This window comes from Lewinellaceae bacterium (genome assembly GCA_020636105.1).
Taxonomy (GTDB): Bacteria; Bacteroidota; Bacteroidia; order Chitinophagales; family Saprospiraceae; genus BCD1.
Window position 1 is genome coordinate 2191519 of sequence record JACJYL010000001.1, and the last position, 461373, is coordinate 2652891.

Below are 461373 nucleotides of genomic sequence, written 5' to 3' on the forward strand. Positions count from 1 at the left end.
AGCGATTATTTCCGTTACGCCGTTTTCAGGATCGTCATCATCATCCAGATAGGCGTACAATTCGTCCCCGTCCGTGCCAAATGAAAATTCTGTTGCCAGCAGGGAAAAGGTGCCACAGGTGCCGCTGTTGCAAGTCAGGGAAAATACATTTTCTGCCGTTTCTTTGACAAAGAACACATCGCCCTGGTTCACTCCGGAAGGAGCCGTCCATTTGACTACGGTTTCATTTATCCCGAATAGGAAGGTGTTATTATCAAAAGGTTTATCGGTAAAATAAATTTCGGTGCCCGCTGGTATATTGGTCAGGGCAACGAAAGAAAAACCATCAGGGTTGACATGATTCATTCCTGTAATGGCCACCAGTGGGCAGGTAGACGGTCCAACATCATCATTGTTGATGGTGCCTGTGGCCGAACCCGGGTTGCCGGCATCGTAATTGGCACCGCTGGCAATGGAAAGGATGACCGTTTCGTCCGGCTCCAGATCAGAGTCCCCGATCGGGGTTACCGTAATAGTATTACTGCCTGTTACATTGGGTATGGTAACTACCCCGGTGGTCCCATTGAAAGAAGAATTGCCTATCTGGGTGGTAACCGTATAATCCGTCAAATAGGTGGCTGTGCCCGATACATCAAAGCTGACATCAAAGTCCCCCATCGGAGGACCGTTCAGCGTAAAAGTAAAGACGATAGGGGTGCCGGAATCTTCATCAACGGATGCCGGAGAAACGGTGACGGTTACTGGAGGGTTTACATTTCCTTCACAAATGATAATATTGCTAAATGGGGTAGTGGACAGGTCTGCATTGGCCGCACCGTGATCCCACTTGCTTAAATCTTCAAAATTCCCTTGGGAAACGGTTACGTTCCGGAGGCCAGGTTTGTATTCTGTCCTGTTGGGCGCACCATCCAAAACACTCCATCCATCCACCACTACCGCTTTTGAATAAACGGTGAAGGGATCTTCAATTGCTGGAATATTGCCACCTGAAACCGAGCTTGTTCCTGTGTATAAAACAGAATATATTTCAGAAATGCCATTGGTAGGGTCATCGTCGGTATCTGCGTAAGCAGAAAATGCCGCACCGTTTGTAGCTATTGAAAAATCCGCTACTATATTGGCCAGCGTGCCACAAGTTGCACCCGTGCCATCTGAACAGGATAAAGCGTACGCATTGCTATTGTTTGATGTTTCCTTCACCACGAAAACATCTCCGCGTTGCACACCTGATGGAACTGTCCATTTTAAAACAGCATCAGTGGCAACAGTATATTTTAAGGAGGTATTATTAAATGTAGCATCTGTGAAATAGACAAAAGATCCTGCTGAGAGATCTGTCAGGGCCACAAAGGAAAAGCCATCCGCATCGGTATGGTTGACACCTGTGATGGCTACCAATGGGCAGGAAACCAATTTGTCGTCATTGGCAATGGTGCCGGTGGCTCCTCCACCCCCAAGATCGTAACCTGTTCCGGTGGTCGGGGTGATGGTTACTGTTTCGTAAGGTTCTAAAACACTATCTTCTACCGGGTTGAGGGTCAAAGTAGCTGTACCTGAAGTGGAAATCACTATGGTCCCGGTGGCGCCCGATATGGTTCCACCGGAGGCAGTATAATCAGAAGGGAAGCTGGCCGTTCCTCCCACACTGAAATTGATGGTTACATTGCTTGAAGGCGCAGGTGTAAGGGTGAATACAAAGCTAAGATTGGGGCCGTTATCTTCGATCACCGGACTATTGGTTGGGCCGGTCATCGTTAAAACCGGGTTGGAGGGAGCCGTAAAGGGGACCCTGGAAAGCGCCGTATTACCAGTACCCTGGTTATAATTACTGGCAGGGCCCTCAAGTGCCGCAATGATGGAAGCTTTACTTGCTCCTACACTGGAGCGAAGGCTGTTCTTAAAATCAATATAATCTATAGTGATATCACTATTAAGGTTGTCTACAATTACCGCGTTAGGAAATTCTCCTAAAGGGTTCGTAGCTCCATCGCTGCCAATGGCTCCTGAGGTAATTAAAGCAGCATATATTTCAGTGACTCCGGAGCTGGGATCATTATTATTATCGGCATAGGCATAAATGGTTTCGGCCGATGTGCTGGCTAAGGAAACGTCGCCGTTCAGGCTACCCCAGGTTCCACAGGTGGCACCGGATCCGTCAGTCCCCCCAATATTACATATCATCGTCATGTTATTCGTTGATGACTCGGTAAAAACTACGACATCCCCCAGGGACAATCCTCCTGCGGGGGTTGTGTAAGCCCAGGCCCCTTCATTTATTCCAAAAGAACCACTTCCCAAATAGGGTTTGTCAGTGAAATAAATAGTGGTGCCACCAGGTATGGTTTCCAGAGCAACAATGCTGTACCCATCGTTGGTAGTGCCATTGTAGCCTATAATAGCAACTTTCTGTGCGTGTATTGTTCCCCAAAAAGCCAGGAACATAATAATGAACAAAGTAATTTTTTGCATGGTAATTGATTTAAAAAACATTCAGGTGGTTTGTTTATTGGTCATTAAGTTCGTGTTTCTTCGGTACGTATTCCCAAAAGGGAACAAAGTCAAATGTGTCTGTGTAAATGTTAAAAAAAACCATTTAGAGATCCACTGCAAACAAAAGTGAACCTATTTGAATAGGGGGAGGAGATAAGAAGGTTTTTCGATTTGAATTGTACCTGTTCGTCTGTATTACGGTGAATCCTTTTTAAGGTTGCATTTTTTGGGGTGTTTTTGAAAAAAAATCAAAGGAAACCCGGGCGTTTTTCACCTACTTCCAAAAGGTTATAAAATATTTCAGCCCTCGAAAAAATGGATCCTTTTTCGGGTTTTGTTTCGATGTAAAGTTGGGCAAAGGAAGGAACAGAAAAAAGCGTATTTCTACCTGTTTTTACATTAGGCAGGTTTTGCGGTTTATCTCTTTTGTTAAAGAAAAATCCCGAATTTCATCTGGTCAGATAAAATCCGGGATGAACTGTTTGTGCATTAATTCCTTGAAGGGAAAACGCCATACAGGCAAATAGACACATAAATTCCGAGGAAAGGATTCCGGTTGTTGAAACCCTGACTACCGCCATTATTGGCAGAGGTGATCGCTCCGGCATTAAGGGTTGTACCTGCAGCATCTTCTGCAAATAACGTTCCACTGGAGCCCAGGAAATGACCGGCGCCGGATTCTTCAGCTGTGCCGCCGAGATTCATGGTGGTTACGTGATTGTGTGAAGGCATATTGGCCACCGAAAGGGTTACCGTTTCCACTCCTCCTCTTTCTCCCCAACTAATATCACTCAGTCCGGGGCCATTTCCTACATGTACAATCGACCTTCCTCTGAGATCAGGAAGCTGGAAAGTGGTTCGCCCGTCTCCTCCAAAGGTAGTGCCCAATAGAGAAAATAAGGCTGTGTTTTGTGATATAGCAATCAACTGACCATCACAAAAGGCCCAGTTCCGGGGCGCAAAATTGAATCCAAAGGCCTGAATTTGGCCAATAAAAGCTTGATCCATAATAATTAGATTTTGTTTTTGATTAATAAATTAACTTCTGGAAGGGAAAATTCCCTCAAGGGCAATACAGACATAAATACCCTGGAAAGGATTTCTGTTGTTGTAGCCTTGTCCTCCTCCCGTTTGGCCGGAAGTGATGGCATTTGCATTTAAAGTACTGCCTGCTGCTACATCTTCAGCGAATAACGTGCCACTGGAGCCAAGGAAATGCCCGGCACCTGATTCTTCCGCTGTTCCACCAAGGTTCATAACGGTGGGGTGATTGTGTAAAGGCAGGTTGGCTGCTGAAAGGGTAACTGTTTCCCAACCCGCTTTTTGTCCCCAGGAAATGGGACTCAGCCCTGGCCCGGAGCCAACATGCACGATGGAGCGTCCCCTCAGATCTGGCAGCCCAAAAGTGGAGCGCCCGTCTCCGCCGAAGGTAGTGCCTAACAAGGAAAACAGCGCTGAATAATTGTTGATGCTCAGTAATTGCCCGTCACAGGTAGCCCACCCCCGAGGGGCGAATCCGCAACCGAACGCTTGAATCTGACCAAGAAAAGGATTCATGATATGAAAGTTTTTGGTGTAATAAAATGGTTTGTTGAAAAAAAGCCTGGAAAAAGCCCGGGTTAATAAATGACCCGGACTTCAAAATTTCCAAACGTATATTTTGGAGACGACCGGAAGGTCATCCTGTTCTGCAAATGATGCCAATCTCGTTTTGGGTTCTTATGATTTCCCGGTCGGACAGGTTTTCGTTGGGCAAAATGTAAAATTTGCACAAATGATCACCATGCTTTTCGGAAAGACCATTGATCTTGCTGATATTATTGTTGGAGGCGTAAAGGGTCTGAAGGTTGGTAAGTCGTGCTATAGGCATCAGGTCGGTTACGTCATTGTTCTGAAAATAAAGGTCTTTCAGATTGAACATGTTTTCTATGCCGTCCAGAGATTTGAGTTGGTTGTCATAAACAAACAAATATTCCATCTGGGTATGCCTTTTTAATTCCGTGAGCCCGGTAATTTTCATGTGGGTCAGGGAAAGATATTTCAGATGGTAAAGTGGAACGAGGCCGGAGAGGTTCGTCAGCGGATTTGAAATATTGGGATTTTGGGCCAGGGGGCCTGCAAACCGGAGGGTGTCTGCCTGGATCAGGAGAAGCATCAGTTCTTCGTCCCTTGGCGGTTCAATGGATGGGCCTTTTCCAAAGACAGCTTCATTATAGGCGAATTTCCATTGCATTTCCAGATCCTGCCACCATTTACGGGCGCGTAACAATTCTTCAGGAGCTGTTTTTACAATTATTTGCATAAGTATAATTTTGTTTGTTTTAAAATACGTTTGGCTGATCAAAAAATGATTACTCCTCTGCTACAGTAACAGAGGAGCAAATTCATTACGATTAATTTCTGGAAGGGAAAATTCCAACAAGGGCAATACTTACGTAAATACCCAGGTATGGGTTCCTGTTGTTGAAACCCTGACTACCGCCATTATTTCCAGAAGTAATGGCTCCGGCATTAAGGGTTGTACCTGCAGCATCTTCTGCAAATAACGTTCCACTGGAGCCCAGGAAATGACCGGCGCCGGATTCTTCGGCTGTGCCGCCTAGATTCATTACAGTGGCGTGGTTGTGTGAAGGCATATTGGCCACCGAAAGGGTTACCGTTTCAACCCCTCCTTTTGCTCCCCATCTGATATCACTCAACCCGGGGCCATGACCTGCATGCACGATCGAACGACCTCTGAGTTCGGGTAATCCGAAGGTGGAACGTCCGTCACCTCCGAAAGTGGTGCCCAAAAGAGAAAACAAGGCTGTGTTTTGGGCGATGGAGAGTATTTGCCCGTCGCAAAATGCCCATCCACGCGGTGGGAAATTAAAGCCAAAGGCCTGAATTTGACCAATAAAAGGATCCATAATTATATAGGTTTAAGTAGTAAAAAAATAAAATGAATGTTGCTTAATCTTTGCTCATGATTTTTTTGGGGTCAGGTTCTTGCCGGGTAAATTCCCTGTAAGGCAATGATATAATGGATACATTGGAAGGGCGGCATATGGTCAACGGGCTGGTTTTTTCCGGACGATTCGGTAGACACTTCTTCAAATACTTTGGACGATATTTTTCCCGACTGGCTGTCTGCCCATAAATTTGCGCTTTGCCGGGTAATCAGCACCGAGGCCGTAAAACTCATTTCCGCTTCTTCATAGACAATTGGAATATCCATGGTGGAAGAAACCGCATGGGAATGTACCGGCAATTGATCCTGCCGGATGACTATTGTTTCTGTGCCCCCTGTCTCACCAAGAGTTCTTTTTGTCAGGCCCACTCCTGAACCCGGATGTACCGGGACTCTTCCCCGGAGATCCGGAAGCCCGAAGGTAGTGGTTCCGTTGCCCCCGAAGTTTGTACCCAGTATGGAGTACAGGGCTGCATTCACCTCAATAGACAACAACTGACCATTGCAGAACGACCAGCCTTTGGGTGCAAAATTGCCGGCAAAGAGGATGATTTCTCCAATAAATGGTTCCATAAGCGTTGTTTTGGTTTTGAAGTAAAAAGCCCGTATTTTGTGGCAATCCGGAGCGGATTTTTATGATCCTCAAAAGAGCTGAAATCGAGGTCAAAAACATTTTTTTTGATTTCCGCCGCAGTATACCTGAGTGAAACCAGCCAAGGGGTAATGGCACCGGCTGAAGTGCCTGCCACGTTTTCAATTTTGTCAAGCATTTTAAGATTATCCAAAACCTCAAGTGCTCCTACGTAAGCAATTCCTTTAACGCCTCCCCCTTCCAGGATGAGATTGGTAATAGGTAAATGGGTGTTTGACATTTATAGTTCTCGGTTTTATTATAATGTTCCAATTAACACTACATGCAAACTTATACTTAATTACCTTCGGGCGAACCCGTATAAATACCTGTTTTGGGAAAAAATCACCCGGGTAATGGGTATTTGGGCTGTGAAAAATTTAAAAATATGGGTTGTTTTTGTCGAAAATTCGGATGCTTTACATTTTTTCAGACAAAAATTTGTAGGTTTAGGGTTTAGAATCGAATGTCTTTAAATATTCTAATTGTCATTTTAAAACACCTAATCAAAATGAAAAATCTAACCATTCGCCTTGTATTCTTTTGCATGGTCATGTTGGTTTATGCATGTAACCAGGGGGAGCAATCCGCCGAAAAATCCAATCTCCCTTCCGAAAAGGAGTCTGGTCTGACTGAAAATCAAAAGACATTCAGGAGTTCAACAATGGATACCATTTCATTAGATACTTTTAGAGTATGGAGTGCCAACTGGAAAAATCATGGAGCCACCTGGCTGGCCAGCGACAGTTTGTACGCTTTTAATTTACCGGATATCGATTTAACGGAAGTCTTGGGGGAAAGGCCCGATAGTGCTCGTTATTATATCGGACTTGAATCCAATGAAAAGGGAGGTTATAATGCCAAGCTGATGTTGGTTGGGGTGAAAGCGGGAAAAGATATGATCAATTATAACAAAGGGCATTACGTTTACGATTTATCTACGGCATGCCCTCCTTTTTGTCACTAAAACATGCAGCTTTGAAGGATATTACTCCGGATAAAATTTTATTGACACTTACTGTTGGAATCAGCATTCTTACAGCTTTAGTCTTTTTGTTAAAAAACAGGGGCTTCAGTATTCTTGTCAGGAGGTTTGGGGCTTATGTAGTGGCCGTGGCATTGTTTGAATTGTTAAGCTATTCTCTTGTTTTTGTTTTCCAAAACAGCAATAACAATCTCTATCTTCTCCACCTTTATACCTTGGTCGAATTTGTCCTCATCGGGTTGTTTTTTGCCAAACTTTTTGATCTTTTTGAATGGAAAATGCCCTTTGGCCTTATCATTTTCATTGGAAGCATTTTAATTATATTGAATTCCATATTTATTCAGCCGTTAGACGAGTATAACAGCTTTTCCAGAACGCCAGTCCAATTGGTATTCATGTTGGGCTGTTTTGCCGCATTTTATTTTTTCACCCACCGTAATTATCCCTATGCAGACAGGGGGATGGTGAAAATGTTCCTTATTGCTTTACTGCTGAAATATTCCGGATCATTATTCCTATATTTGTTTGGCAACCAGATTTCCCTATTACAAATCGAAACGCAAAAAGCCCTCTGGCTCGTCAATGCATCCCTCAATTTTATTGCCCAGGTCATTATCCTGATCGCTATTTTGGGATGGATTATTGCGGATAAAAAAGACGACAAGGAAACTTTAAAACAAGAATATTTTTAAACCTTTTGGCCTTTTAAATTATTCTCTTTTACATGAATGATAATGAATTTATTTTATTCATTGTGGTTTCCGTGGCAATTATGCTAGTGTTTGCATTTGGATTGATCATTTTTTTCAGTACTTCACAGAAAAAAATTCAAACGGAAAAATTAAACAATCAACAGATAAAAATTGATTTTCAGAAAAAATTGCTTGAAAGTACCGTTCAGACACAGGAAAAGGAACGGGATCGCATTGCCCGGGAACTTCATGATGATGTCGGATCTAAGCTTAATGTAATCCATATTAACCTGCATTTGCTCAAAAAAGCCATCGCCAAAGGGAATGATATTGAACAAATACTGGATCACATACAATCCTCACTGGACGAAAGCATCCAGACTTCCAGGGATATTTCACATGAATTGATGCCGCCGGTGTTGAGTAAATTTGGCATTCACAGCGCGATGGAAGACCTTGAAAATTCAATCAACAGGACCGGAGTATTTAAATTGGCCATCAATAGTGCATTCGAATGGAAATTAAAGGACAATATGCAACAGTTACATCTGTACCGGATCGTTCAGGAACTGTTGCAAAATGCTTTGAAACATGCCAAAGCAAAATCTGTAAGCATAAATTTTGAAAAAAAAGGAAAATTGCTTTGCCTGGATTACTATGACGACGGGGTGGGCTTTCCCGGGGAAGACCTGAGTAAAGGCCTTGGCCTCAATAACCTTGAGACCAGGGTTCAGGTGTTGAATGGTAGCTGGAAAATAAATCGTGAATTGTCAAAAGGTGCTGAAATAAAAATAAGGATCCCTCTTTATGAATAAAAAATATAAAATTGCCATTACCGATGATGAGGCCCTTTTCCGGAAAGGAATGGAAATGATTCTTTCCGATTGTGATGAGTGCGAGGTGGTTTTTGAAGCCGAAAACGGCCAGGAATTGTTAAATCAGCTGGAAACAACGGAAAAGGCTCCCGATGTGATTTTACTCGACCTCCAGATGCCAGTCATGGATGGTGTGGATACCCTCAAGGCCTTACAGGGAAAATATTCCGAGCTAAGGGTAATCGTTTTGACTTCTCATTACAATGCTTCGATGATTCTTAGGCTGGTAGAGGAAGGGGCATCAGCATTTTTGCCTAAAAATGTCGATCCAGATGAATTGATCAGAACCATCCAAAACGTGGTGGATAAAGGCTTTCATTACAATTCTTACATTGTTCAACTCCTTCGCGAACGGATGTTGTTTGGGAAACCCCGGACTTTAGTTCTCGTAGAGGAACTGACCAAACGGGAGAAAGAAATCCTTTTGCTGATCTGCGACCAGTACACCAATAAAGAGATTGCCGATAAACTTTTCATCAGTTCCAGAACGGTGGAAGGGCATCGAAATAAAATGCTCGAAAAGACCCAGTCCAAGAATACCGTTGGCCTGATCATTTATGCCATTGAGCATGGCCTGGTCAGTGTGAAGGTGTCGAATATGCTTAATAAATAATTTAAGCTACAAAAAAAAATCCCGAATTTTTGCCTTCAGGTAAAATTCGGGATTCAGGTTGGGTTTTAATTTAACCCTGATCAGGCGACCAGCTTTTTGACCAGATCGGCTGCTTCCTGCAGCAAAATGGCCGAGTGTACGGAAAGACCTGATTCATCGATAATCTTCTTGGCAATATCGGCATTGGTACCCTGGAGCCGGACGATGATCGGCACTTTGATATTCCCTATGTTTTTATAAGCATCCACAACGCCCTGTGCCACGCGGTCACAACGAACGATGCCCCCAAAAATATTGATGAGGATAGCTTCCACCTTCGGGTCTCTGAGGATGATGCGGAATGCCTGTTCAACGCGTGCAGCATCAGCGGTACCTCCTACGTCCAGGAAGTTGGCCGGCTCTCCGCCAGACAATTTGATGATATCCATGGTGGACATGGCCAGACCGGCGCCGTTCACCATGCATCCCACATTTCCATCGAGGTTGATGAAGTTGAGACCGTAACTTTTTGCTTCCACTTCTGTAGGATCTTCTTCCGAGGTGTCTCTCAATGCTTCCAGATCCTTATGGCGGAAAAGCGAATTTTCGTCCAGTGTAACCTTACAGTCCACTGCAACAATATGATCGTCACCTGTTTTCAGGCATGGGTTGATTTCAAAAAGAGAAGCATCAGATCCCACAAAGGCTTTATATAAATTCGTAATAAATTTGGTCATTTCTTTAAAGGCCTGGCCACTCAATCCAAGGTTGAAGGCCACTTTTCTGGCCTGGAAAGGCAGAAGCCCCATGAGCGGATCGATGTATTCCTTGTGCACCAGGTGCGGTGTTTGCTCTGCAACTTCTTCAATATTCATTCCTCCTTCTGTGGAATAAATGATCACATTACATTTGCGTTCACGATCCATCAGGATTGAAACGTAAAATTCTTTACAGGCGTCAAAATCTGGAGCGTACACATCCTCGGCGATCAGCACTTTTCTTACCAGTTTACCTTCGCCATTCATACCTCCCGGAGTTTGGGGCGTTTTGAGCATCATCCCGATAATGTTTCCGGCATGGGTCTTCAAATCGTCCATGTTTTTAGCGAGTTTTACCCCCCCACCTTTTCCACGGCCACCGGCATGGATTTGAGCTTTAACGACGGCAAAAGCGGTGCCGGTCTGTTCCTGGAGGCTTTCAAAAGCTTCAACAGCCTGGGCTACATTTTCTGCAACAATGCCTTCCTGGATAGCAACACCATAGCTTTTGAGCAGTTCTTTTCCTTGATATTCGTGTAAATTCATATTGCTGGATACTTGTTTCTCGTTACTGGTTACTTGTTTCTCGTTACTGGTTCAAAATCAAGCAACCAACAACCAGTAACCAGTAACCAGTGACTAGTTTAAAAATCAGCCCAAAAGTAAGTTAAATAAATTAAAAACCGTAACCTCTAATTTTAAAAATTGAAATGCCCTTTCGGATAACCCGCCTTCCTGATAAAAGTCACCTGAATGCCTTGATTTTAATCATGCGCTTCCTGGAAGGAATTAATCAACTTGGGAAGGAAAGAATTGACCATTTTGATTCACAAAAAATTTTTAGCAATGCCTGTAGAAAAAGTTGACGTAAGAAATTTGCACCATGAAAACAAAGTCTGGAAAAATGAACTACTTTTCGTAGCCGACGAAATCCAGATTTATGAAAACCGTTTGTCGGATCTCGTTTCTGAAAAAGCAAGCCCGCAAATGCTTAAACGCCTGGAACAATTCCAAAATCAATTCATTCGTGAGAAAGAAGTGATCGACCAGTTAAAACATGATGTCAACAGCCATGAACATACTTTGGTGGAATATGTACGCTCCGAAACAGGAAACGAAGATTTGCTCGTTTCCAAACATGAGGAAATGAATGAAAGGATGATTATTTTCCGGAAGATATTTGCCGGGATAAAAGATAAGTTTTACCATTTTCTGGCTGAGTATCTGTAAGGCTTAATAGCTAAACTGATTTAATTGGTTTAAATGGAACAGTCAGGCTTGTCCAGGGGATAGGTTTGACTGTTTTTTAATGCGAGAATGTAAGGAAGTCCAAATTTCATCAAAAGAAAAAAACGCCTGAATCCTGGCCATCCTAAAACCCTTTAAATCCTGATCCTGGTTCCGAGATGACACCTTTTGCCTGCCCTCATTACCCACCCGGCGAAGATGTCACCTCAGGCATCAAGCAACAAAATTCCCAAACCGATTTATTCCACATCCCGACCAATAAACTATCTTTACCAACATTATTCACCTTAACCTGGCAAGCATGGACCAAAAAACATTCAAACGCGAGCTGAAGCACCGCATCACCCTTGGGCTAAACTATGGTTTGCAATCCATTGAGGAAGTTCTTAGCGAAGACTCCATCCTGATGAATGAATTCGTCAGTTTCAAAAGCCAGTACAACGACCTGAATCGCATGGCCAGCCAAAACATTTTGCCTTATGCGGCCATAGAACAGGGTTTTAACAAAATAAGAATCGGCCTCATTGACATCATCGACAGGATGGAGGAAGAAGATACCCTGCTAAAAGAAGAACTCCCGGAACTTCGTAACAATGAACTGCAATTCAGGAAAAACAACTTTTTTGAATTGCTCGATCTTCACTACTCCAACCTTTCCAACATCACCCTGACCCTTGAATATTCCTATAACGATCAAAAAGAGACCCAGACTTTCAAAGGCATTGATGCCATCATAAAAATTTACAAAGAATTCTTTGAATACGGGTTCAAGGATCAGGCTACCTTTGGCGCAAAGACCCCACTGGAGATCCAGGATTTTTGCAGTGATTTCTTCGACACCAAATTCTCCAGGATGACCCCATACCTGAAAACGGTCAGGTTCATCCTGGAGTACATTCTTGCAGAAAAGATGGAACAGTCTTTTTTTCTGGGCATCTTCAAATCGGTCCTTTCCACCTATGAATTATTGTTCATTTTTTATTTCGCTATCAGCGGCATGGAACCCGGATTTAGTAAATTACTCCTGCAGGCCGGTTTTTTTGATGAACGGTTCATCAACAAACTCCTGGCCAAAGAACACTTCGATCTATTAACAAAATAACGAATTTTCCAAATGATGAGAATAATAGCCTTAGGCTTCTTTTTAACGCTCCTGGCAGCCTGCCACACCACCCGATCCCTGAATTTTGAATCCATGGAATCCATCCAGCCGTTGCAGGAAACGGAAAGATTGATCACCACCTTAGCTTCTGATGAAATGCAGGGGCGTAACGTGGGCACGGCAGGCATAGAAAAAGCAGCGGTATTTATAGAAACTTATCTGCGGGAAGCTGGTGTGAATCCTTTTTTTGGCGAAACCTTTCGGGATGAATTTACCTCCGGATCAACCCTGACAAACAATATTGTAGGGATAATCCCGGGAACCGATAAATCCATTGAAAAAGAATACATTCTGATCGGTGCCCATTATGACCACCTCGGCATGATCGACAATTCAGAGGATATGGTGTACAACGGGGCCAATGACAACGCCAGCGGCGTCACGGCCGTATTGCAAATGGCTACCGCCGCCGCAAAATTTACCCCCAGGAGGAGTATCCTCATCGCACTGTTCTCTGCCGAAGAAAAAGGCATCCAAGGATCTGCCCACCTGGCGGAAAAACTGGAACGGGAAGGGATAAAACCACTTTGTGTCATCAATATGGAAATGGTAGGCAAAACGCTGACCGATCAGCCGGGTAAAGTTTATATGACAGGTTATAAAAAATCGAATATGGCTCAAGAACTGAATGATCTTGCCGGGGATGAATTTGTCCGATTCCTGGAGTCAGAAAGCAGATACGCCTTGTTTTACCGCTCCGACAATTTTCCTTTTTTTAAAAAAATGAATATCCCCTCCCACACCTTTAGCTCCTTTGATTTCACCAATTATAAATATTACCATCAGCCTGGAGACGAAGTAGAGCAGCTGGACTTACCCAATATGAACAACATCATCCATAAAATGACCTTTGCCCTTTTAAAACTGGCCAATGAGGATCAACCCGGCATTCAATTGAACGATTAAAACGATAAGCATACTACAACCACATAGCCACATAGTTCATAAAGTCATTTGCCCCAACGACAAACCAGTAACCAGTAACCAGCACAAACACCACATAGGCATATAGCACACAAAGCCATTTCCCTCAACAAGTAACCAGTAACCAGTAACCAGCAACAAGCAACGAGTAACCAGACACCACATAGCCACATAGTTCATAAAGTCATTTGCCCAAAGAACAATGCAACGCTCCTTTATTCAAGTTTCCCCCAACGAGAAACCAGTAACCAGTAACCAGCAACGAGTAACCAGTAACCAGCAACCAGACACCACATAGCCACATAGTTCATAAAGTCATTTGCCCAAGAACAATGCAACGATCCTTTATTCAAGTTTCTGTCATTGCCTAAAATAGCTTGACCAAAAAAGTCAACTAAACATGGCAAACAAAAATAACAAAAAGTTTCAAAAACAACCAAATAGCAATAGGACTTTCAGTGAATCCTTTAAAAGGAGCAAAGTTAAAGACCTGGTTTCAAGACGAATAAAGGTACGAGATATATGTGAGCTATATGAAGTATCACGAACAAGTGTATATAAATGGATATATTTGTATTCTGACAGTACAAAAGAAGTAAAGACAGTAGTACAAATGGAAAGTGAAGCACAAAAGACGAAAATATTAATGCAACGATTGTCCGAATATGAACGCATAATCGGACAAAAACAGATGACAATAGATCTCTTGGAGAAGGGGTACGAGTTTGCGAGTGAAGATCTGGGTTATGATGTAAAAAAAAAGTACGTACTCCAACCCTGGAATGGTTCCGAAAACACCCTGACGAACACGGATATAAAATGAAGACATTATACAGTTTATCGGGGATCAGCAAACAAGGGCATATGGATGCCCTGAAACGGGAACGAGAGCAATTATTAAAAGCTCCCCTTTACATAGGTTTTATTGAGGAGATTAGGGAGATGCATCCGGGGATGGGCCTGCGCAAGATATATGAACAGTTCGAACCAGAAGGCATTGGACGGGATGCTTTTATAATATTAGGTTTACGCGAAGGCTATCGTTTACGGGCCTTAGAAAGTCCCTATAAGACTACTTACAGCGATAAGGGAAGTCAATATGGTAATGTACTGATAGGAAAGAGGTTTACAAATGTCAACCAATTATGGGTTAGTGACCTTTTTTATTTTCCATTAGGGGGACAGCATTATTACGTTGTATTAATAATGGATGTTTATTCTCGACGGATCATAGGATATTCGGTTTCTGACAATATGCGGTCAGAGAATAATATTGCTGCATTAACAATGGCACTCAACCTCAGAGGCATTGATGATTATAATAATGAGTTGATTCATCATTCTGACAGAGGTTCGCAATATACGAGTACTGATTATACGAACTTACTTAAATCCTATGGCATAAGGATCAGTATGTGTACTAACGTACTTGAAAATGCACATTGCGAGCGGGCAAATGGAACCATAAAAAATGAATACCTCAAAAGGTGGAGTATCCAAAATTTTGGACAGTTAAAGAAACGAGTAGCCATGGCTGTTGAAAACTACAACAACCGTTTACACAATTCTTTAAAGATGACACCAATGGTTTATGAAACATATATCAAAGACCTAAAGGAAAAAGAAAGACCCGAAATGGAAGTCTTTACAATAAACAAAATGTTAGATAATCCAATGCAACTTGAATTACAATTTGATTTATAATTAATTAAAATTGGTCAAGCTATTTTAGGCATTGACATTCCCCCAACCAGTAACCAGTAACCAGCAACCAGCAACCAGCAAATGGTCACCTAATCAGTCATAATGCGTAAAAATGATCATAAAACGAGGAAACATTCTTTTTTTTGTTTTGTTTTGTTCACAAATTAAGAAGACAATGACCAAAATAGATATTCTAGCCATAGGTGTTCACCCGGACGACGTTGAATTGGGCTGTGCAGGAACGCTCCTTTCCCATATTCAAATGGGCAAAAAAGTAGGCATCCTCGATCTGACAAGAGGCGAATTAGGCACCCGGGGCAGTGCAGAGATCAGAGACCGCGAAGCCGCCGATGCGGCAAAGATGATGGGTGCCGAATTTCGCGTAAACCTTTCCATGGCAGACGGATTTTTCCAGTACAACCCCGAAAACATCAACAAAATCATTAGAGTCATCCGTTCCTGTAAACCTGAAATCGTTTTGGCCAACGCCCTCTCAGACCGTCACCCTGACCATGGGAGAGCCGCCAAACTGATAGCAGATGCCTGCTTTTTTGCAGGACTCGCCAAAATTGAAACTTTAAACGACTCCGGTATCTCCCAGGAAAAATGGCGACCAAAAGCCGTTTACCATTACATCCAGGATTTTAACCTGGCACCTGATTTTGTAGTGGATATTTCTGATTATATGGACAAAAAGATGGAACTGGTACTGGCGTTCCGTTCCCAGTTTTTTGCACCAGAAGCCACAGAATATGAAAAGGAGGAAAGCTCTCCCATTTCAGGACAGGACTTCCTGGAATTTCTGCGCAGCAAAGCCCGTACCTACGGCCGCCATGCCGGATTTGATTACGCCGAAGGATTCAACAAATCAAGAGATATAGGCGTGCAGAACCTTTTTGACCTGGTTTGAGGAATGAAAAATCATTCACAGGAATAACTCTTATCAAAACCAATCACACGGGTTACGACAAGCCCTGTCTGGGGCGCTCCCTCTGCTTCAGCCTTGATCGGTTTCCTGAAACCGTAAAGTTCGACATATATGCTTTTACCTTCCACGGAAACCGCATCGAGATAGGCTTTATTCAGCCCTTCAAAAGCCCCCGATGGCTGAACGGCATAAATTTCATTCCCTTTGCAATTGGTAAAAGTGCCAATACCCAGGGAAGAAGTATACATGCCCCCCAGTTTTGAAATAACAGATGCGCAACTCGCCTCATCCGTCAACCCAATCACTTTTGAAACCTTAAGGGAACCTTTCATTCTACCTTCTTCCTTTCCTGAATTAGGCCTCAACTCCCCTTCCACTACGATATAAACCGGTTTGCCGGCTTCCTCCCCTACCAGCTTGAGGTAGGCTTTTTCCAGGTCGATAAAAGCCCCTTCCATCACCACGGAATACCGGCTACCCGTACTGCAATTGATGAAATAAGCCGCGTCAGCCATATAGGCGAAATCACCTGAAAAAACATTGTCGCTTTTATCTTCCAGCCTCATGATGGAACGCTTAACCTCGGGTCTTTGACCCTCTGTATTGATCTCCGAATTTCGTGGCTCCTGCATCTGCTGAACTTTCGCCTGGGTAGAATCTACCACACCCGCCGCTGTTTCCCCTTCCACCGCATTTTGATTATTGGAACAAGCCGTCATCCATCCAACGAGCATTACGATTAATAATAAATTTAATTTTTGCATGAATTTGTTTTTTACCGGGTCTCAAATCGAAATTTTTCATCGAAAAACAGGAAATACTCCCGACAATAACTCCTTTATCCCCGGAGGATTTTCCACTTTAGCCTTTAATCTTTAGCCTTTAATCTTTAGCCTTTAATCTTTAGCCTTTAATCTTTAGCCTTTTTACGTATTCAGCCCCCCGCAAACACTGAGAGTCTGCCCTGAAATATAAGTCCCCATATCGCTCCCCAGGAAAACACATACATCAGCGATCTCTCCCGCTTTTCCAAGGCGTTTTAAAGCAATATTGGACAAATAAGCCTCTTTGGTCTTCTCATCCAGTTCGTCCGTCATGTCCGTTTCGATAAACCCGGGAGCCACCACGTTACAGCGGATATTCCTCGAGCCCATTTCCAGTGCGATGGATTTACTAAAACCGATGATCCCGGCTTTGGACGCCGCATAATTTGCCTGCCCCGCATTTCCGGTAATCCCCACAATGGAACTCATATTGATGATAGAACCTCCCCGGTTTTTCATCATCGGACGTATCACGTGTTTCGTCAGGTTAAAAACTGATTTCAGGTTCACCTCGATCACCTGGTCCCACTGCTCCTCACTCATCCTCAACATCAGGGTATCCTTCGTGATCCCGGCATTGTTCACCAGGATATCAATTTTGCCAAAATCTTCAATAACCGCATTGGCCAATGCTTCGGCCTGGTCATATTTACTCGCATCAGAGCGGTAAGCTTTTACATTCACCCCCATTTCTTTGAGTTCTTCCACAATACTTTCCGCTTGCTCGGAAGAAGAAAGGTAAGTAAATGCCACTTCAGCGCCCTGTTCAGCAAATTTCCGCACAATAGCTGCTCCAATACCCCGGGAACCACCCGTCACCAGGGCCGTTTTTCCTTTTAGTAAAGTCATGATGTTATTCTTTTTTTGCGAAGGTAAGGATTGTTGATTGAATAATGTGGATTGAAGATTGATAATTTTACCCGTTCAATTACTACCGAAATTCAGGGGTCACCCCTGCGCTGCGCTGGTGGCCAGGCTATCCGCTACGCTCCTATCCTTTGCCCTACTCGTCCCTGCGTCGCCCTCCGCTATACGCTCCGGCCCACTTCATTCCACAAAACAAAAATCCCTCATAAAAATCCTCCTTAAACCTTTTTTTTCACCGCTTTACCTTATATTTGCCTCTATCTAAAAAAATACTTTTTCTGACATTCCGGCTAAACGTACCCGGTAAAATCTATATCCACAAATGAGTCTAAATATCAACTATACCGTACTCGAAAGATTCCTGAAATACGTACAAATCGACACCCAATCCGATCCGGAATCTCCCACCTGCCCTTCCACGGAAAAGCAAAAAAATCTAGGAAAAATACTCGTGGAAGAACTCCATGCGATAGGTATTTCGGACGCAGAAATGGATGAACACGGTTATATTTATGCCACCATTCCTTCCAATACGGAAAAAGAAGTTCCCGTGATCTGTTTCTGTTCTCACATGGATACCTCACCGGACAGCAGCGGCACGAATGTCAAACCCCTGATCCACAAAAATTATGACGGCTCGGATATTGTACTGCCGGATGATCCGGAGCAGGTGATCCTCTTTAAAAAGAATCCCGCACTTGCCAAACAGATCGGTAACGATATTATCACAGCCAGTGGTTTGACGCTCCTGGGCGCCGATGACAAAGCTGGGCTCGCCGAAATCATGGATGCAGCCCACCACCTCATGTCACACCCCGAAATTAAGCATGGAAAAATACGCCTGTTATTCACCCCCGATGAAGAAATCGGACGGGGGGTGGATAAAGCGGATATGGAACGCCTTGGTGCTGAATTTGGATATACGATGGACGGGGAAGAAGCAGGTTCCATGGAAAATGAAACCTTCTCTGCGGATGCCGTGCAAATTCTAATTCACGGCGTAAGCGCCCACCCGGGTTTTGCCAAAGGCAATATGGAAAGCGCCCTCAAAATCGCAGGCGAGATCATCGCACGCCTCCCAAAGGATCGTCTTTGCCCCGAAGCAACGGAAGACAAGGAAGGATTCATCCACCCTACCGGGATGAGCGGCTCGGTGGAGGAGGCTGAAATAAAATTCATCATCCGCGATTTTGTAGATCAAAAACTGCAAGATTACGAAGATTACCTCAGGAAAATAACCGAAGAAGTGATCAGTGGATACCCCAACGCCACCTTTGACTTTATTGTCACCGAACAGTATAGAAATATGAAGGTGATGCTCGACAAATATCCACATGTTTCCGAATATGCTATTCAGGCCATCCGCAGAACCGGACTGACCCCGATTCTATCCAGCATTCGTGGCGGCACCGACGGCTCAAGGCTTTCCTTTATGGGATTACCCTGCCCGAATATCTTTGCCGGCGGACATTCCTTCCACTCCAAACATGAATGGGTTGCCGTTCAGGATATGCAGAAGGCGGTGGAAACCATCGTACACCTGGCCATGATTTGGGAAGAAAACGGAAAGTAAAAGACAGAGATTCTTACCAATTGAATGAAATAAAAATCAACCCTCGGTGCAATAGCAACCGGGGGTTGATTCGTTATTTACCTCAAATAAATATCCCCGAAACCCTTAAATTCCCTTAAAATTAAAGGATCTATCAGGCCCAATAAAATATTTTCAGGTGCTGATCAAGCATCATATCTAAAAAACCGGTATCTTTAAACCCTTAAAATATCTAAAAATACTTATCCCCCCTAATTTTTAGAGTTGATCCAGCTTCGACTATCTACTACCGTACTCATATTATAACTTGATATGCTGAGTGCTCCAATTGTTTTTTGATGAGCCCTTTGTTGTTTATTGAGCTATAAAACATACTTACACAATGAGAAAACTTAAAAAGAAGCCGGGTAACCGTCTCTTTGGAGAGGGAGGACGTATTGCTCACGCTGAAATGAAAGGTCTATACAGGATAGTCACTACTATTTCTGTATTTTTACTGTTGGCCTTACCGACCTTCAGTCAGCACAATTTCGTGCTGTACAATAATTCACAATTACCGCAAGCTAATTTTCAAAATCCCGGCCAGGAAATCTGGATGAACGGATATCTTATCCTGCCAGGGCTGTCAGGCGCAAGTGTCGATCTGTACAGCGATGGGCCTATTCTCGATCAGATGGGACTGAGAAGCGGTTTTTCACTGGACAACATCGTACGTGAAAGCCTTCTGGCAGAAAACAACCTGTCTGCCATTGCCAGTGCCACCATCGCGGGTTTTGGCTTCAGGCACAAAGCCGGTTTCTTTCATGTAAACCTACAGGAACACTTTGTAAGTGAGGTGTATTACCCGAAGTCGTTGTTCGGGTTTATCGATCATTACAACGCGGAAACCACTTCCCTCAACAATTATCCTTTATACCCGTTGACCATTGATGCGGCTCACTATCGTTCCTATTCTTTTGGTTATACCCACAGGTTTGCCAAACTTTCCATCGGCGCACATGTAAAATACCTCCAGGGCATAGCGAACCTTCATATAAGCGACCAAAACCTCAATATACTTTATTCAAAGGACAACTCAGGCTACAGTGTACAGGGAAAACTCGAAGCCTTCACCGCAGGCGTGGAGATGTACAATGACCCCAAAACCGGCAACCTGATCAAAGGAAGCGGCAATTCCGGTTTTGCGGTTGACCTGGGCGGAGTGGTTCATTTTTCCCCGAAATTTGAGATGTCTTTTGCCGCCCTGAACCTTGGAAAGCTTTTCTGGGAAAACCATATTTACCAAACTTCTCTTTTGGATGAAACGACCGTTTTCCAGGCAAAGGATTCTGAGGAATTAACCCAGGAGCTCACTGACCACTTTGTAGCCCTATTTGACGATGAGATCATCGCCAATAGCCCCGCCAACTACCAGTCCTTACTGAGGCAAAAGTATCTTTTGGGAGCCCGTTACTTCTTCAGACCGGCCACCAATCTAGGCCTATTACTGCATTCGGATGTGCTGAACGGCCAGGCCAATTTCGGAGGCTCGCTTTCATTGAATACCCAGTATAAAAAGAATGTAGGCTTTTCTGTGGCTCTGTCCAAATATCAAAATGAAGATTTTGACATAGGAAGTGGCGTTAATTTCAATCTCGGCCCGGTACAGATTTATGCCATGACCGACAACCTGATTTCCCTGGTTTCCCCTGATAAATCACACAAAATCCATGGCCAGGCGGGGATTAATTTCATTTTTGGCAAAAAGACCCGGCAAGGGGCCATTGTCCGCAAAACAGCGGAACCTTCTGTTGATCCAGCCACTATTACTCCGGTGATCGTTCAACAGGAACCTATAATCATCTATCCGGAAAATGAATTTACGGCTAAATCCCCTGAGGCGGCAACGGAACAAAAACAGATGGAAAAACCCGCCGAAACAAAAGGATTGCCTCCCGGATACATCGAATACCGTGCCCAGGTGAGCGACTCGGAAAGCAATAAACCTTTGAGCGACGTAAAAGTCAATGTTTATAAATTAAAATCCCGCAGAATCCAGGTGCTCGTTCATTCAGAACTGACTACCGACGGATATTTTGCCCTGCCTATTTCCCGCATTGATACCCACAGGGTAGTCATTGAAAAACCGGGATATCACAAGCTGGAAAAAGAATATTCACCGGGCCTCATCACGGGAAAATCTGATACACTAACGCTTTATTTCTTCCTGACGCCAATACTGAAGGATCCAAAATTATTAGATATCGCCGTGGAATCCACTATTGCGGAAATTACCGATTTTTCAAAAGAAAAAACCATTCATGCTCAACGCTCCCTCGGTACTTATTCCCTGACGGGAAGTACGAGTTTGCGTACTGGCCCCGACCACAGCAAAAGTATTATTTTAAGATTCAGAACGGATGACGAGGTTGAACTTTTGGAAAAAACGAATAATTACTGGTGGAAAGTAAAATACGGTGATTTGGAGGGATTTGTAAAAGCAACCTACCTGGTAAAAAAATAGCATTAACGGTAAGGCAATTAAAGTGGAATGTCTCCGGGAAAAAGCAATTGCAATCCCGGAGATGTTTTTTTAATGGATCTTATAAACTTCCTCAAGCGGAACCCTGAACCGTTCGCCATAAACCCCTTCTTCCTTACGGGTACCACAGGCAATAGCCATATTTATCGTTGCCCGAGGAGGCAATCCGAGCATTTTTTTAATTCTTACACTATCCAGTCCTTCCATCGGACAGGTATCGTACCCTTCGGCGGCCATACTCAGCATGAAGGTCTGTGCGGCAAGGGCAACACTTTTATGGATCATCACCTTAACATCTGAATTTCTCACCTGCCGATAAGTAACCCGGAACACCCCACGGATCGAAACAGCAGCGAATTTCAGCCAGCCCAGCAATCCCATAAGATCAATGTAGATCGCCGGCATGATCCTTTGGTAATATTTTTGTGACCTGCGCTGTCTTTTGGAGTAAGAGTTTTTGGGTGTTGAATGGAAATCAGGAATGGCATGCCACAAATTGGCCTTAGCCCTTTTGTACCAGTAATCCTTCCTCGCCACTACAACGACGATCTCGTTACAAGTTTTGGCGGCATTCTGGCCCATGCAATACCGTGTCATTTTTTTAAGCAGTTCGGGATCTTTGATGTGGTGAAATTCCCACAACTGCATGTTGCTGCTATTGGGAGAAAGCACGGCTCTTTGGATACTGCGCAGTACCGCTTCTGAATCAAAGGGAATTTCAGGATCAAATAATCGGACAGAACGGCGATGGTTAATAATATCGTCGAAGGTTTTTGTCATGTCATTTTTAAATTTAAAAATTGAATGAAGTGTCTTTTTTCAGCAATCGGACAAAATGAGAGCAGTTTATCAGACTACCCCACTTTCCAATAACTGGTTCACCTGATCTTCTACGGTTACTTCCATGGGAAGATATTGCATCCCAAGGGATTTTATGCTCTTGGAATGGTCAAACCTGATGGGAATACCTACATTCAGCCTTACAAACTTCCAGCTCACCCCTTGTGTCCACCCCAAAAGGTATAACATAAATTTGGGCAATTCCATTTTGGGGAGGGCGAATTTATTGCCGAATTTTTTACCGATGAGATGGCAAAATTCGAGGAAGGACAAAGATTCAGCCACCAGGATATGGCGACCTTCTGCTTTCGGATTTTCAGCGGCGAGGATGTGTGCACGGGCTACATCCCGCACATCGACAAAGGAAAATGTCAGGTTAGGGACACCCATTTTTTGCTTGCCTTTTAAAATATCAGTAATGAATCCCATGCTGGCGGAATCAGAGGCATCGGTAAGAGAAGGCCCCATCACAAAACCGGGATTCAATACCACCAGGCTCCACCGGTCCTGTGCATCGTGAATTTTCCAGGCTTCCTTTTCGGCCAGTACTTTAGAATAGGGATAAGGATTGTGGGTCGCACTACTGGTGGTATTCCAATGAGCTTCTGTAAAAAGATTATTTTCAGTTTGGTTTATTTCAATATTATCGCCATAAATAGAAACCACGCTGGAAGTGAGTGCCACGCGTTGGACTGACGGGGTCTGGTTAACGGCATTCAAAACATTCCGGGTACCTTGCAAAGCAGGATCGATCAAATTTTTATAAGGATCTTTCACGTGGCCAATAATAAAAGGAGAAGCAATATGGTACACGATCTCACACCCGTCCATAGCAGCATTAAACGAGCCCTCTTTTAACAAGTCTGCCTCCCATAATTCAAGGGTTCCTGGGGTAGCGGCAGCAAGGGCCTCAAGATGGGACACCTTATCCTTCCTGTTTTTATTCCTGACAGTTACCCGAACAGTGTGGCCTGCATCCAGTAAATATTTAACCACCCATGATCCGATAAAACCGGTACCGCCCGTTACTAATATTTTTTTCATTAACTTTCAGGTATTTTTTAAAAATACAAAAACTTATTTCGACGATCTTTACTTTACACCATGCCAAATCAACAACAGAATTAATATTAAGTTTAAAGGAAAATCATCCTGTATTTGAATGAATAGGATTAAATTTATTTCATAAAATAATTTTTTAACAACCTGTGGCGATCAATTATAACAGTTCCTTAAAAGATGTTAGCAGTTTTTAACCACAATCAAATTTCTTTTAACAATTTTTTAGCCAAAAGGAATCTACAAAACCGTCTTCTTGCAAAGGCAATACAGAAAACACTTAAAATTTATGGATATGGAAACGACGAAAAAGCAAAAGGTAAGATGGAGCATCATTTTGAGTTTAGCCATAGCTGTTTTGATGAGCAGTTGTGCTTCTCCACAAAAGCTGGTGGAAAAGGGAGATTATGATCGCGCCATCCAGGTAGCCGTCAAAAGATTGGCCGGAAAGAAAAACAAGAAAGTAAAGTACGTGCAGGCACTGGAGACAGCTTTCGCCAAAGCGACCGACGAAGATCTCGCTGAAGCCGAGCGCCTGAAGAAGTCAGGCCTTCCGGAACATTGGGAACGTGTGCTCGACATTTACAAGGGCATTGAATACAGACAGAACAGAATTCAGCCTCTGCTGCCTTTAATTGATAAAGAAGGGATCAAAGCCAATTTTCGTTTCATAAGAACGGCAGATCTTGTCAATGAAGCCCGCGACAAAACAGTGGAATATTATTACGAAAGTGGGAAAAAATTGCTCGCAAGTGCAGACAGAAACCACAATAAATACGATGCCCGGCAAGCGTATGACGAATTCAATAAAATAAAATCATACCAAAGGAACTATAAGGATGTGGACCAACTCATGGTGGAGGCTATGGACCTGGGAACCACTCATATTCTTTTTGATGTACGCAACGAATCCTCTTCGGTTTTCCCAAAAGAAATTATCAATGATCTGAAACGCATCAATGTTAAAGAACTTGAAGGCCCCTGGCAAATGTATCACGTAGGAACCACTTCCAACCAAAAAATGGATTACCGTGTGGTCCTGAACATTGCCAATGTGGAAGTAAGCCCCGGGTTCGTCAAGGAACGCGAATACGAGGATAAAAAAGAGATCATCGACGGTTGGGAATATGTTCTGGACAACAGGGGAAATGTCAAGAAAGACTCCCTCGGAAACGACATTAAGGTTGATAAAAAAGTATGGGTCAAAGCAATGGTTATTGAAGTGTATCAGCACAAAGCTGCAACGATCTCTGCCAGGATAGACATTTTAGATGAAAACAATCGCGAATTGATCGACAGCCAGAACATGGCCGTAGAGGCTGTTTTTGAAAACTATGCTTCAACGTTTCAGGGAGACAAAAGAGCCCTGAGTAATGAAACGAAAAAACGGATCGGGAACCGACCTGTTGATTTTCCACAGGACAGCGACCTCTTGTACCAGGCTGCCGAAAACCTGAAACCGGTGGTAAAAAGTAAACTTTCGACCAGCCGCCTTTAAACACTGAAAAAAATTATGCTTCAAATAGCGTATTTTAATAATCCAGATTACTTTCGAAATATGAGTCATCCCGAATTTTGCCGACCGGCAAAGTTTGGGATTTTTTTCAATAAACTGATTGTCAGATAATTATAACTTTTTATGGTTTTTTAAATTTGAAACAGGTTACATTCAACTCTTTCAGAGTTGGTTTTTGTCCCTTTTTTGGCAGTAATTCTACTGCGTTATTGATATTTATCCCCATTCGGGGATAAATTTAATCTTCTTTTTAAAAATTAACTCTATTCTTAATCCATTTCCCGAAGGGAATTAACCTGCCTGCCGGCCGGCAGGTATTAACGGCAATGGATGTAATCCATTGGAAATCAAACAATAACAATCTCAACTCTGAAGGAGTTGAATATATTGCAGATAAATATTGTTAATATATTTTCAGCATCCATTTGAATTAAAAAATTCGGGATGATTCATGTTTTTTTATTTTTACATCATAATTATTTTTTAATCTTTTTCCTCAAATTTCAACTAAACATGTCTGCATCAGCTGAAATGCCGTATTTTATCAACCCTTCTATAAACCTGGAATCTGCTGCCAAGCAGGAAGCTTATGAACTGGCTGCCGGTGAGATCCGCGCCGTACTCAAGGGTGAAACAGATATAGTATTAAAAATGGTCACCATCAACTGCCTGCTCAAAACCCATCTCCCCTATTATTATTGGGTAGGTTTTTACGTGGTAAACAATGGCCGGCTTTCCGTCGGGCCATACCAGGGCACCCTGGGTTGTTTACACATTGAATTCGGAACCGGTGTTTGCGGAAGGGCTGCGGCGGAAAGAGAAACCCAACTGGTCAAAAATGTTCACGAGCTGGCCCAGGGGAAAGACCATATTGCCTGTGACCCGAATTCTTCCTCGGAGATAGTCGTTCCGGTGTTTGATAAAAAGAATGAACTGATCGCCGTTTTTGATGTGGACAGTACCCTTACCGGGTCGTTTGATGAAACAGATAAGTTCTACCTGGAAGAAATTCTTAATGAACAGTTTGCCGAATAAGCCCGTTTGCATGAAATATTTCGAAATTTATTCTAATTATACCTGCCCAATAATAAAAAAATAAGCCAGACGAAGAATAAATGTAAAAAAATGGGTAAAAAATATTTTAGAAAATTCATTTTTTCCGAAAAATACTTACCTTTGCAGCCGCTAATAAAATAAATGAGAAATGGACGCAATTAAGTTTGTACACGATCAAATGACTAACCAGCGTGAATTCCCTGAATTTCGTGCAGGAGACAACATTGTTGTTAGTTATAAAATTATAGAAGGAGAAAAAGAACGTATCCAGGATTATCGTGGAGACGTTATCCAGATAAAAGGAACAGGACCAACCAAAACATTTACCGTTCGTAAAATTTCGAGCGGTGTAGGTGTTGAACGTATTTTCCCGTTTGTTTCTCCTAATATCGTTGAAATCAAAGTACTCAAACACGGTAAAGTTCGCAGAAAAAGGCTTTACTATCTCCGTGATCTTGTGGGTAAAAAAGCGCGTATCAAAGAACGTAAATTTATCAATCCTAACAAGAAGTAGTATTTCCTTCAACTAAAAAAAGGGCAGTGGAAAATTCCATTGCCCTTTTTTTTTGCTCATCACCCTCCGGAATACCCGGGTGGAGAAATGACTTATGCTTCCCGCAACTTGCCAGGAGGATATTCTTTATGCAAATGAACAGATCTTAATTCAAAGAAAAAACGTGCTCCATTTTCTGTCCGTCCAGCTGGCTCAGTAAACTGATTTCCACATCCATAAATTTAGACAGGGGAAAAGAATTAACCATCTTGCGCACTTCATTTTCCGAATCCGCATTAAAAATAGCCCATAACTTGGCTTTTTCTGCCGACAAAGCATAATTGACGAGTTTACCTTGCTGAAAAAGCTTATTCACTACCACACGCTGATAGGGAATGAGATCGAGAAACTCCTCGGTTACAGATCCCACCATGGTAAAATCAACCATATACTGATATCCTGAATTCATAATATTAGCAAAATTTGGTTGGCAAATTTATCTAAATTTAAAGCTAATGTCCCTATTTAAACGGAATAAAAAAATAATTATTCGCCAAATTAAAAATTTTTAGGATAACATAGGTAATGTTTTGTGTAAGATCCTGATTGAATGCCATGTTGGGAAATACTTGACATCGGCAGGGTTTTTCCGTTTTTAAACAGGATTTTTATCTCATCTTTTACCGTAGAGTAAGCACTATTGGTTTCTGTACCTTCGTAAAACACATATTCTATTTCGTCTGGCATTAAAAATGTTTTAGCCAGTATTTGGACTTTTTTCTTCTCCACGTACGTTTTTTTAAAGGCTTCGTCACTGAACTTCAGGCGAAACAGCTTTCGGTTGATGATACCCGATGAAAGGAAGGATAAAATCATGTCCTTACCATACTGCCATTCTTTCATGGCGGATACAATATCGTAATCATCCAGGCGGGAAAAGTGCCGGAGCAATTCATCCGGGGAGGTGGCAAAATCTTCTCTCCTGATCTTATTTTTCAGAAAAAACATCAGGCTTTCGGAGGCCGGTAAATTTTCACCTTCTTTTACTAGCTGGCGTGCCCGCCGCAATGTTCTGATGAGCATCTGTTCGGCAGATAAAACCGTTTTATGTAAATATACCTGCCAGTACATCAGTCTTCTGGCGATCAGGAACTTTTCTATGGAGTATATCCCCTTTTCCTCAACAACCAGCTCCCCTTTGTGCACCGACAACATTTTTATTATCCTGTCATATCCAATCACCCCTTCATATACTCCTGTAAAAAAGCTGTCCCGGTTCAGGTAATCCATCCGATCCATATCCAGTTGGCCGGAGATGAGCTGACTCAAAAACGGCTTTGGGTAATCATTTTTAAAGATGCGAATGGCAAGATCCAGGGCCCCGTCAAACTGCCGGTTGAAAGCTTCCATGAACAGCAACGAAATTTCCTCGTGGGTAATTTCCAACAGGGTGTGCTCAAGGGTATGAGAAAAAGGACCGTGACCAATATCGTGGAGTAAGATCGCAATACAAACCGCCGTCGCTTCCTCTTCGGTAATTTCCACGTCCTTACCTCGCAGCACCTCAATAGCCTGGCACATAAGGTGTAAGGCACCCAGCGCATGATGAAAACGGGTATGCAACGCCCCCGGGTAAACGTAATGCGTCAGGCTCAATTGTTTGATGCGCCTCAAACGCTGAAACCATGGATGTTCGATCAAATCAAAAATAATCCCCTGGGGAATCTCCACAAATCCGTAAACGGGATCATTAAATATCTTCTTCTTATTCATCGTCGCTTAAAAGTTCTAATGCCCAGGTCGAGCCCTACCTTTACATAAGGCACTCTCCTTATGCCCTCCTGTGATTCTGCATTGCTGGAAAATCCAAAAAAACCAAACCCTCCTGAACTCCCACTGCTGTCCACCAATACGGATTCATGGGTTACCTCCATAAATTTTTGCCCTAACCCAACATGCACCCCTAATACAAAACGGTCTGTTAGTTTAAATTGCCGACCGTAAAGCAATATTAAACTCCTGGATAAAATCACCACCGTTGCTTTCGTAAAAGGGACGAATGAGTTATTTAAATAATAAAAACCATTCTCCCTTTCAAAGGTTTCGGCTCCGACCATTCCTTCCACTCCAACAAAATTTTTATAAGTTTTAGGGCGGATCTCCATGTCTCTGCGGCTGTACTTATAAGGCTTTACCGGATCAAAGTAGTAACGACCTCCTAAACGGGCCTTGTAATAATGCCAGTTGGCTTTCGTTTCATTTTGAACCGTGTACCCAAAAGATTTTACCGGCAAACCATATTCAGCATAAAAGGCCAGTCCATTGGCAGACTGCCCTTCCAGACCAATGGTAAAAACCGCCGTGGAAGGGTGAAAAAGCTGAAGGAAGGAATTGGAAACAACAAATTTGTATTCCTCCGCAGTCCCTTCATTTTTTGTCTGGGCCCGAAGGCCTTGGTTCAGGCTACTAAAAATAAAAAAAATCAGCAGAATTCTTGATTTCATAATTTATTTTGTCGGATGTTCAATTCCGGGGTTTAAATTTTTTAATGATAGAATGAGTCTTATACCCCTGCAACTTGTTAAGGAAAGGTTGCTCAATACTCACCCCAGCCATTTCCCGCTTTCCAGTTCATTTCCATTTAAAAAAGCCCCCGCATCCATTCTCTTTTTTCCCTGGAGTTGCAATTCATGAACATGAATATACCCTCCCGGCACAGCGATTTTCAACATTTTCTTATTGTCAGTAAGCAGGGTTCCGGGGCGATAATTATGGTCCGCCACTTCTTTGGTCGATGAGGTAATTTTAAGCTGTAAACCGTCCAGTTCGGTCCAGGCAGCAGGCCAGGGGCTTAATCCGCGGATGAAATTATGCACCTGGTCAAGGGGCTGTTCGAAATTGATTTCGCAGGTTTCGTGAAAGAGTTTGGGTGCCTTGGTCGCCTGGCTGTCGTCCTGCAACTGCAATTCGTACGCCCCGCTTTCAATGGCGCGAACCGTTTTGAGTACGAGCTCTGCTCCCAAATGCATCATACGATCGTGCACCTCGCCCGTGGTCTCATTTTCACCGATTGACAATTTTGCCTGGAACAACATATCCCCAGTATCGATCTTGTGTTGAATAAAAAAGGTAGTGCATCCGGTTTCCTTTTCTCCCCTGATAACAGCCCAATGAATGGGGGCTGCTCCCCGGTACCTCGGCAAAAGAGACCCGTGGAGATTAAATGTACCCAATGCTGGCATACCCCAAACGATCTCGGGTAACATCCTGAAAGCCACCACAATTTGTAGATTTGCTTTTAAATTCCGTAATTCCTCGAGGAAAACTTCCTCTCTTAATTTTTCAGGCTGCAAAACTTTAAGCCCTTGTGCCACCGCAAATTTTTTCACCGGGGATTCCAGCAGTTTTTTGTTCCCGCGTCCGCCGAATTTGTCGGTGGCCGTGACGACCCCCACGACATTGTAGCCGTTATCCAATAATATTTTTAAAGAGGGAACTGCAAAATCAGGGGTTCCCATGAAAACTATTCGTAAATCCATCCACAATTTATTTTACCCAATGCCCGGACTAATCCTACTCATTCATCAAAATTAGTATTCGCCAGGTAGAGAATCACTATTCCGGCTATCATCATGACCACCCGGAGCAGAAATCCGCCCATTCTGCCAGCAGCGTCCATCCACTGCATGAAGGCAAACTGCATGCCCACCATACTAAAAATAAGAGACATCAACCCCAGCCCCATCATTAGGAATCCAATTATTGACCAAAGGCCTTTTCGTTTGAACATTTATTTAAATTTTATTTCCATTTCAACCTCAAAAATATCCTTTTAAATTTAAAAAAAGGATGTTTTGTAAAGGTTTCGGGCCAAGCACCCCCGATAAATAACCCGTTGAAATAAAATAATCCAGCCAAAATTTCCGTCCGACCTTAAAATATGTAAATTTGTCTGATTCAAAATCAAAAAACATATAAATCATGAAATTTTTCATTCCCATAATGATGGCGCTTTTTTTGGCAGCCTGTACTCAATCAACTCCCGCTCCGGAGACGGCAGCAGTAGATCCTACAAAAACACCGGCTAATGAAATGATTTACAAGGCTATTCCCGGCTCCGATGTTCAGCAAGTTACCATTAAAAACAACCAGGGCAAAATCAAGGAAGAAGGCTTTATGCTCAACGGCGTGAGAACAGGAATGTGGCTCGTTTATGACAAGAGCCAGGTTTTTCCCAAAAAAATGATCAGCTACCAGAATGATATGTACAATGGCCCCTATTTCGAATACACCGAAAGAGGGCAAATGGATCTCAAAGCCAATTATGTAAACAACAAACTGGACGGTTATTTTGCCAAATATAAATTCAGTAATGAAATCGTAACTGCAAATTACTCGAACGGAAAGCGAAACGGAGAATACAAGGAATTTGATGAAAGAGAAAGCTTCCTGACCAAACTTGAAAATTATAAAGATGACGTACTGGACGGCAAAGTTGAATATTATAACAAGGATGGCGAAATCATCATGTCTTACGAGTACAAAAACGGAGAAAAAGTGAGTGGCGGGATGATCAATCCTAAATAGCCCTGGCACTCTATGTTTTATTTATAAAGTTAGTTGGCCGGCTTTATCCATTTCGCACGGAATTTAGCCCCCGAAAGTAGAGAAGCCTGTTACAGGAGCATCTCTTTCGGGGGTTCATCGTTAAAAGAGAGATCAGCAAAAAGATCAGAAACACTGCCATTATGAAAGATAATCCTGCGCAGATCATCCATTCCTATGCTCAGTATTTCGCCGAAACCGGGGCTGTCTACCGTAACGCATTGCCCCATTTTAACAACGGTGTAATCGATTTTACCACTCTTTCCAGCGAAGGTTCCCTGCTTGCGTATGAATTGCTGGAAAGTATGCTTGCTGCAAGAAATTTTTCAAAAGAGGTTTCCGTTGATTTTCAAGTAGACGAGGAATTGATCCACCTTTATTTCGAATCCAGGAACGCACAAAAAAATAAAGGTCAGCAGGTATTGGGATTGGGTTATCCCTTGTTGATCAGCCAACAGGATAATGAGCTGGTTTCCCTCCCTCTGTTCATCTGGCCTTTGACGCTTGAATCTTTTAAAAAACAAGGGGTATGGAAATTTGAATACCAGACCGAACGCCCGGTACAACTCAATCCTTATTTTCCTTATTTCATGAGGACGAAATACGGCATGGACATTGAACCGGACCTCCAGGAATACTTCGGTTCAAAAATAGATGCGGAAAAGCTGGCTTTGTTCTGTAATCACCTTGCGTCTTCCATACAATTAGAGATCACCAGCCAGCAGGTATCACTGACAGCTTGTCCCGGCACCAATGAACTGGATTGTTTTACGGAACAGGGCGCCTTACAATGGTCCGGAGTGTTGGGGAATTTCCCTTTCCTGCCCACCGAAAACAACCTAAAAAACCTCAATGAATACCTGGTTCAAAAACCGGTTGAATTAACCAACCACGATTTTGGTACAGAATGGACCGACCCCTGGCAGGCCAGTGCGGCCGCCATGACAAAAAATAATTTTATCACTCTTGTCGAAGGACCTTCCGCAACAGGAAAAACCCACTTGCTTCGACACCTGGCCAGCAATGCACTGGCTAACGAAGGAAAATGTCTCATTGTCTCCAGTCATATTGCCGCTTTAAAAGCCATCCAACAGTCTTTTGCTTCCTACCAGTTTGATGAGTTGCTCCTCCTGCTCCGGGATGAAATTACGGACAAAGTCCTTCTTAGTGAATTGATTAAAGCCCGGGCCAAGGGAAAATTCCCGGCGGCAACAGATATGCCAAAAGATCTTCGGATTTCACTCGACAGGATGCAGCGAAAAAAAGAATCCATGGAAGCCCGGTACAGGGCCTCCCGCAAAAAAGTTTTTGGGGATAATAACTGGGCAGAAACATTAGGACTTTTCCTTGAAGCCAGTCAACTCGAACCCAAAGAACTACTCAACAGCCATCTCGACGAGCAGGATTTTCACTTCAATGAAACGGAACTGGAACAGATCATTATCGCTATCGCTGAAGCACCGGGTCTGTTCAATACCCTGGGCACCTTAAACCACCCTCTGACCACCTTAAATTCAGGGATATTTCTGCATTATGACGAAAAAGAATCCCTGGATTTTATCAAAAAAACCTTACAAAAATTCACCCAAAAAGCAACCGTATTACAGCACCAGTTTATCCGGATACAAAATGAGTATTCAGAAAGCCTCAAGAACCATTATAGTCAATATTTTCATGATCTTCGCAATATTGCACTCGACCTGAAAGACAAAATAAGTGATTACTCCAGCCAGTTTGGCGAAGAACTAAGGAAGTCCGGCAAAGGCACCCTCAAGTTATATGGAATCTTTTCCGACAAATTCAAACAGGCGCTTGCTTATAGAGAAGATATTTTTGTCGCTTATGAAGCCCTTCAAAATGTTTTTGCAAAACATCTTTATTTTGAACATCATTTTGAGAAAACGGATAAAAATATTGATAAAATAGCCCAAAATATGGAGGGCTTTTCCGAGCATCTTCAAAACTGGTGGCGGGTGCAAAATGAGGCGGTTAAAGATGAATTGCTGCGCCTGACCCATAAAACCGCCCATCCGCACTTAAATTTCAGCGAAAGACTCAAACAATTGGAAGAGGACATGGAGGCTTTCGTGGACGAATTGAACGAATCCGGTTTATACCAACTGCCTTTCCAGTGCAATACGCTCACCTTACCCCGGAAACAAAAATTTCTGGAAGACAAAATGAGCTTGATGGAACAAACGGCCTACCACCTTCGGGATTTCCATCTTTTTTACCCGTGGCAAAAGTTCTGGTTCAGCCAGGATACCCTGACGCGGAAAGTCATCAAGGCGCTTGGTCGTGTAAACCCGGGCAACTGGGAAGCCGCCTTCAAAAGCTGGTATTTCAACGAAGCGCTTTCCAAGGCTTATGATCCGGATCTCCCGGTGGAAGATTATGATCTCGTCGATTATCGCGAAGGCAACAACGCCATCATTACCAGGATCCCTGAAGAAATACGCCGCATTTGGTCTAAACGCCGTGTCCAAAAAGCCGACGCGCTGAGAAAAGCTGCTGAAAACATTTCAACCAATAACCTTTCCTTGAAGGAAATGTTCCACCATCACGCAGAAGTAATCACTGATTTATTGCCCATTTTTCTGACCACGCCACAAATGGCAACCAGGCTATTTCAAGCAGAAAAACTGTTTGACTTCCTGCTCATCGACGAAGCGCAGTCCGAATGTGTGGAAACTTGTGTTGAACTCTTTCCTTTGGCCAAACGAGTGGTCGTCTTTACCACTCGGGAAGAAGAAGAAAAGGGGTATTCAGCCTTGCCACAGTTTTTGAGGCAGAACGTAGTTAAACCCTGTGTGCTTCAGCATTTTTATGCTCCGAGAGCTGCCGACATCCTCCGTACGGAAGCTGCTCCTGATATTGATGCGGTCATGATCAATGGCCGTTTTGAAGAAGAATTAAATGCCAATGCCGATGAAGCCGATAAAGTCATTCATTTACTGAACACCATTGAAAAAACCAGCGTCCGGACTTACCCCTCCGTGGGAATTGTCTGCCTGACGGTGCCCCAGCGGGATCTCATTTCCACCTATCTGCTTCGCATTAAACAACGCCGCCAGACCGGTTTCGAAACCATACAACAACTGGAACGAAATGGCCTGGGGGTATTCCACATCGATGAACTGAGCGGTCACCTTTTCGACCTGGTTATCCTTTCTGCAACCTTTGGCGAAACGGGGGTTAAGAATAAACTTACCGGAAAGATCAACGTGCTCAACACCCCCGCCGGCATAGCAGGGATGCACAAGCTAATGGGTTGTGCCAAAAATAAATTACATATCATTCATTCTATTCCGCAATCGTCTATCGAATCCTTCCTGGAGCAACCTACCCAGGAAGGTACCTTCCTGCTTTCGGCACTGCTGCGAGGAAAAAGATTGGCGGCTCCCCATCTCCCGGAGGTACGGGAAGGTCGGGAAACCTGGGAAGCACAGCTGGAAAGACTCCTGAGAAAAGAAAAACCGGAAGCCTACTTCCGTAAACAGGATGGATTTCTCGTCATGCATGATCCAGCCAAAGAACGGGACAAACTGCTGCTCACGGATGGCTGTTTTGCCCAAACCGATAATACTGACTTTTCCTGGGAATATGACCAACGCATAAAATGGGAAACGGAGCATGGCATAGATGTGGTGCCCGTTTGGTCCGTGATGTGGAGATGAGGCAGCTTGGCGTATTACCGGATAGCAGTTACTCAATGTAAGAAATGACCTTTACGGCCTGCGCGAAAAATGTGCCTAAAAAAATGGTCTTGCAAGCCTGACTCTCTTACTTCATCAATCCCTCGAATAACCAATCGGCCAGCAACTTACGATTAGAACCTTCCACGATACGCTGCTGGTCAAAGGTGTTGCGGATATTGGCCAGTTCGACATACACGGAAACGGGAGTCACTTCACGTAACATATGGAGATCCCGACTGCTTACCGTCCCCAAATAATGACCACCGTCACGGTATTTTTTGTATTTCTCTTTGATGGTTTTTTGCATATTGGAGGCCAGGGTTTTTCCTTCCTCGCTTCCACTCTTATGGTAGAAAAACAAGTCAGTACGCTCTCTTTTACTTCTGGAATCTACATGAATAAAAATGGCTCTTTGCTCTGTAACGCCCTGCAGCCGATGTTTTTCATATAAATCATTGATGATATCCGAACGCTGGAACAATCGTGTTTTTTGGGAATTATCCATCTTAACATCTCCCCAAAGCAATTCATCTGTGTCGCAGTTTAGATATTTTTCATCTCTGATGCCGTCATCCGGATCCCTGGTAATCATATAGGCGGTAGCCCCGTTAGCGATCAAGTGGCGGCAAAGCCGCAGGGCAACATCATAGGCATATTCATCCTCGCAAAGCGTGTAGTTTCCTCGTTTGCCCATAGCCCCGGGATCAGGACCGCCGTGACCACTCACCACATAATATACTTTTCCTTTAAGTTTACTGCTTTCCAAAGGAGTATAAGCATAATTAACCCCAAAAATAGGGTACTTCCTGTTGCCTTCTTCCACGATGCCCAGTTCTGGTTCTTTGCTTACGGGAGGCGGGATGTCCAGGTTGGAAATGGGACAATTGAGCAGGTGATAAGGTACCCAAAGGATCTTATCTTCCTTAAAGCTGGTTTCCCGCAAACGCTCCTCATGCATTCTTTCATTATATTCCTGGATGGTTACCGCAAGGTCCCAATCATCCCTTCCAATGCTGGAACGAATAGTTCTGCCGTTAAAGGAAAAAAGAAGAATAGGCACGAAATAATTTTTGCCCGCCTTGAGCGCAGCATTTTTTTTAAGTTGGTTCAATTCGTAAAAGCGGTCGAAATTACAGGAGTTCTTGTCAAGCTCATAACGACGTAACAAAGAATAAATGCCGTCGCCACGCATTGCTTTTACCTGGAAATATTCCGCTTCTTCTGCTATGAGAAAGAGCGGTAAAAAAAGCAGCCAAAATGGTAAGAGCAATCGTTTCATTTGTAAGAAAATTTCAAATTATCTACCTCTTCAAGGATTATTTAAAAAAAGTTCCCATGGAATAGAGGCAGTTTTGATCATAAAAGTAATGGTAAAAACTGTAAAAATTAACCCTGGCTTCAATTCCCGTGAATGGGCCCGGCCATGTCGGTCCATCCTAAGGCACTTATCATTTTGTAATACAGATCCGTATTATCATAAACTCCTCCAAAAGTTTCAGACTTTGGCCCATAGGCAAAAACAGGAACCAAGGAACCTGTATGTCCGTTTGTGGTAAAAGCGGTGACCAGATTATTGATTTTCGAACCTTTGTTGATGCTAAAACCTCCACTTTCATGATCTGCGGTTACTATGACGAGCGTATTTCCATCTTTTCGGGCATAATCGAGTACCATGTCAACGGTACGGTCAAAATCCAGGGTTTCTTCGATCATCCTGTTCCCTTTTTTAGCATGGCCGGCCCAGTCGATCTGAGAACCTTCCACCATCAGGAAATAACCTTTTTCACTTTGGTTGGAAAGGGTGAGCATCGCAATTTGGGTGGCCTCCAACAAATAATCTCTTCCATTGACAGCGTATTCAGGATCATCCCAGGCAGAAAAATAAGCTACTTTCTTTTTCCCATTGGTTTTTGTTCTTAACCAATCCATACTTTTATAGGAATAATCTGCAACGGAATAACCTTTATCGCGCAATTCCTGAAGCAGGTCCCTGTCATCCATTTCCCTGTCTTCAAAATTTTTCATGCCGCCGCCTACGAAAAAATCAATATTAGAATCTACCAAATCCAACGCAATCCGTTCATATAAATACCTTAGAGGCTGATGGGCAAAAAAAGCTGCCGGAGTAGCATGTACGATGGAAGAGGTCACCACTATTCCTGTGGCAAAATCCCTGTCATGAGCTTCCTCCATAATGTTTTTACACGGAATGGAATCCGCATCAATGCCCAAACAATGATTACAGGTCTTGAGGCCACAACCCATTGCCGTGGCAGCAGCAGCGGAATCTGTCACCAGGTCGTTAGCCGAATGAGTCGTCATCAGGCCAATTGTTTTAAACCGCTCAAGCGCCAGGCGATTATTGTTGCTATACATAGCCCCGGTAATTTGGCTCATTCCCATTCCATCTCCAATCATGAGGATAATATTCCTTGGTGCAGCGACAAAATGAACCGGAACCTCTGGCTTGTCGGCCACTTCCTGCACTCCTGTAACACAGGAAGTGAAAAAAAATACCAAAAAAATGCAACTATTCAAAATTCTTATCGTCATTAATATCAACTTTATCTACTTTTTTAAAACGACCGACTGACTTTATCTCTCCACAAGTACAAAGGACAAGTATTTAAACTCTTTTCAATATATTATTTCAAAACAGATACTTATGTATTTAAATACTGGAATTTTATTCTGGAAACATGTATTTTTGCCGTTGAAATCGACTTTTTAGTTTATTGCTCGATTATTTCACGACGTAAATCTAAAAAAAGAGAATGAAAATCCCGTATATCCTCAATTTTGAGACAAATTAAAATTAAAACCTAAAAAAATGACAACCCGACACAATTCTCTTTTAAAAAACAAAGAGGATTACATTTTGAAAAAGAGTTTAAATACCTTCAGCACCTCCAGATTAAGCAACAAACCATTGGCAATATTGGTTGTATTGATAGCTGTGTTCCTCTCATTTCCATTGATGGCTGAGCAGCCAAAAACTAATTTCTATTCCTCTATCAGTTTTTTTGACGCCATAGCGAATGACGATATTGTAAACGTAACCATTGAAACCAATATTACCGAACTTATCGAAAACCGTAAAAACGAAGAATACCTTCCCGCCACAATGAAATGGGAGGATGCAACAGGAATATGGAATACATACGAAGTAGGGATCATGCCCCGTGGAAAGTTTCGTCGCAGGATTTGTGATTTTCCTCCTTTAAAAATAAATTTCTCCAAAAGTGACCTCAAGGCATCCGGTTTGGCCCAATTTGACAAGCTAAAACTCGTCACCCACTGCGTAGAGGACAAGAATGAAGGAAACAGTAACCTGCTGAAAGAGTACCTCGCCTACAAATTGTACAATGAACTGACTCCAAACAGTTTCCGCGTACAGTTGATCAAGGTAACTTACATTGATAATGTGGGCGATTATGGCGAAGAGACCCGTTACGGATTTATTATCGAAAGCGAAAAGGAACTGGCCCAAAGACTTGGGGGAGTGGAATGTGAAGATTGTTTCAACCCTTCACCGGAAAACGTTTCCAGCAAGGACATGGGAATCACTTCCATTTTCAATTACATGATTGGCAATGGTGACTGGGGCATTGAGATGAACAAAAATCTGGCCATGGTGAAGATGAACAGCAATAACAAACTCGTTCCTGTACCCTATGATTTTGACTTCTCCGGATTGGTGAGCACCTCATACGCGATCCCTAATCCAAATTATGGTTTAAAATCAATCCGCGACAGGGTATACCTCGGGACCGAACTTGACAACACACAGATCACGGCTATTTTGCAATATTTTGTAAACAAAAAAAGCGCCCTCGAAAGTATTGTCAAAAACATGAAGCCATTGAGATACAATTACAGGCAGGAAGTATTGACTTACCTTGATGAATTTTACAGTGAAGTGGATCTTTTGCTCTCCATGAAAAATGTAAACCTTTACGAGGTATTGAAAAACGCGCATACTCAGGGAGTTAATTATCCAGGTGGACAAACGCTTGGAAAATAACCTGATCCCGGATCAAAAAATCCGAATAAAACTCGACCGCAAGACTCCGATTTATGTTGGATCTTGCGGTTTTTTTTGACTGCCCCCCTTTATTTTAACTTAAAACATTTCCTATTTTTTTATTTTTGGCCAACCTAGGCTGTTAAAACCATCGTCTAAAAGGATAAAAACGTTAAGGAAATTTAAATTTCCAAGAATTACCAAAAAGTATTTTTAATTTAGATTTTTATTTTTACCCTATTAAAATTTTAAACCTTAACTAAAATGAAGCATTTAACGCTACTCTCTGGCCTGATTTTGGTGATGACCTTTTTTTTAACCTCCTGCCTTGAAGACAAGCAACAATTGACCGTTCTCAACTATTCTGATGACGAATATGCTATATTGGAAGCGACATTAAATCTCCCCAGTGCCCGAGACAACTATGCCATTGAATTCCCTGGCCACATTTCCAGAAGAGGTGTTTTCCCTCCCTTCGTAAATGATGCCAAAGCCACCCTCGGACGAGTGCTCTTCTACGATAAAAAATTATCGCAAAACAATACTATTTCCTGTTCATCCTGTCATAAGCAGTCTCATGCTTTTGCAGACGACAAAGCCTTTAGTGACGGCTTCAATGGCGGTCAGACAAAAAGGAATTCGTTGTCCCTGGCGGCGGTGGTCAATTTCCCTACTTATTATGGTGGCGGAGCAACATTTGTGCGGCCCCGTTTCATGTGGGACGAGCGCGCCCAAACTATATTGGAGCAAAGTACAATGACAATACAGGATGAAGTGGAAATGGGGATGAACCTGCACGATCTTTCAGGTAAGATCGGTGAACTCGATTATTACGAAGTGCTTTTCCGCAAAGCTTATGGCGATGGTTACGTCACTCAGGAACGCATACTCGATGCTATTCAGGAATTCATCAATGCTTTCATCTCTGCAGATTCCAAATTTGACGAAGGGTTGAATATGGTAAGTACTCCAGGTATGGAATTTTCAAATTTCACGACTTCCGAGAACAGGGGTAAGCAGCTATTTATACAAAAATGTGCCTCCTGCCACAGCGAAGATATGTCGATCCCGGTAGAACGTTATGCCAACAACGGCCTTGACCTGGGTAATCCCGATCCGGGCATCGGAGGCATCAATGGCAATACTGATGATCTGGGTAAATTCAAAGTACCCCCTTTGAGAAATATCGAACATTCTGCTCCGTATATGCATGATGGCAGATTTGCCTCTCTGGAGGAAGTGCTGGAACATTACAGCTCCAACATTCAGCCTAATTCAAATCTGGACAGCCGCCTGATACAGGGAGGTCAGCCTGTAAAAATGAACTTCACCGAAGCAGACAAACAGGATATTATCGCTTTTTTGAAGACGTTGTCTGATAACACCTTTTTACAGGCAGAGCGTTTTTCAGATCCTTTTAAATAAAGAAATTTTTACTCCCAAAAAGAGGCTTATAACGATCGTTATAGGCCTCTTTTTTTGCGGCACAATGTTTCAACCTAATGGATTTTTTAAGATGTAAAAGGGTGTGGTAATCACAACCTTACCCCGGAAATTAATAGGTCTTACAAAGAGAAAAGGCCAAAACCACCGATTTTTACTTCATTTTTCATGAAAATGAAGTAAAACTTGAAAACTGTTAAAATAAACGGTACATTTGCACAGGAAATAAAAGGGTTGCTTTTAGGTTCCTGACATACATATTATTGAGAAAATTTCTAAACATTATGGATTTAGCACCTACAGCCTGGCTCCTTCAATCGCCCGCTGTAACAAAAGAGGTTTGGCGATAAAACGGCAAACCTCTTTTGTTAACTTAATTCCATGAACTGATTAAAATATTTACCCTATGTCAATGTCTACAATTCGTACGATTATGGCAGTCGCTTTGTTCCTTGGACTGCTTACACAAAATCCCCCGCTCTACAGCCAGGCCACGCCAAAAAACATGTTTGAAGTTGGCGCACATGGTGGTTACTTTTTTGTCACTGGTGACGTTGCGTCACAACCAGGATGGGCCGCCGGTATCCATGTCCGTAAAGCAACGGATTACATTTTTTCCCTTCGGGGTGATCTGCTTTACGGCCGCGCCGCAGGAGATAATATGTTGGGAGGTACCTCTCAAAGAAATTATAACCTCAAATGGTATTCAGGTAGTGTTTTTGGGGTTTTCAGTCTGAATTCTCTTCGTTTTGACAAAGCCGTAAGAAATTTCAACCTCTACGCTATGGTAGGTGGAGGTGCCAACAACTTCAGAAGCGAATACGACAATGCTTATGAAACCCCACGCAAAGGAATTGAATACTTCCGCCTTTCTCCTCATGCCGCCGTCGGTGCCGGAATGAGCTACAGGATCAACCAAAGGATAAACATCGGACTGGAACATCAGGTGATGACTTTATTTGGCCGACGTGCCGATCTGCTGGATGGTGTCGAACTTGAAAATAAGATCAGAACGCCCTTCCGTGATCTCGTACAATATGCCCATTTGCAAGTCAACGTCAACCTGGGCAATCCTTCAAAATACTCCGAGCCCCTTTATTGGATCAATCCGCTGGAAAGCGTGATGAATGATATTGACGATGTCAAAAAGCGCCAGGAAGAAATGTTGACGGACTCCGATGGAGACGGTATTATTGATGCCCTGGACCAGGAGCCCGATACCCCCGCCGATGCGCCGGTTGACACCAAAGGTCGCACCCTCGACAGTGATAAGGACGGCGTGCCCGACTATAAAGATAAAGAACCTTATTACCCACCAAGAGCAGGAGAGAAAGTTAACGACAATGGTGTGGTAATCAATCCTCTTACGCCAAATGGCGGGGTGAGCGAAGATCGTGTCCAGGAAATGATCGATGAATCTCTTAAGAATTACGGCCTGACGGAAAACAACAATACCGTTCAGGAATGGTTCTTACCCATGATTCACTTCCCGACAGACGTTTCCACTGTAAAATATTCTGATTATGGCACACTCGCCAGCATCGGTCGTATGATGAAAGGAAACCCTCAGCTGAGGCTGGTCGTCCTGGGACATACAGACCAGACAGGAAACGAATCGCTGAACGACAGGTTGTCCTACCAAAGAGCCAATGCCATCATAGAGCATTTGGTCACCAATTATGGAATCGGAAGAGGCCGGCTTATATTGCAATGGAAAGGAAGCAGCGAAGCACTTGTACCCTCTTCCTCCAGTTATATGAACAGAAGAGTTGAGTTCCGGGTAGCCTCTCCAGGTGACGTAGAGATGGATCCTCCTGCTGGAAGCACCAAAAATAAATCAGGATACTAACTATTCTTTGAAACTTTTTTGCAAAAAAGGGAATTATATCAATGTATATAGTTCCCTTTTTTCGTAGAACTATTTTTACGTATTAAAGGCTTATACAGAAAACCCGGATACAATTATTGGAATGAATCTACCGTAGCGGTCGGTTCTATTTTATGAATAAAAACATCCGGACATGCCTATTTTCCCAGAATTCATGCATTATACCCGCAACGAGAGAAAGGGTATTTTTGTATTGATCCTTTTGATTTTACTCCTCTCTGTTTTACCAAAATCTTTTCTCTGGTTCATCAAAGAACAAAAGGTGGACTTTAAACAATTTGACCAATTTGCCGCTTCCTCGAAAGGTACTGATCTAATTGAAAAATCTTCTGCTATCTTATTTCCTTTCGACCCGAATACGCTTTCAAAAGACAGCTTCCTGTTATTGGGTTTACCCGAAAAAACAGCACAAACCATTATCAATTACCGCAATAAGGCAGGACGCTTTTATGAAAACGAGGATCTCCGGAAAATTTACTCCTTAAGCCCTGAATATTATGCATTGCTGGAACCTTATATTTCCATAAAAAACAATAATAAAAAGATCAGAAGGCATTCCCATGAAGACTCTAAATCATCGCCAAAACGCTTCGTCTTTGACCCCAACACCATAAAAGAACAGGAATTATATGCCCTCGGTTTACCTAAAAAAACGGTTCAGACCTTTTTAAAATTCCGCAGCAAAGGGGGGCGTTTTAAAACCAAGGAAGATCTGCAAAAAATCTATGGCCTGGATCAATCACTTTATGTTGCACTGGAGCCGTATATCCAAATCCTTTCGGAAAATTTTTATCAAAAAAATATACCCGAAGACAGCATCTCCTCTCCTTTAAGGGTTGCGAAAAAAACGTTTGATGCGGAAACCATCGACATTAACAGGGCAAGCGTAGAAATGTGGCAGTCCATCAAAGGAATCGGCCCCGCCTATGCGAAGAGGATTGTCGGTTACCGGGAAAAACTTGGAGGATTTGTTTCGGTAGACCAGGTAGGAACGACCTACGGACTTCCCGACTCAACTTTTCAAAAAATGAAACCTCGCTTACAGGCTTCCCCTGTTTTCAGGAAAATAGCCATCAACACCGCCAGCCTGGAGGAACTTAAGGCTCATCCCCTAATTTCGTGGAAACAAGCGGATATCATTATCAGTTACAGAAGCCATCATGGCCGTTTTGATAATCTTGAAGACCTTGCTAAAATAAAGGCCCTTCCTGAGGATATGCTGGCGAATCTAAATCCATATCTGAATTTCGATTGACAATAATAGATTTTGCAGGAAAAAATTGATACTTTCAAAGTTCAAAAAAAAATCACTTATGAGAGTTTTCTGCTTCTTCCTGCTATCCCTGTTATTCAATACGGCTTTTTTTGCACAGCCCATTTACCAGACCATTGCCGTCAAAACAAAAAACATGACGGCACATGAGGGTTTTTTCAATTTCTATTCCGATCCTAAGGACGATGTCATTTGGCTGGAAATCGACAAACTGGACCAGGAATTTATTTATGTCAATTCCCTGAAGGCAGCCATAGGGTCAAACGATATAGGGCTCGATCGCAACCAATTGGGCGATACCCGGGTGGTAAAGTTCCAACGGTTTGGGTCAAAGGTGATGATGGTTGAGCCCAACTACCGCTACCGGGCCATTTCAGACAACCCCGATGAGCAAAAGGCCGTTGAAGAAGCTTTTGCCCAATCTGTCCTTTGGGGGTTTAAAATCGAGGCAGAAGAAGAAGGTAAGGTATTGATCGATCTTTCAGAATTTTTACTCAATGATGCTCATGGTGTGGCTGACCGGCTGGCGGGCAGCAACCAGGGTACGTATGTTCTTTCAAAAGATCGTTCGGCCTTGTTTATGGAAAACACGAAAAATTTTCCTAAAAACAGTGAATTTGAAGCCCTGCTTACCTTCACCGGCAAAAAACCAGGAAACTGGATTCGCTCGGTAACCCCATCCGCTGATGCGGTCACGGTGCGCCAGCATCATTCTTTTGTTGAATTACCGGATGATCAGTATAAACCCCGTATTTACGATCCCCGTTCTGGTTATTATCCTTTAGCTTTTAAAGATTATGCCACTCCGATCAGCCAACCCCTTGAAAAACGGTTCATTTTCCGGCACCGGCTGGAAAAGAAAAACCCGTTGGCCAAAATCAGTGAACCGGTAGAGCCCATCATTTATTACCTCGATCGTGGAGCGCCAGAGCCCATTCGTTCGGCATTGATGGAAGGAGCCTCCTGGTGGAACGAAGCCTTTGAAGCCGCCGGCTTCAAAAATGCCTTCAGGGTAGAATTATTGCCAGAAGGAGCCGATCCCATGGATGTACGATACAATGTCATCAATTGGGTTCATAGAACCACCCGGGGCTGGTCTTACGGCAGTTCGGTCTCTGACCCTCGTACCGGGGAGATCATCAAAGGTCATGTATTACTGGGGTCTTTGCGAGTTCGACAAGACTTTCTCATCGCACAGGGGCTGGTAGATGCTTATGCAAATGGTGAAAAACCAGACCCGAGATTGGAGGAACTGGCCCTTGCCCGTCTGAGGCAACTGGCAGCTCATGAAGTAGGGCACACCTTGGGGCTCACCCATAACTTTGCCGCGAGCACCAACGACAGGTCATCGGTAATGGATTACCCGCATCCATACATCACCCTGAAAAACGGGAAAGTGGATTTTTCGGAAGCCTATGATACGGGCATAGGTGAATGGGATAAGCGGATGATCATTTTCGGTTATTCCTCTTTCATGCCAAACCAGGATGAAGCCGCAGCATTGAAAAAAATCATTGAAGAAAATCTCCAACAAAAACTGGCATTCATCACCGATCAGGATGCCCGTCCGCAAGGAGGCGCCCATCCTTCCGCTCACCTTTGGGACAATGGAACCGATGCAGTTCAGGAATTGGAGCGCATTATGGAATTGCGAAAGCATGGCATCGATCACTTCAGTGAAAAAAACATTCCCTCCGGAGCTCCAATGGCTACTCTGGAAAATGTTTTTGCTCCGCTTTATCTCATGCACCGCTACCAGGTAGAGGCTGTTGCGAAAGTCATTGGCGGAAACTACTATACCTATGCCGTCAGGGGCGACGGACAACTCGTCACTCAAATACCTTCCAAGGAAACCCAGTTGGCTGCTGTTAAAGCACTATGTAAAACCCTGGACCCTTCATTTTTGGAAATACCGGAGCACGTTTTGAACCTGCTCCCTCCCCCACCCCTTGGGTATGATCGCGACAGGGAGTCCTTCAAAACCTACAGTGATCCTGCGTTTGATCCACTCGCAGCCGCAGAAAGCTCCGCTGCAAACACCATTGATTTTTTGATACACCCCCAACGTTTGGCAAGACTGATCAATCAAAAACAACAAAATACAAGTTATCTGTCCGTGAATGACCTCCTCGACGAGGTCTTCAAAGCAACGATCCCTACTGAAAACGCTTACAGCATGATGACGGGTAAAGTATTCTTAAACCGTTTATTGGAAGTGGCTTCAGAAAATAATGTTTCGCCTGAAGTGCTTGGAGCTTTGTACGCGAAGATCAATGAATTAGGCGCTATCGCTAAGGAAAAATTAAAGGGGAATAGTTTGTCTGCAGAAATGAGAGCCCATTATGCTTATATTCAACAACAGTTCAGCCTGTTTACCAGTAATCCTGAAGCATTCAAACCCGTCAAAAGCCCTTCTATGCCGGATGGCTCCCCGATTGGATGTGATGGAATTCATTGATTTTATAGGTTCCTCTCCTCCTCTTAATCCTAAAATCCTGTAAATCCTGATCCTGACAATGGAGGAGTAAATACCCAAGGCAGGTGGAGATAACGAGAAGGCAAATAAGAGAAAACAAAAAAAGGCTCTCGTACTTTATGAATAAAAAAGTACGAGAGCCCGGTTTTGGAGGTTAAGTTTTGAGCTCGTTTGCGAATGCAATACATAACAATGCATGTGGCAATCAACCTACATTAATTAAAAAGACAGAAATAAATTATAAAATATTGGAATTGGGGGATTAGCGTTTGATTTTCTGTTCCGACAAAGAGTTTGTTTTGGAACGTATGCTTTCTTTTATAGATTGGATAAGAACCGGAGAGGGCTTGCTTCTGTTAAGTCGCGTTTTAATAAAATCACGGAAAGACTTTTCCTGGCTGAGCAGTTTAAAATATTCGGGGTTATTTTTAATTTCTTTGAGGAGTTCACGCTCCGCACTTTCATTGAGTTCATTATCGAGGTATAAATTGACTTTTTCCAACAATGCTTGAAACTTTCTTTGATCTGTCATGTCATAAAATTTTTGAACTACCCGGGAATTCGGTCCAACAATCTGACACAACAGCCATTTACGTCCCAGGCAAAAGTGGTATCGTCGGGGGACATAAACATCCAAAAATTATGTGCTGTTATATTTAACTGTTGTTCCATCATTTTTTTAAAAAACAGTCCGTTTATATTTTGTGAGCTAAAACTTTTTAGCCGCAAAATATAAACCGACTGTACACTTATGATATGTTACCGGGTAACATGGTTAAAAAATTATTTTCTTTTATTTTTAATACCGATAGAGTCTCCGTAATCTTTCAGTATTTCTTTCAAGGTGTTACGGGCACGGAATAAACGGGAGCGAACCGTTCCGATTGGGATGTCGAGCAACGCGGCGATTTCCTCGTACTTGAAATCCATGATATCGGAAAGTAAAATTACGTTACGCGCCTCTTCCGAAAGCTGATCCATGGCCATAGAGACTTCGTCTCCAATCATCGAACCAAATAAATCCTCATCAATGGTTACCACGCTTGAATAATCAGAAGACTCATCGTTATTGAGGCCTTTGACCTTTTCAAAATCCACTTCATTAGGGCGTTTTTTCTTCCTGCGGTAGTTATTGATGTAGGTATTGTAAAGGATCTTAAACAACCAGGCTTTGGCATTAGTTCCCTCCTGATAACTATCAATAGAGTTATAAGCTTTGAGCATGGTGTCCTGCACCAGGTCATTGGCGTCTTCTTCGTTTCTGGTAAACGAATTATACGCATACATAAAAAGCGTTTCAAGGTGAGGCATCATTTCCTCTTCAAAAATTTTTTCCTTGCGCATACGATAGTTACGTGTAGTCAGGGTCATAAAGGTATCATTTTTTCGGTTAGGTATAATACATTTGAGCCGCGTAACAACATGAACTTCATAATTTTTAAAAAAGTTCCCGTTCTGGTTTTTTTTTGTTTATTTTATAAAAAGAATTGATTGATCTTTCCATATTTTATAATGAAATAGATCAAAGTTGGTAAAAGAACACTCCATAAAACAATCATTAAAAAAAGAGAAATCGATGAAGGCAAACAAATCCGTAAAATGATATGAATCCAGTAAATGTAGAAGAATATATCAGTACCCTTGAATGGGAATTTGAAAAAAACGCAGACCCGGCAACCGCTGCCGCGCAATCTGCCTACATGAAAAATCTGTTCCCTTACTACGGACTCAAAACGCCCCTGAGGCGTGAAATAACGGCTCCCTTTTTGGCAAAGGAACATTTACCTTCAAAGGAGGATGCTGAAAAGATAGTCAAAGCCCTTTGGGAAAAACCTCAAAGGGAATACCACTATGTCGCCCAGGAGCTGATCTTCAAATACCAGAAACAGTTTGAAGAAAAAGATCTGGAGTTGTTCGTTTTCATGGTCGCCAATAAATCATGGTGGGATACCGTTGATTTCATTGCTGCCCGACCTATTGGCGAATACTTCAAAAAATTTCCTCACCAAAGGGATGCCAATATAAAAAAATGGCTGGCTTCGGGAAACCTATGGCTGCAAAGGTCCGCCATCCTTTTTCAACTGCATTATAAAGATAAACTGGATACAGATTTTCTCGCCTACGTGATCAACTCACTACTGGGCTCAAAAGAATTTTTTATCAACAAAGCCATCGGCTGGACGCTGCGTCAATACAGTAGAACCAATCCGGAATGGGTGGTGGAATTTGTGAATAAAACGGACAACCTGGCCGGGTTGAGCAAGCGGGAAGCATTAAGACTGATTCAGGGATGAGAGCATGTGAGGATGTGTGGATGTGTGGAGTTCTGGAGTTCTGGAGTTCCGGTACTTATTACCGTGTAACAAAAAGAATCGCTTTAAATAAAATTTCGATTGCCCAGTGCTTTTGCGCTGGGTAAAATATCATCAAAAACCCCAGGCCTTTAGGCCTTACCAAAAAACGACCATGAGAAAGGGCTGAAAGCCCGGTAGCATTGTTTTTTTTCCTGCGCCTGAGCCTTCCTGCGACGTCAGGCAGACTAAAGCACAGGGCGATGGATGGGTTTATAAAAATTAAATTTCCTTATTCAAAAAATATAATTAATCTTTCGTTACGCGATACTTGTTGGTTTTGAAAAATTAACAGCCAAAATCCGTCCACATCCGTTTTACCCGTCAAATCTGTGTGCCATCGTTCCATCACCCCGGTAATTTTCACACCAGAGTTCTGAATCGTTCCAGCTTTTTCACCCCTTCTTCAAAATCGATCATGCGGTTGATCAAATAAAACAAATACATAGTGGTGAGCCAGTTGGTAAAATCCTGCTTGCTTTTGAGGTGTTTTTTCATGTGTACCATAATCCAGGAGAAGTGCTCCCAGGTATCGAAGCAGGAAGCGCAATCCCGTTCGCTTCCGGTGCAACACCGGCGGGTGGTCTGGAAATCCGCATGGTAGGCCCGGAAGTGTGGATTGAAGGGAAAACCATTGGCCATACGTTCGGCATTGGAATCCAAATTGGTCGAAACATTGGTACATACCTGGTATCCCCAATCCATATCAAATAACTTTCCCGAAGAAACCACCTGGTTAAAATAGGTAGTCATGAGCATTTTATCGGGGTACAAGTCGATCATTCTGTCAATCTCCGATTGTACCTGGGAAAATCCTTTACGAAAATCGAAATCCCCGCCCAAACCGGAAAGATCAGAATAGTAGTTAAAAAGCACCCGGTTGCCATTTTCAATGCAACGTTTCACCACCGGCGCGATCTCATGAGCGTGTCCTGGCGCAACGGTATAATACCAAAAGGCCCTTGGATCATCCTTATAATTTTCAAGCGCTTTGGCAAAGACATCAATCTTGCCTCCGCCACGCAGCTCCTTATCGGTAGCCAGGTTGCCCCATACGGCAATCCCAATGGGAAGGTTTTCCAATCCTTCCATAGGAATTTTTTTGATGCCGTTGGTCGCTACACTCAGGTAAAAATTATCGTAGATCTTCTTAATACGGGCAATCTCCAGGCTGGGTTCTCCCCCCACAATGGTGACAAAATTGGTGCCACGGGCCTTTTCACTTTCAATAAAAGCATCAAAAATGGCTTCCTCCTCCGGGGAGCGATACTGATCCATCCCTTCTTCAAAATAATAACATCCCTTGCACCTGATATTACATCGGTGGGTAATATCCAGCGAAATACTGCGCACCGGCCCGGCACGTCTGATTTCACTGTACATTTCGTACAGCAGTGGATCTTGAAGGTATGATTTTAGCATGTTGCTCGTTAACTTGATGCTCGTTCCTGGTTACTTGGTGACTTGAGGTGACTTCTATGCCGGGTGGGCATTGCGAAATAGCAAAAGGTGTCATCTCGTATGCTCGTTGCTGGTTACTGGTTATTCGCAAAAAACGAGCAACAAGTACCCAGCAACGAGTAACCACTATTCAGTCCTATTTGGTTGTGCTTTCTAAAAATTCTTTAATATAACCCGGAGTGGATACGATCTTCATAAAAGTACCCATCGTCAGATCAGGAAATGAAATCGCGATTCTGTACCGGCCATGCAACATATAAACTTTATTGTCAGAAACCAACATTTCGTAGGGTAAAAATGCGGTATGTTTTGGGGTACCAATATCGATAGTTGGCATAAAGCTACTTTCCCCGTTTTCTCCATTAAGGCCGATCCCGTATAATTTCAACTTTTTATCCGGCAAAGCTACAGCATAAACTTTGGCCAGGCCTTTTATCCCTTTGCTGAAATTTCCGTCAATTTTAGCCACCGCCGCATCGTAATTCCCAAAGGAATTCAATTCAATATTATCTTGAAAATAGGGCATTCCCATCATGTAATGATACCCCTGAAGGTCAGATCCTGTCATCCCTTTTTTGGCTCCAAACATGGTTCCGCTCTTTTCTCCCAAGGGGGCCAGGGCTGTTTTTAACCGGTCAGAAAGGGTTGAATACAGGGAAGAAACTTTGCTGTAGTTTTTCTGAAAATAAGCGTTCCCCCAATATTCAGGAGTCGAATAAGAAACGATAACCTTACCGGCTTCTTTTGTGATGGCAACCCTTAACACCAGCGCAAATCCGGCTGTTCCTCCCACCTTTCCCACTGCGCTTTTGAGCTCGGAACAAGTTATCGCAATCAGCCATCGGTTGGCATCATTGGCAGGTTTATATTCCCCCACCACCGTAAAGTCATTGGATTCCAGCGCTGCTTTCACGTCGGCTTTAACACTGATTATTGTGCCAGTAGTTTCTGCCCCAATGGTATAGGGTTTATAGGTCTGTGCCACAGCAATTTGGAGGCCAGCTGCCATCAGGAGAGCCAGTACAAATACATTTTTCATAATAGTAGTTTTATGTTTGGAAAATCTGTTTGTTTGAACGCCTAAGATACCAATAAACCCTTGTTTTTCATAGTTTTTCGAAGGGCTGTTTTCATCCTATACGGGGCAAATAAAAGGAGTAATTAAACTAGTTTTATTTCCCAGATTGTTTTTGTTTCAAAGTTGTTTCAAAATGGTTTCAATATGGTTAAAAACAACAACCTAAAACAACTTTGAAACTATCTAAAACAACCTGAAACAACCTGAAACAACTTTGAAACCCCCTGAAACTATTTTAAACATTCAAAACAAAAATTTAGTCCTTAACGCACTATTTACTCCTGACCTCCGCCACTTTTTGTTCCACTAATTTTGATACCTTTTCGGGCTGGGCCCTCGGCAAGTAAAAATAATGGGCCCCCAACCAATCAGCGACATCCTTACCTTCACTGTGAGGCACAAAATAACGCCTGGTATCAAAAAAAATAGAAGCAGTCAGTTTTTCCCGAAGCGCCAGGCTCAGTCGTTCTACCTCCCTCCAGGCGACTACCTCGTTAAATTCTCCTTCACCGAGAGGTTTTAAAGGCTGGTTGGCCCTGCCATCGGTAAACAAAATCAATACGGTACCGGCGACTTCCCACCGGGATTCAGCCTGTTTGGCCAAAGCCAGGCTTTTCAACAAAGCAGCCGAAAGAGGGGTCTTTCCTCCTGCCGGAAAACTTTTCAGTGACCGACAGGCTTTGGCAATGCTGTTCCCCGGAGCCAGGATCATTTTGGCATCGTTATGCCTGAAATACAACATAGCCACTTTATCCCTGTAAACGTAAGCCTTTTCCAAAAGAGAGATGGCTGACTTCCGCGCCGCTCCAAGCCTGTTCAATGCCATAGAACCCGAACCATCCACAGCAAAAATAAACAGCAGACCGATTCGGTGCCGGAATTGCTTAATTCGATAATCAGCCTTCTGTACCTCAAAGGGTAATCCCCCCTCCTGTTTTTGTTTCGTTGGCCGAAAAGAAGAAGCCAGTGCCGCCGCTTTCAGGGTAGCCATCAGGTCTATCCTGCCTTGGCCGGGGTGGCCCGGAACAGAACGAATATGCCGTCCGCGCCAGGCGTTGAAGGCATTGACATGGCGGCCGCTCCCTTTCATCTGTTTGGTCTCAGAGGAAATTCCCGGTAAATAAACAGATCCCGGATCTTCATCATCAAAATTGGGCATCCCTTCTGTAGTTCGGGCACGGTCGTCTCCTCCGGCATTGGCGCTATTGGACTGTGGATTGGGCATACCCCGCCCATCTTCCTTTTTTGGGTCGGAAGGCTGGGTTTCGGTATCCTGGTTTTGGGGTTCAGACTGCCCTCCTGAAGGTTTTCTTTCCTCCCCTTCCTCGGATTCCTTGTTTTGTGCCCCATCCTTTCCGCTGACACCCGGCATAACGGAACCTGACATTCTGTTCAAATAAACCAGTCGGGCCGCCAGTTCCACATCCTGATCCGTAACGGGAATCCGCTGATGCAGCGCTGCATTGGCCTTGGCACACAGGGTCGCAAAAACTTCATTACGGTTGCCCTCAACAGCTGTCTGGTCGGCCAATACACAAAGTTCCTCCACCTGGTCTTTCCGGATGGTAACGTCCTTTTTTATTTCGTACCCTTTCTCTACCTTATTGATAATTTCCGGGGCTATTTCAAGGCTTCTTTCGTAATTTTTGGCAATAAAAAGTCGCATCGGCAAATGCGCCAGGGTTTTGGTGTACACTACAAAGGCAACTCGTTCTGACAATGACTCCGCAATATGCCCTTCCTCGGGGTCGAAAGTGCCAATTAATGTAAATTGAGCAGGGAAAGACTGGGATATTCCTTCTCTTTCCAGTTGTACCTCATTGCTCATTGAAGCCTGAAGCAAAGCATTGACGAGTTCAGGTGCCAGCAGGTTGATCTGGTCGACGAACAAAACGCCGCCATGAGCTTCGGCCAACAAACCTTTACTGACCACCAGCCTTCCGGCCCTGCTTGAAAGTTCGAGGTCTATTCCCCCTACTAACCTGTCCATACTGCACCCCAGGGGTACATTGACAAAAGGTCTGTTTTTCCAAAGGGCACGAGAGGCCCTGGCGATAGAGGTTTTGCCCGTTCCCGGAGGCCCGCCGATCAATACGCCTTTCAACCCGGGCTCAATGGCTGCCAGGCATAGGGTGATTAAAGGGTCTTTCTGTCCGAAAATTGAGGTCATGCTGGTTACTGGTTGCTGGTTGCTCGTTACTGGTTACTCGTTACTCGAGGTGACTTCTTCGCCGGGTAGGCATTGCGAAAACGCAAAAGGTGTCATCTCGTTGCTAGTTGCTCGTTGCTCGTTGCTCGAGGTGACTTCTTCGCCGGGTAGGCATTGCGAAAACGCAAAAGGTGTCATCTCGTTGCTCGTTACTCGTTACTCGAGGTGACCTCTTCGCCGGGTAGGCATTGCGAAAACGCAAAAGGTGTCATCTCGTTGCTCGTTGCTGGTTGCTCGTTACTCGTTACTCGAGGTGACTTCTTCGCCGGGCGGACATTGCGAAATTGCAAAAGGTGTCATCTCGTTGCTCGTTGCTGGTTGCTCGTTACTCGAGGTGACTTCTTCGCCGGGCGGACATTGCGAAAACGCAAAAGGTGTCATCTTGTTGGCTATTACGTTCCGGGAAACAGATCGGCCATTACTTCCCTGATTTTTATGCCGGAATCAATTTCTTCCAATGGATCTTTGCGCAGTCTGTGTCTCAGGCACATGGGGGCCACTGCTTTGAGATCCTCCGTATGTACTACTTTTTTGCCGTTGAAAGCGGCGAGTGCTTTGGCTGCGCGGGTGATGATAATTTCTCCGCGATGCCCGTCTATTTTCAACTTAAGGCATAATTCAATGGCACGGGCCATGAGCTTTTCTGAAATACTAACTTCCGGAAACAGGGCCCTGGCCTTTTTAATTTTTTCCCGTAAACGCTCCTGTTCCCCTTCCCATTTTGCAATAAAAGCCACAGGATTTTGACGGAAGGCTTCCGTGCGCAGCACCACTTCCACCCGTTTTTCGATGTCAGAGATGGTAAATATTTCAGTGTACAATCCAAAGCGGTCCAGCAATTGTGGCCGGAGGTCTCCTTCTTCGGGGTTTCCTGAACCTACCAAAACAAATCTGGCAGGATGCCTCACACTCAGTCCTTCCCGCTCGACGATATTGATGCCACTGACCGCCACATCAAGCAAAAGATCAACCAGGTGGTCCTCGAGCAAATTGACTTCATCGATGTACAAAAATCCGCCGTGAGCCCTGGCGAGCAGGCCCGGTTCAAAAGATTTTTTCCCATGGGTCAGAGCCATCTCGATATCCAGTGTGCCCACCACCCTGTCTTCCGTGGCACTTAAAGGCAAATCTACAATGGGAACGGCCTCCTCACGAAGCACATTCAAGGGCATTTTCGTTCGTTCGCCCTGAACACTTATTTCCGCCATCACCTCATTTTCCTCCAGAGGCGGCAACAGGGAAGCCAGGGCGCGAACCGAAGTACTCTTGGCCGTACCGCGATGTCCCATGATCAATACCCCGCCAATTCCCCGGTCGATGGCATTTAAGATCAGGGCAAGTTTCATCTCCTCCTGGCCTACGATTGCGGTGAAGGGAAAATGTATCTTTTTGGACATTGGTTTTTATTAATAATCAAAAAAATATCTTTCTAGTGGGTTGGACTTTATTACGCTGAAAGCCGCAAAAAATACTCCTGTTGGTCAGGAAGGCTCATTTTGAACAATGCCCCTTCTGCAAATCGCAAAAGGGGCACCCGTTTTATCTGTAAAATGTAAAATACATTAAATGGCTTCTTCTATCAGTTCAATGATATCCCTCACCGCTATTTTACCTTCGTTACCGGAAGTTTTCACGGCATCGGAATACATGGCATAATCCTTCGGACAAGCGATGATAAAATACTCGATATCGCCAAGAGACAAGGCCTCCTTGATCCGCATTTCACTCGGGCGTTCTTCAAGTTTGGAATCATCCATCCATATGCGTCCGCCCCCGGCGCCACAGCAGAAAGAATTTTCTTTATTCCGAGGCATCTCTACCAATTCTACGCCTACTGCTTCAAGCAACCTCCTCGGTGCTGAAGTCTCTCCGTTATACCTGCCAAGATAACAAGGATCGTGATAAGTAACTTTTACGCCTTTAAGTTTATTGGAAAACGTAAGCTTGCCTTCATCAATCAATTTACACAGCAATCCGGTGTAATGGTGAATGGTATAATTGCCCCCGAATTCCGGATATTCGTTCTTGATGGTATTGAAAGAGTGTGGATCTGTGGTGAAGATCTCTTTAAACTGGGCGCCTTCAAACGCAGCAATATTATCTTCTGCCAACATTTCGTACAGTCCTTCCTCCCCTATCCTTCGCACATCGTTCCCGGCATTTTTCTCTGCTTCATACAGGATTCCAAAATCGAGGCCAATGTTATTGAAAATGGTAGCCACTTTACGGGTCAAAACCTGCATTCTTGCATCAAAAGACGCGTAGTCGCCAACAAACCATAAGTATTCAACGGCTTCCTTCCTGGCATCCTTGACCTTGAAATCAAGTCCCTGGGTCCACTTGGCACGCATCCTGTCAGGCTTCCCAAAGGAATTTCCGTAATCGCCGATATTCATCAGCGTATCCTGAAGCATATCCTCCATATTCCCCTGGTCAACAAGGGTTCTGCGCAGATTTACAATGGTCGTCAAATGCTCAATCCCTACCGGACAAGCCTCTACGCAAGCCATACAAGTCGTACAGGCCCAAAGGGTCTCAGCCTTAATGATATCCCCCGCGATTGCCGGTTCTTTTTTAGCTTTTCCGTTGCCATTACTATTGAATGTCTGGCCAAACCATTCCGGCTTTCCGATCGTCGAATCGGCATAGGTGCGCATATCCAGGATCAGGTCACGCGGAGACAATGGAGCACCTGAATTTTTTGCCGGACAAGCCACATGGCAACGCCCGCATTTTGTACAGGAATCAAAATCCATCAATTCCTTCCAGGTGAAATTATCTATTTTAACATAACCCATGCCTTCCTTCATCTTTTCTTCAGAAACTCTTGGAAGCTTCTGAACAGCATTTTCTTCGGTAAACATGAGGTTGGCAAAATCCACCAGCATGTGCATCGCTTTGGAATACGGAATGTAGGCTATAAACAGCAATACGACGATCCCATGCACCCACCAAATGATCATGTGCAGCGGGTTAAGAGCACCAATAGAATCGATTACCGTAGCCAGGGCATAACCAACAGGCGACGCCCATTTTTCAAAAAAAGGGAAACCGTCGGCAGCGATCCTGGACGCTTCAATGACAAAACCGGTTAAGGCAATAAAAACCAGCAGCCAGGTAAATATTTTATCATCTGTCGCGTACCCTTTACGGTTGTAGTCCTCTGCCTTCCTGTCCACCCTGGTATAATTGAGCTTTTCAGGTTTTCTGCTTCGCCGGAACAACATCATCAATAATCCCACGATAAACAGTACCCCAAAAACATCCATAAACAGGGAAAAGACCAGGTAAAAGGTACCTTTTAGTAAATGAATACCAAAAACAGGTTCCATAAAATCATGGTCGATGGCGATGATGGCTGTTCCTATCAAAAGCACGATGAATCCCCAGAAGATCATCCAGTGGGCGTAACCGGCATAGGCATCACGTTTCATCACCGTGGCGTTGGTGGTCATTTTCCCAAGGGCTTTCAAAAACCGGCCGCCAATGTTATTGAATCGACCATTTTCGCTGCCTCTTCTGTACTTTTTGTACTTCAGCCAAAAACCGAACAGAAAAAATGCTACCGTCGACAATCCTACAACATAAAATACAATTTGCATCCAGGTAGGAAAATTCCGAAATATTACTCTTGTCATTTCATCCATAACCCCAACAAGTTTAAAATGATAAATTTTAACTGGTATATTTTAAAAACAGCCCGTTTTAACCCCTAAAGTTTTCCGGTAATGGCCGGTACGAGGTCAAAAAGATCCTCCGTAGTTCCATAGTGGGCATAATCGAAAATCGGGGCATTGCTATCCGTATTGATGGCAATGATCAATTCCGCATCTTTCATCCCTTCGATATGTTCAGGCGCTCCGCTGATCCCAAAAGCCAGGTAAACTTTAGGCTTGACCTTTAGGCCTGATTTACCCACCTGCCGGGTTTTTCCAAGCCACTTATTATCCACAATAGGACGTGAACAGGAAACGACAGCGCCGAGTTTAGCGGCCAGTTCTTCCATCATCGGCAGGTTATCTTCATTCTGAATGCCACGACCGACACTCACGAGAATATCCTGAGTGGTAATATCCACATCGCCACCTTCCGGCTCAATCAGTTTTTTGAATTTCACTTTGAGATTGCCTAGATCAGGGGCTGAGGCTTCTTCAACCACAGGGGCACCCCCTTGTTTTCCGGCAGCAGCAGGAAAGGCCCCGGCTAAAACGGAGACGATATAAGCGCCGGATGTTTCAGATTCAACATTCATTTTACCGCCGTAAAGTTGGCTGGTAGCAGAATCTCCGGTCATTTGATTGACATAAGCCACCAATGGCATGTCCAAATCTACACTCAATCCCGCCCCAATATCCATTCCCATAGAAGTGTAGCCGGTCAATATGGCTTTGGCTCCCAGGCCCTTCACTACCTCAGCGGCAGTTTTCCCGTAGGCTTCCGGATTGAATTGCGCCAGCTCGGGGCTGTCTACATAAACTACCTTATCGGCAGCACCCATCTGACCAGACAGGTCTTTGATACCGCTTCCCATCAGTAAGGCGATAGTTTGTCCGCCATAACCGGCGGCAAGTTCTTTTGCTTTGCCAAGCATTTCAAAAGTAATGTCATCTATTTGTCCTTTGAAATGCTCCGCTATTACGATTACATTATTACTCATTTTAGAAGATTTTTAGTTTGGGTAAAACATATAACATTGTTTCGGAAACACGTTAATTGATCCCTACCCTTTGATAAGGGATACGATTTTTGCGGCAATATCATCCGCTGAACCCGATAGCATTTGGGCGCCCTGGCCTGACACTGGTTTGAACATACGTTTCACCTCTGTGCCGGCAGAGGCGTTCACCTCCCCTCCCGAAATTTCTTCGAGGGTAGTGCTGCTCATCGCCCGGCGCACCCTGGCCACCGGAACATAACGAGGGGTCTCCCTGGCTGTCTGGATACCCAGAACGGCAGGAAACTGAACCTCGAATTCTGCAATCACCCCTCCACTGTATTCTTTATGCACCGTGGCGGCATTGCCACTGACCTCCACCCCTGTAACGACGCTCACATGAGGCAATCCAAGGTAATGAGCCAGCAGAACAGCCATTTGACCATCCCGGTCATCCACGGCCTGAACTCCGGTAAAAATAACGTCGTAATCCATTCCCTTGATGACGTTGGCCATAGCACGGGCAGCTTCGTGGCTTGACGGATTATCTCCTACGCCCGTTACTTTGATCACGCGATCTGCACCTTTTGCCGCTGCGGCATAAAGGGCCTTGTCGATGTCTTCGCCGTCCAAAGCAATGGCGATCACCGTTCCGTCGTGGTCTTCTTTTTGCAAAAGAGCCTCTTCCAGGGCATGGTCATCAAATTCATTGACCTTGTATTTCAACCATTCGGTATCCAGTGCCTTTCCTGAAGACGCAATCTCCAGTTCTTCCACCAGGTCGGGTACTTGTTTGATAGGTACGATAATATTCATAATAGTTTATTTTGTGTGTTAAGTTGTTTTTAATTAATTATGGGCCACCCCGAGCCTGCCTCCTGCGTTCGGCAGGTAAGCTCGGGGCCGGGCTATCCGCTTTTATGTGCTCGCTGCACTGCGCGCATACCACTTCTATCCCTTGTCCGGCCTAAATTCCGAACACAAAAGTCCGTGCTGACTTCCGCTTATCCCTTAAACAAATCCTGCATATTCAATTCCTCTCTGATCAATTTAAGATCGTCGTCCTCGGGAGTAAAGGGAAAATCCCTGAACGATTCAGAAGGCCGGTAACTGCCGTAAGGCCTGGTACAACCGGGTTCTCCGTCAGCAGAAGGGCAACCACCTGTTTCAAAAGGTGTTCCATTATCCAGCGTCTGCAGGAATTGGTTTGTTTCAAAGTTATTATCCTTCAGTTTTATCATGTTCCCCTGGTCATCAAAATCGATTTTATCCCGTTTGAGGTCGTATTTTTCGATCATGTGTTTGACCAGCTGGATACGTCTCCAGCGGGTGATGGTCGCCCGGGGGTAATTGCCCATTCGGGAATCCGGCTCCGGGTTGAAAGAAAATAAATAGGCCAGAATCTCATTATCCCTAAGCTGATAAAATATATCGACGAGTTCCTTATCCGTCTCTCCCAATCCCACAACGGTGTGAATATTGACTTTCCACGGACCGTAAATATCGCGGGAAGCTTCTATGATGTCCCAGTAATTGCTCCATTTGAGGCTGCCGTTAGGCACATTGGTCCTCCGGTCAAAGAAGACGCGCTCCGAAACCGCATCCAGCCCCACCCCGATCATATCCGCTCCGGCTTCCTTTAAAATTTCCAGCCGGCTGCGGTTGAGGGTTGGAGGCGCCACCAGTAAAGACAAGGGCGTTTTTACCTTTTTGGCAATCCGCTCGGTAATGTCCAGCGTATCCTTGTACGCGCTTCCGTGGGTCACCATGGAAATGCAAAGACGAGTCATGTTTTCTTCATATCGTGCGACACGATCAATGACTGTATCGGTATCGTACAAAGGCCAATCGACACGAATAAAAGACTGGTCCTCGTAATTTCCGGGGCGGGTTCGAGCCAATCCGCAGTACCCGCAATCGGATTTGCAGCCATCTTCATAATTCAGCAGGAGATTGATGCCCCCAAATTTAAAATCACGGGAAAATCTCCCTGATTTCAGACGCAGGGCCATGGCACTGGCCGCACTGATCCGAACGTAATCAGGGCTGTATTTCTTTGTTTCCTCAAACTGAACCACATTCAGTGGAATCATCGTACTGGGCATATCTTTTTTCATAAGTTAAGGTCAATTTTTATAGTCAACTGGTTACTCGAGGTGACTTCTTCCTCGGGTAGGCATTGCGAAAATGCAAAAGGTGTCATCTCGTATACTGGTTACTCGTTGCTGGTTACTGGTTACTCGTTGCTCGAGGTGACTTCTTCGCCGGGTAGGCATTGCGAAAACGCAAAAGGTGTCATCTCGTATACTGGTTACTCGTTGCTGGTTACTGGTTACTCGTTGCTCGAGGTGACTTCTTCGCCGGGTAGGCATTGCGAAAACGCAAAAGGTGTCATCTCGTTACTGCTTTATACATCCTCATTCCTTTTTGGTTTTTTCAGGGTAATAACAGGAACCGTCATAAGTAAAACGGTTCTCGGAACCGGCTCTCCTGGCGGCAAGGTAAATGGCATCCACCACTTGTTCCCGGGTGATTTTTTCCACTGCCGGTCCTTCTGAAAAAGCATGGTCTACCACTTGTTCTATGCTTTTCCTGTCGAGCGGGCTCCATTTCAGGCGGCCTTCGATAAGTCGAAAAACCTCAGGTTCCTCCAAAAAATCTCCTGTGATCAGGACACTTTTGATGGTTTCCCCTTTGAGCCCGATGTAGGTCCGTAGTAATCCCGCGGCCGTTTTTAAAACACTCATCCCCGTCATATCCGTTTGGGGCGACCGTTGAAAAACCCAGTTTTCATCGTCGTAACGCTCTCTGATCAATTTTTCAACGGCCTGTTTTTCGTTTGGGGTGATCGGCTGATCCAGGAAACTGAATTTGAAAAAATTTTCAAATTCGCTTTTGACCATGGCCCGGACTTCTTCTAAAGTAACTTTTGTGTTGACTTCCCGGTTGACGGTGGTGATCCTTTGTTCCACCGACTCTATTTTCCTTCTATCAGAATATTTCTGAATGGGAATCTGTAATACCTTCAGCATTTCCAATACATCCAGATCCACCAACAAACTGGTATGAAACTGGATGGCGCCTTTGGGATTCACATAAATGCCCAGCCCTGCAATTTTTTTCCCGTCAACTTCCAGGTCATTTTTGGATCTGAATTCAGCTTTAATTCCCAATTTTGACAAAGCGTTGATCACCGGTTGTGAAAAGAGACCATATAGTTCCCTGAGGTTTTGCCAGGGAAACGCTTCGGATGAAGTGGCAAAACAAATGCCCAGCTGATCTTCTCCCATAATGATGGCGCCTCCTCCCGTCAGTCTCCGGCTAAATCCTACGTCTTCTGCTTTGCAGGTATCCATATCGAGTTCAGCATAAATATTCTGAAACCTTCCTACAAGGGCACAATTCGTTTTATAGGTGTACAACCTAAGCGTTGCCTGATGGTCTCCCGGTTCCGAATGCGTTTCCGTTAAAAACTCATCAACGGCCAGTCCCCGCGAAGCAGAAACGCCGTCTTCCTGCAGGTATCGACACTTATTCGACTCCACAGGAACATGCATTTTCAAAGAACTGAGGTTTCAGGCCCATCTCTTTTGACAAGCCGACTATTCCTTCTGCCGGGTAGGCAATGCCATTCAATCCGGCTTCTACCGCTGCCCGATCCACGGCCACCTTGTGTGCACCTTGGGGGCGGGAACAGCCTACCATAATATATGTATCCGGCATCTTAAGTCTCGATTCGACAAAAAATGCCTCAATGGTTTCAGGACTCGGTGGGACAACCCCAAACATGGCCGTATCGTGCAAAGGCGTAATGACTACCAAAACAAGGGCATGACAGGGATACTTTGAGATCATTTCAAGGGCCTTGTGCTCTCCGCGCATTTCCCCGTAATGAAGGCCGAGGATGATATGTGGCCTTAAACTCAATCCATAATCAGATAATAATTTCAAAGTCTTTTCAAAATCATCGACGGTGGCGTCCATGTGATAGACTTCTTCGATGGTTTCCTGAGCACCGATAATATCCAGCGCCACACCATCCACTCCAGCCTCCTTAAGGGCTTTGGCCTGTTCTTCCTTCAACACCAACCCGGTATGCATGATGACTTTCATGCCAAGTTCGTCCTTCACCCTTTTGATCTGATCGATGTGTTTCATAAACGGCACCTCTCCTGTTTTCAGCGACCCTCCGCTGATCAGGACAGATTCTGTACCGGAGGCTTTCAGCTTTTTGCACAATTCAAAAACCCCTTCTTTTTGGTCGAGGGCGATCATGGGTTCGAGAATTTTTTTATTGCAATGGTCACAATCCAGTGCGCAGGCGCCACCGGTGAGGCTGATGGGCAAAAAAGCGTTAGGGCTCTTTTGTTCGATTTCCATGGTAGTATAAGACTTCAACCCCGGCGCATAAAACTTGATTTCATCGGGAAAATTTTTACGCCTGATGGCAAATGCCTCTGATTTTTTATCCTGTACGGTCGTTGTTGTCAGCATATTTGAACTAAGCGCTTAAATTAAAATTAAATCCACCTCCCTAACTCCAGACACTAACCGGTTTCAATTTTAAATTTATCATTTAAAATTTATGATTTTTTATGGTTGGGCCAGCCATCCTTTTTCATCAAACTTTTTGAGTTCTGCCTCAAACCAGGTTCTGATGTTCTCCTCTCCGGCGATCAGGCCATCAAATTCATTAGGAAAGTTCGTCAGTTCCACTTCAATCAGCCAACCTTCATTGAAGGGATCTGTATTGATCAATCGAGGGTTAGTGATCACTTTTTCGTTTATGGCCAGAATTTTCCCGGAAACGGGCATTTTCATATGCCCCACATGTTTTTCCGCTTCGGCGCTGCCAAAGCTTTCGTCTTTGGACAGTGTTTCTCCCAATTTGGAGAACTGTATGGCCACAAATGAACCGCTGGTTTGTTCCACCAAAGGACTCATGCCTATCCTGGCTTTATTTCCTTCCGCTTTGACCCAGAAATAATTCACCGGGTCGTACAGCAGATCTGTTTTTATACTTTTTTGCATAGACAATACTTTAATCTTTTAGTCTTTAACCTTTTCACTTTTAAACTCCCATCGCTTCCAGGATCAATTCGGCGATATCTTTAACCAATAATTTCCCTTCATTACCTGTTGATTTGACCGCGTCTTCAAAACGGGAAACTTCATACGGACAACAAACGGCTAATACATCGGCGCCAGTTTCTACGGCTTCTTTTACCCTGTTTTCGGAAAGGCGTTCCTGGACATGATCGGCCATGAAACCATCGAGCCACATACCGCCACCGCCACCGCCGCAGCAAAAACTCTGCTCCCTGCATCGGCCCATTTCCGTCAGTTCAACACCGGGAAGTGACTGCAGTATTTTACGAGGAGCCTCGTACTCACCATTATGGCGACCGAGATAACACGGATCGTGGAAAGTAACTTTGTAGTTCAGCTTATTTTTCAGGTTCAACTTGTCCATCATAGGAGCAAGCATGGTGGTATAATGCTCAACTTCGTATTCTCCTCCGTACTTTGGATACTCTTTTTTGAGGGCATTCAACGCATGAGGGTCGGTGGTCATAATTTTATTGAACTTATACTTACTGAAAGTTTTGATGTTCGATTCCGCAAATTCTTCGAACAGTCCCTGCTCACCGGCGAGTCTTTGAGAATCGCAGGAGCATTTTTCCTCTGTTCCCAATATCCCGTAATCCACCTCAAGAGTAGACAGGATTTTAGCCAGTGCAGTAGTGGCATCTTTGCCTCTGTGGTGATAAGCCGGATAACATTCCACAAACCAAAGCACATCAACCTCCCGTTTAATATCCTTCATGACAGGAACCTCCACGCCGGCATCCTTGATCCAATCGGCACGCTTGCGCTGTGATTCTCCAAGAGGATTGCCATATTCAAAAGTATTTTCAAAGGCCACCTGCAACTCATCAGGAACATTTCCAGCCATAACAGCTTCCCCCCTGACGGCAGGCATAATGTCAATCATATTCACCACTTTTGGGCACACCCTGAGGCAGTTGGCACAGGTCGTACATTTCCAAAGGTCGTCATGGGTCAACAGATCCATCCCCTGCTGAAGTTTTCTGAATATTTTTCTCGGGCCATATTCTCCACCAACCGTATTGACCGGACAAACGGGGATACACTGGGTACACTGATAACACCAGGCCATGGATTCGCCACCCGGAATCTCCGAAACCTTGTCGAGCCCGGTCGTATCATAATCAAAAACCACACGCTGTTCGAACATTCTGTTCCAATCCGCGGTAAGTTCGATACCCTGGACCATGGCAGATTCTTTTTCGATTATTCTTTCTTTTTCAATTTTTGACATAACAATAGAAATGTATAGTAAAAAAAGTGAATTGTTTAATTATTTACAGGTTTCGCATGGTAAATTCCGAGTATCCTGCGGGAAAATTCCGTCAGACCGGGCATTACCTTATTGAACTCCTGTGTCATTCTCATTCTCAATATGGTGTAAGCGTAAATGACATACACACAACTCAGAAAAACGCTGGTACCGAAAAGGCTGCGACTGATATTTTGAAATCCGGCGGCTTCGCCAACCTGGTGAACAAAGACCAGCGCTTTCCCTACTTTCATATAGGTATCTCCTAAGTTTTCTCCTTCAAAATTGTAGTCATCGGTAGTCACCAAAGGCAGTGATCCTGTTTTAACTTTTGGATCCCACATCCATCGGCACCAAAGCCAGTATTTGTCGGGAAAAGTGTAATGAAGGAGCTCTCCTGCCAGGTCATACCGAATATTTACATCGAGCCTATCCAGGCTGTCACAAAATTGCTGAAACCTTTGTTCCAGAGATTTTTCTGAATGAAGCAGGTTGGAAGCTGTTTTTTTAAAAGCTTCAAAGTCTATTTGTTCCTCTAAAATCTTTTTTGCTGCTCTTCGCGTGCAAAAAATGTGTCTGAGCACTTCGAAAACGTCTTCCTTTGAAAGCTTTTGCAAAAGTTCCGGCGTTCCCAGTTTATCATAAAAGAATCGACTTTTGATCTCCAGTTCACTGACGATCAATTCCAAAGATCCTTCCTGGATCTTTTCCATCGTTTCTTTCATAAACTCACGGGCCGTATCCGTATCGACAACCTGGCTCATATATTAGTGCTTAAGGGTACAAAAATCAGGCAGTGACCAGTGCTGCTTTTCTTACAGAAGCAATAGCTTTCATGGCGGCCAGCCCGCCTGCGCTAACAGAATCTTCCAGGTCAGCGGGTCCTGTGCAGGCTCCGGCAGCAAATACTCCCTTCACATTGGTGGAAACGGTATCCAGTGGCCCTCCAATTGCTTCAATAAAATTGTATTTATTTTGCTGGAGGCCAAAAATGGAGGCCATTTGTTTGGTTCCCTCACTCGGTTCCATGCCCACGGCCAGGATGACCATATCCATTTCAACTTCCATTGGGCGGCGTAGGGTCGTATCCTCTCCTTTCACGAGCAGTTTATCGCCTTTTTTGACGATTTCCGTCGCCATACCCTTTATGTAGTTGACTTTATATTTTTCCTGGGCAGGCCAGTAGATTTCATTTTCCCAATAGCCATACATCCGCATGTCGATATAAAAAATGAATACCTTACAATCCGGCACCAGCTTACGTACTTCTATAGCCTGTTTGGATGAAATACCGCAGCAAACTTTTGAGCAATATTCATTACCGATCTGGCGATCCCTGGAACCAACGCACTGGATGAAGCAAATGCGTTTGGGGACTTCTCCGTTGGAAGGGCGTACGAAATTGCCTGCCTTCAGCATCTTTTCCGCATCGGTAAGCGTCAACACATCATCGTGCTCATAGTAGCCGTATTTTTGCGTTTCCCTTCCCGGATCAAAATGCTGGAAGCCGGTAGAGATGATCACCGCTCCGGCTTTGATCTCTACCTCTTTGCCCATGCTCAGGGCTTTGATAGTAAAATCGCCCACTGACCCTTCGGCACCTGTAACGAGGGTATTATACATCACTTCCACGTTGGGATTGGCCGTGAGTGGCGCAATCATTTCTGCAATTGCCTCGTCGGCATCGCGAAGGTCAGGCGTTAACGCTGCGTATTGCTGTTCGTCAGGATTTCCTCCCAGGCGATCTCTTTTTTCGACCAAAATGGCCTTATATCCCAGGTCTCCTATTCCTTTAGCTGCCTCGATTCCGGCAGGTCCGCCTCCAATAATTACGATATCTTGGTTTGCCATATCTTATTTAATTAAGGATTTATTTGTTTAATCTATGAAGGGGTAAATTTTAAAAACACAACATTTGAGATTTGGTGAATCGTTATTTTTTGCTTTTGTGTTTTCAAAATTTACCCCGTGTTGTATTGATAATCAATGAATAAAAATTATCAAACTAATATCAGTTAATAAACTAGTTGAAATCGTTTTTTCAACAACTGTTAAATTACTTAGCGTCATCCCAGGTCATGTATTCTTTTTCCCCTGACTTGATCTTATCACATTCTACCTGAAATTCAGCCCATTTCTTTTTATGGTCGATGCCCAGTTTTTCCAGGAAGGGCTTGTTATTGGTATTGTGCCAATGCAACTGGAGTACTTTATACGGATGGGCTCCCATTGCCAGGGCTGCCATTTGCGAATCCGACATGACCGGTAAGCCGACATTTCTGTTATGGGCTTCTCCGGCAAACTGACTCTGATCGAGGGTCGTTACACAACCTGTATCGTGGGTAACTACTACATCCGGGTTGGCTTCCTCTTTCATCACTTCAATTTTCCGCTGAATGGAAAATGAGCGTGAAAAATCACGGGAAACAAGAATATGTCTGAACCCAAATCCACAGCAGTCGAACCAGGTGGAGTAATCCTTTACATCAATGCCCAGCTTGGTGAGGACACCGGTAATGATAGCCGAACGCTGTGCGCCGTAAATTTCTTCAGAATAGATAGCATCTTCTTCGATCAGCTTGTGATAATGGCAGGCTGGATGCACTGTTGCAGCGATATTACTCATGTCGATCACCTGTCTTTCAGCGATACGATCACGCATGGCATAAACCCACTCACTGTAGTGAACCACCTCTTCGGGAATTACGAAAGGTTTGCCCAACCGTTTCATGATATCACGCACTTTCCGTCTCAGTTCCGGCTGATGAACCAAAGCATGACGCACTTCTTTATAGTGACCGAAGCTGGTACCACAATGGATCAGCGGGAAATATCCGGTTTCGTAAGCCGACGCGAAATTCCTGAGAGCCACAGCAGCCTGGGCTTCAGGATTTGAAGTTGCTGAAGCGTAGTAGTTCCATGCCGTGCAGGAAGTCTGATTGGTGGGATCATGGTAGTCCAGTCCAAATTCCCTGTTGAGCCAGAAAATGGAAGTAGAGTACCCGGGAATATGCCCGCACTGACCACAACTCTTGTGATGCCAGGTCTTTTCAATAGGAATTTTTTTCATCCTCCCGTACTTGGTCTGCACCTCGACATATGGCTCCGGGACACGCTGGACGATCCATTCCCCTTCTTTTTCCAACTGGAAAATTTCTTCACGAATATCGTGGGTCGGCGCATTATCCGGATCTGCTTTGAAAATACGCTTGTTTGCTTTTGAAATTGGTAAATGAATCATATTCTTAAAAATTTAAAGGTTAAAGACTAAAGGTTAAAGTGAATTTACTTTAGTCTTAGTCCTTGTTTTTACATATTATTTTTTTTGTTTTTAACTATGGTTGTAAAAATTGCTACCAATTGATCACACTCATTTAAAACCGGTTCGATTTTTTCAAAATCCACCAAAGGTTTCATTTTGATGATATTCAAGTTAACCTGGCTTTCTCTTAGCTCTTTTAGGCAGATACTTACCTTATTTAAAAAATCCTTACTCGATACAGCAGCTTGAGATTCGGCATAATTTAAAGCAGGAGAAGTACCTGACCTGATTAATTGATTGCCAAAATAATTCCCAACATAACTGTTTGGTAAACAATCCACAAAATTTAAAACCATAACCGAAAAAGACATCAGCCTTTGCTGTAGGTCATATTTCCTTTCCATTTTCATTTAGTTTTTTTGATTTTTTCAAAGCCAAGACGCCTAATTAAAACTTTAGTCTTTAGTCTTTTGTAATTAGCCTTTTGTCTTTAACCTTTTAGTCAAAGGTCACATCGTAGCCGGCTTCTTCCAGGCGTTCTTCCATTACGTCAACGAGGATCATGAAAAGGCCTTCGTCGATTCCTTCAATGAGGTCCATTACGCCGGTCATGTGCCAGATAAGATAGAGCTCAATGATGGTTTTGTCGTCGATGGTCCAGCCGGTTTCCGTGGTGTGCAGGGTTTCCGGCGGCAGGGCTTTCCTCCAGATGTCCAGGTTATCGGCTATTTCATGCACGTGAACCCCCCAATCCGGGAAGGCATCGGGTTGCAACATATCAGGGGACACCTGAGATCCGGTGGACATAATTTTATAGATGATCCGTCCGTAACCTTCGAGGGCCTGTTTGGCGGTCTGAAGACCATTCTTTACGGCCACCTCCCTCATGACGGTGATGATCTGCCCCGGAGAATTCTGACGCGGGCACCGATCGCAGGAAAAACACTGGGAACAATCCCAGATACTGTCATTCATCAAAGTGTAAATCAGATCCACATCTTCCCTGGCGACAGCCTGTGCGATCACCCTGGGACTGAAATCATAAAACCGGGCTGAAGGGCAGGCTGCCACACAAATGCCGCACTCATAACAGCCATATAAAATATGATGCCAGCGATCATCCGACTTAACTTCCTCAAAAAGTCGTTCCTTTTCCGCCATGGAAACATCGGAATACTTATTCATTGATAAATCAAGAGTCATGTTGATTGTTTTTAAAATGATGAATGGAAAAAAGAAAGCAAGGAGGATATAGGCCTGTTACCAACAAGTTTACTCCTTTACCATTGCCTCAGACTTCTTCCGTTCCTGCTATATGGGTACAGGTAATACCATCTGCTTCGATTTTGGCGCGGTAAGCATCCACAGCAGCGTCACCTGTAACGAGATCCGACATATCCTCAGTGAGATTTTGGGGCTTCATTTTCACCACCCATCCTTTATTGTAGGGGCTCCTGTTGAGCAACTGTGCATCGGCTGCCAGTTCCTCATTGACCTCAACGATCTCGCCTGAAACCGGAGATTTTACCGGGCCCACCCACTTTCCACTTTCAACGGTAGCAATTGGGCGTCCTTTGGCGCGAACCATGCCCACATTTTTGGCTTTAGCATGCAAGACCGGTCCGGCAAGTGATTGAGCGATATCCGTCATCCCTACCGTGACGGTTCCGTCTTCATTAACCCTGATCCATGTATTATCTTCCACTTTGTAGTGCAGGTTGGTATACAGGATGCATTCGTTTATTTTTTCTGTCATTGTTTGAGACTTTAAAGGTTTTAGAAATACATAACATGATCGTAATTCAAAGCGAGATCAATGATACTGGTGGCGCCAAGGATCTCCACCTCATCGATCAGATCCGCCGGAGTCATGTTCCACAAACTCAGGCTTTGCTGGCAGACCCGTAATTTAACCTCGGAATCCAGGCACATTTGCAACATATCTTTCAAGCAGGTATTACTGGAGGGATCCAGTTTGATCATTTCGGCGACGCCTTTTCTGAGCTGATTGGTTCCGTTCATGGTAAACCAGACCATGACTTCCATTTCCATCGCCGCCGCCGCTACGGCATAAAATAAAGGGGAGTACGTTCGGGTTGGCGCCTCAACGCCATGTGTCTGAATCACAAGGATCTTTTTGCCTTCGAGATCTTCCATTTTTGCTTTTATTTAATGGTTAGTAATTGTGTTGCTGGTTACTGGTTACAGTTACTCGTTGCTCGTTACTGGTTACTCGTTACTGGTTGCTGGTTTTTTATGTTTGCTTTTACAACGTGCAACAAGTAACGAGTAACGAGCAACTAGATCAGGTCACAGTGCTTGTCGGGGTCGGAATAAACGAAAATGTATTTTTTATCCCAGCTCCAAGCTTCATCTTCCATCAGTATATCGTACAAATCATTTTTATCCTTTGCCTGGGCCAGCAACCTGAATTTTGAAGCCCTGCCGTTTGGTCCGGTTTCCAAAACATCGAGTAAAAGCCAGACTCCGGGATTGTCCTCATACATTTGGGCTACTTCCGCTGCATCGATAATTCTGTCGCGCCAACCTGCCATCAGCCTCCTGGTTTTCTTTTACTTATTTCGATGATTTCCTCAATCAAGGCATCAAGTTCCTGCTCCGCCTCCCTGTTTTTTTCGTTAGAAAAAACAGGGAAGGTTTCTTTTTTCAATATTTCAACATCAAGTTTCAATCCTTTCAAAGCGGCTTCCAGGGCTGATTTTTTCTTGGTCAGCCACGGCATTTTTCCGGAAAGGCCAATAGATTCAATATGGTCATTATTCATTGTCAAAACAACCTGTCCCTGAACTCCATCAGCGGAAAAAGAACCAGATCCTACAAAAACTCCGGCATGCACTTTAACCATCCTGTTATTCACTTCGGGTTTTTCGTATTGAAACAACCATTCCGGAGTGCTCATTTTATGATCGAGTTCGAGCATCTTTTCCATTTCGTCACCGGTAAATTCCCCGGGCACTAAATTTCGTTTCAGTATATTTTGGCAAACCTCTACATAAACCTTTTTGATCTCTTCCCTGGAAGGGGGAAATTCGAGTTCCTTGTTAATGGTCGTTAAATACTGCCTGAGACTATTTCCGAATACGCTTCTAAAATCCTCATCCGGCACATTAAGTGCCCGGATCATGGTATCGAAATCGAAGTCAAACAGGAAATTACCCGTCACTATCTCGGCTTCACCGATTCCGGCGGCCCCGGTACCCACGATTTTCTTCCCACCGACGTGAACGTCATTGATGGGATGAAAATAGGCGTCGATGCCAATCCTTTTATAGGTTTCAATCATGGGTTCGACGAAGAGTCGAAACCGTTGCGCTACGTTTAGCGGCAAACTTTTGGGTTGAAATATCCACTGTACAAATAATTGATCGCTATCTATATATACTGCTCCTCCACCCTGCTCCCTTCTCACCACCGGAAGCCCCTTTTTCTTACAGAAATCCAGATCAAGCTCCCGGGCAGCATCCTGAAAAAATCCAAGACACATGTAGGGAGATTCAGGAATGGCAAAAACAATCGTATCAGGGGTGGCCTTCGTTTGGGCATACCCAAGAGCGTGATAGATGGTTTGGGACCGAATACCGCTGACGGTTCCCGCATCAATGAATCGAATGGCTGAATCAGACAAACAAACTTACATTTGAATCTGCGGCATATTCCAGGAAAGTTGCGGCCCCACCGATCTCAGCCTCATCAATAAAATCTTCCTTGGAAAACCCAAATACATCCATAGTCATCTGGCAACCAATCATTCTGACTTCCATTTCAATGCACATATCGCGCAACTCCTGCACCGAAGCCACTCCCTTACTTTTGAAGGTTTGTTTCATCAGGGAAGTAGCTACGGACTCAAAACCAGGAATATTGGAAGTGACCAGATTGGGGATGGCCCAGTTTATTTTTTGGAAGCCCTTCGAACCAAAAGGCATTCTCATCGGCATAGCCGGATTCCCAAGCGGGGATACGGCGGCTTTAATGTCCTTTTTCAATAAGGGCAAGCCGTAAAAGGTAAAAAAAATAGCCACGTCCCAATCCATTGCAGCAGCACCTGATGCTAGGATGAAAGGTGGATAGGCCCAATCAAGCGTTCCCTGACTGGCGATAAGGGCTAGTTTACGTCGTTTCTCTGACATGATGTTTAATTTTTAATGCGTTTTTTTAATGAAAAAACGATACACATGCTCCCCTTCATCTTTCGCTTCTACCAATTCATGCTGAGTCTGCCTGGCCCAGGCCTCCATATCAGGCATCGATCCGGGATCGGTTGAAACCATTTCCAAAACATCCCCGATGTCGAGTTTTTTGATCGCCATTTTTGTTTTTACAACTGGCATCGGACACATAAGACCAGAACAGTCCAGTGTCATTTTTACATTGTGTTCTGACATAATTTAGTTCTATTTAGTTCGATATATAAATTGTTGCATCTACAAATTACAATGCCGCATACAGTCAAAAATATTCGTTATTTCCGGAATCGCGATTTGATAGATAATATTCTTCCCTTGCCTGAAAGAATCTAAAACCCCCTTATCTTTCATCTTGGTCAAATGGTGAGATAATAATGACTGCTCAACCTCCAACTCTTCCCTGATTTCGCCCACAGATAACATTTCTTTTTTTTGAAGCAATTCCAAAACCTCCAATCGTACAGGATGGGAAATAACTTTCAACACATCCGCTATTTTACCCAGCTTAACCGGGTCAATTTTATTTTCGACATCGCTCATAATCAATAATATTTGCTTTTGTTTGAATGAAGTTATGAACAAATGTTCAAGTATTAAAGAAAAAAATAAAATTTTTGATGGGATTTGACTTATTTAGACAGATTATAATTAAGCAAAGTGCCAAAATTCAGAATATACAACATTTCATTTACAATGAAATTAAATTACCCCAAAAGGGTTTTATTAAGAATTATCACCCTGTAATTCTGCAAACTCCCACACAATGAAAGCAGTTGGTTTATTGTGGTTAACGAAAAAAAACGCTAAATTTGAACCTGGCCTGGTCCTGAAAAATTAACCTGCCTTCCCTACTGATTTTCTGCCTCCGGGCGTACTAAATAAGATCAACAATATACCGATACGCCATGAAACGTTTTGCCTTGATGCTTCTTTTGATTTTGAGTTTTAGCGGTACGAATTTTGGACAGTTCTTTTTAAACGGAGATGCTTTTCAAATGAGTGACAGTAGTTGCTACCAGCTCACTTACGAACAAAACTGGTCGGCCGGTTCCATCTGGAATCCGGACAAGATCAACCTCAACGAATCCTTCGAAGTAGTCCTTGAAGTATTCTTAGGATGCAAAGACGGAGACGGTGCGGATGGGTTGGTTTTTGGCTTTCAGCCTGTCAGTACTTCCATTGGCATGGGCGGAGGGGATATAGGATTTGGCGGTGTGGTACCCTCTCTCGGGATTGAAATCGATACCTGGCAAAATATAGACAAAGGAGATCCGGTTGCCGATCATATTGCCGTGCTAAAAAACGGAAACCTCTCCCACGGATCATCCAACAACCTGGCCGGTCCGGTTCAGGCTTCCGCCACCAGCAGCAATATTGAAGACTGCAACAATCATGATTTCCGGGTGAGTTGGGATGCGGAGGCTCTATTGCTTAAAATTTATTTCGACTGCGAACTCAGGTTATCCTACACCGGAGATATTGTAAACAATATTTTTGGAGGCGACCCTCATGTTTTTTGGGGATTCACCTCCGCCACAGGAGGGTCCAATAACTACCACCGGGTCTGTTTGAAATACACTACTTTTCTCGATGAGCTTCAGGATGTAGTCATGTGCCCCGGCGGGCAGGTTCCTTTTCATGTCAGTGAAGGAGTGTCTTACAGTTGGACTCCTGTGGAAGGACTGGACAACCCTTTTTCGCCCAACCCTATTGCCTCCCCTTCTCAAACCACCTTATATGCTGTTGAAATAAGAGATGCCTGTGACAATATTATCCATGATGATGTACTGGTTGAAGTCGCCGGAGATTCCGTATTTTTTGACCTGGGGCCGGACACCTTATTGTGTGAAGGCGATGTCTTAAACCTTAATGTTACCACTCCCACGGCAACCTACGAATGGTCAGACGGCAGTCAGCAGCCCACCTTTTCCGTTTTGGAAGCAGGTACTTATATGGTCACCGTCACAAGAACCGATACTTTCTGCATTTCCACCGACAGGGTTATGGTAGAATACACCTCCTGGCCTGATGTGGACCTCGGGCAAGACACCATTTTATGCCTGGAACAAGTATTAACGCTAAATGCCTACGACCCACTGGCGGAATCCTACTTATGGCAGAATGGAAATACGGGAGATTCACTTCATATTGACAAAGCGGGAACTTACAGCGTGAAGGTTATCAATTACTGTGGAACGGTGGAGGATGCGATAAATGTTTCTTTTGAAAATTGCCGGGAGGTTTTTGCCCCCAATGTCTTTTCTCCCAACTTCGACGGCATCAATGACTTTTTCATGCTGATGGATGGGGGCGATGTAAAAACCGTTGAACATTTTGCAATTTTTGACAGGTGGGGTGATTTGGTATTCGAACAGAAAAACATTATGCCTAATGACGTTTCAGCAGCCTGGGACGGCGAAGGTTGGCCTGTGGGAGTGTACACCTGGTTTGCAGAGATTGAATTCAGGGATGGGAAGTCGGAGCGGCTGAAAGGAGATGTTATGCTGTTGAGATAAGAACTCGTGCCTTGTTATGTTAAAAAATCAAAAGATAACTTTCAGGTCATTTACGGATGGATTTTTCCGGGAGTGGAGCCTCCAGTGACCGGATCATCAGTGACGGCCTGACTTAGAGTCAGGCCGTCACTGATGATCCACTAGAGCTAAAAATCGGTTCGACCCAACAACAATCTGGCTAAATTCCGATTACAAATTCCACCTTTTGACAGGATGTAATATTCCCTGGCAGATGAAAATTCCCAGTCCACAAATCTATTGGCCAAATTCCGTTCAACAGGATTTTTGTGAATGTAATCGAATACGACATTGCCATAATCACCCTCAAAAAATCGCTTATCATAAACTGTAACAAAACCAGTACCCTCCTATATAAAAGCCGCGAGGATTGGAAACGTGACATTTTTTTACCTGAAAAATTTAAACCATGGACTTAAAAATGGTCCATGGTTTAAATTTAATTAAGCTTTTTCCGCATTTCTATGACCAAAATAAGCCCCTGTGCCTATGACAAAAATTACCGCAAGTGTGTAATAAACAAAGGTCGGGATCGGTACGGGATCACCTGTTGCGTAGGAATGTAATCCCGAAAGATAATAATTCACCCCAAAATAAGTCATAACCACGGAACCATAGGCAACCACAGAAGCCAGGTTAAAAGCATACCGGCCACGATAACCGGGAATGAGACGCATATGCAACACAAAAGCATAAATAAGGATAGTCACCAGCGCCCAGGTCTCCTTGGCATCCCAGCCCCAATAGCGTCCCCAGGATTCATTGGCCCAAACTCCGCCGAGGAATGTTCCAATACTCAACATGAAAACCCCTATGGTAATCGTCATTTCATTGATATAGGTAAGTTCCTTCAGCGTTCGCTTTAAGTTGCTGTTGTCCCCCTTATAGTTTAAGATCATAATGATGAGATTCAGTAAACCCATCAGAGCCCCCAGGGCTAAAAAGCCATAGCTGGCTACGATCATGGAAACGTGAATACTCAACCAATAAGATTTTAATACAGGCACCAGCGGCGTCAATTCAGGATCCATCATTTGCAACCCGGCAACCATTAAAACCATGGAAGCCAATATCGCTGTTGCTGCCAAAGTAAGCGGGGATCGCTTCATAAAAATAACCCCCGCCAGCATGCTCGCCCACGCAATGTAAACCAACGATTCATAAGCATTACTCCATGGTGCGTGACCAGAAATATACCATCGAATCAACAGCCCCGCCGTATGCGCCAGAAAAGCAAGCAAAATGACCGCGAAACCTGCCCTAATCGGCATTTTCATATTCCATGAAGCATTGAACAACCGGAGCAGCAAAAATATCAATAGGAAGAATCCTGCGAACAAGTAAATCTTCATCAGCCGACTGAAAACATCCGTCTTATTGTAGAGGACCTCGTATCTAATCTTCCTATCTGAAGGCGCCAGATGTTTTCCGAATTTATGCTGATAAAGCACCAGCAAATGGGTAAACCCATTGGCTTCCTGCCAATTACCTGTTCTTACGGCATCCCTTACAAAACCGACATAGGCAGTATAGAATTTTTGGGTAAAAACATTGTTGGGCACCTCCGGTGGAGATTGTGAAATATCAATCGGAGAGTCCCAGTGCGTATCCGTGGTATCTTCCCTGGGGAAGATTTTAAACAAAGCCGAGCTGAATACATAGTTGCAAACATTGAGCCGTTCATCCACTTTGATCAATTCTTTTTCATAGGTGCCCCGGTCGACGGGTTTTAGTTGATTGGCGCGCTCCAGCTCTGCCGAAAGCAGGTAACGCCCTTCCTTATCAAAAAATTCAACGAATGAAGCGAGCTTTCCATCGTTCCCGATAAGCGCTCCTATTTTAGGGTGCGTCAGTTTAATTAAAGGAACATCCTGCCATACATCAGGAAAAACGGCCATACTCAGCAATACCTGCATAGAATTCTGACCATAAAGACTCTGTTTACGGGATATCTTACGCACCACCTCACTGGCTACGGTATGCAACGGTTTGATGCGGCCTTTAAAATCCTGCACCAAAATCCGGCTCATAGTATCTGCATGGGCCTTATCAATAACAGGGATGCTATCGACAGGGAATGTTGTTTTTGCGGACATTACTGCCGGCATCGTCCCCAACATAAAAACCAAACCCGCTATCATCGCTGTTTTGCCCGACAACCCTTCCACCTTCCTCACCAGGGAAACAAAGCGGCTGTTTTTGGAAAACAAGGTCAAAATCATGCCCAAAGCCAGCAAAAAATATCCGAGATAAGAAACCATGGTGCCCCAATAATCGTGATTTACTGAAAGCAGCGTTCCTTTTTCATCAGGATCATAAGAGGATTGGAAAAATCGAAATCCCCGGTAATTGAGAACATTGTTCATAAAAATACGATAGGGTTTATTCACCCCTTTAGCCGCATCCAGCAAAGTGACCTCGCTGGCATAAGAGGACGGACTATTGGAGCCCGGATAGCGCTCCAGTTGAAAGTCGTTCAATTTCAATGAAAAAGGAAGATCAATATACTTCGAACCATAAGCCACAAAAACCCGCTGGCCGCACAGGTCAAATTCCTGAGGACTGCCTTCTACCCCTTTGGCCCCAAAAACGACCACTTCTTTTGTTTCTCCTTTACAGTCTAATTTCAGCCTTAGCGCATCTTGTTGTCCGGTCGTTACTTTTAGAGAAGACGAAACAAGCTTCAGACTGGCTTTGGGATTGAAACTTTTCATGACGAGATTGATCCCCAAAAAAGTGTACAGGGTTCTCACGTTAAAAGGGTGAAAAACATCCGCTTCAAGCGTATCCTTGGCCATGTTTGACATTTGCATGGAATTCACCGCCTCATCCGTCCTGAAAAACAGGGAATCGTTTTCATATTTAAATTGAATGACGTTGGCTTCTTCCAGAGAATCAAAAGCCAGGAAATACGTTCCCATCAGTCGGGTTTCACCCTCTTTAAGGAAAATGTCCCGGCGCTGACCGTCTCCTGCAGAAACGACCAGTTCCATGATCAACCCGCCTTCAGGATCCTCCTGCAACTCCTCTACCGCATTGGGAATAAATTCAGCCAATTGAATATTGATGTCGGCCTGAGGGGTCCTGTATGTTTTGGCAAAATTATTTTTACCCCAGCTGCCGAAAAGCACCTTATTCTCAAACAATAGCCCCTGGCTGCCATCAAAGACACTGGTCTGCAACCAGGCATCGTTGGTCAATATCCGGTTGGAGGCACTCCCCTCCCGTATGTTCATCACCCCTTCATACCCTGTGTAGCGGGTAATAAGCGCCCCAAAAAAAATGATAAGTATTGAAATATGAAAAAGAAAAACAGACCATTTTTCTTTTCGGAACAACCGGTATTTGAAGATATTGACGACCAGCGCAATGGAAAAAAGGAGCAATAATACCTCAAACCACTTCGCCGAATACACCAGCTTTTGAGCAGTATCCGTTCCATAGTCATTTTCAATAAAAGTGGCGACCCCAATCGCTATGGCAAAAGTGAGGATATATAACCCGGCAAAACCGGTAGAGAAAAGCCTGTCAAAAATTTTTTTCATCGGAATAATGTTAAGACTTTTGTTCAATTTTTTCCAACTAAAATACCCATTGTCTAAAAAAACAGGAAGTCTTTTAACCTGTTTATCAGGACATCCCAGGGGGGCAAAAAGCCCTGTTAAATTTGAAACAACAAATTTAGATTATTTCTAAACAACGGAAGAGAAAACAAGACTGATTCTATTTGGGAACCATTATTTTATACACTTTTCCGGACGGATTACTGAGGGATGAAGACCTCAGCCATGGGTTATAAATCTTAAGTACCCGGTAAGTCGTACCGTGTTCCACAGCAAAATCACCGAGATTCTCAACGGACTGGTCCACTTCAATGACCTTGTAGCGATCAAGCGGCTGGTAATAATCCTCCTTCTCAAGGTAATAACCAAAATCCATGGGATTCTCGATCAGCTCTTTAATGGCAATAAGCCGAAACAAATAACGCGAAGTTTCTTCATTGAGATTCAGATCGAAATAAGTTTTCGCCCGTTGAACATCGATCTCCTTGGCCAGGCGGGTTTCTCCAAAATTATACGCCGCAGCAGCCATCGTCCAGCTGCCGAATCGTTTTTTCAGGTCTTTGATCAACGCACAGGCCGCTCGGGTGGATTTTTCCACATGATACCGCTCATCCACGTCCTTACTGATCTCCATATTATAATGTTCCGCATTGCCCTGCATAAACTGCCACATACCACAGGCTCCTGCCGGGGACTTCACATTTCTAAGGTTACTTTCGGCAACGGCTATATATTTAAAATCATCCGGCACCCCTTCTTCTTTCAATATCTTCTCAAAAAGCGGAAAGAACCTCGTGGAAGCCTTGATATTTAGTATCGTATTGGAATGCCAATAGGTATTCACCAGCAACTCTCGTTCCAATCGCTCATAAACATCAAAATTATTCATTGGAAAGCCTTCCCCCGCAAAGGAATACTCCTTTTTTAATTTTAAATTCTCCACCACCTGGGGAGTCCCCTGGCCAGCCCCTTTTTCTCCTGAAAAAGTCTTGTAGGCCCTACCCTCTTTTGACGAATTGTTGGAATAGGAAACAAAAATGGCAAAAGTCAGAAAACTTGCCGCAATGATGGTGAATATCTGGATTGATTTTTTCATGCCTGGTTGATTGATGCTCGTTAATGGTTAACTGCGGGGTGCCTGGTACTTGTAATACTTGGGCTTAAAAATGGATAAGCGTTAGGTTATCCTTTATTTTCAGGGGCCATCACTGCGTTTCACTGGTGAGCAGGCTATCCGCTTTGCTCCTATCCTTTGTCCTGACTCGTCCCTCGCCGCCGTACGCTATACGCTCCCGCCTGCTTACTTTTTCTTAAAAACAGGCACCGTCGAACAGGCTTCCCCAAACATAATGCTCTTGGCATAAGGCCTCAGTTTACGGGTGATATCCAGGTAAGCGGAAGCCGGAACAGGTTTTGCGCCGCAACCTTTAATGATGACCCGTTCGTCCAGGTATTTTTCTCCGTCAAATGACTCCAGCGCCTTATTCATAGCAAACTTAAAGTATTCATTGGGACTGCCCTGGTAAATATCCGCTGCATAAGGAGAAAGATAGGATCCCACAAGCATATAAGCCCACAGGGGAATGATCGCATCCGAGGAACAATTGATCAACACCACCTTGCCTTCATATTGCGTCCAGTCGTGTTCATTAAGGGCCTCCCGAAAGTCCTTTTCCTTAAGCATCAACTCCATATAGAGATAATCTTTCAAATCGAAATTGACAATCTCCTCTTTAGGAAAATAATCCTCAAGATTTAAAGTGACCAGACCACTTTGAGCAACTCTGTTTACTAAAGGCTTATCCATTTTTATTTTCTTAAGTATTTATATTTTCACCCTAACCTCCTGAATACTTTTTTGAAAAAAAATAGTATTCAGGAGGCTGGGTATCGAAATATCATAAAATTGTAACATCATACCATCGAACCATCACAGCATCATAATATCGTAGCATCACAACATCGTAGCATCACAGCATCGTAGCATCATAACATCAATCCTCAAAATCTTCGGCTCTTTCGGCTCTCTCGATGGCTTCCACTTCCTCAATGCTGATTTCGGAAATCTCCTCTTCAATCGGCGCCATTTCTCCTATTTGATTACCCGGATCTTTAAAATCTTTGGGCTTGGGCAGGTCGTCGATGTTTTTCAGGCCGAAATAATCCATGAACTTCTGACTCGTCCCATAAAGCAACGGCCGGCCCGGCCCTTCACTTCTCCCTACAATGGAAACAAGTTCTTTCTCTAAAAGTTTTTGAACGGAATAATCACAGCTCACCCCGCGGATACGCTCCAGATCACCTTTGCTAACCGGCTGTTTGTAGGCAATGATAGCAAGGGTTTCCAAAGCTGCACCAGACAGGCGACGTCGCATGGTCTGCTGCAAATACACCCCAACCGTTTGATGGAAACTTCCTTTAGTAAGAAACTGGTAGCCGCCAGCGATTTCCACGACTTCGATGGCGAACTCATCCTGCGCATACCGCTGCTGCAATTTTTCGATAGCCCCTTCGATTTCTTCATTGGGAAACTTCAGTCCAAATGCCTCCGTCAGGCAATTACTTATCTCTTCAAAACTGATAGGCGTATCCGCCGTAAAAATGAGACTCTCTATATGTTGTACCAGATATTCCATAGTGCAAAAGTAAAACTTAATTGATAAAATAACGCAAAGATTAATGTTTTGACCTGTACAAAAATATAAACCATTTAGGGTAAATGATAATTGAGGTGTATTTAATATACAAGCTTAAAATTGCTGTGTATCTTTAAAATAGTAAGTAAGTACGGCCAAAAAATAAACAAGTAATACTTCTACATTGGTTATTGGATATTCGATACCTTGCCTGCTGTCGCAGTAAGGCAGGTTCTGCGGTTCTGAAAGCAATGTGACAGAACCTCAGAATACTAAATATCGAACACAAGTTTTAAATCAAAAACAATACAATCTATTATGCAGAGATATATTTTCCCATTGCTGATAATAATTTCCCTAGTCTCCGACAACCTTTCCGGGCAATCACCCATTGTCAATACCCAATACGGTCCTGTGGCCGGAAGTATGAATGAAACCGTCTTTGAATTTTTAGGCATTCCATTTGCCTCCCCTCCTGTCGGGGAACTTCGCTGGCATCCTCCTGTTCCGCCTGCATCGTGGAGTGAAGTCCTGCCTGCCCAGGATTACGGCCCCAAGTGCCCACAGAAAAATTTCACCCAGGGAGATACCACTTCTGTCATTGAAGGCAATGAAGATTGCCTGTATCTGAATATCTGGACCCCTGATACCGTTGCCGCAAACCTGCCGGTAATGGTATTTATCCATGGAGGAGGAAACCAGCAGGGATCGGCTTCTGATTTCACCCTGGGGACTGAAATCTACAACGGAAGGAATCTCAGTCAACGAGGCAACGTCGTTGTGGTCACCATCCAATACCGATTGGGGCCACTGGGCTTTTTGGTTCACCCGGGCCTTGAGGCAGAAAGCCCTCAAAACACCTCGGGCAATTATGCTGTCATGGATCAACTACTTGCGCTGGAATGGGTGCAAAACAATATCTCCCAATTTGGCGGAGACGCCTCAAAAGTCATGATTTTCGGGGAAAGCGCCGGGGGCGTCAATGTAGGAAACCTGATGACGACCACTTTTGCAGCAGGATTATTCAGCCGGGCTTGCATCCAGAGTGCCGCCCCAACACTACAGGAATACGAAATGGCAAAAACGAATGGAATGGACTTTGCCGACAGCTTTATCAATACCGGAACCGCTGCGGAAAAAGTAGCCTATCTCCGATCCCTCGATCCGGAAATACTCATCGCCAACCTGGAAAGTCCGGTGAGTGGCGGGGTAGTCCAATCCAAATGGAAGCCTGTTTTAGACCATTATATTTTCACGGATACACCCATAAATATTTTTCAATCGGGCAACTTCAATAAAGTACCGCTCATCATCGGCTCCAACGCAGACGAGATGAGTTTGTCGGCTCCGCTGACCGTCTTTCCTTTTACTGTGGATATCCTGATCAACTTATACATTCCCCTGGAATTGCGCCCGTTGGCCCATGAATTATATCCCAGCGGCACCACCAATGCCGAAGCCAGGAACGCTTATGTTCAACTTTTGACGGATGGTCAATTTACGGTGAATGCAAGGAGGACGGCCCGTTGTGTCAGCCAAAACCAGGAAGCCCCCGTTTTTCGTTATTTTTTCACCCATACCCATGCCGGTTTTCTTGGAGATTTTGGCGCCTATCACGGCATTGATCTTTTTTATGGGTTTAACAATTGGGAGAACTCTTCCCTCGCTATTGGCCCCTTTTATACGGCTCAGGATGACAGTGTGCAAAATAACATGCTCAAATATTGGGTGAATTTTGCCGCTACAGGCAATCCCAATGGCAACAATCTCGTCGAATGGCCTGCCTATCAGTCCGATGCAGACTGCTACCTCAATATCAAAGCCACCCCCGATGGCAGCCAGTGTGGGTTAAGAACTGAAAAATCCGATTTCTGGGATGCTGTGATCGGGTTCCAAGGCTGTACCACTTCAGTCGCGTCCAATGATATTTCAGAAGTATTTCAAAACTGGACTGTTTTTCCCAATCCGACAAATGGTCTAATAGTAATTTCAACGGATCAACTATCGTCTTCTTTTGAAGTTTGTATCTTTGATGCAACAGGCAGATTGCTGATCACCAAAAAGAATGAAACTGAATTTGACCTCAGCCCGTTTCCGGGAGGCCTTTATTATATCACCATCAACAACAACGAAAAGCTGGTCACCCAAAAACTGATAAAATGGTAAACTTGTCTTTTGAAAATTTTAATCGTATACTTTTGGTTCATGAATAAAAAAATATTTATCCAATGAAAAATATTTTTACAGCAACATTTTTCTTCTTGTTCTTCACCACGGCTTCCCTGGTGGCCCAGAATGCTTATGGAACACTTTACCATCCTGAAGCTGACGCAGAGGCAGATATTACAAGATTGCTGGATCAGGCTCGTGAAGAAGGAAAACACCTGCTCATTCAGGTGGGCGGCAACTGGTGTGTCTGGTGTTATAGATTTGAGGACTTTATCAATGGTGATGAGGGACTTAAAGACCTGAGGTCAAAAAATTATATTACCTATCATCTCAATTACAGCCAGGAACAAAAAAATGAAGCTTTATTAGCCCAATACCGCCACCCGGAGCGTTTCGGCTTTCCGGTGTTGTTGGTTCTCGATGCCCGGGGCAACCTGCTGCACACCCAGGATACAGGGCTGCTAGAAGATGGAGAAAAGAGTTATAACCTCCGAAATGTGACCACTTTTTTCAAAGCCTGGTCCCCGGAGGCTTTGGATCCGGCCACTTATGAAAAGTGATGGCAAGAAGAGAGATGACATCTTCGCCCTTGAGCCTGTTAAAAAAGCAAAAGGGGTGGTCTCCACGATGCAATAATACAAAACATGAGTCATCTTACCTTAGGGGCAGGAAATTAAATTTGGTAAATTTGAAATGAAAAAATAAGGAAGCGGCATAAGACTATAATGAGTCATTTGTCATTAAGACAGTTCGGGATAGCCAGTCCCGCTTCCTTTTCTCTGTTTCACCTCGGACAGTTTGTTAGGCAAAAAGCCTGAGTAAGATAGATGAGGCATAACAGAAGTTATTTTATCAACACAAATTTACCGATTTAGTATGAAACAATCTGATCGTTTTGTAGGAATTGACATATCAAAAGATAGTTTTGATGTCTGCGTTTTATCACAAGGGGCTCTATTAGAAGAAAGCCGTTTTAATAATGATGCTCAAGGTTGGCAAAAGTTTGCTAAAAACCTTAGTGATCAGGACTTATGCATAATAGAAGCAACGGGATCTTATCATGTAGGGTTGGCATTATATTTAGTTGAGCATGATAAACGTGTTAGTGTAGTCAACCCTTTGCGTGTAAAGTATTTTTCTCGATTGAATCTCAAGAGGGCAAAAACAGATAGGGTAGATGCTTATGTTATTGCCCAGTATGGCCAAGTATTTAAGCCTGAAAGTTGGACAGCTCCACCGACACATTTAAGACAACTTCAACAGTTAATGACAGTTTCTGCACAATTAACAAAACAAAAGACGGCATTAATCAATCAACAAAAAAACTTTGAACTTGTACCAGACCCCAGTAAAGAAGCCCTTGAAATAATAAAGTGCCAAATAGTAAAATTAGAGAAACATTTACAAGAAATACAATGCCTTATCAATAATAGCATTAAAGAACATTACAAAGAATTAGAGGCTTCTTTACGATCAATTCCCGGTTTAGGTCCCAAAACGGTAGCCACCTTAATCCTAATAACTGGAGGCTTTACCAAGTTTGGATCATATAAAGCTTTGATAGCCTATGTGGGGTTAGCTCCTCGGACATACGAGTCAGGAGTAAGTGTTAAGGGAGCTTCACACATCTGCAAGTTAGGGTCATCCTATCTTCGAAAGTTACTTTATGAATGTGCTTTAAGTGCCAAAAGGTTTAACCCTGTATGTAAGGAACTATTTGAAAGACTCTATATTGCAAAGAAAAAACCATTTAAAGTAGCCATGATTGCGGTGGCCAATAAGTTGCTGAAAATCGCTTTCACTATAGCTATAACTGGACAAAAATTTGATCCGGAATACAGACTAAAACATTATTTTGCCAAATAAAATTTTCTGATTTTCCGAAAAAAATTTGGAGATGAACACAGTTCATCCCGAATTTTCAAAAACTGTCTGAAATAGAATTTTTTTGATTATTTGAAGTATTTTTTAAATGTAAAATGTAAAACAAGGAATTTAAAATGTAAAAGTGAGTGGGCAAAAGGTTTGGGTTATGGAAAAAAGTCATTTTTTGTCGCAAAACACCTAACACACGACCCAAACACTTCTAAATTTTGCGGTTACTTGTTTTAAATTTTGCGGTTTATTTCTTTTGTAAAAGAAAAATCCCGAATTTCATCTGATTAGATGAAATTCGGGATGAACTCATGTTAAATATGCTGTATTATAATTTCAAATAGAAATTTCCAAATTAATCCAAACGAACAAAACGCTTATTCAAGGTTGAATTATTATTGGTCAGTTTCAGGTTGTAAATACCCGTTGGAAGATCCCCGATATTAAATTGTAATTCGAGATCAGTCACTTTCTGGACTTGCTCTGTCCTGACCAGCTTGCCCTGTTCGTTGTAAAACTCAATGGTAACGGCATCCCCTTCCCAAAGGCTGGGCAGCTTTACGTTGAGTTCTTTTACTACGGGATTGGGGAAAACGCTGGCTTGGGGAGCCTCCTGGCAATTTACATTGACAGAAATCACATTAGAATACTGTGACTTTCCATCAAAATCAACCTGTTTCAAACGGTAATAAACGACTCCGTCAGGGAAGTCCATAGTCAATTCATCTTGGGCATTGTAACGGATTTCGGTATTTGATGTTCCCGCTCCCTCAACTTCAGCAATAGCAACAAAATCCTGCTTGGATTCGAATTTTCGTTCGAGGATGAATTTTTGGTTGTTCGTTTCCGAGGCGGTTGCCCAATTGATGTCCACTACTTCACAATTTTTCAATTCACTTTTAAATGAAGTCAATTGAATGGGTAATGTTACGTCAACCCCTGAAGAAGATTCTGTATTATCGTCATTGGAGTCATTTTGAAAAGCCTGTAAACAAGAAAAAGCATCAATATTCATATCCAATGGACTCGTAAGGAAAATATTTGCGCTTGTTGAAACGACGGCGCAACTATTATTTGTAAATCCATGGACTTGAACAACCACTGTTTCTGATTGCCCAAAAGAAACATTTGCATTTGAATAACCGGTTAAGGTTTTATTTCCTGCATCGTAAGACCAGTTAAATAAGCTCGGAGTGATTACATCACTTATATCCGTTACGCCGTATTCCCCTGAAGCCGGGAATGAAATTTTCACCCCCCAGCTTCCTGCAGGAGCTGTACAACTAAAAGTGGGACAATCCATTCCCCAGGTTAAAGATAAGGTTATGGCACCTCCTTCATTCACACAAGCATTGGAAAAAGACATACCACTTGTGTATGGGTTGCTGTCATCAGATAAACATTGGCCTGAAACGCTTCCTGTAAACAATGTCAACAGCAATGTAGAAATAAAAAATAGTCTCATCTTATTAAATTTTATTGAGAGATGGTTCAAAAGGAACCATCTCTCCTTGATGTTTTTAATTAATTACAAAAGTTGTCCGGGTAGTATTATTGTTTGGGTTCACATCCCCGGCGGTACCTGTTGCCAGGATACCTTTTGTATTACTTGTGGAGTTTGGAACACCAATCGCCGTAAAGTTAATACCAATCAAGCTAAAGCTACCCGGGTTAATAACGACCCCTGGTTTAGACTCTAAAAGGAATCCAATAGGAAGAGCGGTAATGTTCCAATCACTATTATTTACGGAAATTCCCCCGAAAACGTTTGCCATAGTGGCCATTGGATCCAGGACACTGGTCATTACACTTGAACTCGGCAAAGTAATCAGGAACGAAATTGGCTGTGTGGTTGCATTAGCTCCGATGTTTTGAACAAGGAAAACCCCGTCTCTGGATTGACCATTTGTGAAAGTTGTTCCATCAATACTAAATACTGTGGTCAACTCTGTAGCTACACAAATTTGAATTTCTAATGTCACCACCTCTGAATAAATAGTCCCACATTGATCTAACGTAGCTGCTAACCTCAGTTCAACCGTATTTCCAGGAACCGGCCAGAAAGAGGCAGCATTGGTCAGGAACAAGGTTGTTCCATTATACCCGGCAACACTGGCAGGCACATTCACGTAAGAAGCACCATTAAAATACTGCCATTGGTAAGTAACGGCACCTGCACCTCCATTAAAGGCTATTGCAGTGAAACTAGCCAGGGAAGTCGTGTTACAGATAATCAAATCAGCAGGTTGCACATCCCAGTCGAGAGGTCCGTTAACATTGAGCGTGAAGGTCTGCGAAGTTTGTTCACAATCTCTATCGACAATCGTTACCCGGCAATACATCGTTCCCGTAGGAATATTCGGAGCACCACCACCGAGGGTCAGCTCTGTATAAGTATCAAAACCACTCTCAATATAAGAGGTAAATCCGATACTGTTAAAATCATCCAGCCAATCGACACCATTGAAACTGTATTGCCAATCATGGGTACCCAAAACAGTTGGAGACGTATTCACTCTGAATGTTGCGGTTCCGCCGGAACATATGGTTCTCTCTCTGCTTACTGGTACATAAGAAGTAATGTTTACTCCAGGACCGATAGCAATCACCATCATATCAGCAACGGCTCCACACTCTGTACCCGGATCATTGGTCGTCAACGTCAAGGTTACTGTTTGATTACTCCGGTCGTTAGGTCCGGGATAATACCTGGCATTCAGCAGGTTGGCAAAATCGAAAGTTCCATCACCACTGGTGGTCCAGGTGCTCGTAGTTGCAGCACCGCCGATAGTACCAGCTAATTGAATGTATCCTGTAGGAAGAGGCACTTCAAACATATCCACCAAATCTGTTTTACAAACTACCTGATCCTCCCCGGCATCTACTGTAGCTGCAGGATCGATAAACAAGGTCATATTGTCAGAAACAGCAGGACACTCATCTCCCTGAGGCTCATTAGTAGTTACTGTAAGTACTACAGAACCATTGGAAATATCTGTTGGCCCCGGAGTATAAATCGCCAGAATTTCAGCAGGATCATCAAAACTACCGTCACCGGCAGTCGTCCAGGTTACAGAAGAAGCAGCACCGCCGTAGAAGGCTGAAGCCATCAACGCAATATCTCCTTCACAAATAAACTGGTCAACACCCGCATAAACATTGGCGGCAGATTCTACACTAAATTCGAATGAATCAGAGAATACCGTGGTACAACCAGCAAGGGTTACCCGCAATCTGAGATAAACCGTATTCCCCACTGTCGGATAAGCTGCAGAAGCAGCCGTCAGCATCAATGTGGTGCTGGTCACTCCTGTTGCACCTACTGCAGGAACACTTACGAATGGTCCCATCGCAGAAGTATTACTGTATTGCCACTGGTAATCCAGTGTTCCGTTTCCGCTGGCGCCTACTGTTGCCATAAAGGTCTGAGTAGTAACAGATTCACAAACGATCAAATCGGCAGGCATTGTTATGGTTCCAATATCTCCATTCACCTGTAAGTTAAACGCATCGGAAGTAGTCTGACACTCTCCATTGGTCAGTATAACTCTAAAGTCGTAATCGTGAACAGCAGTAGTCACCGCATTAAGGTTGAGTTGAGTCGCATTATTTCCACCAGGAGTCGGGAACGTTACATCGAAACTGGCTACACCAGAAAGTGGTGTAGTAGCATCATTGACATCAATCCATCCGCTACCGGCATTGTATTGCCACTGGACCAGGGTAGTCGGCGTCAAGCCATGCTCGACTCTGAAATCAGTATCATCACCGTTACAGACCGTTCTTGTGCCGGCAGTAGTAGTTCCCGGATTGTAAGACAAAGTACCGAAGTTCGCATTAAAATACACAAACATGGTATCTTTTACTATAGGACAAACCGAATGTGGATCGCTGGTAAGAATCAATCTCCTGGATCCGGAACTCACATGACTGTTGGTCGGTGTATAAATAGTTACGACATCCCCGGGATTCAGCAAACCGTTACCCGGCGCCCACAATCCTCCTGTAACAGCTCCTGTGACAGAACCATTCAAAAGAATAGGATCAAGCTGGGTACCATCAATACAAACATTGATATCCTGTCCGGCATCTACCTGAATAGCAGGGTAAATGGTCAGTTCCATCATATCCGTTGCAGCAGGACAAATATTCAGCACAGGATCATTGGTCGTGAAGGTCAACGTTACCACGTGGCCCATAGGACCGGCAGCTTGAGCCATTCCCAGATCGTTGGCACCCGGAGTATAGGTAGCTCCGGTAAAGCTTGCATTATCAAAAGTACCATCACCGCTGGTGGTCCACATACCGCTGGTAGCGCTACCGGACAACACTGCCCCTAAAGTATAGGTACTTCCTTCACAGATTTCATCATCCGATCCGGCATCTACACCGGCAGGTACATCAGCGTTGACAGAAAATTCTACAACATCTGTTGTAACAGCACTGCAACTGTTGAGGGAAACCCTCATTCTAAAGTATATATTATTGCCTAAGGTAGGCCAGAACGAAGACGTGTTGTATAAAGTCAATGTTCCGGTAGCAATACCTTCTGTTTGTCCCATAACTTCAGTGAGTGGTAACCACCCTGAAATGCCATCCGGGCTGTACTGCCATAAGAAACTCATGACTCCTTCTCCGTCATTCATGGCATCTGCCATAAACTGAACAGATTCAGTGCTTCCGCAAATATCCAGGATATCTACCGGCTGTTGAGTAATGGATATCGCACCGTTTACCGTTAAGATAAAGGCATCTGAATTAATTGGTGCACAATTGCCTTCAGTAAATACGGCACGATACAACAGTCCGTTCATAGCATTGGTCACTGAAGGAATATCCAGCCTGGTTTCGCCAGGGGTCATATTATCCACACTGTAATCAGGTCCTACAGCCGGCAACCAGTCGATGCCATTTGAGGAATATTCCCATGCCGGAGTTTGAGTTCCCGGAGCACTGGCATAATTTACCTGGAAAAATTCAGCATCCCCTACACATTCTGTTCTGGCTAAAGAAACAGGCTCGTAAGAAGTAAGGACGAGTTGGTCTATGGTCACCGCGATAGTGTCCATTACTGCAGGACAAGCCCCACCAGGGTTGTTTGTCGTTAATTTCAACAATACAACTGATCCGTATTCGTCAGGATGTGGTGTATAAGTAGCATCTGCTGCGAATAAATTAGCTCCGGAGATTACCCCAGGGGTTAACATATTTGGAATTCTTGTCCAGGTACCCGTTGTAGCACTGCCACCAATCGAACCATTCAACATCACATCTTCGCCAGAGCAGACAGTAATATCAGGTCCTGCATCAACTGTTGGTCCAGGATTTACGTATAATGCAAACATGACCTGTTCTCCGGTACATGCTCCATTATCAAGCGTTACCCTGACAAGATAGTTGTTGTACGTCAAAGGAACATCGGCAAGCGAAAGTCTGGTCGCAAAATTAGCAGCAGCCGGAGAGGATACTGTTCCTATTCCTCCATTTGCAATATCTGCATCCAGCCAGTTTGCGCCAGAATCTGTTGAGTATTCCCAAAGCACATCTGCTTCAGCAGGCATCGCTGTCGTTCCATCAAAACTGGTATAATCCACACTGAAGAAGGTATTTTGTCCTTCACAAACGTTTCTCACGAATGTTGCGGGAGTAGACGCATCAACAGACAATTGATCAATAAATATGGTGACAGGAACAGCCACAAAAGGACATTCTCCTGCACCGGCAGCAGGTGTTGCATTTAAATTTAAAACAGCCTTGCCCGCCGTTATTTGTGCAGCGGTAGGCGTATATACAGCATCCAATGTTAAATTATCCGGACTGAAATTGCCCGCAGGTCCTCCGCCCCATTTTCCTGTGGTTCTGCCTCCGGAAATCATACCATCCAGGGCTATCACATCACCGGAACAAATTGGATCGTAAGTACCTGGATCAATGGTCACTTCTTCGTTTACGGAAAGGGTGAACACAGGGCCTTCAATGCTACAAGCTCCAGAGGTAATAATCGCCTTAAAAGGCATTCCGTTTAACTCAAAAGGAGCAGAGTTGATATCAAGTCTGGTTTGGGTTCCAGTGGTAGTAATTGTTTGATCAATAGCCGTTGGTACACCATCCACTAAAAACATTGCCGTAGTAACATTTTCAAAACCAGCCCCTAAATCAACCTGCCATTCAACTACTGCAGGGTTAGGATCCGGATTTGATACATAATTCACTCTAAAGAAAGTACTTCCGGAAGATTCACAAAATGCAGCCGGAGCCAATGGTGAATTCCCTCCGAGCGAGAGATCATCTATCGTTATTGAAACATTATCACTCGTTGCAATACATCCGGCAGCCAATGCAGCAGCGGAAGGAGCGTCACTTGTAAGCGTAAATACAATGGTTGATCCATATTCACCCATTAGAGGTGTATAGGTTGAATTTAGGTCCGTATTATTAGAATATCCTCCTGGATCATCTGAACCTCCTGACCATGTTCCTGTAGTAACGGTACCTGATATAGTTCCATTCAACTGGATTGTAGGTAAAGCGTCAGAACACAAAGATTGATCTTCACCAGCATCAACTTTCGTCTCAGCGTAAATAGTCAAAAAGGTTGAATCCACTGCCGAAGGACAAACATTTGCCACCGGATCATTTGTGGTAAATACCAATTTAACCATATGTCCCATAGCTCCTGCTAATGCTGCTGCTTCAATATCACCGGGGCCTGGGGTGTACATGGCCGTCAAAACATCATCCGGGTCAGAGAAGGTGCCGTCTCCCATTGTTGACCAGGTTCCACTTGTTGCTGGTGCAGTTAATGTTACCAAGCCTGATAAATCGGCCACCCCATTGGAGCAAATATCCCCCGGAGTTCCAAGTGAAACCATTGGAGCCGGATCACCACTCACACTAAACTCAACCCAATCAGAATAGGTATAAGTCGGTAAACATGGATCAAGGCGAACCCCTAACTTATAATAATAGGAACTCCCCCCGGCAGTTGGAAAAACTCCACCGGTATTAAACACAGTCAATACATTGGTATCGGCTCCATCATAATTTACGTTACTTGTTGGAATTACTGTTCCGCTGGTCGCCACCGTAGGAGGTGTTATACCTGTGTATCTTCGCCATTGATATTGCAAAGTACCGGAACCAGGGTTTTCAACGGTAGCTCCAAACATAACCGATTCACTAGACTGACACTCGTTCAGCACATCCACTGGCTGAGCAGTAATCGTAATTGGGCCATTCACCTGTAAGGTAAATATTTCTGACTTCACCGGTGCACAAGCCCCCTCAGAGAATACCGCGCGGAACATATACCCGTCCATATCACTGGATACCAGTGGGATATTTAACTGGGTTTTACTGTTAGAAGGATAAGTTGCAGGAAGATCGATAACATCGAAATCAGGCGAAGTAGCATTCTGCCAGATCATCCCCCCATCTATAGAATACTCCCAGGTAGGTGTTTGTACCCCTGGTCGGGTCTTATATCTTACTTCATAGAGATGATTAACATCTCCATCACAAGTTATTGTAGTTACTGGTGCTGCAGGAATGGTACTTGTAATAATCAACTCATCTATGGTTACTGCAATCGTTTCCGATACCGCAGGACAAGCCCCTCCAGGATTGTCTGTCGTCAAAGTAAACATAACAGCTGTACCAAAATCACCGCTAACCGGTGTATAAGTGGCATCTGCATTGAATAAATTCACCCCACTTAAAACACCACCACCAGTATGTGTCCAGGTTCCTGTAGTCGCAGTGCCGCCGACACTTCCGTTGAGCACAATAGTTTCTCCGGCACAGATACTAAAATCATTCCCGGCATCCACCGTTGGGCCCGGATTGACCTGCAATGAAAACATGGAAATTACCTTATCACATTCTCCAAAGCTTACCTTTAATCTGAATAAGTAATCATCATAACTAAGCGGTACCGCTGTGAGTGTCAATCGGCTTGAATTTGTCGCCATTCCGGTTAACGCAGGAGAGGTTATTGTTCCCAAACCACTCGCGTTGGACCAGGTAGCCCCTCCATTGGAGGAATACTGCCAGGTTTCGACTGGTCCTACAGCCATTAAAGGAGATACCGCTTTGTACTGAACCGTAAAAGAAGTATTGGTTCCTTCACAAATATCTCTGATCAAAGAGGCTGGTGTCTCACTATCGACAGTAACAGCATCAATGGAAACATCCATCATGTCAACACCAGGTCCGCAAGGTCCGGCTGGATTATTAGTGGTCAAAGTCAAAGTAACCACCGTGCCGTAATCACTTGCATTGGGAATATAGGTAGCATTCAGGGTACTTGAATTTGGCACAAATGTACCTGAACCAGAAGTACTCCAGGTTGCTGAGATAGCCACGCCTCCAATACTTCCACTGAGGGGTACATTTTCCCCTCCGCAAATAAACTGATCCGCTCCGGCATTTGCCGTTGCCGACTCATTGACCTGGATGGTAAATGGATCACTTGTCACCGTACAGGTTCCTGAAGTTAATACAGCCCTGTAACTAAATCCGTCGACACCTAAAGGTACGTTGGTAAGATTGAGTTGTGTGTTTCCTCCTGGTGTGCTTAAGGAATACAAGGCATTAGGGAAAGTGATATCCGTAAAACCGGCTCCTCCATCCACTTGCCAGACCACTGTGGCTGGATTGACCGGAGCGCTGGTATAATTTACTCTAAAAGTTGTGTTGCTACCCGAACAAACAATTTGTGTCTGTGAAACTGGTGCATAAGACGATATCTCCAATTTATCGATGGTCAAATTAACCATGTCGGTTGCAAATGCACAAGTGGTAAACACCGGTGGTGTGGCACTGGTAAGGGTCAGGGTTACGGTAGTTCCATAAGCTGATACAGCAGGAACATAAATAGCATTAAGCGTATTGGCGTTAGGCAAAAATGTTCCCATTGCCCCACCATCATTCCAGGTGCCTGTAGTTACGGTTCCTGAAACGGAACCGGCAAGCTGGAACTCTGGAGTATCTGCTGCACAGGCAGCCTGGTCCATCCCTGCATCTACAACAGTCGCTGGATGAATCGTGATCACAATATCATCAGAAGTAGCCTCACAAACACCAACCGGATCGTTGGTAGTTATGGTTAAGGTTACTGATCCTGCTGCAATATCATTAGGACCCGGGGTATAAGTAGGCTTTAAAATGTTCGGATCATTAAAAAATCCATCTCCGCCATTATTATCCCATGAAGCTGTTGAAATACCTGGTCCGCTTATAGCGGCTGATCCCAGGAAGTAGTTGTCGCCTTCACAAATATTTGCATCAGGACCGGCATTCGCCACCGCCGGCAAATCCATGCTTACGGTAAAAGTGGCCGGGTTTGAAAATATATTAGGACAACCACCAGTACTTATTCTTACCCTCAGATCCACACTGGATCCCGGGTTGGGCCAAACAGGAAAATCACTACTGGTTGGATTGAGAATATCTGTATTGTATCCGGCAACGGTATTGGGGACGTTGATCCAGCCACCGCCGGTATTGTATTGCCAGAGGTAACCGATGGTTCCGGATTCCGCAGTTGCAACTACAGAAAAGGTCGTATCCGGCGTACTCGCACAAAGGTTTGTTACATTTTGTGGATGCATAGTAATGGACACAGGTCCATTGACCGCAAGGTCAAAAACATCCGAAGTTTTGGTACAGGTACCGGCAATAATGGTGACTCTGAACAGCGCACCATCCAGCGTGTTGGATACATTGTCAAGGTCAAGCCTAGCCTGACCTAATGTATTATTTACAATCACTGTGGCACCACTCAGGAGAGCCGCTATCGGAGTCCAGGGACTTCCATTCAGGGAGTATTCCCAGTTTACCAAAGAGACTGGCACAGAATTCGAATAATCAACCCTGAAATCGGTGTCCTCTCCATCACAAATGGTCCTGGTTCCCGCAGCAGAGGCATTACCAGGGGTATAATTATCAAGCGAAAGTGTATTGATGGTCACGGCAATCTGATCCATACCGGCACTACACGTTCCATTAGCGTTAGTGGTGACCGTAAGGTTGAACGGACCTGCATTCGGCGGATCAAAAATCGTACTGAGTGCATTAGGGTCCAAAATTCCGCCGCCGCCGCCAGTCCATGTAACGGCATAAACCGCATTATTTACTGTGGCATTCAAATTGAGAATCCCGTCCTCGCAAATGGTGGCGGATACAGGTCCGGCATCCACAGTAGGTTTTTTATCAATTTGAAGGGTAGCAGGATTCGTGTACTGAACAGCGCAGGTAGCGATTCTAACCCGGCACCTGATTTGGACACTTGATCCGGCAGCGGGCCAAAAACTTGCCGCATTGGTCAATTGCAAGGTGGTGGTATTCCATCCCACCACGGTATTAGGTATGAAGTTCCAGGTTGAATTACCAAAATATTGCCAACGATACTCTACGGATCCTCCCTGAGCCCCAGGATCTATGGCCTGGGCTTCAAAAATTTGACTGAGCGTAGTTTCGCAAATGGTAGCTGAAGCCGGGTGCTGAGTAATACTCACCGGTCCGTTCAAATCAAGAAGGAAGGCATCGGAAGTCTGCACGCAACTGCCTGAAAATACAACCCTAAACAGGTAGTTGTCCATCATAGCGGTGGTAGCTGACAAATTCAATCTTGTAGATGCTTCCGCAAAGTCATTATTGATGGTATGGGCAATCGGGCTTGAGCTGACTGCCTGCCATGTGCCCCCTGCATTGGATGAATACTGCCATGTAATGGTAGGATTCGTCATTTGTGGGGTAAAATTGACTTTCAGGTAAGTAAACTCGCCAACGCAGTCAGTTTTCACCTTTGATACTGGATCATAAGCAGTGATACATTGCGCCGAAGCGAATTGGCTCCCCATAAGCATCACAAAAAACAGCAGTAAAGCCGGCCATTTTTGGGTGACCTTTTGGGTCAGTGTGTTTCCGGAGTTCCTGAGTAACTGCCGACCGGTAGAACTGTTCTCCCGGGTAGAATGTTGATTTTCCCCGCTTGAAGGTATAGGGAAATCTGAAGTAGAAGTGTAGTACAGCATATTTAAAAGGTTTTTAGAATTCATGGACAATGAACGGAGAAGCATAATTTTTCAAGTGTATTAGTCTATTGACTGTTCTTTCTCAAGTATGAAAAAAGTTGGTATAGTGCTTTTTTGCTTCGTAATTCAAAGTTCTGGTCTGCAAAAACCATCGATGGGTCAGGAATGACCGGAAGATGATTATTTTTTTAGAAAAACTCTTTTGTCCATAATGGTTTATTAAAATATGTTCTGGTTAATTTTTGATCGTTTTAACTTGTTCGTCTCCCTGGCTTTTTGTCTGAAAAACCATTGGTAAAATAATTTTGACCGAGGTTTTTCTTTTGGGTGAATTTGATCTTTAAAATATAGGTTTTATCGGTGAATTTTTCTAAAAAATAATACTGTTTAAAAATTAAGGATACTACTTTCGGGTATAAAAATAATGGCCTGCCTGATGAACAGTAATTATCTTTTGCCTTAAGGTAAGTGTTGAAAATGAAATTGAAAGGAAGTGGGCCAATAATAAATGGCATAAAGATTTGACCATCTTTACACCAAGCGATAGTGACAATTGCTTTTCAGTGTATTGCATTTTTAAATTGGGGATAAGGGATTAACTTTCTAAATCGGTTTTTACAGTTTTTACTGCAAGTAACAAAAGTATAAAAAAAAAACATGCAGCGCACTCTTTTGGGGTACATTTTATGGTTTTTAATCAAATAAATTATTTTTCACGACCTCAGGAATATCCATTTCCCCCTCCCACAGTCAGTTTAATGTTATTCATAAAAATGGATGCCTGCCAGCTGAAGGCTAATTCAATAATTTCCAGGAAAACCCAAAACGCAGAAAAGGTTTGGCATTAGGCTGGTAGGCCGTGACGTAATAAAGTTGCTTATAGGAAAGCATGGTGGAAAAATTCTCGAACTTCATGAAGCCCCGGAATTTAGTGATTTTGATGGAGAGCCAGACATCAACATTTGGAAAAAAGTCAATTTGCTGGCGGTCTTCCAGCTGGAATCTGCCCGTAGCCGGATTGTAGTAATACCCATAAAAGGTATCGTTGTACCTGAGATCGAGCCCTATTCTGATGTCCAGCTTTTTCTTGAACCAGGAGCCGTCATAAAAAAGACTATGCTTGCCATAAATACGCGGCAAACGGATGAAAGGTTCAGAAGCTGACTGGAAAGCTACTGTATTGTTCAGGTGAAACGCTCCTAATTTGAGGTCCCGTGCCAGGATAAGTTGCGTGATGCTGATGGGAAGCCCCGTCTGTCTTGGTATGGCCAGGGTATCAAAATAAATATAATTATTGATCAGGTGATAGGCTCCGGTAGCTTTGATCTTTAAAATTGGAATGAGATAATTGGCTTCAAAGTTAGTCTCCAGGGTTCGCTTGAAGTCGTTCTCCCAAACCTGTTTTTGAGTGAGATAAAACCGGTATTGCATCAAGTCAGGCCGGTAGAGTTGGTTGGTCGCTGATACACTGAGCTCTCCTGCTTTTCCCAGGTCGAAAAAAAGCGCTCCATTGAGCCGGTAATCCCCGGCATTATTGCCCAACCCCAAATGAGCATAGGTATTCAGCCAAAGTCCTTCCCCGGGTTGAAAGTGAAGTTTCCCGTGAAGCAAAAGATCATTGACTATCGTATCGGGTGCCCCTTCCTGTTGGATTTTGTGCCAGGTATGCGTTACGCCTGCTTCAAAGAAGTCCTTGTTACGGGTTGTTTTCCCTTTGTTAACTTGCCCGGCTTTTTTATAAGTCATCAACCGGAAACTGTTGCTCAAATATTGATGTTCCAGAAAAAAACGCATCCCCCTCTCATCGGTTTGCAATTCAGGAAACCATTTGTAAAAATACTCCGTATCACCGGAATCGAATGCGTCTGAATATTTATAATAGGAATTATTATAAACAGCCTCATGGGCCAGTGCAAAAGCCCTTTTATTGGTGGCAGTACTGTCGCTTTTGCCCGCCAGCTGGTAATAATGGGTATAACTCCATTCCCTGTGGGCGTGACGTGTTTTGCCATCGGCGAGGATCACCTGCGCAGAAGACGGTGTGGTCGTGTATAAAAATCCAAAAACAGTATCCCGATCCGATTCAATGGCAATTCCCCCGTTGTCTTTTTGCTCAATGGTATTGGCGGCATAACTTAAAAAGGCATTGTATTTTTCGTTTTTGGTCTTGTACCACATCCCCACAGCAATGGCGGTATTCCGGTTGTTCTGGTTTAGGTACTGGGCTCTATCGCCCAGTTGACTAAGGCGTTTGTAATCCAGAGTAAAACTAAAGCCTTTAGCAAAGTTACGGCCGAATTGGGCCGTAAAATAGCTATCTGCCTGCTCGGCCCCTCTTGTATAATTGACGATAGTAAAAGGCTTCTCGATCAGGTAGTAGGGCAAGGTTGCCCCGGTGGTGTGGTACAGATCGTATTGGTGCAGCCCAACATCAAAGCCCTTCCGGAAAGTAGGTTTATAAATGAGGAAATTAGTGGCCGACCCCAGGTTTCCCAGATGGGCCAGTTCCAGATCCCTTTGTCGAACCGGATCGTATTGCTGGAAATTATCGAGCAAAGTATCTCCGAGAAAAGTAACATCCCACGGGCTATGGGCAAAGAAATAATAGATTCCAAAAGTATCGATATCTGTTGCCTCCTGCCTGCCTGAAAACAAGGTCGAATCAGGAGTAGCAAGGGAACCTTCCTGCTGTCCGGTTATAGGTATATCAGTACGCTGGGCGGATAAAATGGCCGGAAAAAAGAAAAGAATACTTAGGAAAATACCTCCAAAGCCAAGCCATTTGGCCTTGAAATACCGGGTCCGAAAGGAAAACCTAAGTGCTTCGAATAATTTCATACTCCAATAAACGAAGGGAGTTCGGGAAATAAGTAATCCGGTTCGCTTTTAATATTTAATTAACAATGAAAACGCTTGAGACGGCTTCACAAGTAAAATCTTCCCTGAATCAACAGTATTTAATTTTATTACAAGCTGACTTTCGCTGAATAATAAACCATTTATATGATAAAATACTGCGCTTTTCTGCGATAAATCTACTGATGAAACGGTCTTTAACGGTCCCGTAGATTTTGATTAGCCTTCCAAAACTGCCGGATTCATCCCCATATTTGAAAATCCTCCATCATGGAAGAGATTTTGCATGGTCACCATTTTGGTGTAATCGGAAAAGAGGGTCAGGCAATAAGCGGCGCAGGCATCGGCAGAAGCATTTCCCAGGGGAGACATCTTATCTGCATAATCGAAAAAGTCGCCAAAACCTTTTACCCCCGATCCTGCAGTGGTAACGGTAGGTGATTGAGAAATGGTATTCACGCGTACTTTGTTTCTCGTACCAAAATGGTATCCGAAACTCCGGGCAAAAGACTCCAGCAGCGCTTTAGCTTCCGCCATTTCACTATAATCAGGGAAGGTGCGTTGTGCCGCCATATAGGTCAGGGCCAGGATAGACCCCCAATCGTTCATGGCATCAAGGTGCCAGAGGGATTGCATCATTTTGTGAAAGGAGACCGCTGAAACGTCGAAAGACTTCAGCATCCATTCATGGTTCAGATCGGTATAATCACGGCCTTTACGAACGTTGATGGACATTCCAATGGAGTGCAATACAAAGTCGAGTTTCCCGCCCAAAACTTCCATAGATTTTTCGAAAAGATTATTGAGATCGTCCATACTTGTGGCATCGGCAGGAATAATCACTGCATCCAATTTTTCAGCCAGCTTGTTGATCTCTCCGAAACGCATGGCTACGGGTGCATTGGTGAGCGTGATTTTCGCCCCTTCCGCCACGCAGGCTTCAGCTACTTTCCATGCAATCGACCTTTCGTCGAGGGCACCAAAAATGACGCCGCGTTTTCCATTTAAAATTCCCATAAAAAAGATTTTATTATCAATGCTTCCCTTTATTCCAAGCTAAGAAAACACTGATGAGTATCAAATTAGGTTGCAAACATAATCAACACAACCGAGACTATAAAAACTATTTTCTCCCGGTTTGTTTCCATTTTGCCCTTAGCTGATGTTATTTTTGGTTTAACCCAAGCAATTCCCTGGCATTTTGCATGGCAGCTTCCCCGGGGGGATTCTGACTCAGCATTACGGCAATGGCCCTGACCTTTTCTTCTTCGTCCAGCAAACGGACGCGCGCGATGGTTCGTTCTTCCGTATCCTTTTTGTACACAAAATAATGGGCATCCGCTTTTGAGGCGATCTGAGGCGAATGGGTAATGGAAACCACCTGGTGTTCATTCGATAATTGTCGCAAAATTTCGCCCATTTTCAAGGCTACGTCGCCGGAAATCCCTGTTTCTATTTCATCAAAGATCAGCGTAGGTAAGGGTATCGCACTCGCCACGAGAGATTTGGTCACCAGGGAAAGACGGGCGAGTTCACCTCCCGAGGCCACCTCCCTGATTTTCTGCAAGGTTCCTCCTTTATTGGCCGAAAACAGAAAATTGGCTTCATCCAGTCCGGCAGCACCGAGCTGACCGGTATCCGATAAATTAATATGGAACTGAGCCTGTGGCATCGCCAGTTGGGCCAATAATTTGAGTACCTTTTGTTCAAAAGGTTCGATAATGGCCAGTCTTTTTTGCTGTATTTCACGGGCTTTTACCATGAGGCTTTTTTCATACCCGGCAATTTGTCGTTCGAGCTTTTCCTCTTCCTGGCTCTGATTGGCAAAGGAATCTGATTTTTCTTCCAACTCTTTTTGGATCAAAAGTAATGCATCAAGATCCTTCACACTGTGTTTTTGCTGGAGGCGGTAAATGATGTCGAGTCTTTGCTGACTTTCCGTGATGCGCTCTTCATCATATTCCGTATTATCAGCCACTTTTTCGATCTGTCGGCCAATGTCATTCAACTCCTCCGTCACGGCCAGGAAACGGTCGGCGATGGCCTCCACCTTTGTATTCATGCGTCCTGAGGCGGACAACAAATTACTGATCTCAGTGAGCTGACTACTGATAGACTGCTCATCCTCAAACAGTTGTTGCATACTGGACAATAAATTTTTCTTTACTTCTTCAGCATGGGTCAGTTGGGATAACTCTTCTTCGAGTTTGTCCTGTTCTCCTTCAACCAGTTCTGCTTCGTGGAGTTCGTTGAGCTGAAAATTGACAAATTCGAGCTCACGGGAAGATTGAGCCGATGAAGTTCTCAGGGCTTCCAGCTGTTTTTTGGCCTGCTGGAAAGCGCGGTATTCAGAACGGTAATCTTCCAGTAAGGTCTTGTTTTCTGCAAGGGCATCCAGCATTTTCATCTGGAAATCCTGGCGATGAATATCGAGGGTATCGAATTGGTGGTGCAGGTCTATGAGGGCAGCACTCAGGCTTTTCAGGATATTGAGATTGACAGGAGTGTCATTGACAAATGCCCTTGATTTACCGCTGGGGCTGATCTCTCTGCGCAAGATCAATTCGTCATCGTAATCCACCTCATTGGATTCAAAAAAAGACCTAAGGCCATAATCACGCACATCAAAAACGCCTTCCACCACGCACTTTTTATCTTCCTCATATAAAACCTTGCTATCAGCACGCTGGCCAAGGATCAGACCTAAAGCCCCCAACAGGATGGATTTTCCTGCTCCCGTTTCACCGGTGATAATAGTCAATCCATCCGGAAAATCTATTTCCAGCGATTCAATGATCGCGTAATTTTTTATCAATAGGTTTTTAATCATGGATTATTTACAATTAATTCGCAAATTTAATTCTTTTGGACAATAAACTGCTATTTTTGCTCATTCGAGAAACTTATGAAGCGGACCAAATCAAGTAAACGTAAATTTGAGCTTCTTCTTAGGAAATTCAAAAACAAATTAATATAAAATACTGAAATGAAAAAAGCATTTTTCCTGACCATCACAATATTGACCATTTGGGCCTGTCAGAATGATCCCACCAAATTATGGAAAGCCATGGACTTGCTCCCCTATGGTATTCCAATCACCATCCTGGCTCCGGACAGTGCGGATGTAAACATGAGTAAATTAGGGGTCATCAAAGATATCACCATTAAAAAAGGTGATGATTATAACATTCAGATTTTTGCTTCCCCGGTCACTACAGGGAGCATTGAAGAGTTGAAAGCCAACCAAATGGACGAAGTGAAATCCAATCGCTTTTTCTCCAAAATTATCACTGAAGAACCCAATGGTTTTATCTATGAGACGGTGATTGATTCCGCTAATATTAATTACGGTTTCCGCCAGGTACATTACCAGGCCGACCTGGAATACGTTTTTCAGCAAAGTCTCATGGGATCTTTTACCCAGGAGCAAATCGAAAGAATGTATGAAGCTGTAAAACAAAAAGAACAGTAGAAAAAAGAACCGAAAGCGATCACAAAAAAAGGCTCTTGCATGAAGCAGAGCCTTTTTTTGTTTGCAGAAACTTCCTTTAGGAAGCCTCGTTAATGATCTCAAAATTAAATAATAAGAGAATCATTAACAGAATACCTAGAATGATCATGGAATTGGAATTTGGTTTAAAAAAGGTGTCTGATTTTCTCTAATCGCCTGTTCGTAAATATGTCGCTATCATGGTAATTGTATATGCAAATTACGGAAAATGATCCATTGTGTCAATGGGGAAGGTAATTTTTACAATGTCCAGTCCGAAAAAAAGAGGTCACAGGCCTACGTACCCAAAACGATCCATAACCTTAAAGAGAAGGATAAGTTGTTGATTATAAACAAAAAAGGGGCAGGGGAAATATTTCCCCGCCCCTTTTTTGTTTACTAAATATTTTTTTGATTAAAAATCTGAAGCCCCCTCGTTGGCGTCATTATAACGCTTGGTTACGGCATTCCAGTCAATTACATTGAAGAAAGCTTCGATGTAATCAGGTCTTCTGTTTTGATAATTGAGGTAGTAAGCGTGCTCCCAAACATCGAGTCCGAGAATTGGGGTACCCTTTTCCTCCACTACATCCATCAGTGGATTATCCTGATTGGCCGTAGAACAGATAAACAGTTTATCCTTATTATCCACACACAACCAGGCCCATCCGGATCCGAAGCGAGTAGCGGCAGCGGCGGCGAATTTAGATTTGAATTCCGCAAATGAGCCAAAATCACGGTTGATGGCTTTGTGGATATTCATACGCTCAGAAGGCTCTCCTCCCCCATTGGGAGACATCACCTTCCAAAACAGGTCGTGATTGTAAAACCCACCACCGTTATTTCTGACGGCCCCGGAATATTTGGAAATATTAGCCAGAATATCCTCGATAGACATATTCTCAAGTTCCGTTCCGGCAATGGCATTATTTAGGTTGTTAGTGTACCCTGCATGGTGCTTGGTATGATGAATCTCCATGGTACGTGCGTCGATATTTGGCTCAAGCGCATCGTAAGCGTAAGGTAAATCAGGTAATTGAAAAGCCATAAATATATTTTTTAGTTTGTTATAGAATGGTTTGTTTCGACAAAGATAAAAATTATGCTTTAAAACCTCTATCTTACTAAAACAACATCCTATTATCGGTTTTGTTTGTTCTAAATAAACTATTTTTGCCCCGAACCGGCCATTGACACACAACCATGAGAATTCTTAATATTGTCAGATTAAAGATAAAAGGGCAAAGAGTGGCCTGGATCACCATCGGCTGGACCATGGCAGCATTGCTCGACAATATAAATACCCGAACCATTGGAGCCTCCCGGTATATTGAGGTGTTGCCGGATTACGAATTCAACTTTGTTTTCAACATTAATATTTTCAGTGCCTTTTTAGCGGGTATTATTTCCGGAAGCCTGCTGATCTTCTACCTTCGGGAAAGATTCAGAAAAGCATCCTTCGGCTATGCAATTTTGATCAACGCGCTGATCATTTCAGCCCTCAATGTGGCCATCAGCGCTCTTTCCTATACTTTGTTCATTGCCTTCAAACTCGGGCTCGGCCTTTTTCACCCGGAAGTTCTGGAACTTAGCTCAAGACTGATCCAGGACACGATGTTTTACAAAAAACTGCTGTTTTGGTTTTTCCTGGTCATGCTGACCATAATAGGGCTGCACGTCAACGAAAAGTACGGCCAGGGCATTCTAGGAAAGCTCATCATGGGGAAATACCTGCGCCCCAGGGAGGAAGAACGCATTTTTATGTTTGTCGACATTCGTTCCTCCACTACTATTGCCGAACAGCTGGGACACCTTCGCTTTTTTGAATTGCTCAATGATTTTTACCGCGACCTGACCAATCCCATCATTTATAAATCAGGAGAAATTTACCAGTACGTCGGAGACGAAATCGTCGTATCCTGGCCTATGAAGGAGGGACTGCATAATGCCAGTTGCCTTCGTTGTTTTTATGACATCAAGGCCACACTGGAAACCTTATCCGGCGAATACAAAAAAAAGTATGGCCTCGTTCCTGTCGTAAAAGCCGGCCTGCACTGCGGCCTTGTAACCACCGGAGAGATCGGTGTGATCAAAAAAGATATCGTTTTTTCGGGAGATGTCATGAATACCACTTCCCGCATCCAGGCGCAATGCAACCGCTTCGGGGTGGATATCCTGCTTTCCAAAACCCTGCTCGACAAACTCAAACTTCCCCCGGATGAGTTTCCCCGGAAAAGAGTCGGTATGATCGAGTTGCGCGGCAGACGCCAAAAAGTGGAACTCTATTCCTTTGGCGACGAGGAAGCTGAGGTGGAAATGGAAAAAAGAATGACGCGAAGACGGAGGTAGAACAATAGCTATTGCCCATTGTCGCATTTTTGTCAGGATCAGGATTTTGAGGATTGCAGGATTAACAGAATTGGCTATTGTTAGTATTCATAATCCTTTTTTCCAGCAACGAGTAACGAGCAACGAGCAACAAGTAACGAGCAACCAACAACCCCTCCCGAAAAAAATCCAATCTCATATCTTTTCGTTTTTCGGAAATGAGCATTTCTTTTTCGTATCTTACGTCTCCAAAAACAAATCTATGATTATGCGTATTTACACAACAATCCTCCTTGCGCTAATTTCTTTTTCCCTTAATGCGCAAACCACCTTTTCTGACCAGACCGCCAATCTTTTTTATCCATTCGTCCACAGCGGAGCCCCAATGGGAGTGGCTGACATGAACGGAGACGGCTTAGATGACATCATCCGACTCGACGGCACTTCGACTCTTCGTTTTGATTATCAACCCTCAACAGGCAATACTTTTACCGGGTTTACTTACGGCCAATTGCAGGGAACCCAATGGGGCATGTGCATTGCCGATGCCGACGAAAACGGGTTTAATGATTTTTTTACCGGTGGTGGATACAACGGACTCAAATTACTCAAAGCCGATAACAGCGGAAGTTCCTATAGTTTAAGCACCATTTCTATCCTGCCCATTTTCCTGCAAGGGGCCAATTTTGCCGACATCGACAATGACGGAGATTTGGATATTTTTGCCTGTAATGATGTGGGGCTGAGTCATGTGTACCGGAATGACGGCCCCGGATCTATGATTTACGACGAGAACCTGATCAATACGGCTTCCACGGTGCCTTCCGACAATTCGGGGAACTACGGCTCCGTCTGGACCGATTACGACAGCGATGGTGACCTGGATCTCTACATCTCCAAATGCAGGCAAGACGTTACCAATCCCAACGACGGACGCCGCCTGAACCTATTGTTTCAAAACGATGGCCAGGGCAATTTCGTCGACGTGGCGGAAGAAGCCGGCCTGCTCCCCCACGGGCAATCGTGGGCAACCGATTTTGCCGACATCGACAATGACGGCGACCTCGATTGTTTTGTGATCAACCACGATATTGATTGTAACCTGTATATCAACAACGGCCTCAATTATTTTACCGACATCATGGCTAATTCAGGCATGGCGAGTGCCCTGAGTACCGCCGGCGACGGCATACAGTGTAAGTTTGTGGATTTTGATAACGATACTTATGTCGATTTACTGTATTCCACCAACGGAACAAATCATTTACTTTTCCGCAATAACGGCAACCAGACTTTCACCCAGGTCAACAACTGGATTCCCGTCAATAACAGGATTCACAGCTTTGCCACCGGAGACCTCAATGATGACGGATTTATTGATTTCGTGGCCGGTTTCGGCAATGCCTTCAATACCCCTAACAACCAGGTTTCAGATAAATTATTCCTCAACAACGGTAACAATAACCACTACTTCAAAGTACGCCTTGACGGGGTATTTTCGAACGAAAATGGTATCGGCGCCCGCCTTGAAATTTACGGAGCCTGGGGAAAACAGATCCGGGAAATACGTTCCGGGGAAAGTTATGGCATCACGACTTCCCTGGCAGCCCATTTTGGATTGGGCACCGCTACGGCCATCGATAGCCTGATCGTCAGGTGGCCTTCTGGCTACGTCGATCAGATCAACCAACCCAATATTGACCAGACCCTTGTATTTATTGAAGCCAGCAACTGTATCGCGGTGGCTGATTTTGATGCAACGGTAACCAACAATACCGTAAACTTTACGGATCAAAGCTCCGGAGGAACGGCCACCTGGTTCTGGAATTTTGGCGACGGCACTACCGCCTCCGGGCCTAACCCTGAACATACCTATAGTAATATCGGTATTTATGAGGTGTGCCTGACCGTTACCGGCAATTGCGGCAGCGATCATTTTTGTAAGGCGGTAAATGTGAATTGCGCTCTGCCCGTTGTGGATTTTGCCACGGTGACCAATGGCCTGACGGCCAATTTCACCAGCAATATCACCGGAACGGCGAATTCCTTTGTTTGGGATTTTGGAGATGGTACCGGTCTTGCCGGAAATCCCAATGCTTCGCATACCTATGTAGCTCCCGGGCTTTATACGATCTGCTTTGAGGCGAGCAATGAATGTGGCCCCGTCCAAATTTGCCACGATATTCCTGTAGGTTGTACCCCTCCTTTTGCAGGATTCAGCGTACAGGTAAATGAACTTACGCTGACCTTTTCCGATGAATCCAGTCCTTCTGTTTATCAGTGGTTATGGGATTTCGGAGACGGAACCACTTCTTTGCAACAAAACCCGATACATACTTATGCGCAACCCGGCACCTACCTGATATGCCTGACGGTTACGTCCGATTGTGGTTCAAACCAGGTTTGTTTACAAGCCACCATCAACTGTGCCCCTCCCAGTGTAGGATTCCAGGCACAAGTCAGCCAACTGACCATAGCCTTCACCAACACTTCCGACCAGGGGGCCACGCAATGGCTTTGGAATTTTGGGGATGGTACTACCTCTACCATGGAAAACCCCATACACACCTTTCCCGGCCCCGGCACCTATACGGTTTGCCTCAGCGCTACCGATGAATGCGGAACGTCACAGGTATGTCTGCCGATAACCCTGAATTGCACCCCACCATCTCCCGGATTCCAGGCACAGGTCAGCCAGCTGACCATTGCCTTTACCGATACCTCCAGTCCTGAGGTAACCGGATGGTTGTGGGATTTCGGCGATGGTACCACCTCCACCCAAGAAAATCCTACCCATACTTTCCCGGGACCGGGCACTTACAATATATGCCAGACGGTAACTTCTCCGTGCAGTTCGTCACAGGTATGCCTGATGGTCACCTTAAATTGCGCCCCTCCGACCGCAGGATTCCAGGCGTCAATTAATCAACTGACGGTCAATTTTACAGACAATTCAAGCGCAAGCACCACCGATTGGTTATGGAACTTTGGCGACGGTACGGCCTCCCTTTCCGAAAATCCGAGCCATACATTTCCCGGGCCGGGCACCTACAATGTTTGCCTGACCTCCTCTAATGATTGTGGAAGCAATACCATATGTCTGCCCATTACCGTCAATTGCGCCCCTCCTTCGGTAGGGTTCCAGGCACAGGTTAGTGGACTCACCACCAACTTTTTTAATAATTCCAGCCCTGATGTCACCCAGTGGTTATGGGATTTTGGCGACGGAACCACCTCCACTCTGGAAGACCCTGTCCATACTTTTTCGGGCCCCGGCACCTATAATGTATGTCTGACCGGAACTTCCGTGTGCGGATCCCAACAAGTGTGCCTCCAGGTAACGGTCAACTGTGCCGCACCCTCGGCAGGATTCCAGGCCCAGGTGAATCAACTCACCGTTACCCTCACCGACACCTCGGATCCGAACGTCACCCAATGGCTTTGGAATTTTGGGGACGGAACCACTTCCACCCTGGAAAATCCCTCGCATACCTACCCAGTGCCGGGTACTTATACGATTTGCCAGACGGTAACGTCCACCTGCGGCACGAACCAGATATGTCTACCCGTAACCGTCAATTGTGCTCCACCGACTGCGGGTTTCCAGGTGCAACCCAATAATTTAACGGTTTCCCTGACGGATACCTCAAGTCCGGAAGTCATCCAATGGTTATGGGACTTCAATGATGGCACCACCTCCAACGAACAAAACCCGACCCATACTTTTGCCAATGCAGGCAGTTACCTCATTTGCCTCACGGCGACCTCCATTTGCGGATCGTCCCAGGTTTGTCTTCCGGTGACCGTCAATTGTGCGCCTCCGGCCGTAGGTTTCGATGCTCAGGTCAATCAACTGACGGTTTCACTGACCAATAGTTCAAGTCCGGATGCTGAACAGTGGGTTTGGAATTTCGGGGACGGAACCTCCTCTACTGAAGAAAACCCGACCCATACTTTCGCAGCGCCGGGTACATATAATATTTGTCTGACGGCTATTTCTTCCTGTTCTTCTAACCAGGTTTGTCTGCTCGTTACGGTAACCTGCACCTTGCCCACCGCCAGTTTTGTGGTTCAGGAAAATCAGTCCACGGTATCCTTCACCGACTTTTCGGGCCCCGGGATTACGCAATGGCTGTGGACCTTCGGGGACGGAACCTCCTCTACGGAGCAGCATCCTATCCATACCTACACAGTTTCAGGCGTTTATAATGTATGTCTTGTAGTGACCAATGATTGTGGCACGGATCAATATTGCGAAGCCGTGGCCATCGACTGTCCCGGCCCAGAGGCGGCTTTTTCGGCCCAGGCCAACCACTACACCGTCAACTTTACGGACAATTCCGTCAACAGCCCGATCGCATGGGCCTGGAACTTTGGTGACGGCACCACTTCGACCCAACAAAATCCGCTGCATATTTATTCGGAAACAGGCAATTACACCGTTTGCCTGACCGTAACCAATAGCTGCGGACAAAATACCGTTTGCCAGGACATCACCATTACCTGCCCGGCACCTCTGGCCATTTTTACCCACCAGTCTGATGGGTACACCACCATTTTCCATGATATTTCCAATAATCAACCCACCACCTGGGCCTGGAACTTTGGCGACGGCAACACTTCGACCCAACAAAACCCGACCCACACCTATGCAGTGGAAGGTTCATTCACCGTTTGCCTTACGGTGACCAATAACTGCGGTCAGAATTCCTATTGCGAAACCATCAACATTACCTGTGCCGAACCGGCCGCGGCCTTTAGCGTAAGTAATACCAATGTGACCGCCACTTTTACTGACAATACGGCGAACAATCCAACGGAATGGCAATGGAATTTTGGCGACGGCAATACTTCCAACCAGCAAAACCCTGTCCACACCTATGCTGTTCCGGGTTCTTACACCGTTTGTCTCACGGCAACCAACAATTGCGGGACCGATCAACATTGTATGCAGGTAGTCATCACTTGTGCGGTGCCCCAGGCCGGATTTATGCAACAAAGCAATGAACTGACGGCCAATTTCCTGGATTTTTCCACCAACAACCCGACCTCATGGATGTGGGAGTTTGGGGACGGAGGAACTTCTACGCTCCAGAATCCTACGCACACTTATTCCCTTCCGGGAACGTACACGGTATGCCTGACCGCTTCCAGTGTTTGTGGTAATAACCAAACTTGTAACCAGGTCATCATTACCTGCTCCCCACCACAGGCGGGCTTTGGCTTCCAGGCGAATGAGCTGGTGGTGTCCTTTACTGATAATTCGACCAACAGTCCGATTTCATGGAGCTGGAATTTTGGCGACGGCACGACCGCTACGGTGCAAAACCCGACGCATACTTATGCCTTGCCAGGCACTTATACGGTATGCCTCACCGTCTCCTCGATTTGTGGCAACACCCAAATTTGCAATGAAGTGAACACCAATTGTCCTCCGCCTGCGGTAGGATTTGAGGTACAGATCAATGAATTGAACGTAGGTTTTTCAGATACCTCCTCCGATGAAGTTTCCCAATGGTCATGGGACTTTGGGGATGGAAACTCCTCAGGGCAGCAAAATCCGACCCACGCCTATGCGGTACCGGGCACTTATGAAGTATGCCTCACCGTCACTTCAGATTGCGGCTCTTCGGAAGTTTGTTTATCAATAACTGTAAATTGTGCCCTCCCCACAGTAGGTTATTCCGCCCAGGCCAACCAACTATCCGTCAACTTTACGGACAACTCCGATGAAGCAGTGACTTCCTGGTTATGGAATTTCGGGGATGGCAATACCTCCACTGAGCAAAATCCTGCTCATACTTATGCCAGCCCGGGCACTTATAGTGTTTGTTTGACGGGAACTTCTGTTTGCGGCTCAGCCCAGGTTTGCCAAAATTTGACGGTTGACTGCAGTGCCCCCACCGCAGCCTTCAGCACCACCCAGAATCAGCTTGCCGTGAATTTCACCGACAACTCTATTGGGCAGGTGAGCAGCTGGTCGTGGGATTTTGGGGACGGCAATACATCCAATTTGGAAAATCCGGCCCATACTTATGCTTTGGCGGGCACCTATACCGTTTGTCTGACCGTGAGCAGTATCTGCGGTACGGATCAGTTTTGTCAAACAATCACCGTATCCTGCCCGGCGCCCCAGGCCGGTTTTACTTTCCAGCCGGATCAGCTGAGTGTGACTTTTACCGACAATTCCACCAACAACCCTACGCAATGGTTCTGGAATTTCGGCGATGGCAATTTCTCATCGGAGCAAAACCCTGTACATGTTTACGCGACCCCGGGATCTTATACGGCTTGTCTGACGGTAAGCGGAAATTGCGGCAGCAATCAATTCTGTCAGCAGGTGAACGTTATCTGTTCCCCGCCGCAGGCAGCTTTTGAAGTAGCAACCTATAACCTGACCGCCACCCTAACGGACAACTCCACCAACAACCCGACCCAGTGGTTATGGGATTTCGGTGACGGCATCACCTCCAATATGGTGAATCCTGTGCACGAATATGCCGTGGCGGGCACCTACAACATTTGCCTCACCGCATCCAGTGTCTGTGGCAATAACCAAACCTGTCAATCCATCACTGTGGATTGTACAGCACCTGAAGCCATTTTTGCCATCAACGGAAGTGGTCTGAGCCAGGTATTCCAGGACGTTTCAACCAACAACCCCGAATCATGGCTGTGGGATTTTGGCGACGGCTCCATTTCGGGCGAGCAAAACCCTTTCCATACCTTTGCGACAGCAGGAAGTTATACTATTTGTCTGACGGTTTCCAACGCCTGCGGCACCGATACTGACTGCCACCTCATCTTTCTGACTACCGCGACGGACAATCCGGAGTTGTTCGAAGAAATATCGCTGACTCCCAACCCGGCTTCCCATTATTTACAACTGGAGTACAAAGGAGAAACTGTCCTGAAAGCTGATATTCAGGTTTTCGACACCCATGGCAAAATGATTATGAAATTGAAAAATGAAAATATTGGCGGACCCGGTAATGGAAAAACCATAGACGTTGGGAATCTCCCGGCAGGGGTGTATATTTTACTGATCGACACAGAACAGGGACGGGTAGTGAAACGGTTTGTGAAAATGTAATGCTTGTTGCTCGTTGCTGGTTACTGGTTTCTCGTTTGTCAAGGCCTAGAATAGCTTGATCTGTTTTAGGCCTTGACAGCATGAGTTACAGGTTTGTCATGGCCGGGTAAGGTATATTCCTGTTAAGGCTTTAAGCCTCAGAATCCTGAACATGTGGCTGTTTACCTCCGGAGTTTGTAACGAGCTTTCCTTTTTTTGTCCGACTGGAAATTTCAACACCCATAGAACACCAGATCCATTGACACTTAATCATCCAAATTGGAACATGAATACTATCACAGTATCTCAGCATCAAAATATTACAGTTTCAAAAAAATACTTACCTTCGCCCTTTTAAACAACGACACAAACAAAATTTAATTTAATGAAGAAATTAATCTATTTGTTGCCTTTCCTTTTAGGGCTGGCAGCATGTGGCGGTGGTTCCGGCAATACAGAACTCACCACCCCATTGGACAGTATGTCCTATTCGCTTGGTGTCTACCTGACGGAGCAGCTCAACACACAAGGTATCGCACTTAACCCTGAAATGATCCACCAGGGATACATGGACTTCCAGGAGGAAAAAGGCATGGATAAAAAGGAATATACCAGTTTCCTTATGGAATTTTCAAAGGAAATGGGAATGAGACAAGGCGCTCCTGTTACTGCAGATGCACCTTTGTCTACTAATCTTGATACACTTTCCTATGCTATCGGAGCAGATTTCTCTGAACGCATGAAAACCAGCGGCATGGCCCTCAATACCGATGCTTTCCTCCAGGGTTGTAAAGACATGTTCGCCGAGGAAGGTCCGAAGATCGACCTGGCCGGCAGACAAGCACAAATCATGGTTTTCTCCAAGCAGATGCAAGAAAAACAAACCGCCAAAATGGAAGCTGAAGGTGGGGTTAACCTTGAAAAAGGGGAAGCTTTCCTTGCTGAAAACGCAACTAAAGAAGGCGTCATGACTACCGAAAGTGGCCTCCAGTACAAAGTAATTACCGCCGGTGCTGGTCCTTCTCCTGCCCCTACGGACATTGTAACTGTTCACTACGAAGGCCGCCTGCTTGACGGTACGGTTTTTGACAGTTCTTACGAAAGAGGCGAGCCTATTGAATTTGGGCTAAACCAGGTAATTCCGGGATGGACCGAAGGCGTTCAACTGATGAATGCAGGAGCCAAATACCAGTTGTACATTCCTTCCGGACTGGCTTACGGTAAAAGAGGTTCACCACCGAATATCGGTTCAAACGAAACTTTGATCTTTGATGTGGAACTGTTGAGCTTCAAGCCTGCTCCTCCACCTCCTCCAGCTCCAGGGCAGTAAGATTTTTGCGCGATGATTTTCATCGAAAAAAAGCCATCTCATTCGTTTGGGATGGCTTTTTTTTTAATTATGTTGCATGGCTTTAATCTTTTCGTGCAAATTTTGGTTTATTCTAAAAACATCCATTGAAATGATAGGCTCGCGATTTACAAAACATATTCCGGAACAGGATAACCGGACGCCTTTTGAAAAGCTCTTGGAGTTATTCCTGGAGCTTATGGTCTATACTTCGGGGGATATAGAGGAAGCCTTCGACTGGATGGAACAGATCGACCAGGAGCACCATATTACTACTCCCGATTACACCCTGGAGGACTTTCGAAGAGACCTCGAAAAACAATCTTTTATCCAGCCGGACGAAAAAGGAGGGCAAAAACTCAGCGGTAAAGGGGAACGGATTATCCGCCAGAGAGCGTTGGATCAGATCTTCGGGAAACTGAAACGCGACGGCGGCGGCAATCACAGCAGCCCGATCACCGGCAACGGGGATGAACAGACGGCAGGTAGAAAACCATATCAGTTCGGCGACAATCTCAGCCATATAGATTTTACGACCAGTTTACAAAATGCACAACTGCGTCACGGGCTCGATTCCTTCACCCTGAATGAAGATGACCTGGAAGTCATCGAAACCGAACACAAAAGCCAGATGGCTACGGTTTTGATGATCGATATTTCACACTCCATGATTCTCTACGGGGAAGACCGCATCACTCCCGCCAAAAAGGTGGCCATGGCCCTGGCGGAACTGATCACTACACGCTATCCAAAAGACACCCTGGATGTAGTAGTCTTTGGCAACGATGCCTGGCAGGTGCAGATCAAAGACCTCCCCTATTTGCAGGTGGGGCCTTTCCATACCAATACCGTTGCCGGGCTGGAATTGGCTATGGACATCCTCCGGAAACGCAAAATGCGCAACAAACAGATCTTTATGATCACAGATGGCAAGCCCACCTGTCTGAAAGAAAAAGACGGGAGCTACTACCAAAACAGTATGGGCCGCGATCCGCGAATTATCAATAAAACCATTAACCTTGCCATCCAGTGCAGGAAATTACGGATTCCGATCACGACTTTCATGATTGCCCAGGATCCGTACCTGCAAAGGTTTGTGGAGGACTTCACGGAAGCCAACAAAGGCAAGGCATTCTTTTCAGGACTTCAAGGACTGGGTCAGTTCATTTTTGCTGACTATGAAAAAAATAAAAGACGAAGAAAATGAGTCAAATCGAACAAATCAAAACACTAGGCGATTTAAAAGCCTCAGGTTATCAATCCAAATCCGTCAAAGATGAAATGCGGGATAACCTGATCAAAAAACTACGCTCCGGCGAACCTGTTTTTACGGGAATTCTCGGTTATGAACACAGCGTTATTCCCCAACTCGAAAGAGCCATTTTATCGGGTCATAATATCAATTTCCTGGGATTACGCGGCCAGGCAAAGACCAAAATGGCCCGCAAGATGATCGAACTGCTGGACGAATACATTCCCATCGTTTCAGGGTCGGAGATCAATGACGACCCCCTGCACCCGCTTTCGCTGAAATCGAGGAAACTCATCGAAGAGATGGGCGATAAAACTCCGGTCGAATGGGTCCACCGCTCAACACGTTATACCGAAAAGCTGGCGACTCCCGATGTGAATGTAGCCGACCTTATCGGAGATATTGATCCCATCAAAGCCGCGAATATGCGACTGAGTTATGCCGATGAGGAAGTGATCCACTTCGGGCTCATTCCACGTTCCAACCGCGGGATTTTCGTCATCAATGAGCTACCGGACCTCCAGGCGCGCATACAGGTGGCGCTTTTTAATATTTTACAGGAAAGCGATATCCAGATTCGTGGATTCAAATTGCGTTTCCCGCTGGATGTGCATTTCGTATTCACCGCCAACCCCGAAGATTATACCAACCGTGGTTCTATCATCACGCCGTTGAAGGATCGTATCCAGAGCCAGATTTTCACCCATTACCCGGGCAGTATTGAGATCGGTCGCCAGATTACCAAACAGGAAATCCGCCTGGCACCACCACAACAAAAGATCATCGTTCCCGAACTGATCGAAAAGCTCATCGAACAGATAGCCGTTGAAGCCCGACAAAGTGAATATGTAGATGAAAAAAGCGGGGTTTCTGCACGATTGGCGATCTCTGCCTATGAAAGTGTGGTGAGTTCCGTAGAACGCCGGATGATCCTCAATGATGAAAAAACAGGGATGGCCCGCATCAGCGACCTGAATGCCACCATTCCAGCCATCGTCGGAAAAATAGAAATGGTGTATGAAGGAGAGCAGGAAGGTTCCGTCAATGTGGCGTTAAAGCTCATTTCTGAAGCCATCAAAGCCCTGGCACCCGATTATTTTAAAGGCATCGAACGACTAAAAACAAGTACCGGGACCAACCCGGCTTCACGCTACAATGAAATCACCACCTGGTTTGAAGAAGGAGGCGAAATCGACCTCCTGAATGACGGACCTGTCAAAGTTTATGAAAAGGAACTGAACAAGGTGACAGGCCTTCGCAAAGTAGTGGAATTATTAACTGAAGCCAAAGGCGCGGAAGCACTGCTGATGATGGAATACCTGCTACACGTATTGGCAGAACATTCCCTGCTCGACAAACGAATGCTTCAGGTCAGCTACCGGTTCCAGGATTATTTCAATTCAGTCATTAAGGGGCTGGGGAATGATAATTAAATAAAAAACGCGTTTCAGCTCATTCCCAAGATCATTCGATCAACTGGGAATGAGCCAAAACGCGGAACATAACATCATTGAGTGCGCGGATAATTTTCGTTTTGTACTCCCTGGAATTTTTATTCCTTTACCATTTTCCCGGTACCTATCAAAATGCCATCTGCATACAACTTATAAAAATACATGCCAGGATGGATAGTCTTGTTTTTCAATTGAAATTGACTCCCTTCAAAATCCTTTTTTAATACCAGTTGCCCTTGAAGATTGTAAAGACTGAATGCGCCTTCTTTCATTTTATAATCATAAATCGAAATAGTGGATTGATCGTTGAAAGGATTTGGAAACACACTTATCCGGGCATCAGGAACAAAATATTCTTCATTATTTACCGTAATAAAATGGTCTCCAATCGTGTGTATTACCTCATTGGTCATTACAACCGGATTGGTATCAAAATAAATACCCGCATCATTTAAAATCACCGTTCCGTTGGGGTTGCCGGGAATTTGATTGATTTTAAATTTCACAAAGCCATGGGATGCTGCTTCGTTACTGGTACTATCGGGCAGGTTAATGTCATCAAAAGTAAATTTCAACACATTTCCACCTAACAGTTCTGCTCTGTATGGATGGCTGGAAGCCCCGGTTTGGAGGGTGGCTGGATCGAGGTATTGACTCAGGGTATCCAATAAAACTACCTTAAAGGCAGGGGCTGTACCTGTATTTTGGAACCGTACCTGGTATTCGATCTCCGTATTGGCTTCAATGAAATGAGCGTCTCCATAACCTGTCGGAAAGGCCTGTTTGTCATTAGGGTCAAAGGAATTTACGTTTTCAAGGCAATCGACCGAAGCAAAAGAATTTTCGTCGTTAAAAGTGAAAATATTTACCAACCCCGTCATATTGATACCGCCACACCCTTCTACCGCTACTGCGTTCATGCTGTAGCCCTGGAATCCGGGTTCCTGATCTGCTTCCAACCTCCAGGTTGCGCCATTGGCCGGAAAATCAATTAACATATCCATTCCTGCATCCAACTGAAAAACATCAGTGCTATACATGACTACGTCCTCCACAACGATATAATTCCTTGGAACAGGCATATCTACTGCCCCAACATTTTCAATCCTCAAATGCACCCCTTGTTCATCGCAAGACCCACTGACTTCAATAATGGCTCCCGACCAGGCATCGTCCGGTTCATCGCAAGGGCTATCAGGAAAGATATGTGCCTCGGAACAATGTGTTTGTCCAAAATTCGCTTCGCAACTAACAAAAACCTCCAGGTTGAAACTACCACAATCCAATGGATCGAGTGTTCCCAGGTCAAACCGATAAACATTATCGCCAAGGTTTGAAAAGGGAATCGAACTGCCGGTCAAATTTAAGAAAGGATCCAGTGCAATTTCAACATAAACATCTTCTATTACAGCCAGACTGTTATTACAATAAAAAACAGTGTAATCATTTTCCAAACAATGTCTCAGGGAGGATGCCCCCATATCTACGGAGAGCACCGGGCAGTTGGGATCTTCCTGCTCAAACTGAAAAGCAAAATTCTTATCGTAAGAAGATTCACTTCCAATGGGCTGATCGAAAGTTACCGTCATATCGCACCCTATATTGATATTGGGTGTGTTGAGTACGCCCAATTCAAACAAACTTTGGCTTGGGTTGACAGACGTATCAGCAATTTCGTAGTAACCATTTTCATCCGTTACGACCATTTTCACTGTTCCACTTCCCTGGTTTCTAAGGTAAACAGTGCGCTGTCCAATGCCCTCTTCCAATGGATCCATGGTACAATCCACCAAAGTATCTGAAAAAACATATCCCGATACATGGAGGATCGTGGGGGATGTACTGTAATAAAAAATGCTGTTACAATAATTCCAGTTACCGGATTCGTCTCCAACCCAGGTTACTACGGTATAAACACCGGAAGGCAATTCATTGAGTGACAAATATTCTGCAGCAGGAGGCTCATTTTCATTAAAATCTGAGATAAATTCAATGCGGAAGATGAGATTATCCGTCAAGGTGCAATTGTCCACAGCGTTTTGTGCCAAATCCTCCGCCCAGAGTTTTTGATTGGGGAGATTTTCTCCATTGTAATAGTGGATGCTTCCCGGACAGCCCAGTTCCGGAGCTATATTATCTTCCGTACAATTCCAATCCAGGTTGACTGTGGTAATACAAAAATTCTGGTTGCCGGCCATATCTTCCACAACAAGCACCAGCTGATACTGTGCGAAATCATTGGTCAATAACACCTCTTCGTTTGTCAGCGGAACACCCGAATCAAAATCCTCTATTGTACCTATGGTCAAAAACACCTCGCTGCAATCATCAAAACTGCCTTGATCGATGTCAATAGCTGAAACCAGAAACTCATCACCATCGTTAATCGTCCAGGTGATTTGATCTTCACAAATAGCCACAGGGGGAATCATGTCATTGGCGCAACCGGCATTCAGGTTAAAATAGGTGTTGCAATAATCCCAATTCCCGTTTTCATCTCCCACCCACATGGCGACGCTTATGAATCCTGCATCTGCTTCGGTAAAGATCAGGCTTTCTGTTTCGGGAGGTGTCCCTGTGGAATTTTCCGCCAGCTCCAGGCGAAACTGAAGGTTTTCATGAGTTGTACAATTATCAAAAGATGCCGCATCAAAATCGGTGGCCCAAATTTCAACTTCTGTTAGTGGAGCCTGAAGGCTGAATTCCAACCCGACGAGACAATAAGGTGTTGGCGCTATTTCATCTCCCTCACAGTCGTTCCAGTTGATTTGGACGGTTGTAAAACAAGCTTTCTCATTTCCATGAGCATCTTTTACGGAAAGGGCTACCGCGTATTCACTGGCATCGTTACTCAGTGTTAAACTTTGACTTGTTGGAGGGTTTTCCGGATCATAATCTTCTAAACGAGCTAAACCGAGCGTGATGTCGCCACAATTATCATAGCTGCCTTCGTTGATATCGTCAACAGTCACTTCAGTTGTTGAGCCTGTAGCATTTATTACAGGGGCGCCATCACAAACAGCTACCGGTGCAACTTGTTCAGCATCACAAACGACGTTTAATGTAGTGGAGCAATTTGACCAATTACCACTTTCGTCACCAACCCAGATCACTACCGTAATAATATCAGGGCCGGAAAAAGCGGTAATGGATTGGGAGGCTGGAACGGAGCCATCAAATTCAGATGCCTTTTGTATGCGGAAGTCCAGATTTCCGAATTCGGTACAATTGTCGGTTGTCCCCCCATCGAAATCGAGTCCCCATACTATCTGTATGGGATTGCCATCCTGGAAATCTACGGTCAGTCCAGCTATACATACTATTTCCGGAGCCTCGACATCCGGATCACACTGCTGGGCGTGGACGAATACTGCAAAACAAGAAAGCAGCAAAATAAGGGTCGTTTGACTAATCAACTTTATTAATGTGTTCACGATTTCACTTTTTTGGTGTAAAGTTTTTTCCATTGGAATGGATTTTCTGTTCTTAAAATAGGATTATGATCATCATCATGATACAAATATGAACACAAGTGAGTCTTTTTACAAAAACAGTTTGATTAAATTGTAGAGGTCTTTTTAAACAAAAATGGTTTTATTGTCTTTTTTTATTGACTAATTGAACATTTTTGTAGAAATAATATTGACAAAATAATGAAAAAACAAAGTGAAAAAACAGAAAAAATTATTTCACAGTTTAATAAACAGGAAATTTTCCGGATCAAAAAATTTTTAAACTCTCCTTATTTTAATCAAAGGGAAGACGTCAAAGCGCTATTTGAAATAATCGTTTCCGAACCCGAAATAACTCAAATGGAGACTTTTGCCAGGCTTTTCCCCGGAGATTCATACGATAATCAAAAACTAAGGCTTGTTCGAAGTTATCTTTTTCGATTGATAGAAAAGTATTTATTGATAAGGGAATTTTCAGAAGATGAACTTGCAGCCTCGTATTACCTGACGAAGGCTTATCGCAAAAGAGGATTAACGGATGCTTTTAAAAAATCTTACGAAAAGGCCTTACATAACCTCGATAATCAACCTGATCGAAATGCACGTTATTATGAATATGCCTATCACCTTCAATGGGAGCGACACCTGTTGGCCTCCGCTGATTCACCGAGTGAGGCCAATAATCTTCTGGAGATGTCGGATACGATAGACCTTTCCTATCTATCCCTGAAATTGAGGAATATTTGCTTGCTGGCAGCTCACCAAAGTGTTTACAATGCTACATTGCAACCCCAGCTGGCAGATGAGGTGTTGCAGCATGTTCAAAAGAGCGACCTATTGAATATACCGGCGGTTAGCATTTATTATTATGGGTATCGAATGTTTGAAAAGAAAACGGCTGAAGACTACTTCAAAAAATTCAAATTGCTGGTCCTTCAAAATGGAGCACTGTTTCCCCGGGATGAGATTAGAGACCTTTATTTGATGGCCATCAATTACTGTGTCCGGCAATTAAACGACGGGGATGAGTTCTATTTTCGTGAAGCATTCGAATTGTATAAGGAAGGACTTGAAAACGAATACCTTTTGGAAAATGGGGTACTTTCACGATTTGCTTACCACAATGTCGTTGCCATTGGATTGAAGATCGGTGAATTCAACTGGGTAGCGTTTTTTATACAGCGTTATAAAAATGCTTTGGAAAGAAAATACAGAGATAGCTCTTTCAGCTTCAATACGGCAAGGCTTGAATTAAGTCGTAAAAACTATGGTGCGGTGTTGGAATTATTACAAAAAGCAAATTACAGGGATCTCTTGCTCAATCTCACGGCGAAGACACTTTTGCTGAAGACTTATTATGAATTAGGCGAAACCAATTTATTATACGCCCATTTGGATGCAATGAATAATTATATCAGACGAAAAGGGATCATTGGATATCATAAAACCAACTTTCAGAATATCGTTCGTTACACCCGAAAATTAGCCAATACAAACCCGTATGACAAAGTCGAAAAATCATCTTTAGCCAAAATGATCGAAAAGGAAGAGGTTTTGACGGAAAAGAAGTGGTTATTAAGTATGATTGAAATGGGATAATTTTGTAACAATCAGCATATCCAGGGAAATCCTGTGTGACTTTTTGCTAAAAAGACATCTTTTCTAAAAAAACACAATGGAAAAGATTCTCACAGCCGCTCCCGGCGCACCAGGTATTTCTCCCCGCTGGACACCCAGCTCCAAAGACGGAGTAGGCACCGCCATCAATCTGGCCAGTGCCGTAAGTTTTACACTCAGCCACGGCATCCTAAACGAGATTTATTATCCACGTAACGACAAGGCTGCCATACGGGATATGGAATTAATCATTACCAACGGAAAAGATTTTTTTTCTGAAGAAAAAAGGCATACCGTTAGCTCAACACAACAGATCGCTCCCGGAGTTCCGGCCTTTCTCATTACTAATGTCTGTAAGGAAGGACGTTATTCCATCACCAAACAAGTGATCACAGATCCGACACGAGATACCGTTATACAGCATATTGAGTTTAAAGCCATCAAAAAAGACAATTATCACCTTTACGGACTGTTAGCGCCACACCTCAATAATCAGGGTATGGGGAATACTGCCTGGGTTGCCGACTACAAGGGTCACCCCGTGCTCTTTGCACAAAACGATGATGTGGCACTTGCCTTCGTTTGTTCAATTCCCTGGAAAAAACGGTCTGCAGGTTTTGTTGGTTTTTCAGATGGCTGGCAGGATTTGAAGCAACATTTCCAGATGAACTGGGAATATCAGCGTGCGGAAAACGGGAACGTTGCCCTATGGGGTGAGATTGATTGGAAAAGCTCCAGGAAGCATAACTTCGATCTGGCCATTGGTTTCGGTCTGACCCCGGAAGAGGCTGCCCACCATGCCCTGTCGAGTATTCTGGAAGGTTTTGACGCCCTGAAGCAAAGTTACATCGAAGAATGGATAAACTGGCAACGAGGCATTCCTGGTGCTAACGGGTCTGATGAGCTTTTCAGGGTAAGTGCATCAGTTTTAAAGACCCATCAATCCAAAAGCTTCCCCGGGGCAATGTTGGCAAGTTTATCTATCCCCTGGGGTAATCAAATGGGAGACGATGATGAAAGCGGTTATCACCTGGTGTGGCCACGCGATATGGTTGAATGTGCCGGGGGACTGCTGGCGATGAAGAAAAATACCGATGCCATAAAAGTTTTGAATTTTCTGATGGTGACACAGGAATCAGACGGCCATTGGTCACAAAACCTGTGGCTGGACGGCCGGCCGTGCAGGTATGGCATCCAACTCGATGAAACAGCCCTGCCTGTACTTTTAGTGGACCTGTGCATAAAACAGGGAGCCATTCACAAAAAGCATTTGCCTAAATACTGGCCTACCATCCGAAAAGCTGTTGCCTTCCTGCTGAGACGTGGGCTCATCACTGAGCAGGATCGCTGGGAAGAACAATCCGGTATTTCCGCATTTACCGCTTCCGTAATTATAACAGCACTTTTAATCGCAGCTGATTTAGCGGAGGAAATGGGAGAAAAAAATATCGCCGATTATTGCCGTCAAAATGCAGATGCCTGGAATGACAGTATTGATACCTGGCTTTATGCCAAAAATACACACCTATCCCGTGAACTGGATCTGGAAGGCTACTATCTGAGAATAAACCCGACCACCACTCCTGCAGCCCAACTGAATGAGACGCTGATGCAGGTGAAAAACAAACCAATAGAACTGAGCTCCATCCCGATTACTGAAATGGTCAGTACCGACCCACTGGCCCTGGTACGTTTCGGCCTTCGCGATGCCCGGGATCCCCGGATATTAAACACTGTTAAAGTAATTGACAGATTGTTGAAAAAAGAAACGCTCAAGGGAGATTGCTGGTATCGGTATACCCTTGACGGTTATGGAGAACATACCGATGGCAGTGCCTATGACGGAACGGGAAGCGGCCGTCCATGGCCCCTGCTCACTGCCGAGCGGGCACACTATGAAATTGCTGCCGGAAATTTAAAACGCGCCAGACAACTACTTCATGCCACTGAAAATTTCTCCAATAACGGATTGCTGCCGGAACAGATATGGGACAGGGAAGACATCCCCGCCAAAGGTCTTTTTAACGGTCAGCATAGTGGTTCGGCCATGCCACTCGTCTGGGCACATGCAGAATACATTAAACTGGTTAAATCACTCGAACTAAAAGCCATTTTCGATATGCCGCGCCCTACCGAAAAACGCTACCTGAAGGAAAAAAAGACCTCTAACATGGTCATATGGCGACCGGATCTGCCTGTGAATGAAATACCTGCTGGTAAATTCCTGCGTATTGAAACGATCCAGCCGGCTACTATCCGGTGGACTATGGATGAATGGAAAAACATTAAGGAAGAAGATACCATTGATATGGGTTTAGACATTCATTATCTCGACTTAATACCTAAATCAATAAAAAAAGGAATAATCCGCTTCACCCTCCATTTGAAAAATGGTAACCATGAAACTGAAAAGGATTATATGATTACCATGCTTCCAAACGATAAGTCGTGAAACAGGATTTTTTGTTCTCCGATGTGACTTCAATAAAAAACTCATTCTTTTCAAAAAATTATTTTAGATATGAAAACTTATTTATTGCTCCCGATTTTGCTGGTTCTCCTTTTTGCGTCATGCAGTAGAACAGCAAACAATAACGAAACAGACAACTCATTATCCGTCAATAAGGCCAGTGATGAACAAAGTACCACCAGCGAGGAAGAATATAAACTGGTGCCTGCTCCTGTTTCAACGAAATACGACGATGCAAAACTTGAGAGCATGACGTATAAAAACGGCAGATTTGTTTTTAAATATAGCGGCACTGATTTCAAACTGGGGGAACAAACACCGGATGCAAGTCAGATGATGTGTGCCAATTCAGCCCAAGGGCAACATATTCACCTCATCATTGATGATCAGCCTTATACAGCCCATTATACGCCAGAATTTGATTATACAATCCCGGATGGCGACCACATCATTCTGGCTTTCCTGAGTCGTTCCTACCATGAAAGCATTAAAAATGGCAAGGCCTATATCGCTCAGAGGGTCACGGTAAAGAACGGTAGTTTTGTGAAAGCAGAAGACATAAAAGAACCGATGTTATTCTACAGCAGACCCAAGGGCAATTATGTCGGAGAACAGGAAACCAATAAAGTATTACTGGATTTTTTCGTCATCAATGCAGAGCTGGGGGATGGCAAATACTCTGTGGCAGTGGATGTAAACCACCAGTTGACCAATTACCTAAAAGAGTGGCGCCCCTACTACATCGAAAATCTGCCCATGGGCAAAAACATCATCAAACTGATTTTCATGGACGCCAGGGATGAGCCTGTCAATTCACCTTACAACCCTATCATAAGGTCTTTTAACCTAAGCAAAGACCCTACGGAAGGTAAATAATCTATCATTTGCAGCATTCCGGGTCCTTACAACTTACTGAAAACGGTTTCAATTTGATTCTGTGTCATTAAGATGGGAAGTCTGCCGATGAATAACCGGTTTGCCTTCATCCGGGGAGAATTATAAAAGCCGGGGGTCGAATCAATGCCTCCGGCTTCTTCAAAAAACTCATGCCTTGAAAACCACCACCACATATTCCTGATGGCCATATTCCTCATCCAAAGTATGCTGGCAATAGTGCACATTTTCTTCATTTACGCGGTAATGCTTCTCATAAGTGCTTTAGCCTGCCTGATGCCGCAGGAAGGTGAGTCATCCCGAATTTTCAAAAACTGTTAGAAATAGAAATTTTTTGATTATTTGAAGTATTTTTTAAATGTAAAATGTAAAACAAGGAATTTAAAATGTAAAAGTGTTGATTTTCAGTGATTTACATGATTAAAATTGTCAATTTATTTTTAAACTGTTCCTTAAAGCCCTAAGGAGTTTTGTTTTTTGCTATACAAAAGAAAAAATTTCAAAAAAAAAGGGACCCTGTAAGATTTTGTTTTTCGCTGAAACGAACATAAAAATCGGTGAATCAGAATCCTGAAACGTTGAACAATTTCACCTTAAAAAATTGTTTTTTCCCCGTTGTGACTTTTACCCTAAACATCATCTTTTCAATGATTCTAAAAACGCCACTTGACGTAAAACAGAACAGAATTTATTAACACAAAAAATTATTATCATGAAAAAGTTAATTTTCTCTATTGCACTTGCCGCATTTGTGGTCAGTTTAAGCAATGCACAGGATGAAATCTTTTTTGCAAAACTAAAAGAAGAACAAGTGCCGGCAGAAGAAGTAACCGCCATTACTCAAAATCTTGAAGATGGCTTAACTGTAACCGATTATTATGCTATTCCGGCTAAGATTCTGGATAAGGAATGGGTCGTTACCTTCAATCCCGAGCATAAAAACCTGACTGACAAGAAGTACACCAACTACGATGTAAATTTCTCCGGCAGGAACATCTCTGGAGAAGGTGTTTACGATGCCGATGGAAATTTGATATCATTCACTGAAACGATGAAAGATACCGCCCTCCCTCATACCATTCAAAAAAACATCTACAAGGAGTTCCCGGGTTGGGTAACTGCATCTGACCATGAAACGGTTCACATCAATAGAAATGATCAGGAAACAATTCACTACAAAGTAGCCTTGACCAAAGGGAATGAAAAAAAATACACCATTTACGATGGCAACGGGGATCTGGTAAAAATTGGACGAAAACACAAAATGTTATTTAACCGGTCTTCCTGTGAATGTAATATGGACAGTTAGAAAAACTCTTTTTCGGCAATTGGATATGAGTCACCTCCGAGGAGAAGTGGCTCATATCTTTTGTTGTGAACCAACGGAATTAACTAACACCATTTCTATTCCACTAAATGGCATAAATGCATTGTATTCTATTGATAATCAAGGAAGGAAGATCGAAGACCGAAGCAGGGGAAACATATTTTCTGATTCCTGTCCTTTGTCTCCTGTCCAAATTTAACATGGTAGCCACGAATTTGTGTTGCAGTAAAATGATATTTACCCTGTTGCTTCTGTTCAATTTTTATTAATTTTGGCTAAAACAGCAACCTATGACCTGCCTCATCATTGATGACAATCCAATGGCCCGCCTTGCCCTCCGTAAAATGGTAGATGATATTGAATTTCTGGATTCTGTAGAAGAATGTAAAAGCGCCATGGAGGCTTTTAATTTTTTGCAAAAAACACCTGCCGATCTGTTACTTCTCGATGTGGAAATGCCCGGCATGAGCGGTTTGGAGTTATTGCAAAGCCTGGAAATAAAACCTCTGGTTATCCTGATCACTTCCAAGACAGAATATGCTGTTGAGGGGTTTGAACTGGAAGTGGTTGACTATATTGTTAAACCCGTTTCCATACCACGCCTTCTAAAGGCCGTCCAACGGGCCGCTGACCGCATGACCTCCCAATCTTATGCTGACCTCCATAATCTGGGCACTGACCACCTTTTCGTCAGGGTGGATAATCAGCTAGTTCGCATTGGTTTCGAAGATATTCTTTTCCTGCAGGCCCTGGGAGATTATGTCGTTTTTCAAACTGATGAAAAGAAATTCATGGTTCACCTTACCTTAAAAGCCCTCGAAGAAAAACTACCGGAGGAACGGTTTCTCCGGGTCCACCGAAGTTATATAATTGCCGTCGGCAAAATCGAAAATCTCGAACAAAACTCTCTGAAAATCGGCAAGCACCTCATTCCCGTCAGTGAAAGCAACAAAAAGAACCTTATGGACAGACTGAACGTGCTTTAAAAGCATTATTGAAAAACGTTATGCCCAAATAATGGAAAAAAAGAGCGACAAGTTATTCAAACTGGGAAGACAGGACTGGCAACTGGCCCTCGTACTGGTGGCCATCCTGCTCATGGCTCTCTTTGCCCATCTGACGAACCTCAAAACATTACGTGAGTTCGATGAGACCAACAGTGAGGTAATGGGCGTATATGACGGCACAGGACACCTGCAAAACCTCGACCGACACCTTATCGAGCTTATCCACACGCAGGAAAATTTCATTAAAACAAGCGATGAGATATTCGCGATCCAGGCAGAGGAGTCCATCACTAGCATTGAAAAAGAAATGATCGGTGTTAGACGCTTTTTTCAAAATGATCGAACAAACAGCCATCTGGAAAAACTGGAAGATCTCGTCAATAGAAAAATTACTTTCAACCGGCAGATCATCAGCGCTTATCGCAATGGAGGAGATGGTGCTCTGGATCAGTTTCCAAATTTTGTTGAAGGTACTGAGCTGAGGGACAGCATCCTCTCCCTGACTGACGCGCTGAGACACTTCCATCGTCAGTATTTGATGGAATCCGTAGATAAAAAAAGCAGTATGGCCACTAAACTGAGGTGGGTCAGTTTTGCCGGTGTTGCCTTTGTATTGCTGATCGCTGCTTTTTCTCTCTACTACCTTTTCCGGACGGCCAAACGTCGACAGGAACTGGTCAACAACCTCATTGAAGCCAAGGAAAAGGCAGAACAGGCGGCTTTTTTAAAAGAGCAGTTCATCGCCAATATGAGCCATGAGATACGTACCCCGCTCAATGCAATTATAGGGTTTTCGAACCTGTTGCAACGTACGGAACTTCAACCTAAACAATCAGAATTTGTCCATAGTATCAGTACCAGCAGCGAAAACCTTTTGTCCATTATCAATGATGTCCTCGATTTTTCTAAAATCGAAGCAGGAGCCCTGCGCCTGGAAAAAATACCTTTCGACCTCCACAGCCTTATACACTCCATAAAAAATATGTTCCAGTACCGGGCAAACGAAAAAAATCTCGGGTTTACAACTGAAATAAAAGCAGACGTACCCGGTAACCTGATCGGCGACCCCACAAGGCTCACCCAGATCCTGGTTAATTTACTGGGCAATGCCTTCAAGTTTACCCAGCAGGGAGAAGTAATACTGAAGATCAGCTGCAAGGAAAAAAAATCTGAAAACGTAGATATTATTTTAACCCTTGAAGATACCGGTATCGGTATTGCCAAGGAGAAACTGGCGGGCATTTTTGAACGGTTCCAGCAAGCCTCGTCAGATACAACACGCAAATTCGGAGGAGCAGGACTCGGCCTGACCATCACCCAGCAACTGGTGGAAGCCCAGCATGGTTCCATCAACGTAGAAAGTGAACCAGACAAAGGAACGACCTTCACGGTAATCTTACCTTTTGATATTAATCCGGAGATCCGGAAAAACACCCTGGAAACCAATCCAAAAACGAAAATTCAGGATAAGCATATAAGTATCCTCCTGGTAGAGGACAACCCCATGAACAAAAGGGTTGCAGAACTCCTCCTCGATGAATGGGACTATGAGCATGACCATGCTGCAAACGGTAAAATAGCTCTTGAGATGCTTCGTGAAAAAAAATATGACCTGATCCTGATGGATATTCAAATGCCTGAAATGGACGGTTATACCGCCTCCACGGCTATCCGCCAGGAGTTGGGTCTTGAGGTGCCCATCATTGCCACTACAGCTCATGCATTTGCAGGAGAACGCGAAAAATGTATACGTTATGGAATGACAGATTATATTTCCAAACCACTCCGGGAAGTAGAACTGCTGGAACTGATCAATCGCTATGTCCGGCCCGCTACAGGGAACGACCAATCACCTGCCTCTCCTGTTAAGTTTAGCGAGTCAAAAGGGTTCGATCATCAATATCTCCTCGATATATCAAAAGGTAAACCCGAAGTGCTCCGGGAAATGATCGCTCTGTTCAAAAGCCAATCAAACAAAGAGCTTATACATTTATCGGATGCCCTCCAGGCCAGTAATTTCAGTGAAGTGGCAGCCATCGCACATAGTATGAAAAGTACCGTAGGTTATATGGGGTTCGGTGAAATGTTTGGCGACCTTTTGAACAACATGGAAACAGAAGCCAAAAGAGAGGTCCCCAATGAGAAAAATTTGTATGCCATGCTGGATGACATCAGGAAGTCTCACACCGAAGCCGAAAATTTTCTACAACAAATAAAAATGGATTGATCTTTTCAACATTCACCTGGAAACATATATGAGCTTCCCCCCGAAATTGCCCATAGCCAATATGGCTCATTCTGCCTCACCCCCCCCAACTCCCCTGACCACTCCATTCAACGACACTTTTTCCCGTTTCACCGAACAATCCCAACTGGTCTGTTGGATGATGCTATTTTTGAGGTATCAAATTTATTTAATCGTCACTAAAAAAACAGAGCCATGCAAACATTTGAAAACACCTTCGCACAAAGTCCCGACCTCGATTTGGTAAACGCATTTCAATGCAAAAAAGACTCCCAGGCATTTACTACCCTATATAACCGATATTACCCAAAAGTGGAGCAATACTGCCTGAAGTCCTTAAACGATATGCAAGCGGCACAGGATGCCACTCAGGAGGTTTTTATCAAAGTATTTGAAAGACTTTCAACGCTTAAAAATCCTGAACTTTGGGTTGCCTGGCTATTCAGTGTTACCAGAAATGTAGTGCTGAATATCCATAAAAAAAATGACCGCCTCCGGATGGAAAACGTGGATGAATTCAACTTGCCAGCTGAAGATAATTCAGGAATCGAAGCACTGCAAGAGAAAGAACACAAACTTGCTGTATTGCCCAAACTCCTGAACACACCGGATGGTCGTATTCTCAAAATGAAATACGTCAATGGCCTGTCTATCGAACAAATGAGTAACGATATGCACCTGAAAGAAAGCGCAGTAAAAATGCGTTTATTACGTGCACGTCATCACATCATCAATATGTATGAAAATGATTATCCCAACCGCGCCTGATCGAAATTTTAATTTTCCCGGTGACTTTGACCAAAGCCGTTTTCTTTTAAGAGATACCGGAATCAAAACCTTGAAATGATGAGAATTTCAAAAGCTACATGGATTATTGCTTTGGCCACTGGTGTTCTGATCTTACTCACAGCCTGGGCAACGATGTTAACGGAGAAACGGGAGGAAAGATCAGTTCATTTTGACACCGGGATAATTTCAGCTATACAATCAGGAGATGCGGAGCAACTCAGTAAGTATTTCACCGATGGCATTAATTTTTATTGCCCTGAAACCGGGAAATCCAACAATAAGGCAGAAGCCAGGGAGGCCCTCATTACTTTTTTTACCCAACACAAGATTAGGAGTTTTACCCGAAAAAGGATTATCCCCGGGAGGATGCAAGGATCTTCGTATATCAAAGGTACTCTGGTAACCACGGGAAAAAACTATGGATTTTACGGTACCATTTTTAATAACAAGATCGAACAACTAGACATTACTGTCATGACTGACTGACCCTAATGCTCTGGGGCAGGTACAATTTATATAAACGGTTCAATTTCAAACACTCACGCAAACAAATTGATTCACACACACAAATCAACGATGAAAAATTTAATAATAACCACCCTCCTCACCCTTTTCGGTTATGTATCCTTATGGTCACAATCCGATTACATGACCAGCTATGACGTGGTAGAGTCCCCGGAAAGCATGGGAGCAGCACCCCACAATGCTTACCTTTTGAATATTGATGCAGACCAGAAACTGACCCTGGATTCCTGGGCCAGTCAAATGGACAACAAAGGATTTAAAACGTATATTGTCAACACCAGTCAGCCTGTGTTACTTACTGAAGATGCATTACTCCCGAAGATCTGTCCAGAAAAACTGGATATCTATATCCAGTCCCAATACAACGGACAGAATGACGGCACGAACCTAACCTTCTGGTTTGTGCTGCCTAATGGAGAATTCCTTTCTTCACAAAACCACCCGGAAAGTTTTGATGCGGTTTCCAGGTTTCTCTTTGACTTTTGTCTGCAGGCTAAAAAAAACCTAAAGACATCCATACATTATGAAAACCTTCAAATCGTCAAAAACCGTTATCCTGCCACCTCGCCACCTAAAAATAAGAAGGGCGATTTGTGATTGATTTCTGATAAAAGACAACATCAAAAAACCAGGGAACAGTTCAAAAATAAATTGACAATTTTAATCATGTAAATCACTGAAAATCAACACTTTTACATTTTTAATTTATCATTCTAAATTTTACATTTCCCCAGGATATTTCCCTGGGTTTAACCGGGCACCATTAATTTTTTATGTATTTACATTAAACATCGTGGTCTAACTCAACCCCGAAATTACGCCATTATCATCGATAGACATCCCTTCCGAAGCAGGCCTGGCCGGCAAGCCTGGCATACGCATCATCTTTCCAAGTATGGGAATGACAAATCCTGCGCCGGCGGCAAACTCGAATTCGCGAACCGTCACACGAAACCCTGTTGGGCGGCCGAGTAACTTTTCATTATCCGAAAATGATTTCTGTGTTTTGGCCATACATACGGGAAGGTTTTCCATGCCCAGTCGCTTGATCCTGTTGAGGCCAACCTGGGCTTCCTTGGAGAGATCCACCCCGTCGGCACCATAAATTTCCCTGGCAATGATATCCATTTTTTCTTCGATGGAAAGGTTCCAGTCGTACAGGGCCCTGAATTCATTTTTTCCTGATTCAACCTCTTCCACCAATGCCCTGGCCAAATCAGTGGTTCCTGCCCCTCCTTTGGCCCATCCTTCACTTAGAACAGCTTTGACTCCAAGGGTGGCGCATTTTTCTTTAACAAAATTGATCTCTGCCTCACTGTCGCTGGCAAAGGCATTGATGGCGACCAATGGGTTGATGCCGAACTTTTTGATGTTCTCGATGTGTTTTTCCAGGTTTTCAAAACCTTTTTGTACCCTTTCCAGGCTTGGGGTATTGTATTCCTCCTTAGGAGAACCTCCATGATGGCGCAGAGCGCGTATGGTAGCAACGAGTACCACTGCTTTGGGTTTCAGTCCGCCGTAAACGCATTTGATGTCGAGGAACTTTTCAGCGCCCAGGTCAGCGCCAAATCCGGCTTCCGTCACTACGTATTCGGACAACGACATGCCTGTTTTAGTAGCGATAATGGTATTTGTACCCTGAGCAATATTTGCAAAAGGCCCGCCGTGGATAATGGCAGGATTGCCCTCCAGGGTTTGCACCAGATTGGGTTTGACCGCATCTTTCAACAAAATAGCCATAGCATTTTCCGCCTTGAGATCCCGGGCATAAACGGGTTTTTTATCAAAAGTAAACCCGACAAAAATGTTGCCCAGTTTTTCTTTGAGGTCCGGAAAATTCCTGGCCATACAAAGGATTGCCATAACCTCCGAAGCAGGGGTAATGTTGAAGCCGTCCTGGCGAGGGATACCATTTCCTGTCCCTCCGAGACCAATGACGATATCTCTCAGGGAGCGGTCATTCATGTCCATCACTCTTTTCCAGGCAATGGTCCTTGGATCGATGCCCAGGTTATTGGTAGTTCCTTGAATATTATTGTCAATTAAGGCAGCAAGCAGGTTATTGGCCTTTTCTACGGCCGAAAAATCACCGGTAAAATGGAGGTTGATATCTTCCATGGGCACAACCTGTGAATAGCCGCCTCCTGCAGCTCCTCCCTTAATGCCAAAAACAGGCCCCAGGGAAGGTTCTCTCAATACTACCGTAGTTTGTTTTCCGATTTTGTTCATCCCTTCGGAAAGCCCGATGGAAACAGTAGTTTTTCCTTCCCCGGCGGGGGTAGGTGTAATGGCAGTAACGAGGACGAGATTACTCTTGGCAATTTTTGCCTCATCGATCAGCGAGAGGGGAAGTTTTGCCTTATATTTTCCGTAAAGTTCAAGATCGTCTTCATCAATATTCAGTTTTGAGGCAACGTCTCTGATGTGTTGCATTTTGGCCTGTTGTGCGATATCGATATCGCTGGGCACAATGTTTTTTCCCATGATTTTATTTAATTTATTTGGCTAGAAAACGGTAGAAAAAGATTAAGCAAATTGCAGTATGGCTCAGTTCAATGAATTCAAACCATTACTTAAGATGCCTCATTTTCGACCGGCCTGCAATATATGGTTTCCTTAAGAAATGATGAAACTTTGGGTAGTGAAATGTATCCTGGTTTCCTGATTTGAAAATGAATTCGCTACCGTACACTTTTTGGGAAAGTCCCGAAAATTCATGATTGGTTCACCCAGATGGAACAAAAAAATGTACGGTAACGAAAAATGAAAGGAAAGCGTAAGTCTGTCTTTGACTGCTCAAAATAATCGTTCTAATGGGTAAACAAATCCTCCCAGGATTCTTTATTTTCTGTTTTATAATTGCGTTGGTTGGTCATGTCATAAAGCAGGTCACCATTCCGGTTGATTTTCACTTTAATCATCTTACCATTCCTTAGCAAAATTGCGCCATACCGGGGAATGTTCCACATCAGGGGTTCATTGGAACGAAGGTGATACCCTTCAAAATGCACCTTCACTGCGGGCCCGACCAGAACAGTTTTTTCCATTTGATGTAATTCCTCCAGGCTTGCTTCAAGGAGCTTATCCTCCTCCACACTGCCTTCGAAGAGCCATAAGGCTTCGAAATCATTTGTTTGAGCGGTCTGGTTTACAACATTCCAGGAAAGTGCTTTCCAGCGATAAAAAGGAATAGATTCACTCAGGTAAATTTCCTCGAGTGCTGTCGTTGAATTTTGCAGGAATTTTTCAAAGTCGGCACTTTTTCGGAACCGGTTCTCCAGGGTATCTGTAATGTAACGGGCGCTAACACTATCCGGAGATGTTCTGTCCAGAACCCAAAAACTGTATTTTTTATCCAGTTGATCGTCTTCGATATTCTGAACATTCAAAAAACGATAATCCCCGACATTTGAATGGTGGACTTTGTAAACCATTACATCCCTGATGTCGCTCCCTCCGTTCTCCATATACTTTACAACGGCCAGATATTCGCTTTCTGTAAATTCAATCAATTTTATCACGATGTCGGGATCGAGCAACGAATCGGAATATTCAGGAATGACCCACTCCCCCAGTAGATTCCGGTCTATTTTCGCATTGGTACTGTCCGTAATGGGAACATCGGAATAGTAATAATCACAACTGCAGAAGGTGGCTAGTACCAGGAAAGCCATTAAAAAAAATAAATGTCTCATGATAGGTTTTCCTTAAAGTTACAAAAGGATCCGATCATTTCAAAATATGATTTCTCTAATGTTCTGCGGGTGAATAACCGGTCAAAATATCCCAAATTTTAATCCCTATCATTTACCAGGCCAGCTTTCCATAAAAACATGAGTTCATCCCGAATTTTCAAAAACTGTCTGAAAAAGATTTTTTTGATTATTTGAAGTATTTTTTAAATGTAAAATGTAAAACAAGGAATTTAAAACCTGCCTGCTCACGCAGGAAGGCAGGTGTAAAAGTGAGTGGGCAAAAGGTTTGGGTTTTGGAAAAAAGTCATTTTTTGTCGCAAAACACCTAACCCACGACCCAAACACTTCTAAATTTTGCGGTTACTTGTTTTAAACCTTGCCTGCTGCCGCGACGGAAGGCAGGTTTTGCGGTTTATTTCTTTTGTAAAAGAAAAATCCCGAATTTAATCTGATTAGATGAAATTCGGGATGACTCATGTTTATGTTTCAGGAATCTAATCCTAAACAATATTTTCGGATTGAATCCTAGTTTGCTACGGTTTCAATGACTTCTCCTTCTTTATCCAACATGATAGGATCGCCGAAGCCCACGTCTTTCATCCCAGATGCCTGAGTTTTTGCATCTCCAATCACCATATAAATAAGGTTTTTGGAAACGAGGTGTTTGTCAATGAGTTCTTTTGCTTTTTCAAGCGTCATATCCATTACGACCTTTTGTTCCTTAGCCGGGTAGTCTTTTGACAATCCATAGGTGGAAATATTTTCCAGGATTCCCATTTTATCGTTTAAAGTCTCATAACTGAGCGCGCTGCCTTTGATCAGCATACTTTTTGTTTTTTCGAGATCTTCTTCCGAAAAGCCTTCCTTATAATTCTGAAGAATATCTTTGAAAAGGATAGCTGATTCCTTGGTTACGTTGGAACGAACGCTGGCATAGGCAACAAATGCTCCATTATTAATTCTTCGTGTAATGGCGGAGTAAGCACCATAAGTATATCCTTTTTCCTCACGCAACTGCTGAAACAGTCGGCCGGAAGTACCTCCGCCCAAACGTTGGTTCACCACGGTGGCTGCATAATAATCATCATCGCCTCCTTTCATGGCAAGTCCTCCCACCCTGATGACGGATTGCTTGGAGTCCGGAATATCCACGAAATAAACGGCAGATTTTTCCAATACCTTAGGCTCAGGAAGTTCAGGGAATTTCACCTCTTTTGATGGCCATTTTTCCTCCAGAGACTTCAGTGCTTTGAGGGTTCTGTCCTTAGATACAGCGCCCACAAGGTGGAAGCTGGATACGGAAGGAGAGTAATTCGCGGCATAGAAGTTTTTAAGATCATCCAGGGTAATGGATTCAACTGATTCTATGGTTCCGCTTGTTGAATTGGATAAGATATTGTCTTTTCCGTAGATCAGCTTATTAAAACAACGTGCTGCGATCTGGTCCGGTTGTCCATTACTCTGCTGAATGCGGGTGATGGTGCTTGATTTTAAGCGAGCAAATTCTGTTTCATCCCATCGTGGTTCGAGCAACATTTCTTCCATGAGTGCCAATACGGCTTCGTAATTACGACTCAGGCAGCTAGCATTGATGCTAATGTATTCAGAGGAGGTGGACATGGAAATATCGGCCCCGAGTTGTCCGATGGCATCTTCCAGTTCTTCCGGTGTTTTGTTGGCGGTACCTTCCTGCATGATATCTGTCATAAGGTTGGCCACCCCTATTTTATTCGGGTCATCCAAAAGCATTCCGCCTTTCAATCTGAGGCTGAATTCTACAAGAGGCAATTCATTATTTTGAATACCATACACCTCCAATCCATTGGAAAGTTTAGTGTTCCAGATAGAAGGTGTTTTCACCACAGGAGTTTCTCCCAATGGCGGCATTATACTACGATCAAAGGTTGATGGAGTCTTTTCAAAAGCTTCATTGTCTTCCGGTAGTGGCAATGGTTCTGCCCCGGCAACGATAGGTTCTTCGACCACCTGAGCCAGCTCAGACCCTTCAAGTGCCAGTTCAGGCATACCTCTGGGAACAAAACTCGTTGCGAGGTAATTTTTGTCTTTTATATATTTTTGATAAACACGCATGACATCCTCCTTGGTTACGGCGAGGATATTTTTGATTTCTTTGGAAAGTCCTCCCGGATCACCATGAAATTCATTGTATTGTACCAACTGGAATGATTTGCCCAACAAGCTGGAAATGCCGTTATAAAAATCGGTTTCCTGGGTGTTCTTAATGCGCTCCATATCCCTGTCATCGATGCCATTGGTCTCAAAATCACCAAAAGCCTTGAAGATTGCAGCCTGAACGGCATCGAGGTCGACGCCTGAATTAGCCCGCACCCGAATAGTGAATTCTCCGGAAATCTCCCGATCGCCGTTATAAGCGCCAACGGAAGGAGCCAATTTTTGATTTTCCACGATTTCCTTATACAAAGGAGCACGTTTTCCCTGGGAAAGCAATTCGCCAAGATAATTGAGTGCAAATTTATCAGGATTTCCCTCTTCAACTGAAGGCCATACCATACGCAGTTCAGGAAGCTGGGCAAAGTTATCTTCATGCATCAATTTGATGGTGTTGGCCAGGGTCACGGGTTGAGGTTCAGGGTGCTGCACTTCTTCTTTCGCCGGAATTTCGCCAAAATACTTTGCGACAAGTTTTTTAGCCCCCTCAAAATCAATATCTCCTGCTACGACCATAGTTGCGTTATTCGGGCCGTACCATTTTTGGTAAAATTCTTTCACATCCTCAAGGGTTGCTGCATCAAGATCTTCGAGACTTCCTATTACCTGCCAGTTGTATGGATGGCCTTCAGGATAAAGGGCTTTACCGATCACATAACCGGTATGGCCATAAGGCTGGTTATCCACCCGCTGACGTTTCTCATTTTTTACAATTTGTTTTTCATTCTGGAAAACGGCATCCGTAACGGTATTGATCATGAATCCCATACGGTCACTTTCCATCCAGAGAATCTGCTCCAGTGCATCTTTGGGTACCACTTCATAATAAACGGTGCCATCATTCCAGGTTCCTCCGTTAAAGTCGCCTCCCATTTCCTCGATGATTTTGAAAAAGTTTCCTTTCCCCACATTTTCAGAATTCTGGAACAACATATGTTCAAAGAAGTGAGCGAACCCCGTCCGTCCGGGTTTTTCACGGTTAGATCCGACATGGAACATAATTGCCACCGAAACGATAGGGTCAGAATCATCTTTATGCAAGATAACATCCAGGCCATTGTCCAGCGTATACTTTTCATAATCGATCTTCAACTCATCCGGGTTGGCGGAAGAAGTATTACCTCCTCCGTCTTTATTACAGGAAGACCACCCCATCACGAAGATTGCGGCCATCGACAAAAGCAATAATTTTGATAATTTCATATCAGGTGAATTTTTAGTTTTAAAAAGTCGAAAAAATTTAATGATGAGATTTCAGCCAAAAGGTGTAATGTTCCGTTGGGACTTCCGGTAAAGCCAAGGCTATTAACAGGTTATAACTTGGGAACTTGAAGATAGTGAAAGTTTTAAAAGTATTATATCGTTTTGGCTAAACTTTCATGAATAGCCGTCTAATGCACAGGATTTATCGACAAGGGAAAGTAAGTAATCCAGGACATAACGAAAAAAGGCAGCTCCAAACGGAACTGCCTTTTTTAAGACCTGAATTACTTATATTTGTAATTATTCTTTCTCTTCTGTTTCTTCTTCAGTGGCTTCAGCTTCATCAGTGGTTTCTTCCACCACGTCATCCACTTCCACTACTGCGTCTTCCACTACTTCTTCGGCTTCTTCTACAACTTCCTCTACCGCTGTTTCAACGGCAGCCGGTGCTGCAGCTTCAGTTGCTTTTTTCTTGCTTCCACCACGACGACGACGTTTAGAAGTACCGCCCGCTTTTGAATCCTGATTTGCTGAGTAAACATCGTTGAAATCCACCAATTCGATCATGGCCATTTCAGCACCGTCACTTCTACGGAAACCAGTACGCAAAACACGAACATATCCTCCCGGACGGTCAGCAATTTTTTCTGCGATCACATCGAACAATTCTTTGATTGCCTCTTTGTTCTGCAGATTGCTAAAAACCACTCTTCGTGAATGTGTGGTATTGCTTTTAGATTTGGTCAGCAAAGGCTCGATGAATTGTCTCAGCGCTTTTGCTTTTGCCAAAGTAGTGTTGATGCGTTTGTGCGTAATCAAAGCAATGGAAAGGTTACGCAACAAAGCTCTTCTATGGCCGACTTTACGACCAAGGTGGTTGAACTTCTTACCGTGTCTCATTTTTTACGGTTTATCTTTGCAACACTTCCGTTTGTTAATTGAAATGGCAGGCACATTTCTGATAAAAAATTATCAAACAAAGGAGGTCAATGCAAAATTTTATAAAAATCAGCCCCTGCATCCAGGAACTGCCTACATTACAATCTTGTTATTCTTCGTCCAATTTATATTTTGACAAATCCATTCCGAAGGTAAGGCCTTTATCCTGGAGTAATTCTTCAATTTCCACCAAAGATTTCTTACCGAAATTTCTGAATTTGAGCAACTCATGAGTATCGTACTTAACCAACTCTGCCAAAGTATTGATCTTGGCAGCTTTCAGGCAGTTATAAGCCCGAACGGAAAGGTCGAGATCTTCCAAAGAAGTTTTGAGCAGCTTGCGCATGTGCAGGATATGCTCATCCACAATATCAGCTTCTCTTGTTGAGCCATCATCGAAAGTAATATTCTCATCCGTGATCAACATAAGATGTTGAATCAGGATGCGGGAAGCTTCTTTGATGGCATCTTCAGGATGAATCGTTCCATCCGTTTTGATCTCAAAGATAAGCTGCTCGTAATCCGTACGCTGGCCTACACGAGTGTTTTCAATTCTGTAGGAAACGTTTTTAATCGGGGTGTAGATGGCATCCACAGGAATAACACCAATGGGAGCATCTTTAGCAAGGCTTTCACTTGCCGGAACGTATCCTCTGCCTTTGGTAATGGTCAATTCCATTTCGAGATTCACAAATGGTTCCATGGTACAGATCAGAAGATCCGGGTTCATGACTTTGAACACATTGGTGAATTCTTCCAGGTCTCCGGCTTTAAAAGCCTCTTTACCTGTGATCGTGAGGTAAATTTTCTCCGCGGAAACATTTTCATCAACGATGAGTTGTTTCAACCGGATCTGCTTTAGGTTCAGGATGATCTCGACAACATCTTCAACTACTCCGCGTATGGTGGCGAATTCATGGTCAACACCCGCGATACGAATAGCAGAGATCGCAAAACCATCTAATGAAGAAAGCAAAACTCTCCTCAAAGAGTTACCAATGGTTTGGCCAAAGCCTGGTTCCAAAGGTTTAAATTCAAAAAGCCCCTCAAAATCATCAGATTTCTGTAAAACAATCTTGTCAGGCTTCTGGAAATTTAAAATACTCATATGAAATATTTTATTTGGGTCAAGGAACAGCAAAAATGGAGGTTAAACGATTGCCATTCCAATAGACTATTTAAACGTCAAATAGCTTTTCCTAAATTTGGAAAAGCTTTTTATTTAAAGTTGAGTCAACTTTAAATAGAAATTTTGACAGCCGGAATAATCCGGCCGTCAAAATTTTTTTATTTAGAATATAATTCAACGATCAGCTGTTCGTTGATTTTTTCTGGTATTTGTTCTCTTTCAGGAAATTCAAGGAAGATACCCTGCATTTTATCTGAGTTGAATTCCAGCCAAGGGAAGTTACGTACTTCTTTTTTGGCTCCTACTGCATCCCTGATCACCTCAAGGCCCTGTGATTTTCCACGGATAGAAACGACATCACCAGGTTTCAGTAAAGAAGAAGGAATATTGGTCACAATACCATTGACGGTAACGTGTTTGTGTGTCACCAATTGTCTTGCTGCTCTACGAGTAGATGCCATACCCAGACGGAAAACGGTATTATCAAGGCGAGATTCAAGTAATTGCAGCAGCACAGTACCTGTTACCCCACTTTTACGGCTTGCTTTTTCAAACAAATTTCTAAACTGACGCTCCAACAAACCATAAGCATACTTCGCTTTTTGTTTCTCGAGTAACTGGAGGCCATAGTCAGACTTCTGCTTTCTTCTTTTCCTTCCGTTACCGTGTTGTCCCGGAGGATATTTTTTCTTTTCAAATGCTCTGTCGAAGCCAAATATTGCTTCTCCAAGTGCTCTTGCTTTTTTTGCCTTCGGCCCTGTATATCTTGCCATTTTTAAGAATTACTTTTTCTAATTTAAGTACAGAGTGTAAAATGATAAAATTATACCCTTCTGCGTTTCGGAGGACGACAACCATTATGAGGAACCGGTGTTACGTCAAGGATCTTAGAAACCTTAATACCGGCCACATCGATCGCACGGATCGCTGCTTCACGACCGGAACCTGGTCCTTTTACATAAACCTGGACCATACGCAATCCGGCATCATGAGCCGTTGTTGCTGCATCCGCTGCAGCCACTTGAGCTGCATAAGGTGTATTTTTCTTTGACCCACGGAATCCCGCTTTCCCGGCAGAAGCCCAGGATATTACCTGACCTTTTTTATTGGTCAATGTAACAATAATGTTGTTGAAACTTGCTTTGATATAAGCAAAACCTTCCGGTTCAACCTTTACATTTCTCTTTTTAGCCTTTTTTACTCTTCCCTTTGCCATTATAGATTCAGGATTTTTTAAAAATGAAGCCGATTATTACGGCGATCATGTTTTTATGATGAATTCCTGTTTTAAATCTATCAACCAAAACAGGTCTCCTAAGAGGTATTATTTAGTTACCTTCTTTTTGTTTGCAACAGTCTTTTTCCGTCCTTTACGTGTACGAGCGTTGGTTTTGGTACGCTGACCACGTAAAGGTAATCCTTTACGGTGACGCACACCTCTGTAACATCCAATGTCCATCAATCGTTTGATATTCATTTGGACTTCTGAACGCAACTCCCCTTCCACTTTATACTCATTGGTAATCAAACGAGTAATTTCGCGAACACTTTCGTCATCCCAGTCCTGGACTTTGATGTTAGGATCAACCCCAGCTCTCTCAAGAATTTGGACTGAGAGGGATCTTCCTATACCAAAGATGTAAGTCAGACCTATTACACCACGTTTATTTCTTGGTAAATCAACACCTGCTATACGAGCCATCTGTTAAAAGATATTTAAATTCTAATTAATAAAAACATACTGCCACGGGGAAATTTTATCCCTGACGTTGTTTAAATTTCGGATTCTTCTTATTAATTACGTACAATTTGCCTTTTCTCCTCACAATCTTGCAATCTACTGAACGCTTTTTAATAGATGTTTTAACTTTCATTTCCTAAAGTTTTTTATGCACAAAAAAATATTGCCAAATATATATTCGCTTCTTATTTTTAAAAATAAAGCCAACGATTTGACAATTTAAAATGAGCTTATTTGTATCTATATACTATTCTTCCTCTGGACAGATCATAAGGTGACATTTCCACTGCTACTTTATCTCCCGGTAAAATACGAATGTAGTGCATCCTCATTTTTCCGGAGATCGTTGCGACAATTTTATGATCGTTTTCTAACCTTACCCGAAACATTGCATTAGACAATGCTTCTTCAATAATACCATCCTGTTTAATCAGGTTCTTTTTTGCCATATTTTGAATTTCGGAGTGCAAAGGTAATAAATAATAATTAGATTCTACCTAATCATCGAAAAAAAAATCACCCTTATCCTACCCCTCATTATTTTTCAGACTTTAAACAAATTCAAAGTCAATCTTTACTTCTTTTACATTGTCATTTTTGCGAATAGCTTGCTCCACAATCGAATGGTCTGACAAAATATCTGCCTTATCTTTACGAATGGCAATCGTATGTTCAAAATGCGCCGAAGGTTTTTTGTCCCTGGCATAAACCGTCCATCCGTCTTTTGAAGTGGCAACTCTTTTGTCACCCAGGTTCACCATGGGTTCGATGGCAATCACTAATCCTTCCTGCAACTTGACCCCTCTTCCTCTCCTGCCATAATTCGGCACTTCAGGAGCTTCGTGTAAATTTCTTCCTACTCCATGCCCTACGAGCTCACGCACGATTCCATAACCATGCTCTTTTTCAGCATAATACTGAACGGCGAAACTTACATCTCCGAGCCTGTTGCCAACAACGGCCTGTTCAATGCCTTTATAAAGTGAAGTGTTCGTTACTTCCAACAATTTCATCACCTCCTCGGAAACATCCCCTAAAGCAAAGGTATAGGCAGCATCTCCATAAAAACCATTCATGATTACTCCGCAATCAACGGACACAATGTCCCCGTCTTTAAAAACCTGATCTTTACCAGGAATTCCATGAACAACCTGTTCATTTGGAGAAACACATAAGGTAGCCGGAAAACCTCCGTATCCTTTAAAACCTGGTACTGCACCGTGATCAAGGATTAATTCTTCAGCTGCTTTATCAATTTGGGCCCCACTCATACCCGGTTTGATCATACTCCCCACAAGAGCCAGTGTTTTACTTACCAGTAAACAACTCTCTCTTATCAACTCAATCTCATCGTCCGTTTTATATATGATCATCTTTTTGTCTGCCATGAGGGTGGTGATTACATACCGGCTCCAATACCCTGAAGGCGGCTACTACGGCCCTGGAGTTTTCCTGATTTTACCAATCCGTCATAACGACGCATCAACAAATGACTTTCTATTTGCTGTAAAGTATCTAATACCACCCCAACGAGGATAAGAATAGAAGTACCACCGAAGAAAGCTGCAAATCCTGCATTGATTCCAAAAGCACGAGCAAAAGCAGGCATAATGGCGATAAGTGCAAGAAAAATAGAACCAGGTAAGGTTATTCTACTGGTAACAGAGTCAATAAAGTCTGCAGTAGATTTTCCAGGTTTTACCCCGGGAATAAAAGCATTTTGACGTTTCAGGTAATCCGCATATTGAGTAGGGTTCACCATCAAAGCTGTATATACGTAAGTGAAAATTACCACCAGGAAAAAATAGATAAAATTATAAGGTCCTGAGGTAAAATCATTAAGTGAACGCACCCAATAACTAGAAGCCAATGTGCTATCTGCTCCGGACAATGCCTTGATAATTGTTCCGGGCAGGAACATCAATGCCTGAGCAAAGATAATAGGCATAACACCGGCCGCATTGACTTTCAAGGGAATATAATCCCTGGCTCCTGCTACCGGCATGGCATTAGCACCACGGCCCACCATTCGTTTAGCAAACTGGATAGGAATTTTACGCACCCCGGTAACGATAAGAACCGTTGCCATAACGGCCAGCAACAAGGCTGCGATCTCAAAAACGAAGATCAACAAACTGCCCTGGTCGGTTCTCAGGAGGAATTCAGCAGCCATCATTTTAGGAAGTCTGGCTATGATTCCAACGGTGATCAATAAAGAAACCCCGTTTCCAATACCTCTGTCTGTAATACGTTCTCCAAGCCACATCGCAAAGATAACTCCTGTAGCAAGAATAATAATATTAGAAGCCCAGAAGATGAAATCCGGAATAGATGGATCAACAGCTCCCATGGATTTGACATAAGCAAGATATCCTCCGCCTTGAAGCAGAGTAATGACAACAGTTAAAAGTCGGGTAATCTGTGTCAATTTTTTACGACCGGATTCTCCTTCTTTTTGCTGTAATTTTTGGAAATAAGGTACAGCAAATCCCATCAACTGAATAATGATAGAAGCTGTAATATAAGGCATGATACCTAACGCAAAAATGGCAGCCTGATTAAAAGCGCCACCGGTAAAAAGGTTGATCAACCCCAATAAATCGTTTGGACCCGAAGAACTTTTTAAGGCTTTCTCCAAAATTTGAGGATCCACCCCGGGCAAAACAACATAGGCCCCGAACCGATAAACCAAAAGCATTCCCAATGTAAAGAGAATGCGGTTTCTCAATTCTTTAATCTTCCAAATATTTTTAAGCGTCTCGATTAGCTTTTTCATCTATTTACAATTTTGTTGCCCGGAGGTAACACATGAAACCACCAATACAAAAGCTCAAAAAGGCTTTTCTATTAGTGGCGGTCACATTTTATTATTAAACGAGATTTACACTTCCACCTGCTGTTTCAACAGCCTGCTTTGCACTGGCAGAACAAGCATGAACAGAAACATTGATCCTTGATTTCAGTTCTCCGTCACCCAGGATTTTGACCAGGTCATTTTTACGAATCACTCCCTGAGCGATAAGTGTATTTACATCGATGGTGTCAGTCTTCAACACATCAGCCATCTCCTGCAACCTTGCCAAACTGAATGCTACGTATTCAACCCGGTTAGGATTCTTAAAGCCACGTTTTGGCACACGCATCTGAAGCGGCATTTGTCCCCCTTCATGACCACGTTTACGGCTGTAACCTGACCTGGACTTGGCTCCTTTATGACCACGGGTAGCAGTACCACCATGTCCTGATCCTTGTCCTCTGGCTATTCTTTTGCCTTTTTTTACCGAACCCTCAGCAGGTTTTAAATTATGCAGTTCCATTATATGAATAGAATTTAAATCTTTAAAAAATCACCCTTACGGGTTAATTATTTTACCTCCTCAACTTTCACAAGGTGGTTTACTTTATCGATCATTCCTTTGATCTGAGGCGTAACTTCATGAACAGCACTTCCACTAATCTTTTTGATACCCAGAGCAATCAAAGTTGCCTTTTGGCGCTTAGACCGATCAATGGTGCTTTTCACCTGTGTTATTTTAACCTTACTCATATCCGTTTAAAATTTTAGCTGCAAGAGCTGATTAACCGTTGAATAATTTCTCCATGGAGATATTACGTTGTTTCGCCACCGTCTGCGGGCTTCTCAATTTTGACAAAGCATCGATAGTTGCTTTAACCACGTTGTGTGGATTTGAAGAACCCTGTGATTTTGCCAAAACGTTGTGAACTCCTGCAGTTTCCAATACAGCACGCATCGCACCACCGGCAATTACTCCGGTACCACTGGAAGCTGGCTTGATCAACACTTTTCCAGCACCATATTTTCCTTTTTGTTCGTGAGGAATGGTTCCGTTGAAAAGAGGCACTTTGATCAGGTTCTTTTTTGCATCATCTACCGCCTTTGCAATAGATTCAGACACATCACGGGCCTTGCCCAGTCCATGTCCTACCGTTCCGTTACCATCACCCACCACAACAATTGCAGCAAAGCTAAAAGTACGTCCCCCTTTGGTTACTTTGGCTACCCTGTTGAGGTTAACCAATTTTTCCTTGAGTTCTGTTTCAGCCGGTTTAACTCTGTCTCTATCTCTGTTTGAGTCTTTCTTTGCCATTATAATGGAAATTATTTAATTTTTATAATTTTAATCCGGCTTCACGAGCAGCATCAGCAAGTGCTTTTACTCTTCCGTGGTAGAGGTAACCCCCTCTGTCAAAAACAGCCGAATCGATATTTATTGCCAGGGCACGTTCGCCGATAAGTTTACCGACTTTAGCTGCCTGTTGTGTTTTTGTTCCTTCACTTTCCACCCCTTTATCACGGGAAGAAGCAGCGGCCAAAGTATTGCCTTTGACATCATCAATAAGCTGGCAGTAAATCTCATTATTGCTTCTGAAGACATTCAAACGAGGGCGCTGTGCCGTACCTTTGACTTTCTTACGGATTCTGTATTGAATCTTGCGTCTTCTATTTTCTTTTGAAAATTGCATTTGCTTTAAAATTTCAGCTTTAGTGTAGGAGAATTTTCAAACCCAAAGCTCCTTATGTTTATAAATGTTAATCTTTAAAGTTGCCCCTATAAAAAAAGCAGGCTTCAAGAGATACGGATATAAAAATATTGCTTTAATATTATTTACCGGCCGTTTTACCTTGCTTACGTCTGAGGTCTTCGCCGACAAACTTAATACCCTTTCCTTTGTAAGGCTCAGGTTTACGGAACGCCCGGATCTTGGCGGCAATCTGACCCAACAGTTGTTTATCAGAACTTTCCAGCTTAATGATCGGGTTCTTACCTTTTTCCATTACGGCTTCCACATTAACTTCATCTGGAATCACGAAATAAATAGGGTGAGAATATCCTACTGACAATTCGAGCATCTGGCCCATATTGCTGGCACGGTAACCGACGCCCACCACTTCGAGTTGTTTAACAAACCCATTAGACACCCCTTCTACCATGTTGTACAACAAAGAGCGATACAACCCGTGAACGGAACGATGGCGCTTGGAATCTGTCGGACGTACAACAGTCACTTCTCCGTCTTCAATATTTATCGTCAGATCAGGATCTACTTGCTGTGTCAATTCCCCTTTGGGTCCTTTTACAGTAACTAAATTTCCTTTGCTGACGTTTATTTCAACACCGCTCGTAAGCGTAATTGGTGATTTTCCTATCCTTGACATCTTATCTCAGATTTTGACCTATTAGTAAATATAACAAAGCACTTCGCCTCCAACATTCTCTTTCTTGGCCTGTTTGTCAGTCACCAAACCATGAGAACTGGAAATTATTGCAATTCCAAGGCCATTGATAACCCTTGGTAAATTATCAACGCCTACATATTGGCGTAATCCCGGCTTACTCACACGAATCATTTTTTTGATTGCAGGTGCTTTGGTGACAGGATCGTATTTAATGGCGATTTTGATGACGCCTTGCTTTCCTTTTCCTACTCCGTCTTCGAACTTGTACTTGAGGATATATCCCTGATCATAAAGGATTTCCGTCATATGTTTCTTAACATTGGAAGAAGGAATTTCCACAATTTTGTGACCTGCCATTTGTGCATTACGAATGCGGGTCAAATAATCTGCTATCGGATCTGTTGCAGCCATTTTTTTTTAATTTCGCCGACCGGTTTTCCTGTTGCGGAACCTGGTCAACTATTATAATAAATATTTTTTACCAACTAGCTTTTGTCACACCAGGAAGTTTTCCTTCCAGGGCCATTTGACGGAACTTAACACGGCACAGCCCAAAATCACGCATGTACCCTTTAGGACGACCGGTCAATTGGCAACGGTTGTGCAAACGAATAGGAGCGGAATTACGGGGTAATTTATCCAGTTCGTCCCAACGTCCTTCTTCTTTTAACTGTTTGCGCAGGTCGGCATATTTAGCAACCATACGCTGTCTTTTATTTTCTCTAGCAATAAGTGACTTTCTGGCCATTATATAAAAGTTGTTTCCTTTAAAAAAGGATTAAAAATTAATTTCTTTGATTTTTGAAAGGCAATCCTAAAGCTTTCAACAGTGCCAAAGCTTCAGCATCTGTTTTTGCCGTAGTAACAAAAGTAATGTCCATACCGGTGATACGGTTTACTTTATCAATGTCAATCTCAGGAAAAACGATTTGTTCCTTGATTCCCATTGAATAGTTCCCCCTACCGTCAAAACTCTTATCGTTGATTCCGCGAAAGTCACGAACACGAGGAAGCGAAACGGTAACCAGTCTGTCTAAAAACTCATACATGCGGTTGTGACGCAGTGTTACACGCGCACCGATAGTCATGCCATCTCTGAGTTTAAAGTTAGAAATCGACTTTTTAGCTTTTGTTGGTACTGCCTTCTGTCCGGCGATGATGCTCATTTCTGCTAAGGCATTGTCCACAAGTTTTTTGTCTTGTGTAGCTTCACCGACTCCCTGGTTAAGGCTTATCTTGACCAGTCTGGGCACTTCCATAATAGACTTATACTGAAATTGCTCCATGAGAACAGGGACAATTTCTTTGCTATATTTTTCTCTTAATCTTGGTATATAACTCATTACTTAATGATTTCCCCGGATTTTTTCGAATAACGTACAATTTTACCACTTTCTTCTCTTTTTCTTCCAACACGTGTGGGGTCACCCGATTTGGGATCAACCACCATGAGGTTAGAAAGATGAATAGGAGCGGGTATTTTTTCAATACCGCCCGGACTATCTTGTGATGGTTTACGGTGTTTGGTCATAATATTGACCCCATCTACGATAGCCTTATTTTCAGAAGGAAAAACCTCCAATACCTCTCTGGGGGTACTTTTGTCTTTATAAGCGCCTGCAATAACGACAACTTTGTCTCCTCGTTTGATCTTCAACTTTGGCGCAAAACGATTTTTGTTAGCTACTTTTGCCATTTTAGTATCTTACATTAGCCACATTTCTGAGCAATTGCAGAAACGCGTGGTCATTAATAAATTACAATACTTCAGGAGCCAAAGAAACGATTCTCATGTAATCTTTCTCTCTGAGCTCTCTTGCAACAGGCCCAAAAATACGGGTACCTCTTGGTTCTTCAGCGGCGTTAAGGATTACCACTGCGTTGTCATCAAATCGGATATAAGATCCATCTTTGCGACGAATTTCTTTTTTAGTGCGTACCACAACAGCTTTGGTAACAGTTCCTTTTTTGATACCTCCTCCCGGAGAAGCTGATTTTACACTAACGACAATTTTGTCGCCAACAGAGGCATAACGACGTTTAGAGCCTCCCAAAACACGGATACAAAGAACTTCTTTTGCACCACTATTATCTGCTACCTTGAGCCTGCTTTCTTGCTGTATCATGACCTTTTATTTTTCGAATCCTGGATTCAATTACGCCTAAACAAGGCTTTATTTAGCTCTTTCAATTATTTCGACCAACCTCCAACGTTTGAATTTACTAAGAGGACGTGTTTCCATTATGCGTACAGTATCCCCTTCATTACACTCGTTATTCTCGTCGTGAGCGATGAATTTTTTGGTCTTCTTTACAAATTTGCCATAAATAGGGTGTTGCAGACGACGCTCAACAGTAACAGCAATCGTTTTGTCCATTTTTGAACTGGAAACTACCCCGACTCTTTGCTTTCTAAGATTTCTTTCAGACATTTCTATTAAATTAAACTGATGGAACAACCACCAAATTATATTTTACGCCTTCTGGCTATTATTTTAGACCGTTTTGCCAATTCTGCTTCGGTTGCATTTGCAAGTTCTCTTCTGCGAATTTCAGTTTGCAAACGAGCTATATCTCTACGTACTTCACGCAAATTAAGTGGATTTTCCAAACCAGTCAGTGCATGGTCAAATTTCATCTTTTGGTATTGAGCACGGGTTGAATCGAGCTCGCTTGCCAAATCACTGTCTGAAAAATCCTTAAGTTCTAAAAATTTCTTTGTTGCCATCGCAAATATTATTTTTAAAAGGAAAATTTATCCTTCGAAATCAGGTCTTACAACTGTTTTGGTAAGCACTGGTAATTTTTGGGCTGCCAGACGCAAAGCTTCATAAGCTACGTCACGAGGTACCCCGTCAATTTCAAACATTATTTTCCCGGGTTTGATAGGGGCGATATAATGATCCAGGGCTCCTTTACCCTTACCCATACGTACCTCGAGAGGTTTGGAAGTAACTGGCTTGTCCGGAAAAACTCTGATCCAAACCTTACCTTCCCTTTTCATATGACGCGTCATAGCAATACGAGCAGCCTCAATTTGTCTGCTGGTCAGATGTCCTCTGGTCAGGGACTTAAGACCATAAGTTCCAAAGTCAACGGTACTTCCACGTTGTGCCAGGCCCTTATTTCTCCCTTTCTGCTGTTTGCGATATTTCGTTCTTTTTGGCTGTAACATTATCCAAAAAATTTTATCAATTTTTTCAAAAAATCACCCTAAAACCCGGGCATTTCTACCAAATTCAAGGCAGGTTTGAAAAAAGCTTGGCAAAGATAAGCCTTTTTCTTTAATATTTATTAATTCCTCCTTTGATTTCTTCCACCACCACCACCGGCACCGGATCCACCTCGTCTGCGACCGCCTCCGGAACCTTCTCTTCTACCAGTACCTGGTCCACGTTTTCCGCCTGCATCGCTACCTCCTGCATCTTTAGCTGAAAGTCCTGCATTAGGAGACAAGTCACGCTTTCCGAATACTTCTCCTTTGCATATCCAAACCTTGATCCCTAATTTTCCATAGATGGTCTGAGCTTCCTGGAGCGCGTAGTCAATATCCGCTCTGAAAGTATGCAAAGGCGTTCTTCCGTCTTTGAATTCTTCGGAACGAGCCATCTCTGCTCCATTCAATCTACCTGAGATACGCACTTTTATGCCTTCTGCTCCGGCACGCATGGTTGATTGAATAGCCATTTTGATAGCACGACGATAGTTGATACGACCTTCCAGCTGTTTAGCAATAGACTCGCCAACAATATTGGCATCAAGTTCAGGCTTACGGATCTCAATGATGTTGATCTGAATGTCATGTCCGGTCAATTTCTTAAGCTCTTCACGGATACGATCCACCTCAGAACCTCCTTTACCGATGATAATACCGGGGCGAGAAGTGTGAACGGTTACTGTAATACGTTTGAGCGTACGTTCGATAACAATACGGGCGATACCGCCTTTTTGTACACGAGCTTTAAGGTAATTGCGGATTTTTTCATCCTGCACAACTTTTTCAGCATAGTCTTTGTCAGCAAACCAGTTGGAATCCCAACCTCTGATGATACCAAGACGGTTACCTATTGGATTTGTCTTTTGTCCCATAATTATGGCAAAATTTTTAGCTTCTTAGTTATTCAACTTCCTCTACTGTAACGGCATCTTCGATTTCAGATAATGTTTTCACATCATCCGCCAGTGGAATTCTGTTTTCCACTACGATGGTTACATGACAGGAATGTTTACGAATGCGGTGTGCTCTACCGTGTGGAGCAGGACGAAAACGTTTTAACATCGCTCCCTGGTCGGCACTAATGCTTGTGATCACGAGATCATAATCATCAGCACTTTCAGCACCACCTAATTTATGCTCCCAATTTGAAATAGCAGATACGAGAAGTTTTTCCAACCATACTGCTGCTTCTTTCTTTGTAAAGCGCAAAATGTCAAGAGCGTCATAAGCTTTTTTACCCCTGATCAAATCAACGACCAAGCGCATTTTGCGCGCTGACATTTGTACACCTTTTAATTTAGCTACTGCTTCCATTTTACAAATATTGTGGTGGTTCAATCCTCTGAAACGCTGACGTTTCATCAATTGACCTTTAACAGTTTTTATAAATTTCTTTACTTACGATTTCCTGAGTGTCCTCTAAAGTTACGCGTAGGAGAAAACTCACCGAGTTTATGACCAACCATATTTTCTGTGACAAACACAGGGACAAAGGTTTTGCCATTATGAACAGCGATGGTTTGACCAACCATGTCAGGAACGATCATTGATGTTCTTGACCAGGTTTTGATCACCTTTTTTTTGTTGGACTCTTTTACTGCGATTACCTGATCCACTAATTTGTGGAAAACGTAAGGTCCTTTTTTAATAGATCTTGCCATAATCTGATTACATTATGTATGGTTTCAGCTAAGTTGCCGAACCCATTATTATCTTTTCTTTCTTTTAGAAATAATAAGTCTTGATGAAGCTTTTTTGGTGTTACGGGTTTTCTGACCTTTGGCCATAATTCCTGTACGTGAACGTGGGTGCCCTCCTGAAGATTTACCTTCACCACCACCCATTGGGTGATCGACAGGGTTCATTGCGACCCCTCTTACTCGAGGACGTTTACCAATCCAGCGTTTTCTACCTGCTTTTCCGAGCACTTGCAATCCGTGATCTGAGTTTGAAGTTGATCCCACTGTTGCTTTACAAGTCAACAGTATTCTGCGCACCTCACCTGAAGGCAACTTTACTACTGCGTATTTTCCTTCTTTTCCCATCATCACCCCATTGGTTCCTGCACTTCTCGCCAGAGCCGCACCTTTACCCGGATCCATTTCAATAGCGTGGATAGCAGATCCCAAAGGAATTTCACTCAAATAGAGTGCGTTTCCTACAGTTGGAACAGCTCCTTTTCCTGATAAGATCTGGTCGCCTACTTTAAGGCCTTCCGGAGCGATCATATATCTTTTCTCACCATCTGCATAATTCACCAAAGCGATAAATGCTGTACGGTTAGGATCGTATTCAATAGTTTTTACCGTACCGGGGATGCCTTCCTTATCCCTTTTGAAGTCAATGATACGATAGCGACGCTTGTGTCCACCACCAATTTGGCGCATGGTCATTTTACCGTCGTGGTTTCGTCCGCCAGATTTGGACAAAGGCGCCAGCAAACTCTTCTCCGGTTTGTCGGCAGTAATTTCTGCAAACGCATTTCCCAATCTGAAACGCGTTCCTGGAGTAATCGGACTAAATTTCTTAAGTGCCATTTTTTATTACTATTTCAAATTAGCGGGTTATTTTACAAGCTTTGCGGGGTCAAGCCCCATTACTGCTTTGGCAGCCGAACTGCCAGGTAAAGTCCCTGTAATTAAATATCTCCGAAGAAATCGATTTCTTCGCCATCAGCCAGTGTGACTATTGCCTTTTTGTATCCTGAAACTCTACCTTTCAAAACACCGGAACGAGTCATCCTGTTTTTGATCTTTGCCGGCATTACCATTGTATTTACAGCTTCAACGGTTACGCCATACATTCCTTCCACCGCATTTTTTACCTCAATTTTATTAGCATCAGAGTTAACCACGAAGCTATACTTTGTGAGGTTTTCTGAAAGCATCTCTGCTTTTTCAGTAATGATCGGTTTTACAAGAATTATCTTTGCCATTTTAAATCAATTGAATTTCCGATAATCGGAAAATTAAGCAAATGTTTCTTTTATTTTTTCAATAGCTCCTTCAGACAGTACCAGTTTCCCAGCTCTCATGATCTGGTAGGTATTCAAATCTGAGGCTCTCACCACATCTGAACCTTTAACGTTGCGGCTTGAAAGGTAAACTTCCTTTTCGTAATCAGGAGTTACCACCACAGTTTTGAGTCCATTAAGGTTAAGGTTGCCAAGGATATTTGCAAATTCCTTTGTTTTTGGTGCATCGAAAGAAAAATCTTCCAATATCACAATATCTCCAGCTCCTGCTTTGACAGAAAAGGCTGATTTCCTGGCCAGGCGTTTAACCTTTATATTGAGATCCACGAAATAGGTACGTGGTTTGGGCCCAAAAACACGACCTCCACCTCTAAATAAAGGGTTTTTTATACTCCCTGCACGAGCAGTACCAGTACCCTTTTGACGTTTGATCTTACGGGTAGAACCTTTCACCTCGCCACGTTCTTTGGACTTAGAGGTACCCTGGCGCTGGTGAGCAAGATACTGTTTAACGGAAAGATAAACAGCATGCTCGTTAGGCTCGATTCCAAAAATGTCAGAAGGCAATTCAATGCTTCTGCCGGTAGCCTGTCCTTGTGTATTTAGCACATCGAGTTTCATACCTAAATTATTTTCAGCTCGAATGATATTCTATTTGTTTTATTGTCTGTTATGACAGACCAAACAAAAAGCATTCATTTTTTTAATGCACTGATGGATTCAAGATACCAACCAATGCTATGAATATTATTTTTCAAGAATAACAAAACTTCCTTTGTGTCCAGGTACTGCACCCTTTACCAAAATGATGTTTTTGTCAGGGAAAATTCTGACCACCTCAAGGTTAGTCGTTTTGATTCGCTTGCCTCCGTCACGTCCGGCCATACGCATCCCTTTGAATACTTTGGCAGGATAAGACGCTGCACCGATAGATCCGGGAGCACGCTGGCGGTTATGCTGACCGTGAGTTGCATCATTCACCCCGCGAAATCCATGGCGTTTCACAACACCCTGAAATCCTTTCCCTTTGGAAGTACCTACAGCACTGACATAATCTCCTTCAACGAAAATTTCATCAATTTTAATAAGGTCTCCAACAGCTTTTTCCACTGCATTAAAATTGCGGAATTCTACTACTTTTTGCTTTGGAGTGGTGTTTGCCTTAGCAAAGTGTCCAAGCTCCGGTTTGGTAGTATTTTTCTCTTTTGCCTCACCGAAACCCAACTGGAGGGCAGAATAACCATCAGATTCTTCTGTCTTAACCTGCGTCACAACGCATGGGCCCATTTCAATTACGGTACATGCAATATTGCGACCAGTTCCGTCAAAGAGACTGGTCATTCCGACTTTTTTACCAATTAATCCGTTCATCAGAATATTTTTTTTAGCTCCTGTAATAGCGCCCCCATGCACAACGGCACTGAACGCATTACAGGGATGACAGAGTAGGGAATTTTGTTGAAGCATGACAACAGGCATTCAAAGAATTACCTGATTCAATCCTTAACACTACCGATTCAAAATGCCGGGTTTACTCCCCGGAAACGAACCGATTTATCCCTTTTCTTTGGCTCTTTTATGTTTTGTAAAAATTACGTCAACTTAACTTGAATGTCTACACCACTCGGCAATTCCAGTTTAGACAGTGCATCGACTGTCTTTTGAGTAGGAGTATAAATTTCAATGAGACGCTTGTGGGTGCGACGCTGGAACTGCTCACGAGATTTCTTATTGACGTGCGGAGAACGGAGCACGGTAAAGATTTTTTTCTCAGTGGGCAGCGGAATCGGACCCGTAACAACAGCACCGCTGTTGCGCACCGTTTTCACGATTTTTTCAGTAGACTTGTCTACCAGATTGTGATCGTAAGAACGAAGTTTAATCCTGATTTTCTGATTCATGCCTTAGTTAAATAAATTATCAATAATGATATATAATTCCCTCTTGCAAATATTTCACCTTTGGGAAAAGAATCGGGTAGAAGTAATACTCCAACCCGATCAATAACTTTTATACATTAACAATGCCTTTGGCTTTGTCGATTACATCTTTGGCGATACCACTTGGTGCCGCAGCATAATGTGAGAATTCCATTGTGGAGCTCGCACGTCCTGAAGTAAGGGTACGCAGAGAAGTAACATAACCGAACATTTCTGACAATGGAACATCACCTTTAATGGTGATGGCACCACCTGCACCAGATTCCTGTCCTTTGGGTAATCCACGGCGACGGTTAAGGTCACCGATCACTGTTCCTACATACTCTTCCGGGGTAACTACCTCGAGTTTCATAATAGGCTCGAGCAATTCAGGCTTACATTTAGGCGCGGCAGCTTTAAACCCTTCTTTTGCACAAAGTTCAAAAGCGATTGGTTTTGAATCCACGGCGTGCATAGACCCATCGTAAACGCGCACCTTCATGCTATCGATGTTATAACCGGCCAAAATACCGTTTGACATCATAGAGAGGAAACCATCTTTGATAGGCTTCATGTAGTTCTTATCGATGGATCCTCCGACAATACCCCAAACGAACTGGAGTTTTTCTTTGCCGTTTTTGAATTCATCAGTATCCAGGAATTCCTGATCGGCAGGGCCGAGTTCGAATTCCATATCGGCGAACAAACCAGAACCCCCTGATTGTTTTTTCAAACGTTCGCGGTGGGTAACCGTGTTGGTCAGCGATTCTTTGTAACTCACCTGAGGTTCACCCTGGTTACATTCAACCTTAAACTCACGACGGAGACGGTCAACGATAATTTCAAGGTGTAACTCTCCCATTCCGCTGATAACGGTCTGGTTGGTTTCTTCGTTATAATTAACTTTGAAAGTTGGATCTTCTTCAGCCAATTTAGCCAAAGCCATACCCAGTTTATCCAAGTCTTTTTGCGTTTTAGGCTCTATCGCAATTCCGATCACAGGCTCAGGGAAAGTCATACTTTCCAGAACAATCGGCTTATTGATATCGCAAAGCGTATCACCGGTGCGAAGGTCTTTGATCCCCACGGCGGCGGCAATATCTCCGGCTTCCACTCTGTCAATAGCATTCTGCTTATTGGAGTGCATCTGATATAAACGGGAGATACGTTCTTTTTTACCAGAACGGGAATTCAGCACATAAGAACCAGATTCCAAAGTTCCTGAATATACCCGGAAAAAGGCGAGCCGGCCCACAAACGGGTCAGTTGCAATTTTAAAAGCCAGGGCAGCAAAAGGTTCGTTAGCACTAGGTTTACGTAATTCTGCCTTTTCTGTTTCAGGGTTGATCCCTTCCACAGCATCAATATCTACCGGTGAAGGCAGGTAAGCACATACTGCATCAAGTACAGCCTGAACTCCTTTATTTTTGAAAGCGGATCCACACATCATCGGAGTGATGCTCATATCGATCACCGCAGCACGGATAGCAGCGCGGATTTCGTCAGGAGAGATGGATTCGGGATCTTCGAAGAATTTTTCCAGAAGGGTATCATCATAATCAGCAACCGCCTCCAACAATTCAGCACGCTTTTCTGCTACGAGATCGACTAAATCTTCAGGAATCGGCACCACTTCGTAAGTCATTCCCTTATCTTCTTCGTTCCAGATCATTGCCTCGTTGGTAATGAGGTCAACGACTCCAACGAAAGACTCTTCTGATCCGATTGGCACCTGCAATGCGATTGCATTGGCACCGAGTTTTTCTCTAACATCATTAACAACGTTAAAGAAGTCTGCTCCTGAACGGTCCATTTTATTAACGAATCCGATACGTGGAACTTTATATCTGTCAGCCTGTCTCCATACGGTTTCAGACTGAGGCTCTACACCTGATACGGCACAGAAAAGTGACATAACACCATCCAAAACCCGGAGGGAACGTTCTACCTCAACAGTAAAATCTACGTGCCCGGGAGTATCGATGATATTGACTGAATAGGGCTGGTCTTTCCATTTCCAGGATGTCTTGGTTGCAGCAGAAGTAATGGTAATACCTCTTTCCTGCTCCTGCTCCATCCAGTCCATGGTAGCTGCACCATCGTGTACCTCACCAATTTTATGACTCAAACCGGTGTAGAAAAGCACACGCTCAGTCGTAGTGGTTTTACCCGCATCAATGTGCGCCGCGATACCAATATTTCTTGTAAATCTAAGATCGTTTGCCATGAGAACTACTCCTAAAGGATTTTAAAATAATATTTATTAAACTCTAAAGTGCGCAAATGCACGGTTGGATTCGGCCATTTTGTGCATATCCTCTTTACGTTTCACTGCTGCACCTTCTCCTTTGCTTGCTGCCATAATTTCGGCTGCAAGTTTTTCACTTATTCCTTTTCCACTGCGTTTGCGTGAAAAACCAACCAACCATTTCATTCCAATAGAAACCCGGCGCTTGGCACGAATCTCGATAGGAATCTGAAAAGTTGCACCGCCAATTCGACGGCTTCTTACTTCAACCTGAGGCATTACATTGTTCAATGCTTTCTTCCAAACACCATGCTCATCTCCACCGGTTCTTTCCTTTACTATATCCATTGCTGCGTAAAAAGCACGAAAAGTGGTTCCCTTTTTCCCGCTAAACATCATATTGTTTACAAACTGGGTAACCATTGGATCTCCATACCTTGGATCCGGAGCAATAATTCTTTCTTTAGGTTTTCTTTTTCTCATTTTAAAACATTAGAGGTTTCTTAATTGATTGAAACATAACTTACTTAGGACTTAGGACGCTTGGTTCCGTACTTCGAGCGACTTTGTTTACGATCACCAACTCCCGCAGTATCCAATGCACCACGAACGATGGTATAACGTACCCCTGGTAAATCTTTCACACGACCCCCGCGAATCAGCACGATGGAGTGCTCCTGAAGGTTGTGGCCTTCTCCCGGAATATATGCGATCACTTCAAGACCATTTGTCAGACGTACCTTAGCTACTTTACGCAAAGCAGAGTTAGGTTTCTTCGGTGTGGTCGTGTAAACACGAGTACAAACGCCACGACGCTGAGGACAAGACTCAAGTGCACGTGATTTACTTGCTTCTACGATCTTTTTCCTCCCGTTGCGTACCAGCTGATTAATAGTAGGCATACCTGCTTAATTTTTAAATATTTTTATCGGGCATAATGAACCCTTTTTCAAAAGCGAATGCAAAGGTAGAATTTTTCTTTAGAATTACAAAAGCTATTTTATAAAAAATTGAAGATCAGTCTTTTTTTTTTGAAATGAGTTTGGAAAAGGCTACTAATCATGATGTTTTTACTTAGCATAAATTAAAATCATCAAAACAAATATCCTTTATATTGAAAATAGATGAAATTAAATTTTATTTAAAGATATTTTTTTGATCATTGAAAAAATTTAATTCAAATTTTAAAAATGAAAAAAATATTTGAACGTGATTAACCCAGGGAAGGCGTTTCTGTTTATTTTTTAAAATAAAACAAGGAAACAAGAGAACAATGAATGAGCACCTTAGTTCCTTTATCATTGTCACCTTGTTTCCTTGCAGGTCAAGATCTGGGGGATAACTATCGGCTCACGACCAATCGCTTAATAGCCGTGTGAATCCCATCGGTGATCTGTATGAAATACACCCCATCAGCCAAAATTTCCAGGGAAAGGGGGCATACGCCTTGCTTTACGGAATTTTGCATGGAATACAACAATTCCTGGCCCGTGACACTGAGTACCCTGATCTCAAGATCAACTGCTGTTCCCAGACGGTAGGCCACATTGACCTCCTTGCCAGCCGGGTTTGGGAAAAGGCTTATCCTTTGGCTGAAAGCCGGGTCATTCGTTCCCGTCATCACATCTACCGTCACTTCCACTACCACATCCTCTACGCAACCTGAAGCATCCGACACGGTTACAGTATAAGTAGCTGCAAACACCCCTTCAAGAGACGCGGTGGTAGCCCCTGTACTCCATAAATAAGTGTATTCACCGGAACCTCCAGAAACCTCCACTGAAGCCGATCCCGCGCCAGACGGCGGATTGGTATCATCTATTGAAACCGCGGTTCCTGAAAGCGGTGCTAATTCGCCCAGGAGATTGACTTCCACGGATTGACCGGTAATGAGGCAGCCATTGGTCAAATCAAGTCCGGCCAGGGTATTGTCGGTATCTACCGCCCCTCCGAAAACGATTGGGGTAAAATAGAACGTACCCACCGGAATCTGGGTGCCGTCGTTCAACAAGGCCGGAGCATAAATTTCTGATGACAGATTAAAATTGCCCAGGAAAGAAGCATCGTTAAACGGATCTGCTGATCCTGAAATATCTGCCGTCGTTACGATCCACAGGAATGCGGAGACAGGAGACAAAGGAATGACCACATCCTCGACGGAGAAGCTGGTGAGGTCGCCGAAACAGACCTCTGGCTGACCGGCAGATGCGCCCAGGGTAATGTCCGCACAAGTGACGTTGGCCAATTGGGTAAACTGGATACAAAATTCTCCGTCAGAGCCCGCAAACCCATCCACCATCATAAAATATTGCACCCCGGCGATGGTTTCAAAAATCAAACCTGCCGGATAAGGCCCTTCGGCCGGAGTTCCCTCTATGTCTTCGTTGCAGGCCACCGGGATCATATCCCCACAACCGGTACCTGCATAAATGGCGATTTGTGTATCGCCAAAATCGATATAATCACTCAATCCACCACCACAGTCGGTTGTCCTGATATCATACACTTCTCCATCCCCGGTAAAGGTATACCAAAGTGTGTTTTCAAGGCTGGGCGCTGCGCCACCGCCGTCAGGTTCACCAAAACACTCCCACCCTTCGAGGGGGTCGTTGGCATCCGTTGTGGCTCCCGTATTGTTCCAGATAGGGGATGTTTGCGGATTGTTCAACCCCTGCCCCATCAAAGCGGAAAGGTCCACGGCGTCAGAGCAGGCATCAGCCACCTCAAAAGCGGTGGTGATGATCCGAAAATGATAGTCATCCCCCGTATTCAGTGCCCAGGTGGTGCCGTTAAATACATAAGTTCTGCCCCCGGCGGCCGGTGTGGTTTGAGTTACCCACGTTTCCCCTACAGGTACTATAAACCCTACAAAAATATCACCCGTCAAACCCGACAACTGGTCCATATAAGCTGAGAGGTCCACCCGCGTCATGGGGCTGGTCACCTCAAGATTAGCTTCGGGAGTTACCATGAAAGGTGTGATAAGGTCGGCACCCGGCACCCCATTATTGTTGGCCCAGATATGAAATTCGAAATCATCATTGGGTCGGTTGGAATCCGTATAGTTGCGGATGAGAGCATAAACGACATCAGTAGTGCCTACGAGGCTGAAACGGACGGCACAACCTGTTAATAAGCTGGCAGCATCAGGACCAAAGGAATTAACGAAATCCACCTGCTCGTTATCAAAATAAATATGGTTGCCGTCGAGATAACTGAATGTTTCTGTAGTAACGTTATTGGCATTGGGCGAAGCATCAGAGGCTTCCAGATAATAATCCACCTGTACTCCGGCAGCTTGTTCGGGGATGACAAAAGCATAAGTATCCCCTGAAGTGTTTACCCCCGCCACTTCATTGAAAGCACCACCCGCAACCGAATAATACAGGTTGGCGGATGTTATGCCTGAAACATCAATAAGCTCAGCTGTTTTTGTGACATTCCCTAAATTACTCCGATAAAAAGTATTGGGGGTATGTAAAACCAATGGAGGTGAATTATCCTCATTGGAGCTGATGATCTCCACATCGTCGATATACACTCCATCCACTTCATAGCCAGTATCTGAGAAAAAGCGGAAACGTACCCGCACATCACTGCTGCCCACGAATCCTCCCAGGGAATAGCTGTATTGTGTCCACGGAGATAAATTACCCTCGCCAAGGAAAGTGGCAACGTTCACCCAGGTGGTGCCACCATTTCCGCTGGCTTCCACATACATGTAATCAAAATTTCCCCCTTCAATATCGTAAATGGCCCAAAACTGAAGCGTTGCATCAAGGGCGGTCGATAGGTCGACCCCTGTGGCCATGGTAGCCGTAGTATTAAGATTGGAGGCATAATTGCCGCCCGGGCTATCGGTGAGGGAGGTACTAGGAGAATTGGATTGGGTGGTGGTCGTTCCCCAGGTTCCGGTAAGCACCCAATTTGTGGTTCCTGATTCAAAGTCATCAGAAAATTCCACCGTTTGGGCAAAGGCATTAGAAAAAAGGAATAATATTCCCGGCATTAAAAGTAGAAGTTTTTTCATTTCCAGTCGTTTTAGATAAGTAAATAGTTTAAGGAATAATTTTATGCTTTTTGATTGATAACTAGTTAATGTAAGGTTTCAGGTTGTTTCAGGTTGTTTCAGGTTGAGCGCAGTTGAACGGAGTGAAATTCCGTGCATGTAATGCCGGGGCGAAATCCCGTACCGCAGGTCGGGTGGGTCAATTTTCTTCAATCTCCCTCAATCTCATTCAATCTCCTTCAATCTCCCTCAATCTGACACGTTCCGACTCACGATTGATGGTTTCCTCCATTTTTGACTATCGGGGTTATGAAACTGACGTTCTTTTTCAATCAAATCTATTCTACTCCCAAATCTAAAAGTAATATGTTTTCTGAAAAATTCAATCATATTGCTGAGAATTACTAAACAGGAATTCCATTTCGGAAGTACACGTTACTGGTTTAGCGGGTTAAAATACCGGTTGGTGAACTTAGGATTGAAGTTGCCCTCAATCCAGTGAGAAGTTTGTTACCTTTGCAGGAAATTTTATTCCGACATCTAAAAGTCATCCACAACACCCGGTATGCGCTTTTTTCTAACACATTCTTCACCGAAACTTCTTTCCAGGGAAACCATTGCAGCATTCGTGTTTTTTGCTTTATACTTTTTTATAGGGTGGTACATCCTTCCCGATTACGGCCTCTCCTGGGATGAATTTTTACAAAGGCGCTACGGTTTGCATTCCTATGATTTTGTAGTCAAAACGCTGGGGCTGGACTGGCCTATGTATTTCCCGCAATATCAACTGGAAACTTCCGCCGGAAGGCAATACTCCATAATATTCTCGCTCATCGCCGCAGGCTTCGAAAAACTGGCGGGCATCGATGCTGATGATTTTCATGCCCAATACCTGTTGCGGCACCGTATGTTGTTCGTACTTTTCTGGACAGCGACCATTGCTTTCTACCAATTGTTAAGGCTCCGTTTTGAAACAGCCTTACAGAAAGAGAATCCCTCGTTTCCTTTTTTTAAAAACGGGCTGCCCCTGTTGGGTACCCTGCTGTTAATTTTGACGCCGAGGATCTTTGCCCATTCCTTTTTTAATCCTAAGGACATAGTGCTGTTATCCTTTTATATCATCAGTCTTTATACTTTGGTTCGCTATTTAAAAAACCCTACCCTTTTGGCTGGATTGCTGCACGGAGTGGCCTGTGCCTTCGTGGTCAATTCGCGGATAGCCGGAATCATCGTTCCTGTTTTATCGGTGGGCTTTATCGGACTTCAGCTTTTTAAAAATGTACGTACTTCAGGAACAGTTCTTTTGAGGCAGTATGTTAAAAGTTTTCCTGTTTTCTTCATTGTTTTCATGCTGCTGGCTATTGCTTTTTTTCCCTATTTGTGGAACAGTGTCGACCAACGGGCCACAGAAGCCTTCAACTTGATGTCAAACTTCCCCAAGAGCATCCATACGCTGTTTTTCGGCCATTACGTTTCGTCCAATCCCCCACCCTTTTATTATCCTTACGCATGGATGGCCATCACCCTTCCCCTGCTCAACCTTTTCCTGCTCCTCGCAGGCATTTTTTGGTTTATCAAGACCCTGGCCTCCAACCTGATGCGGTGGAAACTATGGACAAATTTTCCGGAATTCATCGACCTCATCGCTTTTGCCTTCCTGTCGGGGCCGCTTTTTGCCGTTTGGCTGTTCCATTCCACCATATACGACGGCTGGCGACATTTTTATTTTATCTATCCCCCTGCCCTGATGCTGGGACTTGTTCCTCTGCATGGCTTATGGAGGTCAAAATTGCAATTCCTGCGCCAGTTGACTATGATGATCGTTTTGGTCTCCTGCCTATACACCGGATACAAAATGGTGAAGCTGCATCCTCATCAACAAGTCTATTTCAATGTCCTCGCGGGCGGTAATCGCATGGAACGTTTTGAAATGGACTATTGGGGCGTCGCCTACAAACAGGCTTTTGAGGAATTGGTACGAAAAGACACCACAGGAGAAATGATCCAGGTATTTTGTGCCAACCAGCCTTGCTTTGATAATTATTTTGCCTTGCCGGAAGAGATCAAGTCACACATCCGTATGCGGTACGGTATGGAAGTGGCGCAGTATTACCTGACGAATTACCGCTTTCGACCGGAGATGGAAAAGTTTTGTAAGGGGGAATTCCCTTTTGATGAAGAGTATTTTTCGATTATGGCGGATGGGGAACGGATTATTGGAGTTTATAAAGTTGAAAGGCTAAAGGTTAAAGACTAAAGGCTAAAGGCTAAAGGCTAAAGACTAAAGACTAAAGGTTAAAGGTTAAAGGTTAATGGGGTTCAAATTGTTCAAGTTGTTCAAGTTGAGCGAAGCGAAATCGTAGGTCGGGAGGGTTCAATGGGAGTGCAGCGAAATCGTACCATAGTTTAAGCTAAAAAAGCTATGGTGGACTTTAAGACTATGTGGTAATATCCCTCGCAAATTGTTTCACCCGCTGTTTGACCTCCTCGGTGACGATGTCTTCCTCTATCCAGGTGTGGACATAACCGAGGTAGTTCATGCCGAGGTATTCGGCGCTAAGTTTGAAAGGCATTTCAAAGGCGGGCACTTCCTCTTCTTCGGAGCCGCAGATGATAAGGGCCATGGATTTGCCACGGAGTTTCCTTCCAGTTGGTTTTTCAATTTTGAGACAATCGGAAAGGCGGTCGAAAAAATTTTTCATGAGGCCGCTCATGGTATACCAGTAAACGGGGGTAGCGAAAATGATCAGATCGTAATGGTCGGCGATGTCCCTGATGATGGGCAGGAAATCATCATCCTGATTGTTGAAATCATAATCAAATGGGAGGATATTCTTTTCCCCTAGATCGAGCAGGTCGGCTTCCGTTTCTTCCCGGAACAAACTGACGATCCGGTGCGTATTGCCGTCACTTCTCGAACTGCCCTGGACAATCAGTTTTTTCATTTGCTCATATCATAAAATATGCCAACGGAGTAGCTGGGTCTGGCGGCAATGATTTCTCCGCGCCAGGCTCCGGCGAAGGCGGCGGACACCCCTACCCTCTTGGTCATATAATAATTGGTTTCCAGTGAGAAACTGATGTATTCCGTATTGTTCGCAAAAATAGTAGTGCTGTTATTGCTGGCTGCTGTGGCTCCATTTTTGAAAGACTCTATGCCGCCGACACGGCCGGTGACCCATAATTTTTGGTTAAAAAAACCTGCCCCAAGTTCGACCCCGAATCTGAACTCTTCCGAATATTCTTTTGTCCGGTTGTTAAAGCCCACGTAGGCGCTGGTATATCCCGCCACCTTTTTACCGAAATTCAAACTTGTTCCGGCATCGATCTGTACCATCTGGTTGAATTCCCCGTCACCTGTCTGCAAATTTTCAAAGGTCCCGCCTCCCGTTATGCCGGTGGGTATTCCGAAAAATACGGAGGCGGCGATCAGGAATCTGGCGCCCGGTTTGGTCAAACCGTATTTCAACCCAACATCAATGTCTCCCAAACCGTTGATGGCTTCTCCCTTTACCAATACTTCCCCGGTGGTTCGGGAGATCAGGTTGTTCATATAATTCCTGCTAAAGAGGGGCGCATTTACAATACCGGTCAGCCGGTCAGTGAGGCCATATTCGGCATAAACGGCGGTATTGAATATGCCTGTAGTAAGATTGGGGTCGATCAATCCTTCGTCGGTATAATGCTGATCAAAAACGACCCACCATTCTGATAATTTAAAATATCCTTGCCCTTTTTTTTGAGGCCAGGGTCCGCCCGCCGTTAAAGTACCCAGGAAAATAAAAAGCATTATCCCGGTAGTGATCGTTTTGTTCATCTGTTTAAAAATTTATTAATTTTTTGAATGCTTAGGAACAGTTCAAAAATAAATTGACAATTTTAATCATGTAAATCACTAAAAATCAACACTTTTACATTTTTAATTTATCATTCTAAATTTTACATTTCCCTTATAATATCTCCCCATCCCCAACCTTCACATTAAAAGGCTTACAAAAATAAAGTACGTAACTGTAATCATTGATGCCAACATTGGGAATCATGTAGGAATGTGCCCCTGAAAAGACTTCCACTTTGGCAATTTCCAAGGCATTGGCCGTGGTGGTATTGTTGTTGGACAAATACACGTATAACCCGGGCAAAGCAGTTGAGGCATTATAATTATTTGCGAACTCCAAAATCAAATTATCCCCATCCGCTTTGAGGGTGAAATCACCTGTCAGGGCATAGGAGCTTGTTGAAGCGACGGTTCCGCTTTTCTCTCCCGGCTGGACAACCGTTGAACTGCCGGCCTGCACTTCTATTTCATCCCGCAGCACTTTGCTTCCATCATTGTATTCAACGGCAATTATGGACGTTCCCACCTGGAGGGCCTCACTCAAACCGGTATTCATATCGATTGAAATAATATCAGGGTGCGAACTGCTCCATACCACCGGAACCGATTCTTCTTTCCCCACATTATTCAAATACATGGCCTTAAACTGGAAAGTGTCGCCAACGGCAATAGTGTCCGCAATGGTGGTAATCCGAAGAACAGGATCCACTTCATCGTCAACATAATCATCCTTAATACAGCCGGAAAAAAGGGCGGTAAGCATAATTGAAAACAAAAGGAATTGCTTCATGGCTTTATGTTTTATAATTTTACGAGCTATTATTTATGGAAAGATAACTTATGAACCATTCCCCGGGGAAAAGGGTTTATGGAATTTCCATCAATTGTCCTTCAAGGGACAATCTCCATACCATTCCATTAACAGACCAGTATCGTTTTTAACAATCCTCCCAGGATTTTGTCATTGCTTTTGAACCTAAAAATGTTTACTTTTAGAAATATTAAAAATCATTAATCCAACCATTTATGAAATCATCAATTGGCGTTTGGATCGACAAATCACAGGCAAGAATCATTTCACCTACCGCCCTCCTAGAAACCATTTCTTCCGATATCGAAATCAGGCCCAGATATGAAGGAGAAGGAAAAGAGTACGGTCGCTTTGGCAATCAGTACATGACATTGGAAAAAACGAAACAACATCGCCTGGAACAGCAGGAGATGAATTATCTAAAAACAGTGATCAATACCATCAAGGACTCAGAAAGGATTTTGATCTTTGGCCCTGCCCAGGTAAAAAATAAGCTGGAACATCTGCTTGAAGAAGATTATGCGACCAAAGGAAAGGTTATTGACGTGGTTGCGGCCGAAAAGATGACCGACAAACAATTGGTGGCCTTCGTTCGGGAATACTACGGAGAACTGGATAAATGAACCGAATCAATTGATTCCCAGGTTATTTATTTTCCATTTTGGTGAGTATGTCATTCATCATTTCTATTTGTACTTTCTGCATTTCCATTAATTCTTGCTGTTGATGAAGAATTAAATGATCCATTTTTTCATGCAAGGTTCTGATTTCCAATTCAGATTTCAGATTTATGGTATAATCTTTTATGGCCCTATCCCTGTCTTTTCCTTCCTGTCGGTTTTGGCTCATCATGATTACCGGGGCCTGCATGGAGGCAATACACGACAAAATCAAATTTAAAAGAATAAAAGGGTAAGGGTCAAAACCTTTATTCATCAGCAAGAAAATATTCATGGCTATCCAGATAAAAATGAAAACACTAAAAGAAATAATGAACGTCCAACTGCCTCCAAAAACAGCTACCTTATCGGCAAGCCTTTGGCCGAAAGTGGCTTTTTCTGCCTGGTTTTCGCTAATATTATCAGAAAGAATAGAATTTTGGGCAATGGAATTTAACACCTGTTTTTCCAATTCAGAAAGATCCTCTTTTTGCTGAGAAACATAATTGTACACATATTTTTCTCTATAATTGTTCAGTTCCGCGATAGAAATGTAATCATCAAGCGTAAAATCAGGAAAGTCCTTTTGGATCAGGTCAAAAATGGAATGCCGGATCAATTTGGCCGAGACTTTTTTATTTGAGGGGAGTTCACTTTTTGAGATGGCGCTATAATACTTTTTCATGGAGTTCTTTTTAAAGGCTTTATTTTAGGGTCGGTTATTTCTTTTCTCGAGCCAGTTGTCTATCCGAAGCAGGAAGGCATTGACGACAATGATCAACCCGGCACTGATGAGGGATTCTCTTAGAAAACCCGCTCCGGCCAAAGAGCCCACGGCCGAACTGCACCAGATAGTGGCTGCAGTCGTCAGTCCCTGAACATCCCGGCCCTGGTGCAAAATCACCCCTGCCCCAAGGAAGCCGATTCCAACCACAACTTGTCCGATCACCCTGGTAGGATCACCGCCTTCCGAAGCCATTTGAACCGAGATCAGGACATACATAGCTGCCCCGATCGTAACCAGTGTATTGGTACGTAACCCTGCGCTTTTATGATGCCACTGCCGTTCCAGGCCGATGGCTACTCCCCCTGCCAGCGCCACCAGGAGGCGGAGTGCGAATAATTTTAATTCCATAATTTCTTATTTGTCATGATCATCAATATGCATGAGGTGTAAAAAACGATGTGCGATGGGGGCAAAAAGCACGGCTACCGTGGACAGAAAAGCCACACCGGAAAACAAGGCGTAAGTTCCTGAAAATATTTTGGCGGCATTGTCGGGCATTTCATTGGCAGGCCCCATACCCGTTAAAATCATTGAGGCATTGTAAAAGGCATCTATCCAATTCAGGTCTGCATAATACCAATATCCCACCATACCGATCCCCAAAGACATTCCTAAAATGAAAGAAGAATACAAAACATATTTAAAAACCCTTTTGTGAAACTGCTTTTTTGAAAGAAGAGGTTTTGACTTGTGTTCAAACATATGGGTTCGGTTTTTATTTTGAAAAATACGACTTAAAAAAACAAAACCAGATTTTACTTAACTTTTTTGGCCCTACTATTTTTTCTTTGTTTGAAAATCAAATTTCTCCTTTCGCCTTTTGCAACTCATATGCTGCCACCTGAAAATTATAATAAGCCCCCCAATATCCCGCTTGTGCTGCATTCATTGTTTCTTCTGCTTCTATTAAATCTTTGGCCGTGGACAGGTCGTTCTGAAAGCGAATGGTCAAGTAGTTCAGCTCTTTTTTTGCAAATTTGTAATTCCGCTGCTGTATCCTAATGTCTTCAGATGCGGATTTCAAATTAGATTGCGCCTCTACAATAGCTTCCATAAGGTCATTTTGGGTACCTTTTACCTGGAGCTTGGCCTGCTGCATTTTCAATGTCAATTGAGGCATTATTTGCCGATTGTCAAAAAACGCATTGAACTGCCAATTGAGTTTCAGTCCGACGTAACTGCTGCCATACCATCTGATTTTACTGCTATTAAACCAATTTGGTTGATCGCCTACCCCGTTGGAGCCCAGATAACCATAAAGGGAGGCGGTGGGCAGTAAAGCCTTTTGCTGTTTTTTCATTTCTGCCTCTATAGCACTTACTTGAAGGATCTGGAGTCGCAAGGCCGGTAAATTGGTTAAATTAACCGGTTGGATCGTTTCCATGGCAACAGTTGTTTCAAAATCATCAGGCACTTGCAACTCATCAAGCAGCACAACAGGCTGATCGACAGGCAACCCTAAAACCAGGTTTAATAACTGGCGACTTAAAAGGATAGCCTGTTCTGATTTTGCTATATCAGACAACGCATTCTGATAGCTGTTTTCCACCCTTTCCAATTCAATTTCATTGAGTAATTCAGCGTCCACTTTGGCTTGAGTCAGCACCAGGGTGTTTTTCAATGCAAGGGCATTATTCTTAAGCTCTTTGCTTCTGGCTTCATTGATCAACACCTGAAGGTAGCTGCGGATAGCATCGATTTTAAGGTTTTGCAAGCTCACTTCCGCCTGTACGTCATCAAGTTGACGGTTGAGCCTGAGTATTTTTAAATCTTCCAAAATGGTGGCATCAAAAACAAACTGGCTGATTTCAATCCCGGCAGTATTGTTCCAGAATTTACCAAATTGAACAGGAATATCTTCTCCCGGCCTACCCACCAGTTCTCCGGGCAAAATCGTGGTAGGTCTTTTAATATTATACCTCACATCAAAGGTTCCGGATATTTGAGGAAGCAGTTTACCAAGCGCTTCGTCCAATTGCTTGTCTGTGATCTGTCCGCTGATAAGCTGACTCTGGTAGTCAGGGTGATTTTGTTCTGCCATTTTCCATGCCTGTTCCAATGTCAAAGAAATAGTATCCAGGGATTGGCCCAAAACATTTTGGGAGGAAAGAAAAAAAATAACCAGCATAATATTTTGAACGATCAATTTCATATCCATAATTTTTAAAAACGAAATACTTCGGCGGGTTCAAATTTGGAAATTCGGCGAGAGGCGAAGGTGGCTCCTCCCAGGGCAATAAAACAAATCAGCATAAAGAAAACGATCAGGAAAGAAGGGGAAAAATGAATGAGCAACCCTTGTTTGGCAATAGCGGTTGTAAAGCCTTTAATCAACAAAAATCCGATACTAAACCCCAAAATGGCAAATATAGCGGCCTGGGTATATATCAGTCTGCGGATATAACCATTGGTTGCCCCAATAGCTTTCATGGTGCCATAATCCTTAACACGGTCTACCGCTGCGGAGAAAAGCGTCAGCCCCACAATAAAGAATCCGGCGATAAAAGCAAATACAACCATCGTACCAATGGAGGTTGCAATACTGGTATTTTTCAGGATAAACTGAATGGTTTTATTGCCAAGTTCTTTGCCTTCCCATGCTCGAACCCCATAAATATTCTTATTAATGACCCCAATCATTTGTTGGCGATCCTGGCCCGGGGATGTTTCCACTAAAAAAGCACTGGCAGTATTGTCCCCGGCGGCAGACCAAAGTCTGGCTCTTTCAATAGTGGTAAAAACCAACACTCCTCCAAATCCGCGAACCCCTTTCGTTCGTGCGGCTATATATGCTTTCCTACCATTGATTTCAAGGGTGGTCCCCAAATCTGTTTTAGGGAAAACACGGGTATCGAAAATATCTACGGCAATGGCTCCATCCGGAAGAAGATTACGGGCCTTACCTTCATAAAATTGAGCGGGGCCCCCCACAAAATCCGGACTGCTAACACCAATAAGGGTGACTGCTGTGTTATCTCCTTGCGGGAATTGAACGGTAGCCCCTCCAACGAATAAAGGATGGACATTCTTTATCCCTTTAAGGGATTTAAGTTCATATTCAATCCTGTTATCCAGCCTGCCGAGCGCATTGGCATTTTCCGTATGATTATCAACGACCCAAATATACTGGGAGTTTAACCCGACCAAAACATTCATGCTATTGGTCAAAAAACTAAAAACGCCGGTTTGCTGACCAATCAAAAAAGTAGAGATTATTACCCCAAACAATGCACCAATAGATTTGGATTTATCATAAAGAATAAACCTGAGCGCCGTTTTAAACTTAGGAGGAGTTTTAAACATTATTCTTATTTTCTAACATCAATGACACATTCAACTCTTTGTCCGTACAATAGTTTCTCCTGTCCCTTGGTCAAACGCACCTTCACTTCCCTGACCCTCCTGTCCTCCAGCTTACCCACTTCATCTGAGAACAAAGATTTTTGCCGCAAGGAGGGAGCGACCTCGACCACCCTACCTTCCGCCAAAGTATCCGATGCCCCTTGTTTTCGAATAAAAGCAAATTGGTCGAGTTTTACCTTATCTGCAAACAACTCGTCAATCTCGGTAACTGCATCCATGGGCGATTCAGCGGCAAAAGATCCGAGAGATATCCCGGGCCCTGCTTCGGCACCGAGGGCCGTATTTACTTCCAAAATAATGCCGTTGGCCGGTGCTTTGATAAAATGTTTTTCCAACGCTATTTGCGCCAGGAGCAGGTCTGTTTTTAATTCTGTCAGACTGGCCCTGGCATTTTCCACATTGGCTTCCGAAGCCGTTACGTCGGTTAACGCCACGGTCCATTCATTTTTAAGATCATCCAGATTCGCTTTTGTATCAGCCCCCTGGTCATAAACCTTTTTAACCCTGGCATAATTTTTTTCCGCATTAGCGGCATTGGCTTTCATTTTTGCCAGTGTTGCTGCTGCATTTTTTATGACGGCCTGCTGTACCTGCATCTGTGCCTGTATTTTGGAAATATTGGCCTCTTCCGTTGCATGGTCGATCACAAAAAGTACCTGGCCTTTTTGAACAATATCACTCAACTTTGTCTTAACGGCCTCAATACTTCCGCTGACTTGTGGATACAAATCAATGGTTTTTCCTTCCGGATCTATTTTTGCCAAGCCCACCACTTTATCAGGCACCGCTTCCAAAGATTTATTTTCAATGTTCTGGGCGGAGTCTGCCGTTACGCTTTTGTCCTTACCAGATCCGCCACATCCTGTAAATAAAAAACTGGATGCAGCCAATACCCCTGCCAGAGCAAGGAAAACAATTATTTTTGGATTTGGACTTTTCATTTATTTTCGAACATTTTTTGATTAGCGAATTTCAGTAACCCTTCCATTATCAACCTGTACCACACGATGGGCATACGGTTCAAGGCGGCGATCATGGGTTACAATTACAATGGCCTTCCCTTGTTCTGCGAGAGATTTCAGTTCTTCCATTACTTTTCCGACAGACGCAGCATCCAAAGCTGCTGTAGGCTCATCACACAATAGCATCATGGGGTCGGTCACCAAAGCCCTTGCAATAGCAACCCGTTGCTGCTGCCCTCCGGATAATTGTCGGGGCAGGTTTTTTCTTCGATCCAACATCCCTACTTTGTCCAAAGCGCTATGTGCTTTTTCCATAGCCTCTTTTTGTGTCATTTTTTTGGTCAAAGTTAAAGGGAAAGCCACATTGCTTTCTGCACTCAAAGGAGCGATGAGGTTGAAACTCTGAAAAACAAATCCAATATTGTTCAGGCGTAAAGCTGCGAGTTGATTATCATTTAATTGGGTTGTTTCCTGCCCGTTCACCACAACCTGGCCTGCGGTAGGGTAAATAACACACCCCAATAGGGAAAGCAAGGTTGTTTTTCCTGAACCTGAAGGGCCAATAATCATCAGAACTTCCCCGGCAAATACCTCCAAATCAGTTTTATCCAATGCGGTGATGGTAGTATCCCCTACCTTATAAATTTTATTTGCGCCCTTTACCTGGGCAATTTTATTCATTGTCATCCTTAATGGCTTGAGACCAATCAACTATTTTCTATCTTTCAAACAAAATAGACACCGGATTCGTTCAAGGTCACTTTTTATTAATTAATATAGAAATCAAAAATCGGATAATCTTTAGAGATGCTGACAATTTCAAGCACCACAAGCGATTTGTGTAAGATAAGGATATCCAAAAATGTTTTTATTGATAGCAGAGGTTTAAAAAGTCCTTCGATAACCAACTAGGGTTCAATAACCCGCTCCAGCGCATTGGGCAAATAAATCAAATCAAAAGGCGCATCATACACCAGGTACATCATTTGCCAGTTGGGTTCGAATTTATCTTTATAGGATCGCAGACTTTTGTAATGTCCAAATTGACGAATACGTTCATAGGCCAGTTTCATAACGCGCTCCTGTAAGTTTTCCGGAACGTCAATGCCCGACATGGGAACCATCCCTAAATTGCATCCTTTGAACCCCAGACTTTTCAGGTATTCAAACATATTTACAAAGAGGAAATCCATTGTTCCGTTGGGCGCATCCCCGGTTTTGCGCATGAGGTCAAAATTGGCTTCCCTTGCATTATAGTCCGGGATGAGATTAATAAAACCAATGACCTTGCCCTCTGGATTTTCAAGACTGAGGATGGTTTGTTGTTTTAATTCTTTTTCGTTAAACGCCCCCTGTGAAAAAACCATTTCTTTTCGTTCCATATCCCTCAGCCATTCATCACTCACCGCTTTTAGCTGCTGCAAAAAAGCATCTTTTTGAGGAGGTTCATTGACCTTGAAGGAATAACCCTCTTTGGTAATTTTGTTCACCGCATTTCGGATTGTTTTTTTATCCCTGCCTTCTGTGGACCAGGTTTCCAGGTTCAAAACTGCTTCTTCGCCGACGGGCAATAGTTTTTTTCCAAGTTTTTCGTATAAGTCTTTGTCGGACTCAGGGATACGGTAGTAAGCGGTGCGCAACCCGCTTTTCCGGCACTGGGCATCAAATTTTTTTATGATCCCTGCCCTGGATTCCAATCCATCACAAACGGGATTTTCCAATACAATGGCATAATTTCGGGAAGTTTTGAAAGCCAGGAATCCAGTTCCGTCTTCATTGAACCAGTATCTTTTGTCGGGATAAGTTTTGAAATAATCAAGACTGCCTTTTCCGTATCTTTCCACCAGGGTTTTTGCCTTTTCGCGATCTTCTTCTTCTGTACTGGCCGTGTGCTGAATGAGCGGACGCAAAAACAAATACGCAAAATATGCAAGCGTTAAACCTCCCAGCAAATGCATCCCCAAAAGAAACTCCTTACCAAATGGCGTAGCGGGAACCAGGTCAATGTTGATCAACAAAAAAGTGGTGGCCGCCTCTTTAAAACTTTCCCATAAATTAAAATCTACATTAAAATGGACAGGATTCAGCCAATAAAACCCAATGGTACCAAACAAAAGCACGCCCGCAACCGCCACCATTCCCGGGAAAAGGCTGCGCCGGGCTAATTTTAAGTCGGGCTTAATGAAATATTGATGCCGTTGGTAAATAAGGCTGCCGAAAGTGATGAGTGCGACCAAAGCTTCTTCCCAGTCAATTCCCTTGACCAGGTGGGCGACCAATGAAAGCCCGCTTAAAACGAGGGCACTCCCCCATGCATTGCGCAATCCTTTTAAAAGGTAAATCGAGATGGCCAGCATAATGATGCCCGAGAGGATAACCAGCCAGGTAGAGGCGTGGATCGCTTCCATGGGGATGACTTCAAGTAGCATTTCAAGTCTTCCGGGCATGGCGGGGGTAAGCCCCGAAATGATATTGACGATTCCAAGCAGGAACAACAAAAAGGCCGGAAAAACACGTACCAGCAAATTATCTCTTTGAGTAATCAGGGCTACGACGCCCATCAGCAATACACCCCAGAATTCAAAAAATCTAAATAAAAAAGCCACGGACAATGCCAATACAGTTGATAATCCAAACAAAGTAAGGGAATACGTCAATGCCGCCTCCACCGCGCCGATCCCTCTTAAAAAAGGAGAACTCATAAGCAACAGCAGAACGATGGCATATCCGATGATGGCCATTTCAAGGGTTGGGCCGCCGCCAAGCGCTTTGACAGCAATATACAGGTGAGCAATACCAATAATTTCAACGATCAATGACAATCCTACTACCTGGAGGAATTTTTGCCGGTCAAAGGATTGCTCTCTCAGGTCCTTCATGAGCTGGGCAACGACAGGAATTCTTTTCCCCAAAAAGTGCGTCCCCTCTTCACTCCGGGTGACCCGGACGACCGAAATAACCAAAGACACTATCAGAATTGTTGTAATGACAATTCCTAAAACCAATTGTTCCGACAAGCTTTGTTTCCATAACAACCATACCAGGGCTGGCAGCCCGACGATGATTCCTGTCAGAATAGAGCAAACAGAAAAGATGGTGGAGGCAAAATAAATCTGGGTTTTACTGACGCCTTCTTTTCGTTCCACCATTTCATTAAAAAAAAGCACGTTCGTCAACACCCCTGCAGGAAGAAAAACACTGATTAAATTACGCTTGAGATACAATGAAATGCCGGTTCCCAACCCAATTTTTTCATGAATCGACTCGAAACTTTTTTGGTACATCACCCCCTGAACAATCATAAAAACGATGAGCAACAACAATCCCCAAATGATCCAGACAAGATCTGCCGTAGTGAGTGCCTCTTTTACCTTTGAAAGTTCTGCCCTTTCGTGCCTGATAAAATAGATACCCAACCCTACCGACAACAACCCAAGACCTACCTGAAGAATAATTTTATATTGTTGTTTCATATCATACCATTTCTTCCGGAATTCGAGCTTTTAAATGATCAACCTCACCCCGCCCAATTCTTCTATCCGGTAGGGGAATTGATCGCTGGGGGAACCAATAAACATAAAATTGACAGGAATATTCCATTTTTGTGAAAGCTCTTTAATCAGTGCCGGTGTGAATGTGCCCTTCATCTCAATAAATTCAATCTTAATATCAGGATATTCCCGGTCAAGCACTTCCACATCGCTTATCAGTCGTTCAGGAATGCGATCGTTTTCTCCCAATACGGAAACGATTCTCAGCTTTTGGGTATGTTCATTTTTGCTGATGTAGAGCATCACCCTGTTGAGCACGGCCACATCGTCATGGTTGGTAAAGAATATAAATTCCTGGGAATTGATCTCATCGATCAGCCTCAAAATATACCTATTGGTATACTTCACGGATCGCCGAACGGGTTCAAACAAATATTTGATCAGTTCCAATATACCCCACAATAATTTGGTGCGATTGAGCATAATGGTCACCAGCAATAAGGCTGGAATGAAATATTCCAGAAAAACGCCCACGTAGTGAGGATTCATGATGGCATTACCGATGATGGCGATCACCACGGCTCCTATAGCCAAAAAGATAGCTAACGGGGAAGCATTCTCCGGGCGGGGTAGTTTGGAACGCCTCAATTTCAATAAAATATTGCCTGCGCCAAACAAAGTCATGACCAAAAGAAACGAAATGGTATAAACACCGGCCAAAGCCCCCAATTGCCCTTCTGTGATCAGCAAAATGGAAATGCACAAAAGGAAGAACATAAAGAGTATTCGATACGCACTTCCCCGGTTATTTTTTTTGAGAAAAAACTGGGGCAAAATCCGGTCGAGGGTCATCCTTTCCAATAACCCGCTTACGCCGACATAAGACGTCAGAACGGCTCCACTCAGCACCAGGGCGGCATCCACGGAAATGGCGGTAGACAGCCAATTCCCTCCTACTTTATGGCCCATGAAGGAAAGCAAGGCTTCCTGGTTAGCCGTTACATCGGGAATGGCGATAATGGCCAGGGCCAAAAAAGCCATCAGCGGATTGAATACGGTGACCACAATCCACATATTTCTCAAAGTTTTCGGAAAAACGCCCTTGGCCTGTTCTTCCACAAAATTGGCAGAACTTTCAAATCCGGAAATTCCGAGCATGGCTGCCGCAAATCCAAAAAATATAGCTTGCTTGATTCCACCATTAAGAGGCATTGCATAATTTTCCAATAAAACCCCGAATCCTGTTTTCATGATGTAAAAACCACAAAAACCAGCCAACATGGTAAGGGAAACAAGATGAGTGATGAATATGACGATCGCTACTTTGGAAGATTCCCCTATTCCGAGAATGGTGAGTCCCAGAAAAAAGGCAAGCAGTAACCCGGTGGCAAAAATGACGGGCATATTGTGCCAGATGCTGTGCACATAATGCATGGCTTCACTGGCAGAGATCACTGCCGTCGCCATGTAGGACAGCAAAGTAAGCGTTGCCGCGAGGGAGGCGGTGGATTTGCTGGTGGTATTGAGTAGTGCGTTGTAAGCGCCCCCATTGAGCGGCAACGCTCCTACCACCTCTCCATAAATTTTCCTGAATAAAAACAACACCCCCGCTACGATCAACAGGGCCAGCCAGGCATATTGACCGGCATAAATGATGGCAAGTGCCGAGACATACAGGCAGGAAGAGCTGATGTCGTTTCCACAAATGGCCGTAGCGGCCAATTCGTTCAGTTTTTTTGTGGCTTTCAATTTTGTCTGGATTTATTTTGATAACAATTTCACTTCTCCAAATAAAAAGTGACGATACTTGGTAAGACTCTTTTCATCAAACCATTTACAAAACTGAGTAAAAATACCGGAGTAATCATTATTATCCGGCGAATTTGTAATCATTTCATGGAAATATTCCCTAGCCCGACCACTTTTACAACCACCTCATATGTACCCGATTCAAGGTCTTTCAAATCGGGGTGACTGACATGAAGCGGATGCTTGGGCACTTCCTCCCTCATGATGGGCTAAGCAAGGTTGATGTCGGGACTGTACCTAACGCTCACATCGATGACCTTACAAACCCGGCTGTCGCCCAAATGCAAATTGATCAATACTTCATTTCCGATCACGGAATTCGGCACCACGACACGATTGTTTTCCATATCTCTGATGATGGTATGCCTCAAGGTAATGTCTTCCTCTATTCCAACAAAATTATCCCTGAATTTTATCCGGTCGTGACCCCTGAATGGTTTGAAAATCACCAAAAACACCCCCCGGTAATATTGTACAGGGCCTGTTGGGCCGCCAGACCGGCAATTAAAGTGATGACCCCGGCACCGGCCAGCAGGGTATGGGCGACAGTTTTCATATTGAGCAAGGTAAGTAACGCCCAGCCAATACCCACCAGGTAAATAATGCCGATAATAAAATGCCTGATAAACTGGTAATTGCTGGGATCAATACCTGCCTTATGTATATTCCTATTGACAGATCGATTGAATAAAAAATTTAAGATACCCAAAGATTTCCCTTTCAATTTTCTTACTGTTTTGTTATGATCACCTTTTTAGTGGTATTCAGGCTGTTGTTCGAGATTCTGATAAAATAAGTACCGGCATATACCGTCTGTACATCAAAATAGGCGATGGTACTGCCCTTGTTCACTTTTGTTGAATTGACCAATTTCCCGGAAATATCCAATAATTCAACAAGCAGGTCATCTTCCACCAGGTTGCTGAGCTGGATGGCAATGAGGTCTGAGGCAGGATTGGGGAAAATGGAAATGTTCATTTGCTTAAACTCATTTTCCGTAATTCCGGTAGTGCCTGAATATACTGTTGTGGCTTCATTGATCGAATTGACTTTTCTATTGGCAGCCACCCCATAAAAAGTAGGCCCCACCACATAAGGATAAGTGGAGTTCCAGTTTTCATCCACCGTGGCAAAGTAAGCATAGGTACCTTCCGGATACTCCGGCGTCACACAAAATCGCCCGTTGTGTTCGTCCAGGTAGTCTGCCTGATCGGGATGGGAGATGAATTCATAATCTTCTCTAAAATATCCCAAAAAATAGGTGCCATTGACATTCGGTCCGTCGGGCACATCCGTTCCGTCGGCGTGGTGGGTTCTGGTGGTGATGTTCCTTAATTGATACCCTGATTTAATGCGAGTAATGCCGCCGGTCCCATCTGCATTTTTATAACCATAGGCACCATAAATCGGGAAACCGTCATAGGCAAATCCTATCAAGGGGGAATGTTGGGTTTCATCAATAACGTACAAGCCTTCGGCATCATACAAATTACAAATATTGGAAACTACCTCCAGGTCCAATTTGAAAGCGGAGGGGTTTTGATGATGATGGTAATTGCCCATCGCAGGATGCCCTTTGGCACAATCGAAACCGCCTCTTTCTGCCGGAACCGCATCCCTCATCCAATTCGATCCCGCCATGGGGCCACCGGGACAAGGCGGATTGCCAGGTCCTCCGCAAAGGGCATTGGTAGCGGAATTCCACCCCACCCCGTCGCGGTAGTCAAAAAGAGCTACTCCATTGATAAAAACTCCGATATTGCCTCCATTGGTAGGTGTTGGGGTACCACTATTAGGCTGAGGGTTAAGCGGAAATTTGAAAATTGCGTTTTGATTTTCCGCAAGGGAAGGATTGCCGTCAAGAAAGGGCCCCGTCGGATAGGAGGGTATGCCATGGGTGGACACATACACATAATCCTCGGAATATTCCACCTGTTGGCAATTGGTCAAAATACCATTATCGATGGGCGTCGGGTTGCCGGACATATAATAGCTACCGGTTTGGGTAGTGTTTTGTAGCCAGGAGGTGATGGCCGGATGGTCTTGGGCGTAGCTTATCAACACATAACTTAACAAGGCAATAGAAAACAGAAATTTCTTCATGTCAATGGATGTTTTTGTTTTTGAATTAGACAATGTTTTTTTTTAAATCCTTCAGTCGGGAAAAATATTTTTTTAGGAAATTGAAAATCGGGGTCGAAAACAAATGTTTTATCGTTGAGCGTCAGCAGGAAAGCAATCAGGTCCGCCTGCTCCACCTCCGTGAGTGGAACACCTTTTTTTAATTCATCGGCCAGGGTTTTGTTTTGCGCTATTCCGTCGGTGTAATGACGGAGTACCTGGCTCAGTTTTTTAAACCGCCCGTCGTGCATATACGGATAGGTGTAACTCAAATTGCGGAGAGAAGGTATTTTAAACAGCAAACTGTCACTGGGTTGTTGAGTGATTTTCCATTTTCCGTAGTCATTCAGGGTCGTATCCACAGGAAGACCATTATTGGCAAAACCATAATTTGAAAACAGGGGCTCCGTATGACAGGCATTGCATTTATTTTGAAATAATACATACCCTTTTTTTTCCTGCTCAGTAAATTGGGCTCCCCCCTTTTTTACGTCGTCGTATTTCGAATTTGCTGATACCAGGGTCAGTTGAAATTGAGATAAGGCTTTTAAAATATGCTCACCGGTGACCACGCTATCCTGAAACGCCTGGAAAAACAGCCCAGGATAAACTTTTTTCTTTTGCAATTTAAGCACCACGTTCTCCAGGTTTTCGCCCATTTCCCCGGGATGGCTGATGGGTGCCAGCGCCTGCATATCGAGATGATTGATCGCCCCGTCCCACATAAAAGACTTTTGCCAGGCGAGGTTAAAGAGGGCGGGCGCATTGCGGGTCCCGATCTGATCATAGATGCCGTGACTCAAATCGTGGTCCGTATGGGCAAAAGCATTGTAGGGGGAATGGCAGGAAGCACAGGAAATCGTATTGTCTTTGGATAAAACCGGGTCGTAAAACAAGGCTCTGCCCAATTCAATTTTTGCTTTGGACAATGGATTTTTGTTAAAATCGTATTCAGGAGCCGGGAAATATTCCGGGTATTGCAACCAGATTATGTTCCCCGCGACGAAAGCCGAACAGCAACAGGTTATGAACAATAATAAGTGAAATTTCATCTTCATTCCGCTATGGTAAAAATTGAAGGGATCAGTTTAGCCATTTCCATCGCCTGGTTATTGGGACTCATCACCTGATACGTTTTTTCTAAATCAATTTGGGTCAACAGTTTATCAATGGCAATATTTATTTTAACAGATTCACCTTTGGCAGTTTTCAGCGTCACCTGTTGCAGCGTATTGAAAGGCGCCTGGTATCCGCCCAGATGAAACTGAAACAGATGATTTCTGGCCGGACAAATTTTAGCTACTCCTTCCAACTTAAAATTGATGTAACCACTTTGCCATGTCCAGTACATGCCATTGGTTGGATCCAGATCCCCGCCAAAAGCTCCGGAGACATTCGTCAGGCTGTCGATGCCGATATTGAATTTGATCCTGTCAAATTTCATTTGGTTTTTTGAGGTGAAATCAATGACCATCGATTCCGGCTTTTCCACATCGATAAGCAGGTGTTTTTTTTCCAAAGTATAAACCAATTGTTCGTCCTGAAAAAACTGTACATCGGAAATATAAAATTTCAGTGCTTCAATTTTTACACTATCCCTGATTTCCGGCAAGTAATCATTTTCGCCCGGGACCAAGGGCTGATCATTCATCTCAGGTATAAAATAAATCGTGGCTCCCTGTTGTGCACAGGAAAGAATTGAAGAAAAAAGGAAAGCAATTAATACGGTAAATTTTATCATTGTTATTAACAGTACGAGATGACACCTTTTGCTTTTGCACAACCTGCGCGGCGAAGATGTCACCTCGGGTAACAGTGTTCGAGATGACACCTTTTGTTCGAGATGACACCTTTTAACAGTACGAGATGACACCTTTTGCTTTTGCACAACCTGCCCGGCGAAGATGTCACCTCGGGTAACAGGGGAGGCGAAGATGTCACCTCGGGACGAAAAGGTTAATGAATCACCATTTTCAAAAAAGCATTATCCACCCTGACGATATACATTCCGGGCGTCCAATCTGACGTATCAATCCAGGTATTGTTTAGAATAGATTGTTGATACAATACTGTTCCGTTCAGGTTGTACACAGACACGGCTCTTTCCTTTTGTTCCAATGCACTGATCTCCAGATAAAAAGATGTTTTTGCCGGGTTAGGAGAGGCTTTAATGGCGATAGATTCCAAAGTTGGATTTGACGTAGCCGTGGTTCCATTATTTTCTCCGTTAAAAGTTGGCGTCATCGTCTGAAAACTTCCGGTACCATTTGGGTATCTGCCATAGGAAATATCTGCGGTCTGATCCACAAAACTCACTTCATCGACGATAACCCCTGAAGCATTTACCAAAAAAACGGACTCTGCCGATGCTGATAATTTAAAATTAGCATGAAGGTCAGCCTGTTCTTCATCATTGTCGGCCCAAACCACTACGTAACCGTTTCCGTCGATGGTGGTGCCGGCAGGAAAGGCCCATTGCATGAGATCGTTGGCATCATCGGAAAGGAAATATCCTTCCAAATCAATGGCTGAGGCACTGTTGTTGAACAATTCTATCCAGTCATCATATTCACCATCCTGGTCTGCCACCGTTGTTTCATTGGAAGCCATAAATTCATTGATCACCAGGTCACCCACCGTCGGGCTGGAGGTCGTCGCAGTTATCGTATGGTATTCATGCTCTGCCCGATCAGGGGAAAACATCCCAATGGTGTTGTTTTCCGCATAGAGGTAATATTGGATAAAGGAGTTATTTATTTCCAACGCTACCCCATAAGTGCCATCATTGGCTCCACCATCATTATGCGCCCCGTCATCGAACATTTGCATTCTGGTGAAAGGAGCTCCCAATTCACTTCGAAAACCGAGATATACTGCATTGGCATCAGTAACGGATGCTGAAAGGGTAATCGTTTCGTTGATGATAGGCGTCTCATTGGATAAAACGATATTGTCAATGACAGGTGCGGTGGCCGTAAAATCCGGCAATCCCAAAAGATAGGTATTTCTTCCATCCATGAGGCTGGTAATGCCAGGTGTAGAGCCGCCGCCGGGTCCAGGGCCGCCAGTAATATCGTTGGTTAAATTGCTGATAAAATTACTATAGGTGAAAAATTTGTTGTTATCTGCCTGAACGGCTGCATCAACGAGGGTCTGAAGGGATTGCCCGGTAAGGTAATAAGTATCATTATCAAAATTTTCCAGGAGGATGGTTTTGACGTGAGCAAGATACATCCGTTTGTACATGGGCACACTCAGCAACTTTTGGACGAGCGGGAAGTCGGCATCATTGGCATTGAGTAGATGGCTCATTTGTCTTTTAGCGGTTATGGTATTGAGGTTGCCTGATCCAGTCATAGAAAAGCGCCCAAAAGATTCATTTAAATCCCAAACTACCGGAATGAAGCGTCCATAATCATCGCGGTATAAATAATAATTCTGAGCAAATCCACCAATATAACTATCCAGGTTAACCAAAACATTATCAAACGCAAGCATCCATAAAGCTCTGTCAACATCGAGGATTTGCTCAATATCATTAATGTTATTAATAAGTGTATCACAGAGGTCTATCAATTCACCCCATCCGTCATCAGACTTTAATTCATAAGCGTCGTAATACGCGGAACTGTCCTGGCCCAAATATACCAGGTTAGGTAAAGCACTGGATTGTGGCCCGGCCCCATCGGGCGGATTGCATTTAAAAAAGGTATTGTCATTGGAGTAGAACCTGCTTTTGACAAATTTTTTGGACACCGCTTCGGAGTTGGTGTACAATCCGATCAAGGTTCCATTGACATAAACATTGGCAAAATTGGAAAGCGGGGCATCCATATATTGCCGTAAAATCTGGTACGACAGGACTTCCCTCAGAAAAGAAGGATCTTTGGCGACATTGCTTAGTTTTATATCCGTGTATCCCTCATAGGAATGTTCTTTGTAAGTGTCCAGTTCAATGTGAAACGGATTTTTGACCTGGTTGGGACTGTAGGTACTATTGCCTTTGTATTTCACGCCAATGCTGTCCAATTCGACTCCATTGATTTTGATGCTTTGAGCCATGATATAGCCGCCATTGCTGGCGTATTCATTATCCAGCAACTGGTCCCAGTTGCTTTGGGCAAAGGTAATTTCAATGGTTTGAATGGTGTTGAGGTGGTAAAAGTCCTGCGCATGGGACATGGTTCCCGCCAAAATCAAAAGAGAAAAAAATAAATACTTCATAATTGTTTTTTGCTATTTGTCCTTTTTAGACAGCAATGCCTATGACATTATTTGGTGAATATAATTTTTATAAAATCTTAAGTAGTTCTACCCAAAGAAGCATTAAGGCAGGTTTCACTACCGCACACTTTTTGTATCAAAGTGATTTCGCTGATGTTTTTCATACCATCCTCCCCTTAATTCTGGATGGTTCTCACCAGTCGCACATAATTGTAAATGCGAATGGCATCGCCCTGAGGGCCAAAACCTGTTGAAAAATCGGCTGGGTCTCCGGTTTTAGGATCACTGCGCTGAGCTCCGGCGCCGTGTACATCCACCCAATCGCTCATATATCCCAAAGCTCGGCCAAAGCTAACGTATGCGGCATGGTTGCCGGCCATATTCGTCCAATTGCTGTGTGTGGTACTGGACCAGAAAAATGGATAGTCTGACTGGCCGGCCTCATTGATCATTTCCGTACAATGGAATAACGGATCCATAGCGGCAGAATGGGTGGTGCCCGGTGAACGGGTATAATCGACAATACTCTGCAGCTCCTTGACATCCGGCAAACGCCAATCCGTATAACCTGCGTATTCAAAATTTTCGGCATAGGTCAGCGCCTCTTCCCAATAAACCCCTGCTCCGTTATCATCCTGCATCCACATTAGGTTTGTGGCCTTGTCGGTGATGGTACCGTCGCCGTTATCGGTAAAATCATTTTCACCATAAGTGGTGTTTCCACGCACATACATTACGAAAAAAGTTTTTTCTCCCGACCCGAAAGGCATTTGCAGCCCGTAACCTTTAATACGACCATCGGCGAAGTTTACCCCGAATAATAAATTACCATCTACATACATGGAGGTAGTGGCATATTGGGCATCGATAATACGTTCCCCGGCATCGGTATCGCCATAGGCAAAATCAAAATAATCCGTATTGATAAAAGGAAACAATCCACTCGTGGAAGTACCTTCATAACCACTGGGATCCACGCCGCTGAAAATAATCAGGGAATACAATTCTTTTATCGTTGGTAATCTCCAGTCGGTGTACCCCCCAACTTTATAGGAAGCGGCAAAGGCAACAGCATCGTCAGCCGTCATTTTATCCGCCACGTCGATGTCACCATCCTCATCCATGTCAGGCGTTTTTGACCACATCAGACCAGTCACAAGATCGGTGATGGTCCCATTCCCATTATCTTTATAAGAAGGAGCGATGCCCTGGTAATTGGCATTTTGACCATAAAAGGCATCCCCGATTCCCGGAACAGCCATCTCGGTTTGGTTATTATAAGCAACCGTCTGATGGGTTCCCACAATGGGATAACCGGCAATATCCGGTAAATCATCTATGGGATTGGGGGTAACAGGATTCTTTTCACAAGTAGCAAAAAGGAACAAAAAGGCTGGCAAAAGGAAAAATCCAATATTTTTCATAAAGCTATATTTATTATTTATTTTCCTTTTAGACATTACCATTTCAAAAATCCTTCGGTGGCGGCTGATTATTTCTTCCGCCAGGGAGAATTACTTTGAGGGATTCCGAAACAAACAATTCAAAATTAGCCAGTTGTGATTCCTTCAACAAAGATTTTACCTGTTCAAAATGCTGTGCCGTAGCTTCAATTTTACGGCGTTCCAGTTGCAATATCGTATCCATAATGGCATTCGATTCCAAGTCTTTTGAAGTGTCGACAATCGCCTGGAAATAAGGCTCTATCCAGTCACTTTGCTGCCTGTTGATGGATCGCATCAGCTGGCTGTGCCGGCGGGCTAAATCTTTGAATGCTGCTTGTTGCTCAGGATTTAAATCAAGGAGCTCAACCGCCCGGTGATGGAAGGGTCGGGCTCCTCCTTTCATCGGTGGAGGAACAGGTGGTTTTGTTAAAAAAAAGAAGGCAAGCATAGCTATGTTTAAAAGGGCCAATATCCCCGCTGCATATTTAAAAAATTGTAGTTGTTTCATCATTCATAAGGATTATAATTAGAAATAAGCTGTTGATCAGCAGAGACCTCCACAACCAAATCATCAGTATTCACCTCGTACCTATGAGCATATTGCCGCATAGCAAATACATTCAACATGAGTAACAGGATAGCTGCTGCTACTGCGATTCTCCATTGAGTTATCGGAATAACTTTAGCTTCCGGCGCATCAATCTGGCTTTCAATTCTGGCAAATAATTCAGGACTGGGCTGAGCTCGTTTACTCCCTTCCAAACTGCCCAAAACGTCATCCATCCATTTTTCTTTATCTTTTTTCATCATAGCCATTTTTCTATTAGACAATCCCTATTTGATTTTCCTTCGCTCCGGGTAAACTTTTTCTAATTTTTCTCTCAAATTTTTTTTCGCCCGTTGCAATAATGATTCAACTGCCTTTAAGTTCATTTCCATAATATCAGCGACTTCCTGCCTTGACAATCCTTCCACGAAACTCAAAATGAAGGCCGTTTTCTGATTGGCAGGCAGGGAGTTTATGACTTTGAACAAAGTCCTTGCATTTTCTTTTTTTTCCAGTAAAATTCCGGGATGGTCAAAGTCGGGTTCGTCCATTGAAGGGCTGCCAAAACTCAGGAAGGAAAATCGCTTTTTACTTTTGATATGATTGAGGGAAGTGTTGACGGTGATGCGATAGATCCAGGTGCTTAAAGCTGCTTCCCCCTTAAATTTTGAAGCATTGCGGAATATATTGGTAAAGACATCCTGGGTGACTTCCTCGGCATCGGGTACATTTTGCGTATAACTGATAGCGGTATTATAAACCTTGTCGGAAAACAATTCATACAATTGTCGGAAAGCATCCCGGTCGCCTTTGACTATGGAATTTAGTAATTCTTGTTCTTTTGTCAATTTTTTTTACTTTTCAATCCAATCGAATTCAATTACAGCAAACTGCGGGTTAATGAATAACTGTAGCCTTTTGTTATTGGTTGGTTATTGAAAAACAATAATACTAAAAATGTATTTCTAATTTTATTTACACCACCGCTTTCTTTTTTCTATTTGATGAATTGATTGTGAAGATTTTTCTTACTCAACAGGGGTTCTTTTATTTCATAATCATCAATTTTAAGTGGCACATAGAATACATAGACCACATAGACAATTAACACATAGGCACATAGAATACATAGACCACATAGACAATTAACACATAGGCACATAGAATACATAGACCACATAGACAATTAACACATAGGCACATAGAATACATAGACCACATAGACAATTAACACATAGGCACATAGAATACATAGAACACATAGACAATTAACACATAGGCACATAGAATACATAGAACACATAGGCAATTAACTCATAGGCACATAGAATACATAGACCACATAGGCAATTAACACATAGGCACATAGAATACATAGAACACATAGACAATTAACTCATAGGCACATAGAATACATAGAACACATAGACAATTAACTCATAGGCACATAGAATACATAGAACACATAGACAATTAACACATAGGCACATAGAATACATAGGCACATAGGAGAAGGAAATCAGTGGACCTTCCTGCCAAAATATCTGTTGGTGATTTATTGATTTTTAGCGCCAGTACACGATCAGGTTTTGTTGTATCCAGGAGAGCTTTACAGGGGAGAGACTCCAGGGCAATTGGTCTAGCAAAATATCATAGGGTTTGATTGTCACCCTGAGGTCTGTATTGTCTTCATTGAAATTCAATATACCTTCCCGCAGCAGGAAAGTTTCTCTTAAACCGGTAATGGAAGTATTTCCCAAAATAGTCCAACTGGAAATTACCGCCTCCAGCAAGCCACTACAAAGTTGTTCGAGGTTTTCATCCATTTGAAGCGATACGGTTATGGGAGCATCCAGGGGATAACCACACAAGAATTTATTAAATAACAATTTGTCGTCGCCTGGATTTTCATCTTCGCTGACGATAAATTCCAATAGAAGAACAGCCTGCTGCCGGGCCTCATTATCAGGAAATTCGCCATTGCTCGTCAAACCCGCCCGTTCGAACAACATCCCCAGGTAGGGCCATAAAAGAACCATTCCTGCATTATGGACATAATAATTTTCTTCCATTTTTATTTTTTTTTGGCTGGACGGCCTTCCGTTTATTCCGGAAGATTAATCTTCACCAATTACCTCACTTCATTTACGTCCGCGCGATTTAGGTTTAGATTTAGGTTTAGGTTTTTCCTTTTCCTTGATTTTTACGTAGATCAGTTTATACCGGCTTTTTGAACTCTCCCTTTGTTCGATGTCAAATTTGCCAATAGATTTCATCAATGGAGTCAACTTCTGAAAACCATAGTTCCGGGGGTCAAAATTGGGCTGTTTCTTTTGCAGTAAGCTGCCGACATCTCCCAGGAAGGCCCATCCGTCGTCGTCGGATAAGTCAGTGATCGTCGTAGCAATTAGGTTGATTTCCCTGGCCGTTATTTTATCCACTGAATCTTTAGGAGCATCCTTTTCAGATTCAGATTCAGCCTCTTTGGGTTGATTTTTCAGAATTTCGATGTAGATGAATTTGTCGCAGGCCACGATAAAAGGATTGGGGGTCTTTTTTTCTCCGATCCCGATCACCTGCATGCCGGCTTCCCGGAGTCGGGTGGCCAGTCGGGTAAAATCACTGTCACTGGAAACGATGCAAAAACCGTTCACCTTTTGAGAATACAGGATATCCATGGCATCGATGATCATGGCCGAATCCGTGGCATTTTTTCCTTTGGTATAACCATACTGCTGGATGGGCGTAATCGCGTTCTCCAGCAGCAGGTTTTTCCATTTTGACAACCCCGGGTTCGTCCAGTCGCCATAGATTCTCTTGATGGTTGGATTGCCATATTTGGCAATTTCTTCCATCATCTCTTTCACATAGGCTGATGGAATATTATCACCATCAATGAGTACTGCCAGGTTGAAATTCATATCATTTTATTTTGGCACAATAAACCCAAAAAGATGTTTACTGCACTGTCACCGTAAGCGAAACCTGATTGGTCAGGCCGTCGCGATTGGTCACGGTAAAGGTAAATTCGTCGGTTTGCCCGGAAACATTTTCCAGGGTCGTGGTAAAATCATACTCGTAAGCATCGCCTTCGGATCCCGTCAGGGATTTGTCAAAAACAGAAACAGGTGCCGCACCATCAACAGATTTTGAAATATTGAATTGTTTCAATACATCCTTGTCCTCAGATTTTGAAGCCGTGATCCCGATGGTCACGCTGCTTCCTCCTGCGAGGGTGGCATCGGCGCTGGTATAAGCCGCTCCTGTTTTAAAGCTGATCTCCGGAAGTAATCCTTCATCCTTTTCGCATGAAGATATTAATGTTAATCCGCATACCAAAGTGATGAGACAGAATAATTTGTTCATAATAAAATAAATTTAGGTTAGAAAAAAAATATTAAGATGAAGTGTGTGCTAATTTTATCCTGCAATAGAGCGAAAAGTTACGCCCGATGTTCAATAAACCATAATTTTTAAACCTCGATAAATGATCGTAATAAGCCTTGTTTAGGATATTATTAAAAGCCAGTCCAAAGTTCCAGGTTTTATCCTCCAGCAAAATCTCAGTGGATATCCCGGCGTTCCAGATGCCATAAGCCGGCGTTTTGATTTCATAAGGTGCCGAATTGCCCTGAGCGAAATTGTATTCCAGGTTGGTAAAAAACCGGACCGAAAAATTTTTATCCCTCCCGAGGTCCCCGGACAAGGCGGTAACAAGTTTTTTGGCGGGAATATAAGGCGTAAAGTTCCCATCCGCGGTTTTACTCATCATAGCCGAATAATCCAATGCTAAATTAAGGTGCTTTAGTGGTTTGAATTTTAGGGAACATTCCGTTCCGTATTGGGTGGCATTTTGCTGTTTATACCGATACACGGGAAATCCGAACCATTGTTCCGGGGTCGGCGTCAAATAAATGTACCCATTAAAAAAATTGTAAAAGGGGCTAAAAGCCAAATCCAGGTAACGGCTTAAAAAATTGAGATAAAAATTAAGCGAAAAGATCTGTTCGTTTTTCAGATGGGGATCGCCTATTTCATAGGTAAAAATGCCTTCATGCAGCCCATTGGAGGATAATTCTGCCAGGTTGGCGACCCTCACTCCCGTGGCAAAATTGGCTTTCACATTGAAGTGCTTGTCAGGAAACCAGGTGACACCACTGTATAAATTGTAATAGTCAGACCATTTTTTAAAAGGCTGAACCTCTTTGCCCGGCCCGTTCACATTCATAGTAAAATAGGTATGAATGAACTTTTCTCCCACGCCCAGTCCGTTTTCAATGACCAACCCCTCCACGGGATTGCTTTCAAGGTAAACCGAAAGGTTGCTTTCCTGGAGTATGGCATCGGGCACGATTTTCCTGGCACCGAAGTTGGTATTGTCTTCGAGGACATTGAGGTTGGAAAAGATCAGCTTGTTCCGGTCATTCAGGCGGTAATGAAATTTGATCAGATTTTGAAGGGTCAGTAAATGCATGTTCAGACTAATGGCCCCCCCGCCCTCGTTCTCCATGCGTTCATTGGATTGCACCCCAAAATTCACCTCCAGTTTAGACCGTTCGCTGATGGAAATTTTATTCTCCGAAGAAAAAATATTGAGGATTACAAGGTGTGCAGGATTTTCATTGAGTCGCCTGCTCCAACGTTTGTCCGCAGTAATAAAGGTATAAACGTCATTAAAAATAAACCCGAAACGATTGAAGGAGCTGGAAAAATTATTGGAAGAGGTCCAGTGGTTGCGCTCAAAGCCGAAGGTCGATTTGAGGTAATACCCGTCAAAGCGGCTATTTAGCACCCTGCTGCTGTTTCCGTCGGAATAATCAGCATGATTTTCTATGGCCCCTCTTATGCGCCACCACCTGTTTCCTTTCCGGGCCTTGTATCCTGCCTGCAAGGTTCCCCCCAGTGTATTGGAATTAAAATGCACCCCAAAATCCGTTTCCCTCGAGTCCGGAGCCGGCCTTTTTTCTTCGATTAAATTGACGATGCCTCCAATGGCTTCGGTCCCGTAAAGGATGCCAATAGGTCCTTTGATGAGCTCAACTTTCGAGAGTCCAAAGGAGGAGAGTCCCAGGCCATGTTCTTCCTGCCATTGCTGGTTGTCAAATTTCAGCCCTGCCAGTAAAACCAATATCCTGTTTCCATAGAGGCCTCTGATCACCGGTTTGGAGATGGCGATCCCGCTGGTGAGCATACTCACCCCAGGGGTTTTTGATAACAATTCGGTTAAATTATAACTGCCGTATCGATTGGCGACTTCAATCTTGAGGGGTTCAATGTTAAGTGAGGTCTCGGAAGGTGTATTTTCCAAATAGGCGCTGATGACGACTTCCTGTAATTCATTGAAGAGTAAACTATCCACCACTTGTCCGTAAGCAACAAATACACAACATAAAACAAAAACCGTTAAATACCACTTCATTGGCAACCTTTAAAATCTGTCTTTTGAAAAACCAACCGGTTGACGATATGACAAAAGATCATTTAAAAGCTGCAAATTACAAACATCCAGCATTTTTAAAAATAGTGATTGGTTGGTATCCGGTAAAAGGGGCCGTTTTGGTGGTTTTTTATTTTAAAAATGAGCTTAGGGAAATGTTGAACCTACCTGCCTGTTGACACAGGCGGGTAGGTTCAACAACGATAAAACACTAATTTCCAATGATTTACAAGGTTAAAATATAGATTTGTGTCTATCGCTCCTTAGTTGTTTTTTGCCAGCACAAAATCAAAGACCACGGTCACTTCATCCCCGACCTTAATAGTGCCCAGCATCATGACCGGCGGCTCCATTTTAAAATCGGTCATTTTTATTTTTTTGGAAACAGATAATTGTAAATCACCATTCGCCAACTCTTTTCCACGTGCTGAAATCGAAACAGCTTTTGTCGTACCCGCCATGGATAGATTTCCGGACGTTTCAATAGTAACGTTTTTCGCATTGTCAATTTTTACCTGGGCACTGCTGAAACTGTAGACGATGTTAGGATTTTTATCCGAATTAAAGGTTTCATAGGTTTTGTCGTCCATCTTTTTGCCTTCCTTACTTTTGATACCGGTCACGGCCATTTTGATCTCTACATCTTTTAAGGCTGTCAGTTCATTCCCAGTCAACTGGAATTTACCTTTTCCTTCCGCTTTGGTAATTTTTGATTCCCATGCATGCAAGGTCGAGGTCCCTTCGATAAGGGCCTTGTTGGCTTTAAAAGTAAAATTTGTGGTTTGCTGAATCGGGGCAGTTTCCGCAGGTGGGGCCGGTTTATCCACTTTGGCTGGTGCCGGAGGTGGCGTCACAACGTGTACCGGTTCCGTTTTTACAGGTGCTTCAACAGGCGTTGGCTTGGATTCCACTGGAGCGGAGGGCGGCTTGACGGTCCCTCCTTTTTGGGGCTCTTTTTTGGTTGTCACCGCGGCAGGTTGTGTTATCTTTTCTGTTTGGGGAGCTGCTTGCTCGGCAATGGGTGCGGGTTCCTCGATTTCGGGTGCCGGTTCCTCGGTAATAGGTGCAGGCATTATTGTATCCACAGCCTCTGTTTCATCCACGGAAGCTGTTTTGTTATCAGAAGAAGCGTTGCACTGCGTAAAGAAAAGAACAATCGAAAATAAAAGGACAACTGTAGAAGCTATTGAGAATAATCTTTTTTCCATTGGAGATTTTTTTTATGATAAAATAGGGCATTACCGTATCAATAAATCAGTTTTGTCCTGAGAAAATATAAGGGTAGTACGATTAAGAGCACTCCTTTATTGCATAAACTGTTGACAGGTTGTAATATAATTAAAATAACCTTGTTTTATGAAAAATTCAATGGGCATTTTCCAACAATGACATTTTCATGGATAGCCCCACCATTTTTTTTTCGGGTAATATTTCAATCCGGGGTTTCATATTCTTATTCCGACGCTTTTCCTATTTCTGCCTCCAGCAGGTTTAACCTTACCAAACTGGTTTCCAAATCAAACAGGATGCGGGATTTTGTATCTTCAAATTTGTCTTTCAGATCACTGAATATTGCGTGATAATAAGCCACCCCTTCTTTTAAATTCGTGACAAAAGTGGACAAATACTTTTCCTGCTTTTGAGTCATGGCTGCGCGGCTTTCCTCCAGTCTTTCCTTCAGATATTCAATGTAAATGCCCAGCTCCTTAATAAACATATTGGGCCGATCCGTTCGGGTGATGACATTGGCTTTGCCGTAAATATGATCGGTCATTTCCTTCAAACTCATCACCTTTGAAAAATAGGCCATATTGGGACCCGGGCATACGGAAACGCCTTCTCCTTCTATCCTGGTATCCAGGTTGTTGATCAGCAGGGCAGAGTTGCCCAGGCCAACGCAAATACAGGATTTGTCAACGATTTTATCCACTTCCTGTTGATACACTTCATCCGGCAATTCCTGCAAGTCCAGGTCTTTGATTTTTAACCGCTGGTATTGGCGGGAAGCCGTACAAACAGCATTCTCGGTAAATTCAGTATTGGAAGACAAGTATTGCTTCGGACAGGCGCTGCCGGGTCTGTCTTTTTTGATCAATGCCATTTTCTTAATATCCTGGCTGTTGCCGCGAAGGCTATTAAAAGGAACACCCAGCGGAGAGATATTACTGAGGTATAAATCTTCTTCCCTGGCAGCGATCAGCTTATTCAGGGTCGGTTCATCTACATTGGTAGCCTCAGGCACCAGGAGAAAAGGAGTCCCCCACCCTACAGAATCCAGTTGGTAATGATCAATGAGAAAGGCATGTTCCTCTGCCGTACCCACGCCTCCCTGGGCCGTGATTTTTAAAGGAATGTTGGAGGCAGGAATAGCCCGTTCTTTTTTAGCCAGGGCATCCACCAGTATTTCGTGGACGGATTGGATCAGTTCTTCGCGGTTGTCCCTGAATTCGGCCAAAATAGGTCCCAAAAGAAACCCGTTTGTGGCAAAAGCGTGGCCGCCACAATTGAGTCCCGATTCAATACGGTATTCAGAAACCCACAAGCCTTTTTTCGCCAGGAATTTGCCCTGGATCAAAGCCGACCGGTAATCGCTCACTTTTAGTACGATCTTCTTTTTTATTTCTCCTTCCGCATCCGGATAAAAATCTTCAAATTGTTCCAGGTAACCGTACAACCTCGGACTCATTCCCGCCGATAAAATCAGGGAAGATTTCAGGTCGCTGTTGGCGTACCCGCGGAGGGCGGCATGAGCATCGTTGTATTCAACGGGTAATTTCTCATTATTAAACGAATTCTCCTTATCGACCTTGGTCATAATATTGACATCAATACTGCCAATAGAAAGGTTGTCTTTTATCCAGCTTACAACTTCTTTAAAATCAAACCGATCTGCTGTTAAATTTTTAAATTCCTGTTTTAAAGCAGAACTGTCGGGCAATAAATTAAAGTATTCCTTAATCTCATTGCCCATGTCCAAAGAAGCATTTTTAAATTCCTCGAACTTCTTTTTCACCAGGTCATTCATCAGGTTCAGATAGGAGGTAATCCTTTTGGCCCTGAAATCTTCTATTTTTTCCGAAATCTCGTTATAGGGGATTTGAAATTTTTCCAGGTACATTTTCCTCAATTTCTCGAGAAGTTTGTCATCCACAATGGAAATAACTGAATCAATTCCATATTGCGCGACTTTGACAGGAGTATCTACGGTAAATCCAATGCCCATAACGGGGATATGAAAGGAATGTGCCTTTATCATAGTTCAATTAATTTTTGCTAATTGATAATCGATTCTGGCGTGGTTTTTCTCGGGAAGAACCTCTCCGCCAAAAAACAGCGCAAAGGTACGCAAAGCAAATGGTTAGGGAGGCTTATTTAAGGTTCTCAATTGGGTTTTTCTGGAAAGGCTAAGGGCAAATTCGCTACTGTACACTTTTGGGGAAAGTCCTGAAAATCCATGATAGGCTTTCGCTGATGGAACAAAGTGACATACCGTATCTCTGGCAATGTTGCTTTTAGTGCCTTTTTGATCCAGGATAATCAGGGATATTTAACCCTAAAATAATATTGTGTACTGCAACTTTCAACCCATTTTTTAATAAAACGGTTAAAATACCACTACCGCCGCGATTTTCAAGCGCCTTCCTTTTCTCTGTTGTCAAAAATTTATCATCATCAAAAACAAACTCATCAATATAATATTCATCCTCAATATCAGGCTCTTTTATTGAAATATGTATATGTGCGGGCATCGTTTCATTTGGATAAGGCCTGGGTTTAATGGTGTAAATGGAATACCTACCCTTCTCATCAGATTTTACCCACCCACGAATATGCCCGTGTCGTTTTGCGGCTTCATTCATGCCCTCTTTGGGTGAATAATAACCGTTATCGTCTGTCTGCCAATAATAAATGACCACATTTGGGGCAGGCGTATTGCCGTCAATTTTGAACACAGTTCCTGTCACCAAAATTTTTTGTCCTTTTTCTACCCAGCCCGCACTCGTGTCCACGGATGTAATATTTGCAGGCATCCCAATAAACATAAGCTCACAACCGTCACAGCCGCCGCCAACAAGTTTATGCTTTTCAGTAGAAGTGGGTGGGGGCTTTTGACTGATATTTATTGCCTTCCCATTACAACCTGCCAAAAAATGTAGCAGTGTTATAAAAAATCCTATTAAAAAAAGGTATTTCATAATAGCAGTATTATAGTATTGGTGAAGCCAATAACATCGTTTATTCTCAAAGTTGCTCGGTGTTCCTTTAAGGTATTATGAAACACCGAGCAAACAGAAAAAAATGGATTTTCTTAATTCGTCTTCCTGACCTTCACCGGGTAATCCGGTCTTAGCGGCTCTTTTGGGGGATTGTTTTTCAGCTGTATAAAAATTTATTAATGTTTTGAACCTGTCTGCCGCCAGGCGAGATTTGCATAAACTCTTTTAATCAAAGGTGAATGGCATTCCTGCCAGGCAGCAGACAGGCTTAAAAAAGGTCATGCTCATTTCATTTAAATTGGATTTTAGAAAGACATGTATGTATTCATATTTGTTCAAGGCTAATCCTGAACGATCTCAAAATTAATTGAAAAAAAGTCAAATTACTAATATCACCCCTCCTTAATTGTAAAACCCTAAAAATCAGGACATAAAAAGATTTTATTTATGTTTTTACGTAACCATACGCCTTTAGATCTTGTCTAAAATTCCATCAATTGGCTGCAAGCGGCAAATTTCATCCTGCTCTGCGTTAAAAAGCCTCGCCTTACCTTCCAGGTATGCCTGCGTTTTTTGCCTTGATCAGAATAAAATTTGCTCACTTTCGCTCAATCATGGAAATTTAGACAAGCTCTTAATCGGAAGGAGCAATTGGTATAGTTTGAGATTTCTTTTCCCGGTTTATTTTAAGCCAACCCTTTGATAGAAAGCATCCAGCCTATTCTGTTCTTCCTGGTCAAAAATGTGCTCTATCAGGTTGATTTTTCCAATATCACTGATCGTAAGTCTTTGTTTGCACCTGTGGATATATTTTTGTCCTTTATGAGTCAGATAGTCTGTAAAATGCACGTAAAACCGGGTCTCATCGATGGGTTCAATCCAGCTTTGACCCCACTCCAGGACATCGAGTTTTTTTCTGCCTTCCTGCATATTTTGCTCGTATGACCGGCAAATATTTTCAGGTCCGATCAATATTTCGTTTCCAATAATGTATTTACAATCCTCACTTAATGTCGTTTTGGTCGTGTTAAAGTCATCTTCATCCAGCGATGTTCCGAAACGTTTGGCTACTTCTTTCATTTCTTTTGTTTTTATAGTGGCCGGAAATCTTTCCTAACGGTTAAAATCAGGGTCCATCGCCGGCATCCGAAGTCCGGCCACCTCATTGGCCATTAAGATAAAAACATTCCAGCACAATCCGCGGGTGGAAGGCCACCAGGAATCGGTGGTAGTCCATTTTGTGGGAATGAACTCTTTACTGAAGGGCCATTCCGGGTTGAGGTTGATTTCGGCCCAGGCCCGGTTTTCCATCAGGATTTCAGCTTTGTCCCAACCATGCTTCAGACCCACCACGTAGGCACAATACTCGGCGCGCATCCAGCTCCCCCCATTGTAATAAACACCATCACGGGCACTGTTTTTATAATTTGTTATGCCAAATTCACCGAAAGGCTGGTACTCAGGGCTCAGGTAGGCATATCCTTTTTCGTCGTCGGTTAACCGAACACATATCGGGGCGGTGGTCCCATAATTTGGGTGAGGGGAATTCGACACTTTATTCAGTATGGGAATTTGCTCCAGATGATTGATGACCATACTATCGCTCAACATGGCCCGATCAAACAACCACAAAGAGAAAAATTCTGGTTCCAGATCGGTTAAGGAAATGATGTCGGGAAAATCTTTGTCAAATAAAAGGTGTTTTCTTTCCGCATCGTAAAAATTCCGATACGCGGTTTCTGCTTTTTCGATATAGGCATCTTCTATCTCGTAACCCAATGCTTTGATCGTCCGCAAGGCGATCACAAACATGCCCTGGTTTACCGCCAGGCGATCCGTTTTGGGCTGATAATCGATGATGTCCACCTGGCTCAAGGTAAAATGGGAAGTGCAAATTCCATCCTTATTTTCATCAAATTCCTTCAATACATAATCTACGGCGCGGGCTATCTTCTCTTCCGGAAGGGAAACTCCAAAACGCCTTTTATTCATCATAGCCCAGATCAACCATTGGATCGTCGCCTCGTTGTCTTTGGCTTCCACCGTCCCCATATAGGGGGTGATGATGGTGGCAATGGCCCCGTTCTCCTTTTGGGTTTTTCCCCATTGTTCCCAGATCTGAAGATTCAGGGCTTGATTATAACTGGAGATGACGGAAAAAAAAGCGTCCCGGTTATACATATCCGGGGCATAGTTCATATTGGGTACATTAAAGGGCGTATTGTCATAAATGGAGGTAATCCACGTCAGCATATTAAAGTTGGCGTAAAGCATTTTTTCTATCTGCGACCCCTTAAATCCTTTCCCTTCGGCCAGGCGGGTTTGGGAGGCGACCATAAAATCGTGGTGATTGGTCCAGGGTTCCACAAAAACATAGGTCGTTTTGGTGACGGCTTCCCCCATGGGCATTCGGTTGTAAGGTTGCTTTTTAGGCTGGTGTTCGACGATCTTTAGATCTTTGATCTGAATTTCATACTCTTTTCCGGAAAACGAGCCGATAAACATGGACACGCTGTCGTTTTCGATATAAGGCACCAAAATGCTTCCCTTAAAAAGCGTCCACTCGTTTTCGTTTATCGGAAAATGATCAATGTATTTGATGCCGTGTTCCAGTTCGACCGTTTTTTTACCGTTTTTGATTCTGAACAGTTTCAGGGCCACCGGCGAAGTTCCTTTGGCCAGGAAAGAAATGGTATAGATCTTTTGGTCTTCGAATGGCGCGATCATTTCAAAACCAGAGCGTTCCGATGCGCCGCCGGTCAGGGTAATCAGCCCAGGTTGTTTATCAATGTCCACGTCGCCGACTTTTTGAAAGGCCTCCCCTATTTTTAATTCCTGCTCTTCGCCTGCATCCAAATCGTACAATTCGCCGAAGGTCTGTTTGATAAAATACTGGTTTGGTTCCCGATCCTGATTGGTCGCCAGGGAGATCAATACCGGATCCGGCAGTTTTCGCATTCCTACAAACCCACCGCCATGGCCGTTAAACCGTCGGCGGGTCGTTCGTGTATAATGATTTTTATACCCGGCATCCATTAAAAAACCGACCAGCTGGTTATCCTGGGTTACAAAACCCGCGGAGGGGAATATTTCGTGGGCCAACCCACCGGGAAAATCATCGTATTCAAAAGTGACATATTTAGAGGGCGGTGCGGCGGGCCTGGACGTTTCTTCCAACGAATAATACAAAGCCGGCATGCCGGACTGGAACAACCGGATGGTTTTTTTAACCACATGTTTATTGATCACCTGGTAGGTGACGGTTACGGATAAGTTTAAGTCCAGTTCGGACAAGTAAGTATCTCTTGTCAGCACTACCTTGTTTTCATTGCCTGTCCAGGTGGCCCCTGTCCAGGCGGGAAAGTTTATGGGCTCACTCCCGTCAACGTTAGTCATTTTAAGGGAAAACTCCTCTGTATTTTTAACCAGTAACAGGGTGTCGTTATAAATATCCACGTTAAAGCCTTCTTCAACATTTCCGACAACTTCCAGACGAATCCCCCGGCTTAGGGACATTGACATTGAATTCGAAACAGTGGCAAAGGCCCTGGTCGCTGGAAACAACTCCTGCCTGAGCCCTACAATAAATTCATTTTGACTTTTTGGGTCATCGCCTGGTTTGATGGTATATATGCCCCCCGGGCCTGAAATTTTCACATAATCATCGGCAGAAGAAAATTTCAGGTTTCCCTTCATTTTTATTTTATCCTTCTTTTTGATCAGTTTGTTCTCGTAGTACACCTTTCCACTGACCATAGCAACGTAGTAATTCTGGCTAAAGGCAAAAGTCATGGTGGCCAGAAAAAGACAAACCAGCGTTAATCGTTTCATAATGGTATAAATTTAGAATCATCATCATTCATTGAGCCGGGGTTGTCAATGCTCAATCCACCACCAATTTACCGGTGACCATGCTTTGCCCGGCACTCATCCGGTAAACATAAAATCCCACCGGGAAATCCGCCTGGATAATATTGGTCCCCGCCATTTTTTGTTTAAAGACCCGTTGCCCCTTGACGGAATACACTTCGAAAATAAAAGGTGTTGTATCCCCCGGCACTATATGGAGCATGCCGTTTTGGGCGACAAGGTTTGGATATAATCTGAATGGTTGAGCTGGTATTTCAATATCTACTGTTTCTATGGTTGAATAATCCGCTGTTCCATTGATATCGGTCATTTTCAGGCGATAGAAATTTTTACCAGGTTGTGGATCTTCGTGAATAAACTGATACGCCGCACCGGAAAAATTACCTTCAGCCACAACCATACCCATAACGGTAAAATCCGTTCCGTCGGCACTGTGCTCCAAGGTAAAATTTTCCAGATTGGTTTCTCTCGCTGTGGCCCAGTTTAACCGGGCTTTTGAATGCTCAAAAGGTTTCGCTGTAAAGGAAACCAGCTCCACCGGTAACACCACATTGTTCAGCTCAAGATCCCAAACGCCCCGGCCGTAAGTGCCGAAACGGATGATATTATCGCCCAGGTTATCGACGGTGTTAAAATCCACGATGGGCGTTTCTGCGCCAATCAAACTGTACCAGGTAGCCGTAGCGAAAGCATAAACATAAGGTCCCTCCGATGTTGCAGCAAACAAATATTCCTCGGTATCCGAGAGAGCTATTTCATAAAAAGTAGCCGAAGGCAGGTTTCCCCCCAGCACACTGAAAGTAGCCCCTCCATCCATAGATCGATATACACCCGGATTGGAAAATCCTGTACCACAAATGAAGACCTCATCCGCATTGGTGGCGGAAGTGATGATATCCCAGGGAATCATGGTTGCCGAAAGTCCGGCCATGGTATGTTTTGTCCAGCTTGTACCGGCATTGGCGGAGGAAAAGAAGGTGGCATCCTTGGTGGATACATAAATCCGGTTCGGATCTGCGAAGGAAACCCCAATGGCTTTTATGACGGATACACCGTCATTGGAATAAGCCATGAAATTATAATTGAATTGGGTGTTTTGCCAGGTCACCCCGCCGGAAATATTGACATCAGCGGTAATGAGGTATGACCCCGAGCCTCCTGAAAGATTGCCTCCCGCCACGTAAGCTTTATGGTCGGCAAAATCCGCGGTGGCCACCATAGGATTGATCCAGCCCGGTTTGTCGGTCCCCGGAATCGTATAGGAGGAATAGGAGTTGACATTTCTGTCTTTAAAGCAAAACAATGTACCATTTTGGATCATCGCATAAAAGGACTGGTCACTGTTAAAGAAAACACCTAACATACCATCCGCCGTACTCATATTGTCGGTGGACAGTTGATTGAAATTGGCGGTTGAATTGCCCCCGTATTTAAAATTGCCTTTATCCTGCGCCCCGCAATAAAGGAATCCGTCACTCGCGGTAGTTTGGTCATACAGGGTCACATCATTCAGGTCGTTGAGTCCGAGGTTTTTTGTCGTGACGAAATGGTCATAGGTCACATGGATGCCGGCATGGTTGAGAATGATGATAAAAGGGGTGCCGTTGGATTTTTTAAAATAGTCCAGGTTCATGATATCCACGTGCATAGAGTCTTTTTGGGTGGGTGTATTTTTGTAATATTCCCACCATTGTGCATATTGCTCTGCCCAATTCACACCGTTTGAAGTTTTGTTCAACTGAAATCCGCCGGCATACAAATTGTTGTTGTCGGGATCGGCCAGCCACCCTTTTCGCCAGACATTCGTGGAGGCGGTACTCAGGAACGTCCAGGTGGCACCGTTCACCGTTTTATAGACATTGTTATTGGCACCAAGGCAGATAAAAAGCTCATAATCCCCGAGGGTGCTGTTATACCTTCCACTCACATGGATCGCCCCGGTGGCAACCCCTTGTGAACCATAAGCCACAGGGCTGGAAATGGTAGTGGCTCCGTTGCCGAAGTTGTGGGTCACTTCATAAAATTGCTGTGTTTTATTGTCGATGAGATACATTTGGTCGGAGTCATAAGGTTTCCACAGGTCCACTTCATCGCTATTGCCGGCATACCCCGTGGAGGACTGCCATACTTTGGTATAACTCACCCCTTTATTGGTGGTTTTGTACAATTGGACTACGCTGCCCCAGGGGTTGCCGGACCAGGTGTTTACCAGGTAATACAGGGTTTGATTATCACTCAGGGTTAACAACCTGCGGCCTCTGCCCCAATGATCGTAGAAGCTGAAGCCGGTGCCTGTGGTCCAGGTCTGCCCTTCATCATCGGAGTACCGGATCTTTTTATCGTCCACACCCGTTCCGAAAATGGCAAAAATACGGGTGCCTCCGTTATGCGGTACAACCTCAATTTCATCAGGTTCAAATTGAATGTCGTCGTTCAGCAGCTTCCAGGTTAGACCATTTAGATTGCCTTTCCACAAATGCCCAACGGTGGAAATGCCATAAATCGCCTCCGTGGATGGCAAAAAATCCACCTCACGCATATCCCCGGCTTCATTGACAGGCCCTCTTTCATGCCAGGTGGCCTCGATCAGCCCGTTGGCAAAAGTTTCCCCGGAACGAAAGGCGGTTTGCGACCGCATCACCTGTTTTTGCCGGTAATTGTTTTGCCGGTTGATAGATCGGATGGAGTCCACATTGGTCCCTTCAGCGGCAAAATAAACTTCTTTCAGATAAATTTCCCGGAGCGAGTCTTTTTGCATTTCCTCTTCCTGCGCGCCTTCGTAGCCATCGGGTTTGGAAAGGACCTCCGGATTTAGGTTGACTTGATTACATGCTGTTCCAAGAATCAAAAGCAGGGAAATGAAAGACAGGTTTTTCATACTTTATATGGTGCTATTTTTTTCATTAATACTACTTTGTCACTTTTAGCATGTCAATTGTTTAAAGGAAATTCAGCCCTCAAATTGATCATTATATTTCGTACCTCACCTGCAGCAGGCAGTTACGGAATGTGTTGCTGCGTTTTTTAAGGGACAAAGTAGTACTTACTTATTTATGCCGGGGAGAAGGCCGATCCTTTATTTGATCCTTCCTCACGCCCCAAAATTTCCGGGTTTCCTTAATCATAAAACCTTTTTAAGTGCAAATCATTCCTCAAAACATCATCCAGATCAAAAATATTAGACCCGTAGGCTTCATCCAAATATTCCATAAATTCATCCGTATCTAAAAATGCTTCTGCATCGGGTGATTTAAATAATTTGAGATAAAAACGCATGTCTTTGACAAATTCACGCCTTTTAATAAACCTTGAAGGTCCCATAAAATCCAATATTATCGCAGTGGGGGGCGATTTTTTCTTTTTTATTTCTTCTCCCGTTTCGGGATCTGTCTCAACCCTTCCCAAGCTCATAAAATACTCCCCATAAAGCGGAACCACTGCTTTAATATCCTCGATACTTTCGGCATTGCTTAGCAATTCTTCCCACAATTTTCTATCGGTGACTTCTACGATAGCCGTTTGTCTGATGACGGGTCTTTCTCCCTTGATTTTAGGAAGCATAAAATCTTTTTTCCGGATCACCAAAAGGGAATCTTCAATTTGGGCCGTGACGTAATATAAGCCATGATTAGTTTCGTGTAAAAAGCCTAATTCTTCCTTTTCTTTCAATTCAGGAACAGGCCGTCTTAAATGAGCTTTTTCAAAAAAGGTGGTAGAATTCCCCATTAGGTCGAAATAGCTGTTAAAGTCAAATATTTTGCCCTGTAAAGCGGTAACAAAAGTTCTTGTCTTTGGAAACAACTCCTCCCTGACCGCTACTAAAAATTCATTTTGACTTTTTGGGTCATCGCCTGGTTTGATGGTATATATCCCCCCCGGACCAGAAATTTTCACATAATCATCGGAAGAAGAGAATTTCAGGTTTCCCTTCAATTTTATTTTATCCTTCTTTTCGATCAATTTATTCTCGTAATAAACCTGGCCCTTTACAATAGCCACATAATAATTCTGACTAAAGGCAAGAGTCATGATAGCCTGAAAAAGACAAACTAGCGTTAATCGTCTCATAAGGGTTAAATTTTAGCATTAACCTCGAGCATTTTTTTTTGCGCCGAGTGGTTTAAAGATAAAGCGTTTTAATAAATAGGTTACGATTTTTAAATAAATCAATAAAATGAGGATATTGATATGAATGTTAAACAGGAAGTAGGATAAAATGGTCCCCACCGCCAAAAAGAAGGTTTCGTCAATACTATCTGCCATTATTTTCCCCACCGCCGTTTTACTGGCCTGCCACCATTTACTGCGTTCTTTATTTTTCTCCTGAAGATACGTCCGCCTCGACATCCAGAAGAAAAGTAAAAAAAGCATCAATAACCAGGGCAATTTTATTAAGCTCTCCCCTTCTACCAGGGTAAGATAGGCGTTGTGAAGCACAAGCGGGCCGGGTATGTTGCCAAAAACGGTTTGATGGATATCGGTTTTAAAATCACCGATGATGATGACTTTGTTTTTCAGTAGGATTTTGATATCGGTGGTATCCCAAAAGCTTTGTTCAAACAACAGGGTCCCCAACGATCGGATGGCGTAGGTATTTTCCCTTGCCGAGGTACCGTCATTTAAATCGATGGGCCTGATCTTGAAATCTATGATCGGGTCGGTCAGGCTGGGATGTTTATCGATCCTGGGCCATAACCAGTTTCGGTCAAAGGTTCGATGATTCGCTATCCCAAGTGCCGCCAGCGGAAGGCTTGGCAAGGTATCCTGAATAAATAAAGGATATTTCATAAATCGGTTTTCGGCACTCAGATAACTGGCGACTCCCGTAGGCATCCTGATCACCTGCGTACTCAATTTTCCGTCTTCCATAAGTTTCCGGGCCCCTACTATCGGAAATGGAAAATGATCAATTGCTGCTTGCAGGAGGCTGTCGTCAGGACTGGGTGACTCAAAAAGCAAATCCATGATCACAATAGGAATGTCAGTTCCATAAGTGCTCAGGTATTCAAGAAACGAAGCCAGATCCGCTCTGTTCGTAATCACCTTTTTTTGATATCCTGTCAATTCATCGTAAAACGGGTCAGGCGTTTCAAAGAGCTTCTTACTTCCCGAAACGTCAACGTATAACACACTATTGGGGTCAGGTTTATGATCAATCCCCAATACAGATTTTTTGACCAGGCTGGTCCACTTTATGAAAAAGGCCTCATCCCCAAAAGTACGTGGCAGGCTCAACCAGAACAAAGCCAAGAAAAGCATTACTAAGGCGTTAATCAAGCTGAAAATCAATGCTTTGGAAGGTCGGATTTTCATAATATCTCAAAATGGTTCGAAAGTAAATTTATAAACAAAGATAATCAATCTGATTTATGTTTCTCATTTGAAAATTGAGCGGCAGGCCTTCCTTTTTTCAAAAACCATATTGACACTCCTTTTTGATTCCTCCCGGCAAATTTTTTAAAATCTGTTTAAGCAGGGATCATGGGTATAGAATCAGCCGGAAACTCGTTGAAAGCAGCCGATATGTAAATAATTTAGAGAACTATATATCTGATTCCGGAAAAAATCCCCACCTTTGGTATACTTATTTTTTCAGCAGTATTTTTTTTTCATTTTAATAAAGTATCATGAATATTTTTGTAGCAAAGTTAAATTTTGACACACAGGAAGAGGATTTACAACAAGCATTCGAAGCATTTGGCCAGGTTGATTCTGTAAAAATTATCATGGATAAAGAAACAGGTCGCTCAAAAGGTTTTGGTTTCGTCGAAATGCCAAACGACGACGAGGCAAGAGCAGCCATCAATGACCTCAACGAATCAGAATTGGATGGAAGAACTATCGTAGTGAAGAAAGGTGAACCCCGTGAAAATCGCGGCGGTGGCGGTGGAAACCGTGGCGGTTACGGCGGCGGCGGAAATCGTGGCGGCGGCGGCGGTGGTTACGGCGGCGGTGGAAATCGTGGCGGCGGCGGTGGTGGTTACGGCGGCGGCGGCAAAAGATATTAAGCCGCTGAAGGCGTTAACTTTAGTAGCTGAATCGCTTTAACCCGCGAATTTTCAATACCAACCCATTGAAAGTTCCCTGTTCAGCCTCCCGACCTTGTTTTTCGGTTCAGGCTAATTGCGCGACAGGTACTGTTGAACAGTCAGGACAGATTTGTTAATCTTTGTTCGATAATCCGGTTAAATTTTTTCCCGGAATGTCGAACAAGGATTAATGAACATTCATTCCCTCCGCACAACAGGCAGTCCTCTATTTTTAACTGCCCAAAGGCATTGTCTTTTCTGAAATGCTCCTTTTCTTTCTATAAAAAATAATACGTGAAAAATATCATTTTTATAACAGCATCAGCATTATTAACAGTGGCTGTATACTCCTGTAAAACAGCTGGTAAAGCACAAAATAATGCTAAATTCAACTATGATGACCTATACAAAGTATGGGTTGTTGACACCATAATTGTCCTGGGAACGGATGTTGTTTCAACACCCAATATAGAAATGGACAAAAATGAGTACCGATTTACAAAAGAAAGGTCAAATTTCGACCAGGGCACCAGGACAACTATTACATCAGGAGCAAGTTTTGATGTTTCATATACCATTAAGGATGGGACCATCAATTTTAATCCGGCAGCGACATTTCCAATTACAAAATTTGATGAGAATGGGAATCTTGTCAGTAGTAATTTTTATGCGACCCTGCCTCCTTACAAAATTATAGCATTAAGCCCCAATAAACTTACCCTGGAAAACAATGATATCCTGATGAAACTGAAAGCAAAAAAATATTGAGTAACGGATATTGAATATTAACTATTGAGTTATAGTAGTTTTATCATTAAGAAAAAAGACTTAGTCAACTTAAAGAAATGGCTAATGAATAACATCTTCTAATAATAATAAATCCCATCCGCTTTGATTTCATACCGCCAAGACGGAGCTTTTTCCTGCTGAACGGTACCGGCCACAAATTCAAGAATGTCTGCCCGCCGGTGGAGGGGCGTTTTTGTAGCGGCTTCCCATGCGCTTTCAGCGGGTATGTCAATATAAAAATGACAGGCTCCTCCTCCCATTTCGTGATAAAACCGGAGGACAATATTCCCTTCTGTGTAAGTAATATACCCGGACCTGAAATTGCCTTCATAACGGAGGTGTCTTGAAAATTTTCCAGCCATATCTTTGGTCAATTTTTCCCTTAAAATAAGATCTTCGTTGGGAAGAAGGTTACCAAAACCATCCCGGTATTCAATGGGCCGGGAAGTATTGTCTGGTATCGGAGCGGAGACTTTTTCGGAAGGAATTACCCCTTGCTTAAATTTTTCAAACCACAGGATATGTTGCCCTCCTTTTGGATGTTCGATTTCAATAGAATACTCCCCGGGAGGAATGCCCAGCGTATCCCAAAGGATCTGAATGCTTCCGCTCAGCCGATCTGCTACGGCTCCTTCCTCTATGAATTTTCCTGTTTTCTGATCCACCAATCGAATGGTGCCGTAATCTTGTCCGCCGTATAAGGGCAACCAAATCGTGAGCTGTTGGCTATCAGGATAATGGACAAACCGGGCTTTGACCAATTCGATTTCATCTTCTCCTTTTCCCCTGTTTTCGATTTTTCCTAATTTGATGATGCCGAAGTATTGTTTCATATTGTACTTAAGACCGGGTAAGGAATACTTTAAAAATCTATAAAAAAGCAACCCTATGAATTTTTTACCTCATAAAGATATCTTGAATATTTATCATCTCCCCAGTTGGCGTACCGGTTGGCTTCTCTGTAGCGGTATTGCCATAATGCTTCATTATTTTCCTCTAAAAATGCCGGTTTCATCTTTTCCAGTACTTCCAATTTTCGTTTCCAGTGGCGCAGCCCGGAGGCGGTAAGATCCACGTAATCATAATCAGCTGGAAGATTCTTTAATACGCGAGCCAGGCCGGTATTTTCAGGAGCCAGGTATTCGGAATACTCCCTGTCCATGATCCATTGGGAGAAATAAGCGTAGATTTTCCCATTTTCGTTTAAGGCGGACAAACAGGTTTTAAGCAGTGCTTCCATGTTATCCGCATAATACAGGGTATCCAAAAACAGTATGGCGTCATATTTTTGGGGCAGGTTCAGATGGTTCATATTGCCCACTTCAAAATGTAGTTTTTCGCTGTTCCGGGTTCTGTGGTTGGCCAGGATTATCGCTTCATTTGAAATATCCATTCCGGTGAAATGGCCCTCGATTTCGGAGGACAGATGTTCGGTTATTTTCCCGTTCCCACAGCCTATGTCCAGTATGGATTGAGGACCGGCTGTTTTTAGTTTTTCGACCAGGAATGACAATTCATCGGCATCAATAAGGCCATGTTGGGCCAGATCCATTCCGTAAACTTCCCTGCAAAATTGTTTATGGGCTTCGCTCTTTTGCTCGAGGTTAAAGAAATTGTCGTATTCGTACCGGAAAAAGGGAATCTCTGCTTCGACTTCCTTACTCAGCTTTTCCCCTTTTTCGGTAAAAACATATTCCTCCTCCTTCAAGGCCAGGATATCTTTTTCGATAAGGGATTCAAAAGCGCCGGACCAATCGTCTTTAAAATCTCCGATCCAGGCCTGCCCGAAAGATTCGATGTTCTCTTTATTGGCTGGTCTGTTTAGATCCAGGTCAAGAAAAAGGGCATACCGGGTTCTGAACCAGGCCAAACTGGTCATAATCTGTTTTTCAGCATTAGTCATTTATGGTATGGTTTGGCGTTCTGAATAAGATCCTTTGTTTTGTGGTTTCAAGCATCTAATTTATAAATAAACTCCACAATTTCAGCTTGTCGGGCATTGGCAAAACCTTTATCGACACCGATTTTTTTAAACCCGCCTTTCTCCAATACTTTTTGGGAGCCGTAGTTGTCAAATGCGACTCGACCGAAAATCGGCCGCGTTTTTTCCATTTCCAGGAAAGCCTTCATGGCCGTTGTAGCAATGCCTTGCCCCCAAAACTTACGATCTATCCAATAGGTAATTTCAGCTTCCCCCTCCATTACAAATTTCGAAATACTTCCTGTAATCTCACCATCCACTTTTATAGTGCACATGTTAATTTCAGGATCGGCCAAAATTTTTTTCCATTTTTCCATGTAGGCGGTTATATCGCCTGAATCTTTTGGCATGAAAGCTGCCATATACCTGGCTTCTTCATCCAGCTGGAATTGGAAAAAAACATTTAAATCTTTTTCTTCTGTTTTAAACAGGCGGATATGGTCTTTTTTTACCATGTTCAATATTTTGAGTAAGTCCTTAAATTTCTCTAATCTGGAAAAATGGGTAAAGACAACCCAATCCGAAAAGATAACATTGACAATGAGCCAACTTCTTCGTTATAGTTGTCTATAGGTTCCTCCTGAACCTGCGACAAGTCGTTTCGAACCAAAAAATAACCGGAACGACTCTGCTTGAGGCCGAATTGAAAGTCCAGGGCGCTGCCATAATTTTTTTCCAGTAAAATTTTCACCCCAACCGCCCCTGAGTAAACCATTCCCCAATCCGAATTGAGTTTGGCTTCATCAAATCTTCCGTCATCATCTTCATCACTAAACAGGGCACTGCCGTAATATTTTGAATAAGTATGGCTATAATAACGCCTCAGTCCTAATGTGCCTTCAAAATAAATTTTAAAAGGGAGATTGAAGTCCGGTTCACCACGAATCACGGCCGTCCATATCCATATTTTATTTTTGGTCTTTTGAACTGCCAAACCGGAATCAAATTTCCGACGGGTATGGTCATAGGAAAAGCCCCCAAAACGAAGTCCCGCCTCCACGGGCACCGCTTCAAAATGGTAAAAGAGTCCGATTCCTTTCCCCCACAATACCCCTTTGTCTATTTTGTGCTTAAAATCCCTTATCGGAAATCCCATTTCCATTTCCACGGTGAGGTCGAAGATGGGTTCATCTGCCGAAAAGACCGGTTCAGTATCAGCTTCTTCCTGGGCTTGCATATCCCAGACTGAAAACAATAGCAGCAAAAAAATGGGAAAAATTTTTATCATGAATAGCTTTTTATAGACCATTGGATAAAAAAACACTTCAGGCCCCTGTTCATCTCCTACCTGCCATTAAACAACCGAAAGTCATGGGGCATAGTACTTTGGACACCATTGCTGCAAAATTAAAGCAGTCGGTTATCCCCTCCTCCTCTCAAGCAACACCATCATCATTAATCCCAGCATAATTCTATCATCATCATCCGAATCCATGGCTCCAATTTGCGTTAATTCAAATTTTCTTCCAAAAAACGAAGGACTTTTCTTTAACCTGACAATCGATTTACCTGCTTCATTGGTTACCATATAGGATGGGTTAAATAAATAACCGGTAAAAAAATTGAGCCCGGGGATTTCTCCCAACAGGGCATCCAATACTTTTACCCAGCCATTTTCTTCATTAATATAATATTGAAGTTTCTGGTTTTCATCAATAATTTCATATTGTGCCTTCCAGATCGACCTCCATCCTTTTCGAACAATTTTCCCGAATTCAGTTCCATTTTCATCAAAAAAAGCATAGGCTGCTGAAAAATCAAGCCATCTGTCGGCCTTGATCCTATAGTTTATTTTTGTTTTTGATTCATCACTGTAAATCAGAATATCCTCTTTGAGTTTAAACATCTTTTGCTTTACAAAAGCAATGACGCTACCACTGGCATCAGTTGCTGTAAAATCATTGGATAACGTAGTTATTTTAAATTGGAAATGAACCGGGAATTTAATGTTTTGCATTTTTAAGATTTTTAATTTTTGGGATTGGTGAACTATTTTATAACTCCAATCCCGATCAAAAATACATAAAAACAAACAGTCAACAAATAAAACCATGAGCCTTATTCCAATGAAGTCAAACCACACAAATGGATCATGTAGCGTGATAAGAAATAGAATGATCTGTGGGACGAACTTTTGTTCCATTTTCAACCAAAACGGAACGCTGATCCAGACTGATTTTACGGATAAACACGGATGAGTGAATTGAAATCAAGAACATTATTGACTCCATTAAGCAGGTGATCAAAATAAATTAAACAATTGCCCTCGCTCGCCCAACCCTAAAGAAGATTCTACCCCAAAATAGTTCAATTTATTTTTGTCCTTTCACTTACTTCGGAGACAGCCTCCAATCAACGGATTATGCCCCGCCTGTCGGCAATACCTGGTGTTTCATCTTTCGCAAATGGTTTACCACAAAGGCCGCATCCCTGCCCACACCACCGACAAGGCCGGAGGTCAAACCATACTGGAACATCATGCCGACAAAATACAGGCCCGCGAATTTTTTGGAAAGGCCACGGTTGGTTTCCGGCCAGCCGCTGGCATCGGTGACCTCCAGTTTGATCCAGGAGAAATCCGGTTTATAACCCGTTGCCCAGACGATAGAATCCACCGATAATATGCGGCCATCCTCCAATTGGGGTTTTCCGTCCTGCACCCCCTTTACACGTGGCAATTGTTCAACACCGGCTTCCTTTACCTCTTGCATGGACACGCTGATCAGTGGTCCGCCGCTGCTTTTGATGATGGGCCCGACTTTGCGTCCGATTGGGGTTTTTAGGGTCAGTATATTATGGGCAAACCACCAATAGGGTCTTCCAAAATAACGAAAAATAAAATCAGGAATATGCGGCGTGCCCCGACCGGAAATCAGGGTAGGCCTGCTTTCGGAAAGTTCTATGGCGATCTCCACGCCCGAGGTGCCTGCGCCGGCCACCAGCGTTTGGGTGCCGGGAAAGGATTGCGGATTTTTGTATTTTGACGAATGGATCTGGGCGATGCTTTTGTCGATCTCCGAAGCAAAGGCCGGAATGTAGGCATGCGGATTGGTGCCCGTAGCCACAATGACATGATCAGCGTAAAATTTGCCCCTGGAGGTCTCCACTTCGTACCCTTCTGAAGTTTTTTTCAAGGCACTGACTTTCGTATCGGATTGAACATTCAACGAAAATTTACCCACATAGTCCGACAGGTAATCTGCCATTTCATCTTTGGTGGGTAGCGCCCCGCGTTTGGCAGGAAACGGTAATCCCGGCAGACCGTCATGTTGGGCCGGAGTAAAAAGGCGAAGGGAATCCCATCTTTTTCGCCAGGAATCCCCCGGCCGGCTTGCTTCATCCAATACGATGAAATCATCATTTATTTTACTCAAATAATAGGCTGCAGAGAGCCCAGCCTGTCCCGCTCCAATAATGACTGTACTATATTGTTCTTTCCCCATTTTTAAAATAATATTGTAAAACGGATGGGTCAATCCATCATCCGCCTTCCAAAAATATGGGTACCTCACCATTGTAGTTTAGGAAAAAAACGACATTCTTTATCCGGTGGGAAAATCCCCATACCCGCTGGTCTGCTTTTTTATCAGGGTTCCGGGAGGAAAATCAGCGAACTGCCTGAATTCCCGCAATAAATGAGAGGAGTCGTTGTAGCCACATTCCAGGGCAATATCCGACCAGCTTTTTTCGGGTGATTGATTTTTGATCTTCATCGCATTTTCAAAACGTACGATCCGGATGTACATTTTAGGAGAGATGCCCACGCGTTTCGTGAAATTGCGTTCAAACTGGCGAAGACTGAGGCAAGCCATCGAAGCCCATTCCGGCAGACTGTTTTTGGCGAATGGATCGAGCATCTTAATCGCAACAAGGTCAATGGGTTCCTCTTCGGCTATTCCATTTGCCATTATTTCATTGATAAAGTCCGACACCAGTTCAATCATTTCATCATAAGAGGTGGACTTAATCAACTTCTCATTGATGATGCTTATTTCCTGTGGGAAAAAATCAGCCGCGTTGAGTCCGGTGTTCACCGTTTTTTGCATCGGTATCTTCAACAGGCGATAAAGCCCGGTGGGTTGAAAGGCTACTTTTATCATCAGGTAATCCTTTCCAAATTTTAATCCAACAGGTTTATTCTTGGGGCCTGTAATATTGGCCATTGGAGCTGTTATTCCTTCCGCATCAATAGTTGGCAACACCTTTACATGATCCTTCGGGTAGAAATAGAGGTTCTGCTCGGTATTGGCCAGGCAAGTAATAAACGGCGGTGGCAAAGGCACTGATTCATCCCATTTCACATGAAGAATTTGAAATTCACGAATGATGTCTTTCTGAGCTTCCGTGGGCTCGTATTGATGGAAAAATTTCATTGGAAGTCTTTTTTAGAAAGTGTTCATTGTTAAATATAAATTTCCAGGCAAGGATTACCCTGAAAAGTCCCATAAGGGGGCCAACCGGCTTCGAATGTTATATCACGGGTTCATTTTAGAAAAAGTGGCCTTAATCGCTTCCGGATTGGCGTTCACCATGACTTCGCTGAATCCAAAGGTAAGTTCGGTTTTCCCCTCTTTCATTTGCCGGAAAACGGCGTCTGTAAAGTCACTTACGGAGGGGTGCCCATCGTGTATGCCTTTCCCCCCGAGGTCTGTATTTAACGCGGGAGGAATCATTTCGATCACTTCAATATTTTTTGACTTCAACAAATGCCTCAAAGAAAGGGTGAAAGAATGAAAAAATGCTTTTGTGGCACAATATACAGGCACTTTTGTCAGCTGGACAAAAGCCAGACCCGAGGTCACGTTTATTATGGTGTCCAATGATTTCAATTGCAGGAATAAATGGGTCAAATGGATCGGAGCCACCGTATTGATCATAATTTCATCCATAGCTCTTGGGTAAAAATCATCCTCTGAAACGTTCATCCATTGCTGAATGCCCGCATTGTTCACAAGCACATTCAGATTGTTGTGATGAGCGGCGACCCAATGATAAAGTTCAACCCGTTCTGCTTCTACCGACAAGTCACAGACCCTGGTAATAACGTTGGGAAATTTGTCGGCAACAGCTTTTAAGACTTCTTCACGCCTGCCGCAAATGATAACGGTGTTGTTTTCTTTTATGAATCTTTCTGTCAACCCCAGGCCTATCCCGCTTCCGCCTCCGGTGATTAAAATTTTATTGTTGTTTAAATTCATGATTTTTACTTTTGAAGGTAGGTTATTTTTAATGCTAAAGTTATCATTTTTCTTGGTCTGTGAACAACTGTAGACAGTTATCCCGATTAGAATAAAAAACCTCAGGTGTTGTTGCTGCCTTTTTGAATTACCGATGACGGATCTGGCTATGGGAAGGGCGGGATTCCGGAGGGCTCCCAATGCAGTCATTTTAACAAGCGATCTATTTAATTTCAGCCCAAAGCCACGTTAACCCTTCAGGAAGAAGTGCCCCGGCATGTTTGTCGTTATGCTCGCCGTCCGTCCATACGGCGTTTACCTGGTAACGCGGGCCAGGCCTTTCGTTTTTATCCGCCGCTTCATTGGCGTAATGCATTGCCGAAACCATTTGCTGGTTGGCCAGGAACCAGTTGCCCCACTCATTGTCCAGATCATTGTTTCCGTCCTGAAGGAAAATGCGGATGGGGCGAATGGCCTCCCGTCGAATGAGCGCCGGGTAATCCTGCCCGCCGAGTTTCACCGGTGTTTCCTCCGGCCTGAAACCGATGGAGACATAACTGCCAATTGCGGAGTAAACCTTGTGAAATACATCGGGGTAATGCCAGGCCACGGTGAAAGCTGCTATAGCACCGCTGCTGGTACCACAGATCGCCCGCTGATCAGGATCACTGGTCAAATGGTATTGTTGGCCCACCTCAGGCAGCATTTCTTCCACAATAAACTGTGCATAGCGATCATCCATGGCATCGTATTCCTGCGTCCGGTTGTCCGGGTTGCCCCAACCCAAATCATCCGGATAGTCTTCAGAGCGGTTTCCCGGCGTGATAAAAATACCAATGGTTACAGGCATATCCCCCCGGGCAATTAAGTTTTCCATCACCTGGGGTGCTCGAATGCTGCCTTCCGGGTGCCTGGATCGAAAACCATCATGGAAAATTAAAACACTGGCGGGTTTTGAAGCCTCGTATTGAGCCGGAATAAAAAGCCAGTATTGATGAACCGTTCCTTCCAGGATTTTACTGTAAAAATTGAAAGGGCCCTTTACCTCTCCTTTAGGAATGCCTTCCTGGGGAAAGTGGTCGGGCGTAAGCTCCAGCCCCGTGCGAATTTCAGTTTGTCCGGCGAGCGGAAAGGCCGACAGAAAAGAAAAGAACAGCATAAAAAACAAGACCAGGGGCTTCATGGTAATAGCATTTAAGGGTTCAGGTTCAAAAGGAAAGAAGCAGCATTTTTACTAACCCGGTCAAAAACCGATCAGTTTCGCGCGCCTCAGTGAGTCCTTCTGTACAGGCGTCCAGTTGTACTTTCCTTCATAAATGCCTTTGGTTTCCCAGTCTCCGTACATGGGATTGGGCAATACGATGAACCGGTTGCCGAATTCCGGTTGCAGGGATTGGGCGGCCGCATTTCTTTCCGCAGTGGACCGGTTGTCGAATAACTCCGAAAAATCGGATAGGTTATCGCCCATCAGCAGGATGATCTCACGGTCGGTGGCCACGGTCTTCCGCCGGCCTTCCTTTCCGCTGACGGTGCTTTTCAGCAGGATGTGGTCGTTGTCGGCATAGGGGAATCCCATTTTTTGGAGGTTGGCCAGCGTTTCCTGCTGGTGGTCTACACTCCTGTTGGAAACATAATATACTTCCACGCCCATAGATCGGGCATACTCCATGAATTCCAACGCGCCGGGAACAGGTTCTGCCTTTTCGAGGCGTACCCATTTGGCCCAGCCGTCCCTGGAATACTCTACATCCTGTTCAATCATTTTAGCCTGGTTCGGGCTGTTATCGAGCACCGTTTCATCAATATCCGTAATGATGGCCAAAGGTTTGTCCTGCGCTACCTCCTGCGAGAGCCGATCCTCCAGCCGATACCGGGCGATATTAAAAGCCTGATAACAAAGTGCCTTGTATTCTGCCGACTGTTGCTGCCATAAAACCGATTGAACCGAATATTCCCGGATGGGTATCTCGCCGGTTTTTATATTTTGGTTATTCTGAACCGTTGAAGTGGTCTTGCATCCCAACAGGAAAACAATCAGGAGCAGCAAGCAGGTGTATCTGAGATGTGCCAACCTGAAAACATGAATGGATCTCTTTTTCATTTTGTTTAAAAATTTAATAATAAGTAATTGTTCAAAATAAAATATAACTAAAAGGAGTATTTTGAAAAGTTTATGAACAAGGAACTACCGATTGCTGAACAAACTCTATTTACAGCATAGAATAAATCATCAGCAGAATGGTAATCGGAAGGTTTCAGCCATCCTTGTTTCATTTCTTTCCAAAGCCTTTCAATAATATTGAGATGTGGCGAGTATGGAGGTAAGTAAAAAATAAACAAACCTCTTTGCTGCCATACCTCGAAAAGTTGTTTGACTTTACGGGCAGTATGTATTCTTGCATTATCCAGGACCACAAAAGTAAACTTGGTTATACGCAAGGATAAGTTATCCAGGATTTCAATTACAAGATCTGAGTTGATATTTTGCGTTGTCATTTTGTAGATGAATTGATTGGTTCTTGAAAGCAATCCGAAGCAGTTCAGTGATTTGCCTTTGCATGCTTCAATAGCTACATCTTCATCATTAAATTGCCAGCCGTAAGGAACATAGCCTTGTTGAGAAAATTGCGTTTCATCAGCATAATACAGGTCAATGTTTCCAAGTTCAGCTTGCTGTTCTATCAAACTCAAAGATTCTTTTCGAACTTCATATAGTTCTTTATTAGGTTTTCCTTTGGGTCTTAAACGGATTCGTTTCCATCGGCACCCAAGTTTTTTAAAAATCGTTTTAGGGTTAAAACACTGAAGCTTTTTCCTAAATCTTTTTCTAAGTCTTCTTTCGCTAACTTAATTCGTTGCCGTTCATTTTTGATAGCTGCTTTTACTTTGGCTTCATCCTGTTCTTTGTTTAAAATGGGCTTTCTTCCCTGACCAGATTTTGTTTTCAAACCTTCGATCCCATCGGAAAGATACCTTTTGATCCAACTATTTACCGGTTGAAAAGTAACGCCAAAAATATCAGCAATCTGTTGTGAGGTCAACCCTTGATTCTTCAATAAAATCATGTGACATCGCTGGGAAAACACTTTTGATCCAGAATATTTGAATCCTTTTTCCAATTCAGCTTTCTCTGCCGCCGTTAAGTCTAGCTTCTTTGATTTTCGACCCATCTTTTTGGGTACAAATATAACTTATAAATAAATTTGAACAATTACTTAAGTACTTACTTAATTCTTTTCCAATTAGATCAAGACAATCTATTTGATGGTCAGAGCTTTGGCCAAAGGGCTTGTTTCTTTAAATCCAATCAATTGTTCATTCTCTGCGAAAAACATTTTTTCCGGGCACTAACTCTTCTATTGGTTTTCGATAGGTCTTGTACCCTTCTTTAAAAATCCAGGCACCTATTAGGATTGCACCGTAAGCTAAAAAATATTGACTATTTCCTCTGAAATAGGTGTATCCTGTTATTCCAATTCCCAGAAGAAATAAAACCAAGCCAATTATGATTTGATTTAATGCTTTTGATTTCTCTTGACTTGCAAGCTGAAATTTTACAATGTAATCATCAATTTTGCTTTTTGCGAAATTGATTGATTCATTCGAGGATTTGGCTGAATAACGCTGCAATTCCTTTTTGATTGATTCGTAATCTTTTCCGCTAAATGCCATTTCTTTGACAATTTCAATTAAATCTTGATTTTCCATTGGTTGGTATTTTTTCTTAAGGATCGATAACAGTCAATAGAGTCGGCGTACTTTTTTGTGTTACGCTTGCGGCAAAAAAGTATGATTGTCATCCATTTTGTTAGCGGTTCGGCTTCCTTTTGTCTTGTATTATTTCACCAAATGAAGTCAATATTTTTAAATGTTTCACTCGGTTCAAATTCTTTATTAGTTCCAAAGTAGATTTCGTCTTCGTGATAAAACAGAATCGACCAATTTAAACTTTGGTCTATTATTGTTAAATCATCTGATGAACCATAATAGAAACTATCAAAATATTTTATCAAAATTTTCCAAGGAACTATCATCGCATATTCTGGCTGCCATGAAAGAAAAACTTCTTTTTCAAATGGTAATCCTCTTTGGTAAAGCCATTTTTTAATCTCTTTTTCATTTGATTCTAAAATTTTGGCTTTATCTATCATTTTGAAGAAATCTTTTTTAAATGGCGTCTCGTTATGAATTCCCGAATTTGAAATAAAATTCCAAATAAATTCTGATGCTTTTTCATTTAGTGGCTTTAATTGTTCGAGATGTATTTCTGGTAGTTTGTCGTATTTTTCCTCCGTAAATCTCCATTTCAACCGGAAATCTTCAATTGGAATTATTTGCCCGTAAATATTATCAAATCCGATTTTCATTATTTTTTGATTTTTTTCTTGCTGACCGCTAACTAAGGAACAGTTCAAAAATAAATCGACAATTTTAATCATGTAAATCACTGAAAATCAACACTTTTACATTTTTATTTATCATTCTAAATTTTACATTTCCCTAAGATATATGTACCTCCCCAAATATACAAAAAACAACATAAAACAAAATCTATCAAAATCCGGATCTCCGAAGCCATTTTTTTTGACGGAATGCTTTGAACATCAGAGAAAATCAGGGTAAGTAATTATCCACCAAATGATTCGATATGATCAGCAGATCATTCTGGACCACTTCTTCATCATTCCCGAAAATATCAAGCAGGCCGAAGGTTTTGTTATCATCCGTGACAATGATAATGTTCCCGACAAACAGGTTTTTGGCTTTATGCACCTTTGTTCTGAACTCAGCAATGTCATCCAGATTGATCTTTTTGGTTCGGTACCCTTCTTTTATTTCAATTTGACTGGTTGAAATTTTAATGGCCTTCTTTTCGGCATTTTTTTCTCTGTCCCTCAGATTCATTGCCGTGAATAAAAATGTTCCGGCAAGAACAATCGCTATAATCCCAAGTTTGATCCATACGAATAAGAAAAGAAATATGCCTGCGGTTAAACCGATAACCGATAAGACAATGTAGGTTTGAATGACGTTGTTTTTCTTCTTGCTCTTCCTTATGAACAATTCATTATTGATGGTTTCATAGGTCAGATGGTTGGCTTCCATGACTTCCGGAAACAGGTCATTTTCGTTGTTTTGATCCATTCTTTTTAATTTTTTTCCATTTAGTTTCAACAATAGTTTTATTCAAAAATCTATAAAGAGGGATGACACTATCCTGAAACATCCCTCTGTAATAGTAGGTGTATTTCCCATCATAAAAGATCTTTAATTTGAATGGCCGGCAATCACTACAAGAGCCTGTGAGTTCACAATTCGACATCGAGGTGATCTGAGTCAATTGGACACTCTTGTTATTTTTGTTCAATCAATTAATAATCATCTTTTCCATCCGTTAGCCAGTCCAGGGTAAGGAGGACAAACACATTTTCCTGATAATTATCCTTTTCAAAAAACAGTCCGACCTCTCCGTTTGGGAGAATAGTCATTGAAGAATAAGCAGCACTTCCTTCATAAATGGTTTTGCCTTCTGTCCAGCTTTTACCTTCATCATAACTTATTCGAATGGTCATATTCCTGCGATCGTCTTTCATTTTTGCGTTAGCAAAAAGCAGTCGATTTTTATCGGCTCCCTCCTTTATCGAGGTGTATCTGATTAAACTGGCATTACACCCCGGATCAATAAGAGATGTATCGGCCCTGGATTGCCAGGTCTTTCCTTCATCAGAAGAAAGGTGAACCAACCGGGTTCCTTTACCGTTGACACGACTATTGATCATCCAGCTGCCATCCACTAACTCGACTATTTTAGATTCATCGCCTGGGATAATCGGCGTATCAATAAAATGCCAGCTTTCACCATGGTCATCACTTCCAAAAAGATAAAGGCCATTTTCTAAATTCACCAGGGTATGTAACAATTTACCCCTACTGGTTTGTATTCCCCGTCCGGAAGTAATAAACTTAAAATCATTATGCCATTCAGGTTTTGTAATTTGTGAAGTTATATCGATGGGCGCACTCCAGGTTTTTCCATTATCTGCACTCTTGATTACTTTTAAATAATAGACGTCCTTTTCGTTTTCCAAATCCATGAAATTAAAGAACAGGAAAATGGTACTTGTCTCTTTATCGACGATCATGGAGGGGTCGGAAGCTGATTTGCCCAAAGGATAATCTACCACCGTTTCCATTTCAGACCAGGAAACGCCATTATCAGGACTTCGGCGTATTACTATATTTATATCTTTATTCCATTTTAAGTCTCCACAAGAAAGGACTCTTTCATCTATAGCAGCCACCAAATCTCCATTGGGTGCGGTAACCATGGCCGGTATTCTGTAGCAGGATACTCCAGGTCTCATTTGAGTACTAAATAAATTCTTAAATCCAGGGACATGGCTTTCGGTCAGTGAAATTTGCGTCTGAGAATATCCTACAAAGTATATCGCTGAACAGAGTATGATAAGTAGTGCTTTCATTTTTTAAATTTATCGTACAATGGGTGGAGAGCAGTAAGGGAAGGGACAAAAATAAATGGCCCCATTTTGGGGTAGACTCCTCTTAAGGGTTGGGGCGATCGATGGCAATTGTTCAATTTATTTTTGACCACCTGCTTAACGGACAGGGGCGCCCTGCTGGCTGGCTGGATTCGCTGTCGGTGCAACATTCAAACCTTTAGCGAGCCACGGAACGCCCTGGCTCCATAGTACGATTCGGCACCGTTGTGATACACGAAAACATGGTCGTAGCGACGGTCGCAAAAGAGGGCCCCGCCGAGTTTTCGAATCGCTGCAGGTGTTTCCACCCAGCTCGATGTTTTCAAATCGAAATTCCCAAGCTGCTGCAACTCACGGTATTGTGCTTCCGTTAAAAGTTCAATGCCCAGAGCCGCGGCCATATCCATGGCGTTATTTTTCGGTTTATGTTCTTTCCTTGACTCCAGTGCTTCCCGGTCGTAACAAACACTTCTGCGGCCTTTGGGACTTTCCGGGGAACAATCATAAAAAATGTATTCGCCCGTCTTTTGATCAAAACCCACCACATCCGGTTCCCCGCCCGTTTCTTCCATTTCATGGAGCGACCACAGTTTTTCCGGATTCGCCTCCAGCTTTACCTGTACTTTCGCCCATTCAATACCTTGATGGCGGTTCATGTTTTTTTCAAAACGGCCTTTTAAAACACTGATTAATGTTTCACCTTGTTCTGGTGACCACTGCTTTTTATTTTCCATTTTCCGAACGGTTTACGGCTGGCAGTAGTTGGCGTTTGGAACAGTCAACTACCGTTAATCCCTAAATTTTTTATTAAAGATACAAAACTTTTTATTCCCTCGTCCACGGCAGGTGCTGTTAGTGGGAGTGGTTCTCTTCGATGGAAAGGCTGCAATGTCCTGGTGGGTTGGGTTCTAATTTACGGTCATAGTCCCTGAACTGAAAAGGAGAATCGTATTTATTCCGGACAAATGAATAAACCTTAATTATTAAAATGATTAGCACAAAAGCATTTTTTCATTTTCTTGTTTTAATGGTTATAACTTGATTGAAGTTTACTTTTTGCTCCACTATGCCCTCATGCTGAATACATACCGTATTTAATGGTTTAGTGCCGGCCATCCTAAAATGGATAAGCAAACTGCTGCTGTTTCAATCGGGAGGCAGCAGATGCCTATCTAGCTTAACATAAGCTAATATTGGGGGGACAGAACACGGTTTTGTGTTCAAAACTATTGTTAGTTTTATGGAGTAAAATGCAGCGTTTATTTACTGCAACTACTTAAATATTGTGTAACAAAAGATTCATTATAGTTTTGAATAGAGAAATTTTACAAATTTTTCCTGGAAATTAAATTAAAAAAAAGCCCTCGATCACCCTTTGCTTATTGAATTTGATTTAATAACCGCCGAAAATTATAATAGGTGCGGAGCACCGAAAAATTTGTTGTAAAAAGATTAAAAAATCTATCTAAGGTGCAGCGCACCGCAACATTCTTTCGATGTTCGAAGGTTTAGGTTGCGGTGCGCTGCACCTTGAATCACCTTAATCTGTGTTGGCCAACACAGATTAAGGTGCTCTGCACCTAATTTTAACTCGGCGGTTCATTATTTAATTTCAACAAGCACTGGGCAATCGAAATTTTATTTAAAGCGATTATTTTTGTTACACGATACTGAGTGGTCGGACAGGATTAAAGGTGGCATTTTGTGTCAGGTGGTGGGATGGGAAAAATACCTCTTTTAATTTTGTCCAGGGCTGGCGTTTAGTCAATTGATGGCGGGATAAAGGTTTGTTTTTTGTGCAGTGGCCGTATGGCTGCCAACACTTCTCAAAAATACAATAAAAACAGGCAGCAAGCAAGCACAATCACATTGACCACGGCCATATACATCCTGATTAACGCAAGTTGCGGTAGACTTCAAAGCCTGATTTTCTTCCGTTTCAACTAGCTTGTTTCGCTAATCTGAAAATCTGCCAGGCTAAGTTTTTTATTATGCTTCATTATTACGCTTTTGTCAAATTCTCCACTGAATCAGATTATTGAATCCTGTCTTCTTAACGGTCTGGCTTATACCTGGCACGACCACTTAGGAGCATTATCGACCACTGGCTTTCGGGGTTATCTTTTCGTCCAATTCCCTTTTTCTTTTGCGATTTCAATAAATTTAAGTCCAAATTCTGTCATTAAACCTTGCTCAATCAGTCGTTCGGCACGTTCTATATTTCTATCGCTCCAATTACTCCTTTTAGGATTCCGAGGGCTAAAAGTCAAATAATAACTTTCATTATCTCTCGATTTACAAAGGCTGTCTATCCAGCCAAAACATAATGCCTCTTCTGTAGCTTCGATAAGATTTACGCACGCTGTCTTACTATTTTTCTTATGCAGAATCAACCACACAGATTTTTCAGTTTCGCAATTTTCTTTCAACCATTTTCGCCACTCTTTTCTTGTTTCGAAATAAACAGCTGGTTTGCCATCTTTAATTTCCATTATTCAGGATTCTTTTTTTTGCTAGTTGCTCTGGAAAATTCGCCCAATGAGTCGGGAGAACACCCTTTATCCGCTATTTTTATATGCGTTGTCTTCCGGAGCCTTTACTTTGTCATATCTGTTGCCGTTTCCCCGTCAAATTTCCAAAGTCCATTTTTTATGCGGCTCTGGACATTTTTAACAATGTTACTCCCAATGTAATTAGCCATAGCATACTTAAAGGGGCACCGATGGATGCAATTTTCAAAACAGGAGAAACAAAATAAAGGAAACTAATTAACAATAAGCTGCCATTAAACAAAGCCCAATATGTTAGCCATTTGGGGAACATATTCGCTTTATGGGCAGCCCAGGCCATTAGGGTGTGCCCCAAAATGATGACAAAAGACGGGCCTATGAAGCTGTTCACTATTTCCCAGCGATGAATGGATACTGTTGTAAAAAATCGAACCTGTGTATCCAACTCTACTGACTGAGTTAAAGGAAGCACCAATTGATTTACCAGACTTAAATGAGCCACAAACGCTCCTACTACCACAGGAACCCCGATAACATAGCCAACCAATGAAAGGTTCTTTTGCCAAAAATTTTCAGCAATAATTTGATACATTACCATTCCTACAATAAGCATCGCAAAAAACCCCATGATTGGCAAAATGAGTAAGAACCTTGATGCATCAGCGTGGCTTCTTACATTTTGCAACCAATTATCAATTGCCCCATCTGCCAGTGCACCAGGAGCAAAAAGAATTCCCTTACTTTCCGAAATAATTGCAAAAGTGAGGATAAATAACCCCGCACAGATTCCTGCTATTCCTCCCAAACGATATATTCCTGAATTCGTAATTTGATTTGATTTCATTTCCACTTTGTATTTTCTTTGACCACTTTTCCTGGATTCCCGGCAAAAAGAACATTTGAAGGGACATCTTTGGTAACTATTGTTCCTGCAGCAATAATACTACCATTTCCAATTGTTACCCCTTTGGTTATGAACACATTTGCACCAATCCAAACATGATCTTCTATAGTGATATTGTTGTTCCTTTTTTCATTAGTGGAGATGTTATGCAAATCATCATCCATGATCGTAACATTCCAGCTTATAGCACAATGGCTTCCTATCGATATTTCGTTATGGCAAACAATAATTGAGTCAGGATTAATATATGTTTCATCCCCAATACTCAATTTTCCAGAGACATCAATTCCGAATCCTTTGTGAATTCTTACTGTATTTCCAAAAATAATAGTTCCGGAATTATTTATGTAACTTCTTTTTGATTTATTTGCAATTTTTACACTTTTGTTTTCATTATACCCCAAATAAGAATTTATGGACATTATTTTACCAGAATTAATAAATTCCACGTGTCTTCCTATTTTTAGGGTTTTAGTACTTCTAAGGTCTATTAAGAGCATAATTTTATTTATTATTTTACTTATCATTTGGTTTTAATTTTAGGTTATCTGTAACGGTCAGTGGATGCGGCGTACTTTTTTGTGTTGCGCCTGCGGCAAGGCATGATGTGGTAGCGTATGTTATCAGCTTTTGTTTAATTATATTTGGTTACAATCAAGTATTCTTTTTGTACTGCCTCTTCAAGTAATTCTTTCAATTCGTCAAACTTTCCATTTCGACCGATTTTGGTGTATTCTTTAGCCATGCCGATAAACTCCAATATTTTAGTTGGACTATGAGCTAGTAAAATTGTTTCCTCATTAACGTTCTTTACTCCAATATTGGATTCTAAGTCAATGGCTAAAAAATAAAAGAGAAATCTTGCTAAGGGTGGTCGAAAATATACTTCAGTCCAATGTTGGGTTGGTGATATTAATTCATAGAATAGATCAGGGTCTAAATGACATCCTCCCTTCCAATTAACATCCTCTAATTTTAATTCAAAAATTTCACAGATTTTGTTTTCTGAAATAATATTCTTTTTCTCAATTTGTCTAAATTCTATTACTACTGACATTTAAATTTGTTTTTTGGTTGCTGATAACGTTTTGGGTATGCAACGTTTGGCTTTTCGGAGCGAATATCTGTCGCCCGTTACAAAAAGCGAAATACGAGCTAAACATGAACGCAAAACACCAAATGCCAAATGTTGCATACCCGATTCTCAGCTGGCTTTCATCTTTAATTTATCAAGAAAGCTCGATTTATTAGTGTTTGGTATCCAACTTTCAAATCTTTTCTAAACCAAGCCTCTCTCATTAATCCTAATATTTCTCCATTCCAATTTAGAACAGGTCCACCTGAATACCCCGGTTTACCTTCTCCTATGAATTCAATGAAATTAGCATTTCCTCCATTATTGAATTGTTTTCCGTATGCGGTTATTTTAGATTGATGAACTTTAATTGTATTTTGATTACTCTGTTTTGTATCAACCCAATCGTAACCAATATAAACAATTGCCTTACCGTTTTCGACATCGGTTATAGATGCTTTTTTGAAGGGAGTTTCACAAATCGTTGAATCACTCTTTAGGTATGCGATATCATTAATCACATCAATTCTTCGAACTTCTAATTCATATCGTTTGCCATCGGTTGAAAAATAAACTTTAGGTTGATTCCAAATTACGTGTGCGGAAGTAATTACTTGATTTGCTGAATCTAATATAAATCCACTACCAATAACTATTGAATCGTTTTCTATTAAGCCAATAGAATTTTTGTCAATAGTGAATGATTGAGCAGTCAATGGCAATGAAGAAAAAAATATTAAAATCAATTCAACGATTAACTTTTTTGTTAAATTCATTCGATTATTATTATTCAATAAATATTTTCGCAATCGTTTGATGTTACTGGTTATTTGCTTGCTGAGAACGTTTAGTATATGAAAAGTAGGCGATTACAAAGCACGAAACTTTCGGTTAAGCACAAACTTTGATGCGAGCCACAAGCCTTGAATTTAAGACTATCTCGCCTATTTTTTATATACATTGTTGTGCAATCGGGCTTTATTCTTTCAGTAATTTTTCAATTAATTTGTAGATGTGTGAGCCTAAATTTTTAGGATATGGTTCATTCACATCATCTATTATTTTAGCTCTTTCAATAGCTGTTTTTGTTAACGGTAAAAACGTATCTGGATTTGGGTTTTTATTATATCCAATACCTTGTAAGTCTCCAAGTATAATATCAATATGATTTTTCTTTCTGCTTACCGATGCATTCTCTAAAAGTTTAGTCACTTCTTCTTCATTGTACTCAGTAATATCCTTTAAATGCATTATTAGCCATATTTCAAAGCAAGGGTTGCTCATAGCTAAGAAAAAATTATTTTCCTTATTGCAGTCTATTACTAATTTGTCGAAGTCTATTTTATGAATAGTTTCCCAATGGTCTCTGTCAATAATAAGCCAAAATTCATCTGTTTTCTTAAAGGGATAATTGGCTTTGGCTTTTTTAAGAAGTCTCTTAACACTTAATGGATCTGTACCTGTATTTACTTCCCTTTTTAACGGAACAATTTCAATTATACCCGAATCATTAAAATAATCAGACTGTCGGAAATTATTGAAGTATTTGACTTCCGTCTTTTCACCTTCGTATGACAGAATGAACAATTTTTCAGCATCTAAAAATCCGCCCTCTCTTATTAGTGGAATTGGTTCTCTAGGCATACTTAATTAAATTGAGGAATTACAGTAAGATTATCTCTGTTCCCAAACTTTGGAACGCCTTTATATCTTCCTAATAAGTAATCACGTCTAACTTCTTTATCAAAACGAATACTATAATCTTCTAGTGAATGTAATCTACTGGCACCTAATTTGTCTTTAACAACAAACCAAATCTCATCTTTACGTAGTAATTTTTGAGTTAAAAGTGTTGATTCGTGACTAGCCACAATAAACTGACTATTGACATTTTTGCATTTTGACAAAAAGAAATCAAATAGGTCATATATTAAATTGGGGTGTAAACTTCTTTCCATTTCATCAATTACAAAGACGTTATCTCCTTTGAAAAAATCAATTATCAATGGAATTAGATCCATTATTCTTCTTGTTCCATCTGATTCGTCTTTTAAATCAAAAAGTTCGTATCCACCTCCAATAATTTTATGTTTTGTTTTTAAAAGTTGAGCCCTTAATGAACCATCCTTTAGTAAAGAAATAACGTAGTATTTGTCATCTTGAATATTTGAAATAAATGCATTAGTTTTTTCTGATTTATCGCCTAATAAATCGTTCTCAATATCTTTTAAAATTTCACTTGGAATATCAATTTTATCTATATCCACTTCTTTAAATTCGATTCCATCAATTCCTGTATCAAAATACCCAAGCATCTCGGTAAATAATTTATTTAAATCTGTATCTTCTAATAATTCAAATTTCTTTCCAACGTTTTTCGAGTTAGGATATATTACCGTTAGAGCATTCTGAAACCAATCAATTACATTGATTAGGTCATCTATGTTTGAAACATTTTCTTTTACCTTTCTTGTTCTAATTTCAGATAAAAACAATTGGTTTTTTTGAGTTCCTTTAGCTGTAAACTCTAAAAATTGTTTTTCCTCTGAATTCTTATTTTTACTTAGAATTGCTTCAAGGTCAAATTCATTTTGTCTGTTTTTGTCTCTAGTGAATATCTTTTTTTCTGTTGTTTTGGAAATTTCATACAGCCATTCTTCAATTATTTCCTTGGAATTGAAAATAAAGCCATAAGCATAATTTTTGTTCTTGTGTTGAATTTCATATTCAATTCGCGAATTCTGCTTGAGTAGTTTTTTGTCAAGCTTAAAGCCGCTAAACTTTATAGGTTGTTCTGCTTTGTTACCTTTCAATACAAGCACTTTTCCAAATTCAATAGCTTTAATTAGATTAGATTTTCCGGATGCATTTGCACCATACACTACAGCGGTTTTAAGAGCAGAAGTCCCTTTTATCGATTTGGATTTGTGGTGTGATTTTAGAGTTCCTCTTCCTGGAATAAGAGAAAAAACTTCACGGTCTTTAAATGACAAAAAATTCTCGACTGTAAACCTAATTAGCATAATTTTGCGTTTATTTTATGCAAATGTAGTGAAAAAATCACATTGTATGTGTATTTTGGTTTTAAATTTCAAATGCAGTCGGTTTTTGCCTGTTGCAGAACGGAAAAGCTACCCGGCGTGCCTTGTGTTGCGCCTGCGGCAAGGCATGATGTGGTAGCGTTTGTTCCAGTCAGCCTCTTCTATTCATTTATTAGATTGGTTTCAATAATATCTTTTAATTCTTCTGGTTTTAAAAGTCTTCGTTTCTTTTCTTTTGTGTCGTACAGATATAAATCACAATCATTCATTTTAACAACTGCATATGCGAAAATAAAAGCAGACAAATCAGGATAACATTTCACCATTTTGTTAAATCTACTTGGAGCTTCGATTATCATACCATGAAGCCAGATATAAATCGGACCATTTCCTATAATATCACAAATATGAAAATTTGCTTTTGTTAGTTTTTTCTCAGGAGTAAAATCTCTATGAAATTCATTTGATACTTCAATATATGTTTCAATCAATTTTTCCTCATTTTCAATTATGGCTTCTGGCAAGAGCAAGTACCAATTTTTAGGTATTTTCCGATTGAATTCTAAATAAAAGGGGGGATAAGGAAAACCTATCTGACTGGCTTTTTTTAAATCCTCTTTTTTTTCAATAAAAACTTCAGCAATTTGCCCATAATCCATAGGAGAGATCATCTTATAATCAGGAATATTCCGGGCAATGATTTCATCAAAATTTTCATAAATATCAACCATTTCTAAAAATGCTCCACTGACAGCAATCGTTGAAAATTGATATTGATCGCCATTTACATTTACATCAACGACCCACTTATTTGCTTTTTCATCCGTATATGCTTCAACTATTTCATATTCGCATTTATCAGGCAGTAGCGATAATATGGAATCAATAAGCGCTGCATAGTCCTCTAATTCTCCACTAAACTCAACATCAAAAAAATAACTATTAAACCCAAATTCTTTTTTTGCTCTTTCGTAATCTTTAAATAATTTTTGCTTATATTGATCCAAAGAGGGGTGGAAAGAATCATCTAAATCCCTTGATGTCAAAAATGGGAATTCTTCTTTATCGTATTTTATCCAATTTTGTGATTTCAATTCCATCGTATTTATTATCAAAACCAAGGGTATTAGTTTTATCAAAGTTTTTATCATCTATTTGTTTTTTGGTTGACTGGAACTAAGCTATATCCCTACACCACCCAAAAATACAATAAAAACATCCAGGAAACAAACACAACCAAAAACCACGGCCTTAACGCATCATAATCAATTGAAAACAAGTCCATTGCATTGCAACACGATCTTCCAATATCCGGCTACAAACGGCTACAAACGACAGTAAACGGCTACCATACGACTAATTATGCCCAACCCCCTATATTTGTAAAATCGGTGTATCTAACTAAAACAGAGATGCAAAATTTTGATGATTTGCTTTTAGAGTATGATTTGTAAATGTGCTAAGGTTCGCTCCCGAATAATTTGATTGACCGTAAAATTTGAATAATATCTATGGTTTGGGCATGGATTTCGGCTCTTAACTCTATTGCGAAATTGTTAAGGGTTTGGAATTTTGCTTCATTCCCGACGAACGGTCTTGTTTAGGCACAGGGCTGCTAATTCACAGTTCTATAATCTGTTGGATTTAATCCGGTTTTAGCCTTGAACAGTTTAGCGAAATGTTGAGGATATTCAAACCCTAAATCATAAGCAATTTGGCTGACAGGATTATTGGTACTCAACAAAAAGTTTTTGGCTCTTTCAATAATAAAATCATGGATATGGTCTTTCGCGCTGCGCCCGGTTTCTATTTTTAATAAATCGCTGAGATAGCCTGCCGACATATTTAATGCCTCGCCACAATCAGCCACGGTTGGCAACCCTTTTTCTTGCAACTTTTCCGATTCAAAATAACTTTTAAGATAATGCTCAAATTGAATAATGAAGTCTTTGTTGAGATTGGTGCGGGTATAAAACTGCCTGTTGTAGTATCGCTGACAATACCCCAGAATGGAAGTCAGATTTATAACAATTAAATCCTGCGAATGCATGTCAATGTTTTGGTTTATTTCAGTTTCGATGTGCTGTTCGTAGTCTGATAAAATCTGTTTTTCCTTGTCAGAAATGTGAAGGGCTTCGTTTATATCGTAATCAAAAAAAGCATAGTTGGCTATATCTTTTCCCAAGGGCGATTTGCGAATTAAGTCGGGATGAAAAATTATGGTCCAGCCCCCCACGTCTTCACCTTTTTGCGCGTTATCGAAATATAACACTTGCTGGGGCGATGTAAACACCATCGTCCCCTCATTGTAATCATACGAATTTCGGCCATAGCCCATTTTACCTGGACTTCCTTTCATGCCAATAATGAACAAATCGCTAACAATCTTTACTTCATTAAAGTCAAAATCAAGCACAGGCCATTCTTTTACAATGGTAATCAAGGGATGCACGGGTTTGCCAAAACCAAGAAATTCGTGCACTTGGGCTATACTGGAAATGCGTAAAAAACTCATAAGGACTAATATTTAATTTTCGTAAGTTCTTCAGACAACTTCCAAAGTTTTTTAGCTTTGTTTTCATCGTGAGAAAGCGGAACAGACTTAACTAAAACCGGAGATCCATTCATTTCAAGAAAACCTGAAGGGCCATAAAAATCACCCGCTTTGGCTTCCGGATCTATAGCGGCTCTTAAGGTAGGTAAAACGCCATGCTCCACATTTTGTCCCATTATGGGGTTCATAACTCGCCAAAACAAACTATGCCGTTGCAAATCAGTACTGGTATATCCGGGATGGGCGGCTGTTACCAGGGGCAAAGTAGCATCATTTTTACTTTTTCGGGCCAGTTCATAAGCAAAGTAGAGGTTGGCCATTTTGCTGTCGCCATACGCTTTTCCTGTTTTATAAGGTCGTTTTTCCCAGTTTATATCATCAAAGTCTATATTTCCCTGCCGATGCGCAATGCTTGAAGTGACGACAATGCGCGATCCTTCTGTACGTTTGAGCAAGGGCATGAGCAGGCCCGAGAGCGCAAAATGGCCTAAATGATTTACCCCCATTTGAATTTCGAAGCCATCTTCAGTTTGAGAAAATGGACAAAGCATCACTCCTGCATTATTGATGAGGATATCCAGTCGGTTAAACGATTTCTGAAAATCATCTGCAAAATCGTGAACCGATTGAAGCGAGTTGAGGTCCAGTTTCCTGGATTCAACGATTGCCTGTGGATATTGGTGCCGTATCTCTTTGGCTACGTCTTCAGCTTTTTGCAAATCTCTGACGGCAAGTACAACTGTTGCATTTTTTTGAGCAAAAACGCGTGCGGCTTCCTTACCCAGACCACTCGTTGCTCCTGTAATAACAACCACCCTTCCTGACTGATCGGGTATGTTGTTGGCGTTCCATTTTGTCATATTTTCTATATAATTTATCTAATAAAAAGTTTTAGAAGCGCGGTAAAATAAATTTATACTTTTGTCACCCCTACGCCCCGGCCCTTAAGTGGAGTCAGCGCATAAAAATGTAAATTTATTTTTGAACCATTCCAAGAAACGTATTGTGGTTAAATTAACTTTTTATGTTTAATTGCCTTACCTGCCATATAGGCCAAAAACATAGTTAAACCGCCACGTAAGCCATCTACAAATATGGCTTGTGTTTCACCAAACTTTATAAGCATGCCAACGCCAAACGACATAAGGAAAATACCGATAATAATGCCAAGGGTAATGCCTGCTGCATTTGATTTTCTAACCCAGACAAAACTCAGCACCATCAATGTGGTGAGTAAAAACAAATATAAGCCAAGGGTTAATCCCAGTACCTCCATATCGCTTGAATAGGGTGTGTTAAAATTGGCCATGGCCATTGGCAAGTCAAATAATAGTGTAAAACCAATAGCCAGCTCAAAAAGGGCTTGTAACAGTATGATTACCATGAAAATTTGTTTCCAAATTTTATTTGAGGAGCCTGCGTGATTTGCGGTGTTTGAACTCATATTTTTTTTTAGATTAAGGTTTATTTAATTTAGACAGGGCAAAAATACGCTGGTGGGAGGATGGAGCACTAAACATTTCGCAGAAACCTCAATATATTTCGCAGATGTGAGTTTTTACCTTGTGCCTAACGGTCAGCTAAATGTTATGTAATTTTTTATGCGGCACCCAGATCCTCGCGCAGTTCAACGTCTGGTATAAAAGTAGTAGCGGATTAAAACGCACTTATTTTCGGACAGTAGTACCTGCTGCGTTCACAAGCTCTTTTAAATATAACTCCCAGGCTGCGGGGGGTATATGGCGTTCGCGTGTTGTATGCCCGTGTGCTGCATACTTTTTGCTTCAAATGTTTTACAATTTTATAATTCTTCTATTAAGCAAACCTCTTTCTGTGTTTAACTGCAAATAATAAATGCCTGCTGATAAGTCGGATAAATCCAGATCTTGATTCATGTTGTTTCCCTTCATCACGACCTTGCCAAAGTTATCCATGACCGTGAATGCTACGGAACCTATTATCCCTGTCAACTTTATGCTCCCTGTTGTAGGGTTCGGAATAATCACAATATCATCCTTCCTGTCCTGTGTGGTGGATGTGACGTCCGACAGGTCAAACACTCTTACATGACCTGCTTTTTCTCCATTACCATCATTCAAATGTGCGCCAATAGCCACGATTTGACCATCTGACGAAATAGATACGCTGTGTCCTGACCAGTCAATGGGTCCCTCTCCTTCAATTTCCTCGCCATATTGTACCCACGCGGTGCCATTCCATTTATAAACCCGCACATGCCCCGGATTAAAGCCGACCACCCAATCTGTGCATCCACCAATGGCCACTGTATTCCCATTTGACGACAGCGATACGCTTCGCCCTGACTGAGCTTCCGGGCCTTTTCCGTCAATATCTTCCCCAACTTGTGTCCACTCTCCTCCGTTCCATTCATACACGCGGGTATGGCCGGAGCGGTCTCCATTTCCACCATTAAAAGATGCACCAATGGCCACCCGATGACCTTCATCCGACAGCGATACGCCCCCGCCTGATGCGTCGCCGGCTGCCTCTCCGTCTATATCTTGTCCCATTTGTGCCCATTCAGTGCCATTCCATTCATACACACGGACATGGCCCGCATAACTACCATTTCCACCATTACTTGGTGCTCCTATCGCTATCCGGTTACCATCATTCGACAGCGATACGCTCCGACCTGATGCGTCGCCGGCCGCCTCCCCATCTATATCTTCTCCTAATTGTAGCCATTCGACGTCATTCCATTCGAATACACGAACATAACCGACATGATTTCCATTACCCGCCGCCCCAACTGCCACCCTATTTCCTATGATCGAAATCGACTCACCGAGACCGGTCCAGTCGAAAGCCCCTTTCCCGTCAATATCCTCACCCAATTGTGTCCATTCGATGCCATCCCATTCATATACACGGACATGACCCGCTTCTGATATCGTTCCACCTACATCATTCATATAGGCACCAATGGCGACTCTAAGGCCATCCGGCGAAAGCGAAACCCCACGGCCTGAGCCGTCATGGGCTGCCTCCCCGTCGATATCTTCTCCAATTTGTGACCATTCGGTGCCATTCCATTCAAATACGCGTACCTGGCCCGCATCATTTCCATTGGCATCGTTCCCCGATGCGCCAATAGCTACTTTCTGACCTTCTGCTGAGAGCGAAATGCTGTACCCGGCATTATCATGAGCTGCCTCACCGTCTATATCTCCTCCTAACTGATTTTGAGCAATTAATGGCAGAGAGCCAAGGGAGGTAAATACTGCTAGCATTAAGAAAATAAATATCGTTTTCATTCTAATTGGTTTAGTGATTGACATTTTAGTGAAATCCATATATTTAAAGTATTGACCAGCCTTATTTCCAGCCAGTAATCTTTTTCTAATTTTTATAAAGAAGTTTATCGTTGGCTCATGATTAGTCATAATGAAGGCTAACGGTGGTATAAACACAGTAGGTGAGGAACCGAACCTATTGTCGTTTCATTCAATGTTGAACGAAAAGCACTGGCTAAACTTTGATTCTTTCGTCAAAAATAGCAATAAATTGGTTAAGAATAGTGGGCCAGTTGCGGATCGGCATGATCCATTTTTTCGTTATTTCAAAAATCGCCAGATAAACCGACTTTTTCAATGCATTATCCGTTGGGAAAGACATTTTGTTTTTGGTGTATTTTCTGATTTTTCCGTTGAGATTTTCAATCAAATTTGTGGTATAAATGATCGTTCTAATTTCAAGAGGGAAGTCAAAAAAAGTGGTCAGCTCATCCCAGTTATTATACCAGTGATTTCAGCCTTTAATATTACCAGCAGGTGTTTTATTTCATAACGTCTTTAAACCATTCCACCATGCTATTGACTCCATCCTGATAAGAAGAAACTTTGAAATTGGGAAACCTCTTTCTAAATTTATTATCAGACATGACGTACTTCTGTTCAAACTGATACTCCATTTCTTTCGTTTCCTTTAAATTTGGTATAAAAAGAGGCAGTATTTTTTTTAATAATGTTGGCATCACGCTTATTTTAAAATTGCTGCCTAATTTTTTATTAAATAATACAAGCATTCCATTTGTCGTTATTGGTTCTCCAACAGGTAGATGCCATACTTGACCATAACAATCATCACACAAAGCCAATTCCACTAAAGCTCGTCCATTATCAAGTACATTAGCATATGTGTGTTCTATCTCAGCCGAAACCATGGTCTGTGGCCCTTTATTTTGTAACATTCGCTCCAAAAAAGAAATATAAAAGGGGCTATTTATAGCGCCTTCTCCGTAAAAATCTGCAGAGCGTCCAATTAGTCCTTTAATCTTGCCATCTCTTAAGGCTTTTATCATTAAATCAGCAGTTTGTTTACGGGCTTTTCCTTTTTTTGAAATAGGGTTTTGAGGCGTGCTTTCATCAAACGGTACTGGTAAAGGCGAAGCGTACATATAGATATTATCTAAAAATATCAGCTTAGCTTGAGCCTTTTCACAGGCGTCAATCACATTTTGCATTATCTGAGGCCATTGAGTTTCCCAAACCTTAGCATTGTATGGAAGGCCTATGCAGAGATAAACGTAACTGCTGCCATCAATGGCTTTCTCAGCGTCTTCTTTACGAAGTAAATCTGCTTGAACCCAGGTAGGCTTTGTACTAACTTTTCTTATTTGAAGTTGTCGAATTTCTAGTTCCTTTATAACGGCTTTTCCAATTGCTCCATTCGCTCCAAGTACGGTATGAATCTGACTTTCCATTTGTTCTAATTTTATTTGTGAGTGTTATTATTAATTACATTACAAAGATGGGAGAGATAAATGTATAGCCTCTGAACAAATGTTAAGAAATCAGGCTAATTTATATTGTCGTGTTGTGAGTAGTTTTTGATTCATGATCTATTGTAAACGATGCTGTCAAACCAACACTGAAATTTCGTGGAAGCTTTTCAACTCCGAAGACTGCTCATGAATGTTTCCCTTTTGCATCCAATACTTTTGCAAATAAATCAGATGCTCCATTGACAACTATTGGTGAATCATCCCAATCCGTTCCCGATTGGAAATAAGCATCAATATGGTTTAGTCCTATAATTTTATCAAAACCAATTGTATTGTTCACTTGCGCTAAAACGTTCAAAGCGTATAATTCCATTGCGTGATAACCATCTTCTATCGAAATTTCATTTCCCAAACGTCCTTGAAATTTAAACCCTTCATTCAGAATTGGAAATTGAATAGCTATATAAGCTATATTTTTTCGAATATTTACTGAAATATAACTTCCACCAGGTGTTGAAACATTTGGCAATTTCAATCCGCGTATTTATAAATTTTCTATTGGGTTCATATTATTCACTTTGTTAGCACTTTCTTTATTTGTAGACATTCTCAAGATTCAACTCTTCAATTACCATATTGTGTAGGGTCTTCAGTTCGTTATTATAATTAACATTTTCTTCTTCACTTTTTTTTAATTCGGATAAAACTTCAAACACAAAATTTTCCCCTCCATACTCATTCCAATCTTTTTGGAAACTTCTGATTCTGTGGTTTCCGAATTTGAGTTCCATTTTATGTCTATTCCATTTTGATTCCATATCAATACTATGGTCAATCAGAACTTTATTGTTTATCATATTTTTTATTTGAAAAACTCCCATAGGAATTTTCATTTGTTTGTACCCTTCTTTCAGTTCTTTTTTTGTTTTCATATTACATAAATCCTAATTGTTTCATAACAGTTACTCTGTCAAAAACTTGAGTATGTCCATTAATTAAATTGTCCTTGAAATGATAAATTGTTAACCCTTTTGTATTTATGGATTTTTTGGTTGGTGGATATCCGCCAATCATACCAAGGTTTGTTCCAGTTAATATCCAAGTTATAGCAACGTGATTTTCTTCTGGAATTGCAGATGTTATTTCAAAATTCATATCAGGAAATGAATTAAATGAAAAATTCAATCGCTCTTTGAATTCTGAATGAGATAAAGTTTTTCCTTCCCAAGGATCAGTTGTGTCAAGATGAATCGTATATTCTGGATGAACATATTGTTCAACCTTATCAAGATTCTTTTTATTCCAAATTTCAGTCATAAATTCCCGAAGGAAAGATTCTTTGTCCATCGTTATTAAGTCTGTTTTTATTATTTAGCATTCTGTAAATCATATCGATTGATCAATATATTCTAGCCCCTCATATAGGGTGATATATGGAATAGATCAATTGCTTCCTCATTAAAAAAATATTGACACATCTAAGCTTCCATCAGATTTACATATTGAAATATAATTTATAAACTTTTTGTACTTTATTATATTTTTTCTTGTTTAGTATTCTTTAGCTTGTTTTTAGATGAGCTCAGAAGCAAAAATTCAACAAGGTAACCGCAGATAAGTATTAGGCTAATTTCCCGGTATGAACCTCCCCCCAAAACTAAGGCGGAAACAATCATTATTGTAGCCCAAACAATACTGCTTAAAAGTTGAATTCTTGTTAATATTTGAATTGTGTTTTTTGTGTTTTCCATTTTTATTTTTGCTTTTTTTAAAACGTTATGAAAATAATAGGGTAATCAATCCTTAAATCGTTCTGATTTATTCATAATTAAGGCCGCTATTCTTGAATTATCCTTCCTGTTTTGCACATGTTTAGAGTTATTCAATAACATAATGTGTTTTAGAGAAGGAAAGATTTTCTTCGCGCGTTTCATCATTTTTCTACCAGGAAAAATAATGTCATTTTCTGCAGCAATCAATGTTATGGGCGTTTGAATTTTTGATGCATCACTTGATTTAATAATAGGCACAGATGTAAAATCCATGGTGAAATGAGTGAATACCAACGCCAAACTTTGTTGTGCAAAATCATCCCTTTCCGTAAAGGCAGCCTCTAAAAATCGATTGAGGTATTTTGATTTTTTTGTTTTCATGTAACGCTTCATCGGAATAAAGAACTGAATCAGTGCTTTGATTGGATTTCCATTCACGACATATGCTGGTGCTGAAAGAAAAACTTCCTTTATTTTATGCTCATTGTTAATTAAAGTTTTGAGAATCACAAGGCCACCGAAAGAAAAGCCAGCTAACGTCACTTTTTCTAATTCGAGCTCATCAATTATTTGGTTCATCCATTGACCGTATGAATCATCTTGCATGCTCAAGCGTGTTTCTGCACTTTTATTAGGTTGTGCCAACACATCTATTGCATAGACAGAGAAAGAATCAATCAAATCCTTATATGTTTCGAGTGCTACCGGAGCGCAACCGTTCGAACCATGAATAATAATAATCGGTGGTTTTGTAGCATCCCCTGTCACGATCATATTGGTGTCTCCAAAACGGGTAGGGATCGTCTTATATTCATAATCAATGTTAAGACTTCCTAGTTTTTTTTCATAAAGGTCAAGTATTTCTTTCTTGCCTTGTTCGGACTTATATAATGATTTTTTTTCCATTTCTTTTTGTGTTCGGGATTAAGTTGTTCAGTCGATAAACTATTAAAATAGTATTAAATCATTTATCTGTGATGGTATCGATTATTCCTCCACGCAATTGATAGTTTATATCTGAGTAAAACGTCTTTCCTTTTGTGCTGGGAATAAACTTAGGTTTTAGGGACTTACTTCTTTAGATTGCTTCTTCAAAGGTCCAGGATTGGTCAAGTCCCTGAGTTATTTCATATCGTTCCCTTTTGTTGGACATGCTATTTGTTGTTTTGTACCTATAGTCTGACAACCCAAGAATTGTGAATCTTGACTTGTCAGACTATAGCTTAAAAATTCACCCCTATGTAAATGTTTTAAGGCATCCATTTTTAAAACCAATTAAATCCTAATCCAATAGAGAGCACTACAGCGTCTCGATCTTTATCATTATCTAAATTAGTCCATCCCATCTGCAGTTGGGTTTGAAGGTTTAGCGCAAAGTTTTTCTTTTGCACTAATTCATACCCTGTACTGAAGGCAACTGCTCCACCAAAATTCCAATCTTCATCTTTAATGTTGTCTTCATAGATTGCTGGAAAATCCATAGCTAGACCTGCACCAGCATTTACCCACCATCGGTCTTTTACCCAATATTGAACAGATGGCATAAATGCATCAAAACTTCGGTCTTTACCTTGATATTCGTAGCTCATTCCAGAATACGATCCTAGAATAGCCAGGCGATCATTGATCATCCAACCCAATTTCAAATTAGGAAAACTGCCACCGCCTTGAGCTTCGTCGAAAGGAACTTCTTGATCACTATCAGATATACTGATGACACCACCGCCTATTCCAAAACCAATAACAAATCCTTTTCTTTCAATTTGGTTGGTCTCGTTTTGACCATAAGAGAGAAGCGTACAAAATGTAAATACAAAAATTAATGAGTTTTTCATTTTTAATATTTTTAATCGTTATATAAAAAGTAATTGATTTTATTTGTCAGACTATAGCTTAAAAATTCACCCCTATGTAAATGTTTGGCTCAAAAAGAAAGTAGTTTCTCCATTTATCGTCCAACTTCTTAAATCCATCGGGAGCATTGTTATCAAACATCCAGTGCTGACTATGAACCTGTGGTTCTATGAAAAATCGTTTTTTCTTACCAATTGAGATATGGTAGCCCAAGTGATACGAATTATAAAGTTTAAAACCATTTCCAATTTTGTCACCGTTTAGATCCAGGTAGGTTTGAAATTGCGGTAGAACTTCTACAGTTGCAAATAGCCCCTTCCATAGCATACGTTGGTATGTTATACCTATTCCTGTTTCTCGCACATGTCCTGGATAGAATTCACTTTCTGTCTCTAACTTATCCAATAGACCATCCCACCATGTGATTCCCATTGGTTGAAACAATCGCCAGGTGGCAAACTTCAGTCCTATGATGTTCTTATTATCCAGGTTGCGCTTTACATGAAGCTCTATGTGTTGTGTATTTTGTTGATCGTCCCAGGAATCCCCGATAGGATCTGTTATAATAAAATAAGGTAGACTTACCCTGTACTTATGGGCTACTTCAGTTTCTTTATCTACTGGTGAGTTTTTTTGAGCAAAAGCACTAAGTGTGCAAAAAAATAAAAGAATTGCAAATAGATTTTTCATGATATTAATAGTTTTTTTTTAAAAAATTCCGATTGCTACAAAGCCCCTCCCATTATCGTTAGTTTATTTAGTAAAGGTGAAAGGAATCATCATCTGATGATTATTTACTCTGCTTTATCGATTTGATAGTGCAAAGATGAAGTGGAAAGAAAGGTGAATCGTCCTGAAATGTAATTGCGGACTTTATAGTGAGATTTGGGACTTTTTAAACAGGCTTAAATTTGATTAGACCTCAACCAAGCTTTCGGTGTCATACCTTCGATTTTTTTAAAGAAAGTATTGAATACCGATTTAGAATTAAAGCCGCTTTCATAAGCTAGTGCTAAAAGGGTAAGGTGGCTATTGGCAGAATTTAGGGCATTCTCTTTGAAGTTTTCCAAACGAAGACTATTGATGTATTCATTGAAGTTTTGGCCAATTCGTTCATTCAGCAACCAGGAAAGCTTGTTACTGCTAATGTTCAAGTTTTCGGCTAGCGAGCGTAAAGATAAAGATGGGTTTTGAAACCACTTTTCTTCCTTCATTCCTTTTTCAATAAGTTCTAAAATCTTGTCGATTTCAGCAGCCGACAATAAGGCCTTGGGAGGGTCAATTCGTATTTGTTTTTCGGGGTCAGTTGGCAATAGCTCTATACGGAAAGTGGCTTGCAGTAAATCCTGGAACCTCTGATACCGGTGTAATGGTTTAAGCAGCGGAATATTCATAAAGTTTATGATTTGACCGGTACGCATCCTGACGTTTTCTTCTAAAAAGTCCAATGCCATTTCGTGTTTGTCCAAATGGACCAACAAAAAAAGTTGCCAGGGAAAAAGCGCTCCCCCAGAATCCTCTTTTATCATTGAGCTAACCCTGCTGATATCAACATCGATCTTATCGTCTGGATTTACCAATTTGTATAATACTCTGCATTCTTCTGGTCTCTCTGCCAAAGGAGTTTTATCTAAGAAGTCATTTAGTTTTTCGTAATCTTTTGTAAGAATTAAGCACAGTTGTTTTAGTGCAATGGGATGTGTAAAACCTGGGTTGATGCTCAATGAGGTCTCTATACATTCTAAAGCTTTCGTGTAGTCCTCGTTTAAATAATGAATATTTGCTTTGGTAAAATAATGATTCGGAGATAAAGGATTTATTTTTAAAATATTATCAGTATGCCAATGCGCTTTTTCGAAATAGCCGACTGCTGTATACAATTCGCATAAACCTTCTTCTGCTTCCGTATAGGATGGATTAAATTCTATTGCTTTTAGAAAATATTTTTGCCCCTTGATGAAATCCCATTGGCCCCAAAAGGACAATGTCGCTTTACTGAAATTCCCTACATAGGATTGTTTGTCCAGCTTAAAACCTTTGCTGAGCTTCTCTTCTGACATCTGCAACAAGCCTTTATTATTTCCCCATGATCCGGACATGGCATAACAATACGCCAAACCAAAGTAAGGCAAAGCAAATGAGGGATCTATCGCTACACACTGTTCATAGAGTTCCACTGCATTTGCGATTCCTGGTCCATCCCACATTAAATGCTGATAGCGACCTTTAAGATAAAGGTTGTAGGCCTCCATATTTTGTGTAGGCGCTTCAATTAGATGTTCCTGAATATTGAGGTGACCAAAATTTTCTCGAATCTGGTCAGCAATGAGTAAACTTATTTCATCTTGTAGTGCAAATATGTCTTCCAAATTCCGATCAAAATTCTTTGACCAGAAGTGAGTGCCGTCATTAGTACTGATTAACTGCGCTGTAATGCGAACCCTTTTTTTGAATTTCCGGACACTCCCCTCCAAAACAGTACTTACTCCTAACTGACCACCAATGGTTCGCACATCTATATTTTTATTCTTAAATGCAAAAGAGGATGTGCGGGCAATGACTTTCAAGCCCTTCACTGTGGTTAGGGCGTTGATTATTTCTTCAGTTATGCCATCGCTGAAGTATTCGTTCTCAGGGTCGGCACTCATATTAACAAAAGGGAGAACCGCAATGGACTTATTGGATGATGACATGGGTAGATGGTTGCTCATTTTTCACTATACTTCATCATGGCTTCTACGAACTGACATTGAATTTTTAATGATTTCTCTTTTAATTGGCTACAACGTCCAGTGGATGCGTCGTACTTTTTTGTGTTGCGCCCGCGGCAAAAAAGTATGACCGTCATCCACATTGTGTGTGCCTTGAATGGTAAATATATCCTTTTTCTTGGAAGGATGCAATTGAAGAAGTTCAGTTGACTAGGGAGTGAAAGCCTCCTATACACTTGGGTAACGCCAAGAAGTATTAGCAAGCCGCAAAGCCTGCCCCGTACACACCGTGTCGGGGGTGGTTCGGGGTGACCCTTACACTGAAGTAAGCGGGACTGCAAAGGTCGGTTCGGAGGAATACGAACTGGATGTGGATAAATTACTTCGATTTTGACAAAAACCTCCACATCATCACCATCCGTAATAGTAAAGGTCACAAAACCAGGACTGTTCCTTATGGTGATCAGTTGCGCAATACCTTGCGTCAATACTGCATTGCTCGAGGTAGTGTTCCCACAAACACAATCATTGAAAAAAGTATTCAAAGTTTTTTTCCTCAAACAAATGCGCGGGGCGGTTGAACAAGGGCTTTAAATATTACCGCCCGATTTTCCTTCCAAGCCTGCCCGCTATCATCCGTGGAAAGAAAACCTTTATGCTAAGGATTGGGTGGTACACACCAAAAAGCCTTTTGCCGGAGTTTAACATGTGGTTAAATACCTCGCCCGGTATTCTCATTTATGTTTACCTGGCAGAAATCACAGGCAAAAGGCTTAAAAAAGTGCTGTATTTTGTAAATAACTTTCTCTAATATTTAATGATAAACCACTCTTTTTAACCCCAACAGGGCAAGTAATCCCAATAAATCTCTATAAACCTTCCTCTATAAAATTCCTGCCTTGAATCGAAAACCCATAAAGGATTTTTCTTTCACTTCCGGCTACGCTTCGTCTGAAGACAGGTCCAACAAAGTCCGAAATCACGGTTGCACCAGTAACTTCAGCCTTTAATATTGTGTGTAGTTATATTTCTTTTCAAATTCTCTTTTTAGTGTATTTAGTTTTTTAACTATCACATCTCGGTTTTTACTGGATTTAACCCATTTTGGTAAATTGGTTATCATCGAATATTTATGCCTACCATCATCTTCTCTCAGTTTAGCATTAACATATTCCATTAAATATTCTAAGTGGTCGATATTATAAAGCCAAAGAACATTGTCTTTTACACTTGTTTTAAGCCACAAGTCAAACCCAAAATATGGGTCAGTAGGTTTATCATTTCGGTATCGATACCATTGAATCTCATATTCTCTTGTATGCTTGCAGATATCACATGTTATTTCTGATATTTCATATGGTTCTTTGGTCGGTCGTGTTGAGTGAGATACTGCACTTCCACAATTTCCACACGCTCGGTTAATAAACCCCTGGACATAGCCTGACCAATTTTTATCTTCCGTTTCTTGAAATCCACAGTGTTTGCAGTTACAAACAGATTTATGCCCCCTTGGAAAAGGAAGAGTGTACTTTGGGAGTTCTGTTTTTACCAATGCTGGTTTAGAGCACTTTGGACATTTCACCCAAATCTCTTCACTAAAATACACTGTCGGATATGCAGGTTTATTGAATCTCATTTTTCTAATTGTACACAACGATTTGCATATGGTGCATGCCGCATTTTGACCCAATTAATTTTCAAGTTACGACAAAATATATTTATAAGACCATTTTTCATATTTACAACTAATTGCGGCATGCACTATATTTTTTGTTGTGGGTAGTTTTTTAATCATGAACAAAGAATGAGTCTGTTTCTTCACCATTATCAATCATTTTTATCTCAATATCATATAATTGGTCAATTAGTTTTTCTTTCATTTGGTTGTCAAACTCAGGAAGTTCTATATTTTCAATCTCATCTATAACCTTATCTCCATAGTGTAACTTCTCTGAGACTATTTTTTCAATCAATATTTTTAATTCAGGTGATGGAACTTCATCTTCAGATTTATGCCAAATAAATTCTTGTTTTTCTTCAAGGTTTGAATTGTTATAAATTGCGAATCCACTAATTGAATTCTCATTTTCTTCAATCAATTCAATTTTCTCAACTCCGTATAATTTGAGAAAGGATTTCAAAAAATTTAACCTCTTAGATTCTCTCATTTTTGTATTGCTTCCTTAACGTTTTGCCTGCATGCTCCGGACCGACGTTAGGAGATATGGAGGTATGGAGATATGCAGGATGTTACATGACTTTTATTCTTTGTATAAATTCAAAAGTCAATTTCTGAATTTCTTGTGAAGGAGAATAAAATCCAATCTTTTTGATATATTCATAGATCCTGTTTAATTCTGGATCATCTGTAAAATTTAATATTTCCTGCATAATATTGAATTCACGAAACCAAACACGATTTGAAATATTATAGAATTCGTCTGTTTTGTCGTAAAGGTTTAATTGTTCAATTAGCTTATTTAAAATCTCTGGGTCTTTTCTTTTACGTATAAGACCTACAATAAAAACATCATTGTATTCAAAATTCAATTTATCTAAAAAGTAAAGTCTCAATTGTTTTTTTTGACTTTTCGATAATTTATATTTTTTTTTTCTTTTGTACTTGTTAGTTTTTGAATCAAACTCATAAAAAGGCCCCATTACAGAAAAGCCTGTTATACCTGTATAACGTGTTGTATCATTAATCATACATTTCAAATACCATTCGATGGTTTTCTTACGTCGCTTCTTGTTGTGACTAATTTCATCAATTTGAACGAATTCCTTAATTCTTTTTAATCTAATATCATTATCAGAATTACTAAGATTTATTATCCAACAATTATCAGTTAGGTATTTTGATGTATCTAATTTATGAGTGCGAAGAAAAAATAGTATGTGGACTTGATTAATCGCTTTAATGTCAAAGTTGAAAGGAACAAATGCTTGAACTTGCTTATGTTTTGATTTTCCTTTAATTTCTTGTTGAATATTAATGTTTATTAGAAAGCTATTCTCTTTCGTCTTTACAATGTCGAGCTTGTTTTCTTCGATTGTTCCAATTATCACCAGGTCACTCCCCTTAGTTAGACCATCTAAAGTTCCTCCACAACCGTAACTAGCATAAAGCTGCACTGTTATTAAAAAACAAGCAATTAAAATTATCGATTTTTTCATTTTCTCAATGTCATGTAACTCAAAGGAATGTCTACGCTTCTCCCCCTCACTTCTTTCTCCCGACACAACCTCCTGCGTAGACATTTGACTTTGTCGAATCTCCGATTTCAGTTGGACCTGCCTTCAGGCGAACCCGTTGCCGGGCTGCTGGAAAACGATCTTATAGGGAACTCCTTTGATCTGATTTTTTAAAATCTTACCCTAATTTACACTTAAAAAACACTATATTTTATCAATAATTAGCTGTTACAAAACACGCTTTTTACTCAAAATCACCTCAGGAAAACAGCTTCTATATCTCGCCTTATTTCCAAAAATACTTCGAGTGTATTCCTGCCTTGAATCGAAAACCCATAAAGGATTTTTCTTTCACTTCCGGCTACGCTTCGTCTGAAGACAGGTCCAACAAAGTCCGAATAGTCGGTTGCACCAGACTATTCAGCCTTTAGAGTATGTCTAAAAATTTAAATTTGTAGATCATTCCAAGCGATATAAAATTGTTTGGCAATTCTGCCAAAGTACCCACGCTTCGGAACTTTCTGTTGTTTTTTCGTGATCCTTGTCCAATCGGCGAAAGTAATTGAACCGCCCGAAGGTCTGTTCGGTAACCCAGCGCCACTTCACATGAACAAACCCTTTTGCACTTGGGGGCTTTGATGAAAGCTCTACTTCTACTCCTAACAGATTCTCATATACCCAATCCATGAAGATAATTTTATAAGCAGCATCTGCCAGTATTATTTCTAACCGGTGCAAGTATCCAACCAGAGGCTCGACTACCTGGTGCGCCATTGCTCCGTCTGCATGATTAGCCGCATGGACAACTATCCCCCAAACTAAACCTAAAGTATCTGTGATGATATGACGCTTTCGCCCATTAACACGCTTGTTTCCGTCAATTCCTTTTTCTATATTCACAAATGGTCCTGATTTAACAGACTGACTATCAATACTTAGCATGCTGGGCGTTTCTTCTTTTCCCTGTCGCTTCCTTTCCTTTCGATTCAATCCTTCATTTAATTTTTGCAGTGTTCCATCCTTTTGCCATTTTTGAAAATAATAATATACACTTTTCCAGGGAGGAAATTCTCCCGGAAGATTTCTCCATTGGCTGCCAATTCTTAATATCCAAAAAATTGCGTCTACCACTTCTCGCAAATCATATTTGCGTTTTCTTTTGATAGGTAAATATTCTTTTATAATTTCCCACTGGGAATCAGTTAGTCGCTCATATTGAGTTTGCATTGACTTGGGTTTTAGTCTACCACAAGTTTAATAACTGGTTCCCATTTTTCCAAAGACTTCAATTTTTAGACATACTCTTAATATTCCTCGCAGTATTAATTTTCTTTTATTGTTTTTTTTATTTGGTTTAGCTCAGGGTTTTGAGTGTCTAAAATATCTATAGATTCCAAAAATTCTATTTCATTTAGTAGCACTTCTCTGTTTGGTTTATTTTCAGACCGTTGAAATCCATTATAAAATGAGGCTTTGAAATGAAATGAGTTTCTCTTTTTATAATTTTCGTTTAAGGATATGCTCTGTATAATTTCCTTTGCTTCCGTATATTTTTTTTGAACTAATAAAGTCGAAACCAATCTGATTCTTAAATCTGTGTTATTGCCACATAGTCTAACACCCCTTAGCAGTAACCCTTCTGCTTCATTCCTTCTTTGGGTAAGAATGCAATACCATGCAAGACTATTAATATAATTACATAAGTCATTACCAACAAGGGAGGTTACTCTTGACCTTTCTGAAAAAAGTATTAACTTTTTATAATTTTGGATTATTTCAGTGAAATTCGACTTTCTTTTCAAGAAATTTTTTTTGTCATGTTCATTTAAGCTATTATACAATGAGTCTAATTTGTTTTCTTCGTTGATAATTTCTTCGTTTAAGGATTGAAAAAATCTAAGTAACATCGGTCCATTTGTCACATCCAGATATGCTTCAAATTGATTAATATTTGAAGCTTCCTCTAATAAAAATGCTTTACTGTGCATCATTACTTTATTACTTCCATTGGAAATTTTTTTATAAAATTTTGATGCTATATCCCAGTTTCGATTTTGTTCATATTGGAGTGCTAAAATTTCATATTCTAAATCTGTCGAAGCTTCATCTTCATTAACAATTAACCCAGCAATAAAAAAATCGTAAGCGTCAAACTCACAAATAGAATTATCTAAAAAGCTTTCTTTTGTAGATATCATATTAATACTTGCATAACTATTGGTAAGAATAAATTCCCCATAAGGATGTAAAGCTAAGTTTGATATTCCAGATGGATATTCTTTATTCCAAATTTCGTTTCCATTATTATTCCAGCACCTTAAATAGTAATCTCCTCCCGTTGAATAAATCAAGTCTTCTCCCTGTGAAACATCAATATCAGAAATAACGCCTTTGTGTCCTTTAAAGGTCTTTAATAGTTTTCCTTCTAAATCAAATACTTTTATTGTTCCATCATCACTTCCAATTGCTACGTGATTGCTTTGTGGTAAAAATGTAGCACAATTGATGTCGTATGGGTTGTAAATTGAGGTGATTTTTTTTCCAGTTTTGTAATTCCATACATCTATAGTTTTTGCCACAGTAGTGAATTGTCCTCCTATCAACAGTAAACTTTCATCTCTTGAAATTTCAAATATTGGTGAGTTAATGGGATAAGAATTCAAATGAATTTTTCTTTCGAGTATTCCTTCATCTAAATTGATAAATACCGCCGCAGTGCCAGGATTACCTCTGATAGCTAAAAGTTGTTTAGTTTGAGGAATAAATCTTACACTTTCTATGTCCTCATAATCTGGCAACTTAAAAATAATTTCTTCACTTTTTACGTCCCATACTAAAATACAATTGTCATCTCCATCGAAAGTAACAGCAAGTAAACCTCCATCCTCTGAAAGAGAAATACTTTTTACTCTGGCGTAATCATCATTTTGATTAAGAACTTTAAACTCTTTTGTCCACCCTTCCGATATGGATACTAATAAAACGACTAAGTCAGTAGTCTTTTGGGAATTCCATTGTGAATATTCTTTTTTTTCTTTACCCTCTTTAGTAGTAGTGAAATAAAAAAAATTTCCATTATTAGAAAAGTTCAAGTTGTTAGTCACTCCGTAATCCAAAATAAATATTTGAGGGTAGAAATCGTAGCCTTTCTCCCATAAAATAGCTTCATTATTTGATGAGACTGTCCATATATACTCTTCATCATTTGACATTTTAGCAAAATTTATGGAATCTTCTTTTGGAATCGGCAGGTCGAACTTTTTTGCGGTTACATTAGCGTTATCAATTGAATAGGAATTGAAAACTAATTCTGGTGAATAAATCGTATCAATTAATTTAGATGTATAAGATTCTTTTTTGTTGAATTCTTCCCAAGGTAGAGAGTATGTAGCTGACCTTCTAAAATCTTTTATATCATTGAGTAAACTGTCCAAGTTAACTTTAAGTTTTAAGTTTATTAATGTATCATTTGGAAGAACTCCTCCTTCTCTGTCAGGAATTCTCCAATAAATTTTCTTTCCATCAGCAAATAAAGTGGAGAAAAATATATTTGAATCATGAAACTCTATTTCGCAAATCATCCCCTCTTGCTCAAAATTAACAACTGATTTTTGAGTGGCTTTATCTATAATATTAATTTTTGAATAGAGTTTTGTAGAATATTCAGATAGATAATAGTTTACAACCGCAAACAAAGTTTTATCTTTGGAAAAATCGACATCTGAAATTGGCAGGTTTTCATAATTGTATACTTTTAATGCACAGTAATAGTAATCAGAGTTATTGACTAATTGATTTTTTAATATGTTTCCAGCACCGATAGGGTTGTTAAATTCAATTTCATCTATCGTTTTCAACTCTTTGTTGGGAAGCACCCAAAATTTCGCTGTTTTGTCTGCACCTCCTGTTAAGATATATTTGCCATCTTTTGACATTACGGCATCGTAAATATATGCTTCTTGACCTAATGCATTAGTTACAATTCTTTTATGTCCTAACAGCCGAGATATTTCAAATTTATCAATCCCATTTGTTACATGTTGGAATTGAGGATTGTTTATTAAATAACCATTAGGGTCAATAAAAGATGTTGTATAAAAATGAGATGTTTTACTATCGATTACTTCATCGCTTATTTTTTTGCCATCAAAAGACCAGCGTATTTTTCTCGTCTTGTAATTTCCGTCTATGACATAAGTGTCAATGGAATTATTGTCATTTGAGAAATCTATATCATAAATATTTTCAATGTGCTGAAAAGTTGAAACCAATTCACCTTCTAAATTCCAGATGTTAGTTTTCCTGTCCATGCTTGCCGTTACCAAATATTGTGAATCATCAGATATATCAACAGCCCTTACTGGAAAACTATGTCCGCCGAGTGATAACTTATAAAATAAATTTTCTTGAGCATATATCTGTTTAAACATATCATGGGCTGATTCATCATCTGGATTTTTATTCAAGTTATATTCCGCAACTCTTATTGCAAGAGTTGGATTAGTGGCTGTTAATTCTAATGCCAAAGCAGAGTTTAAAGCGGAAATTGCTGTTTTTTTTGTTTCTTTTTCGGCTTTTATCGCATTATCCTTTTCATTTTTTGCCTGTATTTCAGCCTTTGTTGCTCTGTCCTTTTCAGCGGTTATCAATTTAAATGTCTTGGTAATCAAGGCATCAATTTCTTCCTTCTTCTCAATTGGACAAATTCCCTGGGCATAAAGCAATAAATTAATCGCTTTTTCATAGTCTCGATTAGAGGAGTTAGGGTTAATTTTTTCCTTTGCTTCCTTTATTACTTCATTGCACTGAGAATGCAAGGAGATACTCCAAGTAGAAGTAAATAAAACTAACATCAAGTTAAATATATTTAGTTGTATTTTTTTCATAGAACTTTTATTTCAAAGATTTAATCTTAGAAGATATTATTTCAATTTCATTTAAAAGTGAATCGGCTTCATTAAAGTAAAGAATAGTATCCTGTAATCTTCCTGCACGTTTAGCGAGTTCATTAAGCCCTAATGCTTTTTCCCTATCTCTGGTAAGTACTTCGATTTGGTTTTTATAAGATTCTAATAATGCTTTTTCAGCCCTCTTTCTTTGTTCTTTTTCAGCTTGGGCGTTGACATTTGATAACCATGCAAGACCAATGACACCAGTAAGTAGAACAAGGAGTACTACAATTGCACTATTTTTCAGTTGTATTACTTTCTTGTGTTCTTTTAAGTCTTCCCCTACCAGTTCTGCGATTGTCTTTTTGTGTATAGGGGCTGCTAATTTTACTGCTTCTTTTTTAAAAATAGGATTTGATAAAGAGAGGTCTTCTTCTGTTTTAGCTGACCTGAAATCAGCATAAAGCGGTTCCATCCTAAATTTGCCCTTTAAAATTTCAGGTATAGCATTAGAATTCTCCCAATCGAAATCATTTTTTTCATCATTCCATATTATAGTACCTTCTGTCAGTGCAATTAAAATTGTGTCGATAGATTTATTTTGCAGCCAAAATACCAGTTCTTTTTTTACCCATTTAGATTTTGCGGCAGTCGGTGAAGCTAATAAAATTAAATGGTCAGAGTTGGTAAGAGAATTTTCGATTACTTCCCAAAGATGTGGAGTAGCTGAAAGGTCTGTTTCATCTCTAAATGCTTTAAGTGCGCTTATCCTAAATAGAGGTTTTGCAATCTTATGAAGAGCATTTTGTAGTGCTGGAGCTAATTTACCATCCGCAGCGTGCGAATATGATATGAATGCATCATACTTCATTGTTTATATGTTCTAAATTTGTTAAATCTTCTACTTCAGCAACATCAGCAAGCATCTGAGTATATTTCCTTAGCAATTTTTGTATTTCATTTAATTCCTCTCTAAATACCTTTCGATTTTCTTCATTACTAAATCCACTTTCTAAACTTATCTTGTGCCATTTTGCAGTAAATGGTCGAATCACTTGATTTAAGATTACAATCGCAATCTTGGCAAACTCAATGCATCCTGAACCATTTTTTTTGATAATTTCTCTCGTTAGGTTGAATAACGAATAAATACTTGTCAATGCAGACTTTTCATCACCATGTTCTGGTTCAAGATGTTGGGTTGTTATTCTTGTCAATAACTCTACATACATTTCCCAAGCTGCGTTTCTATCTGCATTGTTGAATTTTATCTCGGCAGACATGAATCCTGTATTGAAACTTAGTGTTTCCAACTTCCATTTTTTTAACCAATCGTTGAGTGTAGGCATTTTGTTTTTGTTTTATTTTATATTGCGAGGAACGGTTTGGCTATGCGCAGTGTCCCGAAGGGCATTGCGTATAGGCGTTGTTGAACAAAGCTCCTACGGAGCAACTAATCCCTCCCCACTTGCTTTGCACCGATTAAATTACTATTTTCTTTTCATTGTTTCACTAAAGTAATCAATTATGATTGTTAAAAAAAACCTGAAAGCCCACGGGCGTAACTGAATTTGATGACGCGCTCCAGCGCATGGATAACCATATGGCTCTTGCCAATAATGCCTGGGCTACCCGGCAAAATTACCTTCGTGGTCTTCGTGATTTAATGCTGCACCTGGACAAACGACCAGAAGACTGCTCTGCCGATGAGATTAAAGCCTACCTCGTTTTTGCATGGGATCACCAACAGCTCAGTTCTTCTTCTGTCAATCTTCGCGTATGCGGTGTCAAGTATTATTGCCGGGAAGTCATTCGCCGACTGGACCTGGTAGTGAAAATTCCCAACCCGCGCCTCCAAAAGTATTTTACCGAGGTCCTGACTTTTCAGGAAGTGGAGCGACTTTTTGGCGCCTGCCGCGATATGCGCCAACTACTGGTCCTTCAACTTATCTACGAGACCGGTATTCGTACCCGGGAGCTGGTCAGGCTTCGCGTAAGCGACTTCGACAAAAACCTGCGTATCATCACCATCCGTAATAGTAAAGGTCGCAAAACCAGGACTGTTCCTTATGGTGATCAGTTGCGGAATACCTTGCGTCAATACTGCATCGTTCGAGGTAGTGTTCCCACAAACACAATCATTGAAAAAAGTATTCAAAGCTTTTTTCCTCAAACAAATGCGATTGGCACTTGAGCAGGGCCTTTTAATATTACCCCCTGACTTTCCTTCCAAGCCTGCCCGCTATCATCCCTGGAAAGAAAACCTTTATGCTAAGGATTGGGTGGTACACACCAAAAAGCCTTTTGCCGGAGTTCAACATGTGGTTAAATACCTCGCCCGGTATTCTCATCGCGTAGCCATCACCAATCACAGGATCAAACAAATCGATCAGCAATCTGTCCAATTCGACTACAAAGACTATGCTGATAAGGGCCGAACGAAAAAACCTGGCCAAACAACGACTCTTCAGTCATCAAACGGATCAGTGTCCATGTTGCAAAAAAGGAAAAATGATCCTCGTTTATACTTTTACTGCAAACAAAGATCCGCCAGTTAATCTTCCCTGTTTTGCAAGAATAACCTGATATCTCTTTGGCAGCTTAGGCTATCCTGGCATCTTTATGTCAGAAACAAAAAATCACTATATTTTATCAATAATTAGCTGTTTCAAAACACGCTTTTTACTCAAAATCACCTCAGGAAAACAGCTTCTATATCTCGCCTTATTTCCAAAAATACTTCGAGTGTATTCCTGCCTTGAATCGAAAACCCATAAAGGATTTTTCTTTCACTTCCGGCTACGCTTCGTTCAACAAAGTCCGAATAGTCGGTTGCACCAGACTATTCAGCCTTTAATATTGGTGGCAGCTTTCTTTTTAATTTATCTTCTTCATGTATTTATCCACGAATTCTGAATTAAATCTGAGAAACTGAAAATAATTATCCGCCAATTCATTTAATCTCTCGTTATTCAATGGAATATGTTCATATCCAAATTTACTTCTTAATTTCTTTACGAATTGAATGTCTGCTTCGTTTTGATAATCTTCCTCCATGTTTTCCTTAGAATAGAAATCAATTGCCCATTCATTATCATAGCACAATTGCTCGATTGGAAACCAACCGTTGAAATATCCGATTGAAAGGAATTCATTTAAGTTTTCGCCGATTATCCAGTTATAATCTCTCATCGAATATCCAAAATTCATTGGAACTGTCATTACAACTGGTTGTATTTTTTCTGATATTTCCAAAATACTATAATGAACCCCATCCCCTCCTGTTGTTGCAAAAACTTCGGTATTTATTGGCGAACTATCGTATCTGAATGTTTTGTCATTTATTGGAATAATTCCCGCATAATCAAAGTAGAGCCTTGGAAACTCATTCTTTGAATCAGTTGCCAATTCTTCGACAACTTTTCTGAATTCTTCTAATTTGATTATTCGTTTGCCGTTCATTCATTTTTCCTTAGTTGCCACCAACAGCCAAAGCTACCCGGCGTGCCTTGTGTTGCGCCTGCGGCAAGGCATGATCGGGGTAGCTTTTCGTTTTCTTATCTTTTTAAGCGTCCTTCATAGTTACAACCTACTTTGCCCAAATTATTCGACCTTCTTCTTCCCCGCTTTTTTTCTTTTCGGAAATATTTTCTCATACTTCTTGCGTGTTTCTTTGTTGTAATGAAGATTGCCCCATTCATTGCTGAATTACCATATAATAAAGTCGAAATAGAATCTCCAGGAGGATAAATTATTATCTTTTCAATTTGCCTGAGGCTATATTCATTCAATTCCTCTATTTGATATATGGTAGCATCCAAATTTATGAGCGGAGGGGGATGTTCAGGAAAACTGCTAAAACTGGGATAAAATCCTTTGTGGACAGTAGTGTCCTCCCATACATGCTTTTGGACAACACTTTTTAACGAATCAAATCTATATTTCAATTCAAATTTTATTATGGAATCTACCTTGACGTATAAATCTGATTTTGAATTTTGTCCCCAAAGAAAGCTAGCATTCAGAATTAAAATAATTAAAAGTGCAAATTTCATTTTTGATTTGGGTTAAGTTCTAAGCCTTGTTGATTTCTAGTTAATGAAACACAACGGGCTCGTATATGTGGCGTGGCGAGCTTTTGCTCGACATGAGCACATATACATTGTTAGCCTTTCGTTTTTATTCATTATCTATTTTAGCAAATTGTATTTGACTATCATTAATGATGATTTCCAGTCCTGCAACGCTATCTTTCTCAAAATCAAAGTTAAATTGAATGGTAGGTGTCTGAGAAAAGAATGTATCTATTGAAAAGGGAATCAATTTCAATTTTCCAGTAGGCAAGTTGACATAAAGTTGCTCATCGTCTAAAAATATATTCAAATGAACAGGGATGCTGTCTGCGTTTGCTTGATAATTTCCAATGAATTTTTGTAAATAATCTTCATTAATAGGTGGATTTTTACTTTTTAAAAACATAAGAACAACATTGACATCCGCTAACAACTCTTTTTGCCAGATTAACCTATTTGCCTCGGTTCTTGTTTTCCACTTAAGACTGGAAAGAAACGAAGCCTTATTATACAGTTTTTGAATGGCAATTTGTTTTTCTTCTTCGGTAGGTCTATAAGTAGATTCTAAATTTTGTCGATTCCCTTCAAACTCTAATATATGTGAAAAGTCAATAATACTTTCAGACATCATCAATAAAAAATTTTCCGACAATGTTCCATCTTCAAAACCTAATTTAAATCTTGATGAAAATTCCGAAAGGCTATTTATCAAATCCTTATTTTGTAGGATGGACATATTTCCTGCACCAATCATGGCATCATAAGTACTTAACACTATTTCAGCTCTATGGAATGAGAATCCACCGAGTGTCAGACATTGCAAAATAGAATCACTACTTACGGAATAATCTTTATTTTCAATAATATTAATTAAGTCTTTAGAATGGTCTAAAACCGACTCTTGCATCATAATAGTTCTCTCCAACAAACCTTTTGTTTTCTCAAAATCATCTTCTAATCTTGATAATAAGATTTTCTCCTGAGCTCTTTCTTGGCGAATTTGATTTTTATTGTTGATATTCAAGGCAATCAATATTCCAATTATAACAAGTAATATCTCTCCAACTGCATAGAGTGTATACTTGGTAAATTTATTTTCAGTAAGTAGTTTTTGTCGAATTTTTCTAAAGAATTTTATCATTGACCTTATCTTTTCTTTAATGAAGGCTAACTAAGCTATATCCCTACTCCCCCCAAAAATACAATAAAAACATCCAGGAAACAAATACAACCAAAAACCACGGCCTCAACGCATCATAATCAATTGAAAACAAGTCCATTGCATTGCAACACGATCTTCCAATATCCGGCTACAAACGGCTACAAACGACAGTAAACGGCTACCATACGACTAATTATGCCCAACCCCCTATATTTGTAAAATCGCCGTGGAAAGCATTTTTTTTATTCATAAAAATCGTCCCCCCGGCAATCGTGAACCGTTAAAAAGAACCTCCAAAAAAACGTTAACTATGCAAGACAAAAACATTAGTGCCTTACTTGAAAATCAGCAGCTGTACCAGGAATTTAACCACCTGGACCTGGATCCTGACGAAATTTGGGAATATGATACCGAAGACCTGGAATTAAAAAACAATCAGCTGAAATACCTCCTGAGTTTCACCCGCAGTTACCTTAAACACTGCAGCCGGCAGGTAATGGAAATTTCGGGATTTATGTTCCCTCCTGTGTACCCCGGCATTTCCCCGGAAAGCGACTGGTACCGCTTTGAACGATGGACGCGGGGCGAAAGCGTGCGGGAGACCATCAGGGCTCAGCTGCCGGAAGCATTTGAGGTCAAACCGGCGGAGCATCTTTCTGATGAAGCGTTACCCGATGAATTGGACAGGCTGACAGAAGCCCTGGCTGAAAAAGGGTACTACCTGGACTTGCAACAATTACCCGACCGGCTGGTTTACGAGTCCGTCCTGGAATGGATAGGGGAAGAAATAGAATTATGTCCCGATGGCGGCTGGCACCTGGATGGCTGCACGGGGTACTGCCCTGACTGCATTCAGCGCCCATGGTGTGAAACTGGTCAGGAAACCTGCTGGCCGGAAGATGAAGACGCCGGCATGATGCACCTGCCCGAGGCCGTCAAAAAATTTGTTTCGGCCAGTCCCGTTTCCCTGGCGTTGCTGCTGCGGGACGAGGTACGGGAGGATGGGGATGATTTTGAATATGATGAAACAGAAGAAGACCAGGAAGGCTTATCTGCTTTTGGAGAGAACTGAAGACTTTACCGCAGGGATCACAAAGGAAACGCAAAGGCCAACAGATACCTGGCGCACCTTGCGTAAAAACTTTGCGATCCTTGCGTTTAAATATTTTTATATGTACCCTTAATGCCCCGATTTCACCAACTCCAGAGCATACACCACCCCACCCTGCATCTGCAGGCTGAGATAATAAGAACCGTCCGGCAAATGGCTGAGGTCAATGGTTTCTTCCACCAATTTCACGGATTTCCAGGTCTCTTCCAATACAGGGCGACCGGAAAGATCATACACGCACATTTTTAAATTATGGACATCCGTTAAAGTGCCTTTGAGCAGAAAAATGCCGGATCCCGGGTTGGGGGATACCTGCATATCAACCACGGGCGATGGCTGCTCCACAGGCGTCAGTTGGGTAAATTCAAACCAATTCAGATTAAAAGGAGCCTGAGTGATGACAACCCGGAGATGATGACGCCCTTGTGGAAGGGAAATAAGCTGGTTTGCAGTGGTCGTCGTCCAATTTTGCCAGTTCCCCGTTGAGGGAAAGCTGACGGTATGGAGGCCCTGCGGATTTCCGTTTTCATCGATGAGTTGTAATGCGACTCCGCCAACAGAACTTTCCGAAGCAGTTCGGTAATCAACTTTGAAGGCTCCGGAATGGCTGACTTCAATATAATAATCCAGGTAATCGCCGACATCGAGGTGACTGACATTTTCACCGCCGCCCGTATCCGTGGTATTTTCCAGCTCACTGCCCGATTGAAAGAAGAAACCCTCGGCCTGAACTCTTCCCGGAACAAGATGATAAACAGGCACCGTATTTTGAACATCACGTAAATAAAAAGTACTTAATTCCGTGCCGTCCTGCGCTAATACCTGGTTGCCGTTATAGGATATTTTAATGACGTGTGAGTTGTAAAAAGTAAAATCCACATCGAAGGTAACGATCCTGTTATTATTATCATCCAGGGCAACCGCACTGATGGAAATGGGTGTACCATTGACAAAAATTTCAAAATCAGCGGGAGCAGCCGGCAAAGGCTCTGCGATTGCTTTATTCAGGTTGAGCTGAATCGTATGGTCATCCAGGGTAACCGCGGAAACAAATTCGGCAGGAATCGTATTGGTGGCAGCTACCTGAACAAATTCAAAGCTATTCACATTAAACCCGCTGCCATCAGAATGAAAACGCAACTTCGTATCTTCCGTTGTAAGAACCACATTGGGAACGACCACCGTTTGCCAGGTTTGATATCCGCCGGTATAAGGCGCATAACGCAGGTTGGTAATATCCGCCCCACTGGCGCTGAAGTGAAATTTACCCTCATAACTGCCCGCTGCCAACCGCATGTGAATGTCATAAACGGCCGTTTCCTGTACGTCAATATCGTATTGCATCCATTCGCCGGGCTCTGTCCAGCCTACATTGAAACCATTGGTATTCATATTATCACTGCAAGGCTCAATATCCACCCCGTCGTTTCTATAAGCCCATCCCTGGTTCCATGCAGTATAAGAATCCGTTGACAAATGGTAATTGGCGACATCCTTATCGTTGTAGGCCACCCCTGCCCTGCCCATATCAAAATCCGACGCATATACCACGCCCGGGATTTCCTGTGTATTAAAAGGGATGGCTTCATCAGAATAAACCTGCCTGAACATAGCATCGGGTACACTTTTTGAAAATATACAATTCTCCATCCTGTAATTGTCGGCCATTTCCATCAAAGTCGCTTTGGCAAAGGCTGCACCAGGCGGTGTCCCTCCGTTTTTCCAATAATTAAGCAACACCTGATATTCCGGCGTTTTGACTACCGACAGCGGTCCCGCAATATCTTCGATCTTTTTCAAGGGCCACCATGCCCATCCTATGCCATTGTCTTCCAGGAGTTTGATAGCATCCCTGAACCATGTATTTGAATTTTCACCACTCTCTCCCAGCCAGATAGGTACATTATATTGATTCCTGAGGTTTAAAACCCATTGAATGGAAGCCTGATCGTTAAAGGACCAGTATTTATGGGCGCTGTAAACCATATTGTCATCCCAGGGAGGGGTGAGGCCGGTAAAATCATTGGCAAACCAATTCCCCTCAATAAAAATGATGTGATTGTTATCCACGGTCCGAATACTATCGGTCGTTCTTTTGTATAAATTTTTCAGGGCGGCCCCGCCAGGCAAATTCCAGTTGGTTTCATTGAGCAGATCATACCCGCCAATCCATGGCTCGTCAGCGTACCGTTCTGCCAGTCTTTTCCAAAGCGCTACCATTTTATTCTGATTATCAAAACTCTCCCAGAGCGAAGGTTTTGTCGGATCATAATCTGAAATAGCCTGATCATAACCTTGCCCGCCGGGTGCAGCATGCAGGTCGAGAATGAGGTACATTTGATTTTGAGCACACCAGGAGAGCAGGCTGTCTGTCAGCTCAAATCCTTTGGTCAGCCAGGTAATTTCTCCCGGAACGGGTTCTTCTTCTATGGGTGGGGTGTACAAATTATAGTGCATGGGGAGCCTTACAGAATTAAAACCCCAGGCTTTCAGAGAGTCTATGTCCACTTTTTGCACCCCGTTAGTCAACCAGGCATCATAAAACAATTGGGTATCCTCCTCTCCTATGAGTCCCACAATTTTTTCTTTGATCTGGTATTGGGCGTTGGCGAACTCTGATGTTTTTAGCATATAACCTTCCTGCACCATCCACCCGCCAAGCCCCATACCTCTCAGGAGTATCGTATCTCCGTTTTCTTTGACAATGGCTTTTCCGTTGGTACTCAAAAAGCCTTGGCTCCGCAATGGAGACAAAAAGCCAAGTAATATCAATAAAACGACAATCGAATATTTGTAACTCATAATCAATTCGGCAATTTTCTGTTACAGTAACGGGTCAGGTATCAGTGAAAATAACCTGACCCGCCTAACTTATGAAAAATCAACAATTATTTTATTCCAGGGTGAAGGACTGCTTCATCAAATCTCTTGAATTCCCCCCTGCCATCACTTCAAAGATTCCAGGTTCCACCACAAACTGACCCTCGTTGTTATAAAAACCAAGTTCTTTTTCCGTTAGCGTAAATCGGATTACCTTACTTTCTGCGGGTGCCAGTTCCACTTTTTCAAATCCCTTAAGTTCCTTTACCGGCCTGGTCACACTGGCGAAAAGATCCCTGATATATAACTGAACCACTTCCTCTCCTTTAACTTTTCCTGTATTTTTCAGGGTAACTTCCACCTCAACCCGCTGGTTTTCCGAATCAACGCTAACCTTAAATCCTGAATAGTCAAATGTGGTATAACTCAGGCCATAACCAAACGGGTAAAGCGGGTCATTGGACTCGTCGGTGTAGTGGGACCAGAATACATTATTTTGCAGGTACGGCCGACTGCCGTTTTTGTGATTGTAATAAATAGGCACCTGGCCAACTGCTCTCGGAAAAGTCATCGGCAGTTTTCCCGCAGGATTATAATCTCCGTACAAAACCTGGGCAAGGGCATTACCCGTTTGGGAACCCAGCTGCCAGGCTTCTACAATGGCAGGAATATGCTCATCAGCCCATGGAATGGCCAATGGCCGGCCGTTCATTAATACCAAAATGATATTTTGATTAACCGCATAAACAGCTTCCAGTAATTCCTGTTGCAATCCCGGAAGTCCGATATCGGTCCGACTTCTCCCCTCTCCTGACTGAAAACCATGTTCTCCCAACACCAGGATGGCCACATCCGCCTTTTTTGCCAACGCTACGGCTTCCTGTATTCCGGTGCGATCTGTAGTGTTAATATCCAGCTCGTGAATAAAGTGGGGTTGATTTTTGACGAAGGTCACCCCTTTTTGGTAATCCAGTTTGTTGCCCTCATAAATCATCAGGCCCTCTTTTACCGAAACAGCGGTATTGTCATCAGAGGCCAGTCTCCAGCTTCCGAGCGGGCTGTTTTTATCATCCGCCAAAGGTCCTATTAAGGCAATATTCAGCCCTTTTTTTGCCAAGGGCAATAAGTTGTTTTCGTTTTTCAGCAGCACAATGGATTTTTTCGCCATATCCAGTACAGCCTCCATGTGATCGGGGTGATAGATCAATGTTTTTTCTCTTTCTTCGCTGCAGTATTTATAAGGATCTTCAAATAAGCCCAATTCAAATTTTACGCGCAAAATTCTTCGGACAGCGTCATCAATTTTGGACTCGTCCACCTTTCCTGCTTCAACAAGTTCTTTCAGATATCTGACATACAAATGGGATTCCATGTCCATATCCGATCCGGCATTGGCCGCAAGTTCCGCTGCATGAGATCCGTCAGCAGCATATCCATGGGAGTTCATCTCTGCAATAGATCCCCAGTCAGAAATTACAAACCCCTGGAAGTCCCATTTCCCTTTCAGAATTTCTCTTTGTAAAAAGGGACTTCCTGTTGCCGGTACTCCGTTGAGTTCATTGAAGGAATTCATAAAGGTTCGGACACCTGCGTCGGAAGCTGCTTTAAAAGGAGGAAAAATTATATTATACAAAGTGGAAAGTCCAACATCCACCGTATTGTATTCTCTGCCTGATTCAATAAATCCATACGCGGCAAAGTGTTTGGCACAAGCAATAACAGTATTGTCTGCCGCCAGGTCATCCCCCTGAAAACCGCGGATTCTGGCCTGGCCAATCATGCTGCCCAGAAAAGGATCCTCTCCGGCCCCTTCCATCACTCGCCCCCAGCGCGCATCCCTGGAGATATCCACCATTGGAGCAAAGGTCCAGTTGATCCCCGCCGCTGATGCTTCGATGGCTGCTACTCTGGCCGATTGCTCAATAGCTTCGAGATCCCAGCTTGCGGCTTCTGCCAAAGGAATAGGAGCTATTGTTTTGAATCCGTGAATCACATCAAAACCAAAAATCATCGGAATGCCCAAACGTGAATTTTCAACAGCCATTTTTTGCATTCCCCTCACTTGCTGGGCGCCTCTTACATTGAGCATGGACCCAACCATGCCTGTTTTTACATGATTGTATTTATTTTTTCCAGCCCCAAAAAGCGGGGCGGGTCCGGTAGGATCAAAAAATCCGCTGTACTGATTCATCTGGCCGACTTTCTCTTCCAGGGTCATTTTTGATAAAAGGGTTTCAACTTTAGATTCAATGGTTTTGTCCTGTGCAGACAGCAATGCCGACACCAGCAGCATTATCCAAAGTGTAAAATTTCTTTTATTCATCTGTTCTTAAAATTTACAACTCTTGAAAAACGCGTACATAATCAACGATCATTTGCTGAGGGAATACCGTTGTTCCATCCGGGCTACCCGGCCAGTTTCCCCCGACAGCGACATTAAAAATGAAGAAGAATTTATCGTTGAAAGGATAAGCTCCGGGGACATCAGCATTGGTAATGCTGAAAAACTGGTTGTCATCTACCAGCCATTTTATGGAATTGGGTTCCCAAATAAGGCTAAACACATGATACTCATCGGAAAAATCTCCTCCGTTTAAGGTGTACGACTGGCCGACATGATTGCTGTACCCTTGTCCCTGTGCACCTGAATGGATGGTTCCGTAAACGGTTGAAGGTTGATGCCCTATTAACTCCATAATATCTATCTCTCCACAGGCAGGCCACCCAACGGACGAAATATTGGTTCCCAACATCCAAAGAGCCGGCCAAATGCCTTGCCCTTTCGGTAAAATGGCGCGGATATCCACGCGTCCGAACTGGAAGAGTTGTTTGTTTTGGGTGACTATTCTGGCAGAAGTATATTGTTTTCCCTGGTAAGATTCTTCTTTTGCTTCTATCACCAGGTTACCATTAGACAAAAATGAATTTTGCGGTCTGTCGGTATAATATTGCAATTCATTATTGCCCCCGCCATCACCATTTACTTCGTACGTCCAGTCCTCCATATTCAAGGCTGTACCGTTAAATTCATCTCCCCAAACCAACTCATAACCCGTATAACTTTCGGGAGTGATGTAGCCGTCCTCAGGAATATCGATATAGGTATCATCGTTCCGGATGGTGCCCAGGCCTTCGCCATTCACAATGGTGGCATTTACAGGATTGGACAATACTACCTTGAATTCTTCGTCCTGTTCCTTGATAATATCCCCAACGATTTCGACTTCTATATACCCTTCCCTTGCCCCTGTGGGAATGATCAGGGTACCGGAAGTATAGATAAAATCAGTGGTTTCTCCGGCGGTAATCTCCTCCGTTGCGAAGTCAACTTTTATCTCACCGCTGTAATCTGCACTTGTGGAAACTTTAAAAGAAAAAACAGAATTTTCCTGTCCCTCAAAAAGCGTCACACTGGAAATGGAAATTCTCGGAAAATCCGTTGAAGGTGGCGTGACATTATCGTCGGCACAAGAAAAAAAACAAGCTGCGACCATACAGCACACTAAAAGAGTTAACCTCATCATCGTCTTTTTTTGATTGGAACAGGAAAATAGCCAGGACAAATTTTCAGTCGGCTATTTTCCCGTTCTCCATTATAAATTTGATACTCAAAAACCTTTTTACTAATTTTTATATCTTATTGAGCCACCAGCGTAAAACGCCATACGGAGCCTCCCAGGTCAGCATAAATCACCATACGGGTTGCGCTGATCGACGAGATACTGTAGGTTACGGACGGTTGAGGCGTAGTCACCTCTCCTGTTGTTCCTACCTTGTACAACCCGATAAAAGCACCCTCTCCGCTAACCGTTAACGAACTACTCGTCACGCTAAAGGTGTGCATGCCTGAACCCCAGGCGCTGTATTGTGCAGGCCAGTCAGCGTTGGCATTACAACCAATGGCCAATCCAAGATCAGCCGGCCAGACAACCCCGCTGCCATTCTCATCGGCCCAGAAATCCCCGTGATTGTCGTACTCAAAGGTACCGTCGGCACGGAAAATGTAATCATCGTCAAAGTGACAGTAACGCGCAGCGACATCCGCCAGGGAATTGCCCCACCACGTTTCAGTCAGGTTAGGACCGATGTGTTCGGCATTCGCTTCAGGAGCCAGTCTCCACAATTTTTCATCACAACCCGTCAGCAATTCAAAATTGCCAAAACAGGCGTTGGGATCATCCTGGGTAACGGTCAGCGTTTGACTGGCTACAGCATATCCCCCACGGTTGAAGGTGGTCATCGTCACATCGTAGGTACCCATAAACGGCATGGTCACCTCTACGAGTTCTCCTTCTCTTTTCCCGTTCCCTTCAATGGTCCACTGGGTAATAAAGGCACCCGATGTGGTATTCTCAAAGATAAAATCATTGGGTGTGTCTCCCTGGGTGATGGTAAAGGAAGGATTCGGCGGTGGGCCCAGTTCAGATTTGTCTTCCACGAAAGGCTCACAGGAAAACAAGCCAATCACCAGGAAAAACAGCATACTATATTTTAAGTAAGTCATTTTTTTTGATTTTAGTTAACTAATTTCAACTCCATTTTAATAGCCTGGATTTTGCTTGAGGTTCCCTTCGGTAATATCGATCTCCGTTTGAGGAATAGGCAAAATCTCATTCTTACCGGCGGTGAAGCCCTGGTCTCCCAGTTCTGTTGTCGCACGGCCGGAACGCACCAGGTCAAAGAACCGGTGACCTTCGGTAGCCAGCTCAAAACGACGTTCGCGGAAGATGAAATCAAGCAGAGCCTGACCAGTAAGTCCTCCGGCAGGCTGCAGGCTCACCCTAAGGCGCACCTTATTGAGATTAAAAATCGCTTTGGCATCATTTCCTCCGGCCCTTGCATAAGCTTCAGCAGCCATGAGGTACACATCTGCCAGGCGAATTTCCCGGATATTGTACCCCCAGTTGAGGGCAGGTTCTCCATCCAGTGCGCGGTCTGCTTGCAAAGGACCATACTTTTTGATGAAGTAGTTCGTATTTTGATACCCTTCGGAATAGGAAGCTCCCTGGTTTCTAAGCGCACCGCCATCAATAATGGTGTGGACAAAACGCGGGTCGTTCTGCATGGCCTGAGCCAATTTTTCCGTTACCGGACAAAAGCCATAACCCACTGCATATAGTGGTCCTACATAATCACGTATCCCAAAAAACTGCACATCGTAATTGCCTTCCGTTCCATTTTCAAAATTTCCCCAACCACCGCGTTGATTGCCGGAATAATTAATTTCAAAAACAGATTCCTGGCCGAATTCATGGCTAGTCTTGAAAATATCACCGTAGTTAGGTTCCAACGCATAATGTCCGGAATTGATGACCTCTTCAAATAATTGAGCAGCCTCAAGCATCCTGGAGTTATCATTTCGATAAAGAATTACTTTACCCAGCAATGCAGTAACAGCTCCTTTGGTGATCCTGCCCAACTCACTGGCAGAAACCGTTTCAGGCAGTTCAAAAGTATTGCGGGCATCATTCAGGTCCTGTTCGATCTGGTCGTAAACAGCCGCCGAATTGGTCTGCACCTGGTTGTAAATCTCATCGGCTGAAAGTACCTTGGTGATCAATGGAATATTTCCAAAAAAGCGAACGAGGTCGAAATAGTAAAATGCTCTGAGGAACTTGGCCTCTGCCGCCGTACGCGCCTTGAATTCATCTGATATTCCGTCTGCCTGGTCCAGTTTTTCCAAAAGCAGGTTAGCACGATAAATACCGGTATATCCTTTTTTCCACAATCCGGACTGAGGTCCGATGAAAGGATCGAGGGTAAACTTATCATAGGCAACCCAGCTGGGTTGGTCGGAAGCATCACTTCCTCCTGCATAACAATCATCGGAGGCGGCATTCAGCAGTCCCATTTTCATGGTCCATCCGTCCGTTCCACCCCACTGCAGCACATCGTAAGTGGCTACCAATGCCTGGAACAATTCATCTTCGGTTTTATAGAAATTGGTTTCCAGTGAAGTGCCTCTTGGTTCGAGTTCCAGGAAGTCTTTCCCGCAGGAAGCCAGCACGAAACTGACGAACAATAAGAGGGTATATTTATTTAAAATTATTTTTTTCATCTCTCAATTTTTAAATTAAACAGTAAAAATGATTGAAGGGTTTCCCGATCTAAAATGTTGCGTTGATCCCAAACAGGTAAAAACGTGCCTGAGGATAAATACCGCGATCCACGCCAAAACTTCCCCCACCAATTTCAGGGTCGAAACCGCTGTATTTGGTGAAAGTAAGCAGGTTATTACCGGATACATAAACACGGATCCTCCCAAAACCAATTTTACCCGTGACCAGTTTCGGCAACGAATACCCTAATTGCATGGTTTTGATACGGAAAAATGCTCCATCTTCCACATAAAAATCAGAACTGCGGCTGAAGTTTTTATTAGGATCATTCATCACCAGGCGAGGATAGGTGTCGGTGGTTCCTTCTCCTGTCCAGCGATCCAGGGCATCAGCGGTCATATTGGCCATTTGCAAATCGAAACGACGCGTGGCTTTGAATACTTCATTGCCAGCTACACCTTGTCCGAAAAATACAACATCAAATCCTTTCCAGCCCACTGATAAATTCATACCATAAGTCCAGTTGGGTGTCGGGTCACCAATCATGCCCCGGTCTTCAGGATCAATTTCGCCATTACCATTGACATCCACAAAACGGAAATCACCGGGTTTGGCATCCGGCTGGATCATGCCACCATCTGCATTGGTATAAGATGCCACCTCAGCAGCATTCTGAAAAATACCGTCGGTGGTGTAACCATAAAAGAATCCAATCGGGAAACCTACCGCGGTACGGGTAATTTCCAACCCCTGAGGGCTGAAAGTCTGTCCGGTGAGAAATTCCTTGTCTGCACCGAGATCCGTCACCTCATTTTTAATGTAGGAGATGTTTCCGGAGATGTCAAAATTAACACCGTTGAAATTATTGCCGTAACCCACTTCTAGTTCCACGCCTTTATTGGACATGGTCGCTATGTTTCCGATAGGGCCACCGTTGCCGACATAACCGGGAACGGCAATACCCAACAACATATCCGTCGTTTTCTTTTCAAAAATATCAAAAGTAACACTTACTTTTTTGAAGATTTTGGCATCAAAACCAATATTGGTCTGGGTTGTTTGTTCCCAGCGCAAATCCGGGTTAGCGATCGCATTCGGACTTACCCCATTGGTCAGCACATCATCCAGGCCAAAAGTATAATTACGTCCTCCCCCAACGGTGGAAGCATAACGGAAATCACCGATCTGGTCGTTACCATTCACACCCCAAGAACCGCGGATCTTGAGGAAATTGATCATTGGATTATTAGAAAGAAAAGCCTCTTCCGTTAACACCCAACCTACAGAAACAGAAGGGAAGGTACCGAATTTGTAATTCGCCCCAAACTTGGAAGAACCATCCACACGCATGGTAGCAGAAAGGATGTATTTGTTTTTGTAATTGTAGTTCACCCTTCCCAGGTAGGAAGCCAAAGTGCCAAGGTATTCATACCCCCAGAAAGTCTGGGTTTCGGCAGAAGTGGGATATCCAAAGGAAGCATCATTGATATTATCCACAGGAATATCTTTTATCGTCCCGCCATTGCCTTCTCCTTTGTTTTTTTCCGCCACGGTACCGGCCAGAATGCTAAAGTTATGGTCTCCTATTTGTTTGGTATAAGAAAGGGTATTTTCCCAAATCCAGTACAATCCGTTGTTTTTGTCCCGGCTGTAACTGGTGAGGTCTGCCCTGTTGGTGGTATTCAGATAGTGGACAGGAGTAAAGCCTTCTCCACCCCAGAAAGCAAGGTCTGTACCAATGCTGGACCGGAATTTCAATCCTTCGATAAAGGTAAATTCTCCATAAACATTCCCGACGATTTTATCACTCCACCCAAAACCCTGTTGGATGGAAAGAGCCGCTACAGGATTAACAACTTCGGAAGTGACATAGCTGGAGATACCGTAAGGAACGCCATCCTCATTGGTCACCACGGCAAAGTTGGTAAATATGTCATTGTTTAAAACATCGGGATCGGTTTCGAGTATTGGGGTGATCGGGTCAATGTTGACCGCCCTGCTCAGTGGAGAACCGTACTCTGTATTGGTGGCCACGCCTGATGATTTTATCCTGGAATAAGCCATGGTGTTGCCAAAAGTGATGTGATCGTTTATCTTGTGCGTCGAATTGAATCGTACGGTAAATCGCTTGTACTTGGATTGTGCATCAGACACAATACCCGCTTGGTCGAAATATCCAAAAGAAGTAAAATACTGGGACCGCTCACTACCGGCAGAGATGCTGATTTCGTGATTTTGCATCGGCGCACTTTCGTTAAATACGGCTGATTGCCAATCTGTTCCTTCGCCCAGTTCCTGTGGATTTGCAAATAATATATTGCCTCCTGACGCTACGGAGGATTCGTTCATCAAAGTCGCGTATTCCGTTGCATTCAGTAATGCCAGTTTTTTCCATGGAGCCTGGGTGCCGTAGTAAGCACTATAATTGACCTCCATCACGTCTTTTTTTCCTTTTTTGGTAGTCACCAGGATTACCCCCCCGGCAGAACGTGCGCCGTAAATAGAAGCCGAAGCCGCATCTTTCAGTACCTCGATGGATTCGATGTCTCCCTGGTTGAGGAAATCAATACCGCCCCCTACGGGAACTCCGTCAATAACATAAAGAGGTTCGCTGTTGTTGATGGAACTCGTTCCGCGGATACGTACCGTTCCTCCTTCTCCCGGCTGACCGGAGTTGGAAGTTACCCGTACTCCTGAAGTACGCCCCTTCAGTGCGTCTTCAATGCGGGTCACAGGCATATCTTCAAGATCGGCCGATTTCACCTTGGTGATCGCCCCTGTAACCACACTTTTCTTTTGTGTACCATATCCTACCACCACGATTTCGTCCAGATTGGCAATATCATTTTCCATCACCACATCAAAGATGACCTGGTTGCCCACCAATATTTCTTCGGATGAAAATCCTGTGTAGGAAAAAATCAAAACGGCATCCTTATTAGATACCGTCAATTCGAATTTTCCGTCAAAATCCGTAACCGTTCCATTTATGGTATTTTTTTCCAAAATGGTTGCGCCAAACAACGGTTCATTGCTGTTGGCATCGGTGATTGTTCCACTGACTTTTATCTGAGCGTTCAGCGATAAAGAGCCGAATAAGATCAATAAAAGTAATAGGTATTTATCTCTCATAAAATTGTTTTTTTTCTGATACAACTTCCATAAAATAGAAAGAAGAACCGGCCAGGCCGGTTCTTCTCCATTTGAAATTATCTACGATTTACTATTATCCGTTGTGTTTGTTGCTTGCCTTCAGTCTGTACATTGATGAAGTAAAGACCATCTTCAAGGTTGTTGACCTCGAGCGTATAGTGGTTTACTCCTGAAACAATATCAAGCGTTTCCACTGCCTGTCCGATGGCATTGAATATGCTCACGGTTTTAGCCGCCGTAAATGACTCCCCAAATACCAGTTTGGTTTCGTTTTGAACGACGGTAGGCTGCACACTAAAGAGTGTATTGTCCACTTCCAGATCATTTGTACCCACGGTACAGGCATCACATGTAGCCCAGAAGAAACAAACCGTGGCATCACCGGCCACTTCAATGAATCTGTTGGTGAATCCGTCGTTAGTTACCGTGCAAGGGTCTCCCTCAGTGAAAAATTCCTGGTCAGTCCATCCATCCACCTGGAATTTATACTCGTGGCCTCCTGAACCCAACGGCAGATCTATTGTCCAAATGCCATCACCGTCATCGTCAGTCAATGCATTGGCGTCAGCTGACCATCCGTTAAAGGTACCGGAAATAAAAACAGTAGTGAAGGCTGTTGAATAATTGTTCATATTGACTTCAAAAGTGATGGTACCGGCATTAGGATCGGAACAATCAGTAGTAGAGGTACAAGACGCAAAACAGGTATTAATGATGGTATCCTGCATGATAGGACCCATGTGGCGGTCGTTATATGGAGGAACGGCACAATCCTGTCCTGCAACATTTTCTTTACAGGACCAGTCAAGGCAGGCTCCGTTAGTAAAGGTAAAATCACTTGAGAATCCCAAAGGACGTTCTATGGTAAGGGTCCACACACCATCGCCATCACCATCAGAAAGAGGAAAATCTCCAGGGACTCCAAAATTGCCACCACCGGCGATGAAGAAACCATCTTCAGCAGGCGGGAAAGCCCCTTGGCCTAGATTAATGGTAATGGATACGGCCTCCCCACAGGCATAACAGCTGTTGAAACATACCGTCGGAAGTACCTGTTCGGTAGCTACCGCTAATTTCCTGTTGGTAAACTGTCCGCTAGGGTCGGTAACGGTACACAATTCGGTGCCGTTGAATTCTTCCTGTGCTGCCCATTGATCCAATTGGAACTTATACTCATAAGTACCCGGAGCAACGTTGATGGTACCTGTCCAAACACCGTCTCCATCACCATCTGACATTGGGTTGGAATCAGCAGACCAGTCGTTGAAAGTACCACTCATATAAACAGTGGTAAAACTTCCGGCATAATTGTTCATGTCCACAGACAAAGTAACGTCAACAGGATCAGAGCTACCTCCAACGATGATCACATCATCGAAATAAAAGGTCTGATCTACAGTTTCTACGATATTAAAATCGAAGAACATCGTCAGGGTAGTGTAAATGTTTCCGGCAGCCGGAGTCATAGGATCTTCAAAAGAATTGGCCGTTACATCAAAACACAGTTCTGTCCAGGTGTTTGTTTCCGTAACTTCTTGTTGCTGGATCCAGTTCGGCGGATTGCCGCCAGCTTCAAGTTTCAAGGCTACATTTCCAGGATTGGCGAACCAGACTTTCATACAAATTTCAGTTGCGGTTCCCAGATTGATCGGAATGGAAGGGTTTGGATTGGAATAAGCCCCGGCCCATGTCTGTCCATCGACTGGTTTCATAAAATTAGACACCATCGCACTGGTGTTAATTCCTGAAGCGTCAGGGTTGGCGATGACCTCTGTCAGGTTGGGTTCCAAAGAACTTCCAAAATACTGGAAAGTGGTAGAAGTTGCAGCAGTTTCAAAGTCAAGTACGACGACCTGAGCTGAAAGCATGGTGAAACCAAAAAAGAAGCACAAAGTAAAAAGTAAAAATTTTTTCATAACGATACGATACTTTAGAGATTAAAAAAATTTGATTTGATTGTGTTCTCCCAAATATAGTTTTAATAAATATTTACCCTATAATAATAAGGTACGACAATTATACTACAGTGGGTTAACCGCTTGTAAAACAGGGGGTTTTATCGTTTTTAAATCCCGAAAAAAAAATGGAGTCACATTAATTTTTTCCGTTGAATCCCGAAATATATTTCAAGAGATCATCATCGTTTCCGAGGTCCAGTCTCTTTTTCAGCCGATAGCGGCTTTGTTCGACCGCCCGGGTGGAAACATTCAAAAGAGAAGCAATCTCTTTAGTACTTAGATTGATGCGCAACAGGGTACACAAACGAATATCATTTTGGGTAAGGCTAGGGTGTTGTTCGATCAGATTTTGCACAAAACTCCGGTCCACCTGGTTGAAATACAAGTTAAATTCCTCCCAGTAATCCTCACTCCTCAGTTCCTGATCCAGCATGCGTACCAGGAGGGGAATTTTGCGATTGTTCTCCTTTTGTGATTCCTGGAGTTCCTGCTTTACGTTGGTCAGGATCTCATTCTTATGGGCCATTTGGGCAGCGGAAAACATCAGCTTGGAGTTCTTGGCGTTGACTTCTGCCGCCAGCTTATCATTACGCAATTGTAATATCTGACTTTCAGCTTCCAGCAATTGCTGCTTGTGTGTTTCCTCTCTGCGTTTAATGATAAAATAACCTCCGGAGAAAACCAGGCTGAAGAATATCAATGTACCCAGTATTTTAAACCACAAAGTTTGCCAGAAGGGAGGTTTGATAAAAATCTGCAATTGAGCTTCCGATCCTTTATAGCGGACCATAAAGGTAAAATTCCCGGGATCCAGGTTGGTATAGGTTACGCTGTTCTGACCGGCAGCCGTTTCCTGCCAATCCTTATCGAAACCTTCCATTTTATAAGAAAACTTAATTTCCTGCGGATCAGTAAAATCGATGGCGGAAAAATCAATGGAGAAAGATTTATCCAGATAACGCAACCTCACTTTTTCCGTCTCTTCAATGGAACGGTCTAAAATGACTCTGCCATCAGGCATTTCCCCTACAGGAATATTATTGTTGAAAATTTTAAACCTGGTAAAAATGATCGCGGGGGGGATATTATTTCCTTTTACCTGTTCAGGCCGAATGGTATTCAACCCGTTGATGCCTCCAAAGAATAGGCGGCCATCTTGTGCGGTAAGGATGGCCATTTGATTGAATTGGTTGTTATTTTCTCCCCCGTGGAAATGAAAATTTCGGATATCTTTGGTGGCGGGGTTGATCAGGCTGATGCCTTCAAAGAAAGTGACCCAGAGGTTCCCATGTTTATCTTCTGTGATGCCCATGACATTATTGGACAGTAGTCCTTCCTTCCGGGTAATACTTTCAAAACGGCCGTCTCCCAGCCAGCGATTCAGTCCGCCGCCTTCCGTTCCGATCCAGAGGTCTCCCCTGCTGTCCTGAAACAGGGCGCGGATCTCGTCATTACTGAGTGAAAATGGATCCTCCGGGTCAAACCGGTAGTGTTTAAAATGGCCCGTAGTTTCTTCATAAAAATCAAGCCCAAAATCCACCGTTCCTACCCAAACCTGGTTATCCCGATCAATAAAAACCTGCATTACATTTGATTCTGCCAGGGAATGGGGGTCATTGGAGTCATGGTCAAAATAGGAAAAATGCCCGGTATCCGTATCCAGAACAGAAATGCCCTCTCCAATCGTGCCGATCCATAATTTTCCGTCTTTACGCTCTGCAATAGACCAGACGTTGTCACCGCTGAGAGAATTGAGATTATAATCGTGTGTAAAGTGTTTAAAAGTAAGCGACTGCGGATCAAACATACTCATACCGGCAGCGAAGGTCCCCATCCATAAGTTCCCCCGGCTGTCTTCAAAAATGGTCTTAACGATGTTCCCTCCCGGAGAATCAGTATTCCGGGGATCGTGCTTCCAGGAAGTAAACGTAAATTGGTTATTTTCCTCATTTACACTGCTCAGTCCTCCACCATCCGTTCCGACCCAAACTTTTCCGTTTCGGGTTTGATATACCGATAAAACCGACCGATGTTCCAACTCATCGCCACGCCTTGCCCCCGGGGAAAAGAGTTCAAATCTTGTTTTGTTGGCTTTATAAATATTTAACCCGCCGTTATAGGTTCCTATCCATAAATTGCCCGTATTGTCCTGTAAAAAACAAAACAGGGCATTGCTGTTGAGGGCTGTAGACTCGCCAATTTTATAATTGAATTTCTCAAACAGGTCGGTGCCGGGGTCATAGATGTTTAATCCTCCCCCATCAGTGGCCAGGTACAGCCGCCCGTCTTCTCCCTTGCAAATGCCGCGGACTGCATTGGAACTGATCTCATGATCGCCCGCTCCCTGTTCGAAATGCCGATAACGCATACTGGCCCATTCCATCCGGTACAATCCTGTCCCTTCGGTTCCTACCCACAGGTAATCCCCGTCGAGGAACAAAATTTTCCGGTACCCCTCCATATTGGGGGTATTCGGCAGATCCACATTGCTTACGCGAAAACGATCCTCTCCTGGCGGCAGATAATTTATCCCAGCCTGTGCTGTAATCGCCCAGATCGTTCCATTGGGGTCCTCCACGACGTCAAAAACCAAATTGCTGCCAAGATCATGCTGCTCCACCGTAAACTGAATGGAAGTAAGCGTTTTGGGATTGTATTTTAAAATGCCTGCCCCAACGGTAGTCACCCAGATGTTTCCGGCCTTATCCTCGAAAAAAGAAGAAATGTCAGACCCGTTCAATATTGAAAAAGCGGGGTCTGATTGTAAATTGCGGAATCGGTCGGTTCCCTTCCTGAGAATATTGATCCCTTGTTTTTTGGTTCCCACCCAGAGGTTCCCCTCGCTATCCTCAAAAAGAGAAGAGATGATCTTTCCTACAAAACCATTTTCATCCTCCTGGTCCCCGTTGGACCGGTAAATTTCAAAGGAATAGCCATCGTATTTATTGAGTCCGTTTTGAGTACCTATCCAAATATAACCATTGTGATCCTGCCATAAAGCATAAACAGTATTATGGGAAAGGCCTTCCTTGATCGTGAGGTGATCAAAGTGCATGGGGTGACTTTCGGATTGGCCACTACTCCAATGAGCCAAAAACAAAAATCCTACAATGCAGATACAGCAATGGAGCGATCTTTTCTGAATCTTAATGATAACTGTTGATTTTTTTCAATTCAGAAAGATACGGAAAAAAATGTTTATGGTGATGGAGAAAAGGTCCTGTTTTTGAAAACAGGTCAGCGGGGGGATAGACTTTGCTGCGAAAGGGATAGATCCAATGGGACAAATCCCAATGAATTTCAGTTTCAATCCTTATTCTAATGGATGACTGACCGGTTCTTCGACCAGAGGGAGAAGATGAAAGTCCGGTGGACTTTCAAGGGAAGGAACCGCGCAGCGGGTGGGGCCTAAGTGGAAGTTTGTGACTACGCATACGGCGAGGCGTAGCGCTGCCACTAATCTGGCTTTGCAGAATGTGAATATTAAGATTATTGCGGATCTTGGGGGATGGACGGATATTCGGACGTTGAGGAGTTATTTGCGGGCTTCGGGCTTGGATTCGGCGTTGGTGGCGGGGATTTGGATTTTTTTAGGTGATTCCTCTGTTTTTCTAATCCTTTTCGCAGCTCGTGCCTCGCAAAATGTCAGGATCAGGATTTATAGGATTTGAGGATGGACAGGATTGGCTTGTGCCTCGCAATTTTCAAGAATCAAAAAACAACCTCCAAACACGGCACCTACCATCTTAAAAATTACCAATAAAAAAATTTTGCTCGTTACAAACTCCGATTGTACACGGATTGGCTCGTGCCTCGCAAAGCACAAAAGTCAAAAATCAATTCTCAAAACAAGTCAAAAAAAAACAAATATTGCTCGTTACAACCTCCAGGTTGTACACGGATTGGCTCGTGCCTCGCAAAGCACAAAAGTCAAAAATCAATTCTCAAAACAAGTCAAAAAAAAACAAATATTGCTCGTTACAACCTCCAGGTTGTACACGGATTGGCTCGTGCCTCGCAAAGCACAAAAGTCAAAAATCAATTCCCAAAACAAGTCAAAAAAAAACAAATAATGCTCGTTACAACCTCCAGGTTGTACACGGATTGGCTCGTTCCTCGCAAAGCACAAAAGTCAAAAATCAATTCTCAAAACAAGTCAAAAAAAACAAATAATGCTCGTTACAAACTCCGATTGTACACGGATTGGCTCGTGCCTCGCAAAGCACAAAAGTCAAAAATCAATTCTCAAAACAAGTCAAAAAAAACTAATATTGCTCGTTACAACCTCCAGGTTGTACACGGATTGGCTCGTTCCTCGCAAAGCACAAAAGTCAAAAATCAATTCCCAAAACAAGTCAAAAAAAAACAAATAATGCTCGTTACAACCTCCAGGTTGTACACGGATTGGCTCGTTCCTCGCAAAGCACAAAAGTCAAAAATCAATTCTCAAAACAAGTCAAAAAAAAAACAAATATTGCTCGTTACAACCTCCAGGTTGTACACGGATTGGCTCGTTCCTCGCAAAGCACAAAAGTCAAAAATCAATTCCCAAAACAAGTCAAAAAAAAACAAATATTGCTCGTTACAACCTCCAGGTTGTACACGGATTGGCTCGTTCCTCGCAAAGCACAAAAGTCAAAAATCAATTCTCAAAACAAGTCAAAAAAAACAAATAATGCTCGTTACAAACTCCGATTGTACACGGATTGGCTCGTGCCTCGCAAAGCACAAAAGTCAAAAATCAATTCTCAAAACAAGTCAAAAAAAACTAATATTGCTCGTTACAACCTCCAGGTTGTACACGGATTGGCTCGTTCCTCGCAAAGCACAAAAGTCAAAAATCAATTCCCAAAACAAGTCAAAAAAAAACAAATAATGCTCGTTACAACCTCCAGGTTGTACACGGATTGGCTCGTGCCTCGCAAAGCACAAAAGTCAAAAATCAATTCTCAAAACAAGTCAAAAAAAAACAAATATTGCTCGTTACAACCTCCAGGTTGTACACGGATTGGCTCGTGCCTCGCAAAGCACAAAAGTCAAAAATCAATTCCCAAAACAAGTCAAAAAAAAAACAAATATTGCTCGTTACAACCTCCAGGTTGTACACGGATTGGCTCGTTCCTCGCAAAGCACAAAAGTCAAAAATCAATTCTCAAAACAAGTCAAAAAAAACAAATAATGCTCGTTACAAACTCCGATTGTACACGGATTGGCTCGTGCCTCGCAAAGCACAAAAGTCAAAAATCAATTCTCAAAACAAGTCAAAAAAAACTAATATTGCTCGTTACAACCTCCAGGTTGTACACGGATTGGCTCGTTCCTCGCAAAGCACAAAAGTCAAAAATCAATTCCCAAAACAAGTCAAAAAAAAACAAATAATGCTCGTTACAACCTCCAGGTTGTACACGGATTGGCTCGTTCCTCGCAAAGCACAAAAGTCAAAAATCAATTCTCAAAACAAGTCAAAAAAAAAACAAATATTGCTCGTTACAACCTCCAGGTTGTACACGGATTGGCTCGTACCTCGCAAAGCACAAAAGTCAAAAATCAATTCCCAAAACAAGTCAAAAAAAAAACAAATATTGCTCGTTACAACCTCCAGGTTGTACACGGATTGGCTCGTTCCTCGCAAAGCACAAAAGTCAAAAATCAATTCTCAAAACAAGTCAAAAAAAAAAACAAATATTGCTCGTTACAACCTCCAGGTTGTACACGGATTGGCTCGTTCCTCGCAAAGCACAAAAGTCAAAAATCAATTCCCAAAACAAGTCAAAAAAAAACAAATATTGCTCGTTACAACCTCCAGGTTGTACACGGATTGGCTCGTTCCTCGCAAAGCACAAAAGTCAAAAATCAATTCCCAAAACAAGTCAAAAAAAAACAAATATTGCTCGTTACAACCTCCAGGTTGTACACGGATTGGCTCGTTCCTCGCAAAGCACAAAAGTCAAAAATCAATTCTCAAAACAAGTCAAAAAAAAAAACAAATATTGCTCGTTACAACCTCCAGGTTGTACACGGATTGGCTCGTTCCTCGCAAAGCACAAAAGTCAAAAATCAATTCTCAAAACAAGTCAAAAAAAACTAATATTGCTCGTTACAACCTCCAGGTTGTACACGGACAAAAGCCGAGGGCTCCAGCCCGACGGGCTCGTTCTTCGCAACTTTCAGGAATCAAGTTGTTTTCAGGAAACTTTATCCAAGCCCGTTCGGGCCTGTCCCGATTTAGTCGCACTTATTGCTTCAGCAATTAGTAACTGACATTACGCGTTAACTCTATTTTTAATTAAATTTAGGAAGGATTCTGATTATCCCGAAAAATGGAAATGCACAGCGGCCCAAAGAGATATAAGGCGTCAGATGGCTTCGAGGAGTGGCTTTGACTAAAAAGATTCTTATCCACAGATGCTTAAGTTATTTCAATTGCCAGGTACACGGATATCGGCGCCGCTCATCGGGGAAATCGCCTTAGATTAAACGAAAGAGCTTAAAAAAAGCTTGGATTATGCCTATCGATAATACCAGGGGGGAGCTGCCGCCTTGCATTTTCAGGCCTTTTTTCTATCTTTTTTTGGCCGGAAAAAAAGATAAATGATTCCAAAAGCTTCCCTCAAAAACAGACATTCCCAAGGCCATAAGTAACGAAGTGTTTCAAGCTCTACCTGGCGTTAGATTGGCAATTCTGACCGCATAACTTCAAGATAAGGTAATAAAGTATAATAGTGTATGTTTGCGTAACATCAGTTAGTAAGACTTTGTCGGGGTTCTAATGGAAGTATCACTCTATTGCTTTCAATGAACTTTATCCAAGCCCCTTCGGGCCTGCCCCGATTTAGTCGCACTTATTGCTTCAGCAATTAGTAAGACTTTGTCGGGGTTCACTCGCTTGAATGCCTGCCAGGCATTCACCCTTCGGGATCGCTCCCTCATCCTTATTCTAATGGAAGTACCACTCTGACGGTATACTTTTTTGGGCAGCTTATTAATTTGGGCATTGTCTTAATCCTTATTCTAATGGAAGTACCACTCTGACCCAAGGCAGAGGAACCGGAAAAGGTTAAAATTGAGGAGTCTTAATCCTTATTCTAATGGAAGTACCACTCTGACGTATATTTTCACCAACCCAAGCATCAGGGTTATGATGGTCTTAATCCTTATTCTAATGGAAGTACCACTCTGACTGCGTATTTATAGCGCATTACACGAAAATTAAAAGAAGTCTTAATCCTTATTCTAATGGAAGTACCACTCTGACGAATGGAAATATACTTAATAATATCAACTTTTGACAGGTCTTAATCCTTATTCTAATGGAAGTACCACTCTGACAAAGGACTCCGTTTATCTTAAGAGAACTTTTGTAATTAGTCTTAATCCTTATTCTAATGGAAGTACCACTCTGACGGATGAAAAATCACTTATTTGTAACCTTATTGTTGATGTCTTAATCCTTATTCTAATGGAAGTACCACTCTGACAAGTACGATACTTTCACGTACGTGTATGAAGGTATTCGTCTTAATCCTTATTCTAATGGAAGTACCACTCTGACATTTAACATTCTTTTGCTTCAACGCAGAAGGGGGACTGGTCTTAATCCTTATTCTAATGGAAGTACCACTCTGACAGGTCTGGAATTGAATACAAAAGTGAGAGCGATCTGTCTTAATCCTTATTCTAATGGAAGTACCACTCTGACGTTTTGGAATGAATTCTTTTGTTCACTACAGGAGAAATGTCTTAATCCTTATTCTAATGGAAGTACCACTCTGACTTTATTTTTAGTTGTTGTAAAACAACCCCTATTCTGGGTCTTAATCCTTATTCTAATGGAAGTACCACTCTGACGCTGACGCCTCCGGCATCCAATTCTATGATTATGGCTTGTCTTAATCCTTATTCTAATGGAAGTACCACTCTGACACCGGTCAAGTAAATGCGCTGTTTTTGGCGAATGCTGTGTCTTAATCCTTATTCTAATGGAAGTACCACTCTGACAAAAACAAAAGAAAATGGCTCAAACATCAAGTACAAGTCTTAATCCTTATTCTAATGGAAGTACCACTCTGACTTTTATTTTTATTAGTGACAAAGCAACCCCTATTTGTCTTAATCCTTATTCTAATGGAAGTACCACTCTGACTTGCAGATGCAATAAACGACATGGCAAAACGATTGGAAGTCTTAATCCTTATTCTAATGGAAGTACCACTCTGACGGCAAACTGTTGCAGATTTATTTCAAAAAAAACATGTCTTAATCCTTATTCTAATGGAAGTACCACTCTGACAGTCCTTTTTGTAATTTCTATGATAATCAACGACTTGTGTGTCGTGCAAATATTGTTGTAATCAGAAAAATATCAAAAAGGTACATCATTTTGGTGAATCAAATTTACAAAATTTGTTTCTCAAATCAAAAGAAAAGGGTGTTTTTGTTGCCTGTGATCAGGTCCAGGTCTATATTCTCGCCTATAATTTTCATGGCCCTGAGGTCATCAGAAGACACGGGCACCAGGAATATGCTGTCATGGTTGTCATAAACCTCCTGGACTTCCTTTAAGGTTTTATGTATTTCGGCATAAACCTGTCTTTGGGTATCGGCCAGGTAAATGGATTTTTGCACCCTGGTACAGCCTTTTCGAATCAGGAATTTGGCGATGTGGTTCCTGACTTTATCGTTTTCGATATCGTACATGACAAAGTATAACATTGTATCCTTTTTTTGTTCGTGTTGATCAAAAATCTGCAGTACCCGTTTTATTCGTTCATTTAAATCGGGAAGATCATCCGTTTCATCGGTTGTTTTTTGTACAGGGGTTGCCGTTTTTATTCCCGCATTTTTGATCCGGATCAGTTTTGCTTTGAAAGTCAGTTTTGGACGCTTTTTCCTGGGCATAATCAATTTTTTTAAAGTTCCAGCTCTTCTTTCAGAATTCTAAGGGCCTGACCGGCATAATTCAGGGAAGCCCCGGGGTCGTAAGAGATCATTTGTCCATATTGTTTTCGTTGGTAATACGCGAGCAATTTTGTTTCAAGGTAGTTGAATAGAGGTATTAGAGGAGCCATACATTCAGCGGATCTTCCCATACTGTAATAATTCAACCAGGATTTTAATATGGGAAATAGTTGGAATGCAACTTCCATTGGAGAACTCAGGGGAAGCTGTTTTAGTGAAGTATCAATATCCTTTTTTATCCTGGCCATGGCCTCTGGACAGGGATTAATATGCCAGCTCCATTTTTTCGTACCAAAAGGCTGCTGGCGATAGTTTATATCAAAACCCAAAAAGTGGAACGGGGTGTGCTTCGCATCCAATAACCTGCTTTTTTGTTTATTTATGGTGAGGCCGGCTCTTTTTATCTTTTTGTGAAGGTCATCCAAAAGCCTGGGTGTTATTTCAGGACCTATCAGCAAAAAATCATCGGCATACCGCACTATTTGTACTCCTTGCCTGTCGAATTTACTTCCAGGTGTGTTTATGGCATGGTCCAGGTCGTTTAAAAAAATATTGGCCAGCAAAGGAGAAATGACCCCTCCCTGCTCGTGCCTCGTAATTTTCAAGAATCAAAAGACAACTTACAACATTTCATTTCTGGTGCATTCAAGGAACTGTATTCAAGCCCCTTCGGGCCTGTCCCGATTTAGTCGCACTTATTGCTTCAGCAATTAGTAAGACTTTGTCGGGGTTCTCTCGCTTAAATGCCTGCCAGGCATTTACCCTTCGGGATCGCTCGTTCATCCTTGTTGAGCGCAGCGAAGTCCGCGACATGGAATGTCGGGATTTTGATGGAACTACCTCTCTCTTTCGTTCAATGAACTCTATCCAAGCCCCTTGGGGTTCTCTCGCTTAAATGCCTGCCAGGCATTTACCCTTCGGGATCGCTCGTTCATCCTTGCTGAGCGCAGCGAAGTCCGCGACATGGAATGTCGGGATTTTGATGGAACTACCATTCTGTTGCATTCAATGAACTGTATCCAAGCCGCTGTCGCGGTTCTCTCGCTTAAATGCCTGCCAGGCATTTACCCTTCGGGATCGCTCGTTCATCCTTGTTTTGATGGAACTACCTCTCTGACAAATTACTATGCCATTAGTAGTAGGTTACACACCTAGTCTTAATCCTTGTTTTGATGGAACTACCTCTCTGACGAATCCTACAATAGCTTTTAATCTTCACAACATACACGTCTTAATCCTTGTTTTGATGGAACTACCTCTCTGACCTACAATTGTAGGAGGTTGCGCACCACTGGATATCACGTCTTAATCCTTGTTTTGATGGAACTACCTCTCTGACAATTCCTAGGTAACTTCAAGAAGAAATTATGCAGATGTCTTAATCCTTGTTTTGATGGAACTACCTCTCTGACGATTAGCAATTCTTCTTTTGCTCAGGAAGTTACTGTGTCTTAATCCTTGTTTTGATGGAACTACCTCTCTGACTTGTGTTTTTCGCTGTGTTATTACTTTGTTTGGTAGCTGTCTTAATCCTTGTTTTGATGGAACTACCTCTCTGACAGGTTAGGAAATGCGGTTTTCATCCGTAAAATAGAAGTGTCTTAATCCTTGTTTTGATGGAACTACCTCTCTGACGTTTTGCTATTAACACTGTCACCCCTGAAGGAACTCGTCTTAATCCTTGTTTTGATGGAACTACCTCTCTGACCGGTATTGTCATCGGCATTGCGCGCAAGAGCGGGTTTGTCTTAATCCTTGTTTTGATGGAACTACCTCTCTGACGATTTTAACAAGGAATGGAGTTGGATGCCACCCATTGTCTTAATCCTTGTTTTGATGGAACTACCTCTCTGACTTTGGAACGAACAGAATATGCTTCCACGAACAACAAACGTCTTAATCCTTGTTTTGATGGAACTACCTCTCTGACACGGCAATATAAAAATTTACGACACAGAATTAAATAGTCTTAATCCTTGTTTTGATGGAACTACCTCTCTGACACCCAGAATACAATAATACTGACAGAAAGCATGGGTCTTAATCCTTGTTTTGATGGAACTACCTCTCTGACTCCGCTTTTACCCTGATCAAGCTGATCCGGCTCTCATGTCTTAATCCTTGTTTTGATGGAACTACCTCTCTGACGAAAACGGACCACTCCTACCCGGTGGGAGACAGCCTGTCTTAATCCTTGTTTTGATGGAACTACCTCTCTGACCTGAGTGCAGCTCTCATAGGAAATGACAAACCCAGTCTTAATCCTTGTTTTGATGGAACTACCTCTCTGACATTGGTGTTTTGTTCTGTTTCTATTCAGTTTTACCAGTCTTAATCCTTGTTTTGATGGAACTACCTCTCTGACTTGGCTTGTGTAGCGCAAACATTCCAAGCGAATGGAGTCTTAATCCTTGTTTTGATGGAACTACCTCTCTGACTCTTTCTGGATTTTAAATGCTGTAATTTGTATAGTGTCTTAATCCTTGTTTTGATGGAACTACCTCTCTGACATTACTATGAAAATTTGGGTAGATAAGGAAGGAAACTTTGTCTTAATCCTTGTTTTGATGGAACTACCTCTCTGACTTTATTAAAGATTTTTTAAGAAAAGAAATAGTCTTTGTCTTAATCCTTGTTTTGATGGAACTACCTCTCTGACTGAGCTCTTCAAACGTTCTTTCCTGGGTTTTTTTTCGGTCTTAATCCTTGTTTTGATGGAACTACCTCTCTGACTAAAAACTAAACTATCATGACAAAGGAACAATTAATAAGTCTTAATCCTTGTTTTGATGGAACTACCTCTCTGACCCTTCTATTAAAATCACTAAAAATAGGTTTGGGGAGTCTTAATCCTTGTTTTGATGGAACTACCTCTCTGACAATTCTTTTTGGTTCTTGGGCTACAGCAATTAGGCCAGTCTTAATCCTTGTTTTGATGGAACTACCTCTCTGACTTGACCGAATTTATGTTGGATGTTTTAGGATATTCAATGTCTTAATCCTTGTTTTGATGGAACTACCTCTCTGACTTTATATTTTTTTCATCTTATGATAAGTAAATGGTTGTCTTAATCCTTGTTTTGATGGAACTACCTCTCTGACAATAACAGAACTTTTGAAAGAAAATGCCACATCAGCGTCTTAATCCTTGTTTTGATGGAACTACCTCTCTGACTACTGCACAAGGGGGAGAGCTGGAAAGAGAGGGTCTAAAGGTCTTAATCCTTGTTTTGATGGAACTACCTCTCTGACCTTTAAAAGTAAAAGATTTAGAATTGTCAGGAAGAACCGTCTTAATCCTTGTTTTGATGGAACTACCTCTCTGACTTGCTTGGCTTGTGAAATATCTCACAAGTTCACTTTTTGTCTTAATCCTTGTTTTGATGGAACTACCTCTCTGACTGTGGTTTACATCAATAATTACAGTATAGGCGCTGAATTGTCTTAATCCTTGTTTTGATGGAACTACCTCTCTGACAGCCCTTTTTGTAATTTCTATGATAATCAGCGACTTATGTATCGTGTCCGTATTGTTATTTTTCGAAAAACATCAAAAAGGTACATCATTTTGGTTCACCAAATTTACGAAATTTGTTCCTCAAATCAAAAGAAAAGGGTGTTTTTGTTGCTGAAAATAGAGATTCAGATCAATTGTTTTTAAATTTTAAAAGCCTTTAACAGGTTGCTTTCAAGGGTGTCTTTTGAGTTGGCGGTGGATCGAATGGTTTTGAACAATTCATCCGGCAATCGTTTTGACCCGAAATAGAAAAATTTAAGCTGGCCCTTATACTGGTTGGTAAACTGGGTAATGGTTTCCAATGAGAGTTTGTCATCCTCATCATGGAAGAAAAGTACGTCAGTAAGAGCCACCGGAATGGATTCGAAATCATTGGCAGCATAGGGATGGAGTTTTTCGTTCGAAAATCCTATTTTACTCAGATAGCTGTGGATGTTTTTGTCTTTTTGAGTGTCAGAAATCACGGCCATTCTCAAATCTTTAAAGGTTTTTCGTTCTGAAACGAGGAGGGCATCAATTTTCTTTTTAGCCTGCTCTTCAACAAGTTTTGGAAGCTTCCAGAAATATAGCCATAACAACGCTAATACGGTCATCCCGGCACCTGGAAGGCCGAGGATATTCAACCGTAGTTTGAATGCTTCAAGCGCTGTAACTTTTTCTTCCAGGGTTTTAATTTTTTGGTCCAGCGCTAGAGATTCCGTATTTTTGCCAGTGGTAGCCTGGACTTCTGCAGGAGTTATTTCCTGGGTGACGATTTGTTGTGTCGTATCCAAACCAGCCATTACCAAGGTGGATTGCCATAATAAAATAACCAGGACAGATACAATGCGGATTGATTGTGTTGTTTGCATAATGGTTGTCTTTTTAGTTTTAAACGAAAGCTGTTTTTACACTCTGTACGTATTGATAAATTCCAGCATTTCCTTGGTTCTTCCATAAAGGGAAAATTGGGAATTTGCTGCATGAATCCTTTCACGGTGATCAGTAATCCAGAAGAAATACTCGCCAAAATGGATCATAAACAAAGATGTATCCCTGATCAATTGCTCCATCAGTTTGATGCGTTCCTCTATCGCTTGCTTTTTTGATGCTTCCATCTCGCTCAGCACCTTTGCATTCGGACAATAGGCTAAATGCCTGTTGTCGATGATGGCTAAGTCATAGGTCTTGTTTTCTAAATCTTCGGCAGAAGTAAAGATGTCTACGATTGTGAAATTAAGCTGATGCAAAAATGCCTTTAATTTTTGGCCTTTAGCCGGATCATTTGTAATCAATAAGATAGGATTGGTAATTTCCTGGTGGGAAAGTTTGGAGACACTTTTTATATCTTCCTGAGTCATTTTATCTATCAGGTAGAGTATGGATTCCCCGACTTTATTCAGTTCCAGGTTTGCAGTTGTGTCTTCTATCAGAGCAGCCATTTTACGGTCATACACTTCATTGTATCTACGGCATATTTGCAGGAATTCTGAATGGAGGTCCGAATCCCTGATTAACACCTCTTTTAAATTTTCAATAATGGTTTTGATCTTATTTTCAGAAAATAAGTTTTTCAAATCCCTTTTTAACGTATCTATGTTCATTTGTTAAGTTTTTGCTGATTCACTTTATGGCAAGGATTACTTTTATTTCATTGAATTTTTCCACCAGTTCAAGCCTGAAACTTTCCAGGGGTTTTTCGCTGAGGAAACCTCCGTGATTGATATCATTTCGTAACCAGGTCAGGGATTCATAGGGAGCCAGGAGCTGTTGGATGGTTTCATTTTTTAACACCATGTTGATGATTTCCACGTTTTGAGCTGCCGGATCGTACCAGTCTTTTAAGTCGATTCCTTTCTGACCAATCAATATCGCCTGGCTCATAAGGGTTCTGTGGGTTTCATTGGCAGGGTCAAGTTCTATAAATCCATTATTGTCTATGTTACAAAAATGGGTAAGCAGGCCTTCCTGAAGTTGCGTAATGCCCTGCTGGATGAGGTCGTGATCGATACACCACTGAACGGCAGATATCCAGTTGGGCATCTGCTGGTTGAAGTTTTTCAGTTTTTGTTGCAACTTATCCAGTATAGGCTGAAGCGCAGGGATTACTTTTGGGTTTTTGGAAATAGCTGCCAGGTTTTCAGCAATATGGTCGAAAGTTTTCCCTGCCATGATTTCATTTCCCCGGTTGGTGGCCATGATGCCTGATAACTGGTTTAAATTTTTTGATAGCAGCTTCAATGCTTCTAAAGGAGGGGATGTTTCTTTCGCGGAATGTACCATTGGAGCGGTTTTACCTTCCGTCAGGGCGATCATTTTGGCGGTATTGCCTGATTTGACAAAGTTATCAGCGGCAATGGACCATTCCTGGAGTTCATGAAACCCGGTCAGGTCCAGCAATGGAACGATCCTTTGTTCCGGATCCGGGATTCGCTCTTCAATATTGAATCTCGACCCAAGGGCGTCAAAAGCTCCGTAGGTGATGGCCTTCACTTTTATACCTTTTAAGGCTTTGGCGTAATTCATCAACACCATGCCCAGCATCGGCAAGGACCGGAATCCGTGGGTAATATCGAAGTAAACTTCATCGCCTTCTTCCATTTTGTTAAAGAATAATTCAAAAATTTGCCAGATTTCAGCTTCTGAGAATCCTTTGGGAACGCCGGTTATCTCCTCAATGGCCGCTTTGAGTTTCATCTGCCACAACCTGTTTTTAAGGCCTTCTTCTTCGCCAGGGTAAATTGCTCCCAGCCAGTTGTTCTTTTCGGCCTCATCGGTCAGGAAAACAAGGATGCGATCATCCGCACACCAATCCCTGCAATGCATTTCCACGACGGCCTCCTGTACAAAACGGACTACCGGGCTACGAAAACGCCGGTCCTGGTTTTCATATCGGCACTTTTGGTAGTGACTGTTGCCGAGGAAGGTTAGGAGGGTTTTGCGTGGCATGGGTGTCAGGTTTGTTTTATCTTTCTTGTTGAACCTCTCTCATGTATCCATAACCAACAGCTGTTTTGGCACCTATGCCATGGGAAGTAAGGGCAGATGTCAGCCATGCATAAATCAGGTCAAGTAAAGTATGTTCTCCACTTAATTGCATTGGGGTAGATAATTTTTCAAAACCATTCCAATTGGATAAAGCCATATTTTTTGAAACGCCAACAAAAGTTTCAAATTTGGATCCTCTGGCAACGGTTAAAAACGGAATTGGATTAGGATTTTGAAAATCGGTTGGAGCCGTTTTATTATTGTACCATTCAGGATAATGTACATTCATAATATCTACCTCCAAATTTGGAGCTTCCACCGGGAAGGCATCAAAAAACTGAGCATTTCCTTTTTGGTGTTGTTCATTGTAGCTTTTCTCGTCGCTTCCAAAGATATATACAAAAAGCGGGTTTTTCAAAGCTCTATCTTCTGCATGCTTTAAATCAACTTTCCCTTCTGCCAGGTCAATTGAAAATATTTCAGTTATAATCCAGCTTCTCAAAGTTCCCTTAATAGAAGTGGCCGGAATATAGGGAAATCCGTACACGTGATGTAAAGTCATTCCAGTTTCATATACTGATGCACCTCCTCCTCCGACACCAACAACCATGCGCCAATCAGGATGCAGGCGAATTTTTTTATAGTTATTTTTAAACAAGGACTTCATTAAATTTTCATGCCTTGATTTAATTGCATCAAATTTTTTCGGATCTCCAAAATTTGCACTGATTTCAAATTTATGCCCGGATTCACTTCCATCCTTTCTCCGGCGATAGTCGTTTTTATAGAAGTAGAATTTACCAAATTTGTTATCAGGAATGAATCTGGCTGCCTTGTATAGTTTCAGCGAAAAATTATCAATATCATGAATGGGCAAATTTCTTACTTCTTTTGGTAGGAAGGTATCACGTAAATTCAGGCTATCATCGATTCTTCCCCTTGGATGATCATTCCTTTGTTGCTGAACATGTTCAACATTTCGAATGGGTAGATGTTTAGGAGGTTCTTGACGTAAAATATTATTTCCATCAACGATGATTTTTGTGATCTTGCCAGAAACCATTTCATATTCACAGTCCTTCCCGTCAAGACTGGTGTCAGGAAGGCCTACGTATGAAAGGGGCATTGGGGCTTTACCATTGAGCCGATCAAGTTCAACTACTACTCTCCCTTTATTTGATTTGTAAACTTTTAATACTCCTTTTGCCATGATATTATGCTTTTAAGACTTCTTTTTATCAATTAATCCTTCTGTGAATCGGCGATGCCAATTCATAAAAGCAAGGACTTCATTGGTAAGCGCCCGATAAGTATTGGAATCCAATTCAAGGACTTTTTCTAAAAAGTCCTTTTTATCATTTGTTGGTAATTCAATAATTCCTTTTTCATCTTTTCGTAACCAGTCAATGATATCTTCCAGGATTCTGTTATAAGCAGCTTTTTGTTTGGATAGGATAAAAGCCAGTGATGCTCCAAGACCACTGGTTTTTACCATGGTGGGGAATTTTTTCGAATAGGATTTATATTCATCAAGGTCCTTTTTTTCTTTCACAAAAGCCTTAACCCTTCTGAATGCTTCAGTGGCCCTTCCTTGTTCAACTTTTTTACGTAATGACAATTCGCTCATGACTACTTTTTTTAATGGATGATATAAAGGAGTATTTAAGATATAAGCTTCGCCCTTAAGACACCTTTTCCTAAGGTTGCATTTCCACCAAGTTGGAAGATATTGTTTAATTTTCCTAAAACAGATTGAAACTCTTCCATGGACTTTTCACTCGTGAATTTTTCTTCGGTGGACCGTTTGGAGAATTCATCTGAAGAGGAAACCAAAGTATACATGATAGATTCTGAAGGCAGATATTCTTCTGTAAATAAAGCCCCATCTTCTACTGTCCCCGTTTCATTATTAATCCGTATCCGCGTAATTACTTCCGTGGATTGGACCACAAAATCACGAAAATCATTATTGGATAAAACGACAAGATTTGTTTCAAGTAATTCTTTCCAGTAGGCTAGTTCGGGTAGGTCACCATAGATTTTTTGTGAAAGTGAAGAGGCAAGGTCTGAAATTCCACCATCAATTTTAAAAGCATATTCCTCCAGGACGACGTTATTGTTTATTCCCACTTTATCTGTATTGGCAAAACAATGGCCATCTTCAATTTCAACAGTAGACCAGGTTTTTAGAATATTGGAAAGCGATACATTTTTGGCAATCCTCAAATCCTTGGCAAAACGATTCATAACGGTGGGGCAGGAGACCCATACAAATACTCCTTTCATCGACTTAACAGGGAAAAGGAGCGTCCGGGCATCTGTCACTGCCAGAGAACCTGAATGTGCATCATTTCCGGCATCTTCCGGCCCGAATAACAATTTTACAATTGGATTTTCAGGTTGTTTGGGCTTCCATCCCAAAATAGCTTCAAAAGCTTCTCGAAGAGAGCCCTTTAAAGAAGAGGCTTCTATCTTTGGATAATCGGTATGTCGTTCTCTTTGAATAGGAAGATCTACCATACCTAAATCATCGCCGCTCCCTGCATGTAAAGGGGTCTCGCAAATTAGAAAAAGAGGTTTTGTGGTTTTAAACATTGTATTTCTTTTTAGTTATTAATTATTTTCGGGTTAAAGTTCTTCCCATGTCCAGTCTTCAAATTTTCCCTTGTAAAAACTTTCTGTAACATCAATTTTATTGTCATCAAACTTTGCCAAAATGTTGACACCAAGGCATCTGAATCTGGATTTATCCTTAATTTCAGGATCCTGGTTTAGCTTGTTTAAATGTTTGATAACTTTAGCCAGATTTTCATTTACAAAAGGTTCTGTATCATTAATCCCTTTAAAAACAAATCGAAAAACGACGAACAATGTTTCTAAAAAAGCATAGTTCATTGCCAGGATTCTTGCTTTTAATTGGAGGTAATAATCACCTTTTTTATCAATCTTATTCGCATATCCTTCTGCTGCGGAAAAGGCCTTTGATTCCAGCCAAACGCCATATTTGGCATTGTCTTTTTTATTTAGAAAAACGTCAATGTCTCCTACCTGGACCTTGTTATCATCTAGGATAAAATATTTATCTAATTTTGGAATTGTTAGCCCGATGCAATAATCTTTTGTCAGATCATTCCGGTCATCTAATGTGAAGTATTTAAAAAGTAGGTGCTCCATGATAAAACCTCTGTTGCTTTCGGTCATCACGCTAAAATCTTTTATCATACTGCCTAATGCACTTGGCCTTAAGAATTGACCCAAATGATCCCAAGAAAGGAGCTGATAATTGATCAAAGAATTTAGGATTTTGTTAACCTCATAGGGTAGTTTTAGGCTAGTTATTAATTGCTTGGAATCCTCATCCTTTCCAATAAATTTGTTGTTTTTAAACTCCAGTTTTTGATTGAACCATAACTGCCCAACCATTTTTATGGAGGGATTTTCTAAAAAATTTCTTTTAAGAAAGGGTTTTACAGCTTCAACTACGGCCCAATCGAAAGTAAAGGGTAGGTTTCCTATTGTGACTAAATCTGAACTATTTTCATAATTATAAATTAAGGGTACTTGCTCAATTTGCCCCAGTAAAGTCACGATGGGTATTATGGCTTTATACCCTCCGGAAATATTGAGGATAATTCCGGAACTTTTTCCTCTTGCAGTGTCAATGATTTGTTTGATTCTTTCAATCAAATTCAGAAACCCTGCTTCAAAAAAATTAGGTTGCTGAAATTCCTCGTGAAGGGCTGGGTTTTGAACCACCAATCCCTTAATTATATCATGCTGATAATCAGGGACGAAATCACAAAGGCCTGGATGTAAATAATTGAACATATCCCGAATCTGTTCAGCTGCAATTCTCGAAAGAACAGTATCGGTTGCAATAAGCCGTAAATTGAAATTAGCATAATCTCCTCCATTTTCTTTAATATAATGGACGGTACTTTGTATCTCAGCGGAAGGATAATAAGGGTTACCTTCTTGATCTATTGTAATATTTACCCAATTTCCAAGGTTCCTGATTATTTCCTTTGCCAGCGTTGAATTGGAGGTTTCATAGGTTTCTGCAGGGGCCGACTCCTCTTCAATTCCCTTAAGCTGAATTTTTTTATAGCGCCTTTCACCCAATACATTAAACCCATCCGTTAAATGATTTTTCAAGAGGGAAGTTCCAACCGTTATGATAATTGTAGTTTTCATTTTTTTAAATTTTAGGAGGAGTAAAATTTCCAAAATAGGAGATTCCAAATCCTTGTTCAGGAAGTTGATCAGATACACTTATGCCTTGAAGTGCTTGAATTTCTTCTGGTGAGTGTTCTGTTTTAAATAAGTAAACACTTCCTGCAGGAATAACCTGATACATATTTTTAGGTTTTCTTTTGGCCATATCAAAACCACCAATGGATTTTGTTTTTCCAATGATGGCACCGACCAATTCAGCTTTTATATTTATTCCTGCTTTGGACAAGTCGGGGAACCAGCTATTATTAGTGAAAATAGCAGGGGTGGCAAGGTATAGTTTGAAATATCCCTTCTTCAAAATAATTTCATCCGGTTGAATTGTAACCTCCATTATTTCTCGTTCATCAAGGGATACCAAGCGTCCTTCTCCGCCAAGCTTAACCATTGATTCTTTTAATTCACTTAATTCCAGATCTTGCTTTTCAATCCTTACAAAGAGTTCAAGTTGTCTGTCTTTTTCGGACGAATCTTTAAAAGACTTGAATCGAGTCATTCCAACCCGGTACAATTTACCTTCTTCTGTCGTTCTGGTTAATCCATCCCTCCCTATTCCAACTTTGGCCTCAGTAACTGTGTAATCGGTCATCTTTTTTATTTTCACCGAACTTGTTTCATTGGCCAGGTAGTTTTTCAATAAACTATCCGACAAAAGTCCATTGTCAATGTTTTCATAAAATTTATCATGGTCCCCTTGGATTAAGAAAGGGATTTGGTATTTAGAATGAGAGGAAGTTATTGTGTTTTGTATTGGATTCAATCTGACGACGTCATAGTATTTTTCATTCTTTTCATTTTGTTTTTGCCACTCTTCTTTGTTTTTTAGTTCTGAAAAATCAAGAGGCATAGGTAAAAAAACTTCATCCCCGATTCCAAAAGTCAAACCTTTTATGACCAAATCCTTCATTTTTTCTTCCACCTCGATAAAAGGAATTTCCTTTCCTGCTCTTGTCGCACAAAATGTACGCAGAGCACCATATATTACTGAAAGGTGTGGAGGAAAATTACTGTCGGCCCAGGTTTCTTCTCCCATGGAAAAAGGTTTGCCATCTCTGAAGAAAAGTGTATCCAGTGGTTTTATTTCGATATTCATGATTTTTCAGTTTTTCTTTTAATAAAAAGAGTAATTTTGAGGAGTTCGATAAAGTTATAAATGGGAACCTCCATTAAATCATTCTCTGAATATTTATTCATAAGCGGTTTTAGATGATCCAAAATTTCATCCACCAATTGTTCAGGTTTATCCTTTTGCAAAGACCTCTTTAAAAGTCTTTTCATTTCATGTTCTGCAAGAGATACCAGCATGAGGTTATGAAGTTCTCCTTCAAGTAATCGTCCATTATTATCAGCAAGTTGATAAAGTTCTCTTTCAAGATTTCGGATAAATGTTTCTGAAAAATTGGAGGTTGAATTTGGTTCCGGTTTAGTCAAATGTTTGACAACTGCCTCAAGATGAATCAGATTTTGTGATTCATTGTTTTTCAGATCCCAGGGCAAAATGGCTTCATGTGCTTCGCCTGAATGTTTTAAAGCAGCAATGGCAAGACGGTTTCGGCCTTCATCTTTTGCCTTTTTTTCCATTTCCCGGGTTTTTTGAAGCACAAAATGGAGTGGAGATTTATAATGCGCAATGACAACTCCCGCCGAGAAGGTAAAATCAAATCCTTCTGTAATTTGATCTTTGAATTTTGTTTTTACTTTTTGATTAACATCGACTTCAAAACTATTTCTCAAATCCTTTAATACTTCGAATAATGCGTTTAAATTAATAAGCCCGAGGAAATCATCTCCACCGGCATAAATGGTTTTACCTTTGGGTTCATTTAGAAATTGTTTACTTTTTTTTGCAAACTTCCCCAGTAATTCGGAAACATTTTCCTGAAAAAATTCTAATTCATGTTGATGTTCCTTTTTTAAATATTTCCCGCCCATTATTTGCCCCATGTGATCTCCGTCAAATACAATTAATGCATAATATTTGGGAAGTTCCTTTTCTCCAAAGATCCGTTTATGGTGTTCTGTAATGGAGTCCAAACCAGTAGCCTCCAATACTTTTTTCAATCCATGTTTTTTAAAATATTTTTCAGTTAAATTTTCGGCATAACATAGTTGTTCATCAAACAGACGACCACCATTAAAGAGAAGTTTGTAACTATTATATTCTGATTCATTAATGTGTTCTTTCAAATAATGGGATAAAGCAATGCCTGCTGTAGAAACAAATGACGGTTTTTTAAAGAAGTCATCACTATAATTCCTTTTCATGAAGGAAACTGCACTTAATCCTTCATTTTCATTCATCCATGAGTCATCTGTGTCTAATTCAATACCTCCGTTGAAATTGGAATATATTGATTTGGAACCCTCACCAAAAAACAAAGCATTATTGACTCCATCCAGGCTACATTTTCGCCCTTTTTCAGGAATTTGATTGAAAGACCTTATATTCTTTATCCCCCCTAATGAAGCTTCAATTTTGTGATAGGCATCATAATAACTGACATCCTCGGGATAAAAAAGCCAAAATATTTCAAGATGATTTTTTACTTGTTGATCATAATTTTTCCTGAAATCAGGGGTGATTTTTGATTTGGTCAGCCTGATTTTTTTCAAAGCCTGATCCGAAATATCATTAAAAGATAATCTGACCGATTCCTCAATTTTGTTTCCAATTTCTGCCAATTTCTGATCATCACTTTCTGCTATTTTACCAACAAATCTATTGGGGAGTGATTCCACTCCTTCAACCACTTGAGGTACAATAATTTTGATACCTTCTTGTCTAGCTGTTTCCATGGCCACATTACAAAGTCTGGAAAGTATTTTACTCCCTGCATACAAGTCTAGGTTTTTCCGTGCCTGGGCAATAAAGGATTGTACGGGGCCGATGGTGAAAAGGAATAGGTTATTCATTATTTTATTTTATTTTGATTGGCTTTCGAAAATCATATCTGGTTTTGATAGTAATTCTTTAATTCTATTGTTAATTTGGTTAAAGATATTTGTACTTGGAAGTTCAAACCACTCAATCCATTTATAAAAAATTTTTGTATTTTCTTCATAGCCAAGCTGCACTTCATCCAGATAACTCAGATGTTTTTTAAAATAAAGCTCATTTTTATTTAAATCATCATGAATTTGTTCGTTTCGAGGATGGTTAATTGGAAGATATTCAGTACATATTTTTTTTAATTCCCCCTTCTCTTCTTCGTCGAAGCAAATAGAAAAAGTATCAATAATCTTTCTGTGTAATTCATTCTTTAATTTCTCCTGATCATCTAGTGCCTTTTTTATTTTATCCTTAATTTTTTGGATACCAAAAGGCACTCCTTTTTTATTAACATCCTTATCTGCTCCTATCGCTTTTAAGTAGGCTTCCATGAATTTTTGAATATTAACAATGGCGTTGGCATAATTTCTGGTATAAATCAAATCTAATTGGGCCTTTGAGAGTAGTCGCATTAACCCAAGAAAGGTTTCTTCATCTTTTATGATAACCCCTTCAAATTTTTTATAAGATTTCAATAGTTGCTCTTCTATTTTAAGAGGCTCTATTAAAAAATGCCTATGTGTCCAGTTAAAATTAGTGGTATTTTCATATAATTCTTTTGCGTAAGTTAATGATGAAGACAGAATTAGCTGTCCATATTCTTTTAATTTATCACTTGCTCTTGCGTAATTATATTCATTTAAGAGTTCTTCAATTGCATTGAATAAAAAGAACATTTTTGGTAAGAGATAATTATTGTTAATAATTAAATCGAATTCATGAATTTTATTTTTTATTATTTTAGATCTTTCTTCGTCTACAATATTCGAGTTTTCCAATACAAAATTCTTAAGAATCTTATAACTGTCACTTGTTTTAATGTAAGTGGATCTAACTGCTAATAAACTTGAAGAAACTGTATCCTTTAAAAAGTTTATAAAATCGTCTTTTACGAAGTCCAAGTAACTTTGGGGTGTTAAAACTTCTTTGTTAATTCTATCTTTTAATTGAATTAAAAGATAGAGATTATTTTTTGTTGAATTGTATGCTTCGTTGATTGCATCACCAAATTCGGCGTGTAATGAGTTATAAATGAAATCTAATGAATATCTTCCTTTTTGTGTGAGCGACTTTATCTCAATGCAATTTGATTCTGTTTCTAAGTAGAAAAAATTTTCTTTTAAATCACAACTGTCAAGGAAAAAAAGTATTTCTTCTTCATTATAATGGCGTGATTTTAAAGTATTATTTAGCTTTTCATCAATTAGAAAAGCGTTTTCATAATTATGTTTTCCATTTTTAAAATAAAGGATTCTATTTGAAGCAATGATATCTGAAACAAAACAATATGCAGTTAAATTTTTTAAAAGGTTTTCAACTCCTTCCGTATATCCGAAATAACATTGTTGTCTTTCAAGTTTTCTCATTACCAACTTTCCTTTAATGTTTCCAACCTGTTTTTTAATATTATTCTAAAAGTGCTCTCGTCTGGCAAAAGGAGATGTATCATATTAAATGAATTTTCAGCACCTATTATATCTTTGATCTTACAAGCATCATAAAATTCATCAACAAGCTCTAAATATTTTTTCCCGTAGTGTTGTTTCAATCCTAAATGAGATAATATTTGTTCTATTTTCCAACCTCCTAATGGAGGGATTTTTGTTAGATTTCCGGCGTTTAATCTATAAATTATTCCATTTACTCCTTGTAATACTATTGGACTATGAGTTGTAATAATGAATTGAACTTTTGGAAATAAATCCATAAGTTTTGGTAAGATTTTGCTTTGCCATTTAGGATGTAAATGCAAGTCTATTTCATCAATTAATACGATTCCTTTACCTTGTAACAATGGATTATTATCTGTCACTCCAGACATTCCTTTTAATTTGGGATTTGCAGTAATTAACCGCATCGCTAAATCAGAAACTAAGGCAAAAAGATTTTTTTCTCCTGAAGACATTTGTGAAATGTCAATTGTTTCTTTTTCAAAATGTGAATCTTTCAAAATAACCTTGTCTATTACCAAGGCTTCGTAGCTGGTATGGTAATCAATTCTAAGATTTTTAAAATATTGCTCAGTATCACTAAATACTTCAATAATGGCATTGTTTATTAGATCTATCTCGTATTGGATTTGTGTAATTAATCCAACTTTATACCTTCTATTGTACCAGTCAAAAAAATCGTTGAATGTAAATCGCCCTGGAATTAGAGAACCCCTATATATTTCTTTAAATCTATCATCCATAAGAAAATCTGAAGTGGAGTCCTCAAAGTTGGTGTTGATTGAGTTGCCGCCATAATAAACGAGAATAGGCAAGCTATCTTCCCCATCATTTCGAAAAGATTTATGAAAATCTATATAAAAAGCAGTAAAGGCGTCTAAACTCTCATTCGAAAGTTCTTTTTTTGAGGCATGGCTTAATTCTTTTTTTATGTTGGGAAGAAATGAGGTTCCTTCTTTTTCAATTTTGTTAATATTCAACCCAATTATTGAAGTCGCGGTTATTTGCCTATTAAAAAAATCTGGTTCATTTTCCGGGACTTGATTATTATTTTCATTTTCTTCTTCTTCAAATTTTGGATAAGTAAGAAGAAAATTTGCCTTTGTATTAGAAATTAGAGTTCCATTTTTTATATCAGACTTTTTAAAATTAGATTTTGGAGAATCGTCTAATAATATGTGTTGTAAAAAAAAACGTAAATGTTCCGATATTACATCTAAAATTGTGCTTTTTCCAGCACCATTATCTCCAATAATAGCTGTTAAACGTTCATGGAAATTAAGCTGCAATGACGTAAATCCTCGAAAATTTTGTAATCTGATTTCATCTAATCTTATATCATATCTATTAGGCTCTATTATATCTTTAGGGGTCATCATAAAATACTGTTTTTAAATTCTTCCTGTAAAACCGGATCGATATTTCTATGAGATCGGTCAGGTACGGTATTTAATGTTGTAATAATGGGACGGAGTTCATTATTGGCTTCAAGGGCTGAAACATAAATTGGCGATGCGAACCGTCCTCTGAAGGCGTGTCCGATGGAAGGCTCATATGAATATTTATTGTCCTCATCAAATTTAAAGTCATGCGTTTTTTGACTTATGTGTTTTACCAAATTTGGGTGGTTTGTTTTGCCAATTTCTATCGATTGTACCCATGGATACAATTCCATTCTACCGCTGAAGTTATTATAAATTCCACTTGGTTTAAGTAAAAAGTGTTTGGACAGTTCCGATATATAGTGGTGAATTCCCTCTAAATTTTGAGGCATATTAAACAAAGCTTCATCCTCTTTTAATATCTTAACACTGCCCATGCCTCTCCTTACTCGCTTACCAAAACCACCTAAAACACAGGTCAGGATAAATAAGGATCGGAATGTTTCCCTTTGGTTTTTATCCATAAACATTAAACAGATCTTAAAATGCTCCCCTGTTTCAATGGCATTCTGAGTCATAAATCCTTTATGTGGCACAGGTTTTCCACCATGGTCAATCTTTAAATTTTCCACAAAAGGCACTTGAATTATCAATTGACTTCGGTTAGATTTTTTATCACCTGTGCCTCCAAACAATTCGCCTTCTGTTTCTTTTAGTTTATTTAACCCCAAATGCCCATTCAAAGCCCGCCACCAAAACCTCAAAGCCCCCTTAATACTAGGCGCCCTCAATTCCGGAGTCTGTCCATCCGCTCCTGCCAAAAACATAGGCGTTATCGTTTCACATTCAAATGTTATTTTTTCCATTTTTCCATTGTTTTATTTTATACAAACCCAAGATCCCTCGCTCACTCGCCACTTTAGTCTTTAACCTTTAGTCTTTTACTTTAATCTTTTATTCCCTTCACAATCCCAAATCCCACACTACTCCCCTTACCAATCCCCACATAATCCGGCAGGGATACATTGCTCTTAAAATTCACGGAAATGCCCAAAAGGTTTCTTCCCTTGAATTCCAGCTCGCGCATCTGTTTTATTTTGGTGATCTCCACGATGAGTTTGTCCTCCACAAACCACTGGATGCCTTTGGCCATGGACAGCAGGTTGCCGGTGAGGATCTTGTTGAGCATTTCCAACTGTTCTTTCTCTGTTTCCAGGGAATCGTAAAGGGCGTGGTTCTTTTGATTGAGTGGCAGCCAGTTGAGCAGGGAGTAATGGAACAGGTTATTCCATGTTTGTACCTGGTGGTAGTGCATTTTGATGTCCTCAATTTCAAAGCAACGCACCTCGTGGCCTATCCGCAAATCCATATTCTGGTTTTGCAGGAGGTAGTGGATATCGTCCGTACCTTCGTTGAGGCAGATGATGCTCGCCTTTTTTTCGGTGACTTTGTACTGTATCAGCGGGTAGCGATACAGGAATCCTTTTTCTTCCTGGTGGTTGTGAAAAAGGCTCGATTCTCTTTGGGTTTTTTCGATAACGGCCGCCCTGAAAAAGGGGATTTCGTTAGGGAACACGTTTTGAGAGAACCGGATACTGAGGTATCTGATCTTTGGCATGTTATTCGGGTTTTAAGGGTCCCTTGTGCGTTCAAGATTATTATACGGATACAATAATAAAATTGTTTCACGCAATGTATTTGCGTTTTTAGTATTTTTGTAAAAAAACATCTATGCCCAAAAACAAATCTGCTGCCTATCGGTACCGACTCATAGACAGTGCCCTCCGTAATACGGGTAGGAAATGGACCTTTGAAGCCTTACTCGATTATGTTCAGGAGAAACTTTACGAAAACTACGATGTCCAGGGGTGCAGCCAAAGAACCCTCGAAAACGACATTGCCCTCATGAGGAAAGCTTCTCCCGAAGGGTTCAACGCTCCCATAAAGCGGGCTAAAGGATACATATTTTATGCTGATCCTGATTATTCAATTCACAACCAGCCACTTATCGAAAGTGATATAAAAACTTTACAGGCAGCACTTGATGTTTTGGAGCAGTTTAAAGGTTTACCTCATGCGGGACAAATTCTGCAAATAGTAGAAAAAGTGAAAGGCGTTCTTAAAATGCCCGAAAAGACGCGGTCCGAGAATATTATTTTTTTCGAACACAATGATGACCTGGTGGGGCTAAACTGGTTGGAGCCGCTTGTTAACCAGATCCGGAATAAAAATGAGCTGAAAATAATTTATCATCCTTTTTATGAAGAAAATTCGAGTGAGCTCATTTTCCATCCATTTTTTTTGCAGGAATTTAATAACAGATGGTATGTTATTGGATTGAATGTCAATGAAAATATTAACTGGGTGCTGGCCCTGGACAGGATAAAGGAATTAGCGCCCACAGGAAAAAAGATAACTTCATCCGGCCCCGTTTCCGGGGGGAAATATTTTGAAAACGTAATTGGGGTCACCATACCCAATGGCCACCCTATTGAAACCATTAAATTGAAACTGTCTTCCCTGAGAGCACCTTATGTGGTTACCAAACCTATGCACCACTCTCAAAAGGTCCTGGCCACCGAAACTTCAGGAGCCGTGACCATTGAACTCAAAATGATCTTAAACCGGGAACTTAAAGCCGAATTACTCAGTTTCGGACCTGATATCGAGGTTTTATCACCGGAAAGACTACGGGAAGAGATGAAGTCTTTATTGGAGCAGGCCGGCAAATTGTATGGGTGATTGTTGTTCGGGTTTAATAAGTCTGTTTAAAAAACCCTTTTTGAATATACATAATGATAAAGAAATCCATAAACCCTTTTTCGGCAACGATTGCTATTGGATTGGAGTCGGGCTATGACAATGCATATTCTGATCTCACAGGTTCTTTGGCATGGCCTTCCACAGGCCATAGTCCGGGAACCTAACCGCATTTATGTCTGACCCGATTTTGACGATTGAAATGATCCCGCTAAAAAAACAGATAGGTGTCTATTTTTCAGAAAGGTGGATGATTTTTCTACTCAAAAGAATGTCCCGGCCAATGATCTTCATCCATAAAATCCCCATGGGCAATCCGTCCATTTCCAGACTGATATGGCTGGAAAACACAGGTTTCTCCACCAACAATTCCCCCGTTAACGACCTTATTTCAAGCAATACAGGATAGGTAATCGACGGAGTCTTTATTGCTATGTTTAAATTATCCCCGGCCGGATTGGGGTAAACCAAAACGGCATCAGAAGGCACAACTTCGGCTACCTCATTCACTTCATCACAATCCACTATTTCATACCCGGAAATATAGGAGTACCCTTCACAATTGATTGAAGGGCCCGAAGAATACATGCCAAAACCTTCAATAAATCCTTCACATGGGGCGCAGCCGAAATCTATAAATTTTGCGGTCTGCCCCCAGAATTCTATATACCGGACGGTATCAACCACCTGCTGGCCCCAACCGTTGTGTAAGAAAAAAGTATCTCCCTGTTCAAGCGTATAATCGATGAGCAGCAATTCTTCCAGGTTCTCATCGGCTTCCGGAAGAAAGTAGATCTTCCTTTCCGAGGTGTCTTCCCTGACATACGATACGGCCCCGCATTCATTCAGTCCTGTGGAAGAGGTTCCTCTAAGCAAGACGTATTGCTTTTCGTTGATTTCAACCGTATCGCAGGTCACCAAAAGGTATCCGTAATTGTAATTATTCATTCCAGCACCGATCTCGATTTCCCATTTCGCCCCTGGTTTGAGGGTGGGATCATAGGCCGTCTGGCCATAAAGGATATTTAAAGACCAGAAGATCAATACTAAAAATAAAAAATAATTTTTGCCCGTAAATTTCATAAGCCATGATTTTATCGTTCGATGCCCAGGTGCAAAATCCGCCCGCCCGACTGGTTGACGGGGCTCACGCTTTTGCCGATGACGATGCCATCTTCCGGGGCCATGTATTCTTTGAGTAAATTTCCGAAAACGTCGCGAATAAGGGCAACTCTTTCCCCTTTTTTTACCCGGTCTTTCAATCCCACCGTCACGGTGAGCAGGCCTCCAAGATCTGTGTACATCCAGTAGGAACTTTGACAAATGATGGTAGGTTCTGCGGGAGGCTCTATCGAATCCCCGATCATCTCAAGGTAAGAAAGCACATTGTGTATACCTTCTACCCCGCTTCTGATCAATTGCTTCTGAAAGGTATTGGGGTTGCCCAGTTCCAATGTAATGGCCGGAATCTGAAGTTCCTCGGCGGCTCCTCTCAAGGTACCGTCGGAAGGGGGATTGTGCACGATAATCTCCGCATTTTGCAATAAGGCCAGTTCTCGTGTAACCGCATCATCCATGTCAGCCCGGACGTAATAGGAATTTACCCTTCCAAAGCTGGCGGTATGCAGGTCCAGCAAAAAATCAAAATGTTTGAGAATCTTCTCCACAAAACGATAGGCATATACCTCACTCACATTGCCATTGCTTTTCCCGGGCATAATATGGTTCAGGTCAACGCCATCGATAAATCTCCTCTTTTTTCTCAAAAATGCAGGAATGTTTACCACCGGCACACCGATGATGCACCCTTTGAGTTTTTCAGGCTCTATTTCTGCAAATAACCGTTGTATAGCGGGAATGCCATTCAACTCATTGCCGTGAATCGCAGCCGTCAACCCGAGTACCGGACCGTCCTGGGTGCCCCTCGCCACAATGATGGGCACATAAATAGGGTTCCCCAGACCATCGGAAATAAGCTTCAGCCAATAATTCCCGATAGAATTTTTAGGGGTAAGTTTTAGGTCAAAAACTGAAATTACAGGAATATCATCTCCTCTTTTTATCATCTGCAAATGTGATTATTTTATTTACCAAATCCCTGACAATAGGCCTGCCTGTTTGTTCTTCTGCCTGGGGAAAACCGCCAATGCTGAGTGTATTAATCTCTGAAAGTACCCTTTTCCCGTCGTTTCCCACCAGTGTATCCGCTCCAAAAATGAAAATTCCTTCTTCGAGCAGACGCGGACTAATCGCCCGGATCATTTTTACTTCGTCTTCATCCGGCTCCGCAGGAACGGCGTAACCTCCACGTGCCACGTTGCAAAGCCAGGAGCCTTCAGCGGGCATTCTGAGCGAAGCTGCCATAATTTCTCCCCCCACCACTAAAATCCTTTTGTCCCCCTTTGTCACATTTTTCAAAAACTCCATCGCCAGATACCCTTCCTCTCGGATGAAGTTTTCCTTTTCCAGCAAATAAGGTTCCATTTCAAACTCCTCCTCCCCGTCATATATTTTCGTTCCTTCAATTTTCAATATCCCCTTTCCTCCATACTCTTTCAGGGGTTTCAAAACGATGGGAAATTGCCTTGCAAAATGACGAATTTCATCAATGGAATGGCATAATTTCATTGATGGGCACCATTCAGGAAAATTCAGCAAATAAGCTTTGCTGCCGGTGTTTTCAATGCCTATAGGATGATTGATCATCACCTTGTCTTTTGCCTTTTCCGCCAGGGTATGCAAAAAATCCGAAGACACAGGCCTGGGCAGACGCATAAAGATAATGTCATAATCCGAAATATCCGCCTTGAGGTTATTTTGAGTAAATCTTGAGGGGTCGGGATCAAATGCAAAACCTTTCCTGACTTCATAAACATAAATTTCTGTGCCGGAGTTGTCATAAAAAAAAGAATGGTTGTGTTCATTGCCCCGGCTGGCAAGGTGCACTTTTTCGCATTGTGGATGCTCAATAATTTTAGAAAGTATGGCATAAAGTGAATTTTCCTTGCTGTGTCCGCGATGATCGGTTAATACTAAAAATTTGTACTGCCGCATGTTATTGCATAATTTCATTTAAAAGGGTGTTGTCATCGTTCAATGATTTGAACAATTTCATCCTGAATTTACCCTTTGAATTGTATAATTTTTTACACATTTTATCAATCGCAATAGTCGATAAAACCGTTTGGATGTAAGCTTCGATAAGGTCATCGAGGCCCAACCCCAGTTTATTGAAGTCCCTCCGGTCCATCAGCATCAGCCTGTTGGTATCCGATGTCCATTCATCCTGGCCAAGTTTTACGGACAAGTTGGTACCCAGCATGGCCCAGGAATCACTGCCTGATTCCAGCTTATCCACCAAGGGTTTTTCCGCTCTTCGGGAGTAGGTACAAAGGGGTTTGATGCCATCTTCCGTACTGCTGACCATCATCCTCAGATCCGTCACAAAGGTCTCTCCTTTCACCGTTGGAATGGTGCCTACATGATAATATTTCCCTTTTTCACCCACTGAACTCCAGTTGTAATTGCCGATAAGGCTTTGAACGATAAACTGTTCGTATTCAAAGTCCATGGCCATGAAGTTTTCCAGTTCCTGCTCATTGATAATGGTAAAAACACCCTGTCCTGCATTGCTATATGGGATTTTGATCACAGCCTGCCCACCCATTCTTTCCACCCACAGTGGAATTTCAGCCTTACTCACATCCCATGTCGTCTCCGGACAATTGATGTGCAAACCATATCCTGCGAGCTCGGCATTGTAAAAATCATAAGCCTTGGCTGCCACCATCTTATTTCTCCCACCGGCCAGACACGCAACAATGGGGTTGAGTATTTTGGTCCGGGTGCGAAGAGGCAACCTGTTCCAGGGGCGTTGGGTAAGGTACCTGAAGGCAGCTCTAAGCGGCACCCAATTATTTTCATGATAAACATACAATAGGTCATCTTCCACCTTAATGACATTTTCCGCTCCGCTGTAAAAGGGTACCAGAAGGACCTCCTCGTTAAAAACATCAGCGATGGTCGCGGCATAACCTGATGTTTCCATGTAATTTTTATCGTATATCACTGCCAGTCGCCCCTCGATCCTGGACTTTCCCTGCTTGCCTTTGACCAAAGGCAGAAAAGTCCTTTCAATGAGCAACCTGTAGGTGCCCTCCTCCTTATTGTCATCAAGTAATGGCATGGATTTCTGACCCGATGGACAGGAATTGTTCTCGATCACCACCATTTGTCGTTTTCCGTCCGCCGAAGTGGCATTGATCAGGTCGGCGCCACTCCACTGGAAATATTTGCATTGGTAAGACAAAATCTCCTCCAGTTTTTCGCCGTTGACCTTGGGATGCAGGTGGCAATACCTGGAGATGATCCTTTTTTTATCAAGGTTCAAAAAAAAGTTTACCATGGGGTGGATGGTCGCATTCAAAGCCTTGGGGTACCAGTGTTTTTCACTAACAAAGGAATGAGGCTGAATGGTTTCAATTTTATTCATTTTTTTAAGATATGCGAGAACCAATTGTTCCTGAAATTAAAAATATGGTTTCTGCCGGCCTCTAACCAGCTCCAATTACAATCAAATATATCGACTCACTCGGTTAAGGCCAATATTATGGGATAATTTATTGAAAATATTTTGAATACTCCGGAACAGCGATTTTTTCAAAATTTCAGATCATTGAACCTTGAGCATGGAAAGAAAACACAATGGATCAAAAAAGGGTCTTCTCAAAGCAAACACTGCCCTCAACATTTTCGTATTGGCCATAATTGGGAATGATCAGGTAACCACATTTTTTGTACAAGGCAATGGCTTCGGGTTGTTTTAGGCCGGTTTCCAGGATGCAGCGGGAATAGGACAGCTCCCGGGCCCATGATTCCAGTTCCTGAAGGATTTTTGTGGCGATTCCCCTGCCTCTGTGAGCCGGGTCGACAAACATTCTTTTGATTTCCACTACGCCTGCTTTGTCGTAGGCTTTGATAGCTCCACATCCGACAGGCAGACTATCCCAATAAGCCACCACCACCTGGCTGACCTTGTCGATAACGTTAAAGGGAGCGTAAAAAGCATGATCCGCTCCATCCTTTATTTTTAATTCCTGATCGAGTTTTTGGACCAGTATTCTGAAATCTGCATTTTGAGAATTTGTCCTGTGTATGGTTATCATGGAAAGAGATTTAAAAAAATAAATTGAGTTTGAAATAATTATTTTTCCAACTTCTCCCAGTCGGCCCTCCTGATCTCAAGGAGATTTTCCGGTACCCAGGCTCCGTTTTTCTGAAATCCTTTTTCAATGTATTCTAGGAAGGTCATCCCGTTTCTTTGCAATACCTTTTCACTCGCTTTGTTCCAAAGCGCATGACAGGCCTCTATTTCATCAGCTTCGAGGCGTATAAACCCAAAATCAATAATTGCTTTCAATGCTTCCGACATGATGCCTTTCCCCTGGTGTTTTGGATGAGTCCTCCCGATGGTCGCAGCTTTCAGCTTCGACCCTATACGCTCATCATATCACCCGACCAAAAATAACCCATTCCTTTTCACAAATCAATATATCCAATATTATTCCGAAAATCCAAAATTTCCACCTCTATCAGCCCTTGCTGTCCGATGTAATTCCGTGCGCTGGAATAAAGATAATGTTCCGGCAATTCAACAATTTCAGCCTTCACGGGATTCAGATGTATATAATCCAGTTTTTGATTGATACATTTCAGCGAAACAAGTTCGATGGGCTTGTTGTCCTGCTGCCAAAATTGATATTTGCTATTGTTTTTATTGAATTTGGCATAAAATTTAAATAACCGCAACATCCATTCTGACCTGCTTTCTCCCGGATTTTCAAGGATCGCCTTTATGATGCTTTTAGAGGTAAATGTCTTTAGATCACGGATAATAGCGGACAATCCTGCCTGACTGTCCGTTCTGACAATGAGGTGTATATGATTACTCATGATCACGTATGAGAAAATTAGCAGCTCTTTATGTTCTATGCAATATTTCAAACTATCGATGAAAATATCCCTGTATTTTTTTCTGGTAAAGACATCTACCCATCCCACCACGGTGAAAGTAAGAAAATGTAAGCTATTTTGGTTGATGATCCTGTGTCCGGCCATGATGTGACTTTTACCTATAAAAGCCAGAAGGAAGGCAAACGTGACATGTTTTAAGTATTTTTATTATTTGAATGCACGTCAGAGTATGTTTTTGTTTCATTGTATGTCTATCTTATGACGCCCAGGCTGAAAGCCTTACATACATATTCCGGTCAAAGCTATAAGCCTTGACCATCGACTAGGATATCCTCTGGAGCAGGAATACGCAGTTTCAGGTTAATCGTTTCAATGGAAAAAAATTTAGGCATTTTCATAAAAAGAAAGGAATTGTTTTTTTCCAAACAACCTTTTTACTTAAAGAGTTCATCGAAGTCAAACCATAATTGTCTCTCTTCCCGGTGACGCGCGGGAAAAAGACAGAAGGGTAAAATCTTCAAAAATTCAAACAGTATGGTCCAAGCTGGTCAAGAAACACCAAAAAAAGCATTTCCAAATGGCCAAGGTCCTGCTCAGCAAGGATCAATTCTTTTTCTTATCACCGAACAAAACATTGTTCCAGAATTCTTTGCGTTTTTCCTGACGACTTCGTTTGTTATCAATGCGTTCATTATGGCGACGGATACGCTCTGAATATTCCGAAAGCGTTTCATGATCCTTACGGGGATTGGCCCTGATCAGGCTGTCCCTCAGGTGGGGGTCCATGCTTTCCATTTGTTCCTGGAATTCCAGGATATCCATGTAATCTTCTTCTTCAAAATTGACAAAAACCGGCATTTCATCCAGGAAAGGCGGGCACTGCATCATGGCTGCAATGGTATCCCTCATGGGGGTGAATTGTGCTTTTTTTATGGACTTGAACGCCGGGTCTTTCAATACCTTTTGCATGAACAATCCCCAAATAGGCAAAGCAGAAGCCGATCCCTGTCCATAACGCATGCTTTTGAAATGAACGTTGGGATTTTCTGCGCCCACCCATACGCCGGCCACCAGTTTTGGGTTATACCCGACAAACCATCCATCCGACTGGTTTTGAGTGGTTCCTGTTTTTCCGGCAAATTCTCCATATAGCCCGAAGCGATATCTCAGGGCGCGGGCGGTTCCGCTATCGACTACGGCTTCCATCATTTTGATCATCATATCTACATGGTCTCTGGAGATTACCCTTTTAAAGTTATCCGGGTTAGGTCTCTTGAAGGCGGCGATGACCTTTCCGTCGGCGGTCTCCACCCGGTCCAGGTAGAACATCTCGGGCCGCACCCCGCGAGTGGCGAAAGTACCATATACCTGTATCATATCCATGAGAGAGACGTTTCCCGTTCCCAGGGCAATGGCGGGCCCTGACGGCAATTCGCCCTTGATGCCCATCGCCCGGGCCAGGTATCGAATGGAATCGATGCCCGCACGCAGGGCTACTTCGACGGTAGTAGTGTTCACCGAATGGCTCAAAGCACCTTCCATGGAATAAACACCCCCGTATTTGCCATCGGCATTCCTGGGTTCCCAGTTATCAAACTGCTCATACATTACGAGTTTGTTTTCCGTATATTCACACGGCAACATACCTGAACGCAGGGCCTGGGTGTAAACGATAGGCTTGAAAGTAGATCCTGCCTGGCGTTGTGATTTTACGTGATCGTATTGGAAATATTTATGGTTGATCCCTCCTACCCAGGCCTTAACCAGCCCTGTGGTAGGATCAATGGCCAGGAAGCCCGTATTCAGTAAACCGAGGTAGTATTTCACTGAATCCAGGGGGCTCATTTCTTTTTCCACCTCCCCTTCTGTCCAGCTGAAGACCCTCATTTTGACGGGAGTTTTAAAAACCGCATCAATTTCTTTTTGGCTCAGTCCCTGTGCTTTGAGGGATTTGTATCGTGGGGACCTCGCGACGGCATTTCGCAGGGCATTATTGTCCTCCCAGGGTATGCCCTTTTTCCATTCCTTATTAAAAGCTTTTTGCAACTCGGGCATGTGTTCATTAATGGCCTCTTCGGCGTATTTTTGCATACTGGCATCAATGGTGGTATAAATTTTGAGCCCGTCGGTGTAGAGGTTGTAGGAAGTGCCGTCAGGTTTGGTATGGTCTGCGAGAATTTCTTCCAGTTCCTGGCGCAGGTGCTCCCTGAAATAGGTGGCCAGGCCCTTGTTGTCTCCTTCCTGGCTGTATTTTAATTTCAAGGGAATATTCTTTAGGGAGTCGCATTCCGCTTCGGTGAGATTCCCGAACCTGGACATTTGGTTGAGGACGGTATTCCGGCGTTCGGTAGCGCGGTCGGGATGCCTGACCGGGTTATAAAGGCTGGTGCCTTTGAGGGTGCCGATCAGCAGGGCCGCTTCCTCTGTGGCCAGATTTTCAGGAGATTTGTCAAAAAAACGCTGGGAAGCCACTTTAATACCATACACATTTTCACTAAAGGAGACGGTATTGAGGTAAAGTTTCAGCAGTTCTTCCTTGGTGTAAACCTTTTCCAGTCGCCGCGCGATGAATGCCTCCCGGTATTTATTGATCACCATGGCCAACAGTCGGTAGTTTTTTCTGGGATAGAGGTTTTTAGCCAATTGCTGGCTTAGGGTACTTCCCCCGCCGGAAGATTTTTTCGACAACAATACCGATTTGAAAAGCACACGCATCATGGCCCGAAAATCGATCCCGCTGTGTTCAAAAAAACGGGCATCTTCCGTCGCAATCAGAGCATTGATGATGTTGGGAGAAATTTCGTCAAAATCGGCATTGGTCCGGTTCTCAACATAATACTTGCCCAGTAAAACTCCGTCCTTGGCATAAACCTCCGAGGCAGTATGATTTCGGATATTCTTTAACTCTGCATAATTGGGCAAGGGGCCAAAGGCACCTTTGTAAACCAGCACCGCCATCAGGAACATGCCGACGACGGCAGCCCCTCCTGCGGCCAGTGCGATTTTCAGCCCCAGGTACCACTTCGGTTTTTCTAACCTGAAAGCATAGAATTTCCGCTTTGCCTTATGATATAATAAGGCCGATTCCTCCCTGATTTTTTGTACAATATTGTTGTCGGATGTATTCATTAAACCGTTCAATTGTTAGTGCTGATAAACCTAAACCGGCCATGCCGTCCTCTTTTGGGGAATCAATTTATCCATGATAAATACCTTCTCACCTTTCTGTTCTTCCCAAAAGCAAGATCACCCTTAAAAGATATTAACGCCTTTTTAGTTCATAAATGTCTTTTCGTCTGTCCTTTAAATTTTTTACGCTCCCGAACTGGTGAAGCTCCCTGAGCAGGTCAATATCCACGTCGGCGATGAGGATCATTTCCGTATTGGGAGTAGCCTCCGCTTTTATACCATTGGCCGGAAAAGAAAAATCACAAGGAGTAAACACCATGGATTGTGCAAACTGGATATCCATATTGTGCACTTTGGGCAAATTACCCACACTTCCGGCAATGGCCACGTAACATTCATTTTCGATGGCACGGGCCTGGGCGCAGTTCCTGACCCGTGAATACCCGTTTTGAGTATCCGTCAGGAAGGGCACGAATAAAATGTCAACCCCGTCATCGGCAAGTAATCTGCTCAGTTCGGGGAATTCAATATCATAACAAATGAGAATGCCAATTTTACCACAATCCGTATCAAAGGATTTTAATTCCCTTCCGCCCTGCATTCCCCAAACCCTGGCTTCATCTGGTGTGATATGGAGTTTTTCAAAACGGTCAATGGTTCCGTCTCTCCGGCACAAATACCCGGCATTGTGCAGACGATCGTTGACAATTTCAGGCATGCTTCCCGTAATGATGTTGATGTTGTAGGAAATGGCCAGAGAAGAGAATCTTTCCACCACGGCTGCGGTATGTTTGGCCAGCTCACGGATGGCTTCAGGTTCAGAAAGGTGGTTGTTCTCCGCCATTAAAGGTGCATTAAAAAACTCGGGAAACAGCGCAAAGTCTGAGCGGTACCCTGACACAGCGTCTATAAAATATTCTGCCTGCTGCAGCAGCCCCTCCAGGTCTTTGTAAAGCCTCATCTGCCATTGAATCAATCCAAGTCGGACGATTTTTTTGATGGTTTCGGCCTTTTTTACGGGTTTTTCATAATAAATGTTATCCCATTCCAGCAAGACAGCGAATTCATTGGAAGCTTTATCTCCCTCCAGATAACCCTTTAACACTCTTGCCGGGTGAAAATCATTCGATATCTGGAAATTCAACACCGGATCATGGATTTCTTTCCTTCTTACCTTATTAATGTATTCCTTGGGGGTAAGTTTATCGGAGTATTTGTGATAATTGGGTATTCTGCCGCCAAAAGCCACCCCTTTGAGGTTTAACCTTTCACATAATTCTTTTCGATAATCATAAAGTCTTCTGCCCAGCCGTAATCCGCGGAAGTCGGGTATGATAAAAACGTCGATCCCGTAAAGAACATCCCCCGAATAGGAATGGGTTTTGAATGTATAGTTTCCGGTAATTTCCTTGTAAGTATGGTGCTCATCGAACTGGTGATAATCAACAATGATACTCAGCGCACTCCCGGCGATCTGGCCATTAACCTTAATGACTACCTGGCCTTCCGGAAACATATTGATCAGAGATTCAATATGCTTTTCCTCCCAGGTATCCATACCCACATAGGCTTCAAGCATCGCAACTCTGAGCTCCTGGTAATCATCGAGGCTTAAGTAGGTCAGCTCAATATTTTCTATATGTTCCAATTTTTCCATAATGAAATTTGTTGATTATCCCAACGGGCGAAAGATGGGAAATATTTTAAATAAAACAAAAAGTTTTGTTTTATTTTTATCAAAAACAATAAAACTTAAATCAAAGGCATTACCCGGGCTGTAAAATCAGTCTCTGCCGCTTCTTTGAACTGGGAGGCGACACAGGCAATGGTCTCCGAAACAGACTGGTAGACATAATCAAAAGTATGGACAGATTTGGAATTGTCGTAAGCATAATGGGAGGTAACCTTCACGGCCACTTCCCTGGTAATTTCAGGGCGGGATTTGTGCAACCAGGCGACAAACCACTCCCATCTCCAGATCAGGCCTTTCATCCAGTTGGGCATTCGACGGGTCGCTGCCGGACGATCCAGGTGATGGGCAATTTGCTCCATCAGGTCTTTATAGGATAAATTCTCTGCCGAAAGGATGAAGCGTTGTCCCGAGGCTGCTTTTTCCATGGCCTGGATCATCAGTAGGGCCACATCTCTTACATCGACAAAGCCGGCACTTCCGCCGGCAAACCAGGAAAAAGATCGCCATACCAGTTTAAAAAAAACGGATGTGCCTTTATCCCAGCGACCACTGCCCAGTATGGTAGAAGGATTGACGACCACTACATCCAGCCCTTCGGCCCAACCCCTCCAGGCTTCCATTTCGGAAAGATATTTACTCTTCGCGTAATGGGTAAACATTTCGTTTCTATCCCACTTCGTCTTTTCACTGGTCTTGCTCTCTTTAGGGTCACGGCCGATAGTGGCCACCGAACTCACATGAACGAGTTTTTCTATTTTTGCGTTCAACGCAGCATTCACCACATTTTCCGTACCCTCTTTATTTATTTTGTACAACGCTGCCTTGTCTGCCGGGTCAAAAGATACGAGAGCCGCACAATGAAAGACCCACTCTACCCCCACCATAACTTCTTCCACGGCCTCTACATCCAAAATATCGAGGGTCACCCATTCCACCTTTTCCAGAATCGATTCCACGAGGTCCATGGTGCTTTCTGCCCTGCGGGTGGCCCGGACATTGACGTATCCTTGCTGCACCAGGTAACGTAGCAAATAACTTCCGACAAGGCCAGTCGCTCCGGTGACCAGTATTTTCTTTTGCAATTGTGCCGTCATGATATTTTGTACAATGAAGGGCGTTCAGAAATCATTGAGTCGTGAAATTTACTTTTTGAAAATCAGGAACAAAGGTAATTATTTGAAGGAAACAATCAGGAGCATTCATAGTTTAAAAGTTTTTAGGCTGTCTTGTCAACTATTCTTAACAACCAGGCTCTCAAAAGCCAATTCCAGCGTTTCAATGGCCACTTCATTACCCTCGGATTTCAGATCAACACCAGTGATTTTTGCCGGCCAGGCATTGTTCAGGGTCCAGGTCATGGTAGGCTGACCATTTTCATCCATCAAATGAATATCCACATTTTCGCGGTATAGTTGACCAGTCTCTGTCTTGGATTTATTGAACCAATCAAGAAAAGCTGTTTTTTGTGCCACCAACCCTCTTTTCAAGGTGACATTACTGAATTTTTGAAGCCCCGGCTTTTTTATCGTACTAAATGATTTAGAGTTACTATGCCGGTATTCAATGGCCTGAGCTTCGTTATCTAGACCGCTTACTTCTGAACAATCGATCGTAAAATGGTTAAAAGATGCCCGGAAATAAAATTTGGGCACGGGCCAAATTGGATTTTCTGTATGGTTTGCCATAAGTCAAAAGGGAATTTCAATGGTTGAAAAAATTAGCCGTTGCCCGGCAAAGATCTCCCAGCGATTTGCTTTTCAAATTAGGTATTGTAGCTAATAACAGGAACTTAATGCCGCAGAAGCTCTTATTGGTTAACAGTGTTACAAACTGGTTTCCTAATTTTTCTTTAGCAAATTTCATTCAATCAACTTTACCAGGTTTTTGAATTGCCGAGCTACTTCTTTTTCATCAGGAATGTTTGCATATGCCAATGCTGAAAGTTCTGTTTTGTATATTCCTTTCAATTTGTTCCAAATATTATCAAAATCATTTACCAAAGGTGATTCTGAAGCGATCTTATTTTGCCATCCCGAGGGCTCATCAAACATTTCCCTATCATGCTGCAATATTTCATTAAATCGTTTCCTGAAATTATCTGATTTAACAAATACTGCGCATTCTTCATCACCCATTAAAAAGAATAAATCATAAAAATGTCTTATTTTCTTAGCTATACTTTCATCTGGATTTTTCTCAAACGAAAAGCGAATTAACGAAACCATTTTCTCTAATAAAGTTTGTTCTTTTTTCAACACATTTATCTCAAATGGTTCCAGATTATATTGTTCAGCATATTCTTCGTTTCCAGTTTGCTTTAAAAAATCAAAAATAAAACTTTTTATTTCGATTTTATCAAACGGGAAAGGGTTGGCGAAGGAATTTATTTCCACAATCAATTTATTGTTTGTGTTTTTAGTATTAATGCTTGCGTATTCAAAAACAGATTTACGAAATCTCGACCCTTTACTGCTTACCCCTTTTATCTCCAACTCGTTCAGTTCTTTGGTCATTTCCTTTTCTACTGTACGGATAATATTTTTTATTTCATTCCCTGTTTTTCCATCATTATTAATGATTGCAATGTCAATATCTTCTGAAAATCGTTCAATTAATCCGAACCCTTTTGATAGTGAAGTCCCCCCTTTAAAAACAGATTCTGATACATATCTGCTTTTCGCCAAACGGTTTAATACTAATGTTATCCAATAATCTTTCTCAACAAAAAATGGATTTATTTTAATTGCTGTGGAACTTAGTGTTATTAATTCTGAAAACTTTGTTTTATCTCTATGTAAAATTATATAATATTCCACTTAGAAGTGGCAGGTAGCGTTGATGTTTTGATGTTCAGTTTATAAGTAGAATAAGGGTTCAAACTTTGTTTTAAAGCTTTTAAATCAAATTTATCTGGAAAAATACTTTCTATCAAAGCACCTAATAATGCTCTTACTCGAGGAGGATACTGAAGTGCATATTGCATCATACTGTCAATATCTTCCAAGGCCAACTCTTTCATTTGAGGCATTAAAATTTGTAGCGCTTTATCTGCTGTTGTGCCGGGAATTTTTTTAATATCTTTCAAAGCATCTAAAACACCTAATAATCTATAATTTTCTTCTGTAACATCTACATAAGCTTTCACGATATTTGCCTTAAGCCACCCTATTTCTATTTTTTTCCTACCTCTTTTTGTGGCTACCTGCGTATTAAAAGACATTTGTGTGGTCAGATTTAACTCATTATACAGGGTATATCCTGTAACATATCCTACTCTTTCACCATCTTTAAAGAGGTAGTTTTTTAGTAATAAATCGTAGTTAGGTTCTAACTCTCCAAATATCGTTTTTTGGGGTTTAAAAAAAATACCTTTTGAAACCTTTTTGATGACTCCTTTTTTTTGCAGCCGCTCCAGTGCTTTAGCAGCGGTAAAAAAATTACCAGGAGAAATACCCAATTGAGCATAACCAAAAGGTTCGCTTTCAGGTATCTCCTTTATCTTTTCTCTTATTTGCGCTGCTACTTTCATTCAACAAAGATAGCTATTTTTATTAAAATGTCAAGTTTTTTTAACTAAAAACTTGACATTTATGATTTGAATATTTATTCCCATATTTTCAAACCTCCTTTTCCATCACCACCGTATCATGTTCCTTATAGCGTACCCAACTGGGGTGACCCACTCGCCAAAATACCAGTGGGCTATTTTAAAGATGAACACCAGATCTATTGGATCGGGTTGCTTTATGAGATTTCGGGAGTATTCATTTTGGAAAGTATTGCCTGTTTCAAATCCCAAACCTCCACCCCTGGTGTACCGCCCCGCCAATGGAATTCTCCCGGGCGCCGGTCACTGAGGTCAAACTGGTAGGAAAAGTCTCCATACGGAGAACGCCCAAAAGGGCCATCAATAAGGCTTCTTTATATTCAATGATTTTGACATCGGGAATTTCTACGTGGATATCGCCAATTCCTTTACAGGCTTCTTCGATGCATTTGACCAAAAAGTCATTCAGGGCTCCCCCGCCGGTGATCAACATTTTGAAGTGGCTTTTTTTGAGCCTGTTTTTCAGGATGCCTTTCAGATCCTTGACCAGTTGACCCGCGAGTTGAACGGAGGCCGTATGAAGCTTATCTTCCACCGGACAATCGAATTCATGGTAAATGGGGATCAGCACCTCCTGCACCCAATTGTTGCCCAGGGATTTGGGATATGGTTCCCCAAAAAACTTTAATGCATTGACCTTTTCCAGCAGTTGGGTATTTAATTTTCCTGCTTCCGCAAAACGACCGCCATCGTCATAAGGCCATCCCAGGACACTCACAATGGCATTGAGTACCTGATTGGCACCGCCCACATCAAAAGCCACATAATCCTTTCCATTTCTGACGGTAACATTGGCAATGCCCCCCAGGTTGAGGCAAATTTCATAATTATGAAACAGGTACTCATCGACTATCGGGGCCAGCGGTGCTCCTTGTCCCGATAAAGCCACATCCTGGGCCCTGAAATTGTCGATCACCGGATAACCCGTGATGGCTGCAATGGCTGCCCCTCCTCCTGCCTGTAGGGTGAAATTTTTGTCAGGGTAATGAAAAATGGTGTGACCGTGTGAAGCGATAAATTGTGGGTTTAATTCGTATTTTCCAATAAAAATCAAAGCCTGAACCCCAAAATACCGCCCCAGTTCGGCATCCAGTTCGGCCAACTCAAGGCCGCTCAACTCAGGAGCTTTCTTCAACTTCAGCATCCAGTCTTCTGCATACGGGATGGTCTCGGCTTCCAGGATACTCCATTCCCTAATTTTTAGCTTATCATGCTTCAGCTTACAGGTAAACTCGCAATAGGCAATGTCGAGTCCATCCAGTGAACTTCCTGACATTAAACCGAGGGCCTGATATTTTTTTATTGCCATGTTTTTTATTACATTGGTAAATCACTGAAATCAATATTTACCATACATTTGAAATGCTTTTTCGGACATTCATGGTGCCCGATTTTGGAACAGGGCCGGCAGGAAAGTCCTTTGACCTCAAGCGTTGTATTCCGGTTTTCTTTATTACCATAATAAGGATACATGCCAAATTCAGGGATGGTATTGCCCCAGACGGAAATGATTTCCTTATCAAAAGCCGCCGCAATGTGCATCAGCCCGGTATCGTGAGAGATCACCTTTGCCGCCTGCCTGACCATAGAAGCCGATTCGTTGAGTTTTAACTTACCGCAGGCATTGACGACATGGCCGCCGGACTGTTCGGCGATAAAGGCTCCGGGTCTTTCATCTTCCGGGCCTCCGAGCAAAATGACAGGGCCTTCCAATTGCTGGCACAATTCGATGAGCCGCACCACAGGCAATCGTTTGGTGGCATGAGCCGCCCCGATAACGAGAGCTATGTATGGCTGTACTGCCCCAATGCCGGACTTTTTAAAAAAAGTACTCAATTTCACTTCTTCCTTTTTGGGAATAAAATAATCGAGCCCTTTACCGTCATTTTTGACACCCAGTTTTTCTGCCGGTTTCATGTAACGATCCACAATGTGGACTTTCGGCAATAGATTGATCTTAAGCCGGGTCATGAGCCATTTTTGTACATTGATCTTGTTGAAACTATACGTTTTTGTGCCTAACCCTATTCTTACCATCCGACTCCGGAGGTTGTTGTGCAGATCAATAATATACCGGTAAGATTCTCCTTTCAAACTCAACATCACTTCCTCCACATTTTTATGAATGCCATAAACCTTATCGATATAAGGATTGGCTTCCACCACAGGAAGGAAGCTATTTTTCGTCAGAAAATGAATCTCCGCCTCCGGCAACTGCTGTTTCAAACAACGAATGACCGGCGTAGTCAATACAATATCTCCGATGGAAGAAAAACGAATGATCAATATTTTCAAAATAGGCTATTTATTTTTTTCCCGGCGCATCAATGTCATAATCCCACAACATCTGGCCTTTGCTATCGAATATTTTTATCTTCAGGTGACGCTCCAGGCGTTTTCCTGAAAATTCGAGGACACCAAAATTGCGCTGGGCCACGACCGTACCTTTGACCAGGTGATCATTTTTTTCATCCACCAGGTATTTCATGGGCACAGCCTGGGAAGTCAATGGCGAAACGGTGAGATCGTAAACCTTGTTGCCTGCTTTGTTTTCATACATACTCAAATCCGTATGATGCCTGTCACCGGTCAGGAATATGACCCCGGTAATATTTTCTTCTTCAATACGCCTTAGCAGATAAGCTCTTTCTTCTTTATTTAAATTGATATAATTCTCAAAAACCTCGGCCGTAGTGAGCACTTGCCCGCCCATCAGGACCATTTTAAAAGGAGCCTGGCTGGTAATCAATGATTCTATCAACCATTCCAATTGCCGTTCTCCGAGGAATTGCTTTTTGCCCTCTTTCATGTCATTCGGAGTACGGAATGACCGGTTATCCATCAAAAAGAAATCCATATCGTTGAACTGGAACATGGAAGTTATGCCTTGGCCATCCAGTCCATAACCATTGTTTGCCCAAAATAATTTAAACGCTTCAAGGGTAATTTCCTTATGGTTGAAGTTGCGCCCGGAATCATTGGGGCCGTAATCATGATCGTCCCAGATGGCGTAGTTATGTGTAGAGGCCAACAGAGGCTGCATTTCGGGCAGTGAGCGGGAATGCGTATTCCGGTGCAGGATACCGGTACGGGTATACCAATCCACCTCCCGGAGATAATTGTTGTCTCCCAGCCAGAGCATGCCGTCAGGCTTCAATTTGTGTATGCTGGTAAAAATTTCATACTCCCCGCCATAAGGCGTTCCGGGGCGGTCAACCTCCGGCTCGTTGATGTACGCGCAGCTGCCCAGTGCCATGGTAAAATCCGGCGGATCGGTGCGGTACTGCCAAAGGGTCTGCGACTGGAAGGCCGTCGGGTAATCAAAGGCTACTTTTTTCCCGTTGATATACAAATCATATTCATAACGTTTTCCGGGGGTCACCTCATCTGCCAGGCAATGGGCGGTAAAGGCATCTTTTTTGCACGTGGTGACCACTTCTGTAGAAAAGGAAACCCCGGGTTTGTCTTTTTCCCAGTAAACAAATTGAACTTCAGCCGGGGCGTTCGTCTGCACCCAAAGCATAACTTCTTTCATTTCCGAATATCCCACCATCGGCCCTGATTGCAGGAATGTCTTTTGAGAAAAGGCCGTTAAAGACAATACAAAGCAAAAAGACAGCACAAGTATTTTTTTCATTTGTTTAAAAATTTATTAAATATTTTAAAACTTAAATTATCCCACTCCGTTTTCCAATGCTGACAGGATCACCTCCACGGCTTCCTCCAGGGAGTTCCCAAAGGCAAACACCCCTTCCTCATGGCCCTGCATCACAAACAACTTAGTATCCCGAAGGTCGGTTTTTTTTAGCAAATCTACAATGGACCAGGCCATTTCGGGAGTGCCGTATGTAGCCGCCGCATCGGTGGTTGGTACTTTGTGTAATAGTTGTCGCCACATTTCCAGATGGTGTACATGCACAACTGCCTGCACCTCAGGACATTCCCGGTAAATCACCGCATGGCTCATCGATTCTGAGGATGCGATGACGGGGCCTTCACAATAAAGGATATTTTGTTCAATATCAACTTTAGTCACCAGGGAAAAATGCGCTTTGGTGAGTTGGGGAATATGGCCGGTGGCAGATCCTGAGATAAAAAAAGCATTAGAGTGGACCGCCAGCGGATTTCGGACACTGATGTTACCAAAACCAATACCGGAGGGATAGGCCCCGATCAAATTTTTCCGATACAATTTTTGACGGGCCTCCATCAAAGCCGTTAACCCATCATAGGAAAAAGAAGGAGATTTTACCCAGTGAGGGTTGAATTTAATATATCCTTCATCTATCATGAGCATCTGCTTTATTTTTACAAAAAGGTCACGTTCATTTAATAACCAATTGCGGATCGAACAGCCGGGCAATGGACTTTTCGTTCGATTGGCAAATTCCCCTGTCGGTAATCAGGGCCGAAACCAGCCGGGCAGGGGTGACATCAAAGGCATAATTGGCCACCGGGCTATCCGAAGGAGTGAGTAACACCTCCTGGGCGCCCTGCTCATTCACCCCATAAATATATTTTACTTCACGACCACTTCTCTGTTCAATGGGAATTTCCCGAAGTCCGTCGCTCAATGCAAAATCAAAAGAAGATACGGGAAGGGCCACGTAAAAAGGAATCTCATTATCTTTCGCGGCCAGCGCCTTAAGGTAAGTTCCTATTTTATTGCAGACATCACCAGTTCGGGTCGTACGATCACTACCGACGATGACCATATCCACCATACCGTGCTGCATCAGGTGGCCACCGGTATTGTCGGGAATCACCGTATGAGGCACACCATGGTGGAGCAACTCAAAAGCCGTTAACCGGGCGCCCTGGTTGCGCGGACGGGTTTCATCTACCCATACGTGTACTTTGATGCCTTTATCAAAAGCAGCATAAATGGGGGCCAGTGCCGTGCCGTAATCCACGGTAGCCAGCCATCCTGCATTACAGTGGGTAAGGATGTTCACTGTATCTCCGCCTTTTATTTTACTGACCGTTTCAATGAGTGGAAGGCCGTGGAGTCCAATTTGCCGGCACTGCTCGGCACTTTCATCGGCGATGGAGAGAGCTTCCTGTAAACAGGCTTCTTCTATTTGAGCAAGGTCTTCGTGGGAATCTATGACCTGCTGCATGCGGCGCAACACATAAAATAAGTCGACCGCCGTGGGTCGGGTTTCGGCGAGAAAAATGAAAGCTCTTCCGATGTATTTTTGAAAACTCTCACTTTGGAGTGCTTCCCGCACAGCAAAATACATTCCAAAAGCAGCAGTGACGCCAATCAAAGGAGCACCCCGTACATGCATTTCCCGAATGGCCTGTCCACAATCTTTCATGGAACGCAGGTCCTCGATCACCAACTTGTGAGGCAATGGCCGTTGATCAATGATCTGGACGATGCCCTCTTCTTTGTCTTTAAACCAAATGGAACGGTAGTATTTGTGGTCTATCTTCATGTAAGTTAAGGCGATAATTCAGAACAGGAACGGTAATTTCATGAGGTTCATCACGAATGCAAAATCCTGTTTCAAAAAAAAGTCATTTAAAACCCTGGTGTCAAAAGCACTGACATGCCATCAGTTAGAACGCCAGAAATAAGGTGTAAATATCACCAGCACCGTAAACAGTTCCAGTCGTCCGATCAACATCAGCAAGGCGAGGATCACTTTAACCTCCCCTGAAAGCCATGCGAAGTTATCCACCGGTCCTACTTTCCCGATTCCCGGGCCAACATTTCCAAGGGAAGTGGCCACAGCACCGATAGCCGTCAGGAAATCAACGCCCATAAAGGTAAGAATTACTGACCCAAGTAAAAAGAGCAGGAGATACAATAATAGAAAAATTATTATATGGGTAACAATCTTTCCCGGAACAGCCTGCCCGTCGAGTTTTAATGGAATGACCGCACGCGGGTGTAATATTCTTTTAAATTCCAAAAAGGAGTTTTTGAAATAAACCAGGTTTCGGATGATTTTGATGCCCCCTGCTGTTGAGCCGGCACTGGCCCCCACGAACAACAGGATAAAACACAACATGGTTAGTCCGGGTGCCCATTGAGTGTAATCTGCCGAGACAAATCCTGTTGTAGTGATGAGAGACAGAATCTGGAAAATACTATCGCGAAAAGCCTGCTCCAAAGGAAGGTCAGTCACATGGTAAACGACAAAAGTAAATATCACCGCCAGAACGAGTACCAGGAAAAGATAGGTTTTAAATTCATCGCTTTTCCAGACTCTTTTTAACTTTCCCTTGAGACCGTAATAAATTATCGTATAATTGGTGCCGGCCAGAAACATAAAAAAAGCGATAGAATACTGCATTACCGGGATATTGTAATGCGCAATGCTGGCGTTTTTAGTGGAGAACCCTCCGGTAGCCATGGTCGTAAAGGCATGGTTTATAGCATCGTAAAACGTCATGCCTTCCAAAAAAAGAGTGATGCAAAGCAAAAAGGTCAGCAGCACATAAATAGCCCAAAGACGTTTGGCCGTTTCCTGAATCCGTGGATGCAGTTTATCTGATGTGGGACCGGGTGCTTCCGCGACGAACAATTCGATTCCTCCAATACCAAGCAAAGGGAAGATGGCCACGGTAAGAACGATGATCCCCATTCCCCCAATCCACTGGGTAAGGCTTCGCCAGTAAAGGATTCCTTTGGATACGGATTCTATGTCGGTGAGTACCGAGGCACCTGTCGTAGTCATGCCGGATACAGTCTCAAAAAACGCTTCCGGAATCGTTGGAATGACCCCACTGATCAAATAGGGAAGCATACCAAAGGTCACCATGGTGAACCATCCCAATGTAACAATGAGATAACCTTCCCTTTTGTTTAAACTTTGACGATCCTCTCGTTTTAAAGCCAATAACATAGGAGTGCCGAGCCCTAAACAGATCAATCCTGAATACAATAATGGCAGGGCATCCCCGCTGTCGTAAGCGAAAGCAATGATCAATCCGGTCAACATCAACGCCCCTATCAATACCAGCAAAACGCCGAGGACCCTGGCGATGGGTTTTACTCGAATCATTAACTGAAGATTTTTTCAAGTTTAGCAATCGATTCGGGCAGCGAAAATACCACGACTTTATCCCCTACCTGTAGTTGAAAATTCCCATCGGGTAAAAGGCTATCCTCCCCACGAATGACGCCTCCAATAATTGCCGTTGGCGGAAAATGAAGTTCCTTTATGGGATGCCGGGTGGTCCGGTTTTCTTTATGAATCACAAATTCAATGACTTCGGCGTCAACGCCGTGTAGGCTCGTAACGGCCTCGATTTTTCCTTTTCTGACGAAACGAAAAATATTGTTGGCGGCAATGAGCTTTTTATTGATCAAGGTATCCACCCCAATATTTTGGGATAAGTGGATATACTCTTTATTTTCGACCTGGGCGATGGTTTTGAAAACTCCATAATTTTTAGCCGTCAGACTGGCGATAATGTTGGTTTCCGAGTTCTCTGTCAGGGCCAGAAAAGCATCCATGTTGCCTAGTCCTTCTTCCTTGAGCAGTTCGACATTACTGTAATCTCCTCTGATGATCAGGGTGGAATGCAAAATTTCGGAAAGTTCAATGGCCGTTTTTTTATCCTTGACAATCAAAGTCACCTGGTAGTTTTTTTCCAGGATTTGAGCCGTAGCGACACTTAATTTGTCTCCCCCTATGATCATTATTCTTTTGATATCCTTTCTCCTTTCGCCGAGTATGGATTCCAGTTCCTCTATATTTTCCCTTTTGGTCAGGAAATAAATATGATCATTGCTTTTCAAAATGGTATCCCCTTTGGGAATAATGGTCTCATGCCCGCGTAATATGGCAATAGGCCTAAGATGCTCCCCCTTCTGTACTTTATTCAGATCTTTCACTTTTGTATCGACCAAAGGAGAATCTTTACGCAAAGTCAATCCGGCCAGGTTGATTTTTCCTTTTTCAAACTCAAACAGATCCGTAAAATTGCATCTTTGTATCAATCGCTCTATTTCATTGGCTGCAAGCTGGATGGGAGACATTAAAATATCAATCCCCAATTCTTTGAATATCTCTTTTTGTTCGCCACACAAGTACTCCGAATTGTCCACCCTGGCAATCACCTGCTTTGCCCCAAGTTTTTTGGCAAGTATCGACGCTACCAGGTTGGTTTTTTCAGAGGTGGTCACCGCCAAAAACAATCTGGCATCTTCTACCTGTGCCTGTTCCAGCAAGTCAATAGAGGCGCAATCCCCCCGAAGTGTCAAAACATCCAAATGGGTCGCGGCGTAATCAAGTACATCCTGTTCCAGGTCAATGAGTATGATATCAATATTTTCAATGGACAATAATTCTGCCAAGTGAAACCCCACATCTCCTGCCCCTGCAATTACGATCTTCATGTCTTCAAAATTTATTGGCCGCAAATTTAGTTAAATAACCAGATATATTAAATGAAGAAAATCATATTCCGGGAAAAGGACATTCTCCAGGCGGTAATAATAGAGTAAAAGAAAAATTAACCCTAAATTTGTACCAGGAAAAATAAAATATAATTTTAAAATGAAAATTCTGATGGTATGCCTGGGCAATATTTGCCGCTCTCCTCTTGCCGAAGGTATTATGAGGAAAAAGATCGAGGAACGCGGACTTCCCTGGATAGTTGACTCTGCCGGCACAAGTTCATGGCATATAGGTCAAGCCCCTGACAAACGATCGATTGAGGTGGCCAAAAAATATGGCATTGACATTTCCCGGCAAAGGGGGCGCCAAATTGAAGCCAAAGACCTTGAAACGTTTGATTTTATTTACGCTATGGATACCAATAATTTACAGGAAATTTTAAAATTGGCCTCTACCCCGGTATTGCAATCAAAAGTAAAACTGATTCTCCATGAGTCCGGAGTCCGCGACACTGAAAATGTGCCGGATCCGTATTGGGATGATGATGGCTTTGAAAATGTATATCAACTGCTACAGGAAGCGTGCCAGAATATTATTGAGAATAATTTCAAATAAGATTCAATACCCAGAATCAAACAACGCTTATTGTCACATAATTTATCCTCCTGAAAACAAGTAAAAATATATATGCCTGTATTTATAATTGAATATCAAAATATTATATATTTATTAGTCTTTTTATTTTTTAAGTAAAGACGGTTTTTAATGTCACATTTTTACACTATATCTTAACAAATAATAAATTAATGTTCTTTTCTTTGTGATACACAACGACATAAAGACAAACAAATATAATTGGGTGAGTGTTTGTTCATAGTTTTCAACCCCCCACATTTTATGGGGGGTTTTTTTTTACCTCTTTTTCTTTTGCAAAAAAGACTTATCCATAAAAACTGTATTGAGTTTCCCCTTACAAACTTCAATACTAAATGGTCAGCTTTTTCGCTGACTATTTTTATTTCCACTCTCCATCCAGGTATGACAAAAATCAGTCATCTTTTTGACTTCGGTCACCTCTTCTTTTAAATTAATCAGACATATTGAATTGTCTTTCCCTTGAGGATTAAATTTGTTGTATTTTACTGTTTTTAAAATCAATTTTCAGATGAAAAACATCCTCATTCCTACTGATTTTTCGGCTTGTGCCTCCTATGCGCTGGAAGCTGGCACTGAACTCGCAAAGCGATATGAGGCTAAAGTTTTTTTATTTCACAACGCTAATCTGCCTGAAAACTGGGATAAACTTTCCTATGATGAAAAGAAAAAACTCCCCGAGTCCTTTCAGTCATGGCATAACGCCTCCATTTTATTAAACGATATAGAAAAGAGCCATCCGAGCACCGAAATTGAATCCATCGTTTTGGGAGGATCAATGGTCAGGAATATTAGCGAATTGAGTAAAACCCTGGACATAGGAATGATTGTCATGGGGTCACAGGGAGCCGGAAAGGCTGATCCTAATTTTTTTGGTTCCAATACCCAAATGGTAGTCCGACACGTACAGGTTCCTGTACTCATTATCAAATCTCCGTTGAAAGATTTTTATTTTGAGAAAGTGGTTTTTGCATCAGGTTTTGATGAAGCCGACAAAGAGTCTTTTTTAAAATTCAAAGATTTCGTCAAGCATTTCATTCCCGAAATCCACCTGGTTTCCATACAATCCATTTTCCAATACGGAGTGCCCTATATCTTGCAAAAGGAAGCCATGGAGTCCTTTGAAAAGTTATGTGCCCCGCTGGTTTGTAAGCTACATATCACCAAACAAACCACCATAGAAAAAGGAATCCGAAGTCTTGCTGATGAGATCGGCGCAGAGCTCATTGGCATTTCCAACCACCATCGCCACCCGCTTAGAAGGCTGCTTGCCGGCAGCACGGTGGAAGCCCTGGTCAATTATTCCGGGATTCCCGTGTTGACGATTGATTACGGAGAAGAGGGGTAAGGGTAAGGGAAATGTAAACCTCACCTGCAGACGCAGGAAGGCAGGTGTAAAATGTAAAAATGAGCGGTGAATGGAAATGATGAAGCTATTTTTTAACTGTTTCTTACCATCATCATTTCACATGGCTCAGGCTTTTTGTCCATCTTTCCAACGCCACAAATACAGACTGGCATAAGTCCGGTATGGGCGCCAGGGCTCTGCGATCTTCAACATTCTTTCTTTAAGGGCGCGCCCTTTTTCTTCGAATTGGTACAACATCTGGATGGCTTGCTGGATGCCCAGGTCATCCAACGGTAGAATGTCCGGGCGATTGAGGGTAAACATTAAAAGCATTTCAACGGTCCATTTACCCACGCCTTTGATTTGCGTAAGATAATCGATAATCGCTTCATCTTCCATCGTTGACCAGTCTTTTCCGATCAGGTTCTCTTGCTGGAAAAATTCAGCCACATTATGAAGGTATCCGGCTTTCTGGTACGACAACCCGGCACTGCGTAGAATGGGCGTATCGATCGACAATAAAATGCCCGGATCAGGATATTCATCAGGGAACAATTCCATGAACCTGCTATGGATGGTGGAAGCCGCTTTGCCGGAAAGCTGTTGAAAGACAATAGCCCTGAGGAGCCTGGCATAAATGTCCCCGTCGCTTTCGGGAAAAACGACTGGAGTGGTCTCAATGACCTGCTTTAAACGTTTATCTTTGGAGAGAAAGTCAATAATTTCGGGTGTCATTTCGTTTAATTTTGACCAAATCTAATCTATATGGCTTTAAATTATGTTTCCTTAATGCATATTTCTGTAAATTTGCCTTACTAAAAAATAAAACTAAACGATGAAAATACATAAAGAAGGCCATTGGATCGTTATTACACTGACCATTTTTTTACTCCTGGTTAACTTTTTAGTTAGCCGGTTCTTCCCTGGCCTAACCATTTATCTAGCGATTGTTTCCGTTGGAATCTGGTTTTTTGTATTGTGGTTTTTTCGCAATCCGACAAGAGAAATATTCCTCCCTCAGGACAACGTCATTTATGCCCCCGCCGATGGCAAAATTGTCGTCATTGAGGAAATCATCGAGCCGGAGTACTTCCATGAAAAAAGAATACAGGTTTCTATCTTCATGTCACCGGCCAATGTACATGTAAATAGAAATCCTATCAGTGGTACTGTGAATTATTTCAAATACCATCCGGGTAAATACCTGGTAGCCTGGCACCCAAAATCTTCCACAGAAAACGAACGCGCCACCACGGTCATTAAAAATGGTCATGTTGAAATTATGCTGCGACAAATTGCCGGCGCAATGGCCAAGCGGATTAAGACTTACCTCCATGTGGGGGAAGAAGTCGTCCAGGGCACTGACCTAGGATTCATCAAATTCGGTTCCAGGGTGGATCTGTTTTTACCGCTTGATGCAAAACTTGAAGTGGAAATAGGGCAAAAAGTCAAAGGCAATAAAACCATCATTGCACGTTATTAATTCATCTAAAAACAGCGGGAATTTACCATCACTCTTTCATTATGGCTTTACGAGAGGAATTTCCCAAAAAAAACACCACCTACATTGGAGGTCATAGCGACGGTTACCAATATACTACGGTATTTTCCGGTTCCAGCCTGACGCAGAGTTATCATATGGTCAGGCAATTTCTTATTGAAGAAGGTTATGGTGACCTGCCTTTGCCAAAAGATGCAGCCGAATTAGAGCGATTTCGGTTGATGACCCGCAACAATCAAATCATGATGTTTGAAGATAACGGTTATGTACACAATCCCATCAAGATACTTTTCCCCCTGGATCGACGAAAAAAAAGTATGCTCACACTTTGTATTTTCAATGAATCCGACCCGGATCACTTACTGAAATTTCACCGGATAGACGAACGTTCGAAGCGGTAAGAAATATTGGAGCTATTTTAAAACGGGTTACTCTTTGGACCGGGGTGAGTTGGCCATATCGCTATCGAAGTTTTATTATGTTATAACAACAACATGAAACAACCCCTTCCTGTCGGTACGATTTCGCTGCGCTCAACATGAAAAAAATAAATCCCCTCATTTTTACACTTAACCAAGAGTCATTCCACCCAAATATCTGTTTCTTTTTCGTAGACCACTATTGAATCTGGATAGATCCCCTCAAGATGATGATACCGCAGACTTTCCTTACTGATCCGGTGCCTGGACACAACGGTCTTCCACACCAATTTTTGGGGAGCGGTGATTTCATATGCCATTGAAAATTCCCGGGCGGCTCCGGGAGGGATGTTGCTGTCACTGATCTTCTTTGCTACCGGGTACCATTCCCACTCCTCCCCTATCCGAAATTCCTTTTGCATCAATTGCTTTCCTTGGCTGTCTTTAATAAAAAAACGGATCATAAAAAACCGTTCGGGGTCCCCTGTAGGCACTTTGTGGCCGGCAAAATCATTCCTGACTTTAAGGGACAATTCCAACTGATCGCCCACCGCATATCTCTCTTTGAGGTTCGCCGTCACAAATGAATAGCCAACCAGCCCTTTCACAGTTTCGTCTTTAACTTTGGGAATTCCGGAACCGGGGAAGAAATGCCGAAACCCTCTTTTGGTTTCAGGGCCGGTGATGAGCTGGCGTTTTATTTCAGGCATGTGGCAGCCGATACAATTAATACCGGCTTTTGAGAAAGGCCCGGCTTTCCATTCGTTACCCGTTTCGAAGGTACATATCAATTGATCGCTGATCTGCTCTGCAGCATTATGGCACCCGAGGCATAATGTTTCGGACAGATACTCTTTATCCACCACATGACTGTGCGGGGGCGAAACATCCGGATTGGCTCCAATGACATTCCCGTTTTTTATGTGGCAGCCCAGGCAGGTAACGCCTTCCTGTTGTAACACCGGATCGAAAAATGGGTTGGGGCGTTTTACAGGTTGGAAATAATCGCCATTTAGCATTCCGGTCACGATCTCCTCCTGTTGGTTTTGAAGCGGCAGGTGGCAGTTAATGCAAATGAAGAGATTGTTGTTTTTTTTCAGTTCTGCCTGGTATTGAAGATCAACCCAGGCATGGGCATGGGTTGACATTTTCCATTCTTCATAGATCTCCACATGGCATTTGCCACATTCTGCTGCACTCATAGATACCATTCCCATTGGCAATTCAATATTGAAAATCGGGCTTTCCCAGCTTTTGGTCAGCGCCATTGTATCCGGGAAACGGTTACTCTCGGTTTCTTTTCCCTCTTGTTGCGAATTTCCTCTTGTACAATTAACCAAAAAAATGGCAATAAAACCAGCTGCAATAATCCACCAGACCGACTTGTTCATAATCCTAAATTTCCAACGCCTGAGCACGTTTGTTAGAATGGTAAATTTATCGCAACAGCCCTGTATTACCAACTAAAACAGGATATTTATCAGGTAAAAAAAGCATCTTTAAAATGCTCGATTGTCGAATGCTGGTCACTTTGAATCAAAACGGAAATGAAATCAAATCTAACCTCCCAGTCATGGCCGATTTTTTCCATATATGCCGATGCGGCGTCCGCCATAAATTGTTCTTTCCTGGCTGTGATGAATTCTTCAGGTTTTCCAAAAGCATCATTTGTCCTTGTTTTGACTTCCACAAAAACCAAAACAGTTCCGTCCATGGCAATGATATCTACTTCGGCCCGACGATATCTCCAATTGGCTTCCAGTATACTATATCCCTGCTCTGCTAAAAAAGCCCTGGCCAGGGCTTCACCTCTTTTTCCTATTGCATTATGGAGGGCCATGAAAATTTAGGTTTAACGTTCAAAAATCGAATAATTATCCAACGAATATAAAATATTTTGCGCCACCGATCCGGCTTTAGCTTTATGAATTGGTTTTTTATCTGTGTTATACACTGCCCCCCATGGAACACAGGAAGAACAAATTTGACGAATTTAACGGGTTTTATTAAAAAAAAAGCCCCTACGCCGGGAAGCATAGAGGCCATAGTACTTAAAAAGTACACAATAAAACACTATTCAGTCAAAATCATTTTTCTCGTATCTTTCCAACCCCCTGCTCTCAACTCGTAATACATCACTCCTGTAACGCTGAGGTCGTCTTTTCCTATTACAATTTCGTTGTATCCGCTTTCATAATTTCCTTCCATGTGGTAGATCAATCTTCCGGCCAGGTCGTAAACATTCAGGCTCACCTCTCCCGTTTCAGAAATTTTGAAAGGGATGATGGTATCATCACTAAACGGATTGGGTCTGTTCTGGTACAATTCGTTTCCGCTATCCGCATCCACAGCGGAAGAAGTCAGGAATACCAGCCCGAGGTCGAGTATATCTTCTTCCAAAGTATATGCTTCGGCTTCGGTAAGCCTGGAGTCGATAAAAATCAGGTCCTGCAGTTCAGCATTGGCATTAGACGTAAAAGTCAGGCTAAACAGAACGATTTCTTTGGAATCAGGCGTTTCGCTCATCTGGTTCCAGCTGGCGGTCAGCATTCCGTGTTCCGCAGCTTTTGAACCGAAGTTGTTGGCATCCAGTGAAGGAAGATCAGCACTGCTTGCCGCAACGAATTCCAAAGCTCCCGGATCAAAACTCATGGTAAACTGGAATCCTGCGAGCTTATCCATATCCCGGGCCATAAAATCAATGGTTACGGTTTCTCCGGCTTTCACCGTTCTGTTCTCTACTGCGATCCCGAATTCGGCATAAGCACTGCGCTCTTCAGTTCCTATCAGGCTGTTCGGAGTTGCCGAATTATTGACATCCCCAATTTTTATCCCGATGAAATCCATATTCATCGCATCGTTTGATAAATTTTCAATATTCTGTAAGCCCGGAATCTCAGTGGCCCATGGGTTATCGGGTTGCGGAAAAACGAAACCGGCACTCACAAACCTCCATGAACTACTTCCCGGGGGCATTTCTTCATCTATGTGCAATACCAGTTTCCTGAGTTTAATCAGGTCTGTGGTGGTAATACTATGCGAATTATTCACGTCTGCTGCGAGATATTTATAAGGAGAATCGAATAACTGAACCCCTAAAATGTGTTTGGTGATCAGGATGAGATCAAGGGTGGTCACACCATTCAAAATATCATCGTTTTTCTCAGGGATCAGGGTATAACTATATCCTGCCGGTACATCGTTGAACTCAAAATGACCGTCGTCTCCTGTCATCACTTCTGAAGTTTCTATTCCTTGTACATTCACCATAACATGCTCGACATGTTCTCCTGTAGGGGTAACAATGGTCCCTGCGATCATATTCATTGTAGAGGCCTGCTCCGGGCAAATATTCAGGTTATCCTGCACATCGATATAGGTCAGGCAAAATTCACTGTTCCCTGATTCATCCGTTACCCACACTTCAATTTGCTGGATTCCTTGTTGTGCACAGGTAAACACCAGACTTGTATCGGTCGGTGGAGTACCATTCGATCCATCACCCATCCTCAACGTTGTTTTAATGTCTTCTACTGCCGTACAATTATCGTGTACCCCATTGAAATTTATAAAAGAAGACACATTTACACTGGCTGTTGGCACACCACCATCTGCCACTAAATCAACCGAAAGACCTGTAATACATATGATAGATGGCGCAGACCGATCCTCCACGGTGATCAGCACCGAACAGGTAGAAGCATTTCCACAATGATCAGCAACCGTAAAGGTTATCTGGGTGGTGCCTAACGGGTACACACCACTTGCATTCGCCCCGTTGGCATAAGCATAGGGCGAATTATTGGTAATGGTCAGTGAATTAGAGCAATCGTCAGCGACAATAGGATTCATGGTAACCGTCCCGAAACCACACTGAGCATCTACTCCCACGGTTACATTTTCAGGGCAACTTTCAATCACTGGCGGGTCGGAATCCAACACTTTAATGACTTGTGTATGGGTAAATTTTCCGCCCTGGTCAGGATTTTCTTCATCAAAATTACACCAGTCGATCACAGTCCATTTTCTCAATATTTTATAACAGGCCGGCATGGTTATCGTATAGATTGCATCAGAGTAATTATACACCAAATTGCTGCATTGATCTCCTGTAAAAACAGGCCCCTGATACTCTTGAGGTAAATCTCCGGGAGCCACGGCAGCTCCACATTCATAAGTGGTATAAGTTGGCGGCCAGATGATCTGATCCTCACTAAAAGGATCTTCGTTGATCAACGTAATTACCTGCACACAGGTTGCTGTATGTTCAGAAAGATCAGTAGCGGTAAAAGTTCTTACAATATTTCCTACCCCACAATTATTTATATTCTCAACCACATCCGTTTCTAAGGTATAAGTACAATTATCGATCACCACCGGGCTTCCGAAAATAGAAAGATCTGAATAATCATCGTGACAATCGATGGTCACGTCATCCGGGCAATCGGCAAAAAACGGGGCAATTTGATCCTGAACGGTGACCAGTGTTGTACACTCGTTGAAATGATTGAACAAATCGCCGCCTGGCAATTCTCTTGAAGGATCGATGGGTCCCTGCCCCGGATTTACTTCATAAACGTGTAGTAAAACCATAATGGAATCTTCTTCCATTTCCTCGCAACAGAAAATCACCTGGTTGTCAAACCATTCCTGGTAACCGTCCTGTGGAGAATCATCCCCATTGGCTCCATCACAAACCCCTGTCATTACCCTCCTGGCCTTATAAAAAAGCTGAGGGTTACAGTTATCATTACTGCCTTCATCAAAAGAAACAGCAGCTACTACCCCTATGCCTCCCGTTGAAATCGAAACCACCAGCTCATCATTACAAACAGCAGTAGGTTTTTGATTATCCACCACCGTCACAGTAATGGAACACCCTGTAGTGTTTCCGCATTCATCTACTCCGGTATACTGCACGGTATGGGTGCCCACAGGAACGTGAGTGTGGGGGCCAAAACCGGCCGCTCCATACGAAGTATTGGCGAAAATATCAGGATCGGCATCGCAATTATCCGATAACTCGGGAATCGGAAGGGATACCGTACCATAACACTCTCCAGGGACGGTGGAAACGACAAGATTCTCCGGGCATTCAAATACGGGAGCCGTTTCATCCGCGATGCTGATAATCTGTTGGTGCATCACGAAGAAGTCGGTGCAATTATCCAATACTGACCATTCCCTGACGATCTGATACTCAATATTGGAGCATACATAAACCGTATCATCTTCGAAGGTGGTAAGCAAATTACATATATCCCCATTCATGATGCTGCCCCCATCAATCATGGGTACACCGGTAACCGTTTCCGGATCTGCATCCGGATTATCGCAGCTAATGGTAATATTATTGGGAAAAACCACCATGTCAAGGGTAGGTTTTTCCAGGTAAATCATTTGTACACAACTTACGGAATTACCTGAATTGTCGGTAGCCACCCAGGTTCTCTCCACTTCTGTCACAATTTCCGTCAGGCAGTTGCCCAGGGTCACTACATCGGTATAGGTGAGACTTTCAATGCTTCCGCAATTATCCATAGCCACAGGCATTCCAATAGTGGCAACACTTGTATCCCCCATACATCCCATGAAAACATCGGCGCAGTTTACCTGGAAAACAGGATTTACATAATCCATCAGTTCTATAAAACCGATACAAATGGTATTGGTATTAATGTCTTCGATCTCCACGCTCAGTATTTCTCCTATATAAGGAGATGCATCAAAGAAAATTTGATCCACTCCAAAGGCCACGACATTATTCAGGCCATCTCTGGCGATCATATTCTTTGGACCAGGGCACTGCAGAGGTGCCTGGACTACCGCGTCGATCACCAGGGTTACCTCACAGGTTTGGTTCACAGAAACCTGTAAAGGAGAATTAAACGTACCGATACATGCCAGATTACATTGGGCTTGTAAACTAATAAAGGCGAATAAAGTAAATAACGAAAGAAGCAAAACCCGAAGATTTAACCCTCCCCCGTATTTCCTTCTCCCGGCTACCGGTGCAGAACATCCGGTTTCTTTTGACGTGTTTAAATTTAAGTGTTTCATAATTTTGACGTGTTAATAATTATTGCTGAATAGTTTAATCTGTTTTAAAATCTGGGATAGCTCCGCCTGTCTCTCACAGGTCAACACCTGTCAGAAATAATGCTTTTAATTCCGCTTTTTATTTATTGGAAAAGCTATCTGTCTGCCTGCTTTACCGGAATACCCGGTTTAAAGAAGCTTTTTTTAGACCATCTCAAAGTGAAGCTTTAATTTTTTTCCTGGAAATGGAATAAATTAAACTGTTCAGATAACTATAAGAAAATATCGTGCCAGTTTTTAATTTAATGAAAATCAATAAAAAAATAAACACATAAAACATTTATAATCAACGACTTAAAATTAAATTTAATATAAAATTTGATGAAATCAGGTTGGGGGAGCAGGTTTTATTTAAGGTGTTGTATGCTTTAGGGTAAAAATTTTCCAACCGGAGATACCTTCAATCTGGCCTTCCCAAAAGAGATGATTTTAAACGAAAAAGGCCCAAAATAAAAAAGCCCCCCTCCTGTGTGCCAGAAGAGAGGCCATCCCAAAAACCGATTAAAGTATACACTTGAAAACGGCTCTTGTGAATCACATACAATCCAATCGCCTTAAATAAAATTTACCATGTTTTCGGATAGGTGAACTGATCACAGATCAGAACCATCCAAAAACACGAAACCATCGATTCCGTGAGGAATCAATTTTTTAGAATAATCAAATAATTGATTAAATACTTTTTGTGAATTAAAGCAGAAAGAAAAAATCTGCTTAAAAGAGGTATGAATTTAGCCTATAAAGTTACTTCCTGAAGAAGTTGACACAAAGATACATTTTTTTTTGAAAAAATCTAAACCGATATGCCTATTATTTTTCCGTACAAAAGAAAAGCCCCGCTTCCTGTTAAGGAGGGGGCCTTCTAAAATTAATTGTTAAAGGACATCTGTATTTAATTCATAGTTTATTTTAAAACTTTTTAAGGTCTTTTTCTTTCTTTTCAAACTTAAACGCGACGGTGACCTCATGGGACCCCGTATTAAACTTCTGGAAATGCTGGAAAGACAAATCATAGGAATAATAAAGCCTGAAAGCAGAAAGTTTGGTTCCCAACAGGATTCCCATGGCACTAAGGGAGCGATAGGATACCCCTGCTATCAGCTGATCCTTGAGGAAGCTGGCCTTCAGGTTAAAATCCATCTGAAAAGGAACATCCCTGATTTGTCGAATTAAAATGGATGGCTCCAGTTTTACATTGTATTCGTATAATTCAAAGGTGTGCCCTAAATTAAAGGTATAATAACTAAAAAAACCTCTGTTTCCGGACGAAGTGGTTCCTGCAATATCATCGAGTCGGCTTCTGACAAGATTATTAAAGGTAATCCCGAAATAGGTGTTTTCTTTAATGGTACCGCGTACGCCCAGTGCTGCATCAAAGATGCTTTTTCCATCAAGGATTTCCGTAAGGAGATCATCTGCCGGGTCAAAGAATTCCCCCCCAGTGATAGCATTATCGACGGTCATTTGCTGAAACTCTGTGAAGAAACCTGCTGAAAGTTTGGCTGTTTCCTGTATATTGAACTTGAAAGCAAAATTCAATTGCGCCTTTAAACGGGTCAATTGTGCGGCAGTTTCAGATAATAACCCGACTCCCAGCCCAAAGGATTTGCCAATAGGCCCATTATAGTAAGCCGTATAGGTTTTAGGCGCATCCGGGAATCCGGTCCACTGTGCACGCAAATTCAAATGCAAATTATGAGAATCATCAAACCCCGCTGCTGCCGGATTAATTAAAACCGGGCTGATGTGATATTGCATAAAAATGGCCTCGTCCTGAGCGGAAAGAAAATGAAAGGCCAATATTGATATAAAGAGTAAAAATAATTTTCTCATTTTAATGGAATTAAACGGTTCTTGGAAAATGATGCTTAAGGTTTGTTTGCGTCTGCCTTTCAGCAGACGCAAACACAATTCAGAGTTGCAGATCTTATCTCACAATAGTCAGCGATCCCTTCGTCTGGATGATCCCGTCAGGGCTCTGGTATTCCAGGATGAAGTAATAAGGTCCTTCAGGCAGAGGATCACCGTTGAAAGAATTTCCTTCCCAGCTATTATCGTAATTATCCGTTTGGTACACCAGCTGACCCCATCTGTTATAGATTTCCAGGTGATTATCTGGTAACTCTCCGATACAGAAAATAATGAATTCGTCATTGCTGCCATTACCATCCGGCGTAATCACCACTCTTTGTTCTAAACAAGGGAAACGGCGATCTTCCACTTCTCCAACCACTGTACCAGACAAACTTTCGCAGCCATTACTATCGGTTACCTGGAGGTAATATGGTCCGGGGCACAATCCGGTAATTACATCCTGATTAAGATCAATTACCTCAATATTGAGCCAATTGTAATTGTACTCTCCATTTCCCCCGGTTACTATTGCTGATACAGAACCATTGGATCCACTACAATCGCTGTATCCCGTTCCCGGTTCGGTGGCAGGTTCTGCCACGATAGTCACCTGGATCGGTGTAGGTTCCACAATATTGTAACTTCTTACAATGGTACATCCGTTGGCATCTGTTACGGTCAGGCCATAATTTCCTGCAGCAAGGAAATTGTTCGCACTGCCAATATTAGGGTTACTCCACTGGTAAACATAATCAGGAACACCTCCGAAACCGGCCACTTCAATAGATCCGTCCTGCAATCCGTCACAGGAAACATCTTCCACAGCTTCCACCGCATTAAGCACGGGCGGGGCGGATAAAGTAATAACTTCCATAGCTTCGCACCCCAGTTCATCAATTGCGATAAGGTTGTAAGTGCCCGCCGTGGCATTCGTAAGGTTAGCCCCTACGCTGAAAAGGCTTCCACCGTATTCCCATTCGTAAGAGTAAACCCCTACTCCATTAGATCCTGCCGCAAGTGCTGTTCCATCTGAGGAATCACTACATTTTACGGCATATCCATTGTAATTAGAAGTTATATTCACGTTCACAGCGAGATTCGACTGCGTACCAATTTCATAGGTATTGATCAATACAGCCCCGGTCTCATCGGTGATTTCAACCGTATAGGTTCCCGGACCAAAATCAGGGAGGTCTTCATTGGTGGAAATAATCGCCGGGCTACCTTGTTTACGCCATTCAAAGGTATAAGTGTTCGCCCCAAAAGGAGACAGGTCAATTAAACCGTTCTCGTCTCCCTGGCAGGTCACATCAACAATGGATACAGAATCTGAAAGTTCTGAAACGACGATTGCTTCTGTGGCAAATAACTGGCATCCATGTGAATCTGTAATAGAAGGCACATAATCGCCCCCACATAAACCAATCGGCTGGGTGCCTCCAATGCCTGAGTTCCAGGTTACTGAATAGGGCCCGGTACCTCCGTTGATGTCCAGTACAATCTTTCCTGAACAAGCCGGTCCTTCCACATCATTCACCACGGCTGAGTTGTAGGTAATCTGATCTGGCTGGTTTATTTGACTTGAACCTCCGATAACAGTACCTTGCGCATCTGTTATCGTATAATTGACTGTTCCTGCGGATAATGTATTCACCATAAACGCTCCGGTCACGTTGGCGATTGGTGAAGGGCCTGCATCTGCTACATAAGTATAAGGAGGTATCCCTCCACTTACTGTCACAGCCAGGATACCATTGGAGTATCCGTTACAGGAAACATCGGTTGTCACTTCTCCAGTAAACGCCAGTGGCGCTGCAGGAACCATATAACAGGCATTTGTCTGACAACCGTTCTGGTCTGTAACGGTGACACAATACTGCCCGGCGGACAGGTTATAAGCTTCAAAAGTAGTATTGGAAACGTTTGGTGACCACTGATATGACAGTGGTGTTCCATTTTGGAAGTTATTCAGTACAATAGATCCATCGTTACCATTTAAAGCAGGCCCGATGGTCGCTCCATAGGTTAAGGTTGAATAATTCTGAATTTGGAAAGAACCCGTGATCTGGTTATTGTTGACATCCGAAATGGTCACTGTATAATTTCCTGCAGGCTGGTTAATGATATCCTGACTCAAGCTGATAGGATTATTAGTCCCCCCTTGCAAGGCCCATTGGTAAGTGAGCAATCCAACTCCGCCAGTCACCTCAATATTAATCCCCCCCTGAGATGTGCCAACACAAGTGTTGTTGATCTGGAAAGAATTAATAATGATATTTTCACCTACCTGAACGCAGGCTTCATCCGTACAACCCGCATTATCGGTAACGGTAACACAATAATTTCCAGGTTGGGAAAGTCCAGTAATGTCTTCGGTTGTTGCCATAAAAGTCCCAGGTCCTGTCCATGAATAATCATAGGTTCCCGCTCCGGTTCCTCCGGTTACCGTCAGGTTGACTGCTCCCCCTGGCACATTTACAGGAATCAGGCTGGTAATATTCAATGGGTTATTTGATCCATCAACTGTAATGGTAGTAGAGGCTGTACATCCTCTTGCATCGGTAACGGTTACGGAATATACTCCGGCTGCAAGGTTGTTTTGCACCAATCCATCAGGCAATCCGCCACTCCATTCAACCATATAGGGCATGGTTCCACCGGTAACGGTAATGCTTATCGATCCGGTTGCTTCATTAGCACAAACCACATCCACCACATTTATATTGGAGATCGTCAGTGGTCCAGGTTGCGTAACCGTAAAGGATGCGGAAGTCAATAAGGTAGTAGAAGCATCAACAACGGTCACATAATATGTGCCCGGCTCCAGCCCTGAGATAGTGGATCCATCCTCACCGACCAAACTCCAGAGGTAAGCGAAGGGCCCATTCCCTGAAATGGCATCAATGCTGATCACTCCATCGCCGGATCCGTTACAGGAAACCGGGGTTACCAGGAAATTGGTAATGCTAGGGGGTACTGCGGTGCCAATCGTTATAATACCTGGGTCATCGGAATCAATCGGATCAATGATATTGTCATTCACATCCACCGCTTCAATAGTAACTGGTGAGTTACCAAAAGTAAGGGCAGTGGAACTGGTTCCTATTACATTGAAACACATTTCAAACAAAGTGGAATCCGATCCAATCAGGGTTACCCCCTGTAAAGTCGGATCATCCCATGACAATACGATTTTTCCCGGATTGGTAGTATTAAAGTTTGAAGCACTTAAGCTTGGCAAATTGAATGCCCCGACGTTTAAAAACTGAAGTGCCGCTTGATCATAGTTGATCGTAAACTGAATGCCATTAAGATCAATAAAATCCTGAGCCGTTACATCCAGACAAATCTGATCACCAGGTGAAGCGCTGATATCTTCAATGAATAAGGCAAAACCTTCTGCCTGTACATTTCCCCCAATGGTCACGGAGCCATTGTCGGTTGCAGCCGGGACCTCCTGGTCATTTGTATTGATTATTTCAATGGCCACCGGAGAATTTGAAAATTGAACCGGTGTGGTCCCATTATTGAATAAGGTGGTAAAGCAAATTTCAAAAAGCGCCGTTCCATCTGCAGCAGACTCCCCCGTAAGATCCTGATCAGTCCATGAAAAGGTGATTGTTCCGGGTGATTGTCCGTTGCCTGGTGTTCCAAAATTCCCCTCGGTAAGTCCTTGTAAGTTAAAGTTTCCAACTGAGACGAAACCGAGCAAAGTGGGATTGTAATTGATGGTAAATTGCATCCCGATGATATTTGCAAAATCATAAACCTCCATGGAAACGCAAACTTGTTCTCCCATTGCAGTCGCCGACTCTTCAGATAACACTAGGGTAAATCCATCATAATTGTTACCTCCATCAGATAAAATGGTTACAGAACCATGATCGAGATTGGTTTCCACTGAAGCACCATTTCCATCAGTGATATTTATGCCCACAGGATTGCTGGTAAAACTCACGGCAGAAACACTACCGCCAGGGCCAATTACCTGGAAGCATATTTCAAAAACAGCCGTTCCATCAGGCAGAGACACTGCCGAAGCATTATCCCATGAAAGGGTAATCTTTCCAGCACTTGTTCCGGAACCCGGGTAATTGAAATCGCCCAAATCCAATCCTGTGAGGTTAAAATTGCCAATGGAAACAAAATTAAGCAGTGCTGGATTGTAATTAATCGAGAAATCCATGCCAGAGATGCTGCCAAAATTATTCACGATCATGTCCACACAAACCGTTTGCCCTGTCATAGCCGTTTCTTCTGATAATGTCAGGCTGAAACCTGCATTGGAAGGATCTACGTTTGGATCGGTTATGGTCACTGAACCGTTATGGATAGTAGCCGTTACCGGATTGTCGTTTACATCAATAAATTCAACAGCAGCCGGATTATTTACAATATTCACGGGTGTTACTACCCCTGCAGCCCCAACAGCCGTAAAGCACACTTCAAAGATTTGAGTGCCATTAGCCAAGGTCACCCCGGCAAAAGTATTGTCGGTCCAGGAGAAAGTAATGGAACCCGCAACAGGGTTTCCAAAGTTACTTGCACTTAGGCCAGGTAATCCAAATCCGCTAAAATTGCTAAATGACAAGTTCGCCGGATTATAACTCAAGGACAATTGTGCTCCGATAATGTTTGTAAAGTCATTTACGGTAATGGGCACGCAAACCATATTTCCCTGTTCTACTGATTCAACGCCTACGTTAACGGTCAATTGTCCACCTCCTGTACCATTGGTAATGGTAACGCTTCCGTTATTGGTCGTTGCAGTGACAAGGTTTTCATTTACATCAAGGATTTCTACCGGCACAGGATTGTTGCCTATGCTTACGGCGGTAGTTCCTGCGGCACCTGTAGCGGTGAAGCAAGCCTCAAAAATGGTCGTTCCCGCAGGAAGAGTCACCCCGGCAAAGGTATTGTCTATCCAGGAAAATGTCAGCGTACCGGCACTCGGGTTGGCGAAATTACTCGCGGTCAATCCTGGAAGGTTGAAGCCCTGGAAAGTCTGGAAAGAAAGCGCCGCAGCATTATAGTTCACGGTAAACTGTGTACCGATAATATTGGTAAAGTCATCAACGCTTATTCCTACACAAGCGGTCGCGCCCTGCGCCACTGTCTCGTCGGAAACATTGATCATAAAGCCGTCAACGCCACCCGTACCGCCGGTGATGGTAACACTTCCGTTGTTCGTCGTTGCTGTGACAAGGTTCTCATCCACATCAAGGATTTCTACCGGCACGGGGCTGTTGCCTATGCTTACGGCGGTAGTTCCTGCGGCACCTGTAGCGGTGAAGCAAGCCTCAAAAATGGTCGTTCCCGCAGGAAGAGTCACCCCGGCAAAGGTATTGTCTATCCAGGAAAATGTCAGCGTACCGGCACTCGGGTTGGCGAAATTACTCGCGGTCAATCCTGGAAGGTTGAAGCCCTGGAAAGTCTGGAAAGAAAGCGCCGCAGCATTATAGTTCACGGTAAACTGTGTACCGATAATATTGGTAAAGTCATCAACGCTTATTCCTACACAAGCGGTCGCGCCCTGCGCCACTGTCTCGTCGGAAACATTGATCATAAAGCCGTCAACGCCACCCGTACCGCCGGTGATGGTAACACTTCCGTTGTTCGTCGTTGCTGTGACAAGGTTCTCATCCACATCAAGGATTTCTACCGGCACGGGGCTGTTGCCTATGCTTACGGCGGTAGTTCCTGCGGCACCTGTAGCGGTGAAGCAAGCCTCAAAAATGGTCGTTCCCGCAGGAAGAGTCACCCCGGCAAAGGTATTGTCTATCCAGGAAAATGTCAGCGTACCGGCACTCGGGTTGGCGAAATTACTCGCGGTCAATCCTGGAAGGTTGAAGCCCTGGAAAGTCTGGAAAGAAAGCGCCGCAGCATTATAGTTCACGGTAAACTGTGTACCGATAATATTGGTAAAGTCATCAACGCTTATTCCTACACAAGCGGTCGCGCCCTGCGCCACTGTCTCGTCGGAAACATTGATCATAAAGCCGTCAACGCCACCCGTACCGCCGGTGATGGTAACACTTCCGTTGTTCGTCGTTGCTGTGACAAGGTTCTCATCCACATCAAGGATTTCTACCGGCACGGGGCTGTTGCCTATGCTTACGGCGGTAGTTCCTGCGGCACCTGTAGCGGTGAAGCAAGCCTCAAAAATGGTCGTTCCCGCAGGAAGAGTCACCCCGGCAAAGGTATTGTCTATCCAGGAAAATGTCAGCGTACCGGCACTCGGGTTGGCGAAATTACTCGCGGTCAATCCTGGAAGGTTGAAGCCCTGGAAAGTCTGGAAAGAAAGCGCCGCAGCATTATAGTTCACGGTAAACTGTGTACCGATAATATTGGTAAAGTCATCAACGCTTATTCCTACACAAGCGGTCGCGCCCTGCGCCACTGTCTCGTCGGAAACATTGATCATGAAGCCGTCGCCGCCACCCGAACCACCTGTGATGGTAACACTACCATTTTGTGTATTGGTTACAACAGTATTTTCAGCAACATCTATAACTTCCAGGGCAACGGGTGCTCCCAGGAAAGTAACCGGAGTAGTTCCTGCTGAACCTGAAGCTGTAAAACACACTTCAAAGAGCTGTGTTCCATTGGGAACGGAAACTCCATTAAAGGTGTTATCGGTCCAGGAGAGGGTAATCACACCGGGCGATGTTCCATTGGCCGGGGTACCAAAATTACTTTCAGAAAGGCCGGTAAGGTTAAGGCTGGAAATAGAATTGTAAGTCAATACCGAAGCATTGTACCCAATCGTGAATTGCATGCCAATAATGTTCACAAACTGAGAAGCAGAAACCCCGACACAAACCTGCTGCCCTTGCACTACGGATTCATTGGAAAGTGATAAAGACATATTACCTCCTCCACTACCGCCTGTAATGGTTACTGTTCCGTTATTCGTACCAGCATTAATAATATTTTCGCCAGCATCAAGCACCTCAAGAGGTACAGGGCTATTGCTGAAGAAAACAGAAGTATTTCCACTACCTGTTGCTGTGAAACAAATTTCAAAAATTTGAGTACCATCGGGTAAGGAAAGTCCTGCAAAGGTATTATCGGTCCAGGACATGGTAACCACTCCATTAGCTGTTCCGTTATCGGGAGTTCCGAAATTACTTACAGAGAGCCCAGTGAGATTAAAGCTGCCTACTGAAACAAAAGTAAGTGCTGCAGGGTCATACCTGACGGTATACTGCATGCCGATGACATCAGTGAAACCGCTAACGCTTACGCCAACACAAACCTGCTGCCCCTGGGCAACCGTTTCATCAGACAAGGAAAACATGAGGTCTCCCCCGCCGCCACTGCCACCGGTACCAATAGTAACGGTAGCATTGTTTGTTGATGCAGCCAGCTCATTGTCGTTGGAATCAATAATTTCAATAGCCACCGGAGTACCGGAAAAATTAACCGCTGCGATCGCGTTATCTGCCGTTACATTGAGGCATAACTCGAAAATGGGGTCTCCATCGGGGACAGTTACCCCTGCAAAGGTGTTATCCAGCCAGGACATGGTTATCGTCCCTGGTGTTTGACCGTTGTCAGGCGTTCCATAATTGCTTATGGATAAACCCGGCAAATTGAAATTGGTCAAGGAAGAATAACTCAACGCAGTCTGATCATAATGAATAGTGAACTGCATCCCGATCACGTCATTAAACCCATTGACGGTAATCGGCAGACAAACAACATCGCCCTGGTTAGCACTTATGCTTGTCATTGACAAGGTAAATCCTCCAAGGTCCTGATCCGAAAGATTGTCTGAAGTTGAATTGGAAAAAAAGGATGGGCTAGAAAATCCGAAAGACACCTGAGCCACTATGATAAACACCATAGTAGCCAGCCTTGATAAAAGGCAAGTAAAAATTCTGGTCATGTTGCTCGGAGTTTGGGATGTTAAAAAATATGTTCTGAGAAAAATATTAATTCCAGCAGGGCATGAAAAAAATTCATGATTCATACTGGTTATAATCATTACAAGGAGGCTACATCCAATTGGCACACAATTAAATGGATTCAGCCAAAATACCACTGATCGATACTTATTGATCACAGGTAATAACAAATACCATTTTAAACCTGAAACCAGGTCAAAGGTATAGTAATTAAGCTCATTAATTACTTATATGAATAATTTTTTGAGAGACTTTAAATTCTCTGGAAACCAATTCATAAAAGTAAATTCCTGCTGAAGGAAATGAGTCTTTATTTAAAATAATCTTGTGCTTTCCGGCTGGAAAATACTCATGTCGTTCTTGAACAACTTTTCCTTTCGCGTCCTTAATTGAAAGCGTCAATTGGTTTCCGTGAGCCATTTCAAAATCCAGTGTGGTAAAGGCAGAGAACGGGTTGGGGTAACAGTCTATTACTTTAATTTGATCCGGGGCATTATTAAAAAAAGTAGCATTAGGTTCAGTAACGTTAAGCGTTCCACTGACCATCTCTGATTCGATTACTCCGTTTTCGTCAGAGAGTTCGATAAGTGTTGGTATGTTTGAAAAGCTGACTGAGGTGGCGGAGTTAGGGTCTCCAATGACTATAAATTTAATAGAGAATAATACAGAACTATCTACCAAGGCCACACCAGAAAGGCTGTTATCGATCCACAAGAATCCCAGTCGACCTGCACCTACCGAATCCAAGCCAAAATTAGCTTCTTTGGTGATATCATCAATACCAAAATTTTCAACATTCTGAAAATCAAGTACATTGGGATCCCAATTTACAGAAAACTGCATACCAAGCATATCCTGAAAAGCGGATACTTTTAGGTCGACATCAACCATTGTGCCGGGTTCTACATCCTGATTTTCGAAAAAAAGTGAAGTAGTCTGCGCCAGGGAGGCGTCAAAGGAAATGAAAAACGACAGGAGGGATAGTAGGAAAAATTTTCCAGTATAATATTTTTTCATAAAATGGGATTATTGTGGAGCTCCTACCAGAAAAAAAGGCTTGGCAACTCCTTTATCTTAAAACTTTCCGCTAAGGTACTATAAAAAAAGAAAAATTACAATTAGGCTCTAATAAAAAAGGAGTGGCTCCTAGGGAGCCACTCCAAAAGTTATATTATAACTTTAGATTACTTAACCAAGATCATTTTCTTAGTAGCAGTAAAATCGTCTGTTGAAACTGTGTAATACAGAACACCAGTTGCTAAGTTTTCAGCGTTGAAGTCATAAGCATTATAACCTTTAACACCATTTGCATTAACAACTCTCAGTGTCTTACCTGTCACATCCTGGATAGTGATCGTTACGTTAGCATCCTGTGGGAGGCTGTAACCAATCTTAGTAACTCCATTGAATGGGTTAGGTGTGTTCTGATATACTTCGAAACCAGCAGTTGCAACAACTCCGTTTGTGAAGTTGATCGCTACGTCTAATGTTCCGTTGTTGTCATAAGCTTCTGCTACTGTGTAGCGTGAGCTTACTCCGATCAGGTCACTCAATTGTGCTTCTGTATTAGCTGTGAAGATCAAAGTGAACAATACTGCATTGTCTGCAGCTTCACCATTCCAGCTAGTAGTAATGATACCTTCGTTCAGGAAGGACATTCCAAAGTTTTCTTCAGTAGCTACACCGTACTCGATGTCAGACAGGCTCAATGCTGCATTATCGAATGTCAATGTAAACTGGTAACCCTGGATTTTAGCGAGATCTGCAGCAGTAAAGCTTACGCTGTACTGGTTTCCTGCTTTAACTGTTACGTCTTCAGTAGTAAGTGCGAACAATCCGTTCACATTACGCTCTTCAACGCTAGTTACGTTAGGAGTAGCAGAACCGTTAACATCACCAATCTTAGCTGAGATGAAGTTATTGTTCAAATCATCACCTGACAAGCCATCAATGTTGATTACTTCTGGGAATTCTTCGGCCCATGGGTTAGATGGATCTGGGAATACATAAGAAGCGTCAACAAATCTCCAGCTTGTGTTATTCGGGAAGTCAGTGTAAACACCCAAGATCAGTTTACGCAATTGGATCATATCCGCAGTGGTAACTGTTCCTGAAGAGTTAACGTCAGCAGAGATCAACTTGTATGGGCTATTCAACAACTGAACACCCAAGATGTGCTTGCTGATCAATACGAGGTCAAATGTAGATACTCCGTTCAATGGGTTAGCATCGAGGTGAGGAGTAAGCGTAACATCGCTACCAGTAGTAACGTTGTTGAAAGCATAGCTACCATCAGTTCCAGTCAATGCATCAAGGAATACACTTCCTGCCAACTGAACTTCAGCACCTTCTAAACCTTCAGAATCTTCAGTAGCAATTGCACCTGCAACAGTTGCACCTACAGCACCGGTTGGGCAAGTAACCCAAGCCTGAACCAATACGTAAGTCTCACAGTAATCATAGTTAGGACCACCAATAGTACCGTCTGGTTGAACAGCATATGGGTTGTACGCACTATCCCATGAGTAAATACGAATCAAAGTAGTTGCATCATCGTTACAATCGAGTACCAAACCAGTTACATCTGGAGTTGGGATCTCAGATCCGTCAGCTACGTCATCAGCTCTGTGGATAGAGTACTTGATAGGCTCTGTACAATCTTCAATATCAGAAGCGATAAAGTCGCTTGCCCAGATTGCCATAGCACAACATCCGTCTGGCTGAGGCATCAAAGTTACAGTCAATCCGTTGATACAGATTGGTGTTGGTGCTTTACAGTCAACAACATCGAAAGGAATTTCTAACCAAGTGATGTTATGACATCCATCTTCGATGTGAACACCAAAGCTGTGTGAACCAAGTGGATAGTTTCCGCTGATTGTGTAAGAAGCGTGAGTAGCATCAATAGCTACAGGACCAGAAATGGTTGCAGAACCGTCAAGAACGCCATCTGCAAATGCATCGATGAATCCTTCTACAGTGACAACGCTCAGATCACAAAGTTCTTCAACTGTGAAAGTAATTTCAACATCTCCGTAACAATCTGCTGTTTCACTGCAGAATGCGCCGTAATCAGTTACTACTGCAGTAGGAGCAACAAAGTCATAAACTTTGATCACCTGAGTATACTGCCAGTGGCCTACACTTGTCAATTCAGTATTGATATTGCTGTTTGCCCATTCTCCGTTTGGCTTAGGCAAGTTAGTACAACGTGAAGTTCCAATAAATGGATTCGTGTTGTTTTCGTCATTGTCTCTGTCTACGTAAGTAGTGTAGATTGGGTTGTTACCGTTCCAAGTAGTACGAACCAGTACCCATACATTTTCATCACCTGGATTGTTGTCACAATCTTCATCTCTTCCGATTACGATTGGGTCAGACTCGCCATCCCACTCACACCAGTTGATTACTTTATACGTACGTAAGATTTTATAACATTCGTCGCTTGTTGCTGTGTAAGGAACATCCGTTACGTTAACAGTGATCAGATCACATCCTAAAGTATTGTATGCAATTGTATCAGGGTTTGGAGTTCCACACTCTGCAGATGCATCTTTAGGGAATTTGATTTCGTAGTTGTGTACTTCGTAAACAGTAATAACCTGCTGACATGAGTTAGTTGAAGTCAGACCCCAATCATCAGTTGCACGGAATGTACGTACTACAGTACCCCATCCACAATCGTTAAGGTTGTTGTTGACAGAAATCTGTGCAGCAGTTGCATTACAGTTATCTTCAGCCCATGCCTCTCCGAATACTTCGTTGAGTTGGTCTACATCCGTCCAGTCTATGTGTAACAGTTCATCATCGTCACAGTGACGAGTAGTGTTGTGTGGAGCGTGGCAGTAAGGATTGATCTTATCTTCAATCAGTACATCTAACCAACACATATTGGTGTTACCCGCTGCATCAGTTACCATTAACTCGATAGTTACGTAGTTGTGTACGTCATCACAATCGAAGTCAACCCAAGGACCCCAAACACCACCTGCACGACGTACTTTGATAGTAACATCACTACAGTTGTCATGGCTACCTTCGTCAACATCTTCTGCGTAAACGCGTGCATAACCTTCACCACCTATTGAAATATGTAAATTGTCATCACATACTGCTACAGGAGCAATATTGTCAACAACTTCGAAAGGACAGCAAAGTGAAGCTGAATTACCACAAACGTCAGTTACAGTATAGCAGAAAGTATGTGCACCCAATGTGCTCATAGGAATACCACTTACGTATGGTCCAGCTTGGCCGGCAGCAAATGGTCCGTAAGAAGCAATTGTTTGCTTAACAGTTTCAGTACCTGTTACTTGACCCCACTGGTTGTAAACATCTTGCTCAACAAGAATTACAACAGCAACACTCCAGTTCCATGTATTACAGTTATCTGTAACGATAGGAGCAGGAATTGGGAAAGCAGCAGTACAATCGAATGGTCCGGTAGAGTATACAGGGTGGCTATCACCAATACCATCCCAATCTGTATCAACTAAGTTACACTCAATAGAAGGAGCTTCAGTATCACCAACTTTGATGACCTGAGTATAGTTGGTTACAGGTGTTGGATGACACCAGTCAACGATAGTCCAGGTTCTGATAATTTTGTAGCTGTTAGCACAAACGTTAATAGCAGGGCTGTTAACATAAGTTGCACCTAAGTTACAGTAAGTATCAGCAAGGTTATAAGTACCATAAGCAGTAGATACTGTTGGGTAACCCGTTACACTTGGAGCAGGGAATCCGTCTGCGTCAAGAGCAACAGTTTCATCACAACCGATTTCCACTACAGCAGCAGGAACGTGTACATCGCCAATGTTTGGCTTGCGAACGAAAATCTGCTGAGTACATTCGTCGGTCATAGGAGCGTTAGTACAGTTGCTATTGTAACGATCTGCTACTTTGAAGTGACGAGTAATAACGTCATAACCACAACCATCTTCACTTTCTGTTACTTCATCCCATACAGAAACACGTACCTGGCCACAGTTATCCCATACCAATGGACGTCCTGTTTCACCAAGGATGTAAGCTAAAGCAGCGCTCATAGATCCAGGAACTACCTGGCCATTAGCGTAAGTAGTATAATACTGAACACCACTGATCAGGATATGATCAATATCAGTACAGATGAATTCTTTGTGGCTTGTCAAAGAGTAAGAAGTATTGTCTGGACACTCAACTACAGGAGCAGTTTTGTCTTCAGCTTTAATCTGACCCCAACAAATGGTGAAGTTACCTTCAACACCGTCTTTCAATGCAACAGAATATCCGAAAGTACCACAACCGTCAATGGTAGATCCGTTTAGAGGATTTGAGTCAATAACGGTTACTGTGAAATCGTCTGGAGTTAAACATCCCCAGGTACCTGTGAATACGATTGAAGGATCAAGCTCTGCAAAACACTCATCATCTAAAGTGATGTTGATGAAAGCAATACAAGCAAGGTTGTCCTGTGGTGCAGGATCCTGAGTTACCACGATGTGGAAGTCTTCAGAACTTGCATTTCCAGCAGCATCAACTGCATCAATAGTAACCGTATGGTTACCTACAGGTGCATTAACAGTATAGTTATTGGTACCGGCAGCAGGGAAAATCTGTCCACCATTCAACTTAACTACAGGCGTTACATCAGAACAGTTGTCTGTTGCAGTTACGTAGAAAGTTACAGGTACGATAGGATCATCACAAGGATCCAGGTCGATATTGATATCCTGTGAAGGATATACAATTACAGGAGCCCACTGATCTGGCTGGCTAACTACATTGATTTCAGAATCTACAGTTTTAGTTGCACCATCGCTGTCGGTGAAAGTTGCATAAAGCAAGTTACCGTCATTCGCTGCAGTGAAATTAGCAGTTATTTCCAAATATCCTTCAGCATAAGCCCACTGAAGAGTTAAAGCTGGAGGAGTACCACCAAGGTATTGCTGGATTCCAACTTCCCAATTCTGAGCTTCCAATAAAGTCAAATCATCACAATCATCACTCACCTGGATAGAGAATGTCTGGTTAACAGAAGTCTCACATACAGGAATGGTAAAGTTCAGGTTTCCAGGAAGAATAACTGTAGGAGCCTGGTTCTGCTGCTGCTGGATGTTTACCAGAGGCTGAACCAATTGTCCGTCATATGTAATGTCAAAGATGTAAGGTCCGGCAGAAACCACGCCACAAGCTTCGAAGAAACCTACGTTGGTCTGGCTGTTTACATCAGCATAAGTAATAGCAAGGCCTGAGTTGTCACTGATGAATCCAACACCAGCTGGGTCAACAGGAGCACAGTCATCATAAATCTGGAAAGAGTAACAGAATAATGTTGCATCCTCACAGTAAGGAATAGTCAGGTTATCATCAGCTGCGATGATCACTGCTGGAGCGTCAGCTGCAGCTTGTTCTACAGAAATGACAACATCAGCATAACCTGTGTTACCCCATTGGTCGGTATAAGAAGCAGACCATAAAGAACCATCATCTGCAGCAGAAACAGTTACGAAATATTCAGCATATCCGTATCCTTGTCCATTACCGAAAGGTCCAAAAACATCATCTCCTCCATTAAAATAATTCAATACTTCAGTACCATTTGCATTGAAGTTGATACCATCCTGGTAAATTGTTTGCTCACAAAGATTTGAGAAGTAAACAGTAACCGTGATGGTTCTTGAATCAGCACAATGAGGAATGGTAACATTGTTGGCTCCAACAATGATAACTTCAGGATCATTGAATTCTGCAAGTGTTTTAATCAACCAAATTCCATCAGCAAACAGATCTGCTCCATTTCCTGCAGCATCTACCATATTAAGAGATACGCCAAGTACACCAGATGGCCAGTTGACATCAATCAAATAAGTACCAAATCCGTCAGGAGTTACAATGACCTGAGTACTAGGGAATAAATCATAACCAGGAAGTGGCACGCCACCTGAAGTAAATCTCCAAGTGTTTGCAGTAACAGCATTAGGATCGGTAATGAGACCATCACAGTTGTCAAAACCATATACATACCACTGTTCCTGGTAATTACATGTACCTTCTGGCAATAAATAATCTGCCAATTGAAGTACATTGTTTACTCCACCTAATACGAGATTACTTCCTCCTTCAGGAGTAAACGGATCATTATCAGAGATAATATTACCAAGGATATCAGTTACATACCATACAGGTGCTTCTGAGTCAACGCCTTCATCAACAACCACTTGAAGGTTGTAAGGAACGTTAACTGGATTACAAGCTGTAGTTTCAGTGATCAACAGGTTGTAAACACCAGGACCTGCATTAGCAAAGTTGTAGGTACCGGCAGGAACACCAGCATATCCACCTGGAAAAAGTGGGAAAGGACCATTTACTACTACGATATCGTAAGTACCGGTACAAGTCGGGCTATCACCAATAGTAACAGTGAAAGATCCGTCAGGTACAAAACCAGGGCTAATTGAAGGACAAGTAGCTTCTGTGACATTAGTAGTTACAGTAATAGGATCGTCTACGGTCTGGAATGGACCGAAAGCTGCATCGCTACAATCAAAAATGTTTGGAGCAGGGTTACCGTCACAAGTTTCAAAAATGTTCCACTCGTAGAAAGTACCTGGCTGCAAACCAGAAACAGAAATAGAAACCGCACCGGAAGCATTGTTCCAGGAAGTTACGTTTACCAATGGGTTATTGGAAGTGATTATTCCAGGAACACCAATGTTACAAACAGTAGCTGCGATAAACTCTTCATTCTCATCACAATCAAAGCCTTCATTTCCAATGTAGAAATTAAAACAGTGATCATTGATAGGAGTGTTTACGGATGTCCAGGTGAAGGTAGCAGATGTACCTGTCACGTTGGTAACCACACCGTTTACCGGAGGATTACAGTCAGGGCCTCCAACCGGTGGAGGAGCTCCTGTTGTCAATTCTGCTTCCCATCCACCGTCAGCAAAAGAAGGGTCAGAGTTGAAAGTGACAGTTAAACAACCATCAGCTGCAGTAGATGTGAAAACGAGATTAGCAGGATCCATGTCTTCAACGCTATTTGGGTCAGCACAAGCATCCTGACCTTCAGCTTCTTCTCCACAACCACCGGCGTAAATAGTTCCGTTGGCATCAGCGATGGAAATATAGTCCCAACAACATCCTAAAGGCGAAGGACCAGAACCGCTTGAAGAAGTTTCAATGTTCACAAAAGTAAAGGTAAGCGTTACGGCTTCACCTGGTACTGAGGAACAAAATGTGACACTACTAGATTCGCCGCTTTGGTAATCACCTGCGGGTCCACCAGAGTCAAAGTAAGCAAGTGTACCTCCAGAAGGTACTACCTCGTTACCGCTGCCAGGGTGGTTCACCTGGGCTTGAGCCCAGATTGCTCCAAAGGCAAGCAAGCAAACAACTGATAGTAATTGTTTGAAGTTTACATTTTTCATAAAATTACAATTTGTTAAAAAAATTAGGTTAAAAAAAAGATTATGATAATATGCTAAGTTAATTTTAGCCAATGTTAATGTGTGATCTTTTACGATGAACGGCCCACGGTAAAACGTGAACGGTTAGGTGAATCATTCGTAAAAGGGGGCGTGCAAAGTGTACGTGTGTGGTGTGAGTGTGTTTGATAAACCCGGTTGTGTTTAGGTCGTATTTCATGAATGAGTGGCTTATCAAACTATTTAGGTCGAAAAATTTAAACGAATTATAACATGTTTTTCATAAGCAATCCAAACATGCTTTTAGTATTTCAAATCAGGCGCCACATCTTTTTGTGGAGCATATGTTTTATAGTATTAAGGTCAAAATCAGGTCAAATAGCGAAAACACCTTATGTAAAAGCCCTTCAGACTAAAACATAACGTGAGCATTACCTATATCATAGGTTCAAATAAACAAACTTATTTTTATTTACAGGAGAAGAATATACAGACACCGAATGGTGCTGCGTGGAGTACCTTTTAATTATCATGGGATTAATGATTGTAAAGTAATGCTGCAAAGGTAAACTATTCAATCAATATAAGCAATAAAAAAATGGTTTTTCTCTAAAGTCGCTATTCAGGGGCAATATGCCAGTTCAATTTCTGTGTAAGTAGTAAGCCTCGATTTAGGTCGTGTAAAAGCTTATTGCTATTGTCTGTGTAAACGTCTAAACGTGAGTGCAAAGATAAATGAAAATTTGTTGAATTTCCTAGACCAAAGGAGGTATTTTTTACAACTTGTTAATAAAAAACAACAACAACCCTCTTAATAATCTGAAAACCAGGTAGTTTGGGATAAAAAATTATTCGAAAAAAAGTATCCGTAAGTGAAATAAGAGCATCCTCCTATTCCTTTATTTAAATGGCCCGCCTTTACTTTAAAGATCAACAATCCAATTATTCCAAAAACCATTAAGCCAAAAATTACACCCCATAAAAACATGAATCAAACAAGACATGAAAGATTAAATAAATTTATATCAAAATAACATTTGGTCAATTTTTTCATTGATAACAGCTACCGTTTTATCCCAGTTAAATTGTTCCCGTTGTCTTTTTCCTTTTTCGATGAGATCGGCTCTCCTCCCGGGCTGACTCCAAATCAGGTGCATGGCGCTTTGGATATCTTCAGGATTTTCAGGGTCGACCAGAATAGCGGCCTCCCCTGCTACTTCCGGGAGAGAAGATACATTGGAGGTGATGACAGGAACCTCCGCGTGCATGGCTTCCAGGATGGGCAAACCAAATCCTTCAAAACCGGAGATATAAACCACCGCCAGTGCAGAACCTGCTATAGAGGTCAGATATTCTTCAGAGAGGTAACCCAAAAAGTGAATATCCTTTTTATGAACCGCCTTTTCATAGGCCGATTTAACCGGGCCTGTCTGCCAGGCGAAACGTCCCCCTATGAGCAATTTTACCTCAGATTCAAAGTTGTTTTTAAAGCCGTCAAAAGCCGTAATGAGCCGGTGTACATTTTTGCGGGGATGCACCGCACCATAATAAAAGAAATACGGGCTGCCATTTGAAAAATTCCTTCTGACCTCTACCTGTTCGGTGCCGGCAAGGGGTCGAAAAAGAGAGCGGCTGCCATTGTGTGCAACGGACAGTTTTTCCGAAGCAATGCCATACGTATTTTCAATATCATTTTTGGTAAAGTTGGAAACGGTAATAATATGGTCCGCTCTTTTCAGATAACGTGGCACCATAAAGTTGTAATACCAACGGGACAAAAAGGGCACGTGTTCCGGAAAATGGTGATGGGCAATATCATGAGTCACCATAAGTGTCGGCACATCGGTTGCCAGGGAACAAAATCCATCCGGCGAGAAAAAAAGATCTGCTTTTTGGTTTTTCAGTCCCTGCACCAAAGACCATTCAAACCAACAGTACCACAAAAATGGATGCCTGGCCGGAGGAAAGAGTCTGACTCCGGTAACATTTTTATCAAAAATAAACTGCTCATCGAAATCACGATCAAAAAAAAAGATAAACTCATCCCCCGGTCTGAGTTTGACGAGTCGGTGCAGCACCTCATAGGTAAACCAGCCAATGCCTTCCAGCTTATTTTGCAATAAAAACCTTGTATTTACGGCAATCCTCAAAGCGCTGTTTTTGTATTCAAAAAACTGGCCGCAGCATCAAGTTCTTCGTAGAACTCATCTCCGTACTTTCTGATGAGCGGTTCTTTTAAAAAACGATACACCGGCACTTTCTCCTTTCTCCCCAACTCACAGGCGGCAGAACAGATATCCCACACATCGTAGTTGATGGCTTCAAAACCGGTCAGTTTATTTTCCTTGATCCGGATGGGATACAAATGACATGAGATTGGCTTTTTAAAGGGCACTGCGCCCGCATAATAAGCGATTTCAATACCACAGGCTACGATTCCGTCTTTCCAGACCCGATAAGCACATGGTCCACCATCGATCAGGGGAGTAGAATATTCTTTAAAATCTTCTTCGTAAACATAAAGTCCCTGCTGTTCAATCGCTGCAATACCGTCCTCAGCCAGGAAGGGTTTTACCTTTATATATATATGTTCCAGGGTTTGCAACTCCGATGCTTCCAGGGGAGCCCCGTAATCGCCTTCCACACAACAAATGCCCTTACAGGCCTTGAGGTTACAAATAAACTGTTCCTCCACCACGGCATCACTCACTAAAATGTCCTGAATGACCAACATATTTAACTAATTTAGCGTTGAAATGACAATTACTTTTTAAAGAATCAAATATACTCGAAATTTTGAGGTGCAAAACTACCATTTTTTGTACTTTAGCGTGCATTAATTAAAAACTATAGAAGTTACTTAAAATTTATTACAAATGAGAAAGGTGTTATTGTGTTTTTTTCTGGGTGCTGTCGGTTTTACGGTAACAGCACAGACTACTAATTTTTCAAACGAAGTTACCCAGGCGGTAAAAGAAATGACGGCCCTTTACAGCCTCGATGCAGCGCAGGTTGAAAAAATGGAAGTGATCCAGGAGCGTAATTTCAATAACCTTGCAGCTATTGCTCCTTTAAAAGATACCAACAGAACAGCCTATCTTGAAAAATTGGCAGCAAATCGTAAAGGGACGGATGCTTCTGTACGCATGATGCTCAATGAATCGCAAATAACCATTTTCAGAGAACAGCAGGGCCAACGCCGTGTCACAGAAGCTCAATTGGTAAAAGAACTGAAAGCGCAGGGACTATCCACTGAAGAAATAAGACTTACTGTCATTGAAAGAACGCACTAATCTTCTTTTTCTTCAATAAGTACCTGGTATAAACATGAGTCATCCCGGATTTTATCTGATCAGATGAAATCCGGGATGACTCATGTTTATCGCCATAATATTAATTTAAAGGAAAGCATATCCTGTAATTAAGGAATGGTAAACCGAATCCAATTCACCCCAAAAAAACCACTAACCCAACCCCTGAATTGTGGTATTCAATTTTATCCATCCAAACAAAACACAAATAATTTATGGATCCTCTGAAACAAAGATTTTTCGAAAAAGCAAGTTCGCTCAAAAAAGAAGTCAAGGAAATCCTCAAGGAACACGGTGCAAAAAAAATTGACGAAGTAACGCTGGAACAGGTTTTCGGCGGTGCCCGGAGTATTAAAATGATGATTTGGGAAACTTCCCAACTCTATCCGATTACCGGTATTCGCTTCAGGGGATATTCAATTCCTGAACTGCAGGAATTATTACCCAAAGGTATTTGCGGTAAGCAGCCTCGCCCGGAAGGGTTGTTCTGGTTGATGCTCACGGGAGAAATCCCGACTGCTGAACAAGGCAAATGGCTGACCGACCAATGGACCACCCGGAGCCATGTTCCTCAGCACATCTTTGATGTACTGGACAAACTGCCCAAGGATACCCATGCGATGACACAATTCAGTATTGCTATCAATGCCATGCAAACTGAAAGCGTTTTTGCCCGTCGTTACAATGAAGGACTCAATAAAAGCGAGTATTGGGATGCCGTTTATGAAGATACCATGAACCTCATCGCCCGTTTGCCAAGAGTGGCCGCCTACATTTATCGCAGGACTTACCACGAGGGAAAAGACATCGCACCGGATTTTACCCTGGATTGGGCCGGAAATTTCGCCCATATGCTCGGTATTCCGGGGGATGATTTCAAAAGCCTGATGCGGCTTTACCTTACCATTCATGCAGACCATGAAGGCGGTAACGCTTCGGCACACACTACCCACCTGGTAGGCTCAACTCTGGCAGATCCTTACCTTTCCCTCGCAGCAGGAATGAATTCCCTGGCAGGCCCTCTTCACGGATTGGCCAACCAGGAAGTGATCGAATGGATCATGGATATGCTGAATGCATTGGGTACCACCAAACCGACAAATGATCAGATCGCCAATTACGTCAACAGCACCCTTGCTTCAGGACGGGTTATTCCGGGATACGGCCACGCAGTACTGCGTAGTCCGGATCCGCGTTTTATGGCGCAGAAGAAATTTGCAGAAGAAAATATTGACCATAGTGATGTGGTAAATGTAGTGTGGCAGGTATTTGAGGTGGTGCCTCCAATACTGGAAAAACTAGGTAAGGTGAAAAATCCATGGCCCAACGTCGATGCCCACTCCGGAGCACTACTCGTCCACTACGGACTGAAAGAATACGGATTTTACACCGTATTGTTTGGCGTATCCCGCGCATTGGGAGTACTTTCTGCCATGTGTTGGTCAAGAGCCCTGGGCTTCCCGCTGGAAAGACCAAAATCACTGACCATCGACTGGGTGAAAAACTGGCTTGCTAAATCGGAGAAAGATTAAAGGGTTAATCAGCACTTTCCCTTATTTTTAATAAGGAAAGCAACTAATGATTGATTGTTAATGGATGATGATCAAAATATTACTGATTGAAACGAAAAATAAAACTAAAATACAATTATGAAATTTCCAAAGGATCTCAAATACTCTGAGGATCATGAATGGATCAGAGTTGAAGGAGGAAACATCGCCTTTGTTGGCATCACCGATTTTGCCCAAAGTGAATTGGGGGAATTGGTCTATGTAGAAGTGGATACAGTAGGAGAAGCAATCGAAAAAGGGGATGTATTCGGCACTATTGAAGCGGTCAAGACCACTTCAGAATTGTTTTTACCTGTGGATGGAACCATCCTGGAGTTTAATCCTGACCTGGATGAGGATGACGGAGATGAACCCGGGCTCATCAATTCCGATCCTTACGGCAAAGGCTGGATCGTAAAAATCGAAATGAGCGATCCTTCCCAGTTGGATGATTTGATGGATGCGGAAGCTTACGAGGCGTCGATTCCATAATTTTAAAAAAAAATTATGCTCCGTACACCAAAACAAACTTCCATTACATCTTTAATATTAATTGAGTCAATTTGAAATACTTTATCCCGGCAATAACCTGGGCGGCAGTAATTTTTATACTTTCTGCCATGCCCGGAAAAAATCTTCCTCATATCGACCTTGGGGATTTGCTGGAAGCCGATAAAATCGCCCACATTGGTGTTTACCTGATTTTAACACTTTTGTTATTTCGGGGGCTTGTCAAGCAAAAGAGCTTGACCACCAAGAACATCATTTATGCGATTATTATCACTGCCGGGTATGGAATCCTGCTGGAATTTGGTCAATATTACTTTTTTCCGGGAAGATATTTTGAATTTTTTGATATTGTTGCTAATATTATCGGCTCAATTACAAGTTTGATTTTTTTGAAATTTATTAACCATAAATAGTTGAAGATTTTTTCGCCAACTATTTATTAGCATCATTAAACCTTATCAGTATGTTGTTACTCGATATTGCCATTAGTGGTAAGGCATTAGGTCTGGCGGTTTTAGGTGTTATGATTGGCATTCTGGTCTTGATTTATCTCGTCAGAATGCGTCTGCACCAACAATCGGAAAAGGATCTTGCCTCTACCTTTGCCAGTCACCAACACCGCTCTCCCCTGGAGGGCAGAAATAAGTACCCTGAGGTAGACGCTTTTAAATACAGCAGTACCTTTTTTAACCTCGGGTTGGCTATTTCTTTAGGTGTTATTGTTCTGGCATTTGGCTGGACTCAGTACGAAAAACAGATTGACGTTTCAGACCTTCTTGGAGACATGGAGGTTGATTTGTCACAGGAAATCGTTCGTACTGCCGAACCGCCACCACCACCTCCGCCTCCTCCACCACCGGTGATTGAAGAGGTACCCGATGAATTAGTGTTGGATGATGATCCACCTGAATTTGTGGATAACTCTATTGACGACAACACAAATATTAAAAGGCCGGATCCGGTTGGGGATGCTCCTCCACCACCTCCTCCTCCACCGCCACCTCCACCACCTCCAAAAGAAGAAGAAATCTTTAAAGTGGTTGAGCAAATGCCTCGTTTCCCGGGTTGTGAAGACATGGCCGGAACACAGGCTGAAAAGAAAACCTGTGCAGACACCAAGCTTTTGCAGTTTATTCAATCGAATATCAAATACCCTGCAATCGCTCGTGAAAACGGTATCCAGGGACGTTGCTTCGTAACTTTCGTAGTCGAAAAAGACGGTTCTGTTACCGATGTTCAGTTGGTTCGTGACATTGGCGGACAATGCGGACAGGAATCTCTCCGCGTGGTTGACCTCATGACAAAAAAAGGAATCAAATGGATTCCCGGTAAACAGCGTGGTCGCCCCGTTCGTGTTCAGTTCAACTTGCCTGTACACTTCAGACTCGAGTAGTTTTTTATACCACTTAATAAAAAAGGGTTGGTCTCTCCGGAGAGCAACCCTTTTTTTGTTCCCATTCTCTCATTCCCGCATCCATAAATCAACTCCTTTTACAAAAAAAACTCCCCACACACCAAAACTCCTCCCCTGCACATCTTATAAAAAACTGAATATCAGAACATTAAAACCTTTACTTATGAACTTGTTGAATATTGCAATCGACGGGAATACCTTTGGTATGATCATTCTGGGCCTCATTGCAGCCTTCGTTATCATGATCACCTTAATGCGTTATTTTTTACACAGGAAAGCCGGCGAAGATCTCTCCGCTTATGCCGACAAAAAAACAATACCTTCCCTCTCGGAAAGGAACAAATACCGGCCCGTTGACGTGTTTAGGTTAAGTGGTACCTTTTTCAATATCGGGCTCTCTGTTGCGCTGGGGCTTTCGGTACTCGCTTTCGGATGGACAAAATTTGAAAAACCCATACATTTCGCGGATATGTCCATTACCTGGTCTGGCGATGAGGTTGAAATAACCCGGACAAAAGATCCCGAACCTCAAAAACTTCCACCTCCTCCTGTAAAACCAGAATTTGAAGTGGTAGACAACGAAATTCCGGTCGATACGGTAACATTCGTAGACAGCAGTGTTGAATATGCCAGGCCCGAACCTGCTGCTACGCCCAGGCCCAAAGCTATTGTTTTACCTCCCGAAAAAAAAGATGAGACAGAAGATATTCCGTTCCGGGTGGTAGAAGAGATGCCCCGTTTCCCGGGTTGTGAAGATATGGCGGGTTCCAAAGCTGAAAAAAAGCAGTGTGCCGACATGAAATTGCTGCAGTTTATCCAAAACAATATCAAGTACCCTGCCATCGCCCGTGAGAATGGTATCCAGGGCCGCTGTTTTGTGACTTTTGTAGTAGAAAAAGACGGCTCTGTAAGTAATATTGAATTGGTAAGAGATATTGGCGGACAGTGTGGCGCGGAATCCATGCGGGTCGTTCACATCATGGCCAATAGTGGTCTGAAATGGACGCCGGGTAAACAGCGAGGAATCCCAGTTCGGGTACAGTTCAATCTACCAGTACATTTCCGTTTGGAATAGTCCGGCAGCGCCCCCTCTTTACGCAACGAGCAACCATCATCGAGTAACCAACAAGCGCCCCTGTAATAAAAAAAGCATCCTGTTTTACCAAAAAGCAGGATGTTTTTAATTTTGAGCAACTTTTGATCAGATTTTCTGTTCTTTTGTAGTATAATTTTATGATCATGAAGAAATTGGTATTGGTATTCATTTTAGGGCTGTCAGCCATTTTTACTCAGGCTCAGGATGCCCGTCTGGCACAACAGTATTACGAGAACGGTGAATTTGAAAAGGCCGCCATGTTGTATGAGAAGCTTTACGACAAGACGAAAAGTGATTATTACTTTGAACGCTACGTCGAAAGCCTGCTGGGGCAAGGTGATTTTGACGAATGTATCGATGTCATCAAAAAACAGTTGAAAAAACAACCGGAGAACGTTAGTCTGTATGTCAGTTACGGCAAAGTGCTCGACGAAATGGATGAGCCTGATAAGGCTTCGGAACAATATCAGACAGCGATCGACAATCTACCCCGCGATCAATATGCCGTGACCCAGCTTGCCAGTTCATTTATGCGACTCTCCAAATACGATGAGGCCGCAGCCACTTATGAAAAAGGCGCCAAATTGCTCAAAGACGATAATATTTTTGCCCTCAACCTGGGAGAACTCTACCGCCGAAAAGGGGATATGTCCAAAATGATCGACAGCTACCTCAACAGTCTGGAGATGGGCCCTGAGCGATCCAACCAGATCAAAACCTATTTTCAGCGTTATTTGTCGGAAGATGATTTCGTGGAACTTCAGACTAAATTATACGAACGCATACAGGACAATGATGCCTCCCTTCCCTATGTGGAATTGTTGACCTGGGTTTTTATCCAGCGTAAAGATTATGAGAATGCCTTTCGGCAAGTCAAAGCCCTCGATCGCCGCCTGGAGGAGAACGGAGGCCGGATTTATCAGTTGGCCCAGATTGCTGCGAATGATGAGGATTATGATACCGCCATCCAGGCTTACGATTACATTGTCGAACAAAAAGGACTGGCTTCCACTTTTTATATTGATGCCAAACGCGAAGGACTTATGGTGCGCCGCGACAAACTCGTGGAAGGAAGTGATTACACGCAGCAGGAGTTGAAAGATCTGGAGGATCAATACGAAAATTTTCTTTATGAATTCGGTAAAACAACCGCTACGGCCTCGATCGTCCTGGAGCTTGCCGAGTTTGAAGCTTTTTACCTCAATGACCTCGACAAAGCTATAGGCCTTTTAACGGAATTGATAGAATATCGCGGGATTGACCGGGTATTGCTCGCCAATGCCAAAATCAGCCTGGCTGACTTCTACCTGATGAAAGGAGACCGCTGGGAATCCACCCTTTTGTATTCCCAGGTAGATAAAGAATTTAAAGAAGGTACCCTGGGCCATGAAGCCCGCTTTCTCAATGCAAAATTATCTTATTATTTTGGGGATTTCGAGTGGGCACAATCGCAGTTTGATGTATTAAAAGCCTCCACCTCCAAGCTGATCGCCAACGACGCCCTGGACCTTTCTGTTTTTATCATGGACAATATGGGCCTCGACAGCACCACTACGGCCCTGGAAATGTACGCCCATGCAGATCTTATGGTTTTCCAGAACAAATTTGACGAAGCCTTCCAGACCATGGATTCGTTGCTGACGCAATTCCCGGAGCATTCTCTGGACGACGATGTACTTTACCTAAAAGGCCAGGTGTACAAAAAACAACATCAGTGGGAGAAAGCTGCCAGCGTACTGCAGCAGGTTTTCGACAACTACAAAGAGGACATCCGTGCCGACAATGCCCTTTTTGAACTGGCCGAACTGTACGAAACCCACCTCAACGACATCGAAAAAGCCAAAACGCTTTACGAAACACTCTTCATCGACTTCTCCAACAGTACCTTTGCGGTTGAAGCCCGGAAGCGATACAGAAGATTGAGAGGGGATTCGGTGCAGTAGGGCGCTTGTTGCTTGATAGCTGGTTACTCGGTACTGGTTGCTAGGTTGCTGGTTGCTCGATGAGTTGGTGCTCGTTGCTTTCCAGGGGGGCTCTTAGAGGCCTTGCGCTCGCCCTTTTGTTCCCTAAAGGGAGGCTCTGCTCAATTTTCATTCCATTTATTCTCTGAAAAATTAAGCTAACCACATGCATGAAGTTTCACACCATGGCTACAGCACTTGATTCGGTTTTTCTCAGGAGTGTTTCTATTTGTCTGATAAAATCAGGGAGATCTGTTCCCTGTTTAAAATCCACCATTACATCGAAGGCTGCAGGGGCGTATGAAGCGATAGGGCCTGCTTTGAGGCGTGCACGACTTAGAGCCGCGATGTATTCGGTATGCCTATTGGTTTGGAGCATAGGAGCGATCAGGATGTCGAAAGGCTCATTGATAAAGGTTTCAACGGATTCGCCTTTGGTGCGGCTGGCCCAGTCAATATTTTTAAGGTTGTAATAATCAAAAGTAAAATCTCCCGTTTCGTGCTTGTTCTCAAAGAAACCGAGCAGCCGGACCTTTTTACCTTGCTTTTTCAATGAATTGCTGTAATTCAACACGATGTTCCGGGTATTCAGATCATTGGCATCAAAGAGTAATCCTATGGTGCCTGCATTGTCAAAAGTGATCTTTTTGCCGGTTGACTTTTTGTTGGTACTAAGCTTTTTATTCAAAGAACTGCGGTAAAAATATTGGCGTATGCTTTGAATGATACTCATAATATGTTTAATGTATGTGATCTTTTAATCCTCCCCTTCCATATCGATATAATCGTATTCCCCCATGGAGGCATATTTTTCAATGCGTAGGGAAACTCTCTCTTCGGGGGTCAATTCTTTCAATTCCGCGATAGTCTTTTTAATATATTTCTTCAGTGTTTTGGCCATTTCTTCAGGAGCTGAATGTGCCCCACCCAGTGGTTCCTTGATGATGCCATCGATGAGTCCGAAGGACAACATATCTTCTGCCGTCAGTTTCAGGGCATCGGCAGCCTGTTCTTTATAATCCCAGCTGCGCCACAAAATGGAAGAGCAGGATTCCGGTGAGATCACTGAGTACCAGGTATTTTCGAGCATAAAAACGCGATCGCCGAGTCCGATTCCGATGGCCCCACCCGAGGCGCCTTCCCCGATTACGAAACAGATCACCGGGACTTTCAACTTAGCCATCTCAAAAAGGTTGCGGGCGATGGCTTCCGCCTGTCCGCGTTCCTCCGCTTCGATGCCCGGAAAGGCCCCCATGGTGTCGATCAGGGTGATCACCGGGAAATTGAATCGCTCGGCCAGTTTCATCAGTCGCAGGGCCTTACGGTATCCTTCGGGGTTAGCCATCCCGAAATTGCGGTATTGCCGCATTTTGGTATTGACGCCCTTCTGGTGTCCTATAATAACTACCGTTTGCCCGTCAATATTGCCAATCCCTCCGACAATAGCTTTATCGTCTTTAAAATACCGATCGCCGTGCAATTCGACAAACTTCTTACACATCTGGTCGATATAAAAGAGCGTATAAGGCCTTTCCGGGTGACGAGAGAGCAATACCCTTTGCCAGCCGGTGAGGTTATCGTATATTTCTTTTCGGGTGCTTTTTATTTTGTTTTCCAACTCTTTGATGGTGGCAGAAACATCCACTTCACCCCCCTGTTCCACCTCGCGGATCTTTTCGAGTTGTTCGTATAATTTTTCCAGCGGTTTCTCAAACTCCAAAAATACCATAGTAAAAAATTTTGCTGAGCTTAAATTTAATAAAATGCAGTGATCAAGAATATTTTTTTTGAGGCGAAAGATGAGACAAATGCTAAGGTTTGTGTTAATAAAAAGCAACGACACATCTACCTCACCTCAACCATAGAATAAATTTACAAAAACAGCCCCATGGGGTGTTGTTTAATTTGAATTGAGCGGCGTAAAATTACTAATAATAAATGGAAATGTAACGATGAATGCGTTTTATGAAAAAAAACCTCCGGTATCCTCTTTGAAAATGAATTATTTTTGTTCCTGAAGGGCCACCTGATGCTAAATCTCTTAAATTAGATCCAAGATAACTAAAAGCTTGTCATGGCGCAGCCTCAATTATGTAGCCTGGAGAGCCGAGTCCGGTAGGTACGCCTTTTAATTTGGTACCAAAACAAAAATCATATGTTGAAGAAAAACGCATTCCTGATCTTTATACTAGTATTTAGTTCTTGTCATTTTTTTCATCAAAATAAAAAAGTGAAAACAGAATATTTAATAATTGGGGATAGTTTCATTGCAGGAGGCGGTGCTCATAACAATTCAGGGTGGGCCCAAATGTTTAAAAATAATCATCCAGCCCTCAATGTTGAAATTGCCGGGGTCGGGGGAGATAACATTTTAAAGGTAAATGAAAGATTATCTGCCCTCCCAAAATCAGCATTTGATGTGGTAATTCTTGGGGTAGGTATTAATGATAGCAGGTACAGACCCTCAAAAGACGGCTATGAAGTTTCACTGGAAGATTTTCAAAAGGGATTGGATTCTTTTGCTAAATTCTTTAGACAAAAGAATCCGGATGTCTCTTTGTTTTTTGTTGGCCTGACCAGGGTTGATGAAACAAAAGCCTCCCCTTATAAACCAGACAAATACTATCTGAATAAAAACATCGAACTATTTAATTCAAAAATTGAAGAAACCGCTCATTCTATAGGTGTCACCTATATCCAGGTACCAATGTTATACGAAAATTCTGGCAATCTGGCTGACGGACTTCATCCTTCTGACCAGGGGCACAAAACCCTTTATCGGGTGATTTCCTCCAAGATCAGTGAATTGAAACATTAACCAAAGTATCTCAAGGGTAGTTTAACAATCATACTTCAGCACATTTTTGAGCTATTTCTCATTGACCTTCCCTATTTTTTAGGTGAACGGCCCTCATCAAACGAAAAAAGTGCCTTTCTCAACAAAAACCCCCTCTAAAGCCGCATCCAAAAACGAAATTTAAACACGCGCTAAGATTTCAAATGATACGCCTGATCATAAATCCTGAACCAAATAATGAGTTGACGTAATAAAATAGTAGGATATTTTTTATTGACGAAATACTGTAGTGGCTTATTTCTTAGATGTTAAAAGCAGACCGTTTAACTTTATGTGAATCTAATCAATAAAAATTTACTACTCATGAAAAAAATCTTACTATTACTCATCGGAGTTGTTTTTTACAACTTGTCTGCCTACTCACAGGGTGACACACCTGTATTGTATTTCGATTTTGACGAAACAACGCCAACCTTTAATCCAGGAGGAGCCACCTATTCGGGCGTTTTTGACAACCCGGTAATGGATGCACAAAACGGAAGTAGCCTGGTAGGGAAATGTACTACCGGATCCAATACATGGGACGGTATTATATTTAAGTTTGAAAACACGCTGGACCTCAGCCAGGATACAACTTTCACCATGCTGGTTTATCATCCAACGCTCACAGGAAGCACACGCCTTCAGTTTGACGGCCCAGGTGCTACAACGCTAAAGCTTAATGTTGATTATTCGACTCCGGGAGCCTGGCAACTCCTGACATGGGTTGTTCCCCAGCAATATGATGATCAATTCACACAGGTGATGCTGGTATTTGCGCATAACCAGGCGGAAGCGGGTCAGGAATGGTATTTTGACGAACTGCGGGGAACTCCCACCAACCCTGTAGTGGGAGACCATTTATTTTTCGATTTTGAAGGTGATGCTGAAACCAATCCAGTATGGACGGAGAGCAGTGCTTCCTTCCTTGGAGTCGTTTCCAACCCCATGCCGGATGCCTTAAACTCCAGTGACAGTGTTGGACTGATGACTACCTCGGCAGTAGATTGGGATGGTATAAGATACGATTTCAGCCAGCCCATTGACTTATCTGGAGATACCATTTTCACCATGCTTGTATATCATCCGGATTCAACCGGAAGCATCCGTCTCCAGTTTGATGGCGCAGGCATGTCCTCCCTGAAGCTGAATGTCGATTATTCGACTCCCGGAGCCTGGCAACTCCTGACATGGCGCGTACCTTCTCAATATGATGACCTCATCACGAAAGTGCTGCTCGTTTTTGACCACAATAACGGCCAGCCCGGTGGCGCTGATGCCGCGGACGTCGAAGAATGGTATTTTGATGAGCTGCGTGGAGCGGCAGAAAATGCCCCGCCGGATTTTACGCCTGCCAAAACGTATTTCAGTTCAGAGAATTTAAGAAAAGAATGGGAGGGATTTGATGCCGCCGTTTATGGGGGTATCGTTGACAATCCTGCTCCCGATGATGTGTACGATGGTGCCCATGCAGGAAAGGCCTTTACCGGTAACAATGGCTGGTCAGGAATGTACTACGACCTGCCTGCCCCGATCGATTTTAGCGTAGAACAGACCTTTATGATGTGGGTTTATTCCGATTCCGTAGGTTACGTGCGCGTACAGCTTGAAAACCCGGGTGGAGTCACTACCAAGCCTAAATTGTCCGTTTTATACGATACTCCCGGCCAATGGAAAAAGCTGGTATTCACTGAAGCCGACAATGTTGGTGACCCTATGATTACCGATACCTATGACCGTGTCATACTCATTTTTGATGATAAGGATACCGATGTCGGAGAAGAATGGTACTTTGACAAACTCCTCGGACCGGACATTTTGGATTTAGGCCCCTACTACAATTATTTTGATTATGAATCAGAAGAAAAGACTCCAAATATCACAGCTCCTTCCTGGGGAAGTGTTGTATATGGAGGAAAAGTCGCCAACCCTCATCCTGACGATGTAAATAGTAGCGATAACGTTGGATTGTGGATTTCAGGTAATGTCAACTGGCACTATGCAGAATGGAAACTGGACAGAACCATTGATTTTAGCGAAAGTTATACTTTCACTATGAAAGTCTTTAATGCGGATTCAACGGGAAATGCCCGGATTCAACTGGATGATGCCAATGGCCTGAATCTGAAAATGAGCGTTCCTTACACCACACCTGGACAATGGCAGGAACTCACTTTCAGCCCGTTTGAGGTGATATCAAATTCAACCGGACAAGTTACGGATGATTCCTACTTAACGGTCAAGCTTATTTTTGATGATGAAGATGGTGACATTGAAGAATACTGGTATTTTGACGATATGAACGGGCCTGGTTTGACCCCAGTATATTACATCAATACCTTGTTTACCGTTACTTCCCAAACCGGAAGCACCGATTATACTTTAGTAATTGATAACGACGGCAATACCATCCAGCTTTACGATGATGGAACCAACGGAGACGTAACTGCCGGAGATAATATCTGGAGTGTTTTTGTGGCGGGACTTCCCGAAGGAGATCACGTTTATGATATTTACGCCGATGGAACTTTAATTGAAGGCGGTGATTTTACATTCAATCTGCCGATGACCAATTCAACCGTTGAAGTTCCTTATACACACATTATTATTGCTGTCACTGATCTTTCAACAACGGACTTTACGATATATCCTAATCCTGCAAAGAACATGCTGAATGTAAGAATGTCCTTACAGGATGAAGCCGAGGTTAATGTTCACGACCTCCTGGGTAATTTAATAATCAATAAACAAATTGATGGAAGCCGTCAGATATTCAGTTTAAACACCAATGATCTGATACCTGGCATCTATTTCATCAGTGTTAGTGACCAGAATGGACATTTCACTACCCAGAAGTTTGTAAAACAGTAAACAATTTTAATATTACGCAAAAGTTGTCCCGAATTCTGGCAGAAGCCAGAATTCGGGATTTTTTTTTTGCTTGTTATAAATAAATGGAAATAAACCGGGCTATCGGGATTTGCATAACAGCTTAATGCTCACTTTTTATAAATTTACGCTGACCATGAAAGTCAGCCTCCCTGTTTGTAATAAGCAAAACATAAGTACTTGCCGGCAAAGAAGATACAGGTATAAAAAAATCATGCCCTGACCTTTCGAAAGAGCCGAGCAGCTTACCTTCCATGGTAAAAATCAGACATTCTGATAATCCTTCTACCTGTGAAGGAAGCTCTACATGTAAAGTTTCACTGGCCGGATTGGGGAATATTGAAATCTCAGGCTTTGAGTTCTCTGCCATATTTGTATTGGCCGGAGTGGTATTGAATACCAGTTTCGGAGGATGTGCCCCTCCCCCTTCTTTGCTTTCAAAAACTACCGGATCTCCATAAAAAGCCGAATTCCCCCTGACCACTAAAGTAATATTACGGTTATTCTGACTGAATTGTTTTTCAATAAATTCCTTCACTTCCCATGTAAACCACTGGTAACTACTTTCCTGAGGCTCAAAAACCGCCAGTGAACCCGATCCCGGGATAATACAGTTGTTGCCACTGATATTATCTTCGTTCCAGTAAAAACCACCGAAACCCCAGACCTGAAGTTCCACAGATTCATCGGGTAGTCCATACAACTCCAAGGTGACAGAGCTGAAAACAGGAGGAGCCTGGTTGAGGTCAAACAGGAGGTAAGTCTGAAAATGTTCCCCCTCCACATTCGAATATTTCACCTTCAGATTTTCGGAATCGACTGCCCCAAAAGGGGTTCCAATAGTTGCACCATTTCCGATATAGGCATCCTGCTCAGGAATAAATTCATAGGATTCCTGCAAATCTACCAGATCCGTTCGAATGGGTAAACTTGCCGTCGCCACATGCCCTTTTCCATCACGAACCAGGACATACACCCTGAATTCCCTATCGTTTTCTGATCCGTTGAAAGATAAGGTAGCCGAATTACCGGAAGAATAATCAATGATCCCGGGAATACCATCAAAGGTCTCCCCGGAAGCCGGGACAACTCCCTCCTCTCCTGATTCAGGACGGATGATAAACTCATAGCTGAGGTCGTCACCATCCGGATCTGAAGCCTGCACCTCAAGCACATTTCCCTGGGAGTAATACAAGGTATAACTGCTCTGAAGGGCTTGTCCGCTAAAAGATACGCTGTTAATTTCAGGAGCGAGATTCACCGCTGAAGTATCTGTCCACATTCGCTGTAGCACATCGACCATCGGGGTGGTTTCCTGCCCCACAAAAAGACCGAACCAGGTGAGGGTTCCTTCATTTTTTTCATTCCACAGGAAGGCGTAGCTCCCCAGTATTTTTCCCATATTGGGTAAAATGGCATTTTGGTATCGGTTTTGGAATGTACTTGCTTTCTGTGTGCTGTTGGGTTCGATCGGGGCATCCCAAGCGGTATGAGCTGATTCCCAGGGGCCGTTTACCCCCCATTCAGTCATAACGTAGGGTTTTTCCCAATTAGAATCGTTCAGGTTTACGGCAACCGATGATATTCCTCCATAAGAATTGACTCCAATCAAGTCAAGGTCATTCGCTTTTAATGCGATGGTGTTGGCCAGATTCACACTGAGCCCCGCCGTAATGGTCAGCGTGGGGTGGTTGCCATCCAACTCGTGGATCATCATAGAGATATCATTGACGGCATCCCAGACTTTGAGATTTGAATACCCGAGATTCACCTCATTGCCAATACCCCATGCCAACAGTGCCGGATGATCTTTATACTGAAGAACGACCTCTTGAAAAGCTTCCAGTTGGGCAGCCACTGCCGCTTCATTATCATAATTAAATCCGTCGGCTTCATGGCCCACCCACAAACCAAGCATTACCGACAAGCCATGATAATAAGCCGAATCCAGCAATTCGCCGGTTATCGAGCCAGCCCCCCAGGTGCGTACGGAGTTTCCTCCCCTGCGGGCAAGTTCCGCAAACCGTTCCGGATTGCCGGTGCCTGCACCTTTGATCCAATAGGGCTCTCCCCCTCTTAACAACTGAAAAGTACCATCAGGTTCGTTCACAATCTGAACAGGGATCACTTGTGCCGATATACCTTTGGATAACAAAAAAAACAAAAACCATGATTTAAAAATCAGACCGTATTTCATAAAATTATTTTAAAAGGATATTTTTAAAGTGACGCGCTTCGATTTAATCTGTTTGAATTTGAACCGGATCAATTGCTTTTCAGGATCATAAGTCCATTCATTCGTTTTCAAAGCGCCCGGCCTGGTTGTTTTTTTCATTTTTTTGCCATTCAACATCATTTTTTTAGGATTCCCGGAAAGATGAACAAACAATTCGTAATAACGCTCTGTTGTCATTCCCTTGTAGGTGCCATGCACCGGATCAATACCGAATTCCAGGATGTTGCCCTTTTTCCAAAGGTGAAAACCAGTAGTGGCATAAACGCCCTCCTTGTAATCATTACTTCTGCCGTCGTCTTCGATCAGGTTGAATGAAGTCTCATGATCTGTGGGATACAGATGCAGGTCAAGCGTGTCATTGGTTCCCGATTCGATAGCTCTCGAATATTTTCTAAAAGGGATGATACTGCCCGCCCTGACAAACATGGGTAATTTATCCAGCGGGGCTTTAACCGTCGCCTCCTTACCTCCTGAAAAAATCTGTTCATTTTCAAAATCTATCCATTCTCCTTCAGGTAAATATAAGGTCCTTTCCCGGGCGCCCGGCTCAAACACCGGGGCAATAAGCAAGGCATCTCCCAGCATAAACTGGTGTTGGTGAACGCCATCTCCCCTGATCATTTTCTCACCGCTCAGCCTCGTCTGAAAAGCATAAGTGTAGCTGTAGGGGAACAACCTCATCCTGAGATGTGTATATTTCCTGAAAATATCCTGGGTGGCCGGAGCATAACCATAAGGATGATTGCGGGACTTGTTCTTGGCGGTTGAAAATATAGTCATGATGCTGTTCATGGCCGAAAACTGGATCCAGCGGGAATAGAGTTCATCACTTTGCTCCTCGCTCCCGAAATAGTCGTAACCGCCTGCATCGTGGGTAAGAAACGGGACCTGGTAAGTAGTTCGGTTGGGATCGGCTACCATTTCAATATTTTCCTTGTATCCTCCCATGGCATATCTGCTCAAATCGGGGTAATCAGGCTGGTTCCAGGTAATCTTGGCATCACCCGTCCAGTTGGTGGGGTAAAGTTTGAAACGCTCATCATAAATTGATGACAAATGGGCCAGGATAAAACCTCTTCCTTCATTTTCCTTTCCGAATTCCTGGATGGCCGTAAACGCCGCTTTACAGAAATCAGGGTCAGAGGAGCTATCCAGTTTGAGAAAATCAAGCCCTTTATCGAAAAAGGGTTTCAATTTACTTTTCCATAAGTCGGCCGTTTCTTGTTTTTCGAAATTTATTTTTCCTGTTATCGTATATCGATCCGCATTGTGCCAGCCATTTCTGTTGGTATAAATACTACTAAAATGATTCCCTATGTTAAATTCTTTGAATACCTCCTCATTACCTTCCTGATTAATCAGGTTCCATATCCATATTCCTGATTTTATATTCTTGTCCTGCATCGTAGTCCACATTTGGCCCACATCAGGAAAAGCAAGGGTATCTCCTACAAAATCAACGTAACCTTTGGGACCTTTCCCATTATTGAAATCCCAAAAATAAGAATCGATCCAATAAGCATCTATGGGGTAATCTCCATTGATCAGTGTGTCAATTACCTGGAGCGTTTGTTCCTGATTCGTATACCCTCCGTATAAAACACCGAATGCCCAGGCTGGAGGCAGGACAATTTCAACGGGATCCACCGGTTTTTCCTGGTACAGCGTTTCGAGAGGACCAGTGCCTTTGGGTCGTTCCTTTCCTTCCAGGCTAAGCATTAACTTATCGACATACAACCAGCTATTTTCTAAAAGCCTGATATTTAAAGTGTACATACCGGCTTTAGAAACCTCCAAAACCACGGGCTCCCCTGCCACACCTGTCCAGGAAGTCGCAAAAACACGGGGCCCTTCAAAAAATTGTTCCTGCCAACCTTGGGCATCTTCAGCAGAGAACCTTATCTCTATCTGATTACGGGCTTTTGAACTCCTCTTTTCCTTACTGCCCAGTAAATAAAAATGATATTTGCCGGGAGTGGTAAAAAATACCCGGTACTCAAGGAAGCCACTATTAGTATCCATTTTTGAGGGGATTTTCATCCCATTACTGGTATAATAAAAGGTTTCTTCCCAGGATTCCACATTATAAAAATGTTCTGCTTCTACCGATACAACGCCGTTGCGTTCTTCGTGGATAAATTTTACATTATCTGCTCCAAAAGATTTTCCTGCCAGGAAAAATAAAAAAATGATCAATTTAAATTTCATCTGAAAATGATTGTTGGTTAGACAAAAAATAGAATCTCTAAGGTATGGAATCGTCAAAACCCAACCAAGCTCCTGGTTACGCCTTAATTACTTAACATCAGAAAAGAACTACTAGATTGTTACGTCATTATATGATGTAACCAGGAGGCTAATTATCAAAAAAAAAATCAGGCTATGGAAACCAAACGGTTGCCCGGAGAGGTCAAATTTTCAGCTTTAGAGGAGGATTACAGGGAGGTAATTACATCAAAAAGGTTTTCCGAACGTTTCAGCCCCATTTTTTTTCTCAACCGGTATCTGGCGGTTTCAACCCCCCGGGTGGAAAGATTCATAAATGAAGCAATCTCCTTTGTCGTATTATTCATCTTAATAAAAATACAAAACCTTTCGTCATTTTGAGTCAGATCAGGATACCTTTTCCTGAGTTTTTCAATAAAATCTTCATGCACGGCATTAAAATGCATATCAAAAACTTCCCAGTCTTGTTCGGTATTTATTTCATTTCCTATCAATTTTATCAGACGCTTGATTTTTTTGTCTCTTGAGTGGATATCCTTTTCGTGATACATCTGCTCCATCTCCTTCTTCAATTCTTGCAATATTATGTTTTTTTGCAAAATGTTATAAGTGGAATTAGATAGTTCCTTTGATTTAAGCAGGAGATCCTTTTCAAGTTTTTCATTTTGCAGTTCAACGATTTTCTGTTGGGATTTCAATTGCTCTTTTTCATACTTTTTTCTTTTTTCCTCCTGTTCGGCTATTCTCAATTGCTCCATTTTTTCGCGTTCAGCATTAATTTTCCGAATCCAATAGACTCTAAAAAAAAGGATGAGTCCTAATAAAAGCAAAATTTTCAAGATTAAAAAACCCGTTGATCTCAATAAAGGTGGCTTTACCACAAAGCTGAAGGTTGCAGGAGTAGATTCTATGTTGAACTTATTTTTCGACACCACTTTAAAGGCGTATTTCCCTTCTCTAAGATTATTGTATTCCTTAATGTTCCGTGGCGTCCAGTCTGACCATTGGTCATCCATTCCTTCCAGGAAATATTTATACTGCAAATTTTCCTGGTCGATATACTGATTGGAAGTAAAACTGAAACTGAATGAATTTTTATAATGGTCAAAAACAGGTATGGGCGTTGAGCTGTTTTCATTTTCATTCCATTTTATTGGTGGAGCATTCGTTTCAACCCCGGTGATAAATGCGTTGAAACTATAATCTCCCTTTTCAGAGCAATCGGTTTTGTAATGGTAGAATCCATTGTCTACCCCAAAAAGAATATTGTCCTGATCAAGTACCCCTATTTTTCCAAATATTCGTGTATAGGAATCTGACAATTCATTAAAATTTAAGTACTCCTTTTTCGTATTGCCAAAATGCAGGGACAGGTAGCCAATCTCGTCGGCGGTCACAAACCATATCCTTTGAAAATCATCTTCGAAAAATTCATAACATAATTTATTTTTCCCTATGATATAATCGTAATATTCATTATTGACGAACTTCTGCTGTTGCATATCATAATGGAACATCCCTAATTCGGTTGAAAAGAAAATTTGCTTGCTGGACCCCACCATCATGACCTGCTTAAAATCCGGCAATCCCGGCGCATCCGTCATATCCTCCATATCCTTGACGGAAAATGTTTCCTGATCAATACTGAACCTGATGATCCTGCCTTCTGAAGTTATGATCCAAAAATGGCCTGTTTCATCCTGTTGAAACAACCTCGTTTTATGATTTAATCCAGACAGTTTAGCTACTGATTCAAGTACCTGATTTTTCCCTGTTTTGAGAATGTAAAATCCACGATAGGATGATTCTATAAAATATCCCGGCCAGTTTTGGATAGAATCCACTTTCCAGCATCCCCTGTTCTGATTCACCAAAACAGCCTCGTCACCGTTAATGAGATAGAGCCCTTTATGATGTCCGCAATACAGTTCCCCCGCGGCTTCAAATAAAGTCCAAACCTGGCCGGCAGTGTTTTTGACCGGCACAATGGCCGAAGTTTTGATCTGTCCGTTAATGGCTTCTTTCCAGGAAGTATAAAAAAGTCCCTGGTTGGTCCCCAGAAACAATTTGCCGTCGTGAAAGGCTGTAACATAACCGGTACCAATATCTGTCTCTGAATTAATTTTGGTCAGGCAGGAATTCAATTCGATATAACTTATCCCGCTATCAAGCCCAACCCAGAGGTTATTGTTATGATCGAGTTCCATCGAAATGATGGTATTATTTTGAAGGCCAACATTTTTATTTATATGCTGTAACAGCCTGCCCTGATGATCAATGATAAATAACCCGTTTTTGACAGTACCTATAATAAAATAACGATTATCTATCATTAGCACTTCAGAGATCAGATCCTCCGTAAATTCTTTTGAAATATCGGATTCAAAGGGGATCAGTTTATCGTTATTGACAACAAATATGCCCTCATTGTCCGTAAAGATTATTTTTTCAGATTCATTAAACTGAAAAAAACCTTTAACATTTATTTGGGAAAAAGAACTTCCAAAAGGTAATAAACGGAAAGTCGAATCGATATAAGTTCCTAAACCTTTTCCTGCGATTGAAACATACAGGGTGTCATTTAATAATGTCATATACTCAAAAAGCTGAGAATGCATTAAAGGAACGATCCTGTTATTTTTAAACTCAAAGATGACCGAACCGGATCGTAAATATATCGCCTTGTGGGATTCTAAAATATTCCATACCGTACCAAAAGTGTGAAAACTACTATCGATTTGAGGCATCAGGCTGTGATAAGAAAATTCGCCTGGAATATCTCCGGCGATAAAAAGCCCGACCTCATCTGCGCCTCCAACCAGGATGGTATCCTTACTTATGGCATGAACACTTCTCATAGCATTGCCGGGAAATTCATAGGTCTTCCAGAACTTGTCTCCGGAGACCAGTAATCCGTTATTGGCAAAGTAAACCAGGCCTTCCGGACATACACTGATGCCCCAGGTCTGTTTCCCGAAATTGTTTTCACCAGGAGAGTAATTAGAAATAAATGATATGCCGATATTTTTTATGTCAATGTTTTCCGCCTGACCAACCCCTACCGTAGCCGAGAGCAAAAAGCAACCGATAAAAAAGATAGCGATAATTGATTTATTCATCTTTCAAAGTTAACTAATTATTTTGAACACCATACCAAGGAAATACACAAACAGTACAATTACCTCCCTAAATCAAATCGTTTCCACCTAACTTAATTTTATCCATTGACGTATTCAAAAAGCCTGATCAATATGTTGCTCTGCCATTGCAAAATATGGATCCCTGCCCTTTTTTTTATTGATGTGGCCACATTTTTTGTTTGACGTATTATGCAAGTAGCCCGACCAGCATATTGGCGAGTTATAATAGTAGATTTGAGTTCAACACGTATTTTGATTTTATTTACCTTTGTTTTCACCATACAAACCATCATCTGGTTTACAATCAGGGCAAATATTTTTGCAAGAGTATCACCGAAATAAAACCTAATATATGAAAAGGATTCTACTTCTTTTATTTATTATAGTCCACCTGCTCTTCACTTTTTTAAGTTGCAATAAGGATCGCCTTTCCTATTATGACAAACCTGATTGGCTCGAAGGCCCTTTGTTCGAGCAGATCAAAGCGTCAGGTGAATTCAATGAATTTGTAAAAGCCGCTGAATTGACAGGATATGACGAATTCCTATCCTCCAGGCTTACCTTCACCGTTTTTGTTCCAACCGATGCCGCCTTTGAGGAATTTTATCAGGAAAGGAACATCTCATCAGTGGAGGATATGGATAAGGATGAATTATTGTCACTGCTCCAATACCATACCATGCAAAATTCATGGGATTCCTTAAAAATGACCGGCAAAACAAGTTTTGGATGGTGGAACGACATACCCGACAACTTTAGAACACCTTCCATTTACACCCCTCCTATCGAATATGTCGATGGAAAAAATGTGGTATACGATAATACTTTTTTCCATATATTCTCAAAAGCTTTTTTTGACAAGAACGGGTATTCGGATGTCGATTACGAAACATTCTTTCCGGGTTCACAAAGGACTGATTTCAATATTGACCGGGCAGCTATACTCGAAAACGAGATCGGGGCGGAAAATGGTTTTTATTATAAAATTGATAAAGTGCTCAATCCTCGTACCACCGCAGACAAAGTCATCGCTGAAATTCCGGAGTTTTCTCTTTTCAAAACCCTGATCGACAGATTTATCACCTACAACTATAATGCAACGAGCTCACAAAACAATATCGAGTACGATTCCCTGTTTAAACGGAAATATGCCCTGAATTTTGATCTGGCCAATGAAAAAATAGCGGATAACGCCTATGACGGTTATTACCATGTTTTCAACACCATGTTCATTCCAAGCAATCAACAAATCGAAAGCTACTTTGCTGAAAAATTCCCCGCCTATCCGACTATTGAGTCCGTCCCCAATATCATCGTAAAATACTTCGTTGAGGCACATATGGTCCCCAATAAGAAGTTATTCCCTACGGTGCTTTCCAGGGCTGACAATGAAAGAAATGACTTTTCAGATGAAATATTGTTCGATCTGGACAATGGCATACAATCGGCCAACATTTCCTCCAATGCCATCATTTATGGCGTGGATGAAGTGATTGAGACCAATGCCTTCTCTACGGTCAGCGGGCCGATCATCCGTGATCCTAATTATAAGATCTTCACTTTGTTACTGGAGTTATCCGGAGAGATCAGGTCTTTCTTTAAATATGAAATCAATCATATTGTCTTCGTGCTTTCGGATACTAAAATGACAGAATTGGGCTTTGCTTATGACGAAGGAGATCCGATCGATTTCACCGACGATAAAATATTCCGCAACAACAATGCGATGACTATTGATGAGATCAAGGCTTTTCTCCAAAATTTCATCAGTATTACTTCAAAAGAGGTAAACGGCAGTAACGAAGCCTTTATTAAAACCAAAAACAACAAATTCCTTCATATTTCAGGAAATACGGTGGAAGGATTGTTTGGAACAGCCGAAATTCTCGAGCAATATCCTTCTATCAACGGAACCGTACTGGAAATAGATAATGACCTGAGCCAGGGAACGAATTACTCCGTTGAAAACTATTTAAATGATAATAAGGAAACATTCGGCCAATTTTTTGCGCTGTGCGATAGCGCCGGGATGTTAAACAATGAAGGATTATTGGAAAAATTATCCCTTTTTTCCGGCATCACCGTCCTGCTTCCCACCGATGAGGCTGTTCAGGCAATTATTGGCAGCTATATTCCTCCGGGAGCGACCAGCAGCACTTTTAATTACCGACAACTCATCCAATATCAGGTAATTTCAGAGCGGGTAATGTTTACAGACGATGAATTCATTGAAGGCGATTACGGAACAGACCTCTTTATCGGGGGGCAGCGCTACAAAATAACCGTCGAAGCCGCAGATGGAATCATCGATCTTACGGATTTGAATGATAACCATTACCAGATAACTACCGGCCCGCAATCCAATATTATTACCTCGTCAGGGATAATCCATATTGTACCTCAGGTTTCATTATTTTAATATAGATGATAATACCTATGCACAAAACAAGACTAATATTGCTTTTACTGTTTCTCGGAAACGGCCTTAACTTACTTCAGGCACAGATTATCAGAGGAACGGTAATAGATTCGCTCAGCAACGAGCCTCTTATTGGCGCCACAGTTGTTGAAGTAGATCAAACCGGCAGATTCCTCAACGGAACAATAACTGATTTCAATGGAGAATTCAATTTAAAGGTTTCTTCGGATGAAGTGCTGCTCAGTTTTTCTTTTATCGGCTACAGCTCCAGGCAACAGGTGTGCCGGGCAAGCGAGGTTTTAACAGTGTTCCTATCCTCGGAATCGACCTTACTGGGAGAGGTTAGCATTGTTGCTACCGGAAGAACGGATGTAGGAGATGGCATCTCCAACGTACCTATCAGGGATCTGGCCACCTCCGTCGCTTCTATCGAAATGAGCAAATTATCAAAAATGCCCACCAGTTCGGTTTCCGAGGCCCTGCAAGGCAGGATGAGTGGCGTGGATATCACCTCCACCAGCGGAGACCCGGGAGCAGGCATGTCGATCATCATTCGCGGAAATACTTCCTTGAATGGGAACAGCAGGCCTTTGATCGTGCTGGATGGCGTCCCTTATGAAACGACCATCGGAACGGATTTTAATTTTGCCAATGCCGATGTGGCGGATTACGGTTCTTTGGTTGATATTTCTCCGGCGGACATCAGCTCCATTCAGATCCTTAAAGACGCCGCTTCAACGGCCGTCTGGGGTTCAAAAGGTTCTAATGGGGTTGTGGTGATCAATACAAAACGGGGACAAAACAAAAAAACGGTGTTCGCTTTGGATTACCGAAACAGTTATGTTTTCGAACCGGAACCTCTACCTATGCTGGATGGAGATCAGTACGTGAGATTAATGATCGATTCCCGGTTTAACAGAAACCCGGTTGGGATCACCCAAATTCCGGCCGAATTTCTGAATGAGCCCGGCAGCGTGGACTACTATAATTTTAACCGTAATACCAGCTGGATAGATGAGATTACGAGGAATGGTCTGACCAATGACCTCAACTTCTCCATTACCGGTGGCGGGGACAAGGCGAGATACCGCGCATCTGTAGGGTATTACAACCAGTCCGGAACAACCGTAGGAACAGACATTGAGCGGATCACTGCGAGGCTTAACCTGGATTACAGAATATCCGACAAGCTGCAGTTGTCTTCAGATTTCTCCTATGCCAATTCTAACAGGAATCAAAATTATTTCTGGGACCTCAGGTCGATGGCCTACAAGAAAGCCCCGCACATGTCCATTTACGAATACGATGAAAACGGGGTCAATACGGGCAATTATTTTAACCCCGAAAGAACGGAACAAGGTTACGGCATTGACTTCCCCAATCCGGTCGCCCTTGCCAGAGACGGGATCAACAAGGACGTCAAGAACAGGGTGCTGAGTAAATTTCTCCTGCAGTATGAAATCGTAAAAGGATTGAGATACTCCGCAGACGTTTCATTCGATTTAACCGATAACAACAATAAAAAATTGCTGCCCGAAAGCGCCACAGGAGTTCAGATCGGTAATGTCAACCTGAACAAATCACGGAGCAAGGAAGATATACAGAATATCATTCAGACGTTTAACAAACTGATTTTCACCCCGGATTTTGGCAAAAACCACCGGTTGATGTTGATGGGTATGTTTTCCACTTATGAAAAATCCTTTTCCCAGACAAGCCTTGCTGTCTCCGGAATCCCTTCATATAATCTTATCGGACCGGGGAATATCGGGGTCTCCAATGAAACTTATTCAGGCAGAAGCAAAATCCGTACCTTGTCTTACCTCCTGAACGCGCACTACGTGTTCAATGACCGTTATATTTTTAGCAGCGGTATCCGGATTGACGGGGATTCTCGATTTGGCCCCAACAACAGATACGGGTATTTCCCCTCATTGTCATTCGCCTGGCGTGCATCCTCCGAAGGATTCCTTTCTGATCTGAAATGGCTTTCTGATCTCAAGCTAAGGGCCAGTTATGGTGAAAACGGATTTGCGACCCAAGGCAGTTATGCCTACCTGGCCAAATACGTATCGGCCACAGGATATCTGGGCATGGACGGGATCAAACTGGGAAATGTCGAGCTGAACAACTTAAAATGGGAAGCTACCCATCAGTTTAACTACGGCCTTGACCTGGCTTTATTTGATTACCGGGTGACCGTCACTTTTGATTACTACGATAAATTCACCCAGGATATTATCCTGAACAACCTGGAAATTCCTTCCACTTCAGGGTTTTCCTCAATCACGGGTAACTGGGGAGCTATGACCAACAAAGGATGGGAGTTCAATTTGAGTTCTAATGTTTTCAGAGCCGATGATTTCAATGTTTTTTTCGATTTCAATATTTCTCATAACTCTAACATCATAGAAGATATTCCGGAAAATTTCACTAACGAAACATTCTCGGTGGAAAATGGCAAATATGCCCGACGGATTCAGGTAGGTGATCCGGTTGGATCATTTTACGGTTTCAGATACCTGGGCGTATTTTCAACAGAAGCCGACGCAGTAGCAACGGATGCCAATGGAGAAGTGATCATCAATCCTGTAACGGGAGAACCTTTACCCTACCTCGTAAATGGTACAGGAGTTAAAGCAGGAGATGCCATATACGAAGATATTAATAACGATGGGAATATCAATGAGCTGGATATTGTTTACCTGGGCGATGCCAATCCGCAATTTTACGGTGGTTTTGGTTTGACAATCGAATACAAAAACTGGGTGTTGTCCTCTTATTTTAATTACAAAGTGGGCCAGGACGCAATCAATGAAACACGGATGTACAATGAAAATATGTACACCACGGACAATCAAAGTACAGCGGTTTTGAGAAGATGGCGGAAAAGTGGCGATGTGACGGATATTCCCCGGGCAGTATTTGGACAGTCCAGAAACTGGCTGGGATCTGATCGTTTCGTAGAAGATGCTTCTTTCCTGAGGATGAAATCATTGACGCTCTCCTATGATGTGCCCCCCCAGTGGAGTGAAAAAATAAACGTTCAAAAGGTCAAGGCTTTTTTAACGGCCTATAATATCCTGACGATCACCAATTATACTGGTCAGGATCCTGAAATTGGATTTAACGGAAGAGACCGGTTTGCAGTCGGCAGAGATAACTCTCTGACTCCTCCTCCGGTAACGTTAACCTTTGGATTAAATGTATTATTCTAAAGCAAAAGTGAATGCTTGTTTATGAAAAAATTAATAAAATATAGCTGGATTATCCTGGTGTTTTCTTTGGGGCTGGCCTCATGTTCCGACTGGTTGGAACTAACGCCCGAAGATGATCTGGTAAGCGATGAGTTCTGGAAATCCCAAAAAGATGTGGAAGCGGTCCTCGCCAATTCCTACAACCAGTTGGCCATACAGGTTAAACCCCTCTTGTTGTGGGGAGAATTGCGTGGTGGACTGATGAGTGAAGGCCAGTCGGTTCCCAGCGATGCAAGCAGAATAATGCGTGGCGACATCACAGACATAAACAGTCTGATCAAATGGTCGGATCTTTACAAACTCATCAACGGGGTAAATCAGATCCTCAAGTTTGCTCCACAGGTGAGGGATTACGATCCTTCCTTTAGCCTTGCGGAATTGAGGCAAATAGAATCCGAAGCTTTATTTCTGCGCGCATTGTCCTATTTTTACCTGGTACGTGCGTTTAAGGAAGTTCCGTTGATTCTCGAACCCTATACTTCCGACGGCCAGGATTTTTACCCGGCAAAGTCCGACGAGTCAGCAATTTTACAGCAGATCCAGACCGATCTCAACCAGGCCCTTGACGGGGCAGCAACCTCCTTTGGCTCCATTGAAAGCAACAAGGGGCGGGCTACTTATTTTGCCATTAATGCACTGCTCGCCGATGTCTTCTTATGGCAGGATGATTACGAGCCTGCTTTGGAGCACTGCGACGCCATTATCAACAGTGGTCAATACGGGTTGATGGGCTCCAACAGCTGGTTCCAGAACTTCTACCCGGGCAATTCCAACAGCAGCATATTCGAATTGCAGTTTTCAAAAAACTGGAATTACACTTCTAACCTGTATGAGACCTTTTCTTACCAGAGAGGGAAACAATACATCATCAATCCACGTGTCGTGGAAATTTTCGGTCAGACTGATGTCCGGGGTGAGGGCGCCACTTACGCCATTGCCAACCTTGAAATCTGGAAATATATCGGCATCAATGAAACTGAAGAAAGAGGCGATGCTTTGAATGATAACAACTTTATCATCTACAGGTTAGCGGACATCATGTTGCTTAAAGCGGAGGCCCTGGCGGAGTTACAACGATTTGACGAATCGCTGGAGATCATCAATTCGCTGAGAGAAAAAAGAAATGCGGAGGCTTTAACCAGCGATCCGGCCATTAATGCTTTTGAGGATCTGATCCTCGAGGAACGCTCCCGTGAACTTGCTTTTGAAGGCAAATACTGGTTCGACCTGATCCGGTTTGGTAAAAGGGATAACTACAGAAACAAAGAAAAAGTCATCGCGGCACTTACCCTCAATGCCTCGGCAGATGAGATTCCGGCGCTTATGGCTAAATTCCAGGATCCCTACAGTTGGTATCTGCCCATTCACCGCGACGAGCTATTGATAAATAACAATCTGGAGCAAAATCCATATTATCAAAATTGATTTAAGATGAGAAAATTTTTTGTTTTTCTGCTATTTTGCTCAATGGTCATCACATCATGTGTTAAGGAGCATCTCGAAACCAGGTTTTTCAGTGAGGATGAACTGACCATTACCGCTTACCTGGAATCAAATGAGGAGGAATATTCAATGTTGCTGGACCTCCTGGATCGGGCCAATTTTAAAAACGCGTTTAACGCTTATGGCACCTATACCATGTTCATCTATTCCAATAGTGCTTTGTCGGCCTATCTGGAATCTAAAGGTTATGCTTCCGTGGCGGACATGAGTATTGAAGAAGCCCAAACGCTGGTTAGATACCATGCCTTGAATTCAGTAATCACTTCCAGTAGTCTGGGGTTTGGAAAGCTTCCGGTCAAAAATCTGGAGGATGATGAACTGGTCTCTTCTTTCGACTCAACAGGACTTCAGGGCATCATCATTAACCGGGAATCCAGGGTGCTCAAACGCGACATCGAACTTAGCAATGGCATTTTACATGTCATTGACAGAACGCTTGACCCCATCACCAACAGCATTGTGCAGGAGATGGAAGAAAAGGGAGGCTATTCCATTTTCCTCCAGGCAGCACAGGCCACCGGCTTTTACGATGTACTCAATGACATCTACGATACCCTGCAGACGGGTGAGGTTCAGCGCAAGTATTTCACCGTCTTTGCCGAATCTGATGTCATTTTTAAAGCACAGGGTATAAATGATTTTGATCAATTAAAAAACCTTTACAACAACGGCATTAACAACCCTTCCGATCCTGGGGATTCGCTATACCAGTTCATGGCCAATCATATCATCCCAGAAAAATCCATCTTCCTCAAAGATTTCAGCACGGGTAATTACCAGACTTTCCAGGGACAGCTGATCAATTTTGTGGTCGATCAGGATTTTAGGATCAACCCACAGGGCGTTGGTGATGAATACTGGTATATTACTTTCGTTGAAAACAATACTGATTTCCAGACTAAAAACGGTGTTTTTCATGGTATAGATCACACCATGGATATTTTTTACCCGCAACCGGTGGAAACCATCTGGCAGTTCAATGACCAACCGGTGGTCCGGGATCTGTTAAGGGTCAATGGCCAGGATGGAGATTATTATACCACCCTCGAGGGGTTTCCCAATATGTTTGGAACGGTATCCACAATGTTCATCCATTTTCCATGGGATAACTACGGTTTTATGTTGACCGGGGCAAAAAAATATCCCAACCAATACGGGGATGGCTTGATTTTCGGGGCCCCGGATTGGGACGTGACCTTTAAAATGCCCATAAAAATCGTCAAGGGAAGATACAAACTTTACATCGCGGCCAAAGGTGGCGGCGGCCGTGCTACCGTACAGATGCTGATCAATGGTGTTCCTGTCGGAGAGCCGATCAACCTGAACGGAACAGGTGTGTGGGCCGTACAGGAATCCTATGTAGCGGAAATAAACCTGACGGAAACCAAGGAAAATGACATCAGACTTGTTACGGTAAACAGCGGACAGGGACAACTTGATTATTTAAGATTCGAACCTAATTAATAAAGATAAAGGCATGTTCAGAAATATATTTTTCTTTTTCGCATCACTATTACTGGTAGGCAGCTGCTCCGATCCGTTGGATTCCAGGTTTGATCAGGGCGAAATACCCACAAAGACGGTCTGGCAATTGCTCACCGAAAACAATGAGTATTCCGGATTTATCGGCCTTTTGGAAGAAACAGGCATGGATTCTGTTTTAAAAAGGAATACCGCTTTTACGGTCTTTGCCGTTCCCAACGCCACCTTACCGGACATCTCGGGCCTGAGCCTGCTACAGAAGAAACAATACGCTTCCAACCACATTTCAAATTTTGTCGTTTTTACGGCTGATATGCACGATGGCTCAACCCTGAAAATGTTAAGTGGGAAAAAAGTCTTCTTTGCCCAAATGGCCGGCAGCTATTTTGTCAATGATGATGCCCGGTTGCTCTCTACGGATCACTCGGCTACGAACGGCGTTTTGCACGAGATCGATAATTTACTGGAAATTCGCCCCAGCATATTCGAATTCCTGCAAAACAACCCTGAATACTCCTACGTGGCTGAAATTTTAGCAGAAGGAACGACTTTGCTTTTTGACAAGGAGAACAGCCCGCCTATCGGGATCAATGAGGAGGGACAAACCGTTTATGATTCCGTTTGGAAACAATCCAATGATTTTTTTGACCAAATAGCTGACATCAGTTCAGAGGATGAAATTTTCACCCTTTTTCTTTTAAGCAATACCTTTCTGGATACTTTTTCGAACGGGAGTTTCAAGTTCGGTTACCTCTCGAATCTTGGTAATTTCATCATTGACGGACTGGTGGAAGAAAGCGAATTGCCGGGATCTTTTTCCGCGGTCAACGGTTTTACCCTGAACGTCAATCCAGGCAATTATGCTTTGCTTCAAAAGTTGAGTAATGGTTATGCCTACAAACTGAATGGATTTGAGAACATTAGAATACCGAAGGAATTTGAATGGGAATTTACATCAGTTTCGGATTTCGATTCCATTAGGTTTATAACGGCTACGGAATATGCGGCTGTTTACGACCAGCTGACTGAAATACTCGTCACCGACCTGAACGGTACATTTACCAATTTCAAATACGATATACTCCCCGGGCCTGTTAATAATGATTACCTGAAAATAATTACCTCCGGCGGCACCAATGCCAGGATAAGCTTTAAACTTCCGGATATTTTGCCCGGCAAATACCTCATTTCCCTGGGCGCCCAGATTCGTGTGGTCGACGCCATGGACTTCAAGGTATTTTTAAATGATGAAGAAATCGAAACGGCGGTAAGTCTTAATGGAGGAACCTATAACTGGGACAGCAGGGAAATCGGCACCACCTATATTACCAGGGAAACAGGAAACTGGATCACCTTTTCTGTCCAGGGCTCCAACGCGAGTCATACAAGAGGCTATCTGGATTATCTGAAATTTGAACCTACAAATTAATTCCATTGTGAGAAAATTAATTATCCTATCATTAATGCTTCTTCTTTCCGCCCAAACCCGGGCTCAGGAAATTATTTCCAATGACCGGAATGAAGAGTTATTCATCTTTGGAAAAGTGTATTCCGATCATGGAAGCGGAAGTAAATTGCTTGCGGAAGTACAGATCGAAATCATGCCCAACGGAGAACGGTTGATTACCGGCGAAGATGGCGCATTCAGTTTTTCATGGCCGGGTGAGGAAGTCTGGATCCGATTCGCTTATCCCGAATTTTCGACCAAAGAAATATTGGTAAAAGCGCCGGGTGAACTCAAGGTCGTTTTATTTCCCCAGGAAGTAAAATCAGTCGATCAACTCATACCGGGACCTTTTGGGGACAAACTCCTTTATAAGAACAGCGGTTTCAGCGCTATCACCGGAGAGGAATTAAGGTTTAGCGGAGAGACGAACCTCTTCAATGCCCTCCAGGGCAGGATCCCGGGGCTTAATGTCCAGAGACTTTCCGGAATGCCCGGAGAAGGAAGCACCTTTAATCTCAGAGGTATTTCTTCCCTGTTCGCTACCAAACAGCCCCTCATTGTTTTGGACGGTGTTCCTGTGAATTCGACTATTCTGGACAGCCGGATCATAAACGGCAATTATTACAATCCTGTCAGTGCCATTGATGTGAATGATGTGGAACGGGTAGAAGTGTATCCCGAGGGAGGGGCTATGTACGGCCTGCAGGGCAATCAGGGCCTGATTCTTATTAATACCCGCCAACCCGAAGTGGTCAGTACAAAAATTGATTTTTCAATTTTCTCCGGTATCACTTTCGAACCGGAATACAGAAGCCTGCTATCCGGCACCCAGTATAAAACCTACCTCCTGAACCAGTTGCAAAACAGCGGTTTGTCCGCTACGGAGATCAACCAGCAAAACCCGTGGATATCCGGAAATCCTGCTTACTATTATTATTACAATTATGACAATGATACCAACTGGCAGGATGAGGTGATGGACCCAGCTTCCGTCAACAAGGTAAATGTCACTTTGCAGGGAGGGGACGAGGTTGCCAAATTTTCCGTTTCCCTGGGTTATCTGAACCAGGAGGGCGTTGTTAAAAATACCGACTTTCAGCGTTATAATTTCAGGTTGAATTCCAGTTTGCAAATTCTCAAGCATTTGTCGATGGTGGCTAATATCGGCTTCACCTATCACGATGCCGCTTTGATGAATACCGGAACCGATTTTCATCTGAATCCCATTTCTGCTGCCCTGTTAAAACCACCGATGCTGGCTCCCTATCTTCGCGACAACCTGGGTAACCGCATCGCATTACTCAGTGATACAGACTCCTATGGCTTCAGCAACCCCGCAGCCATTGTCAATAATACGGGGTCCGGAAGTTTCGGGTCGAATTTATTTGCCGGCGTTGCCTTGAAATACCAGTTTAATGAGCAGCTGGATCTGACCAGCCTGATCAACCTGAATTTTAATAACAACAAGGAAAACGTCTTCATCCCTGACTATGGCATTGCCGATTTTGCAGGCGGAGAGATCAAAAACTATGCGAAAGAAGGGATCACCAAAATATCCGGTTTTGTCAGTGAAACACGCCTGGGATACAATACCAATATCGATCTCCGGCATTTTCTGACAGCCAATGCCGGCATCAGGATGATCACCTCAGGGATAAATTACAATGAAGGAAGTGTTTTTAATACTCCTACCGACGAATTCAAATCCCTCTCTTCCGTTAGTTCCCTCGAAGACATTTTCATATATGGTTCTGACCTTAAGGAAAACAGAAGTGAATTGTTCCTCCAGGGAGATTACCGATTCAAAGACAGGTTTATGGCCGGCCTCGTGCTCAACCTTTCCGGATCATCCAATGTAGGAAACGAGGCGGATGCTATTAAAGCTTTTGGCGGCAATTGGGGCTTTTTCCCTTCTATCCATGCGGGATGGCTGATTTCGTCAGAAAAATTCCTCAGAGGAGCCAGGAATATCAATATGCTGAAATTGCGGACAAGCCTGGGTTATTCAGGGAATGACTTTTATTCCAGGTATTCCAGGTATGCCTACCTCTCTCAACCCTATGCCACCAATTCCGGGATCGTCAGACAATACATTCCTAATCCCAGTCTGAAATGGGAGCTGCTCCGGCAGTTTAACATAGGACTGGATGGTGCATTTTTTGAAGAAAGATTACAATTCAGCGGTAACTTTTTCCAAAGAAACAGCAGCGACTTGTTGTCATACCTCCAGGTTCCGGCCATCAGTGGTTATGATTTTCTCTGGGAAAACAATGGCTCCCTCGTTTCAACAGGAGTTGACCTCAATCTGACGGGCAGGCTCCTCTACAGACCAAAAGTAAAAATTACCGGTGGAGTCAATTTAACCTATGCCAAGGTAAAACTGAGCATTCCCCAGGATATTATCATCGACATTCCCGGCGGACACGTAATCCTTGCGGACGGAGCATCCCCATTTGCCTATTATGGGTTGAAAACCAATGGCGTTTTCAGCACAGGTGATCAGGCCGAACAAGCGGGTCTGGCCAACAGCAGGGGGATTGCTTATCAGGCCGGAGATATGTGGTTTGAAGATAAAACGGGCGACCACATCATCGATGAAAAAGACCGAACGGATCTGGGCAATATCTTTCCGGACCTGACGGGAGGCTTTTTCCTGAATGGATCGTTTGGTTCATTTTCCTTGCATGTGCTTTTCGATTTTGTTTACGGAAACAAATTGTTCAACTACGCCCGTATGCAGACTGAGACCTTTTCTGGTTATGCCAATCAGAGCATCGCCAGTTTTTACACCTGGAAAGGACAAGGCAGTGAAACCGAAATACCGAAGGTTGTTTACGATGATCCCGTTGGAAACGCCACGTTCTCCGATCGTTGGATCGAAGACGGATCTTTTTTAAGGTTAAAGGAGATCACCCTGGCTTATCAACTTCCGTCAACAAAAGTTTACAAAAATCTGACCCTGTATGTAACGGGCCAGAACCTTTTGACACTGACCCATTATCTGGGATATTATCCGGCGTTTTCGTATTCAACTGATCCCGCTTTACGGGGAACCGATTATTCGCAGATCCCGGTAAGCCCTTCAGTCATTGTGGGGTTGAAAATTGGATTATAACGGGACCAGGGAACCTATTTGTGTAAGGCCTTTATTTATAATAAATTGTATGGAAAGATATATTTCATTTTTCAAAATTCTGATGATCGTCCTGGTGTTGAGCACCTATTCCTGCTCAGATTTCTTTTCACCGGACACCGAGACTTTATTGCTGGAAGAAAACAGTTATAAGGATTATCTCTCTTCCCGGGCGGCCGTTAATGGACTGTATTCCCAACTCCAGCCATTAATGACAGCCTATGTGGTTGCCGGAGAACTCCGCGGTGACCAATTGACTATTACCGCCAATGCCGGTCCGGACATTGTTGATATATATGAACTCAACGTGAGTCCCAACAATCAGTACCTGGTCTACAGGCAAGCCTACGGAGTCATTGCCTCCTGCAATGATGTGTTTACCCAACTCGGGATATTACAGGCCAAAGGAACCACCTACGATGAAGAACTGGACAACATGATCGGTGAAACCGTCTTATTGAGGTCCTGGGTATATTTTTACCTGATGAGAACCTATGGAGAAACCCCGTACATCACGGAATCATTCCAGGCTAACGGATCTGATATTTCTTATACGGAATGGATCGATCAGCAAGCAGGAGAAAAACTGACCGCCGGTCATTTGATAACGGATATTACCAACGTTATCCCGCTGCTGGATCCGGATAAGATCACCGGGTCGGGGTTTTTTAACCTCAGTTCGGGATATGCGATGCTGGGAGAGATTTATTTATGGGAAGACCAGTACGACAACGCGGTGACCGCTTTGGAACAATCCATAGCAACGGGAGGAAACAGCCGGTTCATCCTGGATAAGGATCTGGAAAACAGTAAGTGGCAGAATATTTTCAAGGGCGACGAAAGTGCTACGGATGAAATCATGACCAAAGTGAATTTTGACAAAGCTGAAAAACAAGAGAACGATCTAATGCCGATCTTTTCATCCATCGCCCCCGATGGAAACCAATTGGTTCCCGTATCCCGGGTAATTACAGCGTTAACAGGCTCAAACCGGTTCAACGGAACCTTCAAAAATGGCAATGAGGTCGGAAAATATACCCGGTCACTGGAAGATCCTTACACCAGTGATATGCCCGTTATACTTTACCGGGCGGCAGATGTTCATCTGATGTTGTCAGAAGCATTTAACAGACTGGGGGCTACCAATGTGGCCCTGGACCTGCTCAATAACGGCAGTGACTCTCTGTTCACTGCCGGCTCGAAGGGAATCCGGGGACGGGTGGCTTTGCCTCCTGTTACGGTAACCGGAGATAGTGATGAAGAAATTATGGTCAATCTAGAAAACCTGATCCTGGAGGTGCGGGGCCGGGAACTGGCATTCGAAGGAAAACGCTGGTTTGATATCTTGAGAATAGGGAAACGGCGCAACGACCCGGCTTTTATCGGGAATGCCGTCATGAGAAGATTCTCTGCTCCCGACAGCACGTTCATTCAGGATTATTTTTCTGATCCGAATAACTGGTATCTGCCAACAAACTAAATATTAAAGTGTTGAAAAAAAGATTTATAATTATTTTATGCCTGTTGGGCATCGTTCAGGTTAAGAGCTTTATGCAGGTCGGGAATCTTAAAGAAAAATCCGAAAACATAACCTTTCCAACGTTTGATGATATTTCTGACCACAACTGGCCCGATATTTTCACCCTGGTGACCATCCCTTCAAAAAAAGATGGGAACCTTCAAAAAGCTTATTTCTATGCTTCCGATTCATCGAGTCCCCAGCCTTTGATCATAAGCCTGCATACCTGGAGCGGCGATTATACCCAGGAAGATCCTTTAGCCAAATTATGCGTAGAAAAAAACCTCAATTACATTCATCCCGATTTTAGAGGGGCCAACAATCATACGGAGGCCTGTTGCAGTGAGTTAGTGATCAGCGACATCGATGAATCCATCTCTTATGCCATTGAAAATGCCAAAACAAAACCTTCCGCCATTTATTTGACCGGAACCAGCGGTGGCGGTTATGCTTCCATCTGTTTGCTTTTAAAAACAAAACATAAAATCGATAAATTTTCTGCCTGGGTCCCCGTTAGCGACCTTGAGGCCTGGTATGAAGAGAGCAAGATCAGGAAGAACAAATATGCCAACGATATCCTGCAATGTTCGTGTAGCGAAGGTGTTCCAAATTCCCGGGAATTGAGAGAAAGATCTCCCTTATACTGGAAAGCCTCGCCGAGAAAGCTAAAGAAAACAGAGGTGATGATCCATACAGGAATTTATGACGGAATCCAGGGCAGTGTGCCCATTACCCACTCCATCAATTTTTACAATAAACTACTCACTGACCTAAAGGCCGAAGAAGTATTTTTTGTTTCCGACAAGGAGAAATTATTCCTGCTGGAACACCGGATGCCTTTAGGCGATTTTGGCAGTATCGGAGACCGAAAATTGTACCTCAAAAAGAAGTACAAAAACGTCGAACTGATGATCTTTGAAGGAAATCATGAATTGTTGCCGGAATACGCCCTTTCTGAGTTATTGGGGGAATGAAAAAAAAGATTTTTTCATTTTTTTTCATTCAAATGTTGCAATATTTGAAAAACCGTTTTACATTTGCCTCGCCTTAGAAAATAAGGCATACTGGTTCGGTAGTTCAGCTGGTTAGAATACCTGTCCCGAGGACTCGGGAGGGTCGCTGAAAACCAAAACCTTAAACTAAAATTAAATTCTGCCAAAGTATTTTGGTTCGGTAGTTCAGCTGGTTAGAATACCTGCCTGTCACGCAGGGGGTCGCGGGTTCGAGTCCCGTCCGGACCGCTTAAATTTCCCACGGCATTTTATGCCAAATGGGTACAACGAATTCCAAATAGCTCTAATTCCGATTAGGGCTATTTGCATTTTAGACCTGACCAAACGTGGACAAATAGGGTCAATTAATGCCAAATCGGGTTTGCACTTGTTATTGCACTTTAGCCACAGTCTGTCAATTGATTTTTTAACCATTAAAATCATTGATAGATGAAACCAATACGGTTTAACCTGATTCACAGTTCAAAACGTAAAAAAAAGCTGCGCAAAGATGGTACGGGGCCTGTCTGGGTATGCGCATACCAGGGAGGCAAACATAAATACTACCCTACCAACGTCGTAGTAGAACCCAAACAATGGGATGCTCGTCACACCTTGATTAAAAATCATCCCAACGCCACGGCCTACAATTCGCTTTTGAGCAAAAGGCTTTCTGAACTTATTAAATATCAGGTCGATCTCATAAATGAAAAGTATGGTGAGCATGTCAGCTTAAAGGAGTTTGACGAAAAATTCCGTGTTACGGGAGGAAAAAGGCTTTCCTTTTGTGAGTTCTATGAAATGACGGTGGAGAATCGGAAAGAAATTGGAGAAACAACCCGACAAACACAGCGAAACACACTCAACCATTTAAGGCTTTCGGTTGGAAGGATTCCCTTTTCAGAACTCAATTATAATCTGGTGGATGGTTTTCACCAATATTTACTTGGCGAAGAAAAAGGGTTAACAACAATTGATAAATATCACCGACATGTTAAAACCTACATCAATTTAGCCATCAATAAAGGTTATTTGAATCCAGGCCTAAACCCCTATGACAATTTTAATTACGATAGAGGTAACGCAAAGCCAAAAGATTTTTTACGCCTTGAAGAGATTGAGTTGTTGGAACAAATGGATTTAAATCAATTGACATTGGAGGAGACAAAGGCCAGAGATATTTTTCTGCTCATGTGTTATACTGGCCTCAGGTTCAGTGATGCTGTGGCCATGTGTCCCAAATACCATTTAACTGAAACAAGGAAGGGCTTTCATTATAGTGCTTTAATGGTAAAGAACCAGCGTAGAAAGAAAAAGGAAATCAATTTACCGCTTTATGCCTTGTTTCACTTTTCTGGAGAATCAGAAAGTCGAGCTCAGCGCATTGTAAAAAGGTGTATGAAAAAGTATCATGTTCCAGGAAAAGCATTTTTTGATGGATTAACAAATACGATGATTAATGAGAATATCAAAGTTGTAGCCCATAAAGCTGGATTGAATAAACACCTGACCTGTCATGTTGGACGCCATTCTTTTGGAACAAATATGGCGGTAAGAGTCCCAGTTTCATTATTGCAGATTTATATGGGACATACAAAGATTGAAACAACAATGCAATACATCCATATGTCACGAAAGATCCAGGATGACGTGATAGAAAAAATTAGGTGGGAAAAAGCGTCAATCACACCGATCTAAAAATTCAACCATGGCCTCAAAGCAAAAAAAAATTAGTTTTTCACTCTTCTTAAACGAAACCCTTACTCCAAAGAAAGGCGGGTTTTACCCTGTGTATTTAAGGATTACTTTCAAGAGGCAAAACACTAAGATTCCCGATGTTTTGCTTAATGACCACACCCTTTACTGGAGGAAAGAAGACTTCGAAAAATTTCAAAAAGGAGATTACTCCGGATCTTATCGTGGAGAGGCTCAGATGGTCAAGGAATCAATTGAATTCTATGAAAATATAATAAGATTTGAGGATGCTCAAGATCCGGAAAATTATTCGGTAAGCGGATTGGCCGAACGAGCGAGGTTTTATAGACAAAATTTTTCTGAAAGTCTTAAAAAGCAAATCCAGTATTTATTCAACTTAGAAGCAAAATCCATTAAAAGGGAAGGAATAGAAATAAAACCTTTGAACTTTTTCACCCTGGAAGGAAATATCGGAAAAGTTGAAAACCATTTGTCTGAATCTCTAAAACGCTTAATCGAAACATACAGCCTTGTAACCGTTTACTTATTATTTGCTCATAACTTTAATGAGGACGATGAATTTAGCGGCACTTTATACCATTGGACCATTAAAAATGGAGTGAAAAATTTTAGTTTTTTCTTGGATGATTATTTCGGATCGAGAAAGAAAATAGATGACTCATTACTCAAAAATTATTTTACTGAACGCTCTTCTGAGTTAAAAACTATAGGAAAATCACTTTCAGTGATGCCTCCTGATAAAAATCATAAACAATTGTATCTGAGCGTTTTATCTAACCATTTAGAATTTATTTTAGATAGGCGGTAAAAAAATTTATTCAAAATGAGTGAATACTCACTCATTTATTTATACCTTTGTCCTGACGGACTGTGGCTAGGTGTGTCAAATGAGCGTGAATATTCATTCATTAATTGTAAATTAAAATAATGCTACTATGCAAAACATGACTAAACACATTGAAAGGCCTTTAATGATCGGCCTCAAAAACATTGCACAACTCTTGGATGTAAGTACCCGTACGGTAATACGAATGCACAAAGACGAACAAATACGGCTTTACCGGATGAGAGGAAAACTATTTGCTAAGTTCGATGAATTGAAGGAAGACCTGGATGATCTATTACAGCCTTTGCCTTCCAAAGAAAAGCAAATGAATCAGGAGTAAAATAAAAGCGTCCACGAATTCGCCTTCGTGAACGCTTATTTTTTCACTATTTAATAGCGTTATACTATGAACACAAAGGTAATAAAATTCAAGCAAGAAGACAATCTCACTTCTTTTCAGCTTACTGACAGCCAGGCAGAACTAATCATTCCAATTTTAAAGAACGTAAAATGCACTGAATACCTCCAAATTTTTTTTGAAGAGTCGGAAGCCATTTCCGATACACTTGACGAACTTTTGATCGGCCATGATTGGGATGTCCTGGGGGGAACCGGTGAAAAGTTGGCATATTCTCAAATTGTTTCTCGTCTATTGCAGAAGGCTAGGTTGTTGCAGGTTCTCAATTCTATCACTCCCAAATTGAGTGACAATGAAAAGTAAGAACACCATATCAAAGGAGTCATTACAGGAATTAGCAAAAACATACCAGGAGTGTCATGTGGTTATTCGGAGAATCAACGACCAAAAGAAAAGAGAACCTTGTATGCCGTTGAAACTTTTAGCAAAAGTGGTGGAAGCAAGGATATTGCTTTCCCTTATTCAAAAGGAAGTTGTTTTGAGGAATCAACAAGTTCCTTTAACACAAGATTAAGCTTAGACACTGATTTTCATATTTTTTTAGGGTTGAACCCTCCGGTTCAGCCCTAATTTGAAAATCAGAGCGTATCAAAAAGAAAAATTCAATACGAAAATCAGTAAACAAATTCTTGAATATGGCAGTCAGTAAATTGAAACCTATACCAATCACTCCTGAATTAATAATCCATCATCTCGAGAGCCTAAAAGGAAGTAAGTCTACAGAAAAAGAGGAAAACTCGTTTCCCGCTGAAATATTTCCAACTGCTCTACAAAAAATAATTAAAGCTACAAATGATAGCCTAAACTTTCCTATTGATTTTGTAGGAGCTTCCATGTTATATGCTGCATCGGTAGCCATAGGCAATTCCTGTAAAGTTGAGGTATTGAAGGGATACCAACAGAACGTTTCTCTGTATATCTCAATTGTAGGCCGTAGAGGAACCAACAAAAGCCATCCATTAAGCTTTTTCCTAAAACCTCTTGAAGATCGGGATGAAAAGAATTTTGAAAAGTATAGGATTGAAAAACAGGAATACGACACCAATATAAAATTATCAAAAAAAGACAGAGATAATCAACAAATTGATGACCCGATCTTGCCGATCTGGGAACAACTCCTGGTAACTGATTTTACACCAGAAGCTTTGATAGAAGTGCATAAATTTAATAAAAATGGTATTGGAGTTTATGCAGATGAATTGGCTAGTTGGTTTAAAAATTTTAACCGATATAACAGCGGCAGCGAAGAACAATTCTGGTTAAGTGTATGGAGTGGAAAACCGATCCGAATTAATAGAAAAACCAGTGAACCAATATTTATTTCCCTACCGTTTATTTCTGTGATAGGAACCATTCAACCTGCCGTACTCAAAGAATTAGCAAAGGACAGAACAGAAAACGGTTTCATGGACAGAATTCTGTTCGTAATCCCCGATGATCTGAAAAAGAACTATTGGAGTGAAACACAATTAGAACTGGAAGTGGAAGAAACCTGGAAAACAATCATTACCAACATACTTGACATTCATTTAAATCAAAACGAAAACCTCACCCCTACCCCGACAATAATAAAATTCTCACCGGAAGCCAAAGATATCCTTCGGGCCTGGCAACGAAAAATAACTGATTTATGCAATGAATCCAATGACGACATTCTGGTTGGGATATATGCTAAACTGGAACAATATTCTTTGAGGCTGGCTCTAATCCTTCAAATGTTGAGTTTAGCCTGTGGAGAAACCAAACAAACAGAAATTGGTGTAGATGCCACAAAAGGAGCTTTAAAACTTATTGAATATTTCAAAAAGACGGCTCTCAAGGTACATTCTATAGTGGGTAAAGCAACTCCGTTGGAAAAATTACCTATGGACAAAAAGAATCTATATGAAGAATTACCGGAAACTTTTACTACCCAAGAGGGGGTCAAAATTGCGGAAAACATTGGAATCCCAGAACGGACTTTTAAAAGATTCGCCGCCCAGGAAGATTTGTTTAGTAACCCTAAAAGGGGAGAATATAAAAAAAAATATTAGTGCCTGGCACATGGCACAAGCGGCACAAGTGGCATAAAAGCAACCTAATTGTGCCGCTAATGCCACTTGTGCCATGTGCCACTTAAGGTTTTTTAAAATGAAAAATTATCGTTTCAAGTTAGAAAAAAGCAGTAAAAAACACATTTGCCCTCAATGTGGGAAAAGGCGCTATGTTAAGTTCGTTAATACGAAAACCAAAGAATACCTGCCTGGAAAATACGGAAGATGCGACCGGGAATCCAATTGCGGTTATTTTCTTACCCCTTATGCCGATGATTATTTACAGTTGTCAGACGAAAATACAGACTATAAGTCCAATAAGGTGAACACGAATTCCCCAAAAACACCGCCACCTCCAGTATTCATTCCTGAAAACATTCTCCTGAAAACTCTGGAACCAGAACGATACCAGCAAAACGTATTTATACAAAATCTTCTTAAGAGAATCCCCTTCCCTATTGAATCCACAGAAGTTGAAAAAGTGATTGCCTTATACTTCCTGGGTACAGTAAATCAAGGATATATGTCTGGCTCAACTACCTACCCATTCATTGATAAAAAGGGCAAAATCAGAGCAATTCAGGTTAAGCAGTTTGACAACGAAAACCACACTTTAAAAACAAGTTTTTTGCATTCCATTATCCTAAACCATTACAGAAAAACAAAGCAAAATGCTCCGGGCTGGTTGAATAAATATCAGAACCAGGACAAAAAGGTTTCCTGTTTATTCGGTGAGCACCTGTTAAGTCTTTTTCCTGAAAATCCCATTGGGCTGGTTGAAGCACCAAAAACCGCTATTTATGGAACCCTTTATTTCGGAATGCCGGACCGCCCTGAAAACTTCTTATGGCTGGCCGTTTACAACCTCAGCAGTTTGAATTACGAAAAATGCAAAGCACTTTACGGCAGAGACGTTTTTTTATTTCCTGATTTATCTAAAGATGGCAGTGCTTATAAGTTATGGAGTGAAAAAGCAGTAAAATTAGAAGACTGGATACCCAAAACCACCTTTACCGTTTCTGACCTCCTTGAAAGGAACGCATCGAAAGCGGACCGTCATAATGGCCTGGATCTTGCTGATTATCTGGAAAAACAAGATTGGAGAACGTACAGAACATTTTACGCAGAAAATAAAAATGCCCCGCCTGGAGCCGGTAAGCAACCCAAACGAGGCATTATCTAACATAAGTTAAACACTCTAATGTATGAAAATTTTAACATCATTGCCGAGTAACAAAGATTTTTTTGATACCTACGCCCCTCTTTCCGGAAAAATTATCTGGGCGGGGATCTTCGCACAAGTCGTTAGTGGCTTAACGGAATTGGGGATCATTTACACCGGTTGTAAACAAGCGCTTAGCCCTCTGAATTTAGGCGCATGGGAACACCTGATTTCCGCAGCTGTGGCCATCATCGGAACCGCTACCATTGAAGTGGGCTTAAGGCAAACTTTTCCAAAAGCAATTGATTCCATCCTTCACGCCCGATGGAAAGGGCTGCATTTACCCATTTCAATATTTGTTTGGCTTTTGTCGATTGCCTTAATGGCTACTTCGGGAATCCTGTCTTTCAAAAACAGTAAAGTGATTGTAGAGAATTTCACACCTGAAGCGGAGAGCCAAACCAATCACCTGGCAGATAGCATCTACCAGGTGGAGCAGACCGGTTTCGGGACATCATTCAAACAGGATAGTTTACTGATCGAAAAGACCTTTAAGAGCAAAATCGATGTAACAACCGTTTCCTTTGACAAAAAAATTGATTCCCAGGAAAGGGCTATTGTCGGCTATGAAAACAAAGAAGCCCGAACCAATCGAAGTTATGCCACACGAAAAGATAATGTTCGTCAAAACATCGCTGACCTGGAAGCAGCCAAGGCCGATACCTTAGCTATCCTGGAAATGAACAAAGCCAATCAATTGATGGCACTGAACACCAACACTCAAACAGCCCTGTCACAAGCAAAAAACAACCACCTAAAAGCTGTTACAAGGGTTGTTAACAGTAATAAACAGGCTGAAACAGACCGTAACAACCTGGTTAACAATTACGGCGGTGGTTTAGGATGGTTTACAGTCGTTTGTTTGTTTCTGTTTTCTGTGTCTGTGATCTTAAACAGGATTTACAGGAAAGGTGCCGGTATCGAGGAAAAAGTACAGATTGAGGCTTACGATTTCCGTCCGTCTGCCTTAAGGGAATGGTGGTCTTCCATCCAGGAAAGAACCAATTATTTACTACACAACAAAGTCAAATCATTTGCAGACGCAACGCCACCCGCTCCCCTACCCGTTCAACCTGGTGTTTTGTATGATCTAACAGAAACGATGCAACATGTTACCATCCAGTTACAATTGAATACAAACGAAGACGGCAATAATGTCATAGTCCTGGACACCAAACAACCAGGGATCGAAAGGTTCACTCAGCACCGCCAGATCGGCTTCCAGATGCAAAACAAGTCCAATATTTCGAGTGACCTTTATAGCCCACGAACCACGAACCACGAAACCACGAAAAAGGATGCTAAAAACTCCTTTGAAACCGTTGATTTACGTCAAGCAAAACAACGCTTAAAACGCTATAAGAAGCGCCTGGGAGGACAGCAGCAAAAAGCCATCAAACAACAGCAGGCAACTGGTAAAGTGCTTAAGAGAACAGCCCATGCTATTAAGAATAATGAGCAGTGGGTAGCGTACTGGGAGGATGTGATAAACACCCTTACCAATGGCTAAACGGTTGCACTCCATTATTTATAGAAACCACCGTTTATAAGTGTTAACCTTCGTTAACAGGACGAAAAATCGTCACGGGGCGACTTTTCGCCCTCTATAGCTTTGTGTTAACGCATTATGTTTATTTGTGTTTTCATTCGTAAACAAAAACAATTCAAAATGGCTAAAGTTACCATAGGCTTCAGGACTGAACCTGAGATAAAAAATGAACTCCTGGAAAAAGCCAATGAACTGGGGATTTCCTTAAGTGATTATTGCGAAAATTTGATCGTTAACAGGCGAAATAATGTTGATGATAATGGCTTTCGTGAACCGATGTTAACGGAAGGGGATGTGGATATTATTGAGGAGGTTTTTGCGGATCAGTTGCATGAATATTTTGGTGTTAACGGAAGAAAATTCTTAAGGGAAAAGGAAGACTCAAACCCTCCAGAAGCTAAGATCACTGATTTGGAAGATTTCTTTGATTTTTTGGATTTGCCAGAGGAGAATGCTAAAAACCTGGCAAATTATCTTAAGAAAGCGGCCAAGGCTTTGGAAGTTAACGAAGCTGAGATTCTTGTGAAAATGCTGGCGTTTACCTATTCAGAATTAGCTCCTATAAAAGGAGGAGTTTTTAATCGTGGAATCGGAGGAATAAGTTCCGAAAAAATCTTTGAGTAAAAGTTTGTTGTAATTCAAATCTTTTATTAAGCTAAAACTCCAGCTCGATTACGGCTTGGAGTTTTTTATTACATATTATTTTTCTCAATATAAATCTCATCGAAGTTTCGCAAAATGTATTTTTTTTGTTAAATTGTCCAATTCATTTTTTAGTGTAATTCATTCTTCCTTGTAACCTAAAAATTACTTAAATGGACCAACAAATGAACCAACAATTAAAAAACAAAATAGAAGCAACTGACACAAGTATTAATAAACTTTTAAAAGGTCAAAAGTTTTATATAGATTATTTTCAAAGAGAATATCGCTGGGAAGAAAAACATATCAAAACTTTGATAGAGGACCTTACTAACACTTTTCTTAAATCCTATAAAAAAGGCGATAAACCGGAAGAAGTTGCCAATTACCAAAACTATTATATAGGACCTGTGGTGTTCAGTGTAAATCCAGAGACGGCAAAAAAATCAATTATTGATGGACAACAAAGAATTACCTCCATCACCCTTTTGTTAATTTTTCTAAACCACCAACAAAAGAACTTTTCAGAAGAGCAACGAATTCCAATTTCAGAATTAATTTTTTCAGTAAAACACCGTGTTAAATCTTTTAATATGACTGATAAAAACCGGGAAGACTGCTTGAAGTCCTTATTCGAAAATGGTTTTTATTCTCCAAATGAGGAGGATGATGAAACGGTCATTAATATGGTTGATCGTTATCAAGACATCCACGATTCATTTCCCGAAGAAATTGACGATAATATCTTACCATTCTTTATTGATTGGTTTATCGAAAATGTTGTGATTGTTGAAATCACTGCCTATTCGGATGAAAATGCTTACACCATTTTTGAGACGATGAATGACAGAGGACTGAATCTCACTCCTACTGAAATGTTAAAGGGCTATGTACTTTCAAGAATTACAGACCGTAAAAAAAGAAACGAGATAAATGATATTTGGAAGGCCCAAATGATAAAATTGCACGATTTTTCTAAAAATGCAGATCAAAGTTTTTTCCATGCCTGGTTTAGAGGTAAATATGCGGTAAGTATTCGCCCAGGAAAGGTTGGCTCCGAAAACCAAGATTTTGAATTGATTGGATCTCGATTCCACAATTGGTTTAAGGAAAATCATCAAGGGTTATTTAATTTAAATAGCCCTGAAGAATTTTACGACTTCTTTAAAAATAAATTTCCTTTTTATGTTAAATGGTATCTCAAAATTTGGCATGGTAGCCAAGAGTTTTCAAATGAAATACCACATCTACATTATATAAGCCAGTGGGGAATTGCAGACTCACTTCAAGAACCTTTACTCTTGGCAGCTATAAACTATGGAGAGAAAGATTCTGTAGTTCAGGAGAAGATTGATGCAGTTGCACGGTTTATTGAAACCTTTACCGTCAGAAGAAGCATAAACTACAAAAAATTTGGCCAGACGGCCATCAAATATACGATGTTCAATATTATAAAACTCATTCGTGATAATGACTTGAATGACTTGCAAATCAATTTAACAAATGAGATCAATGAAATCCAACAAGGTTGGGAAGCGATTTCAGATTTCAGGTTACATGGTATGAACAGGAAATTTATCAAACACTTATTATCAAGGATATCAAGTTACTTGGACAATTCAATAGGAAAGGATACCAACTATGTTACATATCACCATCCAAATGGCAGGCAATTTGAAATAGAACATATCTGGGCTAATAAATTTGAAGAACACAAAGATGAATTTGAGCAAATAAATGATTTTCAAAGTTGGAGAAATTCAATCGGAGCCCTAATTCTACTCCCTCACGGGACAAACCAGTCATTCAATAGTGGTCAGTATAAGGATAAACTTGAGCACTACTTAAAAGAGAACACATTCGCTCAAACCTTACATACTAAGTTTTATGAAAAGAATCCAAATTTTTTAACATCTCCGCAAATTAAAGCTTTGGGCTTTAAACCACACCCTGACTTTAAGAAAAATGATATTATTGAAAGAACTTCATTAGTTCAAAGAATTTGTGAGGAGATATGGACTACAGATTTTTTTATTAAAAATAACTCCAATAATTAGAATAAATTTTATATCAGGCATGAATTTTCACTTAAGAATTATCCGGCTACAATAAAGAAATTGTACTTGATTTACAATAAAAAATAATTACTAGTTATGATTAATGAAGGAGACTTCTGGACAGGGCTTAGTTACACCTTAGTGGCTATGTTTATTGGAGCAGTTGTTAATTATATTGCAGTTAAAGTATCGAGTATGTTAAGTGGCAATTCATATAATTTTCTATGGGTGAATAAATCAAAAAGATTTTCAAAAGTTACAAAAAAATATGGGTTTGATGAGTTAAAGAGAAGGCTTAGAATTGTCATTATAGATGATGAAGATATTTTTCCAATGTCCCTTTTTAAACAAAATGGATACAATGTAGAAAAATGGGATAAAGTTGAGGATTTTTCAAAATTGGAATCAGGATTTTATGACATTATAGTATTGGACATTTTAGGCGTAGCAAATCACTTATCTGATGATGATGGATTTGGCGTTTTAGAAAGCCTAAAATTAAGTAATCCTGCACAAATCATAATTGCTTATTCTGCTCATAGTTATGATCTAACAAAGCAAAAGTTTTGGCAACTTGCCGATGAAACGATTGCCAAACCTTCTCAATTTCTAAAAATGAAAGAAGTCGTTGACAATGTAATAATTGAAAAATTTAATCCTAATAGATACCTTGAAATCCTTTATGAAACACTCCGAGAGTTTAACATACCCAAAAAGGACATAAGAATTTTTGAACATAAATTTTTAACATCAGTAATTAATAAAAGAAACATAGATTGGAATAATATATTATCATTTACTTCTAATGAATCTCTGAAACATAAAGTAAAAACCATTTCAAAAACCATTCAAAAAAACTTCACTGAACTTGAATAAATTTCTTCTTCATAAAATATTGAATTATCCTTTTATTCATAACCAGGAATTTGTTGGTGTGACAAATCTTTCTCAAAACAAAACCTGCATGAAAAATTGCAAAAAAAAGGATTGTCTTGATTTTATACGAAAATCTAATTGTTCAGGAGAATACACCTGCTCGAAATCGTTCAACAATTTTTTATTTGTATGCAATGATGGGGATAAATTTTTATTAAATGGTTTAATTCTTGACGATAAAAAAAATCATGTGAACGCCATAAATGTTTATCGAAGGGGGCACAGAGTGACAAAATTGGAAATTGAAAAAGAATTGGAAAAGGTTGAAGCTCTAGAATCCTTCTTACAATCATCTGCTTCTGATTTGGGCCCGAGAATGTCTATTCTTCATGATATAAAAACAACCTTTGGAATTATCCTTAGTCAGGTTGAAAAATTAATTGACTTAAAAGAAGGGACTTCCTTTGAAGAGAAGCTTTTGAATTGTGAAAAGGAACTAATTGATACATACGATGCCTTAGATTTAGCAAATTCGCAACTTGGCATGATTGATGTTTTAGTTAATCCTGGGAAAATAAATTATGGTCTTAAAAGAAAAATGAACCTTTTCCAATTATTCGAAAGAGTCTCAAGACTATTTCGTTCAAAAGCAGATAAGAAAGGTATTTCAATAAATTGGTATTCTGAATCAAAAGTGCCTGATGCCTATTTTCATGAATCAATACATTTTATTCCCTTGGTTTTATTAGATAATGGAATAAAATATTCTCATCGGGATTCAGCTATAAGAGTTTATTTTAATCTTAATAATGATCAATTAGAAATAAAATGCTCTTCCTATGGGTATTTCATTCCTCGCGAAGAAAGGGAACAAGTTTTTCATCAATTTAAAAGAGGAACAAATGCAGATAAATATGTGAAACAAGGAATAGGAATCGGACTTTGGATAGCTAAACGGATTATTGAAGCTCATGATGGAACGATTTCATATTCCTCTGAGGGGTTTGGAAATGTTGGAGCAAATAATTTCATATTAACCCTAAAACTAAACTTAGAAAACAAATGAAAAATCATCAAGGATTCCTTTAAAAAACATTCAAAGTAGAGTCACACCATCAACCGCTCTAACGCATCTTTAGTCCTCCGCCAGTCAGGATAGATCTCCTCCAGGATTTGGTAGAACGCTCTACTGTGGTTTAAATGAACCAGGTGGCATAACTCATGAATAATGACATATTCGATGCTTTTCTTAGAGGCTTTGATGAGCTCAAGGTTGAGGAGTATCTGACCGTTTTGATCACAGCTGCCCCAGCGTTTTTTCATCCACCTGTATTTGAGGGTGGGAGTTCCGGAATAGAATTTTTTGGCAATAGGGACATTAGTTTCAAACAATTGGTTGAAGTGAATTTCCGCCTTTTGTTTGTACCAGTTTTTAAGGAGCTTTTCTATTTTAGATTTGTCGGCTTTGGACTGGACAAACACCTCGATCTTTCCGGCATTGAGTTTAACAAATTCTTTATCGGACTCAATTAGCTTGAGCCGGTATTGCCTACCCAGGTAAAGATGGGTTTCTCCACTGACGAAATTACGGGGTGGAGTGATGGGATGGAAGGAAAGAAAGAAATCCTGTTGTTTGAGTATCCAAGGAGCTTTCTTTTTTACTTTCTCCTTTACCTGATCCATTTGGCTGTCCAGGGGAGCGATGACCTGTACGGTTTTATCCGGATGCACACGAATACCCAGAGTTTTGCGGTCAGCAAACTCAAGGGTGTATTCGATGGTAGATGTTCCGTATTGTATTTGGTCTTTTGTCACGCTTATTGGTATTTCAATTTTGCTACTTTCATACACTCCTCGATCAAGTTGTCAATCTGGTCCCAATTGGTATCCAGCCCAAACTTTTGTAACAATTCATATAGAGCATCTCCCAATTCAATATTGATCTTACCGGTTATATCCTCATTTTGGTGCCATTCAATGATCTTTTGCCCGTTCAGGTAGATATGTTCATTAACCACTTTATCAATGGCCATGCTGACTTCAATATGAAATGGTGTTTTCAGTAATTCAACATCTTCAAAAATGGACTTGCTGAAATTGTAAAACGCCAAAGCAACCTCATTGTTTGCCAGTGCTTCCGGGGCATCATCTGAACGCCCGTGGAAGAATTTCTCTTCAAATTCTTTGGCCTTTTTTAAATACTCAGCTTCCTCAATACGCTTTTGATGGTAAGCAGCAATGGTTTCTTTGATCAGCTCGGCCAGTTTCTTGAAATACACCGGGTCTTCCTGCATCTTTACATTGATCGCCTTGATCGTTCGGCTGGCGATGTGGTCCGCCTGGGCTGCTTTACCCACGATCTTTTCCACCTCTGCATCCCTTTCCTCCTTGTCAAATATGTCAACCAGTTCTGTGATCTTAAGGATCTCTCCTTCGGTGGAAATATGCTTGTTGATCAGTTTCTGAATTTGAGGTTCAAATTCTTTATAGGCAATATCATCATTATACCTCCTGGTAACATCTACCCGGAGTTTTAGGAAAAACTTGGCGTCGTCCTTGTATGACTTGATCTTTTTCTCATCGGTATTTCTCGCAAAATCTACAGAAGAAAGGGCCATTTTCAGTAAACGGGCAAAGGCACTCAATTTCTCATAAAATCTATTCCGAATATCCTCTGCTGCCAGTAATTCCTCGTAGGCAGCAGGTTCAAGGTTTTTATCCTTTAATGTCTTGAATATATCCCATAATTCTGCATGAGCCTGGGGCAGTTTCTTGATCTCCTCATTGAGGTTTGTCCAGGTACCTTCCAGGTCTTCAGGTTCAAAATCTTCCAGGCCGGTGTAGGTACTGAGGGCCGTGTCCAAGTTTTCCAGGTTTCCGTAATAGTCAATTATGTAACCATAATCTTTCCCCGGATAAACCCTGTTCACTCTTGCAATGGCTTGTAAAAGGGTGTGCTCTTTCAATGAACGGCACAAATACAAAACAGTGTTGTTTGGGGCATCAAACCCCGTTAACAACTTTGCTACCACGATCAGTATTTCCGGAACATCCCGTTTTTTAAATTGGTTGATAATACTTTTCTCGTATTTCTTAATATCTCCGTATTTATCGATCATCGCCTGGAAATAATTATCCTCACGGGCTTTGTCTTCATTGACATTGTAAAAACCGTCTTCTGTCCCCTCTCTTTGGTCTGATTGCGTTACTACAACCTCAGAATTGACCATACCTATATCATCCAGGTACTCTTTATACAACAGTGCCGTTTTGATGGTAGGTGCCACCAGCTGTGCCTTTGGCTTGTATTTATCATTGTGCGTCTGAAAGAAGTCGGTATAATGTTCACTGATATCCCAGGCCCTGGCATAAATGACCTGGTCCGCTTTATTCAGTTCGTTAATTGTGTTGAACTTTTTCTTAAGGGCTATTTTACCATATTTAGTTAATGGTTCTGCCACTTTATCGAAAAAGCGGTTGATAGGATCCTCATTCAATGTGATCAGGTTGTGCCTGCCTTCATATAGCAAGGGCACTACCGCACCATCGGCCACTGCGTCTTTGACTGTGTAGGCTTTGCCAATATAGCCCCCAAACTTCCTGGCTGTATTTTTCTCCTTTTTCATCAAAGGAGTACCGGTAAAAGCTATAAAGCAGGCATTGGGGAAGACGAGCTCCATATTGACATTAAAAGATCCGTATTGCGTCCGGTGGCCTTCATCGATCATTACAAAGATATCAGGAGAAGTGAATGGCTTTTTACATTGCCTGACTGCTGCCTCAAACTTGTTGATGATGGTAGTTATGATTTTATCCCCACTATCATTTAATAATTCTGAAAGGTGTGTGCCGGTATTGGCCTTAACCACATCTTTTTGGCACTTTTTAAAAGTATCGGAAATTTGTTCATCCAGATCAATACGATCCGTAACGAGCAGTATTTTCGGATTGGAGATCTCCTCATTGGAGGCCAGCATTTGAGCAAGCATGACCATGGTCAGAGACTTTCCGCTTCCCTGGGTGTGCCAGATAACTCCGCCTTTTCTTTTACCGGTATTGTCAAAGCGGGTTACCCTCTTTATTGTTTCTTTTACTGCAAAATATTGTTGATAACGGGCTACCTTCTTGATCCCGTCATCATACAGAGTGAAATTCCGAATAATATCTAACAGCCTATCTGGTCGGCATAAGCTATACAATAATTCATCCTGTTTGGTGATGGGTCTTTCTTCCAGTTCCAGCCCATCAAAGTACCAACGGGCATAACTGAATCCTTTCCCATTTTTTCTTTCAGAAAACAATGTAGTTTTCTGATCATCTTCCAGGGGCTTATTTTTCAGCTGCTTTAAGTGGTGCCAATAGGACGTTTCTGCTTCCCTGTTAATAAATTGTTCCTTCCATTTTGACCAATATTCTTTACTGGTGCCAGTGGTAGCATAACTTCCGTCATTAGAAGCCAGGCTTAACAACAAATTGGAATAGACATACAATGACCTGATGCCTTCTTTACTGAAATTCCGAATGTGTTGCTCAATGGCCAACTCAACAGGTTCCTTGGTCCCTCCAAGGCTAGGGCTTTTACATTCGATGATCACTGTTGGAATGCCATTCACAAAAAGTAATACATCCGGCCTGAAGGTATCGGTTCTTGCGGTCCTTAATACGCTGAATTCTTCTGTTACATGGTAGATATTATTTTCCGGATTTTTCCAGTCGATATATTGGAGGGTATGGCTTTTCTTATCTCCATCAATACTTTGTTCGAAGGCTTTGCCAAGGGTCAAAAGATCATATAGAGCGGCATTGGCATTGAGAAAACCATCCTGTATGGGAAGGTCCTTGATGGCAAGAATAGCTGAGTTGATATTGGCATCCGAAAATTCATAGGCTTTGCCCTTTCTGTAAATTGTATTGATTTTCTTTAGCTGGTTTCTTAAGACTTCTTCAAATAACACCTGTGAAGTCCTGTCTCCCCGCCATTCCAAGGCCTGGGATGGAGTTACATATTGATAGCCCAAATTGATCAATAACTGAATTGCCGGAATTTGGGAAATGTGGTCCTCTAAAAATGACGGTGTACTCATGGCTTATGGGTTTACGGCCACTCTGATCTGACCAGTTAATAATTTTTGCATTAAGCCTTTCTTTTGCAATTTCAAATTATCTAAAAATTTCTCATAATATGATAATTCCTTATCTATGGTATCAAAAAAATTAGAAATTGCAACTTGTTCATTTTTCGATGGAATTTTAATATCCAAAGTTTCAAAAACATTCCACCTCAAACCGCCTCTCCTTGCAATAGAGCCAGACATATTACTTTGATATTGATATATCATTCTATCTGTTTTTAACAGCCGATAGAGAAATGAATCATCTACTAGTTCATTAGTCTTAAAAACAGTGTACATTGGACTAACAAGGCCTTTTTCTAATATGTCTTGATATCCGATAGAACCTTCTTCTATATGATTTGTAGCGTAAGCAAAATACCCTTTTGGCACGATTTTATATTTTGATAAATCGTCTCCAAAAACTTTCCGTCCAAAATAGTCTAGGGATTTAACTAACCCATCATATTTGGTACACGATAATACCTCTATCTTTTCATTATTAGAATTTTTTTGCGAATAATGTGAAGCGACTTTCCCTAAGGAGACTTTTTTCCACTCTCCACTAAACCCCTTCAACCTTTTCCTCCCCGTAAGCAACTGCTGCATCAATCCTTTTTTACGCAATTTGAGCTGCTCGATGAGGTTTTGTGTATGGTCAATGGCTTTGTCCGAGTTGGAGAGGATTTCGGCTATTTTTTTTTGTTCAGGGAGAGGGGGGATTGGGATTAACATTTTAGAAATCATTTCCATTCTCACTGAATCAACCGAATTTTTGGCGCTTAACCTTATAGCTCTTTTATAAAAATGTTGCGAAAAATAGTGATAAAAGAATTTCCCAGAAACTTGTTGGTAAAATCCATGAATATTATAAACCCGTTGATGGAAATCAAATTTGCCATTGATATAATGATAAATTTTCCCAACACCAACACCATCACCAGATGTCAATACAGCTTCCCCATCAAAAGAAAAAGAATTTATTCTTTCAATTGTTTGAGACCGAACGAAAAAAGGGTATTTACCTTCTTCAATCTTGTTTTGTGTATCTTTGTTTCCTGTTTGTATTTTTGCAATTTCGCCAATTTCCTTTAGGTCCCAATTTCTTGGAATAATACCTATTTTTGAATCTTTATATCCTAATTGTAATATTTGTGTCTTATCCATCCTTAAAACCCTAATTCAGTTAAATAATCAGCCATCTGCTTTTCCACCTCGGCAAGCTTCTTTTTCAATCTGGCTATTTCTTGTTGCGTAGCCTCAATATCCACTGGTTCTTCTTCCTCAAAAGTATCTACATACCGGGGAATATTAAGATTGAAATCATTTTCTTCAATCTCCTCAAAGGAAGCCACATAGCTGTACTTTTCTATTTCCACCCAATTGTGGTAAGTTTGATAAATCCTGTCAATGTCTTCTTCTCTAAGTTTGTTTTGATTCTTGCCATTCTCATACTCGCTACTTGCATCAATGAATAGCACATCTGTGTTATCCCCTTTGTTTTTGTCAAAGATCAAGATAGAAGCCGGAATACCTGTGCCAAAGAAAAGGTTGGCCGGTAAGCCAATCACTGCCTTAAGCAGGTTCTCTTCAATGAGTTGTTTTCTGATCTTACCCTCAGAACTCCCCCGGAACAATACCCCATGAGGCAAAACTACACCCGCTCTTCCATGTTCATTAAGCGTTTCGATCATGTGGGTAATAAAGGCATAATCTCCTTTGCTTTTAGGTGGTACTCCCCTGTGGAAACGGTTATACCTGTCGGCAGGAGCATTTTCCGCTCCCCATTTATCCAGGGAAAAAGGAGGATTAGCTACCACTATATCGAATTTCATCAGGTTGTCATACTCCACCAGTTTTGGATTATTCAGTGTGTCTCCCCATTCAATCGTGGCATTGTCCATTTCATGCAGGAACATATTCATCCGGGCAAGAGCCCAGGTGCTTCCGTTTACTTCCTGTCCGTTCAAAGAAACATTTTTGCTTCCAATCTCCCTGGCCACCTTCAGCAAAAGAGAACCAGACCCGCAAGCCGGGTCAGCAATCCTATCTCCATCCTTCGGCTCTACTAATTTGGCCAGCAATGCAGACACCTCAGAAGGCGTGTAGAACTCTCCGGCCTTCTTCCCTGCATCAGAGGCAAAATTACTGATCAGGTACTCATAGGCATCACCGATCACGTCATTATCCTCCAGGTTGGAGGGCCTCAGATCCAAGTCTGCAAAATCACTCAGCAGGTGTCTTAGTCTCCTATTTCTGTCCTTTGTCTGTCCCAGGTTCGCTTCTGAATTGTAATCAATATTCCGGAACACCTTTTCAAGCTTTGTCCTGTTGGCATCTTCCAGGTTCTCCAACCCAATATTGATCAATTCTCCCAGGTTGTCTTCATTCCTTTTCTCATACAAATAGTCAAAGGAACTATTCTCCGGCACTTTGAACCGCTCATGCTTCAGCGCCCTTTCCACCCGCTCAAGGTCTCCATTATACTTCTTTATGTAGGCTTCTTTCTTCTCCTTGCTCACATCGGTAATGTATTTGATAAAGAGCATGGTCAGGATATAGTCCTTATATTGGGTAGCATCGATCGTTCCCCGGAAGGTATCACAGGCTTTCCAGACTTGCCGGTTTATTATGTCTCTGGTTATTTTTTTATTCATAGAAGAGGTGTTCTAATATTTTTAGCTATTTTAAGGCCAGTTAATAATGAATTTAAAATTTGCATTCTAAGTTTTTGGGAGTTTCAGGCAATCCTTGATTTTTTCTATATAAGGTGTCCCAAATACAGGTTTTTGAACTTATAATATCAGAATCTTTGACTTTAGTTCCATATGGTCCATTGTCATTTATCCATGTTTGAGCAACATTTTTAAATATTTCTGAATCTAAGGGATTCAAAGCTTTTGGATTATGAAAAATCCTTACCCCTTCTCTCCATGTTTCAGGAACAGGATTTTCCCCGACTGTATAACTGAATTCAATTGCATGTGAATTTGGGGCTGGGTTTAATTTATAGCCTGTCCTTTGCATAATTATATTTTCAGTAAAATAATTATTTTCAAACCCCATCCTGTTAAATTTCCAAAAATCACTTGTATTCACAAAAATAACAGCACTAACATGCTCACTATTCGGGAGATTGAAAAAATTGGAAGGAATCTCCTTTTGCCCTAGATGGTGGCTTTTTTTATTAGAAATACTTGGCAACAACTTGCCAGTTGAACTAATTTTTGCATTGATTTTTTTACCGTATAGGTATTCGAAAAAGAGTAAATCAGGGATGTCTTTTGTTAAAAAATGATGATGAACTGCTATAGCAATTAAAAACGGTTTCCCTTTTACCCAATCAAGTTCCCAATATTCTTTCTTTTTTTTATTCTTAGATTTTCCACGATTGACCTTTGATCTAAGGACACTTCCCAGTTTAATTGAATAATGTTCTTTCGAATCATCTAATTTTTGATAATCTCCAGATGCAATTGCATTTTTCAAAGATAAATCTGAAAAACCCTCCTCATCTTTTGAAGGGTTAGAAGTAGTAGCTTCTATGAAAAATTCCAAATTGTCCTTTTTAAGATGGAAATCAGGATAAGCGTATCCATTAATTATCTCGATCTCTTGTTCCTTTATAAATTTAAAAAGAAAAAGTTCAAGAAGCCTACCCCAGAATCCACCGGATTGAAAAGTATCTTTAAAATTACCATCCTGATCTCCCATTTCCTCGAAAATTTTATTAATCAAATACCTTCCAGGCTCATAAACTCTATGCTTTTGGAATCCAACAAAATATTTATTTAAATTTTGTGATATGGTTGGATTAAATAAATCTTGCATTTTATGAGGTTTTAAATTCAAAATGATAACTCTTGATACAAAAACTTATATAATAGCTAATTTTATAAGCTGATTTAAATTTATTATATTTTATCAAAGAAAGCTTTCCTGTTTATAATAATAGAAGAAGGTCTAATTTGGTCAAAAATAATTCTTCCAAATAAACCCATACCTAAAAATAATTTATCTGATTTAATGCTTTTATCCTCTATTTTGATACCTCTATTATCAAAACTAAACACCTCTTTACTTTTAAAGGGAAGGCTCTGAAGCAATTGGCTTAATTCTTTTTTACTCGACCAATCAGCCGGTAATCCCAAATTCTTACAAAGCAAAATAAATTCATCATAATCAATACCAATATAAATCTTTACCCGATCAAATACGATATCAAATATGTCTTCTTCAGGAAATGGTTTTAAAAATACCGGTTCACTTATTGTAATTCCTCTAGCTGACATTATATCATGAACAGGGAAGTTTTTATTTAAGGCTTTTAGGGCATTTGGGCCCCAAAAACGCATGTTATCACGATACACCCCTATATTTACTATATTCTCTATAATGGTGTAAGCAAAAGTTTCAGTTTTTGACTTTTGAATCAATTCTAAAATTATGTCATGGTATTTTTCCTCTGGATAAATACTATTTGGAAGATTTACATCAACATTATCGTGTTTAGGGTCCTTTCCTTGATCCTTTGAGTGTAAATTAATTAACCTTTCTCGTCTCTTATTTTGTTCAACCACACGAAGTAACTGCTTTGAAAAATTTTCATCATATTTCCCTTGTATGGTTTCCTGTGTTACTTTCATTTGGTTTACTTCATAAAACTTAATAATCCTTTTGGCTTCATCATTTTTCTTTCCTGTTTTAACTTCAATTACTTGAATATTTTTTCCAGACACAACTAATAAATCACCAATTTGTAGGTTACTTGTTAAATCTAGAATTAAACCGAATTGAGTTGGGTATGAATTTATTTTTCTCGCTTCCGCAATAATTGCATCGAACCCAATTCCTGATAACTCCTTTTCTCCAGCGTCTTCTGTATAAAACCTTGCAAGAATCTCTCTTTTGCCTCCTAACATCTGCCAGGCCATCGAAAAGGCTAAGTTCCTAAATAAATCATTTTGGTAATTAATTTCTTCTATTTCATTCTTTATCTCTTTTTCTTTTTCCTTGTCCACAAGTCCTCTTACTTTTTTAAGGGCATTTTTCATTTTCTTAAGGTGAATTTGATTTTTTTTCAATTCCTTAAGAATCATATTTTGTGCTTCTTTAAACCCTGCATAACATGATTTTAAAAATTCATATTTATTGAATGGGCCATCATTTGGAAATTTGGCCAAATAAGTTTCAGCACCGTACTGACAAGCATAGAAAAAAGCTTTTTTAAGTTCTTTTTCATAATTTTCTTGGATCATTGGGTTGTTATTTTTTTATTAGCTAATTAATTTCCTTTGGCCTTAAATACTTGAGAAAAGATATGAAAATTAAAGCTTTTAACATTGATTTTACACATTTTTTTGCACCAAAACCCACACCAAACCAATCAAAAACACATATAAATAATTGACAGACAACAATATAAGTAAGATTCAGCACATTCCCGTCCGGACCGCTTAAAAAAAAGCTCAAATACATCATGTGTTTGGGCTTTTTTTATTCACCAAAATTCAACCAAATGTTCTATGTTTACCTCCTTCAAAGTCAAAAGGATCAATCCTTTTATATCGGGTACACTTCCGACCTTCAACAGCGACTTTTTAAGCACAATACGGCTAAAGCAGGATATACTTCCACCAAACAACCTTGGGAAATAGTTTATTCCGAAACTTTCGATTTAAAAAGTGATGCGATCAAAAGGGAGCGTTTTTTGAAGCGACAGAAAAATACGGCGTTTTACCAAAGACTCATTCGTGGAATTTAAGAGATTTACACAAATTACCACAGTGCCGTAGTTCAGATGGTTAGAATACCTGCCTGTGCCGACACCTCGGCATCCGAGGACTCGGGAGGGTCGCGGGCTTGTTCAGACACCTCGGCATTCGAGTCCTCCCGAGGTGTCGGAACAAGCTATCCGGACCGCTTAAAAAAAAGCTCAAATACATCATGTGTTTGGGCTTTTTTTATTCACCAAAATCTAACCAAATGTTCTATGTTTACCTCCTCCAAAGTCAAAAGGATCAATCCTTTTATATCGGGTACACTTCCGACCTTCAACAGCGACTTTTTAAGCACAATACGGCTAAAGCGGCACAATCAATTGATGTTATGTTTCTTTTTTCTTGCCATAGTAGTTTCATTAATTTTCATCGGATTTTTTCAAAATGAAAAAGAGCCTGTTTTCAAAGTTTGTTAGTTCATTCTTTAGTAATGAATTATTTTGAGGTCACTCCCCACATCGGGGCTTTTTATCGGACGGCTTTTATTGGGGCTACGGATGCTATTTTTCCTAAGAGTAGGATTCAGACGGATTCAGCGGAACGGATTATTTCAGCGCAGAAGCGGGTGAATGCTGCTTTTCGGGAGGCTTTGGAGCAGGGGGATGGTGGGCATTATGGGTTGTTTGTGAGGGTGAGGGCGTAAGGGAAAAAATCCCTTTAAATCTGATTTCCAGAAGTATTAGACAGTAGTCTTGTTTATGTAAAGAGAAAACTTATCAACATAAAAAGAAAACTTATTAACAAATAAAAATGACTTATTAACATGTGGATAACTTTTTAATTCAATATAATCATTTAATTAACAGACAATTACAATAGTTTTCCACAATTTGTTAATAACTTTTTATATTACTTTGTTTATTCCCCTGTATTTTTGTAAAATAAAAAATGACCTTCACATTATTAAAACATGAAGGTCATTGGATATTTTTTGTAACTGAGAAGATTATTCTCAAGGGTAAAATTACGAAAATTTTGGTTAATACCAAAATGTCTTTTAAAATAAGCATTTTTGTAAATCCTTTATTTGAGTGTTTATTGCGTCTTGAAATAGCCTTCTCCTAAAATTTCACATATGTTTTTTAATTTTCAAAAGGCCCTAGTGGTCTTTCGAAGGGTTGCTGCTGCAATACCTCGAATTAAATGGATGCGCATAATGGAGAATGCGCTAAAACTCCTTCAAGTTATTTATTATTTAATAAGGATAATAGGGAAAGGAAGGTTTTAATCATTTGGGAGCCTGCGAAATACTATTGTCGCAGGTTCCCATATTTTTTTTAATGACTATATTTTATTTTAAAACAAATCTTTATGGAAAGAATCGACCATTGTAAAAATCTGATACATTTTACGAAGGGTAAAACATCATTAACATCATATGAAGATGCCTATGAAACATTTTTAACAATAATTAGATCTGGAAGTTAAAGGGAGGAAATGGTTTTATTTTAGGTAAGCACAACTGTATATGCTTTACAGAAGCACCGGCAAAATGCTTAACAAATAAAGGAAAAATAAATCCAAAATATTTTTCCAGATATTCTCCCTTTGGTTTTCAATTTACAAAAAAATACATTTTTAGTTTGTCAGGAAGACATGTTATTTATGGTAAGCGGGAAGAATATGAAAAATTTAAGAAAAGTGATGATATTAATTGGCGTTTCGTTTCGTATGATCCGGCTTTAGATGGACGGCTGGACTTTTCGTGGGAAAGAGAATGGCGGATTAAAAAAGAAGATCTAATTCTCGATCCAAATAATGTTAAATTAGTTTTTCCAAATTTCCAATGGGTGGATAGGTTTATTAAGGATCATGAAAAAGATTATCACACTAATGAAGACGGTTATTGTAAAGAATGTTTTTGTACAAGAAAGGCTACCGTATTAAATTATTCTGATTTTATGAGTAGGGAAAAATGTGAAAATTTATCAGGAACTTGCCCAGATCCAGATATGTTTCCATGGGTTTTAATTAATTTAAATGAAAAAATAATTGGTCGTTATAATGTTTAAACTGTGTTAATTGCAATTAAGAATCTCAATGATTTTTGCATTTCTGCCTCATATAGGTTTAAATGAGAGGTGAACCAATTATTCTTAAAAGCTTTCTCCTTATTTAGATCAAATATACATTGTTATAAAGTTTGGTTTTTTTTATTGCTTTTGGTAACATAAAGTCTTATAATCCGTACGAAATTAGACTTATCACTAATGAGGATTTTCTTAACTCAAAACCTATCAACCAATGTGGAATTTTTTTAAACCGAAAAAGTCTATTCAATCTGAGATCCAATCAGATTTAAAAAATGCAAATCGATCTATCAAAGTTGCCGTTTCCTGGCTTACGGACCCTGTTCTAATCACAACATTGATTAAAAAAGTAAGACAAGGAGTTGATGTTAAGATTCTTCTTTCTTCTAATGAACTAAACATTTTAAGGTTTGAATTATTTCGAGAAATTCAAAAACTAGGAGGAAAAGTTCAAAAATGGGGGAATGCCGAAACGGAGAAAGGAGGCTTTATGCACTATAAGTTTTATGTAATTGATGATGCGTTCGCAAAATCAGGGAGTTATAATTGGTCAATTAATGCTACTACTAATGCAGAGGCATTGGATAAGGTCGAAGTGAATGAAAAATTAGACCAATTTAATGATCTATGGGTAAATAGTAAAGATTTTTTTTATCAAATTGATAATCCAGAACAAAAAAGAGCTGAATTAGAAAATATCCGAACTTCTCGAAATTTAACTATTCTTAGTCCTGAAACACTTATTGCTGTTAGGGCAGCTGAACAAGAAGTGAACAGAATAAAAATTAAACATGATGCTGAAAAACGGCAAAGAGATCAAGACAATGAAACACTAAAGGCTCAATTAGAAATAGAAAAGAAAGAGCGCGAAAAATTAGAACGTGAAAAAAAAGCAAAAGCAGAAGAAGCTCAATACAAACCCAAAGAAGGAGTAAAAACAACAACCCTACCACCAACAAGTTATGGATATACAGGCAAATGATTTAAACTTTTATAACAATTTTTTTGGAAGTTATTCTGATATTAAATTAGTTAAAAAGTTTTCGTACGAAAAAAAAATCCATTCGTTTAATGGAGAAATTAATTTGGGTTTAAGTGGTGTTGAAACCTCATTCAAAGTTTGTATTCCAGAAGATTACCCTTTTAAAGAAATTAAATTTTATTGTAAAAATCATCAAGGGTATCCCCATCAAAATTATGATCAGGCGGTATGTTTAAATACTACCTTTGTCAATCATCTATACACACGGCTAGAACTTGATGTCGAAAGCTTAAAAGGTTGGGTAAGTAAATATATTTTAGAAAATGAGGAAGATGAGTTTTACGAGTATATCCCTGGAAAATATGAAGGACTAGTCAATTTTATTTTTGAAGAAGGTGAATTAAAGCCAGATAGATTTTTGAAGGAGAAGTTTGGAGTAATGCAATATTCTGTATTAAATTATCAGACCAATGAAGAAAATAAAATTAGTAACATAACAGCACTTTGTCAAGAAGTAGGCAATGTTAAAATGGAGTGGTCAAACGCTTATCAGGATAAAGAAAAATTTCTGGGATTATGGTTGTTTTTGGAGCAGGAGCCAGTTGTCAAAAAGAAAGAAAGATTTGAAAATTGGAATGAACTCCTTCCTGTTTTACCCGAAAATTTTCTACTCTACTTAGAAAATTTTCGTAAAAAAACGGCTAATGCCAAAATAGGAAAAAAGACCTTTAGAAATAATATTCTTATTGCTGTAGGATATAAAATTCCATCGAATGAAGGACCAGATAAATTCGAGATTCATTGGGATCTAGTTTTGTTTTCTAAAAAGGAGTTTCCTAAAAAGCGAAAGTACCTCCGTGATTTGAAGGATTATAGTGGAAAGATTCATTGGGAACAGTCATATAATGCTTCCTATAATCGATTTTTTGGTCGTGGGGCTCTAACTAGTAAAATAACTGCCGGCAAAATTTTAATACTTGGCACAGGGGCAATAGGAAGTACTTTAGCTGAAACATTAGTGAGAGGAGGATTGAGAAAGTTAGATCTTGATGACACCGATATTGTAGAGCCAGGGAATATATGTAGAAGTAGTTATTCTTTTTCACAAGTTGGAGGGCCCAAATCATCATTGCTAAAACTTCTATTAGAAGAAATCTCACCTTTTATTGAAATCAATGCATCTGGTGTTATCCAACCTATTTCTAAAAAATCTAAAGATTATCTCGATTTAGAAAAAAAATTAAACGATTACGATTACATTTTCGATTGCTCTGCAAATAATGGAATCATTCAGATGTTGTCAGATATGGATCTGAAATCCAAAGTTTATTATATCTCCATGACAAATAAAGCGAAGGAGATGCTTTGTATTACAAGTGGGGATTGTCAAAGTATGATCGAAAGAAGGAACCAGATGCTCTTTTCCCTTAGCTCAGCTCATCAACCAGAATTTAGAGAAGGTACTGGTTGTTGGCACCCCACCTTTGAAGCAGCTTTTTTTGATATTAATCAACTTTTAAATTATGTCATAAAAAAAATAAACGTTTCAGAGGCCTTGAATTTACCATCCAAATCATTTTATACCTTTTATAGAGATGAGGTTATATTAAGCTCATTTGATACTAAATATTATCAAAAGGAATTAGGACTTGTGTTCACGATTGAAAGTAATTGCTTGGATAAAATTTATGAATTAATTTGGGATCATTATCCAAAAGAGTTCGGAGGCATTATGATTGGAAGTTATATCAATAATAACAAAGAGGTGATTGTATCTGACATCATAGTTCCTTCAGACTATAGGAGCAGCTCAAGAGGATTTCAGCCCAATCCAGAAGACCTAAATCTAAAATTAAAAGGTATTGATGAAAAATATGATGGTAAATTATTTTATGTAGGGGATTGGCATAGCCATCCTGGTGGGTCCAATCAATTTAGTAGCCCAGATTTACAATCCATAACAAGAGTAGCAAAATCTTCAAAGGTTAATACACATAATCCTATCCTGCTTATTGCTTCATTTGGAGAGAATTACTTTGATCCAGGAGTATATGTTTTCTTTAAAAATCAATTGCACAAATATCAAAGAGAAAATTAATGTAGTTAATATTGAGGCTAAGAAAATAGTGATAGAATGATTAAAAAACAAGTATAACAATGTTAGATTAACCCAAAAATTCCCTATTATTACTCCCCATAAATTCAAGTAACCCAACTAAAAACATTAATGCAATAATCCCGTATACATACCACACAACCTAAAACCAACCAAAAATGAAATTCAACGAAGACTCAAGAGTGAAAATCCCCTCCATTTTACATTTGACCAGGTTGGGATACGAATACCTTTCTTTGAAAGGGGCCAGTTGGGATGTTGAAACCAATATTTTTCCAGAAATATTTATGGATAGTGTTGTTAAGATAAATGACGGACTTGCGAAAGAGGACGCCAGGCGTTTATTGGATGATGTTTCTTTGATGCTGGATAATGAGGATTTGGGTAAGGCTTTTTATGAAAGATTGGTGGAAAAATCCGGTGTCAGACTCATTGATTTTGAAAATTTTGAGAATAATACCTTTAATGTTGTTACCGAGCTGACTTACAAAAAGGATGACGAGGAATTTAGGCCGGATGTTATTCTGCTGATCAATGGGATGCCTTTGGTTTTTTTGGAGGTTAAGAAACCTAATAACTTAAATGGAATTTTAGCGGAGCGGGATAGAATCAATAAACGATTCCAAAATAAGAAATTCAGAAGGTTTGTCAATATCACCCAGGTGATGTTGTTTTCGAATAATATGGAGTATGATGACGGTGCCACTACGCCCATTCAGGGGGCCTTTTATGCCGCGGCTTCCTATCAAAAACCTATTTTCAACTATTTCCGGGAAGAAGAGAAATTGGATTTATCTCAATTGTTGGATGCTGAAAATGAGGCCATTGAAAACCGGGTCCTTAAGGACAATAATTTGGTCGGGATAAAAAATTCAGAGGAATTTACGACCAATAAACATCCGGATACACCTACCAACAGAATTTGTACTTCCTTGCTTAGCAAAGACCGTTTGTCCTTTATCCTTCAATATGCCATGACCTATGTGAAAGAGGAAAAGGGAATCGAAAAACACATCATGCGATATCCGCAATTGTTTGCGACCAAGGCGATTGAACAAAAATTGAACGAAGGCATTAAAAAAGGTATCATCTGGCATACGCAAGGAAGCGGAAAAACGGCCCTGGCTTTTTATAATGTTAAGTTTTTGACGGATTACTACCAAAAGCAAGGCATTGTCCCCAAGTTTTATTTTATCGTCGATCGATTGGATTTGTTGATTCAGGCAGGCAGAGAATTTAGGAGCCGTGGACTCAATGTGCAGAATGTCAATTCCAGAGATGAGTTTGCCCGCACCATAAAATCTAAAAAGGCGGTAGAGAACGATTCAGGAAAACCTGAGATTACGGTGGTCAACATCCAAAAATTCAAAGATGACCCTAATGTTATCCGCTCGACGGATTATAATTTAAACTTACAACGTATCTATTTCCTGGATGAGGTGCACCGCAGTTACAACCCCAAAGGCAGCTTTTTGGCTAATTTAAAGGAGTCTGACCCTAATTCAATAAAAATTGGATTGACCGGCACGCCACTCCTGGGCGAGGATTACAACTCTAAATTGCTTTTTGGGGACTACCTCCACAAGTACTATTATAATGCTTCTATCGCCGACGGATATACCTTGCGATTGATCAGGGAAGATATCGAAACGAGTTATAAACTCAAACTCAAAAAAGCCCTGGAGGAGATCGAAATATTAAAAGGCAAAGGGGACAGGAAATTAGTATTCTCACATCATCGATTTGTAGAACCAATGCTCGATTATATCGTGTCCGATTTTGAGCAAAAAAGGATTGCTACCGGGGACAATAGCATTGGTGCAATGGTGGTTTGTGATTCTTCGGATCAGGCAAAAATGATGTTTGAAATCTTTAATAAAAAGTATGGAAAGTCAGCCTATACTGAAGTTCAGGAAGCCCTTCCAATGGCCGCCGAACCACGATTGGGTTATGGCGACCTAAAGCATTCAAATTCAAAAGTCACCTCCGCCTCCCTCATTTTGCATGATATTGGCACCAAAGAATCCAGAAAGAACGAAGTGGAAGCTTTCAAGGAGGGTAAAATTGACCTGTTGATGGTTTACAATATGCTGCTGACAGGCTTTGATGCCAAACGATTAAAGAAACTGTACCTCGGTCGGGTGATTAAATCGCATAACCTTTTGCAGGCCCTGACGCGGGTCAACCGGACGTATAAAGATTTTAGATTCGGGTATGTGGTGGACTTTGCCGATATCGAAAGCGAATTTGATAAAACCAATAAAGCCTATTTTGACGAGCTGCAATCGGAATTGGGGGACGAAATGGAAAGTTATTCCAACTTGTTTTTAACGCCCGAGGAAATTGATGCTCAAATCAGGGAGATCAAAGAAGCTTTATTTTTCTTTGACACAGCCAATGCTGAAAAATTCTCCCGACAAATAACACAGATCGAAGATCGAAAGCAAATGCTGGAGATTACCAAAGCCTTGAATGAGGCAAAAAATCTATACAATCTGATCCGTTTATCCGGTAATTATGATTTACTGGACAAACTCGATTTCCGAAAATTGACCATTCTTTCCAGGGAAGCCAACAATCATTTGGCACTCATCAATACCAAGGAGGCTTTGGAAAACGATGTGGACAATACCAATTTATTGAACATCGCCCTGGAGGATGTGATCTTTGCTTTTACCAAAGTACGTGAAGAAGAGTTGATTCTGGCCGATCAATTAAAAAATATCCTTCAAAGAACCCGGGAAGGTTTGGGTGGCAATATAGACCAGACTGATCCTCAATTTATTTCTTTGAAAGAAGAGTTGGAACGCTTGTTTAAAAAGAAAAACCTAAATGAGGTGACCAAAGCCGAAATGGAAAAGAATATTGTAGCTTTGGAATCCATTAATAAAAGATCCAAAGAACTGGACCGCAAAAATGAATTGATCCGGGCGAAGTATGAAAACGATGCCAAATACGCCCGCATTCACAAGCGGTTGATGGAAAAAGGGGATTTAACTGACAGCGAAAGCCAGTTATTTGAAGCTTTGAAAGGACTGAAAGAGGATGCCGACAACCATATCCTTCAAAATGCTAAAATGCTGGAAAATGAAAGTTACATTGAAAAAATGATGATGCGTTTGGTGATCAATCAATTCAAAACAAAAAATCATATCCCTTTGAATACAGAGAAATCCAAATTCATCAATGGTTTGGTGGTAAAAGAATATTTTAACGAATTTCACGGAAGAGCAATATGACAACAGTAGATTTTCAACATAAAACAAAAGCCCTAATTGACGACCTGAAAGGCGTTTGCGCCAATTATGGCCTGGGTAACGATGGCAATGAATTCAAGATTATAACCCAGGTTTTTCTCTATAAGTTTTTGAACGACAAGTTTGCCTATGAGGTCAAAAAGATTGATGAAAGCCTTAAAAATGTCCAAAAATGGGAAGATGTACTGAAAAATTATGGCCCGGACGATTACGAAATGTTGCTCATGCAGGTGAGTGAAGGAACGGCCCTGTTACATCCCAAACACTTTATCGCTGAACTCTACCACCGGCAGGACGAACCCAATTTTTCGCAAATATTTGACGATACTTTATCGGATATTGCAAAAATCAATACGGATATTTTCTCCGTTAAGGAAGACAGCGGGGCTAAGGTTATTTTGTTTGATCGGGTAAGTGAATTTGTTTCCGCTTCCAAGCGGGATGCTTTCTGTAAGGCCATCATCAATAAACTCGTCAACTTCAGTTTCGAACGTATTTTTGAAGAGAAATACGACTTTTATGCGACCATTTTTGAATACCTGATCTCCGATTATAATAAAGACAGCGGTGGCAAATATGCGGAGTATTTTACCCCTCATGCCGTGTCGCGTATCATGGCAGCCTGTTTGGTCAATGAAGGCGTTCAAAATGTAACCTGCTACGATCCTTCTGCCGGATCAGGGACTTTATTGATGAACCTGGCCCATGCCATTGGGGAAGATAAATGCACCATTTACTCTCAGGATATTTCCCAGAAATCATCGAGTTTATTACGATTGAATCTTATCCTGAATAATCTCGTTCATTCCATTCAAAATATCATCCAGGGTAATACCATCCAACACCCTTATCACCGGGACGAATATGGAAAGCTGGCTAAGTTTGATTATATCGTTTCCAATCCACCCTTTAAGCTGGATTTTAGCGATTACTTAAACGACCTGGACACCAAGGAAAACAACGAACGTTTTTTTGCGGGGTTGCCTAATGTACCTAAGGCGGCCAAAGATAAAATGGCCATTTATCCTTTGTTTATACAACACATCATGTATTCGCTGACGGAAAATGGTAAAGCTGCCATTGTAGTACCCACAGGTTTTATCACCGCACAAAGTGGGATAGAGAAAAAAATCAGACAACGAATGGTCGAACAAAAAATGCTGGCCGGAGTGGTGTCCATGCCGAGCAATATTTTTGCGACGACCGGTACCAATGTGAGTATCCTTTTTTTGGATGTCAACAATAAAGCAGATGTGGTCTTATTGGATGCCTCCAAACTAGGAACGAAAGTGAAAGAGGGGAAAAATCAAAAGACATTATTGAGTAAAGAAGAAGAGAAAAGAATTATTGATGTCTTTAACAAAAAAGAAGTAGAGGATGATTTTTCAGTAGTAGTATCCTATGATGAAATTGAAGCAAAAAATTATTCTTTGAGTGCGGGTCAGTATTTTGAGGTGAAGATTGAGTATGTAGACATTTCCCAGGAGGAGTTTGAGGATAAGCTTGAAAAAATTGAAAAAAATATAATTGAACTTTTTTCAAATTCAAGGATATTGGAAAAGGAAATTCAGGAAAATTTAAAACTGGTTAGATATGAGTGAATTCCCATATGTGTATTTGAAGGAACTATGTACAGTGAACCAAGGACTGCAAATTCCTATTTCAAAACGTTTTAAAGAATCAGGCGAAAATCGTTATTTCTACATTACAGTTCAATTCCTTAAAAAAAGCCATACAGAGAAATATTACGTTGAAAATCCTCCACCGTCTAGCATTTGTTATGAAGATGATATTATTGTAGTTAGAACAGGAAGTACAGGTCAGATATTGACTGGAATCAATGGTTGTTTTCATAATAATTTTTTTAAAGTTAATTACCATAGCGAAAAAGTATTAGGTAAATACTTGTACTACTGTCTAACGTCTAAGGAAAAACAGAATGAAATGAAAAGGAGATCAGGGATTACAACAATCCCCGATTTAAATCATTTCATGTTTTTAGATATGAAAATTCCTCTACCTAAATATGGGGAACAAAAGAACATAGTAAAATTACTTGATAGTATAAATTCAAAAATCGCCCTCAACAATCAAATCAACGCAGAGTTAGAAGCTATGGCGAAGTTGTTGTATGATTATTGGTTTGTGCAGTTTGATTTTCCGGATGAACATGGTAAGCCTTATAAGTCTTCGGGTGGTAAGATGGTGTATAGTGAGGTTTTGAGGAGGGAGGTGCCTGTGGGGTGGGAGGATGGCCTTTTAGATGATTTAGGTTCTATTATTGGAGGAAGTACACCTTCACGAAAGGAACCAGATAATTTTTCTGATAATGGCATTCCGTGGATTACGCCTAAAGATTTATCTTTAAATTCAAGTAAAAAATTTATAACAAAAGGTGAATTAGATGTCAGCGATAAGGGATTAAATTCCGCATCTCTAAAGATTTTACCAAAGGGAACAGTTTTATTAAGTTCTAGAGCTCCAATTGGTTATATGGCGATTGCCAGAGAAAATTTAACTACAAATCAAGGGTTTAAATCATTTGTTCCCAAAAAAGGGTTTTCTACGCCTTTCATTTATTATGCTGTTAAAAGTACCATGAAAGTAATTGAGCAAAATGCATCTGGCTCAACATTTAAAGAAATCTCTGGAGGGGTATTGAAATGCATTTCTATTTGTCTTCCAGAAAGGGAAATTATTGAAAAATTTACTAAAAAAGTTGATTCGATTTTTAAAAGACAAGACCTTCTTGAACTAGAAAACCAACAGCTCGCCGAGTTAAGAGACTGGTTGTTGCCTATGTTGATGAATGGGCAGGTGAAGGTGGGGGAGTGATGGAATGCTTTAGAAGCAAAGGATCTTCGTAATGATACAACTTTGACTACAACAAAGCCAACCAAAAAATAAACATGAAAGACATATCCGAATTAATTCAATCCTTTCTCAAATGGTATCAAAACGATACGCATAGTGACGAGGAGGATGCTTATAAAGATTCCATTACATTGGAATGCATTGAAAAGCTATCTAAGGAAGCCTTCATAGAATTTTTTTATCAGTTTGCCTATGATGGAGGAAAGGTACAATCGCAGGGGTACCGGACCGCTTCAAATTTCAAATCATCTATAGAGCTCAACTACCCAGAATTCAGAAAAAGGATATTGGATGTTTTTTCTCCTTCTTTCGATCTTGCTGAATGGCTGTCCTGGACGGAAGGGTTTAAATACTTTGGTCAGGGGTTGGTGACCATTTTTTTAAACAGGGTAAATAAACACCAATACATCATTGTAAACACTAAAAGTATCGGTGCTTTGAATGCCCTTGGATTTGACATCAAAAATCGCAAGCTCCAGGACACCTATTTTGCCATCCACGCTGCGGAGCAACAGTTGATAGATGAATACCCAGAATTGGATAATTTTTATCGGGTAGATTCCTTTACTCATTTTTTATTGGGTACTGATGAAGGGAAAGCATTACTTAAAAAACACAATCAGATGGAATTTTTCACACAAGAAGAATTGGAGTCTTTGAAAAAGTGGGCAAAAACCAGATGCAACCGAGAGGAAAATGTTGAGCATCAAAAAGCATATAATCAATTATCGGAATTGTATGCCAAAGTTCAGTATTGGGCTCAAGAAACCCTTGCAGCTTGTTTCCCTAAAGGAAAAGAGAAAACAAGAAAAAGCCCGACTAACCAGAGAAGTAATTTTGAAGAATATCAATGGTCCAAAATTTACCCTACTGAGAAAGATTTTAATGACAAATGGTTAGCTTTTGCCGTTAGTGTTGATATCGATGGTTTTTTTGAGGTAAGAATTGATACAGTCGGGGAGGGAGATGAAACGGAACTAAGAAAAGCTTATTTGGAATATCGAGGCGAGTATGATAATAGTTCACCAATCATCCAACGATTTACACAAGAAGAAATTTTATCAGGCAACTGGGAGGATTTGATTGCAAAAAGTAAAGCAGTTGTTGAGGAGATAAAAGACCATTACGATATAATAAAAAAGCTAATTGGCACAGACGGCGTTGAAGAGTCGGAGGAAAAATACAGGTCGATAGATCATCCCCTTAATACCATTTTTTATGGCCCTCCAGGGACCGGAAAAACCTATCATACGGTCTTAAGGGCCGCTGAAATAATTGAAAACCGGGTTATTGAAGATTACAAGGAAGCCAAAAAGATATTTAATGAAAACCTACATAAAACCATTGAGTTTATCACATTCCATCAAAATTACAGCTACGAGGATTTTATTCAGGGTTTAAGACCGGATGTTGAAAACGGAGACAATTTGATCTTTAAAAAAAAGGATGGCGTTTTTAAGGAATTGGCAGATACGGCATTAAAGAATCTAAGAGAATTCGAACAACCTAAAATTGTCAAAAAACCGTTTTTTGAAGTTTTCAATGAGTTTATCAGACCGATGGAAGAAGGAGAGCAGGAGGAGATTGAAGTAAAGATGAAGCAGGTTTCTTTTCATATTACCGGGGTGTTAAAAAATTCCATCGAATTTCGAAAAAATAGTGGTGGAACGGGCCATAACTTAAACATCCATACCCTTGAGAAAATGTATGAGGCAGAATCCATTATGGAACAGCAAGGACTCACTTCTTATTATACACCATTGCTAAACAAACTTTTAGCCCTTGGAAAGGATCAAAAAGGAAAAATAGAAAAGGTAAGAAAAAAGAACTATGTCATCATTATAGATGAAATAAATAGGGCAAATATTTCTCGTGTGTTTGGGGAGTTGATTACGCTTATAGAGCCAGATAAAAGGTCGCATGGAGACATTCCTTTGGAAGCTGTTTTGCCTTCAGGAGATAAGTTCAAAGTTCCTTCGAATTTGTATATCATTGGAACCATGAATACCGCTGACAAATCCATCGCCCTATTGGATATTGCGTTAAGAAGGCGGTTTGAATTTGAGGCTATGTATCCTCAATATGAAATAAATGGACACGATGTGTATGACCAAGAAATATTACTAAAGATCAATACAAAAATCATCAAATCCAAAGGGCATGATTTTCAAATTGGACATGCCTACTTTATGGGAGAAAATAAGGACCTGGTTCACCGCATGAATAAAAAAGTAATTCCGCTTTTGTTGGAGTATTATATGAATGACGACAATGAAGTGAGATCTATTTTGACCGAGGCCGGATTGGAAGTAGAGGAAAATTCCTGGCCTTTAAAAATAAAAGGAAAACGTGGTTAATTTATTTGAGTATCAAAACAAAGCCCCTATTCCGGATTCCTTCCACGGACTTGAAGCCTTTCTTGATGACATTTGGAAGAACCGGGAAAAATCATCTTACTATTTTGATCAGGAAGAGAACAAAGTAGAAAGCCAGCGGTTTCTCCAATTTCTTCATAAAACAAATGAAATAAAATCCAATAAGTATGTGGGCGTAATCCATTTTGAAGGTCACAAAATAAACTTGTTACCAAAAATATTTTACGACTCTGGCAAAGATTATTCTTCAAGCGAAATTCACCAAATTCAAAATCATATTCTCTGGTGGTTAAGCTATTGCAGGAAAATAAAATTTCCAAATTACCAGACTTCCCTGGGCAGTTTAAAGAGTGATTTTTTTGAAGTATTAATTTATCTCTTTTCAAAATATACCCGGGAGTTACTTTCCAATTCCATTTACCAGCAATATGAGGAGGTTAATCGTGAATTATCCTTTATCAAGGGGCGACTGGATACCACTAAATATATCAATCAGAATTTAAGCACAGGAAGGTGGCATAAATTGAATTGTTCTTACGATGCCTTTGTGTTCGATAATAAATTCAACAGAATTATTAAGTCGGTCACCAACCTTTTATTCAAGGTTACTAATAGTCAGGACAACAAAAAACATTTAAGAGAAATACTGTTTATTCTGGACGAAGTTTCAGATTATTCGGCAACGGCTGAAGAGTGTGCCTCTATTCAATTTAATCCCATGTTTGGTGAGTTTGAAACGGTAAGAGATTACTGTTATTTATTTTTATCAAACTCCATTTCTTTCAACTACAAAAGTGATTTAAAACTATTTGCCTTTCTGCTTCCAATGGAATACGTTTTTGAGGATTTTATCTTTGGCTTTATTGATAAGGAATTGGATTCGGTTAAAGCAAAAGCTCAAAGGAGTGATATTTATTTAGATGAAGCGGAAAACTTCAAACTGAAACCTGACTTGTTTCTAAAAACTACCAGCAAGTCCTTAATAGCTGATACAAAATATAAGATTGTTTATTCCGATGAGAAAGACCCTAAAAAGGGGATTTCACAGAGTGATTTATACCAAATGCTTGCTTATGCTGTAAGATTCAAAGTTGATGAAATAATTCTGTTTTATCCCAATACAGTGAATCAAAATCAAGAAGCGTTTACTAAAATAATTGTTAAAGATGCTTTGGCTGAAGATCGATCGATTACCATTAAAGCATATCAATTACCCATCATTAATATTGATCTTTTGGCAATGAATTTAAAACCTAACATGGACTTTTTAGAGCTTTTTGAAAGTACAAAAAGTAAATTGAAGCAAACGATTATTGAGATTTTGGAACCTATTATTTGAAATAGTCACGATAAAATCTGACATCCTCATTCAATTTCTTGCGGCAATTCTTTCGTCTCCCAAAATCTTTCCAAATTTGGATATTGAGCATAAAAATACTCCCTGGTCTCCCGTACAATATGCTTGACAAATTCGGCTTTAAATTTTTTGTCCGTATATAATTTCTGAATGGTTCTTTTGTCATTCAAATTGATCGCGAAGCCTTCATATGCAGGTATTTCTTTTGCATTGATCACCCAGCGCGAAATACTTAATTTATTTGGTAGATTAGCGAATTTAGAGTCATGCGGGGGAGGATTTAAAATTCCTATAAAAAGGTTCCCTCCAAAATGACCTTCACCGCTAAAAGATTCAAGTGTGAATTGAAGTAATCTGTTTTCACTTTTCTGATCATCTCGTCTTATCCATATTTGGGCGTTTTTATGTGAAATGTCATTTCCTTGTTCAACAATAATTCCGGATAAATCTTGAAATTCTTTTTTAAGATCGTCCAATACCAATTTTTGAATCTCTGCACAAAGCGTTTTCCTTGCCTCTCTGGCGTTTGCCGCAATAGTTTCAGCTGCTTCGAAATTTGACAAGATAAGATTGTGCAATTCTTCTTTATGTCTATCGTCCATTTTTCCGGTGATTTTTTTTAATAGATTAGAATATTGTTTTATGCTTTCCCTCAAAATCGGATTGTCAAAAGCTTCTTTTTGACATTTAGCCAGCCATTTCAGGATATGGTCCCCATACGTGATTTCTTTAAAATCTACATCAGGTTTTAAAGTTGATGTACTAGCAGCACTAGGTGTTTCCCCACTTGAGGTTAAATAATAGACTTGATTTTTTCCTTCTTTATAGTTCCAATATCGAACTACTTGTAGCTCTTGTTCGGGAGCATTTATCTTATTCTCAATGGATATAGCATTGCCCTTATGGTCTTCAAGGTAAATATCGATACGCCCCCCAGTGGATTCTAGAGGTTCCTCTCTATTGATAACTACGGGGCCAATGTCTTTTTCAAGCATCACCCTAGTTGTGTTAATATCTAGGGTATTGTCCTCAATTACATCAAGAAACAATATCAAAAACTTATTTCCCATCAAATGACTTCCTTTGGGGTTCAGAAGTTCCCCTAAAAAAGCGGAATGAGTTCCATTTTCTTTTGTCTCCAGATTCAGAATAGAAAAAATATTAAAATTTTCCCCTTTTAATCTTTTCTCTATTCTTTCGTTTTTGACAACAATTTGGACCGATCGAAGAAGGTTGTGTATTTGTTGTAATTCCATATTATATTTTTTATTAAGTCCAAGCCACCAGTTAGATGTCTCCAGGAATCCCGATGATGCAGGCTGCAATTCTTTTGTCTAGTGGACTGGTAAGTTTGATGGCATTTTCAATATTTTCCAACTGCAGTTCTTTTGTATTCATTTTCTTTAAAACGTTGAACATTTTGCCAAGATGAACCAGTCTTCTTTTAGCTTTTTTTCTTTCTTCATTTAGAATGGGTTGAACAAAATCAATCCAATCAACAGCCAACTGGTAATAATCCACGCTGGAATCTTCTGCTTCGTTGTTTAAATTTAAAATTTCGTGCAGCCGTGTCAATCTGGGTTTATCATTGTGATCCAAAAAGCTTTTTTTATTTAGTTTTTCTTCAATCAGTTTTTTTAACAACTCCAGGGCGCGTCGCTTCTTGTTGGGCAAATTTTTGATGTACCTTTTTTTAAGGATACTAACAAAACCATTCATCAACTCAGTAATATCCTTAGTCCAGCTATTTTGATTTTCAGATTCTGACAGGTATACTCTCAATTGCTCACAGATGTATGTCAAATCAGAAGAAACATTTTCATTTTCAATCAAAAACCATCTAGGAGCTGTTTTTTCTGTTCCTTTAAGTGCAAAAAATCCAAATGGTTTTTTGGACTTCACTAAACTTACATGACTAAATACATTTGCTTTGGAATTACGGATTTGTTCATATGTGTCAGCATCAATCAAGTGATTATCCCCTTCTTTTAGATCTCTTACCTTGCGGAATGCATCCTGAATACCATCGGAATAACGTTCTTCATTTTCCTGTTTGTCCATATGTAAGGAGATCGCATCATCTGCCTTCAAAATGAAGTCACTAAATTTCTCTGGCAATTCGATATTGCTACCGATAATTTGTTTAACGGTTTCAGCTGTTTCGAAGAATTTCCTATCAGTTCTTAGTGCAAAAGCATCATGATCATCCACCCAGTAAATCTCAATGGCTTTGTGCGGGCTATCCATTCGATCTATTCTGCCAATTCTTTGCTCTGCCAACCGCATGACACTGGGCATATCAAGAAATGCAAGGGCCGAAGCTCTTTGCATATTCACACCTTCCGCCATAGCGTCAGAGCAAAGGCCAATCCATCCTTTTTCCTGAGATTCTAATCCAAATTTAGTCAAAGCAATATCCTTTTTGTCTTTTCCTCCTTTTCCAGTTACAATAATGGTTTTTGCATCTTTTTTTTCTTGATGAATTAAAGCATTGATGTAACTCAAAGAAATTAACCGGCTATCAAAGGCTAAAATCATCCCATGTTTTTCTAATAATTTAAGGAGTTGTTTTGCTTTTGCTATCTCCCTGTCTGCCGACATCTTTTTGGTTAATACGAGTATTTTGTTGTAAATCAGAATCTCTTTATCAATAGCCTTTTGATAATCCTCAAGTTTTGTCATCCAACCAGGTAAAGGAACCGTAACATTTGTTTTAGGAAGTTTTTCGCGGATTTTTTCAAGTTTACTGAGAATGTTTCCATTTTCGTGATCATCATCAATTTGTGTTAATTTCAAATCAACAAAGGCTTTTGCTGCTTTTGTCCCCTTTAAATGTTCAATCAGTGCTATCCTTGAAGACCGGATACGATTTTGGACATAAAAAGCTGAAAGTCCTGCAGAGGCCTTTATCCGGCCGGCTACGATTTTTGATTGTAATTCTTCATCTTCCAACTCAAATTTTTTGAGCCAGATTTGTTTGAGCCAAATCAAACCTTTCAGTTCTTTCACCAATTGATTAATCTCCTCCATCAATATAATATCCTTTTGAGATTCATTCAGAGGATAGGTAATACAATTGTGTTTGGGAAACTTGCATTTATCTCCCAAACGATTTCGGTATTGATCTGGGTTTCTTTCAATTATTTTATTAAGATCTTTTTTTGTTCTTCTGATGGTAAAATTCCTAAGAACCTGACGGAATAACTCAATGGTTTTGTTATTCATATTTTTGTTACTCCGCCTTACTTTTTCAAATTCACTAATTACCTCATCGGATAAATTATCCACATCCATAATTTCAATAAGACGGAATAAATCCTGTTCTTTTTTATTTATTGGCGTGGCGGTCAGAAGAATAATATGGTCTGCATTGTTCAGTGTAATATTTTGGCTTCTTTTCGATCCTGGTCGGAGAAAGTTGTGAGCTTCGTCAATGAAAAGGATATTGGTTTTAGTCAATTGGTTTCTCCAGGAGTCTGACCGTGAATTCTTCCGGTCACTCACTTGAGCATGAGTTATTATATTCAAATTGTTATAATAAACTTGGTCAGCTTCATTCTGCCAATTGGTTTTCACTGAGGACGGAGAGAGCAAAAGTGTATTGCTTCTATGACCTCTCCCGTTCATCCATAGCCTGTTTAAAATTGCAAGTTTGAGCGCCACCCCTAATCTTGTTTTCCCTGCCCCTGTTGGGTCAGCGACTAAAAGACTCCCATGATTATCCAAAATATACAATGCTTGTCCAATAGCCTGGATTTGCACACCCCACAAATTCATGTTATACAAATTGGAGAAAGTCTGAGGGTACTTTTTAATCCAATCCCCTTCGAGTAATTCAGCAATGGCCCTGGAGAGACTTTCCTGCCAGGAGACGCACCTAAGGAGGCTCTCCAGCAGTTCTATCATTTGCTTATTGAAACCTTTTGCTAGATTGTAATAATGTTCTGCAATAGACTGGATGCCATCATAGTCTTGTGTGCCTTTTTTACAACGTTTATTGGCCTCCAGCTGTCTTTTCATTCCACTCCATGAAAAATTACTTGATCCAATTATGGCGTTTTTTTCTCCGACATAAAGCTTGCCATGAAGTTTGTTTAAATATCGAAACTCAACCACACCTTCTTTTATTAATTCAATCAGGGAAATAATCTTGCCTCCATAAATAATCGAAACTCCTTTATCCAACCAATAATCTTTGATTTCCTCATCCAAACGGCCTTTAAAGAACTTTTGCCTGCCTTCACTTATCATTGGTTCATTACCCAAAACAACCCTTATTTTCTTAGCCTTAAGGCTATCAGGTTGATAAAAAAATTGGATGAGATAATCGAGCGAACTAAACCCGGTAATGATCAAATAATGCTCTGAAGTAGCAAAATCATTCTTTAAATATTTTTCAGTAACCTGGTCTTGTCTTGGGCTATTGATTGGAAACTCCGAACTAGAAGGAAGGTTCAGTTCTTTAAATGTCATTGTAATTTGTTCTATCTTCTTATCTTTCATTTGTTAATATCTCATCAAGAGATAAAAAGGAATTCCACAATTTCAAATCTATGTATTTAGATTGTTAAGTTAAGAAAAAAAAGGATAAACTGGAAATAAAACCAAACTTAAATGAAGTTTTTTGTAGATCTTAATCTTGGCTGGGATTATATGTATTGATCTCTGACTGGATATTCCGGCCATACTACTGCCCCCCATTCCGATTTATACTGACCCCGTCATTCCGGAGGTTTCCCCCCCCTGTTCAAATAGTGGATACATACGTTAAAAAATCCTCATGTTCGCATTTCAACAAAGTAAATGCGGATGGGGAAAACAAAACGTATGGATCAGGTAAAGTTAGTCATTGAAACTTATTTAACGACTCATTCCTTAAAAGCAACGGCTCGTCGGTTGCAGATTTCAAAGAATACTGTCAGATTTTGTCGTGACTACTTCATCTCAATATCAATCGATAGTCTTTTTGTAGAGCCCAAGAGCAGCATCAATGCCGTTCCCCCCTTAAACACAAAATCTAATTTACTTTCTACCAATCCTTCTAAAAGCAATAATGCTCGTATTACCTTTTCCACTAAGCCTGGATCTGCTTTTCCATTATTTTTAGATACTTGTTTAATCCATTCGGGACTCAATGATTGATTACTTATCATTTTCAAATTTTTGACACTAATTCAAATTTAGTGCCGTTTTATAGAAATTATCATTTCTCTAATCTCGTCTTTCTTTTTTCTCCTGTCGGCATATCTTAGGAGCTTACTTTCATTTATGGTGTATTTCTCAAAAGCTCGTTGAAAAATATTTTGCAACTCCGATCCTTGCAAATAAAAAAACAAGTTTTTCTCACAAAAAAGATCCACTAACAGCTTTTCTAAGGTTACCGTTGTTGTTTTCTGAATTTCCTGCAATGGTGCTTGCGAAATAAGATTTTGAATTACTATTACGTCCTTCATGTGTAAAAGAAGATTTTCAACCATATCCTGAGTTGGCTTTAAGTACACCTTTGAATAATTATCCTTCAAAAAATGAAAAACAGCCTCGACGCTATCCCGATCCACCTCCACTATAATAAATTTCACCCTGGAGTAATGCTGATATAACTCCTGGATAGCATCCGTTGTCCAAATACTAAAATCACTAAAAGGGAAATGCTTTTCTAACTGATCCGTAATAGAAATTTCTTTCTTACCTAAGAATGGCTTGAACTCAACCTGAGCTCCTGCAATATATTTGCCTCTTCCTACCCTACTTATAATACCACTTTGTACTAACTTATAAATCCTCCAATTGACGGTATTATTAGGAATTTTTGGTTCCTCCTCTGCATAGAAATTTCTTACATCTCTGGTGGTAAATATCCCCTGGTGTTTAAATTTCTCTAAAAGAGCTTCTATTTTGAGTTTGTTATTGATGATAATTAATTTGAAGTAAAGATATCAAATTATTGGCACTAATATTAAAAAAGTGTCGGTAATTTGATTTGAAAGTAAATTAATGCAGTGTGATATTTAACTTACGGAGATAATTTGATGAGCATATGGTATTTAAGCGTGACGCTTAAAACATCGGGGATCCATACGTTTTATTTTTCCCATGCCATAGCCTTTAGTGAGCTACGAACATGGTTATTTTATCCGTATGTATCCACAAATTTGAGGGGGTCAAACCTCCGGAATGTTATTAACATCCCCTATTGAAAAGGGAGGGGGCAAGCCTCCGGAATGGCGGGGTAAGACCAAATCAGATTAGGGAGGGGCAGAGCGGTCGGAATATCCAACTATATCTCTTCCTTGCCCCCCAAATACAAAACCCTAAAATATCGTCCTCCCTCAATCAGCAATCCTTCTGATTTTTTATGGGGCCAGTTTTTCTGGTAATCTTTGGGGTGTTTAACGTCTATGCCTATGACTTTTCCATCATATTGCCTGTTGACTTTTGACTGGATCGTATGGCCCACAACAATCGCCTTTGCCTTGAAGTTATGCATCGTTTTGTCTATCTGTTCCTGTGACAGGTCCTCTTTAAAATAACCTCTGTACCAGCAGATTCCGGTGCGGGTAGAAAGTATTAATTCATCATCACTGGTTTTTTCCCTTTTCGGATAATAGGGTTGGTAATAATTATTCCTGTTGATTTGATTGATCTCTTCTAAGCTTAGATCAGTATCCGCTACATCAGGATGCAGGCCTCCATGGGCAAAAAGATTCCCGTTGATTCGTTCTACCGTATTTTTGCTGGACATCCATCTGCCTAAAAAGGAATTATGGTCATAAAGTTCATGGGGCTGTTTTCCTAAGATGGCCGCAACGCCGTAGTATTTAGGGGAAGCGGCCTCATATTTCCCTTGCATATTTTTTAATTCGTGGTTGCCCAAAATATAATGAACATACCCTCCGTGTTTTTCAGCCTCCTGCTCCAGTTTGTAAATAAACCAGAGGACTTGAGTCGTGGAATAACCTCTGTCAACAAAATCACCCACCAAAACCAGGTGGCCGGTGCCAAAGGTCCAGTTCAGATCGGGGTCAATGACTTTATTGTTGATCAGAAAATCGCGAAAGGTTTTATAACCGCTTTCAATATCCGAAAGGGCTAAAACAGGACTGTTGTCCTGATAGGTGGTGGATGGCGTTTTAAATTGCGAACTGATGGAAATATCAAAACTTGTGGAGTCCAGGGGGAAATAACACTTTGCGTTAATTGTCGAGTCCGTTGAGTAAGTTTGTTTGTCCAGATAAAAGCCATCCGTTTTATTTCCCCGGATGTAGTTAACGTTTAAAATGCTGTCATTTTCAAAAAAGAGATAGGGGCCTTCCTGGTCCAAATTTCGCATGAGCGGATGGTCGCCGTAATGGACGGATCCGCCCAGATTGAGTAAAACGATCACTCCGATGAGGAGCAATGTTATGATGGTAAGTAACAGATGTTTTAAATAGCGCAGAATGCTTTTTTTCATGGTAAATAAGTGTTCAAATTAATTTATTGTGTGAATCAAGGGTTGAACCCACTTTGGGGTTCCTTTATATTCTCTTGAAAATAAACTGGTTACACCCGCGGTTATTCCTATTTAATCCTTTCAGGATAAAATGCCTAAAGTCCATGTTAACCCTTTTGATTTGATAGAATCGTTTTTCCTTTTTCATAAATGTTGCCCAAATGTAATCACAAGCTTAAGGGGTCGCTAGTAATTGTGACAAACAGAAGTCTCCCAATGATGCATAAATGAACCATGATGACAAAGTGACTTCATCACACTTTTGCCGGAGTAGAACCATCGTAAAGGGTTGTTGATCAACTTATTTTGCAGGCCACCGATATCCCCTTATTTTTGCAGAATGATTACAAGAACAAATAAAAACAGATGGCAATTCATTACCCTGATTGCTTTGGTCACGGCGCTCATCCCGGTTTTAATAACCGCTTTTGAATTGATCACGACCCAAAAGCATTCTGTGGTATTTTTGGAAAATTACCCTCCAATCGTCAGCATCCTTATCATTTCTTATTATGTCTTGTTATTGGTTTTGGGCATAACATGGCTGGTAAAACAATTGATGGCCTTCATCAAATTGAAAAACGAGACGGTAAAAAATGAACTGCAACACCTGCAAAGTCAGGTCAATCCCCACTTCTTTTTTAATATGCTCAACAATTTATACGGATTGGTGGAAAAGGATGCCAAAAAGGCCCAACAGCTCATTCTCAAACTCTCTGACATGATGCGCTACAGCATTTATGATGGTCAGAAAGAAGCGGTTACCATAGCGGAAGAAGCCGACTATTTGAAAAATTATATAGATTTACACCAAATGCGCTATCATAAAGACATTGATATAAAATTTGAGCCGGATATAAACAATGAACAATTGAAAGTAATGCCCCTGATGTTTATCATTTTGTTGGAGAATGCTTTTAAACATGGTGTCGAACATTTACGTGCGAATGCTTATGTGCATATCGAGCTAAATGCCACAAAGGATTCTGTTTTTTTTACGGTAGAGAATAACTTTGACCCGGAAGCATTGAGTGAACATAAAGGAGTCGGATTATCAAACCTCAAACGAAGACTGGACCTGGCTTATCCTAAGAAGCATACCTTATCCGCCCAGCAAACAGGTGATGTTTATATAGCGCAATTAACATTAAATCAATTATGATCAGGTATTTAATTATTGATGACGAACCTATCGCACAGGATATCATAAAAGGGTATTGTGATTTACTGCCCAACCTTCAACTGGCCGGGCATTGTTATGATGCCATCGAAGCGCTGGAATACCTTAATGAACATGCCGTCGATCTCATTTTTCTGGACCTGAACATGCCTAAGTTAAAAGGCTTTGAATTTTTAAGAACCTTACCCGCCCCACCGAAAGTTATTGTAACCACAGCTTACCAGGAATATGCTTTAGAAGGCTACGAACTAAACATTGTTGATTATTTGCTGAAACCTTTCAGTTTTGAACGCTTTTTGAAAGCCGTTAACAAAGCAATCAATTCCAATACTAAAACCCAACCTTCGGGCCCACCGGATAATAACAATACCCCAAAGAGTATTTTCCTGCGCAGCGATAAAAAATATGTGCAAATAAATATTGATGACATTTTATACATCGAAGCGGCCGGGAATTACACCAAAATAATTACTGCCAACCCTACCGTTTCCATTCGGGAAAAATTTTCCGACCTGCTGTCCACCCTGAATCAGGAGGACCTGATACAAGTACACAAATCATTTGCCGTATCAAAAAAATGCATTACCAGCATTGAAGGAAACCGGTTATTTATTGGCGAGTTTATTATTCCCATTGGGAAGACCTATAGGTTAAATGTTGTTCAGTTATTGGGGTGATGGGAGAAAAGCAGGGATTCATTATTAAGCCCTGATCAGGACTTAATCAAAACCCGCCAACCCGTCGACCATGTTAATTTTGTTTTAAAGTGATCCTTAGTATCGTGTAACAAAAATAATCGCTTTAAATAAAATTTCTTTATTCAAAAAATATAATTAATCTTTTGTTACACAGTACTTAAGGGAAGCCATCGGGGAAGGTTTTGGCCACAATTTAAAATACTTGAAGATAAAAAGAGTGCATAACAAAACCAGGGCGCAGGTCTCCAAATGAAAGGCATCACACCTCACACCTGGACTATTGGGGCAGATGCTGTTTTGTTATACACTCTTTTCAATTGCATTTAAAAAAATGTCGCATTGGGTTTTGGTTGATCGTTCAAAAAGTTTATTAATGAAAAATCAGTCCCGGCATAAGAGCACTGTAAAACAATGACCTTTTCCAGTCAACTGCCAAGTGCTGCTGAATACTGATCACTGATCATTCATCACAAAGATTCAATGGCTTCTGATAATTTCATTACCTGTTCGAAACTTACATTGTTGGCCTGGGCTAATCTTTCCTGGAAGACACTGACAATTTCCTTGGTAAACTCCCTCCATTGCCTGTCTTTCAAAAGGTAAATTTCCTCTTTGAGGTGTACGTGAGGAATTCTCATTCCACCGGGAAACGGGCGAGGCCAAAGTTTTTTTGCTTCAACTTTTTTCTTTGCTCCTTTTTTCTGAAGACCAGCTTCCGCAGCGACAAAAGTATTATCCTTCATAAAATAAGACTGGTCGATCGGTGCTAATTTATGGGCTTTGATGATTTTGGTAATAAGTGCTTCATTTTGAAGCCAAAAGTCATACGGTGGCATGCCATACCTCCATATTGATAACTTTTCCATATTTACTTCGAGATAACTCATGATATATATTTTTATTTAGTGAAAAAATAAGACATCGAATAAGTGATTAAACCGGAGATGCTCTTGTTATTTCCATGGTGAATTATTTTGGTTATGAATGTTAGACTAACCCATCAATTATAATGTTCAGACAAACTGTTGGTCATTAGTTTGCCGGCGGCGTGTTCGTAAAAGGTAGGGCCGAGTTCCCTCTCCAAGGTTTGAAAAACGTTAAAAGAGGTTTGTATGGCGGCTTTTTCAGACGCGCACATAAAGGGACTCACGCGATTATAATATCCCGAGGCCATATAATTGGAACAACCGCACCAGTTCATGCAATAATCCTTTAAGCCACAGGACATACATGCTGTATTCATTTCTCCGTCAGCTGCTTTATGGCACGACATATGAACCTGATCAACGCCCTCAAAAACGCTTCCGATGCAATGGTCGTTTTGGCCATTCCCTACCAATCGTTCACAAGGGTAAATATTGCCCTTTGGCGTAAAGGCAAATTCGGCATCCCCCATCCGGCATCGTTCCGATTCGCCGTAACCGTTGCGCAGGATTACCGTTATTTTGCTATCGATCAGACTGATAAAATGGGGATTGTCCTGCCGGTAATATTTTGAGTAAAGCTGGCCCACCTGATCATAAACCCCGGGCAATGCTTCGGCATCTGCTTTTGTCCAGGCCGCGGAAAAGTCGGGATTGAGGTAGATCTGTTTGATCCCCAGGGATGAAAAATAAGCAACGGTCTCCGGCAAATATTTTAGGGTTTCCGGTTTATAAACCGCATTGACCATCACATTGGGCAATGCTTTTTTAGCCCGTCTTATATTTTTCTCGACGATATCTGATGTTTTGTTTCCGGATACCAAAACCCGGAATTGGTCTTGTATCATGGGAGGACCGTCACAACTTATGCCAAAACTGACATCATTCTCATTGATAAATTCAGCAATATCATCAGAAAAAATGGTTCCGTTGGTGACCACCGATAAATTCACCTTCACATTATGGTAAAACGGATGGTTTTGAATCAAGGAAGTGATCTCTTTGATCAACTCAAATTCAAGCAGCGGCTCCCCGCCAAAAAACCCGATATTGATTTCTTCCTGCCCGATTATCGACTTTTTAAAAATAAAATCAACGACTTTTTTAGCTACGGAAACGGTCATCGTTTCCTGGTGTTTATCGATATAACAATAGGTACATCGCAGGTTACATTGCTGGGTTACAAATAGGGTAAATTTCATAATATTGAATATAAATAGTTGATTGCCAACAATTTGAAACAATTATTCATCTTGCTTTTTTAAGTGGAAAATCCGGTAAGCTTATGTACCCTGACCTATACTATCCGGGACTAGTTTTTGAAAATCGTGAGGTAAGAAAACAGATTGGGCCTGAAATTAAAAAGTACACCATGATACCGAGTTTTTAAGAGAAAAACACACAAATGGGTGCACGGTATTAAGATACGGGAATAAGGGACTAAAAGCAAATTTTTAACGGAATATTTGAGATGGCTATTGGATAAATTGGCAGTTTCCTTTTTTTCCTGATCTGTTTTTGAAAAGTGACGAGGATAGATTTGATTTGCCCCTTTACCCTGATGGCCGATGTTTTTGACCTAAGATTGAAAAAAGAAACCCATCCTTATCCTAAATTTGCCTATATTAACCCAAGTGGTAATGCAACTTGGGAAAAGTTCAAATTACAAATTACCGTCCTCAAATTGGTGATTTTTAGTTGATATCCCTTTGAGAATTGGGATTTGTATATTAAAAATTGCCAGGTTGTCGATTTATCGCAACCTGGATTATTTTAGTCAGGATCGATTGTATTTTTGACAATCAGTCAAACAAAAATCAGGAAACACTTTTGAAAGTTAACCGCATTTTTAAGATCTTCAAATATCTGGTCATCGGCATCGTCGTTCTGCTGCTGACCTTGATGCTGTTATCACAGGTCAAATCGGTACAAAATGCGGCGGCACAAAAAGGGGTCACATGGCTTGCTCAAAAAACAGGCAGCAAAGTAGGGATCAGAGATTTCCGCTGGCGTAAGTTGCGGCGGCTCGAGGTAAATGGTTTTTACATGCTTGATTTGCAGGGAGACACCCTGCTGGCTATGGATAAGTTACGGCTTGTTTTTAGCCCCTCAGCATTATGGAAACGAAAGGTGGTGATCAGTGAATTAGATTTGTCTGATGGTTTGCTGCGCCTGAGAAGCGACGAGCAAGGCATTACTAATTACCAGTTTATCCTGGACGCTTTTGCCTCCGACGAACCACCAGCCCCAGGCAAACCCTGGGAAATAGATCCAAAGGTATTGAACCTGGATCATATTCACTTTGACTATCTGGATGAACAAACAGGAACGCAAATCGTGAGCACAATTGATTCCATGGCTACTGATATCGACCACCTTGACCTGCTAAACCAACAAATCGCTATCAGGCAGCTCGCCTTGGTTCATCCTCTTGTTCATTACCTGTTTGATACGCCACCGGCACCTGATGTTTTACCGGCGACACCCGTTAGCGAGGTTAACTTTCCTGGTTGGGGATGGAGGATATCCGTTAAAACCCTGGGCATTCAAAATGGCGAATTCAAGTACAGGAAAAAAAACAATCACCAAACTGCCCCGGCCTTCGACCCGCAAAACATAGCCATCAAGGATTTCCAATTGGACGTTGGTGCTATTGAAATTGGCCCCGCTGAAATGGGTATGGACCTTAGATCCCTTGCGTTAAAAGATCATTCAGGGATAGAGGTCAAACAGCTAAGCAGTCAAATGCACTTTACAGATAAAATCCTCCATCTGGATGATTTTGACATCCATACCAATGATTCACAGGTTAAACAGTCCCTTCAATTGAGCTATCCGGATTTTAACAGCCTGGTGCATATTACCAGCCAGGATAGCAACAGGAACGCTGATTTCCAGGTGCAATGGGTGATCAAAGAGAGTCGTATTGCGCCCAAAGACATTCATTTATTGCTCCCGGAGGTACTGCTCCCCGATGATTCCCAACCCATTACCATTGATGCCGATATACAAGGTTCCCTGGCAGCACTCTTTATCCAACAATTGGACATTACACAGGGAGCGGATTTGCGCCTGGCAGTAATGGGACAATTAAACCATTGGTTAGATAAGGAACGGCTCAATTTTGAGCTTGACCTTAAAACCTTAACAGCCGATTATAAAAAGATGCAATCAGTTTTGCCCAAAGGCACCTTGCCTCCTGCATTGGAAAGCTGGGGAAACATGCAATTGTCAGCCTTGATCAACGGACGATTGGCTGATTTTCAAACCCAAAATATTAACCTAAAAACAGAAAGCGGCCCTCAACTCCTTTGTAATGCTCATATTAAAGGACTGCCGGATTATAAAACGGCCCTCTTTGAGATACAGATAGATCATTTGCTGACCCATCCCGACCAGTGGAAAGGTTTTGCTTCAGACAGCTTGCCCGCGTTTGTGGATGACCTGGGAAATATGGCTTTGACCGGAACCTATGCCGGAAGCCTGACTGACTTTACCACCGACCTTCTCCTTCGATCCGACATGGGTCAGTTACAAGTCAATGCCGCTTTTAATTTTACACCGGATTATTCCAATGCTGCTTATAAGGGAGATATTGCCCTGAAGCAATTCGACCTGGGAAAGGTCATCGGAGATCCCCTGTTGAGTACGGTCACGCTTATCGCGAATGTAGAGGGAAAAGGGTTGCTGCCTGAAGATTGGGACACTCAATTATCTGCCATCCTGAGTGACATGACCTATAAAGGATATACTTATAACAGTCTTAGCATAGCCGGTCGATTGGAAAAATCGGTCTTTGACGGCCTGGCTCAATTAAAAGACCCCAATTTAAATTTCACCTATGAAGGCCTCATCTCGCTGGCGGATACGGTGCCCGCTTATCATTTTGTTTTACAGGTGGATACCATTGACTTTAAGGCTCTTGGTTTGTCTGAGGATCCTCTTGGTTTGCACACCCGTATCGCAGTCAATTGTTCCAACCCCAAGGTGGATCAACTGGAAGGCGACCTATTTATTGATTACCTGACCATTTCTGATGCTGCTGTCCGTTATCAAACCGATTCCATAATCGTCAGCAGCCATTTGGACGCCCTTTACGAAAGACAGTTGAAGGTACAAAGTGATTTGTTGTCCTTTGGCCTCACCGGAACATATGAATTGAGCCAGCTTCCCAGGGTAGGCTCCACATGGCTGGACACCTATTTCCTGAATTCCAACCTGCTTTTTCGGGATCGGCCCGATGAAAAGGGCACAGACAGGGATACTTTGCTGCCCTCGCCGACCAATATATCCGCCTATCTGCATCTCAATGATCCAACAGCGTTGACGAGTATTTTTTTACCGGATTTAAAAAAACTGGAGGCCCTGGATTTGACCTTACAGTTTGATAATACCCGTGATATCTGGAACATCCAGGGCGTGGTACCGAATCTGGAATATGCAGGCTACCGGATAAATGGCCTTCATGTAAGTTCCCGGGCCAATGCTGATGGGCTGCAAACCCTCGTTTTTGCCGATAGTTTACATAATGGGGCCGCCAGTTTAATCTCACAACCCCAATTGACCCTGGTGTTACAAAATGACAGTTTACAAACAGACCTGACTTCTTCGGGTCCGGATACGATTTATTCGCACATTGGCGGAAACCTCACCCAGGAAGCTGGAACGCTTGTTTTTCGGTTTAACGAAAAAATACTATTGGACAGGGACGACTGGACCATTGCGGAAGACAATCAAATAAGGTATGACAGGAATCAGCAATGGATCATCAGCAATATGGCGTTCCAAAAACAAAAAGAAAGCATATTTATCGAAGGCCAGGGCGACCTCTCCGACAGCACCAGTCTGATCAATATTTCCTTTGACCATTTCGACCTTAATTACATCGGCATGTTACTGGGGTATCCCGATGGTTATACAGGAGGGATTTTGGATGGGAAGACCACCTTAAGTGATATCCAGGCCAACCTCCATTACCGGGCTGATCTGAATCTACAGGGATGGAAACTGGATACGGTGTTGGTCGGCAACCTCAATTTAAAGGCCACCCAATTGATCAATCAACCACTGATCCATTTGGAAGCCAATCTTGCCGGCGAAGGATCGACTATCCGGGCCAATGGCCAATATGATATTGACCAAAGACAATTTGATGCCGTGGCCGAAGTGGAAAAACTGGAAATGCGTGTCCTCGATCCTTTTGTAAAGGGATTGATCCATGACAGCGAAGGGTATCTGAATGGACAATTCAGCCTCAAAGGAAGTCCGGACCAACCTGTTCTAAACGGTACTTTAGTCCTGAATAACATAAAAACAGTCATTGATTATGTCAATACCACTTATCAAATTGACACGGGGTTCATTATTTTCACGGAGGATGAGATCGATTTTGGAACCCTGCAAATGACCGATGTGACTAATCAGGTATTGACATCCACCGGCAAGGTCAGTCGTCCGGTGGCTATTTTGAGTGGCAAAGTAAGGCATCAGTTTTTCGATCAAATAGCTATGGATTTGCGATTTAAAACCGATCGTTTTCAGTTTCTGAACACCACGGCAAAAGACAATGAGCTTTTTTATGGCACCTTACTTTTAAAAACGGATATATCCATCAACGGCCCGGTAGCCCAACCCGAATTCAACATCAACGCCCGCACCGAACCAGGCACCAAATTTTTTGTAGTGCCATTGACCGAGGAGCAGTCCATTTCTAAGGAAGATTTTATCGTATTTGGCCAACCGGCACCGGATAGTTTGGGCAGGGATACCAATTACGTAAAAAACTATAAGCTGACTTCTCCAGGCATTGATCTGCAACTCAACCTGGAACTGACCCCGGATGCCGAACTCCAGGTTATTATTGATCCGCTTACCGGCGACAAACTGGTGTGCCGCGGCCGTTCTGCCCTCACGGTAGAAATGGATCAGGCCGGAAATGTTTTGCTCAATGGAAATTACAGCATCACAGAAGGTACGTACACCTTTAATTATGAACAGTTGCTAAAAAGAGCATTTAAAATTTCCGAGGGGAGCAGTATTGTGTTTAACGGAGATCCACTAAAGGCGAAGCTCGATATTACCACCCTTTATGAAACCCGGGCCAATCTGACTGACCTGGTCCCTGACTACCCTTCTGCCCTCAATCAACGGGCAAATGTACAGTTGCAAATGAAAATAAAGGGAGACTTAATAAACCCGGTTTTGACCTTTGACATCCTGTTGCCAGGCAATACACAGGGATCCCTGGCGGAGGCCGCCAAAACACGGCTGGATCAAATCCGAAACAATGAAACTGAATTGAATACCCAGGTATTTGGTTTATTATTGTTCAACAGTTTTTTGAGCAGTGCCAATAACAGTGGTTCTGTTTCCAATGCAGGAGAAGCCGTCTTGCTGTCCAGTGTGAGTAAACTAGTCACCAGCCAGCTGAATAACTTTGCCAATAAACTGATCAAAGGAGTTGACCTTACCCTGGGCGTGGAAGCTTATAATCCCGGCGATGATGTCAACATCAATCCCGGCGTATCCACAGAAGTGCAGCTCGGCCTGTCAAAACGCATTTTTAATGACCATTTAGCGATCAAAGTGGGCGGCAATCTCAATGTTGGGGCTTCTGGTGAAGACAGCCAGGTATTGACCGCTTTTACCAGCGACTTCGCATTGGAGTATTCCTTAACCCCTTCAGGCAATTATTTGCTCAGGGTGTATCGCCAAAGCGATTATGATGCCCTGAGCGAAGGCAATGTTACCCGAACGGGAACAGGGATTTCTATCAGGAAAAAATTTAAAAACAAGGAGCGAAAACGAAAAAAATGATGGCCGGTCAAAGATACATACTGCGTCAGAACAATATCATCCTGTCACTGCTTGCTTTGGTGCTTCTGAGTGCCTGCTCCCCAACGCGCCGTTTGGAAAAAGGCTCGAAATTATTCGAGGGAGCAACCGTTACATTTACAAAACCTTCTGCGGTACAAAACAAAAAAAATTTAAAGGAAGAGCTGATTTACCAGGTTCGCCCGAAAGCCAACAGCGCCCTTAAACTGTGGATATTTAACCAATTCAAAGTCCCCAAAAAACAAAAAGGATTAAAATATTGGCTCAAGTATAAAGCAGGAGAAGCCCCGTCCATTTTTGACTATGACCTGTTGAACCGAAGTAAACTGGTTATGGAAAAGTACCTGGGCGATATCGGATATCTTAACGCCAGCGTGACCCTGGATACCATTGATAAAGGAAAAAGTGTACAAGCCGTTTACACTGTTTTCGCGCCGAAAAAATACCGGATCAATGAAATATTTCTGCCGGCAGGAAAGTCGGTTTTGGATACCTTAACCCGTAGGAACCAACAACAATCCTTTTTAAAAAAGGGAAGCATTTATCGCACGGAAAACCTGAACAATGAAAGAACCCGGTTGGTTAATATCGCTACCCGGAATGGTTATTATGGGTTAACACAAAATGATATTTATTATTATGTGGACACCACGCAACAGGATGATCTGGTCAATGTATATTTGGAATGGAAGCCATCCAATGACAAGGAAGATATTAAACAGTCCCGGCTTGGAACGACCACCGTATATGCGACTCATTCCCTGTCAAATGTGCCCGACCAGACCACCGACACCATTGAATACAAGGAGTTGACCATCATAGAAAATTACTATTATTTAAAGAACAAGCTGTTACGACGATCCATAAGCGGCCAGCCAGGTGAGCTGTATAACAGTCAGCAACAACTGGGCAATATCAATTACCTGCAAAATTTAGAGGTTTATAAACTGATCAATTTACGTTATAAACAGAGGACGGTCGACGATCAGCTTTATCTGGATCGCTATTTTTACCTCATGCCTGCCCAGGTGCGGGATTTGCGGTTTGATTTTGAGGCCAATACACGGTCAGGTAGTTATTTTGGCATATCCACTGCTATCAATTATTCCAATAAAAACTGGCTTGGAGGAGCAGAGCGGCTGGATTTGAGTTTTTCCGTTGGAGGAGAAACGCAGGTGGGCAATAGCTCAAAGTTCATCAACACCCTGGTCGTTTCAGCGGCGGCCTCTGTATCCCTTCCCAATTTATTGGTGCCTTTCAAGATAAAGCGATTATACAGGGGCGCTGTGCCACGCACCCGGTTCACCTTGTCGGATGCCTACCAGGTAAGGAATGGTTTTTTTACGACCAACGGGCTCACCGGCGAAGCCATCTATGACTGGCGGTCCAGTAAACAATGGCAGCATTTATTTTCGCCCGTTTCCATTAACCAGACCACCACTTTTAATATCACCGAGGACTTCCAACAAGAACTGGATGCCGATCGGCGACTGAGGGAAAGCTTTGGAAATATCTTAATCCCGGGAGGAAGTTATCAATTCAATCATTCCACCCAGGAACTTAATAAAATACAACCTTATCATTATTGGTCCGGCTCGATTGAATACGCGGGCAATATTCCTTACTTACTATCCAAAGCGGTTAAACCCTCCCAATCTACCTATACCCTTTTTGGAACTCCCTTTGCTCAATTTATAAGGCTCTACTCGGACTTTCGTTATTACCAACAGCGCCGATCACATACCTGGGCCTTTCGGGCAAGCGGAGGACTGATCGCCGCTTACGGAAATACAACGGTTGCCCCTTACTCCAGGCAGTTTTTTATTGGAGGATCCAACAGCCTCCGGGCTTTCCGGTTGCGGGAATTGGGTCCTGGAAGTTATATCAACCCGGTCGCCAATGATAAAAATTATTTTGATCAAACCGGGGATATTAAGATTGAGTTTAATGCGGAATATCGTTTTGATATCGCCTCCTATTTAAAAGGAGCGGCCTTTGTAGATGCCGGCAATATATGGTTGCTTAATGATACCATTGGAGCACAGGCCGAAGGAAAGTTTAACGGCTCAACATTTTACAAGGAGATCGCCGTAGGAACAGGGATTGGTCTGCGCATAGACTTCGAATATTTTGTGATTCGCCTCGATGGAGCTTTCCCCATCCGAAAGCCTGTTTCAGAACAGGGTTTTCAATGGACCTTTAAGGATTTGAAATTTTTAAATGCGGGCTGGCGTTCCGAGAATGTAGTGTTTCATTTGGCTATTGGGTATCCGTTTTGAGTGGTTTTGATTTTACTGCTATTTATTCTATTAAAATGATTATCGTGTAACAAAAATAATCGCTTTAAATAAAATTTCGATTGCCCAGTGCTTATTGAAATTAAATAATGAACCGCCGAATTAAAATTAGGTGCAGAGCACCTTAATCTGTGTTGGCAAACACAGATTAAGGAGATTCAAGGTGCAGCGCACCGCAACCTAAACCTTCGAACATCGAAAGAATGTTGCGGTGCGCTGCACCTTAGATAGATTTTTTAATCTTTTTACAACAAATTTTTCGGTGCTCTGCACCTATTATAATTTTCTGCGGTTATTAAATCAAATTCAATAAGCAAAGGGCGATGGAGGGCCTTTTTAAAATTTGATTCCCAGGAAAAATATGTAAAATTTCCCTATTCAAAAACTATAATGAATCAAATCTCTTCCAACATAACCTTCACCCCGGGTTTCGGCGTCAAAATAACGCGATGATCTGTTTCGAATGGCTGTCCTTTTACCAGTGAAAATCTGAAAGTCTTCAAAATCATAGGGACTATGATCAGCATTTCTATCATGGCTAAATTTTCCCCGAGACATTTTCGGGGTCCCATGCCAAAAGGAAAAAAAGAATAATCGGTCGCGGAAAAAAAATCACGGTTTGGATAAAAAGATTCGGGATTTTCCCAAAAATCGGGATTTCGGTGGGTGGTGTAAGGAGAGGTAATAATCGTTGCTCCGGGTTCGATTTCATAGCCCCCGATTTCATCGGCTTCCACTGCACTTCTCCAAATGGTCCAGCCAGTGGGATGGAGCCGAAGTGCCTCAAACAGGCAGTTAGTCGTTTTTTTAAGCCGGCTCATTTTTTCATAATCAAAACTGCCCTCACCCCAAACCAACTGGCATTCATCGTTGATTTCTTTAATATGTCCGGGATTATGCCCGAGTTCAAAAAACAACCATGCAACAGCGGCAGAGGTCGTCAGATAACCGGCCGGGGTCATGGTTTTAATTTCTTCAACGATCAGCCGGTCAGACAGGCCCTGACCGGTTTCAGGGTTTTTATACTGAAGCAGGAAATCGAGAAGATCCCCGCGTTTGCCGATTTCTTTCCTCCGTTCCTGAACAATGTTCAGGATCAGATTTTCAAGCTTTTTATTGGAAAAATAAAAGGTTAGATTAGCGTAGGTCGGAAGCCATTTGGAAAAGTAAAACGGCACCGGCGCCCCCACGTAATCAATGCCCAATTCTGCCGGTTTGAACACCTGGTCCCGGATTCCGTCTGTGGGATAACCAAACAACACCCTCCAAAGCATATCAAGGGTCAGGTTTTGCATTTCACTGTGCACCTCAACGAATTCACCGGCACGTGCCTTTGCTTTCCATTTTTCAATTAAATGCTCCGTTTGGGACTCAAGGATATGAAAAACATTTTCCAAATATTTTTTTTGAAAAACAGGGCTGATGATTTTCCGCTGCTGCGCCCAAAGGTCCCCTTCAGCCACTACACTTCCATTGCCGAATAACGCCCTGAATCGCCTCGAAACGAAATCCTGTCTGACAAAATTAACGGCATGGTGAGACAACACATATTTCGCATAATCGGGATGGCTCAATAAATACATTGGCCGTACAAACGGGACCTTGCAGCGAACGATCCCTCCATATTTTTTTCGCAAATCGTTGAAAAAATCAGGCGTTGTCTGCTTAACCCCTTTGATAAATTCCATCGTTGTGGGACCGGATGCTTTCATAACTATTATGTTTTGTTTTCCAAAGGATTCCCCTGACCCTAAAGATAAAGTTTTCCGTATATAATTTTATCTTTGTTAGGAGAACAAAATGGAGCCCTATGCTAATAACCAAAATACCTGTTCACAAGGGAAACAATTTCCTGGGCATCTCTACCGGTTTTCTTCGCAACCCGGCATTGTTTACCATAGAAGAAGGGCTGGCAAAGGGAGATTTCTACAAAGTGACCCTCCCAGGTTACAATTTGTTCATCGTTACCGATCCCGAAATTTTACATCATATAATGATCGCCAATGAATCGTCTTACGAAAAAAGTAAGATGTATTGGAAACAACTTCGAGCCATTATTGGCCGGGCTATGGGAAGTCTGGAGGGGGACGATTGGTTGTTTTTGCGCACATTACAAAGTCCGTTTTTCACCAAAACAAAAGTCAGGGCATATCTTTCTGACGTGGCGGAAATATCCCGCAAACACCTGGATCACTGGCAGGTAGGTGAGGGAAAGGAAATAGATGCGCTCCGTCTTTTTTCAAGGATGAATACCGAAATCATTTTGAAAACCATTTTCGGATTGGATGCAGCGGAAACTTATGAGCAAATCGCAGTGAAAATTGGTGACGGGCAGGAGACCATTTCATGGAGAAGTCAATTCCCCTGGCGACCGCTGACGGGTTGGTTGAACGGGCGGAATCAACGGGCGCAAAAGCATTTGCTTTTCTTTGACGACTATTGCGCAAAAAGTATTTTAAAAGCAAAAAGCGAGGAAAATTTTAAAGCCGATAAAAACCTACTGAACCGGTTGATCGACGAACCAAATCTTTCACAAAAAGATATTCGAAACGAGTTGATTGTGCATCTGGGCGCAAGCACCGAAACGGCAGCGGTCGGAGAAGCCTGGGCCCTGTATCTATTGGCACGTCATCCTAAAGTACTGAATAAGGTCAGGGCTGAAATCAGCCGGGTAACAGGTGACAAAGCATTGAAAGGAGAGCATACCTATCAACTAAACTACACAGAACAGGTAATTAAAGAGTCAATGCGATTATATCCGCCAAGTTATGCTTCGCTTCGGGATTGTATTGAAGAAGATGAAATCCAGGGGGTTAAAATTAAAAAAGGAGATTCATTTTTCATCAGCCTTTTCGCCCTGCATCGTCATCCGAAATATTGGGAGCAGCCAGACGAATTCATACCGGAGCGATTTGATCCCGAAAACAAAACGCCTGTTCCGTCCAACTGTTACCACCCCTACGGCGTTGGCAAACATCATTGCATTGGCCGGTATTTTGCCACGCCTATGATGGTGCTTACGATCGCCCAAATTTGCCGGCATTTTGATTTTGAATGGATGGAAAAAGGACATAAGCACCCCCTTTCCCTTTCCACACTGAAACCAAAAAACGGCATGGTGATGCGCTTTACAAAAAGAACTTAAGGATGTCCGTGACCCCATATTGGACCATTATCAAAAACCTTCAGAATTTCCATCCAATGAAAAATACTAAAACGCCAGAACCCTACCGACATGAGCTTAAAGAAAAACTTGAGGCCCTTGGGTTGAATGCTGCTTATACTCGTGCTGAAGGAGATTCCCTGTACCAATCCGTCGATGGTACTGAAATTGAAATAACCGATTTCGTCGGAGCTTACGGGGCAAATTTACTGGGTCATTTTCATAAAAAGCTTACCCCCGTTATTGCTGATTTTTTCAGACAACAAGTTCCGATTTTCGTACAGGGCTCCATCAGGGAGGAGGCTGATCAATTGAGCAGAAAGTTGCAGGAAATGTTTGGCGATTACACGGTTATCCTGACGAATACCGGTGCAGAAACGGTTGAGTCTGCCGTAAAACATGCTTTTTTGGAAAATCAAAAAACCCGGTGTTGGGCACTTAAAAATGCTTATCACGGCAAATCCCTGGGTACACTGTGCTTTTCAAAAATGCATAACACCCCTTTTGAAAGAAATGATCTGCAAATAGATTTTTTGGATCCTGCGGATCCGAAAACCTGGCAGGAGGCCCTGGCGACGATTGATGACGTTTCCTTTTTGATCATCGAACCGATACAGGGAGAAGGTGGTGTGGTTCCCCTTCCTTCCACTTTCGTGGATTGGGTAAATACCGTCACCCAAAAATTTAACATCCCGATCATTGCAGATGAAATTCAAACAGGATTGGGACGAACCGGCCAATGGCTTGCCTCTGATCAGATCGGTTTGCGAAAAGATTATATCTGTTTGTCTAAAGCCCTGGGCGGAGGCATTGCAAAGATTGGAGCCTTACTCATCAACGACAGGCGATTTGTGAATGAATTTTCTATTTTGAACACCTCAACCTTTGCCGACGACGGGTTTAGTGCGGCCATTGCAAAACGGGTCCTGGAAATAATTTCAGAAGAAAACCTCGCTGAAAAATGCGCCCGGAAAGGATCTTATTTCTATGAAGAACTTTTAAAAATTCAAAATGATTTCCCGGAGGTCATCAAAGAAGTGAGAGGGCGAGGCCTGATGTTAGGCATAGAATTTAAAAAGCAACAAGCTTCTTCTTCCAACCTGCTTCGTATTTTTTCCGACACAGAATATTTTGGTTATGCCATTGCCGGGTATTTGTTGAATGAACATAAAGTGCGGGTCATGCCCACCCTTAGCAGTCCGAATACTATAAGAATTCAGCCTTCAGCCTATATTACGAAGCCGCAGGTTCATGGCTTCCTGAGCGGTTTGAGGAGTGTTTGTGAAATTATTTCAAAAGCAGATGCAGGCAGTTTCCTGGGTTTCCTGGCGAGTCGGAAACCGGATAAAATTACGGATTATCGTTCCTCGAATATTTTTAAACACGAATCTCCTGCCGGCAAAAAGAAAGTGGCCTTTTTAGGTCATTTTATTTCGGCAAATGACCTGACCCTTTGGGATCATTCTTTTGAAAACTGGTCTGTGTGTGAATTGGAAAAGCTGATTAGCAGAACGGCGAAATTCCTGGATCCTGTTATTTTCGACCAGGTCAACGTGGAAACACCCGAAGGGGATAGCGTGCACCTCAATTTCATCGGTATGTTTCTGGACTCTCGCGAGATTGAAAAAGCATACCGCTCCCGAAATTTCCAATGGATCGTCAAAAAAATTCAGCATGCAGCCAATTTAGCTGAAAAGGCCGGTTGCCAGGTGCTGGGTCTGGGTGGATTTACGTCTATTTTGACCAATAACGGGAAACGACTCAAGACGAAAAAACTCAAAGCCACCACTGGCAATTCACTGACGGTTGGCATGGGAATCGAAGCCATTCGCCATGCTGCGGAGCATTTAAATGTGGAGATCAAAAACTCGGAAATCGCCATAATCGGTTCGGGTGGAAACATTGCCAATACCTACGCAGAAATCCTTTCCACCCTGGTAAAAAAAATGATATTGATCCCCCGGGTACTCCCAAATCCGGCAGTGGAGCAGCTGAAGCATAAACTGCTTCAAAATAATCCCTCCTTAATGGTCAAAATCACGGGCCGCATTGAAGCGATAAACTCTTGTGAAATAGTTATCTCCTCCTCCAACTCGAGCCAACCGGTAATATTTCCAGAACACCTGTCCGGTAAAAACAAAATCATTTGCGACATTGCGGTGCCTCCCGATGTGGACCAATCCGTCGCTTCGGTTTTTCCAGAGCTGCTTGTAATAAAAGGAGGGATTATACATCTTCCGGCAGGCAATGACTTTATCATAGGAGGGATTCCGCTTCCCAGCGGTCATGTTTTTGCCTGTATGGGCGAAACATTGGTCATGGGACTGGATGAACACAAAAATTTTTCCGGCTCCATTGGTAGTATTAGCCAGGAAGGCGTGTGGCAAACGCTGAAGTTATCCAAACAATTTGGATTTGAATTAGGTGCTTTAAAAATGGAACAATCGTTCTGATCGCATGCTTAAAAGGCCATGGCCATGGAAAAAAACCGTTTATCTTTGTGTTTACTCAACACCTTTTACACTAGAGTCCCCTCTCATAGATCCGGTACTTTTTAACCACCTTTGCCCCAATCTCCTGTGCCCCCTGGTTCATATCCGGATTATTTTCCACGACCCATGACAACTCTCCTCCTTCGTAGTTTTTTTTGCCCATTCTTCTTTGTAGTTCTTCATATAAAAGAACCCCCAATCCGAGATGCCTGTATTTGCTTTTCACCCCGACATTCAATACCCGGATTCGTTTTATTTTTTTGCTGTAGTACAAGAGCTTAAATAATCCGAAAGGCAATAACCGGCCGTTTTTCAAATGGCGAATGGCTTCATTAAGATCGGGCAGGGCCAGAATATATCCGGCTATTGAACCATTGATGTAAATAAAGAAAAACAGATCTTCATCAACAATAGCTTTTAATTCATAGGCCATGTAAGTCACTTCTTCCAATTCAAAAGGAGTAAATCCCCAATGCCCTTCAAAAGCATCGTTGTAAATCTCAAATACCTTTTTGGCGTCTGTTTTTATTTTACTAAAATCAATATTGACAAATGTTATTTCAAACCGGCTTTCCAGCCAGATTTTGACCTTTGTCATTCTGGGAGACAATTGAAAGGCAGATCTGTCCAGGTTATAAGCATAAAAATCAACGGATTTTTCAAACCCGGACTGTAAAATTCGTTGGTTATAGTATTCCGGATTATAAGGCATCATGAACTTTGGAAACCTGTCAAAACCATCTACTAGTACCCCTAATTCGTAATTTAAACTTGGATTAAGCGGGCCGATCATTCTGGACACATTGAATTCCTTCAACCATGCAGCACAACCCTCAAAAAGGAGTTTAAACACCTCTGCGTCATCCACAGCATCCAGGAACCCAAAAAAACCCGTTTTTTTAGTATGAATGGAATTATACCCGGGATGATAAACCGCGGCAATACGTCCAAGCATTTGCTTATCACGATATACAATAAACAACCTGGATTCCACAAATTTCCAAAAAGGGTTCTTGGTGAGACTGAAATTTTCTTTTATCTGAACCCTTAGGGGCGTTATCCAAAATGGAAGATCCTTAAATAAAACATTGGGAAGTTGAGTAAAATCCTCTACCCTGTTGTCCTTTAAAGAGAAATGTTCTATCTTTAGATTACCATTCATAAGACAAAAATAACATTATTATGCCTAAAAAACCCAAGGTTCTTTTGATAAGCCCAACTTGTCTGGATAAAAGTGGAAAACCAATTGTTCAAAATAAAACTTACCTACCGGCATTAACATTGGCTCAACTGGCAGCATTAACACCCGACACTGTCGACGTTACCATTATCTCTGAAACCTCCGAAAACATTCCAAGAGATGAACACTGGGACCTTGTCGGTTTGTCGGGGATGGGAGGCAGTGGCGTGGTTCGGGGGTATCAACTGGCCAAAGAATTTCGGGAGAGAGGAAGCAAAGTGGTTATGGGAGGCATTGCGGTCAGTCTTTTTGACCCCGAGGTGACGCTGGAACATGTGGATACCCTTGTCAAAGGCGAAGCCGAAGACCTCTGGCCTCAGGTGATCGATGACTTTATTAATGGCCGGCTCAAGGATTTTTATAAAATGAAAAGCCCACCGGACATCACTAAATTTCCTATCCCTGCCTATCACAAAATGAATATGAAAAATTATGGGTTCTGGCGGCCTGTACAAGCCACCCGGGGTTGCCCTTTTCCCTGTTCATTTTGTTCAATTTCCGAATTTTTTAGCAGGGGATACCGCAAGCGGCCCATAGACCAGGTTGTTCGTGATGTAAGGGCAGCAAAGGCCTCAGGAAGCCGTTATATCGCATTTATCGACGATAACATCGGCGTGGATTTTAAATATTGTAAAGCCCTTTGGGAAGCCCTTATTCCTGAAAATATTATTTGGGTAAGCCAGTGCAGCCTTCATATCTCCGAAAATGAAGACATGCTGGATCTTGCTTATCGCAGTGGGTGCAGAATTCTTTCTTTTGGTGTTGAAACCATCAACAAAGATAGCTTAACCCATATTGATAAGGAATGGAACCGCCCGGAACGCTACCAGGAAGCATTTAAGACCATTCGGAAGCATGGAATTGAAATATCTTCTGAAATGATCCTCGGGATGGATGGAGATGACGAATCTGTTTTTGAAAAAACATTTGATTTCATCATGGAAAGCCGTATAGCATTGCCGAGGTTATATATCCTAACCCCTGTTCCCGGTACGCCCATGCACAGAGAGATGAAAGAAGATGGACGAATTTTCAACACTGATATTACCAATTACCAGGGTGGCGCGGCAGTTTTTCATCCAAAAAATATGTCCGCCGAAACTCTTGAAAAAGGATACTGGAATACTTACAGGGAGCTCTATAAATTGAGCAATGTCTACAAGCGCATAAAAAGCAATCCGGCCGATCTAAATGCCAGAATGCGTTTATTTGTAATGGGCACTAATATGGTTTACCGCAATCATATCAGCAGAGAGATCACCCCTGGAATTGTCTAAAATGCATTTGAATTTATTTTTTCATGCCTCATAATTTGCACCTATGAAAATCTTACTCGTACGACCTCCTGTCCCCCGACATACCATAGGCCTCAAACATATCATGATTTGCGAGCCCCTGGAATTGGAATATATTGCAGGCAACCTCCACGATCATGAAGTCATGATATTTGATCATTTGGTTGAAAACGGTTTTAATCGTCGCCTCAAGACGTTCGCTCCCGATGTTGTCGTAAGTAGTTGTTACAAGACCGGCACCAATGAAGTCATTAAGCTGTTCAGGAAGGTAAAAACCTGGAATAAAGATTGCCTAACCATTGCCGGCGGTGTACATGCAACACTGGTTCCTGAAGATTTTGCAGATGTGGCTACGGATATCGTCGGCATCGGGGATGGTACATTCCTGCTGGCCGAAATCATCGATTGCCTTGAAAACGGGAAGGATCTAATGGACATTCCGGGGGTGTCATTTCCTATTGGAGAGGGCCTTTTGTTACAATCCGAAAAAAGGTCTTATATGCCCAAAGCGGATACATTGCCCCTGCCAAGAAGGGATTTGATAGCACACCTCAAAGACAAATATTATTACCTCATGCATCAGCCGGTGGCCACTATGAAAACCACCTGGGGTTGCTGGTACAAATGCAATTTTTGCTTCACCTGGAAAATAACCGACGGACATCCTTACAGCCGTTCCCCTGAATCCATCGTAAGAGAAATAGAAAGCATTGAAGCAGAAGACATTTACATTGTCGATGATATTTTCCTGATCAATAAAGACCGTTTAAGGAAAATCGCCGACCTGCTTTTGGCAAAAAATATCAGGAAAAAGTATTTGGTATACGCAAGAGCTGATTTTATTGCACAAAACGAAGAGGTGATCAAAGAATGGTCAGCATTGGGGTTAAGGGCTGTTTTTATAGGCCTGGAAGCCACCACGGATGAGGAATTAAAAGGAATGAATAAAGAATGTGATGCCGTGTATAACAGGAAGGCCATTGAAGTATTGAAAAAATATAAAGTAGATACATATGGTTCTTTAATACCCGGTGCCGAATATGAGAAAGAAGACTGGGAAAAGCTTTGGCAATTCATCGAGGATTCCGGATTGTATTATATCAACATCTCCCCGCATACACCGCTACCCGGAGCCGATATCTGGCCATTATTCAAAAATCAAATTACAGTACCTGAAGATGCTCATGGACTTTTCGATCTGTCCCATATGATATTGCCGACAAAGATGAGTCTAAAGCAGTTTTACCGGGAATTGTTAAAACTATACAGCAGAACCATTCTTAATCCCAAAAGAGCGAATCAAAATACCTACCGGACCTTGCCCAGTATCTGGTCGCTCAAGTATTTACGCATGATCCTTGGAACATTAAAGATCAGACGGCAGTTTCTCCGTGCCCATAAACATCATAGTCCACAGGAAATTGCTTTAGCCAGATACAAAGGTAAAGAAGTAAAAGACCTAACATTTGAATATAAATTTACCAAGGCCTCTTTTCCTTCATCCATGACGACCAGGCCCGTTAAAGTCCTTTGACAGAATGAGTTCAGGTCTTTGGACAAATGATGGTAGCCTTTTACCAAAACATTGAACCAACCTACTTTAACAAAGCGAAAAAAGTTTATGTCTGAAAAAATCAACCTGCTTTGCCATGAATCCATCAAGGAGGTTCCCCCTGATATTTGGAATTTCAATAACATGGAAGAAGAACTATTTCATTCTCCTGACTTTTTGGAGGTCCTTGAAAATGCCAAAGTGGAGGACAGTAAGATGTGGTACTTAATGGCAATTAAAGAAAAAGAAGTTGTTGCCACGGCGGTATTAAGCCTGTTCAAAATCTCCCTCGATCTTTTCATTGGTGAAAATGCAGCGGTAAAATGGATCAATAAAAACTTCCCTGGTTTTTTTAAAGTTAAAATATTGTTTTGCGGCACTCCGGTATCCATCGGTCATAAAAATCTGAGCCTGAAAAATGACTCAGAAGCTCAATTAATTTTGGGTTTAATTGAAAAAAAGATGAAAGACATCGCCGTCAACAATAAGGTAAAACATTTAATTACCAAAGAACTGGACAATTCAAAACGGATTTCCTGGGGAGAGCAATTGTTAAAACTAAACTGGTTTGAGGGATTCAGCATTCCCGATGTCAAAATGATTATTCGCTGGAAAACCTACCAGGAATACCTGAAATCCATCCGAACCTCTTACCGCAGACAAATCAAGAGTTCCCTGCTTAAAATGAATAACGGACAAAAAATAACCGATCTTGAAAAATTAATCACAGACAACATCCAGATTCTTTCGGCCGGGGAAGTTGATGTAAATGAATTTTTTGAGAAATATATGGCAGTGATGAATCGGGCTACCGTAAAACTAGAAACGTTGAATCTTCCTTTTTTTGAAAACTTATTTGAAAAATATCAAAAGGATATTCGAATTTTCTCCTATACGAATGCAAATAGAGACCGAAGTTATTTTTTTACCATCCATAAACACGATACGCTCTATTTCCTATGGACTGCCCGCTATGAAAATAAAGATTCAAAAGACATCTATTTCAACCTTTACCAGGCCATGATCAGTTATGCCATTCAACATAAAGTCAAATTGCTTCATTTGGGTCAAACAGCTTATTATGCTAAAATGCGTATCGGCGGAGTACATCATCCACGTTTTGTTTATTTCAAGTGCCTGAATCGATTCCAACATTTGATCCTTAAATCTTTACGGTTACTTATTTTCCCTGAATTAAAACTGGAACAGCTAAACGTTTTTCAATCATTGCCAAACCCCAAAACAACACCTTAGCATAAATAATAAGGCCAGGGGTGGAATGGCTTTAGAGCTTGTCTAAATTTCCATGATTGAGCGAAAGTGAGCAAATTTTATTCTGATCAAGGCAAAAAACGCAGGCATACCTGGAAGGTAAGGCGAGGCTTTTTAACGCAGAGCAGGATGAAATTTGCCGCTTGCAGCCAATTGATGGAATTTTAGACAAGCTCTTAGGGGAAATCAAATTAAAAAAATGATGATGAAATTTATTGGAAATACACAGCGCCCTAAAGAGATAAAAGGACCAACACCCTGTTCTATACTTTTCTGTAGCCCCAAATCACTTCTTTGGCCATTTCGTCCTCATTGATTTTAGGGTTTTTTAATAAACTTTTTCCTGGGATCCGGAAAGGCTTCCTCTATATACTTCCGCAATGCTTCTTCCAGGCTCCCCATCAACTGTCGCTCAAAATCCTTTTTGTCCAATGAGCCCAGGTTGAGCGTTATGCGATCGATACCCACTAGCTGATCCGTCGGGTTTATGCCGGCAAGATATTTTTCCAAAAGCCTGGTCAAATGAGTATGGGCGACGTTGCTTGTTTCCTTAAAAACAAAGTGAGCCATTTCCTCGGAATTCAATTCAAATTCAAAAGTCAGACGATTTATGTGGGTGGGTTTTCTTTGCATAGCATATTCATTTCAAGTTAACGGGCGATTACAAACGGAAATATTTCTTGACTTTTCATTGCATTCTTCCTAAATCCTTATCCTCCGATCATCACAGTAGGACATCCTAACACAATGGTTCCTCCATGGGCGGTAGGATCTCCCATCCGGGCAGCAGGCTTCCCACCTATCATCACGGTAGCCGATCCTTTCACAATGCTATCGGGTGGTCCGACACAAATCACCATGTCTCCCATCACAGCAGCCGGCAGGCCGCCAATGAGAACCGTAGGCTCTCCCGGCCCGACGATGGGTCCGCCCACATGAGGGATCGGAGGGAGTCCGGGCGTTTGCATCGGACAAGTATGCATATCTGTGAGTCGTGCAGCTGGTGGCATAATGTTGAGTTTTATTTTATAATATTATTTACATGGACAAAATTAAAGGAATATTGAATTATTTTCAGCAGCGCCGACCTTATTGAATTTTCCACTAACAAAGGCCTAAAGGCCTCGATTTATTTGGTTTGAAACTACACCGACCTAAAGGTCAGTGTAGCTGAGTATCTAAGTTTTATTCGTTTAATTTTGTTTAAGTACCTATTTAATACCCGACGAATGAAATTTCTCCTACGACCAGGCATATTGAATTTTATTTAATAACCGACAAATTTGGTTGAGGTGCAGAGCACCGCAATATTTGTTACAAAAAGGCCCAAAAATAATCAAAGGTGCAGCGCACCGCAACCTAAATTTAATTTATGGAGAGAATGTTGCGGTGCGCTGCACCTTGAATCCTCTTTCCCTTGTTTGGTGACAAAGATTAAGGTCTTGCCTGGCTGCCAGACAGGTACTCTGCACCTGATTGTATTCGGCGGTTAAATGATCAAAACCAATAAAGTCCGGGTTACAAGCCTTTCCTTCCTACAAAAAGTACTGCAAAAAGCTAAGCTCAAATTAGTTAATAATAACCACCGCTCCTTTGACCGTCGTTTGGCCTGAAGCTTTCAATTCCGCGGAGGCGTTGCCTTGAGCCGAAAAACTGCCCTTGGCTTTGGCCTCAACATTTGTTCCTTCCAGCGACACATCTCCTCCGGAAGTTTTGAGTACAATGTTTTGGCCCGCCATGAGATCAATGTTACCGGGTGCCTTGATGACCACATTTTTGCAGCTTTCCATTGAAATGCCACTGCTGGTCATGGTTATTTTATTCTTCTGCTGGTCTGCTACGGTTATGGATTTATCTTTATCCGACAAAACAAAGCTGTTCCCTGCCGGCGTTTCAATGGTCAGTATTTTATCCTTATCATTAAATTCGATCTTTAACTCGCTGTTCGTAATGATGGCTTTGATTGAATTCTGCTGATCTGAAGTGTAGTGCGGCGGGTGATTACTGCTGTATAAACTGCCGAGGATGACGGCATAACGCGGATCATCATTCAGGAAGCCCAGCACTACTTCATCTCCCACCTCGGGCCGAAAGAAATGACCTTTGCCGGAAGTGGCATAATCAAGGGCCTGCCTGGCCCAGATGCCTTCCCCTGAAGTACCCATCACAGGAACCTGCACGAGGATGCGATGCTCGCCTTGCGGATCATCATCAATCTTTAAAACGATCCCGTTTTGCAAACCGTGGATGGCGGGAAGCAGCCCTCCTGCTTGCGGAGCATTTATATTTCTGGTCTCATGATACCACTCCGGATCCAAACCAAAACCGATCGTGGTTTCCCATGTCCCGGCTTGGATCAAATGCCTCACACTGCTGATCAAAGCTTTTCCATTGAACCGGTTTCCAAATCCTCCCAAATCGATGATTTTATTGACCTGGGGAAGGGCATTGCCAATGAAGGTCACTTTCCCTCTGAGGGCAGCGAGACGGGCTCTCAGCAAATCTGCTTGCGCCCAGAGGGCCAGTTCGGGTTGATCGACAGGCCCGGTGGTGTTTATTTCGTATGCCGAAAGCCCCGGGACATCGGCCAGTTTTTTCCCGGAGATATTGCCCTGATCATGGATGACCGGCTCCATAGATTTTGCTTCCTGCAACTTTTGATCCTCAACATTCCAGGAATGAGCCGTCACCCCGGGCATTTGAAACCGGGCATCCAACTCCCCGTTAAAACTATACACATCTTGTCCAAAAGTCAGTACCAATCCGCAGGAGTCGTCAATGACCGGTTTTTTGACATGGAGTTTGTCGTTCTCAAAATAGACCAGCATTCCATTGGCCTGGGCGCGGGTTACGATAAAATCCCAATCGATGGCCTCATACTGAACCAGCTGCTGGTGTATAAAGCCGGTAGCATCCACGGCTGCCGTCAACCCACTGTCATTGATGATCCCCGCCAGGAGGTCGCTTTCTTTTTGTGCCGAATAATACCTGCTAGATCGACCGAGAGTCAGTTTAACGGCCTTATCACTGCACTTCACCTTCAATACCGGGAGCGAACCAGAAGTCGCGCTGATGCCCTGGTTGACAATAATGCCTTTGAAAATATATTCTTCCTGGGAGTTATAACCGGCTTTGATCGCTATTTCATTCCCGGGAACAAAGTCCGGTCCTTCGCTGATTTCAAAAAGATTATGCTCTTCAGGATTATAAGGAAAGGCAAAAATAATCGTTGCCGTTGATACCTTATAAGCCTCCTTATGTACCTCACAGGATATGATCTGATAACTATCATGAATTTTTTTGCCCTGCACTAATATAGTAAGGGAAACAATGTCCATTTCGGAGGTGATGGGTGATTTTGCCATATTGTTTAATTATGTGTTCGAATTAAGCGCAGTTGAACGGAGTTCATCCCGTGCATATAATGCCGGGGCGAAATCGTACCGTAGGTCGGGGTTGTTCAAAGGGTTCAAAGGGTTCAAGGAATCACTTTTGTCATTATTAAAATTCTCAAAAACCGTTATCACCTCATTTTTTTGTTTTCGAGCATTTGTTCGATACGATCCTCGCTTTCCCGGATCATTTGTTCCATACGGCTTATACACTCCTGGATGATTTGTTCTTTCATCTCATTCAAATCCTCCTGACTGAAGGTAGAGGTTCCGCTTACAGGTGGATTTTGATCCTCCTTATTGAGTTTGGCCAGGACGATCAGTTCTCTTATTTCTATGGGCATGTGTTCATTTTTTTGAATGAATAATCGGAATCGAAGATGGAATCGGCCCTTGATCTGCCCCGGAAAGGTATGCGCAAAAATCGCGGAAAAAATCGTTCCATCCCATGTTTGATAGTCCAATTTAGTCTTTTTTTTGGTATTTTAAAACTGTTTTGTTTTTGGTAAGGATTGCACTGAATAAGGAATATCCTGAAATCAGGCCCCTTTTATCCTTTTAAGCGTTGTGTTTTGTATTTTGGAGACTGTCATACTGGCAATTTTTCACCACCTGAGTTATTTAAGCTGAATTTTGATGAATACGCGGATGCTCAACGAAAGGATCAAACTATTTTACGACCAATCCACCCCGCTATGGTTGCACCTTTGGGGGGAGCATATGCACCAGGGATATTATGGTATCAAGGCCGGGCAAGCAAATAAAACTTATGCAAAAGCTCAGGAGGATTTGGTAGAAGAATTACTTTTATGGAGCAACATCCGTCAGGCGAATCATATCCTGGATGCCGGCTGCGGGATAGGGGCAAGTGCGCGAACCCTGGCGAAAAAATTCGATGCCAAAGTCTTAGGGATAACCATTAGCCCCGTGCAGGCTGAAAAAGGCCGGCAATACACCCGGACAGCAGGCCCGGAACATTCTGTGACTATTGAGGCCTTAGATATGGCCAACCTCGACAGGGATGAACAAAAATTTGACCTGGTATGGTCGGTAGAAAGTTTCGAATACGTTGCCGATAAGAAGGAATTATTGAGCCTTTTTTATGATCTGTTAATGCCCGGCGGGCACCTGCTGATTGCTGGCTGGTATCATCGTTTTGAGCCTCCTGTTTTAGAAAAGGCAGAACAGCTTATTTTGAATAAAGTCTATCAACAATTACATTTTCGCTCATTGGTATCTCTTCAAGCCCTGGAATCTTTTGCAAAACAAGCCGGTTTTACTGATGTCCGGTCGGCCGACTGGAGTGAGGCCATTGTGCCATTTTGGAAGGTTGGAATCAGCACTTTTTTTCGATGGAAATTTTTAACCGGACTTTTTAAAGCGGGTTGGCCCAATTTAAAAAACTCCTGGGCCTTACGCTATATGATAAAAGGCTTTAGGAAAAAACTCATAAGATATGGCGTTTTTTATGGAACCAAAAAGATAAATTCCTCGTGAACCACCAAACAAAAGACAAGTCCGGATCGCTGGAGGAATTGGGGATACGCTATTCTTAAGCCAGGTACCATTCCCTGCTTCAATCCATGTCTTCACATTTTACAATTCCGCCTTCTTGCCTTACACCCCTCCTACTCCCTGATCTTCCTGATGCCTTCATCCACGCCTGTCATTTCCCAATGTCCAAGAGAAATGGGAATGTTTCCCATGGCATTCAATTGATCGAGAAAGTCTTTGATGTGGAAAGGTTCTTTATTGGTCTCCTTCATCCTGGCAAAATCGGCTAAGGCACTTTCAACCAGATATTTACCGGTAATGTAACTGGTTCCGTAACCGGGTTGCCGCAGATAGAGGTGTTGTTCAAAAAGCAGCAGCTCTTTTTCTGTTTTCATCCAACCGCGGGGGGTGTATTCCGAGTGAATACCTCCTGCCTCTTCCATGGTCATTTCATTGGCCTGGGCATAAAGAGACCCAAGGCCACGGGCGGCACGCTGGGCGATCATAATGTAAACAATTTCCCTGACCCGGGGATTGTCGTCGTACAAACCGGCCTGCATGAACATTTCTTCCACCGCCGTGGCCAGCCCTTCATTCCGGGAGTCGAAAATACTGTACAATAGTGGTTCCCGGCGGATGACGCTCTGATGCGGCTCGAGGTCCATCCTCGCCAGTTCAAACCAATGGTAAAAATGGGAATACAATGGCCGGGGATCGTAGTGGGCGCCGATCCAGAAAAAATTTCGCTTTTCCCGTGGGATGAATTCGCCCAAATGTTCCCTAAAGGCCGGCTCGAAATAATCTTTAACGGTCACCATATCTTCCTGCTCCAGGAATGTCATCAGGCTTTGTGCAGAGGATTCTGCCAGTGCCTGAAAAGCTTGCGGGCTATCCGCTTCCTCAAGTTCCGGCAAGGCCCTGTTCCTGTGCTCTTCCAGCTTGAGGGCAGTCCAGGCACGGGCGAGTTCCCGTTTCAGGATCATCACCTCGTCATCCCAGGTCAACGGAACCAGGTGTACGTTTTGGATATACCAGGTATAATTTTCTTTCCCGATACCGGAAGGTCCGGTTTTGGATTTCGCGGCTTCTTCCAGCCAGGAGACGAAATCCTCTGTTGAGGTTTTGGCCTCCCGGATCACTGCTACCAGTTCAGGATCGTCCGCCACTCCCGGCAAACCGAGCATCTTTTCCAGATCCTCGCGCTGGGTGCGGATATCCCGGATACCGGCGATCCACAGGTCTTTGGCATTTCCGGTAAGGTTGAGTTGCGCTTGTGCATTCAATGGAGCAATCACACTCAGGTCACTCACTAGTCGCTTTTTTTCTTCGGGACTCAGGGGAAAAGAGTAGGTCCAGAGATCCGTCACCCTGTGCTGGCAAGGCCCTTCATGGGCGGGCACATCACTGCGTTCGGTCCAGATGGTTTTGTAAAAGGCGGGATCCCGTACCCAGGGCTGCAGTACCCGGTGATTGAAATCATAACCATTCATCTCTGCCCAGACAATATGCCAGTCCACCTGCTGCGCCACCGGCCAGTCCGACACATCCATCGCCTGCAATTTCGACTGTAATTTTTTAAATTCGGGCCACCGCCGTTCGAAGGTTTCGACCGTATAATCAGGCGCTCCGTCTTTCATCGGCGGATTTTCAAAGATGCGCCACTCCCGGAACAGGGTGACGAGATCCTCGTAATTTTGGAGAGGCTGGTCCGGTACCGGTTCATTTTTAGGTTGACAAGCCATAAGCAGGCATATTAAAATAGAAAATGACAGAAAGGGAATCAGGTACTTCATAATAAATCATTTTGGGTGAACTGAGGATAAAGCTACGTAAAATGATAAATTTAAACGGACAAAACTTATTCACTGATGTTACGGGGACAGATACAATGATAAATCATTTTGATTCCTTATGGGAAATGAGTCTCGCCCGAATATCAGTTAGGCACGTTGCTTTTAGCTTTTAAAATGGGTGCAGATAGTAATTGATAATCCCTTAAGTGCGTCAACCTATCCCTTGGGTACACCCATTTTAAAAATCTTTTCCAAAAAAAATTTGATCATTCCGACGCCTCCAAAGCCTGACGTACATCCTCCCAAATATCATCAATATGTTCCAGCCCGACAGAAACTCTTACCAGCCCGGGGGTAATATTCACCGCCTGTCTTTCCTCTTCTGTCAGCTTGGAATGAGTCGTTGAGGCAGGATGCGTTACGATGGTACGACTGTCGCCGAGGTTGGGGGACAGGGAACACATCTTCAGTGCATTGAGAAACTTTTGCCCGCGTTCAATGCCGCCTTTTAATTCAAAGGTCACCAACCCGCCACCGCTGCTCATTTGCTTTTTGGCGAGTTCGTATTGCGGATGGGAAGGCAGGAAAGGATAAATCACACTTTCAATACCTTCGGCTTTTTCCAGGAACTTTGCCAGTTGCATGGCATTTTCATTGTGTCGCTCCATCCGTAAAGACAAAGTCTCCAGGCTTTTCGAAAGAATCCAGGCATTGAAAGGAGACATGGACGGCCCGGTATGGCGACAGAAATAAACTATCTTTTCGATCAGCGCTTTATCGCCCACGACGATTCCTCCCAATACTCTCCCCTGCCCGTCCATAAATTTGGTACTGGAGTGGGTCACCAGGTTCGCCCCGAATTTCATGGGTTGTTGGTTGACCGATGTGGCAAAACAATTATCCACATTTAAAATGAGGCCGTGTTTTTTGGCCAGTTGACCCGCTTTTTCCAAATCCACCAGGGTCAACCCGGGGTTGGAAGGGGTTTCCAGGAGGATCATTTTTGTGTTGGGCTGAATATGCTGCTCCCAGCTATCCACATCAACAGGATCGACATAAGTGGTGGTAATGCCCCATTTCGGAAAGATGACCATCAATAACTGGTGGGTGGACCCAAAGATGGCCTTGGAAGCCAC

Annotated in this window: 360 protein-coding genes, 1 tRNA gene, 17 pseudogenes and 2 CRISPR repeat arrays (2 of these 380 cut by a window edge); of the genes and pseudogenes, 122 read left to right on the forward strand and 256 right to left on the reverse strand. The window is 42.0% G+C overall.

The features are described from left to right. The 7 genes from H6571_08090 to H6571_08120 all read right to left on the reverse strand — a co-directional run. Positions 1-2469: the start of an HYR domain-containing protein gene (locus tag H6571_08090; protein MCB9323690.1), read on the reverse strand. Its footprint begins 4965 nt before the window's first position; the window shows 2469 of its 7434 coding nt (coding positions 1-2469); the start codon lies at positions 2467-2469; its stop codon lies off the left edge, out of view. A 510-nt stretch (positions 2470-2979) separates the two neighbouring features. Then, on the reverse strand, positions 2980-3498 hold the full coding sequence (locus tag H6571_08095) for a phage tail protein (protein MCB9323691.1): 519 nt from the start codon (positions 3496-3498) through the stop codon (positions 2980-2982). Between the two features lie 30 nt (positions 3499-3528). Then, a complete protein-coding gene (locus H6571_08100; GenBank protein ID MCB9323692.1) occupies positions 3529-4047 on the reverse strand; it encodes a tail fiber protein in 519 nt (172 codons plus the stop codon). 121 nt (positions 4048-4168) lie between these two features. Next, a complete protein-coding gene (locus H6571_08105) occupies positions 4169-4792 on the reverse strand; it encodes a hypothetical protein (GenBank protein ID MCB9323693.1) in 624 nt (207 codons plus the stop codon). Positions 4793-4883: 91 nt separating this feature from the next. Further along, entirely contained in the window at positions 4884-5399 is a 516-nt protein-coding gene (locus H6571_08110) for a phage tail protein (GenBank protein MCB9323694.1), read from the reverse strand. 71 nt (positions 5400-5470) lie between these two features. Then, positions 5471-6013, reverse strand: coding sequence for a phage tail protein (locus H6571_08115; protein MCB9323695.1), 543 nt, complete (start codon positions 6011-6013; stop codon positions 5471-5473). Further along, positions 5917-6312 (reverse strand): patatin-like phospholipase family protein, encoded by a 396-nt coding sequence (locus tag H6571_08120; GenBank protein ID MCB9323696.1) that lies wholly within the window; start codon positions 6310-6312, stop codon positions 5917-5919. Before H6571_08120 ends, H6571_08115 begins: the two co-directional genes overlap by 97 nt. A 270-nt stretch (positions 6313-6582) precedes the next feature. Here H6571_08120 and H6571_08125 point away from each other — a divergent pair, with 270 nt between their 5' ends. The 4 genes from H6571_08125 to H6571_08140 are packed head-to-tail and all read left to right on the forward strand — an operon-like array spanning position 6583 to position 9236. Beyond that, positions 6583-7038: a hypothetical protein gene (locus H6571_08125; protein MCB9323697.1), complete on the forward strand. Its 456-nt coding sequence runs from the start codon at positions 6583-6585 to the stop codon at positions 7036-7038. 11 nt (positions 7039-7049) lie between these two features. Further along, positions 7050-7748, forward strand: coding sequence for a hypothetical protein (locus H6571_08130; protein ID MCB9323698.1), 699 nt, complete (start codon positions 7050-7052; stop codon positions 7746-7748). A gap of 32 nt (positions 7749-7780) precedes the next feature. Continuing rightward, the gene (locus H6571_08135) at positions 7781-8563 is read left to right on the forward strand and encodes a sensor histidine kinase (protein ID MCB9323699.1); all 783 of its coding nucleotides are present in this window, start codon (positions 7781-7783) and stop codon (positions 8561-8563) included. After that, on the forward strand, positions 8556-9236 hold the full coding sequence (locus H6571_08140; GenBank protein ID MCB9323700.1) for a response regulator transcription factor: 681 nt from the start codon (positions 8556-8558) through the stop codon (positions 9234-9236). Before H6571_08135 ends, H6571_08140 begins: the two co-directional genes overlap by 8 nt. 80 nt (positions 9237-9316) lie before the next feature. Here H6571_08140 and sucC read toward each other — a convergent pair whose 3' ends face one another. Beyond that, positions 9317-10519 carry an ADP-forming succinate--CoA ligase subunit beta gene (gene sucC, locus H6571_08145; GenBank protein MCB9323701.1) on the reverse strand — a complete coding sequence of 401 codons (1203 nt, stop codon included), beginning with the start codon at positions 10517-10519 and terminating at the stop codon, positions 9317-9319. Between the two features lie 300 nt (positions 10520-10819). Between sucC and H6571_08150 the strand changes: the two genes are divergently transcribed. From H6571_08150 to bshB1, 6 genes are all read left to right on the forward strand, one after another. Continuing rightward, on the forward strand, positions 10820-11203 hold the full coding sequence (locus H6571_08150) for a hypothetical protein (protein ID MCB9323702.1): 384 nt from the start codon (positions 10820-10822) through the stop codon (positions 11201-11203). Between the two features lie 319 nt (positions 11204-11522). Then, entirely contained in the window at positions 11523-12323 is an 801-nt protein-coding gene (locus H6571_08155) for a hypothetical protein (protein MCB9323703.1), read from the forward strand. A gap of 12 nt (positions 12324-12335) precedes the next feature. Beyond that, positions 12336-13289, forward strand: a complete 954-nt coding sequence (locus H6571_08160; GenBank protein MCB9323704.1) for a M20/M25/M40 family metallo-hydrolase — start codon at positions 12336-12338, stop codon at positions 13287-13289. Positions 13290-13707: 418 nt separating this feature from the next. Beyond that, the gene (locus tag H6571_08165; GenBank protein MCB9323705.1) at positions 13708-14130 is read left to right on the forward strand and encodes a transposase; all 423 of its coding nucleotides are present in this window, start codon (positions 13708-13710) and stop codon (positions 14128-14130) included. After that, complete coding sequence (locus tag H6571_08170) at positions 14127-15011, forward strand: DDE-type integrase/transposase/recombinase (GenBank protein MCB9323706.1); 885 nt, start codon at positions 14127-14129, stop codon at positions 15009-15011. The genes H6571_08165 and H6571_08170 overlap by 4 nt, the downstream gene beginning before the upstream one ends. A gap of 175 nt (positions 15012-15186) precedes the next feature. Beyond that, on the forward strand, positions 15187-15921 hold the full coding sequence (gene bshB1 / locus H6571_08175) for a bacillithiol biosynthesis deacetylase BshB1 (GenBank protein MCB9323707.1): 735 nt from the start codon (positions 15187-15189) through the stop codon (positions 15919-15921). An 11-nt stretch (positions 15922-15932) separates the two neighbouring features. Here the strand turns inward: bshB1 and H6571_08180 are convergent, their stop codons facing one another. Together H6571_08180 and fabG are read right to left on the reverse strand one after the other, a co-directional pair. Further along, complete coding sequence (locus H6571_08180; GenBank protein ID MCB9323708.1) at positions 15933-16703, reverse strand: hypothetical protein; 771 nt, start codon at positions 16701-16703, stop codon at positions 15933-15935. Between the two features lie 162 nt (positions 16704-16865). Beyond that, on the reverse strand, positions 16866-17612 hold the full coding sequence (gene fabG / locus H6571_08185) for a 3-oxoacyl-[acyl-carrier-protein] reductase (protein MCB9323709.1): 747 nt from the start codon (positions 17610-17612) through the stop codon (positions 16866-16868). Between the two features lie 340 nt (positions 17613-17952). Here fabG and pepT point away from each other — a divergent pair, with 340 nt between their 5' ends. Both pepT and H6571_08195 read left to right on the forward strand, forming a co-directional pair. Next, positions 17953-19203 (forward strand): peptidase T, encoded by a 1251-nt coding sequence (gene pepT / locus H6571_08190; protein MCB9323710.1) that lies wholly within the window; start codon positions 17953-17955, stop codon positions 19201-19203. Between the two features lie 361 nt (positions 19204-19564). Continuing rightward, positions 19565-21685, forward strand: coding sequence for an SH3 domain-containing protein (locus H6571_08195; GenBank protein ID MCB9323711.1), 2121 nt, complete (start codon positions 19565-19567; stop codon positions 21683-21685). Positions 21686-21754: 69 nt separating this feature from the next. Here the strand turns inward: H6571_08195 and H6571_08200 are convergent, their stop codons facing one another. After that, positions 21755-22483, reverse strand: a complete 729-nt coding sequence (locus tag H6571_08200; protein ID MCB9323712.1) for a nitroreductase family protein — start codon at positions 22481-22483, stop codon at positions 21755-21757. Between the two features lie 69 nt (positions 22484-22552). Next, positions 22553-23587: an aldehyde reductase gene (locus H6571_08205; protein ID MCB9323713.1), complete on the reverse strand. Its 1035-nt coding sequence runs from the start codon at positions 23585-23587 to the stop codon at positions 22553-22555. A 310-nt stretch (positions 23588-23897) separates the two neighbouring features. Here H6571_08205 and H6571_08210 point away from each other — a divergent pair, with 310 nt between their 5' ends. The 3 genes from H6571_08210 (at position 23898) to rplS (ending at position 26688) form a co-directional block, all read left to right on the forward strand. Further along, positions 23898-25100: a hypothetical protein gene (locus H6571_08210; GenBank protein ID MCB9323714.1), complete on the forward strand. Its 1203-nt coding sequence runs from the start codon at positions 23898-23900 to the stop codon at positions 25098-25100. Positions 25101-25631: 531 nt separating this feature from the next. Continuing rightward, entirely contained in the window at positions 25632-26153 is a 522-nt protein-coding gene (locus tag H6571_08215; GenBank protein ID MCB9323715.1) for a GAF domain-containing protein, read from the forward strand. 169 nt (positions 26154-26322) lie between these two features. Further along, entirely contained in the window at positions 26323-26688 is a 366-nt protein-coding gene (gene rplS / locus H6571_08220; protein ID MCB9323716.1) for a 50S ribosomal protein L19, read from the forward strand. Between the two features lie 145 nt (positions 26689-26833). On the opposite strand, the gene H6571_08225 is transcribed toward rplS, so the two are convergent. The 5 genes from H6571_08225 to H6571_08245 all read right to left on the reverse strand — a co-directional run bounded on the left by H6571_08225 (position 26834) and on the right by H6571_08245 (position 30457). Continuing rightward, positions 26834-27136 carry a hypothetical protein gene (locus H6571_08225; GenBank protein ID MCB9323717.1) on the reverse strand — a complete coding sequence of 101 codons (303 nt, stop codon included), beginning with the start codon at positions 27134-27136 and terminating at the stop codon, positions 26834-26836. 89 nt (positions 27137-27225) lie between these two features. After that, positions 27226-28440, reverse strand: a complete 1215-nt coding sequence (locus H6571_08230; GenBank protein MCB9323718.1) for an HD domain-containing protein — start codon at positions 28438-28440, stop codon at positions 27226-27228. Further along, entirely contained in the window at positions 28437-29171 is a 735-nt protein-coding gene (locus H6571_08235; GenBank protein MCB9323719.1) for a hypothetical protein, read from the reverse strand. Before H6571_08235 ends, H6571_08230 begins: the two co-directional genes overlap by 4 nt. A gap of 99 nt (positions 29172-29270) precedes the next feature. Then, entirely contained in the window at positions 29271-30185 is a 915-nt protein-coding gene (locus H6571_08240; GenBank protein MCB9323720.1) for a methionyl-tRNA formyltransferase, read from the reverse strand. A 59-nt stretch (positions 30186-30244) separates the two neighbouring features. Then, positions 30245-30457 carry a hypothetical protein gene (locus tag H6571_08245; protein ID MCB9323721.1) on the reverse strand — a complete coding sequence of 71 codons (213 nt, stop codon included), beginning with the start codon at positions 30455-30457 and terminating at the stop codon, positions 30245-30247. 191 nt (positions 30458-30648) lie between these two features. On the opposite strand from H6571_08245, the gene H6571_08250 reads away from it, so the two are divergent. Next, positions 30649-31254 carry a hypothetical protein gene (locus tag H6571_08250; protein MCB9323722.1) on the forward strand — a complete coding sequence of 202 codons (606 nt, stop codon included), beginning with the start codon at positions 30649-30651 and terminating at the stop codon, positions 31252-31254. Positions 31255-31415: 161 nt separating this feature from the next. Further along, the gene (locus H6571_08255) at positions 31416-34949 is read left to right on the forward strand and encodes a hypothetical protein (protein MCB9323723.1); all 3534 of its coding nucleotides are present in this window, start codon (positions 31416-31418) and stop codon (positions 34947-34949) included. A 106-nt stretch (positions 34950-35055) separates the two neighbouring features. Here H6571_08255 and H6571_08260 read toward each other — a convergent pair whose 3' ends face one another. Then, positions 35056-36249, reverse strand: a complete 1194-nt coding sequence (locus H6571_08260; GenBank protein MCB9323724.1) for an N-acetylmuramoyl-L-alanine amidase — start codon at positions 36247-36249, stop codon at positions 35056-35058. A gap of 119 nt (positions 36250-36368) precedes the next feature. Beyond that, positions 36369-37388 (reverse strand): alkaline phosphatase, encoded by a 1020-nt coding sequence (locus tag H6571_08265; protein ID MCB9323725.1) that lies wholly within the window; start codon positions 37386-37388, stop codon positions 36369-36371. 412 nt (positions 37389-37800) lie between these two features. On the opposite strand from H6571_08265, the gene H6571_08270 reads away from it, so the two are divergent. From H6571_08270 to H6571_08290, 5 genes are all read left to right on the forward strand, one after another. Then, positions 37801-38994, forward strand: a complete 1194-nt coding sequence (locus tag H6571_08270; GenBank protein ID MCB9323726.1) for a hypothetical protein — start codon at positions 37801-37803, stop codon at positions 38992-38994. Between the two features lie 264 nt (positions 38995-39258). Next, entirely contained in the window at positions 39259-40419 is a 1161-nt protein-coding gene (locus tag H6571_08275) for a c-type cytochrome (protein MCB9323727.1), read from the forward strand. 424 nt (positions 40420-40843) lie between these two features. After that, positions 40844-42286, forward strand: coding sequence for an OmpA family protein (locus tag H6571_08280; GenBank protein MCB9323728.1), 1443 nt, complete (start codon positions 40844-40846; stop codon positions 42284-42286). Positions 42287-42458: 172 nt separating this feature from the next. Next, positions 42459-43580: a helix-hairpin-helix domain-containing protein gene (locus H6571_08285; protein MCB9323729.1), complete on the forward strand. Its 1122-nt coding sequence runs from the start codon at positions 42459-42461 to the stop codon at positions 43578-43580. Positions 43581-43638: 58 nt separating this feature from the next. Then, entirely contained in the window at positions 43639-46056 is a 2418-nt protein-coding gene (locus H6571_08290; GenBank protein ID MCB9323730.1) for a zinc-dependent metalloprotease, read from the forward strand. Between the two features lie 280 nt (positions 46057-46336). Here H6571_08290 and H6571_08295 read toward each other — a convergent pair whose 3' ends face one another. Both H6571_08295 and H6571_08300 read right to left on the reverse strand, forming a co-directional pair. Continuing rightward, the gene (locus H6571_08295; protein MCB9323731.1) at positions 46337-46606 is read right to left on the reverse strand and encodes a hypothetical protein; all 270 of its coding nucleotides are present in this window, start codon (positions 46604-46606) and stop codon (positions 46337-46339) included. Between the two features lie 251 nt (positions 46607-46857). After that, positions 46858-47445: a sigma-70 family RNA polymerase sigma factor gene (locus tag H6571_08300; protein ID MCB9323732.1), complete on the reverse strand. Its 588-nt coding sequence runs from the start codon at positions 47443-47445 to the stop codon at positions 46858-46860. 233 nt (positions 47446-47678) lie between these two features. Between H6571_08300 and H6571_08305 the strand changes: the two genes are divergently transcribed. Then, positions 47679-48368 (forward strand): DNA alkylation repair protein, encoded by a 690-nt coding sequence (locus H6571_08305; GenBank protein ID MCB9323733.1) that lies wholly within the window; start codon positions 47679-47681, stop codon positions 48366-48368. A gap of 420 nt (positions 48369-48788) precedes the next feature. On the opposite strand, the gene H6571_08310 is transcribed toward H6571_08305, so the two are convergent. The 24 genes from H6571_08310 to H6571_08425 all read right to left on the reverse strand — a co-directional run bounded on the left by H6571_08310 (position 48789) and on the right by H6571_08425 (position 72198). Continuing rightward, positions 48789-49847 carry a radical SAM protein gene (locus H6571_08310; protein MCB9323734.1) on the reverse strand — a complete coding sequence of 353 codons (1059 nt, stop codon included), beginning with the start codon at positions 49845-49847 and terminating at the stop codon, positions 48789-48791. A gap of 175 nt (positions 49848-50022) precedes the next feature. Next, on the reverse strand, positions 50023-50925 hold the full coding sequence (locus H6571_08315) for a hypothetical protein (protein MCB9323735.1): 903 nt from the start codon (positions 50923-50925) through the stop codon (positions 50023-50025). A 310-nt stretch (positions 50926-51235) separates the two neighbouring features. Beyond that, positions 51236-53134, reverse strand: coding sequence for an ATP-binding protein (locus tag H6571_08320; protein MCB9323736.1), 1899 nt, complete (start codon positions 53132-53134; stop codon positions 51236-51238). 431 nt (positions 53135-53565) lie between these two features. Beyond that, positions 53566-54570 carry a magnesium chelatase ATPase subunit I gene (gene bchI / locus H6571_08325; GenBank protein ID MCB9323737.1) on the reverse strand — a complete coding sequence of 335 codons (1005 nt, stop codon included), beginning with the start codon at positions 54568-54570 and terminating at the stop codon, positions 53566-53568. A gap of 165 nt (positions 54571-54735) precedes the next feature. Next, positions 54736-56820: a 4Fe-4S dicluster domain-containing protein gene (locus tag H6571_08330; protein ID MCB9323738.1), complete on the reverse strand. Its 2085-nt coding sequence runs from the start codon at positions 56818-56820 to the stop codon at positions 54736-54738. A 65-nt stretch (positions 56821-56885) separates the two neighbouring features. Further along, positions 56886-57830, reverse strand: a complete 945-nt coding sequence (locus H6571_08335) for an electron transfer flavoprotein subunit alpha/FixB family protein (GenBank protein MCB9323739.1) — start codon at positions 57828-57830, stop codon at positions 56886-56888. A gap of 63 nt (positions 57831-57893) precedes the next feature. Continuing rightward, the gene (locus tag H6571_08340) at positions 57894-58643 is read right to left on the reverse strand and encodes an electron transfer flavoprotein subunit beta/FixA family protein (GenBank protein ID MCB9323740.1); all 750 of its coding nucleotides are present in this window, start codon (positions 58641-58643) and stop codon (positions 57894-57896) included. Between the two features lie 188 nt (positions 58644-58831). After that, positions 58832-59920 (reverse strand): radical SAM protein, encoded by a 1089-nt coding sequence (locus H6571_08345; protein ID MCB9323741.1) that lies wholly within the window; start codon positions 59918-59920, stop codon positions 58832-58834. Positions 59921-60244: 324 nt separating this feature from the next. Continuing rightward, complete coding sequence (locus tag H6571_08350; protein ID MCB9323742.1) at positions 60245-61372, reverse strand: lipoate--protein ligase family protein; 1128 nt, start codon at positions 61370-61372, stop codon at positions 60245-60247. Then, positions 61359-62321: a radical SAM protein gene (locus H6571_08355; protein MCB9323743.1), complete on the reverse strand. Its 963-nt coding sequence runs from the start codon at positions 62319-62321 to the stop codon at positions 61359-61361. Before H6571_08355 ends, H6571_08350 begins: the two co-directional genes overlap by 14 nt. 99 nt (positions 62322-62420) lie before the next feature. Continuing rightward, positions 62421-62858, reverse strand: a complete 438-nt coding sequence (locus H6571_08360) for a hypothetical protein (GenBank protein MCB9323744.1) — start codon at positions 62856-62858, stop codon at positions 62421-62423. A 40-nt stretch (positions 62859-62898) separates the two neighbouring features. After that, positions 62899-64125 carry a 4Fe-4S dicluster domain-containing protein gene (locus tag H6571_08365; protein MCB9323745.1) on the reverse strand — a complete coding sequence of 409 codons (1227 nt, stop codon included), beginning with the start codon at positions 64123-64125 and terminating at the stop codon, positions 62899-62901. A gap of 80 nt (positions 64126-64205) precedes the next feature. Beyond that, complete coding sequence (locus tag H6571_08370) at positions 64206-64952, reverse strand: hypothetical protein (protein ID MCB9323746.1); 747 nt, start codon at positions 64950-64952, stop codon at positions 64206-64208. Positions 64953-64977: 25 nt separating this feature from the next. Next, a complete protein-coding gene (locus tag H6571_08375) occupies positions 64978-66039 on the reverse strand; it encodes a CoB--CoM heterodisulfide reductase iron-sulfur subunit A family protein (protein ID MCB9323747.1) in 1062 nt (353 codons plus the stop codon). 205 nt (positions 66040-66244) lie between these two features. Further along, a complete protein-coding gene (locus H6571_08380; protein ID MCB9323748.1) occupies positions 66245-67429 on the reverse strand; it encodes a heterodisulfide reductase subunit B in 1185 nt (394 codons plus the stop codon). A gap of 68 nt (positions 67430-67497) precedes the next feature. Beyond that, complete coding sequence (locus H6571_08385; protein MCB9323749.1) at positions 67498-67854, reverse strand: four helix bundle protein; 357 nt, start codon at positions 67852-67854, stop codon at positions 67498-67500. A 94-nt stretch (positions 67855-67948) separates the two neighbouring features. Beyond that, positions 67949-68653, reverse strand: a complete 705-nt coding sequence (locus H6571_08390) for a 4Fe-4S dicluster domain-containing protein (GenBank protein MCB9323750.1) — start codon at positions 68651-68653, stop codon at positions 67949-67951. 88 nt (positions 68654-68741) lie between these two features. Further along, positions 68742-69206 (reverse strand): glycine cleavage system protein GcvH, encoded by a 465-nt coding sequence (gene gcvH, locus H6571_08395; GenBank protein MCB9323751.1) that lies wholly within the window; start codon positions 69204-69206, stop codon positions 68742-68744. Between the two features lie 20 nt (positions 69207-69226). Continuing rightward, complete coding sequence (locus H6571_08400) at positions 69227-69607, reverse strand: DsrE family protein (GenBank protein ID MCB9323752.1); 381 nt, start codon at positions 69605-69607, stop codon at positions 69227-69229. A 143-nt stretch (positions 69608-69750) separates the two neighbouring features. Then, positions 69751-70005, reverse strand: coding sequence for a hypothetical protein (locus H6571_08405; GenBank protein ID MCB9323753.1), 255 nt, complete (start codon positions 70003-70005; stop codon positions 69751-69753). After that, complete coding sequence (locus tag H6571_08410) at positions 70005-71096, reverse strand: lipoate--protein ligase family protein (protein ID MCB9323754.1); 1092 nt, start codon at positions 71094-71096, stop codon at positions 70005-70007. The genes H6571_08405 and H6571_08410 overlap by 1 nt, the downstream gene beginning before the upstream one ends. Further along, on the reverse strand, positions 71089-71601 hold the full coding sequence (locus H6571_08415; GenBank protein MCB9323755.1) for a DsrE/DsrF/DrsH-like family protein: 513 nt from the start codon (positions 71599-71601) through the stop codon (positions 71089-71091). Before H6571_08415 ends, H6571_08410 begins: the two co-directional genes overlap by 8 nt. A 12-nt stretch (positions 71602-71613) precedes the next feature. Next, positions 71614-71859: a sulfurtransferase TusA family protein gene (locus H6571_08420; protein ID MCB9323756.1), complete on the reverse strand. Its 246-nt coding sequence runs from the start codon at positions 71857-71859 to the stop codon at positions 71614-71616. A 36-nt stretch (positions 71860-71895) separates the two neighbouring features. Continuing rightward, positions 71896-72198 (reverse strand): winged helix-turn-helix transcriptional regulator, encoded by a 303-nt coding sequence (locus H6571_08425; GenBank protein ID MCB9323757.1) that lies wholly within the window; start codon positions 72196-72198, stop codon positions 71896-71898. A gap of 365 nt (positions 72199-72563) precedes the next feature. Here H6571_08425 and H6571_08430 point away from each other — a divergent pair, with 365 nt between their 5' ends. After that, entirely contained in the window at positions 72564-74174 is a 1611-nt protein-coding gene (locus H6571_08430) for a gliding motility-associated C-terminal domain-containing protein (protein ID MCB9323758.1), read from the forward strand. 461 nt (positions 74175-74635) lie between these two features. Here the strand turns inward: H6571_08430 and ccsB are convergent, their stop codons facing one another. The 4 genes from ccsB to scpB all read right to left on the reverse strand — a co-directional run bounded on the left by ccsB (position 74636) and on the right by scpB (position 80391). Then, positions 74636-77737 carry a c-type cytochrome biogenesis protein CcsB gene (ccsB, locus tag H6571_08435; protein ID MCB9323759.1) on the reverse strand — a complete coding sequence of 1034 codons (3102 nt, stop codon included), beginning with the start codon at positions 77735-77737 and terminating at the stop codon, positions 74636-74638. A 178-nt stretch (positions 77738-77915) separates the two neighbouring features. Further along, the gene (locus tag H6571_08440) at positions 77916-78851 is read right to left on the reverse strand and encodes a lytic transglycosylase domain-containing protein (protein MCB9323760.1); all 936 of its coding nucleotides are present in this window, start codon (positions 78849-78851) and stop codon (positions 77916-77918) included. Between the two features lie 204 nt (positions 78852-79055). Beyond that, positions 79056-79562, reverse strand: a complete 507-nt coding sequence (locus tag H6571_08445) for a DUF2480 family protein (protein ID MCB9323761.1) — start codon at positions 79560-79562, stop codon at positions 79056-79058. Between the two features lie 187 nt (positions 79563-79749). Next, a complete protein-coding gene (gene scpB / locus H6571_08450; GenBank protein MCB9323762.1) occupies positions 79750-80391 on the reverse strand; it encodes an SMC-Scp complex subunit ScpB in 642 nt (213 codons plus the stop codon). A 318-nt stretch (positions 80392-80709) separates the two neighbouring features. Here scpB and H6571_08455 point away from each other — a divergent pair, with 318 nt between their 5' ends. The 3 genes from H6571_08455 to H6571_08465 all read left to right on the forward strand — a co-directional run bounded on the left by H6571_08455 (position 80710) and on the right by H6571_08465 (position 84426). Further along, on the forward strand, positions 80710-82557 hold the full coding sequence (locus H6571_08455; protein MCB9323763.1) for a carboxylesterase family protein: 1848 nt from the start codon (positions 80710-80712) through the stop codon (positions 82555-82557). A gap of 62 nt (positions 82558-82619) precedes the next feature. After that, the gene (locus H6571_08460) at positions 82620-83120 is read left to right on the forward strand and encodes a thioredoxin family protein (protein ID MCB9323764.1); all 501 of its coding nucleotides are present in this window, start codon (positions 82620-82622) and stop codon (positions 83118-83120) included. A 316-nt stretch (positions 83121-83436) separates the two neighbouring features. After that, entirely contained in the window at positions 83437-84426 is a 990-nt protein-coding gene (locus H6571_08465) for an IS110 family transposase (protein ID MCB9323765.1), read from the forward strand. A gap of 364 nt (positions 84427-84790) precedes the next feature. On the opposite strand, the gene H6571_08470 is transcribed toward H6571_08465, so the two are convergent. The 5 genes from H6571_08470 to recN all read right to left on the reverse strand — a co-directional run bounded on the left by H6571_08470 (position 84791) and on the right by recN (position 101157). Beyond that, the gene (locus H6571_08470) at positions 84791-85900 is read right to left on the reverse strand and encodes a T9SS type A sorting domain-containing protein (GenBank protein ID MCB9323766.1); all 1110 of its coding nucleotides are present in this window, start codon (positions 85898-85900) and stop codon (positions 84791-84793) included. A 55-nt stretch (positions 85901-85955) separates the two neighbouring features. Further along, the gene (locus H6571_08475; GenBank protein MCB9323767.1) at positions 85956-95471 is read right to left on the reverse strand and encodes a hypothetical protein; all 9516 of its coding nucleotides are present in this window, start codon (positions 95469-95471) and stop codon (positions 85956-85958) included. Positions 95472-96266: 795 nt separating this feature from the next. Beyond that, positions 96267-98309: a hypothetical protein gene (locus H6571_08480; GenBank protein MCB9323768.1), complete on the reverse strand. Its 2043-nt coding sequence runs from the start codon at positions 98307-98309 to the stop codon at positions 96267-96269. Positions 98310-98546: 237 nt separating this feature from the next. Further along, entirely contained in the window at positions 98547-99344 is a 798-nt protein-coding gene (locus tag H6571_08485; GenBank protein ID MCB9323769.1) for an SDR family oxidoreductase, read from the reverse strand. Between the two features lie 148 nt (positions 99345-99492). Continuing rightward, complete coding sequence (gene recN, locus H6571_08490; GenBank protein ID MCB9323770.1) at positions 99493-101157, reverse strand: DNA repair protein RecN; 1665 nt, start codon at positions 101155-101157, stop codon at positions 99493-99495. A gap of 156 nt (positions 101158-101313) precedes the next feature. Between recN and H6571_08495 the strand changes: the two genes are divergently transcribed. After that, positions 101314-101799, forward strand: coding sequence for a hypothetical protein (locus tag H6571_08495; protein MCB9323771.1), 486 nt, complete (start codon positions 101314-101316; stop codon positions 101797-101799). Between the two features lie 433 nt (positions 101800-102232). Here the strand turns inward: H6571_08495 and H6571_08500 are convergent, their stop codons facing one another. After that, positions 102233-102865, reverse strand: a complete 633-nt coding sequence (locus H6571_08500; GenBank protein MCB9323772.1) for a superoxide dismutase — start codon at positions 102863-102865, stop codon at positions 102233-102235. A gap of 155 nt (positions 102866-103020) precedes the next feature. On the opposite strand from H6571_08500, the gene H6571_08505 reads away from it, so the two are divergent. The 19 genes and pseudogenes from H6571_08505 to H6571_08595 all read left to right on the forward strand — a co-directional run bounded on the left by H6571_08505 (position 103021) and on the right by H6571_08595 (position 115250). Then, complete coding sequence (locus H6571_08505; protein ID MCB9323773.1) at positions 103021-104166, forward strand: adenylate/guanylate cyclase domain-containing protein; 1146 nt, start codon at positions 103021-103023, stop codon at positions 104164-104166. Between the two features lie 241 nt (positions 104167-104407). Further along, positions 104408-105040: pseudogene (locus tag H6571_08510) on the forward strand (VCBS repeat-containing protein). 420 nt (positions 105041-105460) lie between these two features. Next, positions 105461-105856, forward strand: a pseudogene (locus tag H6571_08515) (ASPIC/UnbV domain-containing protein). Between the two features lie 171 nt (positions 105857-106027). Next, a pseudogene (locus tag H6571_08520) lies at positions 106028-106306 on the forward strand (PKD domain-containing protein). Between the two features lie 153 nt (positions 106307-106459). Continuing rightward, positions 106460-106750, forward strand: a pseudogene (locus H6571_08525) (PKD domain-containing protein). A 267-nt stretch (positions 106751-107017) separates the two neighbouring features. Further along, positions 107018-107239, forward strand: a pseudogene (locus H6571_08530) (PKD domain-containing protein). Positions 107240-107386: 147 nt separating this feature from the next. Next, positions 107387-107677 (forward strand): annotated as a pseudogene (locus tag H6571_08535) (PKD domain-containing protein). Positions 107678-107806: 129 nt separating this feature from the next. Beyond that, positions 107807-108136: pseudogene (locus H6571_08540) on the forward strand (PKD domain-containing protein). A gap of 129 nt (positions 108137-108265) precedes the next feature. Next, positions 108266-108622: pseudogene (locus H6571_08545) on the forward strand (PKD domain-containing protein). Positions 108623-108799: 177 nt separating this feature from the next. Further along, positions 108800-109078: pseudogene (locus tag H6571_08550) on the forward strand (PKD domain-containing protein). A gap of 15 nt (positions 109079-109093) precedes the next feature. Beyond that, a pseudogene (locus H6571_08555) lies at positions 109094-109291 on the forward strand (PKD domain-containing protein). Between the two features lie 132 nt (positions 109292-109423). Then, a pseudogene (locus tag H6571_08560) lies at positions 109424-109777 on the forward strand (PKD domain-containing protein). A gap of 15 nt (positions 109778-109792) precedes the next feature. Beyond that, positions 109793-109984 (forward strand): annotated as a pseudogene (locus tag H6571_08565) (PKD domain-containing protein). Then, positions 109979-110221 (forward strand): annotated as a pseudogene (locus tag H6571_08570) (PKD domain-containing protein). Before H6571_08565 ends, H6571_08570 begins: the two co-directional pseudogenes overlap by 6 nt. Before the next feature lie 219 nt (positions 110222-110440). Next, positions 110441-110701: pseudogene (locus H6571_08575) on the forward strand (PKD domain-containing protein). 117 nt (positions 110702-110818) lie between these two features. Next, the gene (locus tag H6571_08580) at positions 110819-111238 is read left to right on the forward strand and encodes a T9SS type A sorting domain-containing protein (protein ID MCB9323774.1); all 420 of its coding nucleotides are present in this window, start codon (positions 110819-110821) and stop codon (positions 111236-111238) included. Positions 111239-111809: 571 nt separating this feature from the next. After that, positions 111810-112547, forward strand: coding sequence for an FKBP-type peptidyl-prolyl cis-trans isomerase (locus H6571_08585; protein ID MCB9323775.1), 738 nt, complete (start codon positions 111810-111812; stop codon positions 112545-112547). A gap of 130 nt (positions 112548-112677) precedes the next feature. Beyond that, positions 112678-113772, forward strand: coding sequence for a hypothetical protein (locus H6571_08590; protein ID MCB9323776.1), 1095 nt, complete (start codon positions 112678-112680; stop codon positions 113770-113772). Then, positions 113769-115250: a sigma 54-interacting transcriptional regulator gene (locus H6571_08595; protein ID MCB9323777.1), complete on the forward strand. Its 1482-nt coding sequence runs from the start codon at positions 113769-113771 to the stop codon at positions 115248-115250. The genes H6571_08590 and H6571_08595 overlap by 4 nt, the downstream gene beginning before the upstream one ends. 119 nt (positions 115251-115369) lie before the next feature. On the opposite strand, the gene H6571_08600 is transcribed toward H6571_08595, so the two are convergent. Then, entirely contained in the window at positions 115370-118705 is a 3336-nt protein-coding gene (locus tag H6571_08600) for a T9SS type A sorting domain-containing protein (protein MCB9323778.1), read from the reverse strand. A 219-nt stretch (positions 118706-118924) separates the two neighbouring features. On the opposite strand from H6571_08600, the gene H6571_08605 reads away from it, so the two are divergent. The 3 genes from H6571_08605 to H6571_08615 all read left to right on the forward strand — a co-directional run bounded on the left by H6571_08605 (position 118925) and on the right by H6571_08615 (position 123686). Continuing rightward, the gene (locus H6571_08605) at positions 118925-120322 is read left to right on the forward strand and encodes a hypothetical protein (GenBank protein MCB9323779.1); all 1398 of its coding nucleotides are present in this window, start codon (positions 118925-118927) and stop codon (positions 120320-120322) included. 76 nt (positions 120323-120398) lie between these two features. Next, positions 120399-122792, forward strand: a complete 2394-nt coding sequence (locus H6571_08610) for a glucan 1,4-alpha-glucosidase (GenBank protein ID MCB9323780.1) — start codon at positions 120399-120401, stop codon at positions 122790-122792. 69 nt (positions 122793-122861) lie between these two features. Continuing rightward, positions 122862-123686 carry a phosphopeptide-binding protein gene (locus H6571_08615; GenBank protein ID MCB9323781.1) on the forward strand — a complete coding sequence of 275 codons (825 nt, stop codon included), beginning with the start codon at positions 122862-122864 and terminating at the stop codon, positions 123684-123686. A gap of 26 nt (positions 123687-123712) precedes the next feature. Here H6571_08615 and H6571_08620 read toward each other — a convergent pair whose 3' ends face one another. Next, positions 123713-123940: a hypothetical protein gene (locus tag H6571_08620; GenBank protein MCB9323782.1), complete on the reverse strand. Its 228-nt coding sequence runs from the start codon at positions 123938-123940 to the stop codon at positions 123713-123715. Between the two features lie 476 nt (positions 123941-124416). Between H6571_08620 and H6571_08625 the strand changes: the two genes are divergently transcribed. The 6 genes from H6571_08625 to H6571_08650 all read left to right on the forward strand — a co-directional run bounded on the left by H6571_08625 (position 124417) and on the right by H6571_08650 (position 130194). Then, complete coding sequence (locus H6571_08625) at positions 124417-125013, forward strand: hypothetical protein (protein MCB9323783.1); 597 nt, start codon at positions 124417-124419, stop codon at positions 125011-125013. Between the two features lie 308 nt (positions 125014-125321). Continuing rightward, complete coding sequence (locus H6571_08630; GenBank protein MCB9323784.1) at positions 125322-126017, forward strand: response regulator transcription factor; 696 nt, start codon at positions 125322-125324, stop codon at positions 126015-126017. Between the two features lie 31 nt (positions 126018-126048). Continuing rightward, positions 126049-128265 (forward strand): response regulator, encoded by a 2217-nt coding sequence (locus H6571_08635; protein ID MCB9323785.1) that lies wholly within the window; start codon positions 126049-126051, stop codon positions 128263-128265. A 213-nt stretch (positions 128266-128478) separates the two neighbouring features. Continuing rightward, positions 128479-129051 (forward strand): sigma-70 family RNA polymerase sigma factor, encoded by a 573-nt coding sequence (locus H6571_08640; GenBank protein ID MCB9323786.1) that lies wholly within the window; start codon positions 128479-128481, stop codon positions 129049-129051. A gap of 75 nt (positions 129052-129126) precedes the next feature. Then, positions 129127-129558 (forward strand): DUF4783 domain-containing protein, encoded by a 432-nt coding sequence (locus tag H6571_08645; GenBank protein MCB9323787.1) that lies wholly within the window; start codon positions 129127-129129, stop codon positions 129556-129558. 90 nt (positions 129559-129648) lie between these two features. After that, complete coding sequence (locus H6571_08650; GenBank protein ID MCB9323788.1) at positions 129649-130194, forward strand: hypothetical protein; 546 nt, start codon at positions 129649-129651, stop codon at positions 130192-130194. Between the two features lie 201 nt (positions 130195-130395). Here H6571_08650 and H6571_08655 read toward each other — a convergent pair whose 3' ends face one another. From H6571_08655 to H6571_08835, 37 genes are all read right to left on the reverse strand, one after another. After that, entirely contained in the window at positions 130396-132081 is a 1686-nt protein-coding gene (locus H6571_08655) for a formate--tetrahydrofolate ligase (GenBank protein ID MCB9323789.1), read from the reverse strand. Positions 132082-132407: 326 nt separating this feature from the next. Next, complete coding sequence (locus H6571_08660) at positions 132408-133292, reverse strand: hypothetical protein (protein MCB9323790.1); 885 nt, start codon at positions 133290-133292, stop codon at positions 132408-132410. A 525-nt stretch (positions 133293-133817) separates the two neighbouring features. Continuing rightward, entirely contained in the window at positions 133818-136685 is a 2868-nt protein-coding gene (locus tag H6571_08665) for an insulinase family protein (protein MCB9323791.1), read from the reverse strand. Between the two features lie 300 nt (positions 136686-136985). Next, positions 136986-137585, reverse strand: a complete 600-nt coding sequence (gene rplQ, locus H6571_08670; protein MCB9323792.1) for a 50S ribosomal protein L17 — start codon at positions 137583-137585, stop codon at positions 136986-136988. Positions 137586-137733: 148 nt separating this feature from the next. Next, a complete protein-coding gene (locus tag H6571_08675) occupies positions 137734-138732 on the reverse strand; it encodes a DNA-directed RNA polymerase subunit alpha (protein ID MCB9323793.1) in 999 nt (332 codons plus the stop codon). 179 nt (positions 138733-138911) lie between these two features. Next, positions 138912-139526: a 30S ribosomal protein S4 gene (gene rpsD / locus H6571_08680; protein MCB9323794.1), complete on the reverse strand. Its 615-nt coding sequence runs from the start codon at positions 139524-139526 to the stop codon at positions 138912-138914. Positions 139527-139576: 50 nt separating this feature from the next. Beyond that, positions 139577-139969, reverse strand: a complete 393-nt coding sequence (gene rpsK / locus H6571_08685) for a 30S ribosomal protein S11 (protein ID MCB9323795.1) — start codon at positions 139967-139969, stop codon at positions 139577-139579. 108 nt (positions 139970-140077) lie between these two features. Beyond that, entirely contained in the window at positions 140078-140455 is a 378-nt protein-coding gene (gene rpsM / locus H6571_08690; GenBank protein ID MCB9323796.1) for a 30S ribosomal protein S13, read from the reverse strand. A 55-nt stretch (positions 140456-140510) separates the two neighbouring features. Continuing rightward, positions 140511-140627 (reverse strand): 50S ribosomal protein L36, encoded by a 117-nt coding sequence (gene rpmJ / locus H6571_08695; GenBank protein MCB9323797.1) that lies wholly within the window; start codon positions 140625-140627, stop codon positions 140511-140513. Between the two features lie 97 nt (positions 140628-140724). Beyond that, positions 140725-140943, reverse strand: a complete 219-nt coding sequence (infA, locus tag H6571_08700; GenBank protein MCB9323798.1) for a translation initiation factor IF-1 — start codon at positions 140941-140943, stop codon at positions 140725-140727. A 102-nt stretch (positions 140944-141045) separates the two neighbouring features. Beyond that, entirely contained in the window at positions 141046-141867 is an 822-nt protein-coding gene (map, locus tag H6571_08705; GenBank protein MCB9323799.1) for a type I methionyl aminopeptidase, read from the reverse strand. 26 nt (positions 141868-141893) lie between these two features. Beyond that, positions 141894-143270 (reverse strand): preprotein translocase subunit SecY, encoded by a 1377-nt coding sequence (gene secY, locus H6571_08710; GenBank protein MCB9323800.1) that lies wholly within the window; start codon positions 143268-143270, stop codon positions 141894-141896. Between the two features lie 94 nt (positions 143271-143364). Beyond that, complete coding sequence (rplO, locus tag H6571_08715; GenBank protein MCB9323801.1) at positions 143365-143811, reverse strand: 50S ribosomal protein L15; 447 nt, start codon at positions 143809-143811, stop codon at positions 143365-143367. A 47-nt stretch (positions 143812-143858) separates the two neighbouring features. Further along, positions 143859-144041, reverse strand: a complete 183-nt coding sequence (gene rpmD, locus H6571_08720; protein ID MCB9323802.1) for a 50S ribosomal protein L30 — start codon at positions 144039-144041, stop codon at positions 143859-143861. Between the two features lie 31 nt (positions 144042-144072). Further along, the gene (gene rpsE, locus H6571_08725) at positions 144073-144603 is read right to left on the reverse strand and encodes a 30S ribosomal protein S5 (GenBank protein ID MCB9323803.1); all 531 of its coding nucleotides are present in this window, start codon (positions 144601-144603) and stop codon (positions 144073-144075) included. A 22-nt stretch (positions 144604-144625) separates the two neighbouring features. After that, positions 144626-144979, reverse strand: a complete 354-nt coding sequence (rplR, locus tag H6571_08730) for a 50S ribosomal protein L18 (protein ID MCB9323804.1) — start codon at positions 144977-144979, stop codon at positions 144626-144628. A 139-nt stretch (positions 144980-145118) separates the two neighbouring features. Next, positions 145119-145673, reverse strand: a complete 555-nt coding sequence (gene rplF, locus H6571_08735; protein MCB9323805.1) for a 50S ribosomal protein L6 — start codon at positions 145671-145673, stop codon at positions 145119-145121. 21 nt (positions 145674-145694) lie between these two features. Beyond that, a complete protein-coding gene (gene rpsH, locus H6571_08740) occupies positions 145695-146105 on the reverse strand; it encodes a 30S ribosomal protein S8 (protein MCB9323806.1) in 411 nt (136 codons plus the stop codon). Positions 146106-146172: 67 nt separating this feature from the next. Continuing rightward, positions 146173-146442 (reverse strand): 30S ribosomal protein S14, encoded by a 270-nt coding sequence (gene rpsN / locus H6571_08745; GenBank protein ID MCB9323807.1) that lies wholly within the window; start codon positions 146440-146442, stop codon positions 146173-146175. Positions 146443-146479: 37 nt separating this feature from the next. After that, positions 146480-147028, reverse strand: a complete 549-nt coding sequence (gene rplE / locus H6571_08750; GenBank protein MCB9323808.1) for a 50S ribosomal protein L5 — start codon at positions 147026-147028, stop codon at positions 146480-146482. Positions 147029-147036: 8 nt separating this feature from the next. Further along, a complete protein-coding gene (gene rplX / locus H6571_08755; GenBank protein MCB9323809.1) occupies positions 147037-147351 on the reverse strand; it encodes a 50S ribosomal protein L24 in 315 nt (104 codons plus the stop codon). 100 nt (positions 147352-147451) lie between these two features. Next, the gene (gene rplN, locus H6571_08760; GenBank protein ID MCB9323810.1) at positions 147452-147820 is read right to left on the reverse strand and encodes a 50S ribosomal protein L14; all 369 of its coding nucleotides are present in this window, start codon (positions 147818-147820) and stop codon (positions 147452-147454) included. A gap of 48 nt (positions 147821-147868) precedes the next feature. Next, on the reverse strand, positions 147869-148126 hold the full coding sequence (gene rpsQ / locus H6571_08765) for a 30S ribosomal protein S17 (GenBank protein ID MCB9323811.1): 258 nt from the start codon (positions 148124-148126) through the stop codon (positions 147869-147871). A gap of 35 nt (positions 148127-148161) precedes the next feature. Further along, entirely contained in the window at positions 148162-148422 is a 261-nt protein-coding gene (gene rpmC / locus H6571_08770) for a 50S ribosomal protein L29 (protein MCB9323812.1), read from the reverse strand. Between the two features lie 27 nt (positions 148423-148449). Continuing rightward, the gene (rplP, locus tag H6571_08775; GenBank protein MCB9323813.1) at positions 148450-148869 is read right to left on the reverse strand and encodes a 50S ribosomal protein L16; all 420 of its coding nucleotides are present in this window, start codon (positions 148867-148869) and stop codon (positions 148450-148452) included. Between the two features lie 119 nt (positions 148870-148988). Continuing rightward, positions 148989-149783, reverse strand: coding sequence for a 30S ribosomal protein S3 (rpsC, locus tag H6571_08780; protein MCB9323814.1), 795 nt, complete (start codon positions 149781-149783; stop codon positions 148989-148991). A gap of 28 nt (positions 149784-149811) precedes the next feature. Then, entirely contained in the window at positions 149812-150225 is a 414-nt protein-coding gene (gene rplV, locus H6571_08785) for a 50S ribosomal protein L22 (protein MCB9323815.1), read from the reverse strand. 80 nt (positions 150226-150305) lie between these two features. Further along, a complete protein-coding gene (rpsS, locus tag H6571_08790; GenBank protein ID MCB9323816.1) occupies positions 150306-150572 on the reverse strand; it encodes a 30S ribosomal protein S19 in 267 nt (88 codons plus the stop codon). A 48-nt stretch (positions 150573-150620) separates the two neighbouring features. Further along, a complete protein-coding gene (rplB, locus tag H6571_08795) occupies positions 150621-151448 on the reverse strand; it encodes a 50S ribosomal protein L2 (protein MCB9323817.1) in 828 nt (275 codons plus the stop codon). Between the two features lie 101 nt (positions 151449-151549). Continuing rightward, positions 151550-151846 carry a 50S ribosomal protein L23 gene (gene rplW, locus H6571_08800; protein ID MCB9323818.1) on the reverse strand — a complete coding sequence of 99 codons (297 nt, stop codon included), beginning with the start codon at positions 151844-151846 and terminating at the stop codon, positions 151550-151552. Between the two features lie 33 nt (positions 151847-151879). Further along, a complete protein-coding gene (gene rplD, locus H6571_08805; GenBank protein ID MCB9323819.1) occupies positions 151880-152506 on the reverse strand; it encodes a 50S ribosomal protein L4 in 627 nt (208 codons plus the stop codon). 126 nt (positions 152507-152632) lie between these two features. Next, entirely contained in the window at positions 152633-153256 is a 624-nt protein-coding gene (gene rplC, locus H6571_08810; GenBank protein ID MCB9323820.1) for a 50S ribosomal protein L3, read from the reverse strand. A gap of 221 nt (positions 153257-153477) precedes the next feature. Next, complete coding sequence (rpsJ, locus tag H6571_08815; protein MCB9323821.1) at positions 153478-153786, reverse strand: 30S ribosomal protein S10; 309 nt, start codon at positions 153784-153786, stop codon at positions 153478-153480. A 109-nt stretch (positions 153787-153895) separates the two neighbouring features. After that, positions 153896-156031, reverse strand: a complete 2136-nt coding sequence (gene fusA, locus H6571_08820; protein ID MCB9323822.1) for an elongation factor G — start codon at positions 156029-156031, stop codon at positions 153896-153898. A gap of 36 nt (positions 156032-156067) precedes the next feature. Then, complete coding sequence (rpsG, locus tag H6571_08825; GenBank protein MCB9323823.1) at positions 156068-156535, reverse strand: 30S ribosomal protein S7; 468 nt, start codon at positions 156533-156535, stop codon at positions 156068-156070. 44 nt (positions 156536-156579) lie between these two features. Beyond that, entirely contained in the window at positions 156580-156954 is a 375-nt protein-coding gene (locus H6571_08830; GenBank protein ID MCB9323824.1) for a 30S ribosomal protein S12, read from the reverse strand. Positions 156955-157394: 440 nt separating this feature from the next. Next, positions 157395-160082 (reverse strand): immune inhibitor A, encoded by a 2688-nt coding sequence (locus H6571_08835; GenBank protein ID MCB9323825.1) that lies wholly within the window; start codon positions 160080-160082, stop codon positions 157395-157397. A gap of 544 nt (positions 160083-160626) precedes the next feature. Between H6571_08835 and H6571_08840 the strand changes: the two genes are divergently transcribed. Further along, the gene (locus H6571_08840; GenBank protein MCB9323826.1) at positions 160627-162318 is read left to right on the forward strand and encodes a hypothetical protein; all 1692 of its coding nucleotides are present in this window, start codon (positions 160627-160629) and stop codon (positions 162316-162318) included. A 181-nt stretch (positions 162319-162499) separates the two neighbouring features. On the opposite strand, the gene H6571_08845 is transcribed toward H6571_08840, so the two are convergent. From H6571_08845 to H6571_08855, 3 genes are all read right to left on the reverse strand, one after another. Then, a complete protein-coding gene (locus H6571_08845) occupies positions 162500-163006 on the reverse strand; it encodes a flavodoxin family protein (GenBank protein ID MCB9323827.1) in 507 nt (168 codons plus the stop codon). Beyond that, positions 163003-163878 carry a hypothetical protein gene (locus H6571_08850; protein MCB9323828.1) on the reverse strand — a complete coding sequence of 292 codons (876 nt, stop codon included), beginning with the start codon at positions 163876-163878 and terminating at the stop codon, positions 163003-163005. Before H6571_08850 ends, H6571_08845 begins: the two co-directional genes overlap by 4 nt. Positions 163879-164011: 133 nt before the next feature. Then, complete coding sequence (locus H6571_08855) at positions 164012-164689, reverse strand: hypothetical protein (GenBank protein ID MCB9323829.1); 678 nt, start codon at positions 164687-164689, stop codon at positions 164012-164014. Between the two features lie 236 nt (positions 164690-164925). Between H6571_08855 and H6571_08860 the strand changes: the two genes are divergently transcribed. Continuing rightward, entirely contained in the window at positions 164926-165333 is a 408-nt protein-coding gene (locus tag H6571_08860; GenBank protein MCB9323830.1) for a hypothetical protein, read from the forward strand. Positions 165334-165355: 22 nt separating this feature from the next. On the opposite strand, the gene H6571_08865 is transcribed toward H6571_08860, so the two are convergent. The 23 genes from H6571_08865 to H6571_08975 all read right to left on the reverse strand — a co-directional run bounded on the left by H6571_08865 (position 165356) and on the right by H6571_08975 (position 189537). Beyond that, complete coding sequence (locus tag H6571_08865) at positions 165356-166054, reverse strand: DUF1003 domain-containing protein (GenBank protein MCB9323831.1); 699 nt, start codon at positions 166052-166054, stop codon at positions 165356-165358. Positions 166055-166078: 24 nt separating this feature from the next. Beyond that, positions 166079-166504: an MgtC/SapB family protein gene (locus H6571_08870; protein ID MCB9323832.1), complete on the reverse strand. Its 426-nt coding sequence runs from the start codon at positions 166502-166504 to the stop codon at positions 166079-166081. Between the two features lie 6 nt (positions 166505-166510). Continuing rightward, positions 166511-166858: a hypothetical protein gene (locus tag H6571_08875; GenBank protein MCB9323833.1), complete on the reverse strand. Its 348-nt coding sequence runs from the start codon at positions 166856-166858 to the stop codon at positions 166511-166513. Positions 166859-166955: 97 nt separating this feature from the next. After that, on the reverse strand, positions 166956-168308 hold the full coding sequence (locus tag H6571_08880) for a TolC family protein (protein ID MCB9323834.1): 1353 nt from the start codon (positions 168306-168308) through the stop codon (positions 166956-166958). A gap of 11 nt (positions 168309-168319) precedes the next feature. After that, the gene (locus H6571_08885; GenBank protein ID MCB9323835.1) at positions 168320-169459 is read right to left on the reverse strand and encodes an ABC transporter permease; all 1140 of its coding nucleotides are present in this window, start codon (positions 169457-169459) and stop codon (positions 168320-168322) included. A gap of 5 nt (positions 169460-169464) precedes the next feature. Then, a complete protein-coding gene (locus H6571_08890; GenBank protein MCB9323836.1) occupies positions 169465-170460 on the reverse strand; it encodes a biotin/lipoyl-binding protein in 996 nt (331 codons plus the stop codon). Between the two features lie 21 nt (positions 170461-170481). Continuing rightward, on the reverse strand, positions 170482-171162 hold the full coding sequence (locus tag H6571_08895) for an ABC transporter ATP-binding protein (GenBank protein ID MCB9323837.1): 681 nt from the start codon (positions 171160-171162) through the stop codon (positions 170482-170484). Between the two features lie 227 nt (positions 171163-171389). Beyond that, a complete protein-coding gene (locus H6571_08900; protein MCB9323838.1) occupies positions 171390-173954 on the reverse strand; it encodes a lysylphosphatidylglycerol synthetase family protein in 2565 nt (854 codons plus the stop codon). Between the two features lie 30 nt (positions 173955-173984). Then, positions 173985-175721 (reverse strand): APC family permease, encoded by a 1737-nt coding sequence (locus H6571_08905; protein ID MCB9323839.1) that lies wholly within the window; start codon positions 175719-175721, stop codon positions 173985-173987. A gap of 269 nt (positions 175722-175990) precedes the next feature. Further along, entirely contained in the window at positions 175991-176239 is a 249-nt protein-coding gene (locus tag H6571_08910; protein MCB9323840.1) for a mechanosensitive ion channel, read from the reverse strand. Next, a complete protein-coding gene (locus H6571_08915; protein MCB9323841.1) occupies positions 176227-176505 on the reverse strand; it encodes a hypothetical protein in 279 nt (92 codons plus the stop codon). Before H6571_08915 ends, H6571_08910 begins: the two co-directional genes overlap by 13 nt. A gap of 5 nt (positions 176506-176510) precedes the next feature. Next, positions 176511-177884: a YHYH protein gene (locus H6571_08920; GenBank protein MCB9323842.1), complete on the reverse strand. Its 1374-nt coding sequence runs from the start codon at positions 177882-177884 to the stop codon at positions 176511-176513. Then, the gene (locus H6571_08925) at positions 177881-178960 is read right to left on the reverse strand and encodes a c-type cytochrome (GenBank protein MCB9323843.1); all 1080 of its coding nucleotides are present in this window, start codon (positions 178958-178960) and stop codon (positions 177881-177883) included. Before H6571_08925 ends, H6571_08920 begins: the two co-directional genes overlap by 4 nt. Next, positions 178957-179643: a hypothetical protein gene (locus H6571_08930; protein ID MCB9323844.1), complete on the reverse strand. Its 687-nt coding sequence runs from the start codon at positions 179641-179643 to the stop codon at positions 178957-178959. The genes H6571_08925 and H6571_08930 overlap by 4 nt, the downstream gene beginning before the upstream one ends. Before the next feature lie 215 nt (positions 179644-179858). Beyond that, positions 179859-182126, reverse strand: a complete 2268-nt coding sequence (locus H6571_08935; protein MCB9323845.1) for a CotH kinase family protein — start codon at positions 182124-182126, stop codon at positions 179859-179861. 176 nt (positions 182127-182302) lie between these two features. Further along, a complete protein-coding gene (locus tag H6571_08940) occupies positions 182303-183550 on the reverse strand; it encodes a DUF1566 domain-containing protein (GenBank protein MCB9323846.1) in 1248 nt (415 codons plus the stop codon). Positions 183551-183593: 43 nt separating this feature from the next. Then, on the reverse strand, positions 183594-184082 hold the full coding sequence (locus H6571_08945) for a hypothetical protein (GenBank protein MCB9323847.1): 489 nt from the start codon (positions 184080-184082) through the stop codon (positions 183594-183596). Beyond that, positions 184079-184402 (reverse strand): hypothetical protein, encoded by a 324-nt coding sequence (locus tag H6571_08950; GenBank protein MCB9323848.1) that lies wholly within the window; start codon positions 184400-184402, stop codon positions 184079-184081. The genes H6571_08945 and H6571_08950 overlap by 4 nt, the downstream gene beginning before the upstream one ends. Positions 184403-184405: 3 nt before the next feature. Beyond that, positions 184406-184966 (reverse strand): RNA polymerase sigma factor, encoded by a 561-nt coding sequence (locus H6571_08955; GenBank protein MCB9323849.1) that lies wholly within the window; start codon positions 184964-184966, stop codon positions 184406-184408. Positions 184967-185683: 717 nt separating this feature from the next. Then, positions 185684-186190, reverse strand: coding sequence for a hypothetical protein (locus H6571_08960; GenBank protein MCB9323850.1), 507 nt, complete (start codon positions 186188-186190; stop codon positions 185684-185686). A 69-nt stretch (positions 186191-186259) separates the two neighbouring features. Next, positions 186260-187039: an NYN domain-containing protein gene (locus H6571_08965; GenBank protein ID MCB9323851.1), complete on the reverse strand. Its 780-nt coding sequence runs from the start codon at positions 187037-187039 to the stop codon at positions 186260-186262. Between the two features lie 37 nt (positions 187040-187076). After that, complete coding sequence (locus H6571_08970; protein ID MCB9323852.1) at positions 187077-187484, reverse strand: hypothetical protein; 408 nt, start codon at positions 187482-187484, stop codon at positions 187077-187079. Positions 187485-187515: 31 nt separating this feature from the next. Continuing rightward, a complete protein-coding gene (locus H6571_08975; GenBank protein MCB9323853.1) occupies positions 187516-189537 on the reverse strand; it encodes a TonB-dependent receptor in 2022 nt (673 codons plus the stop codon). A gap of 23 nt (positions 189538-189560) precedes the next feature. Between H6571_08975 and H6571_08980 the strand changes: the two genes are divergently transcribed. Then, positions 189561-189734 carry a hypothetical protein gene (locus H6571_08980; protein ID MCB9323854.1) on the forward strand — a complete coding sequence of 58 codons (174 nt, stop codon included), beginning with the start codon at positions 189561-189563 and terminating at the stop codon, positions 189732-189734. An 84-nt stretch (positions 189735-189818) separates the two neighbouring features. On the opposite strand, the gene H6571_08985 is transcribed toward H6571_08980, so the two are convergent. From H6571_08985 to H6571_09020, 8 genes are all read right to left on the reverse strand, one after another. Continuing rightward, positions 189819-190763: a YceI family protein gene (locus H6571_08985; protein ID MCB9323855.1), complete on the reverse strand. Its 945-nt coding sequence runs from the start codon at positions 190761-190763 to the stop codon at positions 189819-189821. Positions 190764-191008: 245 nt separating this feature from the next. Next, complete coding sequence (locus tag H6571_08990; protein MCB9323856.1) at positions 191009-192811, reverse strand: hypothetical protein; 1803 nt, start codon at positions 192809-192811, stop codon at positions 191009-191011. A gap of 256 nt (positions 192812-193067) precedes the next feature. Next, positions 193068-193751, reverse strand: a complete 684-nt coding sequence (locus tag H6571_08995) for an intradiol ring-cleavage dioxygenase (protein MCB9323857.1) — start codon at positions 193749-193751, stop codon at positions 193068-193070. A gap of 702 nt (positions 193752-194453) precedes the next feature. Continuing rightward, positions 194454-194852 (reverse strand): hypothetical protein, encoded by a 399-nt coding sequence (locus tag H6571_09000; protein MCB9323858.1) that lies wholly within the window; start codon positions 194850-194852, stop codon positions 194454-194456. Positions 194853-194885: 33 nt separating this feature from the next. Beyond that, a complete protein-coding gene (locus tag H6571_09005) occupies positions 194886-197294 on the reverse strand; it encodes a hypothetical protein (protein MCB9323859.1) in 2409 nt (802 codons plus the stop codon). Positions 197295-197655: 361 nt separating this feature from the next. Then, positions 197656-200520, reverse strand: a complete 2865-nt coding sequence (locus H6571_09010) for a T9SS type A sorting domain-containing protein (protein ID MCB9323860.1) — start codon at positions 200518-200520, stop codon at positions 197656-197658. A 239-nt stretch (positions 200521-200759) separates the two neighbouring features. Next, positions 200760-201710, reverse strand: coding sequence for a hypothetical protein (locus H6571_09015; protein ID MCB9323861.1), 951 nt, complete (start codon positions 201708-201710; stop codon positions 200760-200762). An 18-nt stretch (positions 201711-201728) separates the two neighbouring features. Continuing rightward, positions 201729-202901 carry a CHASE2 domain-containing protein gene (locus tag H6571_09020; protein ID MCB9323862.1) on the reverse strand — a complete coding sequence of 391 codons (1173 nt, stop codon included), beginning with the start codon at positions 202899-202901 and terminating at the stop codon, positions 201729-201731. Between the two features lie 368 nt (positions 202902-203269). On the opposite strand from H6571_09020, the gene H6571_09025 reads away from it, so the two are divergent. Then, positions 203270-203650 (forward strand): RNA-binding protein, encoded by a 381-nt coding sequence (locus H6571_09025; protein ID MCB9323863.1) that lies wholly within the window; start codon positions 203270-203272, stop codon positions 203648-203650. Between the two features lie 315 nt (positions 203651-203965). Continuing rightward, positions 203966-204439 carry a hypothetical protein gene (locus H6571_09030; protein ID MCB9323864.1) on the forward strand — a complete coding sequence of 158 codons (474 nt, stop codon included), beginning with the start codon at positions 203966-203968 and terminating at the stop codon, positions 204437-204439. A gap of 98 nt (positions 204440-204537) precedes the next feature. Here H6571_09030 and H6571_09035 read toward each other — a convergent pair whose 3' ends face one another. The 42 genes and pseudogenes from H6571_09035 to H6571_09240 all read right to left on the reverse strand — a co-directional run bounded on the left by H6571_09035 (position 204538) and on the right by H6571_09240 (position 242463). Further along, positions 204538-205293 (reverse strand): hypothetical protein, encoded by a 756-nt coding sequence (locus H6571_09035; protein ID MCB9323865.1) that lies wholly within the window; start codon positions 205291-205293, stop codon positions 204538-204540. A 53-nt stretch (positions 205294-205346) separates the two neighbouring features. Then, positions 205347-206363 (reverse strand): methyltransferase domain-containing protein, encoded by a 1017-nt coding sequence (locus H6571_09040; GenBank protein MCB9323866.1) that lies wholly within the window; start codon positions 206361-206363, stop codon positions 205347-205349. 47 nt (positions 206364-206410) lie between these two features. After that, positions 206411-206896 (reverse strand): GNAT family N-acetyltransferase, encoded by a 486-nt coding sequence (locus tag H6571_09045; GenBank protein ID MCB9323867.1) that lies wholly within the window; start codon positions 206894-206896, stop codon positions 206411-206413. Between the two features lie 32 nt (positions 206897-206928). After that, entirely contained in the window at positions 206929-207669 is a 741-nt protein-coding gene (locus tag H6571_09050) for a hypothetical protein (GenBank protein ID MCB9323868.1), read from the reverse strand. Positions 207670-207801: 132 nt separating this feature from the next. Then, complete coding sequence (locus H6571_09055; GenBank protein ID MCB9323869.1) at positions 207802-208398, reverse strand: hypothetical protein; 597 nt, start codon at positions 208396-208398, stop codon at positions 207802-207804. Positions 208399-208801: 403 nt separating this feature from the next. Continuing rightward, positions 208802-209884, reverse strand: coding sequence for an NAD(P)-binding domain-containing protein (locus tag H6571_09060; GenBank protein ID MCB9323870.1), 1083 nt, complete (start codon positions 209882-209884; stop codon positions 208802-208804). A gap of 99 nt (positions 209885-209983) precedes the next feature. Continuing rightward, entirely contained in the window at positions 209984-210814 is an 831-nt protein-coding gene (locus H6571_09065; GenBank protein ID MCB9323871.1) for an AraC family transcriptional regulator, read from the reverse strand. A gap of 102 nt (positions 210815-210916) precedes the next feature. Then, positions 210917-211639, reverse strand: coding sequence for an SDR family NAD(P)-dependent oxidoreductase (locus tag H6571_09070; protein ID MCB9323872.1), 723 nt, complete (start codon positions 211637-211639; stop codon positions 210917-210919). Positions 211640-211841: 202 nt separating this feature from the next. Next, a complete protein-coding gene (locus H6571_09075) occupies positions 211842-212801 on the reverse strand; it encodes an esterase family protein (protein MCB9323873.1) in 960 nt (319 codons plus the stop codon). 60 nt (positions 212802-212861) lie between these two features. Beyond that, positions 212862-213719, reverse strand: a complete 858-nt coding sequence (locus H6571_09080) for a 5'-nucleotidase, lipoprotein e(P4) family (protein MCB9323874.1) — start codon at positions 213717-213719, stop codon at positions 212862-212864. Positions 213720-213766: 47 nt separating this feature from the next. Next, positions 213767-214225 (reverse strand): annotated as a pseudogene (locus H6571_09085) (transposase). A gap of 134 nt (positions 214226-214359) precedes the next feature. Then, on the reverse strand, positions 214360-214788 hold the full coding sequence (locus H6571_09090) for a helix-turn-helix domain-containing protein (GenBank protein MCB9323875.1): 429 nt from the start codon (positions 214786-214788) through the stop codon (positions 214360-214362). A gap of 145 nt (positions 214789-214933) precedes the next feature. Further along, positions 214934-215326, reverse strand: a complete 393-nt coding sequence (locus tag H6571_09095; GenBank protein ID MCB9323876.1) for a hypothetical protein — start codon at positions 215324-215326, stop codon at positions 214934-214936. A gap of 134 nt (positions 215327-215460) precedes the next feature. Continuing rightward, on the reverse strand, positions 215461-215985 hold the full coding sequence (locus H6571_09100) for a hypothetical protein (protein ID MCB9323877.1): 525 nt from the start codon (positions 215983-215985) through the stop codon (positions 215461-215463). A 247-nt stretch (positions 215986-216232) separates the two neighbouring features. Further along, positions 216233-216763, reverse strand: coding sequence for a hypothetical protein (locus H6571_09105; GenBank protein ID MCB9323878.1), 531 nt, complete (start codon positions 216761-216763; stop codon positions 216233-216235). Positions 216764-216990: 227 nt separating this feature from the next. Then, positions 216991-218100 carry an exo-alpha-sialidase gene (locus H6571_09110; protein ID MCB9323879.1) on the reverse strand — a complete coding sequence of 370 codons (1110 nt, stop codon included), beginning with the start codon at positions 218098-218100 and terminating at the stop codon, positions 216991-216993. A gap of 188 nt (positions 218101-218288) precedes the next feature. Beyond that, on the reverse strand, positions 218289-218852 hold the full coding sequence (locus H6571_09115; GenBank protein ID MCB9323880.1) for a DUF4256 domain-containing protein: 564 nt from the start codon (positions 218850-218852) through the stop codon (positions 218289-218291). Positions 218853-220235: 1383 nt separating this feature from the next. Beyond that, a complete protein-coding gene (locus H6571_09120) occupies positions 220236-220610 on the reverse strand; it encodes a hypothetical protein (protein ID MCB9323881.1) in 375 nt (124 codons plus the stop codon). Between the two features lie 157 nt (positions 220611-220767). Continuing rightward, positions 220768-221472, reverse strand: coding sequence for a DUF4386 family protein (locus H6571_09125; GenBank protein ID MCB9323882.1), 705 nt, complete (start codon positions 221470-221472; stop codon positions 220768-220770). Then, positions 221469-221954, reverse strand: a complete 486-nt coding sequence (locus H6571_09130; GenBank protein MCB9323883.1) for an acyltransferase — start codon at positions 221952-221954, stop codon at positions 221469-221471. The genes H6571_09125 and H6571_09130 overlap by 4 nt, the downstream gene beginning before the upstream one ends. Positions 221955-222166: 212 nt before the next feature. Further along, a complete protein-coding gene (locus H6571_09135) occupies positions 222167-222589 on the reverse strand; it encodes a hypothetical protein (GenBank protein MCB9323884.1) in 423 nt (140 codons plus the stop codon). A gap of 164 nt (positions 222590-222753) precedes the next feature. Then, positions 222754-223383 carry a trypsin-like peptidase domain-containing protein gene (locus H6571_09140; GenBank protein ID MCB9323885.1) on the reverse strand — a complete coding sequence of 210 codons (630 nt, stop codon included), beginning with the start codon at positions 223381-223383 and terminating at the stop codon, positions 222754-222756. A gap of 202 nt (positions 223384-223585) precedes the next feature. After that, complete coding sequence (locus H6571_09145) at positions 223586-224251, reverse strand: RloB domain-containing protein (protein MCB9323886.1); 666 nt, start codon at positions 224249-224251, stop codon at positions 223586-223588. Between the two features lie 2 nt (positions 224252-224253). Continuing rightward, positions 224254-225600, reverse strand: a complete 1347-nt coding sequence (locus H6571_09150; protein ID MCB9323887.1) for an ATP-binding protein — start codon at positions 225598-225600, stop codon at positions 224254-224256. A gap of 209 nt (positions 225601-225809) precedes the next feature. Then, positions 225810-226799, reverse strand: coding sequence for a hypothetical protein (locus tag H6571_09155; protein ID MCB9323888.1), 990 nt, complete (start codon positions 226797-226799; stop codon positions 225810-225812). Between the two features lie 464 nt (positions 226800-227263). Next, complete coding sequence (locus H6571_09160) at positions 227264-228163, reverse strand: helix-turn-helix transcriptional regulator (protein MCB9323889.1); 900 nt, start codon at positions 228161-228163, stop codon at positions 227264-227266. Positions 228164-228168: 5 nt separating this feature from the next. Further along, positions 228169-229062 (reverse strand): SDR family NAD(P)-dependent oxidoreductase, encoded by an 894-nt coding sequence (locus H6571_09165; GenBank protein ID MCB9323890.1) that lies wholly within the window; start codon positions 229060-229062, stop codon positions 228169-228171. A 149-nt stretch (positions 229063-229211) separates the two neighbouring features. Continuing rightward, entirely contained in the window at positions 229212-229646 is a 435-nt protein-coding gene (locus H6571_09170; GenBank protein MCB9323891.1) for a hypothetical protein, read from the reverse strand. Between the two features lie 349 nt (positions 229647-229995). Then, the gene (locus H6571_09175) at positions 229996-231480 is read right to left on the reverse strand and encodes a T9SS type A sorting domain-containing protein (protein MCB9323892.1); all 1485 of its coding nucleotides are present in this window, start codon (positions 231478-231480) and stop codon (positions 229996-229998) included. Positions 231481-231694: 214 nt separating this feature from the next. Next, positions 231695-231961, reverse strand: a pseudogene (locus H6571_09180) (transposase). A 40-nt stretch (positions 231962-232001) separates the two neighbouring features. Continuing rightward, positions 232002-232928: an NAD-dependent epimerase/dehydratase family protein gene (locus H6571_09185; GenBank protein MCB9323893.1), complete on the reverse strand. Its 927-nt coding sequence runs from the start codon at positions 232926-232928 to the stop codon at positions 232002-232004. A 100-nt stretch (positions 232929-233028) separates the two neighbouring features. After that, positions 233029-233517: pseudogene (locus tag H6571_09190) on the reverse strand (RidA family protein). Between the two features lie 25 nt (positions 233518-233542). Next, on the reverse strand, positions 233543-233881 hold the full coding sequence (locus H6571_09195; protein ID MCB9323894.1) for a GIY-YIG nuclease family protein: 339 nt from the start codon (positions 233879-233881) through the stop codon (positions 233543-233545). A 1-nt stretch (position 233882) separates the two neighbouring features. Further along, on the reverse strand, positions 233883-234296 hold the full coding sequence (locus H6571_09200) for an ester cyclase (GenBank protein MCB9323895.1): 414 nt from the start codon (positions 234294-234296) through the stop codon (positions 233883-233885). 188 nt (positions 234297-234484) lie between these two features. Next, positions 234485-234700 carry a hypothetical protein gene (locus H6571_09205; protein MCB9323896.1) on the reverse strand — a complete coding sequence of 72 codons (216 nt, stop codon included), beginning with the start codon at positions 234698-234700 and terminating at the stop codon, positions 234485-234487. Positions 234701-234745: 45 nt separating this feature from the next. Next, positions 234746-235627, reverse strand: a complete 882-nt coding sequence (locus tag H6571_09210; protein MCB9323897.1) for an alpha/beta hydrolase — start codon at positions 235625-235627, stop codon at positions 234746-234748. Positions 235628-235986: 359 nt separating this feature from the next. Further along, positions 235987-236556 (reverse strand): hypothetical protein, encoded by a 570-nt coding sequence (locus H6571_09215; protein MCB9323898.1) that lies wholly within the window; start codon positions 236554-236556, stop codon positions 235987-235989. Positions 236557-236614: 58 nt separating this feature from the next. Next, positions 236615-237265 carry a hypothetical protein gene (locus tag H6571_09220; GenBank protein ID MCB9323899.1) on the reverse strand — a complete coding sequence of 217 codons (651 nt, stop codon included), beginning with the start codon at positions 237263-237265 and terminating at the stop codon, positions 236615-236617. Positions 237266-237480: 215 nt separating this feature from the next. Beyond that, positions 237481-239223, reverse strand: coding sequence for a helix-turn-helix domain-containing protein (locus tag H6571_09225; GenBank protein ID MCB9323900.1), 1743 nt, complete (start codon positions 239221-239223; stop codon positions 237481-237483). Positions 239224-240292: 1069 nt separating this feature from the next. Beyond that, on the reverse strand, positions 240293-240922 hold the full coding sequence (locus H6571_09230; protein ID MCB9323901.1) for a hypothetical protein: 630 nt from the start codon (positions 240920-240922) through the stop codon (positions 240293-240295). Between the two features lie 151 nt (positions 240923-241073). Next, the gene (locus tag H6571_09235) at positions 241074-241454 is read right to left on the reverse strand and encodes a hypothetical protein (GenBank protein MCB9323902.1); all 381 of its coding nucleotides are present in this window, start codon (positions 241452-241454) and stop codon (positions 241074-241076) included. A gap of 82 nt (positions 241455-241536) precedes the next feature. After that, positions 241537-242463 carry a hypothetical protein gene (locus tag H6571_09240; GenBank protein MCB9323903.1) on the reverse strand — a complete coding sequence of 309 codons (927 nt, stop codon included), beginning with the start codon at positions 242461-242463 and terminating at the stop codon, positions 241537-241539. Positions 242464-242490: 27 nt separating this feature from the next. Here H6571_09240 and H6571_09245 point away from each other — a divergent pair, with 27 nt between their 5' ends. Continuing rightward, positions 242491-242655 (forward strand): hypothetical protein, encoded by a 165-nt coding sequence (locus H6571_09245; protein MCB9323904.1) that lies wholly within the window; start codon positions 242491-242493, stop codon positions 242653-242655. Positions 242656-242940: 285 nt separating this feature from the next. Here the strand turns inward: H6571_09245 and H6571_09250 are convergent, their stop codons facing one another. The 4 genes from H6571_09250 to H6571_09265 form a co-directional block, all read right to left on the reverse strand. Further along, the gene (locus H6571_09250; GenBank protein ID MCB9323905.1) at positions 242941-243708 is read right to left on the reverse strand and encodes an IS5 family transposase; all 768 of its coding nucleotides are present in this window, start codon (positions 243706-243708) and stop codon (positions 242941-242943) included. A gap of 95 nt (positions 243709-243803) precedes the next feature. Beyond that, positions 243804-247367 carry a hypothetical protein gene (locus H6571_09255; protein ID MCB9323906.1) on the reverse strand — a complete coding sequence of 1188 codons (3564 nt, stop codon included), beginning with the start codon at positions 247365-247367 and terminating at the stop codon, positions 243804-243806. A gap of 7 nt (positions 247368-247374) precedes the next feature. Further along, complete coding sequence (locus tag H6571_09260) at positions 247375-248241, reverse strand: TIR domain-containing protein (protein ID MCB9323907.1); 867 nt, start codon at positions 248239-248241, stop codon at positions 247375-247377. Then, positions 248231-248719 (reverse strand): hypothetical protein, encoded by a 489-nt coding sequence (locus H6571_09265; protein ID MCB9323908.1) that lies wholly within the window; start codon positions 248717-248719, stop codon positions 248231-248233. Before H6571_09265 ends, H6571_09260 begins: the two co-directional genes overlap by 11 nt. Positions 248720-248961: 242 nt before the next feature. Here H6571_09265 and H6571_09270 point away from each other — a divergent pair, with 242 nt between their 5' ends. Both H6571_09270 and H6571_09275 read left to right on the forward strand, forming a co-directional pair. After that, positions 248962-249564 (forward strand): tyrosine-type recombinase/integrase, encoded by a 603-nt coding sequence (locus tag H6571_09270; protein MCB9323909.1) that lies wholly within the window; start codon positions 248962-248964, stop codon positions 249562-249564. After that, on the forward strand, positions 249512-249928 hold the full coding sequence (locus H6571_09275) for a transposase (protein MCB9323910.1): 417 nt from the start codon (positions 249512-249514) through the stop codon (positions 249926-249928). The genes H6571_09270 and H6571_09275 overlap by 53 nt, the downstream gene beginning before the upstream one ends. Positions 249929-250247: 319 nt before the next feature. On the opposite strand, the gene H6571_09280 is transcribed toward H6571_09275, so the two are convergent. The 3 genes from H6571_09280 to H6571_09290 form a co-directional block, all read right to left on the reverse strand. After that, the gene (locus H6571_09280; GenBank protein ID MCB9323911.1) at positions 250248-250832 is read right to left on the reverse strand and encodes a hypothetical protein; all 585 of its coding nucleotides are present in this window, start codon (positions 250830-250832) and stop codon (positions 250248-250250) included. A 95-nt stretch (positions 250833-250927) separates the two neighbouring features. Continuing rightward, the gene (locus H6571_09285) at positions 250928-251425 is read right to left on the reverse strand and encodes a hypothetical protein (GenBank protein MCB9323912.1); all 498 of its coding nucleotides are present in this window, start codon (positions 251423-251425) and stop codon (positions 250928-250930) included. A gap of 124 nt (positions 251426-251549) precedes the next feature. Further along, the gene (locus tag H6571_09290) at positions 251550-252584 is read right to left on the reverse strand and encodes a hypothetical protein (protein ID MCB9323913.1); all 1035 of its coding nucleotides are present in this window, start codon (positions 252582-252584) and stop codon (positions 251550-251552) included. Positions 252585-252915: 331 nt separating this feature from the next. Here H6571_09290 and H6571_09295 point away from each other — a divergent pair, with 331 nt between their 5' ends. Then, positions 252916-253677 carry a hypothetical protein gene (locus tag H6571_09295; protein ID MCB9323914.1) on the forward strand — a complete coding sequence of 254 codons (762 nt, stop codon included), beginning with the start codon at positions 252916-252918 and terminating at the stop codon, positions 253675-253677. 108 nt (positions 253678-253785) lie between these two features. Here the strand turns inward: H6571_09295 and H6571_09300 are convergent, their stop codons facing one another. From H6571_09300 to H6571_09335, 8 genes are all read right to left on the reverse strand, one after another. Beyond that, entirely contained in the window at positions 253786-256518 is a 2733-nt protein-coding gene (locus H6571_09300; GenBank protein ID MCB9323915.1) for a carbohydrate-binding protein, read from the reverse strand. 91 nt (positions 256519-256609) lie between these two features. After that, positions 256610-258859: a beta-glucosidase BglX gene (gene bglX / locus H6571_09305; GenBank protein MCB9323916.1), complete on the reverse strand. Its 2250-nt coding sequence runs from the start codon at positions 258857-258859 to the stop codon at positions 256610-256612. Between the two features lie 13 nt (positions 258860-258872). Then, the gene (locus H6571_09310; GenBank protein MCB9323917.1) at positions 258873-259817 is read right to left on the reverse strand and encodes a family 16 glycosylhydrolase; all 945 of its coding nucleotides are present in this window, start codon (positions 259815-259817) and stop codon (positions 258873-258875) included. Positions 259818-260173: 356 nt separating this feature from the next. Continuing rightward, positions 260174-261040, reverse strand: a complete 867-nt coding sequence (locus tag H6571_09315) for a hypothetical protein (protein MCB9323918.1) — start codon at positions 261038-261040, stop codon at positions 260174-260176. A 36-nt stretch (positions 261041-261076) separates the two neighbouring features. Further along, positions 261077-262594 carry a RagB/SusD family nutrient uptake outer membrane protein gene (locus H6571_09320; GenBank protein ID MCB9323919.1) on the reverse strand — a complete coding sequence of 506 codons (1518 nt, stop codon included), beginning with the start codon at positions 262592-262594 and terminating at the stop codon, positions 261077-261079. 49 nt (positions 262595-262643) lie between these two features. Next, a complete protein-coding gene (locus H6571_09325; protein ID MCB9323920.1) occupies positions 262644-265727 on the reverse strand; it encodes a TonB-dependent receptor in 3084 nt (1027 codons plus the stop codon). A 77-nt stretch (positions 265728-265804) separates the two neighbouring features. Next, entirely contained in the window at positions 265805-267664 is a 1860-nt protein-coding gene (locus H6571_09330) for a T9SS type A sorting domain-containing protein (protein ID MCB9323921.1), read from the reverse strand. A gap of 178 nt (positions 267665-267842) precedes the next feature. Next, entirely contained in the window at positions 267843-270761 is a 2919-nt protein-coding gene (locus H6571_09335) for a two component regulator propeller domain protein (protein ID MCB9323922.1), read from the reverse strand. 346 nt (positions 270762-271107) lie between these two features. On the opposite strand from H6571_09335, the gene H6571_09340 reads away from it, so the two are divergent. After that, positions 271108-271377 (forward strand): tyrosine-type recombinase/integrase, encoded by a 270-nt coding sequence (locus tag H6571_09340; GenBank protein MCB9323923.1) that lies wholly within the window; start codon positions 271108-271110, stop codon positions 271375-271377. Positions 271378-274628: 3251 nt separating this feature from the next. Further along, positions 274629-275996: direct repeats of the CRISPR family, unit length 37 nt; unit sequence GTCTTAATCCTTATTCTAATGGAAGTACCACTCTGAC. A 125-nt stretch (positions 275997-276121) separates the two neighbouring features. Here H6571_09340 and cas2 read toward each other — a convergent pair. The 15 genes from cas2 to H6571_09415 all read right to left on the reverse strand — a co-directional run bounded on the left by cas2 (position 276122) and on the right by H6571_09415 (position 294881). Continuing rightward, on the reverse strand, positions 276122-276604 hold the full coding sequence (gene cas2 / locus H6571_09345; protein ID MCB9323924.1) for a CRISPR-associated endonuclease Cas2: 483 nt from the start codon (positions 276602-276604) through the stop codon (positions 276122-276124). An 11-nt stretch (positions 276605-276615) separates the two neighbouring features. Further along, positions 276616-277269, reverse strand: a complete 654-nt coding sequence (locus H6571_09350) for a hypothetical protein (protein MCB9323925.1) — start codon at positions 277267-277269, stop codon at positions 276616-276618. Between the two features lie 476 nt (positions 277270-277745). Beyond that, positions 277746-280142: direct repeats of the CRISPR family, unit length 37 nt; unit sequence GTCTTAATCCTTGTTTTGATGGAACTACCTCTCTGAC. A 179-nt stretch (positions 280143-280321) separates the two neighbouring features. After that, complete coding sequence (locus H6571_09355) at positions 280322-281032, reverse strand: hypothetical protein (protein ID MCB9323926.1); 711 nt, start codon at positions 281030-281032, stop codon at positions 280322-280324. 36 nt (positions 281033-281068) lie between these two features. Next, positions 281069-281764 (reverse strand): hypothetical protein, encoded by a 696-nt coding sequence (locus H6571_09360; protein MCB9323927.1) that lies wholly within the window; start codon positions 281762-281764, stop codon positions 281069-281071. Positions 281765-281783: 19 nt separating this feature from the next. Continuing rightward, positions 281784-283109 (reverse strand): TIGR02221 family CRISPR-associated protein, encoded by a 1326-nt coding sequence (locus tag H6571_09365; protein ID MCB9323928.1) that lies wholly within the window; start codon positions 283107-283109, stop codon positions 281784-281786. A gap of 16 nt (positions 283110-283125) precedes the next feature. Continuing rightward, positions 283126-284358: a type III-B CRISPR module RAMP protein Cmr6 gene (gene cmr6 / locus H6571_09370; protein ID MCB9323929.1), complete on the reverse strand. Its 1233-nt coding sequence runs from the start codon at positions 284356-284358 to the stop codon at positions 283126-283128. 12 nt (positions 284359-284370) lie between these two features. Next, positions 284371-284775 (reverse strand): type III-B CRISPR module-associated protein Cmr5, encoded by a 405-nt coding sequence (gene cmr5 / locus H6571_09375; protein MCB9323930.1) that lies wholly within the window; start codon positions 284773-284775, stop codon positions 284371-284373. Positions 284776-284810: 35 nt separating this feature from the next. Further along, a complete protein-coding gene (cmr4, locus tag H6571_09380; protein MCB9323931.1) occupies positions 284811-285743 on the reverse strand; it encodes a type III-B CRISPR module RAMP protein Cmr4 in 933 nt (310 codons plus the stop codon). A gap of 33 nt (positions 285744-285776) precedes the next feature. Then, positions 285777-287375: a hypothetical protein gene (locus H6571_09385; protein MCB9323932.1), complete on the reverse strand. Its 1599-nt coding sequence runs from the start codon at positions 287373-287375 to the stop codon at positions 285777-285779. Next, positions 287347-288474: a type III-B CRISPR module-associated protein Cmr3 gene (gene cmr3, locus H6571_09390; GenBank protein MCB9323933.1), complete on the reverse strand. Its 1128-nt coding sequence runs from the start codon at positions 288472-288474 to the stop codon at positions 287347-287349. Before cmr3 ends, H6571_09385 begins: the two co-directional genes overlap by 29 nt. Then, complete coding sequence (gene cas10, locus H6571_09395) at positions 288471-290294, reverse strand: type III-B CRISPR-associated protein Cas10/Cmr2 (protein ID MCB9323934.1); 1824 nt, start codon at positions 290292-290294, stop codon at positions 288471-288473. Before cas10 ends, cmr3 begins: the two co-directional genes overlap by 4 nt. Positions 290295-290303: 9 nt before the next feature. Next, positions 290304-291797, reverse strand: coding sequence for a hypothetical protein (locus tag H6571_09400; protein MCB9323935.1), 1494 nt, complete (start codon positions 291795-291797; stop codon positions 290304-290306). Continuing rightward, entirely contained in the window at positions 291797-293260 is a 1464-nt protein-coding gene (locus H6571_09405) for an AAA family ATPase (GenBank protein MCB9323936.1), read from the reverse strand. Before H6571_09405 ends, H6571_09400 begins: the two co-directional genes overlap by 1 nt. Then, positions 293257-294129 (reverse strand): type III-B CRISPR module RAMP protein Cmr1, encoded by an 873-nt coding sequence (gene cmr1 / locus H6571_09410; GenBank protein ID MCB9323937.1) that lies wholly within the window; start codon positions 294127-294129, stop codon positions 293257-293259. The genes H6571_09405 and cmr1 overlap by 4 nt, the downstream gene beginning before the upstream one ends. An 80-nt stretch (positions 294130-294209) precedes the next feature. Further along, the gene (locus tag H6571_09415) at positions 294210-294881 is read right to left on the reverse strand and encodes a hypothetical protein (protein ID MCB9323938.1); all 672 of its coding nucleotides are present in this window, start codon (positions 294879-294881) and stop codon (positions 294210-294212) included. Positions 294882-294994: 113 nt separating this feature from the next. Between H6571_09415 and H6571_09420 the strand changes: the two genes are divergently transcribed. Then, complete coding sequence (locus H6571_09420) at positions 294995-296005, forward strand: WYL domain-containing protein (protein ID MCB9323939.1); 1011 nt, start codon at positions 294995-294997, stop codon at positions 296003-296005. Positions 296006-296254: 249 nt separating this feature from the next. On the opposite strand, the gene H6571_09425 is transcribed toward H6571_09420, so the two are convergent. From H6571_09425 to trkA, 20 genes are all read right to left on the reverse strand, one after another. Then, the gene (locus H6571_09425) at positions 296255-297106 is read right to left on the reverse strand and encodes a T9SS type A sorting domain-containing protein (GenBank protein ID MCB9323940.1); all 852 of its coding nucleotides are present in this window, start codon (positions 297104-297106) and stop codon (positions 296255-296257) included. A gap of 11 nt (positions 297107-297117) precedes the next feature. Continuing rightward, positions 297118-298089 carry a succinylglutamate desuccinylase/aspartoacylase family protein gene (locus H6571_09430; GenBank protein MCB9323941.1) on the reverse strand — a complete coding sequence of 324 codons (972 nt, stop codon included), beginning with the start codon at positions 298087-298089 and terminating at the stop codon, positions 297118-297120. Then, the gene (locus H6571_09435) at positions 298070-299077 is read right to left on the reverse strand and encodes a glutathione synthetase (GenBank protein MCB9323942.1); all 1008 of its coding nucleotides are present in this window, start codon (positions 299075-299077) and stop codon (positions 298070-298072) included. The genes H6571_09430 and H6571_09435 overlap by 20 nt, the downstream gene beginning before the upstream one ends. Before the next feature lies 1 nt (position 299078). After that, complete coding sequence (locus H6571_09440) at positions 299079-300515, reverse strand: hypothetical protein (protein ID MCB9323943.1); 1437 nt, start codon at positions 300513-300515, stop codon at positions 299079-299081. A gap of 217 nt (positions 300516-300732) precedes the next feature. Next, on the reverse strand, positions 300733-301188 hold the full coding sequence (locus tag H6571_09445; protein MCB9323944.1) for a GNAT family N-acetyltransferase: 456 nt from the start codon (positions 301186-301188) through the stop codon (positions 300733-300735). A gap of 38 nt (positions 301189-301226) precedes the next feature. Continuing rightward, complete coding sequence (locus H6571_09450; GenBank protein ID MCB9323945.1) at positions 301227-301454, reverse strand: GNAT family N-acetyltransferase; 228 nt, start codon at positions 301452-301454, stop codon at positions 301227-301229. Between the two features lie 107 nt (positions 301455-301561). Beyond that, on the reverse strand, positions 301562-302143 hold the full coding sequence (locus H6571_09455; GenBank protein MCB9323946.1) for a transposase: 582 nt from the start codon (positions 302141-302143) through the stop codon (positions 301562-301564). Positions 302144-302599: 456 nt separating this feature from the next. Further along, positions 302600-305125 carry a transglycosylase domain-containing protein gene (locus H6571_09460; GenBank protein ID MCB9323947.1) on the reverse strand — a complete coding sequence of 842 codons (2526 nt, stop codon included), beginning with the start codon at positions 305123-305125 and terminating at the stop codon, positions 302600-302602. Positions 305126-305258: 133 nt separating this feature from the next. Then, positions 305259-306782, reverse strand: coding sequence for a carbon-nitrogen hydrolase family protein (locus tag H6571_09465; protein MCB9323948.1), 1524 nt, complete (start codon positions 306780-306782; stop codon positions 305259-305261). Between the two features lie 95 nt (positions 306783-306877). Next, on the reverse strand, positions 306878-307912 hold the full coding sequence (locus tag H6571_09470; protein ID MCB9323949.1) for an NAD-dependent epimerase/dehydratase family protein: 1035 nt from the start codon (positions 307910-307912) through the stop codon (positions 306878-306880). A 135-nt stretch (positions 307913-308047) separates the two neighbouring features. After that, complete coding sequence (locus tag H6571_09475) at positions 308048-308503, reverse strand: phage tail protein (protein MCB9323950.1); 456 nt, start codon at positions 308501-308503, stop codon at positions 308048-308050. 174 nt (positions 308504-308677) lie between these two features. After that, on the reverse strand, positions 308678-309634 hold the full coding sequence (locus H6571_09480; protein MCB9323951.1) for a nucleotidyl transferase AbiEii/AbiGii toxin family protein: 957 nt from the start codon (positions 309632-309634) through the stop codon (positions 308678-308680). Beyond that, positions 309619-310347: a hypothetical protein gene (locus H6571_09485; protein MCB9323952.1), complete on the reverse strand. Its 729-nt coding sequence runs from the start codon at positions 310345-310347 to the stop codon at positions 309619-309621. Before H6571_09485 ends, H6571_09480 begins: the two co-directional genes overlap by 16 nt. 259 nt (positions 310348-310606) lie before the next feature. Beyond that, on the reverse strand, positions 310607-311734 hold the full coding sequence (locus H6571_09490) for an anhydro-N-acetylmuramic acid kinase (protein MCB9323953.1): 1128 nt from the start codon (positions 311732-311734) through the stop codon (positions 310607-310609). A gap of 8 nt (positions 311735-311742) precedes the next feature. Beyond that, the gene (locus H6571_09495) at positions 311743-312720 is read right to left on the reverse strand and encodes a glycosyltransferase family 9 protein (GenBank protein ID MCB9323954.1); all 978 of its coding nucleotides are present in this window, start codon (positions 312718-312720) and stop codon (positions 311743-311745) included. Positions 312721-312730: 10 nt separating this feature from the next. Beyond that, positions 312731-314062, reverse strand: coding sequence for an alkaline phosphatase family protein (locus H6571_09500; protein MCB9323955.1), 1332 nt, complete (start codon positions 314060-314062; stop codon positions 312731-312733). Positions 314063-314098: 36 nt separating this feature from the next. Continuing rightward, positions 314099-314713: a class II aldolase/adducin family protein gene (locus H6571_09505; GenBank protein MCB9323956.1), complete on the reverse strand. Its 615-nt coding sequence runs from the start codon at positions 314711-314713 to the stop codon at positions 314099-314101. A 37-nt stretch (positions 314714-314750) separates the two neighbouring features. Then, on the reverse strand, positions 314751-315866 hold the full coding sequence (gene mtnA / locus H6571_09510; protein MCB9323957.1) for an S-methyl-5-thioribose-1-phosphate isomerase: 1116 nt from the start codon (positions 315864-315866) through the stop codon (positions 314751-314753). Positions 315867-315986: 120 nt separating this feature from the next. After that, positions 315987-317441, reverse strand: coding sequence for a TrkH family potassium uptake protein (locus H6571_09515; GenBank protein ID MCB9323958.1), 1455 nt, complete (start codon positions 317439-317441; stop codon positions 315987-315989). After that, a complete protein-coding gene (gene trkA, locus H6571_09520; GenBank protein MCB9323959.1) occupies positions 317441-318781 on the reverse strand; it encodes a Trk system potassium transporter TrkA in 1341 nt (446 codons plus the stop codon). Before trkA ends, H6571_09515 begins: the two co-directional genes overlap by 1 nt. 160 nt (positions 318782-318941) lie before the next feature. Between trkA and H6571_09525 the strand changes: the two genes are divergently transcribed. Both H6571_09525 and H6571_09530 read left to right on the forward strand, forming a co-directional pair. Then, the gene (locus tag H6571_09525; GenBank protein MCB9323960.1) at positions 318942-319397 is read left to right on the forward strand and encodes a low molecular weight phosphotyrosine protein phosphatase; all 456 of its coding nucleotides are present in this window, start codon (positions 318942-318944) and stop codon (positions 319395-319397) included. 550 nt (positions 319398-319947) lie between these two features. Next, positions 319948-320784: a universal stress protein gene (locus H6571_09530; GenBank protein ID MCB9323961.1), complete on the forward strand. Its 837-nt coding sequence runs from the start codon at positions 319948-319950 to the stop codon at positions 320782-320784. 126 nt (positions 320785-320910) lie between these two features. Here H6571_09530 and H6571_09535 read toward each other — a convergent pair whose 3' ends face one another. Continuing rightward, the gene (locus H6571_09535) at positions 320911-321519 is read right to left on the reverse strand and encodes a DNA-3-methyladenine glycosylase 2 family protein (GenBank protein ID MCB9323962.1); all 609 of its coding nucleotides are present in this window, start codon (positions 321517-321519) and stop codon (positions 320911-320913) included. Positions 321520-321619: 100 nt separating this feature from the next. Between H6571_09535 and H6571_09540 the strand changes: the two genes are divergently transcribed. Together H6571_09540 and H6571_09545 are read left to right on the forward strand one after the other, a co-directional pair. Further along, positions 321620-322267: a phosphatidylserine decarboxylase family protein gene (locus H6571_09540; GenBank protein MCB9323963.1), complete on the forward strand. Its 648-nt coding sequence runs from the start codon at positions 321620-321622 to the stop codon at positions 322265-322267. Positions 322268-322308: 41 nt separating this feature from the next. Then, entirely contained in the window at positions 322309-322686 is a 378-nt protein-coding gene (locus H6571_09545) for a hypothetical protein (GenBank protein MCB9323964.1), read from the forward strand. Positions 322687-322865: 179 nt separating this feature from the next. Here H6571_09545 and H6571_09550 read toward each other — a convergent pair whose 3' ends face one another. The 9 genes from H6571_09550 to H6571_09590 all read right to left on the reverse strand — a co-directional run bounded on the left by H6571_09550 (position 322866) and on the right by H6571_09590 (position 349712). Further along, on the reverse strand, positions 322866-324095 hold the full coding sequence (locus H6571_09550; GenBank protein MCB9323965.1) for a cytochrome C554 and C-prime: 1230 nt from the start codon (positions 324093-324095) through the stop codon (positions 322866-322868). Between the two features lie 89 nt (positions 324096-324184). Beyond that, positions 324185-324544: a YraN family protein gene (locus tag H6571_09555; protein MCB9323966.1), complete on the reverse strand. Its 360-nt coding sequence runs from the start codon at positions 324542-324544 to the stop codon at positions 324185-324187. Between the two features lie 233 nt (positions 324545-324777). Next, positions 324778-328764, reverse strand: a complete 3987-nt coding sequence (locus H6571_09560) for an HYR domain-containing protein (protein ID MCB9323967.1) — start codon at positions 328762-328764, stop codon at positions 324778-324780. Between the two features lie 948 nt (positions 328765-329712). Next, positions 329713-330636, reverse strand: coding sequence for a PorP/SprF family type IX secretion system membrane protein (locus tag H6571_09565; protein MCB9323968.1), 924 nt, complete (start codon positions 330634-330636; stop codon positions 329713-329715). A gap of 94 nt (positions 330637-330730) precedes the next feature. Further along, entirely contained in the window at positions 330731-338548 is a 7818-nt protein-coding gene (locus H6571_09570; GenBank protein MCB9323969.1) for a gliding motility-associated C-terminal domain-containing protein, read from the reverse strand. A 238-nt stretch (positions 338549-338786) separates the two neighbouring features. Then, a complete protein-coding gene (locus H6571_09575) occupies positions 338787-339584 on the reverse strand; it encodes a T9SS type A sorting domain-containing protein (protein ID MCB9323970.1) in 798 nt (265 codons plus the stop codon). A 167-nt stretch (positions 339585-339751) separates the two neighbouring features. Then, positions 339752-347053 carry a T9SS type A sorting domain-containing protein gene (locus H6571_09580; protein MCB9323971.1) on the reverse strand — a complete coding sequence of 2434 codons (7302 nt, stop codon included), beginning with the start codon at positions 347051-347053 and terminating at the stop codon, positions 339752-339754. Positions 347054-348003: 950 nt separating this feature from the next. Next, positions 348004-349098 (reverse strand): glycosyltransferase family 4 protein, encoded by a 1095-nt coding sequence (locus tag H6571_09585; protein ID MCB9323972.1) that lies wholly within the window; start codon positions 349096-349098, stop codon positions 348004-348006. A 26-nt stretch (positions 349099-349124) separates the two neighbouring features. Then, positions 349125-349712 carry a DUF3109 family protein gene (locus tag H6571_09590; GenBank protein ID MCB9323973.1) on the reverse strand — a complete coding sequence of 196 codons (588 nt, stop codon included), beginning with the start codon at positions 349710-349712 and terminating at the stop codon, positions 349125-349127. A 142-nt stretch (positions 349713-349854) separates the two neighbouring features. On the opposite strand from H6571_09590, the gene H6571_09595 reads away from it, so the two are divergent. The 7 genes from H6571_09595 (at position 349855) to H6571_09625 (ending at position 356802) form a co-directional block, all read left to right on the forward strand. Next, positions 349855-350271: a hypothetical protein gene (locus tag H6571_09595; GenBank protein ID MCB9323974.1), complete on the forward strand. Its 417-nt coding sequence runs from the start codon at positions 349855-349857 to the stop codon at positions 350269-350271. Between the two features lie 233 nt (positions 350272-350504). After that, positions 350505-351821: a citrate (Si)-synthase gene (locus H6571_09600; GenBank protein MCB9323975.1), complete on the forward strand. Its 1317-nt coding sequence runs from the start codon at positions 350505-350507 to the stop codon at positions 351819-351821. A gap of 117 nt (positions 351822-351938) precedes the next feature. Further along, positions 351939-352331, forward strand: coding sequence for a glycine cleavage system protein GcvH (gene gcvH / locus H6571_09605; GenBank protein MCB9323976.1), 393 nt, complete (start codon positions 351939-351941; stop codon positions 352329-352331). A gap of 71 nt (positions 352332-352402) precedes the next feature. Beyond that, on the forward strand, positions 352403-352762 hold the full coding sequence (vanZ, locus tag H6571_09610) for a VanZ family protein (GenBank protein MCB9323977.1): 360 nt from the start codon (positions 352403-352405) through the stop codon (positions 352760-352762). Positions 352763-352812: 50 nt separating this feature from the next. Then, positions 352813-353742 carry an energy transducer TonB gene (locus H6571_09615; GenBank protein MCB9323978.1) on the forward strand — a complete coding sequence of 310 codons (930 nt, stop codon included), beginning with the start codon at positions 352813-352815 and terminating at the stop codon, positions 353740-353742. A gap of 184 nt (positions 353743-353926) precedes the next feature. Continuing rightward, entirely contained in the window at positions 353927-354838 is a 912-nt protein-coding gene (locus H6571_09620; protein MCB9323979.1) for an energy transducer TonB, read from the forward strand. A 164-nt stretch (positions 354839-355002) separates the two neighbouring features. Beyond that, positions 355003-356802, forward strand: coding sequence for a tetratricopeptide repeat protein (locus H6571_09625; GenBank protein ID MCB9323980.1), 1800 nt, complete (start codon positions 355003-355005; stop codon positions 356800-356802). A 196-nt stretch (positions 356803-356998) separates the two neighbouring features. On the opposite strand, the gene H6571_09630 is transcribed toward H6571_09625, so the two are convergent. Next, the gene (locus H6571_09630) at positions 356999-357553 is read right to left on the reverse strand and encodes a hypothetical protein (GenBank protein MCB9323981.1); all 555 of its coding nucleotides are present in this window, start codon (positions 357551-357553) and stop codon (positions 356999-357001) included. A gap of 24 nt (positions 357554-357577) precedes the next feature. Next, positions 357578-358549, reverse strand: a complete 972-nt coding sequence (locus H6571_09635; protein MCB9323982.1) for an acetyl-CoA carboxylase carboxyltransferase subunit alpha — start codon at positions 358547-358549, stop codon at positions 357578-357580. Positions 358550-359050: 501 nt separating this feature from the next. Here H6571_09635 and H6571_09640 point away from each other — a divergent pair. Together H6571_09640 and H6571_09645 are read left to right on the forward strand one after the other, a co-directional pair. Further along, entirely contained in the window at positions 359051-359638 is a 588-nt protein-coding gene (locus tag H6571_09640; protein ID MCB9323983.1) for an SGNH/GDSL hydrolase family protein, read from the forward strand. A 342-nt stretch (positions 359639-359980) separates the two neighbouring features. After that, entirely contained in the window at positions 359981-362527 is a 2547-nt protein-coding gene (locus tag H6571_09645) for a T9SS type A sorting domain-containing protein (GenBank protein MCB9323984.1), read from the forward strand. A gap of 121 nt (positions 362528-362648) precedes the next feature. Here the strand turns inward: H6571_09645 and H6571_09650 are convergent, their stop codons facing one another. From H6571_09650 to H6571_09660, 3 genes are all read right to left on the reverse strand, one after another. Continuing rightward, positions 362649-364742, reverse strand: coding sequence for a DNRLRE domain-containing protein (locus H6571_09650; GenBank protein MCB9323985.1), 2094 nt, complete (start codon positions 364740-364742; stop codon positions 362649-362651). Between the two features lie 9 nt (positions 364743-364751). After that, entirely contained in the window at positions 364752-366989 is a 2238-nt protein-coding gene (locus H6571_09655; protein ID MCB9323986.1) for a glycoside hydrolase family 31 protein, read from the reverse strand. Positions 366990-367216: 227 nt separating this feature from the next. Then, positions 367217-370126 (reverse strand): hypothetical protein, encoded by a 2910-nt coding sequence (locus tag H6571_09660; GenBank protein ID MCB9323987.1) that lies wholly within the window; start codon positions 370124-370126, stop codon positions 367217-367219. 373 nt (positions 370127-370499) lie between these two features. On the opposite strand from H6571_09660, the gene H6571_09665 reads away from it, so the two are divergent. From H6571_09665 to H6571_09765, 21 genes are all read left to right on the forward strand, one after another. Further along, positions 370500-372566, forward strand: coding sequence for a fasciclin domain-containing protein (locus tag H6571_09665; protein MCB9323988.1), 2067 nt, complete (start codon positions 370500-370502; stop codon positions 372564-372566). A gap of 38 nt (positions 372567-372604) precedes the next feature. Next, positions 372605-375784 (forward strand): TonB-dependent receptor, encoded by a 3180-nt coding sequence (locus H6571_09670; protein ID MCB9323989.1) that lies wholly within the window; start codon positions 372605-372607, stop codon positions 375782-375784. Between the two features lie 21 nt (positions 375785-375805). After that, complete coding sequence (locus H6571_09675; GenBank protein ID MCB9323990.1) at positions 375806-377248, forward strand: RagB/SusD family nutrient uptake outer membrane protein; 1443 nt, start codon at positions 375806-375808, stop codon at positions 377246-377248. Positions 377249-377254: 6 nt separating this feature from the next. Further along, on the forward strand, positions 377255-378790 hold the full coding sequence (locus tag H6571_09680) for a fasciclin domain-containing protein (protein ID MCB9323991.1): 1536 nt from the start codon (positions 377255-377257) through the stop codon (positions 378788-378790). A gap of 13 nt (positions 378791-378803) precedes the next feature. Continuing rightward, complete coding sequence (locus H6571_09685; protein ID MCB9323992.1) at positions 378804-380237, forward strand: fasciclin domain-containing protein; 1434 nt, start codon at positions 378804-378806, stop codon at positions 380235-380237. A gap of 7 nt (positions 380238-380244) precedes the next feature. Further along, a complete protein-coding gene (locus H6571_09690; GenBank protein MCB9323993.1) occupies positions 380245-383370 on the forward strand; it encodes a SusC/RagA family TonB-linked outer membrane protein in 3126 nt (1041 codons plus the stop codon). Positions 383371-383419: 49 nt separating this feature from the next. Beyond that, positions 383420-384868 (forward strand): RagB/SusD family nutrient uptake outer membrane protein, encoded by a 1449-nt coding sequence (locus H6571_09695; protein MCB9323994.1) that lies wholly within the window; start codon positions 383420-383422, stop codon positions 384866-384868. An 11-nt stretch (positions 384869-384879) separates the two neighbouring features. Next, positions 384880-385881: a prolyl oligopeptidase family serine peptidase gene (locus tag H6571_09700; protein ID MCB9323995.1), complete on the forward strand. Its 1002-nt coding sequence runs from the start codon at positions 384880-384882 to the stop codon at positions 385879-385881. A gap of 193 nt (positions 385882-386074) precedes the next feature. Next, a tRNA-Asp gene (locus H6571_09705) sits at positions 386075-386148 on the forward strand. 201 nt (positions 386149-386349) lie between these two features. Further along, positions 386350-387597 (forward strand): tyrosine-type recombinase/integrase, encoded by a 1248-nt coding sequence (locus H6571_09710; GenBank protein MCB9323996.1) that lies wholly within the window; start codon positions 386350-386352, stop codon positions 387595-387597. 10 nt (positions 387598-387607) lie between these two features. After that, the gene (locus H6571_09715; protein ID MCB9323997.1) at positions 387608-388423 is read left to right on the forward strand and encodes a hypothetical protein; all 816 of its coding nucleotides are present in this window, start codon (positions 387608-387610) and stop codon (positions 388421-388423) included. A 136-nt stretch (positions 388424-388559) separates the two neighbouring features. Then, positions 388560-388781: a hypothetical protein gene (locus tag H6571_09720; GenBank protein ID MCB9323998.1), complete on the forward strand. Its 222-nt coding sequence runs from the start codon at positions 388560-388562 to the stop codon at positions 388779-388781. Between the two features lie 66 nt (positions 388782-388847). Continuing rightward, complete coding sequence (locus tag H6571_09725) at positions 388848-389162, forward strand: hypothetical protein (GenBank protein ID MCB9323999.1); 315 nt, start codon at positions 388848-388850, stop codon at positions 389160-389162. Then, positions 389152-389373, forward strand: coding sequence for a hypothetical protein (locus tag H6571_09730; GenBank protein MCB9324000.1), 222 nt, complete (start codon positions 389152-389154; stop codon positions 389371-389373). The genes H6571_09725 and H6571_09730 overlap by 11 nt, the downstream gene beginning before the upstream one ends. Before the next feature lie 121 nt (positions 389374-389494). Further along, positions 389495-390892, forward strand: a complete 1398-nt coding sequence (locus H6571_09735) for a DUF3987 domain-containing protein (protein MCB9324001.1) — start codon at positions 389495-389497, stop codon at positions 390890-390892. 97 nt (positions 390893-390989) lie between these two features. Beyond that, complete coding sequence (locus tag H6571_09740) at positions 390990-392075, forward strand: hypothetical protein (protein ID MCB9324002.1); 1086 nt, start codon at positions 390990-390992, stop codon at positions 392073-392075. A 22-nt stretch (positions 392076-392097) separates the two neighbouring features. Next, positions 392098-393624, forward strand: a complete 1527-nt coding sequence (locus tag H6571_09745) for a hypothetical protein (GenBank protein ID MCB9324003.1) — start codon at positions 392098-392100, stop codon at positions 393622-393624. A gap of 159 nt (positions 393625-393783) precedes the next feature. Beyond that, positions 393784-394287, forward strand: a complete 504-nt coding sequence (locus H6571_09750; protein MCB9324004.1) for a hypothetical protein — start codon at positions 393784-393786, stop codon at positions 394285-394287. Between the two features lie 203 nt (positions 394288-394490). Continuing rightward, positions 394491-396362: a DUF262 domain-containing protein gene (locus H6571_09755; GenBank protein MCB9324005.1), complete on the forward strand. Its 1872-nt coding sequence runs from the start codon at positions 394491-394493 to the stop codon at positions 396360-396362. 96 nt (positions 396363-396458) lie between these two features. Next, positions 396459-397238 carry a hypothetical protein gene (locus H6571_09760; protein MCB9324006.1) on the forward strand — a complete coding sequence of 260 codons (780 nt, stop codon included), beginning with the start codon at positions 396459-396461 and terminating at the stop codon, positions 397236-397238. Beyond that, entirely contained in the window at positions 397231-398304 is a 1074-nt protein-coding gene (locus H6571_09765; protein MCB9324007.1) for a HAMP domain-containing histidine kinase, read from the forward strand. The genes H6571_09760 and H6571_09765 overlap by 8 nt, the downstream gene beginning before the upstream one ends. A gap of 41 nt (positions 398305-398345) precedes the next feature. Here H6571_09765 and H6571_09770 read toward each other — a convergent pair whose 3' ends face one another. The 6 genes from H6571_09770 to H6571_09795 all read right to left on the reverse strand — a co-directional run bounded on the left by H6571_09770 (position 398346) and on the right by H6571_09795 (position 407607). Beyond that, a complete protein-coding gene (locus H6571_09770) occupies positions 398346-399053 on the reverse strand; it encodes a M48 family metallopeptidase (GenBank protein ID MCB9324008.1) in 708 nt (235 codons plus the stop codon). A gap of 2 nt (positions 399054-399055) precedes the next feature. Next, positions 399056-402322 (reverse strand): type I restriction endonuclease subunit R, encoded by a 3267-nt coding sequence (locus tag H6571_09775; protein MCB9324009.1) that lies wholly within the window; start codon positions 402320-402322, stop codon positions 399056-399058. A gap of 3 nt (positions 402323-402325) precedes the next feature. Next, entirely contained in the window at positions 402326-403516 is a 1191-nt protein-coding gene (locus H6571_09780) for a restriction endonuclease subunit S (protein MCB9324010.1), read from the reverse strand. A 2-nt stretch (positions 403517-403518) separates the two neighbouring features. Continuing rightward, a complete protein-coding gene (locus H6571_09785; protein MCB9324011.1) occupies positions 403519-405006 on the reverse strand; it encodes a type I restriction-modification system subunit M in 1488 nt (495 codons plus the stop codon). Between the two features lie 52 nt (positions 405007-405058). Continuing rightward, positions 405059-406180, reverse strand: a complete 1122-nt coding sequence (locus H6571_09790) for a hypothetical protein (protein ID MCB9324012.1) — start codon at positions 406178-406180, stop codon at positions 405059-405061. 83 nt (positions 406181-406263) lie between these two features. Continuing rightward, complete coding sequence (locus tag H6571_09795) at positions 406264-407607, reverse strand: hypothetical protein (protein ID MCB9324013.1); 1344 nt, start codon at positions 407605-407607, stop codon at positions 406264-406266. A gap of 260 nt (positions 407608-407867) precedes the next feature. Here H6571_09795 and H6571_09800 point away from each other — a divergent pair, with 260 nt between their 5' ends. The 11 genes from H6571_09800 to H6571_09850 all read left to right on the forward strand — a co-directional run bounded on the left by H6571_09800 (position 407868) and on the right by H6571_09850 (position 423102). Beyond that, on the forward strand, positions 407868-408113 hold the full coding sequence (locus H6571_09800; protein MCB9324014.1) for a GIY-YIG nuclease family protein: 246 nt from the start codon (positions 407868-407870) through the stop codon (positions 408111-408113). A gap of 221 nt (positions 408114-408334) precedes the next feature. Further along, the gene (locus H6571_09805) at positions 408335-408517 is read left to right on the forward strand and encodes a GIY-YIG nuclease family protein (protein ID MCB9324015.1); all 183 of its coding nucleotides are present in this window, start codon (positions 408335-408337) and stop codon (positions 408515-408517) included. A 42-nt stretch (positions 408518-408559) separates the two neighbouring features. Then, positions 408560-408772: a hypothetical protein gene (locus H6571_09810; protein MCB9324016.1), complete on the forward strand. Its 213-nt coding sequence runs from the start codon at positions 408560-408562 to the stop codon at positions 408770-408772. Between the two features lie 940 nt (positions 408773-409712). Further along, positions 409713-410141 (forward strand): hypothetical protein, encoded by a 429-nt coding sequence (locus tag H6571_09815; GenBank protein MCB9324017.1) that lies wholly within the window; start codon positions 409713-409715, stop codon positions 410139-410141. Between the two features lie 232 nt (positions 410142-410373). Next, positions 410374-411141, forward strand: a complete 768-nt coding sequence (locus tag H6571_09820; GenBank protein ID MCB9324018.1) for a hypothetical protein — start codon at positions 410374-410376, stop codon at positions 411139-411141. Next, positions 411122-413239 carry a ThiF family adenylyltransferase gene (locus H6571_09825; protein MCB9324019.1) on the forward strand — a complete coding sequence of 706 codons (2118 nt, stop codon included), beginning with the start codon at positions 411122-411124 and terminating at the stop codon, positions 413237-413239. The genes H6571_09820 and H6571_09825 overlap by 20 nt, the downstream gene beginning before the upstream one ends. A 176-nt stretch (positions 413240-413415) precedes the next feature. Then, positions 413416-416496, forward strand: coding sequence for a type I restriction endonuclease subunit R (locus H6571_09830; GenBank protein ID MCB9324020.1), 3081 nt, complete (start codon positions 413416-413418; stop codon positions 416494-416496). Next, a complete protein-coding gene (locus tag H6571_09835) occupies positions 416493-418115 on the forward strand; it encodes an SAM-dependent DNA methyltransferase (GenBank protein ID MCB9324021.1) in 1623 nt (540 codons plus the stop codon). Before H6571_09830 ends, H6571_09835 begins: the two co-directional genes overlap by 4 nt. Further along, complete coding sequence (locus H6571_09840; GenBank protein MCB9324022.1) at positions 418108-419349, forward strand: restriction endonuclease subunit S; 1242 nt, start codon at positions 418108-418110, stop codon at positions 419347-419349. Before H6571_09835 ends, H6571_09840 begins: the two co-directional genes overlap by 8 nt. A 74-nt stretch (positions 419350-419423) precedes the next feature. After that, the gene (locus H6571_09845; protein MCB9324023.1) at positions 419424-421745 is read left to right on the forward strand and encodes an AAA family ATPase; all 2322 of its coding nucleotides are present in this window, start codon (positions 419424-419426) and stop codon (positions 421743-421745) included. Beyond that, complete coding sequence (locus H6571_09850) at positions 421738-423102, forward strand: hypothetical protein (protein MCB9324024.1); 1365 nt, start codon at positions 421738-421740, stop codon at positions 423100-423102. The genes H6571_09845 and H6571_09850 overlap by 8 nt, the downstream gene beginning before the upstream one ends. 26 nt (positions 423103-423128) lie before the next feature. Here the strand turns inward: H6571_09850 and H6571_09855 are convergent, their stop codons facing one another. From H6571_09855 to H6571_09875, 5 genes are all read right to left on the reverse strand, one after another. After that, positions 423129-424376, reverse strand: coding sequence for a PD-(D/E)XK nuclease family protein (locus tag H6571_09855; protein ID MCB9324025.1), 1248 nt, complete (start codon positions 424374-424376; stop codon positions 423129-423131). A 31-nt stretch (positions 424377-424407) separates the two neighbouring features. After that, positions 424408-427623: a hypothetical protein gene (locus tag H6571_09860; protein MCB9324026.1), complete on the reverse strand. Its 3216-nt coding sequence runs from the start codon at positions 427621-427623 to the stop codon at positions 424408-424410. Between the two features lie 431 nt (positions 427624-428054). Then, complete coding sequence (locus tag H6571_09865; GenBank protein MCB9324027.1) at positions 428055-428273, reverse strand: nucleotidyl transferase AbiEii/AbiGii toxin family protein; 219 nt, start codon at positions 428271-428273, stop codon at positions 428055-428057. Positions 428274-428300: 27 nt separating this feature from the next. After that, entirely contained in the window at positions 428301-429038 is a 738-nt protein-coding gene (locus H6571_09870) for a type IV toxin-antitoxin system AbiEi family antitoxin domain-containing protein (GenBank protein ID MCB9324028.1), read from the reverse strand. A 359-nt stretch (positions 429039-429397) separates the two neighbouring features. Next, on the reverse strand, positions 429398-430573 hold the full coding sequence (locus H6571_09875; protein MCB9324029.1) for a hypothetical protein: 1176 nt from the start codon (positions 430571-430573) through the stop codon (positions 429398-429400). Between the two features lie 379 nt (positions 430574-430952). Here H6571_09875 and H6571_09880 point away from each other — a divergent pair, with 379 nt between their 5' ends. Both H6571_09880 and H6571_09885 read left to right on the forward strand, forming a co-directional pair. Then, the gene (locus H6571_09880) at positions 430953-431774 is read left to right on the forward strand and encodes a histidine kinase (protein ID MCB9324030.1); all 822 of its coding nucleotides are present in this window, start codon (positions 430953-430955) and stop codon (positions 431772-431774) included. Continuing rightward, positions 431771-432469, forward strand: a complete 699-nt coding sequence (locus tag H6571_09885; protein ID MCB9324031.1) for a response regulator transcription factor — start codon at positions 431771-431773, stop codon at positions 432467-432469. Before H6571_09880 ends, H6571_09885 begins: the two co-directional genes overlap by 4 nt. A gap of 488 nt (positions 432470-432957) precedes the next feature. Here H6571_09885 and H6571_09890 read toward each other — a convergent pair whose 3' ends face one another. Continuing rightward, positions 432958-433377: a hypothetical protein gene (locus H6571_09890; GenBank protein ID MCB9324032.1), complete on the reverse strand. Its 420-nt coding sequence runs from the start codon at positions 433375-433377 to the stop codon at positions 432958-432960. Positions 433378-433490: 113 nt separating this feature from the next. Next, positions 433491-434615, reverse strand: coding sequence for a radical SAM protein (locus tag H6571_09895; protein ID MCB9324033.1), 1125 nt, complete (start codon positions 434613-434615; stop codon positions 433491-433493). Positions 434616-435243: 628 nt separating this feature from the next. Between H6571_09895 and H6571_09900 the strand changes: the two genes are divergently transcribed. Both H6571_09900 and H6571_09905 read left to right on the forward strand, forming a co-directional pair. Further along, positions 435244-440229, forward strand: a complete 4986-nt coding sequence (locus tag H6571_09900) for a translocation/assembly module TamB domain-containing protein (protein MCB9324034.1) — start codon at positions 435244-435246, stop codon at positions 440227-440229. Then, positions 440226-442526, forward strand: coding sequence for a BamA/TamA family outer membrane protein (locus H6571_09905; protein ID MCB9324035.1), 2301 nt, complete (start codon positions 440226-440228; stop codon positions 442524-442526). Before H6571_09900 ends, H6571_09905 begins: the two co-directional genes overlap by 4 nt. A 413-nt stretch (positions 442527-442939) precedes the next feature. On the opposite strand, the gene H6571_09910 is transcribed toward H6571_09905, so the two are convergent. Continuing rightward, positions 442940-444256: a cytochrome P450 gene (locus tag H6571_09910; protein MCB9324036.1), complete on the reverse strand. Its 1317-nt coding sequence runs from the start codon at positions 444254-444256 to the stop codon at positions 442940-442942. A gap of 98 nt (positions 444257-444354) precedes the next feature. Here H6571_09910 and H6571_09915 point away from each other — a divergent pair, with 98 nt between their 5' ends. Next, positions 444355-445689 (forward strand): cytochrome P450, encoded by a 1335-nt coding sequence (locus H6571_09915; GenBank protein MCB9324037.1) that lies wholly within the window; start codon positions 444355-444357, stop codon positions 445687-445689. Positions 445690-445745: 56 nt separating this feature from the next. Further along, positions 445746-448160, forward strand: a complete 2415-nt coding sequence (locus H6571_09920; GenBank protein MCB9324038.1) for an aminotransferase class III-fold pyridoxal phosphate-dependent enzyme — start codon at positions 445746-445748, stop codon at positions 448158-448160. Positions 448161-448230: 70 nt separating this feature from the next. Here H6571_09920 and H6571_09925 read toward each other — a convergent pair whose 3' ends face one another. After that, positions 448231-449361, reverse strand: a complete 1131-nt coding sequence (locus H6571_09925; GenBank protein ID MCB9324039.1) for a GNAT family N-acetyltransferase — start codon at positions 449359-449361, stop codon at positions 448231-448233. A 20-nt stretch (positions 449362-449381) separates the two neighbouring features. Here H6571_09925 and H6571_09930 point away from each other — a divergent pair, with 20 nt between their 5' ends. From H6571_09930 to H6571_09940, 3 genes are all read left to right on the forward strand, one after another. Further along, complete coding sequence (locus H6571_09930) at positions 449382-450716, forward strand: B12-binding domain-containing radical SAM protein (protein MCB9324040.1); 1335 nt, start codon at positions 449382-449384, stop codon at positions 450714-450716. 43 nt (positions 450717-450759) lie between these two features. After that, the gene (locus H6571_09935; protein MCB9324041.1) at positions 450760-452268 is read left to right on the forward strand and encodes a radical SAM protein; all 1509 of its coding nucleotides are present in this window, start codon (positions 450760-450762) and stop codon (positions 452266-452268) included. Between the two features lie 87 nt (positions 452269-452355). Then, positions 452356-453540, forward strand: a complete 1185-nt coding sequence (locus H6571_09940) for a GNAT family N-acetyltransferase (protein MCB9324042.1) — start codon at positions 452356-452358, stop codon at positions 453538-453540. Positions 453541-453876: 336 nt separating this feature from the next. On the opposite strand, the gene H6571_09945 is transcribed toward H6571_09940, so the two are convergent. From H6571_09945 to H6571_09960, 4 genes are all read right to left on the reverse strand, one after another. Continuing rightward, entirely contained in the window at positions 453877-454191 is a 315-nt protein-coding gene (locus H6571_09945) for a hypothetical protein (GenBank protein MCB9324043.1), read from the reverse strand. A gap of 77 nt (positions 454192-454268) precedes the next feature. After that, a complete protein-coding gene (locus H6571_09950; GenBank protein MCB9324044.1) occupies positions 454269-454568 on the reverse strand; it encodes a PAAR domain-containing protein in 300 nt (99 codons plus the stop codon). Between the two features lie 558 nt (positions 454569-455126). After that, positions 455127-456923, reverse strand: a complete 1797-nt coding sequence (gene vgrG, locus H6571_09955) for a type VI secretion system tip protein VgrG (GenBank protein ID MCB9324045.1) — start codon at positions 456921-456923, stop codon at positions 455127-455129. 158 nt (positions 456924-457081) lie between these two features. Then, the gene (locus tag H6571_09960; GenBank protein ID MCB9324046.1) at positions 457082-457294 is read right to left on the reverse strand and encodes a hypothetical protein; all 213 of its coding nucleotides are present in this window, start codon (positions 457292-457294) and stop codon (positions 457082-457084) included. A gap of 292 nt (positions 457295-457586) precedes the next feature. Between H6571_09960 and H6571_09965 the strand changes: the two genes are divergently transcribed. Then, the gene (locus tag H6571_09965; GenBank protein ID MCB9324047.1) at positions 457587-458447 is read left to right on the forward strand and encodes a class I SAM-dependent methyltransferase; all 861 of its coding nucleotides are present in this window, start codon (positions 457587-457589) and stop codon (positions 458445-458447) included. 131 nt (positions 458448-458578) lie between these two features. Here the strand turns inward: H6571_09965 and H6571_09970 are convergent, their stop codons facing one another. Both H6571_09970 and H6571_09975 read right to left on the reverse strand, forming a co-directional pair. Further along, positions 458579-460186, reverse strand: coding sequence for a hypothetical protein (locus tag H6571_09970; protein ID MCB9324048.1), 1608 nt, complete (start codon positions 460184-460186; stop codon positions 458579-458581). A gap of 317 nt (positions 460187-460503) precedes the next feature. Continuing rightward, on the reverse strand, positions 460504-461373 hold the 3' portion of the coding sequence (locus H6571_09975) for an aminotransferase class I/II-fold pyridoxal phosphate-dependent enzyme (GenBank protein MCB9324049.1). 309 nt of this gene lie beyond the right edge of the window; 870 of the gene's 1179 nt are visible here — the last part of the coding sequence; its start codon lies beyond the right edge, outside the window; it ends in the stop codon at positions 460504-460506.

Bases quoted from the DNA above. Each gene is read 5' to 3' on its own strand.
- H6571_08095 (MCB9323691.1), bottom strand. From the start codon at position 3,498: ATGGATCAAGCTTTTATTGGCCAAATTCAGGCCTTTGGATTCAATTTT.
- H6571_08100 (MCB9323692.1), bottom strand. From the start codon at position 4,047: ATGAATCCTTTTCTTGGTCAGATTCAAGCGTTCGGTTGCGGATTCGCC.
- H6571_08105 (MCB9323693.1), bottom strand. From the start codon at position 4,792: ATGCAAATAATTGTAAAAACAGCTCCTGAAGAATTGTTACGCGCCCGT.
- H6571_08110 (MCB9323694.1), bottom strand. From the start codon at position 5,399: ATGGATCCTTTTATTGGTCAAATTCAGGCCTTTGGCTTTAATTTCCCA.
- H6571_08115 (MCB9323695.1), bottom strand. From the start codon at position 6,013: ATGGAACCATTTATTGGAGAAATCATCCTCTTTGCCGGCAATTTTGCA.
- H6571_08120 (MCB9323696.1), bottom strand. From the start codon at position 6,312: ATGTCAAACACCCATTTACCTATTACCAATCTCATCCTGGAAGGGGGA.
- H6571_08125 (MCB9323697.1), top strand. From the start codon at position 6,583: ATGAAAAATCTAACCATTCGCCTTGTATTCTTTTGCATGGTCATGTTG.
- H6571_08135 (MCB9323699.1), top strand. From the start codon at position 7,781: ATGAATGATAATGAATTTATTTTATTCATTGTGGTTTCCGTGGCAATT.
- H6571_08140 (MCB9323700.1), top strand. From the start codon at position 8,556: ATGAATAAAAAATATAAAATTGCCATTACCGATGATGAGGCCCTTTTC.
- sucC (MCB9323701.1), bottom strand. From the start codon at position 10,519: ATGAATTTACACGAATATCAAGGAAAAGAACTGCTCAAAAGCTATGGT.
- H6571_08150 (MCB9323702.1), top strand. From the start codon at position 10,820: ATGCCTGTAGAAAAAGTTGACGTAAGAAATTTGCACCATGAAAACAAA.
- H6571_08155 (MCB9323703.1), top strand. From the start codon at position 11,523: ATGGACCAAAAAACATTCAAACGCGAGCTGAAGCACCGCATCACCCTT.
- H6571_08160 (MCB9323704.1), top strand. From the start codon at position 12,336: ATGATGAGAATAATAGCCTTAGGCTTCTTTTTAACGCTCCTGGCAGCC.
- H6571_08165 (MCB9323705.1), top strand. From the start codon at position 13,708: ATGGCAAACAAAAATAACAAAAAGTTTCAAAAACAACCAAATAGCAAT.
- H6571_08170 (MCB9323706.1), top strand. From the start codon at position 14,127: ATGAAGACATTATACAGTTTATCGGGGATCAGCAAACAAGGGCATATG.
- bshB1 (MCB9323707.1), top strand. From the start codon at position 15,187: ATGACCAAAATAGATATTCTAGCCATAGGTGTTCACCCGGACGACGTT.
- H6571_08180 (MCB9323708.1), bottom strand. From the start codon at position 16,703: ATGCAAAAATTAAATTTATTATTAATCGTAATGCTCGTTGGATGGATG.
- fabG (MCB9323709.1), bottom strand. From the start codon at position 17,612: ATGACTTTACTAAAAGGAAAAACGGCCCTGGTGACGGGTGGTTCCCGG.
- pepT (MCB9323710.1), top strand. From the start codon at position 17,953: ATGAGTCTAAATATCAACTATACCGTACTCGAAAGATTCCTGAAATAC.
- H6571_08195 (MCB9323711.1), top strand. From the start codon at position 19,565: ATGAGAAAACTTAAAAAGAAGCCGGGTAACCGTCTCTTTGGAGAGGGA.
- H6571_08200 (MCB9323712.1), bottom strand. From the start codon at position 22,483: ATGACAAAAACCTTCGACGATATTATTAACCATCGCCGTTCTGTCCGA.
- H6571_08205 (MCB9323713.1), bottom strand. From the start codon at position 23,587: ATGAAAAAAATATTAGTAACGGGCGGTACCGGTTTTATCGGATCATGG.
- H6571_08210 (MCB9323714.1), top strand. From the start codon at position 23,898: ATGGAAACGACGAAAAAGCAAAAGGTAAGATGGAGCATCATTTTGAGT.
- H6571_08215 (MCB9323715.1), top strand. From the start codon at position 25,632: ATGTCTGCATCAGCTGAAATGCCGTATTTTATCAACCCTTCTATAAAC.
- rplS (MCB9323716.1), top strand. From the start codon at position 26,323: ATGGACGCAATTAAGTTTGTACACGATCAAATGACTAACCAGCGTGAA.
- H6571_08225 (MCB9323717.1), bottom strand. From the start codon at position 27,136: ATGAATTCAGGATATCAGTATATGGTTGATTTTACCATGGTGGGATCT.
- H6571_08230 (MCB9323718.1), bottom strand. From the start codon at position 28,440: ATGAATAAGAAGAAGATATTTAATGATCCCGTTTACGGATTTGTGGAG.
- H6571_08235 (MCB9323719.1), bottom strand. From the start codon at position 29,171: ATGAAATCAAGAATTCTGCTGATTTTTTTTATTTTTAGTAGCCTGAAC.
- H6571_08240 (MCB9323720.1), bottom strand. From the start codon at position 30,185: ATGGGAACCCCTGATTTTGCAGTTCCCTCTTTAAAAATATTATTGGAT.
- H6571_08245 (MCB9323721.1), bottom strand. From the start codon at position 30,457: ATGTTCAAACGAAAAGGCCTTTGGTCAATAATTGGATTCCTAATGATG.
- H6571_08250 (MCB9323722.1), top strand. From the start codon at position 30,649: ATGAAATTTTTCATTCCCATAATGATGGCGCTTTTTTTGGCAGCCTGT.
- H6571_08255 (MCB9323723.1), top strand. From the start codon at position 31,416: ATGAAAGATAATCCTGCGCAGATCATCCATTCCTATGCTCAGTATTTC.
- H6571_08260 (MCB9323724.1), bottom strand. From the start codon at position 36,249: ATGAAACGATTGCTCTTACCATTTTGGCTGCTTTTTTTACCGCTCTTT.
- H6571_08265 (MCB9323725.1), bottom strand. From the start codon at position 37,388: ATGATTGGAGATGGAATGGGAATGAGCCAAATTACCGGGGCTATGTAT.
- H6571_08270 (MCB9323726.1), top strand. From the start codon at position 37,801: ATGACAACCCGACACAATTCTCTTTTAAAAAACAAAGAGGATTACATT.
- H6571_08275 (MCB9323727.1), top strand. From the start codon at position 39,259: ATGAAGCATTTAACGCTACTCTCTGGCCTGATTTTGGTGATGACCTTT.
- H6571_08280 (MCB9323728.1), top strand. From the start codon at position 40,844: ATGTCAATGTCTACAATTCGTACGATTATGGCAGTCGCTTTGTTCCTT.
- H6571_08285 (MCB9323729.1), top strand. From the start codon at position 42,459: ATGCCTATTTTCCCAGAATTCATGCATTATACCCGCAACGAGAGAAAG.
- H6571_08290 (MCB9323730.1), top strand. From the start codon at position 43,639: ATGAGAGTTTTCTGCTTCTTCCTGCTATCCCTGTTATTCAATACGGCT.
- H6571_08295 (MCB9323731.1), bottom strand. From the start codon at position 46,606: ATGACAGATCAAAGAAAGTTTCAAGCATTGTTGGAAAAAGTCAATTTA.
- H6571_08300 (MCB9323732.1), bottom strand. From the start codon at position 47,445: ATGACCCTGACTACACGTAACTATCGTATGCGCAAGGAAAAAATTTTT.
- H6571_08305 (MCB9323733.1), top strand. From the start codon at position 47,679: ATGAATCCAGTAAATGTAGAAGAATATATCAGTACCCTTGAATGGGAA.
- H6571_08310 (MCB9323734.1), bottom strand. From the start codon at position 49,847: ATGCTAAAATCATACCTTCAAGATCCACTGCTGTACGAAATGTACAGT.
- H6571_08315 (MCB9323735.1), bottom strand. From the start codon at position 50,925: ATGAAAAATGTATTTGTACTGGCTCTCCTGATGGCAGCTGGCCTCCAA.
- H6571_08320 (MCB9323736.1), bottom strand. From the start codon at position 53,134: ATGACCTCAATTTTCGGACAGAAAGACCCTTTAATCACCCTATGCCTG.
- bchI (MCB9323737.1), bottom strand. From the start codon at position 54,570: ATGTCCAAAAAGATACATTTTCCCTTCACCGCAATCGTAGGCCAGGAG.
- H6571_08330 (MCB9323738.1), bottom strand. From the start codon at position 56,820: ATGGATGAAATGACAAGAGTAATATTTCGGAATTTTCCTACCTGGATG.
- H6571_08335 (MCB9323739.1), bottom strand. From the start codon at position 57,830: ATGAGTAATAATGTAATCGTAATAGCGGAGCATTTCAAAGGACAAATA.
- H6571_08340 (MCB9323740.1), bottom strand. From the start codon at position 58,643: ATGAATATTATCGTACCTATCAAACAAGTACCCGACCTGGTGGAAGAA.
- H6571_08345 (MCB9323741.1), bottom strand. From the start codon at position 59,920: ATGATTCCACTGAATGTGGTTCAGTTTGAGGAAACAAAGAAATACAGC.
- H6571_08355 (MCB9323743.1), bottom strand. From the start codon at position 62,321: ATGCTGACAACAACGACCGTACAGGATAAAAAATCAGAGGCATTTGCC.
- H6571_08360 (MCB9323744.1), bottom strand. From the start codon at position 62,858: ATGCAAAAAAGTATAAAAACAGATCTGCTGTACGACCCGGTGAATTAT.
- H6571_08365 (MCB9323745.1), bottom strand. From the start codon at position 64,125: ATGGTCCAGGGTATCGAACTTACCGCGGATTGGAACAGAATGTTCGAA.
- H6571_08370 (MCB9323746.1), bottom strand. From the start codon at position 64,952: ATGAGCCAGGTTGTCGATACGGATACGGCCCGTGAGTTTATGAAAGAA.
- H6571_08375 (MCB9323747.1), bottom strand. From the start codon at position 66,039: ATGGCAAACCAAGATATCGTAATTATTGGAGGCGGACCTGCCGGAATC.
- H6571_08380 (MCB9323748.1), bottom strand. From the start codon at position 67,429: ATGATTCATTTACCAATTTCAAAAGCAAACAAGCGTATTTTCAAAGCA.
- H6571_08385 (MCB9323749.1), bottom strand. From the start codon at position 67,854: ATGGAAAGGAAATATGACCTACAGCAAAGGCTGATGTCTTTTTCGGTT.
- H6571_08390 (MCB9323750.1), bottom strand. From the start codon at position 68,653: ATGACTCTTGATTTATCAATGAATAAGTATTCCGATGTTTCCATGGCG.
- gcvH (MCB9323751.1), bottom strand. From the start codon at position 69,206: ATGACAGAAAAAATAAACGAATGCATCCTGTATACCAACCTGCACTAC.
- H6571_08400 (MCB9323752.1), bottom strand. From the start codon at position 69,607: ATGGAAGATCTCGAAGGCAAAAAGATCCTTGTGATTCAGACACATGGC.
- H6571_08405 (MCB9323753.1), bottom strand. From the start codon at position 70,005: ATGGCAGGTTGGCGCGACAGAATTATCGATGCAGCGGAAGTAGCCCAA.
- H6571_08415 (MCB9323755.1), bottom strand. From the start codon at position 71,601: ATGTCAGAGAAACGACGTAAACTAGCCCTTATCGCCAGTCAGGGAACG.
- H6571_08425 (MCB9323757.1), bottom strand. From the start codon at position 72,198: ATGAGCGATGTCGAAAATAAAATTGACCCGGTTAAGCTGGGTAAAATA.
- H6571_08430 (MCB9323758.1), top strand. From the start codon at position 72,564: ATGAAACGTTTTGCCTTGATGCTTCTTTTGATTTTGAGTTTTAGCGGT.
- ccsB (MCB9323759.1), bottom strand. From the start codon at position 77,737: ATGAAAAAAATTTTTGACAGGCTTTTCTCTACCGGTTTTGCCGGGTTA.
- H6571_08440 (MCB9323760.1), bottom strand. From the start codon at position 78,851: ATGAAAAAATCAATCCAGATATTCACCATCATTGCGGCAAGTTTTCTG.
- H6571_08445 (MCB9323761.1), bottom strand. From the start codon at position 79,562: ATGGATAAGCCTTTAGTAAACAGAGTTGCTCAAAGTGGTCTGGTCACT.
- scpB (MCB9323762.1), bottom strand. From the start codon at position 80,391: ATGGAATATCTGGTACAACATATAGAGAGTCTCATTTTTACGGCGGAT.
- H6571_08455 (MCB9323763.1), top strand. From the start codon at position 80,710: ATGCAGAGATATATTTTCCCATTGCTGATAATAATTTCCCTAGTCTCC.
- H6571_08460 (MCB9323764.1), top strand. From the start codon at position 82,620: ATGAAAAATATTTTTACAGCAACATTTTTCTTCTTGTTCTTCACCACG.
- H6571_08465 (MCB9323765.1), top strand. From the start codon at position 83,437: ATGAAACAATCTGATCGTTTTGTAGGAATTGACATATCAAAAGATAGT.
- H6571_08470 (MCB9323766.1), bottom strand. From the start codon at position 85,900: ATGAGACTATTTTTTATTTCTACATTGCTGTTGACATTGTTTACAGGA.
- H6571_08475 (MCB9323767.1), bottom strand. From the start codon at position 95,471: ATGCTGTACTACACTTCTACTTCAGATTTCCCTATACCTTCAAGCGGG.
- H6571_08480 (MCB9323768.1), bottom strand. From the start codon at position 98,309: ATGAAATTATTCGAAGCACTTAGGTTTTCCTTTCGGACCCGGTATTTC.
- H6571_08485 (MCB9323769.1), bottom strand. From the start codon at position 99,344: ATGGGAATTTTAAATGGAAAACGCGGCGTCATTTTTGGTGCCCTCGAC.
- recN (MCB9323770.1), bottom strand. From the start codon at position 101,157: ATGATTAAAAACCTATTGATAAAAAATTACGCGATCATTGAATCGCTG.
- H6571_08495 (MCB9323771.1), top strand. From the start codon at position 101,314: ATGAAAAAAGCATTTTTCCTGACCATCACAATATTGACCATTTGGGCC.
- H6571_08500 (MCB9323772.1), bottom strand. From the start codon at position 102,865: ATGGCTTTTCAATTACCTGATTTACCTTACGCTTACGATGCGCTTGAG.
- H6571_08505 (MCB9323773.1), top strand. From the start codon at position 103,021: ATGAGAATTCTTAATATTGTCAGATTAAAGATAAAAGGGCAAAGAGTG.
- H6571_08585 (MCB9323775.1), top strand. From the start codon at position 111,810: ATGGATAAAAAGGAATATACCAGTTTCCTTATGGAATTTTCAAAGGAA.
- H6571_08590 (MCB9323776.1), top strand. From the start codon at position 112,678: ATGATAGGCTCGCGATTTACAAAACATATTCCGGAACAGGATAACCGG.
- H6571_08595 (MCB9323777.1), top strand. From the start codon at position 113,769: ATGAGTCAAATCGAACAAATCAAAACACTAGGCGATTTAAAAGCCTCA.
- H6571_08605 (MCB9323779.1), top strand. From the start codon at position 118,925: ATGAAAAAACAAAGTGAAAAAACAGAAAAAATTATTTCACAGTTTAAT.
- H6571_08610 (MCB9323780.1), top strand. From the start codon at position 120,399: ATGGAAAAGATTCTCACAGCCGCTCCCGGCGCACCAGGTATTTCTCCC.
- H6571_08615 (MCB9323781.1), top strand. From the start codon at position 122,862: ATGAAAACTTATTTATTGCTCCCGATTTTGCTGGTTCTCCTTTTTGCG.
- H6571_08620 (MCB9323782.1), bottom strand. From the start codon at position 123,940: ATGAAGAAAATGTGCACTATTGCCAGCATACTTTGGATGAGGAATATG.
- H6571_08625 (MCB9323783.1), top strand. From the start codon at position 124,417: ATGAAAAAGTTAATTTTCTCTATTGCACTTGCCGCATTTGTGGTCAGT.
- H6571_08630 (MCB9323784.1), top strand. From the start codon at position 125,322: ATGACCTGCCTCATCATTGATGACAATCCAATGGCCCGCCTTGCCCTC.
- H6571_08635 (MCB9323785.1), top strand. From the start codon at position 126,049: ATGGAAAAAAAGAGCGACAAGTTATTCAAACTGGGAAGACAGGACTGG.
- H6571_08640 (MCB9323786.1), top strand. From the start codon at position 128,479: ATGCAAACATTTGAAAACACCTTCGCACAAAGTCCCGACCTCGATTTG.
- H6571_08645 (MCB9323787.1), top strand. From the start codon at position 129,127: ATGATGAGAATTTCAAAAGCTACATGGATTATTGCTTTGGCCACTGGT.
- H6571_08650 (MCB9323788.1), top strand. From the start codon at position 129,649: ATGAAAAATTTAATAATAACCACCCTCCTCACCCTTTTCGGTTATGTA.
- H6571_08655 (MCB9323789.1), bottom strand. From the start codon at position 132,081: ATGGGAAAAAACATTGTGCCCAGCGATATCGATATCGCACAACAGGCC.
- H6571_08660 (MCB9323790.1), bottom strand. From the start codon at position 133,292: ATGAGACATTTATTTTTTTTAATGGCTTTCCTGGTACTAGCCACCTTC.
- H6571_08665 (MCB9323791.1), bottom strand. From the start codon at position 136,685: ATGAAATTATCAAAATTATTGCTTTTGTCGATGGCCGCAATCTTCGTG.
- rplQ (MCB9323792.1), bottom strand. From the start codon at position 137,585: ATGAGACACGGTAAGAAGTTCAACCACCTTGGTCGTAAAGTCGGCCAT.
- H6571_08675 (MCB9323793.1), bottom strand. From the start codon at position 138,732: ATGAGTATTTTAAATTTCCAGAAGCCTGACAAGATTGTTTTACAGAAA.
- rpsD (MCB9323794.1), bottom strand. From the start codon at position 139,526: ATGGCAAGATATACAGGGCCGAAGGCAAAAAAAGCAAGAGCACTTGGA.
- rpsK (MCB9323795.1), bottom strand. From the start codon at position 139,969: ATGGCAAAGGGAAGAGTAAAAAAGGCTAAAAAGAGAAATGTAAAGGTT.
- rpsM (MCB9323796.1), bottom strand. From the start codon at position 140,455: ATGGCTCGTATAGCAGGTGTTGATTTACCAAGAAATAAACGTGGTGTA.
- rpmJ (MCB9323797.1), bottom strand. From the start codon at position 140,627: ATGAAAGTTAAAACATCTATTAAAAAGCGTTCAGTAGATTGCAAGATT.
- infA (MCB9323798.1), bottom strand. From the start codon at position 140,943: ATGGCAAAAAAGAACCTGATTAAACAGGATGGTATTATTGAAGAAGCA.
- map (MCB9323799.1), bottom strand. From the start codon at position 141,867: ATGATCATATATAAAACGGACGATGAGATTGAGTTGATAAGAGAGAGT.
- secY (MCB9323800.1), bottom strand. From the start codon at position 143,270: ATGAAAAAGCTAATCGAGACGCTTAAAAATATTTGGAAGATTAAAGAA.
- rplO (MCB9323801.1), bottom strand. From the start codon at position 143,811: ATGGAACTGCATAATTTAAAACCTGCTGAGGGTTCGGTAAAAAAAGGC.
- rpmD (MCB9323802.1), bottom strand. From the start codon at position 144,041: ATGAGTAAGGTTAAAATAACACAGGTGAAAAGCACCATTGATCGGTCT.
- rpsE (MCB9323803.1), bottom strand. From the start codon at position 144,603: ATGGCAAAGAAAGACTCAAACAGAGATAGAGACAGAGTTAAACCGGCT.
- rplR (MCB9323804.1), bottom strand. From the start codon at position 144,979: ATGCAATTTTCAAAAGAAAATAGAAGACGCAAGATTCAATACAGAATC.
- rplF (MCB9323805.1), bottom strand. From the start codon at position 145,673: ATGTCAAGGATAGGAAAATCACCAATTACGCTTACGAGCGGTGTTGAA.
- rpsH (MCB9323806.1), bottom strand. From the start codon at position 146,105: ATGGCTGCAACAGATCCGATAGCAGATTATTTGACCCGCATTCGTAAT.
- rpsN (MCB9323807.1), bottom strand. From the start codon at position 146,442: ATGGCCAGAAAGTCACTTATTGCTAGAGAAAATAAAAGACAGCGTATG.
- rplN (MCB9323810.1), bottom strand. From the start codon at position 147,820: ATGATACAGCAAGAAAGCAGGCTCAAGGTAGCAGATAATAGTGGTGCA.
- rpsQ (MCB9323811.1), bottom strand. From the start codon at position 148,126: ATGTCTGAAAGAAATCTTAGAAAGCAAAGAGTCGGGGTAGTTTCCAGT.
- rpmC (MCB9323812.1), bottom strand. From the start codon at position 148,422: ATGGCAACAAAGAAATTTTTAGAACTTAAGGATTTTTCAGACAGTGAT.
- rplP (MCB9323813.1), bottom strand. From the start codon at position 148,869: ATGTTACAGCCAAAAAGAACGAAATATCGCAAACAGCAGAAAGGGAGA.
- rpsC (MCB9323814.1), bottom strand. From the start codon at position 149,783: ATGGGACAAAAGACAAATCCAATAGGTAACCGTCTTGGTATCATCAGA.
- rplV (MCB9323815.1), bottom strand. From the start codon at position 150,225: ATGGAAGCAGTAGCTAAATTAAAAGGTGTACAAATGTCAGCGCGCAAA.
- rpsS (MCB9323816.1), bottom strand. From the start codon at position 150,572: ATGGCAAGATCTATTAAAAAAGGACCTTACGTTTTCCACAAATTAGTG.
- rplB (MCB9323817.1), bottom strand. From the start codon at position 151,448: ATGGCACTTAAGAAATTTAGTCCGATTACTCCAGGAACGCGTTTCAGA.
- rplW (MCB9323818.1), bottom strand. From the start codon at position 151,846: ATGGCAAAGATAATTCTTGTAAAACCGATCATTACTGAAAAAGCAGAG.
- rplD (MCB9323819.1), bottom strand. From the start codon at position 152,506: ATGAAACTCGATGTGCTAAATACACAAGGACAGGCTACCGGCAGAAGC.
- rplC (MCB9323820.1), bottom strand. From the start codon at position 153,256: ATGAACGGATTAATTGGTAAAAAAGTCGGAATGACCAGTCTCTTTGAC.
- rpsJ (MCB9323821.1), bottom strand. From the start codon at position 153,786: ATGAATCAGAAAATCAGGATTAAACTTCGTTCTTACGATCACAATCTG.
- fusA (MCB9323822.1), bottom strand. From the start codon at position 156,031: ATGGCAAACGATCTTAGATTTACAAGAAATATTGGTATCGCGGCGCAC.
- rpsG (MCB9323823.1), bottom strand. From the start codon at position 156,535: ATGAGAAAAAGAAAACCTAAAGAAAGAATTATTGCTCCGGATCCAAGG.
- H6571_08830 (MCB9323824.1), bottom strand. From the start codon at position 156,954: ATGCCTACTATTAATCAGCTGGTACGCAACGGGAGGAAAAAGATCGTA.
- H6571_08835 (MCB9323825.1), bottom strand. From the start codon at position 160,082: ATGAAAAAACTTCTACTTTTAATGCCGGGAATATTATTCCTTTTTTCT.
- H6571_08840 (MCB9323826.1), top strand. From the start codon at position 160,627: ATGCGCTTTTTTCTAACACATTCTTCACCGAAACTTCTTTCCAGGGAA.
- H6571_08845 (MCB9323827.1), bottom strand. From the start codon at position 163,006: ATGAAAAAACTGATTGTCCAGGGCAGTTCGAGAAGTGACGGCAATACG.
- H6571_08850 (MCB9323828.1), bottom strand. From the start codon at position 163,878: ATGAACAAAACGATCACTACCGGGATAATGCTTTTTATTTTCCTGGGT.
- H6571_08855 (MCB9323829.1), bottom strand. From the start codon at position 164,689: ATGAAGCAATTCCTTTTGTTTTCAATTATGCTTACCGCCCTTTTTTCC.
- H6571_08860 (MCB9323830.1), top strand. From the start codon at position 164,926: ATGAAATCATCAATTGGCGTTTGGATCGACAAATCACAGGCAAGAATC.
- H6571_08865 (MCB9323831.1), bottom strand. From the start codon at position 166,054: ATGAAAAAGTATTATAGCGCCATCTCAAAAAGTGAACTCCCCTCAAAT.
- H6571_08870 (MCB9323832.1), bottom strand. From the start codon at position 166,504: ATGGAATTAAAATTATTCGCACTCCGCCTCCTGGTGGCGCTGGCAGGG.
- H6571_08875 (MCB9323833.1), bottom strand. From the start codon at position 166,858: ATGTTTGAACACAAGTCAAAACCTCTTCTTTCAAAAAAGCAGTTTCAC.
- H6571_08880 (MCB9323834.1), bottom strand. From the start codon at position 168,308: ATGAAATTGATCGTTCAAAATATTATGCTGGTTATTTTTTTTCTTTCC.
- H6571_08885 (MCB9323835.1), bottom strand. From the start codon at position 169,459: ATGTTTAAAACTCCTCCTAAGTTTAAAACGGCGCTCAGGTTTATTCTT.
- H6571_08890 (MCB9323836.1), bottom strand. From the start codon at position 170,460: ATGAAAAGTCCAAATCCAAAAATAATTGTTTTCCTTGCTCTGGCAGGG.
- H6571_08895 (MCB9323837.1), bottom strand. From the start codon at position 171,162: ATGAATAAAATTGCCCAGGTAAAGGGCGCAAATAAAATTTATAAGGTA.
- H6571_08900 (MCB9323838.1), bottom strand. From the start codon at position 173,954: ATGAAACAACAATATAAAATTATTCTTCAGGTAGGTCTTGGGTTGTTG.
- H6571_08920 (MCB9323842.1), bottom strand. From the start codon at position 177,884: ATGAAGAAATTTCTGTTTTCTATTGCCTTGTTAAGTTATGTGTTGATA.
- H6571_08925 (MCB9323843.1), bottom strand. From the start codon at position 178,960: ATGAAGATGAAATTTCACTTATTATTGTTCATAACCTGTTGCTGTTCG.
- H6571_08930 (MCB9323844.1), bottom strand. From the start codon at position 179,643: ATGATAAAATTTACCGTATTAATTGCTTTCCTTTTTTCTTCAATTCTT.
- H6571_08935 (MCB9323845.1), bottom strand. From the start codon at position 182,126: ATGAAGTATTTATTTTTTTCTCTTTTGATTTTGGCGGGAACCATGTCC.
- H6571_08940 (MCB9323846.1), bottom strand. From the start codon at position 183,550: ATGAAAAATATTGGATTTTTCCTTTTGCCAGCCTTTTTGTTCCTTTTT.
- H6571_08945 (MCB9323847.1), bottom strand. From the start codon at position 184,082: ATGATGAAACAACTACAATTTTTTAAATATGCAGCGGGGATATTGGCC.
- H6571_08960 (MCB9323850.1), bottom strand. From the start codon at position 186,190: ATGGAAGAAAATTATTATGTCCATAATGCAGGAATGGTTCTTTTATGG.
- H6571_08965 (MCB9323851.1), bottom strand. From the start codon at position 187,039: ATGAATTTCAACCTGGCAGTACTCATTGATGGTGATAATATTCCATCA.
- H6571_08970 (MCB9323852.1), bottom strand. From the start codon at position 187,484: ATGAACAAATTATTCTGTCTCATCACTTTGGTATGCGGATTAACATTA.
- H6571_08975 (MCB9323853.1), bottom strand. From the start codon at position 189,537: ATGAAGTGGTATTTAACGGTTTTTGTTTTATGTTGTGTATTTGTTGCT.
- H6571_08985 (MCB9323855.1), bottom strand. From the start codon at position 190,763: ATGGAAAAAAGATTATTCTCAATAGCTTCTACAGTTGTCCTTTTATTT.
- H6571_08990 (MCB9323856.1), bottom strand. From the start codon at position 192,811: ATGATAAAGGCACATTCCTTTCATATCCCCGTTATGGGCATTGGATTT.
- H6571_08995 (MCB9323857.1), bottom strand. From the start codon at position 193,751: ATGAAATACCTTTTTTTAATAGGATTTTTTATAACACTGCTACATTTT.
- H6571_09000 (MCB9323858.1), bottom strand. From the start codon at position 194,852: ATGAAAGAAGTAGCCAAACGTTTCGGAACATCGCTGGATGAAGATGAC.
- H6571_09005 (MCB9323859.1), bottom strand. From the start codon at position 197,294: ATGTCAATGTCCCTAAGCCGGGGGATTCGTCTGGAAGTTGTCGGAAAT.
- H6571_09010 (MCB9323860.1), bottom strand. From the start codon at position 200,520: ATGAAAAACCTGTCTTTCATTTCCCTGCTTTTGATTCTTGGAACAGCA.
- H6571_09015 (MCB9323861.1), bottom strand. From the start codon at position 201,710: ATGAGACGATTAACGCTAGTTTGTCTTTTTCAGGCTATCATGACTCTT.
- H6571_09020 (MCB9323862.1), bottom strand. From the start codon at position 202,901: ATGCTTTTCTTGGCTTTGTTCTGGTTGAGCCTGCCACGTACTTTTGGG.
- H6571_09025 (MCB9323863.1), top strand. From the start codon at position 203,270: ATGAATATTTTTGTAGCAAAGTTAAATTTTGACACACAGGAAGAGGAT.
- H6571_09035 (MCB9323865.1), bottom strand. From the start codon at position 205,293: ATGAAACAATACTTCGGCATCATCAAATTAGGAAAAATCGAAAACAGG.
- H6571_09040 (MCB9323866.1), bottom strand. From the start codon at position 206,363: ATGACTAATGCTGAAAAACAGATTATGACCAGTTTGGCCTGGTTCAGA.
- H6571_09045 (MCB9323867.1), bottom strand. From the start codon at position 206,896: ATGGTAAAAAAAGACCATATCCGCCTGTTTAAAACAGAAGAAAAAGAT.
- H6571_09050 (MCB9323868.1), bottom strand. From the start codon at position 207,669: ATGATAAAAATTTTTCCCATTTTTTTGCTGCTATTGTTTTCAGTCTGG.
- H6571_09055 (MCB9323869.1), bottom strand. From the start codon at position 208,398: ATGCAAAACATTAAATTCCCGGTTCATTTCCAATTTAAAATAACTACG.
- H6571_09060 (MCB9323870.1), bottom strand. From the start codon at position 209,884: ATGGGGAAAGAACAATATAGTACAGTCATTATTGGAGCGGGACAGGCT.
- H6571_09065 (MCB9323871.1), bottom strand. From the start codon at position 210,814: ATGAAATTTTTCCATCAATACGAGCCCACGGAAGCTCAGAAAGACATC.
- H6571_09070 (MCB9323872.1), bottom strand. From the start codon at position 211,639: ATGAATTTAAACAACAATAAAATTTTAATCACCGGAGGCGGAAGCGGG.
- H6571_09075 (MCB9323873.1), bottom strand. From the start codon at position 212,801: ATGAAGCCCCTGGTCTTGTTTTTTATGCTGTTCTTTTCTTTTCTGTCG.
- H6571_09080 (MCB9323874.1), bottom strand. From the start codon at position 213,719: ATGAAAAAGAGATCCATTCATGTTTTCAGGTTGGCACATCTCAGATAC.
- H6571_09090 (MCB9323875.1), bottom strand. From the start codon at position 214,788: ATGGGTCGAAAATCAAAGAAGCTAGACTTAACGGCGGCAGAGAAAGCT.
- H6571_09095 (MCB9323876.1), bottom strand. From the start codon at position 215,326: ATGGAAAATCAAGATTTAATTGAAATTGTCAAAGAAATGGCATTTAGC.
- H6571_09100 (MCB9323877.1), bottom strand. From the start codon at position 215,985: ATGAAAATCGGATTTGATAATATTTACGGGCAAATAATTCCAATTGAA.
- H6571_09105 (MCB9323878.1), bottom strand. From the start codon at position 216,763: ATGGATCAAAACAACGAAAATGACCTGTTTCCGGAAGTCATGGAAGCC.
- H6571_09110 (MCB9323879.1), bottom strand. From the start codon at position 218,100: ATGAAAGCACTACTTATCATACTCTGTTCAGCGATATACTTTGTAGGA.
- H6571_09115 (MCB9323880.1), bottom strand. From the start codon at position 218,852: ATGGAAAATAAAAAGCAGTGGTCACCAGAACAAGGTGAAACATTAATC.
- H6571_09120 (MCB9323881.1), bottom strand. From the start codon at position 220,610: ATGGAAATTAAAGATGGCAAACCAGCTGTTTATTTCGAAACAAGAAAA.
- H6571_09125 (MCB9323882.1), bottom strand. From the start codon at position 221,472: ATGAAATCAAATCAAATTACGAATTCAGGAATATATCGTTTGGGAGGA.
- H6571_09130 (MCB9323883.1), bottom strand. From the start codon at position 221,954: ATGTCCATAAATTCTTATTTGGGGTATAATGAAAACAAAAGTGTAAAA.
- H6571_09135 (MCB9323884.1), bottom strand. From the start codon at position 222,589: ATGTCAGTAGTAATAGAATTTAGACAAATTGAGAAAAAGAATATTATT.
- H6571_09140 (MCB9323885.1), bottom strand. From the start codon at position 223,383: ATGAATTTAACAAAAAAGTTAATCGTTGAATTGATTTTAATATTTTTT.
- H6571_09145 (MCB9323886.1), bottom strand. From the start codon at position 224,251: ATGCCTAGAGAACCAATTCCACTAATAAGAGAGGGCGGATTTTTAGAT.
- H6571_09155 (MCB9323888.1), bottom strand. From the start codon at position 226,799: ATGATAAAAACTTTGATAAAACTAATACCCTTGGTTTTGATAATAAAT.
- H6571_09160 (MCB9323889.1), bottom strand. From the start codon at position 228,163: ATGAGTTTTTTACGCATTTCCAGTATAGCCCAAGTGCACGAATTTCTT.
- H6571_09165 (MCB9323890.1), bottom strand. From the start codon at position 229,062: ATGACAAAATGGAACGCCAACAACATACCCGATCAGTCAGGAAGGGTG.
- H6571_09170 (MCB9323891.1), bottom strand. From the start codon at position 229,646: ATGAGTTCAAACACCGCAAATCACGCAGGCTCCTCAAATAAAATTTGG.
- H6571_09175 (MCB9323892.1), bottom strand. From the start codon at position 231,480: ATGAAAACGATATTTATTTTCTTAATGCTAGCAGTATTTACCTCCCTT.
- H6571_09185 (MCB9323893.1), bottom strand. From the start codon at position 232,928: ATGGAAAGTCAGATTCATACCGTACTTGGAGCGAATGGAGCAATTGGA.
- H6571_09195 (MCB9323894.1), bottom strand. From the start codon at position 233,881: ATGAAAACAAAAAAAGAACTGAAAGAAGGGTACAAACAAATGAAAATT.
- H6571_09200 (MCB9323895.1), bottom strand. From the start codon at position 234,296: ATGGACAAAGAATCTTTCCTTCGGGAATTTATGACTGAAATTTGGAAT.
- H6571_09205 (MCB9323896.1), bottom strand. From the start codon at position 234,700: ATGGAAAACACAAAAAACACAATTCAAATATTAACAAGAATTCAACTT.
- H6571_09210 (MCB9323897.1), bottom strand. From the start codon at position 235,627: ATGGAAAAAAAATCATTATATAAGTCCGAACAAGGCAAGAAAGAAATA.
- H6571_09215 (MCB9323898.1), bottom strand. From the start codon at position 236,556: ATGAAAAACTCATTAATTTTTGTATTTACATTTTGTACGCTTCTCTCT.
- H6571_09220 (MCB9323899.1), bottom strand. From the start codon at position 237,265: ATGAAAAATCTATTTGCAATTCTTTTATTTTTTTGCACACTTAGTGCT.
- H6571_09225 (MCB9323900.1), bottom strand. From the start codon at position 239,223: ATGAGTGCCGACCCTGAGAACGAATACTTCAGCGATGGCATAACTGAA.
- H6571_09230 (MCB9323901.1), bottom strand. From the start codon at position 240,922: ATGAGATTCAATAAACCTGCATATCCGACAGTGTATTTTAGTGAAGAG.
- H6571_09235 (MCB9323902.1), bottom strand. From the start codon at position 241,454: ATGAGAGAATCTAAGAGGTTAAATTTTTTGAAATCCTTTCTCAAATTA.
- H6571_09240 (MCB9323903.1), bottom strand. From the start codon at position 242,463: ATGAAAAAATCGATAATTTTAATTGCTTGTTTTTTAATAACAGTGCAG.
- H6571_09245 (MCB9323904.1), top strand. From the start codon at position 242,491: ATGTCTACGCTTCTCCCCCTCACTTCTTTCTCCCGACACAACCTCCTG.
- H6571_09250 (MCB9323905.1), bottom strand. From the start codon at position 243,708: ATGCAAACTCAATATGAGCGACTAACTGATTCCCAGTGGGAAATTATA.
- H6571_09255 (MCB9323906.1), bottom strand. From the start codon at position 247,367: ATGAAAAAAATACAACTAAATATATTTAACTTGATGTTAGTTTTATTT.
- H6571_09260 (MCB9323907.1), bottom strand. From the start codon at position 248,241: ATGAAGTATGATGCATTCATATCATATTCGCACGCTGCGGATGGTAAA.
- H6571_09265 (MCB9323908.1), bottom strand. From the start codon at position 248,719: ATGCCTACACTCAACGATTGGTTAAAAAAATGGAAGTTGGAAACACTA.
- H6571_09270 (MCB9323909.1), top strand. From the start codon at position 248,962: ATGGATAACCATATGGCTCTTGCCAATAATGCCTGGGCTACCCGGCAA.
- H6571_09280 (MCB9323911.1), bottom strand. From the start codon at position 250,832: ATGAACGGCAAACGAATAATCAAATTAGAAGAATTCAGAAAAGTTGTC.
- H6571_09285 (MCB9323912.1), bottom strand. From the start codon at position 251,425: ATGAAATTTGCACTTTTAATTATTTTAATTCTGAATGCTAGCTTTCTT.
- H6571_09290 (MCB9323913.1), bottom strand. From the start codon at position 252,584: ATGATAAAATTCTTTAGAAAAATTCGACAAAAACTACTTACTGAAAAT.
- H6571_09295 (MCB9323914.1), top strand. From the start codon at position 252,916: ATGCAAGACAAAAACATTAGTGCCTTACTTGAAAATCAGCAGCTGTAC.
- H6571_09300 (MCB9323915.1), bottom strand. From the start codon at position 256,518: ATGAGTTACAAATATTCGATTGTCGTTTTATTGATATTACTTGGCTTT.
- bglX (MCB9323916.1), bottom strand. From the start codon at position 258,859: ATGAATAAAAGAAATTTTACACTTTGGATAATGCTGCTGGTGTCGGCA.
- H6571_09315 (MCB9323918.1), bottom strand. From the start codon at position 261,040: ATGACTTACTTAAAATATAGTATGCTGTTTTTCCTGGTGATTGGCTTG.
- H6571_09320 (MCB9323919.1), bottom strand. From the start codon at position 262,594: ATGAAAAAAATAATTTTAAATAAATATACCCTCTTATTGTTCGTCAGT.
- H6571_09325 (MCB9323920.1), bottom strand. From the start codon at position 265,727: ATGAGAGATAAATACCTATTACTTTTATTGATCTTATTCGGCTCTTTA.
- H6571_09330 (MCB9323921.1), bottom strand. From the start codon at position 267,664: ATGAAAAAATTTTTACTTTTTACTTTGTGCTTCTTTTTTGGTTTCACC.
- H6571_09335 (MCB9323922.1), bottom strand. From the start codon at position 270,761: ATGCACTTTGATCACCTCACGATCAAGGAAGGCCTTTCCCATAATACT.
- cas2 (MCB9323924.1), bottom strand. From the start codon at position 276,604: ATGCCCAGGAAAAAGCGTCCAAAACTGACTTTCAAAGCAAAACTGATC.
- H6571_09355 (MCB9323926.1), bottom strand. From the start codon at position 281,032: ATGCAAACAACACAATCAATCCGCATTGTATCTGTCCTGGTTATTTTA.
- H6571_09360 (MCB9323927.1), bottom strand. From the start codon at position 281,764: ATGAACATAGATACGTTAAAAAGGGATTTGAAAAACTTATTTTCTGAA.
- H6571_09365 (MCB9323928.1), bottom strand. From the start codon at position 283,109: ATGCCACGCAAAACCCTCCTAACCTTCCTCGGCAACAGTCACTACCAA.
- cmr6 (MCB9323929.1), bottom strand. From the start codon at position 284,358: ATGGCAAAAGGAGTATTAAAAGTTTACAAATCAAATAAAGGGAGAGTA.
- cmr5 (MCB9323930.1), bottom strand. From the start codon at position 284,775: ATGAGCGAATTGTCATTACGTAAAAAAGTTGAACAAGGAAGGGCCACT.
- cmr4 (MCB9323931.1), bottom strand. From the start codon at position 285,743: ATGTTTAAAACCACAAAACCTCTTTTTCTAATTTGCGAGACCCCTTTA.
- cmr3 (MCB9323933.1), bottom strand. From the start codon at position 288,474: ATGAATATCGAAATAAAACCACTGGATACACTTTTCTTCAGAGATGGC.
- cas10 (MCB9323934.1), bottom strand. From the start codon at position 290,294: ATGAATAACCTATTCCTTTTCACCATCGGCCCCGTACAATCCTTTATT.
- H6571_09400 (MCB9323935.1), bottom strand. From the start codon at position 291,797: ATGAGAAAACTTGAAAGACAACAATGTTATTTCGGATATACGGAAGGA.
- H6571_09405 (MCB9323936.1), bottom strand. From the start codon at position 293,260: ATGATGACCCCTAAAGATATAATAGAGCCTAATAGATATGATATAAGA.
- cmr1 (MCB9323937.1), bottom strand. From the start codon at position 294,129: ATGGAAAAAATAACATTTGAATGTGAAACGATAACGCCTATGTTTTTG.
- H6571_09415 (MCB9323938.1), bottom strand. From the start codon at position 294,881: ATGCCAAAGATCAGATACCTCAGTATCCGGTTCTCTCAAAACGTGTTC.
- H6571_09420 (MCB9323939.1), top strand. From the start codon at position 294,995: ATGCCCAAAAACAAATCTGCTGCCTATCGGTACCGACTCATAGACAGT.
- H6571_09425 (MCB9323940.1), bottom strand. From the start codon at position 297,106: ATGAAATTTACGGGCAAAAATTATTTTTTATTTTTAGTATTGATCTTC.
- H6571_09430 (MCB9323941.1), bottom strand. From the start codon at position 298,089: ATGATAAAAAGAGGAGATGATATTCCTGTAATTTCAGTTTTTGACCTA.
- H6571_09435 (MCB9323942.1), bottom strand. From the start codon at position 299,077: ATGCGGCAGTACAAATTTTTAGTATTAACCGATCATCGCGGACACAGC.
- H6571_09440 (MCB9323943.1), bottom strand. From the start codon at position 300,515: ATGAATAAAATTGAAACCATTCAGCCTCATTCCTTTGTTAGTGAAAAA.
- H6571_09445 (MCB9323944.1), bottom strand. From the start codon at position 301,188: ATGATAACCATACACAGGACAAATTCTCAAAATGCAGATTTCAGAATA.
- H6571_09450 (MCB9323945.1), bottom strand. From the start codon at position 301,454: ATGTCGGAAGCATTGAAAGCAATTATTGATTTTGGGTTTATACGCCTC.
- H6571_09460 (MCB9323947.1), bottom strand. From the start codon at position 305,125: ATGAATACATCCGACAACAATATTGTACAAAAAATCAGGGAGGAATCG.
- H6571_09465 (MCB9323948.1), bottom strand. From the start codon at position 306,782: ATGGAAAAATTGGAACATATAGAAAATATTGAGCTGACCTACTTAAGC.
- H6571_09470 (MCB9323949.1), bottom strand. From the start codon at position 307,912: ATGACGGCACAATTGCAAAAGAAAATACTGGTCACCGGAGCGACTGGC.
- H6571_09475 (MCB9323950.1), bottom strand. From the start codon at position 308,503: ATGGCAAACCATACAGAAAATCCAATTTGGCCCGTGCCCAAATTTTAT.
- H6571_09485 (MCB9323952.1), bottom strand. From the start codon at position 310,347: ATGAAAGTAGCAGCGCAAATAAGAGAAAAGATAAAGGAGATACCTGAA.
- H6571_09490 (MCB9323953.1), bottom strand. From the start codon at position 311,734: ATGGCAATAAAAAAATATCAGGCCCTCGGTTTAATGTCAGGAAGTTCA.
- H6571_09500 (MCB9323955.1), bottom strand. From the start codon at position 314,062: ATGAAAAAAATACTTGTGCTGTCTTTTTGCTTTGTATTGTCTTTAACG.
- mtnA (MCB9323957.1), bottom strand. From the start codon at position 315,866: ATGAAGATAGACCACAAATACTACCGTTCCATTTGGTTTAAAGACAAA.
- H6571_09515 (MCB9323958.1), bottom strand. From the start codon at position 317,441: ATGATTCGAGTAAAACCCATCGCCAGGGTCCTCGGCGTTTTGCTGGTA.
- trkA (MCB9323959.1), bottom strand. From the start codon at position 318,781: ATGAAGATCGTAATTGCAGGGGCAGGAGATGTGGGGTTTCACTTGGCA.
- H6571_09525 (MCB9323960.1), top strand. From the start codon at position 318,942: ATGAAAATTCTGATGGTATGCCTGGGCAATATTTGCCGCTCTCCTCTT.
- H6571_09530 (MCB9323961.1), top strand. From the start codon at position 319,948: ATGAAAAACATCCTCATTCCTACTGATTTTTCGGCTTGTGCCTCCTAT.
- H6571_09535 (MCB9323962.1), bottom strand. From the start codon at position 321,519: ATGACACCCGAAATTATTGACTTTCTCTCCAAAGATAAACGTTTAAAG.
- H6571_09540 (MCB9323963.1), top strand. From the start codon at position 321,620: ATGAAAATACATAAAGAAGGCCATTGGATCGTTATTACACTGACCATT.
- H6571_09545 (MCB9323964.1), top strand. From the start codon at position 322,309: ATGGCTTTACGAGAGGAATTTCCCAAAAAAAACACCACCTACATTGGA.
- H6571_09550 (MCB9323965.1), bottom strand. From the start codon at position 324,095: ATGAACAAGTCGGTCTGGTGGATTATTGCAGCTGGTTTTATTGCCATT.
- H6571_09555 (MCB9323966.1), bottom strand. From the start codon at position 324,544: ATGGCCCTCCATAATGCAATAGGAAAAAGAGGTGAAGCCCTGGCCAGG.
- H6571_09560 (MCB9323967.1), bottom strand. From the start codon at position 328,764: ATGAAACACTTAAATTTAAACACGTCAAAAGAAACCGGATGTTCTGCA.
- H6571_09565 (MCB9323968.1), bottom strand. From the start codon at position 330,636: ATGAGAAAATTATTTTTACTCTTTATATCAATATTGGCCTTTCATTTT.
- H6571_09570 (MCB9323969.1), bottom strand. From the start codon at position 338,548: ATGACCAGAATTTTTACTTGCCTTTTATCAAGGCTGGCTACTATGGTG.
- H6571_09575 (MCB9323970.1), bottom strand. From the start codon at position 339,584: ATGAAAAAATATTATACTGGAAAATTTTTCCTACTATCCCTCCTGTCG.
- H6571_09590 (MCB9323973.1), bottom strand. From the start codon at position 349,712: ATGTTGGTCATTCAGGACATTTTAGTGAGTGATGCCGTGGTGGAGGAA.
- H6571_09595 (MCB9323974.1), top strand. From the start codon at position 349,855: ATGAGAAAGGTGTTATTGTGTTTTTTTCTGGGTGCTGTCGGTTTTACG.
- H6571_09600 (MCB9323975.1), top strand. From the start codon at position 350,505: ATGGATCCTCTGAAACAAAGATTTTTCGAAAAAGCAAGTTCGCTCAAA.
- gcvH (MCB9323976.1), top strand. From the start codon at position 351,939: ATGAAATTTCCAAAGGATCTCAAATACTCTGAGGATCATGAATGGATC.
- H6571_09615 (MCB9323978.1), top strand. From the start codon at position 352,813: ATGTTGTTACTCGATATTGCCATTAGTGGTAAGGCATTAGGTCTGGCG.
- H6571_09620 (MCB9323979.1), top strand. From the start codon at position 353,927: ATGAACTTGTTGAATATTGCAATCGACGGGAATACCTTTGGTATGATC.
- H6571_09625 (MCB9323980.1), top strand. From the start codon at position 355,003: ATGAAGAAATTGGTATTGGTATTCATTTTAGGGCTGTCAGCCATTTTT.
- H6571_09630 (MCB9323981.1), bottom strand. From the start codon at position 357,553: ATGAGTATCATTCAAAGCATACGCCAATATTTTTACCGCAGTTCTTTG.
- H6571_09635 (MCB9323982.1), bottom strand. From the start codon at position 358,549: ATGGTATTTTTGGAGTTTGAGAAACCGCTGGAAAAATTATACGAACAA.
- H6571_09645 (MCB9323984.1), top strand. From the start codon at position 359,981: ATGAAAAAAATCTTACTATTACTCATCGGAGTTGTTTTTTACAACTTG.
- H6571_09650 (MCB9323985.1), bottom strand. From the start codon at position 364,742: ATGAAATACGGTCTGATTTTTAAATCATGGTTTTTGTTTTTTTTGTTA.
- H6571_09655 (MCB9323986.1), bottom strand. From the start codon at position 366,989: ATGAAATTTAAATTGATCATTTTTTTATTTTTCCTGGCAGGAAAATCT.
- H6571_09660 (MCB9323987.1), bottom strand. From the start codon at position 370,126: ATGAATAAATCAATTATCGCTATCTTTTTTATCGGTTGCTTTTTGCTC.
- H6571_09665 (MCB9323988.1), top strand. From the start codon at position 370,500: ATGAAAAGGATTCTACTTCTTTTATTTATTATAGTCCACCTGCTCTTC.
- H6571_09675 (MCB9323990.1), top strand. From the start codon at position 375,806: ATGAAAAAATTAATAAAATATAGCTGGATTATCCTGGTGTTTTCTTTG.
- H6571_09680 (MCB9323991.1), top strand. From the start codon at position 377,255: ATGAGAAAATTTTTTGTTTTTCTGCTATTTTGCTCAATGGTCATCACA.
- H6571_09685 (MCB9323992.1), top strand. From the start codon at position 378,804: ATGTTCAGAAATATATTTTTCTTTTTCGCATCACTATTACTGGTAGGC.
- H6571_09695 (MCB9323994.1), top strand. From the start codon at position 383,420: ATGGAAAGATATATTTCATTTTTCAAAATTCTGATGATCGTCCTGGTG.
- H6571_09710 (MCB9323996.1), top strand. From the start codon at position 386,350: ATGAAACCAATACGGTTTAACCTGATTCACAGTTCAAAACGTAAAAAA.
- H6571_09715 (MCB9323997.1), top strand. From the start codon at position 387,608: ATGGCCTCAAAGCAAAAAAAAATTAGTTTTTCACTCTTCTTAAACGAA.
- H6571_09720 (MCB9323998.1), top strand. From the start codon at position 388,560: ATGACTAAACACATTGAAAGGCCTTTAATGATCGGCCTCAAAAACATT.
- H6571_09725 (MCB9323999.1), top strand. From the start codon at position 388,848: ATGAACACAAAGGTAATAAAATTCAAGCAAGAAGACAATCTCACTTCT.
- H6571_09730 (MCB9324000.1), top strand. From the start codon at position 389,152: ATGAAAAGTAAGAACACCATATCAAAGGAGTCATTACAGGAATTAGCA.
- H6571_09735 (MCB9324001.1), top strand. From the start codon at position 389,495: ATGGCAGTCAGTAAATTGAAACCTATACCAATCACTCCTGAATTAATA.
- H6571_09740 (MCB9324002.1), top strand. From the start codon at position 390,990: ATGAAAAATTATCGTTTCAAGTTAGAAAAAAGCAGTAAAAAACACATT.
- H6571_09745 (MCB9324003.1), top strand. From the start codon at position 392,098: ATGAAAATTTTAACATCATTGCCGAGTAACAAAGATTTTTTTGATACC.
- H6571_09750 (MCB9324004.1), top strand. From the start codon at position 393,784: ATGGCTAAAGTTACCATAGGCTTCAGGACTGAACCTGAGATAAAAAAT.
- H6571_09755 (MCB9324005.1), top strand. From the start codon at position 394,491: ATGAACCAACAATTAAAAAACAAAATAGAAGCAACTGACACAAGTATT.
- H6571_09760 (MCB9324006.1), top strand. From the start codon at position 396,459: ATGATTAATGAAGGAGACTTCTGGACAGGGCTTAGTTACACCTTAGTG.
- H6571_09775 (MCB9324009.1), bottom strand. From the start codon at position 402,322: ATGAGTACACCGTCATTTTTAGAGGACCACATTTCCCAAATTCCGGCA.
- H6571_09780 (MCB9324010.1), bottom strand. From the start codon at position 403,516: ATGGATAAGACACAAATATTACAATTAGGATATAAAGATTCAAAAATA.
- H6571_09785 (MCB9324011.1), bottom strand. From the start codon at position 405,006: ATGAATAAAAAAATAACCAGAGACATAATAAACCGGCAAGTCTGGAAA.
- H6571_09790 (MCB9324012.1), bottom strand. From the start codon at position 406,180: ATGCAAGATTTATTTAATCCAACCATATCACAAAATTTAAATAAATAT.
- H6571_09795 (MCB9324013.1), bottom strand. From the start codon at position 407,607: ATGATCCAAGAAAATTATGAAAAAGAACTTAAAAAAGCTTTTTTCTAT.
- H6571_09800 (MCB9324014.1), top strand. From the start codon at position 407,868: ATGTTCTATGTTTACCTCCTTCAAAGTCAAAAGGATCAATCCTTTTAT.
- H6571_09805 (MCB9324015.1), top strand. From the start codon at position 408,335: ATGTTCTATGTTTACCTCCTCCAAAGTCAAAAGGATCAATCCTTTTAT.
- H6571_09810 (MCB9324016.1), top strand. From the start codon at position 408,560: ATGAATTATTTTGAGGTCACTCCCCACATCGGGGCTTTTTATCGGACG.
- H6571_09820 (MCB9324018.1), top strand. From the start codon at position 410,374: ATGTGGAATTTTTTTAAACCGAAAAAGTCTATTCAATCTGAGATCCAA.
- H6571_09825 (MCB9324019.1), top strand. From the start codon at position 411,122: ATGGATATACAGGCAAATGATTTAAACTTTTATAACAATTTTTTTGGA.
- H6571_09830 (MCB9324020.1), top strand. From the start codon at position 413,416: ATGAAATTCAACGAAGACTCAAGAGTGAAAATCCCCTCCATTTTACAT.
- H6571_09835 (MCB9324021.1), top strand. From the start codon at position 416,493: ATGACAACAGTAGATTTTCAACATAAAACAAAAGCCCTAATTGACGAC.
- H6571_09840 (MCB9324022.1), top strand. From the start codon at position 418,108: ATGAGTGAATTCCCATATGTGTATTTGAAGGAACTATGTACAGTGAAC.
- H6571_09845 (MCB9324023.1), top strand. From the start codon at position 419,424: ATGAAAGACATATCCGAATTAATTCAATCCTTTCTCAAATGGTATCAA.
- H6571_09855 (MCB9324025.1), bottom strand. From the start codon at position 424,376: ATGGAATTACAACAAATACACAACCTTCTTCGATCGGTCCAAATTGTT.
- H6571_09860 (MCB9324026.1), bottom strand. From the start codon at position 427,623: ATGAAAGATAAGAAGATAGAACAAATTACAATGACATTTAAAGAACTG.
- H6571_09865 (MCB9324027.1), bottom strand. From the start codon at position 428,273: ATGATAAGTAATCAATCATTGAGTCCCGAATGGATTAAACAAGTATCT.
- H6571_09875 (MCB9324029.1), bottom strand. From the start codon at position 430,573: ATGAAAAAAAGCATTCTGCGCTATTTAAAACATCTGTTACTTACCATC.
- H6571_09880 (MCB9324030.1), top strand. From the start codon at position 430,953: ATGATTACAAGAACAAATAAAAACAGATGGCAATTCATTACCCTGATT.
- H6571_09885 (MCB9324031.1), top strand. From the start codon at position 431,771: ATGATCAGGTATTTAATTATTGATGACGAACCTATCGCACAGGATATC.
- H6571_09890 (MCB9324032.1), bottom strand. From the start codon at position 433,377: ATGAGTTATCTCGAAGTAAATATGGAAAAGTTATCAATATGGAGGTAT.
- H6571_09895 (MCB9324033.1), bottom strand. From the start codon at position 434,615: ATGAAATTTACCCTATTTGTAACCCAGCAATGTAACCTGCGATGTACC.
- H6571_09905 (MCB9324035.1), top strand. From the start codon at position 440,226: ATGATGGCCGGTCAAAGATACATACTGCGTCAGAACAATATCATCCTG.
- H6571_09910 (MCB9324036.1), bottom strand. From the start codon at position 444,256: ATGAAAGCATCCGGTCCCACAACGATGGAATTTATCAAAGGGGTTAAG.
- H6571_09915 (MCB9324037.1), top strand. From the start codon at position 444,355: ATGCTAATAACCAAAATACCTGTTCACAAGGGAAACAATTTCCTGGGC.
- H6571_09920 (MCB9324038.1), top strand. From the start codon at position 445,746: ATGAAAAATACTAAAACGCCAGAACCCTACCGACATGAGCTTAAAGAA.
- H6571_09925 (MCB9324039.1), bottom strand. From the start codon at position 449,361: ATGAATGGTAATCTAAAGATAGAACATTTCTCTTTAAAGGACAACAGG.
- H6571_09930 (MCB9324040.1), top strand. From the start codon at position 449,382: ATGCCTAAAAAACCCAAGGTTCTTTTGATAAGCCCAACTTGTCTGGAT.
- H6571_09935 (MCB9324041.1), top strand. From the start codon at position 450,760: ATGAAAATCTTACTCGTACGACCTCCTGTCCCCCGACATACCATAGGC.
- H6571_09940 (MCB9324042.1), top strand. From the start codon at position 452,356: ATGTCTGAAAAAATCAACCTGCTTTGCCATGAATCCATCAAGGAGGTT.
- H6571_09945 (MCB9324043.1), bottom strand. From the start codon at position 454,191: ATGCAAAGAAAACCCACCCACATAAATCGTCTGACTTTTGAATTTGAA.
- H6571_09950 (MCB9324044.1), bottom strand. From the start codon at position 454,568: ATGCCACCAGCTGCACGACTCACAGATATGCATACTTGTCCGATGCAA.
- vgrG (MCB9324045.1), bottom strand. From the start codon at position 456,923: ATGGCAAAATCACCCATCACCTCCGAAATGGACATTGTTTCCCTTACT.
- H6571_09960 (MCB9324046.1), bottom strand. From the start codon at position 457,294: ATGCCCATAGAAATAAGAGAACTGATCGTCCTGGCCAAACTCAATAAG.
- H6571_09965 (MCB9324047.1), top strand. From the start codon at position 457,587: ATGAATACGCGGATGCTCAACGAAAGGATCAAACTATTTTACGACCAA.
- H6571_09970 (MCB9324048.1), bottom strand. From the start codon at position 460,186: ATGGCTTGTCAACCTAAAAATGAACCGGTACCGGACCAGCCTCTCCAA.